Source organism: Undibacterium sp. Ji83W (assembly GCF_049340385.1).
Classification (GTDB): Bacteria; Pseudomonadota; Gammaproteobacteria; order Burkholderiales; family Burkholderiaceae_D; genus Undibacterium.
Window position 1 is genome coordinate 1 of the sequence record NZ_JBMPOZ010000003.1, and the last position, 461373, is coordinate 461373.

At 50.9% G+C, this 461373-nt stretch carries 415 protein-coding genes, 1 tRNA gene and 3 pseudogenes (1 of these 419 only partly in view); 154 read left to right on the forward strand and 265 right to left on the reverse strand.

Translation table 11 applies throughout. The features are described from left to right. Window positions 1–4016: DUF4214 domain-containing protein (locus ACO0LD_RS06805; protein ID WP_423005060.1), on the forward strand; the 4016-nt coding region annotated here is incomplete at its 5' end. A gap of 105 nt (window positions 4017–4121) precedes the next feature. On the opposite strand, the gene ACO0LD_RS06810 is transcribed toward ACO0LD_RS06805, so the two are convergent. Beyond that, window positions 4122–4256 (reverse strand): hypothetical protein, encoded by a 135-nt coding sequence (locus tag ACO0LD_RS06810; RefSeq protein WP_255431525.1) that lies wholly within the window; start codon window positions 4254–4256, stop codon window positions 4122–4124. A gap of 172 nt (window positions 4257–4428) precedes the next feature. Between ACO0LD_RS06810 and ACO0LD_RS06815 the strand changes: the two genes are divergently transcribed. The 9 genes from ACO0LD_RS06815 (at window position 4429) to ACO0LD_RS06855 (ending at window position 16656) form a co-directional block, all read left to right on the forward strand. After that, window positions 4429–5355 (forward strand): ABC transporter ATP-binding protein, encoded by a 927-nt coding sequence (locus tag ACO0LD_RS06815; RefSeq protein WP_423005062.1) that lies wholly within the window; start codon window positions 4429–4431, stop codon window positions 5353–5355. Continuing rightward, window positions 5352–6935: a hypothetical protein gene (locus tag ACO0LD_RS06820; RefSeq protein WP_423005064.1), complete on the forward strand. Its 1584-nt coding sequence runs from the start codon at window positions 5352–5354 to the stop codon at window positions 6933–6935. Before ACO0LD_RS06815 ends, ACO0LD_RS06820 begins: the two co-directional genes overlap by 4 nt. A 275-nt stretch (window positions 6936–7210) precedes the next feature. After that, entirely contained in the window at window positions 7211–9055 is a 1845-nt protein-coding gene (locus ACO0LD_RS06825; RefSeq protein ID WP_423005066.1) for a M48 family metallopeptidase, read from the forward strand. A gap of 192 nt (window positions 9056–9247) precedes the next feature. Next, window positions 9248–10516 carry an efflux RND transporter periplasmic adaptor subunit gene (locus tag ACO0LD_RS06830; RefSeq protein ID WP_423005068.1) on the forward strand — a complete coding sequence of 423 codons (1269 nt, stop codon included), beginning with the start codon at window positions 9248–9250 and terminating at the stop codon, window positions 10514–10516. Window positions 10517–10571: 55 nt separating this feature from the next. Further along, window positions 10572–11327 (forward strand): ABC transporter ATP-binding protein, encoded by a 756-nt coding sequence (locus ACO0LD_RS06835; protein WP_423005069.1) that lies wholly within the window; start codon window positions 10572–10574, stop codon window positions 11325–11327. A gap of 8 nt (window positions 11328–11335) precedes the next feature. After that, window positions 11336–12652, forward strand: coding sequence for an ABC transporter permease (locus ACO0LD_RS06840; protein ID WP_423005071.1), 1317 nt, complete (start codon window positions 11336–11338; stop codon window positions 12650–12652). A gap of 7 nt (window positions 12653–12659) precedes the next feature. Beyond that, a complete protein-coding gene (locus ACO0LD_RS06845; RefSeq protein WP_423005073.1) occupies window positions 12660–13907 on the forward strand; it encodes an ABC transporter permease in 1248 nt (415 codons plus the stop codon). Window positions 13908–13948: 41 nt separating this feature from the next. Next, window positions 13949–15283, forward strand: coding sequence for a sigma-54-dependent transcriptional regulator (locus ACO0LD_RS06850; RefSeq protein WP_423005075.1), 1335 nt, complete (start codon window positions 13949–13951; stop codon window positions 15281–15283). After that, window positions 15280–16656 (forward strand): ATP-binding protein, encoded by a 1377-nt coding sequence (locus tag ACO0LD_RS06855; protein WP_423005077.1) that lies wholly within the window; start codon window positions 15280–15282, stop codon window positions 16654–16656. The genes ACO0LD_RS06850 and ACO0LD_RS06855 overlap by 4 nt, the downstream gene beginning before the upstream one ends. 46 nt (window positions 16657–16702) lie before the next feature. Here ACO0LD_RS06855 and ACO0LD_RS06860 read toward each other — a convergent pair whose 3' ends face one another. Continuing rightward, the gene (locus ACO0LD_RS06860; protein WP_423005879.1) at window positions 16703–17971 is read right to left on the reverse strand and encodes an ATP-binding protein; all 1269 of its coding nucleotides are present in this window, start codon (window positions 17969–17971) and stop codon (window positions 16703–16705) included. Between the two features lie 2 nt (window positions 17972–17973). Further along, window positions 17974–18663, reverse strand: coding sequence for a response regulator (locus ACO0LD_RS06865; protein WP_423005881.1), 690 nt, complete (start codon window positions 18661–18663; stop codon window positions 17974–17976). 191 nt (window positions 18664–18854) lie between these two features. Between ACO0LD_RS06865 and ACO0LD_RS06870 the strand changes: the two genes are divergently transcribed. Together ACO0LD_RS06870 and ACO0LD_RS06875 are read left to right on the forward strand one after the other, a co-directional pair. Next, window positions 18855–19745, forward strand: coding sequence for an intradiol ring-cleavage dioxygenase (locus ACO0LD_RS06870; RefSeq protein WP_423005079.1), 891 nt, complete (start codon window positions 18855–18857; stop codon window positions 19743–19745). Between the two features lie 296 nt (window positions 19746–20041). Next, window positions 20042–21799, forward strand: a complete 1758-nt coding sequence (locus ACO0LD_RS06875) for an ABC-F family ATP-binding cassette domain-containing protein (RefSeq protein ID WP_423005081.1) — start codon at window positions 20042–20044, stop codon at window positions 21797–21799. Between the two features lie 107 nt (window positions 21800–21906). On the opposite strand, the gene ACO0LD_RS06880 is transcribed toward ACO0LD_RS06875, so the two are convergent. The 4 genes from ACO0LD_RS06880 to ACO0LD_RS06895 form a co-directional block, all read right to left on the reverse strand. After that, window positions 21907–22179, reverse strand: a complete 273-nt coding sequence (locus tag ACO0LD_RS06880; protein WP_423005083.1) for a hypothetical protein — start codon at window positions 22177–22179, stop codon at window positions 21907–21909. A 145-nt stretch (window positions 22180–22324) separates the two neighbouring features. Then, window positions 22325–23446 carry a heavy metal-binding domain-containing protein gene (locus ACO0LD_RS06885; protein WP_423005085.1) on the reverse strand — a complete coding sequence of 374 codons (1122 nt, stop codon included), beginning with the start codon at window positions 23444–23446 and terminating at the stop codon, window positions 22325–22327. A gap of 108 nt (window positions 23447–23554) precedes the next feature. Next, a complete protein-coding gene (locus tag ACO0LD_RS06890) occupies window positions 23555–25084 on the reverse strand; it encodes an ATP-binding protein (protein ID WP_423005087.1) in 1530 nt (509 codons plus the stop codon). An 88-nt stretch (window positions 25085–25172) separates the two neighbouring features. Next, a complete protein-coding gene (locus tag ACO0LD_RS06895) occupies window positions 25173–25814 on the reverse strand; it encodes a response regulator (protein ID WP_423005089.1) in 642 nt (213 codons plus the stop codon). A 435-nt stretch (window positions 25815–26249) separates the two neighbouring features. On the opposite strand from ACO0LD_RS06895, the gene ACO0LD_RS06900 reads away from it, so the two are divergent. From ACO0LD_RS06900 to ACO0LD_RS06910, 3 genes and pseudogenes are all read left to right on the forward strand, one after another. Beyond that, window positions 26250–26921 carry an energy transducer TonB gene (locus ACO0LD_RS06900; protein ID WP_423005091.1) on the forward strand — a complete coding sequence of 224 codons (672 nt, stop codon included), beginning with the start codon at window positions 26250–26252 and terminating at the stop codon, window positions 26919–26921. A gap of 143 nt (window positions 26922–27064) precedes the next feature. Next, on the forward strand, window positions 27065–27421 hold the full coding sequence (locus tag ACO0LD_RS06905; protein WP_423005093.1) for a hypothetical protein: 357 nt from the start codon (window positions 27065–27067) through the stop codon (window positions 27419–27421). Between the two features lie 85 nt (window positions 27422–27506). After that, window positions 27507–29137: pseudogene (locus tag ACO0LD_RS06910) on the forward strand (alkaline phosphatase D family protein). Between the two features lie 134 nt (window positions 29138–29271). Here the strand turns inward: ACO0LD_RS06910 and ACO0LD_RS06915 are convergent. The 7 genes from ACO0LD_RS06915 to ACO0LD_RS06945 form a co-directional block, all read right to left on the reverse strand. Next, the gene (locus ACO0LD_RS06915; protein ID WP_423005095.1) at window positions 29272–30111 is read right to left on the reverse strand and encodes a hypothetical protein; all 840 of its coding nucleotides are present in this window, start codon (window positions 30109–30111) and stop codon (window positions 29272–29274) included. Between the two features lie 46 nt (window positions 30112–30157). Further along, a complete protein-coding gene (gene lpoB, locus ACO0LD_RS06920) occupies window positions 30158–30772 on the reverse strand; it encodes a penicillin-binding protein activator LpoB (RefSeq protein ID WP_423005097.1) in 615 nt (204 codons plus the stop codon). Between the two features lie 54 nt (window positions 30773–30826). Further along, window positions 30827–31228 (reverse strand): YcfL family protein, encoded by a 402-nt coding sequence (locus tag ACO0LD_RS06925; protein WP_423005099.1) that lies wholly within the window; start codon window positions 31226–31228, stop codon window positions 30827–30829. Window positions 31229–31251: 23 nt separating this feature from the next. Then, window positions 31252–32784: a COG3014 family protein gene (locus ACO0LD_RS06930; RefSeq protein WP_423005101.1), complete on the reverse strand. Its 1533-nt coding sequence runs from the start codon at window positions 32782–32784 to the stop codon at window positions 31252–31254. Window positions 32785–33059: 275 nt separating this feature from the next. After that, the gene (locus ACO0LD_RS06935; RefSeq protein WP_423005103.1) at window positions 33060–34037 is read right to left on the reverse strand and encodes a dienelactone hydrolase family protein; all 978 of its coding nucleotides are present in this window, start codon (window positions 34035–34037) and stop codon (window positions 33060–33062) included. Next, window positions 34034–34408, reverse strand: a complete 375-nt coding sequence (locus tag ACO0LD_RS06940; RefSeq protein ID WP_423005105.1) for a hypothetical protein — start codon at window positions 34406–34408, stop codon at window positions 34034–34036. The genes ACO0LD_RS06935 and ACO0LD_RS06940 overlap by 4 nt, the downstream gene beginning before the upstream one ends. 2 nt (window positions 34409–34410) lie before the next feature. After that, the gene (locus ACO0LD_RS06945) at window positions 34411–35547 is read right to left on the reverse strand and encodes a hypothetical protein (protein WP_423005107.1); all 1137 of its coding nucleotides are present in this window, start codon (window positions 35545–35547) and stop codon (window positions 34411–34413) included. Between the two features lie 264 nt (window positions 35548–35811). Between ACO0LD_RS06945 and ACO0LD_RS06950 the strand changes: the two genes are divergently transcribed. The 4 genes from ACO0LD_RS06950 (at window position 35812) to ACO0LD_RS06965 (ending at window position 41993) form a co-directional block, all read left to right on the forward strand. Next, entirely contained in the window at window positions 35812–36945 is a 1134-nt protein-coding gene (locus ACO0LD_RS06950) for a hypothetical protein (RefSeq protein WP_423005109.1), read from the forward strand. 274 nt (window positions 36946–37219) lie between these two features. Then, complete coding sequence (locus ACO0LD_RS06955) at window positions 37220–39568, forward strand: Tex family protein (protein ID WP_423005111.1); 2349 nt, start codon at window positions 37220–37222, stop codon at window positions 39566–39568. A 293-nt stretch (window positions 39569–39861) separates the two neighbouring features. Further along, on the forward strand, window positions 39862–41382 hold the full coding sequence (adh, locus tag ACO0LD_RS06960; RefSeq protein WP_423005113.1) for an aldehyde dehydrogenase: 1521 nt from the start codon (window positions 39862–39864) through the stop codon (window positions 41380–41382). Window positions 41383–41603: 221 nt separating this feature from the next. After that, window positions 41604–41993, forward strand: coding sequence for a DUF779 domain-containing protein (locus ACO0LD_RS06965; protein ID WP_423005115.1), 390 nt, complete (start codon window positions 41604–41606; stop codon window positions 41991–41993). Here the strand turns inward: ACO0LD_RS06965 and ACO0LD_RS06970 are convergent, their stop codons facing one another. Beyond that, entirely contained in the window at window positions 41994–43841 is a 1848-nt protein-coding gene (locus tag ACO0LD_RS06970; protein WP_423005883.1) for a sigma-54-dependent Fis family transcriptional regulator, read from the reverse strand. 273 nt (window positions 43842–44114) lie between these two features. On the opposite strand from ACO0LD_RS06970, the gene grxD reads away from it, so the two are divergent. Both grxD and ACO0LD_RS06980 read left to right on the forward strand, forming a co-directional pair. Continuing rightward, window positions 44115–44426, forward strand: a complete 312-nt coding sequence (grxD, locus tag ACO0LD_RS06975) for a Grx4 family monothiol glutaredoxin (protein ID WP_422950349.1) — start codon at window positions 44115–44117, stop codon at window positions 44424–44426. Window positions 44427–44433: 7 nt separating this feature from the next. Then, window positions 44434–45024, forward strand: a complete 591-nt coding sequence (locus ACO0LD_RS06980; RefSeq protein WP_422950348.1) for a UbiX family flavin prenyltransferase — start codon at window positions 44434–44436, stop codon at window positions 45022–45024. A gap of 183 nt (window positions 45025–45207) precedes the next feature. On the opposite strand, the gene ACO0LD_RS06985 is transcribed toward ACO0LD_RS06980, so the two are convergent. Continuing rightward, window positions 45208–46053, reverse strand: a complete 846-nt coding sequence (locus ACO0LD_RS06985; protein ID WP_423005117.1) for a hypothetical protein — start codon at window positions 46051–46053, stop codon at window positions 45208–45210. 161 nt (window positions 46054–46214) lie between these two features. On the opposite strand from ACO0LD_RS06985, the gene ACO0LD_RS06990 reads away from it, so the two are divergent. After that, window positions 46215–48302, forward strand: coding sequence for an esterase-like activity of phytase family protein (locus tag ACO0LD_RS06990; RefSeq protein ID WP_423005119.1), 2088 nt, complete (start codon window positions 46215–46217; stop codon window positions 48300–48302). A gap of 55 nt (window positions 48303–48357) precedes the next feature. Here ACO0LD_RS06990 and ACO0LD_RS06995 read toward each other — a convergent pair whose 3' ends face one another. Next, window positions 48358–49254, reverse strand: coding sequence for a LysR family transcriptional regulator (locus tag ACO0LD_RS06995; RefSeq protein WP_423005121.1), 897 nt, complete (start codon window positions 49252–49254; stop codon window positions 48358–48360). 78 nt (window positions 49255–49332) lie between these two features. On the opposite strand from ACO0LD_RS06995, the gene ACO0LD_RS07000 reads away from it, so the two are divergent. Together ACO0LD_RS07000 and ACO0LD_RS07005 are read left to right on the forward strand one after the other, a co-directional pair. Next, window positions 49333–49761 carry a DoxX family protein gene (locus tag ACO0LD_RS07000; protein ID WP_423005123.1) on the forward strand — a complete coding sequence of 143 codons (429 nt, stop codon included), beginning with the start codon at window positions 49333–49335 and terminating at the stop codon, window positions 49759–49761. A 12-nt stretch (window positions 49762–49773) separates the two neighbouring features. Next, on the forward strand, window positions 49774–50436 hold the full coding sequence (locus tag ACO0LD_RS07005; RefSeq protein ID WP_423005125.1) for a glutathione S-transferase family protein: 663 nt from the start codon (window positions 49774–49776) through the stop codon (window positions 50434–50436). A gap of 62 nt (window positions 50437–50498) precedes the next feature. Here ACO0LD_RS07005 and ACO0LD_RS07010 read toward each other — a convergent pair whose 3' ends face one another. From ACO0LD_RS07010 to petA, 7 genes are all read right to left on the reverse strand, one after another. Next, a complete protein-coding gene (locus ACO0LD_RS07010; protein ID WP_423005127.1) occupies window positions 50499–52685 on the reverse strand; it encodes a S9 family peptidase in 2187 nt (728 codons plus the stop codon). A 183-nt stretch (window positions 52686–52868) separates the two neighbouring features. Next, window positions 52869–52944, reverse strand: a tRNA-Thr gene (locus ACO0LD_RS07015). Between the two features lie 58 nt (window positions 52945–53002). Further along, window positions 53003–53491: a ClpXP protease specificity-enhancing factor gene (locus ACO0LD_RS07020; protein WP_423005129.1), complete on the reverse strand. Its 489-nt coding sequence runs from the start codon at window positions 53489–53491 to the stop codon at window positions 53003–53005. 138 nt (window positions 53492–53629) lie between these two features. After that, complete coding sequence (locus ACO0LD_RS07025; RefSeq protein ID WP_110256517.1) at window positions 53630–54241, reverse strand: glutathione S-transferase N-terminal domain-containing protein; 612 nt, start codon at window positions 54239–54241, stop codon at window positions 53630–53632. Between the two features lie 150 nt (window positions 54242–54391). Further along, window positions 54392–55252, reverse strand: a complete 861-nt coding sequence (locus ACO0LD_RS07030) for a cytochrome c1 (protein ID WP_423005131.1) — start codon at window positions 55250–55252, stop codon at window positions 54392–54394. A 22-nt stretch (window positions 55253–55274) separates the two neighbouring features. Further along, complete coding sequence (locus ACO0LD_RS07035; protein WP_423005885.1) at window positions 55275–56687, reverse strand: cytochrome b; 1413 nt, start codon at window positions 56685–56687, stop codon at window positions 55275–55277. Then, complete coding sequence (gene petA, locus ACO0LD_RS07040) at window positions 56687–57301, reverse strand: ubiquinol-cytochrome c reductase iron-sulfur subunit (protein ID WP_423005133.1); 615 nt, start codon at window positions 57299–57301, stop codon at window positions 56687–56689. The genes ACO0LD_RS07035 and petA overlap by 1 nt, the downstream gene beginning before the upstream one ends. A gap of 399 nt (window positions 57302–57700) precedes the next feature. Here petA and mscL point away from each other — a divergent pair, with 399 nt between their 5' ends. After that, window positions 57701–58120 carry a large conductance mechanosensitive channel protein MscL gene (gene mscL, locus ACO0LD_RS07045; RefSeq protein ID WP_423005135.1) on the forward strand — a complete coding sequence of 140 codons (420 nt, stop codon included), beginning with the start codon at window positions 57701–57703 and terminating at the stop codon, window positions 58118–58120. 249 nt (window positions 58121–58369) lie between these two features. On the opposite strand, the gene ACO0LD_RS07050 is transcribed toward mscL, so the two are convergent. Continuing rightward, window positions 58370–59131, reverse strand: a complete 762-nt coding sequence (locus tag ACO0LD_RS07050) for a Nif3-like dinuclear metal center hexameric protein (protein WP_423005137.1) — start codon at window positions 59129–59131, stop codon at window positions 58370–58372. Between the two features lie 13 nt (window positions 59132–59144). Here ACO0LD_RS07050 and ACO0LD_RS07055 point away from each other — a divergent pair, with 13 nt between their 5' ends. Next, entirely contained in the window at window positions 59145–60320 is a 1176-nt protein-coding gene (locus ACO0LD_RS07055; protein WP_423005139.1) for a Do family serine endopeptidase, read from the forward strand. Between the two features lie 8 nt (window positions 60321–60328). Continuing rightward, the gene (locus tag ACO0LD_RS07060; RefSeq protein WP_423005141.1) at window positions 60329–61003 is read left to right on the forward strand and encodes a DUF2461 domain-containing protein; all 675 of its coding nucleotides are present in this window, start codon (window positions 60329–60331) and stop codon (window positions 61001–61003) included. Here ACO0LD_RS07060 and tatC read toward each other — a convergent pair. From tatC to ACO0LD_RS07220, 32 genes are all read right to left on the reverse strand, one after another. Further along, window positions 60989–61771, reverse strand: a complete 783-nt coding sequence (gene tatC / locus ACO0LD_RS07065; protein WP_423005143.1) for a twin-arginine translocase subunit TatC — start codon at window positions 61769–61771, stop codon at window positions 60989–60991. The two genes, ACO0LD_RS07060 and tatC, sit on opposite strands and share 15 nt — an antisense overlap. A 44-nt stretch (window positions 61772–61815) precedes the next feature. Beyond that, on the reverse strand, window positions 61816–62301 hold the full coding sequence (gene tatB / locus ACO0LD_RS07070; RefSeq protein WP_423005145.1) for a Sec-independent protein translocase protein TatB: 486 nt from the start codon (window positions 62299–62301) through the stop codon (window positions 61816–61818). Between the two features lie 46 nt (window positions 62302–62347). Then, window positions 62348–62566, reverse strand: a complete 219-nt coding sequence (gene tatA / locus ACO0LD_RS07075) for a Sec-independent protein translocase subunit TatA (RefSeq protein ID WP_423005147.1) — start codon at window positions 62564–62566, stop codon at window positions 62348–62350. 98 nt (window positions 62567–62664) lie between these two features. Continuing rightward, a complete protein-coding gene (locus ACO0LD_RS07080) occupies window positions 62665–63036 on the reverse strand; it encodes a histidine triad nucleotide-binding protein (protein WP_423005149.1) in 372 nt (123 codons plus the stop codon). A 36-nt stretch (window positions 63037–63072) separates the two neighbouring features. Then, entirely contained in the window at window positions 63073–63426 is a 354-nt protein-coding gene (locus ACO0LD_RS07085) for a phosphoribosyl-ATP diphosphatase (RefSeq protein WP_423005151.1), read from the reverse strand. Next, window positions 63423–63824, reverse strand: coding sequence for a phosphoribosyl-AMP cyclohydrolase (gene hisI / locus ACO0LD_RS07090; protein WP_423005153.1), 402 nt, complete (start codon window positions 63822–63824; stop codon window positions 63423–63425). The genes ACO0LD_RS07085 and hisI overlap by 4 nt, the downstream gene beginning before the upstream one ends. After that, entirely contained in the window at window positions 63821–64585 is a 765-nt protein-coding gene (gene hisF / locus ACO0LD_RS07095) for an imidazole glycerol phosphate synthase subunit HisF (RefSeq protein WP_422637243.1), read from the reverse strand. The genes hisI and hisF overlap by 4 nt, the downstream gene beginning before the upstream one ends. Next, window positions 64582–65373, reverse strand: a complete 792-nt coding sequence (hisA, locus tag ACO0LD_RS07100; protein WP_110256502.1) for a 1-(5-phosphoribosyl)-5-[(5-phosphoribosylamino)methylideneamino]imidazole-4-carboxamide isomerase — start codon at window positions 65371–65373, stop codon at window positions 64582–64584. Before hisA ends, hisF begins: the two co-directional genes overlap by 4 nt. A 134-nt stretch (window positions 65374–65507) precedes the next feature. After that, on the reverse strand, window positions 65508–66146 hold the full coding sequence (gene hisH / locus ACO0LD_RS07105) for an imidazole glycerol phosphate synthase subunit HisH (RefSeq protein WP_423005156.1): 639 nt from the start codon (window positions 66144–66146) through the stop codon (window positions 65508–65510). A 43-nt stretch (window positions 66147–66189) separates the two neighbouring features. Further along, window positions 66190–66792, reverse strand: a complete 603-nt coding sequence (gene hisB / locus ACO0LD_RS07110; protein WP_110256500.1) for an imidazoleglycerol-phosphate dehydratase HisB — start codon at window positions 66790–66792, stop codon at window positions 66190–66192. Beyond that, window positions 66789–67865: a histidinol-phosphate transaminase gene (hisC, locus tag ACO0LD_RS07115; protein WP_423005158.1), complete on the reverse strand. Its 1077-nt coding sequence runs from the start codon at window positions 67863–67865 to the stop codon at window positions 66789–66791. The genes hisB and hisC overlap by 4 nt, the downstream gene beginning before the upstream one ends. A gap of 70 nt (window positions 67866–67935) precedes the next feature. Beyond that, window positions 67936–68709: a DNA-methyltransferase gene (locus tag ACO0LD_RS07120; RefSeq protein ID WP_423005887.1), complete on the reverse strand. Its 774-nt coding sequence runs from the start codon at window positions 68707–68709 to the stop codon at window positions 67936–67938. Window positions 68710–68746: 37 nt separating this feature from the next. Beyond that, on the reverse strand, window positions 68747–70063 hold the full coding sequence (gene hisD / locus ACO0LD_RS07125; RefSeq protein ID WP_423005160.1) for a histidinol dehydrogenase: 1317 nt from the start codon (window positions 70061–70063) through the stop codon (window positions 68747–68749). A 29-nt stretch (window positions 70064–70092) separates the two neighbouring features. Further along, window positions 70093–70770: an ATP phosphoribosyltransferase gene (hisG, locus tag ACO0LD_RS07130; RefSeq protein WP_423005162.1), complete on the reverse strand. Its 678-nt coding sequence runs from the start codon at window positions 70768–70770 to the stop codon at window positions 70093–70095. Then, a complete protein-coding gene (murA, locus tag ACO0LD_RS07135) occupies window positions 70770–72020 on the reverse strand; it encodes a UDP-N-acetylglucosamine 1-carboxyvinyltransferase (protein ID WP_423005164.1) in 1251 nt (416 codons plus the stop codon). Before murA ends, hisG begins: the two co-directional genes overlap by 1 nt. Beyond that, window positions 72020–72256 (reverse strand): BolA family protein, encoded by a 237-nt coding sequence (locus ACO0LD_RS07140; protein ID WP_110256495.1) that lies wholly within the window; start codon window positions 72254–72256, stop codon window positions 72020–72022. The genes murA and ACO0LD_RS07140 overlap by 1 nt, the downstream gene beginning before the upstream one ends. 117 nt (window positions 72257–72373) lie before the next feature. Continuing rightward, on the reverse strand, window positions 72374–73129 hold the full coding sequence (locus ACO0LD_RS07145) for an ABC transporter permease (RefSeq protein ID WP_423005889.1): 756 nt from the start codon (window positions 73127–73129) through the stop codon (window positions 72374–72376). A gap of 5 nt (window positions 73130–73134) precedes the next feature. After that, window positions 73135–74055: an ABC transporter ATP-binding protein gene (locus tag ACO0LD_RS07150; protein ID WP_423005891.1), complete on the reverse strand. Its 921-nt coding sequence runs from the start codon at window positions 74053–74055 to the stop codon at window positions 73135–73137. Window positions 74056–74226: 171 nt separating this feature from the next. Continuing rightward, the gene (locus tag ACO0LD_RS07155; protein ID WP_423005166.1) at window positions 74227–74502 is read right to left on the reverse strand and encodes an STAS domain-containing protein; all 276 of its coding nucleotides are present in this window, start codon (window positions 74500–74502) and stop codon (window positions 74227–74229) included. A 15-nt stretch (window positions 74503–74517) separates the two neighbouring features. Further along, window positions 74518–75171: an MlaC/ttg2D family ABC transporter substrate-binding protein gene (locus tag ACO0LD_RS07160; RefSeq protein ID WP_423005168.1), complete on the reverse strand. Its 654-nt coding sequence runs from the start codon at window positions 75169–75171 to the stop codon at window positions 74518–74520. A 121-nt stretch (window positions 75172–75292) separates the two neighbouring features. Further along, window positions 75293–76069 (reverse strand): MlaA family lipoprotein, encoded by a 777-nt coding sequence (locus tag ACO0LD_RS07165; RefSeq protein ID WP_423005170.1) that lies wholly within the window; start codon window positions 76067–76069, stop codon window positions 75293–75295. After that, window positions 76066–76542 carry an outer membrane lipid asymmetry maintenance protein MlaD gene (gene mlaD / locus ACO0LD_RS07170; RefSeq protein ID WP_423005172.1) on the reverse strand — a complete coding sequence of 159 codons (477 nt, stop codon included), beginning with the start codon at window positions 76540–76542 and terminating at the stop codon, window positions 76066–76068. The genes ACO0LD_RS07165 and mlaD overlap by 4 nt, the downstream gene beginning before the upstream one ends. Before the next feature lie 140 nt (window positions 76543–76682). Continuing rightward, window positions 76683–77450 carry a lipid asymmetry maintenance ABC transporter permease subunit MlaE gene (gene mlaE, locus ACO0LD_RS07175; RefSeq protein WP_423005174.1) on the reverse strand — a complete coding sequence of 256 codons (768 nt, stop codon included), beginning with the start codon at window positions 77448–77450 and terminating at the stop codon, window positions 76683–76685. Next, the gene (locus ACO0LD_RS07180; RefSeq protein ID WP_423005176.1) at window positions 77447–78250 is read right to left on the reverse strand and encodes an ABC transporter ATP-binding protein; all 804 of its coding nucleotides are present in this window, start codon (window positions 78248–78250) and stop codon (window positions 77447–77449) included. Before ACO0LD_RS07180 ends, mlaE begins: the two co-directional genes overlap by 4 nt. A 321-nt stretch (window positions 78251–78571) precedes the next feature. Further along, complete coding sequence (locus tag ACO0LD_RS07185) at window positions 78572–80035, reverse strand: glutamate synthase subunit beta (protein ID WP_423005178.1); 1464 nt, start codon at window positions 80033–80035, stop codon at window positions 78572–78574. 134 nt (window positions 80036–80169) lie between these two features. Beyond that, window positions 80170–84858 (reverse strand): glutamate synthase-related protein, encoded by a 4689-nt coding sequence (locus ACO0LD_RS07190; protein WP_423005180.1) that lies wholly within the window; start codon window positions 84856–84858, stop codon window positions 80170–80172. Window positions 84859–85307: 449 nt separating this feature from the next. Beyond that, a complete protein-coding gene (locus tag ACO0LD_RS07195; RefSeq protein WP_423005182.1) occupies window positions 85308–86006 on the reverse strand; it encodes a transposase in 699 nt (232 codons plus the stop codon). Between the two features lie 295 nt (window positions 86007–86301). Beyond that, on the reverse strand, window positions 86302–86643 hold the full coding sequence (locus ACO0LD_RS07200; RefSeq protein ID WP_423005184.1) for a hypothetical protein: 342 nt from the start codon (window positions 86641–86643) through the stop codon (window positions 86302–86304). Window positions 86644–86883: 240 nt separating this feature from the next. Next, entirely contained in the window at window positions 86884–87861 is a 978-nt protein-coding gene (gene phnD / locus ACO0LD_RS07205) for a phosphate/phosphite/phosphonate ABC transporter substrate-binding protein (protein ID WP_423005186.1), read from the reverse strand. Between the two features lie 312 nt (window positions 87862–88173). Next, entirely contained in the window at window positions 88174–89271 is a 1098-nt protein-coding gene (locus tag ACO0LD_RS07210) for an aldose epimerase family protein (protein ID WP_423005188.1), read from the reverse strand. A 32-nt stretch (window positions 89272–89303) separates the two neighbouring features. Further along, a complete protein-coding gene (locus ACO0LD_RS07215) occupies window positions 89304–90158 on the reverse strand; it encodes a heparin lyase I family protein (RefSeq protein ID WP_423005190.1) in 855 nt (284 codons plus the stop codon). 54 nt (window positions 90159–90212) lie between these two features. Next, window positions 90213–91052, reverse strand: coding sequence for an NAD-dependent epimerase/dehydratase family protein (locus ACO0LD_RS07220; protein ID WP_423005893.1), 840 nt, complete (start codon window positions 91050–91052; stop codon window positions 90213–90215). Window positions 91053–91342: 290 nt separating this feature from the next. Between ACO0LD_RS07220 and ACO0LD_RS07225 the strand changes: the two genes are divergently transcribed. From ACO0LD_RS07225 to ACO0LD_RS07240, 4 genes are all read left to right on the forward strand, one after another. Then, window positions 91343–92335 (forward strand): LacI family DNA-binding transcriptional regulator, encoded by a 993-nt coding sequence (locus tag ACO0LD_RS07225; RefSeq protein WP_423005192.1) that lies wholly within the window; start codon window positions 91343–91345, stop codon window positions 92333–92335. 300 nt (window positions 92336–92635) lie between these two features. Continuing rightward, window positions 92636–94531: a hypothetical protein gene (locus ACO0LD_RS07230; RefSeq protein WP_423005194.1), complete on the forward strand. Its 1896-nt coding sequence runs from the start codon at window positions 92636–92638 to the stop codon at window positions 94529–94531. A 101-nt stretch (window positions 94532–94632) separates the two neighbouring features. Further along, window positions 94633–97053, forward strand: a complete 2421-nt coding sequence (locus ACO0LD_RS07235) for a TonB-dependent receptor (RefSeq protein ID WP_423005196.1) — start codon at window positions 94633–94635, stop codon at window positions 97051–97053. A gap of 171 nt (window positions 97054–97224) precedes the next feature. Next, a complete protein-coding gene (locus tag ACO0LD_RS07240; RefSeq protein ID WP_423005198.1) occupies window positions 97225–98241 on the forward strand; it encodes a right-handed parallel beta-helix repeat-containing protein in 1017 nt (338 codons plus the stop codon). 18 nt (window positions 98242–98259) lie between these two features. On the opposite strand, the gene ACO0LD_RS07245 is transcribed toward ACO0LD_RS07240, so the two are convergent. Continuing rightward, complete coding sequence (locus tag ACO0LD_RS07245; RefSeq protein ID WP_423005200.1) at window positions 98260–99555, reverse strand: DEAD/DEAH box helicase; 1296 nt, start codon at window positions 99553–99555, stop codon at window positions 98260–98262. 187 nt (window positions 99556–99742) lie between these two features. Between ACO0LD_RS07245 and ACO0LD_RS07250 the strand changes: the two genes are divergently transcribed. Next, entirely contained in the window at window positions 99743–100270 is a 528-nt protein-coding gene (locus ACO0LD_RS07250) for a GNAT family N-acetyltransferase (RefSeq protein WP_423005202.1), read from the forward strand. A 74-nt stretch (window positions 100271–100344) separates the two neighbouring features. Next, entirely contained in the window at window positions 100345–100764 is a 420-nt protein-coding gene (locus ACO0LD_RS07255; RefSeq protein ID WP_423005204.1) for a VOC family protein, read from the forward strand. A gap of 88 nt (window positions 100765–100852) precedes the next feature. Here the strand turns inward: ACO0LD_RS07255 and ACO0LD_RS07260 are convergent, their stop codons facing one another. The 3 genes from ACO0LD_RS07260 to ACO0LD_RS07270 form a co-directional block, all read right to left on the reverse strand. Further along, window positions 100853–104098 (reverse strand): TonB-dependent receptor, encoded by a 3246-nt coding sequence (locus tag ACO0LD_RS07260; protein ID WP_423005206.1) that lies wholly within the window; start codon window positions 104096–104098, stop codon window positions 100853–100855. A 455-nt stretch (window positions 104099–104553) separates the two neighbouring features. After that, window positions 104554–106098 carry a glycoside hydrolase 43 family protein gene (locus ACO0LD_RS07265; RefSeq protein ID WP_423005208.1) on the reverse strand — a complete coding sequence of 515 codons (1545 nt, stop codon included), beginning with the start codon at window positions 106096–106098 and terminating at the stop codon, window positions 104554–104556. Between the two features lie 68 nt (window positions 106099–106166). Then, window positions 106167–107744: an alpha-N-arabinofuranosidase gene (locus tag ACO0LD_RS07270; protein WP_423005210.1), complete on the reverse strand. Its 1578-nt coding sequence runs from the start codon at window positions 107742–107744 to the stop codon at window positions 106167–106169. A gap of 602 nt (window positions 107745–108346) precedes the next feature. Between ACO0LD_RS07270 and ACO0LD_RS07275 the strand changes: the two genes are divergently transcribed. Both ACO0LD_RS07275 and ACO0LD_RS07280 read left to right on the forward strand, forming a co-directional pair. Further along, window positions 108347–110002: a DUF5597 domain-containing protein gene (locus tag ACO0LD_RS07275; RefSeq protein WP_423005212.1), complete on the forward strand. Its 1656-nt coding sequence runs from the start codon at window positions 108347–108349 to the stop codon at window positions 110000–110002. Window positions 110003–110091: 89 nt separating this feature from the next. After that, entirely contained in the window at window positions 110092–111201 is a 1110-nt protein-coding gene (locus tag ACO0LD_RS07280) for a LacI family DNA-binding transcriptional regulator (protein WP_423005214.1), read from the forward strand. 29 nt (window positions 111202–111230) lie between these two features. On the opposite strand, the gene ACO0LD_RS07285 is transcribed toward ACO0LD_RS07280, so the two are convergent. The 19 genes from ACO0LD_RS07285 to ACO0LD_RS07375 form a co-directional block, all read right to left on the reverse strand. After that, window positions 111231–112505, reverse strand: coding sequence for an SGNH/GDSL hydrolase family protein (locus ACO0LD_RS07285; protein ID WP_423005216.1), 1275 nt, complete (start codon window positions 112503–112505; stop codon window positions 111231–111233). A 44-nt stretch (window positions 112506–112549) separates the two neighbouring features. After that, window positions 112550–113845, reverse strand: coding sequence for a glucarate dehydratase family protein (locus ACO0LD_RS07290; RefSeq protein WP_423005218.1), 1296 nt, complete (start codon window positions 113843–113845; stop codon window positions 112550–112552). Between the two features lie 34 nt (window positions 113846–113879). Continuing rightward, complete coding sequence (locus ACO0LD_RS07295; protein WP_423005220.1) at window positions 113880–116720, reverse strand: glycosyl hydrolase 115 family protein; 2841 nt, start codon at window positions 116718–116720, stop codon at window positions 113880–113882. A 350-nt stretch (window positions 116721–117070) separates the two neighbouring features. Then, on the reverse strand, window positions 117071–118120 hold the full coding sequence (locus ACO0LD_RS07300; protein WP_423005221.1) for an aldose epimerase family protein: 1050 nt from the start codon (window positions 118118–118120) through the stop codon (window positions 117071–117073). Beyond that, window positions 118110–119345: a XylR family transcriptional regulator gene (locus tag ACO0LD_RS07305; protein ID WP_423005895.1), complete on the reverse strand. Its 1236-nt coding sequence runs from the start codon at window positions 119343–119345 to the stop codon at window positions 118110–118112. The genes ACO0LD_RS07300 and ACO0LD_RS07305 overlap by 11 nt, the downstream gene beginning before the upstream one ends. A gap of 167 nt (window positions 119346–119512) precedes the next feature. After that, window positions 119513–121933 (reverse strand): glycoside hydrolase family 3 N-terminal domain-containing protein, encoded by a 2421-nt coding sequence (locus ACO0LD_RS07310; protein ID WP_423005223.1) that lies wholly within the window; start codon window positions 121931–121933, stop codon window positions 119513–119515. Between the two features lie 501 nt (window positions 121934–122434). Then, window positions 122435–123577, reverse strand: coding sequence for a sugar ABC transporter permease (locus tag ACO0LD_RS07315; protein ID WP_423005225.1), 1143 nt, complete (start codon window positions 123575–123577; stop codon window positions 122435–122437). 42 nt (window positions 123578–123619) lie between these two features. Further along, window positions 123620–125197: a D-xylose ABC transporter ATP-binding protein gene (xylG, locus tag ACO0LD_RS07320; RefSeq protein WP_423005227.1), complete on the reverse strand. Its 1578-nt coding sequence runs from the start codon at window positions 125195–125197 to the stop codon at window positions 123620–123622. A gap of 85 nt (window positions 125198–125282) precedes the next feature. After that, on the reverse strand, window positions 125283–126296 hold the full coding sequence (xylF, locus tag ACO0LD_RS07325; protein ID WP_423005229.1) for a D-xylose ABC transporter substrate-binding protein: 1014 nt from the start codon (window positions 126294–126296) through the stop codon (window positions 125283–125285). Between the two features lie 133 nt (window positions 126297–126429). Then, window positions 126430–128214, reverse strand: a complete 1785-nt coding sequence (locus ACO0LD_RS07330) for an IlvD/Edd family dehydratase (protein ID WP_423005231.1) — start codon at window positions 128212–128214, stop codon at window positions 126430–126432. After that, window positions 128211–129092 carry an SMP-30/gluconolactonase/LRE family protein gene (locus ACO0LD_RS07335; protein WP_423005233.1) on the reverse strand — a complete coding sequence of 294 codons (882 nt, stop codon included), beginning with the start codon at window positions 129090–129092 and terminating at the stop codon, window positions 128211–128213. Before ACO0LD_RS07335 ends, ACO0LD_RS07330 begins: the two co-directional genes overlap by 4 nt. Beyond that, complete coding sequence (locus ACO0LD_RS07340; protein ID WP_423005235.1) at window positions 129089–129856, reverse strand: SDR family NAD(P)-dependent oxidoreductase; 768 nt, start codon at window positions 129854–129856, stop codon at window positions 129089–129091. Before ACO0LD_RS07340 ends, ACO0LD_RS07335 begins: the two co-directional genes overlap by 4 nt. Window positions 129857–129939: 83 nt before the next feature. Then, window positions 129940–131160, reverse strand: coding sequence for a fumarylacetoacetate hydrolase family protein (locus tag ACO0LD_RS07345; protein ID WP_423005237.1), 1221 nt, complete (start codon window positions 131158–131160; stop codon window positions 129940–129942). A 213-nt stretch (window positions 131161–131373) separates the two neighbouring features. After that, a complete protein-coding gene (locus ACO0LD_RS07350) occupies window positions 131374–132456 on the reverse strand; it encodes an endo-1,4-beta-xylanase (RefSeq protein ID WP_423005239.1) in 1083 nt (360 codons plus the stop codon). Between the two features lie 94 nt (window positions 132457–132550). Continuing rightward, window positions 132551–134131, reverse strand: a complete 1581-nt coding sequence (locus ACO0LD_RS07355; protein ID WP_423005241.1) for a GH39 family glycosyl hydrolase — start codon at window positions 134129–134131, stop codon at window positions 132551–132553. Between the two features lie 149 nt (window positions 134132–134280). Then, entirely contained in the window at window positions 134281–137133 is a 2853-nt protein-coding gene (locus ACO0LD_RS07360) for a TonB-dependent receptor plug domain-containing protein (RefSeq protein ID WP_423005243.1), read from the reverse strand. A 56-nt stretch (window positions 137134–137189) separates the two neighbouring features. Next, entirely contained in the window at window positions 137190–139589 is a 2400-nt protein-coding gene (locus ACO0LD_RS07365; protein WP_423005245.1) for a pectinesterase family protein, read from the reverse strand. A 67-nt stretch (window positions 139590–139656) separates the two neighbouring features. Then, the gene (locus ACO0LD_RS07370) at window positions 139657–140970 is read right to left on the reverse strand and encodes a glycoside hydrolase family 28 protein (protein WP_423005247.1); all 1314 of its coding nucleotides are present in this window, start codon (window positions 140968–140970) and stop codon (window positions 139657–139659) included. 159 nt (window positions 140971–141129) lie between these two features. Continuing rightward, the gene (locus ACO0LD_RS07375; RefSeq protein ID WP_423005897.1) at window positions 141130–141447 is read right to left on the reverse strand and encodes a hypothetical protein; all 318 of its coding nucleotides are present in this window, start codon (window positions 141445–141447) and stop codon (window positions 141130–141132) included. Between the two features lie 103 nt (window positions 141448–141550). Here ACO0LD_RS07375 and pgm point away from each other — a divergent pair, with 103 nt between their 5' ends. The 4 genes from pgm (at window position 141551) to ACO0LD_RS07395 (ending at window position 145403) form a co-directional block, all read left to right on the forward strand. Next, a complete protein-coding gene (pgm, locus tag ACO0LD_RS07380) occupies window positions 141551–143221 on the forward strand; it encodes a phosphoglucomutase (alpha-D-glucose-1,6-bisphosphate-dependent) (protein WP_423005249.1) in 1671 nt (556 codons plus the stop codon). A gap of 290 nt (window positions 143222–143511) precedes the next feature. Next, window positions 143512–143634, forward strand: coding sequence for a hypothetical protein (locus ACO0LD_RS07385; protein WP_423005251.1), 123 nt, complete (start codon window positions 143512–143514; stop codon window positions 143632–143634). 67 nt (window positions 143635–143701) lie between these two features. Continuing rightward, the gene (locus tag ACO0LD_RS07390) at window positions 143702–145039 is read left to right on the forward strand and encodes a diguanylate cyclase domain-containing protein (RefSeq protein ID WP_423005253.1); all 1338 of its coding nucleotides are present in this window, start codon (window positions 143702–143704) and stop codon (window positions 145037–145039) included. A 160-nt stretch (window positions 145040–145199) separates the two neighbouring features. Beyond that, window positions 145200–145403, forward strand: coding sequence for a cache domain-containing protein (locus ACO0LD_RS07395; protein ID WP_423005255.1), 204 nt, complete (start codon window positions 145200–145202; stop codon window positions 145401–145403). A 123-nt stretch (window positions 145404–145526) separates the two neighbouring features. On the opposite strand, the gene paaZ is transcribed toward ACO0LD_RS07395, so the two are convergent. The 5 genes and pseudogenes from paaZ to ACO0LD_RS07420 all read right to left on the reverse strand — a co-directional run bounded on the left by paaZ (window position 145527) and on the right by ACO0LD_RS07420 (window position 152918). Next, window positions 145527–147569 carry a phenylacetic acid degradation bifunctional protein PaaZ gene (paaZ, locus tag ACO0LD_RS07400; protein ID WP_423005257.1) on the reverse strand — a complete coding sequence of 681 codons (2043 nt, stop codon included), beginning with the start codon at window positions 147567–147569 and terminating at the stop codon, window positions 145527–145529. Between the two features lie 243 nt (window positions 147570–147812). Continuing rightward, window positions 147813–147947, reverse strand: a pseudogene (locus tag ACO0LD_RS07405) (hypothetical protein); the annotation flags it as partial. 30 nt (window positions 147948–147977) lie between these two features. Continuing rightward, window positions 147978–148520, reverse strand: a pseudogene (locus tag ACO0LD_RS07410) (DDE-type integrase/transposase/recombinase). A 167-nt stretch (window positions 148521–148687) separates the two neighbouring features. Further along, window positions 148688–152296 (reverse strand): indolepyruvate ferredoxin oxidoreductase family protein, encoded by a 3609-nt coding sequence (locus tag ACO0LD_RS07415; protein ID WP_423005259.1) that lies wholly within the window; start codon window positions 152294–152296, stop codon window positions 148688–148690. A gap of 196 nt (window positions 152297–152492) precedes the next feature. Further along, a complete protein-coding gene (locus ACO0LD_RS07420; protein ID WP_423005261.1) occupies window positions 152493–152918 on the reverse strand; it encodes an acyl-CoA thioesterase in 426 nt (141 codons plus the stop codon). Between the two features lie 422 nt (window positions 152919–153340). On the opposite strand from ACO0LD_RS07420, the gene ACO0LD_RS07425 reads away from it, so the two are divergent. Next, a complete protein-coding gene (locus ACO0LD_RS07425) occupies window positions 153341–154117 on the forward strand; it encodes a glutamine amidotransferase (protein ID WP_423005263.1) in 777 nt (258 codons plus the stop codon). 94 nt (window positions 154118–154211) lie between these two features. Here the strand turns inward: ACO0LD_RS07425 and ACO0LD_RS07430 are convergent, their stop codons facing one another. Genes ACO0LD_RS07430 through ACO0LD_RS07440 form a run of 3 tightly spaced genes read right to left on the reverse strand, consistent with a single transcriptional unit; the run spans window position 154212 to window position 156420 of the window. Further along, window positions 154212–154916 carry a glutathione S-transferase family protein gene (locus tag ACO0LD_RS07430; protein ID WP_423005265.1) on the reverse strand — a complete coding sequence of 235 codons (705 nt, stop codon included), beginning with the start codon at window positions 154914–154916 and terminating at the stop codon, window positions 154212–154214. Beyond that, window positions 154913–156130, reverse strand: coding sequence for a cystathionine beta-lyase (gene metC / locus ACO0LD_RS07435; RefSeq protein WP_423005267.1), 1218 nt, complete (start codon window positions 156128–156130; stop codon window positions 154913–154915). Before metC ends, ACO0LD_RS07430 begins: the two co-directional genes overlap by 4 nt. A 41-nt stretch (window positions 156131–156171) precedes the next feature. Further along, window positions 156172–156420: a hypothetical protein gene (locus tag ACO0LD_RS07440; RefSeq protein WP_423005269.1), complete on the reverse strand. Its 249-nt coding sequence runs from the start codon at window positions 156418–156420 to the stop codon at window positions 156172–156174. A gap of 56 nt (window positions 156421–156476) precedes the next feature. Between ACO0LD_RS07440 and ACO0LD_RS07445 the strand changes: the two genes are divergently transcribed. The 4 genes from ACO0LD_RS07445 to ACO0LD_RS07460 all read left to right on the forward strand — a co-directional run bounded on the left by ACO0LD_RS07445 (window position 156477) and on the right by ACO0LD_RS07460 (window position 159814). Next, a complete protein-coding gene (locus tag ACO0LD_RS07445; protein ID WP_423005271.1) occupies window positions 156477–157613 on the forward strand; it encodes an acyl-CoA dehydrogenase family protein in 1137 nt (378 codons plus the stop codon). Window positions 157614–157725: 112 nt separating this feature from the next. Further along, window positions 157726–158142, forward strand: a complete 417-nt coding sequence (locus ACO0LD_RS07450) for an acyl-CoA thioesterase (RefSeq protein ID WP_423005273.1) — start codon at window positions 157726–157728, stop codon at window positions 158140–158142. Between the two features lie 89 nt (window positions 158143–158231). After that, window positions 158232–159134: an HpcH/HpaI aldolase/citrate lyase family protein gene (locus ACO0LD_RS07455; RefSeq protein ID WP_423005275.1), complete on the forward strand. Its 903-nt coding sequence runs from the start codon at window positions 158232–158234 to the stop codon at window positions 159132–159134. 26 nt (window positions 159135–159160) lie between these two features. Next, window positions 159161–159814, forward strand: coding sequence for a pyridoxine/pyridoxamine 5'-phosphate oxidase (locus ACO0LD_RS07460; RefSeq protein ID WP_423005277.1), 654 nt, complete (start codon window positions 159161–159163; stop codon window positions 159812–159814). Between the two features lie 236 nt (window positions 159815–160050). Here ACO0LD_RS07460 and ACO0LD_RS07465 read toward each other — a convergent pair whose 3' ends face one another. From ACO0LD_RS07465 to ACO0LD_RS07485, 5 genes are all read right to left on the reverse strand, one after another. After that, entirely contained in the window at window positions 160051–161262 is a 1212-nt protein-coding gene (locus ACO0LD_RS07465; RefSeq protein ID WP_423005279.1) for an FAD-dependent oxidoreductase, read from the reverse strand. 115 nt (window positions 161263–161377) lie between these two features. After that, complete coding sequence (locus ACO0LD_RS07470; protein WP_423005281.1) at window positions 161378–162793, reverse strand: efflux transporter outer membrane subunit; 1416 nt, start codon at window positions 162791–162793, stop codon at window positions 161378–161380. A 3-nt stretch (window positions 162794–162796) separates the two neighbouring features. Beyond that, complete coding sequence (locus tag ACO0LD_RS07475) at window positions 162797–165961, reverse strand: efflux RND transporter permease subunit (RefSeq protein ID WP_423005283.1); 3165 nt, start codon at window positions 165959–165961, stop codon at window positions 162797–162799. A gap of 51 nt (window positions 165962–166012) precedes the next feature. Beyond that, complete coding sequence (locus tag ACO0LD_RS07480; RefSeq protein ID WP_423005285.1) at window positions 166013–167293, reverse strand: efflux RND transporter periplasmic adaptor subunit; 1281 nt, start codon at window positions 167291–167293, stop codon at window positions 166013–166015. Window positions 167294–167601: 308 nt separating this feature from the next. After that, on the reverse strand, window positions 167602–169038 hold the full coding sequence (locus ACO0LD_RS07485) for an MFS transporter (RefSeq protein ID WP_423005287.1): 1437 nt from the start codon (window positions 169036–169038) through the stop codon (window positions 167602–167604). A gap of 128 nt (window positions 169039–169166) precedes the next feature. Between ACO0LD_RS07485 and ACO0LD_RS07490 the strand changes: the two genes are divergently transcribed. Then, entirely contained in the window at window positions 169167–169988 is an 822-nt protein-coding gene (locus tag ACO0LD_RS07490) for an AraC family transcriptional regulator (RefSeq protein WP_423005289.1), read from the forward strand. Here ACO0LD_RS07490 and ACO0LD_RS07495 read toward each other — a convergent pair. After that, complete coding sequence (locus tag ACO0LD_RS07495; RefSeq protein WP_423005291.1) at window positions 169985–170350, reverse strand: hypothetical protein; 366 nt, start codon at window positions 170348–170350, stop codon at window positions 169985–169987. The genes ACO0LD_RS07490 and ACO0LD_RS07495 overlap by 4 nt on opposite strands. Window positions 170351–170397: 47 nt before the next feature. On the opposite strand from ACO0LD_RS07495, the gene ACO0LD_RS07500 reads away from it, so the two are divergent. Together ACO0LD_RS07500 and ACO0LD_RS07505 are read left to right on the forward strand one after the other, a co-directional pair. Continuing rightward, on the forward strand, window positions 170398–170619 hold the full coding sequence (locus ACO0LD_RS07500; RefSeq protein WP_423005292.1) for a hypothetical protein: 222 nt from the start codon (window positions 170398–170400) through the stop codon (window positions 170617–170619). Window positions 170620–170663: 44 nt separating this feature from the next. Beyond that, window positions 170664–171206, forward strand: a complete 543-nt coding sequence (locus ACO0LD_RS07505; RefSeq protein WP_423005293.1) for a DDE-type integrase/transposase/recombinase — start codon at window positions 170664–170666, stop codon at window positions 171204–171206. An 87-nt stretch (window positions 171207–171293) separates the two neighbouring features. Here ACO0LD_RS07505 and ACO0LD_RS07510 read toward each other — a convergent pair whose 3' ends face one another. From ACO0LD_RS07510 to ACO0LD_RS07520, 3 genes are all read right to left on the reverse strand, one after another. Continuing rightward, window positions 171294–172049, reverse strand: a complete 756-nt coding sequence (locus ACO0LD_RS07510) for an autoinducer binding domain-containing protein (protein WP_423005295.1) — start codon at window positions 172047–172049, stop codon at window positions 171294–171296. Between the two features lie 1696 nt (window positions 172050–173745). After that, the gene (gene ssb / locus ACO0LD_RS07515; protein WP_423005297.1) at window positions 173746–174246 is read right to left on the reverse strand and encodes a single-stranded DNA-binding protein; all 501 of its coding nucleotides are present in this window, start codon (window positions 174244–174246) and stop codon (window positions 173746–173748) included. A 34-nt stretch (window positions 174247–174280) separates the two neighbouring features. Beyond that, complete coding sequence (locus tag ACO0LD_RS07520; protein ID WP_423005899.1) at window positions 174281–175465, reverse strand: MFS transporter; 1185 nt, start codon at window positions 175463–175465, stop codon at window positions 174281–174283. A gap of 190 nt (window positions 175466–175655) precedes the next feature. On the opposite strand from ACO0LD_RS07520, the gene uvrA reads away from it, so the two are divergent. The 3 genes from uvrA to ACO0LD_RS07535 all read left to right on the forward strand — a co-directional run bounded on the left by uvrA (window position 175656) and on the right by ACO0LD_RS07535 (window position 180449). After that, window positions 175656–178595, forward strand: coding sequence for an excinuclease ABC subunit UvrA (gene uvrA / locus ACO0LD_RS07525; protein WP_423005299.1), 2940 nt, complete (start codon window positions 175656–175658; stop codon window positions 178593–178595). 181 nt (window positions 178596–178776) lie between these two features. Continuing rightward, window positions 178777–179349 (forward strand): aminoacyl-tRNA hydrolase, encoded by a 573-nt coding sequence (gene pth / locus ACO0LD_RS07530; protein ID WP_162043524.1) that lies wholly within the window; start codon window positions 178777–178779, stop codon window positions 179347–179349. Further along, window positions 179346–180449 carry a patatin-like phospholipase family protein gene (locus tag ACO0LD_RS07535; protein WP_423005301.1) on the forward strand — a complete coding sequence of 368 codons (1104 nt, stop codon included), beginning with the start codon at window positions 179346–179348 and terminating at the stop codon, window positions 180447–180449. Before pth ends, ACO0LD_RS07535 begins: the two co-directional genes overlap by 4 nt. A 25-nt stretch (window positions 180450–180474) precedes the next feature. Here ACO0LD_RS07535 and ACO0LD_RS07540 read toward each other — a convergent pair whose 3' ends face one another. From ACO0LD_RS07540 to ACO0LD_RS07560, 5 genes are all read right to left on the reverse strand, one after another. Continuing rightward, window positions 180475–181089, reverse strand: coding sequence for an ACP phosphodiesterase (locus tag ACO0LD_RS07540; protein ID WP_423005303.1), 615 nt, complete (start codon window positions 181087–181089; stop codon window positions 180475–180477). Between the two features lie 74 nt (window positions 181090–181163). Further along, window positions 181164–181367 (reverse strand): hypothetical protein, encoded by a 204-nt coding sequence (locus ACO0LD_RS07545; RefSeq protein ID WP_423005305.1) that lies wholly within the window; start codon window positions 181365–181367, stop codon window positions 181164–181166. Between the two features lie 2 nt (window positions 181368–181369). Beyond that, the gene (locus ACO0LD_RS07550) at window positions 181370–181825 is read right to left on the reverse strand and encodes a hypothetical protein (protein ID WP_423005307.1); all 456 of its coding nucleotides are present in this window, start codon (window positions 181823–181825) and stop codon (window positions 181370–181372) included. A gap of 17 nt (window positions 181826–181842) precedes the next feature. Continuing rightward, the gene (locus ACO0LD_RS07555; RefSeq protein WP_423005309.1) at window positions 181843–182763 is read right to left on the reverse strand and encodes an SPFH domain-containing protein; all 921 of its coding nucleotides are present in this window, start codon (window positions 182761–182763) and stop codon (window positions 181843–181845) included. 163 nt (window positions 182764–182926) lie between these two features. Beyond that, window positions 182927–184228 carry an MFS transporter gene (locus ACO0LD_RS07560; RefSeq protein ID WP_423005311.1) on the reverse strand — a complete coding sequence of 434 codons (1302 nt, stop codon included), beginning with the start codon at window positions 184226–184228 and terminating at the stop codon, window positions 182927–182929. A gap of 139 nt (window positions 184229–184367) precedes the next feature. Between ACO0LD_RS07560 and ACO0LD_RS07565 the strand changes: the two genes are divergently transcribed. Beyond that, complete coding sequence (locus ACO0LD_RS07565) at window positions 184368–186053, forward strand: SgrR family transcriptional regulator (protein WP_423005313.1); 1686 nt, start codon at window positions 184368–184370, stop codon at window positions 186051–186053. 97 nt (window positions 186054–186150) lie between these two features. Further along, window positions 186151–187536 (forward strand): MATE family efflux transporter, encoded by a 1386-nt coding sequence (locus ACO0LD_RS07570; RefSeq protein WP_423005315.1) that lies wholly within the window; start codon window positions 186151–186153, stop codon window positions 187534–187536. Here the strand turns inward: ACO0LD_RS07570 and ACO0LD_RS07575 are convergent. Continuing rightward, window positions 187508–188302 carry a type IV pili methyl-accepting chemotaxis transducer N-terminal domain-containing protein gene (locus ACO0LD_RS07575; RefSeq protein WP_423005317.1) on the reverse strand — a complete coding sequence of 265 codons (795 nt, stop codon included), beginning with the start codon at window positions 188300–188302 and terminating at the stop codon, window positions 187508–187510. The genes ACO0LD_RS07570 and ACO0LD_RS07575 overlap by 29 nt on opposite strands. 252 nt (window positions 188303–188554) lie before the next feature. Here ACO0LD_RS07575 and ychF point away from each other — a divergent pair, with 252 nt between their 5' ends. Then, window positions 188555–189646 (forward strand): redox-regulated ATPase YchF, encoded by a 1092-nt coding sequence (gene ychF / locus ACO0LD_RS07580; protein ID WP_423005319.1) that lies wholly within the window; start codon window positions 188555–188557, stop codon window positions 189644–189646. Between the two features lie 208 nt (window positions 189647–189854). Continuing rightward, entirely contained in the window at window positions 189855–191039 is a 1185-nt protein-coding gene (locus tag ACO0LD_RS07585; protein WP_423005321.1) for a GGDEF domain-containing protein, read from the forward strand. A 90-nt stretch (window positions 191040–191129) separates the two neighbouring features. Here the strand turns inward: ACO0LD_RS07585 and ACO0LD_RS07590 are convergent, their stop codons facing one another. The 6 genes from ACO0LD_RS07590 to ACO0LD_RS07615 all read right to left on the reverse strand — a co-directional run bounded on the left by ACO0LD_RS07590 (window position 191130) and on the right by ACO0LD_RS07615 (window position 201758). Beyond that, window positions 191130–193670 carry a TonB-dependent receptor gene (locus ACO0LD_RS07590; protein WP_423005323.1) on the reverse strand — a complete coding sequence of 847 codons (2541 nt, stop codon included), beginning with the start codon at window positions 193668–193670 and terminating at the stop codon, window positions 191130–191132. A gap of 83 nt (window positions 193671–193753) precedes the next feature. Beyond that, entirely contained in the window at window positions 193754–195136 is a 1383-nt protein-coding gene (locus tag ACO0LD_RS07595; protein ID WP_423005325.1) for an enolase C-terminal domain-like protein, read from the reverse strand. Window positions 195137–195538: 402 nt separating this feature from the next. Beyond that, window positions 195539–196651 carry a LacI family DNA-binding transcriptional regulator gene (locus tag ACO0LD_RS07600; protein ID WP_423005327.1) on the reverse strand — a complete coding sequence of 371 codons (1113 nt, stop codon included), beginning with the start codon at window positions 196649–196651 and terminating at the stop codon, window positions 195539–195541. Window positions 196652–196730: 79 nt separating this feature from the next. After that, window positions 196731–198989, reverse strand: coding sequence for a beta-glucosidase BglX (gene bglX, locus ACO0LD_RS07605; protein WP_423005329.1), 2259 nt, complete (start codon window positions 198987–198989; stop codon window positions 196731–196733). Between the two features lie 4 nt (window positions 198990–198993). Then, window positions 198994–200886 carry a glycoside hydrolase family 2 protein gene (locus ACO0LD_RS07610; protein ID WP_423005331.1) on the reverse strand — a complete coding sequence of 631 codons (1893 nt, stop codon included), beginning with the start codon at window positions 200884–200886 and terminating at the stop codon, window positions 198994–198996. A 233-nt stretch (window positions 200887–201119) separates the two neighbouring features. Next, window positions 201120–201758 (reverse strand): cysteine hydrolase family protein, encoded by a 639-nt coding sequence (locus tag ACO0LD_RS07615; RefSeq protein ID WP_423005333.1) that lies wholly within the window; start codon window positions 201756–201758, stop codon window positions 201120–201122. Window positions 201759–201888: 130 nt separating this feature from the next. Between ACO0LD_RS07615 and ACO0LD_RS07620 the strand changes: the two genes are divergently transcribed. The 3 genes from ACO0LD_RS07620 (at window position 201889) to ACO0LD_RS07630 (ending at window position 204999) form a co-directional block, all read left to right on the forward strand. After that, window positions 201889–202878: a GlxA family transcriptional regulator gene (locus ACO0LD_RS07620; protein WP_423005335.1), complete on the forward strand. Its 990-nt coding sequence runs from the start codon at window positions 201889–201891 to the stop codon at window positions 202876–202878. A 120-nt stretch (window positions 202879–202998) separates the two neighbouring features. Then, window positions 202999–203841, forward strand: a complete 843-nt coding sequence (locus tag ACO0LD_RS07625) for an MOSC domain-containing protein (protein ID WP_423005337.1) — start codon at window positions 202999–203001, stop codon at window positions 203839–203841. A gap of 21 nt (window positions 203842–203862) precedes the next feature. Then, window positions 203863–204999: a DUF484 family protein gene (locus tag ACO0LD_RS07630; RefSeq protein WP_423005339.1), complete on the forward strand. Its 1137-nt coding sequence runs from the start codon at window positions 203863–203865 to the stop codon at window positions 204997–204999. Window positions 205000–205011: 12 nt separating this feature from the next. On the opposite strand, the gene ACO0LD_RS07635 is transcribed toward ACO0LD_RS07630, so the two are convergent. From ACO0LD_RS07635 to rsmD, 3 genes are read right to left on the reverse strand one after another with little or no spacing between them, the layout of a single operon-like run. Then, window positions 205012–205272, reverse strand: coding sequence for a YfhL family 4Fe-4S dicluster ferredoxin (locus ACO0LD_RS07635; RefSeq protein WP_423005341.1), 261 nt, complete (start codon window positions 205270–205272; stop codon window positions 205012–205014). Between the two features lie 49 nt (window positions 205273–205321). After that, window positions 205322–205819, reverse strand: coding sequence for a pantetheine-phosphate adenylyltransferase (coaD, locus tag ACO0LD_RS07640; RefSeq protein ID WP_422950259.1), 498 nt, complete (start codon window positions 205817–205819; stop codon window positions 205322–205324). Window positions 205820–205874: 55 nt separating this feature from the next. Continuing rightward, entirely contained in the window at window positions 205875–206558 is a 684-nt protein-coding gene (gene rsmD, locus ACO0LD_RS07645) for a 16S rRNA (guanine(966)-N(2))-methyltransferase RsmD (RefSeq protein WP_423005343.1), read from the reverse strand. 107 nt (window positions 206559–206665) lie between these two features. On the opposite strand from rsmD, the gene ftsY reads away from it, so the two are divergent. From ftsY to rpoH, 4 genes are all read left to right on the forward strand, one after another. Further along, window positions 206666–207787 (forward strand): signal recognition particle-docking protein FtsY, encoded by a 1122-nt coding sequence (gene ftsY / locus ACO0LD_RS07650; protein WP_423005345.1) that lies wholly within the window; start codon window positions 206666–206668, stop codon window positions 207785–207787. A 108-nt stretch (window positions 207788–207895) separates the two neighbouring features. Further along, complete coding sequence (locus ACO0LD_RS07655; protein ID WP_423005347.1) at window positions 207896–208570, forward strand: cell division ATP-binding protein FtsE; 675 nt, start codon at window positions 207896–207898, stop codon at window positions 208568–208570. A 31-nt stretch (window positions 208571–208601) separates the two neighbouring features. After that, window positions 208602–209516, forward strand: coding sequence for a cell division protein FtsX (locus ACO0LD_RS07660; RefSeq protein WP_423005349.1), 915 nt, complete (start codon window positions 208602–208604; stop codon window positions 209514–209516). Window positions 209517–209870: 354 nt separating this feature from the next. Further along, window positions 209871–210767: an RNA polymerase sigma factor RpoH gene (gene rpoH, locus ACO0LD_RS07665; protein ID WP_422950255.1), complete on the forward strand. Its 897-nt coding sequence runs from the start codon at window positions 209871–209873 to the stop codon at window positions 210765–210767. A gap of 96 nt (window positions 210768–210863) precedes the next feature. Here rpoH and ACO0LD_RS07670 read toward each other — a convergent pair whose 3' ends face one another. Genes ACO0LD_RS07670 through ACO0LD_RS07690 form a run of 5 tightly spaced genes read right to left on the reverse strand, consistent with a single transcriptional unit; the run spans window position 210864 to window position 214775 of the window. Beyond that, on the reverse strand, window positions 210864–211454 hold the full coding sequence (locus ACO0LD_RS07670) for an SCO family protein (protein ID WP_423005351.1): 591 nt from the start codon (window positions 211452–211454) through the stop codon (window positions 210864–210866). After that, window positions 211451–212335 (reverse strand): heme o synthase, encoded by an 885-nt coding sequence (cyoE, locus tag ACO0LD_RS07675; RefSeq protein ID WP_423005353.1) that lies wholly within the window; start codon window positions 212333–212335, stop codon window positions 211451–211453. The genes ACO0LD_RS07670 and cyoE overlap by 4 nt, the downstream gene beginning before the upstream one ends. After that, entirely contained in the window at window positions 212332–213423 is a 1092-nt protein-coding gene (locus tag ACO0LD_RS07680) for a COX15/CtaA family protein (protein ID WP_423005355.1), read from the reverse strand. Before ACO0LD_RS07680 ends, cyoE begins: the two co-directional genes overlap by 4 nt. A 10-nt stretch (window positions 213424–213433) precedes the next feature. Next, on the reverse strand, window positions 213434–214039 hold the full coding sequence (locus ACO0LD_RS07685; RefSeq protein ID WP_423005357.1) for an SCO family protein: 606 nt from the start codon (window positions 214037–214039) through the stop codon (window positions 213434–213436). After that, window positions 214026–214775 carry an SURF1 family protein gene (locus tag ACO0LD_RS07690; RefSeq protein WP_423005359.1) on the reverse strand — a complete coding sequence of 250 codons (750 nt, stop codon included), beginning with the start codon at window positions 214773–214775 and terminating at the stop codon, window positions 214026–214028. The genes ACO0LD_RS07685 and ACO0LD_RS07690 overlap by 14 nt, the downstream gene beginning before the upstream one ends. A gap of 62 nt (window positions 214776–214837) precedes the next feature. Between ACO0LD_RS07690 and ACO0LD_RS07695 the strand changes: the two genes are divergently transcribed. Then, complete coding sequence (locus ACO0LD_RS07695; protein ID WP_110256438.1) at window positions 214838–215038, forward strand: twin transmembrane helix small protein; 201 nt, start codon at window positions 214838–214840, stop codon at window positions 215036–215038. Window positions 215039–215144: 106 nt separating this feature from the next. Here ACO0LD_RS07695 and ACO0LD_RS07700 read toward each other — a convergent pair whose 3' ends face one another. From ACO0LD_RS07700 to ACO0LD_RS07730, 7 genes are all read right to left on the reverse strand, one after another. Then, the gene (locus ACO0LD_RS07700) at window positions 215145–216005 is read right to left on the reverse strand and encodes a cytochrome c oxidase subunit 3 (RefSeq protein ID WP_423005361.1); all 861 of its coding nucleotides are present in this window, start codon (window positions 216003–216005) and stop codon (window positions 215145–215147) included. 39 nt (window positions 216006–216044) lie between these two features. Beyond that, window positions 216045–216260 carry a DUF2970 domain-containing protein gene (locus ACO0LD_RS07705; protein WP_423005363.1) on the reverse strand — a complete coding sequence of 72 codons (216 nt, stop codon included), beginning with the start codon at window positions 216258–216260 and terminating at the stop codon, window positions 216045–216047. Continuing rightward, the gene (locus tag ACO0LD_RS07710; protein ID WP_423005365.1) at window positions 216257–216850 is read right to left on the reverse strand and encodes a cytochrome c oxidase assembly protein; all 594 of its coding nucleotides are present in this window, start codon (window positions 216848–216850) and stop codon (window positions 216257–216259) included. Before ACO0LD_RS07710 ends, ACO0LD_RS07705 begins: the two co-directional genes overlap by 4 nt. Before the next feature lie 12 nt (window positions 216851–216862). Next, window positions 216863–216970: a cytochrome oxidase small assembly protein gene (locus ACO0LD_RS07715; protein WP_423005367.1), complete on the reverse strand. Its 108-nt coding sequence runs from the start codon at window positions 216968–216970 to the stop codon at window positions 216863–216865. 48 nt (window positions 216971–217018) lie between these two features. Next, window positions 217019–218614: a cytochrome c oxidase subunit I gene (gene ctaD / locus ACO0LD_RS07720; RefSeq protein WP_423005369.1), complete on the reverse strand. Its 1596-nt coding sequence runs from the start codon at window positions 218612–218614 to the stop codon at window positions 217019–217021. 23 nt (window positions 218615–218637) lie between these two features. Continuing rightward, window positions 218638–219828 (reverse strand): cytochrome c oxidase subunit II, encoded by a 1191-nt coding sequence (gene coxB / locus ACO0LD_RS07725; RefSeq protein WP_423005371.1) that lies wholly within the window; start codon window positions 219826–219828, stop codon window positions 218638–218640. Between the two features lie 232 nt (window positions 219829–220060). Continuing rightward, a complete protein-coding gene (locus ACO0LD_RS07730) occupies window positions 220061–220975 on the reverse strand; it encodes a methyltransferase domain-containing protein (protein WP_423005373.1) in 915 nt (304 codons plus the stop codon). 60 nt (window positions 220976–221035) lie between these two features. Here ACO0LD_RS07730 and ACO0LD_RS07735 point away from each other — a divergent pair, with 60 nt between their 5' ends. The 3 genes from ACO0LD_RS07735 to ACO0LD_RS07745 all read left to right on the forward strand — a co-directional run bounded on the left by ACO0LD_RS07735 (window position 221036) and on the right by ACO0LD_RS07745 (window position 225034). Then, window positions 221036–221776: a phosphoribosyltransferase family protein gene (locus ACO0LD_RS07735; RefSeq protein ID WP_423005375.1), complete on the forward strand. Its 741-nt coding sequence runs from the start codon at window positions 221036–221038 to the stop codon at window positions 221774–221776. A gap of 111 nt (window positions 221777–221887) precedes the next feature. Further along, complete coding sequence (trmL, locus tag ACO0LD_RS07740; RefSeq protein WP_423005377.1) at window positions 221888–222358, forward strand: tRNA (uridine(34)/cytosine(34)/5-carboxymethylaminomethyluridine(34)-2'-O)-methyltransferase TrmL; 471 nt, start codon at window positions 221888–221890, stop codon at window positions 222356–222358. Window positions 222359–222547: 189 nt separating this feature from the next. Then, window positions 222548–225034, forward strand: a complete 2487-nt coding sequence (locus ACO0LD_RS07745) for a sensor domain-containing protein (protein WP_423005379.1) — start codon at window positions 222548–222550, stop codon at window positions 225032–225034. Here the strand turns inward: ACO0LD_RS07745 and rfaE2 are convergent. The 15 genes from rfaE2 to ACO0LD_RS07820 all read right to left on the reverse strand — a co-directional run bounded on the left by rfaE2 (window position 225023) and on the right by ACO0LD_RS07820 (window position 238754). Then, window positions 225023–225502: a D-glycero-beta-D-manno-heptose 1-phosphate adenylyltransferase gene (gene rfaE2 / locus ACO0LD_RS07750; protein ID WP_423005381.1), complete on the reverse strand. Its 480-nt coding sequence runs from the start codon at window positions 225500–225502 to the stop codon at window positions 225023–225025. The genes ACO0LD_RS07745 and rfaE2 overlap by 12 nt on opposite strands. Window positions 225503–225855: 353 nt before the next feature. Next, window positions 225856–226719 carry a ferritin-like domain-containing protein gene (locus ACO0LD_RS07755; RefSeq protein ID WP_423005383.1) on the reverse strand — a complete coding sequence of 288 codons (864 nt, stop codon included), beginning with the start codon at window positions 226717–226719 and terminating at the stop codon, window positions 225856–225858. 128 nt (window positions 226720–226847) lie between these two features. Further along, on the reverse strand, window positions 226848–227780 hold the full coding sequence (locus tag ACO0LD_RS07760; RefSeq protein WP_423005385.1) for a CysB family HTH-type transcriptional regulator: 933 nt from the start codon (window positions 227778–227780) through the stop codon (window positions 226848–226850). 39 nt (window positions 227781–227819) lie between these two features. Next, entirely contained in the window at window positions 227820–228884 is a 1065-nt protein-coding gene (locus ACO0LD_RS07765; protein WP_423005387.1) for a sulfate/molybdate ABC transporter ATP-binding protein, read from the reverse strand. Between the two features lie 18 nt (window positions 228885–228902). Continuing rightward, the gene (cysW, locus tag ACO0LD_RS07770; RefSeq protein WP_423005389.1) at window positions 228903–229796 is read right to left on the reverse strand and encodes a sulfate ABC transporter permease subunit CysW; all 894 of its coding nucleotides are present in this window, start codon (window positions 229794–229796) and stop codon (window positions 228903–228905) included. 2 nt (window positions 229797–229798) lie between these two features. Continuing rightward, the gene (cysT, locus tag ACO0LD_RS07775) at window positions 229799–230653 is read right to left on the reverse strand and encodes a sulfate ABC transporter permease subunit CysT (RefSeq protein WP_423005391.1); all 855 of its coding nucleotides are present in this window, start codon (window positions 230651–230653) and stop codon (window positions 229799–229801) included. A 275-nt stretch (window positions 230654–230928) separates the two neighbouring features. Further along, window positions 230929–231774 carry an EAL domain-containing protein gene (locus tag ACO0LD_RS07780; protein ID WP_423005393.1) on the reverse strand — a complete coding sequence of 282 codons (846 nt, stop codon included), beginning with the start codon at window positions 231772–231774 and terminating at the stop codon, window positions 230929–230931. A gap of 25 nt (window positions 231775–231799) precedes the next feature. Then, a complete protein-coding gene (locus ACO0LD_RS07785; RefSeq protein WP_110256421.1) occupies window positions 231800–232015 on the reverse strand; it encodes a TOBE domain-containing protein in 216 nt (71 codons plus the stop codon). Window positions 232016–232034: 19 nt separating this feature from the next. Beyond that, the gene (locus tag ACO0LD_RS07790; RefSeq protein ID WP_423005395.1) at window positions 232035–232928 is read right to left on the reverse strand and encodes an ATP-binding cassette domain-containing protein; all 894 of its coding nucleotides are present in this window, start codon (window positions 232926–232928) and stop codon (window positions 232035–232037) included. A gap of 23 nt (window positions 232929–232951) precedes the next feature. After that, window positions 232952–233827 (reverse strand): aliphatic sulfonate ABC transporter permease SsuC, encoded by an 876-nt coding sequence (gene ssuC, locus ACO0LD_RS07795; protein WP_423005901.1) that lies wholly within the window; start codon window positions 233825–233827, stop codon window positions 232952–232954. Window positions 233828–233845: 18 nt separating this feature from the next. Further along, the gene (ssuD, locus tag ACO0LD_RS07800; RefSeq protein ID WP_423005903.1) at window positions 233846–234991 is read right to left on the reverse strand and encodes an FMNH2-dependent alkanesulfonate monooxygenase; all 1146 of its coding nucleotides are present in this window, start codon (window positions 234989–234991) and stop codon (window positions 233846–233848) included. A gap of 35 nt (window positions 234992–235026) precedes the next feature. Further along, window positions 235027–235995 carry a sulfonate ABC transporter substrate-binding protein gene (locus ACO0LD_RS07805; RefSeq protein WP_423005397.1) on the reverse strand — a complete coding sequence of 323 codons (969 nt, stop codon included), beginning with the start codon at window positions 235993–235995 and terminating at the stop codon, window positions 235027–235029. 5 nt (window positions 235996–236000) lie between these two features. Continuing rightward, the gene (locus tag ACO0LD_RS07810; protein WP_423005399.1) at window positions 236001–236987 is read right to left on the reverse strand and encodes a sulfonate ABC transporter substrate-binding protein; all 987 of its coding nucleotides are present in this window, start codon (window positions 236985–236987) and stop codon (window positions 236001–236003) included. Between the two features lie 142 nt (window positions 236988–237129). Further along, complete coding sequence (ssuE, locus tag ACO0LD_RS07815) at window positions 237130–237702, reverse strand: NADPH-dependent FMN reductase (protein WP_423005401.1); 573 nt, start codon at window positions 237700–237702, stop codon at window positions 237130–237132. Between the two features lie 32 nt (window positions 237703–237734). Continuing rightward, window positions 237735–238754 (reverse strand): sulfate ABC transporter substrate-binding protein, encoded by a 1020-nt coding sequence (locus ACO0LD_RS07820; protein ID WP_423005403.1) that lies wholly within the window; start codon window positions 238752–238754, stop codon window positions 237735–237737. A 333-nt stretch (window positions 238755–239087) separates the two neighbouring features. Here ACO0LD_RS07820 and ACO0LD_RS07825 point away from each other — a divergent pair, with 333 nt between their 5' ends. Continuing rightward, window positions 239088–239657, forward strand: a complete 570-nt coding sequence (locus tag ACO0LD_RS07825; protein ID WP_423005405.1) for a glutathione peroxidase — start codon at window positions 239088–239090, stop codon at window positions 239655–239657. A gap of 17 nt (window positions 239658–239674) precedes the next feature. Here ACO0LD_RS07825 and ACO0LD_RS07830 read toward each other — a convergent pair whose 3' ends face one another. Beyond that, window positions 239675–240472: an IclR family transcriptional regulator gene (locus ACO0LD_RS07830; RefSeq protein WP_423005407.1), complete on the reverse strand. Its 798-nt coding sequence runs from the start codon at window positions 240470–240472 to the stop codon at window positions 239675–239677. 135 nt (window positions 240473–240607) lie between these two features. On the opposite strand from ACO0LD_RS07830, the gene ACO0LD_RS07835 reads away from it, so the two are divergent. From ACO0LD_RS07835 to ACO0LD_RS07845, 3 genes are all read left to right on the forward strand, one after another. After that, complete coding sequence (locus ACO0LD_RS07835; RefSeq protein ID WP_423005409.1) at window positions 240608–241570, forward strand: MBL fold metallo-hydrolase; 963 nt, start codon at window positions 240608–240610, stop codon at window positions 241568–241570. A gap of 146 nt (window positions 241571–241716) precedes the next feature. Then, entirely contained in the window at window positions 241717–243393 is a 1677-nt protein-coding gene (locus ACO0LD_RS07840) for an FAD-dependent oxidoreductase (RefSeq protein ID WP_423005411.1), read from the forward strand. Further along, on the forward strand, window positions 243393–243635 hold the full coding sequence (locus tag ACO0LD_RS07845; RefSeq protein ID WP_423005905.1) for a DUF2783 domain-containing protein: 243 nt from the start codon (window positions 243393–243395) through the stop codon (window positions 243633–243635). Before ACO0LD_RS07840 ends, ACO0LD_RS07845 begins: the two co-directional genes overlap by 1 nt. Window positions 243636–243649: 14 nt before the next feature. On the opposite strand, the gene ACO0LD_RS07850 is transcribed toward ACO0LD_RS07845, so the two are convergent. Then, window positions 243650–244270, reverse strand: a complete 621-nt coding sequence (locus ACO0LD_RS07850; RefSeq protein WP_423005413.1) for a TetR/AcrR family transcriptional regulator — start codon at window positions 244268–244270, stop codon at window positions 243650–243652. A gap of 266 nt (window positions 244271–244536) precedes the next feature. Between ACO0LD_RS07850 and ACO0LD_RS07855 the strand changes: the two genes are divergently transcribed. Genes ACO0LD_RS07855 through ACO0LD_RS07885 form a run of 7 tightly spaced genes read left to right on the forward strand, consistent with a single transcriptional unit; the run spans window position 244537 to window position 250325 of the window. Further along, on the forward strand, window positions 244537–245838 hold the full coding sequence (locus ACO0LD_RS07855) for an NAD(P)/FAD-dependent oxidoreductase (RefSeq protein WP_423005415.1): 1302 nt from the start codon (window positions 244537–244539) through the stop codon (window positions 245836–245838). A 2-nt stretch (window positions 245839–245840) separates the two neighbouring features. Next, window positions 245841–246659, forward strand: a complete 819-nt coding sequence (locus tag ACO0LD_RS07860; protein ID WP_423005417.1) for a DUF1365 domain-containing protein — start codon at window positions 245841–245843, stop codon at window positions 246657–246659. After that, on the forward strand, window positions 246656–247921 hold the full coding sequence (locus tag ACO0LD_RS07865; RefSeq protein ID WP_423005419.1) for a class I SAM-dependent methyltransferase: 1266 nt from the start codon (window positions 246656–246658) through the stop codon (window positions 247919–247921). The genes ACO0LD_RS07860 and ACO0LD_RS07865 overlap by 4 nt, the downstream gene beginning before the upstream one ends. Further along, on the forward strand, window positions 247918–248502 hold the full coding sequence (locus tag ACO0LD_RS07870) for a chalcone isomerase family protein (protein WP_423005421.1): 585 nt from the start codon (window positions 247918–247920) through the stop codon (window positions 248500–248502). Before ACO0LD_RS07865 ends, ACO0LD_RS07870 begins: the two co-directional genes overlap by 4 nt. Window positions 248503–248538: 36 nt before the next feature. Continuing rightward, a complete protein-coding gene (locus tag ACO0LD_RS07875; RefSeq protein ID WP_423005423.1) occupies window positions 248539–249090 on the forward strand; it encodes a DUF3833 domain-containing protein in 552 nt (183 codons plus the stop codon). Next, window positions 249087–249854, forward strand: coding sequence for an SDR family NAD(P)-dependent oxidoreductase (locus ACO0LD_RS07880; protein ID WP_423005425.1), 768 nt, complete (start codon window positions 249087–249089; stop codon window positions 249852–249854). Before ACO0LD_RS07875 ends, ACO0LD_RS07880 begins: the two co-directional genes overlap by 4 nt. Then, on the forward strand, window positions 249855–250325 hold the full coding sequence (locus ACO0LD_RS07885; protein WP_423005427.1) for a nuclear transport factor 2 family protein: 471 nt from the start codon (window positions 249855–249857) through the stop codon (window positions 250323–250325). Window positions 250326–250391: 66 nt separating this feature from the next. On the opposite strand, the gene ACO0LD_RS07890 is transcribed toward ACO0LD_RS07885, so the two are convergent. The 13 genes from ACO0LD_RS07890 to ACO0LD_RS07950 form a co-directional block, all read right to left on the reverse strand. Further along, the gene (locus ACO0LD_RS07890; protein ID WP_423005429.1) at window positions 250392–250820 is read right to left on the reverse strand and encodes a nuclear transport factor 2 family protein; all 429 of its coding nucleotides are present in this window, start codon (window positions 250818–250820) and stop codon (window positions 250392–250394) included. Between the two features lie 102 nt (window positions 250821–250922). Then, the gene (locus ACO0LD_RS07895; RefSeq protein ID WP_423005431.1) at window positions 250923–252131 is read right to left on the reverse strand and encodes a phospholipase effector Tle1 domain-containing protein; all 1209 of its coding nucleotides are present in this window, start codon (window positions 252129–252131) and stop codon (window positions 250923–250925) included. Between the two features lie 11 nt (window positions 252132–252142). Beyond that, the gene (locus ACO0LD_RS07900) at window positions 252143–252613 is read right to left on the reverse strand and encodes a hypothetical protein (protein WP_423005433.1); all 471 of its coding nucleotides are present in this window, start codon (window positions 252611–252613) and stop codon (window positions 252143–252145) included. Window positions 252614–253227: 614 nt separating this feature from the next. Next, complete coding sequence (locus ACO0LD_RS07905; protein ID WP_423005435.1) at window positions 253228–253542, reverse strand: HU family DNA-binding protein; 315 nt, start codon at window positions 253540–253542, stop codon at window positions 253228–253230. Window positions 253543–253786: 244 nt separating this feature from the next. Then, the gene (locus ACO0LD_RS07910; RefSeq protein ID WP_423005437.1) at window positions 253787–254830 is read right to left on the reverse strand and encodes a hypothetical protein; all 1044 of its coding nucleotides are present in this window, start codon (window positions 254828–254830) and stop codon (window positions 253787–253789) included. Between the two features lie 32 nt (window positions 254831–254862). Then, window positions 254863–255960, reverse strand: a complete 1098-nt coding sequence (locus tag ACO0LD_RS07915) for a M23 family metallopeptidase (RefSeq protein WP_423005439.1) — start codon at window positions 255958–255960, stop codon at window positions 254863–254865. Further along, window positions 255950–256669: a hypothetical protein gene (locus ACO0LD_RS07920; protein ID WP_423005441.1), complete on the reverse strand. Its 720-nt coding sequence runs from the start codon at window positions 256667–256669 to the stop codon at window positions 255950–255952. The genes ACO0LD_RS07915 and ACO0LD_RS07920 overlap by 11 nt, the downstream gene beginning before the upstream one ends. After that, window positions 256666–257316, reverse strand: a complete 651-nt coding sequence (locus tag ACO0LD_RS07925) for a hypothetical protein (protein ID WP_423005443.1) — start codon at window positions 257314–257316, stop codon at window positions 256666–256668. The genes ACO0LD_RS07920 and ACO0LD_RS07925 overlap by 4 nt, the downstream gene beginning before the upstream one ends. Before the next feature lie 39 nt (window positions 257317–257355). Next, a complete protein-coding gene (locus ACO0LD_RS07930) occupies window positions 257356–259038 on the reverse strand; it encodes a hypothetical protein (protein WP_423005445.1) in 1683 nt (560 codons plus the stop codon). Between the two features lie 26 nt (window positions 259039–259064). After that, the gene (locus ACO0LD_RS07935; protein WP_423005447.1) at window positions 259065–260234 is read right to left on the reverse strand and encodes a hypothetical protein; all 1170 of its coding nucleotides are present in this window, start codon (window positions 260232–260234) and stop codon (window positions 259065–259067) included. A gap of 16 nt (window positions 260235–260250) precedes the next feature. Then, window positions 260251–260793 (reverse strand): hypothetical protein, encoded by a 543-nt coding sequence (locus ACO0LD_RS07940; RefSeq protein ID WP_423005449.1) that lies wholly within the window; start codon window positions 260791–260793, stop codon window positions 260251–260253. 231 nt (window positions 260794–261024) lie between these two features. Further along, window positions 261025–261645 (reverse strand): hypothetical protein, encoded by a 621-nt coding sequence (locus tag ACO0LD_RS07945; RefSeq protein ID WP_423005451.1) that lies wholly within the window; start codon window positions 261643–261645, stop codon window positions 261025–261027. Beyond that, complete coding sequence (locus tag ACO0LD_RS07950; protein WP_423005453.1) at window positions 261642–262130, reverse strand: hypothetical protein; 489 nt, start codon at window positions 262128–262130, stop codon at window positions 261642–261644. Before ACO0LD_RS07950 ends, ACO0LD_RS07945 begins: the two co-directional genes overlap by 4 nt. Before the next feature lie 207 nt (window positions 262131–262337). Here ACO0LD_RS07950 and ACO0LD_RS07955 point away from each other — a divergent pair, with 207 nt between their 5' ends. Further along, a complete protein-coding gene (locus ACO0LD_RS07955) occupies window positions 262338–262850 on the forward strand; it encodes a hypothetical protein (RefSeq protein WP_423005455.1) in 513 nt (170 codons plus the stop codon). 92 nt (window positions 262851–262942) lie between these two features. Beyond that, window positions 262943–265192, forward strand: coding sequence for a DotA/TraY family protein (locus ACO0LD_RS07960; protein WP_423005457.1), 2250 nt, complete (start codon window positions 262943–262945; stop codon window positions 265190–265192). 308 nt (window positions 265193–265500) lie between these two features. Here the strand turns inward: ACO0LD_RS07960 and ACO0LD_RS07965 are convergent, their stop codons facing one another. The 14 genes from ACO0LD_RS07965 to ACO0LD_RS08030 all read right to left on the reverse strand — a co-directional run bounded on the left by ACO0LD_RS07965 (window position 265501) and on the right by ACO0LD_RS08030 (window position 278340). Then, window positions 265501–266514 (reverse strand): HNH endonuclease, encoded by a 1014-nt coding sequence (locus tag ACO0LD_RS07965; RefSeq protein ID WP_423005459.1) that lies wholly within the window; start codon window positions 266512–266514, stop codon window positions 265501–265503. Between the two features lie 27 nt (window positions 266515–266541). Continuing rightward, on the reverse strand, window positions 266542–266793 hold the full coding sequence (locus tag ACO0LD_RS07970) for a hypothetical protein (protein ID WP_423005461.1): 252 nt from the start codon (window positions 266791–266793) through the stop codon (window positions 266542–266544). Between the two features lie 540 nt (window positions 266794–267333). Continuing rightward, window positions 267334–268434, reverse strand: a complete 1101-nt coding sequence (locus ACO0LD_RS07975; protein ID WP_423005463.1) for a hypothetical protein — start codon at window positions 268432–268434, stop codon at window positions 267334–267336. Between the two features lie 4 nt (window positions 268435–268438). After that, window positions 268439–269083 (reverse strand): YcbK family protein, encoded by a 645-nt coding sequence (locus tag ACO0LD_RS07980; protein WP_423005465.1) that lies wholly within the window; start codon window positions 269081–269083, stop codon window positions 268439–268441. Between the two features lie 8 nt (window positions 269084–269091). Further along, the gene (locus ACO0LD_RS07985) at window positions 269092–271638 is read right to left on the reverse strand and encodes a type IV secretory system conjugative DNA transfer family protein (protein WP_423005467.1); all 2547 of its coding nucleotides are present in this window, start codon (window positions 271636–271638) and stop codon (window positions 269092–269094) included. Window positions 271639–271739: 101 nt separating this feature from the next. Then, window positions 271740–272525 (reverse strand): hypothetical protein, encoded by a 786-nt coding sequence (locus ACO0LD_RS07990; protein ID WP_423005469.1) that lies wholly within the window; start codon window positions 272523–272525, stop codon window positions 271740–271742. A gap of 41 nt (window positions 272526–272566) precedes the next feature. Further along, window positions 272567–273724 carry a type IVB secretion system coupling complex protein DotM/IcmP gene (gene icmP, locus ACO0LD_RS07995; protein ID WP_423005471.1) on the reverse strand — a complete coding sequence of 386 codons (1158 nt, stop codon included), beginning with the start codon at window positions 273722–273724 and terminating at the stop codon, window positions 272567–272569. Then, window positions 273702–274229 carry a lytic transglycosylase domain-containing protein gene (locus tag ACO0LD_RS08000; RefSeq protein ID WP_423005473.1) on the reverse strand — a complete coding sequence of 176 codons (528 nt, stop codon included), beginning with the start codon at window positions 274227–274229 and terminating at the stop codon, window positions 273702–273704. Before ACO0LD_RS08000 ends, icmP begins: the two co-directional genes overlap by 23 nt. A gap of 10 nt (window positions 274230–274239) precedes the next feature. After that, the gene (locus tag ACO0LD_RS08005; protein WP_423005475.1) at window positions 274240–274782 is read right to left on the reverse strand and encodes a hypothetical protein; all 543 of its coding nucleotides are present in this window, start codon (window positions 274780–274782) and stop codon (window positions 274240–274242) included. Window positions 274783–274805: 23 nt separating this feature from the next. Beyond that, window positions 274806–275384: a hypothetical protein gene (locus ACO0LD_RS08010; protein WP_423005477.1), complete on the reverse strand. Its 579-nt coding sequence runs from the start codon at window positions 275382–275384 to the stop codon at window positions 274806–274808. Beyond that, the gene (locus ACO0LD_RS08015) at window positions 275381–276109 is read right to left on the reverse strand and encodes a hypothetical protein (protein WP_423005479.1); all 729 of its coding nucleotides are present in this window, start codon (window positions 276107–276109) and stop codon (window positions 275381–275383) included. Before ACO0LD_RS08015 ends, ACO0LD_RS08010 begins: the two co-directional genes overlap by 4 nt. Window positions 276110–276119: 10 nt before the next feature. Then, the gene (locus ACO0LD_RS08020; RefSeq protein ID WP_423005481.1) at window positions 276120–276737 is read right to left on the reverse strand and encodes a hypothetical protein; all 618 of its coding nucleotides are present in this window, start codon (window positions 276735–276737) and stop codon (window positions 276120–276122) included. 11 nt (window positions 276738–276748) lie between these two features. After that, a complete protein-coding gene (locus ACO0LD_RS08025) occupies window positions 276749–277210 on the reverse strand; it encodes a hypothetical protein (protein ID WP_423005483.1) in 462 nt (153 codons plus the stop codon). 356 nt (window positions 277211–277566) lie between these two features. After that, the gene (locus tag ACO0LD_RS08030) at window positions 277567–278340 is read right to left on the reverse strand and encodes a hypothetical protein (protein WP_423005485.1); all 774 of its coding nucleotides are present in this window, start codon (window positions 278338–278340) and stop codon (window positions 277567–277569) included. 734 nt (window positions 278341–279074) lie between these two features. On the opposite strand from ACO0LD_RS08030, the gene ACO0LD_RS08035 reads away from it, so the two are divergent. Then, window positions 279075–279941, forward strand: coding sequence for a hypothetical protein (locus ACO0LD_RS08035; RefSeq protein WP_423005487.1), 867 nt, complete (start codon window positions 279075–279077; stop codon window positions 279939–279941). 18 nt (window positions 279942–279959) lie between these two features. Here ACO0LD_RS08035 and ACO0LD_RS08040 read toward each other — a convergent pair whose 3' ends face one another. The 3 genes from ACO0LD_RS08040 to ACO0LD_RS08050 form a co-directional block, all read right to left on the reverse strand. After that, window positions 279960–280340, reverse strand: a complete 381-nt coding sequence (locus ACO0LD_RS08040; protein WP_423005489.1) for a hypothetical protein — start codon at window positions 280338–280340, stop codon at window positions 279960–279962. A gap of 200 nt (window positions 280341–280540) precedes the next feature. Beyond that, window positions 280541–280783: a hypothetical protein gene (locus tag ACO0LD_RS08045; protein WP_423005491.1), complete on the reverse strand. Its 243-nt coding sequence runs from the start codon at window positions 280781–280783 to the stop codon at window positions 280541–280543. Between the two features lie 123 nt (window positions 280784–280906). Continuing rightward, the gene (locus ACO0LD_RS08050; protein WP_423005493.1) at window positions 280907–281746 is read right to left on the reverse strand and encodes a hypothetical protein; all 840 of its coding nucleotides are present in this window, start codon (window positions 281744–281746) and stop codon (window positions 280907–280909) included. A 496-nt stretch (window positions 281747–282242) separates the two neighbouring features. On the opposite strand from ACO0LD_RS08050, the gene ACO0LD_RS08055 reads away from it, so the two are divergent. Both ACO0LD_RS08055 and ACO0LD_RS08060 read left to right on the forward strand, forming a co-directional pair. Then, window positions 282243–282581 carry a hypothetical protein gene (locus tag ACO0LD_RS08055; protein ID WP_423005495.1) on the forward strand — a complete coding sequence of 113 codons (339 nt, stop codon included), beginning with the start codon at window positions 282243–282245 and terminating at the stop codon, window positions 282579–282581. Window positions 282582–282693: 112 nt separating this feature from the next. Continuing rightward, window positions 282694–283224 (forward strand): PH domain-containing protein, encoded by a 531-nt coding sequence (locus ACO0LD_RS08060; RefSeq protein ID WP_423005497.1) that lies wholly within the window; start codon window positions 282694–282696, stop codon window positions 283222–283224. On the opposite strand, the gene ACO0LD_RS08065 is transcribed toward ACO0LD_RS08060, so the two are convergent. Further along, entirely contained in the window at window positions 283225–283860 is a 636-nt protein-coding gene (locus ACO0LD_RS08065) for a DsbA family protein (RefSeq protein ID WP_423005499.1), read from the reverse strand. It abuts the gene before it with no gap. Window positions 283861–284219: 359 nt separating this feature from the next. On the opposite strand from ACO0LD_RS08065, the gene ACO0LD_RS08070 reads away from it, so the two are divergent. The 4 genes from ACO0LD_RS08070 to ACO0LD_RS08085 are packed head-to-tail and all read left to right on the forward strand — an operon-like array spanning window position 284220 to window position 286594. Continuing rightward, window positions 284220–285098, forward strand: a complete 879-nt coding sequence (locus ACO0LD_RS08070) for a hypothetical protein (RefSeq protein ID WP_423005501.1) — start codon at window positions 284220–284222, stop codon at window positions 285096–285098. After that, on the forward strand, window positions 285098–285538 hold the full coding sequence (locus ACO0LD_RS08075) for a hypothetical protein (RefSeq protein ID WP_423005503.1): 441 nt from the start codon (window positions 285098–285100) through the stop codon (window positions 285536–285538). The genes ACO0LD_RS08070 and ACO0LD_RS08075 overlap by 1 nt, the downstream gene beginning before the upstream one ends. Continuing rightward, on the forward strand, window positions 285535–286188 hold the full coding sequence (locus ACO0LD_RS08080) for a hypothetical protein (RefSeq protein ID WP_423005505.1): 654 nt from the start codon (window positions 285535–285537) through the stop codon (window positions 286186–286188). The genes ACO0LD_RS08075 and ACO0LD_RS08080 overlap by 4 nt, the downstream gene beginning before the upstream one ends. Next, entirely contained in the window at window positions 286178–286594 is a 417-nt protein-coding gene (locus tag ACO0LD_RS08085) for a hypothetical protein (protein WP_423005507.1), read from the forward strand. The genes ACO0LD_RS08080 and ACO0LD_RS08085 overlap by 11 nt, the downstream gene beginning before the upstream one ends. 74 nt (window positions 286595–286668) lie before the next feature. Here ACO0LD_RS08085 and ACO0LD_RS08090 read toward each other — a convergent pair whose 3' ends face one another. The 17 genes from ACO0LD_RS08090 to ACO0LD_RS08170 form a co-directional block, all read right to left on the reverse strand. Further along, window positions 286669–288108 carry a hypothetical protein gene (locus ACO0LD_RS08090; protein WP_423005509.1) on the reverse strand — a complete coding sequence of 480 codons (1440 nt, stop codon included), beginning with the start codon at window positions 288106–288108 and terminating at the stop codon, window positions 286669–286671. Between the two features lie 114 nt (window positions 288109–288222). After that, on the reverse strand, window positions 288223–288510 hold the full coding sequence (icmT, locus tag ACO0LD_RS08095) for an IcmT/TraK family protein (protein WP_423005511.1): 288 nt from the start codon (window positions 288508–288510) through the stop codon (window positions 288223–288225). A 9-nt stretch (window positions 288511–288519) separates the two neighbouring features. Beyond that, window positions 288520–289782, reverse strand: coding sequence for a type IV pilus twitching motility protein PilT (locus ACO0LD_RS08100; RefSeq protein WP_423005513.1), 1263 nt, complete (start codon window positions 289780–289782; stop codon window positions 288520–288522). Between the two features lie 13 nt (window positions 289783–289795). Continuing rightward, a complete protein-coding gene (locus ACO0LD_RS08105; protein WP_423005515.1) occupies window positions 289796–290740 on the reverse strand; it encodes a type IV secretory system conjugative DNA transfer family protein in 945 nt (314 codons plus the stop codon). Between the two features lie 19 nt (window positions 290741–290759). Beyond that, window positions 290760–291293: a DotD/TraH family lipoprotein gene (locus ACO0LD_RS08110; RefSeq protein ID WP_423005517.1), complete on the reverse strand. Its 534-nt coding sequence runs from the start codon at window positions 291291–291293 to the stop codon at window positions 290760–290762. Between the two features lie 518 nt (window positions 291294–291811). Further along, a complete protein-coding gene (locus ACO0LD_RS08115) occupies window positions 291812–294847 on the reverse strand; it encodes a hypothetical protein (RefSeq protein WP_423005519.1) in 3036 nt (1011 codons plus the stop codon). A gap of 281 nt (window positions 294848–295128) precedes the next feature. Beyond that, window positions 295129–295548: a hypothetical protein gene (locus ACO0LD_RS08120; protein ID WP_423005521.1), complete on the reverse strand. Its 420-nt coding sequence runs from the start codon at window positions 295546–295548 to the stop codon at window positions 295129–295131. A gap of 150 nt (window positions 295549–295698) precedes the next feature. Then, window positions 295699–296295: a hypothetical protein gene (locus tag ACO0LD_RS08125; protein ID WP_423005523.1), complete on the reverse strand. Its 597-nt coding sequence runs from the start codon at window positions 296293–296295 to the stop codon at window positions 295699–295701. A 19-nt stretch (window positions 296296–296314) separates the two neighbouring features. Continuing rightward, window positions 296315–297409, reverse strand: a complete 1095-nt coding sequence (locus ACO0LD_RS08130; protein WP_423005525.1) for a hypothetical protein — start codon at window positions 297407–297409, stop codon at window positions 296315–296317. Window positions 297410–297475: 66 nt separating this feature from the next. Further along, the gene (locus ACO0LD_RS08135; protein ID WP_423005527.1) at window positions 297476–298948 is read right to left on the reverse strand and encodes a DotG/IcmE/VirB10 family protein; all 1473 of its coding nucleotides are present in this window, start codon (window positions 298946–298948) and stop codon (window positions 297476–297478) included. Then, window positions 298949–300016: a DotH/IcmK family type IV secretion protein gene (locus ACO0LD_RS08140; protein ID WP_423005529.1), complete on the reverse strand. Its 1068-nt coding sequence runs from the start codon at window positions 300014–300016 to the stop codon at window positions 298949–298951. Window positions 300017–300029: 13 nt separating this feature from the next. Then, on the reverse strand, window positions 300030–300755 hold the full coding sequence (locus ACO0LD_RS08145) for a type IVB secretion system apparatus protein IcmL/DotI (protein ID WP_423005531.1): 726 nt from the start codon (window positions 300753–300755) through the stop codon (window positions 300030–300032). A gap of 17 nt (window positions 300756–300772) precedes the next feature. Next, window positions 300773–301096, reverse strand: a complete 324-nt coding sequence (locus ACO0LD_RS08150) for a hypothetical protein (protein WP_423005533.1) — start codon at window positions 301094–301096, stop codon at window positions 300773–300775. A gap of 401 nt (window positions 301097–301497) precedes the next feature. Next, window positions 301498–301932, reverse strand: a complete 435-nt coding sequence (locus tag ACO0LD_RS08155) for a hypothetical protein (protein ID WP_423005535.1) — start codon at window positions 301930–301932, stop codon at window positions 301498–301500. Between the two features lie 36 nt (window positions 301933–301968). Next, window positions 301969–302376, reverse strand: a complete 408-nt coding sequence (locus ACO0LD_RS08160; RefSeq protein WP_423005537.1) for a hypothetical protein — start codon at window positions 302374–302376, stop codon at window positions 301969–301971. Then, complete coding sequence (locus ACO0LD_RS08165) at window positions 302373–303032, reverse strand: hypothetical protein (RefSeq protein WP_423005539.1); 660 nt, start codon at window positions 303030–303032, stop codon at window positions 302373–302375. Before ACO0LD_RS08165 ends, ACO0LD_RS08160 begins: the two co-directional genes overlap by 4 nt. A 58-nt stretch (window positions 303033–303090) precedes the next feature. Continuing rightward, window positions 303091–303513 carry a hypothetical protein gene (locus tag ACO0LD_RS08170; RefSeq protein ID WP_423005541.1) on the reverse strand — a complete coding sequence of 141 codons (423 nt, stop codon included), beginning with the start codon at window positions 303511–303513 and terminating at the stop codon, window positions 303091–303093. 99 nt (window positions 303514–303612) lie between these two features. Between ACO0LD_RS08170 and ACO0LD_RS08175 the strand changes: the two genes are divergently transcribed. Then, window positions 303613–303861 carry a hypothetical protein gene (locus tag ACO0LD_RS08175; RefSeq protein WP_423005543.1) on the forward strand — a complete coding sequence of 83 codons (249 nt, stop codon included), beginning with the start codon at window positions 303613–303615 and terminating at the stop codon, window positions 303859–303861. Here ACO0LD_RS08175 and ACO0LD_RS08180 read toward each other — a convergent pair. Further along, complete coding sequence (locus tag ACO0LD_RS08180) at window positions 303830–304453, reverse strand: hypothetical protein (RefSeq protein WP_423005545.1); 624 nt, start codon at window positions 304451–304453, stop codon at window positions 303830–303832. The two genes, ACO0LD_RS08175 and ACO0LD_RS08180, sit on opposite strands and share 32 nt — an antisense overlap. 117 nt (window positions 304454–304570) lie before the next feature. Here ACO0LD_RS08180 and ACO0LD_RS08185 point away from each other — a divergent pair, with 117 nt between their 5' ends. The 3 genes from ACO0LD_RS08185 to ACO0LD_RS08195 all read left to right on the forward strand — a co-directional run bounded on the left by ACO0LD_RS08185 (window position 304571) and on the right by ACO0LD_RS08195 (window position 306548). Further along, window positions 304571–304945: a hypothetical protein gene (locus ACO0LD_RS08185; protein WP_423005547.1), complete on the forward strand. Its 375-nt coding sequence runs from the start codon at window positions 304571–304573 to the stop codon at window positions 304943–304945. Beyond that, window positions 304945–305421: a hypothetical protein gene (locus tag ACO0LD_RS08190; RefSeq protein WP_423005549.1), complete on the forward strand. Its 477-nt coding sequence runs from the start codon at window positions 304945–304947 to the stop codon at window positions 305419–305421. The genes ACO0LD_RS08185 and ACO0LD_RS08190 overlap by 1 nt, the downstream gene beginning before the upstream one ends. 116 nt (window positions 305422–305537) lie before the next feature. Next, the gene (locus tag ACO0LD_RS08195) at window positions 305538–306548 is read left to right on the forward strand and encodes a hypothetical protein (RefSeq protein WP_423005551.1); all 1011 of its coding nucleotides are present in this window, start codon (window positions 305538–305540) and stop codon (window positions 306546–306548) included. An 8-nt stretch (window positions 306549–306556) separates the two neighbouring features. Here the strand turns inward: ACO0LD_RS08195 and ACO0LD_RS08200 are convergent, their stop codons facing one another. Together ACO0LD_RS08200 and ACO0LD_RS08205 are read right to left on the reverse strand one after the other, a co-directional pair. Further along, a complete protein-coding gene (locus tag ACO0LD_RS08200; RefSeq protein ID WP_423005553.1) occupies window positions 306557–308383 on the reverse strand; it encodes a phosphoethanolamine transferase in 1827 nt (608 codons plus the stop codon). 67 nt (window positions 308384–308450) lie between these two features. Beyond that, window positions 308451–308966, reverse strand: coding sequence for a hypothetical protein (locus ACO0LD_RS08205; protein WP_423005555.1), 516 nt, complete (start codon window positions 308964–308966; stop codon window positions 308451–308453). A 158-nt stretch (window positions 308967–309124) separates the two neighbouring features. Here ACO0LD_RS08205 and ACO0LD_RS08210 point away from each other — a divergent pair, with 158 nt between their 5' ends. Beyond that, window positions 309125–309382: a hypothetical protein gene (locus ACO0LD_RS08210; RefSeq protein ID WP_423005557.1), complete on the forward strand. Its 258-nt coding sequence runs from the start codon at window positions 309125–309127 to the stop codon at window positions 309380–309382. 103 nt (window positions 309383–309485) lie between these two features. Continuing rightward, window positions 309486–310385: a hypothetical protein gene (locus ACO0LD_RS08215; RefSeq protein ID WP_423005559.1), complete on the forward strand. Its 900-nt coding sequence runs from the start codon at window positions 309486–309488 to the stop codon at window positions 310383–310385. Window positions 310386–310427: 42 nt separating this feature from the next. Here the strand turns inward: ACO0LD_RS08215 and ACO0LD_RS08220 are convergent, their stop codons facing one another. Then, a complete protein-coding gene (locus ACO0LD_RS08220) occupies window positions 310428–312443 on the reverse strand; it encodes an FAD-dependent oxidoreductase (RefSeq protein ID WP_423005561.1) in 2016 nt (671 codons plus the stop codon). A 238-nt stretch (window positions 312444–312681) separates the two neighbouring features. Here ACO0LD_RS08220 and ACO0LD_RS08225 point away from each other — a divergent pair, with 238 nt between their 5' ends. The 4 genes from ACO0LD_RS08225 (at window position 312682) to ACO0LD_RS08240 (ending at window position 315965) form a co-directional block, all read left to right on the forward strand. Continuing rightward, the gene (locus tag ACO0LD_RS08225) at window positions 312682–313224 is read left to right on the forward strand and encodes a PadR family transcriptional regulator (protein WP_423005563.1); all 543 of its coding nucleotides are present in this window, start codon (window positions 312682–312684) and stop codon (window positions 313222–313224) included. Window positions 313225–313562: 338 nt separating this feature from the next. Next, the gene (locus ACO0LD_RS08230) at window positions 313563–314012 is read left to right on the forward strand and encodes an OsmC family protein (RefSeq protein ID WP_423005565.1); all 450 of its coding nucleotides are present in this window, start codon (window positions 313563–313565) and stop codon (window positions 314010–314012) included. A gap of 23 nt (window positions 314013–314035) precedes the next feature. After that, a complete protein-coding gene (locus ACO0LD_RS08235; RefSeq protein ID WP_423005567.1) occupies window positions 314036–314620 on the forward strand; it encodes a superoxide dismutase in 585 nt (194 codons plus the stop codon). 376 nt (window positions 314621–314996) lie between these two features. Continuing rightward, entirely contained in the window at window positions 314997–315965 is a 969-nt protein-coding gene (locus ACO0LD_RS08240) for a hypothetical protein (RefSeq protein WP_423005569.1), read from the forward strand. 131 nt (window positions 315966–316096) lie between these two features. On the opposite strand, the gene ACO0LD_RS08245 is transcribed toward ACO0LD_RS08240, so the two are convergent. Both ACO0LD_RS08245 and ACO0LD_RS08250 read right to left on the reverse strand, forming a co-directional pair. After that, window positions 316097–317002 (reverse strand): PhaM family polyhydroxyalkanoate granule multifunctional regulatory protein, encoded by a 906-nt coding sequence (locus tag ACO0LD_RS08245; RefSeq protein WP_423005571.1) that lies wholly within the window; start codon window positions 317000–317002, stop codon window positions 316097–316099. 33 nt (window positions 317003–317035) lie between these two features. Continuing rightward, window positions 317036–318265, reverse strand: a complete 1230-nt coding sequence (locus tag ACO0LD_RS08250) for a branched-chain amino acid ABC transporter substrate-binding protein (protein ID WP_423005907.1) — start codon at window positions 318263–318265, stop codon at window positions 317036–317038. Between the two features lie 185 nt (window positions 318266–318450). Here ACO0LD_RS08250 and ACO0LD_RS08255 point away from each other — a divergent pair, with 185 nt between their 5' ends. Further along, the gene (locus ACO0LD_RS08255) at window positions 318451–319587 is read left to right on the forward strand and encodes a DUF3108 domain-containing protein (RefSeq protein ID WP_423005573.1); all 1137 of its coding nucleotides are present in this window, start codon (window positions 318451–318453) and stop codon (window positions 319585–319587) included. A gap of 2 nt (window positions 319588–319589) precedes the next feature. After that, window positions 319590–320336: a DUF3108 domain-containing protein gene (locus tag ACO0LD_RS08260; protein WP_423005575.1), complete on the forward strand. Its 747-nt coding sequence runs from the start codon at window positions 319590–319592 to the stop codon at window positions 320334–320336. A 28-nt stretch (window positions 320337–320364) separates the two neighbouring features. Here ACO0LD_RS08260 and ACO0LD_RS08265 read toward each other — a convergent pair whose 3' ends face one another. The 3 genes from ACO0LD_RS08265 to queC form a co-directional block, all read right to left on the reverse strand. Continuing rightward, complete coding sequence (locus tag ACO0LD_RS08265; protein ID WP_423005577.1) at window positions 320365–321798, reverse strand: protein kinase domain-containing protein; 1434 nt, start codon at window positions 321796–321798, stop codon at window positions 320365–320367. A gap of 12 nt (window positions 321799–321810) precedes the next feature. Then, window positions 321811–322554 carry a metallophosphoesterase family protein gene (locus ACO0LD_RS08270; protein WP_423005579.1) on the reverse strand — a complete coding sequence of 248 codons (744 nt, stop codon included), beginning with the start codon at window positions 322552–322554 and terminating at the stop codon, window positions 321811–321813. A 71-nt stretch (window positions 322555–322625) separates the two neighbouring features. Next, a complete protein-coding gene (gene queC / locus ACO0LD_RS08275; protein ID WP_423005581.1) occupies window positions 322626–323348 on the reverse strand; it encodes a 7-cyano-7-deazaguanine synthase QueC in 723 nt (240 codons plus the stop codon). Between the two features lie 153 nt (window positions 323349–323501). Between queC and ACO0LD_RS08280 the strand changes: the two genes are divergently transcribed. Next, entirely contained in the window at window positions 323502–324785 is a 1284-nt protein-coding gene (locus ACO0LD_RS08280; protein ID WP_423005583.1) for a lipopolysaccharide biosynthesis protein, read from the forward strand. Here ACO0LD_RS08280 and ACO0LD_RS08285 read toward each other — a convergent pair. The 7 genes from ACO0LD_RS08285 to ACO0LD_RS08315 all read right to left on the reverse strand — a co-directional run bounded on the left by ACO0LD_RS08285 (window position 324754) and on the right by ACO0LD_RS08315 (window position 334108). Further along, window positions 324754–326715: an alpha/beta fold hydrolase gene (locus ACO0LD_RS08285; RefSeq protein ID WP_423005585.1), complete on the reverse strand. Its 1962-nt coding sequence runs from the start codon at window positions 326713–326715 to the stop codon at window positions 324754–324756. The two genes, ACO0LD_RS08280 and ACO0LD_RS08285, sit on opposite strands and share 32 nt — an antisense overlap. After that, window positions 326702–329212 (reverse strand): glycosyl hydrolase 2 galactose-binding domain-containing protein, encoded by a 2511-nt coding sequence (locus tag ACO0LD_RS08290; RefSeq protein WP_423005587.1) that lies wholly within the window; start codon window positions 329210–329212, stop codon window positions 326702–326704. Before ACO0LD_RS08290 ends, ACO0LD_RS08285 begins: the two co-directional genes overlap by 14 nt. Window positions 329213–329222: 10 nt before the next feature. Continuing rightward, complete coding sequence (locus ACO0LD_RS08295) at window positions 329223–330209, reverse strand: DUF1839 family protein (protein ID WP_423005589.1); 987 nt, start codon at window positions 330207–330209, stop codon at window positions 329223–329225. 7 nt (window positions 330210–330216) lie between these two features. Beyond that, window positions 330217–331128, reverse strand: coding sequence for an amino acid--[acyl-carrier-protein] ligase (locus tag ACO0LD_RS08300; protein WP_423005591.1), 912 nt, complete (start codon window positions 331126–331128; stop codon window positions 330217–330219). A 10-nt stretch (window positions 331129–331138) separates the two neighbouring features. Beyond that, on the reverse strand, window positions 331139–332314 hold the full coding sequence (locus tag ACO0LD_RS08305; protein WP_423005593.1) for an acyl-CoA dehydrogenase family protein: 1176 nt from the start codon (window positions 332312–332314) through the stop codon (window positions 331139–331141). Window position 332315: 1 nt separating this feature from the next. After that, on the reverse strand, window positions 332316–332555 hold the full coding sequence (locus ACO0LD_RS08310) for an acyl carrier protein (RefSeq protein ID WP_423005595.1): 240 nt from the start codon (window positions 332553–332555) through the stop codon (window positions 332316–332318). Window positions 332556–332899: 344 nt separating this feature from the next. Continuing rightward, window positions 332900–334108: an ABC transporter substrate-binding protein gene (locus tag ACO0LD_RS08315; protein ID WP_423005597.1), complete on the reverse strand. Its 1209-nt coding sequence runs from the start codon at window positions 334106–334108 to the stop codon at window positions 332900–332902. Between the two features lie 191 nt (window positions 334109–334299). Between ACO0LD_RS08315 and ACO0LD_RS08320 the strand changes: the two genes are divergently transcribed. Continuing rightward, window positions 334300–335133: an SIR2 family NAD-dependent protein deacylase gene (locus ACO0LD_RS08320; RefSeq protein WP_423005599.1), complete on the forward strand. Its 834-nt coding sequence runs from the start codon at window positions 334300–334302 to the stop codon at window positions 335131–335133. A 111-nt stretch (window positions 335134–335244) separates the two neighbouring features. Here ACO0LD_RS08320 and ACO0LD_RS08325 read toward each other — a convergent pair whose 3' ends face one another. Next, window positions 335245–336417 carry an alpha-D-ribose 1-methylphosphonate 5-triphosphate diphosphatase gene (locus tag ACO0LD_RS08325; RefSeq protein WP_423005601.1) on the reverse strand — a complete coding sequence of 391 codons (1173 nt, stop codon included), beginning with the start codon at window positions 336415–336417 and terminating at the stop codon, window positions 335245–335247. Window positions 336418–336694: 277 nt separating this feature from the next. Here ACO0LD_RS08325 and ACO0LD_RS08330 point away from each other — a divergent pair, with 277 nt between their 5' ends. Further along, the gene (locus ACO0LD_RS08330; protein WP_423005603.1) at window positions 336695–337582 is read left to right on the forward strand and encodes an amino acid ABC transporter substrate-binding protein; all 888 of its coding nucleotides are present in this window, start codon (window positions 336695–336697) and stop codon (window positions 337580–337582) included. A gap of 21 nt (window positions 337583–337603) precedes the next feature. Then, window positions 337604–338281: a DUF1045 domain-containing protein gene (locus tag ACO0LD_RS08335; protein WP_423005605.1), complete on the forward strand. Its 678-nt coding sequence runs from the start codon at window positions 337604–337606 to the stop codon at window positions 338279–338281. An 18-nt stretch (window positions 338282–338299) separates the two neighbouring features. Here ACO0LD_RS08335 and ACO0LD_RS08340 read toward each other — a convergent pair whose 3' ends face one another. After that, window positions 338300–339181 (reverse strand): LysR family transcriptional regulator, encoded by an 882-nt coding sequence (locus ACO0LD_RS08340; RefSeq protein ID WP_423005607.1) that lies wholly within the window; start codon window positions 339179–339181, stop codon window positions 338300–338302. 132 nt (window positions 339182–339313) lie between these two features. Here ACO0LD_RS08340 and ACO0LD_RS08345 point away from each other — a divergent pair, with 132 nt between their 5' ends. After that, the gene (locus ACO0LD_RS08345) at window positions 339314–339958 is read left to right on the forward strand and encodes an NAD(P)-dependent oxidoreductase (protein ID WP_423005609.1); all 645 of its coding nucleotides are present in this window, start codon (window positions 339314–339316) and stop codon (window positions 339956–339958) included. Between the two features lie 20 nt (window positions 339959–339978). Continuing rightward, window positions 339979–341193, forward strand: coding sequence for an MFS transporter (locus ACO0LD_RS08350; protein WP_423005611.1), 1215 nt, complete (start codon window positions 339979–339981; stop codon window positions 341191–341193). Here the strand turns inward: ACO0LD_RS08350 and ACO0LD_RS08355 are convergent, their stop codons facing one another. Next, window positions 341194–342693 carry a PLP-dependent aminotransferase family protein gene (locus ACO0LD_RS08355; protein ID WP_423005613.1) on the reverse strand — a complete coding sequence of 500 codons (1500 nt, stop codon included), beginning with the start codon at window positions 342691–342693 and terminating at the stop codon, window positions 341194–341196. Window positions 342694–342877: 184 nt separating this feature from the next. Here ACO0LD_RS08355 and ACO0LD_RS08360 point away from each other — a divergent pair, with 184 nt between their 5' ends. The 9 genes from ACO0LD_RS08360 to ACO0LD_RS08400 all read left to right on the forward strand — a co-directional run bounded on the left by ACO0LD_RS08360 (window position 342878) and on the right by ACO0LD_RS08400 (window position 354962). Beyond that, on the forward strand, window positions 342878–344146 hold the full coding sequence (locus ACO0LD_RS08360; RefSeq protein WP_423005615.1) for a 4-aminobutyrate--2-oxoglutarate transaminase: 1269 nt from the start codon (window positions 342878–342880) through the stop codon (window positions 344144–344146). Between the two features lie 91 nt (window positions 344147–344237). Beyond that, entirely contained in the window at window positions 344238–345359 is a 1122-nt protein-coding gene (locus ACO0LD_RS08365; protein WP_423005617.1) for an ABC transporter ATP-binding protein, read from the forward strand. A gap of 69 nt (window positions 345360–345428) precedes the next feature. Further along, a complete protein-coding gene (locus ACO0LD_RS08370; RefSeq protein ID WP_423005619.1) occupies window positions 345429–346460 on the forward strand; it encodes an ABC transporter substrate-binding protein in 1032 nt (343 codons plus the stop codon). A gap of 88 nt (window positions 346461–346548) precedes the next feature. Then, the gene (locus tag ACO0LD_RS08375) at window positions 346549–347841 is read left to right on the forward strand and encodes an ABC transporter permease (RefSeq protein ID WP_423005621.1); all 1293 of its coding nucleotides are present in this window, start codon (window positions 346549–346551) and stop codon (window positions 347839–347841) included. A 13-nt stretch (window positions 347842–347854) separates the two neighbouring features. Next, the gene (locus tag ACO0LD_RS08380) at window positions 347855–348691 is read left to right on the forward strand and encodes an ABC transporter permease (protein ID WP_423005623.1); all 837 of its coding nucleotides are present in this window, start codon (window positions 347855–347857) and stop codon (window positions 348689–348691) included. 12 nt (window positions 348692–348703) lie between these two features. After that, window positions 348704–350158, forward strand: a complete 1455-nt coding sequence (gene gabD, locus ACO0LD_RS08385) for an NADP-dependent succinate-semialdehyde dehydrogenase (RefSeq protein WP_423005625.1) — start codon at window positions 348704–348706, stop codon at window positions 350156–350158. Between the two features lie 600 nt (window positions 350159–350758). After that, window positions 350759–351763 carry a porin gene (locus ACO0LD_RS08390; protein WP_423005627.1) on the forward strand — a complete coding sequence of 335 codons (1005 nt, stop codon included), beginning with the start codon at window positions 350759–350761 and terminating at the stop codon, window positions 351761–351763. A gap of 152 nt (window positions 351764–351915) precedes the next feature. Beyond that, on the forward strand, window positions 351916–352938 hold the full coding sequence (locus tag ACO0LD_RS08395) for an extracellular solute-binding protein (protein WP_423005629.1): 1023 nt from the start codon (window positions 351916–351918) through the stop codon (window positions 352936–352938). A gap of 356 nt (window positions 352939–353294) precedes the next feature. Further along, window positions 353295–354962 (forward strand): acid phosphatase, encoded by a 1668-nt coding sequence (locus ACO0LD_RS08400; protein WP_423005631.1) that lies wholly within the window; start codon window positions 353295–353297, stop codon window positions 354960–354962. 118 nt (window positions 354963–355080) lie between these two features. Here ACO0LD_RS08400 and ACO0LD_RS08405 read toward each other — a convergent pair whose 3' ends face one another. From ACO0LD_RS08405 to ACO0LD_RS08445, 9 genes are all read right to left on the reverse strand, one after another. Then, window positions 355081–356277 (reverse strand): esterase-like activity of phytase family protein, encoded by a 1197-nt coding sequence (locus tag ACO0LD_RS08405; protein WP_423005633.1) that lies wholly within the window; start codon window positions 356275–356277, stop codon window positions 355081–355083. A 65-nt stretch (window positions 356278–356342) separates the two neighbouring features. Beyond that, window positions 356343–357254 (reverse strand): nucleoside hydrolase, encoded by a 912-nt coding sequence (locus tag ACO0LD_RS08410; protein WP_423005635.1) that lies wholly within the window; start codon window positions 357252–357254, stop codon window positions 356343–356345. A 36-nt stretch (window positions 357255–357290) separates the two neighbouring features. Further along, entirely contained in the window at window positions 357291–358349 is a 1059-nt protein-coding gene (locus tag ACO0LD_RS08415) for an ADP-ribosylglycohydrolase family protein (protein ID WP_423005637.1), read from the reverse strand. Between the two features lie 28 nt (window positions 358350–358377). After that, window positions 358378–359346 carry an ABC transporter permease gene (locus ACO0LD_RS08420; protein WP_423005639.1) on the reverse strand — a complete coding sequence of 323 codons (969 nt, stop codon included), beginning with the start codon at window positions 359344–359346 and terminating at the stop codon, window positions 358378–358380. Then, window positions 359343–360515, reverse strand: a complete 1173-nt coding sequence (locus ACO0LD_RS08425) for an ABC transporter permease (RefSeq protein ID WP_423005641.1) — start codon at window positions 360513–360515, stop codon at window positions 359343–359345. Before ACO0LD_RS08425 ends, ACO0LD_RS08420 begins: the two co-directional genes overlap by 4 nt. Continuing rightward, entirely contained in the window at window positions 360512–362119 is a 1608-nt protein-coding gene (locus tag ACO0LD_RS08430) for an ABC transporter ATP-binding protein (RefSeq protein WP_423005643.1), read from the reverse strand. The genes ACO0LD_RS08425 and ACO0LD_RS08430 overlap by 4 nt, the downstream gene beginning before the upstream one ends. A 16-nt stretch (window positions 362120–362135) precedes the next feature. Then, complete coding sequence (locus tag ACO0LD_RS08435; RefSeq protein ID WP_423005645.1) at window positions 362136–363263, reverse strand: BMP family lipoprotein; 1128 nt, start codon at window positions 363261–363263, stop codon at window positions 362136–362138. Window positions 363264–363318: 55 nt separating this feature from the next. Next, window positions 363319–364158 carry a hypothetical protein gene (locus tag ACO0LD_RS08440; RefSeq protein ID WP_423005647.1) on the reverse strand — a complete coding sequence of 280 codons (840 nt, stop codon included), beginning with the start codon at window positions 364156–364158 and terminating at the stop codon, window positions 363319–363321. 67 nt (window positions 364159–364225) lie between these two features. Beyond that, window positions 364226–366673 carry a TonB-dependent receptor gene (locus ACO0LD_RS08445; RefSeq protein WP_423005649.1) on the reverse strand — a complete coding sequence of 816 codons (2448 nt, stop codon included), beginning with the start codon at window positions 366671–366673 and terminating at the stop codon, window positions 364226–364228. A gap of 600 nt (window positions 366674–367273) precedes the next feature. Between ACO0LD_RS08445 and ACO0LD_RS08450 the strand changes: the two genes are divergently transcribed. Continuing rightward, window positions 367274–368056, forward strand: coding sequence for a GntR family transcriptional regulator (locus ACO0LD_RS08450; RefSeq protein WP_423005651.1), 783 nt, complete (start codon window positions 367274–367276; stop codon window positions 368054–368056). Between the two features lie 50 nt (window positions 368057–368106). Here the strand turns inward: ACO0LD_RS08450 and ACO0LD_RS08455 are convergent, their stop codons facing one another. Next, window positions 368107–369039 (reverse strand): carbohydrate kinase family protein, encoded by a 933-nt coding sequence (locus ACO0LD_RS08455; protein WP_423005653.1) that lies wholly within the window; start codon window positions 369037–369039, stop codon window positions 368107–368109. Between the two features lie 423 nt (window positions 369040–369462). Here ACO0LD_RS08455 and ACO0LD_RS08460 point away from each other — a divergent pair, with 423 nt between their 5' ends. After that, the gene (locus ACO0LD_RS08460; protein ID WP_423005655.1) at window positions 369463–370053 is read left to right on the forward strand and encodes a hypothetical protein; all 591 of its coding nucleotides are present in this window, start codon (window positions 369463–369465) and stop codon (window positions 370051–370053) included. A 256-nt stretch (window positions 370054–370309) separates the two neighbouring features. On the opposite strand, the gene ACO0LD_RS08465 is transcribed toward ACO0LD_RS08460, so the two are convergent. Next, window positions 370310–373300, reverse strand: coding sequence for a diguanylate cyclase (locus tag ACO0LD_RS08465; RefSeq protein ID WP_423005657.1), 2991 nt, complete (start codon window positions 373298–373300; stop codon window positions 370310–370312). Window positions 373301–373438: 138 nt separating this feature from the next. Next, on the reverse strand, window positions 373439–373744 hold the full coding sequence (locus tag ACO0LD_RS08470) for a hypothetical protein (RefSeq protein ID WP_423005659.1): 306 nt from the start codon (window positions 373742–373744) through the stop codon (window positions 373439–373441). 706 nt (window positions 373745–374450) lie between these two features. Here ACO0LD_RS08470 and ACO0LD_RS08475 point away from each other — a divergent pair. Then, entirely contained in the window at window positions 374451–375179 is a 729-nt protein-coding gene (locus ACO0LD_RS08475) for an alpha/beta fold hydrolase (protein WP_423005661.1), read from the forward strand. Between the two features lie 17 nt (window positions 375180–375196). Here the strand turns inward: ACO0LD_RS08475 and bchE are convergent, their stop codons facing one another. Together bchE and ACO0LD_RS08485 are read right to left on the reverse strand one after the other, a co-directional pair. Beyond that, on the reverse strand, window positions 375197–376774 hold the full coding sequence (bchE, locus tag ACO0LD_RS08480) for a magnesium-protoporphyrin IX monomethyl ester anaerobic oxidative cyclase (protein ID WP_423005663.1): 1578 nt from the start codon (window positions 376772–376774) through the stop codon (window positions 375197–375199). A 36-nt stretch (window positions 376775–376810) separates the two neighbouring features. After that, window positions 376811–378211, reverse strand: a complete 1401-nt coding sequence (locus ACO0LD_RS08485) for a CoA transferase (protein ID WP_423005665.1) — start codon at window positions 378209–378211, stop codon at window positions 376811–376813. Between the two features lie 123 nt (window positions 378212–378334). On the opposite strand from ACO0LD_RS08485, the gene ACO0LD_RS08490 reads away from it, so the two are divergent. Continuing rightward, complete coding sequence (locus ACO0LD_RS08490) at window positions 378335–379552, forward strand: citrate synthase family protein (protein ID WP_423005667.1); 1218 nt, start codon at window positions 378335–378337, stop codon at window positions 379550–379552. Window position 379553: 1 nt separating this feature from the next. Here ACO0LD_RS08490 and ACO0LD_RS08495 read toward each other — a convergent pair whose 3' ends face one another. From ACO0LD_RS08495 to ACO0LD_RS08535, 9 genes are all read right to left on the reverse strand, one after another. Continuing rightward, window positions 379554–379787, reverse strand: a complete 234-nt coding sequence (locus ACO0LD_RS08495) for a helix-turn-helix domain-containing protein (RefSeq protein ID WP_423005669.1) — start codon at window positions 379785–379787, stop codon at window positions 379554–379556. 7 nt (window positions 379788–379794) lie between these two features. After that, window positions 379795–380382 carry a hypothetical protein gene (locus tag ACO0LD_RS08500; protein WP_423005671.1) on the reverse strand — a complete coding sequence of 196 codons (588 nt, stop codon included), beginning with the start codon at window positions 380380–380382 and terminating at the stop codon, window positions 379795–379797. A 180-nt stretch (window positions 380383–380562) separates the two neighbouring features. Further along, entirely contained in the window at window positions 380563–382965 is a 2403-nt protein-coding gene (locus ACO0LD_RS08505; RefSeq protein WP_423005673.1) for a TonB-dependent receptor plug domain-containing protein, read from the reverse strand. Between the two features lie 137 nt (window positions 382966–383102). Beyond that, window positions 383103–383963, reverse strand: a complete 861-nt coding sequence (locus ACO0LD_RS08510) for an STM4011 family radical SAM protein (RefSeq protein WP_423005675.1) — start codon at window positions 383961–383963, stop codon at window positions 383103–383105. Beyond that, entirely contained in the window at window positions 383960–385300 is a 1341-nt protein-coding gene (locus tag ACO0LD_RS08515) for an STM4012 family radical SAM protein (protein ID WP_423005677.1), read from the reverse strand. Before ACO0LD_RS08515 ends, ACO0LD_RS08510 begins: the two co-directional genes overlap by 4 nt. Next, window positions 385297–386103 carry an STM4013/SEN3800 family hydrolase gene (locus ACO0LD_RS08520; RefSeq protein ID WP_423005679.1) on the reverse strand — a complete coding sequence of 269 codons (807 nt, stop codon included), beginning with the start codon at window positions 386101–386103 and terminating at the stop codon, window positions 385297–385299. Before ACO0LD_RS08520 ends, ACO0LD_RS08515 begins: the two co-directional genes overlap by 4 nt. Next, a complete protein-coding gene (locus ACO0LD_RS08525; RefSeq protein WP_423005681.1) occupies window positions 386091–386756 on the reverse strand; it encodes an HAD family hydrolase in 666 nt (221 codons plus the stop codon). Before ACO0LD_RS08525 ends, ACO0LD_RS08520 begins: the two co-directional genes overlap by 13 nt. Then, window positions 386749–387858, reverse strand: a complete 1110-nt coding sequence (locus ACO0LD_RS08530; protein WP_423005683.1) for an STM4014 family protein — start codon at window positions 387856–387858, stop codon at window positions 386749–386751. The genes ACO0LD_RS08525 and ACO0LD_RS08530 overlap by 8 nt, the downstream gene beginning before the upstream one ends. Before the next feature lie 5 nt (window positions 387859–387863). Continuing rightward, window positions 387864–388931, reverse strand: coding sequence for an STM4015 family protein (locus ACO0LD_RS08535; RefSeq protein ID WP_423005685.1), 1068 nt, complete (start codon window positions 388929–388931; stop codon window positions 387864–387866). A gap of 494 nt (window positions 388932–389425) precedes the next feature. On the opposite strand from ACO0LD_RS08535, the gene ACO0LD_RS08540 reads away from it, so the two are divergent. Together ACO0LD_RS08540 and ACO0LD_RS08545 are read left to right on the forward strand one after the other, a co-directional pair. Then, a complete protein-coding gene (locus ACO0LD_RS08540) occupies window positions 389426–389638 on the forward strand; it encodes a cold-shock protein (RefSeq protein ID WP_162043691.1) in 213 nt (70 codons plus the stop codon). Between the two features lie 417 nt (window positions 389639–390055). Further along, window positions 390056–390187, forward strand: a complete 132-nt coding sequence (locus tag ACO0LD_RS08545) for a hypothetical protein (protein ID WP_305263079.1) — start codon at window positions 390056–390058, stop codon at window positions 390185–390187. A 56-nt stretch (window positions 390188–390243) separates the two neighbouring features. Here ACO0LD_RS08545 and ACO0LD_RS08550 read toward each other — a convergent pair whose 3' ends face one another. Beyond that, complete coding sequence (locus ACO0LD_RS08550) at window positions 390244–391221, reverse strand: alpha/beta fold hydrolase (RefSeq protein ID WP_423005687.1); 978 nt, start codon at window positions 391219–391221, stop codon at window positions 390244–390246. Between the two features lie 20 nt (window positions 391222–391241). Then, window positions 391242–392189, reverse strand: coding sequence for a LysR family transcriptional regulator (locus ACO0LD_RS08555; protein WP_423005689.1), 948 nt, complete (start codon window positions 392187–392189; stop codon window positions 391242–391244). 127 nt (window positions 392190–392316) lie between these two features. Here ACO0LD_RS08555 and ACO0LD_RS08560 point away from each other — a divergent pair, with 127 nt between their 5' ends. Continuing rightward, entirely contained in the window at window positions 392317–392532 is a 216-nt protein-coding gene (locus ACO0LD_RS08560) for a hypothetical protein (protein WP_423005691.1), read from the forward strand. Here ACO0LD_RS08560 and ACO0LD_RS08565 read toward each other — a convergent pair. From ACO0LD_RS08565 to ACO0LD_RS08610, 10 genes are all read right to left on the reverse strand, one after another. After that, on the reverse strand, window positions 392529–392978 hold the full coding sequence (locus tag ACO0LD_RS08565) for a TerB family tellurite resistance protein (protein ID WP_423005693.1): 450 nt from the start codon (window positions 392976–392978) through the stop codon (window positions 392529–392531). The two genes, ACO0LD_RS08560 and ACO0LD_RS08565, sit on opposite strands and share 4 nt — an antisense overlap. Window positions 392979–393004: 26 nt before the next feature. Further along, window positions 393005–394834 carry an ATP-binding protein gene (locus ACO0LD_RS08570; protein WP_423005695.1) on the reverse strand — a complete coding sequence of 610 codons (1830 nt, stop codon included), beginning with the start codon at window positions 394832–394834 and terminating at the stop codon, window positions 393005–393007. A 63-nt stretch (window positions 394835–394897) separates the two neighbouring features. Continuing rightward, window positions 394898–395617: a PspA/IM30 family protein gene (locus tag ACO0LD_RS08575; RefSeq protein ID WP_423005697.1), complete on the reverse strand. Its 720-nt coding sequence runs from the start codon at window positions 395615–395617 to the stop codon at window positions 394898–394900. Between the two features lie 88 nt (window positions 395618–395705). Next, window positions 395706–396563 (reverse strand): hypothetical protein, encoded by an 858-nt coding sequence (locus ACO0LD_RS08580; protein ID WP_423005699.1) that lies wholly within the window; start codon window positions 396561–396563, stop codon window positions 395706–395708. A gap of 33 nt (window positions 396564–396596) precedes the next feature. Beyond that, entirely contained in the window at window positions 396597–397457 is an 861-nt protein-coding gene (locus ACO0LD_RS08585) for a hypothetical protein (RefSeq protein ID WP_423005701.1), read from the reverse strand. Window positions 397458–397512: 55 nt separating this feature from the next. Then, window positions 397513–398427 carry an ABC transporter ATP-binding protein gene (locus tag ACO0LD_RS08590; RefSeq protein WP_423005703.1) on the reverse strand — a complete coding sequence of 305 codons (915 nt, stop codon included), beginning with the start codon at window positions 398425–398427 and terminating at the stop codon, window positions 397513–397515. Beyond that, window positions 398409–399206: an ABC transporter permease gene (locus tag ACO0LD_RS08595; protein ID WP_423005705.1), complete on the reverse strand. Its 798-nt coding sequence runs from the start codon at window positions 399204–399206 to the stop codon at window positions 398409–398411. The genes ACO0LD_RS08590 and ACO0LD_RS08595 overlap by 19 nt, the downstream gene beginning before the upstream one ends. A gap of 5 nt (window positions 399207–399211) precedes the next feature. After that, window positions 399212–400909 carry an OmpA family protein gene (locus ACO0LD_RS08600; RefSeq protein ID WP_423005707.1) on the reverse strand — a complete coding sequence of 566 codons (1698 nt, stop codon included), beginning with the start codon at window positions 400907–400909 and terminating at the stop codon, window positions 399212–399214. Between the two features lie 81 nt (window positions 400910–400990). Then, the gene (locus ACO0LD_RS08605) at window positions 400991–401701 is read right to left on the reverse strand and encodes a hypothetical protein (protein WP_423005709.1); all 711 of its coding nucleotides are present in this window, start codon (window positions 401699–401701) and stop codon (window positions 400991–400993) included. Between the two features lie 239 nt (window positions 401702–401940). After that, the gene (locus tag ACO0LD_RS08610; protein WP_423005711.1) at window positions 401941–402483 is read right to left on the reverse strand and encodes a GNAT family N-acetyltransferase; all 543 of its coding nucleotides are present in this window, start codon (window positions 402481–402483) and stop codon (window positions 401941–401943) included. A 99-nt stretch (window positions 402484–402582) separates the two neighbouring features. Here ACO0LD_RS08610 and ACO0LD_RS08615 point away from each other — a divergent pair, with 99 nt between their 5' ends. Genes ACO0LD_RS08615 through ACO0LD_RS08625 form a run of 3 tightly spaced genes read left to right on the forward strand, consistent with a single transcriptional unit; the run spans window position 402583 to window position 404610 of the window. Next, window positions 402583–403194 carry a GyrI-like domain-containing protein gene (locus ACO0LD_RS08615; protein ID WP_423005713.1) on the forward strand — a complete coding sequence of 204 codons (612 nt, stop codon included), beginning with the start codon at window positions 402583–402585 and terminating at the stop codon, window positions 403192–403194. A 33-nt stretch (window positions 403195–403227) separates the two neighbouring features. Beyond that, on the forward strand, window positions 403228–403710 hold the full coding sequence (locus tag ACO0LD_RS08620; protein ID WP_423005715.1) for a GyrI-like domain-containing protein: 483 nt from the start codon (window positions 403228–403230) through the stop codon (window positions 403708–403710). A 27-nt stretch (window positions 403711–403737) separates the two neighbouring features. Continuing rightward, window positions 403738–404610, forward strand: coding sequence for an AraC family transcriptional regulator (locus tag ACO0LD_RS08625; RefSeq protein ID WP_423005717.1), 873 nt, complete (start codon window positions 403738–403740; stop codon window positions 404608–404610). 114 nt (window positions 404611–404724) lie between these two features. Here ACO0LD_RS08625 and ACO0LD_RS08630 read toward each other — a convergent pair whose 3' ends face one another. After that, window positions 404725–405489, reverse strand: coding sequence for a head GIN domain-containing protein (locus ACO0LD_RS08630; protein ID WP_423005719.1), 765 nt, complete (start codon window positions 405487–405489; stop codon window positions 404725–404727). Between the two features lie 401 nt (window positions 405490–405890). Then, window positions 405891–406106, reverse strand: a complete 216-nt coding sequence (locus tag ACO0LD_RS08635; protein WP_423005721.1) for a DUF4124 domain-containing protein — start codon at window positions 406104–406106, stop codon at window positions 405891–405893. A gap of 226 nt (window positions 406107–406332) precedes the next feature. Here ACO0LD_RS08635 and ACO0LD_RS08640 point away from each other — a divergent pair, with 226 nt between their 5' ends. Further along, window positions 406333–407127: a class I SAM-dependent methyltransferase gene (locus tag ACO0LD_RS08640; protein ID WP_423005723.1), complete on the forward strand. Its 795-nt coding sequence runs from the start codon at window positions 406333–406335 to the stop codon at window positions 407125–407127. Window positions 407128–407203: 76 nt separating this feature from the next. Continuing rightward, window positions 407204–407767, forward strand: a complete 564-nt coding sequence (locus ACO0LD_RS08645) for a YceI family protein (RefSeq protein ID WP_423005725.1) — start codon at window positions 407204–407206, stop codon at window positions 407765–407767. 5 nt (window positions 407768–407772) lie between these two features. On the opposite strand, the gene ACO0LD_RS08650 is transcribed toward ACO0LD_RS08645, so the two are convergent. Together ACO0LD_RS08650 and ACO0LD_RS08655 are read right to left on the reverse strand one after the other, a co-directional pair. Then, the gene (locus tag ACO0LD_RS08650; protein ID WP_423005727.1) at window positions 407773–408624 is read right to left on the reverse strand and encodes an EamA family transporter; all 852 of its coding nucleotides are present in this window, start codon (window positions 408622–408624) and stop codon (window positions 407773–407775) included. Between the two features lie 11 nt (window positions 408625–408635). Continuing rightward, window positions 408636–410096: a hypothetical protein gene (locus tag ACO0LD_RS08655; protein WP_423005729.1), complete on the reverse strand. Its 1461-nt coding sequence runs from the start codon at window positions 410094–410096 to the stop codon at window positions 408636–408638. A gap of 219 nt (window positions 410097–410315) precedes the next feature. Here ACO0LD_RS08655 and ACO0LD_RS08660 point away from each other — a divergent pair, with 219 nt between their 5' ends. Beyond that, window positions 410316–410777: a GNAT family N-acetyltransferase gene (locus ACO0LD_RS08660; protein WP_423005731.1), complete on the forward strand. Its 462-nt coding sequence runs from the start codon at window positions 410316–410318 to the stop codon at window positions 410775–410777. A gap of 55 nt (window positions 410778–410832) precedes the next feature. Here the strand turns inward: ACO0LD_RS08660 and ACO0LD_RS08665 are convergent, their stop codons facing one another. After that, window positions 410833–412548, reverse strand: coding sequence for an alkaline phosphatase D family protein (locus ACO0LD_RS08665; protein ID WP_423005733.1), 1716 nt, complete (start codon window positions 412546–412548; stop codon window positions 410833–410835). A gap of 146 nt (window positions 412549–412694) precedes the next feature. On the opposite strand from ACO0LD_RS08665, the gene ACO0LD_RS08670 reads away from it, so the two are divergent. Together ACO0LD_RS08670 and ACO0LD_RS08675 are read left to right on the forward strand one after the other, a co-directional pair. Next, complete coding sequence (locus ACO0LD_RS08670; RefSeq protein ID WP_423005735.1) at window positions 412695–413351, forward strand: glutathione S-transferase family protein; 657 nt, start codon at window positions 412695–412697, stop codon at window positions 413349–413351. Between the two features lie 234 nt (window positions 413352–413585). Further along, window positions 413586–414929 (forward strand): reverse transcriptase family protein, encoded by a 1344-nt coding sequence (locus tag ACO0LD_RS08675; protein ID WP_423005737.1) that lies wholly within the window; start codon window positions 413586–413588, stop codon window positions 414927–414929. 7 nt (window positions 414930–414936) lie between these two features. Here ACO0LD_RS08675 and ACO0LD_RS08680 read toward each other — a convergent pair whose 3' ends face one another. Further along, on the reverse strand, window positions 414937–415308 hold the full coding sequence (locus ACO0LD_RS08680) for a DUF423 domain-containing protein (RefSeq protein ID WP_423005739.1): 372 nt from the start codon (window positions 415306–415308) through the stop codon (window positions 414937–414939). 138 nt (window positions 415309–415446) lie between these two features. Between ACO0LD_RS08680 and ACO0LD_RS08685 the strand changes: the two genes are divergently transcribed. Both ACO0LD_RS08685 and ACO0LD_RS08690 read left to right on the forward strand, forming a co-directional pair. Then, complete coding sequence (locus ACO0LD_RS08685; protein ID WP_423005741.1) at window positions 415447–415905, forward strand: MarR family winged helix-turn-helix transcriptional regulator; 459 nt, start codon at window positions 415447–415449, stop codon at window positions 415903–415905. Next, entirely contained in the window at window positions 415902–416396 is a 495-nt protein-coding gene (locus tag ACO0LD_RS08690) for an SRPBCC family protein (RefSeq protein ID WP_423005743.1), read from the forward strand. The genes ACO0LD_RS08685 and ACO0LD_RS08690 overlap by 4 nt, the downstream gene beginning before the upstream one ends. A 73-nt stretch (window positions 416397–416469) precedes the next feature. Here the strand turns inward: ACO0LD_RS08690 and ACO0LD_RS08695 are convergent, their stop codons facing one another. Further along, window positions 416470–420054 (reverse strand): indolepyruvate ferredoxin oxidoreductase family protein, encoded by a 3585-nt coding sequence (locus ACO0LD_RS08695; protein WP_423005745.1) that lies wholly within the window; start codon window positions 420052–420054, stop codon window positions 416470–416472. A 495-nt stretch (window positions 420055–420549) separates the two neighbouring features. On the opposite strand from ACO0LD_RS08695, the gene ACO0LD_RS08700 reads away from it, so the two are divergent. Genes ACO0LD_RS08700 through xerC form a run of 4 tightly spaced genes read left to right on the forward strand, consistent with a single transcriptional unit; the run spans window position 420550 to window position 425406 of the window. Continuing rightward, window positions 420550–422880, forward strand: coding sequence for a methyl-accepting chemotaxis protein (locus ACO0LD_RS08700; protein ID WP_423005747.1), 2331 nt, complete (start codon window positions 420550–420552; stop codon window positions 422878–422880). Between the two features lie 46 nt (window positions 422881–422926). Continuing rightward, complete coding sequence (gene dapF, locus ACO0LD_RS08705; RefSeq protein ID WP_423005748.1) at window positions 422927–423787, forward strand: diaminopimelate epimerase; 861 nt, start codon at window positions 422927–422929, stop codon at window positions 423785–423787. After that, a complete protein-coding gene (locus tag ACO0LD_RS08710; protein ID WP_423005750.1) occupies window positions 423787–424446 on the forward strand; it encodes a DUF484 family protein in 660 nt (219 codons plus the stop codon). Before dapF ends, ACO0LD_RS08710 begins: the two co-directional genes overlap by 1 nt. A 30-nt stretch (window positions 424447–424476) precedes the next feature. Next, on the forward strand, window positions 424477–425406 hold the full coding sequence (gene xerC, locus ACO0LD_RS08715) for a tyrosine recombinase XerC (protein WP_423005752.1): 930 nt from the start codon (window positions 424477–424479) through the stop codon (window positions 425404–425406). 9 nt (window positions 425407–425415) lie between these two features. Here xerC and ACO0LD_RS08720 read toward each other — a convergent pair whose 3' ends face one another. Together ACO0LD_RS08720 and ACO0LD_RS08725 are read right to left on the reverse strand one after the other, a co-directional pair. Further along, on the reverse strand, window positions 425416–426477 hold the full coding sequence (locus ACO0LD_RS08720; RefSeq protein WP_423005754.1) for a DUF4892 domain-containing protein: 1062 nt from the start codon (window positions 426475–426477) through the stop codon (window positions 425416–425418). 185 nt (window positions 426478–426662) lie between these two features. Beyond that, entirely contained in the window at window positions 426663–428663 is a 2001-nt protein-coding gene (locus ACO0LD_RS08725; protein WP_423005756.1) for a PhoX family protein, read from the reverse strand. Between the two features lie 375 nt (window positions 428664–429038). Here ACO0LD_RS08725 and ACO0LD_RS08730 point away from each other — a divergent pair, with 375 nt between their 5' ends. The 11 genes from ACO0LD_RS08730 to ACO0LD_RS08780 all read left to right on the forward strand — a co-directional run bounded on the left by ACO0LD_RS08730 (window position 429039) and on the right by ACO0LD_RS08780 (window position 439027). After that, on the forward strand, window positions 429039–429539 hold the full coding sequence (locus tag ACO0LD_RS08730) for a Fur family transcriptional regulator (protein WP_423005758.1): 501 nt from the start codon (window positions 429039–429041) through the stop codon (window positions 429537–429539). 53 nt (window positions 429540–429592) lie between these two features. Then, a complete protein-coding gene (locus ACO0LD_RS08735) occupies window positions 429593–430687 on the forward strand; it encodes a CobW family GTP-binding protein (protein WP_423005760.1) in 1095 nt (364 codons plus the stop codon). 207 nt (window positions 430688–430894) lie between these two features. Next, window positions 430895–431299 carry an RNA polymerase-binding protein DksA gene (gene dksA, locus ACO0LD_RS08740; RefSeq protein ID WP_423005909.1) on the forward strand — a complete coding sequence of 135 codons (405 nt, stop codon included), beginning with the start codon at window positions 430895–430897 and terminating at the stop codon, window positions 431297–431299. Between the two features lie 301 nt (window positions 431300–431600). After that, the gene (locus ACO0LD_RS08745; RefSeq protein WP_423005762.1) at window positions 431601–431969 is read left to right on the forward strand and encodes a hypothetical protein; all 369 of its coding nucleotides are present in this window, start codon (window positions 431601–431603) and stop codon (window positions 431967–431969) included. Between the two features lie 108 nt (window positions 431970–432077). Further along, window positions 432078–434102 (forward strand): TonB-dependent receptor, encoded by a 2025-nt coding sequence (locus ACO0LD_RS08750; protein ID WP_423005764.1) that lies wholly within the window; start codon window positions 432078–432080, stop codon window positions 434100–434102. Window positions 434103–434398: 296 nt separating this feature from the next. After that, window positions 434399–435790: a hypothetical protein gene (locus ACO0LD_RS08755; RefSeq protein ID WP_423005766.1), complete on the forward strand. Its 1392-nt coding sequence runs from the start codon at window positions 434399–434401 to the stop codon at window positions 435788–435790. A gap of 179 nt (window positions 435791–435969) precedes the next feature. After that, on the forward strand, window positions 435970–436506 hold the full coding sequence (hslV, locus tag ACO0LD_RS08760) for an ATP-dependent protease subunit HslV (protein WP_422941668.1): 537 nt from the start codon (window positions 435970–435972) through the stop codon (window positions 436504–436506). 13 nt (window positions 436507–436519) lie between these two features. After that, window positions 436520–437857: an ATP-dependent protease ATPase subunit HslU gene (gene hslU / locus ACO0LD_RS08765; RefSeq protein ID WP_423005768.1), complete on the forward strand. Its 1338-nt coding sequence runs from the start codon at window positions 436520–436522 to the stop codon at window positions 437855–437857. 27 nt (window positions 437858–437884) lie between these two features. Then, on the forward strand, window positions 437885–438088 hold the full coding sequence (locus ACO0LD_RS08770) for a hypothetical protein (protein WP_423005770.1): 204 nt from the start codon (window positions 437885–437887) through the stop codon (window positions 438086–438088). A gap of 18 nt (window positions 438089–438106) precedes the next feature. Continuing rightward, entirely contained in the window at window positions 438107–438616 is a 510-nt protein-coding gene (locus ACO0LD_RS08775) for a GAF domain-containing protein (protein ID WP_423005772.1), read from the forward strand. A 231-nt stretch (window positions 438617–438847) separates the two neighbouring features. Then, a complete protein-coding gene (locus ACO0LD_RS08780; RefSeq protein ID WP_423005774.1) occupies window positions 438848–439027 on the forward strand; it encodes a hypothetical protein in 180 nt (59 codons plus the stop codon). A gap of 32 nt (window positions 439028–439059) precedes the next feature. On the opposite strand, the gene ACO0LD_RS08785 is transcribed toward ACO0LD_RS08780, so the two are convergent. The 5 genes from ACO0LD_RS08785 to ACO0LD_RS08805 all read right to left on the reverse strand — a co-directional run bounded on the left by ACO0LD_RS08785 (window position 439060) and on the right by ACO0LD_RS08805 (window position 442001). After that, window positions 439060–440058 (reverse strand): NAD(P)H-dependent glycerol-3-phosphate dehydrogenase, encoded by a 999-nt coding sequence (locus tag ACO0LD_RS08785; protein WP_423005776.1) that lies wholly within the window; start codon window positions 440056–440058, stop codon window positions 439060–439062. Between the two features lie 109 nt (window positions 440059–440167). After that, window positions 440168–440617, reverse strand: a complete 450-nt coding sequence (locus ACO0LD_RS08790; protein WP_423005911.1) for an SH3 domain-containing protein — start codon at window positions 440615–440617, stop codon at window positions 440168–440170. A gap of 61 nt (window positions 440618–440678) precedes the next feature. After that, window positions 440679–441155, reverse strand: coding sequence for a protein-export chaperone SecB (gene secB / locus ACO0LD_RS08795; protein WP_423005778.1), 477 nt, complete (start codon window positions 441153–441155; stop codon window positions 440679–440681). A gap of 163 nt (window positions 441156–441318) precedes the next feature. Further along, the gene (gene grxC, locus ACO0LD_RS08800; protein ID WP_423005780.1) at window positions 441319–441585 is read right to left on the reverse strand and encodes a glutaredoxin 3; all 267 of its coding nucleotides are present in this window, start codon (window positions 441583–441585) and stop codon (window positions 441319–441321) included. A gap of 14 nt (window positions 441586–441599) precedes the next feature. Beyond that, entirely contained in the window at window positions 441600–442001 is a 402-nt protein-coding gene (locus ACO0LD_RS08805; protein ID WP_423005782.1) for a rhodanese-like domain-containing protein, read from the reverse strand. A 107-nt stretch (window positions 442002–442108) separates the two neighbouring features. Here ACO0LD_RS08805 and gpmA point away from each other — a divergent pair, with 107 nt between their 5' ends. From gpmA to ACO0LD_RS08835, 6 genes are read left to right on the forward strand one after another with little or no spacing between them, the layout of a single operon-like run. Beyond that, window positions 442109–442855: a 2,3-diphosphoglycerate-dependent phosphoglycerate mutase gene (gpmA, locus tag ACO0LD_RS08810; protein WP_423005784.1), complete on the forward strand. Its 747-nt coding sequence runs from the start codon at window positions 442109–442111 to the stop codon at window positions 442853–442855. A gap of 7 nt (window positions 442856–442862) precedes the next feature. Then, a complete protein-coding gene (locus ACO0LD_RS08815) occupies window positions 442863–444206 on the forward strand; it encodes a murein hydrolase activator EnvC family protein (protein ID WP_423005786.1) in 1344 nt (447 codons plus the stop codon). 16 nt (window positions 444207–444222) lie between these two features. Next, a complete protein-coding gene (locus ACO0LD_RS08820; RefSeq protein ID WP_423005788.1) occupies window positions 444223–445722 on the forward strand; it encodes a S41 family peptidase in 1500 nt (499 codons plus the stop codon). Between the two features lie 60 nt (window positions 445723–445782). After that, window positions 445783–446541 (forward strand): HesA/MoeB/ThiF family protein, encoded by a 759-nt coding sequence (locus ACO0LD_RS08825; protein WP_423005790.1) that lies wholly within the window; start codon window positions 445783–445785, stop codon window positions 446539–446541. A 42-nt stretch (window positions 446542–446583) separates the two neighbouring features. After that, window positions 446584–447228 carry a glutathione S-transferase family protein gene (locus ACO0LD_RS08830; RefSeq protein ID WP_423005792.1) on the forward strand — a complete coding sequence of 215 codons (645 nt, stop codon included), beginning with the start codon at window positions 446584–446586 and terminating at the stop codon, window positions 447226–447228. A gap of 40 nt (window positions 447229–447268) precedes the next feature. Beyond that, window positions 447269–448078 carry a spermidine synthase gene (locus tag ACO0LD_RS08835; RefSeq protein WP_423005794.1) on the forward strand — a complete coding sequence of 270 codons (810 nt, stop codon included), beginning with the start codon at window positions 447269–447271 and terminating at the stop codon, window positions 448076–448078. A 17-nt stretch (window positions 448079–448095) separates the two neighbouring features. Here the strand turns inward: ACO0LD_RS08835 and ACO0LD_RS08840 are convergent, their stop codons facing one another. Beyond that, window positions 448096–448491 (reverse strand): VOC family protein, encoded by a 396-nt coding sequence (locus ACO0LD_RS08840; RefSeq protein ID WP_423005796.1) that lies wholly within the window; start codon window positions 448489–448491, stop codon window positions 448096–448098. Window positions 448492–448652: 161 nt separating this feature from the next. Then, window positions 448653–449147 carry an SgcJ/EcaC family oxidoreductase gene (locus ACO0LD_RS08845; protein ID WP_423005798.1) on the reverse strand — a complete coding sequence of 165 codons (495 nt, stop codon included), beginning with the start codon at window positions 449145–449147 and terminating at the stop codon, window positions 448653–448655. A gap of 133 nt (window positions 449148–449280) precedes the next feature. Between ACO0LD_RS08845 and ACO0LD_RS08850 the strand changes: the two genes are divergently transcribed. From ACO0LD_RS08850 to ACO0LD_RS08860, 3 genes are read left to right on the forward strand one after another with little or no spacing between them, the layout of a single operon-like run. Further along, the gene (locus tag ACO0LD_RS08850; RefSeq protein ID WP_422957007.1) at window positions 449281–450063 is read left to right on the forward strand and encodes a LuxR C-terminal-related transcriptional regulator; all 783 of its coding nucleotides are present in this window, start codon (window positions 449281–449283) and stop codon (window positions 450061–450063) included. Beyond that, window positions 450060–451994 carry an ATP-binding protein gene (locus ACO0LD_RS08855; protein WP_423005800.1) on the forward strand — a complete coding sequence of 645 codons (1935 nt, stop codon included), beginning with the start codon at window positions 450060–450062 and terminating at the stop codon, window positions 451992–451994. The genes ACO0LD_RS08850 and ACO0LD_RS08855 overlap by 4 nt, the downstream gene beginning before the upstream one ends. Then, window positions 451991–452458, forward strand: a complete 468-nt coding sequence (locus ACO0LD_RS08860) for a response regulator (RefSeq protein ID WP_423005802.1) — start codon at window positions 451991–451993, stop codon at window positions 452456–452458. The genes ACO0LD_RS08855 and ACO0LD_RS08860 overlap by 4 nt, the downstream gene beginning before the upstream one ends. A gap of 7 nt (window positions 452459–452465) precedes the next feature. Here the strand turns inward: ACO0LD_RS08860 and ACO0LD_RS08865 are convergent, their stop codons facing one another. The 6 genes from ACO0LD_RS08865 to pabB form a co-directional block, all read right to left on the reverse strand. Beyond that, window positions 452466–452831 (reverse strand): hypothetical protein, encoded by a 366-nt coding sequence (locus ACO0LD_RS08865; protein ID WP_423005804.1) that lies wholly within the window; start codon window positions 452829–452831, stop codon window positions 452466–452468. Window positions 452832–452849: 18 nt separating this feature from the next. Beyond that, a complete protein-coding gene (locus ACO0LD_RS08870; RefSeq protein ID WP_423005806.1) occupies window positions 452850–453653 on the reverse strand; it encodes an ABC transporter ATP-binding protein in 804 nt (267 codons plus the stop codon). Next, complete coding sequence (locus ACO0LD_RS08875; RefSeq protein WP_423005808.1) at window positions 453653–455482, reverse strand: ABC transporter permease subunit; 1830 nt, start codon at window positions 455480–455482, stop codon at window positions 453653–453655. Before ACO0LD_RS08875 ends, ACO0LD_RS08870 begins: the two co-directional genes overlap by 1 nt. After that, window positions 455482–456531 carry a branched-chain amino acid ABC transporter permease gene (locus tag ACO0LD_RS08880; RefSeq protein ID WP_423005810.1) on the reverse strand — a complete coding sequence of 350 codons (1050 nt, stop codon included), beginning with the start codon at window positions 456529–456531 and terminating at the stop codon, window positions 455482–455484. The genes ACO0LD_RS08875 and ACO0LD_RS08880 overlap by 1 nt, the downstream gene beginning before the upstream one ends. Window positions 456532–456630: 99 nt before the next feature. Beyond that, window positions 456631–457794: an ABC transporter substrate-binding protein gene (locus ACO0LD_RS08885; protein WP_423005812.1), complete on the reverse strand. Its 1164-nt coding sequence runs from the start codon at window positions 457792–457794 to the stop codon at window positions 456631–456633. Window positions 457795–458032: 238 nt separating this feature from the next. After that, window positions 458033–459898: an aminodeoxychorismate synthase component I gene (gene pabB / locus ACO0LD_RS08890; RefSeq protein ID WP_423005814.1), complete on the reverse strand. Its 1866-nt coding sequence runs from the start codon at window positions 459896–459898 to the stop codon at window positions 458033–458035. 179 nt (window positions 459899–460077) lie between these two features. Between pabB and ACO0LD_RS08895 the strand changes: the two genes are divergently transcribed. After that, window positions 460078–461373, forward strand: partial view of a diguanylate cyclase domain-containing protein gene (locus ACO0LD_RS08895; protein ID WP_423005816.1) — the 5' portion only. The gene runs 15 nt beyond the window's last position; the window shows 1296 of its 1311 coding nt (coding positions 1–1296); the start codon lies at window positions 460078–460080; its stop codon lies off the right edge, out of view.

Consider the following 461373-nt stretch of genomic DNA (forward strand, 5'->3'; position numbering starts at 1 on the left):
TCACCAAATTAAGTCTGACTGGCCAAGCCGGGTCTTACACGCTGACAGCTGCCACCAGCAACCCAACCGCCGCCAGTGCCACATCTTTTATCGTCACGCTCGGTGCCGCCGACAAACTCGCCGTCAACGGCATCCTGAACAAGACCGGTACCTCCGCCGTCGATACCACCACCTTCAACCTCGCTGCCGCTGCTTCCTGGGACGCTACCACCACATCGAGTGCCGACCTGACCGGCAATGCCGTCACCGTCTCGAATGTCGCCGCCCCGACGATTACCTCCGCCACTTACGATGTCACCACCCACATCCTCACCGTGACAGGTACGGGTCTGGTCAAGACCATCGGTGCCACCAATGACATTACTGTCACTGCCCTGACCATCACAGGCGAAGGTGCAGCAACACGTACGCTCTCGACTTCCGTCAATGTCGAAGTCACGTCCGCCACCAGCTTTGCCGTGGCAGTGGCAGGTGCTGACCAGGCTGCTGTCGAAGCCCTGTTCAACAAGAACGGCAGCACATCGACCAGTGGCACCACTTACAACCTGGCCGCAGCAGATGACTGGGACAGCGTCATTACCGGTGGCAATATCGCTGTGACGACGGCAGCGATTACCGTCTCCAATGTCCCGGTCCCGACCATCACCTCCTCGATTTACGACGCCAACACGGGTGTGCTGACCGTCACAGGTACCGGCCTGACAGGTTTGACAGGTGCCACCAACGACATCGTCGCCAATAAATTCAGCCTGCAAGGTGAAGGCGGTGCCAGCTATACCCTGACCACCACCAGCAATGTCGAGATCACCTCCGCCACCTCGTTCACCCTGACCCTCAGTGCAGCAGACCGCCTGGGTGCCAACCTCATCATGAACAAGAATGGCCCCAGTTCCACCAGTGTCAATACCTATAACCTGATCGCTGCTGAAGACTGGAATGCCGGTGCCGATGCGGCAGTCGTGATTGCCGACCTGACCGGTAATGGCATCACCGTCACCAACGTGGTGGCACCGACCGTCACCTCGGCGACCTATAACGTCGCCACCGGTGTGCTGGTCGTCACAGGCAACAACTTCCTGACACTGACGGGTGCGGCCAATGACATCACCGCCAACCGTATCCGCCTGCTGGGCCAGGGTGCCTTCAACTACACCCTGACCGATACCGCCAACGTCGACGTCACCTCCAACACCAGCTTCACCATGACCATGAGTGCCACCGACAAGGCAGCACTGGCGTTGCGGATGAACAAGGATGGCACCTCGTCCACCGATACCACCACCTACAACCTCGGCATGCTGGAAGACTGGAATACCGGTGCTAACGTGGCCGTCGTCATCGCTGATTTGTTTGGCAATGGCATTACGGTCACTGGTAATAACGTCGCCCCGGTTATCGGTGGTGTCGTCGCTGGCCAGACGGTGACGGAAACCACCACGGTTTCTCCGTTTGCTGCAGTCACCATCACCGATCCGGATGTCGGTGCGTCGGAAACCATCATCATCGCCTTGGATGTCGCCGCCAAAGGCACCTTCACAGCCGCTTCATTAGCCGCCACTGGCTTCTCGACCGCCGATGGTGGCCTGACCTATACCCATGCTGCAGGAACACCTGCGGTCGTGCAGGCGGCCATCCGTGGCCTGGTATTCCAGCCAGGGGCGGGTCGGGTGCCGGTCGGCAGTACCGAAACCACCACCTTCACCATCAGTGCCAGTGACGGTATTGCCTCGGCCGTACTGAATAACACCACCACCGTGATTGCCACCGGTGTCAATGCGGCACCGACCAATATCAGCCTGTTGCCGGCCACCATCCTGCAAGGGTCCCCGGACAACAGCAGCGTCGGTACCCTCTCTGCCACTGACCCTAACCCCAGTGACACCGCCAGCTTTAGCCTGGTGGCGGGCAATGGCACGAATGACCGCGACAATGGCAAGTTCATCATCTCAGGTTCCAGCCTGGTGGCCAAGAACCCGCTGGGCATGACCCCGGGCACCTATACCATCATGGTCCGCGCCACGGACACCTCCAATGCCACCTATGACAAGAGCCTGAGCATCACCGTTGGTGACAATGTGCCGCCAACGGCCACCGGCATTACCCGCATCAACCCAGAAAACACCAATCTCAGCACCGCCGATTACAAGATCAGCTTCAGTGAAGCCGTTACGGGCGTGAATGTCGCCGCCTTTGTACTGGCCACTACCGGTAGCGCAACGGGGACCATCAGCAGCGTCACCCAGCTCGATCCTTCTACCTATAGCGTCAGGATTACGGGGCTGACAGGAGATGGCAGCCTGGGCCTGAACCTTAAAACCTCGGGCACCGGCATTATCGACACCGCCAGCCTGCCTTTGAGTGGCGGCTTTACCGGTCAGTTGTACCAGGTCGATCATACGGCGCCGACGACGGGTATAGGTTCAGTGCGTCTCTCCAATGATGATGGTGCCAGCAATACCGACTTCATCACCACCATCAGCGACCAGACCATTTCCGGCAACCTCACCGCAGGCCTGGCCGTGGGCGAAACCGTGCAAGTCTCACTCGACAATGGTGCCAACTGGATCAATGCGCTGGCGACTATCGGTGGCTCTGGCTGGCGTTTGCCAAATCAACTGCTGAGTGGCAATAACACTCTCAAAGTCAGGGTGGTAGATCTGGCTGGCAATAGCGGGCCGACCTTCTCCCAGGCTTTCAGCATCAACCCTAACAATGACAATCCAGGCTCGGGCGGCTCGGATGCGGATGGCGATGGCATCCTGCAACGGGTAGAAGCAGAAGTGCCCAATTTACTGGGCGCAGGTAATGGCGATGGCAATGGTGACGGCATACCTGACCAGTCGCAGAAAAATGTCAGTTCCCTGTTATGGAATAGCAATACTGCCGCGACCAATCATTATGTGACACTGGCGAATAATAATTTCCTGTCGCAAACCAATGTGAACACCACGGTAGCGCCAGCGACGCTGCCTGCAGAACTGAGCATGCAGTATGGCTTGATCACCACCCAGCTCACAGGTCTTGCAGCAGGTCAGGAAACCACCATGTCGCTGTACACCGATGCCATGGGTCCAGTGAATGGTTACTGGGTACAGGACAAGGCCGGTACCTGGACCAACATTGCCACCAACATTGCCACAGTGAACGGCAAGCTGAAAGTGGACTTCAAGATCACGGACGGCGGTATCTACGATACAGACGGCAAAGCCGATGGCAAGATCACCCTGAACGGTGGTCTGGGCTTTAAAACCATCGTCCCGACCAACCCGAATACGTCCTTGCCAGGCGACAAGGATGGCGATGGCATCCCGGATGCGATCGAAGCCAGAGTCGGCACCAAACTGGATGTCAAAGACAATGATGTGCTGCACCGTTCTGACTTGTTTGCCATGCAGCTCTACCGTGATGTCTTGTTCCGTGAAGCCGATACGGCAGGGGTGCAGTACTGGCAGGGGCAGATAGACAGTGGCAAGATGAGCCGTGCCCAGGTGGCAGCATCGTTCATGGAGTCCGCTGAATTCCAGGGTGGCATCGGTGGTATCACGCGTCTGTACTTTGGTGCCTTTGACCGTTTGCCTGACCGTGATGGTCTGGCTTACTGGATGCAGGCGCAAAAAGATGGCATGAATCTCTCCAAGATCAGTGCGTCCTTTGTGTCGAGTGCGGAGTTCCAGAAGACTTATGGGGCGCTGGACAATACGGCCTTTGTAGATCGCGTCTATCAGAATGTGCTGCACCGTAGTTCAGATGCGGCAGGCAAGGCTTACTGGCTGGGACAACTGGGGAATGGATTAAGCCGTGGCGATATGCTGGCGGGCTTTACCGAGTCGACGGAGTTCAAGGCCAATTCGCAATCCAAAGTGTCATTGACGCTGGATTACATCGGTCTCTTGGGTCATGCGCCGGATCAGGCGACGTTTGATGCTTTGCTCAGTCAATCGGGTACGGATGTGGTCACCCTGATTGGGCAGTTTATTAATTCGCCTGAGTATTTGGCCAGGTTTATGCCTGTGTGATTTGTAGATGTGGGGAACTCCTCTCAAAAGGGCCTCCCCACATTTAACTATCTTTGATTCATCCACTCACACCAGATGAGATATCGAGTCTGGTGCATATCAAATCTATGCGCCTGTGCGCTGTGTCCATGGAATTGCCGTTCCAGCTTCCTTCTTGGCTTGCTTGGCGGCTTTCTTTTCTTTAGGCGTACTGGCCGCCTGCTTCTTGGTTTCTTTATTACTTTGCTGAACTTTACTCATGATTTTACTCCTGGGAACACCAAGGCCTTGGTGATAAGTCAGTATAAGCTTCAATTATCGTATTAACCGTTTTATAAAAAATATAGTCCTTGCATTTAAATTCGTTTTAAAGCCGTTTTAAAGCCACTTCATACCGCAATTCAGGCAATCTGTCTCAATTCCAGGGCAAAGCATGCCGCTTTTCCCTACAGTCACCCTACTCAAACAAAATGGTGAAGCGGGGGAGAAGATGCTGGAAATCCGGAATGTCACAAAAAACTTCGGCAAAAAGCTGACGGCAGTAGATGACTTGTCACTCAATCTGGGTCACGGTGTAGTCGGCCTGATAGGGCACAATGGCGCGGGAAAAACCACGCTGATGCAAATGGTGGCGACCCTGACGCGCCCTAGTAGTGGCAGCATACTTTTCCAGGGCCAGGACATCGTTAAAAAACCGCAAGCCATACGTCAGCGACTGGGATTTTTGCCGCAGGATTTTGGTATTTATCCTAACCTGACGGCGCTGGAATTCATGCAGTATTTTGCAGCTCTCAAGGGTGTACGTGATCCGGCCAGGATCAGGCATTTATTGGAAATGGTGAACTTGCATGACCAGGCCAGACGTCAGGCGTCTACCTTCTCTGGCGGCATGCGGCGGCGTCTGGGCATTGCCCAGGCCTTGTTGAATGATCCTGACATACTCATCGTCGATGAACCCACCGCCGGGCTGGACCCGGAAGAACGTTTGCGCTTCCGCCATTTATTGAGTGAGCTGGGGTTCAAAAAACTGGTGATCATGTCCACCCACATAGTCTCTGACGTAGAGAGTATTGCCAGTCAATTGGCCATCATGCGCCAGGGAAAACTGATTGCCTATGCAAGCCCAGATGAAATCCTGGCGCAGGCGCATGGACAAATCTGGACTGCCGAAATCGCCAGCCATGAATACGATGCCTTGCGCAACAAGGTACATGTCTTGCAAACGCAAAAGCAAGGCAATCACATGAGCGTGCGTATCGCCCACCCGCACCAGCCTTGTGATGGTGCCCGGCATGCAGCCCCCAGCCTGGAAGAAGCCTTGATGGCACAACGCTACGCAGTACAGGAACTGGCAGCATGAGCCCTTCCCTGCTGAATACGTTGAATACACTGACTATCCTGGTATTGAATGAAGCCCGTCTGCGCCTGCGGCGCTTGAGCAGTGTGGTCGCTGTGCTGGCAGTCATTGCGCTGGCGTGGGTGGTGATCCCTGATCCACTATCAGGCACTACCTTGATGACCATAAAAAACACCCGTGTTTTATACACCAGCACCACGCTCGCCTATGGCAGCGCAGCGCTGGCCAGCCTGTTGTTTGGTCTTGCAGGTTTTTACCTTGTGCGTGGCCGCATTGCAGAAGATATGCGCAGTGGTTGCGGCAGTGTCATTGCCGCCACGCACATAGGGAACGGCATCTTTCTGCTGGGGCGCTGGATGGGTGGAGTAGTGTATTTGCTGGCGCTGATCACTGCTTTCATGGGTGCCATGCTAATTTGCCATGCAGTACGTGGTGAGGGCCCGATAGAACTGCTCGTTTACCTGCAAACCTACGTAGCACTGTTGCTGCCCATGATATTTTTTGCAGTCAGTTGCGCTATTTTGTTTGACAGCTTTTCCCCTTTGCTGGGCAAGCTTGGTGACGTGATTTTCTTTTTTATCTGGATGGCACAAATCTCCCTGCTGGATAAAGTAGAAGCTGGCATAGCAGGTCAAATCAATTCCTATATGTTTATTGATTTCATGGGTGCTGCCACTTCTATGGCGAATTTGAAATTGTTCATGCATACCACGCACTTTTCATTGGGTACAGCGACTTATGACGCCAAGCTCACTCCCATATTGCTACCATCCGTCTTGTGGTCAGGGAAATTGCTGGCCATACGCAGCGCATCAGCCATACTGGCCTTGCTGCCATTGTTGCCAGCGATAGCCTTGTTCCACCGGTTTTCACCAGACCGCGTGAAAGTCGGCCAGACCCGCAAACGCCGCTCTCCTTTAAGTTTCTTGAATCAATTGCTGCGCCCTTTCGCTGGCATAGCCCAACCCCTGTTTCGCCTGGCGCGAATCCTGCCAGGGCTGGCCGGGCAAATATGCGCAGATATTGCCCTGACGGTGGCGACAACACCTGTCGCTGGCCTGGCATTATTGCTCATCCCCCTGTTGTCCATGATTTTCCGCATGGGTGGCTTACCTGGCTTATTGACGATCAGTGTCGCCATCTGGGGCATACTCATCAGTGACCTGAGTAGCCGTGACCATCAGACAGTTACCGGTGAAATGACAGGCGCCTTGTCGGGCGGTATAGCCCAGCGTTATGTGCGCCAGTTTGCAGCAACCGCCTTGCTGGGCTTAATGTTGATGAGTGTCATCGGCTTGCGTTGGGCCATGCATGAGCCTATGCGTGCACTGGCATTACTGACCGGCATTTTCAGCATGAGTGCGGTGGCCTGCCTGCTGGGTCGCTTGTCTAAGACGCCACGTACTTTTTTGTCGCTGTTCCTGTTTGGCATTTATGTCGCAGTCAATGCAACTAAAGCGCCGATGATCGATGTATTTGGTTTCAATGGTGTGGCAAACAGCCATTCCATCACGTGGCAAGTCATGCTGGGTATGGCAGCGCTGAGTATCGGTTATGTTTACAACCGCCGCGCAGTTGCATAAAACAGGGTGTTGTTGATAAGTCGCTGGACAAGCTGTAGACAAACTGAAACCAAGTTTTATTTCTTTTCAGCAAAGCACAAATTGTATTAATTGTAAGCAGACTTTAGTTTGATTGTTTTAGCAAATTTATGTCCCTATACTTTTGTTGATCTGATGACGACCATGTTTCCAGATCCACCGGAATCCTGTCTGCTGAGCTAGCTGCGCCATTGCACTATGGCCTGTTCATCAGCATCGTTCCCCCCGCATGTTGATGAACAGGAAAAATTACGCTTATGTCCGCCGGACTCTCCATTAAAAAAGATTTAGCAAAAATACTGTTGTATTCGCTGCTATCACTGTTCCTGATACCTGCGTTTACTTACTGGTTTTCCCAACATGTGGAAAATAAACAGGATGAGAAATTCCTGAGTTTTGTATCTCAGCAAATTGATACTGACAGCAAGTTGACTGCAGATGAAAAATTTCAGCAGCAGGAATTTTTCCGCAAGTATCCACCTTCTAAAATCTGTGACAGCAATATAGCCGAAGCTGCCAGTTACAGGGAACGTGTATGCGCCCGCTATTCAGATAACTGGCAATTCATCATGGCCAGAAAAGTCTCAGCCTGGACCATGGCCGGTGGTGTGGTCTTGCTGATCAGCGTGCTCTTGCTGGGTGCCCTTGCATTCCTCAACGAAAAAGCCCAATACCTGAGTTTTGTCACAGGCTGGCGCGTGCTGACTTTGAGTTGTACTGCCGGGACAATTGCCCAGGGTGCGATGCTGATGTGGCTGTCGTTCTGGGTCACGGCCTATTTCATGAACCGTTATTCCATCAAGCTGATAGGCGTCGCCGTCATCTTTGTGGCGATTGCGGTTTTCTATGTGATCGTCAGCATCTTCAAACGTGCCAATAACAATCACCAGATCCAGGGTGAACTGATTTCTGAACAGGCAGCGCCGGGTTTGTGGCAACGCATACGTGACCTGGCGGCACGCTTGAAAACCGCTGCCCCAGACAATATCGTTGCTGGTATTGACGCCAATTTTTTTGTCACCGAATCACCCTTGAATGTCAGCGGCAGGAGCTTGCGCGGGCGCAGTCTGTTCATCAGCATCCCGCTGTTGCGTTTGCTGAGTCAGTCTGAGGCGGATGCCGTGCTGGCCCATGAACTGGCCCACTTCCGTGGTGGCGATACGGCAAATAGTGCAGCGCTTGGCCCCAAGCTGGCGCAATATGATCAATACTGTTTTGAGATGCGCAGCGCCCATGTACCTACGGTGTTTTATCTCATGTGTCTGTACCGCATGATTTTTGAAATTGCCTCTGCCCGCAATAGCCGTGATCGTGAATTTCTGGCTGACCGCATCGCTGCCAAAGTGATTGCTCCTGCTGCAGTCACCTATTCATTGATCAAAATCGCCGCTTACGCCAACTATAGAAACGAAATTGAGAACCAGCTGTTTTCGCGTAATGAAAGACATGGTGCCAGCCTGGGGATAGCGCAATTTGTGGCTTCCGGCCTGCATCCCTACGCACGTTCCTCTGCCTTCATTGACACCATGAAGCATACCAGCGTACCGCATCCTTATGACAGCCATCCCAAGATGACTGAGCGCATGGAAAATGTCGGTCATGTGATAGCCGAAGCAGATTACGGTGCCATCGTCACCAGTGTGCCAACACAAACCTGGGCCACGGATATACAGGTTGCCGATGAAATTGAAACGCGTTTGTGGGCCAGCTATGAAGAGGACTTCTCCCAGGCGCATGAACATAGCCTCGCCTACCGTTATGAACCGGCCAATGAAGAAGAAGCGGCGCTGGTGCTGCGCTACTTCCCGCCTGTGGAATTCTCCCTGAGCGAAGGCAAAGCCATACAGGTGACCTATGCTGGCTGGATCTTGCCGGATGAAACCGAGCCGCTGGCCTGGGACCGGGTAGACACCTATGCATATGAAGATGGCATGCTGTCAGACACACTGACCATCAAGCATCCTGAAAAAGGCCTGCTGGGTGCCAAATCGACCAAGGTGAAACTTGCCGGTATCAAGAAAGTGCGCGAAGAATTCAAGAATGTCTCCGGTCATTACTGGCACAGGCACCAGGTCATGCGTCATCAACAGGCTCTACAGTAAATGCCGGTTTTTACTCACCTGAAAATCCCGTCTGTGCAGGCGGGATTTTTTTATGTTGTGTACGCTAGCCAGTACGGACAAGAGTACGGACAGTGCGGACAAAAACACAATAAAAAATACCCATATAAATCAATGACTTAAAACTGGCACAGTTTCTGCTAAACGGTATGCAAACTGTTTAATGGAAACATCATGATAAGAGACACTTCAGGCCAGGATACGGTGTTAGCCGCCAATAAGGGACAAAAACGCAAGCGCGTCATCATTGCTGGCGTCGCCACGCTGGTGGGTATTACGGGCCTGGTATTGCTGATGTCGGCATGGCGTGGCAGCAGCCAGTCTGTGAATGCATCACGCTTGCGCATTGCCACAGTCAGCCATGGCACCCTGGTCAGGGATGCCTCGGTAAATGGTCGTATCGTCGCTGCCATCAGCCCTACCTTGTATTCCAGTGCCGGTGGTACCGTGACCTTGAAAGCCAATGCTGGCGACACCGTCAAGAAAGGCGATATCGTCGCCGAGATTGAATCTCCCGACCTGAACGACCAACTCAAACGCGAACAATCGAATACCGAACAACTGGAAGCTGAAGTCGCGCGCCAGCAAATTCTCGCCAAGAAACAAAAACTGATCGCCAGACGTGACGCCGACCAGGCTGAGATAGAACGCATTGCAGCCCAGCGCGCCTTCCAACGCATAGAAGCAGCTGGCGTTGTTGGCGTGGTCGCAAAAAATGATTTCCTGAAAGCCCAGGATGCCATGCATTCCACAGAGATCCGCTCCAAGCATGCGGCACAGGCTGCCGATCTGGAAAACGAAGATGTCACTCTGGAATTAAAAACCAAGATGAGCCAGTTACAACGCCAGCGCCTGAGCCTGGACTTTGCCAAACGCCGTGTCGATGAATTGAAACTGCGTGCGCCAGTAGACGGCATCATCGGCAGCCTGGCAATTTCCAACCGCAGCGTAGTGGCCGCCAATACAGCTTTGATGACTCTCGTCGACCTGTCGCAGCTTGAAGTGGAAGTTGAAATCCCTGAATCGTATATGACCGACCTGGGCCTGGGCATGAAGGCAGAAATCATGATCAACAATAACAAGGTCATGGGCACCCTGACCGCCATCTCGCCAGAAGTGGTAAAGAACCAGATACTTGCCAGAGTGCGTTTCAGCGACAAACAGCCTGAAGGCCTGCGTCAAAGCCAGCGCGTTTCGGCCAGGTTGCTGATGGAAGAAAAAGCCAACGTCATGATCTTGCCGCGCGGCCCCTTTGTCGAAGCAGACGGCGGACGCTTTGCCTATGTCGTCGAAAACGGTGTTGCCCAGCGCCGCTCTATCAAAATGGGTGCAACCAGTATCTCTGCAGTAGAAATTCTCAGTGGTTTGAAAGACGGCGACAAAGTCGTGATATCCGGTACCGATGCATTTGAAAGCGCGAACAGCGTTTCCATTAACAACTAATCAACAACTGATTAGTAACTGATTAATAACTAATTAATTCAAGAAGGAATATCCCATGTTACGCATGAAAAACCTCAGCAAAGTTTACCGTACGCATCTGATCGAAACCCATGCCCTGCGCGGCTTTGACATCCACGTCAAGGAAGGCGAATTCGTCACCGTCACCGGGCCATCCGGTTCTGGCAAAACCACTTTCCTCAACATCGCCGGTTTGCTGGAAGAATTCAATGATGGCGATTATCTGCTTGATGGCATCAACGTCAAGGGCATGAATGACAATGCCCGTACCCGTCTGCGCAATGAAAAACTGGGTTTCATTTTCCAGGGCTTCAACCTGATCCCCGACCTGAACCTGTTCGACAATGTCGATGTGCCCCTGCGTTATCGCGGCTTTAGTACGGCAGAACGCAAGGAACGCATAGAGGCAGCACTGGCACAGGTTGGCCTGGCTTCACGCATGAAACATTATCCGGCTGAATTGTCTGGTGGTCAGCAACAGCGTGTGGCGATTGCCCGCGCCCTGGCTGGTTCACCCAAACTCTTGCTGGCCGATGAACCGACCGGTAATCTGGATACACAGATGGCACGCAGTGTCATGGAATTGCTGGAAGAAATCAATGCCAAGGGCACGACTATTTTGATGGTAACGCATGATCCGGAACTGGCCGTACGTGCCCAGCGCAACGTCCATATCATTGATGGCCAGGTCAGTGATCTGGTGCGCAAGGTGCCTTCACTCTACGATGCCAAAGCAGATGGGCATACAGATGCTGATTCTGCCAATGAAGTTGATAGTTCGGCAGTCGCTTGAGGAGCCGCATGATGTTTCGTTATTATTTTTTACTCGGCATACGCAGCCTGCGTCGCAACCCGGCCCTGACTGCCCTGATGATACTGACCCTGGCAGTTGGCGTTGCAGCCAGCATTTCCACTCTGACGATTTTGCATGTGATGTCAGGTGATCCGATACCACACAAGAGCAATCGCCTGTTCATGCCCTGGATGGATAACGGACCATTGAAAGGCTATACACCCGGTGAAGAGTCGCGTGATACCCAGATGAGCTATCGCGACGCCATGAATCACCTGCCCGCCAAGATTGGAGAAAGACGCACTGCACTGTACGGCATATTAATGGCCATAGAACCAGCGCGCAAAGACTTGCCTGCGGTGGAATCGGAAGGTGTTGCCGCGACCAAGGATTTTTTTACCATGTTTGATACACCCTTTTTACATGGACAGGGATGGACTGAGAACGACGACACCAAAGCAGCGGACGTTGTCGTGCTTGGAAATAAACTGGCTGAAAAACTGTACGGCAAAACCAATCCTGTTGGTCAATACCTGACCATGATAGGTCACCAGTTCCAGATCGTCGGCGTGCTCGATACCTGGGAGCCCAGCCCACGCTTCTACCGTTTCTCTGGCCGCAACGCCACATTTGGTGTGCAGGAAGATTTCTTTATCCCGTTTTCCAGCGCAATACGACATGAAATAACCCACGCTGGCGGCATGAGCTGTACTGGTGAAAATGCACCTGGCTGGCAAGGGAGACTGGATTCTGAATGTACATGGCTGCACTTCTGGTTTGAATTAAAGTCAGAAGGCCAACGTCAGGAACTGCAAAGCTACCTCGACAATTATGCAGTTGAGCAGCGCAAGCTGGGTCGTTACATGCGCGAGGCAAAAAACAAACTGTTCAACGTCATGGAATGGATGGAAGAAGCCAAAGTAGTAGATAACGACAACAAGCTGTCTGCATGGCTGGCATTTGGTTTTCTGCTGTTATGCCTGGTTAACACAGTGGGGCTTTTGCTGGCGAAATTTTCTGTGCGTGCATCGGAAGTGGGTGTGCGGCGTGCGCTGGGCGCATCCCGCAAAGAAATATTTAATCAATTCCTCATCGAAAGCAGCGTCATTGGCCTGGCTGGCGGTGTCACCGGCCTGTTGCTGGCTTTTGGCGCACTTGCCCTGATCGCCATGCAATCGAAACAGCTTACAGTCGTGGCACACATGGACTGGCAAATGCTGAGCATTACTTTTGTCATGTCAGTCACGGCCGCCATATTGGCGGGATTGTTCCCGACCTGGCGCGCATGCCAGGTAACGCCTGCGATACAACTCAAATCACAATGAGAACAATATGAAACTCAATCTGGAAATTCGCCCCATTTTATCTGCGCTGTTGCGCAGCAAGACTGGTGCCATCCTGGTGGCGCTACAGGTCGCCATCAGCCTGGCAATTTTAGCCAACGCCGTGTACATCGTTCAACTGCGCCTGGAAGTGGTAGCGCGCCCTAGCGGTCTGACAGAAGAAAATGATCTGTTTTCTGTCAACATCAGCAACCGCAAACCGGCTGAACATACTGAACAGATCGCTACGCAAAAGCAGGATGAAGCAACCATACGCGGCGTCTCTGGCGTACTCGGTGTCGTGCGAGTCACCCAGACGCCATTATCGCGGTCGGGCAGTACCACGGGCGTTGCGCTGGACAGAAAACAGGCCAGCACCAACGCCAATGTATCGATGTATATCGCGTCTGAATCTGTGATGAAACTCTGGGGCTTGAAACTGGCCGAGGGACGTGACTTCAATCAGGGTGAATTCCTTGAAATTGACGAAAGCACCAGCAAGGAATTTCCTGATGTCGTCATCATTACCAAAGTCCTTGCAGAGAAACTTTTCCCCGGCCAGGCCAGTGTCGTAGGAAAAACCATGTATTTTGGCACTGGTGACGATGCAAATGCCACGCGGATAATCGGCGTACTTGACCGTTTGCAGACCCACGGAGCACAAGTCGGCATAAAGGGTGAAATTTCGGTTATCTTGCCAGTACGCTTGTCGAATTCCCCATATTCCAAGTATTCGGTACGTGCCGAACCAGGCCAGCGTGAACGTGTCATGAAGGATGTTGAGATGACAATCAGAAAAGCCTCTGCAACTCCCCTGATCATTAATATGCGCAGTCTGCAAGAAGACCGCTCCAGACGCTACCGCGCTGACAATGGCCTGGCCTGGATGCTGATTGCAGTATGCGTGTTGCTCTTGCTGGTGACTGCCAGCGGCATTGTTGGCATTTCCAGCCTGTGGGTAACACAACGCCGCAAGCATATCGGTGTGCGCCGGGCACTGGGTGCGCGCAAGATCGATGTGCTGCGCTACTTCGTCACAGAAAATTTCATGATCACCAGCTTTGGTATCGCCTGTGGTGTCGCACTTGCCATAGGTTTGAACCAATTATTGGTCAGCAAGCTGGAATTGACGAAATTGCCTGTGCCTTATTTGGTGGGAGGCAGTGTAATTTTCTGGATACTTGGTATCATCGCGGTGGTAGGACCAGCGGCACGTGCTGCGTCGATTTCGCCAGCCACTGCTACCCGCAGTACCTGAAGTACTGAAAACCCGAAGCCTTGAAAACGCAAACACTGACAATGCCTACCGTATTAATTATTGATGACAACGCCACCGTCGCGGTGGCACTGGAAGTGCTGTTTTCCCTGCATGATATTGATGCGGTGTGCGCCACATCGCCAGAACAGGGTCTGGCGATGCTGGAGCATCAGGCGATAGATCTGGTGATACAGGACATGAACTTCACGGCAGACACCACCTCTGGTGATGAAGGCCGTGCCTTGTTCACTGAAATACGCAAACGCTTCCCCGACCTGCCTGTCATCTTGCTGACAGCCTGGACGCATCTGGATGCAGCCGTGGAACTGATCAGATCAGGTGCTGCTGATTATCTGGGCAAACCCTGGAATGACCAGAAATTGCTGACCACGGTCAGGAATCTGATCGAACTCGGACAAAGCAACCGCGCCCTGCAACAAAGGCTGCAGCGCGAACGCAAGCAAAAACGCGAGCTGGAACAAAAATTCAATCTCTGTAATCTGGTGTGGAATGATGCTGCCACCGAGCGGGTACTGGGCATGGCTTGCCAGGTAGCCCGCGCCGATGTGCCGGTCTTGATCACTGGGCCGAATGGCGCAGGCAAGGAAAGAATCGCAGAAATCATACAGGCCAATTCCAGCGTCAAGGACGGTCCTTTTGTGGTACTGAATTGCGGCGCCCTGCCAGCCGAACTCATAGAAGCAGAACTGTTTGGCGCCGAAGCTGGAGCCTACACTGGTGCCAGCAAGGCGCGCGAAGGCAAGTTTGAAGCAGCAGATGGCGGCACCCTGTTCCTCGATGAAATTGGTAACCTGCCGCTCGCCGGGCAAATGAAATTATTGCGTGTGCTGGAAACCGGGCGCTTTGAAAGACTGGGCTCAAACAAGGAAAGACAGGTCAAGGTACGCGTCTTAAGCGCCACCAATGCTGACTTGCCAGCCATGATCAGGGCTGGCAGCTTCCGCCAGGATTTGCTGTACCGCCTGAACGTCATTGAATTACATTTACCCACACTGGCAGAACGCACGGGCGACATCTTGCCGCTGGCGGAATATTTCCTCAGCAATGGCAAGACCCTGCATCCAAGTACAGCGTCGGCACTGGTGCAATATGCCTGGCCGGGTAATGTCAGGGAACTTAAAAATGTCATGCAACGCGCCTGCCTGCTGGCGGCAAAAAACGAAATCATGCCAGCAGATCTGGGCCTGCCCTTGGCAAATAGCTGGGTCAATGAGCAAGAGCCGGACAAGGAAGCCATAGAACGCGCCCTGCAAAAAGCCCATGGCGTGGTGGCACAAGCCGCAGCAGAACTGGGCTTGAGCCGCCAGGCCCTGTATCGCCGTATGGACAGGCTGGGCATCAGCCGCAGCGCATGACAGACCAGGTGCCTCCACCAGACAGCGGGCCAAATAAAGAGCGCAATCAGCGCCCGCTGTTTTCCATGCTCACACGCCTTAGTCTGTTGATGGCGGCAATACTGGTGCTGGCAGTAGTCATCAGCATGCTCATGCTGTATTTGCTGCCAGATCAAGTCTGGCTGGCTATCGGCCTCAGCCTGTTGATCATCTTGCCTGTAGGCGTGGGTCTGTTACGAAGCCAGTTGCAAGCCATGATACGTTTGTTCCATACCCTGGCGGGCACGGTTATCAGTTATCAGGACAATGATTTTTCTATCGGCGTGCACTGGCCCCTGGAAGATGAACTGGGTGAACTGGTGGAAGCCCACAATGCGCTGGGTGATGTATTGCGCAAGCAGAGATTGAATCTGGTGCAGCGCGAATTGCTGCTTGATACCATGGTACAGAATACACCGGTAGCAATGATGCTGGTGGCCGACCGTGGCCCCATCGTGTTTGCCAATATCGCTGCCAGACAATTACTGAACCAGGGACGCAAGCTGGAAGGTTTCAGCTTTAATGAAGTGATGATGCAAGTCTCGGCCTCCTTGCGCGAAGCCATACTGCGAGGTGGCGACGGCCTGTTCACCGTGGCCGCCAAAGATCCGGAAGAAGAGGAAGAGGTCTACCATCTGGCACGTCGCCACTTCAGTCTGAATGGCCGTCATCATGAATTATTTTTATTGCGCCACCTGACGGTGGAATTGCGCCGCCAGGAAGTGCAGACCTGGAAAAAAGTCATACGCGTTATCAGCCATGAATTGAATAATTCCCTGGCACCGATTGCCTCACTGGCAAATTCTGCTGCGGTGCTGGTCAGCCGTGGCCAGACCGAGCGCCTGCCCGGTATTTTACTCACCATAGAAGAACGCACCCGCCATCTGGAAAGTTTTATTGATGGTTATGCGCGCTTCGCGAAGTTACCAACACCCCGGCTGGAGAGTACGCACTGGGATAGTTTTATTGCAGGCCTGAAGTCACAAGTCATCTTCACCGTCATCGACAATTTGCCAGAAGAAGCCATCAACCTGGACCGTGCGCAGATGGAACATGCCTTGCTGAATCTATTGAAGAATGCCCATGAATCCGGCTCAAGGGAAGATGAAGTCGGCCTTGGCGTACGCAACTTGCAAGGCTTAATACGCATAGAAGTCATGGACAGGGGTAGCGGCATGACAGACACGGTGATGTCGAATGCCCTGATCCCGTTCTATTCCACCAAACGCAGCGGTACAGGCCTCGGTCTGGCACTGGTGCGTGAAATCATAGAAGCGCATGGCGGCAGGATCAGCCTGCAAAACCGTGAAGGCGGCGGCTTGACTGTCAGCCTGTTCCTGCCACTACCATCTTAGAACCTGTTTACAACCTTACTGCGCTTGCGTGAGCGTGATCGGGTTCTTAGGCAAATGCAATTGGCAAGATCATCAACATGCACAAACCCGCCGCGCGGCGATTGCTGGCGGTGATGCTGCCACCATGTGCCTGTATCACACGCTGGGTAATCGCCAGACCCAGACCATAGCCTTCGCTGCTTTGTTCTGCCAGCACACTACGGTAAAAAGGCTGGAAAATGCTCTGCAATTCAGCTTCCGGCACACCCTGACCTTCATCCAGTATGGAGATATACAGTTGATTGTCTTTCACCCCGGCTTGCAGGGTCACGGCGGTGTCGGGGCGGGTATGCCGGATGGCATTGCGCAAGACATTTTCCATGGCGCGATGCAGTAATTCATAACGGCCTAATACACAGACCTTGCTGATTTCATCGGCAGAAAATTCCGTCTTGAAAGCCTTGCCTGCGGTCTTCGCTTCAAAATGGGCATTGTCGGTCAGGTCGGCAAATAATTCATCCATGTGTATCAGGTCTTGCCCTGCATTGGCGCCGGCTTCCAGTCGCGACAGGGTCAGGATTTCTCCCACCAGTTTGTCCATGCGTACGGCTTCCCTGTCCATGCGCACCATGTATTCTTCTGCCTTGTCCGGCTGCTGGCGCGCCAGGCCTATCGCAGCCTGCAAGCGTGCCAGCGGTGAACGCAATTCATGAGAAACATCATGCAAAAGGCGGCGCTGGTTTTGCAAGGAGCCTGTCAGTTGCTCGGCCATGCGGTCAAAATCACGCCCCAGCTCGGTCAATTCGTCCTTGCGCTTTCCCATGCTATCCCCTATGCGCGTTTGCAACTTACCACCGGCCAGCTCATGAAAGGCCTCACTCAGTCTGCGTATGGGTTTGGACATATACCAGGCCATCAGGGCTGCAAACAAAAGACTGGCGAACAAAGCGACTACCATGGGAATAAAGGCACGTGAATCGGCACCATCACGTGGTGGTGGCTTGCGCATACCCATGGGCGCTTGCCCAGGCTCGCCTGGCGGGCGGTCTGGCCTGGCACCATCAGGAAAATCCGGTCTTGAGCCTGATCCAGGTCCAAATCCGGGTCCTGACTCTGGCCCGGGACCACGTTTGGATGCAGGCCCAGGGCCAGTTCCAACCCCGCGCCAGTCTTCATGCGGCGGCTTGCCGGCAGCTGGTTCTGCTACTGCCGATTTAACCATTTCTTCATTACTGTGTTTAATCCAGAAGGTGATGCTGATGCCAGCGATCGCCGTCAATTGTGCCAGCCAGATGAAGAAAAAGAACTTCCAGAACAATCGCCCCAGTTTCAGCATAGTCACTCGCGCGTCAGCATATAGCCCTGGCGGTACACGGTCTGTATGACGGTGCGGCCATCGGCAAAGGCGCTGATTTTCTGGCGTATGCTGCTCAGGTGGACATCGATATTCCTGTCGAATCTGGCCAGTGGCCGACCTAGCCCCTGTTCGGACAATTCATTCTTGCTGACGGTTTGCCCGGCATTTTTTACCAGCAATTCCAGCAAGGTAAATTCGGTGCTGGTCAGGTCCAGCATTTTATTATTCCATTCTGCACGCCGCTGCCCTGGCCATAATTGCAAGGCTCCAACAACCAGGCATTGCCTGTCCTGGTCTGCATTCATGCCACTCTCGGTACGACGCAAGATGGCCCTGAGCCTGGCCAGTAACTCGCGCGGAGTACAAGGCTTGGGCACATAATCATCGGCCCCCAGTTCAAGACCGATGATACGGTCCACGTCATCGCCACGCGCTGTCAGCATCAGCACAGGCATACGGCTATGTTCACGTATGCGGCGCAAAGCATCGATACCATTCATGCGCGGCATCATGACATCCAGCACGGCTATCGCATGCTGGCCAGATAACGCCTCCACTACGGCCTGCTCACCATCATGTACTGTAGTAATGACAAAGCCCTCACGCTCAAGATATTCCTTGAGCATGCCTACCAGTTCCACGTCATCGTCTGCGAGCAATACCTTGGTCATATCGAAAAAGAGAAAAGAATTTATAGAATCGATGATAGCAAAGCCATCGCTACACTTGGGCAAATTTACCTGCTTTTACAGTCGCATTTCTGTGATGACACAAAATCCTTACCTAACTTTACCTTTGCTTTACTGCACTTAACAAGTCGCCGCGACACAATGCAGCAACACCAACTGTAAGGAGAGACATCATGGACAAGCATACAAATCAACTGGAAACCGATCTTCATACCCTGATGCAGGCAGCCGCCTCACGCAGGCAAATGCTGCGCTGGATTTCAGTTGGCGGCGCTGCAACTTTACTGGGCTGCGGTGGCGGCAGTGATGCCACCACGACTTCATCTACCAGCACTGGCACTACTACCACGACTGGGACCACTACCGGCACAACAACTGGCACAAGTACAGGAACGACAACCGGCACCAGTACCGCAAGCTGCAGCATCATTCCAGAAGAAACGGCCGGGCCGTATCCAGGTGACGGCAGCAATAGCAATGGCGCAAGTATTGCCAATGCGCTCGCTTTGTCGGGCATCGTGCGTAGTGACATACGCTCCAGTATAGCTGGTGCCAGCGGTGTGGCAGCGGGTGTGCCTTTGACCATCAAATTGCAATTGGTGAATACCAAAACCAGCTGTGCCTCGCTGGCCGGTTATGCCATCTACCTCTGGCATTGTGACAGGGATGGCAACTATTCCATGTATTCATCCGGCATCACCGCTGAAAACTACCTGCGTGGCGTGCAGGAGACGGATAGCAGCGGCAGTGTCAGCTTCACCACGATATTTCCCGGCTGTTATTCAGGACGTATACCGCATGTGCATTTTGAGGTTTACCCCAGCGTCGCCAAGATCAGCAGTGCCAATAACAAGGTCAAGACTTCACAATTCACCTTCCCCATGGCCACCCTGAATGAAGCCTATCAGGCTACTGGCTACACCGCCAGCGTGCGCAATCTTGCGCAAATCACGTATGCAACTGATAATGTTTTCAGCGATGGTACCAGCCTGCAAATGGTCACTGTGACCGGCAGTGCAACACTCGGCTATGTCGTGACTTTGACGGTTGGTATATCTGTGTAGTTTTGAAATCACGGGAGTATGGGCATCTTGCCTTGCTCCCGGTATTTCAATAGAATCGGGCTTCTGACCAACTCCTCAACTTTTTTATGAAAGGAGGAAACATGGATTTAATTAAATACGCCGTCTGGTGCGTATCTAACTTTGGTATATTTGCCAGCTCTTGTCCTAGTTTCATCGCGCTGCGATAACAAGACGAGAGCACTTTACCTCACTCACCCTCCGGGCCTGTTCTCGGCTCATTATCGTTAGCGCTCCTGTTGACGTGGATGTTTGCATCCCAAATCAAAGACAAGAGCATGACTACCTTATTATCTGCACAAGCATTACAACTGGACACCAGCCACGGCGTTTTATTCCAGAACCTTAACTTTACCCTGCAAGTCGGCCAGCGCATAGGCTTGATAGGTCACAATGGCAGTGGCAAATCCACATTACTCTCACTGCTGGCAGGACAACGCAGTGCCAATAACGGCAGCATACAGATGGCACGCCTGTGTCGCCTGCAATATGTAGAGCAACACTTGCCACCCGCGCTGCATGCACTGAGCCTCTACGATGCCATGCTGGATGCCATCAACGACGTGCCGGAATTGCACTGGCGTGTCGACAGCCTCTTGCACGAACTTGGCATAGATGCAGCCACTGCTGAGGTACCGGTGCAATCTTTATCCGGTGGTCAACATACCCGCCTGCTATTGGGCCGTGCCTTATTACGCGATCCCAATCTCTTGCTGCTGGACGAACCCAGCAATCATCTCGACTTGCCGTCGCTGCTATGGCTGGAAGAATTTTTGCTGAACTGGAAAGGCGCATTCGTATTGGTATCACATGACCAGCGCCTGCTGAACCGCGTGACACGACAAAGCTGGATCTTGCGTGACGGGCAAATCACTTGCTTCGACCAGCCCTGCTCCGAAGCCCTGCTATCGCTGGCACTGGCGGATGAAGCCGCACAAGCCAGGCGTGAAGCCGAACAATCAGAGATAGACCGTTTAGCTGCCAGCAGCAAGCGTCTGGCCATCTGGGGCAGCGTCTATGACAACGAAAAACTGGCACGCAAAGCCAAGACCATGCAAAAACGCGCAGACCGGCTCAAGGAAGAACAAACCACAGTCACCGAAGGCCAGCCATGGACTTTGCAATTGCATGGCAAGGAATCGGCTGCCAATCATTTGCTGCAACTTGATAGCCTGACAGTCAGGGCTGCACCCGATTTGCAGTGCCTGTTCAAGCTCGAACAATTTGGTATACGGCCAGGCGACAAGATCGCTTTGCTGGGCGCCAATGGCACGGGCAAATCTTCCCTGCTCAGGCAATGCTGGCAAGCGATATTATCAGGACAAATTTCTGAACATATACGCTGGCATACGGCAGCACAGATAGGTTATTACGACCAATCTTTGCAACAACTGAACAGCGATGCCAGCCTGCCTGATGCGCTATATCCCTTTGTCGCTGGCTCTGACACTGGCAGGACAGAGCTGGCGCGCAAGCGGGCACTGATTTCGGCAGGCTTCCCGTATCACCGTCATCAGCAAAAAGTGGCATCGCTGAGCGGTGGTGAAAGAGCGCGCCTGCTATTTTTGGCACTCTCACTGGCCAGCTATCACTTGCTGTTTATGGATGAACCGACCAATCATCTGGACATGCAGGGCAAGCAGGAATTGACAGAAGCACTGGCAGGATTTGCCGGCGGTTTTTTGCTGGTATCCCATGACAGGGATTTGATAGAACAAAGCTGCCAGGAATTCTGGGTGGTACAGGATGGTCGCCTGGAAAGATGGCTGGATGCAGAAAGCGCCTATCAGTGTTTGCAGAACAAGCCATCCCTGTCACAGGACCAGCAAGAGAGGCTCTCGGGGCAAGCGGCAATTCCATTCAAAACTAGCGACATTGTTTTCAATGACATGGAACTGGCATTGCAAAGACTCTGCGAAGTGGAAGCTTTACTGCAAGCTGATCTGGCACGCAAGCCAAGACATCAAAAAGCGCAGCAGCAAGCCAGTTGGCGTAAGGAGATGGACAGTTTGAATAGCTTGTTGGGTCTGGAATAAGTATTGGAACGCTTTTATTTACAGGCTCCTTTTCCCGCCATTTTTTAATTCATCGGAGCGCAATACTGGGCAATACCGGGCAAAACCGGTATTGTGCTCCGATTTTTTTAACTATCTGGCAATCCCTGGTCACACCACATGCATTCTCTCCTCAAACTGTCCGTACGCATCCTGCATTTAGGACAGGCAATTAATTTTTCATCCGGGCGCAGGTTCTTGGAAAATACGCTGGTGAATATCCAGATAGCCAAGGCGATGAATGCGACAAAGAAAACAAAGTAAGCTTTGGCAGAACCAGAAAACCTATCCTGTACTATCGCAAACCCGGCAAGTACAGATAAGGTGACGATGACAAGCACAGTCCTGAGCAAGGGCTTCATATAGTTAATATCCTTTAGAACTCAGCCATCAAAACATGGACTGGTACAGTACGCGACGACAGGAAGGCGGGATATTTTTCCAACCGTCTTGTCGCTGCAATTTTTGTAAAGTCTTTTCTATTCATGACTATTCATGGAATAGACGTCACGCACTTTGTCGATCAAGTGAAATGCCAAATTCCCCATCTATCCAGGTATCGCGGTCACGGATAATGGCTTGTACTGGCAATGTCGCAGTTTTGACCGACATGCCACTGATTTTTTTGACTGCCGTGCCGATTGCCATGAACTCAACCAGACCATTACCTATCTCTGCAATATAAGTTTTTACACCTATCACTTCGTCTGCGCCTATCTCTGTGGCTTCACGTTTCAATCTGTCTACCGCGTTGACCCTGGCATCATGGATGAGTGTCGTCAGGTCACTGATTTCCCCCTTCTTGATCGATTTGATCGTTGCCAGGAAACCACCAATCAAGCCCAGGGAATAAATCGAAGTTGACATCAGTAATTTGACTGGCGCAAAGCCCAGACTGGTCATGGCCCACAATTCCTCACCCGTCATATCACTGGTAACAGGACTCTGACTTGCCCACTGTGGCAACTCACTATTAAATGCCGCTGTTCCGGTCATCAGCATTTCATGCACGCCCATCCATTTTTCTATGGTGGTGCGAATACCTACGACAGAATTGGCACCATTTTCCTTGGCTTGTTTAACCAGCCGCGCAAGTGCCACATGCCGCGTTACATTGAAAATATCGCTGAACTCCCTGACTTCACCGCGCACCAGGGTTTTCAGGGATCCCAGGATACTGCCACCAATGCCCATGGAATAAGCGACATTGCCAAACACATGCTGCAAAGGCTGATAACCTGCGTCCATATGGCAGTACAATTCCTGTGCATCGCCAGCACTGGTAAATATTTCCTTGTTGTGGCCAGGCACATGGACTGCAGAACCGACAAAGAGAAATTCTGTCTTGCCACTCAGGGAGCGCAATTCGCTCGTGACCCCTGCTACACCATCAGCCCCATGCTGGACAGCTTCGCGCACCATCCTGGAAAATGCATTGGCCCGTCCATCATGTATCACTGATGTAACCTGTGCGATCTCTCCACCAAGTATATTACCCACGCCAGCACCAATACTGCCCAGAAAACCCATGGAATTGACACTATTGCCGATCACAATTTCACCTGGTCGCATATTCTTTTTAGCGAGGCAAAATATCTCATTTCCTGACAGTCCGGTTACTTGCGTCATGCGATTTTCCTGTTGGATATAAATATTAATTAGGATACTGACTACGCCAAAATATTTTTACAAAACTACTTCAAATCACGATGGCATCTGGAATAAATTTCGGCACTTCTATGTAAGTGCAGTAGTACTTTTTAGCAGAGGCAAGCTGATCGTGATTTGTGTCCCGTCTTCGACTGAAGAATGTAATTCAATTTCGCCATTAAAGGCCGCCACACGTTCACGCATGCCGGTGATGCCTATGCCTGCTGAGCTATGATGAATGTCGAAACCCCTGCCATTGTCACTGACTTCTATCTGCAAACACTTTTGCTCTTCCAGCATACTCAATGCTACTTCCACCTGCGTAGCCTGGGCGTGTTTCATGACATTCGACAAAGCCTCTTGTATGATCCTGTAGGCAGAAATCGCCAGCCCGCTATCGAGTCTGGAAAAATCCCCATCGCTGTCAAAATGAAACTGGCAGCCTGGCACATTGCTGTTGTAATGTCTGAGCATGTCTTCGACTGCACCTTGCAAACCCAGCATATCCAATACTTCAGGCCGCAGACGGCGCACCAGATTGCGGCCATTGGCATATAAATCCAGCGTCAGTTTGGTGATGGCTTTGGCACGCTCCTGAATTTCTCCTCCCACGACATCAGCCACTTCGCCGGCTTCTATCTGTGTAGCCAGATGTTGTATGCGCTGAGCTTCCAGTCTGGCGGCAATTAATGAAGCATTCAATTCATCATGAATTTCTATAGCAATACTCTTGCGCTCATCTTCAACAATGCTATGGACTTTTTGTATCAGCTTGCGTTTTTCTGCATTGGCTTTCAAAGCCTCATTACGCGATTCCATCAAATCACGGGTTCTTTCCTGCACCTTGTTTTCCAGATCCTGTTTAGCTTGTTGCAGACTGATCGACATGGCATTGATGGAAATCTGCAAGTCACCTATCTCGCCACCCGTTGTCACTTCCAGCGTATTCGAATAATCACCTTCGCGTATTTCACGCAAGGTTTCTATGGATCTTTGCAAAGGCCGCGTCAGGCTCAATGCCAGGTACACCGCCAGCACCGCACTGACAAACAGAGCCAGTGCACTCATGGCAAGTTCAAACATGAAACGCTGGCTATGTTTGTTTAACATGCGCGTGGCTGACATGGTGACCCTGACATAACCCAGCATATCGGCGTCTTTGCTTTCTGTGCTGGCAGTCGTCAAAGGCAATACACCTGATTTGGCGGTTTTGGATTCTCTCAACAAATTCACCCACACCAGTTGACGTCTGACTGGTACTTCCACGGAATGTTCCGCTTGTTGAATTTTTTCAGTAGAAATAATGTGCAGGATGTCTTTCTTGTCTGTATCAAGCACATCTATCCTGGCGATGCTGCGATCTGACAGCATGACATCAGTCATGGTGCTTTTCAGGCCGGGCAGGTTCTTGGTCAGCAGATTGTACTCAACACTTTCAGCGAGGGCAGTGGCGACCACATAGGCACGCTCCAGCAACTCTGCCTTGCCTTCCTGCAAGCGGGACTGATAGGAATACCAGACCACAGAGCAAAACATGTAGATCACTGGCAGCATGATGATGAGGAACAGGCGCGAGCGCAAATCCCAGTTGCGCCAGAGCAAGGCGGAAAAATTCATGGCGACGCTGCCTTGATCAGCGTAGATATCAATGCTGTAACCAATGCTGTTGCCAATGTTTGCACTTGCATTTGTGAATGCGACAGCATCACGGTGCAATCAGCCCATGCTTGACTGCCAGCTTGGTGATATAGGCAGGTCTGTGTACCCCCAGTTTTTCCTTGATGGCCTGGCTGACATTGCTGATGGTTTTTAGCGACAGGTCCAGTCTCTCGGCAATCTCGGCATTGGTCAGTCCTTCTGCCATGAACTTGAAAATTTCCAGGTCACGCTCATTCAATAGCGATTGTGGCGACTCATCCCCACGCACCGACAAATTCGCCAGACGCTCCGCGATCTGAGGCAGGAAATACAATTCCCCTTGATGTGCACGCTGCACTGCCGTTGCCAGATCAGCCGGATCACAGTCCTTGGTGACAAAGGCCTTTGCACCGAGGCGATAAGCTTCCTTGATCAAAGCATCCTGATCAAACTGGCTGAGGAAGACTATCTTTGCGTCCGCAAATTGCGCCAGGATGTCCCGCGCGGCATCCAGACCGGTCAAGTCTGCACCAAAGCGTATGTCCAGTATCACCACATCCGGCTTCAAGGCAGCATATTGCTCGAATGCTTCTTGCGGTGTTCTGGCTTGGCCCAGCACGCTAATCCCCAGGCTGCCTAGCGACATGGCAAAACCTGTCATCACGATGGGATGATCATCAGCCAACAATACCCGTATGCCATTTTGCATAATTACAACACCTTATTATTTAGCAGAATTTTTACTTATTAAACGCAATAGTAATGCTTTTCACTAGCAATTGCATCATCGGAGGCAATGAAATGCACGCTCTATGAAGTGAGGGCCAAGATTTAAGACCTGCTACCCATTACAGCACCGATAAAAGCTACACATGGAGGGCGTAAATTTATTACTTTTCAACAATGAAAAATGCAGAGAGTCCTCGCCATTTCACCAACAAAGAAATTAAATATCCTAAATAAATCAATAAAAATACTTTTCAAGTGACATTTTTATTGCTATCGTAAAGCACATGGATTGCACATCAATGCCAATTCACCTGCTTTTACAAGCAATGGATGGCACCACCTGATGCATCTCCAAGCTAGTCCCCGGCATGCGCGGTTCGCCATGCCTGGCCTGACCCCAAACCTGGAGAACAAAATGGAATTTACACAAAACCAACAACATCCCTTCAAGCGCATGTCACGTTTGGGTGTCGTCGCCTTGCTGCACGTGGCCTTGCTGGCGGCCTTGTTAAGCAGCATGAAAATCAAAATCAGCCCGCCAGTTTTTTTTAAACCCGAGTCTGTTCACGAAATTGAAAAAATCAAACCTGTAGAACCCGATCATCCTCCAACTACACCTCAGACTTTGGCCCCCCCCATAAATCCACCTATCGCGCCTCCGACAGTGGTACCGGATGATCCACCATCCGTTACCCCTCCTGTAGTACGTGGTGGCAAAACCGATGACGGCAATACAGGGAAAGTCATTGAAGGCACAGGCGTGTCGGGTGGCGGTACCGGTACAGGCACTCAAGCTGTAAAGAGCCCGGTCCATGTAGCAGCCGTCGTCGATATGAGCCGCTGCGAAAAACCTGTCTATCCTGCCAGTGCCTTGCGCAGTGGTGATGCAGGAACAGTCACCCTCGCCATGTTGATAGGTACTGATGGCCGTGTGCTTGAAACCAAGACGGAAGGCAGCAGCGGCTTTCGCAATCTCGACAAAGCAGCCAGCCAGGCTCTGTCACTGTGTCGCTTCACGCCCGGTACCATCGATGGCGTAGCACAGCAAAGCTGGACCAGGGTGCAGTATGTCTGGAAGATAGATTAATCAGGAAGGGAAATAACAAGGCATGTCTTCCCGATGTCTTTCCCGCTTTCCCGTTTTGCTGCCTGCCTGTCGTCCGGCACCTGCGACAGGCAAGGCAGTTTTTTTAAATCTGAACTGCCACTTTTACCAATGACGAGCAAACCATGCACCGCAAATACAGTCACGCCAGCTATTTTCGTGCCCTCTGCTTTTTTATCAGCATGGTACTGACTTCTTACGCAACGGCTACTGTGCCTCCCGCGATAAAAAACGAAGAAGACTTACCTGTACTCATGGTCGATATCCAGCATCATGCAGTCACCACGACTGCAGCAAGTACCTCTGCGTTTACACCCTATCATGGCACTATTGACCGCTCGCCCTACCTGGGCTGGATTATCCTGATGTGCGCCTGGCTGCTGCCAACGGGCATGCTGGTGGTGACAGTCGCTACTGTTTTTGACTTTCGCAAGCGCAGGCAAGATGATGACTTATTTGTCGCGGCGCTGGCAGCCAGCTAAATCATCATGGCATTTGTGTTGACATGCCTTGGTCACACTGGCACTTTAGAATAAAGGCTATCTAAAGTTTTCGTAGGAAAAAGCCATGTCCAAGGACCACAAGCCAGGCAAGAGTGAACTGCAACGCCGCCAGTTCCTGTGCAATGCCAGCGCCAGTGCTGCTGCCATTATCGCAGCGACCAGCCTGCCCAAAATAGCACGCGCACAAACTGCCTCACCTTCACTCATCACTGCAGACAAGTTGCGCCCACAATTGCCCTGCGGCGTCATGAGTGGCGACATCACCCGTGACAAAGCCATCATCTGGAGCCGTACTGACAGACCCGCGCGCATGTTGCTTGAATATGCCAATAATGACGCCTTCAAGAATGCCCATAGCCTCACCGGCCCACTGGCATTGCCCAGCACGGATTACACTGCCCGCATAGATCTCAGCGGTTTGCCTGCGGGCCAGCGCACTTTTTACCGCGTGCGTTTCCAGGATGTGCAAAACCCTTCTGCAGTAAGTGAAACAGTGCAAGGCAGCTTGCACTTGCCGGGCGGTACAGAACGCGACATCACATTTGCATTTTCTGGCGATGAAGCTGGCCAGGGCTGGGGGGTATCAATGAAGCTTTTGGCGGTTACCGCATTTATGAAAGCATGCGCCGCTTTCAACCTGATTTCTTTATCCATTCAGGTGACCAGATTTATGCTGACGGCCCCATACAGGCACAAGTCAAACTTGACGATGGCAGTCTGTGGAATAACATCACCACACCAGCCAAGTCCAAGGTAGCAGAAACCCTGGACGATTATCGCGGCAATTTTGCCTACAACTTCCTGGACGCCAACAAGCGCCGCTTTGCTGCAGAGGTACCTTTCCTGGTGCAATGGGATGATCATGAAGTACGCAATAACTGGTATCCGGGTCAGCAGATAGGCGAAGCAGAAAAACGTTACCAGCAGCGTGATTTGAATACCCTGGCGGCCAATGCACGCAGGGCCATGTTTGAATACAATCCCTATCGCATAGACCAACACGATCCAGACCGTATCTACCGCATGTTCAATTACGGCCCCTTGCTGGAAGTGTTCATGCTGGATGAGCGCAGTTACCGTGGCAAGAATTCACCGAATCTGCAAACAACATTGAATGAAGACTCGGCCTTTCTGGGCAAGCCACAATTACAGTGGCTGAAGCAGGCGCTGCTACGTTCACGCGCCACCTGGAAAGTCATCGCCAGCGACATGCCCATCTCGATTGTCGTACCTGACCTGAACCCTGATGTACCCAAAGGCACTTATGAAGCCTGGGCCAACGGTGAAGATGGCAAACCTTTGGGACGTGAACTGGAAATTGCCGAGATACTCAAATTCATCAAGCAACACAATATCAAGAACGTGGTCTGGGTCACTGCCGATGTCCACTATGCAGCGGCGACTTATTACACGCCGGAGAAAGCTAAATTTACCGACTTCAAACCCTTCTGGGAATTTGTCGGCGGCCCCTTGAATGCTGGCACCTTTGGCCCGAATGAAGTCGATCAAACCTTTGGACCCGATGTGAAATATGTCAGCGTGCCACAGGGCATGAAACAAAACCGCTCACCGGCAGAATTGCTGCAATTCTTTGGCATAGCGAAAATTGATGCCAAGACCAAAGCGATGACAGTGTCCATTCATGATATCGACGGCAAGAATTTATATAAAGTTGATATCCAGCCAGAAGCCTGACAGGCTATGAGTGCGACCAATCTCGTATTTAAAAATGCAAAAAACCTGGTGAAAACACCAGGCTTTTTGCTATTGGAACTTGCTTATTGAAACTTGCTTATTGACACTTGTTTACTAAGATTACTGCCAGTCGATTACTTATACACAGTCACCGGTTCAGTATTTTGTACTGGTACGACAGGTTGGCCATTTTGCCCACGACCATACTGACCACGGTTGGCACCACGCGGTGCGCCGAACTGCACCAAGAGTTCATCATAAGCTGCGTCAGCCAGGCTGCGGGAAGTTTCTTGCATGACCTTGCCACGGCTGAAGACGACGCGGTCGCCAGCACGGCTGATGATCTTGGTATCTACACCAGAGCCGCTGGCACTAAAAGCCGCCTTGACTTCATAAGTCTTGGTATTGATCAGGCTAAAGTCAGCAACCAGGTCCAGCGACAGGCTGGCTGTCATGGAGTTGCCGTATTGCAGCTGGTTGCTTTCCTGGCGGAACTGGATATTACTCACAGTGCCAAACAAGACATAATCAGCGCCCGGGTACATGCCCTGCTTGATACGACCGATGATGTCGTAAATTTTTTCCATAGGCTTGCCAACATAAGGACGTGCCTGTACCAGGGAAACACCACCACCCTTGATCAGTGCGCCTTTCAGGTCAGCGGTGTAAGTCTTCAATTCACCACGGTCGATATAGGTATAGAAACCTTCCGCTTCGTAGTAATTGCTTTCGCTCTTGGCATTGATATTGCCACGCTGTGAATAGCTGCGATCGGTTTCACGTTCGCTATAGCTACCCTTGACACTGCTCTTGCTGGAAGCAGACACTACGCGGAAGTATTCACTGACTTTTTCTTCATAAGTCAGGTCAGTCACCGCAATTTTGGGGATGGTAATTTTTTGTTCAGCTGCGCTGGCAGAAAATGCCGCTACAGAGCAGAACAAGCCTGCCATCAGTTTTTTCAGATTCAACATCGTATTGCCTCTTTAAGAGATTAGCGCTTCAGAATGACGTCCGAAATTAACGCTTGGAAGTTTTACGAATTTCTTTTTCGTCTTGCCATTCAATGGAACCGTCTTCAATGTCATACAGCTTCAAAGTCATTTTGTAGAACACGTCTTTGGTGTTGGCACTTTGCTTGACGATGGAAACGATTTCGCCTTCCAGGGAATATTTGGCGGCGCTCATGTTGCCGACTTTGGCCTTACCCTGCGCCTTGTACAAACCACTTTGATTTTGACGCTGCAATTCATCGACGCCTGTTTGCATCTCGTCTGCACTGCGGGTGAATTTCACCTTGCGGCTTTTCACCAGTGCAGTCTGGATGGTATTCATGATGGACTTGGTATCGATGTATTCGCTGGTCTTGTTACGCACACCAGTCAAAGTCATGGTCGGGCGATTTGCCAGTACCGGGTCTTCGAGCAGGGAACCGACCATTTTTTCTGCGATCATTTGCAGATCGGTAGAACCAAATTCATTGGTGACAGTTTCAACTGCCTTGGTGTCGCCATAAGTTGTCTGGCGAGCCAGGCTGACTGTAGGCTGTGACAACCTGGTCTGGCAGGCAGTCAGTGTGAGGCCAAGCAAAACCACCAGGGCGCAGCTTTTGGACAATGAGGAAATGCGTTTCATATGTACTCCTTAAAAATAATCTTGTTACTTCTTTTTGCTTGTTGCGAATGATGATTAACGTGGCTCTGCACTCAGCTCGATTCTGAAATCTGTCGCTTGTGGGCCATAGGCTGTACTCTTGATGAACTGGCTTTGCTGGCCCAATATCATCAATGGTTTCCAGACTTCACCGTCACCGACCTGCATGCCTGCTGCATCAGTCCAGCGGAAACGGTAATACACGCGCACGTCACGGTTGGTCAGGTTGACCATCTCGGCCTGCACCACCAGGACATCGTTTTTGCGTTGCGAGCGCAGGTCAGTCACTTGTACGCCTTCAAGTTTGCCACGCACCATCAATTTGGCAGCAATACCAGGAGAAGATGCGTTAGGAATATCCTGGGCAAAGACGGGAGTAGTAAAGCAAGCGGCAAGCAAAACGGTGGATGCGGCAAATTGTTTGGAAATCAGTTTCATATATCCTCTTCTATCCTCTAATATCAGTTGGATTTGGTACCAGCAGTATTGTTCGTACTGGTGTTAGTACTGGTCGCTGCATTGGCTTTCGCGACAGGTTTTGCTTTAACTGCTGATTTGCCCTTTGCTGCTGGCTTGGCTTCTACAGCTTTGACTTCTGGCTCATCCTGTACTTGCGCCACAGGTGCAATGTTGCCAAATTTTGCCAGGTCGCCCAAGTAAGTCTTGTCCTGATAAATACGCACAGGCACCACCATGTAGCGGCCATCTACCGTAATCTTACCCGCATCACCGCGATTGCCAAAATTCAAATCATAGTCGCCGGGTGGCAAAAATGCACGAGCAACAAACACACGCGATGGCAAACTGCGCCACATGCGGTCATCTGCCGGGCTTTCAGTCGCCACCACAGCCAGGTTGGCTGCCAGGCCAGCCAGCGCACCAAAGTTTTTATTGACCTGATCCTGCACTACACCTTTGGTCACAGCGCGTACAGCAGCACGGGTGTAAATGCCTGGCAATTCATCTTTCAATGCCTTGCGTGCCATGACGTTAAAGTCTGTCACCAGCGCAGTTGGCAGTACTTGATTGCCAACACGGATGCTATTGATCACTGGTGCATTCGGATCAGCATAAATCACCGGGAATGCGAAAGAAATGGTCACCAGACCACGGCCCGTTGGCACAGGGAAGGCGATTTTCTTGGATTGGCGCGCAGGTGAATTACCAGCCTCGATAATGAACAGCACATCGGTCACGCCTTTTTTGCGGCGGAAGCTGGTACGTTGGTCCAGACCTTTCAAGCCATCTTCCAGCACCGGCAAATCAGGACGCAACTCAATTGCCTTGCGGTAGCCAGGGGCGGCCAGGCCAGGTTCATTCAGGGCTTCGTAGACAAAGCCTGCCAGATAATGGCTGAGGGCATTTTGGTAACCGTTTTTCAGTTTCAATACTTCAGGATCATTCAGGGTTTCAACCGGGTAGCCGTTTAATTCCTTACCGGTAGAACTTACGCCTTTATCCTTGGCTTCTTTTTCTGCTTCTGCCGTTTCCTTTGAGCGGAATTCTGCGATCACAGCTTCGCGTTCATGCGTACGCTTGATATCTACGCGGGCTGTATCCAGATCACCCAGGTTCAAACGGTCCATCGCCATGCGCGTGGTCAACATGACTTTTTCATAGTCCTGACCTTCATAATCACGGCTGGCATCGCCCATGATGGTGGCACCGATCTGGCCCATCAGTTTCTGTGGTGATGACTTGGCAGTTTCTTCCCAGATTTTTACTTTGGTATCGGCGACGTCAAAGGCGTCCAGACTATCCTTGTAACGCTTGCCTACGCGCATCAATTCGCCTTTTTCCAGATTCAACAGCAAATCAGCTTTATTGGCGCCTTGTGTTTGCGCTTCTACCTGTCTGATCGCTTCATCAATCTGACCAGATTTTGCAACTGAGAGTGAAGCAGCAACCTTGCTGTCATGGGTAGGCGTAGTCACGCAACCCGTCAGCACAAGTGCAGCAACAATAGGTGTCAGGGTAAAGGTGGATAGGCGCATAGTTATCATTATCGGGGAGCAATTGTAGGGTGAAAAGCAAAACGCACGCATGGAAATATCCACACGTACGCATAGACGGTAAGTATAGTAATGCTTTGTATTTTTGTCATAGCATTAACTGCTACAAAGTCGAAGTTCTTGTAACTAGTTGTAATGAAATAAGGGAAATAGAATACTGTTTCGATATGAATTGCCGTGCATTAACAGTAATTCATATCACTGCTTATTTTCCGGTTTATTTTCTTGCTTATTTCCCTGCTTATTCCCCTGTTTACTCACTGCTTATTTTCCAATAACCAGAGGTCAATCTGATGCATAAAATCTGGCAAATAGTTTTTGTCCTTTGCGTTGAGGCTGTGACCGGCATCCGGGAAGCGTCGTATGGTAATGAGCTTTCCTGCCGCCTGAAAATGCTGCTGCAGCCTGTCAATCGCATTGTCAGGAATAACCGGATCGGCATCTCCTACGGCCAGCAGTATCGGTATGTCCAAAGCCAGCAAATTAGCAGTTTGTGGAATGGCAGCAATTTCTGACCAATAGCGCCAACTGCGACCATGTATGCGAACCATATCCTGATCAATTGGCGTGACACTCAAGCTAGTCTGTAATTGCTGCCAGGCGGGTAGCATCGCAGGATTTTTCTTCGCCAGTGCAGCATACACATCCAGCGCATTCATGCCCGCATGTGACAATAAAACCAGATGAGTTGCTTGTATTTGCTGCGCCAGTATCGGCGCCAGTTCTGCCCCTTCAGAAATGCCCATAATGATCAGGCGTTGCGGCGTTTGCGCTTGTGTCCGTGCTTGCGTTTGCAAGACAGCCAATTGCGCACGCATGAATTCGAGTTGATCCGCTTGCCAGCGTGAAGGATGATCAGCACGCGTATAGGCTACACCACAGTTTGCTCCATTCGAGCCAGGCAAGATATGGCGCTTGTGCATGATGAAAATCCGTGTGCGGCCAGACTCACCTTCAAGACCAGAAAAATACTGTGGCAAAAATGGCCCCATGCTGACACAGTCTGAACCAGAAATTACAAAGATCGCGTTGACCACTGGCGCATCTGCATCTTGTTGCTGCCAGGGTTTTCTATCCATCTCAAAGTAGATCGCTTTACCACCGTCGCCAAACTGAAATTGATTCACATGCACAGCTACACTGTCACGCCGCAGTTCGTTCACGCTGCAAGCAGATAGCAGGCAGCATAATGCCAGGCTGATGAAGCTGAGAAAAAATCTGAAATTAAACTTCATGCTGAACCAGCGACGACAACACTACATATCAGTAAAAGCAGGACCACGGGTGCCCAGATTCTGCGCTCCCATTTGCTGGGAGTGATGAGATTCAACATACTGCTGACTGACATGAAAACGACAACACCCCAGATCGCCATACGCGAGCTATCCAGATAATCTGGCAACATCATGCCAGCGCGGATAAAAATAATCAGTGCGATGAATGCCAACAAGACCAACTGGACCAGCGCAGCGATACGCAGGCGAAATGGCAATTTACCCGGATACTTGCCACCCTTGGCCAAACCGCCCCAGGGCGCACCACATGCCAGGCATAACTGAAACAGGGCAACCAGTAACAACAAAATACCAGCAATACTGGCAACCATCCTCACTTTGAAAATGCCTTGCGCGATCCATCTTCATAAACCTGATCATCTGCCAGCAGCTTGCCATTTTCATCCCAGCTGCGTTCACGCTGTATGCGGCCACGTTCATCGTAATGAGATTCACGCAGCAATGTGCCATTTTGCGCAAAACTCTGGTGAACACCAATCGGGCGTTCGCGGTAGCGGCCTTCATAGACATAACGTTCGTGGTTGGACATTTTTCCGCTATCGAAATAATTGCGTACTTCCTTGACGTCGTCCTTGCCTTCAAGCGTAAATTTCTCGCTACGCTTCGGCTGTCCATTCAGGTAAAAACTGGCATCGGATATCAAGCGATTCTGGCGACGCCCATCTTTTTCAACGAAGGCATACAACTGCTCGCGCACTTTCTGGCCAGTCTCATGATATTCAACTTCGCGTTCAATCGCTGCAGGTTTTTCTGTGACATTCCACACAGTCTCTTTCAGCAATACACCAGTGTCAAAATATTGTTTGCGCGTCTTTTGTTTTGTGCCAACTTCGTCCACTGTTTCAGGCTTGCCGTTGTCATAGTAATGCGTGGCTTGCTGGATCTCACCCGTCAGAAAGGTGAACTGACTGCGCAAGCGTCCGCCTTCTGCATACAGTTGCACCTTGGACGGTTTGCCATTGAAACCGCACAGGGCTGCATCATTGGCATGGGGTGCCAGCAAAGGTTTGTCAGCACATTCAATTGTGCTCAATTGTTTGTCCTGCGTATATTTAACGGTGGCTTTTTCTTTGGGATTTTCACCAATAAAAGAGATTCGCTTGGCGGCACCATTGGGATACCATTCGCGCACCAGGCCGCGGGCACTGCCATTCACATTGTTTTCTTCACGCAGCACTTGCCCATTTGGCGCAAATTCACGCGCACGACCATCGGTATTGCCACGCTCATTGACGTTGTGTTCCTTGAACAAGACACCGTCCTTGTAATAACGCACCAGGCCCATAAAAACACCCGCGCGCAATTCCTGCTCGCGCACCAGCTTGCCCGTATTCCTGTCCACGCATTTCATGATGCCGGTTTTACCTGCAGTTGTACTGCCGTTGGCAGGATTGACGTGCTCTTTGTTTAATTCGCAATCTTCGATAGCCATCGCATTCGACATGCTCAAGGCGGTAATTGCAAGAATGGGAAGGGCACGCCGCAAAATGAATTTGGCAGAAATAGTCATCTTGAAATAAAAATAATGTTGAAAAGCAAGAACTAATATAATGGCAACATTGTCGAAGCAATCAGTTAATTGCGGCTTGGACCTGGTTTTATTCCATCATACCAATTAACCAACAAGACCTGTGAAAACAACGAGCAGCATAATTTCTGATGCGTCCTGTTAAAAAAATCTACCTTGTTCAAAACAACATTTGGAGTCTGTTGCATGTCCTTAAACGAAGTCAGCTTTCAAAAACCTGTCTATACCTATGCAGATCTGAGTACTTTCGGTGGTAAGTATAGTCTTGCCACTGCCATCAATGATGCTGGTCAGATGGTAGGGAACGATACAAAAAATGAAGCATCCAGCTCCCATAAATTTGGCGTTCAAACCACCTATGCTGCCATCTGGGACAATTCCTATTACGTACCCAAAACCAGCCTGCTTGCAGAAGTGGATAGCCACGCCTACGGGATCAACAACTTCTCTGCCATCGTCGGTTCTTCGTTGAAAGAAGTGAACGGCAGTTTCCAGGTAAGCGCCACGATCTGGCAAGACGGCAAGACAAACTATCTGGCATCATTGAGTAGCGATCAGTACAAAAGTATTGCCCAGGCTATTAATGACAAGGGCGTGGTCGTGGGTGAAAGCTTTACAGGCAATTCATGGGACGCGCACCATGCCACCCTTTGGAATGACAAAGGTGTTATTGATCTGGGTACGCTGGGCGGCAAGGATAGTGATGCGCTGGCGATCAATAATGAGGGCCTTGTAGTTGGCTGGGCTTCAGGTGCAGAACCTGACGACTACACACATCCCGTCATGTGGAAAGACGGCCAGATTATCAATTTATCGCCAACGCTTCACGGTGCAGCCACCAGCGTCAATGATAATGGCTTGATTGTTGGCTATACCCTTGACAATGAAATGTATGCACACCCCACGCTGTGGAATAATCAAAAAGAAATCGTTCTGCAAAGTGCCGCTGGATCTTTTTCTTATACAAGTGCAATCAATAACAAGAACCAGATCGTCGGTTCTGAAATTACTGCCGATGGCCAATTCCATGCCCTGCTCTGGAATACACCTGACAGTGCCCCCATAGATTTGAATCAGTTCCTTGACAAATCCCAGCGCGACGCTGGATGGACACTTGCCAATGCTACCGATATCAACGACAAAGGCTGGATCGTTGGTTCAGCCATGAATATCAAGACTTATGAGTCGCATGCCTTTGTGCTGACTGCCGATGGTGTCACAGGATTGGCTGCCACCGTCCCTGCTCCTGCAGAGCTGGTGGCAACTGCAGCCCCTGCACCACAGGTAGCAAGCGCGGATGTCTGGTCAGGTGCTTATTGAGCGGGTACTTATTGATATATAAGTTTCGTTAAAGCCAGCCTGCTAAACTTCCCCTTTTCTGCCCCTTTTGCTATATATCCAGGGGCAGTTTTGTCATTTCTGCTTCATGAACCAGCCTGAAGGAGGTAATTCGGGCATTGGTAGAAATGAAAGCTTAAATAATAAATACCTGGCTCTAAGCCTAGTCTGCACCCGCTGTCAAGACTGGCGCAAAGTCACAAATTGCGTATCATCTGCGCCTTGATTGCTTTTTTTATGTCTGGATTCTGGATTTATGTTGCCTTCGATTGAACAAAGACTTGCCGTAGAACTGGTTGCCAAGCCGGTTCAGGTTGCTGCTGCTGTTGCCTTGCTGGACGAAGGTGCAACGGTCCCGTTTATCGCCCGTTACCGTAAAGAAGTGACCGGTGGCCTGGATGATATCCAGTTGCGCCTGCTGGAAGAGCGCCTGCGCTACCTGCGCGAACTGGAAGACCGCCGCACTGCCATCATTGCCTCGATAGAAGAACAGGGCAAGATGACGCCAGTACTGCTGGACGCCATCACCCACGCCGAAGACAAGACCCGTCTCGAAGACTTGTACCTGCCATACAAACCCAAGCGCCGCACCAAGGCCCAGATCGCCGTTGAAGCTGGTTTGCTGCCTCTGGCAGATGCCTTGCTGGCCGACCCCATGCTGAACCCGGATACTGAAGCCGCCAGTTACCTGAAACCGGCCTTCACCACCGACAATGGCGACAACCCCGGCGTTGCGGACGTCAAAGCCGCCCTTGATGGTGCGCGTCAGATCCTGATGGAACGCTTTGCCGAGGATGCGACCCTATTGCAGGCTCTGCGTGAATACCTGAATGACCACGGCATCGTGGAATCCAAGGTCGTTGCTGGCAAAGAAGAAGCTGGTGAAAAATTCGCCGATTATTTCGACTATTCAGAAACCCTGGGCACCATCCCTTCTCACCGCGCCCTGGCCCTGTTCCGTGGCCGCCGTGAAGAAATGCTGACAGTCAGCCTGCGCCTGGATAGCGAAGAAGAAAAACCAAAATGGGATGCACCGCTGAACCCATGCGAAAGCCGCATCGCTGCCCGCTTTGGCGTGAGCCAGAAAGACCGCCCAGCCGATAAATGGCTGGTGGATACAGTGCGCTGGGCCTGGCGCGTCAAGGTCTTCATGCATCTCGATACTGAGCTGATGGGCAAGCTGCGCGAAACCGCAGAAGTCGAAGCCATCAATGTATTTGCCCGCAACCTGAAAGCCCTGCTGCTGGCAGCACCTGCTGGCCCACGCGCCACCATGGGTCTTGATCCTGGCCTGCGTACCGGCGTCAAGGTGGCGATTGTTGATGCGACGGGCAAGGTCGTTGAATATGCGACTATCTACCCGCATCAGCCACGCAATGACTGGGATGGTTCCCTGCATGTATTGGCGCAACTGGCGGCTAAACATAATGTATCGCTGATCTCTATCGGCAATGGCACGGCTTCGCGTGAAACCGACAAGCTGGCAGGCGATTTGATCAAGCTCAAACCCGAGCTCAAGCTGACCAAGATCGTGGTCTCTGAAGCTGGCGCATCTGTCTATTCCGCTTCTGAATTTGCATCCAAAGAATTGCCTGACCTGGATGTGTCCATCCGTGGTGCGGTATCGATTGCACGCCGCCTGCAAGACCCACTGGCTGAGCTGGTGAAGATTGATCCCAAGTCTATCGGCGTAGGCCAGTACCAGCATGATGTTAGCCAGTCACAACTGGCGCGCTCACTCGATGCAGTGGTTGAAGATTGCGTGAATGCGGTTGGTGTCGATGTGAATACCGCTTCTGCCCCTTTGCTGGCACGCGTGTCTGGCCTGTCGTCCAGCGTGGCGCAAAGCATCGTCAATTTCCGCGATGCCAAGGGCATGTTTAATTCACGTTCCGACTTGCGCTCTGTACCGCGCCTGGGTGACAAGACCTTCGAGCAGGCAGCCGGTTTCTTGCGCATCATGAACGGCAGCAACCCGCTCGATGCTTCTGCAGTCCATCCTGAATCTTATCCTCTGGTAGAAAAAATCCTGGCGGATATCAAGAAGGACGTGAAGGGCGTCATCGGTGATGCTGGTTTGCTGAAGTCTTTGAATCCAGCCAAATACGCCGATGAAAAATTTGGTGTACCGACTATCACCGACATCATCGGTGAACTGGAAAAACCAGGCCGTGACCCACGTCCAGAATTCACTACCGCCACCTTCAAGGACGGCGTAGAAGAAATCAAGGATTTGCGCCCTGACATGATCCTGGAAGGCGTGGTCACCAACGTGGCTGCCTTTGGTGCTTTCGTTGATATCGGTGTGCATCAGGATGGCCTGGTACATATCTCTGCCTTGTCGAATACTTTCGTCAAAGACCCGCATACAGTTGTTAAAGCCGGGCAAGTCGTCAAAGTGAAAGTGCTGGAAGTCGATGTCAAACGCCAGCGTATCGCCCTGACCATGCGTTTGACAGATGCTGCATCTGTGGCAGGCAGCAAGCCTGAACAACGCGGTGACCGTAATGACGCCAAGCGCCTCAATCAACACCGCTCACAAGCCCAGGCACCAGCACCTGCTGGTAATGCAATGGCAGCGGCGTTTGCGAAATTGCGTGGGTAAGTAGTAACTAAGCAATAAGCAAGCAATAAACTCAATGATCAGACTGTCCCAAATTGTGACAGTCTGATCAGAGTTGCGAAATAATGTTACACCCGGATTTTCTATATACCTCTTCCCAGCAAGTCCATCACCAGTACCAGCAGTAAATTCCCCTCTGTACCCTTCCTATCTCCAGTCTGCACCTGCTGTGTTTTTCTTTCAGGAAAACATTTCCAGCATGGCACGCCGTTTGCGTTGTTATCCCCGTGTCGCAGCTTATGCGCACCATCTAATAAACAACGGAGACCACCATCATGAACATGGCAGACATCAGCAAACTCGGTATCAGCAATCCTTTCGCCAAACGCTACGATAATTTCATAGGCGGTAAATTTGTGGCACCGGTCAAGGGTGAATATTTCGAGAACATCAGCCCTGTCATCGGCCAGGCATTTTGCGAAGTGGCGCGCTCAACGGCTGAAGATGTGGAACTGGCACTTGATGCTGCCCATGCTGCAAAAGTGGCCTGGGGTAAAACTTCGCCAGCCGAGCGCGCCAACATTCTCAACAAGATCGCTGATCGCATGGAAGCCAATCTGAGCCTGCTCGCGACCGCAGAGACTATAGACAATGGCAAACCCATACGCGAAACCATGGCGGCAGATATTCCGCTGGCGATAGACCACTTCCGTTACTTTGCCGGTTGCATACGTGCGCAGGAAGGCTCGGTTTCACAGATCGATGACCAGACTTATGCCTATCACTTTCATGAACCGCTAGGCGTCGTTGGCCAGATCATTCCATGGAACTTCCCTATCCTGATGGCAGTGTGGAAAATGGCACCTGCCCTGGCCGCAGGCAATTGCATCGTCATGAAACCGGCAGAACAGACACCGGCCTCCATCATGGTATTGGTTGATTTGATCAAGGACCTGTTACCACCCGGAGTCTTCAATGTCGTCAATGGCTTTGGCCTGGAGGCAGGCAAGCCACTGGCATCAAGCAAACGCATCGCCAAGATTGCCTTTACCGGTGAGACTGGGACTGGCCGCTTGATCATGCAATATGCTTCGCAAAACCTGATTCCTGTAACTCTGGAACTGGGTGGCAAATCGCCGAATATCTTCTTTGCCGATGTCATGGAAAAAGATGATGCCTTCTTCGACAAATGCCTGGAAGGCTTTGCCATGTTTGCGCTGAACCAGGGTGAAGTCTGCACCTGCCCTTCACGCGTATTGATACAGGAATCCATCTATGACCAGTTCATGGCCAGGGCCATCAAACGTGTTGCCGCCATCAAGCAGGGCAACCCGCTCGACAGCGCCACCATGATAGGTGCGCAGGCTTCACAGGAACAACTGGAAAAAATCCTGTCTTACCTGGACATAGGCAAACAGGAAGGCGCGCAACTCTTGATAGGCGGCGAAAGAAATATGCTGGATGGCGATCTAGCCAAGGGTTACTACGTCAAACCGACCATCTTCCAGGGCCACAACAAGATGCGCATCTTCCAGGAAGAAATCTTTGGCCCGGTAGTGTCCGTCACGACCTTCAAGGATGAAGAAGACGCGATCTCTATCGCCAACGATACCCTGTATGGCCTGGGTGCAGGTTTGTGGACACGCGACGGTTCCCGCGCCTTCCGCGTTGGCCGCGCCATCGAAGCTGGCCGCGTCTGGACTAATTGCTACCACCTGTATCCGGCGCATGCTGCATTTGGCGGTTATAAACAATCCGGCATAGGACGTGAAAACCACAAGATGATGCTGGATCATTATCAACAGACTAAAAACCTGCTGGTGAGCTATAACCCGAATGCGATGGGGTTCTTTTAGTAATCATTAAATTCAAGACCTCTCAACACAGAGGCACAGAGACACAGAGAAGAGCAAGAGAAGGTCAAAACACAATCTTATCTCTGTGTCTCCATAAAAGTAGAGACACAGAGACAAATTTTAAAATATATCCTTCCAGGATTTCTCTTGCCTTTCTCTGTGTCTCCGTGTCTCTGTGGTGAGCTTTTTGGTCTTTACGTAAAACAACCGAAACAAACAAAATGACCACCACACCCGCCCGCGTCACTGCAACTCCCGCTGCACTCGAATTTATCAGTACGCTGCAAACCAAATACGGCCCGCTATTATTTTTCCAGTCTGGCGGTTGCTGTGATGGCAGTTCACCGCTTTGTTATGCAAGGAATGAATATGGCATAGGCGATGCCGATGTGTATCTGGGTGATCTGGATGGCACGCCGTTTTATATGGGCAGCGATCAGTTTGAATACTGGCGGCACACGCAACTGATCATTGATGTCGTCAATGGCATGGGTGGCATGTTTTCACTCGACAATGGCACGGGCAAGCGTTTCCTGACGCGCTCGCGCCTGTTCACTGATGAAGAAAATGATTTGCTTGGTACTGCGGTTTTGCACGGCCCGCAGGTTTGATCAGTCACTCTTCAGAGCGGCTAGCTTGCGATAAATTGTATTGCGCGACACGCCCAGGGCCTTGGCCGCAGCAGTGACATTACCCTGATGCTGTTGCAGGGTCTGTTGTATGGCATCCATTTCCAGCGCGTCCAGACTGGATGGTGTTTGACTCAAGGCTATGGCGACGGGCTTGAGTGCCATGTCCATGTCTTCCAGAAAATCTTCAGGCAAATGTTCGAGACGAATTTCCATATCGGCGTCCGTCATGACAATGGCGGTGCGCAAGAGATTCGTCAATTGGCGGAAGTTACCCGGCCAGCCATGCGCGTGAAACAACTGCATGACTGTAGGTGCTATCCGGTATTGCCTGCCTTCGCTTTCTGTCGCCAGGACTTTGGCAATGACAACATCAAGGTCTGTGCGTTCGCGCAAGGGTGGCAGGCGCACTACCAGGCCATTCAGGCGGTAATACAGGTCATCACGGAATTCGCCTTTGCCTATCATCTCGCGCAAATTACGATTGGTGGCGCAGATCAGGGCGAGGTTGACCGGGATGGATTTGCTGCTACCGAGAGGAGTCACCATGCGTTCTTGCAAGACCCGCAGCAAACGGGCTTGCAGATTGAGGGGCATGTCACCGATTTCATCAAGGAATAGTGTGCCGCCATTCGCCTGCAAGATCTTGCCTATATTGCCTTTCTTGCGTGCGCCAGTGAATGCGCCATCTTCATAGCCGAATAACTCTGATTCAATCAGGGTCTCTGGTATGGATGCACAATTCACGGCAACAAAGGGGCCGGATTTACGGGGTGAATCATTGTGCACAGCCTGGGCCAGCAATTCCTTGCCTGTGCCGGTCTCACCCGTCACCAGTATCGAGATATCACGACCTATGACGCGTTTGAGTTTATCGATGGCGCGGGCAAGTTGCTCATCGCCGGTATCCAGATAATGCAGGCTGGATAGTTTAGGTTTGACTTCTGCCGCTTGCGGTTCACGCGCATTGTCCAGTATATGCCTGGCGGAGGCTGAGGGGCGCTTGAGGCTCTGGCTCCTGGCATATACACGCACGCCATTGTGCAGGCACAAGGTCAGCAAACCCGGTGTCGCAGTGCGGTAGTGCTCATGCAGGGCTGACACAGGCAAGCCAAACAAGGAACTGAAGGTATGCGTCTGCAAGGCAGAAAGTGGCAAACCCAGCTGGAACAAGCCACTGCGGCTGGCGGATAAAAAGCGGCCATCGCTGTCGAAACAGGCGATGCCTTCCATCAGGGTGCCCAAAAATTCCGGGCGGCTATGAAAGCTGAGTTTGATGGCATCTTGAAAAGAAGAGGCAAACAACTGGTTTTCTATCATCTGCGCCGACATGCGCACCAGGGCCATGGTGTGCTTGTGGAAATTATGCTGGTCACCAGTGACATCCAGCACGCCGATAACATTGCCCATGACATCAAAGATAGGTGCGGCAGAGCAAGTCAGGAAATTGTTAGCTTCGAGATAATGCTGGTCTGCATGAACGATAGTGGGTGTTTTTTCGGCAATGGCGGTGCCTATGGCATTGGTACCCTTGCTGCGTTCAGACCAGGCGACGCCGGGGCTGAGTGCCACCCTGTCCGCCTTTTCCAGGAAATCAGCATCGCCCAGGGTATGAATAATCAGTCCATTCACATCGGTCAGGATGACCATATTGTGCGTGTTAATTATTTGCTCATACAGGTTTTCCATGACGGGCAAGGCATGCTGGTGCAAGACCCGGTTTTGCTCCAGCAGGGTCTTGAGATCAGTCTTGCCCAGAGGGCCATAATCTGGCGTAGCCGTGCGCGGCAAGCCATAGGCGGCGGAGCGTTCATGTGCCTGTTCTATCATCATGCGGGCAGATGAAGCAGGACTTATGCCAGAACCATGCGGCATTTGCCCAGAGGAAATTCCAGTGTCACGCATTTGCATACGGGTCTCCAGCGACATGACCGATTTATCGGCTCTAGGCTATTGCTCTAAGGTCTTAATGTAACACTAATAGATTATCGCACCAGAAACCGCAAATTAATTTACCTTCACTTACGTGACCTGAGCTAACCGACACTGCAGTGTGCTTTCTACTATAATGACGGTATTCGTAATAATTACTGGAAGATAGCCATGAGCGACGTACAAAGCTGGATCAAAGAAACTGTTACTGCAAACCCTGTCGTGTTATTCATGAAGGGTACTGCCCAATTCCCGCAATGCGGCTTTTCTGGCCGCGCAATACAATTGTTGAAGACCTGCGGTGTGCAAAACATGGTCACCGTGAATGTGCTGGAAGACCCGGAAGTACGCCAGGGTATCAAGGATTTTTCCAACTGGCCTACCGTACCGCAGTTGTATGTCAAAGGCGAATTCGTTGGCGGCTCTGACATCATGAACGAAATGTTTGACAGCGGTGAATTGCAGACCTTGCTGAAAGACTAAGCAAGGCATGACTGAAGCCGCAGCCCCCAAGCGTCTGATTGTTGCCATTACCGGTGCAACAGGTGCCATCTATGGTGTGCGGCTGCTGCAAGTCCTGCGCAATATTTCTGGCGTGGAAAGCCATTTGCTGATTTCAGAAGCAGGTGTGCTGAACCTGCATCAGGAAATGGACTTGAAGCGCAAGGATGTAGAAGCTCTGGCCGATGTTGTCCACAATGTGCGCGATGTCGGCGCGAGTATTGCCAGCGGTTCGTTTTTGTCAGATGGCATGGTCATCGCGCCCTGCTCGATGAAAACCCTGGCAGCCGTGGCACATGGGCTGTCCGACAACCTCATCACCCGCGCTGCCGATGTGGTCCTGAAAGAGCGCCGCCGCCTGGTACTGATGGTGCGCGAAACACCCTTCAACCTCGCGCACTTGCGCAATATGACAGCCGTCACAGAAATGGGCGGCATCATCTTCCCACCCCTGCCTGGTTTTTACCACCGCCCGCAAAGCATAGAAGAGATGGTCGATCACACTCTTGGTCGCGTACTCGATATGTTTGCCTTGCCGCATGAACTGACGCCACGCTGGCAAGGCCTTAAAGATTCTTAGCGGATTTACACAAAACCGCCCCAACTGCGTTGCAGCGACTAGCCGTACTAAAAAAGTACTGTCTTCGTCGCCACGGTGTTTTTGGGGTTTCAGACAACACGTTGTCTGCCAACGTAACGAAGCACTCTTGCAAGAGTGCTTACCTAAAGCGTTAGCCTTGCTGGGACAATTTTGTGTAAGTCCTTAGTACCTATCCATGATGAGCTGGGTCTTCAGCGAATCCTCAGCCACAAACCATCCACGTGAAATCAGATACGCCTGCAATTCATCATGCTTGGCAGAGGCTGTTGTTTCGCTCGTGGTCTTGAAAGAGGCCTCAACAATGTAGTCAGTGCCTGTGCCAGCCTGGTTCAGGATAGGCCAGACTTCGATATACAGCTTCAAGCCGCTCCAGGTGCCGACTGAGCGCTTGGCCAGTATCGGGCCATACCTGCGCGAGCTATCCAGCATGGATGTGCCCCAGCCGCTATACAGCCAGTTATTCAGCTTGCCAGGGATATTCTTTTTGAGCAGACTGCGAGAGTCACTGGCCGATGGCAGGTCCATGCCGCTATAACCGGATTTGCTGTCTGTCTTGCTGTTGGAAATACTCAGGGTTTTCTTTTGATAGCCCCATTCGACCTGAGCTTCATAATTCTTTTCTGTAGAGTCAAAACCTTCTGCATTGGCTTTATACAGGGCTTCAGTGATATTGCCATTGTCTATGGCATAGCGCTTCTTGTAGGTCAGCTCAAAATCACTTTCACCTTCAGTCTTGCGTATCCGCGCTATCCAGGTATTGCTGTAGATATCCTTGGCATTGGTATCCATGAACAGGACATTCATCTTGGTCACAGATGTTGGCATGTTGAAGGTATTGAGCACCGTACTCTTGAGTTTGTGATCGGCATCCAGGACCACATTCGGGTTCATCAGCAACTTCACTTCATAGTCAGGCACCATATTGCTGGCAGCAACTGCGTGTTCTAGCGGCAGCAGCAATGTCAAAGCCAGACTGGATATTGCGCGACGTATCGTAGATTTCATCATGACATGCACTCCGTGGATTTTGGTGAGCACACTATAAAAGCCAATTGTGACCCTCGCATTACGACGGCACTATCGATGGTGTCATTGCTGCGTCACATGCCGGTAGTAAATTCGCGGGCAAGAATTTTCACGCAAATTTACGTACTCACGAGGCATATCAAATGAAGCAAAGTAGCAAAAACCTGATGCTAGTCAGCAGCAGCCTGGCTGCCGCCATGTTGCTCACTGCCTGCGGTGGCAGCAGCAACAATACGGTCGCCACCCCAGCCACACCTACTCCTGTGAATGGTGTGTTCCTGGATGCCGCAGTCGAAGGCCTGGATTATTCCATCGCGGGCGGCAGCAAGCTCAGCACATCTGCTACTGGCGGCTTTAGCTGCAACGCAGGTGACACCGTCGCGTTCTCAGTCGGCGGTATCGCCCTGGGTAATGCGCCTTGTGCGGCAACTGCAACGCCATTGACGCTGGCCAATTCCAGCAACGTCAAGGATGACAGCGTCGTCAACCGCCTGCTATTCCTGCAATTGCTGGATGAAGACAATGATGTTGCAACAGGCATCAAAATACCTGCTACAGTAAAGACTGCACTCGCTGGCCAGACGCTGGACTTCAATGCAAATGCTGCCAACTTCAATACGGCACTGACTGCAACTTTGGCCAAGCTGTCAGCGAATTACCAAAAGCTCACCGTGGATGCAGACCGCCGCACCTTGGTACGCGAACATTTTGAAGACACCATGGCATCCAGGCTGGGCACACCTGTCGTTGATACTGTGACGCAAACCAATGCCCTGGGCACGGTCAGCGCCGCCATCACGCGTTATCAGGTCCAGGCTGCGGATAATTTCTTTGTGCCGTATGAGGGCACGAATGCTGCAGTCAAGGCAGAATTCCCGAAAGGCTTCTTGCCATCCTATGGTTCTGGTCTGACATTCAAAGGCAAGGCCGCTGATGGCTCGCTGGAATTTTATGGCATCACCGACCGTGGTCCTAACGGCGATGGCCCCAAAGTACCTAACTCTGTCGTGACCCCTGGCGCTACTGGCACGAGTGATGCCAAATTCTTCCCCTCCCCCAGCTTCACACCTTCATTTGGTCTGATCAGCATAGGCAAGGATGGCGCGGTCCTGAAATCCAGCACGCCTATCAAATTCAGCCCTACCATCAATGCGTCCGGCCTGTCTATAGCGGCTGGCAAGCTGGGCTCTTCAGCCGAAGTGCCTTTGAATGATGCGGCAAAATTTGATGCCAGCAGCAAAACCACGTTCAGCGACTATGGCCTGGATACTGAATCCATCGTCTATGATGCAGCACGTGGCGTGGTCTGGGTATCAGATGAATACGGCCCTTTCATTTTGAAGATTGATGTTGCCACCGGCATCATCCTGAAAAAATACCAGCCAGGTACAGGTGCAAGCGACCTGCCTGCCGTCTTGTTGAAACGCCGTGCCAATCGCGGTATGGAAGGTCTGTCACTGGAAGTAGCCACCGGCAAATTAAATGGTTTTATCCAAAGCCCGCTGGACGATGGCAAGGCCAATTACGTCGTGCCCGGTGCCACTGCGGCGACCAGTGAAAGTATCAAAGATTATGCGAAGTTCAACCGCTGGGTTGAGTTTGACCCAACGACAGAAAAAACCAAATTGTATGCCTACCCTATCGACAGCACGCAATACACTGCAGGCAAGACAGGAAATGCCAAACTGGGTGATATGGTATCGCTGGGTAATGGCAAATTTATCGTCATAGAACAAGGCACAGACCCGAATGGAAAGGCCTTTAACAAGCTGATGCTGGTACAAGTGCCTAGCAATGCGACCGATATTGCCAACATGAGCACGGACCTTGAAAAAAGCAGCATGACAGGTGCAGCAGTCAATGGTGTCAATTATGCCGATGTAGTCTTGCTCAAGAAAACACAGTTGTTTGACCTGAACAATGCAGGCTGGCTGGCAGAAAAAGCCGAAGGTCTAGCCCTGGTCGATGAAAACACCCTGGCACTGACCAATGACGATGACTTTGGCATGAAGACGGTGATAGTCGATCCTACCGGTGCCATCGTAGTTGGTGCGGACGTCACCAAATGCACGGTAGATGCCAATGGCGCGATGACGACCACCGCAGGTGCACTGGGCTGTACCGCAGGCAATACCATGCGTGTTGCCCGTGGTGCGGATACTGAACGCCCTAACCGCATCTGGCTGTTCAAATTCAGCAAGAAACTGTCCGACTTCAATATCCCTTCCTGATATTGTCTTAGCAATAGAAAGCCGCTGTGAGTGATCAAGCTCACAGCGGCTTTTTTCATTTCAAGACCATCTCTTGCGACAGGTAAGAATACACCGCCGACACCCGGCGCAAATGTCTGGCTTCGGTGTGCGTGAGCAGCCATAGCTCGGTCTGGCATTCATCCAGCACATCGCTCAGTTGCACCATATCCTTGCGGCCCTGAGCAAGGAATAGCGGCAAGATACCCAACCCCAAACCCTGCCCCACCAGCTCTGCCACGGTGAGTATGCTATTGACCTTGTAGGTCGCCTGCAGCTTTGGGAAATGCTTCTTGCGCCACACGACTGACGGATGTTCTGGCAAGGCATCGTCAGGTGCGATCCAGTGATGGCGCAGAGCAATGTCCGCATCAAAGTGCTTTATCTTGCTGGCCTTGCCTGCATACAAAGCCACCCGTATCGGCCCCAGATGCCTGCCTATCAAATGCTGCGGTGGCCGCTTGCTGGCCCTTATGGCAATGTCGGCATCGCGCCTGGTCAGGCTGGCCAGTTCATTGCCTGCATGCAGGTCCAGACTCAATAAGGGATGCAGCAGTTGCAAGGGCTTCAAGACAGGTGCCAGCAAGCCATGTAATATGGTGTCTGTGGTTGTGATGCGCACTGCCCCTGCTACCTGGTCTGGCTGCATTTGCATGGCTGAACGGGCAGTTTCCAGCTGCGCTTCCATTTGCTCTGCATGTACCGCCAGTTCCTGCGCCAACTCATTGGCCTGATAACCTGTGCGCGAACGTTCAAACAGGCGTTGCCCCAGGCCTTTTTCCAGCTTTTGGATACTACGAAAGACGGTGGATGCATCCAGTGCCAACCGTTCTCCCGCCTCAGCCAGCTTGCCTGTGCGTACCAGCGCCAGCACCACTTCAAGATCAGCCGCAGTTAATCTGTAATTTAATCTGTATTGCGTTTTTGCATTCATAGTTTGCTACATCGCCTATTTTCATTGCAAATGCGAAATCATATAGTAACTCCATCAATCACTTTTTTGGAGAACAAAATGACTCATTCAAATCCTTCTAACGACCAAGGCAGCAATGCCTACGGTATCACTTTGCTGCGCATCAGCCTGGGCATCATGTGGATAGCCCACGCCCTGCTGAAACTGTTTGTGTTTACCCTGCCCGGTACGGCGCAGTTTTTTACCAGCATAGGTTATCCGGGCTTTCTCGCTTATCCCGTATTTGCGCTGGAATTGTTGGGCGGCCTGGCACTGGTACTCGGCATCTACAGCCGCCAGGTTGCGCTGGCACTGGTGCCCATCATGGCGGTTGCCGCGACTGTGCATTTTGGCAATGGCTGGGTACATACCAGCCCAAATGGTGGCTGGGAATATCCGGTGTTTCTGATCGTGACTTCAATCGCGCTCTGGTTACTCGGTGATGGTGCCTTTGCCCTGCGCCGTAGTTCACGCTTTTCATTGACATAAGAGGGGAAAATCATGAGCAATGCATATACCCTGATCAGCCACAAGCTTTGCCCCTATGTGCAACGTGCTGCCATTACCCTCGCTGAGAAAGGTCTGGAGTTTGAACGCATAGACATAGACTTGGCGAACAAGCCTGAGTGGTTCCTGCAAGTGTCACCACTGGGCAAGACACCGGTACTGCTGGTCGATGGACAAGCCATCTTTGAATCAGCAGTCATTTGCGAATACCTCGAGGAAACCACGCAACACCGCCTGCATCCAGAAGCTGCATTGGAAAGAGCACAACACCGCGCCTGGATAGAATTTGCCTCGGCCACCTTGAATAGCATAGGCGGTTTTTACAATGCAACAGATACGCAGATCTTGAATGCCAAAGCAGCAGAACTAAAAACGAAGTTTGCACAACTGGAAAAGCAACTAGGCACCGGGCCTTATTTTTCAGAAGAAAATTTCAGTCTGGTAGATGCGGCATTTGCACCAGTGTTCCGCTATTTTGATGTGTTTGAAGAGATAGCAGATTTTGGATTCTTTACTGGCCTACCCAAGTTAAAAGCATGGCGGCAAACCCTGCAGGTGCGGGCTTCGGTACAGACTGCTGTCAGTGAAGACTACCCTGCTTTATTACGTGCTTTCTTGCGTGCGCGCCATTCTGCCTTGTCAGCTTTGATGCGATAAAAAAACGGTGCAGATTTATCTGCACCGTTTTCATTGTCCCATATCAAAGAATCAGAAAAGAATCAGAGATTGTTTTTCAAGAATTCCCATTTTGCTTTTTGCAGTGACCACATGGTCCAGTCCCCGCGCGGGCCGTGGCCTGCACCCGGATACAATTGCAGGCTATAGTCCTTGCCATTCTTGATCAGTTCATCAATGAACATGATGGTATTTTGCGGGTGGACATTGTCATCCATGGTGCCATGCATGAGCATGATCTTGCCACTCAAGTCCTTGGTGGCTTTCAGCACGCTGCCCTTGTCATAGCCTTCGGCATTGTCTTGTGGCAGGCCCATATAACGTTCGGTATAGACACTGTCATACAGGCGGTAATCTGTCACTGGCGCACCGACGAAACCTACTTTCCATGCCTTGCTGTGCGTCATCGCATACGAAGTCATATAGCCGCCATAACTCCAGCCATTCAGGGCTATCCTGTCCATGTCGGCCCAACCCTGCTTGCGCAACCATTCCAGGCCATCTAGCTGATCTTGCAATTCCAGCTGTCCCAGTTTTTTGTGTATGGGCCAGGCGCTGGCCAGGCCCTTGTTGCTGGCGCTGCAGTTATCCAGTACCCAGACGATATAGCCTTGCTGCGCCAGGAAATGATGCCAGAGGTTGTTGTTCCAACGGTCAACCACCTGCGGTGCCATGGGGCCAGAGTACAGATGCTGGTAGACCGGGTATTTCTTTTTAGGATCAAAATCCGGTGGCAGGAACAGCAGGCTCTCCATCAGGAAGCCATCACGCGATTTGATTTGCTGTTGCGTGACTTTAGCCAGCTTCAGGCTTTGCATTTTTTCTGGCACGCCAACATCATCGACCAGCTTTTGCGATACACCTCCTGCATTGAATACTGCCTGCTTTGGTGGCTGCTTGAGACTACTCCAGCTATCGATGAAATGGGTATATGCACTATTCCAGCGTGCATAGTGGGTGCCTGATTCTGTCGTCAGTCTTTGCAGCTTGCTGCCATCCAGATTGACGGCATACACATCATTGCCTATGGGGTTACGTTCATTGGCGGCAAAAAAGACTTTGCCTTTTGCTTCATCCACACCATAGACGCTACGAATATCCCAGTCGCCCTTGGTGATCGCGCCCTTGAACTGATATTGCTGGTCATAGCGATACAGATGATGGTGACCAGTGCGGTCAGATTCCCAGATAAAGCTACCATCTTTCAAAAATTGCGGCAAAGGCAAGCGCTCCACCCAGGCAGGGCTGCTCTCGCGCAGCAATTGCCTGCTGCGGTACTGAGCATCATAGATACGCAAGTCCAGCCAGGTTTGCACGCGGTCTTGCCAGGATGCCAGCAACTTGCCGCCTGGCGTCCAGCCCACCTGAACGATCAGGGTTTCCTTGCCGGCATAAGGGTCTTCAGTCCAACTGGTTTTGCCCGTCATATCGACAACGCCCAACTTGACTTCAGGATTGGGGTCACCAGCCTTGGGATAGCGTGTGCGCTCGCTCTTGATAGGCTGCACATGGTCACCGCTGAGAGTGTAGACAGGCACCTTGCTTTCATCAAAACTCAAGTAAGCGATTTTTTTGGAATCCGGTGCCCACCAGAATGCACGCAATTTGCCACGGCCATAAATCTCTTCCATGTACACCCAGTCCAGGCGGCCATTGAACGTGGTTTCATTACCACCTGTAGTCAGGCGTTTTTCTGTGGCGCTAGCGACATCCGTCAGGTAAATATCATTACCCTTCAGATAGGCGACTGATTGCAGGTCGGGCGACAAGATCGCTTCATCTTCATGCTGATCTGGCGTATGTGTCAGTTCCCTGACCTTGTTCAATTGCAGGTCCAGCAACCACAAATCATTTTTATAAGTGAACAGATAAGACTTCAAGTCAGGCTTGATTTGCGGTGTCAGCTTATCTATCTGAACCCTGGCTTCTTTTTCAGGTATGCCCGCAGCTGTCATCATCGCCAGGATATTGCCATCTGCCAGCAGGGCCTGCTTTTCCCAGGTCGCTGGATTAACTACAAACTGCTGCACTACCCCAGCTGTACTCTGGGTTTCTATGAGCCGGTTTTGCGCATCCCAGGCCAGACGTGTCAAAGTCCTGGTATCAAATTTTTCTTTTTTTGTCGGGTGATAAATCATTTCAAGACTGAGCATGCCATCCTGGGCTTGCGCAGCATTGCTGGCAAGAACAGGGCTGATAGCCAACAAAAAAGACGCGATACGAATTCGCATAAAACCTCTAAGCCACAAGTTGAAGAAAAAGTATGTCAAAGTCCACGTCCTGAAATTTAACAGATACGGATTATGACCGTGACAGGGATGCGCAGTTCAAGAAAAATTCACATCAAGAATAATTACGATTCTTGAATGGAAAAGAAAAAACCCACCGTTATTGCTAACGATGGGTTTTTAATTTGGTGCCGACTGCCGGAATCGAACTGGCCACCTGATGATTACAAGTCAACTGCTCTACCAAATGAGCTAAGTCGGCGAAACTTTTTTCGTTTTTGCCACGTTGCCGTTGCATTCCCGAAGACCAAGATTATAGGCTACTTTATTATTTTTAGCGAGGGCTTTTCTGATTTTTTTTCAGATTTTTTAGGTTCATCTGTAGAAACCTGATTTTCAACAGGTGTTGGCTTGCTGCTTACTGCAGCCAGACCAAGTACAGGTTTGGTATTTTCTTCAACTTCAATGGCTGCGTCTGCGCCTTCTTCAGTTTCGCTGAGGTCAACTTCAAACGCCATGCCCTGGCCGTTTTCACTGGCATACACTGCCAGCACATTTTCTACCGGCACATAGATTTCGCGGGATACACCACCGAAGCGGGCTTTGAAGGCGACCGCATCATTATCCATCTTCAGACCACTGGTCGCGCCGAAACTGATGTTGAGTACAATTTCACCGTTCCTGACGAACTCCATGGGCACGCGCGCAGCATGGTTGACCTTGACCGCCATATAAGGAGTAAAGCCATTGTCAGTGCACCACTCATAGATGGCACGCATAAAATAAGGCTTGGTAGATATTTCTTGCATGTTTATACAATCGGTGAAAATGTACGTTAAGAAATGTACGTAAAGAACGTGCTTTAGGGTACTTTAGGCGGACAGCCCAAAAACAACAAGGCTGACGTTTGCATCAGCCTTGTTATCTTATCCTGAAACAGGTCTTGCTTATCTGCGCATGACTTTTTCAGAAGGTGTCAGCGCTTCGATGTAGGCAGGACGGGAGAAAATACGTTCTGCATATTTCATCAAAGGTGCTGCTGTCTTCGACAATTCTATACCGTAGTGATCGAGGCGCCACAACAATGGGGCAACGGCCACGTCCAGCATGGAGAATTCATCGCCCAGCATGTATTTGTTCTTGACGAACAAAGGCGCAAGCTGGGTCAGGCGGTCGCGAATTTCTGCACGTGCCTTGTCCTGTACTTTGGCCGACGCAGTGTTCTTGTCGTTTTCCAGAGTGTGGACGTGGATGAACAATTCTTTTTCAAAATTGAACAGCATCAAACGGGCGCGGGCGCGTTGCAGCGGGTCTGCCGGCATCAGTTGCGGATGCGGGAAGCGCTCATCGATGTATTCGTTGATGATATTGGATTCATACAATATCAATTCACGTTCAACCAGGATAGGCACCTGACCATAAGGATTCATGGTCGAGATATCTTCAGGCTTGTTAAACAGATCAACATCGCGGATTTCAAAATCCATGCCTTTTTCGAACAGAACCAGGCGGCAACGTTGAGAAAATGGGCAGGTTGTACCCGAGTAGAGAACCATCATTTTATAGTTCCTTAGAAACGATCAGGGCGAGGAGCCAGTTTAGCGCACCTCACCCCAGGGATTACACGTCCGTCTACGACGGAGAAAAACGGACGATCTCAAAAAATTCCTGGCTCATGCTGCTAACAGCACAAGCCCGAAACCTTACATTTATTTTACTTCTTTCCAGTACGATGCATTCAAGCGCCATGCCAGAGTTGCCAGCGTAGCGAGGAACAGCAAGACCCAAACGCCAAGGCGTCTGCGTGTGTTTTGTGCCGGCTCACCCATCCACTGCAAGTAAGCAACCAGGTCGCCAACAGCATTGTCATATTCAAGGCGGCTCATTGTTCCACCACTGGCAAGGCCCAATTTAATAGGCTCTTTACCGACATGGTGATGCTCGCCTGCCAGCGCTTCTGTATGCTCGCTGCGATTGCCTTGCTCATCAAAGGTAACGGTAGTTTCAGCAAAGCCGTTGGCTTTACCATCTGCCGTCTTTACTTCCTTGACTTCTACGGCGGTTGCACCACGTTTGGCACCCTGCAATTCCCACAATACATGAGGCATGCCGACGTTTTCAAATACCGCATTATTCCAGCCAGTCGGTCTTGTTTGATCACGGTAGTAAGTACGCAGATAAGTGTAAATCCAGTCAGCGCCAGTACCATCACCAGAAGCTTTGGCACGGGCAATCACGGACAAATCAGGTGGCACTGCGCCAAACCATTCCTTGGCATCCTTGGCTGACATGGTGGTTTTCATCAGGTCGCCGACTTTTTCGCCAGTGAACAGCAGGTTCTGCCTGATCTGCTCATCTGTCAAACCGATATCTTTCAAACGGTTGTAACGCATGGCTGACGCGGAGTGGCAGTTCAGGCAGTAGTTGACGAACAGCTTGGCACCGTTTTGCAATGCTGGCAGGTCAGTAGAGCGATCAGGTGCGTGGTCCAGTGGGAAGGACCCACTATTTGCCAGTACCATTGCAGGAGCAAATGCCAGCACAGCGATCAGTTTTTTAAGTAATTTCATGCTTATTCTTCCTCGCTTTTTCTCAGTGCGCTGCAAATGTTACGCGCTTTGGCACGGGCTTGAATGTGCCCATTGCACTCCACCATGGCATCAGCATGAAGAAGCCGAAGTAAATGATCGCGCAAACTTGGGAGATGCGTTCACGAATTGGTGAAGGTGGCTCCACACCGAGGTAACCCAGGGTAACGAAAACAATACCGAAGACGATGTACACATATTTGTGCCAGTCTGGACGATAACGTATTGATTTAACTGGAGAAACATCCAGCCATGGCAGGAAAGCCAGAATTACGACGGAACCGCCGAACAATACCACACCCCAGAATTTCGCATCGAGAGCACCAGGCATCATGCCAGCGATAGCAACCAGAGCAATTGCTGCAATTGCAATCTTCAGCAATTGTGGCAACTTGGTCGTCAGCCAGATCAAAGCAACGTAAGCAGCAGCACCAGCTTGCACCACGAACAGGAACTCAGAAGTCGTCGCACGCAGAATCGAGTAGAACGGCGTGAAATACCAGGTTGGCGCAATATGTGACGGCGTTTTCAATGAATCAGCCGGGATAAAGTTATTGTACTCAAGGAAGTAACCACCCATTTCCGGTGCAAAGAACACGACTGCACTGAAGATAGTCAGGAACACAGTCACGCCAAAGATATCGTGGAAAGTGTAGTAAGGGTGAGAAGGCACGCCATCAACCGGGTGACCATCAGGGCCCAGGTTTTCTTTGATTTCAATACCGTCAGGGTTGTTGGAACCCACTTCATGCAAGGCGATCAAATGAGCAACTACCAGACCCAGCAATACCAGAGGAATGGCGATGACGTGGAAGGAGAAGAAGCGATTCAATGTCGCATCAGACACCACATAGTCACCACGGATCCACAGGGACAGATCAGGACCAATGAAAGGAATGGCACCAAACAGGTTGACAATAACCTGAGCACCCCAGTAAGACATCTGGCCCCATGGCAGCAGGTAACCGAAGAAGGCTTCGGCCATCAGGCACAGGAAAATCGCGAAACCGAACAACCATATCAGTTCACGTGGCTTGCGGTAAGAACCGTACAGGAAAGCACGGGTCATATGCAGGTACACGACGATGAAGAATGCCGAAGCGCCTGTCGAGTGCATGTAGCGCACCAGCCAGCCCCATGGCACATCGCGCATGATGTATTCAACTGAAGCAAACGCCAGCGTTGCATCTGGTTTGTAATGCATGACCAGGAAAATACCGGTGACGATCTGGATAACCAGTACCAGCATCGCCAGGGAACCAAAGATGTACCAGAAGTTGAAGTTCTTTGGTGCGTAATACTTGCCCCATTGCTCATTCCACAGCTTGGTCAGCGGAAAACGGGAATCAACCCAGTTCAAGGCCTTGTCCACGACAGGTGCGTCTGCCGGGAGTTTTTTCTCAACAAATGCCATGATTAAGCCTCGCCTTTCTCATCTTTACCGATGATGATTTTGGTGTCTGATAAAAACATGTGACGAGGCACATCCAGATTTTGTGGCGCTGGTTTGTTTTTATATACACGGCCAGCCAGATCGAAAGTCGAACCGTGGCATGGGCAGAGGAAGCCGCCTTTCCAGTCATCAGGCAGGGACGGTTGCGCGCCTTCCTGGAATTTGGAGCTTGGGGAACAACCCAGATGCGAGCAAATACCCACGGCAATCAGGATGTCGCTATGCTCTTTACGGGCACGGCTTTGCTTCTCGCAATAGTCTGGCATATCCATGGTGTAAGGTTTTTCCGATTTTGGATCGGCAACCTTGTCTTCAGTCTTTTTCAGACTGTCCATCATTTCTGGTGTGCGTTTCAAAATCCACACTGGCTTACCACGCCACTCTGTCGTTTGCATTTCGCCTGGTTTCAAGGACGAAATGTCTACTTCCACCGGCGCACCTGCTGCCTTAGCACGTTCGGATGGCTGGAACGTACTTACCAGCGCTCCTGCAGTTGCCAAGCCTGCCACACCGCCTGCCGCGCATGTGGCGACGAGCAAACCGCGACGGCCGGAATCGACCTGCTTTTCGATACTCATACCAACCCCAATCTGTCAATAATCAAAACTTGATGAAGCAAAACCCAGCTTCTAGCAACCTTAAATTATAAATGACCCGGATATGGTTTTAAAGAAAAAGATATCCGAAACGCCAACTTGCTGGCATTTTTCAACAATTCAAGCCTGAATTGCATGTTCAGACTGGCTGGATTTGTACTTTGAGCACAAAATCGCAGGCAATAATAAGTATTTAGGCATCCAGGGAAAAGAAAATTGACAAAAAACTGCGGGCTTTTCGCCTGCTTTGCGCATTAAAATCTTGCTACTTACATTTTGGACATGCATTTTGTAGCTCATTTCGCACCAAATTTGCACCCGAAGCCGATCTTTATCATTTCTTTACCACCTCTTTATCAGCCTCTCAACCGGAGAATTTCTATGAGTATGTTGCAAGAATTTAAAACATTTATCAGCCGCGGCAACGTGGTTGATCTGGCAGTCGGCGTCATCATCGGTGCCGCTTTTGGCAAAATCGTTGATTCCCTGGTGGGCGATATCGTCATGCCTGTCATTGGCCGTATTGTCGGTGGCCTGGACTTTTCCAACTACTACATTCCGCTGAATGGTCAGGGCACGCATCTGGTGCTGGCAGAGGCAAAAAAAGCGGGCGGCGTTATCGCTTATGGTAATTTCATCACGGTCAGCGTAGGTTTCGTTATCCTGGCTTTTGTCATTTTTCAGATGGTAAAGTTGGTGAATGCCATGAAAAAAGCAGAACCTGTACCAGAACCTGCACCTGAGGTCACGGCCGAAGATATTTTGCTGTTGCGTGAGATCAGGGATGCTTTGAGGAAGTGAAGGTAAAAACTTTTAGTATTCAAAAAATATTAATGCATAAATTAATGCATAAATCTCCTCCCTTTTAAGGGGATGTCATCGGAGTTTCGCAAAGCATGCTTTGTGCTGGCAGAATCCAGGTCGCCTACGAGCGACGCAGTGGACGGTCGGGATGGAGAAGGGGTTTCTGCCACAAATTCATTGACCGTTAATCGACTGAAACCCATCCCCACCCTAACCCTCCCCTTGAAAGGGAGGGAATTTCCCCTCTCACACCGGATTATCAATATCCACAAAACTATGCTGCACCCCAAACGTGTCAGCAATAAATTGCCCCAGATTCTGCACCCCAAAGCGCTCGGTCGCATGATGGCCGCAGGCGATGTAAGCCACGCCTGATTCACGTGCCAGATGTACCGTGGGTTCGGAAATTTCGCCGCTCAGATAAACCGAAGCACCGGCCGCAATCGCCTGATCCAGCATATTCTGGGCAGCGCCAGTGCACCAGGCAACCCGGCCAACAGCAGCAGCAGGATCACCGATCAGCAAGGGCTTACGACCCAGCTTTAACTCTATATGCAGCTCCAGATCGGCCAGGGTAGCGATGGCTTTGTCATCCACCGTGCCCAGCCAGGCCAGGTCATTTTCGCCAAAGCGCCCGTCTGCGGTCAGGCCCAGGCGACGGGCCAGGCCTATGTTATTGCCCAGTTCTGCATGATTATCCAGAGGCAGATGGTAGGCAAACAGGGAAATATCATTTTCCAGCAAGAGTTTCAGGCGACGCTGTTTTTGTCCTATGACGCGCATATCTTCACCGCGCCAGAAGTAACCGTGATGCACGAGTATGGCATCGGCCTGCATTTCCACAGCTTTTTCCAATAATGCTAAACTGGCAGTCACGCCGCTGACTATATGTTTAATCGTGCTGCGCCCTTCCACCTGCACGCCGTTTGGGCAATAATCACGGAAGTTATTTACCTGTAATTCTTTTGCCAGGAATTGCGCTAATTCGTCCCGATTCACTGATTTCATACTGATTCTCACTATGCGTCGTCTTTGGTTATTGTTTGCCCAAACTGTCACTGTCGGTCTGGCCATCTGGTTTATTGTAACCACCTTGAAACCCGACTGGGTAAAAGCTGGGTATAGCGCCAGGCAAACCCAGACCCTGAACGCTGGCGCCATCGTCAAGGAAGCGCCTGCCAATAGCATACCCGCGCAAAGCTCGTATGGTGCGGCAGCAAAGCGCGCCATGCCTTCAGTGGTGAATATTTTCACCTCAAAAGAAGTGCGCCAGCGTCGCAACCCGCTACTGAATGATCCCTTCCTCAGGCGTTTTTTTGGTGACCAGCAAAACCCACAGGCTGAGCGTTTATCCAGCCTGGGTTCAGGCGTGATCGTCAGTTCCGAAGGCTATATCCTCACCAACAACCATGTGGTGGAAGCTGCCGATGATATCGAAGTTGCCCTGACAGACGGCCGCAAGGCCAGCGCCAAGATAGTGGGTACTGACCCCGAAACCGATCTGGCCGTCATCAAGATTGATTTGCCGGACTTGCCTGCGATTACCTTGGGCCGCTCCGACACCGCCAGTGTGGGTGATGTAGTACTCGCCATCGGCAATCCCTTTGGCGTAGGCCAGACTGTCACCATGGGCATCATCTCTGCCCTGGGGCGCAATAACCTGACCGACAATGCGTTTGAAAACTTTATCCAGACAGACGCTGCCGTCAACCCTGGCAATTCTGGCGGTGCACTGGTGGATGTGAATGGTAATCTGCTGGGTGTCAATACAGCGATTTATTCACAGACTGGTGGCTCAGTGGGCATCGGCTTTGCTATCCCGGCCTCTACCGTCAAACAAGTGATGGAATCCATCATCACCAATGGTCATGTGGTGCGCGGCTGGATAGGTGTGGAGCCGCAAGACATCACACCGGAACTGGCAGACAGCTTTGGCCTGAAACAAAAGTCAGGTGCCATCATTGCTGGCGTCATCCGTGGCGGCCCGGCTGACAAGGCAGGCATGAAGCCTGGTGACATCCTGATTGCCATCGAGGGCAAGCCAGTGGGCGACACTACCCAGATGCTGAACCTGGTGGCACAACTGAAGCCAGGCAACAAAGCCAAAATTACGGTTTTACGCGATACCAAAGAACCGACATTGGAAATCCTGATAGGCAAGCGCCCGTCAGCGCGTAAAGAAGAATCCAAGGAATAGAGAAATCCATGCATTTGATAGACTTGCAAGCTTATTTGTCCGAACTGGGCGACAACAATAACCGCGCCTGGTTCGTCATGAACAAGCCACGCTATGACATTTTGCGGGCAGAATTTTTGCAACTGGTGACTGAATTGATTGCAGACATCAGCAAATTTGACCCTTCCATCATAGGACTAGAACCGAAAAAAGCGCTGTTCCGCATCAACCGCGATGTGCGTTTTGCGCATGACAAGTCGCCGTACAAGACGACTTTCTCGTCATCCATCTTGCCCAGCGGACGCAAGAAGCCTAGCGAAGGTGGCGGGCCTGCCTATTATTTCCAGATGGATGGTACTGGACGCCTGTTCTATGCGGTCGGTGAATACATGCCACCTTCTGATCGTCTGAAGGCAATACGCACTCACATCGTGGCTGACCCGGATGGTTTTGCCAAAGTGTTGAAAGACAAAAAACTGAAAGCGCAGTTTGGAACCCTGCAGGAAGAAGGCAAGCTGCAGCGCCCGCCCAAAGGCTTTGATGCTGATCTGCCGCATATAGAGCAGATCAAGCTGAAGAGCTTCATGGTATGGACAGAATGCCCACTCAAGGGCATGCATACAGAAGAGCTGAAAACTACCCTGCTGAAAGCTTACCGTAGCGCGATGCCGCTGGTAAGCTGGTTAAGGTCAGTTCCCGTTTGATTCGCTGGACTCAGGCTCTGCAGGAGCCTGAGTTGCCCTGACGAACAGCGGGGCAATCAGCAAACCCAATTCAAACAATAAAATCATCGGTACCGCCAGTGAGAACTGGCTGACGATATCGGGTGGCGTCACAATCGCGGCAATCACAAAGGCACCGACGATGATGTAAGGTCGGATAGCCTTCAGTTTTTCCAGTGGTACCAGACCCATGCGCACCAGGACCACTACTACCACTGGCACTTCAAATGTCACGCCAAAAGCCAGACACATGGAAATGATGAAATCCAGATAATTTTCTATATCCGGTGCAACGCTGATGGACGTTGGTGCAAATTCATTGATAAATTTGAAGACGCGGCCAAACACCAGGAAATAACAAAACGCTACGCCACTCAGAAACAACACGGACGAAGAAATCACCAATGGAGCCACCAGGCGTTTTTCATGCGTGTACAGACCAGGCGCAACAAAGGCCCAGACCTGGTACAAGACCCATGGCAAGGCCACCATGAAAGCCGCCAGCAAGGTCACTTTCATGGGCACCAGAAATGGCGAAATAACACCTGTCGCGATCATTTTTGAGCCTGATGGCAAGGATGCCAGCATGGGTTGCGCCAGAAAATCATAAATCGCCGATGGCCCTGGCCATATCATCAAGACTGCACAGGCGAAAAGCACGCCGCCAAATATCTTGACCAGCCTGTCACGCAATTCAACCAGATGCGAGATAAAACTCTCTTCAGGACTGTGTTCCGTTTGCTCGCTCATGCGAATACCGCCAAATTATGAAAACGCAAAGACATAAGCGAAAATTAAAAGAAACTGCTGCCAGAACGGGGATAGGCACGGTGACGCGCCATTCTTGCCGATCCAGAGATAATATGCTGACGCTGACCATGGCGGTTTTTATACCAGGCTGGCAATGCTGATGTGCGGGCAAGTTTTTTACGCCGGAAGCTCTTTACCTTGACTGACAATTGCTCTGGCGTGGCCGTATGCAACAAGGCCGTATCGGTTTCCTGACCCAGATTGCGCAATTCCTGTTCAGTTTCTGACCAGGTCTGGTGTATGGATTGCTCTACATTATGAGCAGCATCCTGTACATCCTTTTGCATCTTGCGCAATTCTTCCAGCTCGATTTCACGACTGACTTCGGATTTGACTTCATTGATATAGCGCTGCGCACGACCCAGCAGGGTGCCAGCCATCCTTGCCACTTTGGGCAATTTTTCAGGACCGATAACAATCAGTGCAACCACACCTATCAATGCAAGCTTGCTGATACCAAGGTCTATCATGCTGGCAATCCCGGCAATGGCGGCACATCAGCGCAAGGAAAATGCATCACAGCTTGGATTTGTCTTTTACTTCTACGTCTATGGTGCTTTTGTCAGCAACCTGCTGTGACGATCCCGGTTTTTCCTCTTCACCCTTAACGCCATCCTTGAAACCCTTGACGGCCTTGCCCAGGTCAGAACCGACATTGCCCAGCTTCTTGGTGCCAAACACCAGCACGATAACAACCAGAACAATCAGCCAGTGCCAAATACTTAATGAACCCATTACTTACTCCCGTGAGAGTCTTGCTCTCGAAAAATATGATCAAAACCTGTTTTGTCACCGTCCGCAAGAGCCGGTTCCGGTGTCAATAAAAAAAGCTATCAGCGCTGCCCACGCCAAGGCTTGGGACCGCCTATCACATGCATGTGCAAATGATACACCTCCTGCCCACCATCTGGCCCGGTGTTGATCAGGGTTTTATAACCACCTGACAAACTGCCATCGGCCTGCTGTATCGGGGCGCATCCTTGCTCCTGTGCCAACTTCGGGGCCAAAGCCAGCATTTTACCCATTAAGGCTGTGTGTTCCGGCTGTATTGAAGACAAAGTATCGATGTGCAGTTTAGGAATAATCAACAGGTGCACAGGGGCAGCCGGGTTGATATCTTTAAAGGCCAGCAATTCTTCATCTTCATAAACACTGGCAGAAGGAATTTGTTTTGCAGCGATCTTACAAAAAATGCAGTTATCCACGTTTTATCCGTTCCTCAACAAGACGTATACTTATGCTCACGCATCCTTGCGTGCCGCTTTTTCTTCAATACCAGAAATACCTTCGCGCCTTGCCAGCTCATCCAGCACCTGCTGAGGGCTGAGATCATACTGCGCCAACATGACAAGCGAATGAAACCAGAGGTCGGCACATTCATATAAAAGCTTGGTCGCATCACCAGACACCCGCGCGTCTTTAGCTGCCATGACGGTTTCTGTTGCTTCTTCGCCTATCTTTTTCAAGATGGCGTCATCACCCTTGGAAAACAGGCGCGCCACATAGGATTTATCCGGGTCGCCGCCATTCACCAGTTTACGGCTTTCTATGATCTCTGCCAGGCGCTGCAAAGTCTGTATTTGTGTGTCGCTCATTTGTAAATACTTTCCGGATCTTTCAAGACCGGATCAACTGCCAGCCAGTCACCATCGTTGAGGCTGCCTTCAAACTTCTGGAAGAAGCAGGAATGACGGCCAGTATGGCAAGCGATGCTGTCGGTCTGTTCTATCTTCAGCAAGACCACGTCTTCGTCACAATCGATGCGGATCTCCTTGACCTTCTGGATGTGACCTGATTCTTCACCTTTATGCCAAAGTTTCTTGCGCGAGCGGCTCCAATACACAGCTTCACCCAGTTCCACGGTTTTTGTCAGGGCATCGCGGTTCATCCAGGCAAACATCAATATGTCGTTACTGCTGGCTTCCTGGGCGATGACAGGCACCAGGCCGTTTTCATCCCACTTGACCTTGTTCAACCATTTTGCCGCGCTCATGACAACCTCATCGGTATATGTTGTGCAGCCATAAATTGTTTTGCTTCACCTACTGTATGTTGCCCGTAGTGAAAGATGCTGGCAGCCAGTACCGCATCTGCCCCACCCACTTTGATACCATCCGCCAGGTCTTGCAAACCACCAACACCGCCTGAGGCGATAACGGGTATCGATACTGCGTCCGACACTGCACGGGTCAGGCCCAGATCAAAACCGGAACGGGTACCGTCCTTGTCCATGCTGGTCAGCAGGATTTCACCTGCGCCCAGTTTGGCCATGTGCATAGCCCATTCAACCGCATCCAGACCAGTGGCATTGCGGCCACCGTGGGTGAACACTTCCCATTTGCCTGGGCCTACATTTTTTGCATCAATCGCCACGACTATGCATTGCGAACCGTACTTATGTGCAGCATCGGCCACCAGTTGTGGGTTGGTCACGGCAGAAGTATTGATGCCTACCTTGTCAGCACCGGCATTGAGCAAACGGCGTACATCAGCTACCGTACGCACACCACCACCAACAGTCAGCGGGATGAATACTTGCGAAGCCACGGCTTCGATAATCGGCAAGATCAGGTCACGGCCATCAGAGGATGCCGTGATATCGAGAAAAGTAATTTCATCTGCGCCTTGCCCGTCATAACGGCGGGCGATTTCTACCGGATCACCAGCATCGCGCAATTCCTGGAAATTAATGCCCTTGACGACGCGGCCAGCGGTCACGTCCAGACAAGGGATAATACGTTTGGCTAAGCTCATTCAGTCTCTTCTTCATCATCGAATTCACCGCTGAGTTCATCGGCACGGTCTTGTGCAGACAACAAATCCAGCGTGCCTTCGTAAATCGAACGGCCACAAATCACACCTTCTATACCCTCGTCTTGCACAGCACACAGGGCTTCGACGTCGGCCAGCACATGCACGCCGCCAGAAGCAATCACAGGGATGCTGACGGCTTGCGCCAGTTTGACGGTAGCTTCGATATTCACACCGCCCATCATGCCGTCACGGCCTATGTCGGTGTAGACGATGGCTTCAACGCCATAGCCTTCAAATTTCTTGGCGAGGTCAATGACTTCATGGCCAGACAATTTGCTCCAGCCATCGGTGGCTACCTTGCCATCCTTGGCATCAATGCCGACGATGATCTGGCCAGGGAAAGCGCTGCAGGCATCTGCCAGGAAACCGGGGTTCTTGACCGCAGCGGTACCGATGATGATGTAGGACAGGCCATCGTCAAGATAACGTTCTATGGTATCGAGATCGCGGATGCCGCCACCGAGCTGCACCGGGATTTCTTCGGTATCGGTTTCTTCTGCGTAATCACGCACCGCTTGTATGATGGCTTTGACAGCCGCCTCGTTCTTGGGCTTGCCAGCAAAAGCGCCGTTCAAATCCACCAGATGCAGACGACGCGCGCCCTGACGCAGCCAATGGCGCGCCATTTCGGCAGGGTCTTCAGAAAATACGGTGGCCTGGTCCATGTCACCTTGTTTAAGGCGTACGCAGTGGCCATCTTTCAGGTCTATAGCAGGGATGAGCAGCATGATATGAGAAAAGTAGGAACGTCAATTAAACAATAAAAGAAGACAATACGACAAGACAATAAGAACGGACAATACCAGTTAAAAATCAGGGCAAACAATTTACATCAGACATTACTCAGACATTAAATCGGCACTTATGGTTTCCAGTGTACAAAATTCTTATACAGTTGCAAGCCAGCCGTCGCGCTCTTTTCAGGGTGGAACTGGGTAGCGAAGATATTGTCACGCGCTACTGTGCAGGCAAACAGGCTACCGTAATCCGTCATGCCTACTGCATGTTTTGCATCTGCAGGCTGGGCATAATAACTATGCACAAAATAAAAATAGGCATCGTCAGCAATGTCTTGCCACAAGGCATGAGACTGCGATTGTTTAACGCGGTTCCAGCCCATTTGTGGCACTTTGTAACGCGAGCCATCTGCCTGCAATTGCCCATCCAGTTCAAAGCGTACCACTTTACCGGGCAAGAGACCCAGACCAGGGGTATTACCCTCTTCGCTGACATCAAACAGCATTTGCTCACCCACGCAAACGCCAAACAGGGGTTTGCTGCGGGCGGCTTCCAGCACGGCATCTTGCAGGCCTGATTCGCGCAGGCAGCTCATGCAGTCCGGCATGGCGCCTTGCCCTGGCAAAACGATACGATCCGCGCTACGGATATCGGCTACTTCGCCAGAAATAAGCACATTCACTTCAGGTGCCACGGCACGCAGGGCTTGCGCTACCGAGCGCAAATTACCCATACCATAATCTACTACAACAATTTTATTCATAATGGATCACCAGCCGGGCTGGTATCTGCTATCTGTATTGCGATTAAAGGCTGCCTTTGGTCGAGGGTATGGTTCCTGCCGCACGCGCATCCAGCTCGGTTGCCATGCGCAGGGCACGGCCAAAGGCTTTGAACACAGTTTCGCATTGATGATGGGAGTTGTCGCCGCGCAAGTTGTCGATATGCAAGCTGACCAAAGCATGATTGACGAAACCCTGGAAAAATTCACGGGTCAGGTCCACATCAAAATTGCCTATCATGGCGCGGGTAAAGGGAATATGGTATTCCAGGCCGGGGCGACCAGAAAAGTCGATGACCACGCGTGACAATGCCTCGTCCAGAGGCACATAGGCGTGGCCATAACGGCGTATGCCTTTTTTATCACCAATCGCCTTGGCAAATGCCTGGCCCAGGGTAATACCAACATCTTCTACCGTGTGATGAGCATCAATATGCAGGTCACCGACGGCTTCTATGTCCAGATCAATCAGGCCATGACGGGCAATCTGATCCAGCATATGATCCAGGAAAGGGACGCCAGTATTGAGTTTTTGCTGGCCTGTGCCATCAAGATTAATGGCAACACGGATTTGTGTTTCATTGGTATTGCGGGTAACCGCCGCAATGCGTTCTATGGGCTTATTCATTTTGATGATAAAGATGCTGCCAGGGCAGCAAGAAAAAGAGCATTCTCTTCCCGGGTGCTGACTGTAATACGCAGACAGTTACCCAGCAGATTATGCATTTTACCTACATTTTTGACTAAAATTTTTTGTTCGCGTAATTTCACAAAGACTTGTTCGGCATTCGCAACACGTATCAGCACAAAATTGGCAGAAGAAGGAAAGACTTGCACCTCTGGCAAGCTTGCCATCGCTGCCATCAATTCCGTGCGTTGCTGGCGCAATTCTGCTGCCTGGACATCCAGTACTTCTACTCTTGCCAAGACAAATTCTGCGGCTGCCTGCGTCAAGACATTGATGTTGTAAGGCGGACGCACTTTTTCAAACTCATGCATGAGGGCATTATTGCCAGCCATATAACCCAGACGTATGCCTGCCAGGCCCAGCTTGGAGACGGTGCGCATAACGACCAGATTATCAAACTCTGCCAGACGCGACATGAAACTGGCCTGGGCAAAGGGTTGATAAGCCTCGTCAACTATGACGATGCCATTCTCACCAACCGCCTGCAGTATGGCGACCATGTCGTCCGCATCATACAGCGTGCCGGTAGGATTATTGGGGTAAGCCAGGTAAGTGATGACGGGTTGATGCTCGACTATGGCAGCCAGCATGGCGGCCTTGTTCAGCGTGAAGTCCGGGTTCAGGTCTACGCCCACAAATTCCAGCCCGGCAAACAGGGCCGACATGGCATACATGACAAAGCCCGGCACAGGCGCAAGCACCTTGGCACCCGGTTTGGCGCAGGCAATGGAGACCATGCTGATGAGTTCATCCGAGCCATTGCCGAGGACGATGTCATGACCAGCAGGCACACCGAGTTTGTCGGCGATCAATTGCTTGAGGCTGGCATAGGCTGGTTGTGGATAACGGTTCAGTGCTACGCCTGCCAGATGCTTGGCCAGTTCCTGCTGCATATCGGGCGGCAGCAGGTAAGGGTTTTCCATCGCATCCAGCTTCAGGAAACCGCTGGCGTCCGGCACGTGGTAAGCGGACAGGCTGGCGATTTCAGGACGTATCAGTTTGGTGATGCTCAATTCTTTGCTCCATGTTCAGGGCTTACATCGAAAATCGCGCTGACTACCGCTCAACACCGTTCAACACAAATCAGGCAGGAAGTGCTTCCGTGTCGATTGAGGCCAGGCGATTTTCTATCATTGCGCAATAGTCGGGATTTAATTCAAATCCGACAAAATCACGCCCGCAACGTTTGGCAGCTACGGCGGTGGTGCCACTGCCCATGAAGGGATCGAGTACAACACCGCCGGGTGGGCAGGAAGCCTTGATCATGCGCTCGATGATTTCGAGCGGTTTTTGGGTAGGATGTTCTTCGCGTTCGGCATGCTCTCTGTGCAGGCGCGAAACACTCCAGACATCCTTGGGATTGAATCCCATTTCCAGCCACTTCGCACCCTCAAAAATCTTGCGGCTGCGGGCTTTCTTGGTGGCTGCATCATACGGGATGCGTATTGCATCCAGGTCAAAATAATAATCCTTGGCTTTGACAAAAAAGCCTATCGTGTCATGCACCGATGAATACTTCCGTACGGTACCACCCATAGAGGGCACCCGTCTGTCCCAGATAATTTCATTCATCATGCTCATGCGTTGCTTGAGCATGACAAAGACTTCTGGCGAATAACGCCAGGTCAGGAAGATATACAGGCTGCCATTCGCCTTCAGCTTGGGCAGCGCCAGGTCTATCCACTGCGCCATCCATTCCAGATAGTCAGCCGACTCCATCTTGTCTGACTCGTTGCCATAATCCTTACCCAGACCATACGGTGGGTCAGCCAGCAATAAATCGATGCTGGCATCAGGCAGACGCGCCAGACCTTGCAGCGCGTCTTCACAAAAAACCTGATTACGCCATTCGGCCATCATATGCAGGTATTCATGGCAACCAGCGATTTCGCTTTCATGACTTGAGCCGCAATTCTGCACTGCGCGCGTGGGCCTGCAAGCCCTCGCCATACGCCAGTTCAGCGGCTACTTTACCGAGAGTCTGTGCACCCTGTTCACTGACGAAAATCATCGATGAGCGTTTCTGGAAATCGTAGACACCTAACGGTGAAGAAAAACGCGCCGTGCGTGAAGTTGGCAAGACATGGTTGGGGCCAGCACAATAATCACCCAGGGATTCAGATGAATAGCGACCAAGGAACATGGCACCGGCATGGCGTATCTTGTCTGCCCATTGCTGAGGATTTTCTGCAGAAATTTCCAGATGTTCAGCTGCGATACTATTCGCAATTTCACAGGCCTCATCCATATCGCGCACCTTGATGAGTGCACCACGATTGGCCAGTGAAGTGCGTATCACTTCATGTCTGGGCATGTCTGGCAGCAGCTTGATGATGCTGGCTTGCACGGCTTCGATATAAGCTTCATCCGGGCACAACAGAATGGATTGCGCCAGCTCGTCATGCTCAGCTTGCGAAAACAAATCCATGGCAACCCAGTCCGGGTCTGTCGTGCCATCGCACAAGACCAGAATCTCGGAAGGGCCAGCGATCATGTCTATGCCAACCACACCAAATACACGACGCTTGGCAGCAGCCACATAGGCATTGCCTGGGCCAACGATCTTATCGACCGCAGGTATCGTTGCCGTACCATAGGCCAGGGCACCAACAGCCTGGGCACCACCGATAGTGAAGACGCGGTCAACACCGGCAATAGCAGCCGCTGCTAATACCAGGGGATTTTTTACGCCGTCTGGCGTAGGCACCACCATGATGATTTCTTTGACGCCAGCCACCTTGGCGGGTATCGCATTCATCAATACTGAAGATGGATAAGCGGCCTTGCCACCCGGTACGTAGATACCAACGCGATCCAGGGGCGTGACTTTTTGGCCGAGTACGGTGCCATCAGTTTCGGTATAGCTGAAACCGGCAGAGCCACATTCTGCTTTTTGAATTTCGTGGTAGGCGCGTACGCGCGCTGCGGCGGTTTCCAGTGCGCTGCGGCGTTCAGCATTCAGGGATGCCAGTGCGGCCTGCATTTCTTCTTGCGTCAATTCCAGTGCTGCGACGCTGCTGGCATTCAGGCGATCGAAACGATTGGTCGCTTCCAGCACGGCAGTGTCGCCATTGGCTTTGACGCTGGCCAGTATCTGCGCAGCGGCGCGGTCTATCGCTTCATCTTCGCTGGCTTCAAAGGCCAGCAGTGAAGTCAGTTTCCTGGAAAAATCTGCCTCTGTCGTATCAAGCCGGGTAATCAGGGATGCCATGCTTTTCTCTTCATTAATTATGCGTTGGCCTATGCGTCGGCCTTGGAGGCGCGATCAAATGCTTCCAGTATCGGTTGCAAGCGTTCACGCTTCAATTTCAGTGCGGCCTGGTTAACGACGAGGCGCGAAGAAATTTCCATGATGTGCTCAACTTCCACCAGATTATTCGCACGCAAGGTGCTGCCGGTGCTGACCAGATCGACGATTGCATCTGACAAACCAACCAGTGGTGCCAGTTCCATCGAGCCATACAGTTTGATCAAATCGACGTGCACACCCTTGGCGGCAAAATGCTGGCGCGCAGTTTCTGTGTACTTGGTCGCAACCCGCAAACGCGCCCCCTGGCGCACGGCGTTTTCATAATCAAAACCCACTGATACGGCAACCGACATGCGACATTTGGCAATGTTCAAATCGATAGGCTGGTACAGACCAGCACCACCATGTTCATGCAAGACATCCTTGCCGGCCACGCCAAAATCAGCCGCGCCATATTGCACATAGGTAGGCACGTCAGATGCGCGCACGATGATGACGCGCACATCAGGATCATTGGTCGCCAAAATCAGTTTGCGCGATTTCTCTGGATCTTCGGTCACGCGTATGCCTGCTGCTTCCAGCAAAGGCAGGGTTTCTTCAAAGATGCGGCCTTTGGACAAGGCCAGTGTCAGTTGCGAGGTGACAGAAGTGCGTGTAGGAGCAGACATTATTTGACTCGCTGTATCTGTGCACCGACTGCGGAGAGTTTGACTTCCATGCGGTCATAGCCGCGGTCAAGGTGATAGATGCGGTCGATCAGGGTTTCACCCTCGGCTACCATGGCTGCAATCACCAGCGAAGCGGATGCACGTAGATCAGTTGCCATGACTGGTGCGCCGACGAGCTTGTCTACACCATTGACGATCGCAGTGTGGCCATCAATTTCTATCTTCGCACCCAGGCGGTTCATTTCCTGCACATGCATGAAGCGGTTTTCAAATATCGTTTCAGTGACGATGCTGGTACCCTGGGCAATACAGTCCAGTGCCATGAATTGCGCCTGCATGTCGGTCGGGAAGCCAGGATATTCGGTAGTGCGGAAACCAACAGCCTTGGGGCGGCCACTCATTTGTGCACGTATCCAGTCCGGGCCTGTGGTCAGTATCACGCCTGCTTCACGCAATTTATCGAGTGCGACATCGAGGATGTCACTGCGCGTGTTTTTCAGGGTGATGTCGCCACCGGTGGCAGCTACTGCACACAGGAAGGTTGCGGTTTCTATGCGGTCAGCGATGACGGTATGCGTAGCGCCGTGCAGGCTCTCTACACCCTGGATGACCAGGCGATCTGTGCCTATGCCTTCTATCTTCGCACCCATGGCCACCAGCAGGTTGGCCAGGTCAGTGACTTCCGGCTCACGTGCAGCATTTTCCAGTACAGTTTCACCTTCAGCGAGCGTCGCTGCCATCAGCAAATTCTCGGTGCCTGTGACAGTAATCATGTCCGTGACTATGCGTGCGCCCTTGAGTTTCTTGGCTTTGGCGTGGATATAACCTGCTTCAATATTGATCTCGGCACCCATGGCTTGCAAGCCTTTGATGTGCTGATCAACGGGGCGGGAACCTATCGCGCAACCGCCTGGCAAAGATACTTTCGCTTCACCAAAACGAGCCAGCAATGGACCAAGCACGAGTATCGATGCGCGCATGGTTTTCACCAGGTCATACGGTGCTTCCAGCTTGTCTATGGCTGCACCATTGAGTACGGTCACACCATTTTCCTGCGTGACTTGCAAACCCATCTGGCGCAGCAATTTCAGCATGGTGCTAACGTCTTGCAGCGAAGGTACGTTATGCAATTCAACGTTACCCGACGTCAGCAAGCCTGCACACAAGATAGGCAGTGCGGCATTTTTTGCGCCGGAAATAGTGATGTCACCATTCAGGCGATTGCCGCCTGTGATCAATAATTTATCCATTATGCAGCGTACTCTTCAGGCGTCAGGGTTTTCATGGAAAGGGCATGTATTTCTTCACGCATGCGATCACCCAGCACGGCGTAAACGATCTGGTGACGCTGTATCGGGCGCTTGCCGGCAAAAGCGGCAGACACGATCACTGCTGTGAAATGCTGGCCGTCGCCTTCGACTTCCAGGTGCGTACATTCCAGTCCGGCTGCAATGTAATTTTTAATTTGTTCGGGCGTAGGAAACACGGCTAACTCTCTTGATCAAAATGGTGAAGCAATTGTTGTACTGCGTATTGTTTTTTACTTGATACTTATTCTGTGTCTCACTCAGTGGCGTACTTAGTGTCTTACTCAGTGGCGTACTCAGTGTCTTAATTTATATCCACGTTTCAACATCTGGATGGCAATCGTCGCCAGCAATAATGAAAACACGGAAACGATCATCAGGCTATGCAAAGGATCAACATCGGACTTGCCGAAGAAACCAAAGCGGAAGCCATCTATCATGTAGAAAAACGGATTGAAACGCGAAATACTTTGCCAGACGCCAGGCAGGGAATGGATGGAATAAAACACGCCTGACAGGAAGGTGGCAGGCATGATCAAAAAGTTTTGGAAGGCTGCAAGCTGGTCAAATTTTTCTGCCCAGATACCGGCAATCAAACCCATGGTGCCCAACATGGCAGCACCAAGGAAAGCGAAAATCGCTATCCACCATGGTGCGACAAAATGCAGGTCAGCAAACCAGGCTGTCACGATGAAAACACCAGCGCCAACAGCGACACCGCGCAAAATCGCCGCCAGTACATAGGCACTGAAAATTTCCCAGTGCGACAGTGGTGGCAACAAGATGAAGACCAGGTTGCCGGTGATCTTGGATTGGATCAGTGAAGAAGATGAATTTGCAAACGCATTTTGCAAGACACTCATCATCACCAGGCCAGGCACCAGAAAGGCCGTGTATTTGACGCCGGGATAAACCTGGACATGATCTTCCAGCACATGACCAAAAATCAGCAAATACAGGATGGCTGTCATGATGGGCGCAGTAATGGTTTGCGTCGCCACTTTCCAGAAGCGCAAGACCTCTTTGTAGAACAGGGTATTAAAACCCGTCATGCTGCTCATTTGGAACCCTCCATGATTTGCAGGAAGACATCTTCCAGATCAGCTTGCAGTAAATGCATATCTTCTATGACACAACCGTCGGCACGGAAAGCCGCCAGCATTCCTTCTACTTGATTGTAATCAGTCACGCGCAAGGCAAACTGACGCGGGTCTGCCTGAATTTCATGGCTGATGACTTTGTCGCGCAAGCTGGCTGGCAAAGTCACTACACCACTGGCAGCCAAAGTCACACGTAATTGTGAGCCGGAGATGCGCTTGATCAGATTGGCCGTGCTGTCCAGGGCCACGACCTTGCCCAGTTTCAGCATGGCGATGCGGTTGCACAAAGCTTGTGCCTCTTCCAGATAATGCGTGGTCAAAACGACAGTATGGCCTTCACGGTTCAGGCGGGCGATGAATTGCCACAGGGTCTGGCGCAATTCAACGTCTACACCGGCAGTCGGTTCATCCAGCACGATAACGGGCGGTTTATGCACCAGTGCCTGCGCAACCAGCACACGGCGCTTCATGCCACCGGACAAGGCACGCATATTGACATCTGCCTTATTGGTCAGGTCGAGGTTTTCCATGACCTCGTCTATCCACTTGTCGTTATTTTTCAGGCCGAAATAGCCGGATTGCATGCGCAGGGTTTCACGCACAGTGAAGAAGGGATCAAACACCAGTTCTTGCGGCACAACACCGAGCTTCTTGCGGGCATTGCGATAGTCGGTCACCACATCATGGCCTTGCACGGTGATATTACCGGCATCGGCGCGGTTCAAGCCTGCCAAAATGGAAATAAGTGTGGTCTTGCCTGCACCATTTGGCCCCAGCAAACCGAAAAACTCCCCCTCTTCTATCGTGAGTGAGACACCACCCAGTGCTTGTAGCGACTGGTAGCGTTTTTGTATGTTGCTAATTTGTATGGCTGCCATCTGGCGTGTTTGCACTTAGTGCTCATCAGGGAATTAAGAACCGGTAACCCGGTTTCCAACCACTTAAGTGGCGAAACCTTTGATTATAGGGGATTTTCGGGATTTGATCTGAAATGGCATGCTGGTATTGTCACCATGCATGCCTTTCAGGAAATGAAACTCAGGATGCGATCAATGTCGCTCTGGTGTATGAAGCTGGAATTGCTCGTTGAGACCGTATAGTGCCAATAAACTCAGCAAGCTGGCAGAATAACCACTGAACTGCAGTTGCACGCCATTCTGGATGGCCTGACGTTGCCAGGCTATCATGACTGCCACAGCACTTGAGTCAATTTTAGTCAGAGCCGACAAGTCGAACTCTGACTGTCCTGCAGCAATGGCCGACAAACCCGCAGTTACCACTGCGTTGGCATTATCGTGACAAAGCTCGCCTGTTACAGTATACACAATACGTTCCCGGATTTATTTTGCTGCACTCTTTGCCGCACTGGAGGCAGCCAGCTTCTTGTTCTTTTCAGCCAGCGTCTTGATCAGGCCATCAATACCGGATTTGCTGATTTCAGCAGAAAAGCTGCCTTTATAGGTTTCCACCAACCAGGCACCCAATACATTGATGTCAAAAATCTTCCAGCCACTTGCCAATTTTTCCAGGCGATAGTTCAAAACAACTGGCTCGCCACGTGTCTGTATGATCTGCGTACGCACTTCCACTTCAGTATCGGAAGCTTCGGCACGCATAGGCTTGAACTCCACACGTTGATCCTTGATCTGGGAAATTGCGCCAGAGTAGGTGAATACCAGCAAAGTACGGAATTCATTAGTCAATTGTTTTTGCTGGTCTGGCGTGGCCTCTTTCCAGCTTTTGCCGGCAGCCAGTGAAGTCATGCGTGGAAAGTCGATGTATGGCAGTATCTTGTTTGACACCATGTCATACACTTTCTTTTGATTACCAGCCTGGATATCCTTGTCATTTTTTGCTGCATCCAGGATTTCCTCGCTCAGGCGTTTGACCAGGACATCAGGTGCTTCCTGTGCCTGGGCAGCACCACTGGCCAGGCCAGTGATGAGTAAGCTTGCAAATAGCAAATTAAAAAAATTTGTCAGAGTTCGTTTCATTTTATTATTCCTGTTCCTGTTTTGCGGCAAATGCCGCACATGAGCAGTTAACTTGTCAGCAGCCTCAGCGGTTGACCCAGTTCACTACGTCTTCATCAATTCTTACAATTACCAACAACAATCAGTCCGCATCATCCGGATTAACTTGCCCCGCACGGCGTTGCAGATAGGCATCGCGGAAGAATACATATTTATCAAGCGCCGCTTCTTCCAGCAGGCTACCGGCATCCAGTACAGATGCACGCTTGTCCACCAGACGCACTACCGAGCCTATGTTTTTGATATACATGGGGCGCTTGTAATACCACAAATCACCCCGCATATCGATAGGAGTAGCCAGGGCATCACGCACTGTCGACGGACCTAATACCGGCAAGACCAGATAAGGGCCAGATTTGACACCCCAGCGCCCCAGCGTCTGGCCAAAATCTTCATTATGCTTGGGCATGCCCGCAGCCGAACCTATGTCGATCAAACCACCTATACCTATGGTGGTATTGACTGCAAACCGCATAACATCAGTGGCACTGTCATTGACACGGCCCTGCAGCAGATTGTTGACTGCATTCCAAACATCACCAATATTGCTGAAAAAGTTACCTATACCAGTCTGCACAAAACCTGGTGTAGCAGCGCGGTAAGCCTGTGCCACTGGCTTGACTACCGCTGTATCCACAGTGTCGTTAAAGCTGAACATGGCACGGTTAAAACCCTCCAGTGGATCGCGCGGGTTTTTGCCTATATTGGTCTTGGTGCTCAATACATCAAGAGTCTGGTCAGCCTTGTCCTTGATTTTTTCTACTGACACTGTGCTGCAACCAGTCAGCAAAACGCTGGCCAGCAGTAGCAACATGCCTAACATCCTGCCAGAGGCAGGAAACTTGTCTGTTCTTGTCATTTTTTCTCTTCCGTATTACCGTCTGCTGCTTTGCTGAACAGGAACTGACTGATCAGGCTTTCCAGCACGATGGCATCCTGGGTAAATGTAATTCTGTCGCCAGCAACCAGCAATTTTTCATCGCTGCCTGCGGTCAAACCTATATATTGTTCACCAAGCAAACCTGCAGTCAGGATCTTGATGGACGAATTTTTTGGGAATTTGTAACGCTTTTCCAACTCCATGACGACAGTTGCCTGATAAGTTTTATCGTCAAATTTGATTTCACTGATGCGCCCTACCACTACACCTGCGCTTTTTACTGCGGCTCTTGGCTTGAGGCCGCCGATATTGTCGAAGCGCCCAGTGACAGTATACGTCTGCTCAAAGGACAGAGAGCTTAAATTGCCCGCCTTGAGTGCCAGAAACAACAGCGCAGCAGCACCCAGCAACACAAACAGGCCCACCCAAAAGTCGAGAGATTTTTTTTGCATTTTTCTTTTCCACCAATTCTTACGATTTCTTGCGATTTTGCCAAACACTCTGCCTCATTGCAGGTTTTAACAAATAATTCAGTTGTACTGCCAAATGTACTGCCCGCACAGCTCAAAGTACAGATCATGCCGTGCCAAGCTTATTGAAACATTAACGCCGTCAACAGGAAATCCAGCCACAGCACAAGCAATGAAGATATGACCACAGTCCTGGTCGTAGCACGCGCTACTCCTTCAGGCGTAGGCTGCGCTTCATAACCCTGGAATAATGCAACAAAGCTTACTGCGAAACCAAAGACGATGCTTTTAACTACGCCGTTACCAATATCCTGAAATACTGCAACGCCTGCCTGCATTTGCGACCAAAAGGCTCCGTTATCGACACCGATCAGTTTCACGCCAACAATATAACCACCAATAATGCCCATGGCATTAAAGATGGAAGTCAGTATCGGCAAGGCGATGATCCCAGCCAGAAAACGCGGTGCCAGCACCCTTTGGATAGGGTTGACTGCCATCATTTCCATTGCAGCCAATTGCTCGCCCGCTTTCATCAAGCCTATCTCTGCGGTCAGCGATGTGCCCGCACGACCAGCAAACAGCAAGGCTGTCACCACCGGGCCCAGTTCACGCACCAGCGAAAGGGCGACCAAAAGACCCAGCGCCTCTTCAGAACCGTAGCGGTTCAGGGTGTAATAACCCTGATAGGCAAGCACGAAACCGACAAACAGTCCCGATACGGCAATAATCAACATCGAATAATTGCCGATGAAATGGATCTGGTCTGTGACCAGACGCGGCCTGCGCCACAAACCACCACAATTCACCAGTATCGAAAAAAAACTGCGGGCCGCATAGCCCACATCATCCATAGTCGATCTGACAACGCCACCAATTTTTTCTATCATGCGCGCTTCTCCAAACCCAGATCCGTTTGCAGGGATGCACCGGGATAATGGAAAGGCACGGGTCCATCTGCCTCTGCATGCACAAACTGTTTTACGTACGGATCTTCTGACACCCGCATTTCTTCTGGCGTGCCTTGCGCAACAATTTTGCCCTTGGACAGGAAGTAGATATAGTCGGCTATGGCAAAGGTTTCATTCACATCATGCGACACCAGGATGGAGGTAGACCCTAAAGCATCATTCAAGTTCCGTATCAAATTGGCAGCAACGCCCATGGAGATAGGGTCCAGACCGGCAAAGGGCTCGTCATACATGATCAATTCAGGGTCCAGCGCCACGGCGCGAGCCAGTGCAACACGCCTGGCCATGCCGCCTGATATTTCAGCAGGCATCAAACTGGCCGCATTACGCAAGCCAACTGCCTGCAATTTCAGCAAGACCAGGTCACGTATCATGGCTTCACTGAGATCAGTATGTTCGCGCATGGGGAAGGCCACATTATCAAAGACATTCAAGTCAGTGAACAAGGCGCCATGCTGGAACAGCATGCCCATTTTCCTGCGGATGGCATATAAGCCCTGGGTATCAAGCTCACTAACCTCTTGACCATTGACCTTGATACTGCCACGTTGCGCGCGGATTTGTCCGCCTATCAGACGCAAGATCGTCGTCTTACCCGAACCTGATCCACCCATGACGGCAATCAGTTTGCCGCGTGGGAAATCCATACGGAGTTCAGACAAGATGGTCCTGTCTCCATAACCAAACTGGATATCGCGAATTTCTACAAGATTTGGCACAGCAATGGGGGAGATAGTTTTATAAAAACTAGATTGTAATGCAGAAAGGCAAAGAGGGTTGTACAGACAACTATAATAAAAAAACAAGTAATTGATGAATATTCAGAATATTACCGCTATTTCACGCAAAACACGATAAATGCTTATTTTTCCAAATTTAATTCAAATGAGGGGCATGAAAATAATTTTTATTAATGAACGAAAAGTCAGTTATTCACAAAATCCCTGATTAAAATAGCTTTACCTGACTGATTTGTCTGAGATTTTACTCACAGTGGCAAATCAGCCAGGGCCTTACTACAGAACAAATTTCCTGAAGGCTTAACGCGGCAAAACAGAATCGCCCATCAAGAAGGCATCCACTTCACGCGCACATTGACGCCCTTCGCGTATTGCCCACACGACCAGTGATTGACCACGGCGCATATCACCTGCGGCATAGACCTTGTCGACATTGGTTTTATAGCAACCTGCACCATCCGTGGTTGCCCTGGCATTGCCGCGTGCATCTTTATCGACACCGAAAGCATCCAGCACTTGTTGTACTGGCGACACAAAGCCCATGGCCAGCAAGACCAGGTCTGCCTTCATTTCAAACTCAGAATCCGGCACTTCCTGCATTTTGCCGTCTTTCCATTCCACGCGGCAGGCGATCAGCTTTTCTACCTTGCCAGCCTTGCCTTCGAGGCGCTTGGTCGCTACTGCCCAGTCACGGTCACAACCTTCTTCATGCGAAGAAGAGGTGCGCAGTTTGGTGGGCCAGTAAGGCCAGACCATGGGTTTGTTTTCTTGCTCAGGCGGCTGTGGCATGAGTTCAAACTGGGCTACCGATTTGGCGCCATGGCGATTGGAAGTACCAACGCAATCAGAACCGGTATCGCCACCACCGATGACAACGACATGCTTGCCACTGGCCATGATCTGGTCCTTGACCTTGTCACCGGCATTGACCTTGTTTTGCAGGGGCAAGAAGTCCATGGCGAAATGCACGCCTTTGAGTTCACGGCCAGGCACGGGCAAGTCACGCGGTGTTTCTGCACCACCAGCAATGATAACGGCATCGAAGTCTTTTTGCAGTTGTTCTGGCGAGATGGTTTCCTTGGCCCAGTTGGTCACTGTTGCCGGGAAATCCTTGCCGACGAATACGCCAGTACGGAAAGTCACGCCCTCAGCCACCATCTGGTCTACCCGGCGGTCGATGTGGGATTTTTCCATTTTGAAATCAGGAATACCATAACGCAGCAAACCACCGACGCGGTCATTTTTTTCAAATACAGTCACGTCATGGCCTACACGCGCCAGTTGCTGGGCTGCTGCCATGCCTGCAGGGCCTGAGCCAACCACGGCGATTTTCTTGCCCGTTTTGACGGAAGGAACTTGCGGCACGACCCAGCCATTTTCCCAGCCTTTGTCGATGATGAAATGTTCTATCGACTTGATACCGACGGCATCGCTATTGATACCCAGGGTACAGGCAGATTCGCAAGGCGCAGGACAAATGCGACCGGTAAATTCCGGGAAGTTATTGGTGGAATGCAGGGTGTCGAGCGCCAGTTTGTAATTGCCGTTGAAGACAAGATCATTCCAGTCAGGAATGATGTTGTTTACTGGGCAGCCGTTATTACAGAAAGGGATGCCACAATCCATACAGCGTGCGGCCTGTACTTTGGCCTGGCCATCATCCAGATGCACCAAAAATTCCTTGTAATGCTTTTTGCGTGACTGCGGTGCTTCGCTTGCTTCTTGCAAACGCTGGTATTCCATGAAGCCGGTAACTTTACCCATTTTCTAACCTCAATATCGTTGCGGGCATATGCCCTGTCTGAATTTCAAATAAGCTGAAATAAGCTGAATAAGCTAAATAGTCTGGAGATCACAGGAGGGCGCGACCGCAGCATGGCTGTGGCACGCTCACTCAACTATGCCGGGACTTTTTCCTTTTTCGCTGCGAGCTGTTTTGCTGCATACATTTCACCCAAGGCGCGCTTGTATTCGGTAGGGAATACCTTGACGAACTTGGCACGACTACGGGCCCAGTCGTCCAGCAAGTTGCGGGCGCGGGTACTGCCTGTGTGTTTGAAATGACGCTCTATCAGATTGCGCAAGATGGCTTCATCCGTCTCGCCATCACCGCCACGCAGGCGGCTGTGCCAGATCGACTTATCCAGGGTTGCCACTTGTACGTCACCAGCCAATACCGGCTCCAGTGTCACCATGGACATATTGCACTTGGCCTCGAATTCGCCTTCCGGGTCATACACATAAGCGATACCACCCGACATACCGGCAGCAAAGTTACGGCCAGTGTTACCCAGTACGATGACGGTACCACCTGTCATGTATTCACAGCCATGATCACCAGTGCCTTCGATGACAGTCAGTGCACCAGAATTACGCACGGCGAAACGTTCGCCAGCAACACCATTGATAAAAGCCTCACCAGAAATCGCACCGTACAGGACAGTGTTACCACAGATGATGTTATCGACAGCCCAGCCGCGGAATTCTGTATTTGGGCGGATGATGATGCGGCCACCAGACAAACCTTTGCCGACATAATCATTACCTTCGCCCACCAGGTCCAGCGTCACGCCATGCGCCAGGAAGGCACCGGCAGACTGACCAGCCGTACCTTGCAACTGTATGTGGATAGTGTCATCCGGCAAACCAGCGTGACCATATCTTTTCGCCACTTCACCAGACAACATTGTGCCTACAGTGCGGTTCAGGTTTTTGATCGGTGATATGAAGGATACTTTTTCACCAGTTTCCAGGGCGATTTTTGCCTGGGCGATCAGTTTGTTATCGAGCGCTTTTTCCAGACCATGATCTTGCACATCAACATGGCGTATCGCTGCACCTTCGGCCAGTTCTGGCTGATAGAAGATGCGGCTGAAATCCAGCCCCTTGGCTTTCCAGTGCGATACTGCCTTGGATTTATCCAGCAAATCAACACGGCCTATCAAATCGTCATAAGTGCGTATGCCCAGCTGTGCCATGATCTGACGCAACTCTTCTGCAACAAAGAAGAAGTAATTAACGACATATTCAGGCTTGCCAGAGAACTTGGCACGCAAGACCGGGTCTTGTGTTGCCACACCTACCGGGCAAGTATTCAGATGGCATTTGCGCATCATGATGCAACCTTCTACCACCAGCGGCGCTGTGGCAAAACCGATTTCATCGGCACCGAGCATGGCGGCAATCGCGACGTCGCGACCTGTTTTCATCTGACCATCAGCCTGTACACGCACACGGCCACGCAAACCATTCAAGACCAGGGTTTGCTGGGTTTCAGACAAGCCCAGTTCCCACGGTGTACCAGCATGCTTGATGGAAGACAAAGGTGAGGCACCTGTACCACCATCATGACCAGCGATGACCACGTGATCAGCCTTGGCCTTGGAAACACCAGCAGCTACCGTACCAACACCGACTTCAGAAACCAGCTTGACCGAGATAGAGGCCTTTGGATTGGCGTTTTTCAAGTCATGGATCAACTGCGCCAGATCTTCAATCGAATAAATATCATGATGCGGTGGAGGCGAAATCAAACCCACGCCAGGTACCGAGAAACGCAGTTTAGCGATGTATTCAGATACCTTATGGCCCGGCAATTGACCACCCTCGCCCGGCTTGGCACCTTGCGCCATCTTGATTTGTATCTGATCAGCAGAACTCAGGTATTCTGCGGTGACACCAAAACGGCCAGATGCCACCTGCTTGATTTTAGAACGCAGGGAATCGCCGTCCTGCAAAGGAATATCAACTTCAATTTGATCTTTACCTACTACAGAAGCCAGGGTCTGGCCTTGCTTGATAGGGATGCCTTTCAATTCTTGCTGATAACGTGCAGGATCTTCGCCGCCTTCACCAGTGTTTGATTTACCGCCTATGCGGTTCATGGCGATCGCCAGGGTTGCATGCGCCTCTGTGCTGATGGAACCCAGGGACATCGCGCCAGTCGCGAAGCGCTTGACGATTTCCTTGGCTGGTTCTACCTGGTCCAGCGGGATGGCTTTACTAGGATCTATCTTGAACTCAAACAAGCCACGCAAGGTCATATGACGCTTGCTTTGGTCATTGATGATCTGTGCATATTCTTTATACGAATTGTAGTTATTCGCACGAGTAGAATGCTGCAGCTTGGCAATCGCATCCGGTGTCCACATATGGTCTTCACCACGGACGCGGAAGGCGTATTCACCACCGGCGTCCAGTGCATTTTCCAATACTGGATCATTACCAAAAGCGCCTTTGTGCAAGCGCAAGGCTTCTTCTGCGACTTCAAATACGCCTATGCCTTCCACATTCGAAGCCGTGCCCTTGAAGTATTTGTCGACCAGGGATTTGTTGAGGCCCACGGCTTCAAAAATCTGCGCGCCGCAGTAAGACATATAGGTAGAGATACCCATCTTGGACATGACTTTCATCAAGCCCTTACCTATTGCCTTGGTGTAGTTATAAACCGCTTTTTCTGCTGACAATTCACCCGACAAATCTTTTGCCATATCGGCCAAGGTTTGCATTGCCAGGTAAGGATGGACAGCTTCTGCGCCATAACCCGCCAGCAGGGCAAAGTGATGGGTTTCGCGGGCAGAGCCAGTCTCGACTACCAGACCAGTAGTGGTACGCAAACCCTTGCTGACCAGATGCTGATGCACGGTAGATGTTGCCAGCAAAGCCGGGATGGCGACATAGTGCTCGTCCATCTTGCGGTCAGTGATGATCATGATGTTGTGACCAGATTTGACCGCGTCGACGACTTCTGCACAGATCGATGCCAGGCGCGCTTCGATACCATCCTTGCCCCATGCAACCGGATAGCAAATATCCAGTTCATAGGACTTGAACTTGCCACCCGTGTTGGCACTGATATTGCGCAGTTTGGCGATGTCAGCAAAATCCAGTATCGGTTGCGCCACTTCCAGACGCATGGGCGGGTTGATGTTATTGGTGTCCAGCAAATTCGGCTTCGGGCCGATGAAGGATACCAGCGACATCACCATCGCTTCGCGGATGGGGTCGATAGGTGGATTGGTGACCTGCGCAAACAATTGCTTGAAGTAGTTATACAAGGGCTTGAGCTTGTTCGACATCACAGCCAATGAAGAATCATTACCCATGGAGCCGATTGCTTCTTCACCTGCCAGCGCCATCGGTGCCATCAGGAATTTCAAGTCTTCCTGGGTGTAGCCAAAGGCCTGCTGTCTATCCAGCAAGGTAGCTGAGTAAACAGTCTTGTCTTCTGCTGCCTTCAATTCATTGAGCTTGATACGTACTGATTTAATCCATTGCTTGTATGGCTTGGCGTTAGCGTAGGTATCCTTGATTTCCTTGTCATCAATGATGCGACCAGCTTCCAGGTCGATAAGGAACATCTTGCCCGGTTGCAGACGCCACTTCTTGATGATCTTGGATTCTGGAATGGGCAAAACGCCAGATTCAGACGCCATGACGACCAGGTCATCATCGGTAACGATATAACGGGCAGGACGCAAGCCATTACGATCCAGCGTACCACCAATCTGCCGGCCATCGGTAAAGGCCATGGCGGCCGGGCCGTCCCATGGTTCCATCATGGCGGCGTGGTATTCATAGAAGGCGCGACGGTTTTCATCCATCATGGTGTGATTTTCCCAGGCTTCCGGGATCATCATCATCATCGCCTGCGCGATTGGGTAACCGGCCATGACCAGCAGTTCCAGCGCATTGTCGAAACTTGCGGTATCTGACTGACCTTCAAAAATCAGCGGATACAGTTTTTGCAAATCGTCGCCAAGTACGGCCGATTTCATGACGCCTTCACGGGCGCGCATCCAGTTGAAATTACCTTTGACGGTGTTGATTTCACCATTATGCGCAATCATGCGATAAGGGTGAGCCAGCGGCCATTCAGGGAAGGTATTGGTAGAGAAACGCTGATGCACCAGTGCAAGTGCAGAGACGCAACGTTCGTCCTGCAAATCCTGGTAATACACACCGACCTGATCAGCCAGCAGCAAGCCTTTGTAGACGATGGTACGAGCAGACATGGATGGCACAAAGTATTCTTTGCCATGCAAGAGATTCAGGGCTTCAATCGCATGCACTGCCGATTTGCGGATTACATACAGTTTGCGTTCCAGCGCGTCTGTCACCATGATGTCAGGGCCGCGACCGATGAAAATCTGGCGTATGACCGGCTCTTTTTCACGCACGGTAGGCGACATGGGCATATCGCGATCCACCGGCACATCACGCCAGCCCAGTACAACCTGGCCTTCAGCGCGCACGGCACGTTCTATTTCTTGTTCACAGGCCAGGCGGGATGCATGTTCCTTGGGCAGGAAGATCATGCCTACACCATATTCACCGGGTGGCGGCAAGGCGATGCCCTGCTTGGCCATTTCTTCACGGTAGTACTGGTCAGGAATCTGGATCAGGATACCGGCACCATCACCCATCAAGGCATCGGCACCGACCGCGCCCCTGTGGTCAAGATTTTTCAAAATCAACAAACCCTGATCGACGATGGCATGCGTCTTCTTGCCTTTGATATGGGCAACAAAACCTACGCCACAGGCGTCATGTTCATTGGATGGGTCGTATAAACCTTGAGCGTGCATAGTGGATCTCCGGAGGACAATTTCAATATCAGGACTTACGTGAAACAGCTGTCGGCATGAATAGCTCTTTTGGCTATTCAGCAATTTTGCTGGCTGCGGATGGCAGCTTGATGACTTTAGTTTGAAGGGTGATCAAACCGTGCTGGCCATGCTTCCGGGTAAGGGCATGGCGCTACGCTGGACAAATGTGCCATGCATTCTTTGATTGTGAATGCGCCGGCACGACAGTTTGGCGTAAATCCTGTCAGGACAAGACAGAGAATAGTGCAGTGCAAAATATTGCGCAACTGATTTAATTAGGGTCGGTGTCAATTTAAAATAATCATATTCTCATGAATATTTAAATAGGGACACAGTAAATGCAGCCGTGTTTGCTGAGTTTCCGGCGTGCATATCAGGATTTCCAGGCATGGAAGCAGCCTGCAGGACCGCTCACGTAAAAGAAAAAATCAGGCGCTTTCCTGGACTTTGCGGGGGCGGCCACGCTTGACCGGCTCTACCCGTCTCTCGGTCAGCTTGCTCATTTCTATCTTGAATTTAGCCGAGCCCAGCATCCAGGCCTTGGTCGTGGCCTGGGTAATTTCACTGATTTGTGTGTTGGACAAGCCCTGCTCCAGACTTTGCTTGTAGGCAGCTTCTCGCTGGAAAGGTGTATTACCCAATGCCCAGTAACAACTATGATCGGTAATCAGGGGGTCGATATGCAGGCCTACATGATGCCGGTAACTGGACCAGGTGTAATCGAGCAAATCCTGCACCAGACCGGCACGCAAAGGATTGCTTTCCATATAAATACTGCAAGGGATGAAGTAATTGGCTGACTCAATGACGGTCGCACGGTAACGTCCCTGCCACAGGGTGCCGGTACGCTGGTATTTGCGGTTGAAATAAGGGACATAGTGACGGCCCAGCCACTGCATCATCTTGCCCAGGCCTGGTTCATCGCCGGGTGTCAGTAGCAGGTGCAGGTGATCTGGCATCAATACGTAGGCATGGATGGCAACGTCAAACAGCTTGGCAGCTTGCTTGAGCCAGTCCAGAAAGCTGCTGTAATCCTCGGCATCCTGGAAAATCACCGCACCGGCATTGCCACGCTGGATAACATGATGTTGCTGATGCGGGATAACGAGTCGGGCTAATCTGGCCATGGGTATGCGGGCAATCCAAAAGAGTCTGGATTGTGCTTGGCATCAGTCAGTCTTGTCAAAACTTATCTGAGCAGGCGATATCCGCCATACCGGACTGATTCATTGACAGGAGCTTTGACACAGATGACAGGCCAGGAAGTAAGCCTGAAGGGCAGCCCTGAGCAGTTTACTTATATGTACGGAGCCCCCCGCCATGCCTCGCTCTGCGAGGGCATGGACAAGCTATAGGCTTACATGGGGGCTGTTGCCGCTTCAACTTTCCGGTGTGACCGGAAAGTTCGCCATCACACAGCGATCAGGCCGCGATGAGTTCTTGAACCGGGCTTTTCAAGCGGAAAGCTTTGAGTGCACGAGATGCATCCGGCACTGCGACGATTTCTGGTGTACCAGTCATCAATTCAGAAATACGGCTTTTCAGGGCTTTTGCCTGTGTTGCCAGATTGAAATGCGCAGGACGTTGAGTCTGAACTATGCTCCAACGCGCTACAGGCGCATGGCCACTACCGTCCAGCAAGGATTTTTCACGCAGCCAGTTCTCGAAGGAACGGGTAGTCATGTTGCTTTCTATCCAGATCAAATGATCGGCAGTCATTTTCTTGCTGTTGTCCGAAGGGCGAACCAGTATTTCGTAAATCATTTTCTGACTCCTTAAAGGGAAACTTTGCTTAAGGAAAGGTGTCAGCAAAGATTCTTTAGTCCAAAAACGCACCGGTTGACGATTCAGTTGACATGATAAGTTACAAAAGTGAGAAATTTTTTTATATTTTTTATAAAAACACAACAAATTAAACGAAATTTGGGCAAAAATGCCCAAATTATTGTATTTATTTCAGCTTTTTGTTACAAATTGATTGGAACTATTTCGCACTCATGGAAACTATTTAATACGAGATGCTTCCAGCACGAAGCTCAATTTGCCAAAACGGGCACTGACTTCGTCAAATTTCTTTTGTTTCTGCGCATCTGTGAGGCTAGGATTGTTCAAATTATCACGCAAAAGGCTAAACAATGTTAAATCTGCGATAGGTTTCAACTGAGCATCGGTAGAGCGCTGAAAACCGGACAAATTCAAGATGTCTTTCAACACGACAGCCGCCTGCTTTTGCTTGCCATAATTGATAAAGAAATCTTCCACTCGGGTTTTCAGCGCAGGCGACATATCCTTGCGATACAAAATAGGATCATTCGGTATCAAAGGCGACGTCCAGATAACACGCACCTTACTGAATTGATCTGGCGCTTCTTTCTTCAACCTGCCCATCTCTTCACTATTAAAAGTGGCAACATCGACCTCGCCACGCAAAATTGCAGATAAATTAGTCTGATGATTACCAACAATGACTTTCTTGAACAGTTTTGCCGGATCTATCTTGTTCTTGGAAAACAGGTAATAAGCAGGAACCAGATAGCCAGATGTCGATTTTTTATCGCCATCAGCAAAAATGTACGTCCCAGGCTTGGCTGAGACCTGATCAAAGCTGGTCAACGCACTTTTGCTGGAGGCAATCAGGACAGAGTTATAGCCGCGTGAGCCATCGCTTTTTACCATCTGTGCAAACACGGTAGCCTTGCCATCTTCCACCGCATCCAGCGCAACTTTGCTGCTCAACCAGGCGATTTGTATTTTGTTTTCTTTCAAGCCAGCAACGATATCGCTGTAATTGGAAGAAATGGCGGCTGTCACTTCTGTGCCCGTGCTTTTTGCCAGGTCATCGAGCAAAGGCTGCCAGCGCTTACGGGTATCTTCTATACTGGTAGTGGCGATCAGGCCTACGGTGATTTTTTCTGCGGCATGCGCAAGAGACATGAACATACTGCTGACTAGCAGTATCAGGGTGAAACTTTTTTTAAACATAAAACCTCAATAGAAAATGCAAATACCCAAAGCACGGCAGTGCTTGTGACCAGTCAAACATGTATGCGGTAGCAGACAAACAAGCGACGTCAGTGACGTGCTTTGGGACAGGAATGGGGGGACGGTGATTGGATGCGCACTGATTAATTTTTGTGCATCAATTGCCTGCCATTATAGCATTAGATGAATTTGAGCAACCAATTCCCTTAAAGCAAGAAATGTTTTAGAGTTAATTCACCAGACACTTGGCTATGGAATTCGCTTATTACCCCATGTTACGCCGTGCTTTTTACTCACTGTCCTTAGCCTGGCCTAGTCGCTTTTTGGCAGCGGTGTGACAGAAAAGCGAAAACTGGTCACAGAGTTAAACACTTGCCCTGGATTAAGCACAGTCGAGGGAAAATTCGCGTGATTCGGGCTGTCGGGCAAGTGCTGGGTTTCGAAGGCAAAGCCGTCATGGCGCTGATAGGCTGAGGCTTCGCGGCCGTCAAAGCCATTGCCACTATTGAACTGTACCGAGGGTTCTGTGGTGCAGATATCCATTTGCCGGCCAGATACAGTTTCAGTGATGTGCGCAACGGCCCGCAAGGACTGATCCCAATTGGCAAACAGCAGGCTGTGATCATAAGCAGCTGGCTGCCCCAGCAAGGCATCGCCTTGTTCAAGGCGACGTGTGATGGCGGTGGGTTGGCGTAAATCCAGCACGCTGCCATCCACCGGTAAAATACGTCCTGTGGGTATGCGTTTATTGTCGGTCTCAGTATAACGATCAGCAGGGATTTGAAACAGATGCGTATTCAAACCTCTGCTGCCAGCGCCTGCCAGATTGAAGTAGGCGTGATTGGTCAGGTTGATGACCGTCGCGTTATCACTGACGGCACGGTATTCAATATTGAATGCATTGCGCGTCTTGTACAGGCGATAAGTAACCGTCACCTGCATTTCACCCGGGAAGCCCTGATCACCGTCAGGGCTGAGCAAATTAAAATGCGAGCCCAGGCTATCGTTCTCTTCAAAATCCTGGCGCGACCACACCCGCTTGTCAAAGCCTTGCGGGTCGCCATGCAGGGCAACTCCTTTTTCATTGGCAGGCAAATGATAAGTTTGTCCGCTCAATGCAAATTCAGCTTTGCCTATGCGTCCAGCATAGCGCCCTATGATGGACGCATGCCTGTGCCTGGTAGCTAAATAAGCTGACAGGTCAGGTAACCTGAGCACAATATTGGCCAGCTTGCCATCGCGGTCTGGCACTTCGATAGTGGTCATTGTCGCGCCATAATCCAGGTAGCAAACCCGCATGTGCGTGTCGTTTTGCAGGCAATGTTCCTGCACCACCTGACCAGTAGCTGTCTTGCCCCAATCGCTATCTTGGCTGTGAGCAGCGAGCGCGGCCGCGTTAATGCACGCCATACACGTCAGAATGACGAGTCTTACTATGTGAGCTAACGGCAACTGGAATCCGGCTGGCTGCCACGCGTGATGCCAAGATTGGCAAAATAGACGTAATCATCCTTGTCCTGATTCAGCATCGCGTGATGCTTGCGGTAGATGCCCCATTTCGGTCGCATGTGGTCTGCCCCTGTACGCCATAATTGCAGGCCCGCGCTGTCGATTTCCAATACGGACTTATCGTCCTGGCCGCGCATACTCAACTGATAATGTCCGGCAGAATTTGAGAATGTGATCTGCTCACGCACGTCTATCCATTGCCCCTGTATCTGCGACAAGGCCACCGTGCCGAGTACATGATAAACACCGCCCTCGTTTTTCAGGTCATCAATTTGCCGCACTTCCATACGGCCACTCGCCAATGGCGTAAAAGTGATCAGCGGCGGCTCCGCATAGCGGCCACCATAGGCCTTGATCTGGTGGATATGTGTAAACGAGGGCGAAAACTTCATGCCTGCATCAATCTTGAAACGCCAGCTATACACAAAGCTGTTATTTTCACGCGCCTTGAAGGCCTGGTGCATACCCATCAGACTGGGGGCAATCTTGATCTCGGTGCGGGAACGGTCGCTCCCCTCAGCCACGGTTTTGCCATCCAGATTAACGTCGGTAGGATCTATCGCCAGCACTGCAAAATAGGCTGACACCACATCGTCGCCCCCTTCAGTAATATGCGGCCTGGCTGACGCGTAGTGCGTATCACTCGGCGCCTCTACCGCACCCTTGCCAAAAACATTTTCTATACGCGCATAAGTATCCGTGCCACCCGGCTTTTGCGCATTCAGGCACAAGGTATTGCCGGTTACGCCAGAAGTCGCATCAGCGGCAAAAGCATGAATAGCAGGCATGGCAAAACCAGTAAGCAGACTCCCAGATAAAATGAGTAAGCGCATAAGCCTGCCTCAGTCCTGGTATTGCGGCCCGGCCACGACAAATGGCCCACCCTGATAGGTACTGGTCTTATCGTCAGCATCAGGCCAACTCGCAGTCAGCGGAAAGCGTCCGGCGAACTCGCTTGAGCTATCCTTGGGGGTAAACCCGAGGTGGGCTGCCTTGCTGTTATCCCACCATTTCGCCGGATTATCCGATACGCCAAAGACAATACTATGGCCCACCTTGGGCGTGAACAATGCCGCCTTGATCAGGCCCAGCAAATCATCGTAACTAAGATAAGTCACCATCATGCGGGTATTTCTGGGTTCAGGAAAAGACGAGCCTATGCGCAGGCATACCGTCTCTATGCCAAAGCGGTCATAGTAATAACGTGACAGCGCTTCGCCATAAGATTTGCTGAGGCCATAAAAACCGTCTGGCCGTAGCGGACTGTCCGCATTCACTTTCTCTGTCGTAGGGTAGAAACCAACAACATGGCTGGAGCTGGCATAAATAACGCGTTTGATGCCCAGCTTGTGTACCGCTTCATACAAATGATACATGCCCAGGATATTGGCCTGCATGATGGGTTCAAACTTGTCTTCGACAGAGATGCCGCCAAAGTGCAGCACGGCATCGACATCTTTCAGCAATTCAAACACCCCTGCCCTGTCAGCCAGGTCGCAGGTCTGCGCCTCTTCGCCAGGCACCAGGTTTTCTATATCGACGATATCGCTGAGTCTGAGTATTTTTGTCCACGGTTTCAGGCGCTCACGCAAAACCCGGCCCAGGCCACCGGCTGCACCCGTCAAGAGCAGGCGATTAAAAGGCTTTTCACTGGATTGCTCACTAAATTGTTCAGTCATCATCATTTTTGATTTTAGGTTGGTGTCGGCCCTGATTTGCTCAAGTTGCTTAAAAAGGGCAAATCAGACTTTTAGTTAAACGTTTAACTAAGTATATAGAATTTTTTGCCGGGGTCAAATATTTCCTTTGCATGTTAAAAAAACCACCACCTGCCTTGAAGAATGATGCATCTGGCAGACAAGCCCACAATGGCATTGATGCCTGCCTGCCAGTTTGTACGGTAAGATGCACGCTGAATTGAGCTGGCGGTTAAACGCTTACAGTCACACCGTCTGAGATACTTTTATACGCGATGAAGAAAAAACCACCGACCATACGTGATGTCGCCGCTGAAGCGGGCGTCTCTACTGCCACCATATCCAAATTCATCAATGGTACACAGCGTTTTTCTTCTACCGTAGAAGCCAGGATCACAGCGGTCATTGACAGTCTTGGCTACCGTTCCAACCCACTGGCGCAATCCATGATCACCGGGCGTACCAAATCCATAGGCCTGTCGATACTGGATGTCAGCAATCCCCATTTCACCAGCATCGTCAAAGGGGCCAACCGCATCGCCATCGAACATGGTTACACGCTGCTGCTGGTCGATACCGAAGAAAACCTGGGTCGTGAAAAACCGCTGATAGAAGCATTGAGCCGCCGTGTCGATGGCATGATACTTTTTTCACGCATGAGTGAAGCCGACCTGAGCTGGACCGAGCAACTGGAAAAACCACTGGTATTCTTTGGCCGCCTGAGCCAGCTCAGTTCCCCCTGTGTCAGTAGTGATGACCACAAGGGTGCCTACATGCTGGCGCAACACCTGCTGACCCTCGGACACAAGCGCATTGCCTATATGGGTTTCAATAAATCCCGCCGCGATGAAGAACGTTTTGGCGGCCTGCAGGAATGCCTGGGCGAGCATCAACTGACAGCAGAAATTTATAATGTCAATTCGCCTTCCGCCCAAGAGGGCGAGCGCCTTTGCTCATCCATCATGCTGGGCAAACAGCGTCCCGATGCCGTGGTTTGCTATAACGATTTAATGGCACTGGGCTTCATGAAAGAAGCACAAAACCTGGGCTTCGATATTCCCCGGGATGTTTCCATCGCCGGTTTTGACAATATCCAGTATGGCCGCTACACCTCGCCTGCACTGACCTCAGTCGATTTACAGAGTGAAGAAATGGGGGTTGCTGCCATGCGCACGTTGATCAGCATCATCAATGGCGAGACCGCCAAAGGCCTGACCACCATAGAGCCGCAATTGATTTTGCGCTCTTCTGTCATGAACAGAAAATAATCCTGCTCTTGCGTTGAACAGCATTGACGGCACAAATCCCCTTTGTGCAAAAAAGCGACATTCTTAGAAAACGTTTTCTTTAAAAAGAATGCAGTGCATGCCTCAGCATGCGCAAACTCTTCGTCTTGCCATTTCATCGCTAGTTATCTGCAATAATTCTCGCAGAAATTAAAAAAAACAAAAATCAGGTTTACCTTCAATTTGAATTCATCTACTATTTAGTTAAACGTTTTCCTAATTTCTTTCAAAGCTGCATTTGAAACAATATATCCAGGGAAAACATAACAAACCAGGAGATGTATGCCGTACCGCAATCCCATCCTCAATAAGCTGTGCAAGCTCTGCATCGCAGCATCGGTGCTGACGCTAAACATGGCTGCGGCAAGCAATGCTGACCTGCCTGTACCTGCAACACAGACGCAACTGCCCATGAACACGCTGGTGCAGCAATCACTTTATCCCCAGCTTGATTACCTGTCGCAAAAACTGCTGGCCGAGAGATTACAAACCACGCTGGCTGGCTACCCTGCCTTCAATGGCAAGGACAAATTCTTGCCCGGTAAAATCGCCACCGGCCTCGCCCATTTAATGCTGAACCCTGCTCTGGCTCCAGAGGCAAGGCTCAAGGCAGCAGAAAATTTCCGCATCAGTGCCGACATGACCGTCGATATGGAAAACCATACCTGGGGCATTTACTATTATTTGCTGGCACTGCAACAGATACAGCAAGCGGGCTTGCTGGAGCAGGCAGTCAGCCCGGCCACCCTGGTCAAGCTGAAGAAGCAACTGGACTGGCGCAGCTTTGTCAATGAAGCTGATCTGAAACTCATCAACCTGCCCACCAATTATTATGGCGTGGCATTTGGCGTGGCACGCCTGCGCATGTTGCTCGGTTGGGAAGATGCCAGTGGCAGTGAAAAACTCTTGAATACCCTGCTGGCGCACTACGATGCACATTCTGGCGAATATGGTTTTTCTGATGAAACCGATGGTGAAGGTCGCTTTGACCGCTATAGCATTTTATTGATTGCAGAAATTTGCCACAGGCTCATAGAAACCGGCAAGGAAGTCCGGCCTGACTTGAAACTGAAACTCAGGAAAGCCGCAGACATTGCCCTGAATATCGCAAATGACAAGGGTGATGGCTTCAGCTTTGGCCGCAGCATAGGTGCTTATGGTGATACTGCGATACTCGAAATTCTGTCGGCATCTGCTTACCTGGATGTCTTGACGCCCACGGAAAAAGACTATGCCTACGCCTATTCCACCCGCGTATTCAACAAGTTTTTAAGCTTCTGGTATGACCCGCAATTACATTCCGTCGATTTGTGGGGCAAGGGCAGGAAGACTGATGCCTACCGTGGAGCGCACAGGGTGCTGGGTGAAAACTTCTCGCTCTTGCATCAGTTACTGACCACCAATGCCATCTGGCACAAACTCGGTTATGACCAGCGCATACCGCTGGCTGACCTGCAGGCATGGGCAGATAAAACCCAGCCACGGTTCAGCTTCAACTGGTTTGCGCGCGGTGAGTATGACAGGGCACTGGCGATCTACCGCGACCGCCAGCATGTGTTCAGCCTGTTACTGGCCAATGGTGGTGCAGGCCAGCATGCGAATAGTCCCTACTACCCGCTACCGTTTTCAAATGATCTCATCGTTGGCATACCAGACAGCGGCTTTGCCCATCCCCAGCTTATCCCCAGTCTGACGCTGGCAGATGGTAGCAAGTTACTGGTTACCGCCTTCATCAGTAACATCCAGACTGGCAAGACAGCGAAGGGCGAATTCATCAGCTATCAGCAAAGCGGGCTGACACGCATGACAGGCGAAGGCAAACCGCCACAAAAAGATGAGCGGGTAAAACTCAATAGTCGCTATCAGTTTGAACCCGGCAGTGTCAGCAGGACAGATGAATTTACAGCGACTGGCAACACACAGATACAGCAAGCCAGCCTGGAATTCAGCAGCTTTTCAGATGCTGTTCGGCAGGACGGAAATCACATTTATTTCAGTAAAGGCGGCGTCACGGAATTCATCGTCGAAGGTCTGGAGAAATGCTCGGTAAAACGGGTAGTGGGCGACGCGTATTTCCAGACTCCGGCTGGGCCCTTCATCAACCATATCAGTTGCAGCACGCAACAGTTAAAGCCTGGGCAGCCACTGAAAATCAAATGGACGATACGGTACCAATAAAATTTAGCAGCGAAACTTAGCTGAAAAAAATTAAGCATCAAGAATTTAGCAAAAAAATCAGCAGCAAAAATAGCACAAAACTACAATATCCGGAGACAAGAATGTCAGCACAATCCAGCAGCAAGCAACATCTCATGCAACTCAAACCCCTGAGCTTTGCCATCAGTCTGGCCATGCTGGCTCTGACCCAGGCAGCGCAGGCGCAACAGGCAAATACCGCAGAAACTTCTGACGGTAAACTCAATGAAGTCGTGGTATCGGCCAACAAACGCATAGAAAAACTTGAGCACGTGCCGATGGCGATTTCGGTCCTGGGCGATGCCACATTACAGCGCAATAACGTCAGGGAAATCGCTGACGTCATCAACCTGTCGCCTGCATTGTCCATCACCTATGGCTCTACCCCTGCCAACAATGGCATCAATATGCGTGGCATAGGCACCACGTCGATAGGCATAGGTGTAGAAGCTGACGTGGCAGTCATCATTGATGATATTCCCATGGGCATGCAGGTCAAGGCCTTCCAGGATCTGACTGATATCTCTCGCATAGAAATTCTGAAAGGTCCGCAAAGTACCTTGTTTGGTAAAAGTGCGATTGCCGGTGCGGTAAACATCATCACCAAGCCTATCTCCGGCCCGCTGGCGGGCAGTGCCAGTACTTTATATACCAGTGATGGTGAATGGCGCTTTGGACTCAGCTATGGTGGTGAGGTGTCGGAAAAATTTGGTTTTCGTGTCAGCGCCAGTGATAACCGCTACGCCGGCAATGTGAATAACCTGACTGATGGCAGCAAGGTCAACGGCTCTGGCGGCAAGACCTTCATGGCCAAGCTTAGCTGGCATCCTACCGACAATATTGATGTCGATTTCTCGCCACGCTATAACAGCACCGTCACATCCTGCTGCGTGCTGGCACTGACCAGCCTGACCCCGGCACAAGGTGGCCTGTTATCGAATATTGCGCAACTGCCTGCATCGACTTTATTGAACGGTATACGCATAGGCCCAGACAACGTGGATGTGCGCAATGATGCAATGACAGGACAGACCTCAACCAGCCGTGGTGCCGGTTTGAAATTCACTTACTCATTTGCCGATGGTTCTTCGCTGACCTCGATTTCCTCCGTTGACCGTTATTATGCAAATGACTCGCGCGACCAGGATTTTGTCGATGTACCCACCCTGCTGTATTATCCGCTGGCGAATGGCAAACCCGCCGGTGTCAATTCTGGCTACACCCAGTACGGCACTTTCGACGTCAAATCGCAAACCCAGGAATTGCGCTATACCTCGAATGACAAGAATTCGTTACGTTATGTGGTCGGTTACTGGTATGGAAAAAATTCCATAGAACGTCATTTCATACGCGGTTATAACGGTATTGCTCTGACCACGCCTATCCAGTATTTCACGGACACTTATAACGTCAACAGCGCCGTGTTTGGCCAGGCGACCTGGGACTTTGCCAAGAACTTCAGCCTGCTCGCAGGCTTGCGCTATAACCGTGAAACCTCGGGTTACCGCTTCTCGGTAGGCGCACCGCCACCTGGCGCGTTTGTACAGACTGATTATTTTTCCAGCCTCGACAATACTGAAAATTCCACGACGGGTAAACTCAGCCTTCAACACCAGGTTAACAACAACCTGATGGTGTATGTCATGGGTTCTACCGGGTATAAAGGTCTGGCCTATGACCTGACCAGTGGCTTGAATGCAGCCACTGCGGCCCAGCAGCCAGTCAAATCAGAAACTGCCAAGACCTTTGAAATCGGCCTGAAAGGTAATTTCTTCGACAATCGCCTGACGCTGAATGTAGCGGCCTTCAATAGCCGATTCAGTGACTACCAGCAAAATTCTGGCGGCTACCTGCCTGGCACTACGACTTATGTGACCCGCCTCAATAGCGTAGGTGGCGTGCAGACACGCGGCGTGGAAATGGATGTCTCGGCACTGGTCACCAGGGACTTGATGCTCAACGGCAGCATTGCCTATACCGATGCGACGATTACGGAATTCCCGAATGCCCCTTGCTATAACGTCGCCGGCAGCCCGAATGGTGGCTTCAATGCCGAATGCCAGTTGAAGTCTGTGCAGTATGGCGGCCAAAACGTGCAAGACCTCGCTGGTGCGAGGATGCCGAATGCACCAAAAATCAAGGCCAATATCGGTGGGCAATATGACCTGCGTTTCAGCAACCTGCCTTTCGACGCTTTTATCACAGGCAGCGTGCGCTATCAAAGCGATGTCATCACCAACCTGAACCAGGACCCTACGCTGGCCGTATCTGCCATCAGTGTGACGAATATCGGTTTCGGTATCAGAGACAAAATGAACAAGTACAAACTGAGCTTCTTTGTCAACAACCTGTTTGACCGCCACTATGCCAATACCGGTTTCACAGGTGTAGGTAGCTGGAGTTCAAAAGCACCGAACCCGGTGCTGACAGTGACCAACACCACCTGGACACCTGCCCGTGATGCCTTCCGTTATTTTGGTGTCAGGCTGGACGCTAAATTCTGAATACCTTCAGCGACTAAAGTAGCGTGATGAATAGCCAGCACCGTTCATCACTCCTCTGAATTTCATACGTTTCCCTTCCTTTCAAAATCCGGCATTCGTGCCGGATGGTTTTCTGCTGTCTATTTTTTATAACGAGAAATTAATCCCATCCAAACAAGCGAGGAGTACATCATGTTATCTGCAAAACCGAATAGCAAAAAAATGTTCCTGAAACCAACTCTGACATTCATCACCTGCGCACTGTTAGTCGCAGCACTGCCAGCAATGGCGGCCACGTATAAGGTAACCACAGCCAAGGAATTACAAGACGCCATCGGCAAGGTAAAAGCAGGTGACTTGATACAACTGGCGGCAGGCACGTACAAAGACAAGTTCGTCATCAAGAACAAAAATGGCAAGGCTGACCAGCCTATACAACTGACGGGCCCTGCCGGATCATCTGCCGCAGTGCTGGTGAATAGCGGCGGTTATGGCCTGTATCTCGATCATGCAAACTACTGGATCATTGATGGCATCACGGTCAATAATTCAGGCAAGGGCATCATCCTTGATACCTCCACCAACAACGTACTGCAAAACCTGACCGTGCATGATGTCGATGACGAAGGCATACACTTTCGCGCCTTCAGCACCGACAATGTATTAAAGAACAGCCACATCTATAACACTGGCAAGAAGCAGGCTGGCTTTGGTGAAGGTGTATATATAGGATCAGCCAATTCCAACTGGTGCACCTACACTTCATGCAACCCGGACAAGAGTGACCGTAACAAGGTGCTGACCAACAGCATAGGCCCTAACGTCAATGCCGAAGGCATAGACATCAAGGAAGGTTCATCTGATGGTCTGATACAGGGCAATACCTTTGACGGCAGCGGCATCAGCGGTGAAAACTATGCTGACAGTGTGATTGATGTCAAAGGCAATAATTATGCAATCACCGGCAATACCGTCAACAACCACCCAACCTCCAGCGATAAAAACCTGCTGGATGGTTTCCAGGTACACCAGGCCTATACCGGCTGGGGCAAGAACAATAAATTCAGCAGCAACCGCTTCAACCTCAATACCAAGGGTTATGGCATCAATGTACAGTCCGGCCTGACTGGCAATATAGTCTGTGACAATAACTCGGTAACAAATACGACAGGCGGTGTCGCCAATGTCGCGCTGAGCCATTGCCAGTAATACGTAGTAACCACGACCTTAGCTGAACTGCCCGTCTTTGACCACCTGTTCACGCAGCTTGTCTTTCTTGCTTTTGCGCTTGCCCTTGATGCCGCCAGTAGGCGCATCGTTGGCAAGCCGGGCATCGGATTCTTCTTGGGTGATTTCACCTGCAATTGCAGTAGGTTCAAAACCAGCTATGGTCTCGCGTGGCACACGTTTGTCCTGCCGCTTTTCTATCAGGCGGAAATGCATTTCATGCTCGGCCAAAATAAAGCTGATCGCCGTGCCGCTGGCACCGGCACGGCCAGTGCGACCTATGCGGTGGATGTAGTCATCAGCGGAACGTGGCAAATCATAATTGACGACTGCAGGCAGGCCTGCAACATCAATGCCACGGGCTGCCAGGTCAGTGGCAACCAGCACCTGTATGCGGTTCGCCTTGAAGTCAGTCAGCATATGCTGGCGCGCGCCCTGGCTGGCATCGCCGTTAAATGCCTCTGCCTTGATACCTGCTTTTTTCAATTTATTGCTGACGGTGTCGCTCGCATATTTGGTGGCGACAAACACCAGCACGCGCTCCCATTGCTGCTCTTTGATCAGGTGCACCAGCAGGCGGGTACGCTTGTCGCCATCAACTGCTATCGCCCTTTGCGCGATATCGGGCAGGTTTTCAGTCAGGTCGGCAATCGCTATACGCTTTGGTTCATTCAGCAAAGCCAGCGCCAGTTTTTTTACCGCAGGTGAGAACGTGGCTGAGAAAAACAGGTTTTGCCGCTTGGCAGGTAACTGCTCGAGGATGCGTTTGATTTCATCGGCAAAGCCCAGGTCCAGCAGGCGGTCTGCCTCATCCAGCACCAGTGTTGCCACATCCCTTAATGACAGGGCATTGTTATCCAGCAAATCCAGCAAGCGTCCCGGCGTACTGATGACGATATCGGCACCACCACGCAAATGCATCATTTGCGGGTTGATGGAAGCGCCGCCATAGATTACAGCTACCTTCAATTTCTTTGGCAAATGCTCTGCCAAAGCCTCTATTGTTTGGCCTACCTGCCCGGATAATTCACGGGTAGGTACCAGTATCAGGATTTTGACTTTACGCTGTTTGCTACCCTCTTTGCTGCCCTCCTCCATGTCTTCTTGCATGCGTTGCAACAGTGGCAAAGCAAAGGCGGCTGTCTTGCCAGAACCAGTCTGTGCCAGTGCCATGACGTCCTGGCCAGCCAGCACTGCCGGAATAGCTTCCGCCTGCACCGCGGTCGGTGTCGCATACTGGCGCGCAGTGACAGCTTGCAAGAGTTCCGGGATCAGGCCTAGTGAGTCAAAGTTCATGGATAAGTTTAAGAGGAAGAAAAGAAATTTTTGATTGAGCGTTACACTATTGATATTAACGCGTCAGAACATTCGCAATGCCGGGATTTCAAAATCCCGTCAATGCGCATTGTAGTGCAAAACTGCCATACACCTGCAGATGTCGATCCCTGCAATATCTGCGATTACTCATCAAGGAGTCAGCATTTTGGCAACAATTACCTTCATCCAGGCGGACATTGCCCAACATAAAGATGTACTCATCGCCATGAATATGGAATATATGGGCTGGGTGGCGGCGAACATAGCGCATGATTTTGGCATTACTACCGAGACCTTACTGGGTATGCCACTGGCTGAATATGTACCGGGCGCGCTGGACAAAATTTGTGGTGCAGATGCGCAGGATGGCATGTTTTATCTGGTCGAAGTAGACGGTCAGTTTGCCGCCATGGGGGGCAGGCGCGGCATCGAGGCTGGCATTGCCGAGATAAAACGCTTGTATGTATTACCGGCTTTTCGTGGGCTGCATCTGGGTGACCCGCTTTTACAGTATTTGCTCAATGATGTCCGCAGCCTGGGCTATCAGCGTGTGCGACTGGACAGCGCACCCTTCATGCACGCGGCTCACAGGCTGTATGAAACTGCTGGTTTCAAGGACTGCCCGCCATATGCAGGTGCAGAAGTGCCAACTATTTTGCATCCCCGCTGGCGTTTTATGGAATTGGTGCTGTAGCCGGGGATTTTGTGTAAGCTGACGAACAGTCTGTCAATTGCGACTGGCGTAAGCTGCGAAAAAAGGAAAATATCATGCAAGTTGAAACTATCCTGGCCTTTGGCGGCCATAGCGAAGCAGCCATCCAATTCTATACCGAGGCACTCGGGGCAGAGGTCATCGTCATGATGCGCTGGAAAGACAGCCCCGATCCGGCATTGCGCGCGGTTTCATCAGATCCGGACAAGATCATGCATGCCTCGTTTCGCATAGGCAACACCACACTGATGGCAAGCGACGGTGTCGAAACACTGAGCCAGCCGGATTTCAAGGGCTTTACACTGAATCTTGAAGCCAGGGACGATGCAGAAGCCGAGCAGTTCTTCTCGGCACTGAGCAATGGAGGAAAAGTGCAGATGCCATTGGCAAAAGCCTTCTGGACATCGTTGTCTGGCATGGTAGTTGACCGCTTTGGCCTTTCCTGGATGGTGAATGTGGCCTCGCCAACAGCATAGAACCCACTCCATCCTGATGATGGATAGAGTGGGTTATCTCAACTAGTACTTTGCGGGATGCACTCAGGCAGCCCGCGAACCACTGCATTTAAAAAGTCGTACGCATGGACAAGGTGTAAGCCGCACCCGGTTTGTATTCATCAAATATGGCATTGCTGAATTGCGTATATGACTGGCTGATGGCTTTGTTTGCATTCCACACACTCAGCGTCAGATCGGTGTTGTAGGGAAAACCGAACAAGGTCTTCAGATTGGCACCGGCTGACAAGTCAACTTGCGAACGCGAAGTCGTGTAGGCATAGGCACCGCCAGCTACGTTCAGGCCAGTACTGGTATTGACGACATGACCAGCAGTGTATTGACGTGAAATGCGGAAGTTCAGGCCATTGCGTTCGTAGTACAGCGTCAGGTTACTGGTACGTGGTGGCACACCTGCAACTGGCGGGGCATTTGGTGCCTCATCCTTTTGCGAGGTGTAGGTGTAATTCGCCGTAAAACCAAAACCCTTGACTGGCAACATATCCAGCGGCTGCTGCCATGTCAGTTCTATGCCCCTTACCTTGAGCTTGGTGTCGATGTTGTAAGGCTCGGTGATTTCAACCAGATGCTTGTCACGTCCGCCACTGGCATCAACTGACTGTTGTTGTGCAGCTGTCAAACCCACGGTACCGAACATCGCATCCAGTTGTGACAAGGTATAAGTGCTGATGCGTTGTCCCGGACGGCTGACGATGTCTTTGGCAAAGACACTGGCCGACACATAGGACTCGCGGGTCATGTAATACTCCAGCCCCAAATCCAGATTATTCGCACCGAAAGGTTTGAGGTTGGGGTTGGTCACATTACCCTGACGTGCGCCCTGGTCACCCATGGTCAACATGGTTTGCCGCAGATCAGCCGGGTTGGCACGTGTCAGGGATTTGGATCCAGAAGCGCGGAAAATCAAAGCAGGCGTGATGTTATACGCCAGTGTGGCCGAAGGCAGCACGTTGCTGTATTTGGTTGTTTCATAGGCCCAGACACCGATATTGTCGTACTGCCCGCCATTCTTCAAATCGACATTGCGCGGATCAGCCACCACGCTCAAAGCACCAATAGTCTGCTGGGTTTCAGAATACCGTACCCCGGCGTTGTAGCGCAAAGTGCCATCGAATAACTTGGTACGACCATTCGCCTCAGTATAAAAACCACTGACGACTTCGCGGATATAGCCGCCACTGCCATTGGCGAAACCCTTGTAAATATTATCGCGGAAATATTGATAGTCGGTGTCTTGCGCAAACTTGGGCCAATTCACACTGATGAAACCATGGTTGCTCGCATAAGCATAATTTGGTACACCAGCATTGGTGACTACCGAGCCTTGATAAGTCAGTGGCGTGGTCAGGCCCGCAGTAGAACCTGTGCCATAACCAGGATAAGCAGTGGCGGCATCTGTCATCGCACCAGGTGTGCTGCGTCCATCGCAACCTGGTTGACGGATCTGGGTGTTGGGTGCGAAGAAACGGTAGCTGACGTTGTTGCCGCAAGCGACGTTCATCCACGCATCTGCCACGCCATAACTGCGGTAACGGCGCTCGATATCGTCATACGCCACGCCACTCTTGATACTGAAACTGCTATCACCCCAATTGACATTCAGGCGTGTACCCTTGGTCGAATTAGTGCGCTCATACAGGTCCATGCGCAAACCCGACAGGCCCTGGCCAGCCTGGTTCCAACCAAAATTTGTAGGGTCGTTAATGTCAAGGTTAGCCGTATATGTCGGTGACTGACCAGCGACAGTATTATTGTAAGTAATCACCGAATTGGGTGACTTGGTGGCCAGCAGCACCGTTGGCATATCGCGGAAGAAGGTGCTGTTTGTGATATTGAGATGGCCATCTATCGTCCAATTGTCATTCGGGCGGAATTCGAAGCCAGGGTTAAAGCTGCGGAATTTCGTTTTTTCTTCCATGGGCCGGAATTCCAGTGCCCAGAATGTATTCGCGAAAATGGCTTTGTTCAGTACGCAACCAGTCGTACAATCGCTGCGGTCAAATTCCATGCCTATTGGGATGACAGTATTGGCACGGGTACCGGCATTCATCGCCTCATAGATCATCTTGTTGTTCTTTTGGGCGAACACCATGTCCATATAGATATCCAGCTTGTCATTCGGCTGCCATTGCAAGCTGATGACTTCACCGGCACGCTTGCGTTCACCTTCGTATATCAGGTGGCGACCCAGGCGAGCCATGAGGGCATTGTCAATTTGCTGTATGGTGGCGCCAGGGTTCAAGGCCAGTAACATGGCGCGGTCTATCTGCTTGCCTGGTACCAGGATAGAGCGCGCATAGTCGGGCAAATTATTGAGTGCCAGACCTGAGGGTACTGTGTCAGGCGTAGATTGCGAACCACCGCCAGTACTGTTGGGGTTATCTGCTGCAGTCGCCTGGAAAGACTTCAATTGCAGGTTGCGCATATCCACTGACTGGAAACCATCGGTCTTGTATTTGGTATCGCCAAAAGCTGCACCAACCAGGACACCGAACTTGCCGAAGGTATTGCTATTCCAGGTATTACTGACCAAAGCTGAACCAGTAGTGCCAGCTTTACCGCTTTGATCGCGGTAATTGCCACTCAGTGTGAATGCAGAACGGAAACCGTTCTTGTCAAAAGGACGCACGCTGCGCATATCGACCGTACCAGCAATACCACCTTCGATCAGGCTGGCTTGCTGGCTTTTGTAAACGCTGGCACTACGGAATAATTCAGACGGCAGGAAGTCCATATCGACTTCGCGGTTGGCGCTGATGGAGCCACCCCAGCTACCTGCCGAGGCAGATGCCATAGGTGCGCCATTCAGCAAGACCCGCGTGAAAGCCGGGCCCATGCCACGGATGGAAACATTCAAACCCTCGCCATCGATTTCAGCCCTGGTCACCTTGACGCCAGGAATGCGACCCAGCGCATCGGCAATATTCGGATCTGGGAACTTGCCCATGTCTTCAGAGAAAACGGTATCACTGAGACCGACGTTTTCATATTTTTCATTGGCGGATAAGGCGAGCGAACTGCGGTAACCACTGACTGTCACCGTAGGCACATGGTTTTTTTCCTTGGCTGCTTTTTCTTTTTCAGCTTTTTCTTTTTCGGCTTTCGCTTTTTCAGCTGCCAGCTTTTCGGTATTTTCTGCGCTAGCAGTCGATGTCGGCGCCGGGCTTGGTGCTGTCTGCGCTGCCTGTCCATAGGCACTGGAAATCAGGCCAGCAAGGACCGTGGTGACGAAGACTTCACCACCTGTGCAGAACCGACGCTTACCGGTACCAGCTCCCTTCAATTTTCTATTCATGCTTGTCTCCTGTATATGGCCTCTGGTGCCATTGTTGTTTGCGCCTTTATTGGCGCATCGATTTTTCTATTTTTTTCTATTGATGACGAAATACAATTTCTGGTAACGCAAACAGCAGGTACTCATTCTTTTGATGACCGGTCGCCTTATGAACTTGCGTCACCACTAATCTTCCTGTTTTTTTGCAACAGTATTTAAAAAATATGTTTGCGCTAAACAATACTACTTATATAAATAATAGCGCTACCATTTGTATGGTGGATGTTTTGCAATCGCACGTCAATTCCCTTCTTTAGCTGCGTTGTTGCAGTGATACGGAAAAATAACTACATCTGCAACAATTTTGTTTTTTGCGAAAGGCATAGATATCTTATGCTATATTCAAATCAAATTGTTTGCGCTAACATAAATATTTTAAAGTGTGCTTTTCCAAGCTTTTCAGCGAAGATTTTTAGTTAGAACCAGGGTTGTTTGGTAAAACGGAATGCATCAACATCGATATAACCCTGGCCTGGATGTGGGTTATAACAAAACAGGGCAAACTGCTGCCCCTGGAAAGTGCCAGTGCGCCAGTCATAAGCCAGCTCGAAGCTGCCGCCCATCACATGCCAGACCTTGCCATCCAGGCTGTAAGCAACTTCCGCCTGGTTCTTCCTGAAATCCATGTCAGTACGCAAATGAATTTTATTGACAGCAACAGGCAGCGATGGCACCCGCACTTCAGTCTGCCGTCCTATCGCGGTATCCTCTATCACTTGCATACTCAGGAATAATTTATCCGCCGCGTCACGCTGGATGACGATATGTCCATTGAATTTTCCCAGCGTACCAAACCCGCACATATCGCCAGCCTGCAGATTGCCGGCATCAATTTCAACTTCGCCGCGACTCCATGGCCCCTGGCCTTTCTGGGTAAGCGTGTTACGCGCAGTCCAGAACTCATTTGCCTGCACAGGCTCCAGCCTCAAGTAACCACGCCTTTCACGCAAGGACCAGCGAGTATCATCAGGATTATGGTTCCACTGCCATTGCAGACCCAGCACAGGTGCACTGAAATCGTCTGAAGTTGCCAATTGTGTGACTGGCTTGCCCTGGACAGGTTTGATGGCGCTGGCAGGCACCCTGCCCGGAGCTTCTTTGGTACCCCACACCGGCCAGTCATCTTCCCAGAAAACCGGACTGATATTAGTCATGCGCCCGATAGCACCGGCGTCAACCATTACAAAGCCATACCAGTTACCATCAGGCAGATCGACGATACCACCCTGATGCCCGCCGCTGCGGTCATCAATCTGCGTATGCGACTCCCAGGGTCCATACAGGTTTTTGGCACGCGATACTATCAGTGTCAGGCTGGCTGGCAGCGCATTGAAGAGGTAGTAATACTCGCCACGCTTGACGAGCTTGGAACCTTCCGCCCCTTTGTAGTAATGAATCTTGCGCGCATCCGTCACCTTGCTATAGTCGCTGCTCAAACTCAACAAGGTAACCGTGCCATCCCAACCACCAGATGTTGCGATGTACGCCTTGCCGTCAGGCTCAATGAACATCGCGGGGTCAAAGGCTGCACGATCAAGCTCATGGTAAGCCCAGGGGCCCTTGATATCCTTGCTGTAATAGACGCGGGTATTTTGTTTGACCGGTGTCACTACCGCATAGAAAACACCCTTATGGTGGCGCAGGCTGGCAGCAAATAATCCGCCGCGATAAGCATTGCCATGCTTCAGGTCATATTGCTCCATGCCATTGAGTCTGGGCACGATATGCGAAGCAAATTCCCAGTTGACCAGGTCTTTCGAATGCAGCAAGGTGAGGCCAGGACTATTGGCAAATGTGGTACTGGCAAAATAAAAATCTTCGCCTACGCGGATGATGTCCGGGTCCGGGTAATCAGCATACAGTGGCGGATTGGTATATGTACCATCACCATTGTCAGCAGGCCTGGCCTGAGCACCTTGCATGGCACCCAGGAAAACACTGAGCACAGCAATCAAACTCACGCCACAGCATCGCTGAATACGATGAAGCACAGCATGCATGGCTTGGTGAAATAGCGACCCGCCTCCCATTACTGCAAACCCAGTACCGTGACTGATTGCGGTGCCAGCTTCAATGTCATTTGATCATTGACTATGCGGGCTTTCACCGGCTTGGTAACAACTGTATCAGGGACTACAAATGTATTGACGGCATCAATACGCGGCGCCGTCAGGGTTTCGCCAAGGGCCATGCTGGCTGCTGCACCAGTTAGCTTGATGGTGATATCAACTGCAGCATTCGGATCAACATTGGTCAGTGCCAGCCATAGCTTGCCAGCCTTATCCCTGGCGGCAATGGCGTCCACTCCCGGCAAATGAATATCTGCAAAAGTATAGGTGCCTGCATCAATACTGACTGGTATCAATTGCGCATCCTGAAATGGCACATACATCTTGAAAACGTGGTAGGTTGGCGTCAGCAGCATGCGTTCTTTGTCAGTCAGTATCATGGCCTGCAACACATTCACCATCTGCGCGATATTGGTCATCCTGACGCGATCAGCATGGCGTGCAAAAATATTGAAATTGAGCGCAGTGAGAATAGCGTCACGCTGTGAATTTTGCTGCATCAGAAAGCCGGGCTTACTACCTGGCGCAGGTGCCAGCCACGAGCCCCACTCATCGACCACAAGTGCAATTTTTTTGGCTGGATCATATTTATCCATGATGGCTGCATGGGTCTTGATGAGATCATCCATGCCCACTGTCTCTTTGATGAAACTGGCATATTCATCCTCACCAAAACCAGTTGCCTTTTTAGCCGGAGGCCAACCGTTAACGGTGTATGAATGCAGGGACAAGCCATCAATATTCCAGCTCCACACCTTGTCCCGCCATGCCTTCATGATGGTCTCGGTATATTCAGTCTTGCCACCGTCTGGGCCAACCGCGATCTGCTGCATTTTCTGACCGTTAAGATAGTTACGGCTGAAGCGGGAATAGACCTTGAGCTGATTCAAATAATAATCAGCACTCATGGCCCCACCACAACCCCAGCTTTCATTCCCTATACCCCAGAACGCCACTTTATAAGGTGCGGGATGCCCATTCGCAGCTCTCTCCAGTGCCAGCGCGGTATGCTCGGAAGTCATATATTCCAGCCATTCAGCCGCTTCCTGTGGCGTGCCTGTGCCAACATTGGCCGATAGATAAGCTTCAGCGCCGATCTGCTCGACAAAGTCCATGAACTCATGGGTGCCAAAGGTATTTGGCTCAACTACCCCACCCCAGTTGGGATTCAAACCTGCACGCCGCTTATCAGCTGGGCCTATGCCATTACGCCAATGATATTCATCGGCAAAACAACCACCTGGCCAGCGCACTACCGGCACCTTGATTGCTTTCAGCGCTGCCACTACATCATTGCGGATACCGCGTGTGTTAGGAATAGCCGATCCCGCACCTACCCAGACTCCCTCATAAACTCCATGTCCCAGATGTTCAGCAAATTGCCCGAAGATGTGCCGGTCTATGACAACGCCGGGCTTGCTGGCATCCAGCGTCAGCGATGCGCTCTTCACGACGCGAGGAGCATCGGCGGCATGCACTGCAAATACAGACAAAGCCAGCACCAGCAGCGCAGCCAGACCAGAATAAACTTGCCTCATTGAGTCTCCTGTTTCTTGTAATGATGATTCAGCCAAAATCCAACGAAGCAGAAGTGAACGATTGCCACGATGATTCGGGTTAAATGTTAGCGCAAACAATTATATTAATGAATCATGTTAATTGCCATTAAATTCAATGTCGCATAGCACCATGACATGAAAACCTCCTGGTGAAGATGTAAATTCAGGACTTAAATTCAGAGTCAAATAATTGAGGTATGCCCACGATAGCAATTGCTGAAATGAATTCTGCTCTCCATCAGATCTGCTGTTGCACTGCAATAGCTTACGCACATAGATAAACTACTTGGATAGAAAAATGTTAGCGCACAACATTAATTTTTATATTTTTATTGACACTCTCTCAATATAGCTTTTAAACTGAATAATGATCGCGCTAACATCAGGTATTAAGCAAGTACGGAAGTGTTCAGAAAAAATGGGGCTGATTGCCAATATGCAAGCGAAGAATACAAACAGCCTTGAATGTTGTGACGACCGCGCCGCCGTCTACCCCCGCCCGATCCAGAGAAGATAGGGCGGTTTTACCCACCGCCAGTCTGCACGGGCGGTGTTTTTTTACATTGAAGGCAAGGTAAGTAATGAAAGCACCAAAACTCCGTACTTATATTTCTGCCTGCGTGCTACTACTGTCCCTGCTGGACTTGCAAGCGGCAGTTGCGGCTGAATCCCTGCCCTATTTGCGCAAACAGGGTACGGCAACGCAACTCATGGTCAACGACCAGGCCTTCCTGATACTGGGTGGCGAACTGCATAACTCGTCAGCATCCAGCCTGACTTACCTGAACAAGCTCTGGCCAGCCTTGAAAGCTGCTGAACTCAATACGGTACTGGCACCAGTGGAGTGGGATCAGATAGAGCCAGTAGAAGGCCGTTTCGATTTCAGTGTAGTGGACGGTATGTTGCAACAAGCCCGTGCCAACAATACCCGCCTGATCTTGCTGTGGTTTGGTGCCTGGAAAAATTCCATGTCTACCTATGTGCCAGCCTGGGTGAAACGAGACCAGCAGCGTTTTCCGCTTGCGCAAAATCGTGCGGGTGCAGCACAGGAAATACTGACGCCCTTCAGCCCCAATACGCTGGCGGCTGATACTGCCGCTTACAAGGCTTTGCTGGCTCACCTCAAACAAGCAGATACACAACGCACGGTGATCATGGTGCAGGTCGAGAATGAAATCGGCATGCTGCCAGATGCGCGTGACCATGGCCCACTGGCTGACACGGCATATAAGGAAGCTGTACCAAAGGCATTGATGGATTATTTGCAAGCCCATCGCAGCAGTCTGCATCCTGCTATACAGACACTGTGGACCGCAAATGGCAAGCGCATGAATGGTAACTGGGCCGAGGTATTTGGCAATAGTGTCGCGGCGGAAGAAGTCTTTCAGGCCTGGGCCTATGCCAGCTTTGTCGAAGGCATGACAGCCGCAGCTAAATCTGCCTACCCCTTACCCATGTATGTCAATGCTGCACTGAACCGCCCGGGCAAGAAGCCTGGCGAATACCCAAGTGCCGGGCCACTGCCACATCTGTTCGACATCTGGAAAGCCGCAGCACCCTCCATCGATGTGCTGGCAATAGATACTTACTTCCCTAACTTCACTGAATGGGCAGTGCAATTCAAACGCCCTGACAATCCCCTATTCATACCAGAAGCGAATAATGCAGGGCGACATGATGCGGCAGCCAAGGCTTTTTACTCCATAGGTGAACATGACGCCTTCGGTTTCTCGCCCTTTGGCATAGAAGACAGTAACGGCAAAGGAGATGACACCTTGCCACAGGCTTATCGCGCACTGAAACAGCTGGCACCCGTGATAGCTGAGTACCAGGGCAGCGGCAAGATGCGTGGCTTCAAGGCACATGTCTCTTATGATGGCGTGGTGGATTCCACGCCGCAAAAAGTCACCATGGGTAGCTACGCGCTACAGGTTAACCTGAACAAGCAATGGAGCAAAACCGAAAACAAGGACCTGGAAGCGCATGGCGGCTTGGTCATCCAGCTGTCAGATACAGAATTCCTGATCGCGGGCACAGGGCTGACGGTGACGTTCAAGGATGCCAGCAATGCCGGGGACATGATAGGTTTTGAAAAAATCACCGAAGGCACTTATGAAAATGGCAAATGGATTGAAGGGCGCTGGCTGAATGGCGATGAAAGTCATCAAGGCAGGCAGATCATGTTGCCGGATAAAGGGGTGACAATCCAGAAGCTCAAGCTTTACCGTTATCGCTAAGTCTGCTGCTTGTTAGCCCCAGCGATGGCAGCTTGTGGTAAAGTTTGGCGCTAACAAAGTGCCATTTTTCAAACGGATTTCCAAAGCAGATGACGAAAAGCAAGGTGAAACAAGAGGCGGTTGCCATAATTGACAATCAGCAACATGCTCCAACCATGTCTGATGTGGCCAAGCTGGCTGGTGTCTCAGCAATGACTGTATCACGCGTCATGAACGGTGACAGCAATGTACGCGAGCAAACCCGCACGCGTGTTGATGCCGCCATTGCCCAGTTGAACTACATTCCCAACCAGGCTGCCCGCCGTCTGGCTGGCTTGCGACCTATCCGCATAGGATTCTTGTACAGCAACCCCAGCGCAGGTTATCTGAGCGAATTTTTGGTCGGTCTGCTGAACCAGGTCAGCCCGAATAATATTCAACTGGTGGTCGAAAAGTGTGAAGCTGATGAACATGATGTGGAACAGGCCCAGCGTCTGATCACCAATGGGGTAGACGGCATTATCCTGCCGCCACCATTATGTGACTCAGCCCGCCTGATCGAACTGATTGCCGCTACCGGCACCCCGGCGGTAACTGTGGCTTGCGGCCAGCCGGACCCACGGGTAGGTGGTATCAGCATTGACGATTACGAGGCCGCTTACGCCATGGTCTGCCATCTGGTCGCCCTTGGTCATCATCGCATAGGCTTTATTATCGGCCACCCTAACCAGAGTGCCAGTGCCCGTCGCCTGGAAGGCTTCAAAGCTGCCATCGCTGAAAAGAATGTAGAAAGCGCGCCAGAACTGATTACACAGGGCATGTTCACTTACCGTTCTGGCCTGGACGCTGCAGAAGCCTTGCTGGGCTTGCCAGAACGCCCCACCGCGATCTTTGCCAGTAATGACGACATGGCTGCAGCAGTAGTGTCCATTGCCCACAGGCTGGGGCTGGATGTACCAGGCGACCTGACCGTTGCAGGTTTCGATGATACTTCACTGGCCACCACCATCTGGCCAGAATTGACTACCGTGCGCCAGCCTATTGCCGACATGGCAGAAGCGGCAGTGCAGTTGCTTTTGCAACAGATACGCGGCCAGCGCAATGGCACGCCGCAAGCGCCGGAACATGTACGCATAGACCATACCCTGGTGCGACGACAATCTGACGCCGCACCACGCTTGCGACCACGCACCCAGTTTCTGGCCAAAGTAGCACCTTAGGCCCCGCACTCATCGGCACTCATTGGCAATCATCGGCCAATCTCGCATTTCTGCAATGCTGGCAGGGGAACTGCATTCGCCATGGCAAGAAATCCTGCCGGTGAAGGGTGCAGGAAATCACCGTTGTGATAATCCTTGCGTATATATTCGGCCTGCGCAGGGTCGCGGATGGCAGCATCAAAGTCAGCCACTGCATCAAATACCCCTGAATTACGTATCCAGGCATTCACGGCCTGACGGTCTTCTTCATTATTGAGGCCAGGACGATAATAGTCGCTGCCAGTGTAAGGCGTGATGGTGGCGCCAATGACGCAGATACCATGCGCATGGGCACGTTCAACCAGTTGACGGTGGGCAGTGAACAAGTCATCCATCATCTTTTTTCTGGCTTCAGGAATGTCGTCACCGTTGCGATGCTGCCCACCCAGGTCATTGACGCCTATCATGATAATCGCATGTGTCACGCCGCTACGTAAAATCACATCGCGATCAAAACGCGATGCCAGATTGGGGCCAGTGCCATCACGTAACATGCGCCCGCCACCTATGCCGGTATTCACTACAGCCATGGCGGGCATACCCTCTTTCATCAGGCGTGCGGACAGCAAATCAGGCCAGCGGTTATTACCATCGGTCGTGGCACCGTGGCCATCAGTAATCGAATCACCTATGGCAACCACGGCACCAGTATTGCGTGGTGCCTGCACTTCAATATCGGCAATCTGATACCAGTGCGCGACCTTGCCAGCATCTTGCCAGATCGGGTCCAGTATGCGGTTACCTTTGGTAAAAAAACTATTGGCGCGCGAACCAGGGTGGCTGGTCTGGCGCACCGGTTCGCCCTTGAAATACATGGAAATGGCAAGGTCAGATGCAGGAGCATGCTGGAGATTAACGGCATCGCTATAGTACTCGCTGCCTGCCGGTATCATGACGCTGCTGCGACCAGAAAATTTTAGCGCTTGCAGGGTTTCGGTATCAATGTCTGTCTTGCCCGGTGCGATTGCCCTGGCCAGGCTGGCACTGTCGATAAACAGCGGCGTACCACCAAATACATTGCTGAAGCGTACACGCACACGGCTACCACCCAGCGAGACATGGACAATCTGGCGCAAACTGGCGTCACGCCAATTGGCAGCTGGCAGCATATTCTCTGGCTCGGGTATCTGTTGCGCCGCGCCCCAGGAAGAGACCCAATGCCAGTCTGGCTGAGCTGCTGCATGAGCGGTAGTAGTCAGTGATATTGCTGTCGTCAGCAGCAGACTTGCCGCCAGCGTGTATAACTGTTTTTGTGCATGTCTCATTTTTTGTCTCTTATATTTTTTTATGCAGTTGCTGTTCATCCAGCTCAGAAGCGTGGGCTGCTGCCCTGGAAATCGGGATCATATTTGCGCATCTGCCCCAGGTCGTCGCGGTTGCGTATGCCGCATTCCAGATATTGCTGATGCAGTACCGCCAGTTTGACGTAATCAATTTCCACACCCAGACCTGGTGTTGTTGGCACGGGTACCGCCCCATCTTCGAAACGCACCCTGTCGCCCTTGATGACGTCTTCTTCCTGCCAGGGATAATGGGTATCGCACGCATAGGTCAGACCAGGAATGACAGCAGCCACATGGGTCATGGCCATAAGGCTGATACCAAGATGAGAATTGGAATGCATGGACATGCCCATGCCAAATACTTCACACATGCGTGCCAGTGATACCGTGGCACGCAAGCCACCCCAGTAATGGTGATCAGACAGCAGTATGCTCACCGCATGGGTAGAGGCATTGCGTTTAAATTCCTCCATGGTGGTGACCACCATATTGGTTGCCAGTGGTGCTTCGCAATGCCTGGATAATTCGGCCATGCCTATTTGCCCTGGTGTTGGGTCTTCATAATATTCCAGCAGATCATCCAGTTCTTTGGCTGCGGCGATGCTGGTTTCCAGCGACCAGTTGGCATTCGGGTCCAGCCGCAATGGCAGAGTGGGAAAAGCCTGGCGCAAAGCCTTGATGGCAGCGATTTCTTGCGCTGGCAGCATGACACCACCTTTCAGCTTGATACTTTTAAAACCGTATTGCGCAATCATGCTCTGCGCCTGTTTGACGATTTGTGTTGGCGTCAACGCTTCACCCCAGGCATCTGCCGGATAAGGATTGTTTACGTGCGTGGCATATTTGTAGAACAGATAGGCGCTATACGGCACCGCCTTGCGCACCGCACCTCCCAGCAGATCACAAACTGGCAAACCCAGGATCTGGCCTTGCAAATCCAGCATCGCCACTTCCAGCGCGCTGATGACCTTGTCTGCATTCTTGTTGGTATGTGAACCAGGTGCCAGTTCTATCTGTACCCCTGCGCCACCGCCAGTGGACAGGATATTCTTACGCACACGCTCTTCCATGACAGTCAGGTCAAACGGTGTCAGGTCTGCCAGCAAGGTCCTGGCCTGCTCCAGCACCTTTAACATGGGTTGATCACCATAGGTTTCCGCAATGCCGATACGCCCATCTGCCGTTTCAACTTCTATGATGCTGCGCAGTGCCCATGGTTCATGAATACCGCTGGCGTTCAACAAAGGTGGGTCACGAAATGCGATAGGTGTCACACGTACCTGGCGTATCATCATCTTGGCATTGCGAATAGTTTGACTCATTGTTCATCCATGCATAAAAATGGTTTTCAAATAATTAGCGCTTCATGCTTTCTTGTGGCCCCAGATAACTTGCGAACAAGCCACCCGTATTCACGACTATGCGCTGCAGCGTGACACCGGCATCGATGCCGTAAATACGTATGCGGTGCACTCCCGCTTTGGCGATGTGGTGCTTGCTGCTGATTTTACGCATCTCGTTTCGCACTGAGTCTTCCCATGCCTTTAAACTCATGTCTTTGACTATATTGAAAACCTGGGGCTTTTCATCATCAATGGCGATGGCAAAACGTAGACCCGGCCCCTCGGAAAAAGGCAGCGTAGGTGCGAAAATCGTATCTATGCTGACATCACCAGTCGAATGCAGGTAGGTCGTGTATTCCAGGTAAGGTGCCTGGCTCAGGTCGGTAAAATGCCTGTCGTTTCTGGGAAACACGGCCATGGAAGACAAGTGTCGCCCGTGTTCCGGGATTTTTTGCCAGGAAAATTGGCCTGCATTCTTTGCCTGACTATAGTGTTCTGCCTCTATCGTCACATTGCCATCTGACTCGACAAAACCTTTGTAGTCTTGCGGCAGCGGCGCGACATTCAGGGCAGCTACTTTAATGCTGGCACCACCCCAGCCCGTGCCTTTGATGTCTATCGTCCCTTCAGCCTTGCCTTTGGGTAGTTTGCCCCAGTCTATGGACACCTTGATGTCTTGGCTGCTGGTCACCTGGCCGCTGGTATCGCTGAGGATAATCCAGGGTGCACTGACCCTGGCGGTGAACTTGTATGCCTTGGTTCCCTTGTTAAACACCGTGATAGTGCGCTGCTGCTTTCCAAAAGGGTCAAAACGTGCCAGTTGATAATTGCCCTGATGCGGCCAGACTGATGCCGCATTCTGTGGCCAGGCCGGTTCAATGTCTTCAACTGCCACGCCCATGTCCGCGCCATTGTGTGGCTGCAAGTCATACAGCAAAGGCATGGTATTTGCGGCGGGCTGGTCCCAGTGGATGTAGCCGATATGGGTCTGGTCCATGAAGTGCTGCCACTTGCCATGGCTAAGTTCGGTATCGTACTGGCGCTGCAAATCAGCATCGGCTTCAAACAATGCGCGCGCCTTGTCCGCATAATCGTTTGCATAAGCCCGCCCCTGCCTGGCATACAAATGATTTTTACCCACCATGTCATACATCTCGGTGACGATGGCACTGGCTTTGACCGGGTGCAGCACCAACTGGAAAAACGCATCCCTGTAGTCTGCTGGCATCTTTGCATACAGTGCTTCTGCCCTGCTGCGCAAATCCCTGATCTCCGCCGTCACGCGATCTGCTTCATCGTAATGCAACTGGCTGTAGGTGGTCGGATCTTGCAGTTCTGGCTTGCGGCGGTAATTATGGCGTGAATAACCGGTCATCAAGGCGGCGATTTCCTCTGCATGTTCCGCACCAAATTCACGTTCTGCCCATAGCTTGCCAAATTCTGGAATACGTTCTTTCGGCCACTGCTCCGGGTTCCAGGCCATGCGCAAGAAAAACTCTATGGGATATTCCATGGGCTTCAAATCGCCGACATTGACTATCCATATCTGCCTGGCGTCAAAATGATAGGCCAGGTCCATTTGCTCCCATACCTTGGCAATGGAATTGGTATTGATCCAGCGGTAAGAACGCGGGCCGCCGACATAGTCAAAGTGGTAGTAGACACCGGCGCCACCGGCGCGCTTGCGTTCTTCCGGCTTGGGCAGGCGGCGGATATTGCCCCAGTTATCATCGCACCACAGCAAGGTCACATCATCCGGCACGCGCATGCCTTTTTCATAGTAAGCCTGCACTTCTTTATACAAGGCCCAGACTTGCGGTACCTCAGTGGCTGGTTTGTCATGTACCTTGCTGATGATCTGGCGCTGGTCCTTGACGATGTTTTCCAGCAGCGAGATGTTTTCACTTTCCGACATCGGTTCATCACCATCACCACGCATGCCTATGGTGATCAGGCTTTCCTGACTCTTGTTGCGGGCAACGCCGCCTTCCCAGAAGGGATAGAGTCTGGCCTTATTGCTCTGGTAATCCCATTTACCGTTTTCTGCCGTCCACTCCTTATGGGCACGCATCATGGGTTCGTGATGCGAGGTACCCATGATGATGCCGACTTCATCCGCCAAAAAGCGGTTTTGTTCATCGTCGACATTAAAGGCATTGTTCCACATGGCGGGCCACAGGTAATTGGCCTTTAGACGCAGCAGCAATTCAAACACCTTGCCATAAAACTGCTGATTGTAATTGCCGTAATTCTTGACGACCCAATTCGTCAGCGCTGGCGCTTCGTCATTCAAAAAAATACCGCGATATTTGATCTTGGGAATTTCCTGCACCAGGGTATTCTTCTGGATTGCGATACTGCTCTTCTTTTTCAAAGGTACATCCGCCCACCAGTACCAGGGTGACACACCTATCTGTTCAGACAGGTCATACACACCATACACACCGCCGCGTTTATTGGCACCGATAATCACCAGCGCCTGCGCCACATCCGGCAAGGGATTTTGCACCGTCACCAGTTGATATGCATCCCATTGATTCACAATGCCGCTGACATCAATCTTATGCGCTGCAATCAGTTGATCAATGAGCTTGCTTTTTCCTATGGTACCGACGATGACAGCCTGGCCCTTCAGGCTTTGTACGTCATTGGTGATGACCGGCTTTTTACCTGTAATGCCTTCTAAATCTTTTTGCAGATTAACTACCGCACGCTGGACACCAGCATGGTCAGCCACATCAACATACAGAGTGGCTGCACTGCTGGCGTTGACCAGGACCATGTCACCAGCGGCTGCCACTTGAGTGACATAGGATTTTTCACCAAGAGCAAAACAATTATTGGCCGCAGCCATGAAAAGACAAGCGGCAAAAAATATCCATTTTGAAAACTGTCTGCTCATACGAGCACGGTGGCGTGCACCAGTTCATTAATTTGCATTTTCTTGTCTCAATTCTCGTTTCAATTTATAGTTTATTTTTATAAGCTACAAATTCCTGTTCTGAATTTGTGCAAGCTAAACAATGAACTCCGCCACTGTTTTGTGCAATTATGAAACTCACCAATCACGATCATGATTACACTCAGCCATTTTCAGGCCCCGGACGATACGGTAGACGGACGTAGCAAGACAGGCTGATGAAATGCTGCCAGCCTCGATTCAATTTGAATTCAGCGTTAATTCGGCTTCAATCCAGCTTCGTTTCAGCTTTGCAGTGAAATTCTGTAGATCGTGGTTTGGCGATACACTTCGCCTGCGCGCAAGATCACCGCTTCTGCATAGGGCCCATTGATTTGATTGGGATAAGCATGCGCCTCAAGGCAAAAACCATCATGTACTGCATAGTCACGCGCATCGCGTCCGGCCACGCCGTTGAGGAAATTGCCGCTATAGAATTGCAGGCCAGCCTGATCGGTGGAAACAGATAATTTACGTCCTGAGCCGGGGTCGTACACAGTGGCCACTTCACGCACAGTGCCAGGTTTTCCATTCAATTCTGCCTGCACGCAATAACAATGATCAAAACCGCCTGCCATCAAAATCTGCTGGTCTGGCCATGCCAGCCTTGGGCCTATGGGTGCGGGCTGGCGAAAGTCAAAGGCACTGCCAGCAACGGAAGCCAATTCGCTGGAGATACCCGCTTCATCGATTTTCAGGTAATGCGATGCATCAATAAACAAAAGCTGGTCTTTGATATCAGATGTGCCCGCATTCAGGTTGAAGTAGGGATGCGAAGTCAGGTTGATGGCAGTAGGCGCGTCAGACCTGGCTTCATATTCTATGCTCAGGCTGCCTTCATCATCCAGGCGATAAATGACCTGCACTTCAAGATTGCCAGGGAAACCAGCATCGCCATCAGCCGAAGTCAGCAACATGCGTATGCCATCTGTCTCTTCCATGACATCCCAGCGGGCGGTATGAAAGCCGCTATTACTGCCATGCAGATGATGATCGCCATCATTGCAGTCAACTGAAAAATTGCTGCCATCAATGGAAAAATGTCCCCCAGCAATGCGGTTCGCCCAGCGACCTATGATGGCACCAAAATAATAGGGGTTTTGCTGATAGCTGTGGGCATCTGCATACGCCAGCAAGACATCACCTATGCGGCCATATCGGTCAGGCGTCAGCCATGAAACCAGCGATGCACCACGGTCGCTGATACTCAACTGCATATCATGCGCATTGCGCAGGGTATAAATATTTTCATCTGCTGTTTTGACAGTGCAGGAAACTAGCTTTTTATTCGTCATCACTTTGCTCGGCAAGTTGAGTTTGTGGATGTGGCAGGCCTGCGGCATTTGCTTCTGCCTGCGTCAGGCTTTCCTGATATTTGCGCGGTGTACAACCCAGTTCCCGTTTAAAAACGGCATGCATATACTGTATGGTGGTAAAGCCGCAACTGACTGCAACGTCGGCAATACTCGATTGTCCGCTAGCCAGCATGGCCTTTGCTGCTTCAAGCTTGAAATGCAAAATCTCGTCATGGACGCTGCGCCCCAGCTCTTGCCGGAAATAGGATTCCAGCGAAGAACGGGAGATGCCGACATAGTCAGCCACCTGCTCGGTCTTGATACCCTGGCAGGCATATTGGCGGATGAAATGGCGCGCCTGCATCACGTGCGGATGCTTGGGTGTTTCAAAGCGTGAAGAGGTCAGGACATTGATGCCAACCGGCGGCACCAGTATCCTGGTGCTGGCAATGCGGGCACCATTCAACATCTGGTGCAAGAGATGAGCAGCAGTGCGCCCCATTTCCTCTGCCCCCTGCATGACAGAACTCAGTGGTATCCGGGTCAGCATGCGCGCCAGTGGATCATTGTCTATGCCTATCAGGGCGACTTGCTCTGGTACGGCGATACCCGCAATCAAACAGGCCTGCAATAATTGCCTGGCGCGTGCATCTGTTACCGCGATGATACCTACTGGCTTGGGCAAACCTTCCAGCCATTTGATCAATTGCTCGACCGCTTCATCCCAGGATGGCGCGCTGGTAATCTGGCCGCGATAAATTTCTCCCGTCAGGCGATCACGTTTCATCAGATGGCGGAAGGCATTTTCACGCTCCTGCGCCCAGCGATTTTCCGGTGCATCTGGCAAACTGAACAAGGCAAAGCGCGGCAAGCCTGCCTCAATCAAATGATCATAGGCCAGCTTGATAAGTTTGAAATTGTCCGTTGCCACATAAGGAACACCCTGTGGATAATGATCCTGGTTTTCGTAGGAACCACCGACAGCCACCACCGGCACCCGGCTATGCGACAAGGCTTCACAAACGACAGGATCGTCAAAGTCGGCAATGATGCCATCGCCCTGCCAGCGTTCTATCCCATGTAGGCGGGCACGAAAATCTTCTTCCAGAAACAAATCCCAGGATACCCTGGTTGAACTCAGGTAAGAGGCAACCCCGGCAATGATTTCCCTGTCATAGATTTTGTTTGCATTGAACAATAAGGCTATCCTATGCGAGTTGGGCATCTTCATATTCGGTCTTCTCCATGGGCGATGGCTTGCTTGCCATACTTTTTATATTGTACTGCCTTCCCTTTTTTTCTCTTTTTATTTCAAAAGATTGAAAGGAATGCCAGCACTGGCAAGGGCAATATCCCATCGACATAGATTCTTTTGACTACTCCTTTTAATATTCAGACCACCACCAATTTGACTGATTTAAGATCAACACTGCTGGAACCAGCATGTATGGTGAAGCTGCCCGGCTCCACCACGCGTTTCATGTCCATGTTGTAGAACGACAAATCTGCTGGTTTGATATCAAAAGACAAAGTGCGTTTTTCGCCCGGATTCAAGCTGACGCGTTTGAAGGCTTTCAATTCCAGTACCGGCCTGGTGACAGAACTGAAATCATCGCGAATATAGATTTGCACGACTTCATCGCCCTTGACGGCACCGGTATTGCTGACATCGACTTCGACTTTGGTGCTATCGCCAACACCCATCGTGGCCCTGGACAAGCGTGGTTCTGAAATACTGAACGAGGTATAGCTAAGGCCAAAACCGAATGGGTACAAGGGTTTGGTCGATGCATCCAGATAACCACGGCGTGCCGACGGTTTGTAGTTGTAATAAATCGGCAACTGACCGACATTGCGCGCAATCGACACCGGCAATTTGCCACCTGGGTTGACCCGGCCAAATAAAATGTCCGCCGCTGCAAAGCCGGTTTCCTGCCCCATGTACCAGCCTTCTACCAGCGCGTCTGCGCGTTCGGCCAGCAGGTTGACGGACAGCGGGCGACCATTCAGCAAGAAGACGACGGTCGGTTTGCCCAGATCAAAAATCGCTTTGGCCAGGTCATTTTGCTGGCCCATCAAATCCAGGCTGGCACGGTCACCCAGATGGTTATCGGCCCAGGCTTCACGGCTGGTTTGTTCATTGTCACCCAATACCATGATGATGGTATCTGCAGATTTGGCCGCCTCTACCGCTTCGGCAATCAGCTTGGCATTCACTGCCGGTGGCGTGAATTTGACTTCATCATGTCCCCAGACATGACCGCCTTCGGTGATGCGCACACCTTCGGCATAACTGAGTTCAAAACCCTGGGCCCGGCTTTCCGCCTGTAAGCCTTCGTAGATGGATACCACATGGCGCGGGATGTCAGAATACCCGCCTATAGGGCAATCCTTGGCGTGTGTACCCAGCAACAAGACTTTGCCGACCTTCTTGCCGTTCAGCGGCAGCAAGCCCTTGTCATTTTTAAGCAGGACCACGGAACGGGTGGCAGCTTCACGCGCCAGTGCCACTGCATCTTGCGTCGCAGTCAGTTTGTCGGCAATGCTGGCATCGACATAGGGGTTTTCAAACAGGCCAGCCAGGAACTTGAGTTCCAATACCCGGCGCACGCAGCGATTGATTTCTTCTTCAGAAACGCGCTTTTCTTTGACCAGTTCTGCCAGGGTGCGATAAGCCAGGCCATCCGGTGTTTCTATATCGACACCAGCCTTGATGGCGCGCAGTGCTGCTTCTTTGGGATTGGGCACCAGCTTATGCCTGGTCACCAGTTCATTGATACCGAAATAGTCCGACACCAGCGCGCCTTTAAAGCCCCATTCTTCGCGCAAGACCTTGGTCAGCAACCAGCGATTCGCATGCGAGGGGACGCCACCGATTTCATTATAGGAAGGCATGACGGCGCTGATATTGGTTTCACGCACCAGCTTTTCAAAGGGCGGGAAAAATTCTTCGCGCAAGGTACGCTCACTGACTTCTGCCGGGCCTATGTTGGTGCCGTTTTCTGGCTGGCCGTGGCCCGTCATATGCTTGAGCGTGGCAAATACCTTGTCTTTCGCCAGTTTCTTGTCTTTGCTCATGGGGCCCATGAAGCCGATCACCGCAGCCTTGCCCATTTCGCCGCACAGGTGCGGGTCTTCGCCATAAGTTTCTTCTATGCGGCCCCAGCGCGGCTCACGTGCCACGTCGACCACAGGTGCCAGCGCAAAATTGGCACCGCGTGCACGCATCTCACGTGCCGCCACGCTGAATATTCTGGTCGCCATATCCGGGTCGAACGAAGACGCCAGCCCTATCGCCTGCGGGAAGCAGGTGGCATCACGCGCGACATAGCCATGCAGGGCTTCTTCATGCATGAGCAACGGAATGCCCAGGCGCGTCTGTTCGACGGCCCATTTTTGCACGGCATTGACATAGGTGGCCGTTTGCAAGGCATTGCGGTTTGGCACCGAACCATCATCACCTGCGCCAGTAGCCTTGGCTATGCCCTGATGGTCGGATGGGCGTGCCATCATCCCCAGACCATGAGGATAGACTGTGCCTGCCTTGGCGACTGAAAAATCGCCATTGGCTTCCTGTATCAGTTTTTTGTCTTGCCATACGCATTGCATCTGCATGATTTTCTCATCCAGGGTCATGCGCCCCAGCAGATCTTCAACACGTGTTGCCAGTGGTGCAGCAGCATCTTTGTAGATGGGTTTAGATCCCGCTTTTGCGGTAGCTGCCCACCCCATAGTCGGTGATAACACCGCCCACCCGGCCAGACCGGTCAAGCCTGACATGGACGCCAGGAATTGCCTGCGTTGATTACTCATTGAATCTGTCTCCATCTATTTTTTATTTTTAAACCATCAGGTCATGACACAGGCCAACTATTGCCTGATGACTGCCATCCCATCTTGCATGCAAAACCAGGCTGGCACAATTATGAAACTCACCAAGCCGCATCATGATTACAAATGAGATGCGCGCAAATAAAAAAAGGCGATCCCTATGAAATCGCCTGTCAAGGCAAGGAAATCCTTGCCAGTTCTGGAGCGAACTATCTAGAACTCATTTCATAAATAGGATGAGTGCGAACAAGACGATTTGGGATGCAGTGCAAGGCGTGACGCGAAGCTAAGGCTGGTGCCTTAGCAAGGGGCGCAACGCTGTAATGCGCCCAAATCGTCAGTTCCCGAAGGGTTTGTCTCATAACGCGTGCTGGACTGCGTTGGACTCGTTGCCAATAGCACCGCTATTGACTGCCTCGTCCGCCTTGCCAGCCCACGTTATGAGACAAACGCATCTCACCCTACTGATGAAATGAGTTCTAATCACCTTTTTGCTGAGCGAGTACTGACATCCACCCACACTGCCAATGTCAGGATGCAGCCTTTGACTATCATCTGCCAGTAGGTATCCACATCTAGCATGGACATGCCATTGTCCAGGCTGGCCATGACCAGGGCCCCAATCAGGGCACCATATACCGTGCCAGAGCCACCGCGCATGGAGGTGCCGCCGATAAAGCAGGCAGCAATCGCATCCAGCTCGCCCGAAGTACCGGCAGAAGGTGAGCCTGCCGCCAGCCGTGCGGTATTGATGAGGCCAGCCAGCGCGCACATCAAGCCCATGATGCCGAATATCCACAGCTTGATGGCATTCACATTGATGCCCGAGAGGCGGGTGGCTTCCATATTGCTGCCTACTGCATAAATCCTGCGGCCAAATACGGTTTGCGTAGTCATGTAGCTGAAAATGCCCAGCAAGACCAGCAGCAACAGCACAGGCAAGGGGATGCCTTCGTAACTGTTAAAGGTGATGACGAAAGCCAGCAGTACCGCCGCAATCGCAGAAAGTTTGATACCGTCACGCGACAGCGGTGCGACTTCCAGTCCATGCTGCGCACGTTTGTTGCGTTGCTGCCAGGTCAAAAACACTGCCAGTGCAAACAGGGCTATACCCAGCAAGATACCGGTCGTTGCCGAAAGATAACCCTGACCCAGATACACCATGTCAGCAGACACTGGCGCTACCGTGGTGCCGCCTGTCACACCCAGCACGATGCCGCGATACGCCAGCATGCCACCCAGGCCAACAATGAAGGATGGTATTTTCATGTAGGCAGTCAGGTAACCATTGAACAGTCCTATCAGCAAACCGAAAATCAACACCACCATGAGATTTAATGGCAAAGGTAAATGATGGGTCACATCCAGCACGGCTGCCACACCGCCCAGCAAACCCAGCAAGGAACCGACAGACAAATCAATCTCACCAGCGATAATCACCAGCGCCATGCCACAGGCGACGATGCCGGTAATCGACATTTGTCGCATCAGGTTGGACAGATTGCGCGGTGTAATGAAACCACCTTCGGTTTTCCAGCTGAAGAAAGCCCAGATCAATGCAATGGCAATCAGCAGGGCCAGCATTTTGTATTGTGTGAACAGCTGTTTGATATTCAGGTTTTTCATTTTAATTTTTACCGATAGCGATGAATGGCATCAGACGGGTGATCATTGCACAGGGCTTAATTGACTTGCCTGGCTTGACTGGTTCGGTGCTAGTACATGGCTTTGATCCAGCGCCGCCGCCAGCAGGGTTTCCTGCGTCAAATCCTGATTGATGAAGTTGCCGCGCAATTTGCCCTCACCTATCACCAGCACACGGTCAGAAATACCCAGCACTTCAGCCAGTTCAGACGACACCATGATGATGGACATGCCCTGCTTCACCAGTTCAAACATGAGTTTGTAGATTTCATACTTGGCACCGACATCGACACCGCGTGTCGGTTCATCGAGTATCAAAATCTTGGGTTTGGTCAGCAACATCTTCGACAGCACTGCTTTTTGCTGGTTACCGCCGGACAGGCTGGTAATCGGCAAAAACGGGCTGGCGGTTTTCAGGGTCATGCTGGCGATTTCTGTACGTATGGTCTTCAGTTCCGCTTCCTTGTCGATGCGGCTCATGCGGGCGAACTCATGCAAGACGCTCAGGCTCATGTTCTGGCCCACATCCAGGTCGGGGACGATGCCATGCTGCTTGCGGTCTTCCGGCACCATGGCCAGCCCAGCGCGTATGGATTTCAGCGGGCTGCTGCTATCAAGCTTGCGGCCGTTCAGCCAGACTTCACCTTCATATTCACCGGGGTAGGCACCAAACAGAGCCGACACCAGTTCAGTACGGCCAGCACCAACCAGCCCGGCTATACCCAGAATCTCACCCTGGCGCAGAGTGAATGAAATGTCATCGACACGCTTGCGCTGCGGGTTTTCTGTGTCATAGCAGGTCACATTGCGTGCTTCAAACACCACTTCACCGATGGTATGATCTTGTCTTGGATAAAGCTGGCTCATTTCACGCCCCACCATCTGGGCGATGATGCGTTCTGCACTCATATCGGCCATGGGTGTAGTGGCAATATGCTGGCCATCGCGTATCACTACGATGGTGTCGCAGATGGCTTCGACTTCATCGAGCTTGTGCGAGATATAAATGCAGGTCACGCCCTTGGCCTTCAAGGCGCGGATAATATCCAGCAAGACCGTGATTTCTGATGTCGTCAGTGAAGATGAAGGTTCATCCAGTATCAACAGTTTGGCCTGCTTGTTGAGTGCTTTGGCTATCTCTATCAATTGCTGGTGGCCGCCACCATAGTTCTTGACCGGCAGTACTACATTGACTTCAGGGATATTCAATTCACGCAGTAGTTCTTCGGCCCGCTTGTTCATGGCGGCATAGTCCATGCGGCCACCGGGAAGGGTGATTTCATTCCCCAAAAACAGGTTTTCGGTGACTGACAATTCTGGCACCAGCATCAATTCCTGATGGATGATGATGATGCCCGCCGATTCAGTATCGCGTATGGACTGCGCCTTCAAGGGCTTGCCTTCCCACAGGATTTCACCATCCCAGCTGCCATGCGGGTAGACACCGGACAGCACCTTCATCAGGGTGGATTTGCCAGCCCCGTTTTCACCGCACAAGCCTATGCATTCGCCAGCCCTGACCTTGATGTCGATACCGTTTAAAGCCCTGACACCGCCAAACTGTTTGACGATATCCTTCATTTCCAGCAAATATTCAGACATGCTATTTTTCTCGGAAGAACCTGGAACAAGCCAACACAAACAACCAAACCTGGCCCATCAGGCTTGGTCTTAACTGCATGCTGTATCAGTTGGCAGAAAGCTGTGCCTTGGTATAGAAACCCTCATCAACCAGCAAGTTCACATTTGCCTTGGTCAGGGGAATAGGTTTCAAGAGTAAAGTGCTGACTTTTTTAAAGCCATTGTCGTATTGGGAATTGTAGGCAGGCTTTTCATTGCGCACCAGTTGCACGGCCAGTTTGGCAGCTTCAGAAGCGATCAGTTTCAAAGGCTTGTAGACGGTCATGGCTTGGGTACCGGCCATCACGCGTTTGACGGCGGCCAGGTCGGCATCCTGCCCGGAGACTGGCACCTTGCCACTGAGTTTTTGTGAAGCCAGCGCCTGTATCGCACCACCGGCAGTGCCGTCGTTGGACGCAACGATGGCATCAATCTTGTTGTTATTTGCAGTCAGGGCATTTTCGACGATGGACATGGCTTCAGCAGCGCTCCAGTCCTTCACCCATTGTTTACCGATGACCTTGATATCGCCTTTGTCTATCAGGGGCTGCAAGACCTTCATCTGCCCTTCACGCAAGATCTTGGCGTTATTGTCGGTAGGCGCACCACCCAGCAAATAGTAATTGCCTTTCGGTTTCAATTGCACCAGGCCTTCGGCCTGCATTTCACCGACCTTGGCATTGTCGAACGAAATGTAGGCATCAATATCTGCATTCAGGATCAGGCGGTCATACGACACCACCTTGATATTGGCTTTCTTGGCTTCGCGGATGGCATTATTCAATACCGTGGCGTTGTAGGGTACGATCACCAGTACATCAACGCCACGCGAGATCAGGTTTTCTATCTGGGAAATCTGGCGTTGTTCACTGGCGTCGGCTGATTGCACAAATACCTTTGCACCGAGTTTTTCTGCTTCTGCGCTAAAAAAATCCCTGTCCCTGACCCAGCGCTCTACCCGCAGGTCATCGATGGAAAAACCGATTTTTGGATTCTTGGCATCAGCGTGGGCACTGCCAGCCATACTGCCACCCAGGGCAAGCATGACACTGAGGATAGCAATTTTTACTTTGGTATTCATTTTTTGTCTCCGTTTGGATTAAAGCATGGGTATTGGCATTGCCAATCCCATTTATTATTGCTTTATGTATTCGTTATTCTGGATACGCTGTTTCTTGTATTGTCACTTATTTAAGCATATTAATTTGAGCATCTTAGTGATTATGGCGGGGTAAAGTATTTCCTATACCTATATACGGCACAGCCAATTCCATGCAGGCCCCGGTTTCCAGCTGCCCGACTGTAGAACGATAAATCTCTTGCCATGGCGTCTGGCTGGCCGGATAGGCCGGTATCCCCTCAGCCTTGCGGCTTTCCAGTTGTTCTGGCGTGATCAGCATGTCGCAACTACCCGTGTTCAGGTTGATACGTATGGTGTCACCGCTACGGATATAGGCCAGGCCACCGCCGACCGCACTTTCAGGCGAAGCGTTCAGTATGGATGGGCTGTCCGACGTGCCGGACTGCCTGCCATCACCCAGCGTAGGAAGGTTCAATATGCCACGCTTCAGCAGCGCATCCGGCGGTTGCATGTTCACGACTTCAGCCGAACCGGGCCAACCCACCGGGCCAGCACCACGTATCACCAGGATGCTGTCTTCATCAATATTCAGCGATGGGTCATTGATGCGTGCATGGTAATCACCGGAACCATCAAATACCACGGCCTTGCATTCAAAGATGTTTTCCTGCCCGGCCTTGCTCAGGTAACGGGCGCGGAATGCGGGTGAGATCACGCTGGTCTTCATGATGGCAAAGTCAAACAGATTGCCCTTCAGCACCATGAAGCCAGCCTGCTGTTTCAGCGGTGCCGCATATGGGTAGATGACTTCGCGGTCATTCGTCTGCCTGCCGTCGAGGTTTTCTTGCATGGTCTTGCCGGTCACGGTAAGACGGTCGGCGCGCAGTTTCCCTGCCTGCAGCAACTCCCACATGATGGCTGGCACACCGCCAGCACGATGGAAACGCTCGCCCAGGAACTTGCCAGCTGGCTGCATGTTCAAGATCAGCGGGATGTCATGGCCATGCGCCATCCAATCATCCGAATGCAGCTCTACATGGGCATGCCTGGCCATGGCCATGATATGCGGCTGAGCATTGGTGGAACCACCAATTGCGGCATTCACCACGATGGCATCGAGGAAGGCATCACGTGTCAAAATACTGGATGGACGGATATCCTGATACGCCATCTCGACAATGCGACGGCCTGTTTCATAGGCGATCTGGCCGCGTTCACGGTAAGGCGCGGGAATGGCCGAACAGCCAGTCAGCGACATGCCCAGGGCTTCAGCAAGGGCGTTCATCGTGGATGCCGTGCCCATGGTATTGCAATGGCCAGCCGATGGGGCTGATGCCGCCGCAATCTGCAAGAATTTTTCTTCATCGATATCGCCTGCGGCCAGTTGCCTGCGGCCCTTCCAGATGGCGGCACCAGAACCTACCAGTTCACCATCCATCCAGCCGTCCAGCATGGGGCCACCAGACAAGACAATCGCCGGGATATCCACCGTTGATGCGGCCATGATCTGGGCTGGTGTGGTTTTGTCGCAGCCCGTGGTCAGCACCACGGCGTCAATAGGATAGGCATGCAGAATTTCAACCAGGCCCATATACGCCAGGTTACGGTCTATTGCTGCGGTTGGCCGGCGGCAGTTTTCAAAAATCGGGTGCAATGGGAATTCCATCGCAATACCACCAGCGTCCCGGATGCCATCCCGTACACGCTTGGCCAGTTCCAGATGTATGCGGTTGCAGGGGCTGATGTCGCTGCCGCTCTGCGCAATACCGATGATGGGGCGGCCAGAACGCAGTTCGTCAGGGGTGATGCCATAGTTCATGAAGCGCTCCAGATACAGCGCTGTCATGTCGATGTGATCGGGATTATCAAACCAGTCTTGCGAGCGGAAGCGGCGAGCCTTGCTGTCGTCAAACATCATGATGCAGACTCACTGAACTGATATTGGGGCAGACCGGGCACGTCCACACGGAAAGAAAACAGGCCGCCCGCCAATGGTTGCAGTTCACGTCTTTCTGCCGACATGCCTTTCCAGGCCGTGGTCACAAAGACGGTACGCAAATCGGCACCACCAAAACAGACCTTGGTGATATTCGAGCACGGGAAATTGATGACCTGGACGATTTCGCCAGCGGGTGAATATCGTTCCACACGATTGCCAGCAAAAATCGCCACCCACAGAAAACCTTCTGCATCGACCACGGTGCCATCCGGGTGGCCACCGTTGCTGATGTCGGCAAACACACGCTTGCCGGACAAGCTGCCATCGGGTGTCACATCAAAGGCATAAATCTTCTTGCGCAAGGTATCGGTGTGATAAAACACTTTGCCGTCAGGGCTCATGCAGGGGCCATTGGTGATAACGTAATCATGATCCCTGGCCTGCAAATTGGCCAAAGTATTAAGGCGATACAGCGAACCGCTAGGCGCTTTTTCGCCATCATCCATGGAACCAAACCACAGGCAACCCTGGCTATCAATATAGCCGTCATTAAGGCGGTTGCCGGGTTGATCAGTTTCCACTTCCAGCATACTGCTGAAGCTACCGGTGCTGCTGGAAAAGCGCACCAGCTTGCCCGGCAAGCCACAGATGAAATTGCCGCTTTCCCCCTTGATGGGCAGGATAAAGCCGATCTGGTCTGGCGTATCCCAGCTCTGGCGAGCCGAACCATCTTCTGCACAGCGATGGATTTTATGGCTTTTGATATCCACGAAGTAAAGCGCGCCCGCATGCCACACCGGGCCTTCGCCCAGATGCGTAGCCACTTCCCAAATGCAGTGAGACTGATCCAATATCATGCGCCGTACCATCCTGCGTCCACAAAATAATCACGTCCTGAACAACGCGCGGCGTTGTCAGAGGCCAAAAACAAAGTCAGGGCAGCGACGTCTTCGGTTTCCACCCTTTCGTGCAGGCATTGGGCGGCCAGTATCTGCGCTTCTTCTTCCGGCGTGTGCCACAGTGCCATCTGGCGTGGGGTACGTACTGAACCGGGAATGATGCAGTTGACACGTATGCCGTCTGGCCCCAGATCACGGGCCAGGCCACGGGTCAGGCCTTCTATCGCTGCCTTGGCTGTCATATACAGGCTGAGCTTGCCAAGGGCAAGATGCCAGGAAATGGAGCCAAAGTTAAGGATAACACCACCGCCCATGGCTTTCATACCTGGTGCCACGGCCTGGGCACAAAAAAACTGGTGACGCAAATTCACGGCAAAACTGTCGTCCCAATAAGTGGGCGTCACATTCTGCACCTCATGCCTGTCATCATTGGCGGCATTATTGATCAAAATCTCGACAGCACCATATTCACTTTCTATATGGGCCAGTACTTTGGCCAGCGCATCCAGGTCGGTCAGGTCGCAATGCATGAATCTTGGCGGTCTGGCAGACTGATGGAGACTTTTTTCCAGCGCCTGCGAAGCCTGGTCGGCGATATCCAGGAAAAAAACCTGCGCCCCCTGCTTGCAAAAGGCATCGACGATGGCAGCACCTATGCCGGTACCGCCACCGGTCACGACGACTCTCTTCCCGGCCAGATTCGGGTAACTTGCATAAATCATTGGTTTTCTTTCTTGGTCCGCATTGAGACCAGGGTTCCCTGCCTCTGACGACGCCTTGCTTATGCTATTACTTGCGCTATTACTCATACTTGTGCAGCACCTGAGGCAGGTTGCTCACTCATTCCATAAGCCAGGCCACGCGCAGCCAGGTTGCGGTACAGGGCACTGACTCCAAAATCCCAGCGAGCGATCGCATTACTATACTTGACATGGTTCACCAAAGCGCCCAGTGCCGGACAGCCGATTGTGACCCGGTCACCTATATGGTGGGTAAAGCCACTGCCTGCCGCATCCCTGTCCTTGATGGGTGAAAACATGGTGCCCAAAAACAGCATGAAACCGTCAGGGTACTGGTGGGTGTTGCCACAAACCTGGTTAACCAGGTCCAGCGGGTCACGGCTGATTTCACGCATCATGCTGATACCATCGAGTCTGAAATCGTCATCCAGACCTTCTATCAGCAATCTGACTTCGGCCTGGCGTATGGTATCGAGCGTGAATGTGTCATCAAACAGGCGGATGAAAGGGCCTATCGCACATGAGCCGTTATTGTCTTTTGCCTTGCCCAGCAACAAGGCACTGCGCCCTTCTATGTCACGCAGGTTGACATCATTGCCCAGAGTGGCACCCACTATTTGTGCGCGGCTGTTGACGGCCAGTACAATTTCCGGCTCAGGGTTATTCCAGCTGGAATCAGGATGTATGCCTACATCAGCACCAAAACCGACTGCCGACATGGCTTGAGACTTGGTAAATACTTCGGCATCGGGGCCTATGCCAACTTCCATATATTGCGACCAGGCACCACGGCTGATCAGATCCTGCTTCAACTTTTCAGCTGTGTCAGAACCCGGACGTATGCGCGACAAATCCGAACCTATACTGGCTTGCATGGCGGCACGCAGGCTGTCCGCCGCCGAGGCGTCACCACCAGCCTGTTCTTCGATAACGCGCTCCAGCAAACTGACCGCAAAGGTGACACCACAGGCCTTGATCGCCTGCAGATCACAGGGAGCGAGCAAATAGGGTGCTTCACTATCAGCATTCCGGTTGAGGGAGTGCTCAATCAAAGCCTGTACGTCCCCCAGGGACTCGCCACCTGCGTTCAGCGCGAAAGCCAGCGGATTTTCTTTTTCCAGCAAATCAGTCACGGTTTGCACCTGTGCCGTAATGTCAAACACTTGCCCCTGGCGCACGACGACCACACATGGCCCGTTGATCTTGCCAGCACGCCATACGCGCCCCAGCAGCACCGCTTGTTGAAACTGATCCGGCAAATAGGATATGGCGGATGTATTATTCATGATCTTCTCCCGTATAGCGATTTTTTTGTTCACCTGACTCTTCGCTTCAGAGTTTCCTGTCGTTGATGCCCGACAGGCAGCAGGTGTCCCGAACTAATTCAGGTATCTAGTCTAGGTATACTCGCTGGTATCAAGCCTATCCACAATTATGAAACTCACCAAGATGAATCATGATTACGTGCAAGACAGGCGCTGACAGCAGCGAGGGTGGGCTTATTTCCCTGTCAAAGCCTCAAGTACGCCATCAAAAGCAGGTTTGCTGGTGTAATCATCATTGAACAGCAGCGGCCACTCTGTGCGTTTGTGGAACTTGCTGAGCCAGGTCTCGCCATCGACCACACCCCAGAAGGTGATGCCGCCGCGCAGTGCTGGTGGCACTTCTTCCAGATAAGCAGCGACGATAGCCTTGTAACGCGCTTTTTGGATAGCGGCAGCGGCAGGGGTTAAAGTCTTGAGGTCATTGCGCTGATTCATTGCTACATCCAGCTCGGAAATACGTACTTTCAAGCCGCGCTTTACCACTGCCTTGAAGGATTTCCTGATCTGTGCAATGGCAGGATAGTCACTGTTCACATGCATTTGAAAACCTATGCCATGGACAGGTATATGCCGCACCTGTAAGTCATCGATCATGCCCAGCATGAAATCCAGCTTGGATTGCACGGCCTCGGTATTGAAATCGTTGTAATACAGGTCTGCTGCAGGGTCGGCAGCATGCGCTGCGACAAAGGCTCTTTCTATATACGATTTACCCATTTTTTGATAGAACAGCGAATTCCTGTAGCCTGCGGGGACGTTTTCGTCTATGACCTCATTGGCGACATCCCAACTGGCAACCCGCCCGGCAAAATGCTTGCATATCTGCGTCACATGATGGGCCAGCATGGCATCCCAGTCGCCAGCATAGTTTTTCATCCATGCTGGCACCTGATAGTCTGGATGCCATACCAGGGCATGGCCATGCAAGATCATGCCGTGCTCCTTGGCGTAATTGGCGAGGGCATCTGCATCATCATAGCTGAACTGGTTTTCTGCCGGATGCAGGTAACGCATCTTCATGATGTTGGCGGCAACCAGGCTATTGAATTGCTGGTTGATCAGTGCCTGCTGATCGGTTTTCTTGAAAAGGCTGCGCTTCTCGTCACCAGCGCTGACTGCCACCCCGATAGGGAATGCGGCCAGGTTTTTTAACGCAACCGTAGCGGCTTTATCATTATTTTCCACAGCACTGACAGTGCCAGGGATAGCGAAGGCCAGGCTGGTGAGTAACAAAACCCGGTGTATCTTTTTATGCATAAGTATTTTTTATTTTTAAAAAGGTCAGGAAATCTGGCTTGCCAAAATCACAGAAATCGTCATGCTGTCTGGCATCTATTGTGAGCATTTTTAATCAACGCTGTGTCGCTGTCAGCTTAAGTAATATCACATCGTTTTCACGCATGGTGACTTTGATATGCGCCTTGCCTGAGCGGCTGACCTGCAATTTGCGTAACTCAGCTTTATCCTGCGTCAGGCTTTGCAGCGTCTGCAATTGCCCTGCGCTGAGTGACTTCGGTGAACCCATTTCCAGATAGGCGGTATGCGCATCATTGGCCAGGTAGCCAGTCCGATAAATTTGTGCCGTGTATTTACCGGGCTTCAGGCCAGTCAGTTGCAACTCCAGCGGGGCAGTCTCAACAGACGGCAATACCTTGGTGTAAAACGCACGATTGCTCTTGTCCTGCACAGGCTGGTGATAATCCCAGGCCAGCACTTGCAGTGTCTTGCCGTTGCGGCCTACAAAGCTCTGCGTGTCTTGTTTACCTTGTATGGTGAGCATTTCATCGCCCAACTGGTGCAGGTATTTATAGGCAAAAAATGCTGGCTTGCGTATGCCCTGGGGATTGAGCAAGCCAAAGCCACCTTCAAATGGTGCTGTTGGCGGCCCTGGTTCTTCAAACAGATCAGTGTAAGTCCAGTAACTCATGCCTTGCAATTGCCCTTCACTGGATTTCAGTTTGCTGAGGATATAGGCGGCGCTGATATAAGAATCATGCACAGGGTCACGCGGCGCATAGCTGCTACTCCATTCTGTAAAAAACAGTGGCAATTCAGGTTGGGCGGAAGCCTTGATCTGGGCTCTTACCTTGTGTACATCAGCCACGATGGCATGCGGTGAAGTGGAGAGTTTGGTATCGCTGACACCATGTTCATCAATGAAGCCGCCATCCACACCATAGGTATGGGTAGTAATGAAATCCACCGGGGCACCCGTTTTTTGCGTGAATGCCAAAAACTCCGGCACCCAGGCAGCACCAGCAGTGGCTGGCCCACCCACCCTGAGTTGCGGGTCTATCGCCTTGATGGCACGGGCAGTTCTTTCATATAAATCGAAATAGGCGGTCTGATCTGCACCTTCCCAGAAGATGGCAAGATTAGGCTCATTCCAGACTTCAAAATACCAGCTCCGGACTTCTTCTTTCCCATAACGCGTTTCCAGGTGGCGCGCAAAGGCATCCACCAGGGCGGTCCACTTTACCGGGTCGGGGTGTGAGATATTTCCCTTCCAGTAAAAGATGGTTTTCTCAGAACTTCTCATTGCATGCGGCGTGAAGCCCAGTTCCACAAAGGGTTTAATGCCCATGCGCAGCAAGCGGTCATACAGTATATCTATCTTGCTCCAGTCATACACCGGTTTGCCGTCTTGCTCAGTGTAGGTTTGCAAAACATCATGGAAGATCCCATGAAAGCGCAAATAACGAAAACCCAGTTCATCCTTGATGGTCTGTAACTGGGCAAGACTGTCTTCCCTGATCAGGGTGCCGGGATAATCTGAACCTATGGATAAATCAGCAAAGTGATCACGCGGCACGCCGGGAGCATTGACATCAATGCTGATACGACGTGGCGCGGCGGCATGTGAGACGTTGAACAGGCCGAGCAGGCTGAAAAAGAACGGCATTGCCAGGACGAACGACAGTGGTTTGAACATGAAGGCAGCCTTTGGAATGTGAGCTTGCATTCTGCGGCCAGCTGCCAGCCTGTGCAATTATGAAAATCGCTAGCCAGCAGAACGATAACTGCCAGCTGGCGCGAAGAACTGCCTAGGCAGCCCTTCGCTTGCTACTTATGCAAATAGCATCAGAATGAATACTCGGCCTTGACCGTGTACGCACGACCTATGGGTTTGGCGATATTTTGCGCAAAAACGACGCGAGAACTCAGCCTCTGGTTCGACAAAGGTGGATCAACATTCAGCAGGTTATTGATACCCAGGCTCAACCTGAACTTATCCGAATAGCGATAGTTGGCACTCAGGTTATAAATGATATAGGGATCGATCACGTTGTAATATGGCTGCCCAAACTTTTGCGTGGGCAGGGCATTGGTGTCCTCATAACTGGCAGTATAAGATTGCGACAACTGGGTGGCGAACTTGCCCATATTCCAGGACAAGCGCAAATTATGACGCCAGCGGAATATATAAGTATTCGCCGAAGTCGAACCTGTAGCCAATGCCCCCGGCCTGCCTACACTATCCACCCAGGCACCGCCCACGTCGTTTTGCCCCTCGTACTTGTTGACGTAGGTGCCGTCCATGCTGACACCAAATTTACCCCAGCTAGTTGTCGGCAACAGGTAGCGGAAGTTGGTGTCAATACCGCGCGTATGCACACCGCCCATATTCAGGCGGGTGACGACGATATAGTTCAGCGTGCCATCCGGGTTCCTGACAAACAGATTGGAGTATTTATTCACATCAGAAAATATCGTTTCTTCGGTGATCTGGGCGATGGTTCCCTTCATGCGTATGTCCCAGATATCGAAAGAGAGCATCATATTCTTGACTGGTTCCAGCACGATACCCGCAGTCAGGGTACGTGATTTTTCTGGTTGCAGATCAGGATTGGCACCTGTCAATATCGTCAGTTGAGTATTACAGACACGGGCAGGATCAAGATTCAATCCTGCATACTTGGGGTCACTGGTCAGTGTGCCTGTATTTGGCTGCGATGGCGTCGTACTAGGGCAAAGCAGGGGATCATCCCAGCGATTGGTGGATGGCGTCTTCGTGCGTGGTGTGCCATACAGTTCTGGCAGGGTTGGTGCGCGGAAACCGGTGCTGGCGGTGCCGCGCAACATGATGGCCTTATGTGGTTCCCAGCGCACACTGGCCTTGGGGTTCACGGTAGATCCAAAATCACTGAAATGATCAGCACGGGCAGCAAAGGTCAGGTCCAGCCCTTTGCTCAGTGGTGCATCGATCTCCAGATACAGACCGGCAATGGTGCGCGCACCACTGGGGTTGGCACCCGGTGTGCCGGAGGTCTTGTAGACGATATCGTTGCTAAGGGCACTGGTCGAATCAGTATACGTTTCCCTATGCAGGTCACCACCCACTGCGATGGAGAGTGAACCACCAGGCAATTCTTTCAATGCGCGTGACAGATTGAAATCAGGGCCAAAGTATTTCACGCTCGCAGTACGATAATTGGTATCGTCAACCTTGATGCTGTTGAGGTAGGCCTGTCCTGTCGCATCCTGCGCACCGAATGGATTGAGGATGCCATTTGCCACGCCATCGTACAGTTTAGGTGTGCTGACAAAGCCACTCTTCCAGCTGACACGCCGCTTGCTCATCGCGGCATTGAAGCCGACACGGTAATCCCAGCCCATGAACTCACCCTCGTCGGCGACGACAAGGCGGTTGGTATTCTGGCGGTCATCCGTGCCTGCCGGGCCAAGTTCATCCAGGCTCCAGGTCAGGGCCAGGTCTTGCCCGGTGACCCCGGCAACTGCTGGCACGCCGCCGCTGCCGCCCGGGTACCATTTGCTGTTCTTGCTGATGAACAGCGGTTTGCGCACACCGGGATTAAGTTTATCGTAATCAGTCTGCGCACCAAATACCTGCGGTGGATTCAATGCATCAATATATGATTCACTGGCAAGTACCTCAACCGTCAGCAGCTTATTGTCACCATGGCGCAAAGACCCTTTGCTAAACAGCGTGGTTTGCTTGTTCTCAGGCAGCAGTTGCGGATAAAGACCGGGGTCGAGAATACAGGTCTTGATGCCGGAACCTGATACCTTGGTCGAGGGCAGGCTGTATTGTGCGCCATAATTGCTGGTGCAGCCAGTTGCCCAATACGGATTGCCCGTAGTCGTAGTGGCCTTACCGTTGGTGTACACCGTAAAGTTGGCCGGTGACGACGATGAGCCTGAAGTATTGGTAGAAAACACGCTGCCACCAAGCTGGGCAATGGTATCCGGGTTCGAGAGCTCTGGCCTGTCTTTCTGCATCAGGGAGGAGCGTGACTGTATGTCAAATGCCGCATACACATTCCAGCCATCTTTATTCAGATCCCCCTTGCCACCAGCAATGGAAAAACGGCGCTGGTCACCACCACCAGAGCGCTGCGGGGCGACGACGCTGGCTGACAGTCTGATCTCATTGAGGGTGCGTCTGGTAATGAAATTGACTACACCGGCAATAGCATCGGTACCATAAATCGACGATGCGCCATCACGCAAAACTTCCACCCTTTCGATGGCGCTCATGGGGACGACATCGACGTTAATCGAGCTGTCGCCGATCGCTTCGTTGGGCAGACGGCGTCCGTTCAGCAATACCAGGGTACGGTTGGTGTTCAGGCCACGCATATTGATCATGGTGCCACCACCACCGCCACCGACCGGTTCATTGGTAGCACCCATGACCAGCGAAGTGGCTACCTCGGACATGGTCGTCAGCCCCTGTGCTTCCAGCTCTTCTGCCTTGTAGGTAGTCAGCGGCAAGGCATTTTCTGTGGCCAGCCGTTTAATCGACGAACCAGTAATTTCTATCTTGGTGACCGGAGTTTGAGGAGCTTGAGGGGTCTGATTTTGCCTTGCCATCGCCTGGTTCTGGCTCATCAAAGTCAGCACCGCCAGCGTCACTGCGCTGATCTTGATGCTGGCATGCTGGGGAAGTCTGGTGCGCCTGATTTTTTCCATTTTTTGTCTCCATCTGTAGTTTTATTTGAGTTTTATAGCTTTATAGTTTTATGGTCTTACCTGCTATCCGACGGCGAGGGATTCCAGCCTTTGCCGCTGTCGAAACTGGCGAAAATCTGGCGACGACTGGCAAAGCGCTCCGCCACCTGCTTTTCGGTTAATGTGTGACCTGGCAAGCGCTGTGATACATCAAGAGGCTTGCCGTTGATATCCATGCTGCCGTACTCACCCCAGCCAGCACCTGGCTGTGCCTGCGCCGACTCTGGCTTTGGCAACAGCCAGCCCACAGGGGCGATATGCGTGTCCATCCTGCAGTGGATGAAACTGACCTTGTCCCAAGTGCTGGGCGGCCCCTGGCGGGCCAGATAAGCCGTGCCGGGCAAGACATCGTTTTGGCCTGGACCAGGTCCATGGGTCAGGCGACTGTTGAGAAAAACAAATCCAGCTTCATCGGCAGCGACCGTGCGGGCCTGCACGATGTAGCCGCCACCCTTGCCCGGATTGGCACTGTCACCGACTGAACGGATTTCACTTTCTTCGAATAAGGCGGCTCTGTTGCCACCCCAGATAAAATCCACATTGCCAGCAATCAGCGAGCGATAAAACCAGGAATAGCCCTTCACCTGTATGGTGTCTTGCTCACTGAAGAAACTGGCATTGCGTGCCACCAGGCGGCCACGGTCACTATTGAATACCAGGGTTTCTGCCTGCGCCCCCTTGCTCCTGGCACGCACCGCTGTATTGACAAGCGTGAGCGTGTCCAGCGTCAGCATGTCGGCATCTTCAATCAACAACACTGAGCGCCCGCCAGTAACGGATGGCGTGTATGGTCCCTGACTGATACCCGTTCCCGGATTATTACCATCGTCGTTGTAAGCCTGAAGAATGACACCGTCGCGGCTTTCGCCACGCATGGTAAGATTGTCCTTGCCCTTCAGATAAAGTAGCTGGTCGTAGCGGCCATTGGCGATGCTTATGGTCACTGCTTCTGCACGCGACATGGTGCGCATGACGTGATTCAAAGCACCCTGCACAGTACGGAAATCTGCCGGGCCATCATCATCGACAGTCAGCTTGTTGCCAGAGGGCGCTGCCTTGCGCGTGCTGAAGGTCCATCCCGCCGTCCGACCCAGCCCGGCAAACACCTGCCCGCCAAGAGTGGCATTGGTGAAGACGCCTGCATCCACTGCAACGTAATATTCCGTGCCATATGCCAGACGCGGATTATGCGGTTTGATCGTCACGGTCTTGCCATCTACGCTGATGGGCTTGTAACGCAGCACACGCTTGAATTCTTGCCCGGCATAGCCGATCTCATCAATGTCATCACCAAGACGAATCACATCAACCAAGGCATTATCGGAGGACCGGAAAATGCGCACCGAGCCACCCTGCTCCAGGCTGGGTACCTGATCAAACACGATTTGCAAAGGCGTGTCTGGCGGTACATCTTCAGCATGTGCCACCGGGCTGACTTTGCCTTGCAGTGCATAGCTTTGTGCAGATGTAGTGAAAGCCGGGGCGACACTGACTGCGAGATAGCTAGCCACATTGGCATCTGCCTGGCTGCTTACCGTAATGGTCGCTGTGCCGGGACGTAGTGCAGTGAGTATGATTTCGCCATCCCTGACTGTCGCACTGGCAATGCCCGGCGCACTTGATAACGCAGTGATGGGGATTGAAAGCTTGTCCTTGCCTGCGATTACACGCGCCGCATAATGCAGCGGCGCATCACCCGCCTGCAAGCTGACCCTATCGTTCATGCGCACCAGGCCAATGCGTTGTGGTTTGTTCGCAGCGGCACCGCTACGGACATCGTCAAACTCAAAGCCCTGGCCTTTCGCCAGCAAGCCTATGCGTCTTTCGAATGGCGAAGCATCTGTAGCGGTGCTCAGCATTTCACCGTTCAGGTACAGCGTCAGCAAGTCACCGGCCACGTCCAGCCTGAGTGTGTAAAAACTACCCTCCGGCCCCGGCTCTTTTGCTGACTGCTTCAATCTGCTCAGCTTGCCATTCTGCATTTTCACCAACTCTATGAACAGCTTTTGCTTGTCACGCTGAATAACGAGGCTTGCACCCAGCCAGTTGTTTTCGTCCTGGTAGCGCGCCAAAAGATAAGCCTGACCATCTGCAGCATTTGTACTGGCGACGGGACGCATGCGTGCCTCGACAAAGTAATCACCACCTGGTATTGCCTCTGGTGCTGATGTGGATGCAGATACAGATGTTGATACCAGCAGCGGACTACCCTGCCCGCTTAGTAGCAGCACGTGATTACCCGATCCATCCTGGCGGCGCACTTTCGCATCAGGTGTGCCGGGTTCTTTGCTTGCCCAGCGTGTCGCGCCATTCTCGAAATCGTCGCACCAGCTTGCGCCACCAGGGCAGGTTCCTGCGTGTGTGTGCAATGCATACACGGTCGCCAGCACAACCAGGAGTAAATGACTAGTTTTCATAGATATGTGTGAAGAATTTATTTGGGCAGGCATCTGCTGGCGCGCGCCAGCAGATGCCTGTCATTCGCTATTCTGGGAACGGCACGAAGCGTTCCTGGCAATTGAGCGTCTTTGCATCAGCCGCGTTTAGCTGGCCCGTCAGTCTGGCAAATTCCAGCTTGACTACTGGCTTGCCGTCAACGACAACATCTTGCAGTGCAAGTTGCAGCGGGCGCTGCTCGTCATATCCCTGCAAGATCACTTGCCCAGGTGTCAGGCTATGTACACGTTCCATACGGATATCGGTGTAGGAAGGAATTAACTGACCTGACGGACCCGGCTCATATTTTGTATCGATATACAGCGGCCAGCGATTATCACGCAGGCAGACATCGCGATAGACAACACCCGAAACCACACCGCCACGCCTGTCATTACTCTTGATGCGCAGGCCCGAGGTAGTGCCATCCATGACGAGGTCTTCAACCAGCACATTACGTACCCCGCCATTGGTTTCACTGCCTATCGACATGCCATGGCCGCTATAGAAATGATTATGCAGGATAGAGATGTTTTCACTCGGCCCGTTATTGCCAGCCTTGATGGCGACATTGTCATCACCGGTGCGTATGTAACTATGCGCAATCGTCACATTGCGCGATGCGCCCGGATCAATACCATCGGTATTGCGCGCATCATGTGGCGTATCGATGCGTATGCCCCAGGCAGTAAAGCCATCGACACGGTTCATCGCCACGTGGAAGTTCGGCGAATTGCGCAGGGTGATACGGTGCATCGTAAAGTCTTGCACCTTGTCCAGCTGTATCAGGCGCGGCACATTCTGGCGCTGTTTTTCTTTCTGCGCCCGGCGTGCGATCTGCCACCAGGTTTCGCTCTTGCCTTCTATGAGCTGGCCACCCTGACCATCAATAATACCCTCGCCCATGATGCCAGCGCCCGACACTCCTTCGACTGTGATAAAGGGTTGGCAGCCCTTGCCAGTGACATCGTTAGTGCCGCAGGTCTTTGCACCACGGTCATACAACAAGGGATTGGTACTGGCATACAGGGTCACGCCTGCATCCACCACCAGCGTGACACCGCTACGCCACTTCAAGGGGCCAGAAGTAAATGCCTTGCTGCCAGCACCGGCAGCCAGATGCACAGCCTTGCCTGGCGCGCAGCTATCCAGTGCCGCCTGTATGCGTGGCGCATCATTCTGATTTGCTGTCGATGTTTCTGCCAGCAGCGTGGCGCAGGTAGCTGGCATGACAGGCTCGCGAACCGTGCGCGTATCTTGCGCCTGCGCAGTAGTAGTCAGTACAGAAATGGCCGCAACCCCGGCCAAGGCCTGAAAGCGCAAGAAATGCCCACGTGCTTGGGCGAAATTGAATAAGTACATATATCGTCTCCAGTTATTATGAATGCGCATGTCTGTGACTCTGTGACATGACGCTAACCGGAGCACCTCGCGTACTCCACGCCGTTTAAACGAGGGCCATGAAAAACCATGGCCGAGGTCGCGCGGTCGTATCTGTTTATTGCTTTGTGAACAGTCTATCTAATTTTCGAGTTTACCTGATTCAGCTATAAAAAAGACTAACAGATGAAAATGAATTACACCATTAGCAGATTCGCTGGTGGGAAGAATCATTATCCGATTTGGTGATTTTCGCAAATTTTTGTTGTTGCAGAGTTGCAGACTCCCGCTACTCTCTTCCAAAAAAGTGACCCTGTCAGTGTAATCCCATAGAATTTTTATCCTGCCCTGCGCATTAAGAGCTGCCAGCGCTTCATCACACCAATCGACATAGGCTAACTCGTAACGGACAACACAACGGATTACCAGGTAATCCCCCAGCGCAGTTGAAAACAGCATTGTCACTTGGTTCGTCAACGAACAGACCAGACCTAATGCACAAACGATAATTCCTGGAACTTTATAGAATCATGCGTGTGTTAAAACACGTAGAAAGAATATCATGCATATCCATCCGCTTGCAGGTCAACTATCACCAGACTCTGCGCTGGTCGATGTGAGCCAGCTCATAGCCGCGTATTACAAACAAATCCCTGATGCACAGGTCGCTGCACAAAGGGTAGCATTTGGCACCTCTGGTCACCGTGGCGCATCGTTCCAGACCAGCTTCAATGAGCATCATGTCCTCGTCATCACACAGGCGATTTGTGAATATCGTCAGCAGCAGGGTATCAGCGGCCCCTTGTTCCTGGGCATTGATACCCATGCATTGTCGGCACCTGCACGTATCAGCGCGATAGAAGTGCTTGCGGCCAATGGCGTCAATGTCATGCTATCCAGCGGTGACGAATACACGCCCACACCTGCTGTATCGCTGGCTATTCTGATGTATAACCGGACTCGCCATACCGGTAGTGGCTTGGCACAAAACATCGGCCTGGCCGATGGCATCGTCATTACGCCCTCCCACAATCCACCCGACAATGGCGGCTTTAAATACAATGCAGTCAATGGTGGCCCCGCAGATACGGTCACCACCGACTGGATAGGCGCACGCGCCAATGAACTCATGGCAGCGAATTTGAAGGACGTAAAACGCATGCCCTTTGAGCGGGCGATGCATGCAGACACGATACATCGTTACGACTTCTTGAATACTTATGTGAACGAGCTAGAACAGATCATTGATCTGGCCGCGATACGGCAATCTGGCATACGCCTGGGCGTTGACCCACTCGGTGGTGCAGGCGTGCATTACTGGGGCCGCATCGCCGAAAAATATCAGATAGACCTGACCGTCGTCAGCGATGTCGTCGATCCGACCTTCCGCTTCATGCCGCTGGACTGGGACGGCAAGATACGCATGGACCCATCATCACCCTACGCCATGCGCAGGCTGCTGGACATACAATCAGATTTTGACATTGCCTTTGCCTGCGACACCGACCATGACCGCCACGGCATCGTCACACCCGGCACTGGCCTGATGACGCCAGACCACTATCTGGCCGTCGCCATCGATTACCTCTTTCAGCATCGCCCAGACTGGGGCAGCAAACCCGGCATAGGAAAAACCGTTGTCAGCAGCCGCATGATAGAACATGTGAGTGGACGGCTGGGACGCAAGCTGTACGACATGCCAGTCGGCTTCAAATGGTTCGCCCCCGGCCTGTTTGATGGCACCTTGGGTTTTGGTGGCGAAGAAAGCGCAGGCGCCAGCTTTGTGCGCATGGACGGCAGCACATGGACAACAGACAAAGACGGCATAGTCGCCGCTCTGCTGGCAGGAGAAATAAAAGCAAAAACCGGCCGCGACCCCGGCCAGTTATATGAGCAGCTTACCCAGGAATTTGGCAAACCCATCAGCATACGGGTAGAAGCCCCCGCCACCCCGGCCCAGAAAAAAACACTGTCCAACCTCTCCCCGCAACAGATCACCAGCAAATTGCTGGCGAGCGACAACATCACAGACATACTCACCACCGCGCCTGGCAACATGAAGCCCATAGGCGGCGTGAAAGTCATCACCAACAACGGCTGGTTCGCCGCCCGCCCGTCGGGGACGGAGGAAATCTACAAGATATATGCCGAGAGTTTCAAGAGTGATGAGCACTTAAATGAGATTGTCAAAGAGGCGCAGGCTATCGTGGATTTAGCGCTGTCATCGAGTTAGTAGGCTGAAGATAATTTCAAAGTCATGGTCGCTCACCTAGATAAGTGAGGTTAAGGGTATTAGCAGGCAATTGATGCATGTGCTCGTGCAAATGAGTATAAGTGCGACAGCGCACAGACGACGTAACAGCAACTACCTACCATCATAAAATGCGTCTGTCTTTCTTGACGTAAATCCCCAAAAAGCGGTAATGCACACCGTAAGCCTTCTATTGACAGGTATGGGACATCTGGAAGGCCAGCTATGATCCACGATTTTTTAATCCCCAATCGGGCCGGGCTTGAGCGACGATGTCGCAAAAAAGTATCGTCATCTGCTCGCTGACGAACAAACCCTGGAGACTAACAGTGGAAAGCAAGCTCGGCAAACGCCGTTTGTTCACCATTGATCTGCACCGCAGTTTAGTCCAGTAAGTAACTTGGCTCTACTCGTATTTACTGATTAACATAATCAGATTTTTTCGTCAGAAAAGAGGACAATATGGCACATCGTATTCTTATCCTTACAGGTGATGCTGGTGATGCAAAAATATTGGAAGAGGCACTTCTCCATTCCAGGGATGGCCCATTTCTGACTGAATGTCTCAGCAGGCTTGATGCAGGTTTGTCACGACTGCAAGAAGGTGGTATCGATTTGATTTTGGTGGACTTGTCACTTGCTGACAGCAAGGGTATTGATACATTTAAAGACATATTTGCGGCCGTCCCCAAAATACCAATCATGACTTTAAGTGCGCAAGAGGAAGAACCTGTCGCAATCGAAGCTGTACAGCTTGGTTCGCAAGGCTATCTGTCCAAAGGTTATTTCGTCAGTAGTCTGGTTCCGCAGTCCTTGCAAAATATCATCCTGCGCAAGAATGTGGAAAAACAGCTCTACAAAGAACAGGCACGTGCAGAAATCGTACTGAAATCAATCGGCGACGCCATAATATGTACCAACGTCAATGGAGAGATTGATTACATGAACGTCGCTGCTGAAACATTGACTGGCTGGTCGAAAACGGATGCCTATGGAGAACGGATAGAGAAAATTTTTAAGACAATTAACGGTATAAACCGCCAAGCTGATCTCAACACTGTAGAACTTGTTTTGAAAAGAAATGAAATAATAGATCTGCCAGCAAACACACTCTTGATCAGGAAAGACGGTAGCGAAGTTCACATCGAAGATTCCGCCTCACCAATCCATGACTACGATGGCAAACTGTCTGGTGCGGTAATTGTGTTTCACGATGTCAGCGTTGCGCAGGCGGTGACAGTCAGAATGACGCATATGGCCCAGCACGATGCCCTCACTAATTTGCCGAATCGCAGTCTGTTAAACGACCGGATCGCGCAAGCAATTAATTTAGCCAAAAGAAACGATACACAACTGGCATTGCTATTCCTTGATCTTAACAATTTCAAGCATACCAATGATTCACTGGGACATGCTTGCGGCGACGCACTATTGAAAACGGTTGCAGTACGCCTGACTGAATGCGTGCGGGAATCTGACACAGTCAGCCGGTATGGTGGCGATGAGTTCGTCATTCTTTTAGCAGGCGGTATATACGCAGAAGACGCCGCACTCATCGCAGAAAAAATACGTGTCGCACTACTCCGTCCGTTTCAGCATGAGCAAAAAGACGTATATGCAAGAGCAAGCATCGGCATCAGCCTTTATCCAGGCGATGGACAAGACGCAGAAACGCTGATTAAAAATGCAGACACCGCTATGTATTGTGCTAAAACGGGGGGTAAGAATAATTACGAATTCTTTCGTAGCGATATGAATAACCAATCAATTAATAAATTATTAACGCCCAATGGCATTTAATTCGCTTGCTATAAATTCGCACTGAATTTGATGCACTTTGTTGGCTCATGCGCTTCGATAATTTCTCAGACTCAGTACACAAACCCTCCTTATTATGAGCCGTGGCAAGAAGTTAAAGCTGCGGCATCGCTATTAGATCCGTTTATTGCGACACAACCCAATGCTGGCATCGGCTAACCCCAAGCTGATAGGGAAACCGATGATGAATTTTAAAGACGGTGACGGCAAACTTCTAACGAAGGAAATGCTACAAATTGCCAAAAAAAAAGGTTCTGGTTGGGTGGAATACAGGTGGCCCAACCCAATCACCAGAACCCTGGATCAAAAATCGACGTACATAAAAAAATCGGCAATTACTTTTTAGATGTCGGAATTCACAAATGACAAGAACCACTATCAAGTTCGATTTGTAGGATTGCAGGCTCGCGGTTTCCCTCGCTTAACCATCAGAACTCAAGTGGACCGACATCTTTGGTGAAACCAATCGTCAAGTTCTTTTGGCCACTAATGTCAAAATGTCGAAAGACGCAACGAGCTCTTCATACTGATTGGTGACCTCTACATCCCATGTCACGACGCCTTGACCAACCCCGTTCGCGCCCTTTTTCTGCCGGTCGATTTTGCGCTTGCATGTCAGGCGTGCACGAATTGTGTCGCCAATTCCAACCGGTTTCACAAAGCGCAAGGTGTCCAGGCCGTAGTTCGCGAGTACCGGACCGGGTGCCGGTGACACAAATAGTCCTGTCGCGGCGGACAACACAAAATAGCCGTGGGCGATGCGTTTTCCAAACACGCTTTCCTTTGCAGCGATCTCATCAAAATGCATATAGAAAAAATCACCTGACAAGCACCCAAATGCAACGATGTCGGCCTCGACAACGGTGCGACGATGTGTCAACAATGAGTAGCCGATTTGCAGGTCTTCGAAGTAATGTCGGAACGGATGGATCTCCGACTCGCGCACTGCTGCCCCGCGCACATGTTCACCGGTAATCGCGGCCAGCATGCTGGGTGAACCCTGGACAGCGGCGCTTTGAAGATAATGTTTCACGGCACGCGCACCGCCTAATTCTTCCCCGCCACCAGCACGTCCCGGTCCGCCGTGTTTGATCTGCGGCAAAGTTGAACCGTGGCCGGTGCATTCGACAGCGGCTTCACGGTCGAGCACCAACATACGACCATGCCACGCGGCCGCAACCGGAATCGCATGCGCCGCAACGGTCGGGTCACGCGTCACCAGCGTGCCGACCAGGCTACCTCGACCTTTTGCAGCAAGCGTCAAGGCCTCATCCAGTTCTCCATATGGCATCAAGGTACAGACAGGACCAAACGCTTCGATATCATGAACGCTATCGTTGAGCAACGGGTTGTTACACAACACCAGCGTCGGTGCGGAGAATGCGCCATTGGCAACCTCTTCGCCCACCGGGCTGAAACCATCAAGTTCGCCAAACACGACTTGGTTGCCCACAGCGAGCAAAGCCAAACGCTCGGCGACGTCTGCCTGCTGTGCCTTTGACGCGAGCGGCCCCATGCGCACACCTTCAACCGATGGATCACCGACAGTGACCTTTGCCAATCTTGCGCGCAATCGTTCAGCAACCGCGTCGATATGCCTGGTTGGTATTATCGCGCGCCGTATTGCGGTACATTTCTGACCTGCCTTGGTGGTCATCTCGCGCGCAACTTCCTCAACGAAAAGGTCGAATTCTTCATCATCAGGTGTGACGTCCGGCCCCAGGATCGCGCAGTTCAGCGAATCCGCTTTGGCGTTGAATGGGATTGATTGTCGGATCAGGTTGGGATGTAAGCGCAACATTGCGGCGGTGGTGGCCGAACCTGTGAACGTCACGACATCCTGTCCTTCGAGGCGATCCAGCAGATCGCCGGTCGAGCCGACAATCAATTGCAGGCAGCCTTGCGGCAGCAGACCGGAGCTATCGATCAATCGAACCAAGGCTTCAGTCAGATAACTGCTTGTGGTTGCGGGTTTGACGATGCACGGCATGCCGGCCAGAAACGTCGGCGCAAATTTCTCCAGCAGACCCCAGATCGGGAAGTTAAATGCATTGATGTGTACTGCAATTCCGCCGCGCGGAACCAGGATGCGTGTACCTAAGAAATTCCCCTGCTTGCCCAACGCGAATGCCGGTCCTTCGTGCACCAGATTCCCGGAGGGGAATTCGTTGGTACCGATGCTGGCGTATGTGCACAAAGTGCCGGCGCCCCCTTCGATATCGATCCAGCTGTCGTTGCGCGTAGCGCCGGTATGAAGCGATATCGCGTAGAGTTGTTCCTTGTGTTCATTCAGATATTTTGCCAACGCTCGCAAACGTGCCGCACGTTGCTGGAAATCCAGCGCGAGCAGAGCCGTAACGCCTTGCTGACGCGCATGCATAACCGCCTCCCCAAAATCTATCGTTTCGGCATGCGTGTAGTTGATCAATTTACCATTGACTGCACTATACAGACCCTGCGCGCCTTCTTTTCCAATCCAGCGGCCGCCGATATAGCTTTGTAATGTTTTCATGTTTGAATCCTTTCTGTAATGTGTTGGTATTGCGGCCATAACCGCTCCTGCAAATTTTTCATTTCGCGTCGGTATTTCCATGCATTCTTATTTTGTGCATCGAGCTGCCGGCTTGGGCGGTTATCCGCTTTCGACCAGGCTCCACTTCGGTGAGTGCGTCGACCTCTTGCATCGTCAACAGCGACCTGATCATCAACTTCTGGTACTGTTTGGTCGCCGTTGTTTTCCAGGTGATTTCCTCGTCCCGAAATCGCGCATCGACGCGCCTGGGCCGACATAGCAACGTGGTCCGACGATGACGTCACCGATCAGAACGGCGCTGGGATGGACGTAGGCGATGGGATCGATCACGGGGGTTGTGTCGCAATAAGGTCGAATGGACTAGAAAGGCGACAAGGCTCCAGAAAATTAGAATGGCAGGCTGCAAAATTGTTTAGCTTCAGATACAGCTAAAGCCTGGGCTTTGGTGTCAGACTTCATCTGTCCCTTGTGAATCATATGCATGGTTTCGATACCCGCAATAATGGCCTTGGCACAAGGGAAATTCTTGAACCCCATCATGGGCCGGGTTAGTCACTTGATAGCCCGGTGGTCTTGTTCAACGATGTTGTTAAGATACTTGCTCTGACGCATCCGAATCTCTGCACCTGTATTATTGATTATGCTGACGATAGCTGCCGTATCGGCGCCGCTTTTGTCAATCGTGATCGAATCAGGTAAATCGTGTTGTCCAATGGCGCGCTCAAAGAAGCGTCTTGCCGCAGCCAGGGCGCGTTTGGCCGTGAGAAGAAAATCGATGGCTTGTCCTTCACGATCAACAATCTGACGAAAACTCAGAGGGTATGCCGCGTACCAGCGTACACAAAGCAGCATGACTTCCAACGGATAATGAAGTCGTTTGAGAACCTTGCGGAGGGTGCTTTTGATGAGGCTTTTACCAAAATCGTCCATACCAATCTTTATCAGATCCGTTTATTGCGACACAACCACCTCAACTACGTCAACGCCAACCGGCTCGTCGGGCAACTGCTGCAAGTTGCCACAATATCTAGCGCCAGCGTCATCTTGCTTTTCTACTGAACTTGCATCCGCCCGTAGCGGACGGATGCAAGGGTACATCAGCCTTTCACGACAGGTATGCCGCGCAGGAGGCGACCATTACTTGCTGCTTCCCGCATACGTTTAACGACGATACTGCTGCGTACGGATTCAATCCCGAGTTTTGCAGAAAGCTCCCGTTCCCGTGCTTTCGCCAGCACCATATTTTTTAACTTGACATGACCGTAACCACGGATGCTGGCAGGCAGTTCAGCCATGGAGACGGCATGTGGCAGCTTCTCGACCGACAACTGGCCCAGGACAAGCTTCATGGTGGCTTCATAATCATTCGCCAGTTCCCTGTCCAGCTTGCGCTCGGCAGTATGGCGGAAAGGATCAAGCAGGCTTTCCCGCAACGGTCTGGCCATGGCGAGCACTTTCAGCACCGGCCACATCCACTGGCGAAACGTGAATTTCTTCGCGCCTGCGCCCACGCTGCTGACAACAGGTGGTGCGAAATGAAAATTGATCTGATAGTCCTTGCCAGGCGTGCCTTCAAACTGCTGCGCCAGCGCCTGATGAAAACTGCCATCCGAATAGAGACGAGCGACTTCATATTCGTCTTTGACCATCAGCAGTTTTGCGAAATTAACGGCGACCGCACGCGTCAGGCGCAACTCTGTTGACGTATCTGTCCTGAGTTCAGCCAGGCGTACCGCAGTCAGCATTTTCTGATAACGGTGGACATATGACTTGCCACCGTATGCCAGCAATAACTGCGTGCGCTCTTCTATCAACGCATCAAGTCCCTGGGTACTGTCATCCATCCCTGCAAGAGATTCGCCAGTCTTTCGGGACATGCCGTCCAGGCCAGCAGGATCAGCTGCGGCCAGGCGTCCTATGGAAAACGCCAGTTTGTTCATTTCCACGGCGACCCCGTTGAGCTCAATGGCGCGCATCAATGCTTCAAACGATACCGGAATCCAGCCTTGCTGCCAGGTCAATCCCAGCATGATGATGTTCGATGCAATGGTATCACCGATAAAATACTCTGCCAGTGCCTGTGCGTCGCAACGCGAGAAGTCCCCATGTCCTGCGGCATAATGCAATTTATCCAGCAAGGCATTGAATTTCAGGTCTGCATCCGGATTGCGCACAAAGTCTGAATTCTCGATCGCATGCAAGTTGACAGCCACCTGTGTCCAGCCATGCCGTATTGCCTGCAGTGCTTCTGTTGTCGCGGCAACAACAGCATCACAAGCCAGCAAGACATCGGCCTGCTGCGTATCAATACGTACCTGGTTGAGCATACCTGCATGACGCGCCAGGCGCACATGCGACAGCACAGCCCCACCCTTTTGCGAAAATCCCATAAAATCAAGTACAGACGCAGCGTGACCTTCCAGGTGAGCGGCCATGCAAATCAAAGCCCCAACTGTCACGACTCCACTACCACCGACGCCAGTCACCAGCACATTGAACACTGTATCAGCAAGCTGCGGCGAAGGTAGTGACAGCATGGCGGCACGTGCCCGCAGAAAGTCCAGGTCAACAGCAGTTGCTCTTGATTTACGCGGGATGGCGCCTTCTACAGTAACAAAACTGGGGCATGTTCCAGCCACGCAGGACAAATCCATATTGCATGAAGACTGGTCTATCTTGCGCTTGCGCCCCAGTGCCGTTTCAGTCGTGGTAACGGACAGGCAATTGGATTGCACGCCACAGTCACCACAGCCTTCACAAACAGCTTCGTTGATGAAAACACGTTTGACTGCTGCAGGCAATTGTCCTTTTTTCCTCAAGCGGCGTTTTTCAGCAGCACAGCCCTGGTCATAAATGAGTGCTGTCACTCCAGGCAGGTCACGCAATTCAATTTGCACCTGGTTGAGTTCATCGCGATCATGAAAGCTGGCGTCCGCCGGGAATTCTTTCTGGATCTCCAGCAGTCTGTCGATGTCATCACTGATGACCGCTATGCGATTGATTCCCTCTGCACGCAGTTGCCGGGCAAGTTTGGGTACGGTCAGATGGCCATCTACAGGTTGCCCACCTGTCATCGCTACTGCATGGTTATGCAAAATCTTATAAGTAATATTGGTACCGGCAGCAATGGCCTGGCGTATGGCCAGCAAGCCAGAGTGGAAATAAGTGCCGTCGCCAAGATTCTGGAAAATGTGCGGACGCTTTGTGAATGGCGCCTGCGCTACCCAGTCGACACCTTCCCCCCCCATTTGTATCAGCCCTGAGGTTTTCCTGTCCATCCAGGATGCCATGAAATGGCAGCCAATACCGGCATAAGCAATCGAACCTTCCGGCAGTTTGGTTGATGTATTGTGCGGACAGCCCGAACAGAAATACGGTACCCGACGTACCCCGTCACTTTTGTTTGACAGGACCGGCATCGCGATCAGGCTCGGAACCAGCTCACATCTGTCCAGCTGCGGTTTATGCAGGGCCAGCCAGGCAGCCAGCACGGGCAAGAGACGCGAACTGCGCATCTCTTCCACATCAGACAATAAGGGACGACCATGCTGGCAGGTTTTGCCAAGCACCGCTGGCCGGTCAGCGGTTGGCCGGTTATACAAATACTCTTTCAGTTGCCCTTCGACGACAGGGCCTTTTTCTTCAATGACCAGGATTTCTGTCAGTCCCTGTATCAGGGTATCGATACGCGTGGTTTCCAGCGGGAAGATCAGGCCCAGCTTATATATACGTACACCGGCTTTTTCGAGGTCATCAACCGAAAGTTTCAATCTGCGCAAAGATTCCATGAAATCGAAATGCGCCTTGCCGCTGGTGACGATGCCTATTGTCGCCTGCCTGCCATGTGCAATCCATTTGTCTATGCTGTTCACGCGAGCGAACTGGCGTACCGCATCGAGTTTGGCAGCGTGGCGACGTTCTATGTCCATACTGGGAAAATCGGGCCAGCGGTTATGCAGGCCGCCTTCCGGAGGCAAAAAATTGTCGACATCCTTCCAGTCGCGGGGAATATCGTCTAGATTTAAGGTACCGCCAGTTTCCACATTTTCTGAAACCGCCTTCAACCCCACCCAGGCGCCAGAAAACCGTGACAGAGCCCAGCCATACAAGCCAAACTCGATGATCTCTGTCACGTTGGCGGGACTGACAATCGGCATATGCCAGGCCATCATGGAATAGTCACTTTGGTGCGACATTGATGAAGATGCACAGCCGTGATCATCGCCGGCGACCACCAGTACGCCGCCAAGTTTTGATGAGCCATAGGCATTGCCATGCTTGAGGGAGTCAGCTGCGCGGTCAACACCTGGTCCTTTGCCATACCACATGGCAAACACGCCATCGACCCTGCGCTCGGAATCTGACTCCAGTCTTTGCGTACCCAGCACGGCAGTGCTCGCCAGTTCTTCATTGACCGCTGGCAGAAAATGTATGTCATTTTCATCAAACAGTTTTTTGGCTTTCCAGACCTGTTGATCAACGGCTCCCAATGGTGATCCGCGATAGCCGCTGATAAAGCCAGCCGTGTTATAACCGCGCGCCTTGTCAAGGGAGCGCTGCATCAGATGCAAACGCACCAGAGCTTGTGTGCCGGTTATAAAAATTTGTCCTTCGCTTGCCTCAAAATTATCGGCAAGACGGTAGCTGTTGATATGACGGCCAGGCGTAAAGGTCAACGCTCTTACGTCTGTTTGTAAATCGTCCATGATTTCTTTCCAAGTTCAATAGGGGAATAGGGCGCAACTCGCACCGGTGATGGAGGGTGCACCTAAAAAACCGTAATATTTTTCATGTACGTGTACGGCGTCAACGTATAAGCCAGACTCAGTTTCTGCATGCTGACCAGCAAAGGAAAACCCGTGCGCCAGAGTTTTCCTTTGGATATTAAAAATCGAAACCGGATCAGGCTCTTTCCTGGAAATCCAGTACACGCTTTTTAAACTCTTCAGTAACCACGACAGACTGGTTCTTTTCATAGTCAAACATGACGTGCTTTGAGGTGCCTTTGGCAACCAGTTTTGCTTCACCTTCTCCGACGACATTCTTGTACATCAGGTGCTCGATCTCGAAGCTTTTGGTGCCAAATTTGGTGACACCACTCTTGATGGTCAGCACGTCGCCAAATTTGGCAGGCATCACATATTCGCATTCAGTCTTCACCATGATATGCGGCAGTTTTTCTTCGCGCGGCAGCTCAAGCAGGTCGAACATGTAGCGCAGATAGGCATGCTGGAGATAATCGTAATACACAGTGCTGCTCAGGTTGCCGACAGAATCCGTGTCACGGTATTTAACTTCTATGGATGTGTCGTAGTAATTCTTTTCCATTTCTAAATTCTCCAAATGATATCAATACCAGCCAATAATATTTGCGTGTCACAAACAAGAATCTTCATCTTGTTCAAGATCAATCAGTCTGCAGAAACAATCGCAAACTTGGCTGAAAGATACCCGCATTTCTTCGCAGTGGATACTAACAAAGCTATTAGAAATCAAGCAGCAGGAATGGAAATTAAAAGCTGAAACGATTGTGTATTTTGACTGCACAAAACGACATGGAACGGCGATTTTTCTAACAGTTCTATTAGTTCCTATCGATCTCTTCAAGCCGTATCCTTGGCGAGGAAAATGCATCGTTCATCGCTGCATCAAGAGTTGAAAAAACTGGATATTTTTCCTTGCAACGATCTGATTTTCCACCTCATTGTTCACTTCTTTTTCTACATACATGTCCTGAATCCATCACCATCATGACGGCACAAAATTTACCCGCTTCAAAGAAAATACTCATCGTCTTGCATCGCGATATTTCAACGCCAGGTCGTGTTGGCAGACTATTGTCACAACGTGGCTACGAGCTCGAAATACGCAGGACACCTCTCGGAGAATCATTGCCACCCACCCTGGCACCCTATGCTGGCGCTATCGTGTTTGGCGGCCCCATGAGCGCCAACGATAATGATGAATGGATGCGGCACGAAACAGAATGGATAGGTGTGGCCTTGCGTGAGCAGGCACCATTTCTGGGAATCTGCCTGGGTGCGCAATTACTGGTGCGCCATCTAGGTGGCAAGGTGACAGCCAACAAAGACGGTTACGTGGAAATCGGCTATTGGCCAATCAAACCAACTGCCGCAGGTCGCGCCCTGTTCAATTGGCCGGGCAGCGTCTATCACTGGCATAGCGAAGGATTTGAATGTGTCAGCGGAATGGAGCAACTGGCTGTGGGAACCCACTTTGAGAATCAGGCAGTGCGCTACGGAACATCTGCCTATGGCGTACAGTTCCATCCTGAAATCAGTTATCAGATGATGCGCCGCTGGGCCACCATGGGTGCACACAAACTCCACTGGCTGGGCGCCCAGAGTCGCGAGAATCAACTGCAGGACGGCAAGACGCATGACCGCAATGGTCTGGTCTGGCTGAACTGTTTTCTGGATCACTGGCTGGCCAGCGACCAGCGCCTGATCTCGGCACCCCATGTACACGAGGATATCGACAGAAAATCACTGATAGAACTTGTATAGTTCTATCATTCCGCCAGCTGCTGCTGATGCAGCAAAGTTACAAAGCGGGTGCCGGATGTCGGGTGCCCGCTTTGCTTCGTGTCAAGATAGTGCTTCAACCATCCGGGCGGCCACGCAGGTTTTCATACGAGACCATGACGTGTTCGCGATAGACTGGGCGATCTTTCAGGCGGGCATACCAGGCTTCCACATTGGGTATGGCCGGACGATCAATATCAAGTGTGAAATAACGATACAAAGTAGCACCGATGGAAATATCAGCCAGGCTGATCGCATCGCCCAGCAGGAAGTCGCGATTTTCCAGGATACGGTTTAACAGTGCAAAATGAGCGGTGCAACGTGCCAGCTTTTCATTGATCACCTTCCAGTTTCTCTGATCCTCGGGGACGCGTACCATGCCCCAGAACACGCCTATCATCAGGTCTTGCTCCAGCACGGTTTGTGACCAGTCCATCCAGCGATCAGAAAGCGAACGCTGATAGGCATCATCAGTCCAGAATGGCGCAAGCCTGGTATGCGCCGCCAGGAAACGCAAGATAGCGTGCGACTCCCAGACGATCTTGTCGCCAACTGCGATTGTGGGTATGCGGCCATGCGGATTCATGGCCAGGAATTCAGGCGTATCACGCCCGCCAAACTCACCGCCTGTGGGAATGCGTCTATGCTCTATCGCCAGTTCGCCAATCAGCCACATGACCTTTTGTACATTGAAGGAATCACGTCGCCCCCAGATAGTCAGCGTGTCCGGCTCCATACCAGATTGCCTTTCAAGTTGCGGCAGGATGGCGTCCCGCTTCATGCACGCCTCCGCACATCTGTCGCCACCAGACGGTCCAAGCCAGCTTCAAGATCAGCGATCAGGTCCGCCACGCTCTCCAGCCCTATGTGGAAACGTATGCACGGGCCAGCCGCCTGCCATCGCGTTGCAGTGCGAATTGCACTGACATCAAATGGCAGGGCCAGGCTTTCGAATCCGCCCCAGGAATAGCCGAGTCCGAACAGACTGAGCCCATCAAGAAAAGCCTCTACTGCTTCTTGTGAAAAATCCTGTAATTCAACTGAAAAAAGCCCGGAAGAGCCCTTGAAATAACGCTGCCAGTTGACATGACCAGGGCAGTCATCAAATGCAGGATGCAATACACGGCGCACTTCAGGGCGGGATTTCAGCCAGCCAGCAATGACGAGTGCATTCTCCTGGTGCGTCCGCATACGCATTCCCAAAGTACGCAAACCGCGCAGTGCCAGGTAAATGTCATCCGGACCGACACACAGGCCAAGATCGCCGTGCAAAGCCTTGAGCGCTGGCCAGGCAGCAGCTGAAGCGGATACCGTACCGAGCATTGCATCAGAATGCCCCACCAGGTACTTGGTCCCTGCCTGTATGGACAGGTCGACACCGTGTGCATGCGGCTGGAAAAACAAGGGGCTTGCCCAGGTATTGTCTGCCAACACCATCATTCCATGCTGGTGCGCCACATCCGCAATCGCCCTGACATCCTGCACTTCAAAAGTGTGTGAACTCGGCGCCTCGACATACACCGCCCTGGTATTGCTCTTGATCAGCAAGGCAATGTCTGCACCTGCCATGGGATCATAGTATGTGACTTCCACACCAAAGCGCGCGCTTAATACGGTTTCACACGCATGACGAACCGGTCCGAAGACACCGTCGCTCACCAAAAGATGATCGCCAGTTTTCAGACATGAGAGCAAGGCTGTCGTACAGGCAGAAAGCCCGGATGGGCAGAGCACCGCACCAGCACCGCCTTCAAGGCCGCAAATGGCTTGCTCCAGCGCTGCACTGGTTGGCGTACCGCGTCTTGCATAGATATACGGCTGGGTGCGACCCAGCAGTTCTTTCACCGTTGAGCTGAGAACAGTAGACCCGTGATAGACAGGTGTATTAACAAAGCCGTTAAATAATTCCGGACTGCGCCCCAGCGTTACAAGTTGCGTATCGATGCCGAAACCTTCGACGGGGTGCAGTGCCTGTGCCTCGAACTTGCTCATCATGCTTCATTCCGGATAGTGTATTTGTGATTATTGAAGGGAAACTATATGGTGCAGACATTTTTCTTTACCCCAAAAAAAAGCGTGGATAAAGCTATTGGTAAATGCAATTTATCTGCCGTCTTGCAGCGCGACAAGGCTACTACCGAGTTGACTGCTTGAGAACTAATAGAGTTGATAGCAAAGGGAAATTGCGCTGGTTTCAGCGCTGCAGAACTAACACGAATGATAGTTCTATTTTGATGGCGGCTAACCTTATCATCTGCGCTGATCATGGCAAGAGGACGGTCCATCCGTACTGCGCCGTGCATGGATTGCAGCAATTGTCATCACAACGGGGAATAGGAAGATGCAACTAGATTGGACAGAAGAACAGAAAGCATTGCGTGCACGCTATCAACATCTGGGGGAGCAATTCAACGCTCGCCGTGGCAATTCGCTGGATCAATTTGATGAAGCCGGATGGAAAACACTTTGCAGCGAAGGCATGTGGAAATTGGTAATTCCGGAATCTTACGGCGGATCGGGCGCCGACTGGTGGGCATTTACTGCCGCGCTGGAAGGACTGTCTACCACAATACGCGCCCCAGCCTTGCTGCTTTCCATCATTGCCCAGGCAGGGATGGTGCGTGCCCTCAACCTGTATGGTAGCGAAGCACAGAAAGACCGCTACTTTGCCGCCATCCAGCGCGGTGACCTGAGTGCCACTGCAATCGCCGAACCAACCACTGGCACGGATGTCAGAAGCATAGAAACCACCATCAGGAGTCACGGTGACGACTATGAACTCAACGGCCAGAAATTCAATATCGCACATGCCCCCATCGCAGATTTTATTTTGGTGGTGACACGCATAGCCGATCTGGAAAAGAAAAATACAACACTGGTTTTATTGGATCGCGGTCAGCAAGGCGTGACTTACGGCCAGCCAGACAATAAACTGGGAATGAGAGATCTGCCGACTGGCAGCCTGGGCTTTGACTCCGTAAAGATAAAATCCAGTCAAATCCTCGGCGTACCAGGCGAAGGTCTACACGATCTGATCGATATCATCTCACTTGGTCGTCTGTATTACGGACTGGTTGCCGCCAACGTGATTACCCCTTTCCTGACTGATGCTCTTGCCTACAGCCGTAGCCGACGCAGCTTCAAGTCGCCTATCGATACCAATCAATATGTACAGAAACGCCTGATAGACATCAGAATAGGTATGGAGCGCAGCAAATGGCTGGCTTATGCGGCGCTGAGCCAGTTGCTCAATGGCCACCCCGATGCACTGATGACCTGCTCCATGGCAAAGCTTGTCGCTTCAGAGGACTTGATCAATAGCGCACTCAGCCTGATCAAGTTACACGGCAGCGTCGGCTACCACGAAGGGGATATCACCGCCTTGGCGCGCGACGCGCTTGGCTTTTCCAGCGTAGGCGGCACAGAAGAAATGCATAGGAAAAATATTTTCAATCAAATGTCACGCCAGTCTGCCTAGAAACTGGGGTGATCAAAAAACCGCTGCGCAGCAGTGGATATGATTCCTGATAATGCCGTCCGGCCAATGCCGGGAATTTGAAGGAATATGTCTTAACCAACCGGAGATACACATGTCGAAAAGGCGCTTCCCTCTCAATATCGAGATCAAATATCGTGACACGGATTCCATGGGCCATGTCAGCAGCCCTGTTTACTATGAATACATGCAGCATGCCTATGTGAAGTATATGCATACATTGCTGGAGCTTCCCTACACTGAAAAAGTGCCGCAGATTATGGTGAAAAGCTCTTGTGAATACCTGGTTCCCGCCAAACTGGGCGAACAACTGGTCGTGGAAACCAGCGTGACAAAATTCGGTGGCAAGAGCTTTGAGATCGAATATGAGATTTACCGTGATGACAACGCCAAGACCTTGATGGCAAAGGGCGCATCCACCCATGTTTCCTTCGATCATGGCACAGGAAGAACCACCACTGTTCCTGATTATTTCAAGTCCAGTGTAGAAGCTTACCAGCACACACTCTGAGTACAGAAACAGGTGGGGGTTATCCGCGTGATCCCGCGCCTGCAGGTATTACAACAGACACGTTCAATTTATCAATAGCGAGCAGACAAATGAAATCAGCAGACAGGCTTCCTCCACAACTTCGTCGTTCCTGGTTGTTTCTTGCAGGTGCAGATCAGCAGGCACTGTCGGACGGTTGCCGCAGCGGCGCAGACGTACTGGTACAGGAACTGGAAACTTTTACTCCGCCTGAAAGGCGTCCCCAGGCTTACCGCATCTGTGCCGGTGTCATGGCAGAATGGCGCGCAGCCGGAATTACTACGTCCATACGCGTCAATCCACTGGAGAAAGGTGGCGTGGATGACCTGCAAGCCGTGATGAAGGCCAAACCAGAGATCATTCAGATGTCCCTGGTCGCAACACCACAGCAAGTAATAGCTCTGGATGAAATTGTCACACGCCTGGAAAAGGAATACGGCATAGAACCAGGATCTACCGAACTGGTGCCGAATATAGAAACGACACTGGGATTGATCAATACCATGGCAATTGCCAAAGCCAGTCCACGTGTGACCGCCGTGCTGGTTGCTACCGAAGACATGGTCGCTGATATAGGCTCTCAGCGCACCCGCGCCGGCAGGGAGCTTGATTATGTACGTTCGCGTTTCATCGTCGAATGCGCAGCCGTAGGTGTCTCGGCAATTGATTGCCCCTATAGCTATGTCGACAACGAAGGGGCCGCACTCGATATGCAGATAACCCGCGATCTCGGTTACAAGGCCAAGGCCATCGTCAATGCACAGTTCGTCGACGTGGTAAATCGCACACTGACCCCTACTCACGCTGAAGTCGTGCTGGCAAACAAGATCGTCAAGACCTTTGATGAAGCCCGCGTGGCAGCCGGTGAAAGAAGGATCCCCGGCGCCATAGTCGATGGCTTCCTTGTTGAAGTTCCAGACTACCTGGCGGCACGTCGTCTGCTTGCCAGAGCAGGCCAGTTCGGTATTTCATGATTCAAATTTAATGCAAGGCAATTACCATGGAAAATGTGCATCAAACCCTGAAATCTATCAAGACACTGACAGGAAAACTGAGCAATTTTAATACCGAAGATGCTCCTGCCACGCCGCATTCCCTATTTTTGGAATGGATGCAAGCAGCCATCGATGAACAGATTGCAGAACCGAATGTCATGACACTGTCGACTGTCGACAGCGATGGGCTGCCTGACGCCCGTTCTGTCGTACTGTTAAATGTCAACGAACAAGGCTGGCATTTTGCCACAAACTCGGACAGCCCCAAGGGCCGGCAAATGATCAAGTCGCCCCATGCAGCAATGACCTGGTATTGGCCGGCAACAGGGCAACAGATCCGCTTGCGCGGCAAGATAGGCAAACTTGACCATGCAGCTGGTGCCAGCGATTTCATGACACGTCCTGAAAAATCCAGGGCTTCCATACTGGCTGCAAAACAAAGCCAGGTCATGGAAAACCCGGGTGACCTGGACGTTGCCGTAGCCCACCAGCTTGCTCGCATGGCGAATGATCCTGGCCTTGTTTCACCGAGCTGGTCCATTTATGCATTGTCACCCGATGTTGTTGAATTCTGGCAATCCAGTGAGCAACGCCGCTTCACACGTCTGCGTTATCAGAAAACAGGCGTGAACTGGCAACAGAACATATTATGGCCATGAGGTAGTCTGTTACGGTTGTAAACCAGTCTGACAATGAAATGTAATGCCCGGCTCACAAGGCCGGGCATTTTTTTTTGTCATAACCTGTCTGTGCTTTGAGCTATGATTCTCTCTGCAATTTCTCTCGTGACCAAACGCGGAAAAAAACCGGTGGACCCGCAACATTCAAACCTGCGCACCTGCCACGCCTGCTTCAACATTACCGCCCACCAGTTCTCAGACACTGCTTTTTTTTATCAAGCCGGGAACAACTTTTCAGAACCTGCCAATGAAGATTGAATAGATGCTGTACTTTGCGCACGCATCTCCTCTTCATATTTTGCAATCGCTTCAAGCATGGGTAATTTTCCAGACTGCACATCTGCCAGCCTATCCGCCAGAACTGCTGCATCATACAAGGTTGTATTACCACCCAAGCCACCAATAAGGCTCATCAGATGGACAGCATCACCAAGCGCGGTGACTCTACTGCTAACCCAGGGTTCTTGCAGCCTGGCGCTGCGCATTGGAGCAATAGCGAGGGCGTTCATATCAACATTTGAGAACAAGGCCTTGAGGGAAGGATTCCAGGTCTCCACCACATTGGCGACATGACGGCTGATGTCTTCGACACTCAACGTGATATTCTCACTGTCACTCAAGCCAAAAGTCTTGCGTTTGCCCAGTATCGCCCAGTAAATGTAGTCATCAACAGGATTGACCACATAGTCCTGATCAAGTGTTGCCGCCAATGCTGCAGGTGACTCCTTGAAATGGACATTTTCAGCAACGGCAACCAGGTCGTCATCCATGATCACGGAGGTGCCGCTCTGCAGTACTTTCGCAATAGACTCTTTAGTTCGACCAACAGGATAGGTTTTCCCATATATACAGACGATGCCGGTATCATAAGTCTGCAGCTCAGGGAATCTTTGCTTGCGGACAGTGGAATTTGCCCCATCGGCTGCAATCAGGACATCTGAGACGACAGTGCTGCCGTCAGAGAAATGAGCAACTACCTTGCCATCATCTCTTTCTTCATACTGAACAAAGACTTTATCGAAATGCACATGAAGATTGAGGCCACATAACAAAACCTCCCTCATGGTGAGGCGATTGGCAGCCAGGTCTTCTTTTATCTGCTGATCTCTTTCTTCTGCGGGAGGTGTCCAGGACTCTATCCATTCGTCAGCCGTGCTTTCCAGTTTTGAATTCAGGCGATGCATACCCTGAAACTGCTCACCACAGGTATTTTCAAACAGTTTGTAATGGCTTTCTGAGAGACATTGCGACAGCGCTTCCTGCCCGGTATGATCTATCCTCAACCGGAAACTCTGGCTTCTTGTATACGATGTTGTATCTTTTTCATACACATCAAAACGTACACCTCTCTTTTTCAAGCCCTGGGCCAGACTGAGTCCCCCCAGCCCGGCCCCTATGATTGCCACATGGATGTCTGTCAAATTCATTATTCCCTCTATCAAGTTTGGCTATGTCTATATTGACTCTATTATTGGTTTACTACATGGCTACTTCTTCAAGATTGCTGCTACATGGTTACTACCGCGCAGCTACTACTTATGCTTACTCCCAGACACCACCAACTGCCTTGTACAGGTTGATTGATGCAGCCAGATAAGCACGTTTGGTTGCTATCAGGCTGGCCTGGGTCTGCAACAAGTCACGCTGAGCATTCAACACTTCCAGGTAACTGCTATATCCATTCGAATAACGGACTTCTGCCAGGCGCAGGCTGTCTTTCAACGCCAGCCGCCGACGCTCGCTCGACGCAGCTACGTCCTGTTCTGCCGACAGATTGACGAGTACATCGTGTACGTCCCGAAATGCTCCTTGCACACTTTGCACATAAAGCGCGACAGCCTGTTTTTCCTTTGCTTTCGCACCGGAGACCACGGCATCGATGGCGCCGCCGCGAAAAATAGGTTGCGCCAGGTTCCCGGCCAGGCTCCAGAACAGGGAAGCGGGCTTGAATAAATCCTGCAATACACTGGATTCATAACCAAGGCCGCTGGTCAGTTTTACCTGAGGGAAATACAGGCTCCTTGCCTGGTTCAGGTCGGCATGCGCGGCAATCAGGGCTTGTTCGGAAGCGATGATGTCAGGTCGACGATTCAACAGGTCAGATGGCAAATCACCTGGCAACACCGTATGCTGATAAATTTCGTCAATTTTTTTTCCGCGCACGATAACCGGTCTGGCGATTGCCGCAGGAGATCGTCCCAATAAAATTGCCAACGCTGATTCTGAAATCGCCTGGGCTTGCCGGGCCTGGCTAAGTATGGCTTCGGCAGCGGACACCTCGGAGTCAGCCACATGCAAATCCAGTTCACCGATGGAGCCGGCTGAAAAACGCTTGTGCTGCAAACGCAGATTCTCCTGCCTGGTTGCAAGCGTCGCCTTGGCCAGTTCAACCTGATCATCGTTGGCCAACATCGTGAAATAAGCCTGTACAACACCTGCGTATAAAGTGTTCATCACAATATTTCTGCCGGCTTCCTGCACCAGGAATCTGCTTCTTGCCGCCTGGTTGGCGTAAGCCAGCTTGCCCCAAAAATCGATTTCATAGGAGGAGCTCAATCCAAGCTGTATATCTGTACCGAACTGATTTGCACCGGCACTGCTTTTCCCGGTATTGCGGCTGGCACGTGATCTGGTCGCCCCGGCGATGGCATCGACTGCAGGGAAGCTGGCAGCAAGCGCTGCCGCTTCATTGGCCCGGGCTTCTTCTACACGCCCTGCCGCAACCGCCAGATCCTGATTGTTGGCGTATGCTTCCTTGAGCAACGACTCCAGCACCGGCTCATCGTAAGATCGCCACCAGTGCTGCCAGTCCACCGGCCCAATCTTTCCCTGCGTCGTCAGTCCTTTCGGCGTCTCCATGGCGGGCGCCTGGTAAGGCGTACCAACCGAAGTGCAGGCAGACAGTATGAGGCTGGTGACAAGGGTGCACAGTGCGCCGTTATACTTTAAGGCAGGCATCGGCTATTCCTTTACTGTCAAAGATTGGGGATAGGGCAGCACAGGACCTGTATTGCTTGCTGTCGCTGCAGATCGCGAACCTGTTTTCAAACGCCACTCTTGAATCAGCTTGAAGAACAAGGGCACAAAGAAGATCGCCAGGAAAGTTGCTGCCAGCATGCCGCCCAGCACACCCGTACCGAGGGATTGACGCGCCGCTGCACCGGCTCCATGTGAGAAAGCGAGCGGTGTTACACCGAGTATGAACGCCATGGATGTCATCAGGATAGGACGGAAGCGCAGGCGTGCGGCCTCCAGCGCAGCAGCAACAGGGGTATATCCCTCATGAACCTTGATCACCGCAAATTCGACAATCAGGATGGCGTTCTTTGCGGAAAGGCCCAATAAGGTTACCAGGCCAATCTGGAAGTAGACGTCATTGTTGAACCCTCTGAAATACACAGCCAGCAAGGCGCCGAATATCCCGAACGGCATCACCAGCAACACAGACAAAGGCAACGACCATTTCTCGTACTGTGCTGCAAGGATCATGAAAATCATCAGCACGCCAGCCCCCAGGGCCAGGCTGCCGGCATTCGCGCTGCGCTTTTCCTGGAAGGATGCACCGCCCCAGTCATAGCTGGTGTCAGCCGGCAGGATTTTTGCAGCCACACGTTCCATGGCGGTGAGGGCCTGGCCTGAACTGTAACCTGGTTTGGCGGCGCCCAATATCTTGATCGCCGGCAGCGCATTGAAATGCAGTACGGAATCAGGACCGGCTTCATAACTGATGCGCGTAAAGGCGCGCACCGGTATCATCAACCCCTTCGCTGAGCGCACGTACATGCTTCCTATATCTTCCGGCTTGGCGCGATATTGTCCTTCAGCCTGCAGCAGGACATTGTAGGTACGGCCATTTTTATTGAAGTCGTTGACGTAATAACTGCCCAGTGTCGCAGCCAGTGTGTTATAGACCTCCGACAGCGTGACCCCCATCGCCCTGGCTTTGTCATTATCGACATCGACAAATACCTGTGGCGACCTGGCCTGGAACAGGCTCTTGACACCAGCCAGTTCGGGCTGCTTGTTGGCTTCTGCAATAAAGGCTGGCAATATTTCTGCCAGGCGTCTGACACCACCCTCGCCGCGGTTTTGCATATAGAATTCAAAGCCGCCAATCTGCCCCAGACCCTGAATTGCCGGTGGATTGAAAAACAAGGGCATACCCTCCTTGACAGGCTTGGTTTTCTTCAAGTTTTCCAATACCAGTTGCTGCGCGGACTGGTCACGCTTGTCCCATGGCTTAAGCGGTACGAACATGGTGGCTGCCGAGGACTTGATGGCGCCGCCGCCAAGAAAATCCAGGCCAACCATGGTCAGTGTCGTGTCTACATTTTTATTGGCAGTAACTATGCTTTCAACCTGTTTCATCATCGCATTGGTGCGTTCAAGAGAGGCGCCTTCGGGCAGCATCGCAGCACTGATGAAAAACCCCTGGTCTTCATCGGGAACCAGGCCTCTGGGTACCGCATTCCACAGATAGACAGTCACACCGACCATGCTGGCAAACAGCGCGAGTCCCAGAACCGAGCGCTTGATCAGGAAATTAACGCCACTGGTATAACGTGTTGTGAAACGCGCAAATGCTGCGTTGAACCAGACGAAGAAACGATGCGGTTGCTGCGCTGAAGGCTTGAGCAGGATGGCGCATAGTGCCGGGGTCAGTGTCAATGCAACAAAGCCGGACAATATCACTGCAATAGAAATCGTCACCGAGAACTGGCGGTACAGTTCGCCCGCGAGTCCACCAAGAAACGCCACCGGTGCAAACGCCGCAACCAGCACCAGCACGATGGCGACAACTGGCCCGGTCACCTCATGCATGGCTTCGAGTGCTGCATCTTTCGGCGACATGCCATGTTCATTGATCAGCCTTTCGACATTTTCAAGAACCACGATCGCATCGTCAACAACAATACCGATTGCCAGCACCATGCCGAACAAAGTCAGGGTATTGATGCCATATCCCAGTAAATGCAGGGCCGCCAGTGTACCGATCAGGGAAACCGGTACCGCCAGGGTCGGGATGATGGTTGCACGCCAACTCTGTAAAAACAGGTAGACGACAATAAATACCAGCACCATCGCCTCACCCAGGGTCTTGATCACTTCTGTAATCGATTCCGTGACAAACGGGGTGGTGTCATAAGGTGTGCTGTAGGTCATGCCTTCAGGGAATTTTGCCTTCAATTCCTGCAAGGTTTTTTCTATGGCCTTGCGGGTTTCCAGCGCATTGGCGCCACTTTCGAGGAACATGCGAATATTGGCAGAAGGGTGCCCGTTCACACGTCCATAGACATTGTAGTCTTGCGATCCCAGCTCGACGCGCGCAATGTCCTTGATCCTGATGCTTGCCCCCTCATCCGAGCTTTTGACGATGATGTTGGAAAACTGTTCCGGCTCCAGCATGCGACCCTTGGCCGTCACCGTCATCGTCAATTCTTCGGTATTGTTGGGAGGCGCCCCCACCTTGCCCGCCGCATACAGCGAACTCTGTTCATTGATGGCATTGGAAATATCTGCCACCGTCACGCCGAGCTGTGCCATGCGGTCTGGTCGCAGCCAGATACGCATCGCATAATCGCGTGCGCCCAGAATATGGACATTGTTGGTCCCTGGTGTGCGTTTTAAGGCATCAAGCATGTTGCGGGTCACGTAGTTTGACAGGTACAACGCGTCATAGCGATCGTCCGGTGAATACACAGCCGCAACCACCAGGAAGTTTGATGAGCTCTTACTGACCACTACCCCCTGGCGTCGTACTTCTGCCGGAAGTTTTGCTTCAGCCTGGCGGACCCGGTTATTCACATTGACTGCCGCCACATCGAGCGGGGTACCGACTTCAAAAGTGACATTGATGGAAACCCGTCCGTCTGAAGAGGAAGTCGAATCCATATACAGCATTTTTTCCACACCATTGATCTGATCTTCAATGGGCGAGGCAACGGTGCGCTCAAGAACCTCTGCGGAGGCGCCCGGATAATTGGCAACCACGTTGACCACCGGTGGAGAAACATCCGGGTAGCGCGATATGGGCAGGGCCTTGAGCGCGAGCAGCCCTGCCAGCACTATCGCCAGCGACAACACCGTCACGAAGATAGGACGGTCGATAAAGAATTTGGAGAACATTGGATTATCCCGTTATGGAAGAGTTGGCATGAATCTGGCAAGGACGTATCATTAACGTGCTGCTCCCGCAGCCGGTGCGGCCAGCGATGGCGCTGACGAAGATGTCTTTGCTATCGATGTCGCCTCTACCGGATTGACCGCCATGCCTGGCTTTGCCTTGAACAGGCCGTCGACAACGATACGGTCGCCTTCCTGCAAGCCTTTGGTAACTATCCATGTACCGTTTTTCAGGCCATCGAGCTCCACCGGGCGCGGCACCAGCTTATTCTCCGGGCCGACCGTCAGCACCATCTTGCCTTTAGGTGCATCAAGTACAGCACGCTGCGGAATGGCAATGGCATTATTGAGACTGGCGCCACTGAGCATGACCCGGACAAATTGCCCCGGACGCAAATTGCCATTGGGATTGGCCACTTGTGCACGGGCGTCAAAACCGCCAGTGGCCGGATTGATGCGTTCGCTGGAGAAATTCATTTTTCCACTGACTGGATAAATGCTGCCGTCCGCAAGTTTGATGCTGACGCTAAAACCCAGACTGCCGTTGGCAGCACGTTTGCCGTCAAGACTGAGTGCGCCGCTGTTCAAATCCTTGTTCAATTTCAGGAAATCGGATTCCGGCACGCTGAATCTGATGTACATGGGGTCAGTCTGTACTATCGTCGTCAGCAGGCTGTCTGTCTGTGTGATCAGGCTGCCATTTGACTTGATAGCCACACCGGTAACACCACCAATAGGCGCCATTACCTTGGTATAGCCAAGGTTCAGTCTTGCTTCATTCACTTGTGCACGTGACTGCTTGGTGCCGGCCTCGGCCGTTTCTAGTGTGGACCTGGCATCATCAAACTCTTTCTGGCTGATGGCTTTTTCCGCCGCCAGAGGGGTCAGGCGTTCCAGTTCGCGTCTGGCCTGATTCAATTTCGCTTCAGCGACTGCCGCGTTTGCCTCGACCGAAGCCAATTGTGTCTGGTAAGCACCAGGATCAATCTGGAACAATGCCTGTCCTGCCTTGACGTTTACACCTTCTTCGTACAGACGATTCTGCAGGATGCCGGAAATGCGGGCCCGCACCTCAGTTTCGCGTGAACCGGCGGTCTGGCCCACATATTCAAAATCAGCCGGCAGGGTCTTTGCATGTATGGTCATGCTGCTCACCTCGGGCGGCGGTTCATGTTCTGCTGCAACAGCAGTTCCCTGATGCTTGCTGCAAGCGGACATGCCCAGCATGGGTAGGGTCAGCAAGACCAGTGTACGGAATAGTCGAAATAACTGCGCATTTTCAACATGCGGCATATGATATGCCCTGGCGACAGGGTGTAATTGTATGGATTCCATGATGCATTTACTTTCTAACAAAAACAGTTTGTCAGCACTGGTCATGGCGGACGCAGAGTGCTCTGGAATGGAATTTTTTAACTGATGGCTCGGAGGGTACATGTCGTCCTCCCTTGCGGTTTCCACGGTTCTTGATCTGCAGCAAAGATGAGCAAATCAGAAGGACGTGCGACAGCCGCCAGGCAAGGATGGTGTGAACGACACATCCATCCCTGTCGTGCTGAGCAGCCGTCAATTGGCCGGCAGACGCCGGTATCTGATCAGGCTGCTTATTTTTTATTTTTTATTTATTATTTTTATGGACCTGCTTAACTCTTTTCCAAAGGACGCAAGGTCAGTGAAGTCAAACCAGCGATTGCACTCAATATTGCTGTCGCCAGAAAAGCAGCGTGATAACCCTGTAACTGAGCCAGCAGCGGCATGTCCAGATGTACGGAATCACGGGTAATGGTATGCGCCAACGTCGACAGGCAAGCAATACCAAGTGCAGCGCCCAGCTGGCGCGAAGTATTGAACAGGCCGGACGCCAGACCTGCCTGTTTTGGCGGCACACCTGCCAGCGCAGTGTGGGCAGAAGTCATCAACATCAGACCCAGACCCAGGCCGACCAGCAATGTAGGGCCAAGTACGTCAATAACGTAATCTGGCGTTGCAGGTACCCTGGTCAGCCAGATCAGGCCGGCCGCACTGATCAAACCGCCAAAAAACGGCAAGCGACGCAAACCACTGTCCATCAGCGGACGCGAAACTATTGCTGCAATGGCCAGTGTGATACCCATGGGCAGCAACGACAGGCCGGTTTCCAGTGCGCTATAACCGGCGACCTGCTGGAGCACAATGGAAAGGAAGAACGTGGAAGCCGTCAGCGAAGCACCCAGGCCCAGTACAACAATATTCCCCATGCGTACGCTATGCAGAGAGAAGATACTGAGCGGTATCAATGGCTGCTCGGTCTTGGCTTGTATGGTAAAAAAACTGACCAGCAATAGCGCCGCTGCGCACAATGCAGCCAGCACGATGCTTGAATTCCAGCCCAAATTCGCGCTTTGGGAAATACCGAGTATCAACGCTCCCATGCCCAGGGTAATCGTTACTGCGCCCCATACATCGAGTTTTGGGCGAGTGGTACCTGGCTTGACTGGCGCCATGCATGTGGCGACACCAAGAATCAACGCAAAACCAATGGGAACATTGACAAACATCACCCAACGCCACCCGGCAGAGGTAGTCAGCCAGCCACCGATCACGACACCGAGCGCGGAGGCAATCGAGCTTGATGCTGCCCACATGGATATGGCGGTTGCCTTCGCCGAACCGGTAGGATAAACGGCGACAATCACAGCTAGCGTGGACGTAGCCAGGGCCGATGCGCCAAACCCTTGAATCGCACGCGAAACCAGTAGCATGGTGCCATTTTCAGCAAAACCACCTGCCAGGCTTGCCAGGGTAAAAATCAGCAGGCCCGATTGCAGTATAACTTTACGGCCAAACAAATCACTCGCGCGTGCGGCCAGCAGCATGAAGCCGCCCAGGCTCAACAGATAAGCGTCAACCACCCATTGCAATTGCAGTTTGGACAGATACAAATCGGTTTGCATGGCAGGCAGGGCAACGTTGACGATGGCACCATCCATCACTACCATAAAAGAAGAAACGCAAGCGATGACCACCGCCACCCATAAGGGAATATGCGGATGAATCAGTGAGGGAACCGACATGGCCGGCACAGAAGGAGAAGCACTCATGATGAGCTCCTGAATATTTAGTTGACGAAATTTGAGAGGTAATATTTGCTTTAACACATGGCACAGTATTGGACAGTTCATGTAAAAACTGATAACGTTGTTTAGACAAAAAATAGTGAGAACAGGCCATGTCTGAAAAAAAAATAGAAAATCCCACTTTTGATTTCAGTGAACGCAGTGATGGACCTGCTGTTGTCGCCGTCTGGGGTGACGACAGTGCAGAAAGCGGCTTCCGCCTGGGGACCCGTGAATATGACTGGCACAGCCACCTGCGCGGACAAATTTTTTGTGTAGAAAGCGGTCTGGTACACATGCGCACACCGCGAGGATCCTGGTTGTCACCACCGAATCGCGCAGGCTGGATACCGCCTGGCGAAGCACATCAGGTCAGCATCAACAGTGCAATGAGCGGGTGGAGTGTCATGATCACACCCGAAGCGGCCAAATGCCTGCCTGACCAGCCCTGCGTGATGGGCGTGACCGAGCTGATGAGGTCACTGGTGCGTCGCGCCGTTTCCTGGTCTGGACAACTTGACCTGGCACCAGAACAGGAACGTCTGATCGCCGTATTGCTCGACGAAATACGTCAGGCTCCGCATGAGTCTTTGCATCTGCCGATGCCACAAGACCGTCGTTTGCTAAGAGTTACTACCGCAATTTTTGAGCAACCGGATATAGATCGTACGCTGGAAGAATGGGCAGCCTGGGCCGGTTTGTCAGCACGCACTCTTACCAGACTGTTTCGCGCAGAAACCGGGACCAGTTTCGCGCAATGGCGTCAGCAGGCCAGGCTCACCCAGGCACTAGAGCGCCTGGCGCAAGGTGAGCCGGTTGCCAACGTAGCAGAGTCTCTGGGATATGCAACACCCAGCAATTTTATTGCCATGTTCCGGCGCAATTTTGGTGATTCACCAGCACACTATTTTGCGAGCAGAGGGCTGTCTGTCTAGCTCTCTATCAGCCTGGTTCTGAAGAATTGCAATATCTGATCCCGCGCCGCCATGGTCAGTTGCCGCGCTCCATCAATCAGATGCGCTGTCACCACGCTATGCGAAGTTTTGACATAGCGCTGCAAGAAAGGGGCAGTGTCCTGATTGGCTGCACTGTCTGGTAACACCCTGGTGACGAAGCGTTCACTCAGTGCTTCTGAAAATGCGGCAAAGCTCTGGGCGCGGCAAAAGCTGTCGCCGTCAAACTGGTAAGCCATGAATTTCAGGTCTTCACTTTCCAGCCGGTCGCGCACGGTCTGCAGGTCGGCAGCATCCTCTTCTGCACTAGCCACGATACCGTCGCGCCAGAACAACGAGGGCATGTACACTGTAAAGCAGGATCACGTGCCCTGCGTGCAAAGCGCGCCACATGCGGGCTGATACCGGGCATCTCTGTCATGACGATGACAGCCGAGCCGCTGCCGCTGACATGGACAACTTTGTCAACGTCATTGAGATTGATCAGGTGTTGCGTGAAATCGCTGAGAGTATCATCCGCAAGCATATTTGGTTTGCTGATATCTTTGATGGCGATGGACATGATTACCCCGTTTATTCCAGTTGCCCAACGCGCCGGTTGGCGTTGACGTAGTTGAGGTGGTTGTGTCGCAATAAACGGATCTGATAAAGATTGGTATGGATGATTTTGGTAAAAGCTTCATCAAAAGCACCCTCCGCAAGGTTCTCAAACGACTTCATTATCCGTTGGAAGTCATGCTGCTTTGTGTACGCTGGTACGCGGCATACCCTCTGAGTTTTCGTCAGATTGTTGATCGTGAAGGACAAGCCATCGATTTTCTTCTCACGGCCAAACGCGCCCTGGCTGCGGCAAGACGCTTCTTTGAGCGCGCCATTGGACAACACGATTTACCTGATTCGATCACGATTGACAAAAGCAGCGTCGATACGGCAGCTATCGTCAGCATAATCAATAATACAGGTGCAGAGATTCGGATGCGTCAGAGCAAGTATCTTAACAACATCGTTGAACAAGACCACCGGGCTATCAAGCGACTAACCCGGCCCATGATGGGGTTCAAGAAATTCCCTTGTGCCAAGGCCATTATTGCGGGTATCGAAACCATGCATATGATTCACAAGGGACAGATGAAGTCTGACACCAAAGCCCAGGCTTTATCTGTATCTAAAGCTAAACAATTTTACAGCCTGCCATTCTAATTTTCTGGAGCCTTGTCGCCTTTCTAGCCCATTCGACCTTATTGCGACACAACCGTTGAGGTTATCTCCAGGCTAAAAATAGATGAATCAGGCTGAGATTAAACCTAACATGATCGCCTTGATGACTGCCTGATGTCTTTGGGTGACATTGAACTTAGTACGTATTTTATTGAAGTGGTAATTAACGCATGCTTCAGAAATACTCAGGATACTGCCGATTTCCCAAGACGTTTTTCCTTGAGCATGCCATTGCAGACATTCTTTTTCCCGGCGGCTCAGTTTGGGTACTTCGCTTGCGGCATCTGGCAAAATAAAGCGGGACAGGGAATCGAATGCCACATCGCGCAATAAGGTGAGCTGTGGCAAGACGGCGAAACCGTCATTGAGTATGTTTTTTCCTGACGTTAAATCGGTTACGCATGTCAGCATGCCGACAGCGCCCATAGAACCCAGCGGCAATGTAATACCGGCATATATTCCGTAGATGTTTGCTTCTTCATATAAGTGGCGTTGCCTTCGTGTTTCAAAGGTGTCGGCATTCCACACCAAAGGTGATTTGCGTTGCATTGAATGGTTGAAGACGGGGTCTATTTCCCAATAAGACTGTGACTCATAACGATGCATCCATTCTTTTGCATGATTACTGTAAACATAGGCGTTTTCGTAAGATTTGCTCATGCCACGCAAGAGCGTGAAGTTGATCTGGTCGAAACCCAGCTTGGCCACTTCCGTGGTCAGCTGTGCAAGTGTTTCTGATTCATCTTTGCTCTCCATGATATGCGCGTAACGTGAGAGACAATCCCCGTGGTGTCGCAAGTTGAATGCTGTATGTTGGTTATCCATGATGAGCCTTAATTAAATGTTAAGTAGATATTTAACTGGGCGTGACCCCGGTACCCCAAAAAAGTCCCCCCGACTTTTTTACAACTGACAAAACGCTTGGTTTCGCCACGTAATGACATAGCCTGACATCTGCGGAAATTTCCTCATAAAGCAGGGATGTGCCAGCCAATGTCATCCATTAGTACGCGGGAAAAACAAATCGCTGAGTCCGACTAGGGTGTGGGCGGCCCTGTAGCATTCACTAATCATCGCTTCTCAATACTGGAGCTACATTGTGCTGAGCCAGCGACTTTGGCTAGGTGTGTATAGGCAATGCTGAATATCAGCCTGCCTGCATGCAATTAGTTTCCCTATGGAAATGCATGACTGAATTTATATAAGAACTAAGCATGCCTTACTCCAAAAACGACTTTGTTTATGCGACGAATGCTATAGTGAAGCTTAAATGTTAAAAAATGATAACTATATTTGGTCTAATTATAATGAAATACGGCCATATCAAAAAGGCAATTTCGCATGTTGTTTTTTAATAAAGCAACCAGCCCTTTCATGATGGGACTATCAGGAGAGAAAAAAATTTCAGCGGCTTGAGAGCGCTGTCACTCTTGCACCCCGCAGAATTGTGCACGGCAAATGCCAGATGCACCAAGTTCGTGCCATATAAGCATTTTTTTTCCTGATCAGGCCAGGTTACAAATGCTTGCAAAATAAGAACCGTACGTCAGCATAAAAAAAGCTGCGAGGCTGGCTTTGCAGCACCACATCCAATAGGGGCACCTCTGTTCGCTACCATAACGACGACTGTTGGGTTTACGGCGGGACATACGGATGTTTCGCTATGGTACAAAGTGCGGGCAAACCGACACCATAGCTTCAAATTTGACGAAGGCGAGTTTAGGGATGCACGTTGGTTTTCGTTCGACGAAGTTCCGCTTGAGCGAACAGACCCGCATATGAAGCGATTCTGTTGATTTGCACTGAAAATTGACCCCACACTTTGCTGGATAAATTGCATCTATTGTGACCCACGTTTAGCACACAATCCTACTTATCTTGATGAGTAGGGGGCAGGAGTGATTGACGTGGCATTACTAGGTATTATTTGACGCTGGCACATTCGTGACCAGGTTCCATTACGGGAGATCGCCAGACGACTGGGCCTCTCTCGCGACACTGTCCGGCGCTATCCGCGCGACACTATCTGCGCTCTGAAGTCACAGAGCCAGCCTATGCGGAACGACAAACAACCAGTGCATCGACAAATATGCATTGCCGCTGTCAAGCTGGCTTAAAACCGAAGCTGGCAAGAATCGTAAGCAGCGACGCAGCTTAAAACAAATCATCTGGATCTAAAAGAACCGGGATTTGAAGGATCGTATGACCGGGTGGCAGCCTTCGCCAGGAAGTGGAAGGTGGATCAAACTGACAGGGTCAATTCAACCAGCAAACGAACACATAAAGTGTAGCATCGAAGTCAGGTATGTCACGAATCCGATCAACTAAACTTGGGAATCTCTCTCCTGACGAAAAAAGAAGGTTGCGAACTACAAGTGCGTTAGAGTTCCCCATTGTTTACATCCAAAAAAGTTAATAAATAAATGGCATCATTAGAAATTATTTCGGATCGCATGTAAACAAAAAACCCACCCCTCATAGAGGAAGTGGGTTCTTGTTTACATCTTAAAAAAGTTCGGGGTCAAAACGGAATATCATCATCCATATCCGAGAAATTCGGTGCCGGGCGTGATGCTGGGGCCTGGCGTTGTTGTGATGGGGCTGCCTGTGGGCGTGGTGCTGGTGCACCTCCACCGCCGCCACCGTAGCCACCACCATCATCCATACCTGCGCCACCGCCCATACCCTGGCGGCTGCCCAGCATTTGCATGCTGTCTGCCTTGATGTCGGTTGCGTATTTTTCTACGCCGTCTTTGTCGGTGTATTTGCGGGTGCGCAGGCTGCCTTCAACGTAGACTTGCGAACCTTTTTTCAGGTATTGACCAGCGATTTCTGCTAGTTTGCCGAAAAAGGTAATGCGGTGCCATTCTGTCTGTTCTTTCTTTTCACCGCTGGATTTGTCTTTCCAGCTATCGGTGGTTGCCACGGTGATGCTGGTCATTGCATCGCCTGATGGCATGTAACGGGTTTCCGGGTCTCTCCCAAGGTTGCCGACGATAATGACCTTGTTCACTGATGCCATGTATTTCTCCTAATTTTTCCTGATACAAATTAATTTATGCCTTGACCGCAACCGCAGTTTTGCTGCGCTTGGGGATGTTGGGCATATTGATAGCGATTATAAGCCAGACCGCTGTCAGCACTGCACTTACGATGAAAACCGAGTTCGATGCCATATTCTGTTTAATCCAGCCCCCCAGCAAACCGCCACAGAACAGGCCCAGGGCCTGCAAGGTGTTATACACACCCAATGCTGCACCTTTGGCGGCTGGCGGGGCGATACGCGATACCAGGGATGGCTGGCATGCCTCCAGGATATTGAAGGCAATAAAAAAAGCAAACAGCAAGCCTACCAGCATGGCTGGAGATTGCAAGTATTGCCACAAACCAAGCTCAACCACGAGCAGGAGTGCGATTGCGGCAACAAAGACTTGTTTCATCTTGCCAAATTTCTCACCGATGAAAATCGCTGGCAGCATGGCGATGAAAGAGGCGAACATCACGGGCAGGTAGACTTTCCAGTGCGCAGCAACTGGCAGGTCGGCATATTGCACCAATGCCGCTGGCACGACGACGAACATGGCCATCTGTGTCAGGTGCAGGGCAAACACGCCGTAATTGAGGCGCATGAGTTCAGTATTTTTCAAGACCACGGACAGGGGCACTGGTTTATGGCGTATGGCTGGTGCTTCTGGCGTGATGAACAAGACAACGGCGATACCGACTAGTGACAAGACACCGGTCAGGGCAAAGATGCCACTCATGCCTATGCTTTGATACAGCAAGGGTGCTGCCACCAAAGAAAATGCAAAGGTCAGGCCTATGGAGCCACCGACCATGGCCATGGCCTTGGTGCGGTGTTCTTCTCTGGTGGTATCGGCAATCAGGGCGGTAATGGCGGCGGAGATCGCGCCTGCACCCTGTATGCCACGACCAATGATGACGCCAACCACGGTGGTTGCAGATGCTGCAACAAAAGCGCCGATAGCAAACAGCAACAGGCCAATGACGATGATGCGTTTGCGGCCAAACTTGTCAGATGCTATCCCAAACGGGATTTGCCCAAACGCCTGGCTCAGGCCATACATGCCCATGGCAAGACCAACCAGGCTGGCATTATCACCATCAGGCAAGGTCTTGGCGTGAATTGCAAATACCGGCAGGATGAGGAACAGACCCAGCATGCGCAAGGCAAAGATGGAAGCGAGGGAGGCACTGGAGCTTATTTCCTCGCGGCTCATGCCCGCAGGCTCTTGCTCACTCAGTGCGGAAGCGTCGGAAGATGTTGCAATAGTCATATTCAAGAAGCTCGTCTACCTGGTTTAGTTTGCGCAAAGCAAAGACGAGCCCGCGATAATTTTCAAAACCCGTTATAGTATCAGGTTGCACGCCTACTTCCTTCAAATTCGGCCCAAATTCAGCACAGAGATTATGACGACACGCACAAAAGCAGTAAAAGCGCCCAAACCGGCAGAAATCGACTTTGATGCCAGTGATGTTCAATTGGCACAAAAACGTGATTTGATACGCGTACGCGGCGCACGCACCCATAACCTGAAAAATATCAGTATTGATCTGCCGCGCAATAAGCTGGTGGTCATCACCGGTCTGTCTGGTTCAGGCAAGTCTTCACTGGCTTTTGATACCCTGTATGCAGAAGGCCAGCGCCGCTATGTAGAATCACTGTCGGCCTATGCGCGCCAGTTTTTGCAATTGATGGAAAAACCGGACGTCGATCTGATCGAGGGTTTGTCCCCGGCCATCTCCATCGAGCAAAAAGCCACCTCGCATAATCCGCGCTCCACCGTTGGCACAGTCACCGAGATACATGATTACCTGCGTCTGTTGTATGCGCGTGTGGGTACACCGTATTGCCCTGATCATCCTGAGAACCCGCTGGCTGCGCAATCGGTATCGCAAATGGTGGATGCCGTGCTGGCCATGCCGGAAGATACCAAACTCATGATACTCGCGCCTGTGGTTGCCAACCGCAAGGGTGAGCACATGGATTTGTTTGAGCAGATGCAGGCGCAGGGCTTTATACGTTTTCGCGTACAGAGCGGCACGCATGAAGCGAAGATTTATGAAGTCGATAATCTGCCAAAGCTGAAGAAGACCGAGAAGCATACGATAGATGTGGTCATAGACCGCGTCAAGGTCAAGGCAGATATCAAACAGCGACTGGCAGAATCATTTGAGACTTGTTTGCGCCTGGCGAATGGCCGCGCCCTGATTGTGGATATGGATAGCAATCATGAGCAATTATTCTCGAACAAATTTGCCTGCCCTATTTGCGGTTATTCATTGCAGGAGCTGGAACCGCGCCTGTTCTCTTTCAATAACCCCATGGGTGCCTGCCCTGAATGTGATGGGCTTGGGCATATAGAATTCTTTGATCCTAAACGTATAGTCGCCTTCCCTAATTTGTCACTGGCCAGTGGTGCGGTCAAGGGCTGGGACAGGCGCAATCAATTCTATTTCCAGATGCTGTCGAACCTGGCGGCTTACTATGAATTTGATATTGATACACCATATGAACAATTGCCGGAATCGGCCCAGCAAATCATTTTGTATGGTTCAGGCAAGCAGCAGATACCGTTTACCTATATCAATGAAAAAGGCCGGACCGTCATCAAGGAACACAGCTTTGAAGGCGTGGTCACGAATTTGCAACGCCGTTATCGCGAAACTGATTCCATGGCCGTCAAGGAAGAGCTGGCCAAGTTCATCAATGAAAAACAATGCCCGTCATGCGATGGCGCGCGCCTGCGTATAGAAGCACGTTATGTCAAGGTGGGTACAGGCAAGCAGGAGAAGGCTATTTACGATATCAGCGCCATGCCTTTGCGCGAAACCCTGCACTTCTTTGAACACCTGAGGCTGACCGGTTCCAAACGTGATATTGCTGACCGCATCATCAAGGAAATCACAGCACGCCTGACTTTCCTGAATAACGTAGGCCTCGATTATCTGTCACTGGAACGCAGTGCTGATACTCTCTCTGGTGGCGAAGCCCAGCGCATACGTCTGGCATCGCAAATTGGTTCTGGCCTGACTGGTGTCATGTATGTACTGGATGAACCATCTATCGGCCTGCATCAGCGCGACAATGACAGACTCATCGATACGCTCAAGCATTTGCGCGATATTGGCAATAGCGTGCTGGTAGTCGAGCATGATGAAGATGCGATACGCTGCGCCGACTTTGTGGTCGACATGGGTATAGGTGCGGGTGTACATGGTGGTGAAATTATCGCCCAGGGTACGCTGGAAGACATCATGAGCAACACGCGTTCGCTGACTGCACAATATTTGAGTGGCGCGCTGGAAATTGCAGTCCCCAAAAAACGTAGCAAGGCTGACCCGTCCAAGCAATTGCTGATTGCCGGTGCGCGTGGCAATAACCTGAAAAAAGTCTCGATGAAATTGCCAGTGGGCTTGCTGACTTGCGTGACCGGTGTATCCGGCTCAGGCAAATCAACGCTGGTGAATGACACGCTGTACCACGTCGCTGCGCGTCACTTGTATGGTTCACAAACTGAACCGGCAACATTTGACCATGTCAGCGGCCTTGAGCATTTTGATAAAGTTATTTCTGTCGACCAGGCACCGATAGGCCGTACACCGCGTTCCAACCCTGCCACTTACACTGGCTTGTTCACGCCTATACGTGATCTGTTCGCAACTGTGCCAACGGCAAAAGAACGCGGCTATAGCGCAGGCCGTTTCTCCTTCAACGTCAAGGGTGGTCGCTGCGAAGCCTGCCAGGGTGATGGCGTGATCAAGGTCGAGATGCATTTCTTGCCTGACGTGTATGTACCTTGCGATGTCTGCCACGGCAAGCGCTATAACCGCGAAACCCTGGAAGTGCATTACAAGGGCAAGAACATCAATGAAGTGCTGGGCATGACGGTAGAAGATGCATTTGAATTCTTCAAGGTTGTGCCTATCATTGCGCGCAAATTGCAAACCCTGCTGGATGTGGGCCTGGGTTATATACGCCTGGGGCAAAGCGCCACTACCCTGTCGGGCGGTGAAGCACAACGCGTCAAGCTGTCGCTGGAATTATCCAAACGTGATACTGGCCGCACCCTGTACATCCTGGATGAACCAACCACTGGCTTGCACTTCCATGATATCGCCCTGCTGTTGAAGGTGATACACAGGTTGCGTGACCAGGGTAATACGGTAGTCATCATCGAGCATAATCTGGATGTCATCAAAACGGCTGACTGGCTGATTGATCTTGGTCCTGAAGGTGGTGCTGGCGGCGGCAAGATTATTGCTACAGGTACACCGGAAGAAGTAGCGGCCAATCCTGAGAGCGTGACGGGCAAGTATCTGGCACCGCTGCTGAAGAAATCAAAATAAAGTAATGCCTTGATGTGAGGCGCTGTTCCTGCAAAGGAAACAGCGCCTTTTTTATTGATGTTGCGTTGTGATGTTGCGTTGGGTGGTGTGCATTTTCATGAGCGTACTTTAGGCTTGGTTATAATAGGCTTCAATCCGCAGCACATCAGTTCTGCAATAACTACAAGATACCTGCTTAGCAATGACAATACGCCTGATAGTTGGCCTGGGAAATCCCGGCCCTGAATATGAACAAACCCGCCACAATGCCGGCTTCTGGCTGGTAGACCAATTACCAGCCAGCCTGCAAAGGGACAAGAATTTCAATGCCCTGGTAGGCAAGACGCGCATCGCCAACCAGGAGGTGTGGTTGCTGGAGCCGCAAACTTTCATGAACCGCTCCGGGCAATCCGTAGGTGCCATCTGCCGCTTCTACAAGATCACGCCAGACCAGGTGCTGGTGGTGCATGATGAACTTGATATCATGCCTGGCATAGCCAAGCTCAAGCTGGGTGGCTCATCCGGTGGTCATAATGGCTTGAAGGATATTACAGCGGCACTCGGTACCCAGGATTACTGGCGTTTGCGCATAGGCATAGGTCATCCGCGCAGCCTGAATTTAACCCAGGGCGTGGCGGACTTTGTCTTGCACAGGCCACGCAAGGAAGAGCAGGGGCCGATAGACGAAGCGATAGCCAATAGCCTGGCCGTGTTACCCTTGCTGGTTGAAGGTAAATTCCCTGAAGCGATGATGCAACTCCACACGACAAAATGAGTTCAGCAATACAAATCCATGCCGGTCGCAAAGCCTACGCACATCTACGTGAGCATGGCTTGCGCGCGCAGGATATTGCCATCATCCCGGCAGCGGCTGGCGGTCCCAAGGGCTTGATATTGCAGGCTCTGGATCAATGGATATTTGGTACATGGTTGCCAACAGCCCCGCGTGAACGCACGCTGATTGGTGCATCCATCGGTGCCTGGCGCATGGCGGCGGCCAGCCATGCTGACCCGGTGGCGGCTTTCCAGCGCCTGGGTGATTTGTATTGCGAACAGCGTTACCCTGAAAAACCTTCTGCTCAATATGTAACGCGGGAGATACAGAATCTCTTGCATGATTTCATAGGCGGGCATGAAGCAGAAGTCGTCAACCAGCCATTGCACAGATTGCATTTGCTGGCAGTACGCGGGCGTGGCTTGTTGAGCGCACCTAAATCTGTGCACAAGGCCAAGGCCGGTTTTGTGGCAGCGACCTTTGCCAACCTGGCTTCGCGCTCGCGCCTGGCCAGACATATGGACCGCGTGATAGTTGGTGATATGCGTGATCCGCTGTTCTGGCTGAAAGCGAAGTTCGATGGTTTTGATACCCACTTTTGCCCGCTGAAAACGGATAACCTGGGCTGGTCGCTACTGGCCTCTGGCACCCTGCCGCTGATCATGGAACCAGTCTCGCATATCCCGCATGCACCGGTGGGTACTTACTGGGATGGCGGCATTATCGATTACCACCTGGCCCTGCCCTATTCACGTGTGGCTGGCAGCAAGGATGGTGACCTGGTGCTCTACCCGCACTTTACCGATCATATTGTTCCCGGCTGGCTGGACAAGCCACTGCCATGGCGCAGGGCAGGCATGGGTGCCAATCGTCAATGGCTGGATAATGTGATCATGGTGTCACCATCGCCCTCTTTCCTGAAGACGCTGACACGTGGCAAGCTGCCGGATAGAAAAGATTTTTTTTATTACGGACTGAATCACGATTTCCGCATCCAGAACTGGAAACTGGCAATCAGCGAAAGCGGACGCATGCGTGATGATTTTGCGGCATTTGTTGAAAAGCCAAATCTTGATCTGGTGCAGCCCTTGAATTTCTAAAGCGGCCTGAACTCTGCAGCCCTGACTATGATGGCAATAATGATGATGGCGGTAGTTGCGAGCGCTGCACAGCCACGTACTGAACAAGTTCCGGGAAAAATTCCTGAAAACCTTTACTCAATGCATCGTAATTGCTGAGCAAATCACCCAGACCTGCACGCAACAAATCACCATTCTTTGACAGTCTTTGCGAAGTACGTTCGACTGCAATTCTTACTCCATCAAATTCATGATAAGACCCCAGCCAGTCCTGGCTGAGCATGCGCGGCACGGCTGCCTGCAAGTTATCAGGCAAGACTATTTTTGACTGTGCTTGCAGGGCGTTATAAAAGCGCTGTATCAAATCCTGACGTGAAGCCGGGCTGTGTTGCGGCCAGTTCTGGCTCAGGACATGATCATAAAAGATATCCAGCAAGATACCGGCATAACGGCGGTGCTTATCCTGGAACAATGCTTTGGCCTGCAAGACGATGGGATGGCTGTCGGTATAGCTATCGACTTGTCTGTGTATCTGGATATCAGCCTGGATTTCAGGATGATAAAGTGCAGTGTCTTTCAGTTTGACAAAGTCACCGAGCAAGGCACCCAGCATGGCTTTATCGCTATGCTGTGCCAGGTAAATATGGGCGAGGTAATTCATACGTAGAAGAAGTATAGCGGGCTTTGCATTTGCCTGCTGCGATGCTCGAATTTCCTTGCCCCTATTCTTTTGCTCTACTCTTCTGCCTGGCTGTCATCTTTATCAGCCATTGCTTTACTTGAGGGTACATGCCGCCCCTGCTGTTTCAGTGCCTGCCTGAGCAAATACTCAACCTGGGCATTGGCACTGCGCAGCTCTTGTGCCGCCATGCGTTCGATCTCGTTCCACAACAGGGGATCGATACGCAGGGGGAAGGATTTTTTTCCTGGGCTGGCCATTGTCAGGCATTCAAACGAGGAACGATATAACTGAGCAGGCGCTGCGGATCTTGCGTGCCCAGGCGCAGTGCCTTGCCATTGCGCAAAACCACCAATATGGCGGCATTGCCAGTGGCGTTATATAACATGCCCTTGCTTGTGAACCTGATGCCATAGCCTTCCATCATGCTGGTCGTGGCAGCTTCTACATAAGCAATATCAGACAGGGCAATTTTCCAGGAAGGGAAACCAATCAGGCCAAAATGCCAGCGCAAATAACTTGCGTCAACGCTTATAGTCAAAGCACCGAGTAAAGCCAGTAACAGCAGGCTCACCAGGGGCAATGCCAGTTTGATGCCTATCATTCCTGGCCCCAGGTATATCAATTGCACCGCAAGTAAAAGCACGGTACCGACAGGCAGGATAATCCACAACAATTTTATCCACTGTTTTTCCACATAGACTGGATGTTCCATCATCTTATCTCGCTACGTAATCAGTTGTACAAAGTGCCGGTATTGATGACGGGCTGGGTTTCCTTATCTGAACACAGCACCACCAGTAAATTGCTGACCATGGCAGCTTTTCTTTCATCATCGAGCTCGCATATCTTGCGCTCTGACAGACCTTGCAAAGCAGCTTCCACCATGCTGACTGCACCGTGCACGATTTTCTTGCGCGCGCTGATGATGGCTTCAGCCTGCTGGCGACGCAACATGACCTGGGCAATTTCTGCGGCGTAGGCCAGGTGCGTTAATTTGGCATCCTCAACATCAATACCGGCAGCAGTGAAGCGCTTATGCAATTCGTCACGCATGGCACCGGCTACCACATCCATGCCTGCCCGCAATGTCGTCTCGCCTTCGGCAAGGTCTTCACCATCGTCATAGGCATATTGCGTTGCCAGGTGGCGTATCGCAGCTTCAGACTGAATATTTACAAATCTCTCAAAATCATCGACATTGTAAATCGCCAGCGCCGTGTCCTCCACTCGCCAGATAATGGCAGCACCAATTTCCACGGGATTGCCGCGCTTGTCATTCACTTTCAGCGGCGCCGTGTTCAAAGTGCGGGCACGCAGGCTGAGCTTGCGTTTTGAATAGAAAGGATTCACCCAGCGCAAGCCTTCGCTACGGTCTGTGCCCTTGTATTGTCCGAACAGAGACAATAAAGCAGCTTCATTCGGTTGCAGCATATACAGACCAGTGAGTATAAAAATACCCACAACAACAATCGCCAGACGCGCCAATACCGCGGGCACACTCGGTTGACCTGAGCCTACCAGGTCAATAAAACTATAGGCACCGCCTGCCACAAACAGCAGGCCGACAATAATCATGAAATAACCGTCCAGCGATGGGCGGGAGCGCTCTTGTATTAATTTTTTACCAGTCGCTGACACTGAGGTAGTACTCATACTTTCTCCTGATAGATGGCACTTTGAAATCAAAGTGATATCACTTTAGTGTGCACGCGTGGAAATGTCAAGGGAGATTAAAAATGAAAGCAGAAGCTTGAAAACAGCTTAGGGATGACAAAAAGGCCACCCATTATGTTGGCCTCTTCATGGGCAGACAGGCTCAAGACAAGGGAAACAAATTCTTCACACGATTACCGGCAAGCTGCTTGCTCGCTGCCAATACTGACAGGCAGGTTTGCGGCTTGCAAGTTGCGGGCACAGTTTCGACCTCATGTACTTGCTCCCCTGCAGGTTTGCTACGGGTACCGGCAAAATACAAAAGTACGCCCAGCAGGGCCGCCGAGATCAATACCCAGAACATGACATCGCTATGAAAATGCGCCAATAGAAAACCGCAAATGACAGGATTAAGTGCTGCACCAAACATGGCCAGGCTTTGCGCCCCATAGTAACTGCCGCGTTTGTCGGCGGGCGCGATCATGTCGATGAACATGTATTCACAAGGGATGACAATGACCTCGCCAACCGTGAAAGCCAGCGTTGCCACTATCCAGCTTAGCGAACTACTGGCATGCATGAAGCCCAGCAAACCCACGGCATACAACATGGCACCCAGGCTGACCCAGCGGAACAGGTATTTTTGCTGCATGAGTTTGCCTACCGGATATTGCAAGACCACCACCGTCACCGCATTGGTGATGAGAATAAATGGCAGCAATTGGGCGGTAGCCTGCGTGCCCTGGCTGACGATCAGGTATTGCGACAAGTAACCGGAGACAAAGCGCCCAAATACAAAGGAAGTCAGCACACTGCCCATGGTGAACAGAACCAGGCGGCGGTCTGTGCGCAACACACGCATGGTCGCCTTGAAGCCTGCGGGGCTGGTTTTGACTTCAGAATTTGTCTTGACTACTGCAGCCGGCCTGCCCAATACCTGCGATGCCAGCAGAGAGAAGCCTGCCGCCAGCCACAATGGTGCTGATATCTTGATGGCAAACAACCAGGCACCCAGTACAGGGCCAAGAGCAAAGGCGACATTGATAAGTGTGTAGTTGAGGGCGAATGCTTTTGGCCTTTGATCTGGCGGCAATAAATCAGCCAGCATGGCTTTCAGGGAAATGCCGCGCAATGTCAGTGCAGACTCTATGCACATCAATGCCAGCAAGGCGGTAAAGGCATTTGGCGCAATCGTCAGCGACGCAGTACACATGGCGACCACCACACCCGCCAGCTTCATGAGCAAATTCTTGCTGACCCGGTCTGCCAGATAACCCGCATACAGGCTGAACAAAGTAGAAAAGAAAATGCTGCCACCCAGCACCCAGCCTATGACTTGGGGGTTGAGGCCCAGATGCTCATTCAGGTACAGCGCCATGAAAGGCAGGGCCACTGCGCGCCCCATGACAAAGACAAAAGAACTGAATAAAAGCCGTATCACGGTAGCGGGAAAGCGGGGCATCATCTTCCTTTTCGGGTCATTCAAACAGCAGGCACTTGTTGATATAGATGAGTATCTACAAAAAAGCAGAAACAAAAAATGGATATAATTTAAAAAAATTTTTCCTCTTTTATGCCTTGGTTATCGGGATAGACTATTCGCCATGAAACTGCTCGACCAATACCGCAAACTGCATGCCTTTCTGCAGCATCATGAACAACAGCCCGGCCTGCCAGCGCTGGCACTGGCCATGCATTGCAGTGAACGCAATATGCGCAACCTGTTGGCGAAAATGCAGCAACGCGGCTGGCTGGACTGGCAGGCAGGACGCGGACGTGGCAATCATTCGCAGCTTGAGTTTTTGCAAACCCCGGACAGCCTGGCGCTGGATCATCTCTCGCAATTTCTGGCGCGTGGTGATCTGGAACAGGCTTTTGCCAGCCTGGATGATCACCAACGTCAGCAACTGGCAACGCGCCTGCCTGATTATCTGGGCATGCCGGACAGTGCCTGCCGCAGCTTGCGCATGCCCCTGTTCCGCACGGTAGAAAGCCTGGACCCTTTGAAAGTATATGGTCGTCTGGAAGCACATCTGGTGCGGCAAATCTTCTCGCGCCTGACGACCTTTGATCATGAACAAAATGCCTTGCGCCCAGCTATCGCCCATCATTGGGAAAGCGAAAAAAATGGCAGCGTCTGGCATTTCTGGTTGCGGCCAGGATTAAGTTTTCATGATGGTGCTGAACTGGGTACAGAAGATGTCAAAGCCAGCTTCTTGCGCCTGCGTGATGAGTCGGCGATTTATCAACGCTTATACCGTCACCTGCAATATGTAGAGACTGGACCCAGCCAGCGCGTGAGTTTTTATCTGGATCATCCTGACCAGTTGTGGCCGAATTGCCTCGCCACCGCCAATTCATCCATCGTGCCGCGCCAGCGTGCGCCTGATTTTGCACGCTTCCCGGTTGGCAGCGGTGCATTTCGCGTGATACGCAACAATACCTATCAACTGACCTTGCAGGCTTTCAAGGATTATTACCGTGAACGCCCTTTGCTTGATGAAATAGATTTATGGATGCTGCCACCACCATCCGGCCCATCGGGATTTGATTTGCAGTTTGGTTATGCCAATCAGGATTGCTCAAAAAAACAAACCATCGCTGGTGCAGAATCCGGCTGTACTTACATCATCTGCAATTCTTCACGCAGTTTTTTTAAAACTGCCGAACAAAGGCTGGCACTGGCAGACTGGCTGGCACCAGAAACCCTGTTTGATCCGGAAGAACGTAGCAGGAAACCAGCCTCAGGCTTGCTGGCGATCTGGAAGCACCGCGTCGCCAAGAAACCGAAATGCTGCAATTTCAAGCTTGGCAGCAAACTACGCATGGTCAGTGGCCAGACGCCTGAAATGCTGAGCCTGGCACAAGCGGTAAAGCAAAGACTGGAAGCAGGTGGCATCACCGTTAGCTGGACCAGCCTGCCCTATGATCAACTGCTGGCACGCGACTGGATGAAAGATGCTGATCTCGTCGTGACTCGCGAAGTCATGCATGACGACCAGGATTTTGGTTGCTACGAATGGTTTGTTGCCGACAGCGTATTCCGCCGCTGGATGCCTGCCAGTGCGCTGAAACCAATGGATGCTGAGCTGATGAAAATCAAGGAACTGGCAGACAGCAAACGCCGCATGCTGGCTTATGCACGCATAGGAAGACGACTCGTCAAAGAAGGCTGGATGATACCGGTCTCGCATGAAAACCAGCAAGTCAGCATCGCCCCGCATGTAGCGGGGGTGAGGATGACACCGTTTGGTTTTGTATCGTTTAATGAACTATGGCTAAAGCATTAGGAGCCGATGCGCACCCGCATTGATTAAACCCTGAAGACAGCAAAGAATTTGTTTTCTACGGTAAGATGCTGATCCAATCCCTCTTTGTTTGCCCTGGATGAAAACCCGTATCCGTACCGAAGCTGCCGCCCTCTGGACCATTGCCTGGCCTGTCCTGATAGGGCAGCTTGCCACCGTAGGCATGAGTGTGGCCGACGTCGCCATGACCGGCCACCTGAGTGCGAACGACCTTGCTGCGGTGTCACTGGGCGCGAATGTCTGGGTGATTATCCTGGTCAGCGTGATGGGCATCATGATGGCGGTGAATACCGTGATTGCCCATGAGGTAGGCGCAGAAAATCATGAGCGTGTGCCGCACATGGTGCGCCAGGCTTTGTGGCTGGGTCTGGGTGTGGGCCTGGTTGGCTGTGTGCTATTGAATATCGCCACGCTGGTTTTCAATTACCTGCAACTTGACCCGGCCATCAATGCCAAGGCTTCGCAGTTCGTACATGTCATCAGCCTGGGTATGCCTGCCTTTGCCATGTACCGCGCCCTGTATGGTTACACCACCAGCCTGAACCAGACCAAGCCTGTGATGGTGATTGCGCTGGGTGGCCTGGCTTTTAATATCATCATCAACTGGCTGTTTATTTATGGTCATCTGGGTTTTCCCAAGCTGGGCTCTACCGGCTGCGCCATGGCTACCGGCATGGGGCTGTGGCTGATGCTGGGCGCAATGCTATTCTGGATGCGCCGTGCCGAAGCCTACAAAGAGACTTTCCCCTTCAGCCATTATGAAGGGCCCAACTGGACAGAAATCCGCTCTACCCTGCGCCTGGGCCTGCCTATAGGTGTCACGTATTTTGCTGAAGTCTCGGCCTTTGGCGCTGTCGGTTTGCTGATTGCCCGCTTTGGCGTGGTGCCGGTATCGGCCAACCAGATCGCTCTGAATTTTTCATCGCTGGTGTTCATGGTGCCATTGAGCCTGGGTATCGCCCTGACCACGCGGGTCGGGCAAACCCTGGGCGAAGGCGACCCGGAACGGGCACGCTTTATCTCATGGACAGGCTATGCATTGTCAACCAGCTTTGCCGTCATATCGGCGCTGGGCATCATGATCTTCCGCGACTTGGTGGCGGCGGCCTATACCTCTGACCCGGCAGTGCAGGCCATGGCGTCCGAGTTACTGCTGTATGCGGCCATCTTCCAGTTGTCTGATGCAGCGCAGGTCACCGCATCTTGTGCCATACGCGGCTACAAAGTTACGCGCACGCCGATGCTGATACATCTGATGGCATTCTATGGCTTTGCCCTGCCGATAGGCTGCGTGCTGGGGCTGGCACCATCATGGTTGCCATGGCATCCAGAAGAACCGATGGCAGCACGCGGTTTCTGGATAGGCCTGGTACTCGGCCTGACTATTGCCGGCATCATGTTGACAGGTTTGCTGCATAAACTCAGCCAGCGCAGGATCATGCAAGCTGCTGGTACAGCCCGGTAATACCATCCATGGTGCTGAGTATGCGCTCGCTGGTGGTGGCAACATTGATCGCATATTGACGGGCATTTTTAGGTTCGCCGATCTTGCGCAAGGCATCATCAAAAAACATCCATTGCTGCTGCGCCAGTGCCAGTTCGTCGCGTATGCGCAGGGTGTTCGATGTTGCTGCCTGCAAGGTCGTCATACCAGCAACAAAGTCCTTGCGCGCGGCTTCCAGCTTGACCATCACATCTGGTGGTGCCACACCCCATTGCTGGGCCTGGTAAAACTTGGCCATCCTTTGTGAGAGCATGCGCTGCCTGCCTGAGATATTCACCAATTGCCCCATGGCCGTGCCTGAATAAGTTTCCAGTTGCACCGTGGCCTTGTGGGCGATACTCAAGACATCTTCATTGAGCACCATGATAAGGCGGGCATCTTGCTGATTGGGCTGTTTTTCCAGCAAGACTTTTTTATATCCCAGCCAGTTTTTTTCCATTTCAGACAACAACTGCTTATTGTCATTGGTGGGTGCAAAAGTTTTCAGCTCGGCCAGTTGCTTGTCAAAACTCGCCAGGGATGTATCAAGTATCTTGCGTGACTGCTCCACCTCAATACCCTGCCCCAGTTGCAAATAGGCCTTGGCCAGGCGCTGTGACAACATGCGCTGACGACCAGATTTATTGATTGCTTCATTCAAGCTGATGACTTGTGCAATCGCATAAGAGAGCACAGCAAGATTACCCACCGTCAATACTACCCTGCCAATAAATCCACGTCTGTCCATGTCTTGCTCCTGAATAATTGTTGGAATTAATATTCACAAAGCAAACTTCATACCTGTATTTTTAAAGAAAACCGCCCCAAAATAAGGCGAACATCATTTATTGTATCGTTTGAATATTGCGCCGGCCTGTCGCGCTGCCTGAATTATTAGCAAGATTTCCCGGTTTTATTCCAGTATCGTAGCCAGAATCAGTCTGAAGGCCATGCTTTCCGGTAAAATAGCGGGTTAATCAAATCCAACTGGCAAAACATCATGAGTCTCAAATGCGGCATCGTCGGCCTGCCTAACGTCGGCAAATCCACACTGTTCAATGCGCTGACCAAAGCAGGCATACCGGCAGAAAATTATCCTTTCTGCACGATAGAGCCGAATGTGGGCGTCGTTGAGGTGCCAGATCCGCGTCTGAAACAACTGGCCGACATCGTCAAGCCTGAGCGTATCCAGAACGCCATCGTTGAATTTGTCGATATCGCCGGTCTGGTTGCCGGTGCATCCAAAGGTGAAGGCCTGGGCAACCAGTTCCTCGCGCACATCCGTGAAACTGACGCCATCGTCAATGTCGTACGCTGCTTTGAAGATGACAATGTGATCCACGTGGCTGGCAAAGTCAGCCCGCTGGATGATATCGAAGTTATCCAGACAGAACTGGCACTGGCCGATATGGGCACAGTAGAAAAAGCCATCCACCGCGAAAACAAGAAAGCCCGTTCTGGCGATAAAGATGCAGCCAAACTGGTCGCCGTACTGGAACGCATCATGCCTGCCCTGAACGATGCCAAGCCTGTGCGTGCACTGGGCCTGGATGCAGAAGAAATGCTGCTCATCAAGCCACTGTGCCTGATCACTGCCAAGCCGGCCATGTATGTAGCCAACGTGTCAGATCATGGTTTCACCAATAACCCATTGCTGGATCTATTGACTACCTATGCAAATTCACAAAATGCCCCTATCGTGGCAATTTGCGCTTCCATAGAATCTGAAATCGCTGATCTGGACGATGCCGACAAAACCGAGTTCCTGGCCGACATGGGCATGCAAGAACCCGGGCTCGACCGCCTGATACGTGCGGCATTCAAATTGCTGGGCCTGCAAACCTACTTCACTGCGGGCGTCAAGGAAGTACGCGCCTGGACTATCCACGTAGGCGACACAGCACCGCAAGCAGCTGGCGTCATCCACACCGACTTCGAACGCGGCTTCATCCGCGCCCAGACCATCGCATTTGATGATTACATCAACTTCAAAGGTGAATCCGGTGCCAAGGAAGCAGGCAAGATGCGCGCCGAGGGCAAGGAATATGTGGTCAAGGATGGCGATGTGCTGAACTTCTTGTTTAATGTGTAAATAAGGTATAAATAAGGTCTGAAAGAATCTGGCCAGCATCAGAAAAACCCACAAAAAGCCGCGACATTCGCGGCTTTTTTGCTTCCTTTATTGCCCTTGCGTCTGAGATGTAATACTTTAAGCACTTCGCTGCCCAGCGTCACTATCCACCTCACGGAGAAAATTTGCCTGACAAGTATCCATGCCCTGCCACTTGTGCGAGCCAGACATGAATCTTGATGTCCGTACTATCATGCTGATGTGGAGTGGTATTAATCTGCTGGGTGCGGGTATGATGGCGCTCATCAGTTTTCATGCGGACAATGTCAGGGGCGCACGTCAGTGGGCGCTGGGGCATTGCTGCATGGGCATAGGTATTTTTACCAGCACCCAGATGTCCCCCGAATGGCCTTTGTTGATTATTGCCAGCGTACCTTTCATCGCGGGTTGTGGCTTTGGTCTTCTCTTTAACGGGATCGAAGCTTTTAAGGGAAAGCGCTGCCACTACTGGGTTCCGGTATGGATAGGCGGACAAATGATGCTGCAAAGCCTGTGGCTAGGTATCGTGCATGACAATATCCGCATGGTGATCGCCACCAATTCCCTGGTGGTCAGCGTCATATTCGCCGCCTGTGCGCTGAGTCTGATCGTCAAAGCCACGCAGCCACTGAGAACCGCTTACAACCTCGCGGCAGCGTCCTTTTCATTTATTGCCTTGATGAGTTTTCTCAGGGCTTTGAATATCCTGCTTAAACCAGCTGAAGAGATTTCCCTGTTTGCGCAGGGTAATGTCAACCCAGTGCTTCTGGTGCTCGGCGGCTTGTCACAACTATCCATCTCGCTGGCGCTGGTTCTGCTGATCACTTTCCGCCTGGTCAGTAATTTGCGCGAACAAGCTTCGCATGACAGCCTGACAGGTCTGTTGAACCGTCGGAGTTTCGAAGATGAGTCAAAGCGCTTGCTGGCCCGTGCCACCCGCACTGGCGAAACCCTGACTGTCATCATGATTGATGTAGATTACTTCAAGCGTATCAATGATGTACATGGCCATCAGGCAGGTGATGAAGTATTGCGCCGTCTGGCAGCGCTGTTGCAGTCTGTGGTCCGCAGTGAAGATTGCCTGGCCCGTTATGGCGGGGAAGAATTTTGTGTCCTGCTCATGGGTACTGGCGAACAAGGTGCCGCCCAATTGGCCGAACGTGTGCGCTTGCTGTATGCAGAATTACAGATAGCCTGGAAAAACGAAGTCCTGCAAAGTACCCTGAGTGCTGGCATTGCAGATTCTTTGGGGATCGGTATGGATCTCGCTGCACTGGTAGAGGCTGCTGATCAGGCATTGTACCGGGCTAAAAATGCAGGCCGCAACTGCATAGCTTTGCACTCAACAGGCAACATGTCGGTCAAAGAAGTTTGAAGTTCTCATGTTCCATGCCTCTCGCGCCACGATCAATAATTTTGAGTAAGCGCCCCGGTTGCCTGCAGCGACCAGGGCGCTAATTAGTACTTAAAACTTCACATCCAGACGCACAGAAATATAACGGAACGCATTACGTGTCGGCGTCCATGTCGTGGTCGTGATATTGGCTGGTGGATTGGATCCCGTGGCATTGAAGCTCGCCAAGGGGAAGGAGCGATTGGCGCGGTATTGGCGGTCAAACAGATTATTGATCCTGAAGCTCAAGCTAGCGCGACCAGACTTTTCACGGAAGCCAAAGCCGCCGTGGACGTAGGTGGTGGCTGGCACAAAGTTAAGCGGGTTTTGATCCAGGTTGGAGATCATGTCGCTGGCGTAAACTACGTTGCCTGTGACGTAGGCATCGAAACTCATGTCAGGTAATTTCACATCATATTTGAAGCCTACGCTGGCTTTACGCTTGGGTGAAAACGGCATGCGCCCGCCTGACACGTCAGTGGTATTTTGATCGCCATACAAGGGATTTTTCAAAATGCAGGTTTCGTTAAAGCCGCCATTAGGGCTGCCGGTCACCTGATAACAGGTAGAGTTCTTGAATGAGGTGATGGTGGCATCGGTATAAGCGAAATTGGCATTGATCAACAAGTCCCTGCCTGCCAGTGCGTTGATGTCGAGTTCTGCACCCCGCGTCTGCACACCTTCCAGGCTATTCAGGCGCGTCTGGTAAATCAGGGTATCTGGAATATAGCTGCCTGAATTTTGCTGGTAGTCTTTGAATTTGCTGTTGAACAGTGTCGCTGCCACGGTCAAACGGTTATCCAGGAAGTTACCCTTCATGCCGATTTCAAAACTCTTGGCTGTCTCTGATTTGACGGGTTGCTGCGATGCTGTCAAGGCAGCCAGGCTGCTGGTGATATCGTAAGCCTGCCCCTTATAACCAGTGGATGCGGAGACATAGCCCATCAATGTGGGTGTGATTTGTTTTTGCAAACTTAGCTTGCCAGTAGTGGCGTTTTCTACATTGCCAACGCTGGAAAAGTTATTGACAGCGACATAGGGGCTGCCCAATGCCAATTTGGAAGGGTTTCCAGTTCCGGAAAAATGATAACCGGACTCTTGCCTGTTAAAACGTACGCCGGTAGTCAAAGTATAAGTAGGAACGAACTCCCAACTGGCCTGGCCAAATACGGCTTTGTTGATATTGTAGGTGTCGCCATAAAACTCGGTAGGGCTGGTCGCGACCAGACCGTTTTCACCGCGCTTGAAGTAACGTGCCAGTTCATTCTTGCCATACCAGAGACCGGCGACATAGCGGAAGTTGCCAGTGTCTGCCGACACCAGACGTATTTCCTGAGTGCGTGAAATCACATCAAAACGGCCATGCTGCTCTGCGCCCTGGTTCAAGCCTGATGACTTGGTCGAACCTGTGACGGGGTAGTACAACATGACCGGTGCATCGGTAAAATCCTGGTCACGTGAATCGTAGGCGTGATAGCGGTCTCCGGAAGTAATCGAAGTCAGGGTTGCGCCCGTCGGTAACTGGTAATTCACTCTCAGGCCAAAACCTCGCGTAGTCGATTCCTGTCCAGTAAATGTGTCATTACGGATGGTGCGGTTGTCCGGGCCGGGCGTAATGCCCGCCAGTACTTGTGAGATAGGCATGGCAGGGGAATTATTCAACAAACCATTTTGTATATTGGTACCAGTCAGGCTGGTGATGACCAGTGCGCAGCAATCGGTTTTTGTGTAGTTGTAGCGCGGCGAAAAATCGATATCGAGATCGTCAGTCAGACGCCAGTTGAATTTACCCAGGAAGGTTTTACCAGCGGAGCCATTGGTCATTTTTCCTGTTGTCAGGTTATTCACGTTGCCCGGAAAATCGTTATTGCTGGCGGCGATACGGAAGCCGAATTTTTCTGACACTTCACCACCTATGGATGCACCCAGACGCCATTCCCTGTCGCTGGACAGCAATACACTGGCGCGAGAAACGATGGGGCCGGAAATAGGTTTGGTCACTATATTGATAGCACCGGCAATCGCCGACTTGCCGAACAATGTGCTCTGCGGGCCTTTCAGGATTTCGACGCGGGAGACGTCTGCCAGATCGCGAAAAGCCTGCACTTGCATGCCGATAGGAATATCATCGACAATCACCGCAACATCAGATTCCACGCCTATGCCTATCGACTGTGTGCCTATGCCGCGCATGTTCAAACCAGTGTTTGCCGGGTTGTCACTCTGAGTCTTGGTCAAGGCTGGTGACAGGTCTATGATGTCATCGAGGTCGCGCACATTATTGCGTTGCAATTGTTCCTCACCAATAACCGATATCGACATTGGTACATTCTCCAGTTTCTCTACGCGCTTGTTGGCTGAGATGACTACTTTGGCCAGGCCTTTTTCATCAACTTCTGTATTCGCCGTTGCAGCTTTATTCGCTGTAGCTGCGGGTACATTGGTGGAGGCTTGCTGAGCATTGGCAGTATTCATGAAACTCAAGATTGCCAGTGCCACTGCAGCCGTAACCGGCGTCAATTGATACTGTTGAGTTGTGTTGCCGGCGTGATGTTTTTTTTGTTGATTACTATGCTTGGTATTGGTATTGGTATTGGTATTGCTGCGGAACATTTTTGTCTCCTTACGGTTTAATGATTTTTATAATATTTTTATTACTACGGCACTGCTTATTGCGCTTACTCTGTTTGTTAAGACTAACGTACCAGGCAAGGTTTCTTGTTATCGAAGGTCCATCCTGGAATCAAAAACTGCATGGCAACGGCGTCATCCCGTGCACCTAATCCCATTTTCAGATATAGCTGATGTGCTGCTTCTACCGCTGTCATGTCCAGCTCGACACCAAGGCCAGGCTTGTCAGGTACATCGACCATGCCATTGCAGATAGTCAGCGGTGCATGAGTCAGGCGCTGGCCGTCTTGCCATATCCAGTGTGTATCGATAGCGGTAATTTTTCCCGGCGCAGCGGCTGCCACATGGGTAAACATCGCCAGCGAAATATCAAAGTGATTATTTGAATGCGAACCCCAGGTCAGCCCCCACTCCTTGCACATTTGCGCGACACGGACGGAGCCTTGCATGGTCCAGAAATGCGGGTCAGCCAGGGGGATATCAACTGCCCTCAACTGCACGGCATGTCCCAACTCGCGCCAGTCTGTTGCGACCATATTGGTGGCTGTCGGCAAGCCAGTTTCGCGGCGAAATTCTGCCATCACTTCGCGGCCTGAAAAGCCATCTTCTGCGCCACAAGGGTCTTCGGCATAGGCCAGCACGTCGGCACGGTCACGGCACAGGCGTATGGCATCTTTCAAGGACCATGCGCCATTGGGGTCGAGGGTAATACGTGCATCAGGAAATGCTTCAGCGAGAGCAGTGACGGTTTCTATTTCTTCTTCGCCACGTAATACGCCACCCTTGAGTTTAAAGTCGCGAAAACCATAGCGCTGATGCGCGGCTTTTGCCAATGCAAGCACAGCCTTGGTATCAAGTGCGGGCTGGCAGCGCAGGCGTGCCCAGTCATCATCTGGCCCGGCTACAGTACCAGGATCAGGATATGGCAGATTGGTATCGTGACGGTTGCCGATGTAGAACAGGTAACCAAGCATGGCGACCTGGCTACGCTGCTGACCTTCGCCGAGCAAGGCTGCGACTGGCACACCCAGAAATTTGCCCAGCAAATCCAGCAAGGCTGATTCCAGCGCAGTGACTGCATGCACGGTGATGCGCAAGTCAAAAGTCTGATGTCCACGTCCATTGACATCGCGCTGGGCAAATACCGTGCGGACTTGATTGAGTATGCTATTGAATGCGCCTACAGGCTGTCCGATGATGAAAGGACGCGCATCTTTCAAGGTTTTTTCAATTTCACTGCCGCCAGGTACCTCACCCACGCCCTGATTGCCCGCACTGTCCGTCAGGATCACGATGTTGCGGGTGAAGTAAGGGCTATGCGCACCACTCAGATTGAGCAGCATGCTGTCATAACCAGCTACAGGTATCACTTGCAACCGAGTCACTACAGGCGTGACATGTACTTGAGGACGTGGGTTGCTAACATTGGAAAACACTGGTGTCTGCATAAAAAATAGGGATAGTTTTTATATAAATTTGTTCTGGATTATTTCTTCAGAAGCTTTACTGGTGGTCTAGACCATTTGTGCATCGCAATAATGAGCAAGCTGATGCAAGACGGGCAAAGCTAGCCAAGTTCATTCCTGCCCACCTAATGGTACCGCTACCAAATAATGAATTAATGGTAGCGGTACCTTTTTTGGAAGTCAATCAATTTCTTGAGCAAATTGCAGGGGATTGAAAAACCGTGTTAAATCGCGTTGATTAGCAGTGCAATCAACGACGCAAATACAACGAAATGTGCAAAGCAATGCGTATGACACTAATGCAGCAGCGAGATCAAGGCAGAAGAGATAGCTAACCAGGCCTGGTCAGATAAACTGAAGACGCTCAAGAATAAAAATTCAACATCAGGCACTGTCACGTTCGACGATAGAAAAACCTATGTCCTTGACTTTGTCTGTCACAGGATTGCCATCAACACGATCAATAATGAAGCGTGCTGCCAGGCTGCCTATGGTGGTGCCGTCTATGCGTACACTGGTCAGTGAGGGATTGAGGTCTTTTGAAAACTCCTGGTCGCCCAGACCTATCACCGCCAGCTTTGCTGGCACTGCTATACCCATTGCCTGTGCTTCTATGATGACACCCTGAGCCATCATGTCTGAGCTGCAAAAGATGGCATCAATGGCAGGATCATTCTCCAGCAAGCTGCGCAGGCCACTGCGGCCACTGCCCAGGGTGGTCGGCGCTTTGACTATGCAGGTCGCAACTTCAGTCGCGCTTGCTGGCCCCATGCCCAGGGCCAAAGCTGCATCGGAAAATGCCTTGTTACGGCGTACCGCGCGCTCATCATTGGCGCTGATGGTGGCTACGCGCTTGCGTCCGCGACCATGCAGATATCTGGCCACTGCCTCACCGATTTTTTCATGTGAAAATCCGACCAGCATATCGATAGGGGTAGGTGTCAGGTCCCAGGTTTCGACTACCGGAATGCCACTGGCGTGCAAACGTTTACGACCAAGTTCCGAGCGCATGATGCCGGTCAGAACAACGCCGTCTGGACGACGCCCTATGATAGCTTCCAGCAAGGCATCTTCACGCGAATTTTCATAGCCCGCCTGACCCAGCATCAATTGATAGCCCTCGTCTGCCAATGACTTGGTCAAGGACTGCACCATCTCTAAAAATACCGAACCAGTGATGGTAGGCACCACCGCAGCCACCAGGCGGCTTTTTTTTGAGGCCAGGCCGCCCGCCAACAAATTAGGCACATAGCCAGTGCGCTCTACCGCCTCACGTACCCTTGCCAGTATGGCTGGCGACACTGCATCGGGGGTATTCAATGCCCGCGATGCAGTGATAGGCGCGACATTGGCAAGTTTTGCCACGTCGCGCAAAGTAAAGCCACCGCTGGAGCGACGGCTGCGGCGCACAGGATCAGGCGCAAGCACGTCGGCTGCGAGTGCTTCAGTTGCAATATCAGGCTTGGCTGTCGCTTTAGAGGATGGCTTGTTTTTCATCCATAAATTATAGCATTGCAAATTCGCCCATAGCCATTTGCCAAGGGCAACGCCGTTGCTGGCAATCCTGTTGCCAATCTTACTTCGGTTTGTCCAAAAGCTGCAGTTCGTCACTGAGGCGGATATCGTCGGATGCACTGCCCAGCATGATAATGAATTTGCCTGGCTCTGCGATCCATTTCAATTTACTGTCATAAAACGACAGCATGGCCTGGTCTATGCTGAAAGCCACACGCTTTTGTTCACCCGCCGCCAGCTTGATTTTCTGGAAGCCTTTCAGTTGCTTGACAGGGCGCACTATTGAGGCGACCGGATCACGTAAATACAATTGCACCACTTCTTCGCCATCCCGCTTGCCAGTATTGCGCAAATCAAACGAGACCGTCACGGTAGAACCGGGCTGCATGCTGGTAGTGCTTAAGCTCAGATTGCTATAGCTGAAATCGGTATAACTCAAACCATGTCCGAATGCGTAACGCGGGGTATTCGGTGCATCGATATAGGCAGATTTATAGACAACATTTTTCACGTCCTGCACTGGCCGCCCGGTTTCATACTGCTCATATGAAATGGGGATCTGGCCGACGTTGCGCGGGAAAGTCATGGGCAATTTACCTGAAGGACTGTAATCACCAAACAGCACATCAGCAATCGCATTGCCACCTTCACTGCCAGCAAACCATGTATATAAAATGGCAGAGGCCTGATCAGCTACCGCATTAAAAACCAATGGCCGCCCTGCCATGATCACAACCGTGACTGGCTTGCCCTTCGCTTGCAATGCCTCAAATAATTGCGTCTGCAAACCCGGCAAGCCCAGGTCAGTACGTGATTTTGCTTCACCACTCATGTCCCAGCTTTCGCCCAGCACCAGCAAGACAGTATCGGCCTTGTCTGCTGCCGCCAGTGCTGCGGAAAAGCCATCGGTTTTAGTGCAGGCGACATCACAGCCTGACGCGAAAATTACTTCAGTGTCTTTAGTCACATGGCTGCGTATGCCATCCAGCAAACTGGCGACCTGCCCCGCATCTGATTTAACGATCCAGCCACCTTCCAGGTCACGGTGCGCATCCGCCAATGGGCCTATCACGGCGATGGACTTCGCAGCTTTATTCAGCGGCAAGGTTTGCTTGTCGTTCTTGAGCAGCACCAGGGATTTGCGGGCGATATCGCGTGCAATAAGTCTATGGCTGGGGTCGTTCAATACTTCCTGTTCGCGCTTTGCATCAGAAAAACGATAAGGATCATCAAACAAACCCAGTTCAAATTTCTTGTACAGAATACGTTTTACCGCATCATCGAGCAAAGCTGTTTTTACTTTACCGCTTTTGACCAGTTGCACCAGCGAGCTGGAATAGGCAAAGCCTTCCATGTCCATGTCGCTGCCTGCGTTTATCGCTTTTTGCGCAGCATCAGGGATATCTGCCGCATAGCCATGTTTGACCATTTCTGCAATTGATGCCCAGTCGCTGACAACAAAGCCCTGGTACTTCCATGCGCCTTTGAGTATGTCGCGCTGCAAATAACTACTGCCGGTTGCAGGGATGCCATTCAGGGTATTGAAAGAATTCATGAAAGTGGCCACACCTGCATCTACCGCTGCCTTGAATGGCGGCAAATAGGTTTCCCACAGTTGATGCTCGCTCATGTCTACGGCATTGTAATCACGCCCGGCTATCGCTGCGCCATAGGCTGCGAAATGCTTGGCGGTGGCCATGATGGCATCGGTGCCGCCCAGTTTTCTTCCTTGAAAACCAAGTACCCGTGCTTTGGCAATCTGGCTGCCAAGATAAGTGTCTTCGCCCGCACCCTCCATCACCCTGCCCCAGCGCGGATCACGGCTGATATCCACCATGGGTGCAAAGGTCCAGTGTATGCCGGACGCTGCCGCTTCCTTGGCGGCGATATGGGCAGATTGCTCTATCGCTGGCAAATCCCAGGAGGCGGCCTCAGCCAGAGGGATGGGGAAGATAGTCTTGTAACCATGGATCACATCAAGGCTTAACAGCAGAGGTATTTTCAGTCTTGATTGCAAGGCGGCTGCCTGCACTTCACGGGTTTCTGCCACGCCTTTTACGTTCAGCATGGAACCTATTTTTCCCTTGCGGATTTCTGCCAGGATATTGGTATTTTTGTTATTGGCAGGACCAGTCAGGTCACGTCCAGATAGCTGGTGCAACTGACCGACCTTTTCTTCCAGCGTCATCTGCTTTAGCAACGCATCAACTTTTTGCTCTATCTGCCTGTCTTGTGCTGACGCATTTGCCGTCAGGATCAGGGCAGCAAACAAGACTGTCAGCACTGTGGATTTGTTGCCATGCATATCGTGTTTTGCCATTTTTTTATTGATACTTCTTTTGCACATCGTCATAGAAGTTTTTCAAGGTGAAAAATGCCTTCTTCTTTTTACCGCTGTCAGAGATCAGTCCCTTGCGGTTCCAGAAGTCCTGGAAGTAAGGATGCTGGCGGCGTGGTGAGCGGAAATCCACCAGTATCCATGGCGTCATGCCGCGCAGCCCTGGCATGGCGGTCAGCATCTTGAACTGGTTCTGGTACAGCAGTTCCTGATACTCTTCACTCCAGCGTGTATCAGCATCTGCATGATAACCACCGAGAGCATCAGCGCCAAATTCTGTAATGACTACCGGCTTGTTGTATTTGATCTTGAAGCGGTAATCCAGCATCTCTTTGGTATTACTCCAGTACCAGCCGGCATACTCATTGAAGCTGACCAGATCGAGTTTGTCGGCCAGCGGATCTTCGACTATCACTTCATGTCCTTCGCGATGCACTTCCAGCGCAGCAGCAACCAGACGGGTATCATCATTGATGCGCGCCGTAGTCGCCAGTTTGCCCATGAATACATTGCGAGCATCGCTGACCGGCGTCTCATTACCTATCGACCAGATAATCACGCTGGCGCGGTTTTTATCCCTGAGCATCAGGTCTGTCAGTTGCTGGCTGGCGTTCTGGTAGGTATCGGGATTAGTCCAGGAGATAGTCCAGTACACCGGTACTTCTGCCCAGACCAGCAAACCCATTTCATCTGCCAGGCGCAGCATTTCTTCACTGTGTGGGTAATGTGCCAGGCGCACGTAATTGGAGTTCAGTTCCTTGGCCCATTGCAGCATCATGCGCATATCTGCCTGGCCGCGCAGGCGTCCGACGATGAGGGGATTTTCATCATGCAGGGAAATGCCGCGCAAGAATATGGATTTACCATTCAACAGTATGTCCTGCCCCCGTGTTTCTATTGTGCGAAAACCTATGCGGTCGCTGACGGTATCACCGGCAGCGGCAATATCCACTTTGTACAGCTTGGGATTTTCTGGCGACCAATAGGTCATTTTTTCTACCGGGATGCTGATGGCGGCACGTCCATTCGCGTCAGTCTTTACGGTAGTGCTGATGCCCGCTTCGGCAATATTGATCTTGATATCTTCCGGCTTGCGCACGCCTGACAGTTGCACAAAACCTTCTATGCGCTTGAGATTGCCTCTGGCGAGCTGGATTTTATAATCATTGATATAAGTGGCTGGCAGCTCTGCCAGCAAGACATCGCGGGTGATGCCGCCGTAATTCCACCAGTCTGTATTGACTGTCGGTATTTCATGCTGGTGCCTTGTGTTATCGGCCTTGACGATGACGAAATTCTTGCCCCTGTTGAGCTTGCCTGTCACATCAAACTGGAATGGCGTGAAGCCGCCTTTATGGCTGCCCAGTTTTTTACCGTTCAGATAGACATGCGCCTCATAATTGACCGCGCCAAAGTAGAGAAAGTAATTCTTGCCCGCTTTGGGCTCGGCATCAAATACCTGGCGCAGCCAGATCGTGCCTTCATACAACTGCAGTTTCTCTGCCTGCGAATTCCAGTCACCCGGTATTTTCATTGTTGGCGACAGGTCAAAATTGTATTCGACCCAGTCGTTTTTATCCTTGGGCGCACGGCCATCATAAAAGCCACCTTTACCCGTGACTGACTCATCAAATGGCATGCGGCGGTAGTCGTAATAACCCATCTCGTATGGATCAATGATGTAATTCCAGCGCCCGTTGAGGCTGATATGAGGACGACCATAGATATTTTGTAGCAGCGCTGGCGAAGCGGTTTGTGTCTCAGCGGGAGCAGCGGGCCTGGTTTGCGCAAATGCAGTGTCGCTGGACACTATGTTACTCAATACTGCAAGTACGGCGTAGCAGACTGCACTGCCCAGCCATATTCTTAAACCATGCATCTCATACCCCTTATTAATTTTGCGTTGCCGCGGCTCTTGTGAAAACGCTTGAATACTGATGATTATTACTATCGAATATGGTAGCGGTACCATTTTTAGAAGTCAATGCTTTTTTCAGAAACCTCATTCTGCAAAGTCTGCACGAAAAATAAAAGCCCGGCTGCCATGCAATCCGGGCTTTGTCCGACAAGATGGGAAGTTCCGAGCGGAAGTTCGGAACAGAAGTTCTAAGTTTAAGCCGCTGCGCGCTGGCGACCAGCCATATGCGAACTATACACATTGGCCGGGCTTAGCAACTCGCCTGCCTTGACTGCTGCGACCCAGCTATCCGTACTGACAACGGCAGCAAAATTGGAATGAAAAACCACACTGAAGGCACGGTGGATTTCTTCTGCCGTTGCATAACCGGCCGCATTTTCATAGGGCAGTGAGCCTGTGGCATCACTCAGCATTTCGACCTGATAACCCAGGTGTGCTGCTTCCAGAATACTGCTGGCATTGCAGTTGTGTGTCATGTAGCCGACTATGCTCAGGGTATTGATCTCATTCTTTTTGAGCCAGGCAGCCACATCTGTCCCTGTGAATACACTGGCCATGTTTTTTTCTATGCGGTGATCGGCGTGGCGGCTGGCAACCACTTCATGTATTTCCCAGGTTTTGGAGCCACGCGCAAAAATCGGTGAAGTTTCTGACGCAGAATGCTGCACCACCAATACAGGAATACCCGCAACCTTGGCCACATCCATGGCCCTGCCTATGTTTTGCAGGGATACTTGCGGGTCAGGGTAGCTGATTTGCATATTCCCTGTGAAATATTCATTTTGTACATCAATAACGATCAGGGCGCGTTTTACAGGGTTGCTGGCAGTCATGGCATTTTCCTTTTTAGGTAAATTCAAGGTGAATTGAATAAAACAGCAGCGCTGTTCATGGGATGTATTTTCAGCCATGCAGGGCCAGAAGAGAAGTGACCCGATTGCCAATATTCGATATAATCGGGCCATGCATGCTTCCATTCCTGAAAACAAGATCAATATTGCCGTGCTGGCCTTTGATGGCATCAGCCCCTTTCACCTGTCAGTCCCTTGCATGGTATTTGGCGAGCATCATGGCGGGCTGGACATGCCCCTGTTCGATCTCAAGGTCTGTCTGGCCCAGCCGGGCAAGGCGCAAGCTGAAGTGCGCACCAGTGCGGGGTTTGGCATCCATGTGCGACATGGTTTGCCTGCGCTGGGCAAGGCAGACATGGTAGTCATCCCCTCCTGGCATGATGACTTGCGCCCGGCACCGCCCGCCCTGCTCCAGACACTGCGTCAGGCGCATGCACGGGGTGCGCGCATCATAGGTTTGTGCCTGGGTGCCTTTGTGCTGGCCGAAGCAGGTTTGCTGGATAGCCGTAGCGCCACCACGCACTGGGCTTTGAGCAAGGCTTTTTCAGAACGCTACCCCCACATCAGCCTGGACCCGAATGTGCTGTACGTGGATCACGGCGACGTTGTCACCTCAGCAGGTACCGCTGCGGGCATAGATTGCTGCCTGCATGTACTGCGCAGCACTTATGGGGCCGACGTGGCGGCCCATGTCGCACGACGTCTGGTGGTAGCACCGCACAGGCAGGGTGGCCAGGCGCAATACATAGAACAGCCCGTGCCTGTGCTGGCCACCGATGACCGTCTGTCCAAAGTGCTGGAATGGATGCTGGCTCACCTGGCCGAACCGCAGCAGCTCGATCAACTGGCACAAAGAGCCCTGATGAGCAGGCGCAGCTTTACCCGCCACTTCCAGCAGCAAACCGGCACAACCGTGGGTAAATGGTTATTGAATCAAAGGCTGGCACAAGCCCAGCGCCAGCTGGAAACCAGCAAACGTGCGATTGATGACATTGCTGCCGATACCGGTTTTGGTACAGGATTATTACTGCGGCGTTACTTCGCGCGCGAATTCAGCATCTCCCCTTCGGCTTACCGGCGTGCTTTTCAGGGGAATGCTTGATTACCGAACATCATAGATGAATGAACTGGCATGGAATATGCCTGAAACATCAGCATGAATAGAGCTTAGCCATTAAAATAGTAAACATAACTTCACTGCTTAATTATTTGCGTCAAGACCATGCCCAGCATATTATCCCTGTCCATTTACCCCATCAAATCCTGTGCAGGTATCGCGCTGAATGCGGCAACCTTGACTGAAACTGGCCTCAGTTTTGAAGGCATACATGACAGGGAATGGATGCTGGTTAACCCGCAAGGGCAGTTTTTAACGCAAAGAGAATTCCCGAAAATGACCTTGATACGGCCAGAAATCCGTAGTGACGGGCTTTACATCCACGCACCCGGCATGCCCGTGCTTTCTCTGGATACGCAGGAAGATACCAGCGCCACCTCAGTCACCATCTGGGAAGAAAATTTCGCAGCACTTGATTGCGGTCAAACCATGGCAGACTGGTTCAGCAAGGCGCTGGATACGCCCTGCCACCTGGTACGCAGTACACCACTGACGCAGCGTTATGCCAGCCAGAAATGGACCGGCGACAAACTGGTAGCAACCCGCTTTTCCGATGGCTATCCTATCTTGCTGACGGCGTCTGCCTCTCTCGACGACCTCAATCAGAAACTGGAAAAACAGGGCCGCAGCGCGCTGCCCATGAACCGCTTCCGTCCGAATATCGTGCTGGATGGCATCGAGGCTTATGAAGAAGACTATGCCGAGAATTTTGAAATTGGCAGCCTGATACAACTGCGCCCGGTGAAGCCCTGCCCGCGCTGCCCCATGCCTTCAATAGACCAGAGTACCGGCAAATTTGGCCCTGACCCGATGGATATCCTGCAGACTTATCGGGCCAATCCTCTGGTGGATGGTGGCATCACCTTTGGCATGAATATCATTGTCGAACAGGGTATTGGGCAACTACTGCGCGTTGGTGATTCCATCAATATGAATATCGCATTTTAAATACGGGCCAACATGGAAAGCATGATGCCAGCGTCTACCGACATAGAACCAGATGAAGTTCCATCTGCGTTGCTGGAATTGCAGCATGAAAATCAGACGCTGCGCGCCCGGCTCGACAGCTTGCTTGAGCTCGCCCATCGCAATCAAAGCATCATGGCGCGTCACCAGAGTTTTGATTTAAAGATCATCGGCGCCAACAGTTTTCGCGAACTCATCACGAATATTTTCAGTGCTCTTGCAATCACTTCGGAGCTGGATGTCGTGTCTCTGGTATTGTTCGACAAATTTGGTGATTTACAGCAGATGCTGTGCGACCTCAAAATCGATTTGAATGAATTCCCGCATCTGATTTTCTTGCGGCATGAAGTTGAACTCAGCCAGCCTGAGACTGCCCTGCGCAAACCACAACTGGGTTTATACCAGAGCCTGGCTTATTCATCTTACTTCAGCAGTTTCAATAAAAAACCGGCAAGCATTGCCATTATCCCCATGCGCAGGCAAGGCCGCCTGATAGGTTGCCTGAACCTGGGCAGCTTCAAGGCCGACCGCTTCCAGCCGAATATGGCGACAGATTTTATTGAACGCCTGGGCTCCATCATTGCGATCTGCCTGGAAAACGTCATCAACAATGAGCGCCTGACGTATATAGGCCTGACCGATCCCCTGACCAACGTCAGCAACCGCCGTTATGTAGAACAGCGCATGCTGGAAGAAATTGCCCGCGCTCGCAGGCAAAGATACAGCATCGCCTGCATGTATCTGGACATTGATTTCTTCAAGCAGATCAATGATCGTTACGGACATCAGGGCGGTGACGATGTGTTGAAGGAAGTCGCAAAACGCATCAAGGATGAATTGCGTCTCAGTGATACCCTGGGCCGTTTTGGTGGAGAAGAATTTGTGGTAGTGCTGGTCAACACCAATTTGCATGATGCGATACAGGTGGCGGAGCGTATACGCAAAAGTATCGCTGGCCAGGATTTTGTATTGAGTGAAGCTGGCACTTGCCAGGCCACGATATCCATAGGCCTGACGACCATCGATGAAAATACCAATTACGACGATGCCAGCAGCATCGCCCGTGATCTGGTGTTGCGTGCCGACCGGGCCTTATATCAGGCAAAAAATGGCGGCCGTAATCAGGTACGTTGTTTTTAGGCAGGGCTTATCTCAAGCAGGCTTTTTGCCTGCTTGCAATTGCTCGTACTTTGCATTCAACTGCTCCGGTGTTTCGCGCCACTCAGGATTAAAAGGGATGCAACTGACCGGGCAAATCTGCTGACATTGTGGCTCCGTGTAATGTCCTACGCATTCGGTACATTTATGCGGATCGATCTCATAAATTTCCGGCCCCATGTAAATGGCGTCGTTAGGGCATTCGGGTTCGCAGACATCGCAATTAATGCAATCGTCTGTAATCATCAGGGCCATGTTGTCACTTCACTTTCATGTACTACTTGAATATACTTCAGTACTTGCTTTAAGACTTGCTCTCGGCCAGCAATGCGACCTTCTTCTTCAGCCAGCGATCTACTGAAGGGAACACAAATTTTGATACATCACCACCAAACATGGCGATCTCACGCACTATTGTGCCTGAAATAAATTGATATTGATCAGAAGGCGTCAGGAACAGGGTTTCTACGTCTGGCAACAGATAACGGTTCATGCCTGCCATCTGGAATTCATATTCAAAGTCAGACACGGCACGCAAACCGCGCACGATGACGCGTGCATCATTTTTGCGCACGAAATCTTTCAGCAAGCCAGAGAAACTCTCTACTTTGACATTCGGGTAATGCCCCAGCACTTCATTGGCAATTTCCAGGCGTTCATCCAGGGAGAAAAATGGATTCTTGCTTTTGCTATCCGCCACACCCACCACCAAAGTATCAAAAAGACCGGATGCGCGACGCACCAAGTCTTCATGACCGCGTGTCAGCGGATCAAATGTTCCCGGATAAACGGCTGTGACCATCTTCACTCCCTTTTTTCGCAATCTGCATAAGGATATGCACCAAGTTGAGCAGGCATTATGCCTGATTTTCGTGCGCCTCATGCGGCAAAATGTTGCGTTGCAGTATATGGAAGTACACACTACCGGCTTTATCGGCGCGGATAAGTTGCCATCCGCTTAATAATTTAGCTAATTTTTCATTAGCCGCTTCATCGCCTGCCGGTTCAGCCAGGGAAAACTCGGATTCGACATAGATACAGCCTTTAGGACTCAGCAATTGCGCACATGCTGGCAGGATACGACCCAGCCAATCTTGCTCAAATGGAGGATCAAGGAAGATCACATCCATTTTTTGTGGCTGGTTTGCCATACTTTCGACTGCCTTGAGCGCATCTGCCCTGAGCAGTTTGCATTGGCTGGCCTGCAATTTGTCTTTGACTTGCTCCAGTTGCTTATAGGCCGGAGTATGCGCTTCCACCATGATGACTTGCGCCGCGCCGCGGCTGGCGGCTTCAAAACCCAGGGCACCACTACCGGCGAACAAGTCCAGGCAATGCACACCGGTCCAGTTACTGTGCAGCAAGTGGTTCAGCCAGTTGAACAGGGTTTCCCTGACACGGTCTGGCGTTGGGCGCAAGCCTTCAGCATCAACTACGCTGAGCAGGCTGCGCTTCCAGGCACCGCCTATGATGCGGACTTGATGGCTTTGACGTTTTACTACTGTTGTTTTTACTGTCTTTTTTTTACTATTTGTTTTCATTGCATGCTTGCTACGGCTAAATCAGTTTACGTTGCGCTGTCTGTTAAAATGGCAGCATTCCAATATCAGGGCTGGCTTATTTGCCGCCCGCACTCCCAAATATCCCGATGTTTAGTTTTTTCAAAAAGAAGCCCAAAGAAGAGGCACCAGTTGTTGTGGCTGAGCCCGCGCCAGTTGTGACAGTTGTCACTGCGCCAGCCAGCCCTGCTGTTGCTACGCCCGCTGTTGTTGCTACGCCCGCTGTCGTTACTGCGCCTGTGGCTGAAGTTACGCCAGCACAAGCGCCAGTACTGGCAGAAGTTGTAGCCCCTCAAGCGCCGGAACCCGAGCAAAAACGCTCATGGTTAAGCCGCCTGAAAGCCGGACTGGCCAAAACTTCCTCGAATCTTACCACCCTCTTCATCGGTGCCCGCATTGATGATGATTTGTATGAAGAACTCGAAGCTGCCCTGCTGACCTCGGATGCCGGTGTAGAAGCTACCCAGTTTCTGCTGGATGGATTAAAGAAAAAGGTCAAGGAAGAAAAACTGACAGATGCCGAGCAAGTCAAGGCCGCACTCAAAGTCTTGCTGCTGGAAATGTTGACGCCTTTGCAAAAACCGCTGGAACTGGGGCGCTATCAACCGCTGGTCATGATGATCACTGGAGTAAATGGCGCTGGCAAGACCACCACCATAGGCAAACTGGCGAAACATATGCAAACCCATCAGCAATCTGTTTTGCTGGCAGCGGGTGACACCTTCCGCGCAGCAGCACGTGAGCAATTGACGATCTGGGGTGAGCGAAATAATGTCACAGTGATCTCGCAAGAATCTGGCGACCCTGCCGCTGTGGCTTTTGATGCAGTCGCGTCTGCCCGCGCCCGTGGTACCGATGTGGTGATGGTGGACACTGCTGGCCGCCTGCCTACCCAGTTGCATTTGATGGAAGAGCTCAAGAAGATCAAACGCGTCATCGCCAAAGGCATGGATGGTGCGCCACAAGAAGTCTTGCTCATTATCGACGGCAATACCGGCCAGAATGCACTGGCCCAGGTCAAAGCCTTTGATGATGCACTGCAATTGACTGGCCTGGTTATCACCAAGCTCGATGGCACTGCCAAAGGTGGCGTGCTGGCAGCAATTGCCAAGAACCGCCCTGTTCCTGTGTATTTCATAGGCATAGGTGAACAGATTGAAGACTTGCAACCATTTAATGCCCAGGAATTTGTTGATGCCTTGCTCAGCTAGTTGAGCTAATTCAGCTAAATGTGCTCAGTTGAATCCCCTCAGTGAATGTAACCAGGCGCAAGTGCAGTTTTGGCCAATGATGAAACTCAAAAAAGACCATACGCGACCATGATTGAATTTGAACACGTCAGCAAACAATATTCGCAAGATGTCTATGCGCTCAAAGATGTTTCATTATCGATTGCCGCCGGTGAACTGATCTTCCTGGCGGGCCCCTCAGGCGCAGGCAAATCCACTTTGCTGAAGATGATCGCCGGTATAGAAAAGCCGACAGCGGGTAAGGTCAAAGTCAATGGCCAGGACATAGGCAAACTAAAAACCAGCAGCCTGCCTTATTTGCGCCGCAAGCTGGGTCTGATTTTGCAAGATCAAAAGCTGTTGACTGACCGTCATGTGCTGGCCAATGTCATGTTACCCATCATCGTTACCGGTGCTTCTCATAGCGAAGCCGAGACTCGCGCCCGCATTGCGCTGGAAAAAGTTGGCTTGCCTGACAAGGCTTATTCCCTGCCGCTGGCATTATCAGGGGGCGAACAGCAACGGGTAGCGATTGCCCGTGCCATCGTCAACCGGCCACAGATCATCCTGGCCGATGAACCCACCGCCTTTCTCGATCGTGACAATGCCAACAAGGTATTGGGTGCGCTCAAGGCTTTCCAGAGCGCGGGTGTCACCTGCATTATCTCCAGCCATGATGAACAATTTCTTGATCAGGCCAGCCGTGTGATTTATCTGAGCCAGGGCCAGGTAGTCAGTACCTGGAAATCCTCGCTCGCCGCCTGATCCTGCATGACAGAATAATAAGGATGAATTCATGACCAACTGGTTCCGTCAGCACTTGTTTGCCATCAAGAGTGCGTTTGCCCATTTGCGTGGCAGCCCTGGCAATTTTTTGTTCAATGTACTGGTAGTGGCGATCGCACTGGCCTTGCCCATCGCTGGCCTGACCCTGATAGAAAATATACGCCCCATCTCTTCTCAACTGTCGATAGAACCAGAAATCAGTATCTTCGTCAGCCCGGACACACCAAGAGCAACTGCTACCGCCTTGTCGATACCCTTGAAGAAATTGCTGAAAGAGAAAAACATCACGGCAAACTTGAGCTTTATCCCCAAGGACAAAGCACTCGCCAGCCTTGAGCAGTCATCCAATCTGGCAGAAGTCTTATCCACCCTGGGCGGTAACCCTCTGCCGGACGCCTATATATTGTCCATGTCGAATAATGATGCTGGCAAGATAGAAGCACTGGTAGAAGAAATCAAGCAGATGCCGGATGTAGATGTCGTGCAACTTGACTCTGCCTGGGTCAAGCGTCTGGCAGCATTGGTGCAGATCATGCAACTGGGATTGTTATTCCTCGCTGCCACGCTGGGCGTGGTCGTGATTGTCGTAGTCTTTAATGCCACCCGCCTGCAAGTTATTTCACACAGGGCAGAAATTTCCGTATCGCGCCTGTTGGGTGCTACCAATAGCTTCATCCACAAGCCTTATTACTATACCGGTGCCTTGCTGGGCTTGCTGGCAGGTGGTCTGGCACTGGGCCTGATTGCTGCATCACTGCAGCCTTTGAACAAGGCTATTGCTGAATTTGCTAAATTATATGCTTCAGAATTTCACCTGGCTCCGTTGGGTATCGTACAGAGTGCCATCCTATTGGCTGTTAGCATGCTGCTTGGACTGGTAGGCGTTTATCTCTCAGTAAGACGGCAATTGGCACGCGCCGGTTAGTTTTTTAATGCTCCTGCAAAATAATTCTGGCTCTGTTTCGTCTACATGATGTTGGCAGTACTTATAAAGCACTGCTTGCTTCCGAGGCTAAGGAATTGATCTGAGCATCTTGATTTTGCAACAGCCTCTTACAATTTGCATCGACAAGATTGCAACTTTCCACTCTGGCTCGTATCTAAGCGATATACATGTTGTAATAAATGCCGTAAATGAGTGCTTGTTTTTCAATAGATTTATTTGATGAAGTTCATAGAATCTGAGTATTAGCACTCTTCTCAAGAGAGTGCTAATATAGGAACTTGATAGTGCCGAAAGGAGTAATTGATACTCTTAAGGCAGCAATAAGGAGGAAAAATGGCAACTACATCGACACAATTGATCCCTGCAACTGACAGCACAGCTCTGGCCTTAGGCTTTAGCGGTACGCTGGGTAATATTGATGCCTATATCTCTGCAGTCAATCGTCTGCCTATGCTCACGCATCAGGAAGAGATAGACTTTGCAAACAAATTACGCAATGACAATGACCTGGCTGCTGCGCAGCAACTGGTTATGTCGCATCTGCGTCTGGTCGTGTCCATCGCCCGTGGTTACCTCGGCTATGGGTTGCCCCACGCTGATTTGATTCAAGAAGGCAATATCGGCCTGATGAAAGCCGTCAAACGTTTCGACCCTGACCAGGGTGTGCGTCTGGTATCTTATGCCATGCACTGGATCAAGGCAGAAATGCATGAGTACATTTTGAAAAACTGGCGTTTGGTCAAAGTAGCAACGACCAAAGCCCAGCGCAAATTGTTCTTTAACCTGCGCAGCCATAAAGAAGGCCTGGACGCGATGACACCAAAACAAATTGATGCCCTGGCATCAACTTTGGATGTCAAACGCGAAGAAGTCATCGAAATGGAAATGCGTTTGTCCGGTCATGATATTGCCCTGGATGCACCGACGGATGATGACGATGAGAAATTTGCTCCTATCGCTTATCTGAAAACGGAATCTGACGAGCCTACCCGTGTTCTGGAAACACGTCAGTATGACCGTCTGCAAAGCGAAGGCCTGGAATCGGCTTTGTCCAAGCTGGATGCACGTTCACGTCACATCATAGAATCACGCTGGTTGAAAAATGATGACGGTACAGGTTCTACCCTGCACGAGCTGGCTGATGAATACGGTGTTTCTGCCGAGCGCATACGGCAGATCGAAAGCGCAGCTCTGAAGAAAATGAAGGGTAGCCTCAGCAGTTTTGCTTGATCAAAACATGCTGTAGCAATGAAAAAGGCACTCTCGCGAGTGCCTTTTGTTTTGTGTGCCGGATTTATGTGACAGGTCGGAGCGTGCTGTTCAGACTTATTTCAACAGTATCTTCAAATCATGGGCAACAGGTTCTGCACCCTGACCATGGCGCAAGAATAAGCGTATGCGCCCCTCAGGATCAAATACATAGCTGCCGGCGGTATGGTCTACGGTATAACTGCCTGGGGTTTTACCCTCCACCTTTTGATAAAACACCTTGAATTCTTTGGCGACCTTGGCCGTTGCGGCTGCGTCACCATACAAACCCAGGAAGCGTTTGTCAAAATTGGGGACATAACTGGCCAATAAAGCCTGGGTATCACGCTCAGGGTCCAGTGTCACGAACAACACTTGCACCTTGTCGGCATCAGCACCAAGCAATTTCATGACATTCGCCATTTCCACCATGGTGGTCGGGCATACATCCGGGCATTGGGTATAGCCAAAGAAGATGACCACGGCCTTGCCCTTGAAATCTGCCAGGGTGCGCGCCTTGCCATTGTGATCGGTCAAGGCAAAGTCTTTGGCGTAATCAAGTCCGGTCAGATCGGTGTTATTGAATTTTTCCTGCGCCGGATTGCAAGCCACCAAGGCCAGCAAACTCAGTGCCATCAGCATACTGGTCACATGCTTCAGAATTTTCATAGCTTGATATAGTGATCAATCAACAAGGCTGCGAACAGCAGGGACAGGTAGATGATGGAATAGGCAAAAGTCTTGCGTGCCAGCACATCATCATAATGCTTGTAAATACGCCATGCATACCAGAGGAAAATCAGGCCAAGGATGATCGCACTGACCAGGTAAATCAGGCCACTCATGTGTACGGCATAAGGCAGCATGCTGGTGGCGAACAGGGCGATGGTGTATAGCCAGATATGGAAGCGGGTGAATTCCATGCCATGCGTAATCGGCAACATCGGCAGACCAGAGCGGGCATAGTCATCACGCCTGTACATCGCCAGCGCCCAGAAATGCGGTGGCGTCCAGATGAAGATGATCAACACCAGTAACCAAGCCTGCATAGGCACATCATTTGCGACAGCTGCCCAGCCCAGCGCTGGAGGCATGGCACCAGACAAACCACCGATGACAATGTTTTGCGGCGTCGCTGGTTTCAGGATAATCGTATACACAACTGCATAGCCGACAAAGGTAGTGAAGGTCAGCCACATGGTCAGGGGATTGACCATGGTATACAAGACCCACATGCCCATGCCACCAATGACACCAGAGAAAATCAGGGTCTGCGGCACGGTGATTTCGCCCTGGGCAGTCGCGCGACGCGCGGTTCTTGCCATGCGTGAATCAATTTCTTTTTCCACCAGGCAATTTACGGCAAAAGCAGCACCTGCCAGCAGCCAGATTCCCACGGTGGCGGCAACAACAACGCGCCAGTCAGGCAGGTCTGGCGTAGCCAGAAACATACCGATAACGGCGCAAAATACGGCGAGCTGGGTAACGCGGGGCTTGGTCAAAGCCCAGTACTGCGCCAGTCGGTTAGTAGGCAAACTTAAAGTGGTCATGATCTATCTTTGGCAGCGGCAAGGCTCACATGCCTTATACGGTAGTTTAACATGGTCAGCAAGAGCACGAGCATGGCGGCCATCCCATTATGCAAAACTGCCAACAGCAAGGGCCAGGAAAAAAATACGGTAGAAACACCGATGATAAATTGGCCAAGTATGGCGAGCAAGATGTGGCGACCCAGCTTTTCCAGCCCGGCAATCCTGCGTGCCCTTAGTGCAGCCCAGAGGCAGACAGCGACCACCAGCAGAGCAAAATTCCTGTGCACCCAGTGTATGGCAACCAGGGCATTGAAGGGCAGGTAATCACCACTCATGGTCTGGCCTAGCTGACGCCAGAGACTGAAGCCATGTTCAAAGTCCATCGCCGGTATCACCTGACCATTGCACATGGGATAATTATGGCAAGCCAGGGCAGCATAGTTAGTACTCACCCAACCACCCAGGGCGATTTGTACAAAGACCAGTATTAAGGCCAGGCCGGCAGGCCATAGCATGCGCCTGCCATCTGCAGCGGCAATGCTGGTGCCAGCCAGGGAAGAACTTTGCTGCTCCAGACTGGCACTGAGCAGTGACAGCAAGCCCATGCCCAGGATCAAGTGAGTGGTCACTATGATGGGCTGCAGCTTCAGCGTGACAGTCCATGCACCGAAAGCCCCTTGCAGGCAGACAAAAAACAGCAGGAAAGTCGCCAGCCAGGGGCTGGAATTGAGCTGACGACGACGTGCCCAGGCGATGGCCATCTGGGCAATGATGAGTATGCCTACACTCATGGCCAGATAACGGTGCACCATTTCTATCCAGGCTTTTTGCAAAGTGACAGGGCCGGTAGGCATGGCAATTTCAGCCGCTTTGATGGCTGCATGGGATTGCAATGGATTGGCCTGTCCATAGCAGCCTGGCCAGTCCGGACAACCCAGGCCAGAATCCGTCAGGCGAGTAAATGCCCCAAACATGATGAGTTCAAAGGTCAGCGTCACGGTCACCGCAATGAGTTTGCGATATTTATTCTTTTCTTTTGACAAGAAAATCATCATCGCCGGTATCACCGCGACCATGAGTGCTGTCAATGCAATCTGCAACCACATAAGTCTGCTCTTAACCTATCGCTGACGCACGCAATAATTTGCTGAGGTCTTTTTTGATCTTGTTGGCATCTGCATTTTTTGGATAACGCATCATCAGGTTGCCACGCGGGTCTATCAGGTAAATGTGGTCGCTGATCTGGGTATCACTCTCGGTCGGCAACCAGGCTTTCAATGCTGCAGCGTCGACTTTCAACATGCGCGCACCGTCATGCTGGCGTATCAGCATGGTATCAATCGGGGCTTCATCAGTGATGAGCCAGACGCGCTCTATCCTGTCCATTTCCTTGCCTTGTGCAGTACGCAACTGGCGGATGTCATACATTCTTTTTTGGCATGCGTCGGCACAGGCACCGCTGTCCGCCTGCAGCATCAGCCATTTGCCTTTATAGGCATCCAGGCCAATGGCAGGATCGGTCGCAGCAGCACCCAGCAAATGCCCCGCCAGTTTAGGCATAGGGTAATTACGTGGGTCCAGTATGGTGCCGTAATTGGTGCGGCCTTCGGGCTTGATGACATAGTAGGTCAGATAGGAAAAGACCATGGGGGCGGCACAGACTGCCAGCACCAGGAATAATTTCCAGCGACCAAGCGACTTTTGTTTTTCAGTTTTTTCCACGACGAAATCCAGTAACAACAAAAAATAAGAAAGCCATCAAGGCCAGTGCATACCATTGAAAGGCATAGCCTCTGTGCTTGTCAGCACCTGCCGATGGCATGGGCCAGTCACGCGAGAGACCATCTTTGTGGCTTGAAGATTGTTCCGGCGCTTGGTCTGGCATCTGTTCCAGCGTTTGTTCAAGCACAAAGGGATAAAAGTCCCAGCGTGTTTGTTTTGCCAATGCTTCAACATCGATGTTTTGCAAGAGACTGCCAGGTTTGACAACTTCGGCCTGACCGAGTTGCATGACACGATCAAGCTTGTCCCTGAGCATACCCTCCAGCACAACCTGACCTGCAGGCGCGGGGATATCTGGCATATGCATGCGGTCGCGTGCATCACGCGGGTGCCAGCCACGCGCGATCAACACATATTTACTGCTATCCGCGAGCTTGAAAGGCATCAGCACGTATAAACCAGCTTTGCCCTGCAAGGGGCGATTATCCAGATACAAGGGCCATTCGCGTATGAATTGCCCGCGGACTTGCAGTTTGCGAAATACCTGCAACTGTTCAGACGGTGTCTGGCTATTCAAGACCAGGGCTGGCAAATGCTGGCGCTCGCTCAGTAGTGCCGCCAGTGTTTCCTTTTCCAGCGCCCTGTGCGTCTGCCATTGTGCCAAAGCGATACCCAGGCTGACCAGCAGCAGGCAGGCAATAAAGGGGATCAGACGGAAGCGGAAGGAAATAGGCATTCAGGTATTAAGGTATTACAATGCAGGAGTCGATCAATCAAAAGCACCAACAATAGCTCAGTATGAAAATTCTTGTCGCCATCGCTTTTTTCCTTATCCTTTTCAGCCTGGGATCTGCCCTGGTTTATCTGATGAAAGACAAGGGAAAAAGTAATCGCACGGTCAAAGCACTGGCATTCCGGGTAGGTTTTTCCATTACCCTGTTTTTGCTGATCTTGCTGGCCAATCATTTTGGCCTGATACAGCCTACTGGTATCAGGTAAGTTTTGCTGTTACGGTAGTACCAGTATCGTTCGCTGCACTAGCACTTTCATATATGTAAAAAAGCCGCACTAACTGTGCGGCTTTTTTTACGCTACTGATGCTCGCTTACAGCCAGTAGACAACAACGTACAGACCCAGCCAGACCACGTCAACAAAATGCCAGTACCAGGCAGCGCCTTCGAATGCGAAGTGATGCTCAGGTGTGAAATGGCCTTTCATGACACGGTACAGAACAACCGACAACATGATCGCACCCATCGTCACATGGAAACCGTGGAAACCAGTGAGCATGAAGAAAGTGGAACCATAGATACCGGAAGTCAGTTTCAGGTTCAGCTCGCTATAGGCATGCATGTATTCGTAAGCCTGGAAGCCCATGAACACTGCGCCCAGCAATACCGTGGCAAACAACCAGAATGCTGTCTTGGCACGATGACCTTCACGCAGGGCGTGGTGAGAAATCGTCAGCGTCACGCCGGATGTCAGCAGCAAGGCAGTATTGATCGTAGGGATAGGGAAAGGACCCATGGTTTTGAAGGCTTCGACTGTACCAGCCGGGCCTACATTACCCCAATTGGCAGCAAAATCAGGCCACAAGACTTTGTGATCCAGATCAGCCAGCCAAGGCATACTGATGGTGCGTGCATAGAACAATGCGCCAAAGAAGGCTGCAAAGAACATGACTTCAGAGAAAATGAACCAGCTCATGCTCCAGCGGAAGGACACGTCGATACGGGCGCTGTATTTACCGCCTTCGGATTCAGCAATCGCTTCACCAAACCAGTTATACAAGACTACCAGGGTCAGGATGATACCTGCAAAATTCAGGTAAGAACCCCAGGCCAGACCGTTGACCCAGGCAGAAGCACCTATCATGGTCAGCAATAAGGTGGTACCACCCAGGACCGGCCATTTGGATGGGCCAGGCACAAAATAGTATGGCGCATTAGCGTGTTGAGAACTCATTTCCATCTCCCGATGCAATTTAATGTACTACTTGAATTGTTATTTCGCGACTACATGCTTGACTATCATGATCAGCACTGCGATGAAGATCAGCGCGCCTATGATGCCGGCAATAATCACGTGAACAGGATTCAACTGTGCTGCATCCTGCTCATAATCATTTTTCTTGCGTATCCCCAAAAACGACCAGAATACGGCTTTCATTGTTGCCACAAACGAAGCCTTACGCTTGCTTGCTTCTTTTAAATCTGTCATGACTTGCCCTGACCTTCGCCAGCTACGGCAGCAGCTTGTGGCTTGCCACCAACTTCAAAAAATGTATAAGACAAGGTGATTGTCTTCACATCTTTCGGCAAGGCCGGATCCAGATAAAACACTACAGGCATTTGCCGCGCTTCATTCGGGCCCAGAGTCTGCTGCTTGAAACAAAAGCATTCCATCTTCTTGAAGTAATTGCCAGCCTGTTGTGGTGCGTAGCTCGGTATGGCCTGCGCATCCATTTTGTAAGACTGCTTGTTGACTACTTCATAAACGATTTGTGTCATTTCACCGGGGTGCACTTTCATGCTCGCCACGGTAGGGCGAAAACGCCACGGGCCCTGCGTATTGGCATCAAACTCAACCGTCACTTCACGACTTCTGTCGATCTGGGAATTGGATATTTCTTTTACCGAAATATCCTTGGGCGTCAAAATATTCACCCCCGTCAATTCACAAATCTGTTTGTAGATGGGCACCAAAGCGTAACCAAATCCAAACATCAGGAGTGCAATCACCAGCAACTTGCCCAGCATTTTTGCATTCAGCTTGTTCTTGACTGCAACGCCGGATTCCTCTTGCAACATGAAGCTATCCTATCAGCGTAACCAGGTTTGTTTAATGAAGACACCGGCAAAAAACACCAGCGCCACAGAAAACAGAATGATGGCTGTCCGCAAGTTATTCGGTTTTTTCTTGTTACTCATTTTTTGTCTTGCTCCGGCAGAACCGGAGCAAGCCTAAGCCGTACTACATTATTTGAATTCTGGCGGTTCTTCAAAAGTATGGAAAGGTGCAGGGCTAGGCACTGTCCATTCCAGACCTTCGGCACCATCCCATGGTTTTGCTGCTGCTGGTATGCCGCCCTTGATGGACGGGATAACCACTGCCAGGATGAAATACACCTGCATCAGACCAAAACCAAACGCGCCAACAGTTGCCAACTGATTGAAATCAGTGAACTGTGCTGGGTAATCGGCATAACGACGTGGCATGCCGGCCAGACCCAGGAAGTGCATAGGGAAAAAGGTTACGTTGAACAAAATCAGCGAACCCCAGAAATGGATCTTGCCGCGCAGTTCGTTGTACATGAAACCTGTCCACTTTGGACTCCAGTAGTAGTAACCGGCGAACAGGGCAAACAGGGAACCCGCCACCAACACATAGTGGAAATGGGCAACCACGTAGTAAGTATCTTGCAACTGGATATCAATCGGTGTCACCGCCAGGATCAGACCTGTGAAACCACCCATGGTGAACACGAAGATAAAGCCGATGGCAAACAACATAGGTGTCTCGAAAGTCATCGAGCCTTTCCACATTGTCGCAATCCAGTTAAACACTTTCACGCCGGTGGGTACCGAGATCAGCATGGTGGCATACATGAAGAACAACTGTGCCGTCACTGGCATACCAGTTGTAAACATGTGATGCGCCCAAACGATGAAGGACAGGATCGCGATGGATGATGTTGCATACACCATCGATGCATAACCAAACAAAGGCTTGCGGGCAAATGCAGGAACGATCTGGGAAACGATACCGAAGGCTGGCAAAATCATGATGTACACCTCTGGATGTCCGAAGAACCAGAAAATGTGTTGATACATGACAGGGTCACCGCCGCCTGCAGCATTGAAGAAAGAGGTACCGAAATGACGGTCAGTCAAAGTCATGGTGATCGCACCAGCCAGAACCGGCATAACAGCGATCAGCAGGTAAGCAGTAATCAACCATGTCCAGCAAAACATCGGCATCTTCATCAAAGTCATGCCAGGAGCGCGCATGTTCAGGATGGTGGTGATGATGTTGATGGAACCCATGATGGAAGATGCACCCATGATGTGGACCGCAAAAATCGCCATGTCCATACCAGGGCCCATTTGTGTGGACAATGGTGCATACAGAGTCCAGCCAGCAGCAGTAGCGCCACCAGGTACCCAGAAAGAACCCATCAGCAACAAAGCTGCCGGAGGCATGAGCCAGAACGAGAAGTTGTTCATACGGGCAAATGCCATATCGGACGCGCCGATTTGCAGAGGGATCATCCAGTTGGCAAAACCAACGAATGCCGGCATGATCGCGCCGAAAACCATGACCAGGCCATGCATGGTGGTCAACTGGTTAAAGAACTCCGGCTGCATGAGTTGCAAGCCTGGCTGGAACAATTCGCTACGAATGCCCAGGGCCATGACACCACCAGCCAGCAACATTGTGAAAGCGAACCACAGATACAGGCTACCGATATCTTTATGGTTAGTGGCAAACAACCAGCGCTGCCAACCATGTGGATGGTCATGCGCGTGGTCGTGAGAGTGATCGTGAGCGTGATCAGCTGTAGTAGTGCTCATCTTTTCTCCTGTTCTTCCTGTTATTACTTACGCGCAGCCAAAACTTCAGCCGGTTGGACGATGTTTTCAGCAGCCTTGTTAGACCAGTTATTGCGTGTGTAAGTGATTACGGCAGCAATTTCTGTATCAGACAAAGAACCTTTCCATGCAGGCATGCCTGGCGCTTTACCATTCAAGACGATATTGATTTGCGCGGCTTTTGGACCAGTCACGACAGCAGAGCCATCGAGAGCAGGGAATGCACCTGGCACACCCTTGCCTGTTGCCTGGTGGCAGGCCACGCAGTTGGTTGTGTAGACTTTTTCGCCGCGTTGCTTCAGCTCATCGATAGTCCAGACTTTGCTTGGATCATCTGCCTTGGCAGCCATTTCTTTTTTCTTGCCATCTACCCATTTTTTGTAATCTTCATCAGATACGACACTGACGACGATAGGCATGAAAGCATGTTCTTTACCGCACAATTCCACGCACTGACCACGGTAAGTACCGATTTTCTCAGCCTTGAACCAGGTATCGCGCACAAAACCAGGAATCGCATCTTGTTTGACGCCGAAAGCCGGAATAGTCCATGCATGAATAACGTCATTGGCAGTAGTAATGATACGAACCTTTTTATTAACAGGTACGACCACCTCATTATCAACTTCGATCAGGTAATTATCGCCACGTTTTTCAGTTGGTTCCACGCCAGGCGCGCCAACTTGTGTACGTGGAGTAGACAGCGTGGACAGGAAGGAAATGCCTTCGCCCTCACCCTTCAGGTAGTCATAGCCCCATTTCCATTGCATGCCGGTGGCTTTAATGGTGATGTCTGCATTCGATGTATCTTTCATCGCTACAACAGTTTTTGTCGCTGGCAAAGCCATGACGATAACGATGATGAATGGCACGACTGTCCAGGCGATTTCAACTGCAGTACTCTCATGGAAAGTCGCAGCTTTATGACCCAAGGATTTGCGATGTTTCAGTATGGAGTAAAACATCACCCCGAAAACTGCAACAAAAATTACCATACAGATAACCAACATCAGGTTATGAATGGAATAGATTTGCTCAGCAATTTGTGTAACAGGTGGTTGCAGATTTAACTGCTTTACTGCCGGACCGCCCTTCATATCTACCGCCGGACCATTAACCACCGCCCACGTTGGCAGACTAGCAGCCAAGAGCGAGGCACCCAGCATGAACGACTTTAATCGCTTAGCATGTTTCATGAATTTCCCCAAAACCCGATTAGAATTCTTTTAACAGAGCGCCAGGGACACAGATTCAAAATTTTTCAAATGCGTACCGGCAACTTCCACAACTGCGAGAGTATAAGGCGTAAAGCAGGGTGATATCAAGCAGAATACACGAGCGACAACTATGATCCCGCTCAAATGTCACAAAGATTTAAGACGTAAATTTACAGTTTTTCAGTATTTTTTGATCTGGTTTTGATGTGTATTAAGGTGATTTTTTAGGTAAATCGAAACGGACTATGGATTCACCGGCGGCAGTTTTCCGGTTCACCGGACGGAAAGCATGGCCATATATCACTTCCAGCGTCAGGGCTATGCGCCCATCCGCATTTTTGCGTTTGTCCAAGGCTGCCAGCAAACGCACATAGGCTTTGCGACCCAGTAACCCTTGCCTGCGTGTCATCAAGGGATTTCCCCCCAGGGCACGCACGTCATCCAGCAATTTATCGGCATCGGCGTAAGTCAATGTGATTTTTTCCATATCCATGACAGGTGTGGAAAACCCTGCATTCACCAGCATATCGCCAAAATCATGCATGTCAACGAAGGGCAGCACATGGGGCAGGTCATCGACCTCGGCAAAGGCCTGGCGCAATTCCATCATCGTATCCGGGCCGAAACAGGAAAACATCAGCAGACCCTCAGTCCGCAAAACCCTGCGCCATTCAGCAAATACCAGATCAGGCTGGGGATGCCAGTGCAGCGCCAGATTCGACCAGATCAGGTCAACCGCAGCACTCGCCATGGGCAAGCGGGCGAAATCGGCACACAGCAAATGCTGGCCGCCGTCCTGGCGCAGGGCAGCAGGCGTCCATTTCGCCAGTAAACGTCCGACTGCACTCTTGGCGGCTACATGCTTATCCCTGCCTGCCTCCAGCATTGCCAAAGATGCATCAACACCATAAGCCTGGGCCGCTGGATAGTATTTTTGCAACTCGGCAATATCATCCGCCTCGCCGCAACCAGCATCCAGAAAGCCTGTTGGCTGGATTTTGACCAACTCGAGCTTTTCACGCATGCGCGTGGCTATTTCGCGACGCAAAAAGTCGGAAGTACGGATTTTTTCGGCATCGGCAAACAGGCGGCGTACCAGTTGCAGATTGATGGGGGCGCTCAGCATAGGCAAAATTGCAAGAAACTGCGTTTTTAAGTTAAGCTGGCAGTTTACACGCTTGTACTCATGATGACAGACAAACTCAAACTTACCTGGAAAAATGGCATTTCTGCCCTGATACCAAATTCTTGTGCGCTATGCCGCCTGGATAGCCGCGATGTGATCTGCAGTGCCTGCCATCTGGCCTATTTCCAGGCAGGACAAACACGATGCAGGCAATGCGCCCTGCCCTTGCCACCCGCAAGCGCCAGCCCGCGTTGCGGCGATTGCCTCAGCAATCCCCCTGCTTTTGACAGTAGCCTGACCGTTTGTGACTATGCCGCCCCACAGGATCAACTGGTGCTGTCACTGAAATTCGCCCACCAACTGGCCCTGGCACCGCTGTTTGCCCGCATGCTCAGGGATAGCATCTTGCAGCAACAGGGCAAGGAACTGCCGGATTTACTTTGCGCCGTACCCCTGGGCAAAGACAGGTTGGCCGACCGTGGCTTTAACCAGGCCTGGGAAATCACGCGCCCCCTGGCTAAACATCTGGGCATACTTGCCAACATGCATATACTGCAACGTAGCAGGGAAACTGCCATGCAGAGTGGCTTGCCCACCGCCGCCAGGGCGCGCAATGTCAAACATGCGTTCTGTATAGACGAAAATCAGCTGGACAAGCTGCGCGGTGCGCACATAGGCGTCGTCGATGATGTAATGACCACTGGCATGACCCTGCATGAAATCGCTACAATGCTGAAACGTTACGGTGCAGCTGAAGTGACAGCTTATGTTTTTGCCCGCACCCTGCCCCATATTCACTAAGAGGCTGTTGCGAAATTAACCTGGCGTTGTTGCGCCGCCTTGCCTAGCCGGGGGCGCCGAGCCATCTTAATTTCGCAACAGCCTCCAAGTTACTATTACTAAGGAATCACCTTGTTTCATGTCGTCCTGGTCGAACCAGAAATACCGCCAAATACTGGCAATATCATCCGTCTGTGTGCCAACACGGGTGTACAACTGCACTTGATAGAACCGCTGGGTTTTCCTCTGGATGACTCCAAGATGAAGCGCGCCGGTCTTGATTACCATGATTATGCGACCATGAAGGTGCATAAAAACTGGGCAGCGTTTTGTGCCAGTGAACAGCCAGATAGCAGCCGCATGTTTGCCATGACCACACATGGTTCCACGCCCTTTGCGAATATGGCTTTCCAGCCCGGCGACTATTTTGTGTTTGGTGCAGAAACCCGCGGCCTGGCCCCAGAATTGCGCGAGTCCTTCCCTACCGGCCAGCGCATACGGCTGCCGATGAGGCCAGACAACCGCAGCCTGAATTTATCGAATACAGTAGCCGTCGTCGTCTACGAAGCCTGGCGCCAGAATGATTTTGCAGGTGGTAGTTAAGCTCTGACGATCATTATTTTCATTTCCGCATGTCAATTATCCAAATTACCACACGGCATTTGAAAATTTGGCCCATATCCCCAAGAATCCTTTAGCATACTTGCAGGAGAACAGATTCCAGACAATTATAATTTGGCCCCTTAATTTGGCCCATTCTTCAGGGCCTAGACCCAAGGCCAGGACAAGATCGTGCAAAATTCAGGAATTGAGCAATTTGAAGATAATCTTCAACAGCTGCGACATCTGATCGATGCGCTGCCTGTCTGCATCTCTTATGTGGATGCCGCATATCACTATCAATTCATCAATCAAGTGTATATGGACTGGTTTGGCCTGCCCAGATCAGCAGTCATCAACAAACACATTGCCGACGTCATAGGCCAACCAGCTTTCCAGCACGTGCGCTCGTACGTGGCGCAAGCGCTGGCGGGACAAGCTATCGCCTATGAAACCACGGTACCCTATCTGCATGGCGGGACCCGCACAATTTCCGCTCAATTGCTGCCCGTCTTTGACCATGATGGCAAGGTCAAGGGCTGCTACGCAATGATTGTTGATATCAGCCAGCGCAAGCAAAGCGAAGAACAATTACATCTGCATGAAGAACGCTGGCAACTGGCGCTGGAAGGTTCTGGCGATGGTGTCTGGGACTGGTATCCGCAAACCGGCATAGAGATATTGTCTGATCGCCTGCGCGAGATCTATGGCTATGAAAAAGATGAGATCGAAGACTTGTCTGAAGAACTGGACAGGCGCACCCATCCTGACGACCTGAAGCAAATGTACCTGGACAGACAGGCGCACTTTGATGGCAAGACACCGATTTATATCAACGAACACCGGGTGCAATGCAAGGATGGTCGCTGGAAATGGATACTGACACGCGGTACCGTAATACAGCGCGATGCCCAGGGCAGCCCGGTACGCGTAGTCGGTACTCATACCGATATTTCAGAAAGAAAGCAGGCTGAAGTCGCCCTGCGTGAAAGTGAAGAGCGCCTGCGCATGGCGTTGTCTGCCACCCATCAGGGTCTGTATGATTTGAATGTGCAAACCGGGGACGCCATCGTCAACCCGGAATATGCACTCATGCTGGGATATGCGCATGACAGTTTTAAGGAAAACAGAAAGAATTGGGCAACCAGGGTTCACCCTGCAGATTTCCCTTTGGCTGCGCGCGCTTTCAGGGAACATCTGGAAGGCAAGAGTGACGAATACCGTGTCGAATTCCGGCAAAAGAAAGCCAGCGGCGAATGGGCCTGGATACTCTCGGTCGGGGCCATAGTCGAATGGGACAGGGACGGCCAGCCTCAGCGCATGCTAGGTACCGTGCTAGACATCACAGAAAAGAAAAAAACCGAAGCCCTGATCTGGCAACAGGCCAATATAGATACCCTGACTGGCTTGCCCAACCGCCGCATGTTTTATGACAGGCTGGATCATGATATCAAGCTCAGCAAGCGTCATAGTCTGGCGCTTGCCGTCCTCTTCATTGATCTGGATTTTTTCAAGGAAGTCAACGATACCCTGGGCCATGCTACTGGCGATGCCTTGCTGATAGAGGCTGCGCACAGACTACGCAATTGTGTCAGGGAAAGCGATACCGTGGCACGCCTGGGCGGCGATGAATTTACTGTCTCGCTGCCAGAAATGCAGGAGCAGAACCGTGCCGAAGCCATCGCGCAAAACATCATACGCAGCATGTCCACGCCTTTCCAGCTGGCAGGCGAAGAAATCTATTTGTCGGCCAGCGTAGGCATCACCATTTATCCGCGTGATGCGGACAACCTGGATGACTTGATCAAGCATGCCGACCAGGCCATGTACGCGGCCAAGGCGCAAGGCAGGAATCGCTTCAGCTATTTCACACCCGGTCTGCAAACTGCGGCGCTGGCGCGCCTGCGCATGACCAATGATTTGCGTGCCGCAATTGCAGACAATAGCTTGCGCGTATATTTCCAGCCCATCGTCGATATCCATAATGGGAAAATACAAAAAGCCGAAGCCCTGGTGCGCTGGCCGCATGCACAAAGGGGTTTCATCAGTCCTATGGAATTCATCCCGATAGCGGAGACCAGCGGCCTGATAGTCGCCATCGGTGATCTGGTTTTCCATGAAGCTGTGCACTGGGTCAAGAAATGGCGCGAACTGTATCATCCAGACTTCCAGATCAGTATCAACCAGTCGCCTATGGAATTTCAGGGCGACCAGGAACGCTATGTGAACTGGATACATGACCTGGCGCAGCAAAACCTGCCAGGACAGGCAATTACAGTGGAGATTACCGAGGGATTATTGCTCGATGCCAGCCAAAAGATTACCAGCAAGCTTTTGCAATTCCGCGATGCCGGGATACAGGTGGCGCTGGATGATTTTGGCACTGGTTATTCTTCACTTTCCTACCTGAAGAAATTTGATATCGACTATCTCAAGATAGACCAGTCCTTCATCCGCAACCTGGCGACAGATGCCAGTGATATTGCCCTGTCTGAAGCCATCATCATGATGGCGCACAAGCTGGATTTGAAGGTGGTGGCTGAAGGAGTAGAGACGCAACAGCAGCATGACTTGTTGAAGCAGGCAGGCTGCGATTTTGCCCAGGGTTATTTATTTTCCAAACCGCTGCCGCCTGAAGAATTTGAAGTCTTCCTGCGACAAGAATCTTTACGTCGCTGACCTGACCCTGGCCAGCAATTTGCTGGTCGAACGGTCATGCTCAAAATCAATCGCCGCTACCGTGCCACCATAAGCCAGCACAGCCTGGCCTTCAGGTATGGCTGTCATATCGTAGTCGCCACCTTTGACATACACTTCAGGATGCGCCGCCAGCACCGCTTGCAAAGCGGTGTCTTCATCAAACTCCACCACCAGGCTTACAGCCTCCAGCGCAGCCAGCACCGCCATGCGGTCTTCACAGGTATTGACAGGCCGGTCATCACCCTTGCCCAGACGCTTGACCGAGGCATCGGTATTCACGGCGACCACCAGCGAAGCCCCAAATTCGCGCGCGTCAGCGAGATAGCTGACATGACCGCGATGCAGGATATCGAATACGCCGTTGGTCATGACTACCGGTTTTGGTAGCCCGCGTACACGTTCCGCCAATTGCTCGCGGGTAGTAAGTTTTTTTTCGAATTCTGGCATAGGAAACTTTGTGGGTATTTTACGAAAACCTCTCACCACAGAGACACGGAGACACAGAGAAAGGCATAGAGAAGTACAAGAGTAAATAAACGCAAATGTTTGTAATTCGTAGGTTGGGCTACGGTTTACCAGCCCAACACTCGGCATATAAATAACGTATACGTTTATCAAGGGCACAGTGTTGGGCTGGTAAACCGTAGCCTAGCAAGGCCCGGCCCAACCTACGAGAATTACGATTTCGGTTTTCTCTGTGCCGTTCTCTGTGTCTCCGTGCCTCTGTGTTGAGAGGTCTTGAATTTATAAACAAAAACGCCGCTAATGATTAGCGGCGATTGTACAGCTTCAAGCCAGGTTTATGCAGCACTAGGCATGCTGCCAGGCAGAATAACCAGTCTTTGCGCAACTTCCTTGCGATAACGGTTCAAGTCTTGCACGGTTTCAAAAGTACGCTCGAATAGCAGCGACATATTGTGCAAAATGCGGTCGACGACTTTCTTTTCCCACACGCCATCGAACTTGATCTGGCCATCCAGCCAGCGTTCCAGCCAGTCAGGATCAGGCAGGCGTGACTGTATGGTGTCGTTCGGGAACAATGCCTGATTGACATGCAGGTTAGTCGGGTGCAAAGGTTTTTCTGTACGCCTGGCGGATGCCATCAGGACACCAATTTTTGAAAACGCCGCGCGTGCCACGTCGCCCATTTCTGCCAGGGATTTTTTCATATAGCGCAGATAAGCACCGCCATGGCGTGCTTCATCCTGGCTGATGATTTTGTAGATATGCTTGATGACAGGTTCGGTATGCCAGTCAGATGCGCAGCGATACCAGTGGTTCAGACGTATCTCGCCGCAGAAATGCAGCATCAGGGTTTCCAGCGGCGGGGCTGGATCAAACTCGAAACGTACATTGTCGAGTTCTTTTTCAGTTGGCACCAGTTCAGGATGGAAGCGGCGCAGATATTCCATCAAAACCAGGGAATGTTTTTGTTCTTCAAAAAACCAGATGGACATGAAGGCGCAAAAGTCACTATCGCCACGATTGTCCCGCAAGAACATTTCTGTGGCAGGCAGGGCAGACCATTCAGTGATGGCATTCATCTTGATGGTTTGCGCCTGCTCAGGCGTCAATTTGCTGGCGTCATATTTATCCCAGGGGATGTCTGACTCCATATTCCAGCGCACTTGCTCCAAAGACTTAAACAATTCAGGGTAAAGCATGGTCAACCTCTGATAAAAATTGCGGAAATTAGAATAATTTGCCTAATTTTACCAGAGAGATGTGACACCTTCACGACAACACCTGAATTGCTTAAAATTTAGGCGGTTACGCAACAAAAATATGAATTTTAAGCTACCTCGTTTTCACTGACTGCTTGTCGCACTTCGTCCCTGTCCAGATTAGGCGCGAACTGTTGTATGAATTCATAAGTATAGGCACGCAGATAAGCACCACGGCGTACCGCCAGACGCGTGACATTCGATGCAAACAAATGGCTGGCAGAAATAGTCCTCAAACCATGTGCACGTTGCACTTCTATTGCCATCGACGCTACCAGACCCACACCCAGACCCAGTGCTACATATTGCTGGATAACGTCAGAATCCATGGCGGTCAGGACGATGTCGGTGCGCAAGCCAGCCAGACGGAAAGCATCATCAATATGACCACGGCCAGTGAAGCCGACATCATAGGTAATCAGTGGATAATTCGCCAGATCTTCCAGCGTCAGTTCACCTTTCTCCAGCAAAGGATGGCCTTCTGGCACAACGACTACGTGATTCCATTCATAGCAGGCAAAAGAAGCCAGGTCCTTGAACTGCGACAGACCTTCAGTAGCAATACCGATATCCGCCTTGCCAGACAATACCCATTCAGCAATATGTTCCGGTGAACTTTGTTGCAAGGCGATGCGCACGTCCGGGAAAGCCTGGCGGAAACCTTGTACCACCTTGGGCAAGACATAACGCGCCTGGGTATGGGTCGTAGCTATCGTCAGCGTGCCTTTGGACTGGTCAGAATAATCTTCGCCAGCCTGGCGCAGGTTTTCTGCCTCCAGCAATAATCTTTCTATGATGGGCAATATGTCCTTGCCTGGTTCAGTCAGGCCAGTCAGGCGTTTGCCATTGCGCTCGAAAATATCGACGCCAAGCTCTTCTTCCAGCTCGCGGATCTGGCGGCTGACGCCGGGCTGGGAAGTGAACAGCACATTTGCCACTTCAGTCAGGTTATAACCGCGGCGTGAAGCTTCACGGATGGAGCGTAGTTGTTGGAAATTCATAGGGCACCTTATTTTTATTTATTATTTCGTATTTACTATTTATTGAGTATCGACAAAGACATGGAGGCGTTTAGGACGCACCACCAGGGCTTCTCCGACTTTGAGTTTCAGTTGTTCATAGCGCTCAGTGGAAATCATGGCTTCGACCAGTTCACCGTTGTCATCTCTTTCCAGTTCCAGCTGGGCCAGCGGGCCTATGCTGTGGACGCGACGAAGTTGCACATTGAGACCTGTCGCACCGGGGGAATAGCGGTCTATTTCCAGTTCATGCGGGCGCACATAGCCAGTACCAAAAGCATCACGGGTATCGGCATGGCCAGGTGCCTCAAAAGGTACGCCACCAGCATCAAGTATGCCTTCATGAATACGGCCACGGAACAAGTTCACATTACCCAGGAAGCCGTAGACAAAAGGCGTAGCCGGATGATGGTATACCTCGGCCGGAGCACCTACCTGTTCTACCTTGCCATGATTCATGAGCACGATCTTGTCAGCTACTTCCAGTGCTTCTTCCTGGTCATGCGTGACGAAAATACTGGTGACATGTAATTCATCATGCAGGCGGCGCAACCAGCGGCGCAATTCCTTGCGCACCTTGGCATCGAGCGCACCGAAAGGTTCATCGAGCAAGAGCACACGTGGTTCTACCGCCAGTGCACGTGCCAGCGCAATACGCTGACGCTGACCACCTGACAATTGCGGTGGATAACGGTCAGCCAGCCAGTCGAGTTGCACCAGTTCCAGCAACTTGGTGACTTTCTCCTTGATCTCGCTTTCTGAAGGACGCAGATGACGCGGTTTGACGCGCAAGCCAAAAGCGATGTTTTCAAAAATCGTCATATGCTTGAACAAGGCATAATGCTGGAACACAAAACCGACCTGACGTTCACGCACATGCTGGGCCGAGGCGTCTTGCCCGTCGAGCAAAACCTGGCCGCTGTCGGCATATTCCAGACCGGCGATAATCCGCAACAAGGTGGTTTTACCGCAGCCTGATGGCCCCAGCAAGGCGGTCAATTCTCCATTCGGAAAATCCAGCGAGACATTGTCCAGGGCAGTGAAATTGCCAAAGCGTTTTTGTAATTGATTAACAGCGATACTCACGGTGAACCCCTTCTCTCTTTATTCTTGTGGCAATTGGCGGTTTTCATTGGTACGCCATTCGACTAATGTTTTCAGCGCGAGTGTGAACAAGGCCAGCAAGGTCAGCAATGATGCGACAGCAAATGCGGCAGTGAAGTTGTACTCGTTATATAAAATCTCGACTTGCAAAGGCATGGTATTGGTCTCGCCACGGATATGACCAGACACCACCGATACCGCACCAAACTCGCCCATGGCACGTGCATTACACAGGATCACGCCATACAGCAAACCCCATTTAATATTTGGCAAGGTCACGTACCAGAAAGTCTTCCAGCCAGATGCGCCGAGTACCAGTGCGGCCTCTTCTTCTTCGCTACCCTGTGCCTGCATCAGTGGTATCAGTTCACGCGCCACAAAGGGAAATGTCACAAAGATGGTCGCCAGCACGATGCCGGGTACGGCAAACAAAATCTTGATCTCATGGTCACGCAGCCATTCACCAAACCAGCCCTGCGCACCAAACAGCAAAACGTAGATCAGGCCAGAAATAACCGGTGACACCGAGAATGGTAAATCTATCAGCGTCAGCAATACATTCTTGCCACGGAATTCAAACTTGGCGATAGTCCAGGCTGCAGCCACACCAAATACCAGGTTCAAAGGCACAGCAATACCAGCAGCTATCAGGGTCAGCTTGATGGCTGAGAGGGCATCTGGTTCTATGATGGCAGCCAGGTAAACTTGCCAGCCTTTTTTTAGGGCTTCAGCAAAAACGGCGGCCAGTGGTATAAACAAAAACAGGGTCAGAAAAGCCAGTGCTGTCAGTGTCAAAACGACGCGCACCCAGAATGGTTCCAGCGTTGCTGCTGGCGTAATCACAGGCTCATAGCGGCGCGGTGTTACAGGGGCAATGATGGTTGCTGTTGTCATGATCAGTCTCTTCCTGCATTTTGTCGGCTGCGTGTCCAGGCTTGCAGGGCATTAATCGCCAGCAACAGGCTGAATGACAGCAGAAGCATGACCACGGCAATCGCCGTTGCCCCGGCATAGTCGTATTGTTCGAGTTTGGTAATCATGAATAGCGGTGTAATTTCAGAAATCATGGGCATATTGCCAGCGATAAAAATAACTGAACCGTATTCGCCGGTGGCACGGGCAAAGGCCAGCGCAAAACCTGTCAGCAAGGCGGGCAAGATACTAGGTAAAATAACGCGCAAGAAAGTTTGCAGATGGCTGGCACCCAGACTGACGGCGGCTTCTTCCAGTTCTTTTTCGGCTTCTTCCAGTACAGGCTGGACTGTGCGCACCACGAAAGGCAGGCCAATGAAAGTCAGTGCAATCAAAATACCCAAAGGCGTGTAAGCGACCTTGATGCCCAGTGGTGTCAGCAACTTGCCTATCCAGCCATTCGGTGCGTACAGGGTTGCCAGGGTAATGCCGGCAACAGCGGTAGGCAGGGCAAACGGCAAATCCACCAGCGCATCAATCAATCGCTTGCCGGGAAACTTGTAGCGCACCAGCACCCAGGCGACGATGCCACCAAAGAAGACATTGATCAGTGCCCCCAGCAGGGAAGCACCAAAAGTCAGGCGATAAGAAGCCATGACGCGGTCGGAAGTGACGGTATTCCAGAAAGCTTCCCAGGTCATGGTGAAGGTTTTCAGGAACACGGCAGAAAGCGGTATCAGGACTATCAAGCCCAGATAAAACAGGGTAAAACCCAGGGAAAGGTGAAAGCCAGGCATTACCCGTCTCGCCCTTTTATTTGATCCTAGAAACTGCGCCATGCTTAGCCTTTATTACAGATATGACTATCGATGAGCAATCTTCCCAGTATTTTGTTATATAGAAAACGAATTTTTTCTTATTCTTAAATACGTTTTTCGTATATAGATTAGTCTCTAACATCAGAAAATGCCAAAAAATTATTCATAAGACACTGAATTGGAGATGAACTACCCATTTCCCTACTTTACATATGCGTAACGCAAAAACGCAGAGACCACGTCTGCAACCATCTGCATAAATGATCCCTGCGCTTATTTGTTTGATATTGAAAAACTCAGGCCAGTTTGAATTCTTCTTCGTAATGGAAAGTCAGCTTGCTTTCATCGCGGCTTAATAATGCAGCTTTGGGCAAATCAAACAAGAAACCCTGCAGCAGATAAGGGCTGGCCGTCTGGTTGGCGTCACGCAATGCCTGCAGGCGTTTCTGGTTTTCTATACGACGGAAGATGATGTGGCACTGCGCACGGTCAGCCTGTTCAAGCAAACGTACCTGGGCCTCCGCGTCATTGGCGAGGCTGATATCAAGCTTGATGGAAGCGGGACGTATGCGTTCCAGCAAGTCTGCAGCCTGCTCCAGGCTGGCTGCATGCAAGCCTATGCGAAAGCCATTACGCCGGTAATTCTCTGCGACATGTGTCAGCACCCAGCGCTGGCTGGGCGTGATCAAAGGCAGTTGCAAGACAATATCGGGGTGTGGCAATTCCAGCACATCAAGGATGCGGCGAAACGCCATGCCATGATTGCCCTCTACTGCTGCCAGCAAGCGGCTATGCACACTCAGATACAGATCCAGATTGACACTTTCTGGCTGCCGATAAAAATTCAGGGTATGCAAGAGTCGGCACAGCCTGTCCAGCTCTACCGACTCATCATCATTGGCGGCGTTTTCCAGCAATTTCCAGATGTTCAGGCCCTGGTCATCGCTGGCATAGCTGCGTGCATACGCCTCGTAGGCAACAATACGGCCATCATCACCAGCACGTATGGCCTGGAAGGCGCTGGTCAGGGTGGAATTAAAATAACGTCCGCGCGCGCGCCCTTGTTCATCCAGCCACAAGTTGGTGGTGGCCAGCGTACTTTGCAGACGACTCAGGTAGTTTTGCAATGCGGGATAATGCATGCCTGCCTCAGCTTAAAAATTCTATCTATAACTTGGCGATAGAAACTTCTGTCGCTTTTACCAGCGCCACGACTTCTGAACCGATGACCAGGTTCAAGTCCTTGATGGAGCGTGTAGTAATGACAGAAGTGACGATGCCTGCGGGTGTCTCGACATCGACTTCGGACACAACAGATCCTTCGATGATGGCCTTGATCTTGCCGCGAAATTGGTTACGTACATTGATAGCTTGGATGCTCATGATAAATCCTAAAAAAAGTTTAAATAGCCCAGGCAACCTGATGCACTGTTCTGTGCAAGGAAAGATCACCGAGTTCTGTGTCGGGTGTTACTGAAGGTTTTTGCAATACACGCTGCAAGATACGTTCTTCCAGTTCGGCAAATTTTGGATTGCCACGCGCACGTGGTCGGGGTAAGTCGATTCTGGTATCGAGTGTGATCTGGCCATCTTCTATCAGGATCACACGGTCTGCCAGGGCGATGGCTTCCTGTACATCGTGGGTCACCAGCACAGCAGTGAAACCACGCTGCTGCCACAGGCTTTCAATCAGGTTTTGCATTTCAATGCGGGTCAGTGCATCGAGTGCGCCCAAAGGTTCATCAAGTAATAACAGGGCCGGTTCATGCACCAGTGCCCTTGCCAGCGCAACACGCTGACGCTGGCCACCGGACAATACCGATGGCCACTCGTCAGCGCGCTCGGCCAGCGCGACCTTTTCCAAAGCCTGGCGCGCCCTGGTCTTGTCACTACCCAGACCCAGTGCCACGTTGGCAATAACAGACTTCCACGGCAACAAACGGGAATCCTGAAACATCACCCTGGTATCTGGTTTCGATTGTTCTGCACCAAATTCCAGACTACCGCTATCCGCCTGTTCCAGTCCTGCAATCAGGCGTAGCAAAGTACTCTTGCCACAACCACTGCGGCCTATGACGGCGACAAACTCACCCGCCTCTATTTGCAAGTTCAATGACTTTAATACCTGACGTCCCTGATAAGATTTTTGTATGAGACGCAGATTAAGTGCAGTGCCACTGCTACCCACGTCGCTCCCCACATCATCAAATGCAGGTGCCCATTCACCTTTGGCAGTCTGTTCCCAGCCACCGTCCAACTCTTCACGCAAGGCGACGATATCTGCGACTGCACTCATGGGAAACTCCGGAAATTGACGCATCATACTGCCCTCCCCTGATAACCCGGATGCCAGCGCAGGCAATACTGCTCCAGAGCACGCGAGAGTACATCGGCCAACTTGCCCAGCAATGCATATAAAAGTATGCCAACCAGCACTACATCCGTTTGTAAAAATTCACGTGCATTCATGGTCATATAACCTATGCCAGCCTGGGCAGAAATAGTTTCTGCAACGATCAGCAAAACCCACACCAGGCCCAGGGAAAAACGCACACCGACCAGTATCGATGGCAAAGCACCCGGCAAAATCACATCACGGTATAAAGCCCAGCCAGACAAGCCATAGCTTTGCGCCATTTCTATCAAGCCCTTGTCTACAGTACGTATGCCATGAAAAGTATTCAGATAGACGGGAAAGAACACGCCCACCGACACCAGGAACAGCTTCGCCATTTCATCGATACCAAACCATAAGATCACCAGCGGTATCAGGGCCAGTGCCGGAATATTCCTGACCATTTGCAGCGTGGTATCGAGCAAGGTTTCTGCAAAACGGAAACTGCCTGTCAGCAAACCCAGCAAGAGACCCAATCCACCACCCACGGCAAAGCCGGAAATAGCGCGCCACAAACTGGTCTTGGCGTGCACCCAGATTTCGCCGGAGACGGCCAGCGTCCAGAATGCTTTTACTACTGCCAGTGGTTCAGGCAAGATACGGCTGGACAACCAGCCAGTCTGCGCTGCCAGTTGCCAGAACAGGATCAATGTTACTGGTACCAGCCATGGCAAACCCCGTTTCAGCAGACGCACGCTGACCTGGCGAAAGACATCCGGTTTTTTTGCGGCAAACTGTGCTGCGTGGGTAGAACCACCTTGCACATAGGTAGCAGCGAATTCGCTCACTTCAGTAATCATTGGTCCCATATTGCCTCCCTAGCTTTGCGATACCTTGGGGACGATGCCATTGGCCATGACTTCACCAAACGGGCCAGTCAGGCTATTGGAGACGCCGGGCACTTCCTTGCCTATCAGAGGGAATACCAGTTCTGAAAAACGGTAAGACTCTTCCAGATGTGGATAGCCCGAGAAAATGAAGGTGTCGATACCGAGCGCCTGATATTCCTTGATGCGCGCAGCGACAGTTTCAGGGTCGCCCACCAGGGCAGTACCGGCACCACCGCGCACCAGGCCTACACCAGCCCACAAGTTGGGGGACACTTCCAGTTTGTCGCGCTTGCCACCATGCAGGGCGATCATGCGTTGCTGGCCAACCGAGTCCATCTTGGCAAATGCTGCCTGGGCGCGGGCGATGACATCATCATCAACATAACGGATCAGGTCTTCTGCGGCTTGCCAGGCTTCATCATTGGTTTCACGCACGATGACATGCAGGCGTATGCCAAAGCGCAAAGTCCTGCCATGTTTGGCTGCACGTTCACGCATGTCGGCAATCTTGGCGGCAACAGCTGCCGGTGGTTCACCCCAGGTCAGGTAAACATCCACCTGTTCTGCCGCCAGTTCATGCGCAGGTTCAGAAGAACCACCAAAATACAGCGGTGGATAAGGTTTTTGGATAGCCGGATACAGGGTCTTGGCCCCCTTGACGCTAATGTGCTCGCCTTCAAAATCATAGCCGGCATCACCACCTTCGCCTGACAGCGAAGCACGCCAGACGCGCAAGAATTCGTCAGTGATTTCATAGCGTTTTTCATGATCGGCAAACACACCGTCAGCTTCCAGTTCGCCCTGGTCACCACCAGTGACGATATTGATCAGCAAGCGTCCCTTGGACAAACGGTCAAAGGTGGCAGCCATGCGCACGGCCAGGCCGGGGCTGCTCAGGCCGGGGCGTATCGCCACCAGGAATTTCAGCTTGCTGGTCGCGCCTATGAGGCTGGAAGCAACCACCCAGGCATCTTCGCAAGAGCGGCCAGTAGGCAAGAGTACGCCGTCGTACCCCTGGGTATCAGCGGCAACCGCAATCTGTTTCAAGTAGTCATAACTGACCTGGCGTGCGCCCTGGGTAGTACCCAGATAGCGGCTGTCACCATGGGTAGGGATGAACCAGAATATATTCAAACTCATTATTTGCTCCTGTTTTTTTAGCGACAGATTTACAGCTTGGTACCAGGCGGCAACCATACAGCGTCACGCACATTGACTGCCTTGGGTATCAGTTTCTGCTGATAAAAATTATCAGCCACTCTTTGCTGCTCATCGACAATGTTTTGGGTAAAATAAACGACTGGTGAGCGTGGCCTTCGTTCCAGGAAGCTGGCGATGGTTGGTTTATCCAGACCAGTGCTGGCGGCAATGATGGCCACTGCCTCATCGCGATTCTTTTGCACGAAGGTATCGCTGCGCGTCAGTTCTTCAAACAGCACTTGTATGACTTTGGGATATTTGTCAGCAAAGCTGCGCGCAGACAAATAGTGCGACAGATTGTTGACCAGCCCCTTGCCAGTCGCCAGAATTCTTGGTGCTGCACTTTGCTCGATTGCTGCCCAGTACGGGTCCCAGATAGCCCAGACATCGACACTGCCGCGTTCGAAAGCTGCACGTGCATCAGCAGGTGCCAGGTAGACAGGTGTAATGTCTGACCATTGCAAGCCAGCTTGTTGCACAGCGCGCAAGACATGGTAATGCGCGCTTGAGCCTTTTTGTATGGCGATCTTCTTGCCCTTCAAATCTGCCAGTGTACGTATGGCGGAATCAGGTTTCACCAGAATCGCACTGACACCCGGTTTGGCAGGTTCGGCACCGACATACACCAGATTGCTGCCAGCAGCCTGGGCAAAAATAGGGGGCGGTTCACCGGTAGTGGCAAAGTCTATGCTGCCAACTGACAGGGCTTCCAGCATTTGCGGGCCAGCAGTAAATTCAAACCAGCTGACTTTGACACCTTTCAATTGCTGTTCCAGCGCCTGCCTGTGTTTCAGCAAAGTCAGATTGACTGAGCTTTTTTGAAAGCCAATACGTAGCTCTTTGGGCAAGTCATTAGCCGCAGCAAAGCTGGCCGCGGGCAGTATGCTGCTCAGAGCAAATGCCAATAACAAGCGGCGGATGGAAGACAATTTCATCATCAGCCTCAAGTCTTGACCGCGAATACCGCATCGCGGATATTGATACGCTTGGGTATCAGCTTCAGGTCTGCAAAGGTGTCCGCAATGCTCTGCTGTTCCTTGATGACTTGCTCTGTCAATGGTTTGACACCGAAGCCAAAACGGGAAGTAGACAATTCAAGAATGCTGACTTCCAGTCCGGTTTGCGTAGCAAGTATGCTGGCCACTTCCTTATGATTTTTTGCACTCCATTCATCAACCTTGGCCAGCTCTTCCAATACAATGCGCAAGACTTCAGGACTTTTTTGCGCATAAGGCCGTGCTGCCAGATAAAACTGGTGATTGCTGACCGCACCTTTACCGTCCGCCAGTACCCTGGCACCCAGTTGTTTTTCAGCGGCGGCCAGGAACGGGTCCCAGATCACCCAGGCATCGACACTGCCACGTTCGAACGCAGCACGCGCGTCGGCAGGCGGCAAGAAAATGACTTCAACATCCTTGTAATTCAACCCGGCTTTTTCCAACACCTTTACCAGCAGGTAATGGACGTTGGAGCCCTTGTTCAAAACGACTTTCTTGCCCTTAAGTTCTGCAACCGACTTCAAGGTGGAATTCTTGGGTACGATGATGGCTTCACCGCCAGGGGCTGGCGGTTCATTACCAACATACAATAAATCTGCACCGGCAGCCTGGGCGAAAATTGGTGGTGCTTCACCCGTGGTGCCAAAATCGATGCTGCCTACATTCAAACCTTCCAGCAATTGCGGGCCAGCCGGGAACTCTGTCCATTTGACATCCACACCCAGGGCGGCCAGACGCTTATCCAGCGCCCCTGTCCCCTTCAGTACCGTCAGTGTTCCATACTTCTGATACCCTATGCGCAGATTGCCAGTTGTCTTGTTCTGGGCAAAGGCCTTCGGCAAGACCACGCTCAAAGCGGCCGCTGTCAAAGCCGACAGGCGGCTCAGGGTAAGACGTTTTTCCTTGCTGGTGATTTGAAATTTGCGGCTCATGTTCTGCTTTCATATTTTGGACAAGACTTCCCCCTGCCGGGGTGCCAGCATGAAAGAAAGGTTTTTATTAAATGAGTTAGAGCAGGTACTTGCTCAGTGCTGCCTCAGTGCTTCTATCAGGGCCTGCCATGTTTTGTCAGGGTCAACAAGGTAAAACCAGTTCTGCTTCTGCATGCACTGGTGGCCGCAAAATACTTAGACTATCAAGCAAGAGCTGCACACCTTCTTTAACCCGGTTTTGTATTGCTGCATCAAGCTGCAAACCATGCAGTTCGGACCAGGTAAGCTGCGCATCCGTCGCGTAAATACTGGGCAAAATATGCCGTGCAGATAAGGAGGCAAGCACCGGACGCAAACCATAATCGAGCGCCAGCATATGTGACTGGCTGCCGCCAGTTGCCAGTGGCAATACCAGCTTACCGTTCAAACCATCTTGCGGCAGGATATCCAGGAAACTTTTCAACAAGCCGCTATATGCTGCTTTGTAGATGGGCGTCGCAATGACGATGGCATCGGCTTTCGCCAGCAGGCTTTTAGCTGCAGACAATTCTGGATCAGAAAAGTCGGCGTGCATCAGAGCCTGAGCAGGCAAGTCCCTGACATGCAGACTGCTGGTACGTTGCCCTTGTTCGTTGAGCTTGATACCCACATGGTTCAGCAAACGTGCTGAACGTGAGGGGGAAGACGGGCTTCCCGATAGCAGTAAGATGCGCATTTTCTTGCCTCCTGTTTCCTGTGCCGGGAAATTTATTTTTTATTTGGCTGGTAGATTTGATCAAAAATGCCGCCATCGGCAAAATGCTCTTTTTGCGCCTTGGTCCAGCCACCGAAAGTGTCATCGATGGTAAACAATTTCAATTTCGGGAATTGCGCCGCATATTTTTTCGAGGCTTTTTCTGTCGTCGGACGATAGTAATGTTTGGCGATCGTGTCCTGGCCTTCATCAGTGTACAGATAGTTCAGGTAGGCTTCTGCCACTTTGCGGGTACCACGGCGGTCTGCAACTTTATCGACCACAGCGACGGAAGGTTCAGCCAGGATACTGGTAGATGGGGCAACAATTTCAACCTTGTCCGGGCCCAGTTCCTTGATCGCCAGCAGGGCTTCGTTTTCCCAGGCAAGCAAAACATCACCTATGCCGCGCTCAACAAAAGTCGTGGTTGCACCACGTGCGCCTGAGTCAAGTACCGGGACGTTTTTATACAGCTTGGACAAAAACTCTTTTGCCGTGGCTTCGCTACCACCCGGCAGTTTCAGGGCATAACCCCAGGCTGCCAAATGATTCCAGCGTGCACCGCCTGAAGTTTTTGGATTAGGTGTGATCACGGCTACACCTGGTTTGACGATGTCAGCCCAGTCCTTGATACCCTTGGGGTTACCCTTGCGTACCAAAAACACAATCGTAGAAGAATAAGGTGAAGCATTGTGTGGCAGACGTTTTTGCCAGGCTTTGTCGAGCAAGCCTTTTTCTGCCAGTGCATCAGTGTCATAGGCCAGCGCCAGCGTCACCACGTCCGCATCCAGGCCATCAATCACGGCACGCGCCTGTTTGCCAGAACCGCCATGCGATTGTTTGATAGTGACATTGTCTCCAGTTTTGGCTTTCCATTGTTTGGCGAAAGCCTGGTTCACATCCTGATATAACTCACGGGTTGGGTCATATGAAACATTGAGCAGGCTGATATCTGCCGCCAGTGCAACAGAGGAAAATGCAGTGGCAAGGCTTGCAACCGCGCTCGCTGCGAGGATTATCTTTTTGATCGTCATCTCTAAGTCCAGGTAAATAATAATTTTTATGAGGAGTACAGAATAAATCGGCTCTATATAAATTAAAACGAAGTGTTTCGATGTTTAATATACGTTTTTGGCATATGGTAGTAATCGATGATGAAACCGAAAAGCTCGACACAGAGGCACGGAGACACAGAGGAGCACCGAGGTAAACGAAGAATTCAGTGTGAACTTAAGCTGGATAATATGCCTGTTGCGCCTGTCTTTTAATAAAACGTCAATATCTGGCATTCATAAAACACTTAGTCTTCAACTACATATTTTCCCAAGACTGCGCTAAGATGACATCCTCTTCTTCAGGAGTTAGCCATGTTGCGACGCACACCAATTCAAGTTGCTGTTTTTCTGGGTTTGATCAGTTGCTCATTGGGAGCGTGGGCGGATACCGGTGATGCCTGCCCGGCTGTGCTGAACCATAAATTCAAGCGCCTGCAAGATGAAGCGCCGCAAGATCTTTGCCAGTACAAAGGCAAGGTTGCACTGATCGTGAATACCGCCAGTTATTGTGGTTTTACCAAGCAGTATGAAGGCCTGGAAGCCATGTCGGCCAAATACAGCGACAAGGGCCTGGTGGTGCTGGGCTTTCCATCCAATGATTTTGGCAAGCAGGAACCTGGCAACGACAAGCAAATTGCTGATTTTTGCTTTAATACCTATGGCGTGAAATTCCCCATGTTCAGCAAATCTTCTGTCATGGGCAAGGATGTCAATCCCATGTATGCGCAGTTGATCAAGGCAACTGGCACGACACCAAAATGGAATTTTTATAAATACCTGATAGACCGCAAAGGCAATGTCGTTGCGGCTTATTCCAGCGTAACCACACCGGACGACAAGAAACTGGTCGCCGATGTAGAAAAAGCACTGGCCGCGCAGTAATTCCTGTGAATTGATCCTTATAAAAGCTTGGGCACATAGCCCATTTGACGTGATAAGGCGCTGGCACTGGCGCGCAAAGCCTGTGCCAGTTCGCCATCCCAGTCTGTATCAAAACTGCCCTTGGGGCCAGTGGCGGTAATCACCAGGCTCAGTGCCTGGGCATGGTTGAAGACTGGCGCGCTGAGGGCATTGATACCGGGTATAGGCAAACCCTGTGCTCTTGCCAGGCCCTGCTCCCTTACTTCTGCCAATACGCTGGCAATATCATTGGCAGTCATCTGCGCCCCTGCCTGCCCTATTACCAATTCATCTTTGAGCTCTCTGCCAATCACCTTGTCAACCAGCGCTTGCGGTAAGAAAGCAGAAAACACCAAGCCCGTCGCCGTACCCAGCATGGACATGACAGAACCCGCATGCATATTCACATGGATGGGGCGGCTGGATTCTGCGATATACACTACAGTAGGGCCATGGCTACCCCACACTGCCAGCGCCACGGTGTGATCGGTAATGGCGGCCAGGCGGGTGATTTCAGGTATTGCCAGTTTGACGGGTGACATTTGCTGCAGGCTGACCAGCCCCATTTGCAGGGCAAAGGGGCCAAGCTGGTAAGCGCCAGTCGCCGCATCCTGCTCCACCAGACCCAGTTTACCGAAGCTGACCAGATAGGCATGTGCCTTGGATGCTGGCATGCCGCTCTCACGCGCCAGGTCACCCAGGGACATGGCGCGGCCAGAGCTGACCAGTGCATTCAGGATCAAGCCACCGACCTCGATCGCGCCTATGCCGCGTCTTTCCTTGCTTTTTTCTGTCATGGCAGCCCTTTCTTTAGCTCGAATCTATTTTACTATTAACAAATGCATTTACAAATAACGAATTAATGCTTATTCTTGCTTTCTGTCGCGTGCTTCAATTTTAAGCATGCCTTGCACCGATCAAAGGATGTTGTCATGACCACCAAACAATTCGCCTCCCACGCTGACCTGGAAGAAAAGAAAGTCAGCTTCCAGCAATTATCTGAACATGCTTATGCCTATACCGCTGAAGGTGACCCGAATACCGGCATCATCATCGGTGACGATGCCGTCATGGTGATCGACACCCAGGCGACGCCCATCATGGCGCAGGATGTGGTGCGCCGCATCCGTGAAGTCACTGACAAGCCGATTAAATATGTGGTGATGTCACACTACCATGCGGTGCGCGTGCTCGGTGCCAGTGGCTATGTGGCGGAAGGGCTGGAGCATATCATCGCCAGTCGCGATACTTATGACCTCATCGTTGAGCGTGGCGATGCTGACATGAAGAGTGAGATAGGCCGCTTCCCGCGTCTGTTCCGTAATGTTGAAAGCGTGCCCGGCTTGACCTGGCCAACGATTACCTTCAAGGGTGAAATGTCGATCTGGCTGGGCAAGCTGGAAGTGAGACTCATGCAGGTAGGACGAGGCCATACCAAGGGCGACACCATCGTCTGGCTGCCACAGGAAAAAGTCCTGTTCTCTGGTGACCTGGTTGAATTTGGTGCGACACCCTATGCGGGTGACGCCTATTATTCAGACTGGCCGCAAACCCTGAGCAATCTGGAAGCAATGAAAGCCGAAAAACTGGTGCCAGGTCGCGGAGCCGCCCTGACTACACCAGAACTGGTGGCAGCGGGCCTCAGTGAAACCCGCTCTTTTATCAGCGACTTGTTTGCCAGCGTCAAGGCTGGTCAGCAACAACAGCATGACCTGAATACCATCTACAAAAATACTTACACCGCGTTGAAACCCAAGTATGGCCACTGGGTGATCTTTGATCATTGCCTGCCATTTGATGTGACGCGGGCTTTTGATGAAGCGTCGGGGCATGTTGATCCACGGGTGTGGACGGCGGAGCGGGATGTGGAGATGTGGAAGAGTTTGGAGGGGTAGTTTTATTTAACGTCAAGACCCCTCAACACAGAGACACCGAGACACAGAGAAATTCAAGAGAAGAACCAGTTTTGTTTACAGTCTTGATATAAATACCTGAGTCTCACTTTTTTCCTTAGCCTGAATGTTGTAGCTGGAGTCATGTCTTGCTTAGCACTTATCAATATCAAAAATTTCCCTTCGTGACTCCACCGGAGTTGCGGACGAAAGAAATCACGCGCCGCAAAGTTGTCATTGTCGGCGCTGGTCCTGTTGGTCTGGCTGCTGCGATAGATTGTCATTTACAGGGTTTGGATGTGCTGGTGCTGGATGATGATGACACGGTGTCGGTAGGTTCACGCGGCTTGTGTTATGCCAAACGTACGCTGGAAATACTTGACCGACTGGGCGTGGTAGAAGCAGTGCGTGGCAAGGGTGTGGAGTGGAATGTAGGGCGTACTTTCTTTCGCAAGGATGAAGTGTTCAATTTCAATCTCTTGCCTGCGCCTGATCACAAACACCCAGGCATGGTGAATTTGCAGCAATATTATCTCGAAGATTTTCTGGTGCAACGGGCGATGGAACTCGGCGTAGAGTTACGCTGGAAAAGCCGTGTCACTGCGATTGAGCAAAGCGATGATTTTTCCATCTTGCGGATAAGCACACCAGAGGGTGATTACAGTCTGCAAGCAGACTGGCTGATCGCCTGCGATGGTGCGCGCAGCCCCTTGCGCCAGATGCTGGGACTGGAAGTGGAAGGCAAGGTCTTCATGGACAGGTTCCTGATTGCTGATGTGGTCATGAAAGCTGATTTTCCGGCAGAACGCTGGTTCTGGTTTGACCCACCTTTCCATCCCAATCAATCGGTGCTGTTGCATCGTGAAGCCGACAATGTCTGGCGCATAGACTTTCAACTGGGCTGGGATGCCGACCCGGTGGAAGAACGCAAACCCGAAAACGTGATACCGCGCATCAAGGCCATGCTGGGTGATGACAGGGAGTTTGAACTCGAATGGGTCAGCGTGTACACCTTCCAGTGTCGGCGCATGGAAAAATTCCGCCATGGCCGTGTGCTGTTTGCTGGCGATGCCGCGCATCAGGTTTCCCCCTTTGGCGCACGTGGAGCAAATTCCGGCATACAGGATGCAGATAATCTGGTGTGGAAACTGAAGCTGGTCGTTGATGGCAAAGCACCGGACAGCTTGCTCGATACGTATTCCGATGAACGCGTATTTGCAGCGGATGAAAATTTGCTGAATTCGACACGCTCTACTGATTTCATCACACCCAAAAGTACCATCAGCAAGTGCTTTCGCAATGCGGTATTAAGTCTGGCGCAGGAACATGCATTTGCACGCAAATTGGTGAATTCCGGGCGCTTGTCTGTACCGACCATCTTGTCGGAGTCGAATTTGAATACAGAAGACCGCGAAGGGTTTGATACAGCCCTGCAAACTGGTGCGCCGTTTGAAGACGGGCCAGTTACTTGTCAAAGTAAATCTGGTTTCCTGATCGATTATTTGCAACCAGTTTTTCAAGGCCTGTATTTCTGCGATGCCGTATCTGATATTCCTGATGTACATCTCGCGGCAATGAGAGCTTTGGAACAAGAAGCAATTTCCATAACCACACTCATCATTAGCAAACAGGATGGCGCGCTTGATGCTCATCTGGTTCTGACTGACGTCAAGGGCTTGCTGCACCAGCGCTATGGCGCAGGCAACGGCAGCTATCATCTGCTCAGACCTGATCAGCATCTGGCTGCGCGCTGGCAGCAATTTGAATTGAAACACGTGCTTCATGCAGTACAAACTGCAAGCGGCAATTCATCTGGAGTGGCATGATGCCTTTGAACCTGCAATCAAATTTCCATTACCCTGACAAATCATCGCAACGTGACTACAGTGCTGGTGATGATTTTTATCAGTTGTTGATAGACAGCCATCGCGACCTTAGCGATGAAGCTAGCGCTTCCCTGAATGCACGATTGATCTTGCTGCTGGCTAATCACATAGGTGATCTCAACATCTTGCAGGAAGCCTTGCGCCTGGCTGCAGAAAACAAAGAATCAGCTCAATCTGTTTAAGCTATTTAAGCTGCTTAAGCTTTCCTCGCTTCATTCGACAAAAAACCACCTATGGTCGCATGCACCATGGCATCGACTATCTGCTCATGCGTCAGGCGCTTGTCGCGCAATAAAAATTCCATGGTCGGATCACAGGCCCGTGAATACAGGGTGTAGACCAGGACATCATCCGGCACCAGCGGTGTCAATGCGCCCTGCTCCCTGGCTTGTGCCACCAACGCATAAAAACGCTTGTTGACGCGCAAGGCCACCATCACATAATCAAGGTTCAGCATCAGACTGCGCTGTAAAGCCAGACTGGTTGAGGGCAGATGTGGCACACCACCTTGCAGGCGCAGTCGCAAGGACCAGGCCAGGATATGCCTGATTTTGTCTATCGCTGGCATCTCCGCCGCCAAAGTATCCAACTCAGCCTGGGTTGCCTTCAAGAGCCGCGTCATGGCTGCCCCTGCCAGCTTTTCCTTGGACGAAAAATGCTTGTACAGGCTGCCCTTGGCTATCCCTACCGCGTCGGCGACATCATCCATGGTCATCAAGTCATAGCCTTTTTCTGACAAAAGGCGATTGACGGCATCGATGATGGCGACTTCCCGTGCATCAAACTGTTGTTTTTTAAAAGGAATCCGGATTTCCATTATTTTTTCTGCGCAAATAAAAACTTTGTAGTATATTTTGTGACTGATCAGTCACAAAATGAAATTCATGGTCATATTTTAACCCAAGGCAGCTTTTTTACCAGAGAAATTATCGATCATGGCAACGGTAAAAACTCCTGAATCCAAAAAACTGCAGCTTGCGTATGAATATATGAATACGGTCCAACCAGTGAATTACAGGTCGGGCCAAAGTAATCGCTTCACAATAAATATATTTTTACCAATTCCATGAGCACAATCAGACTATGAAAATCGCTGTCATCGGTTCCGGCATCTCCGGCCTGTCTTGCGCGTACGAGCTTTCCAAAGCAGGGCATGAAATCAGCCTGTTTGAAGCCAATGATTATTTTGGCGGGCATACTCATACGGTCGATGTCAGTCTGGATGGCCAGACTTATGGAGTAGATACCGGCTTCCTGGTATTCAATCACAAGACCTATCCTAACCTGGTCAACCTGTTCAAGGAATTGGGTATCGCGACGGTCGCGACCGACATGTCTTTTTCAGTCAAGATGCCCTTGGGTAAAAATGGGGGTCGCCTGCTTGAATGGGCAGGAGCGAATCTTGATACGGTATTCGCCCAGCGCCGTAATTTGCTGAGCCCGGCATTTATACGCATGCTGCGCGATATCTTGCGCTTTAATAAACAGGCGACTGCGCTGGCAACCACGCAAGATCATCCAGATTTCAAACAACCGCTGGGCAGCTTTCTCGACCAACACGGTTATGGCAAAGAATTCCGTGCATGGTATCTGCTGCCCATGGCAGCCTGTATCTGGTCCTGCCCTACTGAAACCATGATGGCTTTTCCGCTGTCTTCTTTCGTCAATTTTTGCCATAACCACGGCTTGCTACAAGTAAATGACAGGCCGCAATGGCAAACTGTCAAAGGCGGTGCCAGGCAATATGTAGAAAAGATTTTACCAAGGATTGCACACACGCATTTGCAAACCCCGGTAGTAAGCGTGCGCGAAAAAACACCAGGTGCAATTGCTGTCCAGACTGAACAAGGCACGCAAACGTTCGAGCATGTAGTTTTCGCCAGCCATAGCGATCAAAGTCTGAAAATGCTGGTTGATGCTGACCTGGCGGAGCGTCAAATCCTGTCATCTGTCAAATACCAGCCTAATCGTGCAGTGCTACATACCGATGCCAGTGTCTTGCCGCAAAATAAAAAAGCCTGGTCGGCCTGGAATTATCAAAGTGAAAGCGGCAGCGAACCACGTGTCTGTGTGCACTACCTGATCAATCAATTACAACCCCTGCCCTTCAAGACACCCATTATCGTCACCTTGAATCCAATTCAAGAACCGGCTGCAGACAGCGTCATCAATAGCTTTGACTATTCTCACCCGGTATTTGATGCGATGGCAATCAATGCACAAAACCAGCTGGTGAATATCCAGGGCAGGAGAAATATCTGGTTTGCCGGTGCCTGGACAGGCTATGGCTTCCATGAAGATGGCTTGAAATCTGGCCTGCGTGTGGCGGAATGCATACTCGCCCGCGCAGAAGCTGCCTACGACAAAATGATACGCGCAGCCTGAACATGAACACGCCTGCCACCAAATCTGCTGTCGTCTTGTGTACAGGCGAAGTCATGCACAAACGCTTGCGCCCGGCTAAAAATGCTTTTCGCTATGGCGTGTTTTTTATCCGTGTGCCTGTGCGTGACATCAACGATATCAAGCGCATGAGTACCCCGGCATTGTTTTCTGTGAACCGCTTTAATGTCCTGTCTTTCCATGAGCGTGACCATGGTGATGCTGGTCAGCCACTGGCGCAATGGCTGGATGACTTGTTGCAAAGCGAGGGCATCACAGATGCTGACGGCGAGATTTGGCTGCAGTGTTTCCCCCGGGTGTTTGGCTATGTATTCAATCCTGTGTCTTTCTGGTTTTGTCATCGTCAGGATGGCAGCTTACGCGCCGTGGTTTGCGAAGTACGCAATACCTTTGGCGAGAAGCATTTATACCTGCTGGAAAAAGGTGGCAAGCTGGCCAATGGCGAAGAATTGCAAGCCAGGAAAATCTTCCATGTCTCGCCTTTCTGCAAGGTCGAGGGCAGCTATCGCTTCCGCTTCATGCAAGCACAGCAAGAGATGCTTGGGCAAGACGCAGGACATGTACAGAAAAAGCACCTGGCCCGTATCGACTATGCAGATGCAGAAGGCCCGCTATTACTCACCAGCGTTTCTGGCCGTGAACAGACCATGAGCAATACCCGTATAACCCAGGTCATGTTGCGCTACCCCTTCATGACTATAGGCGTAGTGCTGCGCATCCATATCCAAGCACTGCGCCTGTGGATCAAGCGTGTGCCCTTTATTTCCAAACCTATTCCTCCTACTGAAGAGTTAAGCCGATGAGCAGCCTACATCCTACTTTTGCCTCTGGCACTGCAAGCGCTGACAACAATGCCACAGCAAACGCACAACTGAATAGCAAGCACTTTCCAGCGCAAGCCAGGTTTGTCCTCAGCTTGCTCAATAAACTTGAGCACGGCTGCCTGACGATGCAATTCCCGGATGGGCAAACTGCCAGCTTTGGCCGCGCCTATGAAGGCTGGCAACATGTCAGCCTGCATTTGAAAGACTGGGAGTTATGTCGCGCCGTACTCAAGTCTGGGGATATAGGTTTTGCCGAAAGTTATATCGCCGGTCACTGGACTACCAGCAGCCTTACCGGCTTGATAGAACTGATTTCACATAATCGCCAACAACTGGAAAGCGTGATCTATGGCAGTTGGTGGGGTAATCTTATTTATAGACTCAAGCATCTGCTGAACCGTAATTCCCGCACAGGCAGCAAGAAAAATATTCACGCCCATTACGATATCGGCAATGAATTCTACAAGCTGTGGCTGGACCCATCGATGACTTATTCCAGCGCGATTTATTCTGACGAGCAAGAACAGTCACTGGAAGAAGCGCAGCAAGAAAAATACCGCCGCATACTGCATCAACTGGCATTGCCAGAAAATGCCGAGGTACTGGAAATAGGTTGTGGCTGGGGTGGCTTTGCCGAGATGGCAATACGGGATGCCGGTGCCCACGTGACTGGCCTGACTCTCTCTACAGAACAATTGCAATATGCCCAAGAGCGCCTGCGTCATGCGGGCCTGCATGCACAGGGTGATTTGAAGATAGAAGATTACCGCGATGCAAACGGCAGCTACGACGCGATCGCTTCCATAGAAATGTTTGAAGCCGTAGGTGAAGCTTACTGGCCTGGTTATTTTGAATGCCTGCAACGCAACCTGAAACAGGGTGGCCGTGCCTGTGTGCAAAGCATCGTCATCGCAGATGAATTATTCGAACGCTACCGCAAGGGCACGGACTTTATACAGCAATACATCTTCCCCGGTGGCATGCTGCCATCGATAGAAAAGTTCCATGCCATGGCTGAAGCCTACGGTATGGAAGTATTGGATACCTATAATTTTGGTCTCGACTATGCGCGCACCCTGCTGCACTGGCGCCATGCTTTCATGGAAAAACTGGCGCAGGTCAAAACCCAGGGGTTTGATGATGAATTCTTGCGTACCTGGGAATTTTATCTGGCCTATTGTGAAGCGGGCTTCCGCGCAGGAAGTATCAATGTCACGCAATTCACATTGAGAAAAAAATGAGCTTTGTTCACACCTTGCGCAGGCTATGTTTGTCCTTGTTGGTTTCAGTGATAGCAATGCCTGTGCACGCAGCGGATGTGCCTGCAAACCCGCCACCTGCTCCAGCACACATCAGTGAAGAAATTCCGCAAGCCAGCTTGCAGGGTGGCGGCAGTTTTCGCTGGTTTGGCTTGCATATTTACGACGCAAGCTTGTGGTCTGCACCTGAAGGCTATAAACCGGATAGCGACAAGCCACAAAAGTTTGCGCTGGACCTGGCGTATGCCCGCACTTTATATGGCGGCAAGATCGCCGATGCCAGCATAGATGAAATAGAAAAGCTCAAGCTGGGTACAGCAGAAAAGCGAGAGCGTTGGCTGGCGCAGATGAAAAAACTTTTCCCCGACGTCAAACAGGGCACGCACATCACCGGTATTTACATACCGAATGAAGCAGCCAGGTTTTATCTGAATGGGAAATTGCTGGGCGAGATACGCGATGCGGAATTTGCCCATGCTTTCTTTGCCATATGGCTGGACAAGAAAACCACGGCGCAAAGTTTGCGCACCAGGCTGCTGGGCAGCAAAGCCGCCGCCAATTAAGCACACCAGCAACAAACACTCACATCAGGAAAGCATATGTTGAAGCACACCTACCGCTTATTTTTCTTCAGCCTGATCTTGTTGCTGACATCCTGTGCCAGCCAGTATGAACCTGGCCGCTACCGCAATGAGACTCCAAAGCTGGATATGCAAAGCTATTTCAATGGCAAGCTGGATGCCTGGGGCATGTTCCAGGACAGGTCGGGTGCTATCGTCAAACGCTTTACCGTGGTCATGGACTGTCAATGGTCAGGTGATATTGGTACGCTCAATGAAGACTTCAGTTATTCAGATGGGAGCAAGCAAAAGCGTATCTGGACTTTGAAAAAAACAGGGGATGATCAATTTACCGGCACTGCGGCTGACGTCATAGGCGAAGCCAGGGGGCAAGTATCAGGCAATACCCTGCACTGGAATTATGTCCTGGCATTGCCGGTAGACGGCAGCGTTTATAACGTGGATTTTGACGACACCATGGTCTTGATGGATGACAAGATCATGCTGAACCGCGCCATCATGCGCAAGTTTGGTGTTGAACTCGGCAGCGTCACTTTATCCTTCACCAAACGCAGTAACGCCACGCCATGAACCCCGCCATCCGCGACTGGCAGGGAAAACGCATCTGGATCATAGGCGCATCCAGCGGCATAGGCGAAGAGACTGCCAGGTTATTGTTGACGTGTGGTGCCAGGGTTGCACTGTCAGCCCGCAAGCTGGCGCAACTGGAAAAGATTGCAGCAGACTATCCCATGGCCGAAGCCGTGGCAGTAGATATTTGCGATCATGCCAGCCTGGTCGCTTGCCATGCAGGCTTGATACAAAAATGGGGCAGCATAGACTTTGTACTTATCGTTGCCGGTAGCTACAATGAAATGCGGGCAGACAGTTTCGATATGGCTGCAGTCAACAGCCTTATAGACATTAATTTGCGCGGCGTCTACCAATGCCTGGATGTGGTCTTGCCTGCGCTGCTAAAACAGGGGAGCGGTGGCATAGGTATAGTTGGCTCGGTGGCAGGTCTCTCAGGTTTGCCCAAGGCACTGGTGTATGGGCCGACCAAGGCGGCCATCATCAATTTGTGTGAATCGCTGTATCTGGATTTACGCCCTAAAAATATTGCGGTGTATATGATTAACCCCGGCTTTGTAGAAACGCCGATGACACAGGGGAATGATTTCAAGATGCCTGCCCTGATGAGTGCGCCTGAAGCGGCATTGGCTATTGTCAAGGGTATGCAAAGAGGTGATTTTCATATTCATTTCCCAAGACGTTTCACGAACTGGCTAAGACTGGCTCGCCTGCTGCCTTACCGCAGCTATTTTTATCTGGTTCATAAAGTCACAGGTTTATAAATGGCTACTAATGATTTACCTGCTATCGATTTGTCCATTCCTGATCATCAGGCCAGCCTGGACAAACTCATCAGCTTCTTTGAAACCATCTCACTGGCGGCCTGCCAGGACTTGTCTGGCATCTATACTGAGGATGCTTATTTTAAAGATCCATTCAACGAGCTGCGCGGATTGCCTGCGATTAACCAGGTATTCCAGCACATGTTTGTGCAGGTACATGAACCACACTTTCGCATTACTTCATCGGTTCTGCAAAACGATAGCGCTTTCCTGGTCTGGGATTTTTTATTTACGATGAAAAACTTCAGTGCAGCAACACAACGCATACGTGGAGCCACGCATATACGCTTTGCTGACGATGGCCGGGTGAATTTCCACCGCGACTATTGGGATGCGGCAGAAGAGTTGTATGAAAAGCTGCCCGTGCTGGGCAGCTTCATGCGATTTTTGAAGAGCCAGGCACGCAAGTAAAAATGAGCTGGCAGGAAATTATTTAACCGCTTATTTAGTTGTTTATACAGGAGCTTATTTGGGTGCTTATTTAGTCGACTTATAGGCAGGCAGATATTGCGCCAATCTCGCCCCCATCTCTTGCCCCAGGGCTTGCAAGCCGCTCATGGGCCTGACCATGACTTCAAAGTCGACGATTTTTCCATCGACATCAAAACGTATCATGTCGATACCCTTGAGCTGCTTGTCGCCTACATTGGCACTGAATTCGAGTACGATATTCAAGCCATCGTCAGAAGACAATTCGCGGTGATAAGTGAAATTTTCAAATACCTTGACGACTGTTCCCAGAATTAACACGACGGCCTGGGCGCTGGCATAAGGTTGATGCGCCATGGGTGAGCGAAATACCGCATCCGCATGCACGATGGATGGCAGTGCACTCAAATCTTTACTGGCTATCATCTCATGCCAGGTTTGCAGGGAAGCGGCAACAGCTGCAGGCAGGTTTTTCATCGTCATCCTTTTTTGAAAGCCCGGCATGCCAGACTCAATACGAAAAGGATAATCTTAGACCAAAACCCTGCCTGTATGTGATTTTGCCCGAATGAAGCTTGCTTACAGCTTAGGTTGTACCGGTTTCGCTACCTCAGGGGTGCGCGACAATAATCGATTTGAAGGACTGTCATCCGCACTCAGGACGTTCAGGTCAGCACCAGGTCTGGTGGCAGTGATAGGTTTAATACTGTCATTAAATGGCTCAGCCACCTTCTTGTCTACTGGCTCTACCGGCCTGCCTTGCGGATCTTGCTTTGCTGTCATGCCACGCTCTTCTACCCTGCGGTAAAAGAACTGATGTTGGGTCGAATCATGGATCACGCTTTTCTCTGGCTCCACCGGCACTTCACGCTTCAAGATCATGGCTGAACCTAAAGTCGCATTCAGGTAACCCGTCATCAGGTTGAAATTGCGCGTGGACAGGCCATTGAGTTCATATCCACCACCAACATCACTATGGCAACCAGCGGTTGTCACGCCCAGGAAACGTTTGTCAGCCGATAGCCCTTGAGGAATGATGTTATCTGCCGGGAACAAAGAGCGATGCTCATCACCAGCCTTGATTTGCAAACCACTGAGTACTGAATCAGCAGGTCGCCTGTCCTTGCGCTCAGGTGCACCGGTGGCTACCGGGTCATACATGGCCAGTGCCTGGGCGACCTCGCCAGGCTCCCGCAATGGCGGTGCAGTATAAGTAATCTTGTCATCCTTGAGCCCCAGAGGATAGGTGTCCACTTTCCTGGCATTCGGGTCCTGAATACCTCTTTCATCCACCAGTCGTGTAAAGCCTGCCGCCTGCTCGGCACCGCGACTGAAACCGACAGAAACGACACTGATTTTAGCGTCCGGGTTTTCTTTCAGCCAGACAGCTGCCTGACGGTCAAACTGCTCGTACATATCTTCCAGTCGCTCTTGATATGTACCACCAGTAGCACCATCCAGAGCGCCCTTGAGACCACCCTGGGTACCCGGCCCTTCTTTGTAATAACCACCGATATTCGGGTTGGTTTGCGCTGCTGCTTCAACCTGATCCTTCAACAAGCCCACATTGGTAATATGCTTGGGATCGTGAATTGCGTCGTTACCTGTGCCGTCAAACAAGGCGACGAAAACGCGTGAGTTGGGATCTTTGCTGTCGTATAACTGTGGCACCTTGAAGGCATTGATTTCCGTTTCTGCCTTGGTATAAGTTGCCAGTTGCGCAGGGGTCGCCTGCGTAACGTCAACGCCATCAGATTTAACTGGATCAGATTTCACAGGATCGGTCATAGTGATTACCGTTAATAGGTTTTGGAATATGCCAGCGTGCGGTGGTCATGGTGTTCGCGCGTCGTTGCATCTTTCTCCAGGCGTATCGTGACGAACATATACACGTTCAGTGTGCGGTCATTGACTTCAATGATGATGGTCGGATGCCCACCAGCGACAGGGTCAGCCTTGTACAGACGGCTCACATCATCTGTATGCAAGACTCTGCGGTCTTTGAATATTTCATCCAGATTCAAAGTGGCGGCCAGCTTGCTGCCATCGGCGGCAGACCATTTCACGTCCACCGGACCGGCGAAAGTGACGTATGAGCCGGATTTAAAATTCGGGAACTTGTTTTGATCTTTTTCTGTCTTGGCCGGCGCGAGCTTTCCTGCGCTCAGCTTGTGCGGCGTCCCCGCGTACAGCACTTCAACATCACTGGCGCTATAGGCCTGTATGTTCAGATCATGTTTGGAGAATTTCAAAAAATCTTCGTTTGCCATTGCGCTAGATCCCAATTGTGTTTGTAAAGCGATTGCCATCAAACATCCTGCAAAATTTCGTTTCGAGAGTTTCATTTTTTGCCCGTTTTTTACCCATTTTTTGCATGGAACTCATTTCATGATTCGGGTGAAATACGTTCCAGAATGACTTCAATTAAATGTACTGCACACGAATTATTATCAGAATTTCAAAAATAATCCAAGCTGCCACAGTGCAATTTGCAAACAGGCGAGGAAAAACAAAACTCACGACTACACCTTGAACAGCTCCCGGCCCCGGTACGACCAACATGGCGAGTACAGTGATGCCATGTCGTGAAACAAAGAACGCATACTAAAAACTGATTTGATGTCAGGAATTATACTTCCACGCTTTTCATTTTACAAATATTTATACGAACAAAAGTAAAAAACATTTTAGAAATTAAAAGCATTAAAAAAACAGCGGGGATTTTGATATGGCGGCCATTCCTGATCGAATACACCATTAATCAGACTTAAAGCTATTGACGGGAAAAACAAAAATGGATGCTCAAAAGCATCCATTTTTGCTCAAAGAGAACCAAACAGCCTCAATTCATAGCTAACTCAGGTTTAAGCAGGGGTTAATTTGCTTAATCGTCCTCGTCCTTCATGTCATCAACTGGCAGATTATTGACTTTGTTTTGCAGGTAGCGGCTAGGCTTGAATTTTGGGACTTTACGGTCCTCTATCATTACCGGCTCGCCTGTGCGGGGGTTTCTGGCTTGTTTTGCATTTCTCTCTGCCACTTTGAAAGTACCAAAGCGGCTGATCTTGGCCTCGCCATCTTCCGTCATTTCGCGAACGATCTCATCAAAGACGAAGCTAACGATGTCTTTAACTACATTCCGGGTCAAAGTGCCCTGATATTTGCCGTAAATACGCTCGACGATGTCGTGTTTTGTCATTTCTATTAAAGCTTTCTTGTTGCAGTCAAAAACTGCCGATTTTCTAAAAAGCTATAATATGCCTTCATAAATTGAAAGTCAAAGCTGGCAGGACAGGTATGAAAATGACAAAAACATCCTGTAGCAATGCCTAAGCAAACAGAATTTGTGCGTCAGTAGCACACAAGACGGAGATGGGTGGAGATGATGCGGGCTAGCTCAGGATGAAAAGTACCTGGCTTTCACGCCAGGCTGGCAGGAAGAATTAAAGACCGGGTATGGGAGAAGCTTTGCGGGCAGGCACTTCAGCCTGTGCTTTACTTGCGCCAGTCGCCCCGGTTACGGGAACATTATTGGTATTTGCCACTGGATTGCCATTACTCCCCAGTTCTTGCAGCTTGCTCCTGGCTTCAGCCTCGCTAATGACGCGGGCATTTGCGCCATAGCGCTCAGTCACTGATACTGTCTTATTGGAGCGCAACTGGCGCGACAAATCGTCAATTTGTGCCCGGGCTACATCGGCGCTACCTGGCAGCATGGTGGACGCCTTGGGCATCAGTGCAGCCGGTTCTTCCGTCGCCATCTTGCGCACCAGCCAGTTTGATCTCAATACATCTGGCACAGGCGCGGCCCGGGTCTGCAACGCACGACCAGGAGAATTCGCAAACTTTTTAGCGTACTCAGCCTGTATGTCCAGGTTACTCTTGATATAGGCGTCCGCGTCTTCCTGCATACGCCGATTTTTTTGGTAGCTTACCGGGTCAAAGTATTTCTGTCGTATTTGTGCTTCCTTGTGTTCAAAGTACTGCTTTTGTTGAGCACTCATCACCTTGCCATCACCACGATCCAGTCCTAGCAAATGCAGGCGCAATTTTTCCATGGTTGTATCAAGAGACTGATACTGCAAACCCGCTCCACCATTCGCCATTTGAGACAGATATTTTTTTTGATATTCCTCGACCTGCTTGCGTCTTTCCGGTGGCATTTTCGCCAGCCTGGCGGCATTATCAGCCTGCAGAGATTTGAGAATCTCATCACCATTCTTTCCTTCCATACTGGCGATGGCAGCCTGATATTTCTTTGCATCAGCTGCACTCAATTTTGATGAGAGACCGAGAGTACTTTCTTTCTTTTGCTGATTCGCTGCCGCCTTGCCTGTATTCACACTATCCATCTGCGTCAGATCATTTGTTTGTTGCCCATGTGCATGCAATGGCAAAATCAGGCCCAGCATGAAAGACAGCAGTATCCCATGGCTGGCATGCCATTTTTTATTCTGTTGCCGATCAAGACTGATGTTCAGGCTCATTGATGCCGATTCCGTAGGACGAAGTTTAAGAGTTAAGGAGAAATGCCGCGCAATGCGGGCTCACGCAATTTCTTGACCTTGATCTGCACTGCGAGTTCGTTCAGTAACGCTGTTCTGGTTGCAGATAACTGGACGATATTTTCAGCCACTTCCTGCTTTTGATATTGCATATATATCTGATAGGCGGTCATGACTGCCAGATCATAGTACAAGGGCAATTCACCTTTCAATGCCAGTTCTGAATACCACTGTTCTGAACCGAAGCGTTTTTTCGCTTCGCTAACTATCATTTCCGAGAAGGACATGTCTTCTGCAGTGAGCGGTGCCGGCAAAAGAGGCTGCTGCGAAGCATTATCACCAGACTTGGCGATTTTTGCGGCATCAACAATGGCAACAGGATTGGCGGTGGCAACAGATGAACTGGGTATCGTGCCTGTTGCCGCATTCTGTGCCAGGTATTTATCGTAAAATTCCTTGTCGAAATTCGTCCCGGCTGAACCAAAGGTGTCCTTGTCTGTTACGCCAGCGGGACGTATCAGACTCAAGGGTGGCTTTCTGTCTGGCTTGTCGACGGCGGCCTGATAGGTGAAAGAAACACCGCCACAAAATGGCGGAGGTATGCGCCATGCCTTGGTGGTGCTTGCATCACCTTTGGTAATTACTTCCAGATGGATATGTTCGGGGTTAGGCAAGATGCCGGTATTCGAAGGCACGCCTATCTTGTCGCCGACGCTGATGGCAGAACCATTCAACCTGGCCTTGCCACTGGCGTCGGGTTCGAAACTTTTCAGATGACAAAACTTGGTGGAGAAACCATCTGCTTGGGAAATAACCACCATATTGCCACAACCAGCTGTACCTGCAATAGAGCGGTACGTACCATCTATAGGTGCCACTACCATGGGATCAGTCAATACTTTCTTCGAGAAATCTGTTCCATAGTGAAACTGCCATTTACCACGGCCATTGGGATTGGCATCAAAGCGCCAGCCAAACGGGCTGCTGACAACCAGAGACCCTGACTTGATGACAGTTTGCAGGCAAGCTGCCGACGCCAGGCTTTGTGTCAGTAAGCTTGCGCATACTGCAGTTGCCAGCAGATAGGGTCTGAGAGTAAGTTTAGCCTGCATTTTTTTTCAACAATGGTTTTAGTATGGACTTAATCGTGTCTTTTTCACTGCGCGTGGGACTTTCACGTTCCATCAGAAATACTCCAGCCTCATAGGCGATCTTGTCTTCGAAGCCCAGTCCCAGTGCTGCCCAGTTAAGATATTGCCGGAGTTTTTCATTCCGCAATTCGCCCTGCGCGCGTGCCGCTGCTGCCTGCACAGTCTTGCATACAGACTGGTCATATTCACTGTCATGCGAGGTGTCTACGCAAATACTGTTATAAATAAAGTGATGCAAAGTCAGGTAAGGTAAATCGAGTACCGCACCTTTGTTCTGGTCTGCCTGTTTCAAGCGTACTGCGGTATAAAACAGTATTTGCGCTGATATCACCTGATCATTTGCCGCATACCATGCCATCTTCTTATAGATCATTGCGTACCGCTTATCCGGTTCACTGGCAATAATGCCACCCGGACGCAGAACCGCCAGCTTGGGATAGGCATAAGCCAGCGAGGTATCAATTTTCTTTACCGCGTCCGGCTCCTTCATGAGGAGCTTTTTATTTATTTCAGTCTGGTTCTTTGTCGTTTTTTCGATTACATAAAAAGAAAACCAGGGGTTATTTTCTGACGGTTCACTACCCATACTGGTTTGTGCAAGTGTCTTGCCAGAGGCAGCAACCAAGACGACAAGCAGCAACAAGAAATTATTGAAAAACACCCGCATCATCGTTTCGCGACATACAGTTTTGTTTTGGCATCAAAAGTAAACGAAAAAGTCCTGTCCAGCTTTTCCAAGGCCGTGCCTGTCTGATTCATTGCTGTTCCAGTTTGTCGCAATACCACATCTGGATAATCTGGCATAGCCGAAGCGGGGAAGCTGGCAGTCAATTTACTGTCGGCACACAATTTTTTCCCCTCACATGCAGCACCTTCCAGATTATTCAGCAACACTTCGGCTGTCTTGAGTACACTTTGTGGTTTCTTGTCTGCAGTGAAGGTATAAATCTCGGCTGAGGCATACACATAGCCGCCCTTGTTAACCGGAAGTAAAACCACAGCTACCTGATTTTTTGTTTGGGAAAAAAATCCGCCAGCAGCACTGGCATCCTCAACAGCAATATTGATGACGCCGCCAGGGCCACGTACATTGATGGAATCACTGGCACATTTGCCAGATTTCTCTGGACAATTACCGGCACGGACAAAAGTCGAGACCCAGTAAACATCATTGCCACTACCGCCAAGGGCGATAACTTTTTCAACACCTGCGGCTGACTTTGCTTCCTGTCCCAACTTGACAGCATCAGCAGTCTGGCCAGACTGAGCCAGGGTAACCAGGGCAAACAATGCAATTGCAAGCACGCTCTTTTTCATGACATCACCAGATCTTCTTTTCTCTTCTATAAACCGTCATCAGCACGCGTTGATGCCAAATTTCTTACGCCAGAACTCCCAATACATCTGGCCATTGATTTGCTCCAGAGGTACGCGCGGGCTCATGTTTCCCTGTATGGCTTTTTTTCGTGCATCAGATAAAGGTGCACCTGTTGTAATGTTGTCGTAAATCTGTTTAAAACCAGAGGCACCCATATTGTGCATGCCATACAAGACAAACACTGGTGGCACTCCCTTCACCCCATTCGGGAAAGTGGCACCAAAAGCGGCAATATTGGCTATCGCATACTTTTTCGCAGCAATACCGTTTTGATAGGGCTCAAATACCTGATCGGGCAGCAGGCCGCTCATGCCGACGTCAGCCAGTGCCCCGGCGCCCATCTGATACAGACCGTAATAATGCGCGGGACTGACAGCCGACGGGTTCTTGGTCGACTCTACATAAGCATAGTAATGCCAGGCAGAACGCGAGATACCAAATTGCAATAAAGGCGTGCCAGAATCGCCATTGGCAAAGGAATTATTGATGGCCGTATTCACATCGGCCTTGCCCATTTTTTCATACTTGGCAAAGTCAGCACTGGCAGCGCAGCGCGAACTCGTATCTGCTGAGCCCGTTGTTGTCGACGATGGATCAAGATTAGGATTGGCGTCAGCAATCTGACTTGCCACATCGGCACGTGCAGAATTATCTGCATTGAAAGCCACTACGACTTTGCTGCGACGCGCGATTTGTGAATTCAGGGAATGCGCCACAGTACTCATCCTGGCCTGTATGACGTTATTGCCACCCGAGAAGGCTTTCCTGGCGTCGGAGTTATAGGTGTCTTCGTTGTAATCGCTCGCAGGATAATTTCCCATACCCATGACATTCTCAGACCAAACCATGCCAGCACGTTTTTCTTCTTCCGACAGCTGCGTGGTTTTTGCTTCGCCTGTCCTGATATAACCAGGTGGCATGACATCCAGATTTTGCAGGTGGTCTGGTGCAGCAGCTTCGCAAATGCCATTGAATACGTCTGACAGTGTGCAATAGGTGGTTGAATGTCGGAAGTAACTCGCTTCTGCATCGGCCATTCTTGATGTGCGCATGCTGTTGATCAGGCGCGTATTCATCGCATCGGTTGCAATCGCCGTGCCGGAAGAAATCAGCGGGGTCACCTGTGTTTGTGCGACCAGTTCATTACAGACCTTGCTGGGCATGGTAGTCCCTGTCGCCTTGATCAGCGTAGCAGCAACAGCTTCCTGCGGGCCACGGGGGGTACTGCCAGGCAGTCCAACCTGGGTACCATACAGGAAAGACTTACCCTGCAACATGGAGGCCTCGCCATCATTCTCAACTTTATTGCGTGCGCCATTCAGTTCTATGGCAGCAGCGACCTTTGCGCCTGCCCCCCAGGTTTCTGGCAGCAGTTGATAATTGACCAGGCCGGCAACAGCCAGTGTGACCGCAGAGACGGCTCCCGAAATTGCCAGTAGTATTGCTGAAGTGGCCTCGCCTATGGCGAGCAACATTTCTGGCGACCATACCTCACAAATGATATCGTATTCATACAAACAGACAACCGCCGAGGCCGGCTTTGAAATGAAGACCAGGGGCAGCAACAATAAACTCAGGGAAAGCAAGGCATAACGCCGCAAGTTCGTTTTCCTGGCGGTAGCCGGGTCCCTCGATTTCTGTCTGTTGAAATAATTGCGCATGAATTTGATCGCTCTTTTTATTGCGATTAAGGAGTAGTACCGATTGCACGCAAAGCCGATTCACGATTTTTTGCGTAGTTCGGATTCAGGCTCACAGCAATTTCATTCAATATCGCCACTTGCGTTGCCATATTTTGTTCAACCCGCTCTTGCTGCACATAGGATTGATAATCCATCCAGCTCTTGAATGCCATCATCTTGTTCAATTCACGCAACAAGCCATTGGTATTGTATTGAGACAAAGTCAGATACCAGGATTGATCGACAAAGCGGTTTTCGACAAAAAGCTTCATGGCCTGCAAGGGCGACAATGCTGTAATACCGGGTGCGACAACGCCCATGGATTCTGGTGTCAAACTTTGATCAACCTTGCGCATCATCGCGCCATTTTCCATCGTTGCCAGTGTGACAGACGCACGCGCTGCATAGGTATTGTTTGCCGAAAGCCATTGTTTGCCAGCTGCTGTCTTGGAAATCTCATCTACATTACTTGGCGTATTCGGCGGCTCACCGACAACATTGACAGCAAAACGCGAAGCCGCGATAAGACCTGCATCATCCAGTGGTTTATCAGCAGATGCCAGTACCGTCTTGGAGGCATTTACCGGCGCTTGATAGTAACGCTTGGTTTGCGCACTGGTATCCATATAAATCATATCGTCCTTATAGCGTTGCGCCATCTCTTTACGGATGTCCGACGAGCCATTACGGAAATAATTTACTTTTTCCTGCACACTTTGCGAATCCGGAGTAACACCACCAACAGCCGAACCCAGCGTGCTTGAGGATGCCAGGTCATAACAGTTACGCTGACCGTTCAACATCGGGTCTTTGATATTCAACAGGGCGATGGCGGCGGCTTCATTGATCTTGATGTCGCCATCGACAGCAATCTTGCCTTCTGCCAGCACCTTGGCCCTGGCACCATTCATTTCAACCGCAGCCTTGACCTTGGCACCAGCCCCCCAGATTTCAGGCAAGATTTGCAGTTCGACGATTTCCGTCATTGCCGCAATAATCGCGGTAGCAGCAGCCGTAACCGCACCGGCGACTGTTCCACCAGCAGATATTGCGCCGGCTGCCGCCAACGCGCCATCGCCGCAACAGGCGTCAGCGCGCAAGGGAATCAAGGCAACAGGAAAAGCAATTGCACATATAACTGCACCTGCCACCAATTTTTTATTTAGCTTTTTCATCGCTTAGCGCCTTTACTCATAAACCTGGGATCGTCGATTGTGATTTGGCAGGTGCCGCAGCCGCTGGCGGCGGTGAATATGCCGGCGGTGCAGGACTCGGTGGTGGTGGCCCTACACTCACAAAACTGCCAAAAGTGTTCACGCCAGACTGGTTAATACCTGAGTTCACGGTATTGACTGCATTGCTAACTGCACTATTCCAGGCACCTGTGGCTGCAGCACAAATTTTCATGATGATGTCGTTGACCAGTTTATCGATCAGCTGATTCAAGATCGCTTCAAAAGCAGCGGTAAAACTGAAACTGGTAGGCAAATTAAATGCCACTGAAATCAGCTGGATATTATTCAGACATGAATTGATGGAATCATTAAACCGTTTGACCGGGTCACCAGGCGCAGCCGCTATTGCGACCCCTTCCGCTGCAGCAGCGATGGCATTCTTATTTCTTTTATCACAATCATTTTGTGCCTTCCCTGCGGCTTCGCTGGCACCGTATGTAGAGGCTGCCCGCATGGTTTTCTGCGTGTTGGCATCGAATACTGGCAAAGTTGAATCCACGTTTCCAGTCGCACCTACAGGTATAGGAGTATCTGCGCGCGCCATTACAGGCATAATGCCGATTGATACAATCAGCAATCGGCAAATCACATTTTTCACAATTTCTCGCATCTCTAAGCTCCTTGCTTTCATATTGTTGTCTGAGCCAAATTAATATAAATCCATCCCCGCATCCCAATTACTGCGTCCGCCTGAAATCTTCAGGCCCAACGCAGCAAGCACGGCGCACGATTACAAACCCGGTATAGCCGAAGGTGGGTTCGCTGGTGGCGGTGCCATGGGTGCAGGGCTGACTGGCGCAGGCCCTACACTGACAAAACTTCCAAACGTATTGATGCCTGATTGATTCACACCTGAATTGATGGTATCTATCGCGTTACCAACTGCCGAATTCCAGGCGCCTGTCGCCGCAGCACATATTTTCATGATGATTTCATCGACCAGCCTCTCCATCAGTTGCTTGAGTATTGCCTCAAACAATTGAGTAAAATTAAAACTGGTTGGCAAACTTAGTGCAGCGGAAATCGTCTGGATGTTTGCCAGGCAAGCATTCACACTGTCATTGAGTTTCTGCACATGGTCACTGGTTGTCATTGTTGTTGCCATGCCCTTGCGCCCATCATCACCTGCTTTTTCAGCCTTGGTCGCACACAATATGATCTTTGCGTTATCGGTCTGGTTTGCACCTACCACTCCATTTGCTTCCAGGGTTTTTTGGGCAGTCGCATCAAGAGTAGTAATAGTCAGGTCACCCACACCAGACATACTGTCTGCAACACATAATCCTGGCAGCAGCGCCATCCATGCCAGGCCGGCAATCATTAGCAGCTTGTGAAAAATAAACTTCATCATGCCACCTGTACGCAGCGTTCAATGGCCGCCTGCACTGCCGCCATACGTTCAGGGGCAAATACAGTCTGCAACAAAGCCGTCTTTCTGGCGAAACGCAGCCTGTCCATCAAAAGCTTGAACGCCACACGGTCAATTGCCGTTACTCCACCTTGCTCATAAAGGTTATGGGCTTCACGCAGGAAATCAAATTCAAGCTCAGGAAACCCGGTTTCGAGCCAATACACCAGGCGCAAGGCTTTGGATGAATGCAGGTAAGCGATAACGACAAGGAAGTCGTTGATGAACTCAGACTTCTTTCCTGCGCGCAAAGCCAGCGACAGCATATCCGGCATTGCCAGCATCAATGCCGCGAGTTCATCATCCAGAGAACCGTCAATGTCGAGCACCCAATCTTCAGTCGCATCCATTGCGCCAATAATATAGGGTGCCCCGGGCGAAACCTCGCTCCAGTACTTCTCCAAGCCTTTACTTGTTAAATCAACCATATATTATCCATGCCAGAAAATACAACACTGACGCATTATAACTACAGAATTATTTAAAGAAAATACCATTGTGTTTTTAACTTTATTTCAAAAAACCATTCCATGTAATAAGTTTTTTAAAAATATTATTTTACTTGTCGAGTTTTTACCATCAGGTTATCATTAATAATTAAAAAAGTGAAAGTAAAAAACTTAATGGCGGTGAATTTGAACAATCAACCAATCAATCAATCAACATTAAGGAGTGCAAATCCAACAACATCCGAAGCCGGGGAGGCTGATGATGAACTGGGTGAGCATTTACAAAAACACAAAGTGATAGAGGCGGCTCACCATATCGCCGATGTCTTGCTGGGTCCGGTTGGTGGCATGTTGGTTGCCCAAACTTTGCACGTGGCTGACATGGCCGCAGAGTTGTATGGCCAGCCAAATACGAACAATGCAAATACCATCCCTTTGAACCAGCCTCATTTGACGCTGAATGGGGTGCCGACAGCAAAACCGGTATTGGTGCTGGATGCCAATGATGACCCGCGGAATCCTGGCAAGAAGTTGAATAAGAAACCGAGTGAAAAAGTGGTCAGTGAAACCGAGAAACGCTATCACGAGCGAGCCTTCAGTCAGGCTATGGATTTGACGCCGGCCATCCAGTTGCCTTCAGACCGACCGGGTATGCCGACCGCCACGGCACGCAAGAGAAAACGTATTACACCAATTTAAAAGTATTTAGGGATGTATGGACGATTTGAAATCATCCCAACAAGAACATTGCCAGAGTCGCCAACAAGCATTCAGCCATTAAAGAGATAACTATGCGGATACCAAAACACTTTAGTAAATATGCCGTGCTTTCACTTTTATATTTCTTTCAGGTGACGAGTGCTTATGCAGGCAATTTCTGGGTACCCACAAAAGGGGCTGACGACTATTCGATAATGATCCTGAGGTACATCTTCGGCGACGTCGTGAAAAATATTTATGACGGCAACATAGCCTCCAACGGCACTCACATCCTTTCCAGTTTGCTAGGTACGATGAATGCTGGCGTTCTCGTCATTGGCATGATTATCATGGCCTACACTTATATTGGCGGGGCTGTACATACTGCCAAGGATGGAGAGTGGCTGGGCAAAAAATGGGACACCATGATGGTTCCATTACGTACTGCTGGCGGCATGGCAATGTTGCTGCCCACAGTTGCAGGTTATTCTTTCTTGCAAGTAGTACTGATCTGGGCTGGATTACAGGCAGTTGGACTGGGCAGCACAATCTGGAAGACTGCATACAAGAATATCGGTGAGCAAGCCTCTATCGCGCCCCCATTTCTGGCTCCAAATAAAACTGCAAAACAAGTATTTCTGATGGTAGCCTGCAAGCAGGCGGGTGATATGTATGGAATGAAAATCACTCCTAAAGTTACGGACGGAAAAATTATTTACGCCGCCGAAGGATCGCAAGACGCAGGCAGCGCAGGCTATTGCGGCACCATACAGTGGAGTGCATCGAGTCTGATAACGAAGCTGGCCAATGCAAAAAACACCCTGATTGGTTGCGACAATTTCTTCTCTAGCGAGACAGGCTGCAAGACATTGCTGGCAGATACTAGCGGTCAGCCATTCTCAAAATTCAACGTAACCGGTTTTGAAGCCGTGAATTTGTTTGACGATGCGGACAAGTTAGCTTTTGAAGCAAAAATGCGTGAGGAGCATGGAATAATTATCGAAAATATGCTCAAGAATCCCAAACTCATAGAGATGGCTGATGCCTTGCTACTGTCATCGGATGCCTCCAAAGTTGTGATGCTTCCAGGTCCGGGTGGCACATACCAAAGCACACTTTCAGACATCCAGCTGCAATACGAAAAAGATTTGATAGCAAAAATTCAGTTGCACATGAAAGCAATTTTGTTAAAAAATGGCTCCATTCAGGCTCTGTGGGTAAGTCAAATGCAGGCAAAAATGGAAGATGCCGGATGGCTGCACGCCGGTTCTTTTTACATGAAGATCGGCAACTTGAATAATGCCATTCAAAATGTGATCAATTCCTCTATTTCTACCGCTTATACCATCCCCAATATTGCAGGTATGCAGAACGAGAGTCAGAATTCCGCGTTCTCTGTTTTTCTGAACAATATCCAGCAAGCTATTATAGGAACAAATGATCTTGCGAATAAGATAGAGAGTAACACCCCTGCAAAATTCGATATATTTGATATCAGAAAAACCTGGAATAGCATCACTGACGGCATCTCCACAGGCATGTTGAAGTTTGCCATGGTGGGTGAAATCGGAAAAAATGGCCTGGACCCCCTGATACAGCTGAAATCAATTGGCGATACTGCCATCGTGGCTGGTGAAGTCATGCTGGTGCAAGGTTCTGGTGCCTTACCGTTTGGTGAAAAATCCGGCAATGCTACCACCATGTCGATTATTTTGGCGGCCCTGACAGGAATCATGCTGAGCATGGGGATGTTCCTTGGGATAATTTTGCCCATGCTCCCCTATGTATTTTGGATATCTGGTGTCGCCTGGTGGTTAATCTCATTTGTTGAGGCTGTCATTGCAGCTCCAATTTGGGCAATTGCGCACATGCACCCGGAAGGACACGATATCGCTGGCCGTGGCTCACCTGGTTACATGTTTGTTTTGTCTATCCTGATACGTCCCGCATTAATGGTTATCTTCCTGTTTGCCGCCATGTTGCTCATTAAGCCCATCATGACTGTCGTCAATCAGGGTTTCTTTCAATCCATTTCGAATATGACTGAAGGCTCGATGGTAGGCATCATGACTTTACTGGGAACGTTGATACTCTATTCCGGCATAACGACCAAAATGATTATTACTGTGTTTGGCATCATCAATACCGGACCGGACAATATCATGCGCTGGATAGGCGGCAGTGATTCCGTTGGCACTCAGGCGCAATCAACAGCAAGCAATATCCATCAAGGCGTGGATGCTGCTGGTGGCCAGGCTGCGGGCGGGGTCGGTAAGGTTGTCAATGGGATTGGCGGCAAGATGGCTGCCAAACGTGGCAGCGTCGTGTCCACCGCGCAGTAATCGCTTCATAATATGCAAGATGTCATCCCTGCCCCAAATGAATGAAGGACATGGGTGACATCTTGAATTCAGGTGTTTTGTGCTGAACAGTAGAAATACAAACCGTAATACAGCAGCGCGCCAATCTCGTTTGCCCGCAGGCGTATACTGATGACTGTAAGTGGCACTTAACTGAAAAAATCATTATTGGTCTAATCATGTTCTTATAAGCAAATCAGGCCAAATCTGTCAGCAAAAACAAAAACGCCATATACATTCTAAAAGACTGTATATGGCGTTTTGCAAATTCTCATTAACAACTCTGGAATTCAACCCTCTGTTTGGGCACCTGCGATAGAAAACAACTTCATGCTATTCAATGGGAGCTGGGATAGAAAAGGCAGTTTGGAACCGACCTCACGACCCCGCTTTGGGCGCTTTGAGGTATTGTTGCCCTCCCCGGGAAACTGCAAGCCCGTGCCGTCCAGCATATCCAGATTCAATTCCCACGATTTTTTCGAGCGCTCTTTCCAGACATGCATGGCATGCTGGTAATACGTCAATGCCTGTGCTTTGCTCCAGCCATTGATTTTTGCTAATTGGGTCATTGCGACTTCAAATTCTTCATCACTCTTTGCCCTGCTCAGCTCTATGTTTTTAACTGAGTGGCAACGCGGACATAAACTCATCAGTGCAGTGATTTTTTGTGTGCCCCTGGTTTCGTCATATTCAAACACCTCATGACATTCAACTGGATGCTGATGGCCTTGTTCAAAACCATTTTCAAGGCAGATTTCGCAGCGATATCCGGCCCGCACAAAGACAGATTTTTTGAGCCGGTTGAAATCTGCATGTCCAAGATAACTGCGGACACTGGAAAAACGGCTGGAAAATGGTACGGGCTCTATGGAAAGTACGGGACGGCTTAATGGTACTTGAAGCAGACTTTCGGCACCTGGTGTCGTGGTAACGATGGTGGGGCGCAAGGCAGCTGTTCTTTTTAATTCTTGCTGCAAAGCAGGCAGTTCATTTGCCATCACACCAATTTCACTGGTATGTTTATTCACTGCACGCACATACGGAAATATATTGGATAGCTGTGTCAGGCCAAAATTCAATTCATCCCTGAAAAACATTCCCTGCTCTTCATAGAAGTCTTCGCGAGCCAGTACGCGGCGCTGGGCCAGCGATAATGGGCCCAGCAAACACAGGCGTTTACTCTGGGTATCAGGGTCATACGCAACCACCATACGTAAGGTGTGCATCGTCAGGTCCGCCCACTTGGTCAGTGGCTGGGCTGCGGTTTCTGAAGATTTCAAGTCCTCATTCATGATTTTGTTCACTGAATGCTCCAAACTAAAACGCTTTGATCAATCTTTCTGTTCCGGGTCTTGCTGTGCACGTTTTTTTAACTGATCGCCAGAGCGCCAGCCAGTCACATCGGCCTTAACGCCATGCACGATGTTCCTCCCCAACTGACGGACAAAACGCAAGCACGAAATAATCACACCAATGATGAGCTTGCGCGGCCTGGCCGCTTCAGGGTTAAGTTCAGATTGCTGATCAAAGCCATATATAACAAGGCAAAGCAATACGACTACCAAAATCCAAAAGTACAACATATCTACCTCACACCGTCTTTTTTGGCTGAGGCACTCATTTTCATGGGCTCCTCATTGTTACAGGTAAAAATGTCCGCATGATGAAAAATGCTGACTCTCTTATCCCAATTTTGGCTTAAAAAGACGGAAGTTGCCGTAGAATAATAATAACTAATACGGAATCTTGGCAAGCGTTTAAGCCTCATATCTTAACCTAGAGGTTGTGAACAAACCTATACCGCAGCATCCAAAGTGGTTTGGCTATTGTTTCTATTTGCAAGCACCCTTGACAAAAATGAAAATAGTCAATTAGCAACGTAGCGAGCCACTTCCTGATTGCATTACTCCTCCCTTTAATACTGGTGTTTGTTGCTGGCACCTCACTATGAAGCTCTGCTCATCTGGCCCACATGAATTGCAAAACCCAGGTGGTACCGGATGACTGGTTCCAGGCAATTTTGCAGCCCTGGTTTTTAGCTTTTTTAAGCTCATATACATACCGAAGTATGCAAAATACTGCCTTAAATATCAGCAACAGCCAGAGTCAGGAAACATTTGGTTTCAATTTTTCCTGATCATACGTTCGATCTGCTCGACTTCAGGTTGCTCAGGGACAATGAAAGCATTGCGCTCGCCACCACGTTGATAAATCAGCAGAGGAGTTCCTCTAAATCTGGTATCGCGTAAGAACAACAGATTTTGTGACAGCGAACGCGCCATCCTGTCATCTGGAGCAACCGACTTGATGGTTTTCGTGAACATTTTCTCGACGATATCGGTTTCACCACGGTTCAACAAGAAATAGGCTGCCATCTGTGCTGACGGGCTTTGCATATTATTGCCGCTCAATGAAATGACGGGAATCCAGCGCACACGCAAGAGTCCACGCTGTACATAAGGTCTCAGCATTTCCCAGGTTTTATGGCAATGCGGACAGATAGGATCGAAAATCACATACACGATGTTATTGCCACTACCCTCTTCTACCCATGCAGTGGATTTTTCTGCTGCGGCAAAAACCTTGTTCTTGAATTCGGTAGGAACAGTTTCCAGCTCACGGATGGATGTGAGCATCTTGTTTTGCTCAGCAATGGTCTTATCGACTTCGCTTGCCCCCACTGCACCCGCTGCGCCCATTGCAGGAGCTGCCGGGATTGCCTGGGCAATGCCTGCCTGTTCAGCCAATTCGATTTTGGTAACAGAACCACCGGCAGAGTTAAAGACTTCACCCGCCGCAAGGAATTTGCCATTGGCGGTTATATAGAAAATCTTTTTGCTGCCATTGCGCTCGACTACCAGGCCTTTGAATCCTGAAGAAGAGCGGAATTCTTTGACGACATTATTACCTTTGCCCTGCATGATGCGATTCCAGTCCGGAGCAGACTTGGGGGCAACGCTCTTTTGCGACAGCGGCAAGCCATCTTCCCCAAATAATTCGCCTGAAAAAAGATAGTCGCCGTTTTCAGTCACATAAAAGGTCTTCTCGGTGCCGCCCGCTTCTATTACCAGACCACGGAAACCTGATGGGGAAGAAAATTCTTTAACGACTTTGTTGCCACGCGTCGTCATGATTTTCTTCCAGTCAGTTGCAGCCATGGCCGACAGGGAGAGCGATACCCCCAATGCCATGAGAATACTTTTTAATATGCGGTTCTTTTGCATTACATCATGCCTTCCATAAATTCGGCTTTCCCACTACATCAGTGTGAACAAACCCACGTTTTTTATATAAGCCAACGCCGCCAGCCTTGAGGCTGAGGGCAACGCCGGCAAGATCTTCCACACTTACACCATCCAGCCAGCCGTCTGCCGCACCTGCATATACATGTCCGGAATCTGCTGCCGCACCTTCGGTCTGATCATTAGTGACCCAGGAACGGTATCCAGAAGTCAGGTGGTAATGACCATGTATGCCCTGGTTAAACCAGAAGTGACTTTGCACTGCCGTAATCAGGGCAGCCAGGCGCATATCTACCTGGACCACTCTGGCACTTCTGACGTCCCGCAAAAACCAGCACAGGCGCTTATAGCCTTCTGCATCGATACGGCCATCCTTACCCCAGAGGATGAAGTCGGCACGCTCCGCTGCATGCCACTTTGAAGCCTCTCGCGTTAAATAAACGCGGCGCAGTATGCGTCCTTCACCAGATTTTTCGGGATAGTAGTAATCCGGACTGAACAATTGCACAGCTGCGGCACCCGCCGTAGCGGGCAATATCAAGCCTGCTGCAACGGCAAAGGATTTTGCCAGGAAATCACGTCTGGGTGATTGCTCTGTGCTGGGTTCCATGTTATCGGACAGCCTGTTCATTGTCACAATTACCTGGCAGCGTATTTCTTGCTGAATGCTTCGATCAGGCTGCTTTTGCCGCTACGCCTTGCCGGTGTCGGCTGGCAAGCATAAGAGGCATTGGCGACAATGGCTTTCATCAAGTGATCAGCATCATTTTTTGCTTTAAAGGGGTCAACTCCCAAACGCATATCCATGGCCACCAGCGCTGCATGAGTGTGGTCCTGGTCTATCAGTATTTGTGTCAGCCTGCCCTTGCCGGTTTTTTCTTCCATGGCATACAAGTCACTCAGCGTCGTCGCAGTCTGCCAGCCAATTTCATAAGCGCTTGATGGGGCCAATTGTTCATGCATGCCGGCTTGTACTTCTGCCGCCCACGGCGCGACTACTACCTTGCTGGCATCATCGAGACTGTCATTGTTGCGGCCAAAAATACTGACGACGGCGCCATCGAATTCTTGCTCCGTGGCCTTTTTCTTGCCTGTGCGTTTGCCAAACAAAGCGCGGGCTGTACGTTGTTTGATGTCCGCATCTGGTGCAGTCTGCGGCAGGGTTTGTGTCGCTGTCGCTTTGCTTTCAACTGAGGGCGTCGCCGTCACTTGTTCGGCGACCTTGGGGGCATTCGCGCTGGCCACTACTTCTTCTGCAATCACAGCTTTTTTCGCGGCCTCTGCCTGTGCGGCTGCATCCGTTTTCTTTTTCAATGCTTCAGGCGACAAATCCCATTCCGCCATTTCACCGTAAGCAGGTGGTTTGACTTTAATGAAATGATTCAATCTGTATTTACTCAGCAGATTACGTTCATCCACCATGCCGCAAGAAAACATTCTGGCGCGGATAATTCTGGACTTGAACAGGATATGTGCCTCACCCGGAGTTTGTTCTTTCAAATCCTGCAGGGAACCGCGTGAACGCTGCTCCATGGTGGCGTTCATATTATCCATATAGTTAGTGGACATGCCATTGGTGCTGGCCTGCATGCCACCCATGACCATGACGTCGGCCATACCTACTGATTTTTCAAAAATCTCATAGGTGCGCTCGGCATCTTCGAGTTTCATGAAGATCTTGATATTGCAGTTGGCGGCAATGGAGGCGGCATCTTCCTTCGATGCCTTTTCAAAACCAGGCATATCCTGGCTGGCAAAGACCATGCTGAAACCCAGACTACGTGCCTGCGCAGGCATGACGGCGACACCGGGTACGGCATAAGCGCCGTACTCATCGAGTATCGTTACAAAGGGCGACGGTGCATTGGTAGGACGATTGTCCAGCACTTCCATCTTGCTGCCTTCCATCTGCGCACCCAGGGTGGCGGCCATCATGTTTTTCAAACTCATGATGACGACTTTACCCAGATTGGCCAGCTCATCTTGTGATTTTTCCAGGGCGGGTAGCAAGACCACCAGGATGCGGCGGTTGACGACGACGTCGTATAAATCAACTTCACCCAGATTGGTTTTGAAGATATGACCAAGCGTATCTGACAATGAACCCAGTACGCGGGTGAACTGCATCTGCAGATAACCATGCTGCTCCAGCGTGGTGGCTGACTGGTCAGCGCCCTTCTTCTCTACAAAGCCAGGCAGGGAACTCAGATAGGCCTTGATGGCCGCCTGGGCACGGTCAGACAATTTGATGGGCGTGCCATCTATAGGGTTTTTTCCGTTCGATAAAGCGACGATATATTTCAATTGCATGAAGTCGCGTATGACTTCCACATCCAGCAAGATACGGCCAGCATCACGCAGGGACACCAGGGCGATCATCAAACCCGTCAGCAAGGAAATCGCACGACCTTTCCACATGTCGCCACTGCCACCAGAATCACCCATCAGACCGACCAGCAGTTGGGTCAGCGCGTCAGATGCACCAAAAGCAAAGGGGTTGATGGTGTTGGATAACTTGGTGAGTTGCGGGCCTTCAATATCACGTGAGCCGGTACCAAAATTGATGATGAGAAAATCATCTTCCCTGCCCATGGCACGGCTCATGGAGAAGATCGTGGCAAACAGGCTGGCATCGCCTTTACCATCGACAAAGATAAAACCTGAGCCTTGCATCAGGGCGTTATAAGCCATGGATACCAGCGCCACGGTCTTACCACTACCGGTAGAACCAAAGATCAGGATGTGGGTACGCAAGTCATCATTATTGAACCAGAGTTCGGCATCGTCTTTTTTGCGGTTGCCAAAATGCGAGATGCCCTTGGCCCAGGTTGGCTTGTCGGTGGCGGGATTAATTTCTTCCGGATCGATAATGCCTGAACGCCCTTTGCCCTCATTTGCAGATGCGTCATACGCCGTCGACATGGGCATGCGGAAAGGCAGGCTGTAGTGCTTGAAGCTGGAGCGTATGTACAGAAACAGCAAAATACCGAACACAACGATGTATTCATGCCAGGTAGGCGAGATCATGGCGGCCGCACCGATCACAAACATCAGGATGCTGGCAGCCTCCGGCTTGAAAAGAATATCTTCTTTTATTCTTTGTAACTGCGGACGCGTGTCACGCCGCCGGTGATGGGCCTTGACCTCATTTTCCGGCTCTAGACCTGACTGTTGTGGTTGGGCCATGCTTCCCTCAATACTCGATTATGTCAAAAACTTCACGAACTGCGTCTTGATCACAGTCCCGCGTCATCCATGCATCCATGCACTATTCGCTTTAGCTGACATCAGAAACCGAAATTTCCCTGTGCCTGCTCTGGCTTGGCGGCAGCGCTTGGCGCGGGAGCTACCGGTGCTTGTTCCATCACTGCGGTAGGGCCACCCAACATGGAAGAAGGATCTGGCTGCGCCTGCATTTGTGATGTTGGTTGTGACATCAGTTCGCTGCCTACCGTGCGGCTACGGTTGATGTTTTCCATCTGCCGTGCAACTTCAGGATTGCGCATTTCCATGCTGGTGGCGATTTCATCCAGGGATTTTTGTGGAGGACGCTTCATCGTCGGTATCGACAATACCAAATACATGACTATCAGGAAGCCCAGGATTTTCCAGAACCTGGTTTTCCTGGCATTCAGTTTAGCCAGCTTGCGCAAGGCCAGGCCGGCACTTTGCATATTGGTGAAAGAAGCCAGTACCATGCCGTTTTCCAGCGCATTACCCTGCCTGACGATAAGGTGATAAGCATCATTCTTGAGATCACTGACAAGGCCGGTAGCGAGTCTGGGCAAGATGCGGTCAAGCTGGGCTGCAGGGATGGGAGCAGGTACAGACGCTGCGTCCAGTTCATTGGCAACAACCGGGCTCGGCGGTGCCGACAAGGTAGAACCGCTTTCTATAGAGAATATAGAAAAGCCTCTTTCTATGGAGGGGAAGCGTATGACATTGGCCACTTCGACTTCGCGCGCACCTTCCAGCAAAATTTTTCCAAGCACGGTCAATTCCTGGGAATTGAAATTCTTATTGACCTGTATAGCCTGATAACTTTCAAAACGATTGATCAGATTTTGTAACATTCCATTTTCCTAAATAAAATCATGTTGAATTAGACTAAACATCACACTTGGCTGCCGTAGGTATCCAGGTATTCATCCAGATAAGACTCCAGGCCATCCAGTGCAGTCTTGACATAAGGCCGCATCACTTTCGAGCCTGACTGTAATTCAGCCTGGTAATGGGCGAATATTCCTGCTGACTCCATCCAGCAGGTTCTGCGTCCCAGGGCATTGAACATATAAAACAGCGTCCGGTTCACTGGCTTGAGCCACAAAAACTCAGCCGAAGCTACCACACCACTGGTGCGCGCCTTATCCAGCAAGGCCAGCATGGCAGTCGCCATATAGGCATGGCGTGAGAGTATCTTTACGATGACATCGGTATTTTTATACTGATCAAAACAGCTTACGCCCAAGCCGGTATCAAATTTTGCCAGTGCAAGTTTGACTGCCAGGTCATTGTTGGCAACGCCAACTGCTGTGCTGGATGCTGACAATTGATTCAATATCTTCAATGCGGTTTTTTTGTCACCACTGATCTTGGCCATGAAAGAACCCAGCAATGCCTTGAGGTAGGGTGGCAAGTCATCAAAGGATACAAATTTTGGCCCCAGTTGCTTGATCAATGCGATCTCTGCACTGGCGCGGTCCAGACGGCGCTTATTGACGGGCAAACCACTGACAGGCGATATCTCCTGGTAGATTTCCCACAACTGGCTCTTTTCTACCCATTCCTTGGGTGTGGTACTCCAGGCCCAGCGGCCACCCTCAACAGGCATTTTCAAGAGATTGGCATCCAGCACTGGTGTAATGCAGGGCCACAAAGCCACTTCTTTTTTTGCCAGGCTAAACATATCCCAGCGGCGTTTGAAATTTTGCGAGGGATGTTTGAAAAAAATGTAGACACCCATGGCGACACACAAAAGCATGGCCGGTATCTTCGTGTATTTTCCTATCAGTTCACCGTTGGCAGCAAATTCGCCATATTCCACATTGCCGTAAGAAACACTGCCCATCCAGTCGACAGCGGCGCGCACATCGGCATCAAACAGACCTATCAACGGCCCCGTCACATAAGAGCGAAACAGGAAGACGGCGCCGACAATAAAACCCTTGCCGACAAACCAGAGTATCAGCACACCGGCAACAAATAACAACATGGCCCACAGGCCTTCGTTAGAAGTATCGTTACCGGAATTACCTGCTTGTGGTGGCGGCATGCCCTGCTCCTGCGATTAAATATTCCCATTTACCTTTGCTGGCATCATATAAAGCCAGGGACCGGAACCAGTTCAGAAATTCTTTGTCTTGCTGAATTACCTGATACTTTTTATATACATTACTTACATAAGCGGAGCGATAAGGTTCATTGGCCGAATGATACAAACCTATCGCACACCACACATCTGACTTGCAAGCGAGGTATCTGAGTTTGAAGATATTCGCACCTACATAGGCATTCAGACAGTTATCTTTCAGCACCCGGTTTAAAGGAATGCGGTGTTCCGCCAGATACTGCTTCCAGCTTGCATCGTTGATCTGAAAACGGCCATAATCTTGTGTGCGGTTTGCATTGCCTGAAGTACGTGCAGACGACCCGCGTTCTTGCGCATAAATTGCCAGCAGTGCCATGGACGGTACTTTGTAATACTCAGAGGCGCCTTTAATACAAGAATAAAAGGCTGGCTCAGACATGGTATCCACTGGCGCAATATAGGCATCCACAAACCTGTCCTCAATTATTATTGTGGTTCTTGTTCAAGTCGACGACCTTGGCAGATTCTTCGTTACGCATGCCAGCATCTGCACTTGATTTTTCACTCAGGCCTGCGCTGATTTCTTTGAAACTGTCAGACAGGAAAGGGAACAGAACCCCCAGATATTCAGCAAATGAAAACAGGGCGCGATGGCGTAACTGTGTCAGGCGAAAATGTGCGACCAGCCATCTGGTACCTATCATCAGCATGACTGCCAGTGAAGTGACGAGATGCGACCAGGGATTTGCTGAATAAGGTGCACCACAGGCGAACAGAAAAGCCACTGCAGTCAGCACGGCATAGATCATTGTTTCTTTTTTTCTGTATTCCACAAATCCGGTAATATCTTCTTCAGTCCAGCCAAGGCGATCCTGGGCCTCATTGAAACTTTCTTCACGTTCTGAACGCACGCTGGTAAACAAGCGTTTGAATGCACTCCGCGTAATACCGGCAGCTTTTTGGGCATCGCCAGAAGGAACAAGTTTGCGCCTGAGTGGTGATGTTTCTTTTTTTTCCGTCATTGGAACTCCACACGAAAGTACGACTAAGTATTCTCAGACTCTGGCTCAGGTAGGGGGGCAAGCACCATCTGGAATAAATCCAGCAAACCGTTGGCATTGACTATCTTCTTTTCTTCCAGCTCTTCAAGCAGACGTCCATCGTCTATTTCAAAACGCCAGTCTTTCACTTTGCGATAACTGTATTGATGCATGCGTTCTATGGCGTCATGTACAAATAATAAAATGACAGAAGGCGACACCTGCAAGCCTGCATCTGAAATCTGCGCGCGATAACCAGTGCGGCTTTGAAAGCTGGGATCAGGAATCCAGTCGATACCAAAACCCTGCGCCAGGGTGCCGCTTGCAGCTGGAACTGCATAATCGCCTTCAAAGAAGCTATCTTTATAATGCCGTTCTGCCAGATATAACATGGCCGGGAACAAGCCATCTTCACCATAGACCCAGTCATTTTCGCTACGGCCATAGACGATGCCATCATGTACGCGGCCATCGGCATTATTGGCAAAGAAAATGTATTGTGGCGCGAGCAGAGACTCCATGGTCTGGCTCAACAAAGGCAGGGCATTGATGCTGGTCGCTAAATTCATGGCTGGTGCATTCATTTGGCACGTATCTCCAGAATTTTCAGTTCACAGACTTGATTCATGGCATCCAGCGCCAGTTTTTTGTCGACCTTGCCTATCAGACCCAACTGCACTGCGCGGTTCTGCGGAGAAATGTAGTACTGGTCTTCAACCAGGGTAGCAAACAAGGTGCTGATGTACTGCATGGGCTTGCTACCCGCTTCACGTACAAATGGCAGGCGCATGACTTGCTCACTCAACTGCCTGGCCTTTTCTTCATAAGGCGGGAAAGCTTCGCCACGCGATCCGGCTAACAGCGCTCCCATTGCGACATCAGAAAACCCTGCGCAAATCTGGCTGGCCTGTGCCATGGAAAATACGGATGGCACACCGCTGGCGGCATCTTTCTGACCAAAAGGGTTTTGCGTATTTGCTGCCGGAGCAGCGGCAGGATTTCTATTAGCCATATCTTGCGAGTTACCGCCTGGCCTGGACATATCCAGCGCCTGCGCGCCAGCATTGGCAGGAGCATTACCAGACAAACCAAAATCACCAGACACCGGGACTGTTATTTCTTCGCTCTTGCCAGCCATGCCGGTATAAACCACCAGGGCACAGGAAAGTAAAATCATCCCAAGGGCAGCACTGCCAGCATATTGCAGCACTTTATACTTGCTGCGATTATCTGTGCCCGCAGGCATGTACATGCGTGTGCCCAATAACAACAAGCCAAGGACAAAGAAGGATGAGGCGGCGTAGACCATAGATTATTATTTATTTACCTGAACGAAAATAATCAGCGAAGGCTGTTTTTCCTGCCGCTTTTTCTGCTGCCAGACGCTCTTGTTCATCGCGCTGCACTTCTGCAGCTTCGGCTATCGCATCTCTTAGCTCTATGCGGATATAGCGCTCTTTTTCAAAAATTGTGATTTGCACGCTTTTTGTACGCAAGCGTTTGGTGTCTTGATATTGATGGAAATTATTTTTCCCTTCGTCAGAAAAATAACTCAAGTCTTCAATGGCGGCGTACAAGTTGCCGACAAAGCTGCCATCGGATTGCACATAAGGATCCCACCCAAGCGGAATACGTGACTCAAAGCGGAAGGCATAACGATGTGCCCAGGCATCCAGATGTTGCCCCATGGTGAGCCCGCGATCATAAAACCAGGTGTAATTCATGGTTACCGGATCTGCTTTGGCGTGATCTGCAGACTGTGGCGGCTCCAGCTTCATGTCCCGCATAAAAGGAGAAGGCTGCTTTGCCTGCAACTCGACGATGCCTTTAAAATTGTTTTCCGGGATGACTTCACGGTACTGAACTGTCGTTTGTCGCGTGGCGCAACCAGATACAGTAAGCGCTGCCACTACCATCACCATTGAAAAAACTCTCACCTGTCACTCCTCTAAACAGCGAATCCGACTTGATAATCCAGCGATACTGGCACGCGCTCTATTAAATTCACCGCATAGCCACCGGCCTGTTCCAGCTTCACCAAACCACAACCGTCGCGAAACAAGAAGGCCATTGCAAATGCCTGATGCCCATCCGAGCCATACAATCTGACTGCCTGGGCAATCATTTCATTCATGACATAGCGCGTGTTCAGGTGCAGGGACTTGATGTCATAGTCCAGTACTACCGCTTCCGATACCGCAATATCCACCTGCAATTGCCCAGTTGGTCTCGATAAAAAAATCATGCAGTTGTGAAAGCAAAATGGCGCGATTACCTCAGCATCCAATGCCATCTGCACATCCAGCAGATATTGCACGCAGAGCTGCACCGCCTTTTGCAAAGCGATCTTTTCTGCAGGCGGGGCAGTCACTGCCATTTCATGCACGTACAAATCCGGTTCCAGGCTCACAGCAGACGCTCTTTGCAAGTAAATAAAAAAGCAGCCATTGGCTGCCCCTACTATTCAATATACATATAGGTGATTGGTGAATGCGCCGGCTTTGATTTGTACAACCAGGTCAAACTGGCGACAAGCCGGACGAATGCGGATACAAGAAGTTTTCACATTGCCCGCCCGCACAGGGCAGGCAATCATGCTGCTAAAACATCTCTATCCAGTTGATTGCCATCCATTCATTTCGCGATAGCAAACTCTACGCAAAAGCAAGACAAGGAAATCATCAACTTTTAATTCGCATTTTGTGGCGCAGGCAGCAGCACCACCCCCATATATGAGGCAAAGTTTAGGCGAATGAAAATCAAAAGTCAAACGATTTTCCGCAAGTACCTTTCGGACATGGAAAAGCCTTCGGCGAGCAGGGCTGTGACGGCGTGATCATGCTCTTCCAAACGATTGCATTTAATCGCCAGTTCAGCAAAATTGGCAGAAAATGCCGGGATAGACCCGCCATACCGGGCCTCAACTATCCAGGCAACAAATTTCTTTAAATGCCCGTTGGCAATTTTTTTCTCTGACCACTCTTTAACACGTTCAAAATTATGCAAAACCAGCAGTTCAGGACGAGGTACTTTGACGACAAATTCCCCAATCGGATCAGAGCATATTTTGTCTTCGTAAAATTCATATTCGTCATTGGTCTTGAGCATTTCGTAGGGTGGATGCAGGGATTGCACAAGCATCAGTTTAATATCACCCTCGCCCAACTCCAGACCATAGGAATACTCACCTGCAACGAACACCAATGGAGGGCCAGCTTCAGGCGTAATAGCCTCTAGCGTGAATGCACTCGAATAACATAGCCCGGTCGCATTCTTGAAATGCAGGCTGGCCAGCCGGATTGCATGCCGCATCAAAATGGCCTTGCCATCTGCCATTTTGTCTGTGGGTATGTATACCCCGTGTGCCACACGCTGTATCAGCGCCTTTTGTGCCAGGTAGTAACTTTTATTTTTTGCGATATTAGTCCCGACTATCATCAGCTCAGGAAATACTTCATCCACAACCACGTCCTTGGCAGGTGACTTACGCCGCGCAATCGTTTTCGTGACTTTTTCTGGCACAGGTTTACTTGATTTCAATTACAGGTTTCCTCAACAAAACGATAATTACAAACTGAAACTCATTTCGATAAAATGAATCAGCTGATTAGTATATTCTGAATTAACTGTCGCTCTTCAGCTCACTTACGCACTTAGCTACATAGACGCAACACAGATGCTTTTTAAAATATGAAATCACACCGTTGACTGTTTGCATTTTTGACTTTTACATGTAAATAAACACGAAATACCGAATTCACTTTTGGCAATGTTATGGCTTTTGAGACAAATATCAGACGTCATTATGTTACATTTTGTAAGACCGCCGTCGTCCTTATGCCAAGACCGCACAGATATCAGACAATGCCTTAATTAGAAAACCCGGCGTAAGCTTCATTCGTATAACAGTGTCAACGAATCCAGTCATAAGACGTTTTGATTGCCAGCCCCCTCGCTCTTTTCAAGATAGTTTGGAAATAATGAGCTTGCTTTTTTTGCCTGTTGAAAATCTGAAAAATGACCCAATTTAAATGTGGTATGCCCAGAGAAATGAGTTTGCACTTATATCGCTTGATATGACAAACGTCAGGTCAAAAAAATCATTACACATCATATAGTGTGCGGTGCCAGCTACTTGTAGATGAAATGAAGCAAGGCCTGAAATACTGAACTACCTGCAGCAGGAAAGTCCAAGTTTGACTTTCCTACTTTAATTTCGTAATATCTCGCGTGCTAAAAATAAAAAATTGCTTGAAGAAAGCAAGAGGACAAAGATGAGTGGCTCAACTATCGATCTTACGGAGGAAGATATTCTTGATGTACTTCGCCGTAATGGAGTTGATCCTGAATTTGTCTCTCCAGAGCAACTAGACCGCATTTTTGAATATGTTGAGTCGGAAGAAGAACGTGTTCTTTCGGGGGTGCTTTACTTTGAAGACCCCAAGCAAATTCAAATGTATGCGCGTGTCGAAATCGCCAACATTTTGCGCGAAAAGGGCATACTCGAAGTCAAGCCCGAACTTGCTGTTACAGTCACCGGTGCCTGTCTGATCAGTACAGATATTTTCGAGCGCTACAATAAAATCCGCGCAGAAGTTGAAAAACTGGAAAAATTTGGTAATGTTTCCATTACGGTCAACCCAGGCCTGGATGGTGAGAAATCTGCACATCAAATCAGCGTGGACATACATGAAGTTGCATTGGAAAACGTCAATGCTGCATCCTTGATCACAGATGCATTGTCAGAAATTTCCAAGCGCGCCATGCTGGGCGGTAGCTTTCAAGTGAACTTCATCGAGCAACGTGAAGATACAGCGACCCATCAGCGCAATATTGATAGCGGCATCATGCCGGCCAAGCTGGAAGTGATTGATTTTGGTTATGGCAGCGATGGCGATGAAAAATTTGCAGAACGCACCTACAAGGACGTAGAAGGCGATTTCTTCACGTTGCGTCGCGAGGCAGGTGGCTACTCCCAGTTCAGCGTGATTGGCCCGTATCACAAGGCCAGTGACAAGGACAACGCCAATGTCAGTACACTCACTGGTGACAACTGGACCAAAGTAGAACCTGAGCTGTTTGAGTTGATCAATCAAAAGCTTGAGCAAACTGCCACCGCAAAAACCGCACCAAAAATGTAATCTGCTGCAGCCAGCATGTTATTTTGCTGGCGCCACATTCACTGCAGCGGCATCTTTCACCGCATCTTTAACTTTAGCGACTTCCTTTTTGTTATCAGCAATTGCCTGCAATATGGCCTTGGGTATCTCCGTGCTTGAACTGGTAGCATAAAACGGCCACGGCCGCGACGCCGGGCATTTATACTCGACACTCTTCTTGTTTTCTGTCAGGCGCCAGGCAATCATGGTTTTTGCTGACAAGCCTCTGCAATCACCGACGGGATGCGGCACCTCTGCGGCAGTCAGCTCGCCCTCATATCTGAAGGGATAAGTGAAACGTTCGATGGCTGCAGCAAAAAACCACAACGTCGCCATCAACAGCCAGATTCTGACGTATAAAACAAGATCCGAAATTTTCATGGGATAGGCTATGCTGGCAAAATTGGCATTGAATGCTAACGATGACGAGTACGCACGAAATGGGTCGTGGCAAACAGATTATCTGCCTTACCCATTCCCGTTACAAGTACCGCAGAACGCATTTCATCAACCGGAGTGAAATGGGTTTCGGTAGCACTGCATAACATTCAGCAGCAATACTCACTCTGCCATTGCGCAGCTTATTTCATCGACAATGCTGCATCTTTCGCCAGTGACTTGACTGGTGGCTCAGTGACTGAAGACATGAGCATTTTCGATGGGCTAAATGGCATATCCATTTTGCCCCCCTTGTCGAGTTTGCCCAAGCCTTCTTTCAACACGCCAGAAGACATGACTGATTCAGCCAATTTCTCGACGCCCTGCTCTATCACTTTTGAACCTATGTATTTTGCGGCCATCCCGGCCAGAACTGGCAATGCCATATATCCTCCTCATAAAAACGCTAAAACTTAAGTCTTGAACTTAGTGTCAAACTTAAGTGCTAGAAATTAAGTGCAAACAAATTCACTGCTCTTTACATTCAAAGTACGCTCAAAGGCATTAACTCAGGCACGAATGGATTCGCGCCGTCCCAAAGCTGCACCGTATAACAGACCTTCCAGCTTGAAGTACGTCTGCGTTTCACGTACCGCAGTTACGTCCTGCGTTGACTTGGCGATCACATGCAGCAGACGGGAAATAAAAACAGGTTCGGGCAAATGCCCTGGATCTGCCTGCTTAAAGAACACGCCATCTACCATGGAAAATAATTGCATTTCATCCTGGTTAAGAAAAGCGTCCCTGTCGGTGACCACAGCAAAAAAAGCTGCCAGTACTCTGCAAAGTGAATAGTTGCAAGCATGCTCATTCACCTCTGCCACTTTGGCAAACATAAGAGAAAATGCCCCAAGGCCAACAACATCCTTGTTACGCAAAAAAGCCAGCAAAGCAGACTGATAAGCTTCACGCGACAGACCATTATCGGCATTCCGAACGCTTTTACTCAGGCCATCCTCAATATCCCAAAACACATATGGCGCAAAAAAATTGCCGCAGGCCGGTGGTAAACGGCCTGAGATGTCCGACAACAATAAAGCCTCTTCATAAAAGTACAGTGTCGGCCCTGCACCAAAGCGGACAGCATCCTTTAAATAAGACACCAAAATCGTCAGTGCCCGCTTGAATGCCCGCACTTCGCGCGCCCCCAGTATGGCTTGCGAAAATGTCCGTTGTATTTCTTTGGCAAATACAGTCGCAGCCACAAATCCGGCAACCCGCAACATATCCGTCGCATAAGACAAACCTGAATACACCAATGGGTCTGGCGTGCCTGCATTATTTGAAATGATCTTTCCCACATCACTGAGTGCGGCAATCGCACTTTCAGAGGCAAGGGAAGAAACCATATCAAGTTCATGCCGCCACATCAGTCCCCGCCTTTTCAGTTATTTAGAAAACACTACAGTAAAAAACCAGCCGTTTCACTCAACAATATCTGCTCACGCCAGGTCCTGAAATTAAATTCTTGCCAGAATCCGCTTGCAAGGGACACCAAGTTTAAATTACCTTGTCAAATCAAGTCATTGATTATACAAACAAAAGTAACAAAATCAAGAATAATATATTAACTGTCAACTCTAATTTTCATTCCCCTTTCATTTCCCCTTCACATAGCAGGTACTTATCAAAAAGAAATTGAAATCATGGGATTCACACAAAAACGCGCTTGAACTAATTCAGGTATTACTAAATAATAGTCAATAATTTCCGGATAAAGCCCTGATAAACGATAATCTTGCCTATGCACGATAATGGCAATATCAGGTTGAAGGAATGAAAACCTGGCGCAAATGCATGACAAGCAGTCTGTGCCACTTAAAAAACTGCAGGTGCGCAGACAAAATGAAAAATTCCAGCCAGGTAAATTCCGCTACGAGCTTGGTCCGGCCAGGTGACACTGCTCGTGCCCCCGATCTCAAAGATCCCAATATCACGCCAGGCAGCATACTTGACCTCGATGCAGATGGTCGCCGTGACACCAAGGAAATGAGCCTGCATGCCCTATGGCATTTGCAGCATGGCGACACCATTACAAACGGGCAAGTCACTCACCCTGAGCAAAATTGCGTGTTGGTGCTGCCAGAACTGCTGCCCAGTACCAATATCCCCGCCCTGCCTGCAGCTATGCCTATGCCATACAAAGATCCTTACACACCGGCACCATATGAAGATGAAGAATAAGCGACGAATAGGTTGCAGGAATTTTTTTGCATTCATATCGAGCCATAAGCAGGCCTGACGCAATAGAATAGGCCATAGTCAGCTTACCCAGCTGCCAACAAAAAGGATATGAATGAGCGAGCAATTGAACGAACAGAGCATGCCATGTCCGGTATGCCGCGAAACCATTAAAGTTGGCGCCTTAAAATGCCGCTTCTGTAATTCCAATCTGAAAACAGCTGCTGTTGAACAAGATGCAGAAACGGAACATGTGTTGTATTCCGGGCATCCGGCCATCATCTACAGCGCGTGGCAGTGGCTGGCCGTGATCTGCACTCTGGGCATTGCGTTTATTTACTATTGGATGGAAAGCATCTCGGTGACTTACCAGATCACTACCCAGCGTATCAAGATAGAACATGGGGTGTTGTCCAAATTGCTGGAAAGCGTGGAGTTATTCACGATAGAACATTTTGATGTCTACAAGCCTCTGGGCATGCGCCTGGCGGGCTACAGCAGCATCAGACTCAGATCATCTGATGCCAGTTCACCGATCATCAGTATCTACGGTGTTGACGACCTTGAAAATCTTGCCGATCAATTGCGCGAGTGCTCTTTGCGCGAACGCAGCAGACGCAAAATCACCTCCATCATCCAGCCCTGATCAAAAGGCAGATGGCTTGCCGGCATTTTTGGTATAAAACTCTTTGACCTGACTCAACAAGGCGGCCTCGACCGCCTGGTTGTCGGCATATTCTTGCGGCAAGATGAGGGCGCGATTGAACAGGATGAAAACGGGTACGGAGTAAACCCCGTATTGTTTAGTCAGTAATTCAGCACGACTCACATCAGCCTTTACTTCAGCACTTTTAATGGAAGTGATGAATTCCGCAACCGGGATGGCCTCTTTTTGCAAGAAGCTTTTGATAGAATCAGGATCACCCGCATTCAGGCTCTTGTCCTGGATGGCAACAAATAGCTTGGCACGTAATTGATGCTCCATGCCCATCCTGCGCAAAGCGTAAAAGATCGCGGCTTCCCTTTCCCCGATCTTGCTGTCACTGCGCCAATTGGCAGAGAAAACTGCAGGTATCTGCTCAAATGCGTATATCCCTTGTTGAAACAAGACAGACTGTTTGCTCTGCCAACTGTTGACACTGGGCTCAACGGCGCGACAGTGCGGGCAGGTGTACATGAAAAATTCCAGTATCTTCTTGTCTTCGGGCTGTGCCGCCATGGCTGCCTGCATCAATTCTTTGGATTTGCCTGCATCGGTACAGGCAAATAGCAGTCCAGACACCAGAAAAATTCCGGAAATTTTAAGAAAAGTCTTCCACAAATTGTTGTTTTGCATTTGCTGGCTCAAATCCCACGGTAGTTTCAATATTGCATTGCATATCAAAGCAAATTTAATGATTAGATGAAATAGTAATGCATTTTTCCTTCAATTATTCTTTTCCATTAGCGATTTATTTTGTATTTATATTGAGTTAAACTATGATAATTAAATGAAAATATTAGTTTAAATACGTACATGCTCTGGCAGCTGTGCAAAATCATGGCTGCAGGCGTGGCTTATTTATTGTGGCATCCCACAGAATGAAACGCGCTGACAGGCCACCGAGCAAAAACTATGTAAAAGAATAAATGGGGTAGCGAATGGAGTATTGGAAACTGGCCCGATGGCCGCATTGGGCCTCAGGTTTTTTTGCCTTGATGGGTATTTTCTATGCAAAAAAACTGTTTGATACCAATTACCTCGCTATTTCTTTCTGGTTCTTTTTCCCTTTCTTGCTGGCGGGCATTGCTTCTGAATTATTGATCACTGCAATCAGTCTTAAAAAGAATGTACGTCTGCTGTCCGAGACTGAAAGACGTCTGGCCAGGCACTTCGACTGGAAAGTCATTGCGACGCTCGCCATCGTCCTGTTTATTACCGCAACAATTCTGGCCAGCTTGTATACCAAGGGCATACATAGCAGCTGGTTCGTGATTGCCATGGCCGTGTTGTCCCTGCTATACGGCCTGGTATTACGCCAGGTATGGCTGGTGGATGTCTTGAGCTTTCCCTTGTTTTACCTCATACCTGCAGTTGCTGGCACCCTCGACACCATGTTGCCTTTATTTGCGACGCAGATACTGCTGGTGTATATGTTTGGTGTGATGGTGTATGCAGTGAGGCTGACTTCCATGCTGGAAGTCTCTACCATTGCCAATGAAGACCATAGCTACATGATGGCAGGCGGTATCTATGACCGTCATTTAATGGCCTATCTGCTCGGGCTCAGCGGTGCAAGCTTTGCGCTGGCCATGGCTTATCACCTGATAGAGCAAGCCAGCAGAATGGGGCGCGCTTCACTCATCATCATTCCCCTGATGATCTATATCATTACCCATGTGACACAGCACTACCGCGTCTATGTGAAAGACCAGGGGCAAGAGAAAACCTTTCGTGAAGTGGTGTGGAATCTGCGCGTCAAACTCTGTACCTGCAGTGCCTTGATTTGCCTGGCCATCGCGGTCAACTGGGGAATTTGATGGCATCCAAAGCACGCGTCAGCCTGGTATTGCTGTGCTATCTTTTATTAGGTGGAATGTTGCTGGCAATGCCGGTCTTTTTACTCATAGTAAAAACCGTACCCTACCGTTTTGAAATATTGACGGGCTTTTATGTTGCGCTTTTCTTCGCTTATGTCATCAGAAGTTTCGTATTGGGCGGTGGTCTCAATTTGCGCCTGAGCACACAGGTCAACGAAGTTTATGGTGCCAGCTTGCAGCATACACCAGGCCGGTTTGTTGACCTGCAATGCATGAGTTTATTGCGCGTCTTTGGCGTATGGCTGGTATTTCCAGCCGCGTGGTCATCCAAAATTATTCAACAGACTGATTTATTCCATGCATATGAACTGAGCCTGGATGCATGGCTAGCTACTCTCTCTGCGTCTCTCCAGGCCAGACAAGAAGGGAAAACATCTTGAGTTACTCACTGTTTCTACACGCGCTGGAGCAAAAGCGCGATGAAGATGGCCATGCAGGCTGTTATAGAGATGATGCCGTCAGGGCATTGGCACAGGATGATCTGTCATCCATGTTGAACAAGGGCCGCGGCCTGGATATCGGGAAGGATGATGTAATGGCGAAGAACCGACTGGAAGAATTGAATCAACTTTTGCAATCAGGTAGCAAACCTGATTTTTCTGCTTCGGATGCAGCCTGCAGTCCTCAGTCATTTGACGTCAAATATGCCAGTGCCGTAGAACGCTGCAATCTTTTTCTGATACAAAAACAATTGACCAGTCTGAATACCCAGGCTGCCCGTGTAGACATGGCAGCCAGACTGACGGGTGTTGATACCAGCAATATCAAAACCGAGTCACTTCATTTGCCTGAAAACCAGGTGCTGCTCAAGGAACTGGAGACATTCAGGAAATTAAGTATCAATATCGCTGGCTTGCTGGCTTTTGACATATCACGTCAAGAACGCTCAGAGCATCTGCAAAAAAACATACAACAAATCGGCGTCAAAGCCAGAGAAATACTGAATGCCCTGTCACCCATTCATCAAGACTTGAGGTTGGACGCAGAGGAAGTGAAACAAGCCAACACGGGAATCAGAAATGGAAATTGAAAATGCGTGCTTTTACCTGATCAAGGAAAAGGGTAGTGAAAAAATCGTGTTCACGCTGTCAGACGGCGTCAAGGACAGGTTGCGTTTTATTGAGCATATGAGTGCCGGACTGGAAGAGTCTTTTGACCCTGCCACATCCACCATCGTTAAACGACTGGGTAATGCTACAGAAGTCTGGGAAGATGAGTTTGCCGCAAAGATCTTGGGGATACTTGTTCACGACGGGCTGGAACTGGATACTCTGGAGTCCTTGCAATTGGTGCAGAAAATTCGTCTGCAGTCACTGCCATTAAGCGACTTGGCCGGCATACGTGGCCTGGTCTATCAATTGCATGAAGAACGCAAGGAAATTGAAACTTCGCGCAGTAACTTATGGCGCACTTTTGCACATCGCTCGGCTATTTGAAACGTCCGCCCAAACAGAAAAAGGCACCGCACATAATAGATGCAGTGCCTTTTTTCCGTTTAAGCTTCTGACATTTAATCGGTAACGATAATCAATCGTCCAAGTAATCTGGATTCAACTTGACGGATACGCTTGCCTGTCGCAATTTCAATTTCACGCAGGGCACCATCAAACGTACCAAAGAAGGTACCACCCATTTTGATATCCTGGTCCTTGGTCTGGTAAGACAAGGAGTAACCATTTTTGGATGCCATACGCAATAGCGCGTTGCGCAAGGTTTTGTCATTCAGTGAAATTTCCCATTTGGTACGTGAGGCTTCCACTACCTCGATATTTGCCTGTACCGGGAAAGAGACGACATTATTGTTGACCGATGCCGTCGAAACTTCAGTGATGACATTATTATCCACGACAGATGAAGTGCTTTGCGCTTCGGCAGCATCAAATTTGACCTTTTTGATGCTGGACTTGGCTTCATCCGTACTTGCCAGCGCGGCATTGGACAAGCCCATCTTGCTCATTCTGTAGCCACCAGCCGCAGGCATGGGGAAGCGGTAATCAGCCCTGACCATATTTCCTGCCGTCACAGGCTTGCTGTCATCCTCAAAACTGATAGGCTGCGCCACTGGCTTGGCAGTCGTCGCGTCCTGTGGAACGGATGAAGGTTCTGGCTTGATTTGCTTGCTGCGGGCATTCAGTTGCCCCAGCTTTTCGCGGTACTGAGCTTCCAGCGCTTCCAGTTGCGCCATTTTTGCTTTGGTCGCCTGTTCTACACGCTGGCTGATCATGCTGTCTATCGCACCATCAGGCACCCTGACACCGATGTTGGCGCTGCCACGGTTGTCACCCACTTCACCCAGGGCACGTACCGGCACTTCAACAGTGGCAATTGGTACTGAACGCGCTTCAGTGATTGCTGCATGCGCCGGTTGCAGGCGCAAGGCAATCAACGGTTCCGGGGTTTCATATTGCTGTCTTACGGTGACATGGCGCAGGATGCTTTTATCTTTACCCTGGCTAAGTAATTGAGATGCGTAGGACCGGTTCGACATGGGTGCCAGGGTAATTTCCCGGTTTTCCCAATTGATGTCGGCAATCAGCCGGTTCTTGAGCAACATACCATCCAGTGCAATGACCCAGGTCTGGGCACTGTTCCACTCAATTTTATTCCTGAGGTTCACGCCCTTCAGGGCAAACACGCGCCAGCCCTGGCTTTCTGGCACGATACCGCGCAAGCCGGTGAGCATGTCCACACCTCTGTTTGCGGCGACGGGTATCATCACCATATCCATATCGATATGGCCATGATGCAGGGTATTGGCAGTAGCACCCACTACCCGTTCTTCACGGACATCAACGACTTTTCTCTGCGCACCAGATATCTGATAGACATAAGGTGTGTTGGGATTGCTGACAACCTCAAACCCTGCCATGGCACCAGGCGCGTATGCAGCAAGCCCTGTTGCGAAAATGCTGGAAACAATGATGCTCAATAAATTACGTTGATATTTCATCAGTAATCACTCCGATAGCCCACGGCTACAAAAAATTAAATTCTTATTTGATACTGGAACCCTGTCATCATCCTGGTGAAGCTAGGACAAGACGCACGAGTTTCAAAGAAATTGCTAATTACGATAGCGCTTCATCTCATTCCAGTTTTTTGCGTACCTGACTTTACCGCCTATAAAGCAGCGAACCAGGCGAAACACCACCATGGGTGAATACTTGAAACGCTCAAGTATTGACAGTGCAACGATCACCGCGATGGCCGTAACGAAAGTAAACATATTGGCGTGCAACAACCAAAATACCAGCGGGAAAACAGCCACGTAGTTAATGCCCAAAAACCGCAGCTCCCTGGCAGAATCACGCCAGATTACCTTCGCGGTGCCGTCATCAATATTATTTGCCATCTCAATTCCTTATTTTGGTCCGTCACTGCCCAGCATACGTTCTGCCTGGCTAGCACTGACTTCATATTTTTTATATTCGATCTCGGAAATCATCCCTTCGCGGTAATAGCGACGGGCTTCATCCACCAGCAATTGTTTTCTTTCCTTGACGATAGAATGCGTCAGGAAAGGCAGCATATTGACATCGGCCCCGACTTGTTCGATCAGACGGGTCTTCACTTCATCATCGAAAACCAGGAACTCACGCAATGCGATACGCTTGAAGTTACCATCATCATTTTTTTCTGTCGAAGCAACCAGACGCTGAGTCAAAATCACCTTGGTGGTATCGATCAGATCAACCATCTTCGACACCCGCTCTTCATGCGGAAAAACGTTGACCATACGTTTCCAGGTCTGCCCTACCGAGTTGGTATGCAAGGTTGAATACACCGCCTTACCAACCTGCGCTGCCTGGATACCGGCGTTGATGGTTTCATGGTCGCGCATTTCACCGACCATCAGAATATTCGGGTCACGCCGCACCGCATTACGGATAAATTCAGAAAATGACTTCAGGTGACGGCCTATTTCATGCTGGGCCACCATGGAGGAATAGCGCTTGCATTTATCGAATACAAACTCGATAGGATCTTCGCCCGTCAATATGCGTTTATTTGATTCTGGTTGTTCCAGTATATAGCGGATAATCGCCGCCAACAGTGTGGTCTTGCCTGAACCAGTTTCACCTGTCACCAGCACCAGGCCAATTTCAGGAAACAGTTGCTCCATCAAATCTGGCGGTAGCTTCATGGTGGATATTTCAGGCGGATTTTCCTGCAAGGGACGCATGACAATCTCTACGCCTGGGCCTGAAGGTGACAGGCAGCCGGTGGCATTCATACGGAACCGCACAGAGACGCCGCGCTGTCCTTCCAGCTTTAATTCATAGGCATAATCAATAGCTTCACCACCGCCGAGTTTGGATGGACCATTGGTGCCATAGACCTCAGTGACGATGGTATTGAGCTCGCTGGTTTCCAGGCTTCTCTTGGTCAGCTTGAAGATGGGCTTGCCTACCCTGACTTTGACCGGATCACCGGTCTTCAAATAGATATCAGATACCCCGATGTCCAGGCAATGTTGCAACAAGCGGCGGAAAGAATTTTGCTCAAAAGTGTTTGGTACATCCTTGAATGCATAGCGGGCTTCGACTGCTTCGCGGTCAAACGTCACATCTTGATTCTTTGCTGACTTGGGAGCGAGCGAAATAGGCTGTACAAGCGCGGACATAATTAACTCGCAATCAAAAGCTGGGGAACAACATCCAGTCGTTAGAATTCAGATTGAATTCAGGGCGTTCGGTAATCGTCAGCGTAATATCATCGATGGATATGCCAGTCTTGCCATTACCAGTAATACCGAGGCGGTTGCGCGAGACAAAAGGTTTGGTCACCAGGTTTTGCAGCAGCAGATATTGATAGCGCTGCATACCAGAAAAATCTTCATTCAACATGGCCAGGTTCTGGCGGTAAATCGCATTGGCCTGATCTACACCTTTGTCCCAGCCCTCAGCCAGAGCCTGGTTCCAGACCCGTTTTTCTTCATCATTCTTTGGGAACAAACTAGGGTGTACGTCATTGCCTGGCACACCTGCATCAAAGACCAGATAATTTTCCCAGATAGGAATGGTGGTGATCAGGCGCGCCTGCTTTTTAATGCGGAAGCTGGCTTTGGAATAACGCAAGACATCTCCCTGACCATCCTTGTCACTCAAGAGATTTTTCGCTCCCAAGATAACCGGCGGCTGCATGACGCAGTTTTCATTCGGGCGTTCTGCAATCAGTTTTTGTGTATAGCGGGTTTTTTCTTCTTTACCGCAACTCAACATAAGGGGAGCGAAATTGAATATCCTGTCCATTTCTGAACGGTGACGGTACAAGAATTCCTTGATCAGTATGGATCTTGCGACCAGGCCATTACGTATGCCCAGGCCATAGGCAGCTTCGCGCACAGCGGCCACCCGCAGGTCGCGGATATCGCTGCCTTTGAATGGATCATCTTCACTGCGCTTGGCCTTGGCTATATTCTCTGCAGAAAAGTCACTTAACATGGGTGCAGCAGTATCTCTGGCTGTATTTTCTGCACTGACATTGACTGTGACAGGTTCGCCTTTGCTATCGTAAGCAAAGGCAGTGGAGGCGCACAGCACAGCCATGGATGCTGCAATAAATTGACTTACTTTGAACATACAAGACCCGTTATCAAAATTAGTCAAAGAAACGAACCAGCACTTTTCTTCTTGCTTCGTCTACCACAATATCTGCACGTGAACCGGCCTGTAAGCCGGCATCGCGCAAGATGGAAGCGATGGACTGTTCCCTGGCATTGATTTTTACCATGACAGGAATGGCGGGAACGCTGCCTTCAGGTTGCATGTATTCATAGCCTGAACGTATCGCCATTTGACGCGCCACTTCCTGTATGGGACCAGCTTCCCAGACAAAGCTGATTTTCGCGGTCATGCCATACGGCTCTTTGGTGTTAGCCGCTTTATCCATTTTCACCTGCTGTGCAGGTGTGAGTTGGGCTTTCTCAACTGCAGCGCGGGTGTTGCTTGCTTCTGCCAGCAATTGCGAGTTGCGCTCTATCGAGTCTGCAGTCGACAACAATTGCTGCTGCAATGTCACCGTCTCGGACAAACGGGATTTCTGGTCTTCCGCCACTTTGGGATTTCTCGTCTGGCAACCAGCCAGGGTCGCAGAAACAACTAATAAGCTGACAGCAAATTTAATCTGATTCATGGATGAAGTCTCTGAGTTGCGAACGCGCATCGTTTCAAGCCCTGTCGGTACAAGAATTTTCACGTCTCGTAAATAATGAGAAAGTGCAAAATCTTATTTATTTCCATTTCTACGAATGAAAATCAAAATAATAGGAAAACTTTAAGACAATGATAGCATAAAATATTTTCAAAATTTATTGAAATTACAGCACCTAAACAGAGTATTTTGATCAGGACTGAGGATTTTGAACTTCCTGCAACAAAGAGCACCATCTACAGAAAGACGACGACGTCTGCAAACTCAACAATCAATTGCTGGCAGGAAAATTAGCGGAAGGAAACGCAAATCCAGTAACTGGAAATTCTGAACAACGTATGGATAAAAGCAGGAAAATAAGCGTCAGAAGTATCAACATTAGCGACCAGTGGCTGCCTGATGAATCCAGTCATGCAACGCCACGAAGCGACTCCACATCAAGACGGGCGACACTTGCGGCCACCCGTCTTTAGTTCAGTTCAAGGCGATGTAAACTATCCTTACACCAAGGCTGCAGCCCGCTTTTTCTCTTCAAGATCTTTCTTGTGAGAATACTTCAGCAATTCTTCAGCCATGCCTTCAATGATATTGGTATCGTCATCTTCACCTATCATGCCAGTCGCAGATTTTCTGGCAAGTTCGCGGCGTTCGATTTCGTCCATGGCAGAACCGTCCGGGTAATTCTCTGCCAATACCCTTCTGGCCTTGGATGAACCGATGGCACGGTACAACTTGTCCCTGAGAATAGTATCTTTGCGCGTGGTTGAGAAAGCCCACAATTCCATAGGGCCGACAGTGTTGGTCAGCAATTGTTCATTCCTGTGTTTCTTGGTCGAGAAAATTGCCAGGAAAGTGGAGCCGCCAGAACGAGGAGGATGAACCCGTCCAGACTCCAGCGCATGACGTGCTGTTTTGGATAAGCCGAAACGATCACCGATTTCTTTGACCTGGGCAGCATCACCACCATCGAGGACAAAAATGGACGTCGCAAATTCCACCATCTCTTTATCAAAGTCATTCATGGATTGCGACAGCAGGCAAACCTGTACGCCCCATTTACGACCTTCACGCATATACACCAGGACCTGATCACGTACCACAGGTGAGTTTTCGGTTCTGTGGAATTCATCGAAAACCACGCGTTTCGGGTCTTCCTTGATTTCATCGACACGGCCCTTGTGGTAAGCCTTGTACAAGGAACGGCATTCCTGCAAATTCTCTTCATTGAAGAAGAAGTTACGTGTGCCTATGAACTGACCCAGCATGTACATGATGCCGGTACGGCGGTCAGCAGCAGCACCACCGGATTTGGCGACTTCATCCAGATCGATTGCCACGATGCGGGTGTCACCAATATCAAATTTGGTCGTCGAAGTCAGTACCGGATATTCACGCAAGACCGACTGTATCATGCGTGAAAATGCGTCGACTATGGTTTCAGAAGTTGCAGTTTTTGGTTTGGTGTACACGTCCCTGAAAGACTGATCCTGCACCACAGAGGTCAGGTCATTCATGTTCGGTACGGCAAAACGTTGCGCCAGGATGGCTTCATGCACCATGCCACTCTTGAACAATTCGTCGGTGATATCCCACCAGGTAGTGATCTCATCGGTATGCAGACCCAGTGACCTGACTGCTGCATCGACTTTTTCATCCTGATGCTCAGAATAACGCTTGGGACTTTTCTCTGGCGAATACAGGCGGTAAGCTTCATCTACCACCATGCCGCAAATATCTGGCATACCATCGTAAGGCTCGGTTTTACCCATGGGCATGGTCAACAGCGTCAGCAAGTTGACCAGGAATGCACGCTCTTGCGGTATGGGATAGTGGTAACCAAGCTGGGTATCGAAAGGATTGACTGCATATTCCGGCGTCATGCGCAGACGGAAATAATTGGCCAGATGCTTGAGATTGGGTGGCAAGGCATCCTTGACCAGGGAAATCAAACCACTCGATGAGGGGCCGATATCAATCACAGAAATGCGCGGCAAGCGCTTCAGGCCAGGCATGACACAAATTGCCCAGTTCAACATGTTCGACAATACTGATTTACCAGAACCCGGCTTCGCAAAGATGATATCGATCCATGTAGTCTGTTTGCTGGAACCTGGTTGATATGGCCAGAGTTTTCCATCCGGTGAACGGAATAATACTGCCCCCTCTTTCCAGGAAGACGCCGGACGCTGTAAAGGCATCATGTAAACAATGTCAGGCAAAGGCGCAATGGCAGGTGTGCCCATGTTTTTTGTGGAAAACCCTACCAAGGTAGATGCCACACCTTCAAAAGGATCGCCACTCTTGTCGAATACTTCTATGCCACCCCAGCCTTCGATGGCACGCGCCAGTCTTTGCTCCCTGCTGCGCAAGAGTTTTTCTTCACCGACGGGTGCCCAGGTCGCAAACGACATGGACACCTTGACGACTGTACCGCCCTCCATGTCCTGGTAATTCTGCAGGGCCTGTACGGCATTATTGGCCAGCTTGTTATTCGATGAGGCAAAGGAAATCAAGGCGGCAATCATGGACTTCATACCGAATCCGCGCACACCACCGCCTTCCATCATCATGGAATAACGCCATGGCAAATCGGCCTCCCTGAGACGGGCAAACAGTCTTTGGAAAGTATTGATATCTTTTGGGAACAGGTACACATGGACAGGCGCAATGATACGGTCACCTATGCGCAACCATTTGCCATTCAATTCTTCCGCATCGCGCGGCATGATCTGATGTTCTATGCGGGGATACAATATGTCGGATATATCGCGCGGATGTGGATTATCAAAAGCGCGCGGGGATATCTTGTCACCCAATAATCGGGGTTTCCATAACTCGTCTGTGTAATCAGCATCGTAGGACATGCGCGCCACCCGCAATGCCGTATGCGCATCCAGAATTTCACAATCCAGCCCCGCCGTTTCCAACTCCAGCCTGACTGATCGCTTGAAAGAAGTGTGGCGGTCGCGCAACTCACGGATCGCAGCAAACAGGTACTGGCTGTGCTTCATAATCGGCACATTGTGTTCTTTATTGAACTGCACTTTTTCTTTGGCAGCGGCGGCAGATTCTGCCTTGGTCATGGATGAACCATGGGTCCACACCACCAGATAACACTCTTCATGGGAAGTGTACTGCGACATATGCGCCACTTTGGCGTCAAACATGTCTTGCACATCCATTTGCAAATTCCTGGCGGTTTCTCTTGAACCTTCCAAGGCGGAAGTAATGTCACGCACAACAAAGTCTTTATCGCAACCAAAGACGATTTGCATATGATGCCCGGCCGTGCCGAAAAATGCCTCAATACCTTGCATCAGTGAGCGGTGTATGACCGCAAATTCTTCTGTACCGACCAAAAACCTTGCACCATCAACCCGGATAAAACTGATCAGGGATCCATCTTTGGCCACCAGTGTGCTCTCGTCATCTGTAGTTTCCAGTTCGCAATATACCGAAGCAGCACTCCGGAACATGGAACCAGCCCAATAGACGAACTCATCCACACCCTCAAGAACAGAATTTACAACTGACATACCTACTCCGATCAAATAGAATTTATTTCATATGAGTGATCAGCACTAATTTTTTAGACAGGCAAACTTTTCGCTGCATAAGAAACATGCCTGACATCGCGCCTCTGCAAACGCTTTACAAAAAAGCCCCGCAGACAAGGCCTGCGAGGCTTTTTGCGGGCTTTCAGAAATTTCTAGTATTGCGCAAATGGCTGTAACAGCAATTTTTCAGTCATCTTGCTCACATCAACATGCTGCGTAACCCATGTTCCATAGCATTTACAACCCGGAATACCGCAGTATTAAGTTCCTAAGCTGCTGTATTCATAAGAAACCCTCGTGCTGTTCTGTGTGCCACCCCACAAAGACTGACCAGCAGTAGTCATCAGCGATGGCAAGTACAGCAAGCCAGCAGCAACCGCCAGCATGACGATAGGCGTAGACAGCGGTGTTTGCTGAGGATTATCTTTATGTGCCTTGAATTTGAACATCGAGCCGCCAGCCAGTGCAACACCAGCCATGTAGCAAGCACCCTGTATCATGACTTGAACGCCATTAATACTCTTGGATGCATTCATTGCGACGTCACCAATCGACTTAGCATCACCAGCAGGTGCAGTTTGCGCGAAAGCCAGTTCTGGCACCAGCAAAACTGCCAGGCCTGCTGCCACGCCCAACGCAAGACCAAGCTTGCTCTTCATACTCTTGTTAAGTTTAATCATGGAAACACTCCTAAGCTTTAGAAATAGATGCAACAAAATCCGGTAACAACATCAATAAGAATACCTTAGACTAAAAATGCTTTCAAGTTTTTATACAAACAAAAGTAAAAATATTTACCTTTTTCCTGGAATCGTCGAAAGCGCACCACTCTAGGGGATAATAATGTTGCTGATACCCAATGATTTCTGCAGAACTTCTGAAAGCGCGACAATATTCAGGCAAAAAGTACCCCCTACCAACAAGACGATGGCACGTTTGGCAGTATCTTCCTTATGTCCACCACCTGAACCCAGCATCTTGAGCGCATACCAGCCGCGGGCAAAGGCGATCAGGCCAATCAGATTGACAAAACCGATGACAACCCGCGCAGCCTTGATACCGTCAGCATCCAGGATGGTGGATGTGGTATAGGTCATGATGGTACTGGTGCCAAAGGTGGAAACCAGAAATGTGTCCAGCGAAGAAGAAAGATAAAACAGGCCTGTTGCAGCAAGCAGTGTCATTACTACTGACATTGCACCGTCGTCGGATTTTCTTTCACCTATGCGTTTTAACTTGAACATGGAAAAACCAAACAGGAACATGGCGACCACAAAGCACATGGCCTGCACGAAGTTCCACAATCCGGGTATGCTCTCACCAAATTTCAGCAACATGGTCATGGCTGTCGGGCCTTGAGCAAAGGCTGGCGCTGCCAGTAAGCTGATGACTATACCGAGGAAAAATCGAAAGCGTGATGTCGACATCAAAGTCCCCAAACGGTCATCAGTTATAAGTGCGTCCACCGGCCTGGAAAGATTTTCTTTCGAAATCTATTCTTTCCAGACGCCCCAAAGCTTCCATGTCACCACCCACTTCAACTTCATGGGTCAGGCCATCACGGTCACGATACAGCACACGGTCACGCAAAATGGTCAGGCCTTGCAGGGATAGTGCTTTGGGTGCTGCATCCATAGTCAGCGTCCGCGAAGGCAAGTTTTGTGTCTGCGCGAGATTCGTTTTTGAAACAGTGCGGGGTGGTTCTGCTGCATAAGCGTTTCCTGCTTTGGCAGTATCAAATAACATGACACGACCACCAGCTTGCTGCGCTGACTGGGCTGGCTGAGTTGATCTGGCATTAGCCTGTATTGTTTCACGTTGAGCTTCTGGTGCCACCGCAGGTTTATTGGACGTGCCGCAGAAGGCTCTCCTGGGTTCATATTTGCAGAGTTCAGCTTCCAGTCGCAATTTGGTCAGGCCCAGATCGTTCACGCGCCCTTCCAGCATGCTGACATATTGCTCACGCTTTTGCCCATCCTGAGCAGGTGCGTAAGTTTGTGCAAGCGCTGCAGTTTGTGCCATAGGCCTGGCTGCAGTCACATTCGCTGCTGCAGGCACTGTCACAGGCGGCATGGCAACTGGACTGGCGGCAGGGGTAGCTAGATTAAGGTTATTACGATTTTTAAGTTGTGCCAGCGCTGCCAGATCTTCATTCTGAGGCTGACTGGCTGGTGCCGGTGCAGATTCAGCTGCTGGCTTGTTTTCCGCCGCTACAACAGCGGGCTTATCCTTTGCTTCAGCCTCATGCTTCTTGCGTTCAGCCTCTTGCTTTTGATTCTTGAAGGCCTGCTGTTGCTGCTGGCGCTCTTCGTTTTGAGCGTTCTGGATTTGCATGTACTTGGTGTATCCAAATACACCCATGACAAACAGCATCAGACCCCCCATCGCCAGATACATGGTCTTGTTATTATTTTTTGCGGCTACCGCAGGCAAGGGAACTACTTTCTTTTCCCCTTCTTTTTTAGCAGTTGGAGAGGAAGCTGCATCTGTATTTTCAACCTGCTCACCTGCAAGGCCATCCCAGTCATTCATACCCATCATTCTTTCCTTATCTTCAATTTACTTTTGGCTTTGCGTCAAAAATGAAGCTGTATTCCACAAGCGAATTTAACGTTGGCCATACGCGGGAACTTGCCCATACAATGCCGGCTGACCACCATAGGCCGGCTGCGGCACATATACCGGCTGCTGGCCATAGGCAGGCTGAGGCGCATAGACTGGTTGCTGACCATAGATAGCTGGCTGACCGGGCTGAACCGGAAGTGCTGGAGCATACGCATTGGCAACCGCAGGCTGCGGCAACGCACGCCTTGCGCCATTGGCAGCAGCCCCTTGCACCGGCCCGCTATTGTCAGCGTTGACACCTTCGACATAAACGATGTCGGCTGCAACCAATAAACCAATCTCGGTCTGTGAATACACTTCCAGCGTATTTGGCCTGTTGGTATAGGGAGCCAGCGAGCTGGCAACGCGGTTCATGGTTTTTGCCGCACCACGTGCTATCAATTGCTGATTATTAAGTTCAGTTTGAGTCACGATAGTCGGTGCACCATTCTGTCCATAAACGACAGTCGAATTATTCTGCGACTTGCCTTCAGCATAACCCTGGGCAAAATCAACGATGGCAGCAAGACCGAATTTGGTCAGCAAATGCCGGTCCACATTGTCAGCCACCGCAGCACGTTTGGTATCACGGTCAACAGCAAAGATTTTAACGGGGATGGAACGTTCAAACTTGGGGTGATTCAGCGAAGTAAACTGTATCACTGCCTTTTCTGAGTAGGGTGCAGTCTGGCCAGCAAGAGCGCCAAGTAATTTCCCACCCTTGAAGGGACCACTAAGAATATACGCTGTGATCGCACTAGGCTCATCCGTATTCATGCCTATGTCAATGCTGCCATAAAAAATATCGCCTGCCCTGGCAAAGACCTGCCCTTTCTTTTGCGCCTCGGCTTTGGCTCCCGGCTGGCCTTGTGATTCTTTTTCCTTATTATCAGCTTCAGCATGCTCACTGCCTACATAGGCCGTGTAGAAAACCCGTGATCCTGGCTCCCATACTTCATTGATTTTTGTTTTATCGGCTGTCAGCTTGCGCTTCCATTCATCGACCTTTTTCTGCTGCGCAGCTTCGGCATCACGTATCTCTTGTTCAGTAAGCTCACGTGGACCTGTATATCTGGCATAGCCGTTTTCCCCATTACGGACAGGATACATGGAGGGGTCTACCCCACCACCAGCAATGACCGCAGAAGCAGGCGCTGCATCAGGCCGCATGGTGGCAATAAAAGTCTGCCCATTTGAGTCAGCACGCTTGGCTGCATCTTCATTCGCCGTCTTGCGCAGTTCAGACTGTTGCGCATCGACCTTCGACGGATCAATAACAGTCTTTTTATTTGCCGCAGCAGGCAAAGCTGCAGTATCCGTCGGCCCGCTCTGCTCTTTTTCCAGGGCATTTTTTTTGATCATTCCATTGACTGCCAGCGCAAGACCTGCGACTAAAACAACAGCAACACCAATTACCATCATGCGGGATTTAGGATTTGTCAGAAATCCTGGTCCGCCTGTTTTCTTTTCTGCCATTTAAAACCCCGACACGCGTAATTCAACACTCTTACCTTCTTGCGCTGCGTAGATCACCGGTGTGCGCGCAGGAAGCTCATAAACATTGGTACCATCAATAGAGGACATGGTCCCTGTCCAGGACGGTGAGCGCACTGAAGTCTTATTAGTCAGGCGCAAATACATTTTTCCATCCAGCATCCAGGCTCTGGCATCAGCGCCTTCGACCTTGAGTTCCTGGGCTTTTTCTGGCACTACACCATTGAGCATGGAAAACATCGAAGACGAGGCCTCAGGCGGCATTTGTTTCTCTATCAGGGCAGCGGCATTCGGGCCACGCACTGGCATCCTGGCATCCAGACGTACATCGGTTTCTTTTTGCCCGGTCACCAGGCGCACAAAGACTGGCGTACTCATGCCAGCCAAAAAGACTTTCAAGTTGCCGTAGGCATAATCCTTGATCGGCTCCAGCGCAATTTCATGCGGATTATTATTGGCGTGAAATTCCACTGCAAACATGGATTTCGACGGTGCAGAAAATTTAACGACAGGCCAGGGATTACCGGTTGAATCGGTAAATAGCAAGGATGAGTTCTCATTGACATTCAAACGCATCACCGGTATCACCGATCCAGGCTGCAAATTCACAATCACCGAAGAAATAACGGCCCTGTGCATCTGCCCGTCAGGTGTTCGTACCGAACGCTTGAAATCATCAATACGATCGTAATAGCGATTAATCTCGTCGCGGCTGAAAGTCACCGTTTCATCCAGCAACTCATCAAAAGCCTGCTCTTTGGGGTCGCGGAATTGCGGCATCTTAAGCTTGGTGCGTGGCCGTGCATAACCGTCTGGCGATGGCAGCATGGCAGGATCACTGTAGCGCGCATTGAGTTCTGATGCTGTCAGTTTGGCCGAACTGGCCGGACTCATCGCTTGCTGGGCAGGATCAACTGGAGCAGGCACGGCGCTTGGCAAGGCCATTTCACCGGGCTTGACTGGCGCAGCTTGCCTGGCATAAGCAGCACTTCCCAACAGCCCTAGGAATAGTGCACAAGCCAGCTGGATATTTTTGTTCTTGTTCATCATCAACGACCTCAAATCACCGCTCGAAAGTACTAAAGCTGTCAATTACCACACCGCGCGGATTCTCTAAAGGAGAAATTGCACGCAGGTTCATTTTGATTATCAATTTTTGCTTGATTGGACTCTGTCCAAACGGCGTATATGTCACGTCTATCGGCATTTCCACTTTCCACGTATAGACGCCATTAAACACACCCTCACCCGCAATGACCGGGCTACTGGTGACGACCGCCGAAACCAGCATGGATTTTTCCTTGACTGTCTGCAGCGTACCGGACTTGTCCAGTTGCTCCATATAAGCTTGCCAGCCATCGGCACTGAAATAATCGACATTGCCCTGGAATTGCTTGCGATAGTTCACATAGTCATAAGTGAAAATCGAAGTCACCGATTCTGCGGCCCAGGTCAGCAAAGCATTTTTGGAAATGGTAGGACGGCTAATGGGACGCAATTCAATAATGCGCCCATCATTTTCTGCCGCGATATATAGCGGCTTGGGAGGATTGCGGTAGACGTCATACAAGGCATACGCCAATAAAATCGTCAGCACCAGCAAGCCAGCCACCACTTTCTGGATAAAGCGATAGCGGTCGAGATAAAACTCAGCCCGTGCCATATTTAATTCAGGTTGCCCTGTGGTCTCCCTGGCATTAGCGCCTGCATGGGATGGGTCAATTGCGTTTGCCAGCGGCTTTGCTTCCGACTGAGCCTGCAATTGTTGTTGAGCTATGGAGCCAGACATCTTGATCCTCTTACACGTTATGGATACGCTGATTCAACATTTGCTGCAGCTTTTACTGAGGCTTTTGCAGCATTTGCAGCCTTGACCTGATCGACACTGTCGAACTGCTTCAATTTCACCAATAAGCCATTGCGCGTGGTTGCATACAAATCACGCTGGGGAAAACTCCCGTACACCAGGAACATCGCCACCACCAGGACGATATTCAGGCCAATCAGACCCAAAGCGAGTACGGTCATGCGACGGAAATTGTCCCGATAGAACTCATAGCCATAACGCCTGGTCTTTTTGACCACAGGCTTGGGTGATGGCTGAACAGATATTGCTGGGTCTTTTTTCATAGAAAAATTTAGAATTCTTCAATTATCTTATCATGTGAATTTATGAAAACAAAGGCTAGATAAGGTTTTTTCGACATTTAAACCAAATTCTACCAGCTTTACAAATAAATTATTAAGACAATGATGGTAAAAAACATCTTGATTGCATCAAGGTAATTGAATATGCCGTATTGGCAACAGAGAGGAGTATTTGCGGAGGGAAATATTTCCTTGCAAATCAAGGCAAGCGGAGAGTAACAATTGCCAGGATATTTGATGCTATGGGGAAATAACGGCGCATTGCGCTAGCAATCTGCACCATCGACAATGCATGAATTTGTCGCAGAGAAATGTATGTCGCTTTGCGAACTCATGCCAGCAAGCGCTGTCTGCACACGCTGTCTGCACACGCTTAAGGCCAGCTATTCTTGCAACATTTCCCTGATCATTGCCAGTCGGTTCAGATACACAGCCTCACCATTGGCATCATCCGAGATGGATGGGGCAAAGTATTCATCCTTCATTTTATCGAACAAGGTTTCCTGCACTGCCCGGACAGCCTTGTCTTCAGCCACGAATGGCAATAGCGGCAAGGCCCGCCCGAAAGGAAAGTTGGTCGCGCAGCGATTCAATACCTGTATCACACCATATAGCGCCGCCAACGCAGCGGCCAACTTGGCTTCACCATCAGCAGGCAACTCTGCCGCCATGGCCGGGCTGTTTTGCTGCAAATGCTGGAAATATTCCGCAGTCAGACCTTCCGGTACCTGTATGGACTGATACAACTGCAAAGCCCGCTCTACATGGGGCTTGTGCAAATTGTGCAGGGCTTCAACAAGTTGATCTATCAGGGGCATGATTTCTTCCGCTATAAAAGTTGGGGATGTCCTGACTTAGTCAGTCAGATTCAAATTGCAGGATTTCTTTTTCCCACCTTGTGCCAGGGCGGCCTGATAACGGCTATTCGCTGCCTGCCTGGATACGTCCATCAGCGACTCTTTCACTTTCTCTATATCAAATTCTTGCGCAGGTGCAGGATGATTGGCAGCAATAGTCATTTTCCCATCCTTATTTTGCAACACATCGCCAATGGCGGCTTTGCTGACCAGAGGTGTGCCGCCACAACCCAGGATTTGCGACTTGACCGGCGCTGACTTGGATTTCCCCAGCAAATCTATATTGACCATCTTGATGCCGCGTTCAGCAGCCAATTCTTCAGTCAGCGATCCGCCAGCCAGGCACGGCTGCGTGGTGGCAGCGAGACAAATTAACAGGGAAAAATATAGGCACAAATTTTTCATGGGCCATTCTCCAGCATTTTTACTTCGTAGGAGGGAATGATGATTTCATCGCATTGCTTGATGACCGCGAGGTAAACTGGTTCATTCTTTTGCACTTGCGCCTCAGCAATCAGTAAAAAGTTTTTTGACTGACTGATAGAGGATTTGAAGCTGATATTGCGGCCAGAAGGGCTAATCACCTGCCCGGTTCCCAGCAGGTGATATTTGAACAAACCAAAAACATCGATAGTCATTTTCCCCGCATCCAGAAGCACTGGCTTGACGACAAAGTTGATGTCTTCAAAGAGCATATTCTCACCTACCGGCCCGCTTTTTTTGAATGCCACGGAAAAATACTTCCCGGTTGTGAATTCGTAATTTGCTGACACTGCATACTGCTGCAGGCCACTCACATTCATCCTGGCAAAATCGCTGTCGAGTTCATCAAATTTTGATGAAAATGCATAAAATGAATAAGGGCCAGCTACCTTCTTTTCACACTTGCGTACCGATCCGCAAATCAGTTTGGCCACTTCAGATCCTGCAGGCAAGCGGTAGATTGTCAACTCATATTCGTTATGATGCTGTCGCAATTGACCAGGCAAACTATGCCTGAGTTTGGGTACTACTGCCTTTACATCCGTGACCGGCGCAGCCTGTGCCGACAACATCAGCACAAGACTGCAAATACCGAAGGAAAAATGCCTATGCAACAAAGCTTGCCCCTGCCTGAATTTATTTAACACGCCTGAACAGGCGTGCAATACCGTTGCGCATGGCCTGCCCTGTTGCTACTAAAGCCAGCAAAAACACCATGATGCAAAAACTATAGAAGAGCCAGGCCAGATAAGACTTCAGCTGCGGGAACATCATATTGGCCAGGAAGGCTACCAGGAAATATATACTTACCGCCAGCAAATGCAGTCGCCCCACAGTGAATGAAGGCAGGCGCAGTGCGAAGCACAAAGGTAGTAGCTGTAGCGCGCAAAAAATAATCAGGCCGAATACCCTTTGCTCAAAGTGAGTACTGAGTATGCGGGTAAGTCCAATACCAAACAGCAGGCAAATCACGGCACTGAAGGCAAATAATATTTGCATGGCGCCGCCCGACAAGGCCGGTAGCTTGCTCATGGATGGGTTAGCAGTAATGGTAGTCATTCTTCACTTTCATCAAGTACTTGTTTCCAGGCCGCAAAGCGAGCCAGTTGTTGCATGAAGAAATTTTTATAAAAAAAATATCGCCCCAGTTCATAAAAAATGACACAGATAAAAGCGCCTGGTACCGCCATGGCGCCCGCACCTGTTGCATTCAAGGCGGTTACCAGCAGCGCAAAAATGGCAACCGCGCTGGCCATGCATATGATCAGAAAAAAAATGGTCGTTGCCAGACGACGTAATTTTTTCTGCAAAAAGGCTTGGTACATCATTGCTTGTTTCGTCATTATTGATAGAGAGTTTTTGCAGTTAACCTGGTTTATTTTTTTGGCAGCGCATTTGGCGAAATGAATTCTGTCTTTTCTTTCAGCTTGGGCGCCACGCCATCGTCAATACAAACACTGCGGAATACAAAACCCTGAGGCCGGCTGTCCTCATAGGACTTCAACTCTCCTGGCTGCAGTAAATCCTTGCGTTGGAATTCTGCAATATTTTTCTTGGCGTAGGTGTAAATCGCTTTATAGTCCGACACTTCGTATTTGGCGGCGTTCAACTGATCATAGGCGGTAAAAAAATTAGCCTGCACTATCGCAGCATCTTTGCCACACTCTTCCATTTGCTTCTTGCGGATCGCAAGCAGCTCTTTTTGCTTTTCATTGAATGGCTCCAGGCTGACATTGATTTCCAGCTCCCTTAGCTTGATTTGCCTGTCGGTGGCAAAATGTCTGACAAACATCAGGTCAGTCGCGAGTACAATCAGGCGTTGCGAGCGCTTGTCATCAAGTGGCTCCCTGATCTCTGGAATTGGAATTTTTTTCTTATCTTGAGCATGGGCAATATTACAAGCATTTCCAAATGCGAAAGTTGCTAACAAAAACAGAACGAGTTTATTCATTGACTTAACCGAATTTAAAAAAATACATACCCAGCAATAGTTTTTCATCAGACCCTGGCAATTATCATGGTTCTGTCAAGCAGATCAAAATTGACACTTCCAGAGACAATTGCTAGCATTCGATGAGAAAAGTTTTTTTACCTTCATTTTTATAAAGGTATTTTGATGAGCTTAACAAATATTGCGGAAAAATACGAGAATGAAACTAAAAATTCTGTATTACCCGCATGGAAAAAAGAGTTTTTCCAGACTTTGGGCAAGAACCCGACAGTAAAAACCATATTTTTGCGCCTTGAAACCCAATACGTGCAAAAAAAGCAAGTTCATCACAGACTGGTTCCGACCATCGCCTGGAAAGTTGAATTGCCAGGTTTTCAAAGTAGTTCTCCAGCGCAACTTGCCGAATTGCGCAGGGAACTGGCGGCCACACTGAAAGTAAATGGCGTGCAGGTTGTGCACAAAACCGATGAATGGATGCGTCATCTCAAAACCCATCATGAGGTGGGTATGTCGTATGCAAGACTGTGTGGCATAAGCTGATGAAGAAGTTACTATGTGCAGTGACAGCCACATTGTTGCTGGCTTCCTGTGGGAAAGTCTCATCGCCAGCAGTCAGCGAAGGGGTGGCTTCACCAAATATGAAGGTGCCGCTCAGTTTGTTGCAACTGGAAATGGCTTGTGAAGACGTAGCGTCCATCATCATGGTATCCATGTCCAACCGTCTCAGGAACGTTGATGTCTACAAGACCCGCAGTTTTGCCCGTTCAATTGCAGATTCTTTCGATACCCGCTTCCCTGAATTACCTGCAGATACACGTTTGCAAACCCGGCGCATTTACATGCAAACGGTCAGTGATCAATATCTGGCCGAACAAACGGTGATACAGCAGCAGGTAGAGACTTTCCGTCAGTATGGCGAGAATAAATTCAGGGACGGTGCTATCAAGGCGTGCAAGCACGGCCTGGCCAATATCCCTCAGGGCGAAGCTCTGCCGGTATTGCAATTGACAAAATAGACGCATTGCATACAACAGTAACAGGCCTGTGCGGCAAATGCCTGAGACAACATGTATCATCTCGTTTGCTTCCTGATTAGCAGGTCAATATGCAATATGCGCCAGAAAAATAAAAAATGAATACCCCGAACACGGTTAAATTAAAAATAGACAGTATCCTCAACGAATTACCCCGCTATGGCAGTTATGCGCTTGCAGACCTTGCTGTAGAACGCGAAAGAATACGTGCCATACTCGCCAAGATGATGGAAAAACGGGCAGACGAGCCGCAACTGACAGGCTTTGAAGAAAAGATGGTGGCTAAAGCGCTCAATGTCTATGAACCCTATATCGATGCCGCAATACAACGCAAGCAAGCGGGCGAAATCATTATCCGTCCTGTGCATACTATTGCATCGATACAACCGGAACAGATAGAAACAATAGCGGGTGAAAAATTCTGGATCAAGTCAGTGCTAAAGACTCGCTATGCACTGAGCATGCCTGATGATCTGATACTTAAACTCGAAAGCGTACGCGACTGCAATTTCCGCATCCGCCTGGAAGAAGGGTTTACTGATCCTGACTTGCCTGACCTGCTAGGACTCGCACATTCAGAGCAATTCAGCTTGCTGCCAGAAGGTTATCTGAGTCGCGACAAGGATGGTGTGCCCTTGTTATATGCCACAGCGAGAAGCACGGTTCCTCTGACGTTGGACATGCAAAACGTCGTCAAAATTGAATTTGCCAATCGCAATCATGGTGGTGAATTGTGGCGGCACCCGCAATACCAGTTAAACGATGGCTGCTTTATCAGTTTGAACATGCAGGGATTTTTGCTGCGTTCCAAATTGATGGCACATATCTCAAAATCGCAGTTGCGCTATGAAGTCAAATTATATGACCATGGAAAACTGATTGCTGAAACACGCAATTTTCAAACCCGGCAAGCAAAACATGCGCAAGCTGAAAACGAAAATTTACTGAGTAACACGGCTTTGAAAGAAGTCATACTCAAGCTGACCACTCTACCAGGTGATATGCCCGAAGATGGTTTTTTTGAAAAATTTGATGCAACACAAAAAGAATGGATCGCGTCTGCACGAGCAAAAGAACTGGCCCGGATAGGCTTGGATTTAACTACCTAGGGGTTTAACTACTTAGCGGCTGAGGCCTGGTCCCTGGCTTGCAGCTTGCCGCAAGCATCATCCATTTTTCTTGCGGTATTGAAATCCAGACCGGTGTTTTGCATATCCTGCACTATTCTTGCTGGCTTGACCTGGTATTCCCGGGCCAGACTATGTCCGGCAGGGAAGTTGGCAAAGCTGATGCCTGCCATGTCCAGCAAAGTTGCAAAATTGGCGCTGGTCATCGTGGCCTTGTCCTGGTTCTTCAGCAAGTCTCCCCACTTGGCGGCATGCTTCTCGCGGTAGGCTTGATTGGTCCAGACAAAATACGGGACGCGTAAATTCTCTTCATTCATGGCACCGTGACCTATGAATTTGCACTGCTGGGTGGGCAAGGTTTCACCGTGATCGGAACCATAAACCATGGCTGCATTACCTTGCAAGGCAGCCAATGCCTGTATGACTTCTCCCAATATATGATCGGTAAATCGTATGCTGTTGTCGTAGGCATTGGATGTTGACTGCAGGTCATTGAATTGTTCACCTGTTGCAGCCGCCTTTTCATCGCCAATGACAGGGAATTTCTCAAACGCCTTTGGATATCTGGCCGCATAGATGGCGTGGCTGCCCATGGTATGCAACACGATCAGTTTCTTTGGTGATTTTTCCTGCAAAATATTTTTAAGCGGCGCAAGCAAGGCATCATCATAGACAAAACCAAGACTCTCGTCGGCTTCAAAATATTGTTGTACGTCGGCCTCTGCTGCAAACATGGTAGTCACATTATTCAGAAAGCTTTTCTTGACCTGGGTAGACAGGAAATAGGTTTTGAAACCTGCCTCCTTGAAAGCAGAAATCAGGGACTTTTGCGTCGCCCCTTCCAGCATGATATCCCGCCCACTCAAATAGATAGGAATGGACCCCATGGTGAATGCCCTGGCTGTAATCATATCCCGCATGCTGACCAGTTCGCCGTTTTGCCTGGCTTTCAGTAAATTGGGTGAGGTATCGCGGCTGTAACCATTCACGGCCCAGCGATCAAATCTGGCTGTCTCGCCCAATACCAGTACATAGGTTTCTTGCGTTGTTGCAGATTCAAGCGAGCTTGCGCCAAAACGGAAATGCTGCAGTTTTTGCTCCATGCCATGCATGAATTTTTCCTCCTGCCAGAACATCCACAACCTGATTGGCATGCCGTAAGGGAAGGTATCTTTCACGGTCGATAGCAAAGGCGGTAAATTATCGACACCAAACAATTTTTCTTTGGCATTTTCACTGGCGGTAGGAAAGCGATTAGCATTCCTCTCTTTCAGATAAGTACTGGCACTCATGGCCCCGATATACCAGCCATAGCCTGCCACACAGAGCAGGCAGAGTATCAAAAACCCACCAGGCCTGAAATGACTGCGGCGGGAAAAATACACGGCCAGCGTAGTACTGACTATACATATTACCAACCACAGCAAGATACCTTCAGCACGCTCAAGCAGATAATTGAGTGATTCACTGCTATCACTGGTAGTGAGTATGGAAAACAGACTGGAGCCCGATATACCACCAAACTGATAGGCAACATAAGCTTCAGCACCAGCCAGGACAGCCAGCAAGGCAGTTAGTACCTTGACCAACAGGCTGCGTTTCCACAACTGAAAGAACAGGTACGAAATGGGCAGCACAAACAGGATGATCTTGCCACCATACAAAGGCAAGGCCGCAGCCTTGGCAATCACTATGCCATTGGTAATGGCAAACGGTATCAATAAGAATAGGAAAGACAGCAGTTCATCAACCAAGCGACTGTTCTGATGATGCAGGTCCTTACTTTGCTTGTTAGTCAAACTTTCAGAGATATTCATTTTGCTTGCGAACAGGTATGGCTTGCCGGTAGTACCGGCTATGTTGTGTAGTGTTATTGCAGTGTCATTATTTATTGGCAGCTTGTGGAACGAGCATGCGCAGACGCATGGCTGAGTTCTCATTCTTGAATTCAATACCATCCTGCGTCCAGGCACCGATAACGCTGCGCGCCTTGTCCGACATCAAGCCAGTGTTTCCCTGCAACTTCTCGAAGTAAATGACACTGCCTTTGACTCTATACACTCCAGATAACTGCTTACTGACTTCAGGTTTGGTCTTTGCCCAGTCTTTTTTTGCCTCATAGGAGGAAACACTGAATTGAAAGCCGTGGTCCTCTGCCAGTGTCATTTTGTATTCCAGAACCTGTTGCCTGGATTCGGCAGCATTCATGAATGTACCTGGCCATATCTTTATATCAGGTAATTTTTCGGCGTTTTCTACCATTGCTGCATATTGCGGCGTCTCTTTCAGCGGTGTATTGCCGACCGCATCCAGCTCATTTTTGTTGCTAAAAATCTCAACAAGCAAGGCAATGCCCGCTACAAATACCGCAACCAGTACGAATTTGGTGATCAGCCGCATGAAATTCTCTTTCCTGTTATTAGCTAATGAAAGTAAAATTTCACAAGCATTGACGATGAAGGCAATGTTATCATTAGCGGACAAAAACTGGTCGAAAAACCGTAATTTCAGGTTTTTTTATTAACTCCAGACAGTACTGCACCAGGGAATCCGGGAATATGAACACCATACTTGTCGCCTTGCTGGCCAATATGATAGGCAATGAAATGCTGGCGCCGAATCAGCCGCGTCCAAATGGCTTGCCCATGCTATACCGCTGTGAAGTTTATCCACAGGCGAAGATCAACCCTGAAAACTTTGATATGGTGGTTACCCAGGGCCTGCGCAATTGCGTGGCATTGCGGGAAATGACTTTCCCTGAATATCTGGACTGGCGTGATGAACAAGCAAAAGCAGGCAAAGAGAAAGCAAAGTAACTAGTCCCGCCTGCATTGCATGCGGGACATACCTTTCTACAAGCGATCCTGCGTATCAAAAATTATTTACAAATAAGACATTCCATTAAAAAGGGCATTATTCGTGCTTTCTGAACATCTGAATGCCAGCATCTTTTCTGAAACAGAGATAAAAAAGCACTGCGCACGAATTATTATTGATGGCTATGCCATTGAAGCCAATGACGGCGTCGTCCCTAGCATCGCTGAGTGCCTGCAGGCAGAAAATGGTCTGCGTATCGTGGAAACTTATCTGGCCAAGGGCTATCCGCGCCAGTATTTCAGTCGCTGCTCACTGCCCCGTGACAGCAATGATTTCTTGCGGGCATTCGCTATTTCAGATCGCTCAAAAATCAAACTGTATGGAAACATACTGGGTTTTTCCGTTTTCTTTGGTAACTTGCCCATCACGGTACTTTTACTCGAAAGCATGCATGACACTTTGGGTAAAACCCATTTTGTCATGACAGAAGACAGCAGTTTGATATCGGATGAAGAACTCAAAGCAAATATCAGCTATGACAATATTGCTGATTATGCGAAAAATGACAATGAGCGCTGGACCATGCTGGAAGTGGCACTGGCAGCGCCGAATGGTGGCGCGCTTGAATTGATAGAAAACCGGCTGAATACGGATACGCAAAAAATCATACTCAGGCAGCAATTACGGCTGGAGAAAAACACTCTGCAATCACCATTATCAAAAATGGTGCGCTATTTCATTGACACGCAACGTATCGACAAGATCGCTATCATCGCCCGCTTGCTCAATGAAATTGGTAGTCCGGTCAGCTTTGCTGAACACTTTAGCGATATCGTGTTTGATGCAATACGCAAGCGCTCTTTGCCACCATCCAAGCTGGCACTGATACCTGGCTTGAACAAGAACATGGCTGACCGTAACCAGAATTCATGGTCGCTGTATCTGGATGCGTTTATTTCAGACCAGGACAGGCCGGAATACGAAAAGCTGTTCACCAAATAATGTAGAAGATGGCAGTAAAAACCGCCATCTCCCATACCACTATTAAATTGTGGCGGCCAGACGTGTACCCTGGTTGATAGCACGCTTGGCATCCAGTTCTGCCGCCACATCCGCACCACCGATCAGATGTACAGGCTTGCCTGCTGCTTCCAGCGCGGCTTGCAAATCGCGTCTTGGTTCCTGGCCAGCACACAGGATGACATTATCGACAGGCAGCAGTTTTTGCTCGCCACCGATGGTGACATGCAAACCCGCATCGTCTATCTTGTCATAGCTGACACCGGCTATCATTTGTACTTCGCGGTTTTTCAAGCCTGTGCGGTGTATCCAGCCCGTGGTTTTACCCAGCCCATCCCCCACTTTGGAGGTCTTGCGTTGCAACAGGAAAATCAGGCGTTCTGATTTTTCCACCTCTGCAGCACGCAAGCCACCGACGTTTTTATAATCGGTATCGATACCCCATTCTGCATAGAATTTTTCAGGGTCCAGGCTAGGGCTGGTGCCGCTATGGCTCAGGTATTCGGCCACGTCAAAACCTATGCCACCCGCACCTATGATGGCGACAGATTTGCCCACCGTTTTCTTGTCGCGCAAGACATCCAGATAGCTCAGGACTTTAGCATGCTCCACACCTTCTATCGGCGGCACACGCGGTGTAATACCCGTCGACAGCACAACTTCATCAAAGTCTGCCAGGTCAGTTGCATCGACCTTGGTATTTAGCTTGAGTGTGACGCCAGTCAGTTCTATCTGCTTGCCGAAATAACGCAGGGTTTCATAAAACTCTTCCTTGCCTGGCACTTGCTTGGCGATATTGAACTGACCACCGATTTCAGAACCAGCGTCAAACAGGGTCACGGCATGGCCGCGATTGGCAGCTGTCGTGGCGAAGCTCAGGCCGGCAGGGCCAGCGCCAACTACCGCAATGCGCTTGACTTTTTCCAGAGGTGCATCAAGCAGTTCAGTCTCATGGCATGCGCGTGGATTAACCAGGCAAGAGGTGACCTTGCCGCCAAAAGTATGATCCAGGCAAGCCTGGTTGCAGCCTATGCAGGTATTGATTTCATCTGCCCTGCCCTGTTCTGCCTTGCGCATGAACAGCGGGTCTGCCAGTAAAGGGCGTGCCATGGAGACCATGTCGCAATAGTCTTCTGCCAGCAATTGCTCGGCAATCTCCGGGGTATTGATACGGTTGGTGGCGATCAGGGGGATATTCACCTGGCCTTTGAGTTTCTTGGTCACCCAGGCAAAAGCAGCGCGCGGTACCTTGGTGGCAATGGTAGGAATGCGTGCCTCATGCCAGCCTATGCCGGTATTGATAATCGTCGCACCGGCCGCTTCTATGGCTTTTGCCAGTTGTGTGACTTCTTCCAGCGTGGAACCACCATCAACCAGATCCAGCATGGACAGACGGTAAATAATGATGAAGTTGGTGCCGACTTTCTCGCGTATGCGGCGCACGATTTCTATAGGAAAGCGGATGCGGTTTTCATAAGCGCCACCCCATTCATCATCGCGCTGGTTGGTGCAGGCGGCGATGAATTCATTGAGCAGATAACCTTCTGAACCCATGACTTCGACACCATCATAACCGGCGGATTGCGCCAATGCGGCACAGCGGACAAAGTCAGAAATGGTTTCTTCCACTTCTTCTGTCGTCAACGCATGCGGCTTGAAAGGATTGATCGGGGCCTTGATGGCACTCGGTGCCACCAGGGTAGGCTGGTAAGAATAACGGCCAAAATGCAAAATCTGCATGGCGATCTTGCCACCGGCATCGTGCACGGCCCTGGTGACTATCTTGTGGTGTTCTGCCTCTGCTTCAGTGGTGAGCATGGCACCGCCATGCATGGGGCGCGCTCTTTCATTCGGGGCGATACCGCCAGTCACGATCAGGCCAACGCCACCACGGGCGCGCTCTGCATAAAATGCCGCCATGCGCTCAAAGCCATTATCGACCTCTTCCAGCCCTACGTGCATGGAACCCATTAACAGGCGATTGGGCAAGGTAGTGAAACCCAGATCGAGTGGCTTTGTCAGGTGAGGATAAAAAGACATGGCGTATTCCTAAAGAAGGGGCGTCAAAAAAGGACTTACGCAAAGCCGTTCCAACAAGGCGCCAGCGACGAAGACAGTGCTTTAGCACGGCTAGGAGCTGCAACGCAGCTGGGGCGGCTTTTCGTAAGTCCTCACAGTTATGCAACTGAGTGCATAAGAATATACCGAAACTGCTTTATTTATGCAACCAGTTGCATATAAAATACCTGAAAACCACACCGACTATTTACTCTAAAACATGTCCCTGCCCCACGCCTTGCTAACCTCGATTGCCGAAAAGCCATGTTCAGGCTATGACCTGGCGCGGCGCTTTGACAAGTCCATAGGCTATTTCTGGCATGCCACCCACCAGCAAATCTACCGGGAACTGGGGCGCATGGAAGCCCAGGGCTGGGTTATCTCTAGCGAGGTTGAAGGCGGGCGCGCAGGTAAAAAGCTCATCGATATCCTGCCCGCAGGCCGGGATGAATTACGGCGCTGGGCCAGTGAAAGCAGTGCACCCATGAGATTGCGGGATGACATGATGGTCAAATTGCGGGCTGATGCCGCGATTGGCCCGCTAGGCCTGACAGAAGAGTTTGAACGTCGCCTGCAATTGCATGAGCAGGAATTACAAACCTACAGAGAGATAGAAAAGCGTGACTTTAGCGCGACACAGTTGTCGCACGAAGTGCAATTACGTTACCTGATACTGAAAGCAGGCATCACTTTTGAAGAAAGCCGTGTGCAATGGACCAAAGAGGCACTGCGCATATTGAAGGATGGTACGAGGGCAAATTAAACATCGCCCGAAGTATTTTTTTGGCTGTGCCACTCATTGGCATCTGCCCACAATTCACTGCTTGCCCAGTCTTCGCAAAAAAGCACATTGTGTGCCTGTCACTACGCTATCTTCAGCCAAAGTTTCATGGCTGTGAGCAACAATAGCGAATTCCTTAAAAATCCTTGCGTGTGTTAGCGAACAGATGTGTTTGCAACAGAGGCATAGGCTGCTGTTAAGTTACAAACAAGTTAAAAATTAGCTATAAATTCCAGATCAGGAACACTGATGTGCGAGCCATGCTTTTGCGCAATATTGTGTCTGGTCTATTTGCAGCAACCACCGGAAAAGGATCTACCATGAGCGAAAAAAAAGCGAGCGTACATTGGGAAGGCTCAGGCAAAACTGCTGTCGGCAATATCAGTACTGAAACTGGCGCGCTGAAAGATTATCCCTATGGCTTTGCGAGTCGTTTTGAAGATGACAGGCGCGGCAGCAACCCCGAAGAATTATTGGGAGCTGCCCATGCTGCCTGTTTCACCATGGCGTTTTCATTTGCCTGCGAAAAAGCGGGTTTGAAAACCACCGATGTAGATACCAGCGCCAGCGTCAGATTGTCTAAACAGGGCGAGGGATTCGTGATTGATCGTATCGCACTGACGATGGAAGCGACGGTCGCAGGCATAAGCGATGCGCAATTCCAGGAAATTGCGGTGGCCGCAAAGCGTGATTGCCCTTTATCCAAGGCACTTGCCAGTGTTCCCGAAATAACGCTGCAGGCTACATTGCGCGTGGACACTACTCCGTAAAATTGCACACAGTAAGGAAGCACATGCTACATACTTTGCCCGAACTACCGTATGCAATGGATGCATTGCAACCCCATATCTCCAAAGAAACTCTGGAATTCCACTATGGCAAACATCATCAGGCCTATGTGACGAATTTAAATGCCTTGATCAAGGACACCGAGTTTGCCGAAGAGTCTCTGGAAAATATCATCAAGAAATCAACTGGCAGCATATTCAATAATGCCGCGCAGGTGTGGAACCACAACTTTTATTGGCAAAGCCTGACACCCGGTGGCGGCGGTGTCGCCACTGGTGCACTGGGTGATGCCATCACTAGTCAATGGGGTTCGTTTGACAAATTCAAGCAAGAATTTACCCAGTCCTGCATCAGTAATTTTGGCTCTGGCTGGACCTGGCTGCTGAAGCGCTTTGACGGTACGCTGGCGATTGCCAATACCTCGAACGCAGCCACACCCTTGATTGGTGTTGATAAGCCGCTGCTGACATGCGATGTCTGGGAACATGCTTACTATATTGATTACCGCAACCAGCGGCCTGCTTATATGGAAGCATATTGGAGCCTGGTGAACTGGGAATTTGTCGCGGCTAACTTTAATGAAGTGTAATTGAGTGACTGGCATGCAATAGCCTGCTCGTTTAAACCATAGCCGTTTTTTCAAGCAAATCATAAGCTAGCCCTTGTGCGGGATACTCTCCTGGACAAAAGTCACTGCTATTTCTCCTGATATGGGGTCCGAGGTTTCACTTGCCTGCCCCATTTTCTCAGTAAAGCTGATACCAAAATCTTATCTGCTATGCAAATCCGCTTACACATTGTTGCGCTTTAATATAAAACACACAATTACTTGATTGACACGCTTACGGCTGTCATGCACCATCCATTTACTTTAATGCATCATGCGCCCTGATACGACACGATATTCGGAAATTCGGCGACGCGCGCAGCTTTACCAATTTCAACAACCTTCATCCAGCGACCACATGAAAAGCTCACCTTCCCTGAAAACCCTCAGCCTGCTCTCAGTCAGTCTCGCATGTATCGCAGCTCCTGCCCTGGCTGCAGACTACAATCCATTTCCCAAAGCCGGTGTATATGATGCCAGCGACAATGGCTTTGAACGTCTGTTGACGGTGAAACCTGACGGTAAGTTCACACTGGAAGTGGCAGAAAAAAGCAAAACTGGTAGTTCGCGTAGCGGCTCAGGTGAAGGAAAACTGGCGGATGCGCCGGGTGGCTGGAGCTACGCTGAAGGCCGTTGCAATATGACCCTGAAACGCGCTGCGGGCGGCATGCAATTGCATGTAGAAACCTGTGCCAGTGCCTGGGGCGATGTGCCGTTTGATGGCAAATACAAATATCAGGGCGACGAAGTAGCCGCAGCACCGGTCAAGGCTGCACCCGCCCCTGTACCTATGCCAAAAGCTGCGGCACCTGCACCTGCAACAATAGCAGCCGCCACACCTGCTGCCGCCATGACGGCAGCACCAGTTCCAGCAAGTGGCCCACTCCCCTCCCGCAAGGAGTTAATGGAAAAATGGGCGAATATTGCAACTGACGGTATTGCCGGAAAAAGTGTGTTGGCCTGGACCAAGTCCACCGGCAACATATCACCAGACACCACGCTGGAAGCGTATTCCCAGGCTGCCTTTGTGGTAGATACCACGAGTGATTACCAGGCACTGTCAGCAGCTGAAAAGGCCAAGTCGCCACTGCGCCTGATCAATATCCCCTTGCCTGCAACCAGCCCGAAGGAAGGACTGGAGTTCGAGGTGGACTGCAAGTTTGGCAAATCCGATAAAGTCATCGCAATTAATGTCGCCAGCCAGGCCAAGGGGAAACCAGTCACACGCAAACGTATCAGTGCCTGGATGCTGAATAACAACTTCGAAGTAGTGGAAGTAAAACCGGCGAACAAAGCAAAATGCCCGACCGCACAGGCTGGTTATTAAAACCGGAGATTGAAGATTGAAACTGGAATGGCACCCTTGGGTGCCATTTTTTTACTGCTTTTAAGGAAACAGCCCCATCCCTTGCGCACTTGATACTTCAGGCTGGAGCATATCTGTTGCCGATATTTTCCTTACCTGGCTTTTGTCGTTTTGCTGCCCTTCGCTAAGGGTTTGGCCGCCGCTTTAGGTTTTGCTGCTGTTTTTGCTGCTGGCTTGGTCGCTGAGCTGGCAACTGATTTACTTCCAGCCTTGTTGACAGGTTTGACTTTAGCACTTGCGCCAGCTTTTGCAGTCTTGGTCGCTGTACCAGCGGTACTTTTGCCAGCCGGTTTTTGTACCGGCGCAGCTTCTGCTGTCGTGCTGCTTACCTGTTCCCCTTCCATGGCCTTGCTGACGGCTTGCTTGAATTGTTCTTGCAACAGTCCCCACCAGGCGGCAGGGTTGACGAAAGGTGTGCTGGTATCTGCCGAGTCTGCCTCTTTAGTAGCGTTGGCAGTGTTGGTAGCGTTGTTAGTTTTAGTAGATTGTGTGAGCTCTTCTACCGGCACTTCAGCTGCTACCGCAGATGCTCCGGCTTCCGGCGGCATGTCGGCGCTCTCTTCGTCCACTTCGTCATCAGGATCAGGTTCAGCGACCTTTGCCTTGGCCGTATGTGGATGCATGGGCCAATCGGCATTACTATTACTGCTGCTGGCACTGGCAGCAAATGATGTTGAAGGTGAGCTTGCCTGCTCTGCCATGGCACCAGCCTGTTGTGCGTGCTGCGCAAAACTCTCACCTATCGATTGCAAGGCAGCCAGGGTGGCACGCTGCACTTCCAGTGCCTGTATGGTGCCGCGCAGCATATTCATGTTGACGGTCAGCCAGGATTCTACCGTCTTCAAATCCTGAATTTTCTTGTCCAGCTCATCCACCGACATGGGTGGTGCCACCATGCCGGGCACTTGCATATTGCCCCAGAGTTTTTTGACGAAAGACAGGGTATCGCCCATGGCATTCATGCCGGGGATCTCAGAACCAGAAAACGGATTACTCATACGACTTCTCCTTAATATTTTCAAGGTTGCAGTTTATTTAATTCTGAGCATCTTGCATGAGCCAGGCAATGCCGTCAATCGCGCATCGAAATAACGTTCGGTTTTAAAACCATAGCCACTGCCCTCATTATCAAAACGCACGCCACTCTCGCCCTTCTTTTGCATGACCGTGACATACAGCGGCTGTATCAACTGATGATCTTCTGCACGCATGACGGCGTCATGGAAGGCATTCTTGTATTGTGCGCCCTCCATGGCACGGGCGACTGCAGCCGCTTCGGTAGTTTTTGCTTTTTCCATGGCGGTGGCCAGCATCTCCACCATGACTTGCATGCGCAAATGCACATAATCATCACGCGGATCAGGATAACGCTGGCGGAATTGCTGGTAAAACGCATCACTGTCGGCACCACCTGCGTTAGGGTGCCACTCAGCCACGGCGCGCACCCTGCCAAGACCGGCGTCGCCGAGTGCAGCCGGTGCCCCCAGGCCATTGCCATAGAAGGTATAGAATTTGGTCGTCATACCGGCATCCTTGGCAGCCTTGACCAGCAGGCTCAGGTCATTGCCCCAATTACCAGTGATGACGGCATCTGCGCCACTGGCCTTGATCTTGGCCATATAGGGGGCAAAGTCCTTGATCTTGCCTATGGGGTGCAGGTCTTCACCGACAATGGCGATATCCGGCCTTTTTTCTGCCAGCATGGCGCGCGCGGATTTATTTACCTGGCGGCCAAAACTATAGTCCTGGCCTATCAGATAAATCTTTTTGGCGCGGCTGTCAGCCTTGATGACTTCTGTCAGCGCATGCATGCGCATGTCGGCATGGGCATCGAAACGGAAATGCCAGTAACTGCATTTTTCATTGGTCAGCGCCGGGTCGACTGCAGAATAGTTGAGGAAGAGTACGCGATTATCCGGTGCGCGCTGATTGTGCTTGTTGATGGCATCCACCAGTGCCAGGGCAACGGCTGAGCTATTGCCTTGTACAACAAAGGGAATATGCTGGTCAGTCAGGTGTTTCAGCGCGATCAAGGAATCCTCCACGCCCTGTTTGTTATCAAAACTGCTTAGTTGCAGGAGATGCTGACCGTCAGGCAAGTGCACGCCACCACGGGCATTTATCCTTTCTATGGCAATTTGCAGGTTTCTCTGCACCGCTTCGCCAGCATTGCTGAAAGCCCCGCTCAGACCATCTATCATGCCTATGCGTATTGGAGTCAGACTTTGGACAGGGGTAGCCGCATGCACATTGCTGAACATGCATAGCCCCAGCAAAATGGAAAAATTTCGTTTCATATTTGTTGTTAATACTGCCAGCATCAAAGCTATCCTGTCATGTCCATCAAATCCTGCAAACCGCAAACTGCTGCAAAAATTGCTATTTTACTCCCTGGCCAAATCAGCCAAGTCATCCAAAATTCAGTTACTGCGTTTACACTAGCAGGATGGATGCTACTGCCCCTCAATTTGATGCCAATTTATTTACACGCCAGAATCTGTTGTTTTTGACGCTGGCGGTGTTGTTGCATCTGTTTGTCTTACACGGTCTGGACAGGGACGCGATGCCAGACAAGCCCAAATTACAAGAGAACCCTATCGCGGTGCAATTCAGGGACATCCCCGATCAGGCTGAGCAAAAAGCGGCTGGCAACAATCCTCAACCCGGCCCAATAGCAGCACCTGAAGTCAAACCAGTAGCTGCTATGAAAAAAACCGTGGTGCCTGTGATTGCGCCAGAACCTGAGCAGGCACCTGCCCCTACCCAAAACGCAGAAATTCCATTAGAAGTGAAGGAAAGTAGCCCTGTCCTGCCCACAGAGACCAAACCTGAAGTCAAAGCCGATGAAGCCAGTGGCCCAGTGAGCAAGGACAACTCAAACAGCGAAGGCCCACAAACCTATCCGGTGCGCACGCCACAAACAGGCAAAATCAGCATGCGCATCGTGCGCACAGAACCGAATCGCAGCCCTGTCTATGGCGATGGTGAGATTAACTGGGAATTCAAGACTGGCCGTTACAAGATGAGCATAGACGCCTCTCTGGATTTGTTATTGACATCGATTAACCTGTATCAAATGCGCAGTGAAGGTGTCATCGATGTGTATGGCATCACACCGGCGACCAGTTCAGAAAAACGACGTAACCGCAGTGAAACTGCGACACATTTTGATCACAACAATAAATCCGTCAGTTTTTCATCCTCGAATAAAACGGCGGAAATAAAAGATGGCGCTCAGGATAAAGCCAGCTTCATCATGCAACTGGCTGGCATAGGTTATGCTGACCCTGAGAAATTCCAGAGCGGACGAGAAATACGTCTGCAAGTGGCTGAAGAGCGCGATGTCAGCACCTTTGTCTTTGTCGTGACAGCCTTTGAGGAAGTGGACACCAAGGCAGGCAAGATCATGGCCTGGCATGTGGTGCGGCCACCACGGCCTGGTTCTTACAATTCCAAACTCGAAGTCTGGCTCGCCCCCGACCAAAACTGGTATCCGATACAAATACGCAATACTGAAAGCAATGGCGCTGTGACTACCCAGACTGCCACCAAAATCGTCAGTGTCATCAATATGGAAAGATAATCATGCGCAAGTCTATTACCGTGTTCGCCCCCCTGCTAATGGCATTGGGCCTGAATGCTCCGGCCATGGCACAAGGACATGAAACGGCGGTCAAATATGCAACCAGACTGCCGCCATCGGTTGAACTGCAATACAGCATCAAGGCCAAACAAAGCGGCTTGCCACTGAGTGGCTCGGCCTCGGTCAAATGGCAGGCTGGCGACCAGAAATACAGCATCATCACAGAAACCCATGCCATGCTGGTGGGTAAAATCCTCGATGCCAGCAGCCAGGGCAATATCGATGACTATGGCCTGGCACCTGACAAATTTGTCGAAAAACGCTTTCGCAAACCCGCTACCACGACCAGCTTTGAGCGTGACAGCAAAACCCTGCGCTTTAGCGCATCCACAGAAACCTATGTCCTGAAAGGCGGCGAACAGGACAGAACCAGCGCCAGCTGGCAGTTGATCGCCATTGCCCGTGCCGCTGGTGAAGGATTCAAAGCAGGCTCGGAATGGAAGATGCTGGTTGCTGGCCGTCGTGATGCTGACCCCTGGACCTTTAAGGTAGTGGGCTCTGAAAATATCAAGACTCCCATGGGTGATATGGTGGCCATCCACGTCAGCAAGGCACCGCCAGCCGACTCTAAAGACCAGCAACTGGATTTATGGCTGGCCCCCAGTCTGGAATGGTATCCGGTACGCTTGAAGTTCAGCGATGCAGATGGTGACTTTGTTGATCAGGTTTTGGAAAGCATGAAAAGGTAGCGCTGCTTATCACTTGCTTATCTCCAATTCATTTGTCGTGCGCTTTCACGACGGTCACCGTACATTCTGCCTCGGCCACGACTTGTGAAGACACGCTGCCCAGATAGCGGCGCAAAGCAGAACTACCGCGCGAACCTATGATGATGTGGTCCACGCGGTTGTTGTGGGCATAATCGATAATGGCGGTGGCCGGGTCGGATGCTTCCAGCACGTGGAAGGTGATCTTGTCGGGGTTCAGGTTCAATGGCCTGGCCCAGTGCTTGAGGTCTACCAGTTGTTTGACATGGATGTTTTCGCCCTGCTGTATCAGGCTCTCATCCATGCCTATGCGACTGACTTTGCGTATGGTCAGGCAAGCCAGACGGGCACCGGGATCGGTCTGCAACATGCGCCTGGTGATATTGCGCAGGCTTTCTGCCAATGCTTCTGAGCCACCGGTCAAATCCAGCGCCGCGACGATAATCGGTGCTCTGGACAATTTATCCGACAAACTCTGTGATAAAGCTGGTTCGGCACCGTTAATCTGGAAACGCCGTTTGAGTACGGACAGATAGCCATCCTGCACCTGCTTTTCTGCTCGCGCCGTCAATTGCAATTGATCAGGATGCTGTAATAAAAAAGCCAGCTGAGCGGCGGTATCAAAGCGGGCCTGCGGTTCCACCTCCAGGCAGCGCAAGATAATTTCCTGCAACCATGTCGGTAAATCTCTGCGATGGCTGCACGGCGGTATGGGATCGCGATAAAGGCGTTTTTTCAGGCCAGCGACTGAAGTCGGGTGACCAAAGGGCCGCTGTCCGGTTGCCAGGTGATATAGCAATACCCCCAGCGAAAACAAATCACTACGCGGCTCATTACGCACACCCATGACCTGTTCGGGTGAAATATAGGGGCCAGTGCCCATGGGCAGGCGGAATTCTTCATCCAGCAAATCCGGTAATCTGTCATGCCGCGACAGACCAAAATCGATGAGCACTGCCGTACCATCAGCACGGAACATGATATTGCTGGGTTTGACATCGAGATGGATGACGTGCTGCTTGTGCAAATCCTGCAAGGCATGCGCGACCCTGATGCCTATATCTACCACCTCCGCAACCGGCAAAGGTGCTTCTTCAAATCGGCTGCGCAAGGACGTGCCGGCGATTTGCTCCATGACGATATATGGCTGGGCATCAAAATCACCGGCACCAAAATAACGCGGCACATGCCTGCCCTTGAGCTTGGGCATGATCATTTGCTCGACTTCAAAGGCAACGATGGCAGTAGGATCATCTGTTGAATACAGCAGCGGCACTTTCATGATCAACGCAGGTTGGCTGCCATCATCTGTCAATAAATGACGATTACGCAAATCTGTCACGCGCCACAAGGCTGCCATGCCGCCAGTGTGCAATTTCTCTTCGAGGCGATAGCCATCGAATTCCATGCCACTTTGCAGCTTGTGATGTTCGGGGCCGCTCATTGGTATCCCTGGCTAATTACCATGCAGCAGTCTGTGCCCCAAAGCCGGTGGCAGGCCAGCAGCAATGATTTTCTGGCAGGCTTTTTCGGTATCGTAAGGAATACGATAATAAGTCAGTACCTGGCTGTCAGTATCAAAAGTCGCATAACAGGCGGCCGGATTGCCATCACGCGGCTGACCTGCCGAGCCAGGTATGATCAGCCAGCGCCTTTGCCTGCTCAGCGGTATGCCTTCTTCTGGTGCAGGAATAAATTCACCAGTCTTGCCAGTCAGGCTGATATGGAACAGGGTGGGCATGTGCACATGCCCGCAAAAAGTAATGCTGGCCTTGGTCGCATGCATGCTGCGTGTGGCTTCCATGACACCGTCTATATATTCCCATTTCTCTGGTGCCCAGGCATTGGCATGCACGAACAGGATGTCTTCCCATTCTATGCGGTAAGGCAGTTTGGCAATGAAGTCGAGTTGCTCTGCAGTTATTTGGGCACGCGTCCAGTCCACCACTTTTCTGGCAATCGGGTTCATGCCCTGGCGATCGCCTGGCAACACGCCTGCATCATGGTTGCCTATCAGCGCCCAGGCACCCTGCCTGACATAGTCCATGACTGTATCGAGCACCCAACGGGGATCGGCACCGTAGCCAACCAGGTCGCCCAGAAAGGCATAGCGTGTCACCTTGTGTTTTTCTGCATGCGCCAGGCAAGCCTCAAGGGCTTCACGGTTGGCATGCAGGTCTGTAATGACGGCAATCAGCATTGATGAACTTCAATCATGGTGGGTGCAGCTATTCTAAGCCAGCAAGTTAACGACAAGCTTACAAGTCGAAATTACAGGTCGAAATTACCGTTACGGTAATACTCATACCCACGGGCACGCAAAGCACAGGCCGGGCATGTACCGCAACCATGACCCCAGGGATGCATGTCGCCACGCTGGCCCAGATAACAGGTATGGGTGTCTTCACGTATCAGGTCTACCAAAGCTGAGCCACCCAGTTGTTCTGCCAGTTGCCAGGTTTGCGCCTTGTTGATCCACATCAGCGGTGTTTCCAGCTTGAGGCGGGTATTCATGCCCAGGTTCAGCGCTACCTGCAGGGCTTTCATGGTGTCATCGCGACAATCCGGGTAACCGGAAAAATCGGTTTCACACATGCCCCCCACCAGCACATTCAGGCCACGGCGATAAGCCAGTGTAGCTGCTGTCATCATGAACATCAGATTACGGCCAGGCACGAATGTATTCGGCAAGCCATTCTCTTGCATTTCTATGGCGATATCTTCCGTCATCGCCGTATGTGAAAGCTGCGAAATCAAACCCAGGTCTATCATATGATCTTCGCCCAGGCGACTTTGCCATTCAGGTGAAAACTGGCGCATTTTTTCTATCAGCACAGGCCTGACGCTGAGTTCTATGGCATGGCGTTGTCCATAATCAAAGCCTATAGTCTCTACATGGGCATAACGGGACAGTGCCCAGGCCAGACAAGTAGCAGAATCCTGACCGCCACTGAAAAGCACCAGCGCCCTGTCTTTAGTGGTTAAATTATTCATAAATGATTGAAAATGAAGGTAAAGCCATTGTAAAAGAATGAAATACTTTGTGTATCAACTAGTCTTGATGTTATGTTTCTGTTGCAAAATATGCTGAGGCAGTTCACGCATTGCAATCCCGCATCATAAGCCAGGACTCTCTCGTGCAAGCCCATGAGTTTTTATAAAAAATTTCTTTCTTCTTCCATATTATCGGTCATCGACCAGGGCATGCTTAGCGCCCTGAATTTTGTCATTGGCATTTTGCTCATGAATCTGGTGGCAAAAGATGACTATGGTCTGTATGGACAATTGTACGCTGGCGGTTTGCTGGTTGGTCTGATCGTCGATTCCTGGATAGCCGGGCCACTCACCACGGTTGCCCCTTCTGTGCAAGGTGACACCCGCAAATACCTGCTGCGTCATTACTGGTACAAACAAGTAGTCTGGACCCTGGCGATGGGTTCACTGGCCTTCGTGATTGTGGAATTTGTGCCAGCGGCAACACATTACAGCAACAAGAACTGGATACTGGCTGCGGTATTTGCCGCCTACCTGTTTGGCAATGGCATACGAGAATATGGCCGTACCGTCGGCTTCATCCAGTCCGACATCATTTCTGTACTGCGGCAAGACATTTTATATGTAGGCCTGGTTGCCATCGGCCTGGCCTACCTGTATTTCAGCCAGCATTTTGATCTGGTGACCGTGTTTTTGCTGCTGGCGGCCTCATCCTTCCTGTGTACGCTGGCCAGTCGCCAGCATTTCCTGGCACATACCTCTACCGATGTTGAAGCCCATGCTGAAGAAGAAATCCGCCAGGCCATCAACGCTCATCAGGAAACCATCGCCGGTCACGGGCGCTGGGCAGTGTCAGGGGTGATCGTCGGCTGGTTGTCGAACTACAGCTATGTCTATCTGTCTGGTGCCTGGCTGGGAGTAGCCGCCATTGCCGATTTGAATGCCTCGCGCCTGATGCTCATGCCCATACCGCTGGCAGTGGCAGCCTGGTCCAGGGTAGCCAGGCCAGAAGCCAGCCGCCTGATGGCAAAAAAAGACTGGCATGGCTTGAAGCGCCTGACCCTGTTTTCGATTGCTGGCATAGAACTGGTGGTGCTGGCCTATGTCACCTTGCTCTTGCTTGCCCTGCCCTGGCTGGAAAGCCATGTCATCAGCGCCAAGTACAGCGGGCTCGATCCCCTGGTCATGATGTGGGGCGGCTATTTTGCCATCAACGCGGCACGCTGGGTGGGTACGTCCTGGTTATCCAGTGGCGGCGCTTACAAACAAATGTTTTTTCTCGGTAGCGTGACACTCAGCATGGTCTTGCTGATCACTGCGTTCAGTATCCCGCGCATGGGGGCACAGGGAGCAATCCTGGCCCTGATCATCGTTGAAATATTTGAACTGGTCGTGGTCTGGCGCTTTATTTTGCCGCGTCTGCAGAAACAGGCTTAGCTACATTAACTACATTAGCAACGACGTCAAAATGCTGGGTCTGGGAAAGAGGTGTGGTGACGCCAGCCACATCATCTTGCTGACGATAGCTGAAACGATGCAGCAAATGCTTGCCGATGAAATCCACCAGCGCCAGCTGTGACCAGCGTGGCGTAAAAGTATGGTCAGCGCCATTAAAGAATTTCAGACGTATCCTTTCGCTTTGCCCTAACAACTTCGCATGCCTGCCAAATTGCTCGGTCATGACATCGACTGCCGTATCACTGGCTTCATAGATCAGCACCAGTTCTGTACCACGTGCTTCCAGATTCTTGAAATTACGCGCCACCTGACCAAGGAAGAGATTATTGTGCATCAGGTGAGTACTCAGCAATTGCCATTGCGTGCGCAGGCGCTTGCCTACCCGGCGGAATAAATTGCCACCTATCTGGCGGAAATCCACCTGCCCCTTGAGCACGCGCTTCCAGGTATCACCTTTGGTCAGCGCATGCACGTAATAATGGGTGGACTTGATCGTGGCCTTTTTGCGCTCTTCTATAGTATCGCCTGCACGCCAGCGATAAGTCAGCTGATTCATCAAGACCAGGGCGCTGACGCGCTCATCCCTGAGCGCACTCAGATAAGCCATGTAGGCACCGGAACACAGACCAGTCAATACAAAGGAGGGGCTATGATATTTACCCTGCATGAAATACATGGCGCTGCTCAGGTCATCCACACTGGATGCCGCATGCACATCATTTTCTTTGTCCTCAGGCGTCGTCCTGCTATAGCCTATGCCCGATTTGTCAAAGCGTAAAACATAAAAGCCCTGACTGGCCAGGCTACGTGCCAGGGTCACATACAGGCGGTGATTGCCAACCCTGTGATTGGCACCGATATTGCACAAGACCACAGTGGGCATGGCAGTCGCATCTGCACCTGTCCTGCGACTGACAATGCCAGCCATGCCTTCAAACTCCACCAGCTCTTCTTCCACCAAGGTATTGGCAAAACGCATGCTGGCAATCTGATTTTCCGCAGGCAAACCTTGACTGATGGCTTCGTGTAAAGGGAAGTAGCGCGCCAGCCAGGACTGCATTTCTTGCCAGATTGCAGTCGGTACCTGCGTGTCATGTGCATCTTCACGCATCATGGCGGCATAGCCGGGCAATTCTGATAATTGCAAGGCATGGTCATGATGATGCCAGGCTTGCACCAGCTTTGTTTCCTGTCCGGTGATGTCATCACGTTGCTGTAAAAAGACGGGCATGGCGGGTGCAGGCAACTTGCTTAAATCCAGCTTGCCAAGGCTGCTGCGAGTGGCGGCGGTAAATTCATACCCAGTCAATTCATCATCAGTCACCACATGATTGGGATCGATAGTCTGGTCAGGATCGACTTCTTTTTGCAAAGCACTCATGCTGCGCAAGACCAGCATTTCACGCGCATAAGCGCGTCCTGATATGACGGGAGCCATCAGCATGAGGGCCTTGGCATCAACGCTGGCTGCGACTGTAGCTGCCAGCAGGCCACCCAGACGCAAGCCAAACAGGGCGATATGTTCTATGCCAGCCATCTGCCGCAGCTGTGTCGCGGCCTGACGTATATTTTCTTGCCACAGGACGACCCGGCCGCTGTCAATACCAGCGACATCAGCAGCATCGCCAGTATTGTTATAGTCAAAGAAGCAGACATCAAACCCGGCTTTTGCCAGATGCATGGCCAGATGTTTATAGGCCAGGTATGAGACCATGTATTCATGCCCAAAGGGGGGGCAGAGAACCACGCCGCAACGACGACTGCCTCCGGCGTCACGAATACGCGCAGGGTGATACCAGCCCAGCATGGGACTAGCCGCATCGCCAAACCAGAAGGCTTGCGGCGTATACAGAATGTCTTTGCTTGGATACTGTTGTGTTGCCAATTCTGCCCCGCTAAAGTATGACACTCGTTGCTGCACTATTTGCTATAGCCACCCGGACGTTAGCCAGCGCATTTTGTGCCTGCACATGACCCGGCCTGATGGACTTGCCATGCATGACTGACAGACGTACTTGCCTGCTGCTGCCAGGTGCCATATGAAAATAATTATCTTCAGGAAGCATGCCCGGAATTTGCACAGTGACTGCCTGTGCCAGCTTTTGCGTACTCAGATGCAAGATGTGATTGCCATCAGCATCCTGGCTGCAATGCGCACGCAAACCCACGTCCGCCTGTTGATCAAATTGATGGCCAAGCGGGAAATGGAAGTCGGTGGCAATTGCCTGCTCATGACCTTGGTGGTACAAGGCAGCATGTACTACATCATGTCCGGCTGGCCCAAATCGATAGGCATAACTGGTATCAATAAAATGCGGCAAGAGCGCATAGTCTTGTACTTTGATTGCCGCATGTGCAGCTACCCGCACGGCAATACGGCCATGGGCAATACGTGCTTCTGCATGACGGTAAAGATTCAGTTCCAGTTCACCTTCGAATGCCTGTGGCCCGTCATTGATGACATGCAAAGCCAGCCCATTCAAACCTTCATCGGTGATGAGCACGGTCAGCGTCGCCATGGCGCGCTTCAGATAATAATAGGCAGCCTTGGGTTTGCCCTGCGCGTCAATAATGCCCCAGCCCGCACCTGGCCGCAGGTCACGCCAGAACCAGATCAGGGCACCATGGCAAGTAGAACCAACACGCCGCCATTCAGCGATGGTTTTAGCCATGACTTCACCAGTCGTCGTGCGTGCCAGAGACAGGTAGCGTTCACGGTCGGCATAGCGCAGGTTGGCGGGATTCACTTTATATAGCTCCGCCATATAGTGATCGCGCACATCTTCAAAATCCCAGCCTGTGCCATTGTCGCGTGGAATGCCTTGTTTCCATGCTGAATGCGGGCCGGGTGTCTCGCCATTCCTTAACATGCTGTCTATGAGTTCATCGTCGGGCATGTTCGAGAAACCCAGGCATTCCGAGGTAAAACGTATGGCACTGCGGCGCGCATCATCGAGTGGCCGTAGATAAGCACCAACACCAAAATAGTGTGCAACTCCGCTATCCAGTTGGAAGGGCATGACGCCACCGCTGGGGCTGGAAGGCCAGTACTGCACGTCAGGTCGGTACTGCTGGCAAAGTCCTGGCAGAGTTTGTGCAAAAAATTCATTACGCCACAATTCTGCTGGCTGGCCTAGCATGGCTGCCTGTTGTTCAACTTCGCTATTACCGCAGACCACTGCGATGCAGGGTGAAACTTGTGTACGCTGCAAGAATTGCTGCACTTCTGTCGTGATACTGGCGGCAAATGCGCCATCGCTCACAGGGTAATCCATATTCGCAAACATGCAGTCTTGCCAGACCAAGATACCGAGCTGATCACATAGCTGATAAAACTCGGCAGTCTCGTAGACCATGGTGCCAATCACCCGCAGCATATTCATGCCAGCATCGCGCGCCAATGTCAGCATCTGGTGCAAGTCGATGGCTTCATTTTGCAATGAAATGATATCTACCGGCGTCCAGCAGGCACCTCGACAAAATACAGGCACATCATTCACATGCAGATTGAAATCACCATCGCGCAGGTCAACTTGTATCTGGCGGAAGCCAGCATGACCAAGATCGATGGTCTGCATGTGCCCGGCAGACGCGATTTGTAATTCCAGCGCATACAGCGCGGCATCACCATGTGTATGCGGCCACCATTTTTTAACTTCTGCTATGCGGCATAGACCAAGAATACGGTATTGGTTTCCACCCAGACTTTGCCAGTTCAATGCGAAGTCTTGCTCGCCAATTTTGATAGAACAGGCAGTCAATGCGTGCGTACTTTGCACCGTCAATTCGATTTCCAACACCCCATCTGCGCCATCAAGTTTGCTAGAGATGTTCTTGCTGGTTACGCGCGCAGGGCTTTGCAATTCGAGCAGAATCTGCCTATATGGTCCTACTGGTGCCACTGGCGGTGACCAACCCGGCATGCGCCCCAATAAACTGGTACGCATCCAGCGCAATTGCTGTTGTTCAACCAGGCGGGTTTTCCAGCGCGGACGCGGGCGACGTTGTGCCAGTTGGGTATTCATTGCCAGAAAGCGCAGACTCAAGCGCCCTTTGCCACTGACGGCAAGCGCTGCCAGGTCTAGGCTATGGGCAGTAAACATATTCTCGCTGCGCAGGATGATACTGTCATTCCAGTAAACTTCAGCATGCGTAGCCAGACCTTCAAAATGCAGGCAGGCGGCATTTTCTGGCAAATCCAGATCACAGAAATACCAGACATCGACCTCATCGAAATTGTCTTTACCATATTCAAACTGTCCCGCAGCACGTAGTGCGCTGGCGATGGTGCCCGGCACTTGCGCCGGTAATCCAGATGGCAAGCCAGAAGGCAAAATCGCACTGCCGCTAGCGACTTGTACAGCTTGCCAGTCAGCAGTCAGGGGAATGAGTATCATGTGTGTCATGGATCCACAATCACCGGCCAGCCAGACTGTTATCAAGCGCTGCCATGCCCTGCTGCCAATGCACAGCCAGTTGCTCTATCAGTGGTGCCAGATCCACGGCTTTCTTACCCATGACGGCCCTGGCCGTTTTCAGTAGCAAGGTCTTGGTGAGTTCAGAGATGCTATCAAATTCTGTCGCTGCCGCCTCAAACTGCAAGGGCTGGTGTTGTTGTAGCCAGCGCAGGTAATGCGCGCCCAGGCTAAAGCCTGCACCGAGTTGACGCAGGCAGGCAAAAGCGTAGGCATGATAGGCTGCCATACCTTCTTCTTTCAATTGTTCTACATCGCGGATAAATACAGGCAGGAACAGGCTGACGGGATTACTGCGCGGGCGTCTGGCCAGGTATTTGCGCAAGAGTGGCAAAGAGATTGCGGCCAGTTCTGCATCTGTTTTTTTCTGTACATGATCAAGACGTACGAACTCGGCAAACAGTGGCATGAACGTCGCATCGTGCGGCTTGCCTATCCTGAAGGTTTCGACAAAATCTTCGCCCTGCAATTCATGGTAGCTGCTGTTATGGAAGTAACCCAGTTTTTGCTGTTCCAGATCGATTTCCTGTATGGCTATCGTGGTCTTGACATGGTTGGTGCGGTAATCTGTACCTGCCGTATCAGGCAGGTAGAAGGAATCTGTTTCTGTCAGCACCAGACGGCCACGGCCTAGCTGTATGCTGGCATTGCTGAGCAAGCCGCGCCAGACATTGAGTTCCTGCACGTCTATGCCATACAGGGCAAACAAGTCTTCATGCGGTGGCTTGTAGAAAGTCCACTGGTCGCCATCAAAATCATTGGCAAACACCATGGGCAGGCAGGCCAGCGGATTCAGCCCCTGCGCATGCAGGACTTCTATCCAGACATCGATATAGCAATTGGTTTCTGCCCAGGCACGGTCAGCACCATGCAGGGCATGTGGCTGATAGTCGCTGGTAACAATCGGATGTAAAGCGTGCAGGCTCATGAGCAGATCATGACCACAATACGTCACGGGTGGCCTGAGGCCAGGTTTCTGGCTGCATGCCATGGGTCTTGAACAAGGCCATGACGATGCGTTCCAGACCAAAGCCTAAACAGGCGGTATGAGCCAGTTCACCATTTTGCTGGTAAATATCAAACAGTTTGCCGAAATGGTCCTGGTGATAATTGAAGGAGCAAACCGCTGTCGGCTTGGCTTCGGATATCACCGGCACCAATACTTCAAATTTCAATTGCTGCTCCCGCTGGTTGGCCGCCAGCATGCGGCCACCACGGCCAAAGAAAGGGTCGGAGGCAACGTCTGAATGGGCTGGCAAACCCAGGGACTTTAAAATATCCAGGCCACGCTGCAACCAGATATCACGCCAGGCCACGACCATGTCGGGCGTACCGACACGGACAAATTCACGTACGCGAAAAGATTGCATGCGTGTCGGTTCTGGTGAAGGTTCATTCCTGAATACCCAGTTTTGCATATCCACCAGACGTCCCTCGGCAGGCACGGTCCCGGTAAAGCTGGGATAAACCGGGTAACAGGCTGCAGGCGTCAGGCAGACTGCTGTCATGGTTTGCAAATGCGTCCAGGGGCGGCCTTCATGGACATTTTCCATGAGCTCTTTATGCTGGGCTTCATTGCCGGTAAAGCTGAAGATGGTACCTGCCAGTTGCGGGAAAGAATCCAGGTATTCACTGCGCTCCAGCACCTTGCGGTCCAGGCAAGGCGGGAAAGACATCTTGACAGCACCATCATTCACTGCCACGCGGCTGACATAGTCATCAAAACGACGCAACACATCTTCAAACACCGGGCCGCGGCCAAAAATGCCTTGTACACCTACGGGGATGATATGCCCGGCAGCGACCAGGTCGTCGGTCAGGCCTTCAGGAGAAAAATCGATAGACATGGTGTCCTTCCTAATCGTCTTTGAGTACCAGCAGCAAGTTGGCATTGGTGGCCAGGATGCGGTCATTGCCGACCATAATGGCAGCTGAATGTGCATCGCGCAGATGGCGGCTCATGCTGAATTTACTATCATTCTTATAACCAAGGATGCCGCAGATGGACAAAGCCTTGGTGACGATTTGCGGCAGTGCCTGAGTTGCACCTATCTTCAGGTTATTCATTTTCAGCGAATAGCCCATCGATGTCAGCACACCAACCGCAGCATCGTCTGCCACAGACAGGGCTTCATACTCGGTCAGGCAAGCTTGTACCGAGGTGCGCAGGCTTTGCATCATGCTGACCAGCTCAGCCAGGCGTAAAGCTGTCGGCGGTACGGTGCCCGGATTGGCACGGGCCTGTCCCCGCACAAAAGCCCTGGCCTTGTTAACAGCAGCTGCCGCGCAACCCATCCAACAACCACCCCAGAGCAGATGCGATACCGGCACCACGGTTTGTGCTGACATGTCGCCAAAGGGGACATCGATAATCTGCGCCACATCGCCAACAGAGCTCATGAGGAAGGGCGGGCTGCAAGTGCCGCGCATGCCCATGGTGTCCCAGCCACCTTTTTGCTCCAGCTTGTAATCTGCCTTGCGTACCAGTATCAATGATTGATCGCTGTGGGCAGCATCAGGATTACGTCTGGCAGTCACCAGTAAATCATCAGCCTGAGCACCATAAGAAATCGTGGTGGCGTCCTTGACCAGCTTGAAACGCTGGCCATCCACTTCCACTGCACAATTACTGCGACGCATTTCACCGCCGACACCAACTTCAGAAGTCACAGAAGCGATCAGGTATTGATGCTGTACCAGTTCACGTAAATAATTCTGGTACCAGGGATTGTCCATGGCATGCCGGACGATGCTGATCACCTGTATCTGGTGCATGGCATAGATCATCGCTGTCGATGCGCATTCTCGCGCCAGGGTTTCAACGATTTCCACCAGTTCACTCAAACTCACGCCAGCACCACCTAGCGCCACTGGCACATAGGCACTCAGCAATTTCTCTCGCTTGAGGGCCGTCACAGCTTCGATGGGGAAGCGCGCTTCCTGATCGACAGTCTGTGCATGGGGTGCGGCAAATTCTTTGGCGACCAGGCTGGCTGCAAATATCATGGGAGAGGGAGTGGCTGAGATATCCATATCATGCCGTCAATTCTTCTATCGCTGCGTGAATAGCATTGATGCTTTCAAACACGCTGCGCTTCAGCATGCGGTCTGGAAATTCCAGATCAAAAGCATCTTCCAGTGCCAGCATGACATTGACACTTGCATGCGATGTCATGCCAGCTTCATACAGGTCAGCATCCTCAGCCAGGGCGTCCATATTGGCAGAAAATTTGCCATGCTCTTTTAGTACCTGGCGTATCTGTTCTTTGCTCATGATGACCTTTCTTATCTTTTTTCCGGAAGGCGAATCCCTGTTCAGGAATATGCTGTGCGCTATTGAAGACGCGCTACAGACATGACTGCTCACTGGAAGAGATGCGACTTGAAAAAGCCCAATAACGCGGTCTTGACGTGCATCCAGCAGGCATGCCTTAAAGTTAACAGGATAGCTGAATGCCTATGAAATCGACGTTAAATTTGGTTACGTTTTAATTGTCGCAAGGCAATAGATTTACAAGAAAAACCAACGACGATTGCCGTCCGCCCCACCAGTATTTCAAGGGCGCGGACAGATAAATTTGAAATAAATTTGTGAAGGAAATTCGCAGAAAAACTGGCTTATTTGGTGCGCAAGATCAGACTGTTATTGGCATCTTCCTTATACGCATAAGCGACCTTGCCTCGCCTGATTTCACCTATGAAAAGCATGTTACGGCCTACCGCTTCATGGTCGGTTTTCGAGAAGGGTTTTTTGTAGCGCGAGATGACCGTGGATGTGGTGTCATACTTCATGTCTTCCAGCGCCAGTTTGATCTTTTCACCATCGGTAGTATTGGCCTGCATGAGTGCCAAAGTCAGCATTCTGAGGGCATCATAAGTCTGTGCCGCGGACACCGCAGAGGGGATGGATTTAACATTATTTATGCGAAAGTAGTTAAGCACGAATTCATTGCTGCGGCTACTCGCATCATTTTCTATGAAGGTGACCGGCATGCGCGCACCTTCAGCATTGCCAGCAGCCAGGTCAACAAAACTGCGTTGTGACAAAGTCCAAGAACCTGCCAGTGGCACATTGAATTTTATCTTGCTCATGCCATTTGCGACCATGGCAGCTTCCGAGCTCAGGCAATACAGAATCACTACTTGCGCACCTGCCTGCTTGGCCTTAGTCAACTGCGCCGTCATATCCTGATCACCGACCTTGAAACTCTCGACAGCAACGGGAGTGATTTTACGGTTCTGCAATTCCGCCAGCAGGTTTTCCTTGCCGTAACTACCGTAGGGGCTGTCATCATGCAGGATAGCGATTTGCGTCAGTTTGCGCTTGTCGATGACATCTGCCAAGATCACTGATGGCTGCAAATTATCACTACCAGCAAGGCGGAACACATAACTGTCTGGTACCGCTGGCGGCATGAATTGCTTGGTCACGGCAGCACCGGTGGCGGCGCTGATAATCAGCGGCTTTTTACTTTCCTGAAAAACCTTGGCGGCCTGCAAGACCACACCGGTATTGGCAAAACCGATGACAGCCACGACTTTTTCTTTTTCCACCAGCTCTTTTGCCATGGCGGCACCGACATCAGGCTTGGCCTGGTCATCGCGCTCGACCAATTCTATACGCCGTCCCATGACGCCGCCGATCTGGTTAATGTCTTGCAAAAATACCCTGGCACCGCCGCGTATGCTCTCACCCATATCGGTGGAAGACTTACCGGTAAACGGACCTATGATACCTATGCGTATTGGCGCTTCCTCAGCATGAATAGCCATGGGCAGGGCCAGTGTCAGAAAAAGTCCGGCAATGAGTGCAGAAATAGTGCGCATACCTTAGTCTCCAGAATATAAATTATTATATATTGGCAATAGTTTGCACCAGCTTCTGGTGTTGAGCATGAGATTTTCACGCTTACTTACATTTTTTATCGCAGACTTGCCTGAAATTATAATAAATTGCACAGTTATGCAGGCACGCATACAACAATGCCACCAATTTAAGGACACCCTGAAGGCTCACCATGCATCCGGCCCATTTGATACATCAAGCAGCAGAACTCATCAGTCAGGCGGACAGCCTGGTCATTGCGGCTGGAGCGGGCATGGGTGTGGATTCTGGTTTGCCCGACTTTCGTGGCAGTGAAGGCTTTTGGAAAGCCTATCCGGCGCTAGGGCAGGAAGCCATCCCATTTTATGAAATAGCCAACCCGGCAGCTTTCCGTCGTCGCCCAAAGCAGGCATGGGGATTTTATGGGCACAGGCTGGCGCTATACCGCAAAATCCAGCCACATGCAGGCTTTGACATACTCAGACTATGGGGTGCTGCCAAGACCCATGGCCTGAGTGTATATACCAGCAATGTCGACGGGCATTTTCAACAAGCTGGCATGGATACGGCCCTGGTCCATGAATGCCATGGCTCCATCCATTACCTGCAATGCCTGCTGCCTTGCCGTGACAGTATCTGGCAGGCTGACCAGTTCATGCCGGAAGTCGATGAAATCAATTGCCAGCTAATGAATACCGCACCGACCTGCCCGCATTGCGGTGGCATGGCCAGGCCAAATATCCTGATGTTTGATGATGCAGACTGGAATTCACAAAGACAGCAGCAACAGGCTGAACGTCAGTCCAACTGGCTCAGCAAAGTCCGCCGTCCGCTGGTGATAGAACTGGGTGCGGGCACTGCTGTGCCCAGTGTACGTAATTTCAGCCAGCGCATGAATGCCCATTTTGGCGGCCACCTGCTGCGCATCAACTTACGTGAGCCACAAGTGCCATATGCCCAGGACGTGGGGCTGGCCATGGGCGCGCTGGAAGCACTAAGTGCTATACAGGCAGTGCTGGAAAAATAATTAGGACTTACGCAAAACCGCCCCAGCTGCGTTGCAGCTCCTAGTCGTACTAAAGTACTGTCTTCGTCGCTGACGCCTTGCTGGGACAATTTTGCGTAAGTCCTAGTAAAATTAAACGATTTGCCTGCCATCGCGCCATGCTGCGATCACTACTGGCAGTTTGTCGAGCATGCGCACACGTATAAAATCTGCCTTCAAGCCTGCTGCAATTTCGCCCCTGTCATGCAAACCCAAGGCCCGGGCTGGAGCCTTGCTGACAGTAGCGATTGCCTTGGGCAGGTCATAGCCATCTTCTTGCAGCATGAAGGCGGCCTGCAACAGACTGGCTGGCACATAGTCTGAAGACAGGATATCCAGCAAATCATGCCTGGCCAGTTCACTAGCCGAAACATTGCCAGAGTGCGAACCGCCACGTACGCGATTGGGCGCGCCCATGACGATGGACAGGCCTTGCTGTCTCGCCATCTGCGCCGCCAGCAGGCTGGTCGGGAATTCTGAAATACTGACGCCATCAGCCACGCCTTCATGCACATGTTCTGCGGTCGTATCATCATGCGAAGCCAGCGGGATAGGGTGCGCATGTTGCTGGCATTGTCGTATGACGAGCTGGCGATTCTCGGCCACGTGGCGTTGCTGGCGCTCCAGCAAGATGCCCAGCATCTTGTCGACTTTTTGCTCACTCCAGCCCCGCTTGCCAGTGACATAGACGCGGTAATGTGCCAGGTCTGTCCACTGGCGCTGGCCGGGCGTATGGTCCATCAGCGACACCAGCTTGAGTCTTTCGTCCTGCAGGAAGGGAGAGAAAAGGTGCAGCAAATCCGGCTCTGCCAGTTCCAGCCGCATATGCAGGAAATGCTGGGCACGTAACAAGCCAGCCTGCTCGGCAGTACGCAGACCATCTACACAGGGTTTCAGGGTTTGCATGCGCACACTATCTGGGTCGATGTCACCCACCGCTATCGCATCGAGCACCGTGGTAATGCCAGCCGCAGCGATTTGTGCATCATGCGCGAGTATCGCTGGCATGACGGGCCAGTGCACCTTGGGGCGTGGCATAAGGTGCTTTTCCATATTGTCGGTGTGTAGCTCTACCAGGCCGGGCAACAAATAATCGCCCTGCCAGTCTTCGCCTGCCAATCCGGCTACACCATCAGCCAATCCAGTGATTTTGCCCTGGCTGACGACCATGGAACCTGAAAACACACTGTCAGCGCTGACGATACGGGCGTTGCGTATTGTTAACAATGTCTTGGAAATTGAGCTGGAGTCAGATGGAAAATTCATGGTGATGAAAAACTGTGTGGATACCGTCACCTTAGCATGATTTTGCCAATGAGCCAGACAAGCAAAGCAGACTGGCAGGCTTGTCAGCAACGCATATCAAGAACACATCTTGTTAGCTTAAACATCACGATTGCGCAATATAATTTTACCTTTTTTACTAAATCTTGTTTAGCTGATGCGCTTCAATTTCATACATTGTCTTGTACCATGACTGTTAGAGTCGACTAGTAAAAGGCCTGATCTCACGATGTTAATCACAAAATAACGGGTGGAAAATATGATGCGAAAAGCAATTGGTGGCATGACTGCCATGATGTGCCTGGCCTTGCCCCTGCTGGCACAAGCAGGCGATACGATAGGCAAAATACGCAAAACCCAGACCCTGGTGATAGGTATCCGTGAAACCGCACCATTTTCATATACGGATGAAAACAAGCAGCCTCTCGGTTACTCGGTAGACCTGTGCCTGAAGGTGGCAGACGCCATCAAAAAAGAACTCAAAATGCCGGCCATGAAGATACAGTTTTACTCTGTAGACTCTACCACCCGCTTTACTGCCCTGCTGGAAGACAAGATAGATCTGGAATGCGGCAGCACCACCAATAATGCAGAAAGACGCAAGAAAGTGGCGTTTACCATCCCGCATTTCTTTTCCAGCGTACGCGCTCTGGTGAAAGCCGATAGCGGCATCAAGAACTGGCCGCAACTGCGAAACCGCACCGTCGTCACCACCAAAAGCACCACGACCGTCAAATTGCTGAATGACAGGAATGACACCAGCTCACTGAATATCAAACTGGTGGAAGGCAATAGCGACCAGGATTCTTTCAAGATGGTGGAAGAAGGCAAGGCTGATGCCTTCCCCATGGATGATGTGTTGCTGTACAGCCTGCGCGCAGAATCCAAGGCACCAGCTTCGTTTGCCATCGTTGGCGACCCTTTGTCGATCGAGCCCTACTCCATCATGTTGCGCAAGGATGATCCTGGCTTCAAGAAGATCGTTGATAGCGAAATGCTGAGACTCATTCATGAGAATGAAATCTACCGTATCTACGAAAAGTGGTTTACCAAACCAATACCACCTAAAAACGTCAACATGAATATGTCGATGGGCTTCTTGCTACGGGATTCCTTGCGCTTCCCTACGGATCAGGTAGCCGATTAATTAATCGGCACAGGACATGGCATGACAAGATATGCCCTGTATTTTGCTCCCGATGGTCCATGGTGGCAGCAAGGGAGTAACTGGCTGGGACGCGATGCAGCCAGCGGCCAGTTACTGTCCCAGCCCGCCATTGCCAAGCTGGATGCAGACTTGCAAGGGCAACTGACCAGCGATGCGCGCCGCTATGGTTTTCATGCCACGCTAAAAGCACCTTTCCAGCTTGCTGATGGCCTGAGCGAGGCTCACTTGTGCCAGGCCTTGCAGGAATTTTGCGCGCAGCAAAACATCATCAAGATACACGCGCCACAAGTGCAATGGATGGGTAAATTCCTGGCCTTGCGAGCTACTGGCGACCAGACTTTGCTGAACGACTTTGCCTTTAACTGTGTCCGCCACTTCGATCATTTCCGTGCTGCCATGAGCGAGGCCGAACTGGCGCGCCGTCAGAAAATCCCATTGACCGTCCGACAAAACGACTTGCTGCTGGAATGGGGCTATCCGTATACGGCAGAAGAATTCCGCTTCCACATGACGCTGACTGACAAGCTGGATGCAGGGGCAATTGCAGACAGTCTGCATGCTGCCGCAGTCCAGCATTTCACTTTGTCAGAGCCCTTGACCATTGACGGCATTGCCCTGTTCGTGGAAGCTGAGGCTGGCGCAGATTTTGGTTTTCTGGCGCGCTTTCCATTTGGCTGATGCACGCACAGCTACCTCTCACATTGCGTATCTGGCGACATGATCTGCCAACAAGGCCAAGGCATGGCGTACCTTGGCTGGCTGCTCATCACGACGCGGCGTAATTGCATGCATCACCAGGTCAGGCAATTTCCAGTCGAGCAAGACCGGTACCAGGCTGCCATTCGCCAAAGCCTGGTGGTCATCTTCACTCACCGCAATGCTGATCCCCCAGCCTGCAAGGCATAGCGCATGCAGGGCCGTGACTTGCGTAGCCCTGATCCTGACTGGCAGCTTCATTTCAATGCTGGTCTTGTCTGGCCCGGACAATTGCAAATGACGGGTAGACGCGCCACCCAGCCAGACATGCTGTTCCAGATCATGAGGGTGCTGCGGCCAGCCATGCTGATTCAGGTAGGACGGCGCTGCACATAGCTGGGCAGGCATGCTGCCCAGCTTGCGTGCCACCAGGCTGGAATCAGGTAAGTTTCCGACCCGTAGCGCAATATCTATACGCTCATCAATCAGGTCAACCACGGCATCATCCACCAGCAGGCACAAGCTCAGCTTGGGATATTTTTGTAGTGGAGCCAGCGCTTGCGCCAGCATGCCACCAAAACCTATAGGCGCGGCAATGCGTAATTCACCCTGCGGCTCATCCCTGTGGCGGGCCAGTGCCTGTTCGGCAGAACGGGCAGCCGCCACCATGGCAGCACAACCTTCAAAGTAACGCGCACCTGCTTCTGTCAGCGTCAGTTTGCGTGTTGAACGATGTAGCAAGGACAAACCGAGGTCAGATTCCAGCGCCCGCAAATGCTGGCTGACTGCAGACGGCGTCATGCCCAGCTTGCGGGCGGCACTGGTCAGCGAACCTGCGGTGACGACCTCGGCAAACAGGGCCATGCGCTTGTACTGTTCCATCTTCACTCCAGACAAGCCATCAATTTGTTAGTACAGCTTCACAGTGTTAGCGATTTTAACTATCTATTCAAGAAATAGTTAAGCATTCAAACTATGCATCACAAACTAAGCATACACACAAAGGAGTTTCAAATGAAAATCGCATTAATTGGCGGCACCGGTTTTGTAGGCACACCCGTTTTGGCAGAATTGCTGAGCCGTGGCCATGAAGTCACCCTGCTGGCACGCACCCCTTCCAAAATAGCAGCGCAAGCTGGGCTTACCGTGGTGCAGGCAGATGTACTGGATGCAACGCAGGTAGCACAGGCTGTGGCCGGGCAAGACGCCGTGGTCAGCGCCTACAACCCGGGCTGGGGCGAAGCGCAAATCCACGATCTGTTCTTGCAGGGTACACAAGCCATCTTTACCGGCATCAAACAGGCAGGCGTCAAGCGTCTGCTGGTCGTCGGTGGTGCAGGCAGTCTGTTCGTCGCACCTGGTGTGCAACTGGTAGATACACCGGGATTCCCTGCCGAATACAAGCAAGGCGCACTGGCAGCCAGGGAAGCCCTGAATCTCATCAAGAAAGAAGACACACTGGAATGGACCTTCCTGTCACCACCTATAGGCCTGGCTCCCGGTGAGCGTAGCGGGCAATACCGGGTAGGTGCAGACAATCTGCTGCCTGGCCTTGCTGATGCACCAGCGGGCATTTCTGTACAGGATCTGGCAGTTGCTATCGTGGATGAGCTGGAAGCGCCGAAGCATATCCAGAAGCGTTTCACCGTCGCCAATTAATTTCCCTCTGATTGCCCATCATGTCCAACACAATGCAGACCACAACAGCATCAGCAAATGTCAAAACTGTTGAAAGCACCCAGCGCAGATTTTTATATGCAGTGACTGCGCTGGGCCTGGGTGCATTTGCCATAGGTACCGGCGAATTCGCCATGATGGGCTTGCTGCCGGAAGTGGCACAAGATCTTGCCGTATCCATACCAGAGGCTGGCCATGTCGTCAGTGCCTATGCCTTTGGCGTGGTCATCGGTGCACCGATGTTTGCCGTGCTGACAGCCAGTTGGCCGCGCAGGACTTTGTTGATCGCGCTCATATTGCTGTTCGCAGCAGGTAATTTTGCCGGAACGCTGACTACAGATTTTCTCTCGCTGAATATTGTGCGCTTTATCGCTGGCCTGCCGCATGGTGCTTACTTTGGTGTCGCCACGCTGGTCGCCGCCAATATGGTGGCCCCGCAAAAACGTGCGACGGCAGTAGGGCTGGTCATTTTGGGCCTGACCAGCTCTACCCTGCTTGGCGTACCTGCTGCAACCTGGCTAGGGCAAGCATGGGGCTGGCAGGCTGCTTATGTTTTTGTCGCCACCCTGGCTTTACTCAGTAGTGTCGCGGTGTATTTCGCCATACCGGATGTGCCCGCAACAAAAAATGCAAATCCCGGAAGTGAGCTGGGTGCACTGGCCAACAAGCAGGTCTGGTTCACATTGGGCATAGGTGCGGTAGGATTTGGTGGCATGTTTGCCGTCTTCAGTTACATCAAACCCATACTCACTGAAGTCACCAAATTGTCTGCTGGCGTCATCCCTTTGATACTGTCACTGTTTGGCGTTGGCATGGTGGTTGGCAGCATGCTGGGTGCCCGTCTGGCAGATAAAAACCTGCTGCGTGCTATCGCTGGGCTGCTGTTGTGGAATGCGCTGGTTTTAGGCGGTGTCTCTTTCGCGATGGCATATACCGTATCAGCAATCATCTGGATATTTTTGCTCGGTACCCTGGTCGCTATCGGGCCTGCCTTGCAAATACGCCTCATGGACGTGGCAGGTGACGCGCAGACTCTGGCTGCCGCTTTGAATCACTCCTCCTTCAATGTCGCAAACGCACTTGGCGCATGGCTGGGTGGCGCTGTCATCACGATGGGATATGGCTGGACCTCAACCGGTTGGCTGGGCGCATTGCTGGCATTGGGTGGACTGGCTGTCTTTGGGCTATCGATCAGAACTTCATCAGGCATGCCCTGACTATGTTGTCGGCCAATGCTCTTTGATGATCTGCGCGAGTTTATCGAAAGCTGGCTGTATCTGATCATCAGGAACGCAGGCGTAACCCAGTAGCAGGCCGGGCTTCGCCGTTGCCTTATGCATGTAGTAGCGAGACAAAGGACGGGCGACGATGCCAATGGCACGGGCGGCCCGGCTGATGGCGAAATCATCAGCCCCTGCAGGCAACTCCAGAGCAAGATGTAATCCCGCTTCGCCACCACCGGTAGGAAGCTGATCACCAAAATGATGTTGAATGGCTTGCTGCAAGAGGTTCAGGCGTTTTGCGTAAAGCAGTCGCATGCGCCGTATATGAGAAGCGAAATGCCCTTCCCGCATGAAGTCAGACAAGATAGCCTGGATAAACATTTGCCCGCCACGATACAGTTCAGAGTGTCCGGTTGCAAAAGCGTCTGCCAGTTTTTCTGGCACCACCAGAAATCCTACTCTCAGGCCGGGGAATAGTGTTTTCGTGAACGTTCCCATGTACAGCACGCGATCATTCACATCCATGCCTTGCAGCGAAGCCAATGGCCTGCTGCCGTAACGGAATTCGCTGTCGTAATCGTCTTCGATGATCCACGCTTGTTTGGCAGCCGCATATTCCAGCAGCATGCGTCGCCGCGACAGGCTCATCACCGTTCCCAGAGGATATTGATGTGATGGTGTAACAACAATGAAACGAGGTGGCAATTGCAAATCCTTGGGATGCAAACACATGCCTTCTGCATCGACAGGAATCGGCACAGGCTGTATCCCTTGTGACTGCAAGACGCTACGCGTACCCCAGTAGCATGGATCTTCCAGCCAGGCCCGGTCACCATTTTCACCCAGCATGCGCATGATCAGGTCAATGGACTGATGAATGCCTGTCGTGATCAACACCTGCCCGGCTTTGCAGTTAACAGATCGGGCAACCCGTAGATAGTCTGCAATAGCTTCGCGCAATGGAAAGTGGCCACCAGCATCTCCATAAGTCATCAAATCAGCGCGTGAGCGTCGCCAGGTTTTATTTTGCAAACGACTCCAGATTTTATTCGGGAACAGCGTGACATCCGGCACACCAGGCATAAACGCGCCCCACTGCAAATCACTGACCCCGGCTTTTTGCAATAGTTGCTTGCCGCGATGTGACAAGCCTGACGAACCAATTTGCTGATCCCCCATATCGGCAGTTGCTTTGTTGTGCGGGAACAACGTAGCGATCTGATCGGAAACGGTATCGGCAACAAAACTGCCAGCTCCGCGTCTGGTTTCCAGGTAGCCCTCTGCAATCAATTGCTCATACGCATACGTGACTGTATTGCGCGACATCTTCAATTCTTTGGATAAATCCCTGGACGATGGCATTTGCAGACCCGCAGGCAGGCTGCCAGATAACACCGCTTCACGGATAACCTGGTAAATCTGGCGATTGACCGGACCACCATTGGCGCGGTCTATACGCTGCAGCAAAAAGTCTGGCAAAGAGGCGATGCGCAAAATACCACCATTTAATAGTCGGGATTGAATACATACGATTTATACGATAGCACCAATTGACCTCCGCAAAGTGGCTCCATCAAATAATCAAAAGTGGATATATAAGATAGCACCAGATCGACCTTAATATGAGCCATCACTTAGTCGTCACAGACGTATTGCTCTAGAACAGGGAAATGAATATATGAAGAATGTCGATTTACAGCAACGCAAGGAAGCCGCTACACCACGCGGTGTTGGTGTCATGTGTCAATTTTATGCCTCGCATGCACAAAATGCAGAACTCTGGGATGTCGAAAACCGGCGCTATATAGACTTTGCCGCTGGCATTGCCGTTCTGAACACAGGTCATCGCCATCCAAGATTGATCAGCGCGATTCAGGCGCAGATGGAAAAGTTTACACATTCCTGCTATCAGATCGTCCCCTATGAGAGTTACATAGAGTTGGCTGAACAGATCAATCAGCTCACACCTGGTACCCATGCCAAGAAAACAGCATTATTTTCGACCGGTGCCGAAGCAGTTGAAAATGCAATCAAAATCGCACGGGCTGCCACAGGCCGCTCTGCCGTAATCGCTTTTACCGGTGGCTTTCACGGTCGCACCATGATGGGCATGGCACTGACAGGTAAAGTTGCGCCCTACAAATTGGGATTCGGCCCCCTGCCGTCTGAAGTCTATCACGTGCCCTTCCCTGTCGAATTACACGGCATCACTACGGCCAATTCCCTGGCGGCCTTGCAAGCACTGTTCAGGGCCGATATTGATCCCAAGCGTGTCGCCGCCATCATTCTGGAACCAGTGCAAGGCGAAGGTGGTTTCTATGCTGCCCCGTTCGACTTCATGCAGGCCTTGCGTAAATTATGCGACGAGCACGGGATTTTATTGATTGCAGATGAAGTACAGACCGGCTTTGCCAGAACCGGAAAACTGTTTGCAATGGAACATTACGCAGTGACTCCCGACCTGATGACCATGGCTAAAAGCCTGGCTGGTGGCATGCCTCTTGCTGCTGTATGTGGCCGGGCCGACATCATGGATGCACCAGCACCTGGTGGTTTGGGAGGCACTTATGCAGGCAATCCTCTGGCCATTGCTTCGGCCCTGGCCGTATTGCAGGTCATCAAAGACGAACAATTATGCGAACGTGCACAAATACTGGGTGACCGCTTGAAAGAGAAGCTGAATTCATTGCGTACCAAAGTGCCCCACATTGCTGATATACGCGGACTGGGTGGCATGGTTGCCGTGGAATTTAATGACCCTGTTCGTGCTCAACCTGATGCGGATTTCACCAAGCGAGTGCAGGCCCTGGCACTGCAAAAAGGCCTGCTGTTGCTCACTTGCGGTACTTATAGCAACGTCATCCGCTTCCTGTTTCCATTGACGACTTCCGATGAGCTGATGGACGAAGCACTGTCAATACTCGCCGAGGCGATGCAGCAAGCCTGATTTCTCAGGTAAGCAGGTGCTACAGCATATTTTCTGCAGCACCTGTTGATGTCAGAAAAAAGCAGAAAACACAAATACAGGGGGACATAGCTTGGAACAGGAAAATACAACGACCGACGGGCAAGACACACTAGTGGCTTTTCGCGGTGTGCAAAAGACCTATGATGGCGAAAATCTGGTCGTCAAACACCTGGACCTGAATATCCGCAAAGGAGAATTCCTTACTTTGCTTGGGCCTTCAGGTTCAGGAAAGACAACCTGCCTGATGATGCTGGCCGGCTTTGAATTTCCTACTGGCGGAGAAATTTATCTGGGTGGCAAACTGCTGAACAAAGTGCCCCCCCATAAGCGCAATATCGGCATGGTGTTTCAAAACTATGCCTTGTTTCCACATATGACCGTTGGGCAAAATGTGGCATACCCGCTGCAAGTGCGTGGCATGAATGCCAGCAGCCGCGCCGACAAAGTCAGGAAGGCACTGGATATGGTGCAAATGGGTAAATTCATCGACCGTTATCCTGCACAATTGTCTGGTGGACAGCAGCAACGTATTGCACTGGCACGTGCCCTTGTTTTTGATCCTGAACTGGTACTCATGGATGAGCCCCTGGGGGCTTTGGACAAGCAATTGCGTGAGCACATGCAATTGGAATTGAAGGCGCTGCATCATCGCCTGGGGCTGACATTCGTCTACGTCACACATGATCAGAGCGAAGCACTGACGATGTCAGACCGGGTGGCCGTTTTTGATCAAGGTATCGTTCAACAACTGGCAGTGGTAGATCACCTCTATGAATACCCAGAAAACCAGTTTGTAGCCGGTTTCATCGGAGACAATAATAAATTCAAAGCTCGCGTCGTCTCCAGCAACAACGGCAATTGCGAGGTTGCCCTTCCAGACGGCAGCATACTACGCGGCATCAATGCCAATGCAGCACAGGCAAATCAGGACGTGATTGCTTGTGTACGCCCCGAGCGCGTGCGCCTTGCGGCACATGACAATGCATTTGGCAACTCATTTGACAACATTCTCAGGGCCTCGGTCTCGGATCTGATCTATTTTGGTGACCACGTGCGCGTACGGTGCGCTCTTCCCCAACAAGAAGATTGCTTCGTCAAGCTGACCTTGAACGATCCTGCACTGACAAACTTAAGCTCTGGATCACATGTCACGCTCGCAGTTGACCCGGAACGCTTGCGCGTATTCATCTAGTTCTGCCGCCACAAAATAATAAATACTTATTTGTCGATGTCCTTGTAAACCCAAACTAAGAGAGCCCATATGAAACCTGCTATAAAACCTGTACTGCTTTCACTGCTTTTGTCTACTGGCCTGGCGCACGCCGCAGAAATTACCGTAGTCAATTTTGGTGGTGCCAACGGCAATGCGCAAAAATCTGCTTATGTGGAACCCTTCCAGGCCGCAACTGGCAACAAAATTGTTTCCGTCGAATACAACGGTGAAATGGCAAAAATTAAAGCCATGGTGGAAGCAAAGAAAGTCAGTTGGGATGTCGTTGAAGTTGAGTCGGGTGAAATTGGCCGTGCCTGCGAAGAAGGTTTGCTGGAAAAAATAAATATCAGCAAACTGGGGAAAAAATCTGACTTCATGCCAGAAGCCCTGCATGAATGCGGTGTTGGTGCCTTTGTCTGGTCAACTGTATTGGCTTATAACGCCGATAAACTCAAGTCGGCACCAGGCGGCTGGGCAGACTTTTGGGATGTGAAAAAATATCCCGGAAAACGCGGCATGCGCAAAGGTGCGCGCTACAACCTTGAGTTTGCATTGATGGCTGATGGCGTTCCAACCAAAGACGTGTACAACGTCCTCTCGACCAAGGCTGGTGTTGACCGTGCCTTCAAAAAACTGGATGCACTGAAGCCAAATATTCAATGGTGGGAAGCTGGTGCACAACCGCCACAATTCCTGGTCGCTGGCGACGTCGTCATGACAACAGCATTTAACGGACGCATCGATGCAGCACAACGTGAAGGTCGTAACCTCAAGGTTACCTGGGCAGGCAGCATCTATGACCTGGATTTCTGGGTAATTCCTAAAGGTTCTACCAACAAGGAAACCGCAGAAAAATTCATTGCTTATGCCTTGACGCCTGAAGCGCAGAAAAATTATGCACAGAAAATCGCTTATGGACCAGTGAACGTCAACACACTGAAATTACTGGATGCAAAAACACTGGCTGACTTGCCGACTTCCAGCAATAACGCCAAGGATGCGATCCAGCAAAACCTGAAATTCTGGACCGATCACGGCGAAGACCTGGAACAACGCTTTGCAGCGTGGGCAGCAAAATAATTCAGGCCCCGCTTTTATCAGAATGGATGTCGCCCGTGGAAATGGGCGACATCGCTTGACTTAGTTCGACATTATTAGGCATTCCGACATGACCACAGCAACAATCGCAATAGTGCCTGCTTCTGGTGCTTCTGGTATTACTGCCGAAAGATCGCGATCGCAATTAAAGCGCGACTTACGCGCAGCACAGTTGCGTAAGAAAATCACTGCACTCGCATTAATCGCCCCCCTCGCCATTTTTTTGCTGATCACGTTTATCGTTCCCATCGCCATATTGCTCGTCCGTGCAGTTGATAACCCCGAAGTGGCATCGACGTTGCCAAAGACGGTGAAGGCCCTCAGCCAATGGGATAAACAAAATCTACCGGATGACGCTGCATACTTTGCCTTGTCTGCCGATCTGACCATCGCCAAAGAAAGCAATACAGGCGGCACTTTGGCACGTCGTATCAATTCCGAAATTCCCGGTGCACGTTCTGTCATCATGAAGACCGTCCGTGCCATGCCATTACTGGATGCCGATGGCCATCCTCTGTCAGAAAAAGAAGTGAAACCGGCGCTGATTGCGCTGGATGAACAATGGAGACAAGCAGGATACTGGCAAATCATTGCCAAAAACAAGGCACGATACTCTCCGTATTACCTGCTCGCTTCACTGGATATGAAGCAAGACCGCTTGGGTAATATCGAACGTGTCGATGATGAACAGGCAGTCTACGTCAAAATATTTTCACGCACCTTTGTCATCAGCCTGGTGGTGACCTTGTTATCTCTTGTTCTCGCCTATCCACTTGCTTACTGGTTCTCACTGATGTCAGAGCGACGCGCCAATTTGTTCATGATCCTGGTATTGATCCCGTTCTGGACTTCGATACTGGTCAGGGTTGCGGCATGGATAGTTTTGTTGCAGTCGGAAGGCCTGGTCAATAAAGGATTGATGGCAGCCGGACTGACACAGGCACCGCTTGAATTACTCTTCAACCGTTTTGGTGTGTATGTTTCCATGACCCATATTTTATTGCCGTTCATGATTTTACCTTTGTATAGCGTCATGAAGGCAATCCCGCCTACCTATATGCGTGCAGCCATTTCTCTGGGCAGCCATCCTTTCGCTGCATTCTGGCGTGTCTACGTCCCGCAAACTTTACCAGGCGTTGCAGCCGGTGGTTTGCTGGTGTTCATCCTGGCGCTCGGTTACTACATCACTCCGGCATTGCTGGGGGGGCCGAATGAACAAATGGTCAGCTATTACATTGCCTATTTTACGAATGTGACAATCAACTGGGGCATGGCTTGTGCGTTAGGCAGCCTGTTGCTCGCAGCGACGCTGGTGTTGTATAGCATCTATCTGCGCTTCACAAAAACTGAAGTTGCTTCGTAAGGGAAATGATCTGATGAAATCTTCTTTGCCACTTTTTCCTCCCCATGCATCCTTGATCGAACGTATGTGGTTCATTTTCCTGCGAGCGACAAATCTGCTGACCTTGCTATTTCTCGTGTTACCAATTTTGGTCATCATCCCCTTGTCGTTCTCGGACAGTACATTTCTGGCCTATCCTATTCCCGGGTTTTCTTTGCGCTGGTATGAAAATCTTTTTCACTCAAATGAATGGATGCGTGCGGCGAAAAACAGTTTCATCGTTGCACCACTGGCCACCGTTATTGCTACAGTATTAGGTACGCTGGCCGCAATGGGACTGAATAAAGCTGCATTTACTGGCAAGGCATTGTTGATGGCTATCCTGATCTCACCCATGGTGGTGCCGGTGGTCGTGGTAGGTGTCGGCGTGTATTTATTCTTTGCCCAGATCGGGCTTTCGGACAGCTATACCGGGCTGGTATTTGCCCATGCCGCTTTGGGTGCGCCGTTTGTCGTCACTACCGTGTCGGCAACCTTGCAGGGCTTCAATCACAATCTGGTGCGTGCCAGCCTCAGCCTGGGAGCAGGTCCGCTCAGGACGTTTTTTCGCATTACCTTGCCAGTGATAGCGCCCGGCTTGATTTCTGGTGCCCTGTTTGCTTTTGCCACATCCTTTGATGAAGTCGTGATCACCTTGTTTGTTGCAGGGCCAGAGCAAACAACCTTGCCACGTCAGATGTTTACTGGCATCCGTGAAAATATCAGTCCTACCATCGCTGCACTGGCAACGATACTGATCGTATTCTCAACTTGTCTGCTACTCGCACTGGAGTGGCTACGTGGCCGCAACAAGGCTGCCGCAAAATTTTAACCAGGAAAAATCATGTTACAGCTTAAAGATCCGACACTACTGCGTCAGCAAGCCTATTTGAATGGCAATTGGTGTGATGCTGACGATGGCAGTGTTTTTGCAGTCAATAATCCGGCAACTGGTGAGCTGCTAGGTCATGTTCCACGGATGCGCACTGCCGAAACCCGGCGTGCCATTCAAGGAGCCAAGGATGCATGGCCAGCATGGCGAAAAAAAACGGGCAAAGAGCGGAGTGCGATTTTACGTCGCTGGAACGATCTGATGTTGACCAACCAGGACGACCTCGCCCTGATCATGACAGCCGAGCAAGGCAAACCACTTGCTGAAGCAAAAGGTGAAATCGCTTATGCCGCTTCTTTTATAGAATGGTTTGCCGAAGAAGCCAAGCGTGTAAGTGGCGATACCTTGCAGTCACCCTGGAGTGATCGCCGCCTGCTGGTACAAAAAGAACCGATTGGTGTTTGTGCGGCGATCACACCATGGAATTTCCCCGCAGCGATGATTACACGAAAAGCTGGCCCGGCGTTGGCCGCAGGTTGCCCCATGCTGGTCAAACCTGCTGAAGCAACACCTTTTTCTGCCCTGGCACTGGCAGAACTCGCGCATCGTGCAGGTGTGCCTGCCGGCGTGTTTAGCGTACTGACCGGAACACCCAAAGAAATCGGTGCAGAGATGTGCAGCAATCCGATAGTCAGAAAACTGAGCTTCACAGGTTCAACTACAGTTGGCCGGCTGCTGATGCAGCAAAGTGCACAGACGATCAAGAAGCTGTCTCTGGAGCTGGGAGGAAATGCGCCATTCATCGTGTTCGACGATGCTGATCTTGACGCTGCAGTAGAAGGGGCAATGGTATCCAAATTCCGCAATGCCGGGCAGACCTGTGTATGTGCCAATCGCATCTATGTGCAAGATGGCGTATATGATGCTTTTGCCGCCAAGCTGGTAATCGCCGTAGAAAAACTGTGCCCAGGAAATGGCATGCAGGCAGAAGTCAATCAGGGGCCCTTGATTGACGAAAAAGCGGTACAAAAAGTTGAATCACATATTGCCGATGCCGTGGCCCATGGTGGCCGCGTGTTGACCGGTGGCCGACGCCATGCTTTGGGAAAAACTTTTTTTGAGCCGACAGTCATAGCGGATATCAGTGTCAATAGCCTGGTTGCCCGCGAAGAAACCTTTGGTCCATTGGCACCGCTGTTTCGTTTTAAAACGGACGAAGATGTCATTGCCATGGCCAATGACACCGAGTTTGGTTTGGCAAGCTATTTCTACGCGCGTGACATTGGACGTATCTGGCGTGTCGCAGAAGCCCTGGAGAGCGGAATGGTCGGCGTCAACACAGGACTTATCTCAAATGAAGTTGCACCCTTTGGTGGCGTGAAGCAGTCGGGACTGGGACGGGAAGGATCACGCTACGGCATGGACGATTATCTGGTGATGAAATACGTCTGCCTTGGTGGGCTGTAATTCTCGAATAGCCGGTACGTCTTTCTCTCCCTCATGCATGCTTCGTTCTTCTGAGCCATTCAGACCACGAGTATTTTAAACACAGTAAGAGACTGAATTTTTACCAGCAGTAGAAACAGGTTTTCACTGCTGGTAAAACACCTTTTGCAGTAACGAATTCCATCATCAAACCGCAGCGCATTTGAATGTGCTCGTCGACATTTCTTTATCCCAAATCAACAACACCGAATGCGCATGTGACCCGGCACAAATCGCTAACCTGTGCCTCCTGCTTTTGCGGCACTTGCAGACACGCTGCTGCATCAAGCTGCTGCTGCGATCTGTGTCTCCTTTTCGTCATGGCTCCATCAAATAATCTGAAGTGGCTCTACAGGCTAAGTCTGTCGCCGTCTTACCATGTTCTTCGAAATTATCGCCTTACCAAGGAAGGAAACGATGCAAAAGAGAAAATCGTTTCAATGAATCCACACTGTCCCAACTGATCGTTTTCTCTCAGGTACATGTCGGAATTTCGAATATAAAAACTGTCGTCAATCATTTTGCATGATGCGATTGAACGAAAATCATTAAATGTAATTTTACAAAATTGAGGGAAATTTCATGAAAAAAATGGCGATTGCACTGGGACTGATAGGTGCGTTTTCGGGAGCTGCATATGCGCAAAGTTCAGTGACAGTCTATGGTGTTGCAGATTTGGGTTTAGTCGCAGAGAGTGGGGGTGCGGGTGGTTCAGTCGCCAAACTGTCGAGTGGTGTCGAGGCAGGTTCCCGTTTGGGATTCAAAGGTATCGAGGACCTCGGTAACGGCCTGTCAGTTAACTTCGTGCTGGAAACTGGCATAGCGATGGATACCGGCGGCAGCAATCAAGGTAATACCCTGTTCGGACGTCAGGCACTGGTCGGTCTGAAGGGCGGCTTTGGTAGCGTTTCCGCAGGCCGTCAATACACACCTTTGTTCCTCTCCCTGGATAGCGTCGATCCGTTCGGTACCGGGCTGGCTGGCGCGTCGACCAACCTGTTTGCCTACTACCCGACCAGCGGCAATGCGCGCATGACCAACTCTGTCATCTACAACACGCCGGGAATGGACGGCTTTACCGGCACGCTGGCATACGGCTTCGGTGAAGTGGCAGGCAACACTTCCGCCAACCGTCAAATTGGTGCATCCCTGACTTATGAACAGGGACCAATCCTGATCACACTGGTACATCACAACACCAATGATGCAATTGCATCGGACAGTGCAAAAACGACTTTGCTGGGTGGCGCTTACAACTTCGGCCCTGTCAAACTGCATCTGGTCTATGACAGCAACTCTGGCCCTGGAAGCACCAAGAATACCGATGCACTGATAGGTGTATCCGCACCACTCGGTGACGGCACCCTGATGGCATCTTATATCCACAAGGATGACAAGAGCGCTGCAGACAAAGATGCCAGTCAGATAGCCATTGGCTATAGCTACCCACTGTCGAAACGCACCAACATCTATACGGCCTACGCACGTATCAATAACAAAAACGGTGCTGGCTATACGGTTGGAAATGCCATCGAAAGCGGCTCTGGTGACAAGGCATTCAACCTTGGCATTCGCCATAAGTTTTAACGTATTGCGCGGTCTGGCCTGATCGGGTCGGACCGCATGATTGTTAATATTTACATACATCATGACCACGGCACAATTCTATTTTCTTTCAACATGCCATGATTCTTGAAAAAGGCTTGAAATTGAAAACAAAGAAAACTTCTCCAAAAAAGATGTTAGCTACTCTGCTTATTTGCAGCACATCATTCTCTGTGCAAAGCGCAGAACTTAGCTTCGTTTCTTTTGGCGGCGCTTTACAAGCTGCACAACGCGAAGCCTTTCTGGTGCCCTATACTAAGGCAACGGCAACTAAGGTGACAGACAAAAATTGGGATGGTGGAATCGGCAAGTTAAGCATGCGCTCTCAACTTGGCACTCACGATTGGGATGTTGTCCAGGTGGAAGGTGAAGATTTTATTTTAGGTTCGCGTGCCGGCATGTTCCAGAAATTAAACTGGCAAAACCTGGGAGGTAAGGAAAAGTACATTCCGCAAGCTGTTGCCGATGATGGTGTCGGCGCTATCTTCTACAGCATTGTACTCAGTTACGACAAATCCAGGTTTCAGACAGAACCCAAATCGTGGGCAGATTTCTTTAACCTGAAAAAATTCCCTGGCAAAAGAGCATTGCGTAAAACTGCAAAAACCACATTGGAAATCGCCTTACTTGCAGATGGTGTTGCGCCACATGACGTATACAAAATATTGGCTACCCCAGTTGGCCAGGCCAGAGCTTTCAACAAACTGGATCAAATCAAACTGAGCATCATTTGGTGGGAAGCTGGCACTAAACCAGTCGATTTGTTAATGAATAAGGAAATTTCCATGGCTTCTGCCTATAACGGCCGCATTGCAGCGGCACAGCAAAAGGGTGCCGACAATCTAGCCATACAATGGGTCAATAACCTGGCCATGATGGACTGGTACGTCATCATGAAAGGTGGAAAAAACCAGGAAACTGCCCATCATTTTCTCTCTTATATCAATACATCTGAGGTACAAGGCAATCTTCCAAAATTGATACCGTACGGTGTGTCACGCCTGGATGTCATGAAGAGATATTCTACCGACGCTTATCGCAATTTACCGACACACCCCGTCAACGTCCAGACATCGCTGAAGATCGACGACAAGTTCTGGGTGGAGTACGGTGAAAAGCTGGAGCGTTTATTCGTCTCATACGCTTCCTTATATTAATTGATCGATCATCGCTCAATAATGAAGCCACCAAGAGATTTTGTCGAAGAACTTTTTGGCTAATGTCACGAAGTCTTTGCGTCCGGCTATAGCAATTCTCTGGGAGATACCAAAGTCGTTTTTCATGTGCAAGCGTCATGCGATCCTGCTAAATCCAAACTGTTTTTTCTCTGGATCTGATTGAGATGACCCGACCGTTATACGTCGGCGAGACTTTGCGCATCTGACTGGGACATTAGGATACAAAATCATCGCACGAAATATTTTTGGCTCAGCTACAATCGTATTAATACAGAATTGCACTTCGAGCCTGAGCCCACCATTCCAATCCAGTATCCATTATGTCAGATAAGTCTTTGACCACTCATAGGGAAGATTCAGATTTCCCGACCGATCCAACTCGTCGCCGTTTACTACAAGGTGCAGCTATTGCAGGCGTTGTGGGGAGCCTGCCTGTCGTGGGAGAAGCTGCTACGCACAAAATGGATAAAGTCGTGACAGGTTCTCTGGACACCAAACTTAAAGCGCATATTAAAAATGTGGTCGTGATTTATCTGGAAAACCGCAGCTTCAATAATCTGTTCGGCAACTTCCCTGGCGTCAGCCAGCCTTTGTCCGATGTTCCGGCTTCTGTTTTTACACAAAAAGACAGGGATGGTTCTGTCTTGAGCACTTTACCCAAAGTATGGGGTGGAATGGTGCCACGTGCACAAAACCTGGGCGGTAAAAACTATGTTATTGCGGAGGACAAGATCACTGATCTGCCAAATGCGCCATTTGCCTTGAAGGACGCAGAGGGCTTGCCTCTTCCTGAATCAGTGATCACACGGGATTTGTGGCATCTGTTCTATCAAAACCAGATGCAGATCAACGGCGGGAAAAATGACCGCTTTGTCGCCTGGGCAGATTCAGGTGGACTGACAATGGGCCACTACGGAGAAACACAAAAGAATCTCGATTTATGGAAAATCGCACAGCAGTATACACTGTGCGATAACTTCTTCATGGCAGCATTTGGTGGCTCATACTTGAACCATCAGTTCCTGATCTCTGGCAGAACTCCCGAATATTTTGATGCACCAAATACCCCGGCGAAGAAAAAAATAGCCCTCACTGAAGATGGCCCAACTGGAGTGAAACTGGCGATAGACAAGGATTGTCCGCCGTCAGCAATGGACGGCAAGCCGAAATTCGTCAGCGACGGCGCCATTACCCCTGACGGCTATGCAGTCAATACCATGGCCCCACCCTACCAGCCCAGTTACATCAAGCCAGCTCCTGGTGGAGATACCACATTGGCTGATCCCCAAGATCCCAGCACTTTGCCACCACAAAGCTATGACACCATTGGGGATTTGCTGTCACGTAAAGGTGTCAGTTGGGCCTGGTATGGTGGTGCCTGGCAAGTCGCCCTGGAATACAAGGGCGGCGGTGAAAAACCCAATTTCCAGTATCACCATCAACCGCTCAATTATTTCAGGCAATTCGCGCCGGGCACCCCGGCACGCAAGGAACATTTACGTGATGGCGGCTTGGGTGACAGCCCCATTTCCAACAAGTTTCTAGCAGACGTTATTGCAGGGAAATTACCTGCCGTCGCGTTTTATAAACCGCAGGGTAATCTCAACATGCATGCGGGTTATTCTGATGTTGAATCTGGTGATCAGCATGTCGCCAATGTACTCGAGCATTTGAAGAAAAGCCCTCAGTGGAAAAACATGCTGGTCGTCATTACCTTCGATGAAAATGGTGGCTGGTGGGATCATGTGACACCGCCCAAAGGCGATCGCTGGGGACCAGGATCACGCATTCCTGCGATTATTGCTTCCCCGTATGCGAAGAAAGGGAATGTCGATCATAGCTTCTACGATACGACATCAATAATGCGTTTCATTACCCGCCTGCACGGCTTACCGCTGCTGGAAGGCATTAAAGTGCGTAACGCTGCGTTTATTGAGCGGGGTGCTTTGCCACCGGGTGATCTGACTGGTGCACTGAGTTTCGCTGAACACCATGTGAGTTAAAAACAAGACAGCGCGGCACCGCTTTTAGCATGCATGGATGATGTTGCCAACTAGTTCCAATAAGCTGTGTCCTCAATCAGTCTTTAATGCTTTTGAAGAGCCTGATTGAGGTAGTCTGTTATTTAGGTAGTACCTCAAAGACCAGCAGTTGCGTAACCTGGGTCTGATCGAAATTATCATCCGATACAAGCACGATGGTGTCATGCCCGTTGGGCAATTTACGTCCCCATGCGATTCCTTCTATATTGTCGATTTTTGGCAAGCCAGCTTCATTCAAATTCAAGACCAGCCTTTTCCTGGCCGGTACATAATTTGCAGTCTTTAGCGAAGCAATATCCTGTATACCTGTTGCCCCGTCAATATCCATCTCATACAGGCGAATATAAAATTTGAAAACGCCTGTTGCGTCCTGAACACCGGAACGTTCAAGTACTAGCAGTTGATGCTCATTGATCGCCAGTATTTCAGACAAACCGTTATCACTGAATCTGCCGGATGCGGCCACCGCTTGAACCGGATCAAGTGGGTAGGCATATTGTTCAAACACTTTACCCTTGCGGTCAAAGCGAGTGATGCGGCTGACTGCTCCTTTATCGACGCTGGCCACCGGTCCATCCTGATAGATGGCTGTTTCCATGCCCAGCCATAGATATTTACCGTCCTGGGAAAAACTCAAACCTTCAAAACTTAAATTATTCCGTGACCCGGTTTCTTCATTGGGTGACACATTAAACATCGCTGGTGTGGGTAAAGTGGAGAGATAGCTACCATCCCTATTTGCCTGCTTGATAAATGGATTGAGCCCCAATTTACGGCTGCCTTCACTTGCGTACCAGATACTGCCATCCAGGGGATCGAAGCGTATCGATTCTATATCTGCCACCTCACCGCCTTCTTTTTCAAACAGCTTGATATCCGGATAGTGTTTGCCGTTGGCTTGTTTAAAAAAATTCACGCCTGTCAGTGTCACTGAGGTAAAAGCATCCTGGTCATAATTCAGTGTGGCAGTATAAAAACGCGCCGGACTATATTCTGACCTGTCATCACTTTCCAGAATCCACGTTTCAGTACGCGGATCGTAGTCGATGCCAGAAAGCCCACCGACCACTGTATCGCCATAAATGGCTTTTAAAGGAATGCGCTGTTCACCAATGAAACGAAGACTGCCAACAGTATGCTGCGCTGTGTTTTCCACCGCCGGCTTAGCGGCCTTGTCCGTTGTTTTGTCTATGCTGCTGCCGGTAGCGCAAGCAGAGATCAGCACAACCGTGCACAGTGTCACCAAAAATCTGATGCTTTGAATTGGAGATGTCATAGCTATAGTCCGTCCAAAAAAATTCGCCAAAAATACCTGAAAATTTGCACAGTCTCTCAATGACATCAAGAAAGCATGTTAATGGAAGAACGCACCAGCGTCAGCAAGGCTACATCATGCACTTTGGTAATTGCCTGCACATTTTCCCTGCGCCCTTCAATCTGTGAGCCAAACCAGGACATGGCATAACCCTCGGTAGGGCCGTGCCGACAATCTACCGTCACTGCACATGGTTCTCCTTCAAACAAGCTGCTGTCGAATAAATACGCAACCGGACAGGCATCGTGGAGCAGTGGGTCGAGTTTCGCGTAGGCTTCCAGCATGTCGGCAGCCAGTCGGCCACAATGCGTGTCAATAGTTGAAAACGACTGTATCCATTCTGGCGACATCACCACCTGATGTGTCACATCCAGAGGAAAAAGTACAATACTGGCTTCCGCCGTGATGACAATTTCTGCGGCTACCGGATCTGCATAGAAATTGAACTCCGCTGCAGGCGTTACGTTGCCAGGACATCGCAGCGCACCACCCATGATGAGTAACTGCCTTGCCCGCTTTAAAATGCCGGGCGACAGACGTTCTGCCAGTGCCAGATTGGTCAGTGGGCCTATCGCTACCAGCGTTATGCTCCCCTCTTCATGTTCCAGCAGCAATTCAATCAGGCGGGTTGCTGCATGACCAGTCTGGACTGACCTGTCGGCCCCAAACCCAACTCCACCCAGGCCATCTTCACCATGCACCAGATTACAACGGGCTTCTGCATAGCCCAGCGGCAGGGCCGCACCAGCGTACACTGGTACCTGCATTTTCCCGGCGGCATCCAGTATCCTGCGTGCATTCCTTGCGGTAATCGCTACCGGTCGATTGCCTGTAACCGTGGTTACGGCAAGGAGCTCCAGCTTATCGCTGGAAGCCGCCAACAGCAGCGCCAGCGCATCGTCAATGCCTGGGTCGCAGTCGATAATGATTTTTTTCATGATGCTCATTGTCCAGAGTTATTGGCAACAATACTTCTATCCATGATTGCGACCAGCAATCGCAGCCAAAGACAGGGCCAGCTTGTCAAGATCAAAATCGGCCTTATTCGCCTGCTTGAATTCCTGAATCAGATTTTGCGGCAGCTTCGCGGTGCCTACCAGCGCACCAACGATAGACCCGGCCATGGTGGCGATGGAATCGGTATCATTGCCTATGGATGCGCTCAATGCGATGGTGCGCATGGCATCGCCTCTGGCATAAGCAACGACACCCAGAGCAGCCGGGACCGACTCTGCCGCCAGCACTGAATTGCCAACCATGCGCTCCATTCTGGTCAGGAAAGAATAATCATTAGTCGCCTCTGCGGCGATGCTTAAGGCTAATTCAAGTCGTGCTAAATATTGCGGGCCAGCGACCATTCGGGCATGTTCACTGGCAAGTTGCTCACCAATATGTGCTCCCTCTATCGCGCCGTTGATCACATCTTGGAGATTGTTTGACACCAGGGCTTGTGATACTGCAGCAGCAACGGAACAGGCAGCAGAAATAGCAACATTTGTGTCATGAGACGGCAAGCAGGTAATCAGGGCCTGACGGCATGCCGCATCGAGATTTCCAGGGTATATCAAGCCTGCCGGTGCAACCCGCATTGCCGCCCCATTGGTAGTACCCACAGAGGTCATCTTGCGGCGGGAAGTTCCGATAACCCCAACCATCGCAGTGTCGCTTCCCTCCTGCAGCGCTTTTACTATTCCTGCAGTACTTGGCCCCATGAAACTGGCCTTGGGGCTGTTGCTTGCCCAGTCCAGCAGACAGGTAACCCAGCCGGCTTGATCCAGCGCCCCGTCAGCCGCTATCATTGCACGCGCCAGATAATACATCTGGCTGGCGTCATCAGTCACTTCTCCGCGCTTTCCGGCATTCGCTCCCGCAAATGTATCTTCTGGCGGAGTATCAAAATCAAGCACAAGACCGTCATATTTTTTAAAAATCTCTTCTATGGACCACTGTTCAGTCGGCGCACCCAAAGCATCACCCATACCTGCCAATAACAGCGAAGCCAGAATCCTGTCCTGGAATATAAGCTCGTTCAAAAATTGCTCCTTCATTTTAATGATCCTCTTAAGAGATAGACAGTTTTCTCTGACGCATGCCAGCGAAAACAAGTACGATGACCGTAATGACTGGCGGTATCATGTACACCAACTGGGTAGGAATTTTGAACATTCCCAATTGCGTCGCCAGTACCGACGATGCGCCAAATACACAAGCAGCGATGAAGGTTCCAGATGCAGACCTGCGGCCCAGGAAAATCGCAGCCAAAGCCAGGAAACCACGACCTGCAACCATGTCTGACTGGAACAGGGACAGATAACCCATGCTCAAGTAAATACCACCCAGGCTAGCCAGAAAACCACTGAGGAAAAAGCCCAGGTACTGGACACGCTTCACCGGTATACCTGCAATAAGAGCCGCATCAGGGTTTTCTCCTACCGCACGCAGCCAGGTACCATACTTGGTACGCCCTAAAAACAAACGAACCAGGGCGACACTGACAAATGCCAGATACAACAAAACATGGTGGCCATGTCCGCCGTCTCCGTTAAGCAATACATCCAGCGGCGGATAGTCAGCCAGGCCAGGAATCTGGATGAGTGGCAGGCTCGGGCTGTTCAGGCTGGCTGTCGAGCCTTTGTCACCGACTATCGATACCAGCAAAAACACGGTCAGCCCCGCCGCGAGAATATTGATGGCGATACCGGCAACGATCAGGTCGGCTTTCAATTCAAGATGGAACACCGCCAGCACGCCAGTAAGAAGCAGGGCAGCCAGGATGCCAGCAATGGCGCCTGCCCAGGGGTAGATCCAGGGCGACAATCCTGGCAACCATGTCTGGCAATAAACCGATACGATGACGCCAAAAAATGCGGCGACCAGCATGATGCCTTCCAGTGCCACGTTGATACTGCCAGCCAGGTCAGAAATCAAGCCACCCAGTGCGGCAAACACGATGGGTGTTGACGCCCGCATGATAGCCACCACCATGGTGGCGGCAAATGTCGCCAGTGCAATCGCATCAAAGCTCATCATTTCTGGCCCTTCAAACGACGGATGTAATTGAATTTTTGCAAAAAGGAATTCCAGGATAGTCTCAGCCTGGCAGAAAAGCCTGCAGGGATCAGGTGTTCGGCAACAACGAACAGAATAATCAGGGCCTGGACGATCTGCACCACTTCGCGTGACACATCGGTCGTACGTTCCATCGCCTGGGCCCCTGTTCGCAGATAGGCATAGAAAAATGCTGCCATTGGAATCGCCTTGGGGTCATTGCGCGCCAGTAAAGACACTACCAATCCATCAAAGCCCAGCCCCGGCGACAATTCAACCGGTAGCCGCTTTAGCAGGCCGTTGCTGATGTGCAGGCCTGCGAATGCAGCGAACGCACCGCCGAACGCCATGGAAAGCATGATGGAGCGCGTTACCGGCATGCCCACCCGGCGGGCAAAAGCCGGGGCAGAACCAACGGTACGTATCTCATAACCTGTCGTTGTACGCATCAACAAATACCAGGCTGCGAACACGACAAAAGGCAGCAGGTACAACATGGTGCTGACATTGGTATGCGTGATCAGACCTGAAAAAATGGCAGAAGAAGGCAACACTGGCGTCACCAGAAAACCGGCCCCGGGGTCACGCATGCATTCAGAAATGATCAGGCGATACAATTGCACGGCGATCAGATTGAGCATGAGCGTGCTCACAATCTCGTTGACCTGGTAACGCGCCTTCAATACGCCGGGGACCAGGCCCCAGGTGAAGCCGGTCAGAATAGCTGCCACAAAAACGATGGGCAAAAGAAAAGGGAATCCATCGCCCAGATAAAGACTGACCGCAGCAGCAGCCAGTGCCGACAAAAACAATTGTCCATCTGCGCCCAGTGAAAACTGGCGCGCCCGGAATGGAATGGCAACGGCAAGACCGAGAAAAGTCAGCGTAATGGTATCTTCGATGACGGAACCAAAACGCACCATGCGCCGTAATTGCCACCCATGCAGATCGCTCCAGCGGATTTCAGGCAACGGCCCGGTAAGCATGGTCAGGTAGGCGCGAACGGGTTCCTTGCTGACCGTGGCTGTCACCACGAAGCCAATCAGCAAAGCGCAGAACACGGCGAAAAACAAGCGTAGACGCTGCCGCCAGACCAGATCGGCATGCAGCGCTAGCGGGGATGAGGTATTAGCTCTCTCTATGTCTTTCATGCCAGCCTCTCAACATTTTCAACACCCTGCGTCACGCCCAAACCGGTGTCGGCTCCTGACTGGCGCTTCGCTCCTGTCATGTACAGTCCCAATTCATTTGCGCTTACCTGACCTCCGGTAAATTGACCGACGATCTGGCCCTGTGCCAGCACCGCAATGCGGTCGGAGAGCGCAAGGATTTCATCCAGTTCAGCAGAGATCAATAATATGGATGCCCCCTGATCGCGCAATTCGATCAGGTACTTCCTGAGCATTTCACTGGCACCAATGTCGACTCCACGCGTGGGCTGGCAGGCGATCAAAAACAAGGGTTTGGTGGCGACTTCCCGGGCAAAAACCAGCTTCTGCATATTGCCGCCTGACAGGGCGCCAATGATGGTTTCTGCCGACCCGGCGACGACACCGTAGTAATGAATGAGTTGACTGGCGAAATCCCGGATGTTCGCCCTGTTCAGGCTCCCGAATCTGGAAAAAGGCCGTTTATGGTAATCAACCGCCATGACATTTTCTGCAATGCTCATGTCTGCGGCAATACCATCATGCAGCCGGTCTTCCGGTATATTGGCGACCCTGTGCAAACGCGCTATACGCACACCCTGCCCTGTATAAACTTGCCCGTCTATGGTGGCATGTCCTTCAGAAGGCCGACGTAATCCGCACAGAACCTCGGCCAGGAAGGATTGGCCATTGCCTTCAATTCCGGCGATACCAAGTATTTCTCCCGGCGCGATATCGAACGATATCTTCTGCAAGGCATGTCGCCCGTCATCACGAACCACACTGAGATTGCGTACGCTTACCAGCGGATCAAATAGTGCATCTTTGTGGCTTCGTTGAATCTGCAACGGCTTCAATGCCCCGCCTACGATCAACTCCGTCAGTTCAACTTCACTGACGGTTCTGGCATCGCCCTGGCCCACGATTTTTCCGCCACGTAGTACGGTATAGCGATCCGACACCTCGCGTACTTCTGAGAGCTTGTGGGTGATGATCACGACCGTCAGACCCAGCTCAACCAGCTTGCGCAGTGCGGTGAACAGCGCACCTGCCTCTTGCGGTGTCAGCACTGCGGATGGTTCGTCCAGCAGCAGCAGGCGGGCACCACGGTACAAAGCTTTCAGTATCTCTACCTTCTGTTGCTCACCCAGCGACAGGTCTGCCACTATCGCCAAAGGGTCAACCTCCAGCCCGAACCTGGCCGAGACTGCATGCACATCGGCAATCGCCCTGTCATCGTCAAGCAGCAGACCACGCATGGGTTCACGACCCAACACGATATTTCTCGCCACTGAAAACGATGGCACCAATTTAAGATGTTGTGGAACCAAACCGATCCCAGCAGCGATCGCATCGCGTGGTGTACGGAATTGCAAATGCCTGCCTTCGAACAGGATATCCCCGGTATCTGGCTGTTCAAGGCCATAAATCAGTTTCATCAACGTAGATTTTCCGGCACCGTTTTCGCCGACAATCGCATGGATATCGCCGTGCCGGATACCAAAACTGACTCTGTCATTGGCCAGAATACCGTTAGCGTATTGCTTCGATACGCCGGTCAGCTCCAGGATGTAAGGCAGCTTGTTGTCAGGGTAATCAGTTTGCATGGTCTGCTCTATGGCATCAGGGCTTGCGCTTTACGGATGCGTCGCCGCTCGCAAAGGGCATTTGTGTAAAAACACCAGGAACCTGGACACGTTTTTCAATGACTGCACGTTCTGCATCATTGAGACTTTTCAGCACTTCCGCAGGCACCTTCGCCATGACGTCAGAATCGCGTACCAGACGCACACCGCCTTCGGCCAGACCTAGCGATTCCGTCTGTCCATATGCCAGGCTGCCTGCCAGTTGCTGCTGTACCGCACGTAAAATACCGACATCCACATTCTTGATGACGGACGTCACTATTCGTGCTGCCCTTTGCGGGTTAGAAACGCGGTACAAGGCATATTGATCAATATCCACCCCTATCGCATAGCGACGCGCCTCAGCCGCAGCCTCATTGACACCCTGCCCGGTTGCACCTGCTGCGTGAAAAATAAGCCCCACACCCCGGGCATATTGTGCTTTGGCGATATCCTTTCCCGCGGCGGGGTCAGAAAAAGAATTGGCGAACTGACTCAAAATCTGCGCGTCTGGCGATGCGGTTTTTGCTCCTGCCCGAAACCCGGTGAAAAAATCTTCTATGACAGAAATTTGCATGCCACCTATCACTCCCAGGCCACTTCCTGGAGCGACATCCGGCAAACCATTCTGCATCAGCTTTTCAGCGAGAAAACCAGCAAGATAGGCGCCTTCGTTCTGTCTGAAAAGCATGGAGTACACATTTTTGCAATGGCACTTCTTGTAATCTACAGCGGCATCAAATACCATGAAGTGACTATCCGGAAAATCTTCGGCGAGCTTTTGTACATAGGGCACCATGGCAAATGTGCCGGTAATAATCAAGTCATATTCACCGCTGTCGGCCAGATCCGTCAGCGCGGCTTCCCAGCGCGTAGGGTCAGCGCCACCTTCAATGACCTTGGCAAATACGGGCAATGTTTTCCTGGCCTGGTCCATGCCATGCGCCGCAGAATCGAAGAAGGATTTATCCCCCAGTGTTCCGTTGATGAACAAGGCAACCCGCAATTGCGCATTGCCTGGCTTGCGGATATCAGTACGCGCCGTCACAGCAAGGATCAGGTAGAGCAATGCCAGAATTGCAGCGAAGCATGCTAGCTGAAAAAAGAATTCTTTCACTATCCGCATTGCCGGAATCCTTCCATATGCCTGTGATTTTTGTATCGTACATTCATACAACATTTCATGGTGCTTTTTGGCGATGCGCCGCCAACTCCAGGACAGATCTGCGATATTCAGTCAAATACGCAGGATTCAACCAGCGCTCATATTCCTGCTGAAAAGCGGTAGAGAGTTTCGCATTACGTTGAGCTGACGAAACAGCCTTAAATGCCTCGTTCGCTGAGGCCGCCTTACTGCAAGCAATCACAACTGGCAACAACAGACTTGCTGGCGTAACAGGGATGAAAACATGATTATCGAAGGTCTTGAAGTAAGTCAATTCTTCTTCATAACCGAGCACAACATCTACCCTGCCAGCATTCAGCATACGCATCAATACTTCAAAACTGCCAGCCATCTCCGGCTGGTTGAAAGACGCAATCATTTGCAAGGAACGGTCAATATCTGTCCCATAACTCCGCCCCCTCACGACCCCAATCCGCAATTTGTACTCTTTGGCAAATTGCAGCAGGTCCAGATACCCCAGTTTATTGATCAACTTGCTGATCTGCTGAAGAAAGCCAGCATGCACGATCAAGCCACCGTTACGTATCCATCCCAGAGGGGACGTATAACGCATATAGTCTGCCCCTTTTCCATCGTCGCTCACTGTCAAAGCGCAATACGGACCACCTGCCTTCATCAGCATATTCATCCGCGCCGGGGGAACCAACTCCGTCTTATGTACAAGATTTGGCATGTCGCCGCGAATCAGGGCTTCCACGACATCAACATATCCTCCGGCCTGACTATCGACGCTGCTTATATTGGCGGGCGGCAAGTCAGTATGCAGCCAACTGATTTCATCGGCGATGGCACAGTTACATATTGCCAATAAAATCAGCAGCCGACGGCGTGACATTTCCCCACTCCTTCTCAACGATCAAAGTTCTGTGCAGTATCGGAAGTTAAAAACTCAGACCAGAAAATCAGAAATGGGTACGCATCGTTACAAACAGCGTTCTCGGACTACCCAGAAAATAGCGTCCCGATGTCAAAGGATTCGACGTCGTCAATTCAGAACCCACACCGGCTAGATATTGTTTGTTAAACAAATTGTCGATGTTAAAAGCAAGCTCTGTCTTGGTGAAGGCACCTAAAAAACTTCCATTCAGGCGGTAGCTGCCAGACAGTCCAATCAGGGTGTAATTGGGCATATACTCTCTGGGATAAAAGTCAGGACCGCCTTTGACTACCGTATTTGCTACTACATTGTAAGTGCCAGCTGCTTTGCCGACATACTTGGCATTGGCAGTCAAACGCCATCCGGCAGATGATTTCCATGTAACTTCTGCGAAGGCATTGTGCCGCGCCGCGCCCAGCACAGGATCACCAGCCTTGATGCCTTCCGCCAGTGTATCTTCCACATAGTGTGCGTCATTGAATGCATAATTGGCATACAGTTCCAGGTGTTCAAAACTGGCACGCGCAGTCAGTTCAACACCACGTGAGCTAATGCCACCCAGGTTCTGGAACGTTGTTTTTGCATCGCGAGAAAAAATGTCTCCGTTAGGATTACCATTCTGGATGGAAATGCGGTCACGATAATCAATCGCATAGACTGTCATGCCCAGCCCGTAGGGGCCTTTCAGCCAGCGAATACCGGCATCCTTATTAATCGAAGTTTCTGGTTTGATACCATTCTTCGCATCAATTGCTGCCGTGCCTTCAAAAACACTATCTGGAATTGCGCTGAAGTTTTTTGAACCACTGACAAAGAATTCCCAATCGTCATTAATCCTGTATAGCGCGGCAATTTTCGGCAAGATACCTGAAGAAACCGACAACTGGCGTTCACCATTAAATTCAACAGGCGAGCTGTACGTTTCACTGAAGCGCTGGTAAGTCGCACCGACATCCAGCTCGAAACGATCATCCAGCAAACTCATCTTGTCTTGCGCGTACATCATCCCTGCATTGGAATTGTAGTGACGATCCTGCGTGATCGAATATAAATAGCTGTCGGAGTAAGCCGAACTGACGGTCGGGTCTGTCGTCTGATACCAGTTGCGTGTCTTTGCACGGCTGATGTGCTCATACCAGCCACCTACCCTGAGCGAGTGACCACTATCCAGGTTGGTGGCCAATTCAGCCAGCGTGCCTTTTCTATCCGTTTCATAGCCACCGCGCCGTGTGGTCGCCTCACGCGCGCCCCATTGACTGACTGGGTTCATGGCATATTTAGCCGCCGCAGGGCAAGCACCAGCCAGGAGTAAAGCGCTGGCATCGGCAGTCAGCACCGCACTGGATGTCGGGATCAAGCCACCCGATGCAGAGGTCTGATATTGATTCGCATAACATTCCTGCACGGTAGACACGGGCGAACCGCCAGGTGCCACGGCGCTGTAGACGCTACCATTGGTCGGCCTCTGTTTATAGGGGACATAGAACCACCCGTCGCCCTCCTGATGATGGAAATAGGGCTTGATTGTGAGCTTGCTTGCCTCACCCAGCTTTTGTATCCAGTCAATATGGGAAAATACTTCGGTACTCGCAATCCCGCGTGTCCCACGGTAATTTTGATCGATTGCCGGATTGCCGGTCCAGCGATCAGTCAATCCATCCGTGCCAGAATTGGTTTCGAAGTTAGACTTATAAAACGGCGCGCTGACGGCACGCAATGCGACTGCATCATAATCATTGTCAGCCATTTTGTTATAGCTGACCGTGGCGCGCACACTGGAGCCATTGCCCAGGTCTTTCAGAATACGGACATCAGCATGATCGCGCTTGCTGCGGCCAGACTGATCTCCCGGCCAGGTCCTTACAAATTCATGCGAAAAGTCGCCATAGGCGCTGATGCCATTATCAAACCGGCCAGTGTCGTAACGGACAAACGCTCTTTGATAGCCATAATCACCGATTGATATCTCGGCATCACCGCCACGCTCCTTGCCTGGATCACGCGTTCTGAAATCGATATATCCACCCAGGGCCTGATTGGAAGGCGTACCAAGATCACCAGCAGTCTGAGAAACATCCACCCGTGAAATATTTGCCGTATCCATCAGTCGGTTCGGCATGGTTCCGCCATTCGACAAGGTGGAACCATTGGGAATGCCATCGATCGATATGCCGATCTGCTCTTTATTCAGTCCGCGCATGGACAGTCGCATTGAAAAACTGCCTGTCAACGCATCGCTAGACCCTACTTGCAAACCTGGCACCCTGGTCAGCAATTTGAGCGGATCAAGACCAGCAGGTTGCTGCTGTATCGTTTCTTTATCGATGACGCTATTGGCCCTGGCTTCTCCCTTACCCAGCACTTTTCCTGTGACCTCGACAACAGTGACGGGACTCTCCGCTGGCGCAGCAGCTTCTTGCGCATTGGCTGCACCACCCCACTGAAACGCCACCACCGTACCTGCCGCAAACATTCCTATCCTACGATACATGATACCCCCCGATTGACATGTGAAGTTTTCGATTCTTAAGCTGACTTGATTTGCATCTGAATTTCGACGGAAAGAAGAACAATGGATAACCGTTGAATTTATTTTATATTGGTATGTACCACTAATCAATAGAAAATTAAAAATTCTTTTTATTTTTCTTCATTTCGCCTTTTAACCCATACATTTAATGGTTTATAACGTTTCATTTGGAAATGGCTATTAAAAAAAGCCTTTTTTATTTATTATAAATATTTTATATTGGTACGTACCTTGTAAATAGTAAGGCATCATTTTTGCACCAGAATGATCGATTTTCAATGCAAGACGCCTGAACATTTGCATCCTGCGAAGAAATTTCATGGTTGGTACGATCCAATGCACGAAAATCGTGCTTATCCCATAGAAAATATGTTAATCAACGCTAGAATATGTAAGAATTGGTATGCACCTTGCATACAACTGATGCGACCAGACTTCAGCAAGCTCAAGCACATTCATTGACATGCAATGCCGCAGCGAATATAAGCACGAAGGCAATTGCGCCCAGGCAGGAAGCCCGTTTTTAAAGGAATAGACCAGACTATGCGCACCAAGAGACAAAGTAGCGATACCATCCCGCCCAACCAGAATCCGGTCGAAAAATCGTCGGCCCCTCTGTATCGACAATTGGCCGAAACTTTGCAACTGCATATGGAGACCGGGAAAATTGCGCCCAATGAACCCTTACCTGCAGAAAGAGATCTTGCCATCAGTTTTAAAGTCAGCCGTGATACCGTCAGAAAGGCTATCCGTCTATTGGAAGAACGCGGTGTCTTGTATAGTGATCACGGACGAGGCACTTTTGCGGCACCTGCGGCAGTACGCCAGATGTCCCGTTTTTTAGATAGTTTTTCGGAAGACACTCTCAAACGCGGCGGCTCACCTGGCCAGAAAATCCTGTCCATGGAAAACGTGGCAGCCAATATGGCTATCGCCAGCCTTCTGCATGTGGAAGCCCATGTGCCCTTGCTACGCATCAGACGTTTGCGTCTGATGGATGACGCGATTGTAGGCTTGCAGGACTCTTATCTGCATCTTCCGCAAGGTGCGCGGCTGGAACGTAAAGAGCTTGAACGGGCCGGTTCGCTGTATCGCCTGCTGATCGACAAGTTTTCCATTGAGCCGTCAGAAAGCCTTGAGAGCGTCGGCGCCATTGCCGCCTCTGCAGATGATGCGCTATTGCTGGGCGTCGGACCTGGCACACCTCTGCTGGTGTGTGAACGTGTCATGTTGTCCGACAGGCGCGAACCCATAGAATATTGTGAAATGAAGTATGTGCCATCGTATCGCTACAAGACACGGATCAACAAATGGAGTAACGGGTAAGCGGGTCCCCTGCAACCAGACATGCAGGGGCACTAAAAAACCACGCCGGATTACAACATGAGTCTGGCCTCCACCTGAGCCCTGGTAGGCAAAGCAGAACGCGCCCCTATCGCCTCCAGCGCAAAGCTGCCTGCAGCGCAAGCAAATCGCAAAGCTGTTGCCAGTGACAAGCCATCAAACAGCGCAACCAGAAATGCCCCATTAAAACAATCCCCAGCGCCAGTACTGTCAATCACCTTTGTATGAAATGCGGCCACCTCAACCGCGACATCGCCACTAACCGCCATTGCGCCGTGAGAACCTCGCGTGACTACCAGTATCTGCTGCCTGGAATGAAGTCGCTCTTGCATTGCCTTCAACTGCGGTGCTTCATTGAAAATGTTCAGGTAGGTCGCCTCATTCATGAATACGATGTCGCACATCCCCATGAGCCTGCGCATATGTGCCAAGTCAGCAATCATTACTGCCTCGACATCAATGGCGACGATGACCCCGGCCTCGCGTGCCAGGCTGTGGACAACGGTAAATTCTTCCATGTCGTAAGGCATGGCATACAATAAACGGCTTTGGGTCAGTGCTTGAAGGAAAGACGACCCAAGTGACACAGTCCCTTGCATCGGTGAATAGATGAGGGCCTTTTCACCACTGCTCTCCACCATGATAATCGCCATTGAGGAGGCTGTATCCGGAATCTTTTTCAGCTGCTCAAGCCCGACTCCGAAGCGAGAAAATTCACGCGTCAGCAATACTCCCGCACTATCATCACCAACACGACCATAGACCTGCGTCTTCAAACCCAGGTTGCTTGCCGCACAGGCCACATTCGCTACTGTTCCACCTGCAAATTGTCCAAGCCGGCGGCCCAATACCTTCTGGTCAGCACTGGGTGCATGATCAACCGCAAAAACCAGGTCGACATTGGGATCACCAAAAGCCAACATATCCCATCGACGAAGCGATGGTAATCCCATTTTTTCCAGCATCTGACTCTCCTCGCCTTGATTCACGATGTTACGGCCCAGCACGACTAATTCGTATCACTCATTATTATTCCATATGCGATCAATCAGTTTCTACTTTATCAATCCTGATTTACCTGACACGCCTGCCAGTACTCTGCGGTGGATTTCATGCTTTTCTGCAGATCAAAATATATCATTGGTATGTACCACTAATCAATACGAATAAAGAACAAATGTGGATTTTAATTTGCAATCTTAAATAAATCATTAACAATCAAATCAATTATCAATGATTTCCTTCTTATTCAATTAGTTTGACAAAAATTATATTGGTACGTACCATATAAAGATCATCAACCAATACTTCCTGTTATGCCTACCTCCATCTCACCTCCGGTTTTTATTACATTTACAGGCGCAGACAGCATCGACCTGATACCCGGGATGCAAGCACTCTCCAGGCAATATCCAGTTGAGTGGGGCATACTTATTGATACCGCAAGGGAAGGGATCCCGCTGTTTCCAGATCACAAAGCCCGTCAGGCAATGCAGCGCAGCGGTCTGCGACTCTCCGCGCATGTTTGCGGCGAGCTGGCACAGGCGATTGCTGAAGGCAGAGATCCTGACTTTGATTTCTCGGGATATTCCCGTGTGCAGATTAACCATGGCCGCGCCGGCAGCAGCGAACAGGAAATACAGAACTGTTATTTGTTTGGCGTGCGCAACGGCGTGCGCCCCGCATTGCAGTCTCAGGGAGTATTTCCGAATGATGGCCGGGCAGACTGGCTATACGATGTGTCTTTTGGAAATGGCGTCAAACCCGCAACATGGCCACCGCTTCAACACGCTCACCCTTTTTGCGGTTTCTCTGGCGGTATTGGCCCAGCGTCGATCAAGGATGTTTTGCAGGTACTTGCTATCGCGCCAGATACACCATATTGGCTGGATATGGAATCAAGCGTACGTACCGATAATCAATTTGATCTTTCAAAATGTCGCCGCGTCTGCGAAGTGGCTTTTCAGATCCCGGCTTGACACAGGCTGCAAGACTCCCATGTGGCGCACCTTGGGAACCCTTGACTAAGTAAATGCAAACTCGTTCAGAAGCAGTTTCGTCGGCATTAACCTGGGCAATGAGCCTGTTGCTGACGAAATCTCAGTGGGTAAATCCAGGCACTTACTGGACCAATTTAGCAAGCAAATGAACAGCTTGTCTTTCTGCTAGTAGTGCTGGCAAATAGAAAGTACTAATTTGCATTATTGACAATCAGCCATCTTAAATAAACTAGGCTTATTCTGCATTGCTGTCTGCAATGTCAATATACTCAATCCGATTGCGCCCCTGTTCTTTTGAACGATACAAAGCCATGTCGGCCTGAGCGATAAGCTCGGATGAAGTTTTTGGGTGTTGCGGGTCGAACGCAATTACACCGAAACTCGCAGTTACAGTAATTGCCGGGTGCCTCTGGAGTTGTATGGGGGACGATTGTATGACTTGATGCAAAGCTTCGACACGCCCTCTTCCTTTTTCCAGGCCCAGGTCAATCAACAATATCAGAAATTCTTCACCACCGTAGCGCCCTACCGCATCGTATTGCCGCACTACTGTTTCCAGTCGCCGTACTACCTCTTGCAGCACCGTATCCCCTGCGGGATGTCCATAAGTATCATTGATACGTTTGAAGTGATCCAGGTCCAGCAAAATCAATAATAATGGTGTTTTTTGCCTGGATGCTTTCACCAGTTCCTTATCGAGAATTTCTATCAAGGCAGAACGGTTCCAGGCCTTGGTTAAACCATCGCGTAGCGCACGCGCGCGCAACTCTTCTCTGGAAAGCTCAAGTTCTCGTGTACGTTCGCTTACCAGTGCTTCCATTTGTAACTGCCGCTCGGTCAATTTGCGCAACCTGTAGCGATGCAGGGTGAGCAAAAAAAAGACCATCGCAAAGCCGCATAAAAAATAAAATGGGATAGTCCTCCACCATGGGGGATGAATCAGCAAAGACTGTGTCATCAACGGAGACAAAGTTTGCGCCTCTGCATTGCTGACAAAATATTCCAATTGATAACTTCCCGGCGGTAACGCGGTATAGCGTATGTCTGGCCTGAACGATTCCGACCAATTGTTCTCCAGTCCAGCCAAACGATAATGGAACTTGAGTGCATCCCGGTTCTGGAAGTTCAGACTGGTCAAGGTCAGTTCCAGCTGTTCGGGAGACCAGGATAAGCGCAATGACTTGTTTTTCGGTGAGGATTTACCATCCTGAGTGACATTTTCGATTAATACGTTCAATTGTTGTGCCGTAAATAATCGCTCAGGCTCAAGCAAATGAGAAATGCCGTTGCTGGTCGCAATCCACATCGATCCGTCCTTGTCTTCATAAAACGCTTGGCCGTTGATGTCATCCCATATCAGACCGTGGTTCTGGTTGAAGAAACGCCATAGCTTTTTATTCCATACAGCGATACCTGCATCAGTACCGACCCACAGCCAGCCACGACGGTCTTCATGCACAGCAATCATGGTCTTACCGCGTAGCAGGGCGACTTCCTGTCGGGAAGCCTGGATGCCATCTTTACCAATCTCAACCCGCCACAAGCCGGCCTGACCACTGCCCAGCCACAAGGAGCCATCACCCGCACAACTGATCATTTCCATGGCTGCGCCGTCACCCTCGGTGCCGACGCGAAAACTATCCCAGCGAGCTCCATTGAAGCGCAACAGGCGATGTTCGGAAAGAAACCAGATATCGCCACTACGGTTTTGGCAAAGGTCAACAAACGGTTCGCTCTTTGGACCTAACACTGCCTCAAGCTCGGCAGGTTGGCGCGCCAATGTACCGGCGGAGTTTGTATCGACGTTGAATATGCCTTTCGCAGTAGTCAGCCAGAGCCGGCCATTGCGGTCAGCCAGCATGCCCGAAATCAGAGGCAGGGCCGCAACCTGTGTAACAAAACCAGTGCCAGCATCGTATCGCATCAACAGACCCGAATAAGTAGTGCCCCATACCACTCCGTTTTTGTCCAGCACCAGCCTCGCCCATTGGTGGTTATTGTGGTCAAGCTTGCTTTTGTCAGGTACAAACTGCTTCTCCTGCTTCTCCTGCTTCTGCATGCGTGCAGGTCCTGAACGGGTACCAATATGCAGCACACCTGCTTGATCCCTTAGGAAAGAAAGAACTACGTCGTCAGGCACACCTTGCGCGGTGGTCCAGTTTTCCCAATTCCCATAGCCCAGCCAATTAATCAGGCCATGCCCACGCGCGCCCATCCACATGCCACCGTCTCTGTCAAATAGCAAGGCATTGAGGCCCCCACCTGTTCTCAGTCCGTTTCGCGCATCGAAGACTTCCCAATGGTCATTATTCCAACGAATTAAACCTTGATTAGCATTGCTGAGTACACGGTTCTCAGAATCTACCGTCAATGAACTTACCAGCCCAATTTTGTTCAGGATATTTCCAGGTGGTGTACGATCGGAAAAACGTAGCTCTTGTGATGGCAACAGAACGATGTGCTGACTTCCCCGTGCCCATAACTGGCCTTTGTTGTCCCGGATAATATTGTTCCAGTGTTCAACGGGTACTCCGTGCGCGCTACTCCAGACTTTCAGTCCTTGTGGCCCATATTGACAGAGCGACTGATGACATCCCATCCACAGTGTCCCATTCGTGTCAGCATGGATGCTGAAAATGTCGCTCAATACAGGCTGCTGCAGTATCTGTTCGTCAGAAAAAAAGGGACGTGTCTGCGGCTTGCCGTCAAGCAGTGTGAGCGAATACAAGCGTTGGTCGTTGATTACCAATAGTGATCCATTGGGCAAGGATGCAAAGTTTTGCCCCGGCCATATATTCATCTTCTTCCCTGCGTTTAAAACAGGAACGAAGCCTTCGCCTGATTTCAGATAAAGATTATCGTAGCTACCAACCCAAAGCCGGTCTTGTGGGTCGGTATGAATAGCCGTCACGAAAGGCTCTATTAAACCGTTTTCTCCCGAAAAGCGTCGGAAACCTGCGCCGTTATATCGAAATAAGCCATTCTCAGTACCTATCCAGAGATATCCCGTCTTATCGAAAGTCATCGCAGTAATTGACAAATTGCTGAGTCCATCGCGCTGCGTAAAGTATTGCAAAGGCATTTGCTGTGCCAATGTAAAACATGGCCATAAGATCAGGCTGATAATGAGGAAGCGTAGATTGGATGGCATATGGAAAGTCGTATTGAAAAATTTCCAGTTCAAAAATGCGTCAAGTTTATGCTCTCTCCCTTCTCCAGCCAGCAAACCATTTGGAATTTTAAGGAGATGAATAGATAAAGCTTAAGACGACCGAAATCAGTGACTAAATTTCTCCAACTTCTGGATATTCTCAACATTCGTCGAAAAAGTAAGCGGTGCGTTCATTTTTGACAATAAACGATTCTATTTTTTCTTCGAAATATTTCGCAGCAGGTCAGAAACATCTTTGCTGAGTGGAATGCCATGACGTCGATAAAGTTGAATATGGAGGACCATATTTTCTAGCACGAGCTTCGCCGCCACTGCCAATAGCGTTATATGGCGATCCTCTTCATTAAAATTATCGAGAGATTCTGCCATGGTGCAAATATGTTGTGCAGTAAGTCTTCTTAATGAATCTTCGTCGAAAGGTAAATCGGCCATATCGATTGGATCTTCAATCTCAACCTCCTTCATCAACTCCTCAAGCATTTGTGGGGTTACTGTCATAGTCCATTCCTTCGCTAAAAATATAGCAGCACCTGTTCTTTACTTTCCATAATAGCCTATTTCGAGAGCAACACTTTCCTTAGAGCTGTAACATATCCATTCTTGAAAATGACACGCGAAGTATTTTCGTTAATAACAGCACCACGTACAGTCTCTAAGCATCCTTCATTCTTAAGAATTTACCCCACTACATTTTTTTGAAGAGCGAACTGCGAATAAATGCATGCATCAAAGATGGCTTCAGCCAGAATGCCATGAAATATATCTTTGATTGAGTCTTGATCAGAAACCGGAATAGCTATTTCTGGATGTGAGCGACAGGTGTGAGGGCCATCAATATTGAGAGTTTGCTCCGTTAGGTCAAAAAATCAAAAGAAAACCTGAACGTCAAAGTCCACGCCAACATTGAATAATCTGAGAGCAATTGAAAAATTAATCGTTTGGCTTTCTACTTATGAAAACGCCAGAGGATATAAAAAAGAAACGGTCTAAAGAAAAAATGAACATATCATTGATGAAATTGGAACTTGAAGACAAATATGGCTTAAAATTATGATGATCTCTCGCACCATATAACAATAGATTTTGTTGACGTACCCTGCGAAAAAGATGAGCTGCGCGTCATCACTGCGCAGCATCTGTGCGACATGGCTGATGCCATGAAAAACTTCAGTCAAGAAAAAATAAACATCCACCATTAATCCGCATGCCTGAATTCACCATATCTGGTACAGCGCCAGCGCGTCAGTTCCTGCTCATCCCCGGCTTCATGTGTGATGCCAGTTTATGGAAATTCATGTTGCCCGGGCTGGAGCAATTGGGACAAGTACATGTCGCTGATTTGAATGAGGGGAACAGCATAGAAAGCATGGCGCAGCGCCTGCTTCCGGCATTGCCAGATAAGGCCATCATCATAGGTTTTTCTCTGGGCGGCTATGTGGCGCGCCACCTGGCATGGCTGGCTCATCAAAAAAACAAAACCATAGGTGGCCTGGTTTTGCTGAACACTTCAGCACGCGCCAGCACAGAAGATGAAGTCATGAAGAACCGCCAGCAAATCAAACTACTGGAACACTATCCGTACAAGGGCCAGACCATGACAGCCCTGCGCCGCGCCCTGCATCCGCAACGCCAGGATGATGCTGTCATGCTGGCACATTTACAGGCCATGTCACTGGCGCTTGGCAAACAAGTCTTCTTGCAGCAACTGTCCATAGCTCGTACAGATGGTCATCATGAACTGCCTGAGATTACTTGCCCTGCCCTGGTCGTCGCCAGCAGAAATGACCAGATGCGCAGTCTTTCAGAATCAGAAAAACTGGCGAACGGATTGCCTCATTCCGCCTTGCATGTCATCGAGGATTGCGGTCATATGTCGCCACTGGAAAAAGCGCCAGAACTCATCACTATGCTGGGCAACTGGCTGCGTAAATAACTGGACCATCGCCTGCTTTAACTCACCGGACTGGTCTTGATAGTTATCACCTTCTTCTTTTTCCTGGCCAGTGCTTCTTCATTTTCATGCAGGGATGCACCCCAGAATTTTGCCAGGCTGGGGCCGTTCTTGATCTGCCTGGTTCCAAACAGGTATTCGGCAATTTCATGGAACCAGACGCGCCTGCCCATCCTGGTATACCAGCGCATGGCGTGGGCAAAGGCTGGGTCATGGCCCCTGAGTATGCGCCAGATGGCTTTCGGCCTGGCCTGCATGATGACTTCCATGGTTTTTACCCACAGTATCACGCGCCACGGTGGAACTTTATTGGTTGCCAGTACCTGATGCTTGTAATCCCATTTACGGGTATCGGTTTGTATGACGCGGCGGTCTGCCACGGTAGGGAAGTAAGGTGTCCAGCGGTGCGGCGTCACATACAGCATCTGTATCTGGTCGGGATCATAGCGTAATAAATGCTTTAATGAGCGCCAGTAGTCAGCATCGGTTTCTTCTTCAAAGCCCACCACATAAGTCGCCATCGAAACTATGCCATGCTGGCGCAACAGGCGTATCGCCTCCTGGTCTTCGCTGGTAGTGCCACCCTTCTTGATGTTTTTCAGCACCGCCTCGTCATAGCTTTCTATACCGAGTAAAAAGCGTATGACTCCGGCTTTTTTGTACAAGTGCAGGATATCGGCATCCCGCACGATGTCACCAGTGCGGGTGGAGCCTACCAGTGTCAGTGGTACGTTCTCGGCAATCAGGGCTTCCAGAAAAGCCTTCCAGGCTTTGCGAGAACCGGTCGGCAATTCATCGGCGAAATTGATCAGTTCCACTCCTTGCTCGCGATAGAGGCGCGCCAGTTCCTGGGCAAATTTGACAGGGTCGCGGTGACGCCACTGAGTCCAGAAACCACGCTGCCCACAATAGCTGCACAGGTAAGGGCAGCCACGGGAAAACTGCACGACCACGGCGCGCATATTGCCCCAGTAAGAATAGCGGCTATGGTCTATGAGTTCCCAGCCCACGCGATAATCATCAAGCTTTTCTATCATGGCCGCAGCAGGCGTGGCAAACGGCGCGCCATCGACACGCAGGGCAATGCCATCGACTGCCAGCAAATCACTGCCTGTGCTGAGGGCCTGCACCAACAAGACGGTAGTGCGCTCACCCTCGCCCTTGACGATGTAGTCGATAGAAGAGTTTTCATTGAGGACATCTTCCCAGTGATAGGTAGGAAAGACGCCGCCATAAATCAGAATGATATCCTGCATGCGCTGCTTCAGCATGCCTGCCAGTTCAACTATAGTGACATGCACAGAAGTGGAACCGGAATGCCCCATCATGATGATGTCTGGCTGTGCAGCCACGACATGTTCCAGGATCGCTGATAGCGGCATGGGGCCAAATTCTGCATCCAGCAACTCCACCTCAAAGCCAGCATCTATCAGCGGGCCACCGACACTGAGCAAGCCCAGCGGTGGCAATTGTTCAAGCGGTATGCGGCTGCCTATGGCCGTATGCGGAGGATTGATGAGCAGTATCTTCTTCGCTTGTGGCTGTCTGACTTTGAATTGCAGGATATTGGCATTCACAGTGATGTCTGAAGCTAAATAGTAATGTTTTGCATTCTACATCCACACTGCGTCATGTTGCCCCAATATTGGTGCAGGCAATTCAAAACGGGCAGGTGTCAGACTCATTTTTTCTACCGGCGCAATCGCCTGCATCTCGCCAAAACCTGAGCTTGATGTTTGCAAGAAACTGGCGATTTCATCGGGACGCAATTCTGCGGCATCTTCATGCAGACCACGTCTGGACATGGCTTGCAGCCAGCGGCCAGTTTGCGCCAGCGATACCCTGACTTGCCAGCTACCACCTTCTATCGAACGTTTTTGCAGGGCCAGCATGGTCGCATACGCCAACAGATAACCTGTTGCATGATCCAGTGCCTGGAAGGGCAGCTTGCCTGGCGCTACATTGCCAGCTGCTCGCCCTTCTGCATCTGCAATACCGCTGGCCGATTGCACCAGGCTATCGAAGCCACGCCTGTTTGCCCAGGGGCCGACGTGACCATAAGCAGACAGGCTGACGTGTATCAAGCCGGGGCGCAATGCGCATAATTCTTCAACTGAATAACCAAGTTGGGCGATAGCACCAGGCCGGTATGCCTGCATGAAAACATCTGCACCACGTATCAGTTCAAGTAATTGCTGTTTCGCCCCGGCATTGCGCAAATCCAGTTGCGCTGAACGTTTGCCACGGCCAGTATCCATCACCAGCAACATGATATTGGGCAGGTGTGCTGCACTTATCGCCAATACATCGGCCCCATGTTGTGCCAGTGTGCGTGCGCCTACAGGTGCTGCAATTACCCGCGATAAATCCAGCACACGGACACCGCTTAATGGACGCAAGGGAGTTTGTCCGCTACCTTGGTTCAATGGTATGACAGGGCCATCGGCCACTTTCCTGACTTCAAACAGGGGCAATTCAGCAATCGCCCGTGCCTGCGGATGCGCCTGCCATTCTTGCTCTGTGCGTATCATGGCTGCACACATATCTGCATTGGCGAGTACCTGCTCCAGCTCCGCCGCTTGCCATCCAGCAATGGCTTTGGCGACTGCAGCACGCTCATCTGCACATTGCAAGATAGCCAGTACGCCATCACGGTGATGCGGGAAGTTGGTATGCAATTGTATCCAGCGACCATCGCCCGCCTGATAGTAACCGGCTATCTTGTTCCAGGGATCATCGGCAGGCTTGTCATTGATGCTGAGATAGCGGTCACTCTTGAACATGGCCAGGGCATGACGTCTGTCCACCGTGATCTTTTGTTCAGCTCCACCTCGATCCTGCCATAACTGCGCAGCCATCAGGGCTTGCACGGCAATGCTGGCGGAGGCCACATCACCCACCTGGAATGTCGATGGTAATTGTGCCGTATCGTCGCTGAATGTAAGTTGCTGTAAAGCCTCAGGCTTGCCGCCCCCCATTTGCCATAAGGATGCCAATAAAGTTTCTGCCGACACAATGCTCTCCCCAAAAAAATCAAACTGGCGCACAATGCGCTCATCTGATCTTGTATGTTTGCAGTCTAGAATCTGCATCACACTGTGGTCAATCTTGATTCTGACTATCAATATAAATTAATCGTGGATAACTCACTCACTGCCAGACAAGCCGCCGAATTGCTCGGCATCAGCCTGCCGACCTTGTATTCCTACGTCAGCCGTGGCTTGCTGCAATCGCACCAGTACCAGGGACAGAGGGCGAAACGCTATGTAAAGGAAGATGTATTGCGCCTGCTGGCACGCAATACCGACAGCAAGCGAGCAGGCAGTGCGGCCGAATCAGCCATAGATTGGGGCGTGCCTGTCCTTGAATCCAGAATCACCCAGGTAACAAATGGCAAGCTGTACTACCGTGGCCATGCCGTTGATGAACTCGCAGGCACGCATACGCTAGAACAAACTGCATGGATTTTGTGGAATTGCGACGCAAGTCCTGATCTTCCCCAGACTTGCCTGACTGATTTGACTGCACTGTGGCCAAAATTGCTGGGCCTGACTGCACATCTGTCACCTTACGAAAGAACCATCAGCATATTGCCCCTGCTGACTAAAACAGTAGAGGAAATGCCAGATATCCATGCGCATCAAAAAGCCATGTTATGGATGCACCTGACGGCAGCGTCGCTATTGGGTGTCACACCTGACTATCGGCCATTTCACAAAAAGCTCGCTGCTGCATGGCAGTTAGATGCAGAGCAAACAGAACTGGTACGCGCAGCCCTGGTCGTTAGCGCTGATCATGAGTTGAATGTGTCGACTTTTACTGTACGTTGTGTTGCCTCTGCAGGTGCGAACATGGGTATGGCATTAGTAGCTGGACTGGCCGCGCTCTCAGGCCCCAAACACGGTGGTGAAAGCCTGCGTGTCAGCCGCATGCTGCGTGCTGCCCTGGCCACGCCACCAGGTGACATCCCCAGCTTCCTGGCAAAACGACTGCACAGCCATGATGCCAGTCACCATTTTTCACCGAGACTGCCGGGCTTTGGTCATCCGCTCTACCCTGAAGGCGACCCACGTGGCGCCCTCCTGATGAATATGCTGGACAGGAATAAGCATGCAGGCTTGTTTGCCGTAGCCGACATGGCTGAAGACCTGACCGGACAAAAGCTGAACATAGACTATGGCCTGGTCGCAGTAGAAAGTGCCTGCCAGTTACCACCGGGTGCAGCGCAAATCCTGTTTGCGCTGGGCCGCACAGCAGGCTGGATAGCCCATGCCATGGAACAGGTGAAAACAGGCCAGCTCATACGTCCGCGAGCCAGATATGTAGGCATATTTCCAGAGACTGATGCCACATAAATCAGGCTTCTGTCGTAGGTACATCTGGCGCATCTGGCGTATAAGCCAGAATATCTCCCGGTTGACACGCCAGCACTTCGCAAATTTTTTCCAGTGTATCAAAGCGTATCGCCTTGGCTTTGCCGGTCTTTAATACGGACAGGTTTTGTGGCGTGATATCGACCAGTTCAGCCAAAGTATTCAAACGCATCTTGCGCTGGGCAAGGACGACATCAAGATTAACAGTAATGGGCATGGCGTCCTCAGATGGTCAGTTCAGCTTCTTCATTGAGGTCTACACCGATTTCCAGCGACCAGATCAGCAACAAAAAAAACGCGATCAAGGCTAGTTGATCCAATACGTTTCCAATAAAGTGGCTGATATCACCACTGCTGTTAGAACCTGGATAAAAATAACTGAAAATGAGACATAAAAAATCTAAAGCCAACTTTGCACAGACAAGTAGCAATTTTAAATTGAATGCTTTTTTCGCGTGAAAAACTGCCTGCCTGTTAAAAATCTCTCCTTTATAAAAACAGGTCATTAAATTTTTCAAATGCCCAATAATCATAAATAGCAATGCAGAGAAAAAAAATGCTGCCATTGACGCTGCTATTTTTAGTTGCGTACTTATTCCACTTGCCAACAAAGAAGACAATCCATCGTCCACCGTAGCGGCTTTCGCGAGATAGCCTGCGATTGTCAAATCTCCGGAAGGTATTTTTGCCAGTACGAAAGGGAATAGCAACGTCCCAAGCACAATAAAGATCATGGACAATACTGCCAAATATATAAAATATTTACTCAACTTCCGAATACTGACAATCCTGGAATGTTTCTGAACTTGCATCTTGGCTCCTGATTGAATTAATGGTGTTAATTCTAAATCAAAAATTTCGAAAAACAATATTTATTTACTGTTTATCGATAAATAAATGCCGTTATTTAAAATTACCCTGAAGCTGGCGATACAAAAGAAAAAGGGCTGCATAAAGCAGCCCTTAACAAAAAACCAGTTCAAATCACGTCATTACCAGGCGTAAGCAGCCTTCGCATAGTAGTAACGACCATTGAAACCATAAGGCGAGAATGTGCTGTACGGCAGTGTTCCGCCAGAATTCAAATTGCCTGCCGATGTCACCAGATCAGGGTATTTATCAGTCAGGTTATCGACACCGGCACTGATAGTCCATTTGCCCAGTTTCACGCTGGCAGCCAGATCCAGTACCACATTGGCGCTATAAGTCTGATCCAGAGTGACATTATTTTGTGGCGAGACAAAACTGCCATAGCGGGTGGCCAGGCCATGGATATTCCAGTTGGCAAAGGCATAGTCAGCAGCGATACTGAATTTGTCTTTTGGTGTCGCCTCGGTTGCGCGGTTGATGGTTTGTCTGTCTATCAGCAAAAGATTGTTTTGCGTCAGAATCGCCGGATTGGCAGCGACATTTTTGACTGTCGTGTCATTGTGATTGTAGGCCACGGTAAAGCCCAGCTTGTCTGCACCAGACAGCGGGATCTGGTAAGAACCAACTACATCAACGCCACGGGTCTTGGTATCGAGCGCGTTGGTGAAATAACGTGCCGCGCCTACCAATACACCCTGCTGTGCCAGCACGCTTTGCAAAGCCGCAGGCAAGACCAGGTTGCCAGAATACAGGATGCGCTTATCAATATCTATCTGGTAGGCATCAATACTCAGGGTCGCATTCTTGCTTGGCTGTATAACTGCGCCCAGGCTGTAATTGCGTGATTTTTCTGCTTGTAGCGGTACTGCACCCAAGGCTTTGGCAGCAGCCGTGGCGACACCAAAAGTACCGGTATCCACCAGTTGCGATGTACCGTTGATGGTGAGCAGGTTAGTCGTGGATATTGTGTAATTCTGTTGCGCCAGTGAAGGAGCACGGAAACCATTCGACACAGCAGCACGCAAGGCAAATTCTTTGGTGAATTCAAAACGGCCCGACAATTTTCCAGAAGTGACGCTACCAAAATCGCTGTAGTTTTCATGACGCAAAGCCAGCGAAGCACTCAGTTGCTTACTCAGTTCAGCTTCGATATTGGCATAGATGGATGCACTGTGGCGGCTGAAGCTGCCTGCATTCGAAGGCTGGAAACCAGAGAAACCCTGGGCACCGCTACCGAAATAGGAATTCGCTTCACCCGCACCAATTTCATATTGGTCGCGGCGATATTCTGCACCGACGGCCAGCGTCAGCGGATTCGCCAGACCGGCAAATTCAAATTCTTTCGCCGCATCAAAATTTGCCAGGGTCTGGGTATTTTTCAACTTGCCGGCATAAAATTTTGTCGGGCTGGTGGCACCCAGGCTCAAGTTGACGGTATTGTTGACATCCAGACTGAATTCACTGGAACCATAATTGACACTGGCATCCCAGCGCCAGCCATCAGTACGTCCCTTGACGCCGCCTACGACAGACACATCCGTATTGGTTGCCGCTTCATTTGGCAAAAAACCGTTCGGATACAGCGGGGTGCGCAAAGTCGTACCTGTGGTATAGGCGGTACGCCAGGTTGCGGCAGCATCGGTGCTGCGACGGCTGTAGTTGGCAAAGCCGTACAGGTCTATATCTGTCGCCAGTGCCAGCGAGGCATTGGCACCCAGGTTGGTCTGTTGCAGCTTGGGGTCGCCCTGTACCTGGTTGACCCTGCCGTACAAGGGTTCTACCGGATTGCGGAAATCAGCACCAGCGCGGTTGGTTTCATTCTGGTTGCGCTGTTCTGCGGTAAAACGCGCCCAGCCCTTGTCACCCAATGCCGTACCAAAATTGGCTGAGACGCTGGCCTGGGTACCATCACGCTTGCTGTATTGTCCGCCACCCAGTTGCACTTCACCACCATTTGCACCTTTTTTGAGGATGATGTTGATGACACCGGCAATCGCATCTGAACCGTATTGCGCCGCTGCGCCATCACGCAAGACTTCTATCTTTTCAATCGAACTGATAGGGATGGTATTCAAATCAGCCGGTGAAGAGCCGCGCCCTGCCGTGCCATTCACATTCACCACAGCCGAGGTATGCCAGCGCTTGCCATTCACCAGCACCAGGGTTTGGTCAGGTGACAGGCCGCGTAATTGTGCCGGGCGGCTGGCGGATGTACCGTCTGCCACCGCAGGACGCGGGAAATTCAAAGACGGCAACAAACGGCTCAACACCGCTGCCAGCTCGCCAGAGCCTGTAGATTGCAAATCTTTGGAAGTCAGTATATCGACCGGTGCTTCAGAGTCTGACACGGTACGTTTGATACTGCGTGTACCAGTCACGATCACTGTATCTGATTGTGGTGGGATGATTTCTTGTGCCTGTGCAGAAAAGGCCGCCAGGAAGGCCGTTACCAGTAATGCATTACGCCTTCTTGGTAAAAATGAAGATGGTGTGGAATATAATGTGGAATATGATGCGGTACTCATGCGCTGTCTCTTTCTATGCAAATGAACTTTAGGTTGAACCGATATTACTTCCTTGTGCATAGACGACAAACGATTGTTTTCAGCTTAAAGCATGAAAAAAACATATAAGGAAAAATCGTTTATCTCATCTCCGCTTATCAGGCAAAACGCACAGGTATCCTTTCCAGCAGGCCGCTGCCATACACTTCATGCGACTTCATGGAGTCAAGATGGATGTAGCCTATGTGGCAGTGGCAAGTCGCTTTGCTGCAGCTCTCTTTCTTGAGCATGCTGGCTAGCGTGTCTGTAAAAATATTGCCTTTACGGGTTTTGATGAAGTGACAGCGGAAAAGGTCGCCATTACCTTCTATAGACACCACCTCACTGCCAGCCTTGCAGTCCTTACCAATGCTTTCATACCAGGGCAGGTTCAACCTGAACAGGTAATCAATGTCCTCAAGGAAAGCGATTTCTTCTTCTGAGTAATAATCCACTTCACGCTTATAGGCATTGATCCACATATACACATCCTGTGGCAGGCGCTGGCGCAGAGAAGTAATTTGCGGGAAGTGTTGTTTTAGCCCCACTACACCTACACTATGACGTATCTGTAATGCGGCCAGTTCATTGCATTTGCTGAGGAATTTTTCTTCCGTCACAAAGTCAGGATGATAAGTCGTCCACAAAGCCGTGGTCTGATTATTGCAACGGGACAACCACTCTGTATTCCAGGCCAGATTGGTTTGTGCCGCCACCTTGCTCACGTGAGGCAGATGCGACAAACGTATCACCGCTTCCTGATACCATTTACGCACCAGGGCTTCACCGTAAGGTGTAATAAACACTTCCATGGGCTGGTCTGCGCTACTGTTTTGCTCTACCCAGTCTACGAATCTGTCCAGGTCTTTTTTATCCAGCGCCTGCAGTTCGCGGCTGTTTTTTTCCTTGGCAAACGGGCAGTATTCGCAACTGTAATTGCAATCTGTCAGGTGGCCGCGATATATGACTTTCAGGCTCATTTGACGACATACTCCTGCATTTTGTTTTTTACAGCGGGCGAAATAAACCAGTGGCCGATAAGATCAGAATAAGCCATGCCCTCGCCTTGCAACTGCATGCGCCCGGCATTTTCTTGCGCAAGATTCATGTCCAGCAAGGTCTGCAATTCAGGAAAATCAGCATACACATTCGTACCATAAATGCTTTGGTAATGCGCAGCATCCAGTCCTTGCGCCTTTAGCAAAGACTTGATCAGGTAACGCCGTTTCCTGTCGTCCTCAGACAGGCGTATCCCGTAATTTGCCACCATGAAGTCAGCGCGTTCCCTGGCGACATAGTGATCGATGATTGCTGCCACATTCGGTTTGGCCACTGCATATTCTGTCGAGTAATGCACATCTGTAGTGTAAGACCTTGCATTCGTGCCCAGGCCTATCATGCCATCTTCCTGACATGAATATTCTGAACTCTCAAGCATGCCAGCAACTGGCTTGCGAAACAGACGCATGGAATCTTGCACATAACCCTGGGCCTGCAAAAAGTCTCGCCCTATCCGGTAAAGCGTGCTGCGTATGTCTTCGTTTTGTATACTGATATGTTTCTTGAATAGCGAAGTCAACGGGCGCACGTATAAGGGATACAGGAAGATTTCAGTTGGTTGAAACTGTACCGCTTTTTGCAACGATGCCAGCCAGGTTTCCGCAGTTTGTCCAGGGATGCCATAAATCAGGTCCAGGTTAAACACCGGGAATTGATAACTGCTTATTTTTTCGAGTAACGGCTCCATCACGGTTTCTGGCTGCACCCGCCCTACCGAACGCGCTTCGGATTCGATGAAACTTTGTATGCCTATGCTGAGTCTTTGCACACCATGTTGCGACAGGAAAGTCAGCTTTTCATCATTGATGGTATCAGGCGAAATCTCAAAGGACCCTGGTGTGTTTTTCAAGTCTACGCCCAAGGTATCGGTGTATACAGTAAACAATTGCTCAAGTTGCGTGATGTCCAGGTGACTGGGTGTTCCACCACCGATAGCATAACCGGCAAAGTTGAAATCACCCAGGCTATCCCTTACCACTTCTGCCTCCAGCTGGACTTTTTTAAGGTACAGATTGACCAGGTCTTCCCTGGGATGCGACACCGTAAACAAATTACAGAATGAACATTTCATGCGGCAAAAAGGAATATGCGTGTAGAGATACAGCGCATGCTTTTTCTCTGTTGCCCAGAGTTCTTTCAAATCCAGCTTTTCTTCAAAATTCCTGTATGCGGTTTTGTGCGGATAAGAATACAGATAACTTTGAAAACGATTAGTCTCCTCCAGATAACGGCGAAATACATGAACTATCTCTGTCATGTCAGACTCCCGCGCGTCATATGAAAATCAGCATAGGGGATAGTCCAGACTTTTTCATGCCCCAGCCTATGGCCAGTAAAACCGTCTTCGCCATAGGTGGTGCCGTGATCGGAACTGATAATCACAAAGGTGTCACCCATTTGATTGAGCGCTTGAAACAAGGGGGGCAACTGGCTATCGATATAACGCAATGCCGCAGCATGACTGGCCAGGCTATCACCACCTGAACCGGGCAGGTAATGACAATTGGGTTGGTGTAGTGCAGATAAATTCATAAATAAAAAAACTTTTTGATCAGGTTTTTGTTGCAGCAACTCTACGGCAAATTCAACTTGATGCCTGGTTGAGTCAGGATCGGTCACGCCAAAATCTGGCTGCCAATAACTTTCCTGGAACAGATTGGGCAAGACGCACGACAATGGATTTTGCTTCTTGAAAAAACCGACCCCGCCTATACAGATAGTGCGGTAACCAATGTCAGCAAATCCGCTGACGATGTCTGGCGTATCGAAACAATAACTGGATGTACCTGTGGTTTCACTGCCCGCAAACTTCAATGAAAATAGACGTTCATGCACACCGGGCCTGGCCGGAGTAGGAAGAAAACCAGCGAAGAAGGCACAGTGCGATGCATAGGTGAAAGAGCCGGGAGCATGGCGCTCTTCCCAACCTGCTGGCAATAGTCTGGCAAGAAAAGGCGTGCGGCCGGCGGCAAGCTCTTGTTGCGCAACGTCATAACGCAGGGTATCAAGAGTAATGAAGAGTACATTGCTCTTGCCAATGATCTGGTTCATATCATGCATGCCAGGGCCTCCTCCAGATCATGGATACTCGATAGCTCATAGTCTGGCCTGATAGCGGCGATTTCATTTTCAGGATTGATGAAAACTGTTTTCAATCGCATGGCGATGGCTGGCTGCATGTCATTGACGTAGTCGTCACCTATCATGACTATACTGGCATGGCGACAATGGTTTAAGGCATGTGAAAACAAGCGAGTATCAGGTTTGGCATAACCTACCTCAGCAGAAATAAAGATATATTCAAAATAATCTGTAAGGCCTGCACGCTGTAGTTTCCGACGCTGCATATTTGCAGAACCGTTGGAAATAATCATGAGTTGATAATCAGCAGATAAACGTTCCAGCATCTCATTGAGCACGCTATCTGGCTTCACGAAATCAGGCAATGACATATGATCTTCCCACAAGCTTTCTGCGGTGTAAGGAAGGCCAGGGAAACGTTGCAATACCTCATGACAAAAAAGCTTGCGGTCTTTTCTGCCATGACAGTCCAGTGCAATCATTTCATCATGAACTACAGACATGTCCTCGTCAGAAAACGCTGCTTGATTTCTGACGATGAAATTCTGCATATACGCATGAAAGGCAGCATCCCTGTCTACCAGAGTATTGTCGAGATCAAAAAGCAGACTAGCCTTTTTTTTATTAAGCATGAGCCAGCCTCTGCCTTTCCAGGACTGCATTGATTTCTGCCAGATAGGTATTTTCGCCATTGTGCAGCAAATTAGGCAGCAAATCGCCAAAGGCATTGGCTTCCAGCAACACGGCTGTCTTTCCATCTCTTGGCAACAGGATATCAAGCCCGGCGTACAGGGAACGCGGGAACGCCTGCATGGTTTTTCCTACCAGGGCATCAATCTCTTGCCAGGTAGATGATGGCAATTCCAGTTCATCCACTGCACAGCGCTGGTTACCCAGATGCAGATTGGTCATGGGGCCACGACTGAGCCTGGCAATGGCATGCCTGCGCTGGCCAGCGATACCCACTACCCGCAGATCGTAAGAACTGTCTTCATGCTTTGCCTTGGGTATCCAGCTTTCTACCATGGCACCTTGCGTAAATAAAAAATTCAAGATATTTCTTATCTCTTCTCGCGCAGTATATTTTTTGATTTTCAGTGAATTGTAGTAACGGTCACCGTCAATAGCATGAACAAGCTCTACCGTAGAGTATGCCTGCTCTTTGCCATTTTTCTTATTGTATTCATAGGCAACGATGCCCGATGCAGAAGAACTGGAATTCAGTTTGATAAAAAAACGGCTGTACGCCTGCGTTTCTGAGTAAGAAAAAAATTCATCATAGCTGGAAAAGACCGGCAGACTGGGTAGCGTATGGGCAGGCAATATTTGCTTGCATAAGGTCTTGTTAAACATGCTGATGATGTCTTCAGGATGATTGAAGCAATTCAGCCCAACTATCTGCTGTGCGATTGATTCCATCAATCTGGAAAATCCCTGGAACCATATTCGCGGATGATAAATCCTGCCGCGTTCATCTTCCAGTTCGCTGGCATTTTCCAGACCACCGAGGGCGAGTATTTTCTTTTCCACGGCAAAGTTTTCACCAGGCGACTCTATCCTTACCGTGTCACCATCCCTGAGTACATCAGACAGTTTGCATTGCCCATTCAAGATGCTCAGGTAGGGGGTGACCAAGGCAGCATCCTGCCCTGCTTGCTGCAATGCTTCCTGAAAAAAATGTACACGCCGATTTTCAGGATTGCCTATCAGTACAAAACGGGATTTCTGTTGCATCTGTCTTATTCAGTGACTGCTGGATAACGCCATTCATCTTCAATATCCTGTTGATCAGTGACATCGACAAGGATAGTCATTTTTTTGAATTCCTTGATCATGTCATTCGACAGGTAGTGATAATGCAAGTCCAGTTTCTTAAGCCCCGCTATCTTGCTGCTGTCCAGCAAGGCACGGCCACCGTCGTCGCTGAGCGTGCCCATAGACAGGTCCAGCGTTTCCAGTTGCTCCAGTACGGATGATTGTGCAATTTCAATCGCTATCTCATTGGCAATTTCACTATCCACCAGGCCCAGGTGTTTCAGTTTGGGGAACAGACCTTTTTGCATGAAAGGACGCAGATCGTCGATCTTGCCATCAAACCCGTATTCATCAACACCGATATACAGTTGCAGGTATTCGAGATTGGGTAACTGGGCTGAGGAAATGACATCTATTATTTTCTTGGGCAAGCCACCGCATTCTATGGTCAGTGCTTTCAAGTTCTCATGCTTCAGAGCCTCAGTAGACAAAGTCAGGTCGGTAGAGCCTTTGATGTGCAGGCGTTCCAGCGCGGGGAAGGCAGCAAACAATTTGGTGTAATCCGCCTGGATGATCCAGGATATCTCACATTCCTCGGAATCCATGTCGCCCACAAATAACTCTTTCAACTGCGGCAGTTTGCCTGGATTTGCGATCAGCAAGTCCAGAGATTCTTGCGGGCCGGTTTCATGCGGTTCTTCCCATGCTGCGATGACCAGTGATTCAACTTCCGCTGCCTGTGCCGTTTCCAGGAACGCTGTTACTTTTTCCAGCAAGGTCTTGCCCTCTTCGGCCTCGTCGTAACTGACTGCAATACGTCGTGCTATTTTTTTGGAGCTGGCATCGGTTTTTTCTACATAACCTTTTTTGGTTTTTTCACTGATCAGCTTTTCCATTTCTTTTTGTGCTTTTTCTGGCGTATCAAAGCTGCTGATTTTTTCCTGGCCTGCCGTCCCTATCTTGCCGTACTTCACATTCAAGGTATTCGCTTCAATTTCAACTTGCCAAAATTTGTAAGACTTGGAATCCTGATATTCAAAATAATGTTTCATTGCCTGACGCCTTTAAAGTGTGCGGTTGGTCTCGCGAAAGAATGATCAACAAATCATTTTTCTTGCTTGGGGGACTGCAAAAATATCTTGTCTTTCATGCTAGATAATCGGGTTCGCTCTGCACCTTGTCAAGCAAGAAAATCAATTGTTACATTGCACAGTTTTACTATTTGTTTTCCTGTGAAGATGCGCTAATTTCTCAGACACATTTGCCTGGAAATACTTTTTTCTTCTGACTGTTACGGCAAAGTAATTAGATGCCGCTGCTCCTGGCTTTTCATCGCCCTTCAAAATATTTTTAAAGAAAATTAGGCACTTTCAAAGTAAACGTGTATATTTCGTCCTGTACTTGCATCAAGTCCTTAATTTGTTGGTCCCAATTCCGCATAGCTTTATCTCTCTGGCTGTTCTGTCTTTTTTCCACTGGTTTTATCACTTGCTTACAAGTCCATTTTGGGCGATTTTGCCCATGGTTTTATCAAAAGGAAAAAAACATGAGTACTCAAACAGGTATAGTTAAATGGTTCAACGATGCTAAGGGCTTCGGCTTTATCGCTCCTGATGCAGGTGGTGCAGATTTGTTCGCCCACTTCCAGGACATACAGTCCAGCGGTTTCAAAAGCCTGAGCGAAAACCAGCGTGTGTCTTTCGAGCGCACAGCCGGTCCTAAAGGCGACAAAGCCAGCAACATCCAGGTTCTGTCCTAATATCAGACCAGGGTCTTTATTGACCTTGTCGGGCAAATCAAATTTGCCCAGTCGCAGCGCTTTTGACTAATTCAGTATTACCGGCCAGTGGCACCATGCAGATAGTATGGGTTGCTGGGGATTAGTCAATCGCATGGCGGCACCCTTCATCTGTCAGCGTTTTCGTCTTGCACAAAATGCTGATGCGCAGAATGATACTTACCGGCTCTTGGTACCATGCAGATAGTATGGATTAAGAGAAAATGGTATTGTCGTTAAAGGATGCATAGTGCATCCTGTGAACAAGACCGCAGAGTAAGCTCAGCCTACTCCAAAGCGCCTTCATTCTCACCGGCTGGATTTGCATGTATACGTATATGCGAACCGGGAAATGGTGTAGTGAAGTGTTGAAGGATCTCATTCGTGGTAACTCCTGTCATGGACCGAACTATAGCGGACCAGCAAGAACAGGCAAACACCCCCACATTGCACCGCGCAGATAGCACGGGTGATGCACCAATCAATGACACCACGCAGATAGCATGGGTTGTTGTCAGTTTGCCGGAATGAATGGAATGCCCACCCCTGGTGGGCTTTTTGCGTTTACATCCAGCGCATCCAGAGATTTATTTCAAAAAATCCTTCACTGCAGCTACCGTCGCCGCCGGATCTTCTTCATGTGGCACATGACCCAGCTTGTCGAATATCACCAGCTTGCTGCCTGCGATATCCTGATTGAATTTGCTGGCATATTCTGGCGGTATCAGTCTGTCTTGCCCACCCCAGATAATCAGTGTTGGAACATGTATGGTCTTGATGCTGGCTGCATGTGAACCAGAACTGGTTTGTTGAAAGCGCTGGCCCAGCGCGTGACGGTTACCTTCACGTAGAGTCATGGCGGTATACCTGTCCACCAGGGCTGGCGTGACTTTGTCAGTATTGCCATAGACGTTTTTCACACTGGTTTCCATCAAATGACGTGGCAAGATGTGCTCACCTATCCAGGCCAGTTGCGGTATACGGGCGACGCGAAATCCCAAAGGGATGGAGGCAGCTTTAAAAGCATAGCCACCAGCATCCACCAGTATGAGGCGCTCTACTCTTTGCGGCGCTGCTACAGCAACCTGCCAGGCTACTTCACCGCCAAGGGAATTGCCAGCGATGATGCAATGACTGACCTGCATACTATCAAGCAAATCAAGTATGAATTTGGCATAAGTAGTGCTGCGATAATCAGCGTCAGCCCTGGGGCCGGTCAGGCCAAAGGCCGGGATGTCCATGCTGATCACGCGGTGCTGGTCTTTCAATTCAGCCACCCAGCCTTCCCAGGTATGCAAGCTGGCAGAGGTGCCATGTATTAGCACGATGGGGACAGGGTCATCACGCCTGCCCTCATCACGTACATGTACTGAGATGCCACTGACATTAATGAATTGCGATGGCGGCGGAGCCCAGCGGGCTTTCAACTCATCCACGGGTTTATCTGGTGCCCAGAACATGAGCAGTGCTATACCCGCAAGGCAAAGCATGGCCAGACACAGGCCGGCAATAAAGAGGAAAAGCCGCAGGAAAAATCGCTTGCCAGGATTCAATGAATTTTGCATGTTTATCCCTCAGGGAGGTCTTACTTCAAGGCTGCTTCCAATGCATTACCAGCAATCTGCATGAAAGCACGCACTCTTGCGGTATTACGTAAATCCACATGTGTCAGCATCCATAAAGGGGACTGCAAGGCTGGAATTGGTTCAGACAGGGCGCGCAAACCAGGCACATCCTGAGCCACAAATTCCGGCAAGATGCTGATGCCCATACCGGTCTTGATCAGGGCTGTCGCACTGGGGAAATGATCAGCACGAGCCACTACGACCTGGGATGGCACATGGGCATCAACCCAGCGGTCATAACTCCTGTCCTGACCATCAAAGCCTATCCAGGGAAAGTCCCGCGTCAAGGCTTCCAGCGGTAGCAACATCCTGGACTTGAGCTTGGCTAAATAGGCAGCATCGTGCCAGCCATACACACGTATCCTGACTTGTCCCAACTGCCGCCCTACCAGGGTATCCGGCACATCAGCCGACATGCGTATCGCTACATCGGCTTCGCGCCGTGCCAGGTCCACTCTTTCGCGGGCGGTGCGCACTTCGACTTCGATCTGGCTGTGTAATGCATGAAATCTTGCCAGTGCAGAGGGCAACAAATACATGGCGACTACATGGGCAGTCGTGACACGTACATGACCGGTAAGACGGGTATCGCCGCCCATGATTTCGCGCTCGGCTTGTGCAATCAGGGGTTCACATTGTTCTGCTGCGTGCCGCAGGCTTTCACCAGCTTCTGTGCAGACATAACCCGTGCGCAGACGCTCAAACAAGCGTACTTCCATCTTTGCTTCTATGGCTTCTATGCGGCGCAATACCGTGGAGTGGGTGACTTTTAAAACACGGGCGGCAGCAGACAGCGAACCGGCCCTGGCTACCACCAGGATATAGCGCAAGTCATCCCAGTCAAGCCGCGTGGCAGGCTGCCCCGGTTTGTCAGGAGTATTAGCAGAAGCTGAGTTTTGTCTGTGCATTTTTGCGAATCAAAACTGCGAATTCGTCGATTTAATATGCACAGATTAGCACCTATACTGCGCCCATGACCAGAGTTGATTGCATCAACTGGCCTGACAGGTACTCTATTAAGGACAGGAAAACAACATGGGCAAACTATTATCCGGCATCAAACCGGCAGGAAAACTTCCCAGGCTATTTGACTTGATCAAGTCTGCGCACGCAGCTTTTGATCAATGGATATCAGGTATAAACAGCAGGATAGATGCGCGCCCCATGTCCCGTCAGCACAGGCTGGGTTCATGGGAACGCATACATCAACAAACAAGCACGCAAATACAGATGAACAAGGACGACAATTAACCCAGTTCTTTGGCCACCACGGCCACTGATCCGGCATCCGGCAGATGTGAGAGTTGTGCGAGCATGTGATCCTTGATGGTTTCATTGATTTCATCAAAACGGGCTGGCGCTATATTCAAACCGGCAGCAATATCACGCACGGTCTGGGTTTCAGCATCGCTGAATGTGCCATCGGCAAAACCTGTCATGACGCTGAGTGCAACCACCATTTCACGCTCTTGCTCGGTCGCAAAGTCGCTTGCTGACAGTGTATAAGCATCAGAGGCGGCCAGTAATTCATCAAAGGATGGATGGCTCGCAGTGCTGATGCTGCCTTCATAAAAGCTCTTGATCAAGGAAGATTCTGCAGGGTGGATGCCATCTGTTTTTGCTACCTGCAACATGATTTTGCTGGCGGCAATGATGGCACTATCACTCAGGGATTGCGGTGCGAAAAATGGAAACATGGTTTTCTCCTGGATATAGATTGAATTTAAATCGCATTGCGCAAGACTTGCAATTGCTGCTGCACTTCTTGCGGTGTCATATTCTTGAAACGGTCAGGCAACATGGAGCGGCGTGAAGTTTCAAACACGGCCAGCATTTCCATGAAGGCGATCATTTGTGTTTCTTGTGGCGGCATGAAATCAGCCACGGCCATCTCGAAAATTGCAGAAGTGATTTCACCATCGCCACGTTTGGCAAATTCCAGCGCCAGCAAGGCTACTGCTTCCAGATCGGCATTTGAATAACCGCGCAAGACATCAAACACGGGCAAGGTATTGGCCCAGTCTATCGAACACTTGACGTCATAACGGCTGAGTATGGCCTTGACGATGTCGGCGCGTTCAGTGGCAGTATCTGCATAAAAGAAGGGGATTTTCCTGTCCAGGCGGCCTGGGCGTTTGATGTCGGTATCGAGCTTGTCAGGGCGGTTGGTCATGAGGATGAACAAAACCTTGCCACGGTTCTCGGTATCAGACATGAACTCCTTGAGGCGCGCAATCACACGGGAGCTGGTGCCACCATCAGAGTCATCGCCCTGCTTGCCAAAGCTGCGGTCACCTTCATCAATGACCACGGCGATAGGGCCCATGGCCTTGACTGCGTTCAAGACACGCTCAAGATTAGCCTCGGTAGAACCCACCCATTTGGAGCGGAAATTCTTCAGGCTTACGCCTGACAAGCCAGCCTCTTTCAAGAAAGCCTTGATGACAAAAGTCTTGCCCGCACCCATTGCACCCACTGCCAGTAAACCCATGGGTGATCTTGCCTTGTCGCCGGATTTGATGGCCTTGGCAATTTCCATCAATTCTGTCTTGATATTCTCATTGCCACCGACCGCACTGAGATCATGCTTGGGCTCGATGAATTCGATAAGGCCAGCGCATTCTTTTTCTATCAGCTCACGCTTGCGCTTGCGTACTATTTCCATCATTTCGGAATAGGGGTCGACATCGACATCCACAGCCAGGGTCTTGCCCGGGTCTATCAGGTGAGCGATTTCTTCCGGCGTCATGCCAGCCGTGATGGCGGATAGTTTTGCTGCCCGGTCTTCTGCATTGGCCTGACCTTGCAAGAGACTGGCGATGAGCTTGGTGCGCTCAGCTTCACGCAAACCTTGTGGGCCTTCTGCCGCAACGATACTGCTCAGTTGTATCACGCGCAAGCCTGCAGTTTGCTTGGCCAGCAATTTGACTTGCTGCTCTTCCATCTTGGGGGCGTAATGCCTGACTGCTATCTCACGCTCAGCTTCTTGCGGTATTGGCACTTCTACAGCCGCCACCTTGGGATTGGACATGATGGCCTGATTGATCTCTGCCAGTGATTCACACAGCAGGATGACGACATTGTCTTTTTGCGCCAATGCATCATCGAGTGACCAGCGATGCAGGGTAGTGAAGGCAATACGGTCTTCCAGCGACATCATTTGCGGGTCGCCATTCGGGAAGATGGTACCAGCATAAGGGAAGATTACGGCGTTCGAAGCATGCTCACGCATGCGGCGTTCTACCGATTCAAAGATGCCCGGCAAACCCTTGTCAGCCAGATAGCCGTACAAGACTTCTTTCTCTTCTGTCGTTGCGCCCTGCAAGAAACGTACACCACGGTCAAGGCTGATTTCCATGATGCGGTTTTTGTTTTCCTTCAGCAGGACCTGGGACAAAAACTCAGACATGCCATGGGCGACGCCGTCGACGAGATAGCGGTCAAATACATTGCCATATAAGACGAAGACCGAAGCCTCGCCCGCCAGATATTTCTGTCTCAGCTGTTCTGCCCAGACGGGCAGTGTGCGCTTGCTAGTGCCAGGTTCGCTCATGGATTTCTGCTTTGTCTCTGTGCGTGGATTATTCAAATTGGTGACGCCAAATGTAGCAAGCAATTACATGGTCTTGCCGCCAGCGTTGTTCGCTTCTGCCTGGCCAGCCCTGGCCCTTTTCATGTCTTCCAGTTGCTGCTTGGCCGTCACTGCACCACTGCTCTGGCGCAATTTTGCCAGACGCACATCAAGGTCAGAGCTACGTAATTCCTGACCCAGGTTGGCTTCAGCCACAGTGTTCTTGATATGGTCACGCACATTGCTGAGAGCCTTGACTTCTGCATCCACAGACAAACCTTCCAGCTGGTTCTGTATCGATACCCTGGCTTGTGCACTGTGCATCTGTGCCAGCATGCGGTCTTTTTCTGCCTTGAGTTTGTCGATCTCGCCTTTGACTTGCAGCAGTGAATCCTTGGCATCGTCGGCATCAGTCTGGGCGACTTTCATGTCATCCTGCAGAGCTGCGACGCTGGTATCAAGAGCATTTTTCTTTTGTATCAACACGACTGCCAGATCGTCCTGGTTGGTGGCGATAGCACCTTCCAGATCGGCAGTGATGGATGCCAGCTCAGCTTGCTCAGACTTCAGGCGCGCTTCCACGTCCTGCCTGCGGCGTATGATGGCGGCAGTGGCGGCCTTGAGTTTGGTGTACTTGCTTATCATGGAATCGATGGAATTCTGATAGGCGATTTCCGGGTGGCGTTTTTCCACATCGGTAATCCACAATGAGACGAAGCCTGACCAAAGATTGGATAAGCGGGCGATGAAATTGCTGTCAGACATGTTGATCCTCTTTTAGGTAAATAACTAAGTGTGAACTTAGCGTGAACTGAGCTTGAATTGACTATAAGTTGAACATCAGTTGATCGTGTTATCGAACTATCGCTTCGAAAAAAGTTTTGTGATGCTTGGCAAAAGTCTGGAAGCCATGATCCAGGCTGGCACGCATGGCAGCATGTTCTTTTTTGGGGCTATAAGTAAAGGCCAGTTCGGCACCTTTGGTGGCCCATTCAAAATGGTCAGCCTCGGCTGCGCCGCCATGACCACTATGTATCTGCAACCATTGATAACATGAGTGGCTTTGACCGGCGATTTCCTGCTTGGCCTTTTTCAGGAATCGGGTCACTTCTTTTTGTTCCTTGCGCAGGTATTCATCTATCATCGAGAACTCGCGATCCGCCAGGATTTCTGAGCCAAGATGATAGCCTATCGCTGCCATGATGGCATCCCTGCTGTCTTCACTGCCATTGCCATAACCCTGCGCGACCTTGGCATTCAAGGTCTTTAACCAGGCGGGTTCATTGAGCATTTTATTCAGCTCTGCGGTAGAAGCGGCATAGCCCTGCTGACGCGCGTAACGCAATAAGCCAGCCAGGGTTGCTTGTGCCAGGCAGCGATGGGTATCGCGGTATTCGGTATCGCGGTCATCGAATTCATCACGCGCCGCATCAAAGAAAAAACTCGCGATAAAAACACTGCGGTCATTCAGCAAACGTTCAGCCACGGTCTGATCAACAAACATGGTGCGCGAACGGCCTATCTTGCCGGACAGCGAAGCCACGCCAGAACCGAAAAAACCATTCCAGCTGGTGTAGCGGGCAAAAAAACGCAGCAAGCCTACAGCGCCCTCATTACCGGCGAGATCCAGCGCATTTTTTACCCTAGCCTGTGCCAGATCAAAATCTGCCAGTCCCTGCAAATCTTCCTGCGTGATGATTCTGTATTCCATGATCTTCGCTTTCCAGTGTTTACTGCATATTTTTTACTGCGTATTTTTCTGTGCCTGCGGCTGTACTTTCACCCCGGCGGCAACACGGCTTTGTTTGCGGTTTTCCAGTTCTTGCGAAATCACCGGCATGGTATCGCGCAAGGCGCCTTCGAGTTCAGCTTCCAGGTCTTCTTCCAGCCCCAGCTTGGCTATCGATTCTGCCAGCTTGGAATCAACGTCGGATGAAGTCGGTGCGGTCATGATGGTCTGGTAAATCTCATCCATCTGGTCGGGCATGGAAATGATGGCTGCTTCTATCGCCGCCTTGCGACTGAGCATGCGGCGCTGGCGCGTGATGAGGGAAAGATAATCATTGCGCGCTTTTTGCAATTGCAACTGATCCATGCCTGGTTTGATATCTGCCAGATCCTGATCGATGCGCTCCAGGCGCATTTCCACTTCTTTCATGTTGACGGAATTGGCCCGCTCTTCTATCACCGTCAACGCCAGCCACATGCTCAGGTAATCGAGGGTAGCATCATCAAGTTTTTCCACATCGTTCATGGACAGACTGGTGCGGCTGTCGCTGGCATACTGGTAAAGCGAGGCGACATGCTGCAGCATGCGTTGATAGGCATCCATGGAACCAAATACCTTGAAGGCGATGCCTTCGCGCTTGTGGATTTCTTCCAGGAAGTGCAGTCTGGAAGCAGCCCTCTCCTGCTCCCGGTATTTCTTGTCGACAGTGGCGCGGAAATTTTCTGAATACGGTATGAACATGGCGGCTATGGTTTCCCCGGCCACCAGACCTATCAGCGGAATCAGCGCGGCATTGAAACCATAAGGTATGGACAGCAATACGCTGGCGGCCACCGTGCCCAGCACGGCAAAGATATTGCCCTGGCTGTACAGCATTTCCTTAACATATGAAACTTGTTTGATCTGCACGTTTTTATTTCAATTCGTTATTTCAAATAGTGACTCTGAGCGTACCGCGTCCGGCGCTGAATTTGTGTAATTGAGAAAGCACCCGTTCCTGCATGGTGACTGCCTCGGTAGAACGCTGCCATACGGCTGAACGCGGACGGCTCTCAATAATTTCAAAGTCGTCTGCAATCTTGGCGGGCTGGGTCGAAAGTACAATGACACGGTCACCCAGCAACAGGGCCTCAGTCACATCATGCGTGACGAAGACGATCAGGCAGGGGCTGGTCTTGTGCAGGGTAATCAGCAGTTGCTGCATCTCTTCGCGGGTTTGTGCATCCAGCGCGCCGAAAGGTTCATCCATGAGCAGGATACGTGGGCGCAACACCAATGCCCGTGCCAATGCCACGCGCTGGTTTTGCCCACCGGATAATTGCGCAGACGAGAGATGTTTTTTATCTGTCAGGCCTACTGCTTCGAGCATGTCATCTACGCGTTTTTTCCATTCAGCTTCAGGGAATTTTTTCTTCCATAAACCCAGACGAAACGGAAATGCGACATTTTCATAGACTGTCAGGTCAGGCCGGTTGGCATAGCGCTGGAACACCATGACGGCATCATCATGCGGCCCGTCACATGCTTCGCCATTGATGTGTACAGAACCGGAGGTTGGCGACTGCACGCCAAAAGGACGCACGCCACCCATCATGTGCAGCAAGGTACTTTTGCCGCAGCCTGACGGGCCCAGCAACATATTGATGGTGGGCTTGTCAAAAGACAGGCTGATACCATCAATCACGCGGGTGACAGGGCCGTCTGCATTGGCATATTCCTGCACGATTTCATTGAGTTGCAGGCTGATGTCGGTGTTGGTCGTCATTGTGCTTGTCGGGCTGGTGTCTGCCATAGTATCCGTCTTGGTATCCATCTTGGTATCCATACTCACTGCGAAGTTTCCCATGGATAGAGTTTTCTTTTCAACAGACGCATCAACTGGTAAGTCACCAACGCCAACGCGATGATGACGATGATGCCGGCAAATACCTGGTCCATGGCGCTGAAGCGGCGCGCATTTTGTATCAGTTGGCCCAGGCCTTCGCGGGCATTGACGTATTCAGCCACGGTAATATAAGTCCACATGACCGAGATACTGACGACAACAGCGTCAGCAATACGCGGCATGGCCATGGGCAACACGGCTTTTTGTATGCACTCCCACGGTGTGGCACCCAGGTCACGGGCGCTGATGTAATAGCTTTGCGGCACGGCCTGTATGGCATCGCGCACCATGGGCACCAGATACACTACCGCACCGATGAACAGGAAGGCGATCTTCATCACCTCGCCTATGCCCAGCCACATGACAAGGATGGGCAACAAGGCGACTACCGGTGCCGAACGGAAAGGGTCTATCAGCGGCGACAGCAAGGCATTCAAACGCGGTGCAGCACCCATCATGACACCCACCGGTATGCCTATGGCGATCACCAGCAGGCCAGCCGCAAATACCCGGCCAGCCGACCACAGGGTGGCATTGAACAACATGCTGTTACCCTCATTCCATGACAGGTAGAGCATGGCCTGCGCCACGGCCCAGGGTGACGGCAGCCTGGTCGGACTAACTGCGCCTGATGCTGCAAGCGCGGCCCACAGCACCAGTACCGTGACCACAGATGCTATGCCGAGCTGGCGTCGCAAGCCCGGTGCCATGGGGGAGTAGGGATTCCAGAATGTCGTCATGATGCTTAACGTGCAAAAACGCCGATGCGGGTAGTCCGGTTCAAGCCACGGCAATCTTCCAGTGCCAGGCCATCTGCTGCCGGATTAGCTTCATTGCACAAAGGTTTGTCAGGGCCGTTACCAACGATTTTGAAACGCGCCTTGGGGAATTCCCATTGTTCATTCAGATATTTCACCACTGCCGCAGCACGCGCCTGCGACAGGCGCAGGTTGGAGTCACGTGCACCAACGCCGTCACTATTACCGCTGACTTCAAAATAAGCGCTGCCATTGTTTTCTATGAAGGGCACCATTTCTGTATCCACCACGCGCTGAGCTTTCTTGGTCAGCTCAGCACTGCCGGTAGCAAAACCGACGGTGACTGGCTTGGTGACACTGGCTGCCTGTTGGGTAGCCACTTTCTGTGCAGTTTCAGTAAACTGGTATTGTGGTTTGGCTGCAGCCGTTTCCACTGCCGTATTCTTGACCAGCATGGCCTTGATGAAGCGGTAGTCAAAACTTTCTTGCGGATTGACGACTGGTGATTTTGGATTCGCCAATGCACCCGCCGCACGGTAGATGGCATCAAAACGACGGTACACACGGTCATAGTGATTGGTACCGCCAACCAGGCCCAGGATACGCGCATTGTCTTCCAGGCCTGTCCATACCAGGTTGCTGAACAAGGACTTGATGAAAGGCTTGCCTTCCTGCTTGGCCAGCAGTTTAAAGAATTCTTCAGTATTCACCAGGGCATCGACGGCATTGTCAGGTTTTGCTCTTGCCTGTGTCACGCCTTCCATCCAGCCTTCAACAAATTTCTGGATGACAGGGATGTTTTCTTCTTTTGCCAGTACACGGCTGTCACACACCATGATGTCAAAAATCAGATTGGTGGCGGTCTTGGTGGAATACACAACATGGCCGCCTTTGACATTGCGCAGGGCCAGTGACAGGTCAGGGTCCCATAAAGCTGCGGCATCGACGTTGCCGGATTCCAAAGCAGCACGCACGCCAGCCGTACCTTCATCAGCGTTGATGAAGACAAACTTGACGCTTTCTTTCTTGCGCGCAGTCATGGAAGAATTTTCTATCGCATCGATCAGCATGCCGTGCGAAGGAGTGAACTGCAATACGGCGACCGAATGGCCAGCCAGGTCTTCCACTGTGCGTATGCTACCGTCCTTGGCGATGACGGCATCTGCACCCTGGGTATTATCGACGACCATCACAGCGCGCGCATCCAGACCAGCATTGCGCAGATTAGGTTGTTCCTGCGCCCATGAGTCAGAAGTACGCCATGCACATTGCGCAGCGCCTGATTCAAACACGGTTGCCAGCGCCGGAATGTCATCCTGGATGACGAATTGCATATTCACACCCTTGGCTGCATACACAGAATTGGGCTGGGTCGTCAGGCTGTTGCCATTGGCAACCAGCGCAGGCGCATAACCATGGAAGCTGACGATACTGACTTTCAAGGGATTACCGCTTGAACCGAGTGGCCCGCTACCCGACACTGGCGCAGGAGCAGGTTTGCCAGAAGGCTTCACACCATTGGCTTTGCTCGTTGCCGATGCACTGGCTGTCACTGTCGCGCCGGATTTTGCATCAGCCCGGTTGGCCCACCAGTCCTTGAGTGCCAGATTCCAGGCCGCAGAGCCTGCGGCTCCGAGGATAATCACTGCAATAAGTCCTTTAGCAAGAGGGCTAGCTGTAGCCATGGTCATTCCTTGATGATGTGTTGTTAGTCAGTTTGAGGTCGGTGTAAGTTCGGCGCAAGTTCGGTCTGGATTGTTCAGAACTCAGTGTGAAAATTGCGCCGGGATTTCGCGCAATCTTTCTACTTCTGTCTGCAAGCGTTTCACTTCGCGCTCACAGCTTTCCATTGCAGATTTTTGACCACCCTCCAGATTGGTGATCTGTTCTGCGGTTTTTTGTATCTCGCGTGCCAGCAGTCTTTCCATTTCAGTGATCTGCTTGCGTATTTCTGTCACGGCTCTTTCTTCTGCCTCTTTCAAATCAGCGACTTCGGTAATCACTTGCTGCTGGTTGGCAGTGAGCTGCGATTCAAGTGCTTTTTGATAATCTTCCAGTGCGGCGATTTTTCTTTGTGCATCGATGATGGAATCATCGATAGTCCAGTTATCGTCAGCCGCATCCATGGCATGCACTGCCGCCTTGCGGGTGGCTTCGTCCATGGCGCGCAAGCCGTCGAGTAATCTAAGCAGGCGTTCAGCCGGGAAAGGAGAATCTGGTATCTGGGCGCTTTTGAAGATATCGTCAAAAGACTTGCCTTCGGCAACATCAGCAGCCGCGTATGCTATGGGTGGGGGTAGGGAAGCATTGGCATCGCTTATGTCTGGCAGAGGTGGCGGATTTGTACTTGCAGCTTCGCTTGCGAACCCGGTTTCGACGGATTCATCGACCTGCTCAACCCCATGCAGCTTCATTTTTTCTTCATCAGACAGGTCGACCAGCTTGGCAGCAGCCAGAAACTTCAAGATACCTTTCACGCGAATTACCTCTTCAGAAAAATCTATGTGTGCAACAAGATACAACAGGCTGGCATAAATTGCCACTTTGATTGCATGCGCCTGGCTGTTGAAAACCGGCTATTTGTCTCTGGGAGAACACAGTATTATCTGTCCATTGTGCGTGTAGTGCACCATGTGCGGGAGTACTCTTAAAATTCAATAGTGATTTAACAATATACTTTCACCACAAATCTTCTTATTTCCTGTTGGAAAGCATCCTAAACCAGCTGCTTGCGCATGCGACTTAATGGCGCAACTACACCCTCTGGCAAATCCAGGTTAAAGCGTTCAAACACAGTAAAACCACAGGCCAGATAAAGCGGTTCACCGGGCATGGTGGCCGCCAACTCAAGTGAAATAAACCCCGCTGCCTGTGCCTGGGTACTGCAATGTTCAAGCAAAATACGACCCAGGCCACGGCGCGCTGCCATAGGTTCGACAAAAAATGCCCGTATGCGTGCCGCATCTGTCGCTGGGTCAAGCAAATTATCCACGCCCTGCTTGGCCTGGTCGCCGCCAAACAGGGTCTTGCGCTTGCTCCAGCCACCACAGGCCAGCATCTTGCCCTGCTCTTCTATGACAAAATAAGTCTGGTCATGGATGAGCTGGGTATCAACACCGAACACATGCGTCAATAAGGCCTGCGCCTGTTCCAGAGTATAAAACGATGCGCTAAGCTGTATTGCCGACCTGGCGATCAGGGTCTGCATGGCGGCGATGTCGGCTTCGGTAGCGCAACGTATCGTCAAATTTTCATTCATCACTCTTCCTTTTCCAGACCTGACAATGCAAGTCCGCAAGATTTGTCAAATCCCTTCATGTTAAGGTGAGCACCTCGCTGACTAGTGCACTTCACTATCATGGAAAAGCTGGATTTGAAGAAACAACTGAAATCTGTCTATCAGGCATCTGCCACTACCGTGAATGAGGTGGATGTCCCTGAATTTAATTTTCTCATGATAGATGGCCAGGGTGATCCAAATTCATCCAGTCATTATGCGGCAGCCGTGGAAGCCCTGTTCACCGTAGCTTACACCCTGAAGTTCATGTTCAGGAAAAGCAGCGCAGCAATTGATTATGCCGTCATGCCTCTGGAAGGTTTGTGGTGGGCTGACGACATGGCGGCTTTTGTAGCCGACCGCAAAAGCGAATGGCGCTGGACCATGATGATCATGCAGCCTGACTTTATCACTACAGAGATGGTGACAAATGCCATTACCGCAGCGGGCAAGAAAAAAACTCTGCCGGCATTACAGGAATTACGTTTTGAAAGTTTTAAAGAAGGCCATTGCGCACAAATCCTGCACAAGGGACCGTTCAATGAAGAAGGACCGACCATAGACCGCCTGCATCAGTACATTGATACTCACGGAAAGCTGGCAGGCAAGCATCACGAGATTTATCTGAGTGACATACGCAAGGCAGCAGCGGAAAACTGGAAGACCATCATCCGTCAACCCATGCAAAAGTAAGACCCCTCAACAATTCAAGAACAGGATAAAACCATGCAAACAAAAATCGTAGGAAAAGTTGTAGAAAAAGTTGTAGAAATAAGCGGCTTCCAGATCAGTGGCCTGCAAGTACGTACCCGCAATGCTGATGAAGCCGATAATGCCACGGGCAAGATAGGCCCTTTGTGGGGACAATTCTTTGCCAAGAATCTACCGGAGACCTTGCCCGCAAAAACCGGTGATGGGAAAATCTATGGCGTGTATTCAAATTATGAGAGTGACGCGAATGGCTTGTTTAACGTGACTGCTGGCGTTGCGGTAATGGCAGCCTCAGCAGAACTGGCCAATGTCAGCATTGCTGCCGGCCGCTATATGGTATTTGAATGCCAAGGTGAAATGCCTGCTGCCATCATAGAGGGCTGGGGCAAGGTCTGGTCTTATTTTTCGGGTGAGACAGAATACCAGCGCAGCTATCTGACTGACTTTGAAGAATATCAGGGGCCTGCACAAGCTGCGATCTACATAGGTATAAAATAAGCGCCACATTATTATCCTGAGGCCAGCATGTCCGCACTGTCCACCAATCCAGCCCTGCAAGTCAGTTATGAACGCCGTCTTTCCCGCGTTACCAATTACCTGCATGCACACCTGGATGAAGACCTGGATTTGAACAAGCTGGCCGACATCGCCTGCATGTCGCCCTACCACTGGCACCGCATCTACCGCGCCATTCATGGCGAGAGCGTGGTGGCGACAGTCAAGCGCTTGCGCTTGCAAAGAGCAGCTACCCTGCTGGCACGCAGTGACATGGCGATAGATCAGATAGCAGAATTTTCTGGTTATCCCAACCTGCAATCTTTCACCCGTATTTTTGCGTCAGTATATGGACAACCACCGGCACGTTACCGCAAAGAAGGCAGCCACCAGCAAATCCCGCTACCAGATGAACTCAGTGCTGACCTGCATTTCCCGGTCAGCATCACCAGTATCGCACCCGTGCAATTGCTGAGCATAGATAATACCGGCAGTTATATGGGCATCAGCAAGGCTTTTGATATCCTGACTGGCTGCGCCGCGTCACGGCAATTATTCAGGGAAGACACACGTTGGATAGGGATTTACTACGATGATGCAATGACGGTGGATGAACACCAGTTGCGCTCGAAAGCCTGCATCAGCGCCCCGCAACCCTTGCCGGAACAGGCATTGCAAGCGCCATTGTCCTTGACTGAACTGCGCGGCGGCAAGTATGCAGTGCTGACCTACAAAGGGCCTTACTCGGACATGCAACCGGTCTATCACTGGTTCTTTGGCGTCTGGCTCCCTGCATCTGGCGAAGAAATCGACGATGCGCCACCGTTTGAAGAATACCTGAACAACCCGCGCGATACGGTGCCCGCTGACTTATTGAGCAATATCTATATGCCCTTGCGCTAGTTTTTTTAAACTCGGCTGCCGCTCATCGATAAAAAAAAGAAGATAAGCTGACATCGTGGGCAAACACTGGCGACCCATGTCATGTTTGCCCAATCTGACGATGTTGACAAAAGCTTAGCCCGGCGTGTCGCCCTTACGCGTTACCCTGCCAGAACCGCCTATGGACTTACTGATTTTTGGATCGCCGTAATAACTGACATCGCCAGAGCCACCTATGCTGACATCCAGCCTGTCTTTTGCCCACACTTGCGCAGCGCCGGAGCCGCCTATCTTGATTTTGACATTCCGTGCTTCCAGTTTGCCCACCTTGATATCGCCAGAACCACCGATAGTGCCTGCCACTTCGCTGACATTGCCTGCAGCCATGAAGTTGCCACTGCCGCCTATCGCCACGCTCAGGCTGTCTGCCTGCAAGGTATTGATTTGTATATCACCTGAACCACCTATTTTTGCCTGTAGTTCTTTGCTGGCCAGCTTGTCTGTCCAGACTTTGCCTGAACCACTGACGGCAATCTTGTCCAGATTTTTGCAATACACCACGATGTTCATGGTCCTGGTTTTGGGATAGGTGTTTTTTTCTGCGTTACGGATTTTCAAGTGTCCGCTCTCAACCACGGTTTCTACCAGAGCCTGCAAGTTGTCGTCGGTCTCAACCTGCACACCTTCCTTGTCACCCTGGCGCAATTCCAGTCTGGCGGGCAAGGCCAGGTCTATGCCGGAAAAACCACTGAGGGCACGGTCTTGCTTCTGGATATTGCCCGAGCCTTCTATTGCCTTGCCACTAAACCAGCCGACTGACCAGTCAGCAGCGGCAGGCAAGCTGGCCAATGCCAGCAAGGCACCCAGGGCATAGCGACGGGAAATCGAATTTTTCATCATAGTCTCCTTAGAACTCATTTCATAAATAGGGTGAGATGCGTTTGCCTCATAACGTGGGCTGGCAAGGCGGACGAGGCAGTCAATAGCTTTGCCTATTGACAACGAGTCCAACGCAGTCCAGCGCACGTTATGAGGCAAACCCTCCGGGAACTGACGATTTGGGCGCATTGCAGCGTTGCGCCGCTCGCTAAGGCACCAGCCTTAGCTTCGCGTCACGCCTTGCACTGCATCCCAAATCGTCTTGTTCGCACTCATCCTATTTATGAAATGAGTTCTAGTAATTGTTGTCTTGAGACTATAGTTATTTAGCTAAGTTCCTGAAAAGGAAAACTATCTGCAAGGCGATAGTACTGACCATGAACCGCTGACTATGAACGCCTTGCAACAACAAGCCCAAGCATTTACTTTGGCTGAGCTTTAGGTGACTTATCGTTTTTTGCAGGCTGCGATGCCAGGGGTTTGATAGTCACGACCTTGCCCTTGCTTTTGCAAGGATGATCAGACCAGATAACGCGACCATCAACTTCACAACGAAATACCGGCGTTTGCGCCGAAGATGACATTGGAAGCAAAAGGGACAATACAAAGGGGAAGAAAAGCAGGAATGATTTTTTCATGAACAACTTAAGTAAGAGATGCGAGTCTCATTATACTCCGCATTTTTTGTTTTCTTTTTTACATCTGCATGACAGATACTTGATTTATCATGCAAGGTTCAGCCACAAAAGTTGCCAACCAGCTTTTCAAGAAACACTTATGATGCGCTGCACGATCAACAATTGCCCGGTCACGGAACATTTGCCCGGCTTGACGGTCTTAACTCTTTTCCATAGGAGACTTTGAATGAAACAATTTCTGCTCGCCATGAGCCTGATCACAGGCCTGGCTGCCAGCCAGGCAGCACTGGCTGACGACGCCTTGAAGGCGGCTATTGCCGGACAACAACGTACTCCAGCCAATACCGTGCGTGACAGCGCACGCCATCCCTATGAAACCCTGACTTTCTTTGGCATTAAACCAACGATGACGGTAGTCGAACTGTCACCCGGTGGTGGCTGGTACACAGAAATTCTGGCACCGTACTTGCGCGACAATGGCAAGATGATCGTCGCCCTGAATGATCCTGCAGCCAGCAAGGGCGCTGCCAGCTTCAAGCAAAAACTGGACGCTACACCAGCAGTCTATGGCAAGGTACAGATGGGCGTTTTCTCTCCGCCAGCCAAGCTTGAGTATGCTGCCAAGGGTACAGTCGATATGGTGCTGACTTTCAGGAATATCCACAACTGGATAGACAATGGCGAACCTGCCATGAAAGCCCTGTTCCAGAGTGCCTATGACAGCCTGAAACCAGGTGGCGTATTTGGCGTGGTAGAACATCGCCTGCCAGCCAGCAAAACCCAGGATGCAAAAGCCAGCACAGGCTATGTTCATGAAAACTATGTCATCAAACTGGCTGAAAGCGTAGGCTTCAAACTGGCAGGGAAATCTGAAGTCAATGCCAACCCAAAAGACAATGCCGATCATGAAAACGGCGTCTGGGCTTTGCCACCTACCTATGCCAACAAGGAAAAAGACAAGGCCAAGTATGAAGCAATTGGTGAAAGTGACAGGATGACGCTGAAGTTCGTCAAATCTTAAGACACCAAGCGTAACTGGTAAGTCAGGCAGTAACAGCTTATGATGGCTGTTACTGCTTTTTTATTCGGAAACGACCATGTTCAAGAAATGCCTGCTGCTGTTATTGTCTGGATTCAGCCTGACTGCATTCGCCGCAGAAAAATACGTGGTCGACCAGGAACACACTTTCAGTAATTTTGAATACAAGCACTGGGGCTTGTCCTTGCAGCGCGGTCGCTTCGACAAAAATAGTGGCAGCATAGAACTGGATATGGATAACAAAACTGGCAGCTTGCAAATTGCCATCGATGCTGCATCCATCAATACCGGTTCAGATACCTTCGACAAAATCCTGCGTTCAGACAATTTTTTCAATATAGAAAAATATCCGAAAATTTCTTTTCAGTCGAACAAGATGGTCTTCAATGAAGACAAGCTGGTACAGGTGGAAGGTGATTTGACGATCAAGGATGTCACTCGCAAGGTGACCGTGGATATCACGCAATTTGAATGCCGCTTCATGATCCTGTACCTGAAGCGCGCCTGCGGTGCGAATGGCAATACCAAAATCCTGCGTAGCGATTATGGGGTAGGCCGCTATGTCCCGTTTGTCAGTGATGAAGTGACTTTGTCATTCAGTGTTGAGGCGATCAAAGAGTAGGTCTGTCAGGTATAGCGGATGACGATGGCACCTGCTACCGCCAGCAAAATAGCAGCAAGCCGCTGGGCTGAGATTTTTTCATGCAAAATCCAGACTGCAATCCCGGTAGCAAACAAAATCGACGTTTCGCGCAAGGCTGCAATGGCGGCTACAGGTGCCAGGGTCATGGCCCATAATGCCAGTCCATAAGAGGCGACTGAAGCTGTACCACCAGCTATGCCCAGGAGATATTTACCTCTGGTATAAGCAAAAAATTCCTGCCTGTCTCTAAGCATGATCACAGCCACTAACACTAGCGCTGTCAGCAAAAAAATCCACATGGTGTAGGCAGCAGGCGCACCTGACTTGCGTACACCGATACCATCCACCACGGTATATCCTGCGATGAAACAGGCATTCAGCAAAGCAAAACCACGACTCGATATTGCCTGGGGCCTGTCCTCAGTTGTCGCTTGTCCGGTCAGACTTAAACCGAGTATGCCAAGCACCAGCATGCCCAGGCCCAACCAGCGCAAGGCTGGTACAGCCTCACCAATCACACTGCCACTGACCAGTGCCACCAGCAAGGGTGCAGTGCCACGCATGATGGGATAAGCCTGGCTCATGTCACCATGCCGGTAAGCTGCTGCCAGCAAATAGAAGTACACCACTTGCAAAGCAACTGAAGCCAGCATGAACACCCAGCTTTCAAATGCTGGCTGGCGAACAAAAGGCAACACTAACGCGCAAACCAGACCCGCACCAGAAGTCACCAATACCGTATTAAAGTATTTATTGACACCAACCTTGATCGCTGCATTCCAGGCGGCATGCAGGAAGGCGGCGAACAAGACGACCAATACCACTAAACCAGACATGCAGCTCCAAATCAACTCATGGGGATGACGCTCATTTTGCCACCATCAGGATTGCTTGTGGCTTTTTCATGGCCGACAAATTGCAATTGCCGTTTGCCTGCATCCCATGTCATGGCTGTATCATCGTAGGGATTACGATATGCCTTACCAGTATTGGTCACATAGTCAGGGATATCTGCGACAGGGATTTTTTTCTCCAGTATATCCAGCTGCAAAGCCACCAGTCGCAGGTAACCCTCGGCATCTATGCTTTTTTCAATATACGCAGAGTAATAACTTGGTATCCCAATCTGTACCAGCATCTTCCCCGCCGGGTTATATGCATAATGGTGAAATGAGAAGATGCCTGTTCCAAGTCGTTGCCTTTCCAGCTCTGCCAGCTGTTTTTCCACGGCAGGAATGTCAAGCAACGGCTGCTTTGCGGCATTGATGAGTATGCCCCAATACTGCGCCAACAGATTATTTGTGGCATTCGACTGATAGCTATACTTGAGCAAGGAATACACAGGCCAGGGTACTTCTGCGGCATCGACAACTTCTGCAGATTGATTGCTATTGCGTAAATCCTCGTTAAAGCGCATGCCGAACAAGGCTTCATTAGAAAATGCTGCTGACAGACTGCGTTCCGCTTCAGACATGGGGCTGACCAACTGCTTCAGGCGTGCCGGGTACTGTGAATTCAATACCGGATACAATGTTGCCAACTCACTCACCGCACGCACTTGTTTGCGCAACCCCGTCAGCATCACCATTTTGGAGACCAGACTGTAACTATTTTTCAGTACCGATCTGGCATAGCGGTTATTGCTTTCCAGGGTTTGCAAGCCAGCTTCCAGCTTGCCGTCTGCGATATCAAAAACAGCCTGTGCCGTTTGCATTTCCATGGCCTTCAGCAATAAACCATAGGAGGGAAATTCAGCGGTGAATGTTGGCAGCAGGCGTTCTTCGAAGTCGCCCGTTTTTTGCATCAGTTCATAACGCTGCAACAACAACTGATTGCTTTTCATCTGTTCTGACACCTCGCTTCTATGTGTCAGTGTGTCCTGCACGCAGTTGGCGGTGCGCTGGCAGCTCTTTTGATCCCAGCTGAATTTCACTACCTTTGGAGGAGTCACATTTTGTGCCGGTGCCTGATAAGCTCCCCGGTTTTTCAGATACAGGGCGCGTTCAACATTTACCTTTTCCAGTCCGGCCTTGAATACGTCGGTATCCGCAGGCGCATCTATCATTTTCAAGATATAAAAACCATTCTGCGCATCTGCTACCTGCACTGGCCTTTCCTGCGACAAAGCCTGGGCCTGCCCTGAAAGGGTTTCATCCTTCCAGTTAATTACCAGAAACAAGCTGATGAGCAATACAACAATCAAGACCATAGCAAGCAAGAGCCTGATACTCCAGCGGCCCAGAGTTTTCAGTTTGTTGCCATGGATGGGATTTACCGGTCCGGTGTTACCAGCAAGTGCGTTTGACATAGATGATTTTTTAAATAGGTTAATCTGGATTTCATCATGGATGAGTTCCCAAGTGGAAACTACAGAAAGAGCCACATGCGGATTATCGTTATCCAGATCAACTCAGTCTACGGTTAAATTGCAAAATAAATACCGTTTTCATGTTCAAAGCTGACATTCTATTGCTGTCGCTTAAAGCCGAGGCTATGCTGGCGGCTCACCGACTTATTTTCTGAAGAAATGTCACCACGCTTACGCCCCACACTGGCAACGGACTACGCCATCATCGCTAACTGGATCAAGGATGCTCAGGCATGTACCCGCTGGGCCGGGCCACAAATAGCATTTCCATTTGAAGTTGCAGACCTGCCTCATCTGCTGGAAAAACCAGATTCGCAAAGCCTGGTGCTGGCTGATCACCGTAACCTGCCAGTCGGCTTTGCCCAATTCTGGCAACGAGATGAACGCCGCACACATCTGGGCCGTATCATCGTTTCCCCGGCAGCACGCGGTTTGGGTTATGGCAGGCTATTGTGTGAGCAATTGATGCGACATGCCATTGCGAAGTCTGGCTCAGCTGTGCTCAGTTTGCGGGTGTACCGTGATAATGAAGGGGCGCTGCATTTGTACCGCCAACTGGGATTTGTGGCTGTCGAGACTGATTCAAATGAAGAGGTGCTGGCGATGGAGTACAAGGTTTGAAAGTAATCGGAAAGCCAGCAATACGCTGGCTTTCCTTATTCCTGCTCAGCCTTGCTTAACCAGCGTAAGTGAAAGTATCCACACTGGTGGTATAGCTGGAACTGGTGACGGTGCTGACATACACATACTCACCCTTGGCCTGGGTAGGCGTGACGGTGATCAGCATATAGCCACGACGGTAAGTATCGATATAAGTGATGTCATCCACCAGCGCCTTGATGGTGCCCGCCAAAGTTGCGGGTGGCACCACGGATGGTGGGAACACACCTTCAAAGCCGGATGAAGTCACCGACATGCCTGCAAATTCTGCACCAACCTGGGTGCCATCAGTCAGTGTCAGTTTATTGAACCAGGCGTTATGGCTGTCACCGGACAAGACCAGGAACTTTTTGCCTGCTGTTTTCAATTTCGCTGCCGAATTGAAGACAGTATCACGGGCGTTTGGATAACCTTCCCAGTTATCAAAGTTGTAGGAGATTTTTGGATTTTTCAAAGGATCCAGCAAATCTTTTTGCGCCTGTGTCTGTGCCGCTGCCGGCGTTGCCTTGGCAGTCAGATAGGCAGTCACTGAGTCTGCGCTCAGATTGGAAACCAGTGTCGATGCCGGCAATTGCACGCGGCCCATGACAGTCTGGTTACCCAGTACCTGCCAGGTCGCCTTGGACGATGTCATTTGCGTATCCAGCCAGGCTTGCTGCGTGGTGCCCAGCAATTGCTTGTTCTTGTTGAAGGCGTAGGGCAAGAACTTGGGGTCAGCCACATCACGGCCTTGCGCATCCAGCATGCGGTCTGGTGCCTGTTCACGGCCTATCATGCGGGTATCAAGCATGTGCAGGGACAGCAGATTGCCAAAGTCAAACGAGCGGTAGATTTTCAGCAGATTGCTGGTATCTGGTGACCGTATCGGCATCCATTCATGATAGACCTGGCTGGCGGCTGCCTTGCGTGCGGCCCATGTACCCTGCGTCGCTGGATTATGATTTTCTGCACTGTCCATCCAGGCATTGTTGGCAAACTCATGATCATCCCAGATGGTGATCATGGGCATACGTGCATGCAGGGCTTTGAGATAAGGATCGGCCTTGTGAAGGGCATGGCGGGCGCGGTAATCAGCAACAGTGACGATCTCGCTGGCGGGTGCAGAAATACGGCCAGCCACTTGTGAGGCAACTGGTGGATACACACCGTCCTTGTATTCGTAAATATAGTCACCCAGATGCAAGGCGAATTGCGCACCAGAAGAGATTGCGCTGTCATAGGCATTGAAATAACCGGCAGGATAATCACTGCAAGAGAACACTGCCAGCTTCACCTGATCGACATTGCCAACTGGCAGGGTGCGGGTGCGGCCTACGGGCGAGACACTGTTATTCGGTGCTACAAAGCGATAGTAATATTCTGTATTCGCAGCCAGACCAGTGGCATCGACCTTGGCGGTAAAGCCTGTACCAGAACTTGCTGTTACCTTGCCAGAGAACAGCACGGTAGCGAAACTCGCATCTGCGGCCATTTGCCAGATCAGGTCTACGCTGGCATCCGTCGATATCTTGGCATGTGTCCACAAGATCACGCGATCAGCCATAGGGTCGCCACTGGCAACGCCATAATTGAAGGCCGCCATCTCGCCATTCAATACCGTGGAAGAACCACCACAGGCAGTCAGCACACCGCCAGATGCCATGACAGCAGCAACGGAAGACATCTTGATGACAAAGCCGCGTCTGGTGATATTTGCTGGCGCTTTTGGATTTTTCTTCTGATCGTTTTGCATCTGGCTACTCCCCTGGAAAATGAGAGATAGTAGGGTGGCCTTGTGTCAGGGATATGACGCTGGCGACGATTCTCTGAAGAAAGTCTAGAGCGAGCACTCTAGTGAATTAAAAAGCGCTGACGCAGGCTTTGCAAAAACTGGGCATAATGAGTTTTTCCGATTTTCTCATTTCCCCACACCGCGAGGCTCCCATGATAGAAGTCCACCATTTAAAAGAATCACGCTCACGCCGCATTACCTGGTTACTCGAAGAACTGGGGCTGGATTACACCGTCATTTCGTATGACCGCGACCCCAAGACCCGCCTGGCACCGCCAGAACTGCAAAAAATCCACCCGCTGGGCAAAGCCCCCGTCATCCGTGACAAAGACCAGACCCTGATAGAGTCCGGTGCCATCATCGACTACCTAATACGCACTTATGGCAATGGCCGCCTGGCACCTGCCGTGGGCACGACTGACTACAACCGCTATGTGCAGTTCCTGCACTATGCCGAGGGTTCAGCCATGTTGCCGCTGTTGCTGAAGCTGTATGTAGGCCGCCTGGGTGACGCGGGTGCACCGCTGCATCCACGTATCAGCAGCGAAGTGGCAAACCATTTCAGCTACCTGAACCTGGAGCTGGAAGGCCGTGATTACTTCGTTGGCGACAGCCTGACGGGCGCAGACATACAATTGTCTTTCGCCGTACAGTCAGCCGTGCGCGGTGCTGGCCGTGAAGCCTTCCCCAACCTGACACGCTTTGTTGATATGGTTGCGGCGCGTCCCGCTTATCAAAGAGCGATAGAAAAATACAGCGAGTAATCGCTTTATGCAGTTCGTGGATTGACAGCTACGATTGCATGCTCTATCTTCGCATTGCGGCGGATCCTGCAAGCTGGCGCTCAGACGCAAGTCCATAGTGCCTCTGCGGGGTTACCCCGCGGGATAAATTTACCTGGTATTTCATCGCGTGAGCCGCCATGCATTGCATGCATACAGGCTCACACTACACGAGACTGGTTGCAGGCTCTCCGCCGCCCCCACTAGATCATATTCATGGACACACCCAAACAGGTCGCCTTAGCCATCGCCGATGCCTTACTGGCAGGTGAGCTTAGCCACGTCGCCCTGATGAAAAACATGAGCTGGGTGCTGGGTAAAAAGTGGCCGTGGATACCATCGTTGTGCCAAAAAATTGAACAGCACGCTGGCCCACATTTTTATCATTACAGTCGCCATGAAATGGCCGCACTGATACTGGATGATCATGGCTACTACGGTGCCTGGCGTGACAGGGAAAAACCACAAATCAAACAGTATTGCTTGCAGCCAGCGATCGCTCCAGAAAAACCGGCATGGCTGCAAGCCCTGGCTTTACCTGAATTTAACAACTCCGCTGATCTGGCCAGGCATCTGAATCTGACTGTCAATGAACTGGCCTGGTTTGCCGATCAATGGCGACAGAATGCACAAGCAGCACCACAACTGGGACACTACCATTACCGCTGGCTGGAAAAAGCAAAGGGTGGCTGGCGTCTGCTGGAAGTACCCAAGTCACGCCTGCGCAATATACAAAGAAAAATCCTGCAACAGATATTGAACCGGGTACCGCCACATGCAGCAGCGCAGGCATTTCAACATGGCCGTTCCAGTCTCAGCCATGCAGCACAACACACGGGAAAGCGTGTCGTAGCGAGGCTGGATTTAAAAGATTTCTTTACGAGCATCCCTGGTTCACGTCTGCACGCCTTGTTTGCCAAACTTGGTTACCCGGAAAAAGTTGCGGGTACGCTGGCACGACTATGCAGCAACCGTACACCTACCGGTATCGTCAAGGAAAAAACCGGCAGTCCACTTGCCTCAGTCAGTTCCACGCATCTCTTGCGCAGCCCACATCTGCCGCAAGGTGCACCGACCTCTCCTGCCCTCGCCAACCTGTGCGCTTATCGTCTCGATATGCGCCTGCAAGCCCTGGCGGACAACATGCAGGCCAGTTATAGCCGTTATGCAGATGACCTGACATTTTCTGGTGATGAGCAATTTGAGCAAAGCCTGGTGCGCTTCATCCCGCAGGTGGCGGCCATCGCTATAGAAGAAGGTTTTGTATTGAACTACAAAAAGACCCGCATCATGCGCGCAGCGACCAGGCAGCAAGTCACTGGCATTGTCGTGAACAGCCACTGCAACATCAAACGCAAAGATTACGATACCCTGAAAGCGATATTGACTAACTGCCTGCGCAGTAATCCGGCATCACAAAACCGCGAAGGACATGCAGACTTTCGCTCCCACCTGGCAGGCAAGCTTGCCTATATGCGCATGATCAATCCGGCACGCACGGCCAAGCTGCAAACCCTGTTTGAACAGATCAAATGGTCAGACTCAGCGACTATGGCTTAACTTCGGCTTAGCGACGGATTGCCGCCCACGCCAGCATCGCCCAGCCCGCCAGGAATGCCACCCCACCTATCGGTGTAATGGCACCAAGTATGCGCACGCCAGTCAGTGCCAGTGCATACAGGCTACCACTGAAAATGATGACCCCTGCCAGCATTGCCCAGGCCGCCTTGCGCAACAAGGCATTATCCTGTTGTTGCAACATGATACCCAGCGCCAGCATACCCAGACCATGCACCATCTGGTAAGTCACCGCCGTTTGCCAGACCGCCAGCATGTCGGCACTCAGCATCTGCTTCAAGCCATGTGCACCAAAGGCACCGGCAGCTACGCCTGTGAACATGAGGATGGCGGCGGTAGCGATGAAGGAACGTGCTTGCATGATGTGTGTCCAGAGAATTCAGTAAAGCACAATTGTAAGGCAAGATGAAATATGCTGATGCCAGTGCATCTATCTACTCTTTAATTGGTTCGTTTTGACGAACCTGTATTTTGTTAACTAGACTGGGACTTGTTGACCATGGAAAAAACCGAATTCATCTATCGTATACAGTCGGCTTATCCGCGTATTTATCATGCCTGTCACGCTGATCACCAGCCAACATCGGCCAGTGGAATTGCGATATCACAGCGGGATGCGACGATACTGGCACATTTGAGTTCGACCAATGCAACGACCCAGGCGCAACTTGCCAGGCACCTGGGTATCACCAAGTCAACCATGTCGGAAGCGGTTAAATATCTGATGGCTCAGGGATTGCTGGAAATGGAGGTCACAACAGACAGGCGCGCCCATTTGTTGCGGCTGACAGAAAAGGGCAAAGACGTGATGAGTAAAAGTTCAGTGCTGGAAGCAGACAAACTGGCGGCAGTATTGGCTGAAATGACTGCAACAGAAATGCAACAGGCGATTGCCGGGCTGGAGTTACTGGCGCAAGCCTGTTTCAGATTAACCATGAAAAAAGAGGATGCCGGATGAAGTTTGCAATGATTGCTGTCAGCGTTCTAGTCGTGATCGGACTGATCGTATTCACCATGGGCATGCTGGCACCCAAAGACCATAAGCTGAGCCTGAGTCAGGACTACCCGGTTCCTGTCACCAGTCTGTATCAACTGGTGCGTGACTATGAAGCTTACCCAGGCTGGCGCACGGGTATCAAATCCATGCAGAAAGATGGTGAGCTGCGCTATATGGAAGAATCAGCTCACGGCAAAATCCCTTACCGGATTATTGAAGACAAAAGCAATCAGTTGATCGTCTCGAAAATCGATGACCCCAGCCTGCCGTTTTCCGGCACCTGGACATTCGAGTTCAGCAACAAGAATGGCCATAGCCAGTTACGTATCACGGAAGCTGGCAGTGTATCCAATCCCATGATGCGTTTCTTTGCCACCTATGTGTTTTCGCATGAGAAAACCATGCGGACTTATCTGGACGATGTAGAAAGAAAATTCAAACAGAAAACCTGATCATTGCTGCAAATAAAACGGGCAGCCCAAGGGCGACCCGTTTTATCTTCATGCAAATTTAAATCAGCCTACATCAGGCAGCTTTTTGCGCAGACTGTGCCGTATTGAATTCAGCAATCAGTGTCGCTTCCTTGGCCTTGGCGGCTTTGAAATGCCTTTCCTTGACATGACCATAACCGCGTATGTCTTCAGGGATGCTGGCGATTGCGACTGCCTTGGACAAATTATCTGCATTTAGCAAAGGCAGTAAAGTGTTCAGGGTTTGCTTGTACTCGACTGGCAAGGCGCGTTCCATCTTGCGTTCTTCGGTATAGCCGAAAATATCGAATGTACCGCCACGCAGGGACTTGAACTTGGCCAGTACACCGAAAGCTTTCATCATCCATGGGCCAAACTGCTGCTTGATCAGATGACCTTTGTCATCACGTTTGGCCAGCAGCGGCGGCGCGAGGTGGAAGTTGATGGCGTAGTCACCTTCAAACATGTCGGCAATTTTTTTCTGGAACTTGCCATCAGTGTACAAACGCGCGACTTCATATTCATCCTTGTAAGCCATCAGTTTGAACAGGTATTTCGCTACTGCTTCTGTCAGGCGCAAAGGCTTGTTGCCATCGACGAGTTTACTTTCTGCCGCTTTAACTTGCGCAACATATTCGCTGTACTGGCTGGCATAAGCGGCATCCTGATAATCCGTCAAAAATGCCACGCGCTTGTTGATGGTGTCATCCAGTGTAGGCGCACGTTTCAGTTCTATGACTTGAGCTGGTGTCACCAGGCGCTGCACGGCTGCCAGATCATGCGCAGCCAGGCGGCCCCAGTTAAATGCCTGCTTGTTGAAGTCGATAGACACGCCATTGAGTTCAATCGCGCGCATCAGTGCGACTTCTTCCAGCGGCACCCAGCCCTTTTGCCAGGAATAACCAAGGATGAACATATTGGTGGCGATATTGTCACCCATCAAGGCCGTGGCTATCGAGGCCGCATCGATCAGATCGACCCTGTCGGCACCGCAGGCTTTGCGGATATCGCCTTCGGCTGATTCAGCCGGGAATTGCCAGTTAGGATTCTTGATGAAGGTAGAAGTTGGCGAACCATTGGCATTGATGGCCGCGTGCGTGCGGCCTTCGCCCATACGTGAAAGCGCATCCTTGCCTGCCGTCACGATCAGATCACAGCCTATGACCAGATCAGCCATACCTGTGCCTACGCGTGTTGATTGTATGTCGTCGGCCTTGTCAGCCAGGCGCACATGTGACATCACCGCGCCACCTTTTTGCGCCAGGCCTGTCATGTCCAGCACGGAACAGGCTTTACCTTGCAAATGCGCAGCCATGGCCATGATCTGGCCGATGGTGATGACGCCAGTACCACCGACACCGGTAACCAGTACACCGAAAGGTGTCTTGGTATCAGGCAGGGCTGGATAAGGCAGTGCATTCACGTCGAGTGCATTACCTGGTTCTATCTTGGTTTTTGCCGGTTTCTTCAGCTTGCCGCCTTCGACGGTAACAAAGCTGGGGCAGAAACCTGTGACGCAAGAGAAATCCTTGTTGCATGAAGACTGGTTGATCTGGCGCTTGCGACCGAATTCGGTTTCCAGCGGTTCTACTGAAAGGCAGTTGGATTGCACTGAGCAATCGCCACAGCCTTCGCAGACTGCTTCATTGATGACTGCACGTTTGGCAGGGTCAGGGAAACCAGGTTTGCCATCCTTGTCGATTTTTTTCCTGCGGCGGCGTTTTTCAGAAGCACAGGTCTGGTCATAGATCATGGCAGAGACGCCCTTGGCCACGCGCAATTCGCGTTGCACGGCATCGAGTTCGCTACGGTGGCGCACCGTCACGCCCGGTGCCCATGGATAATTCGCGCCATATTTTTCTGGCTCGTCAGTGACGACGATGATAGGGCCGACACCTTCGGCGGCGATCTGGCGCGAAATCATGCCAGGGTCCAGCGGGCCATCGAATTCCTGGCCGCCTGTCATGGCAACGGCATCATTGAACAGGATTTTATAGGTGATATTGACTTCACCAGATACCGCAGCACGTATCGCCAGCAAACCCGAGTGATAGTAAGTACCATCACCCAGATTACAGAACACATGGTTCTCGGTCGTGAACGGTGCCTGGCCTACCCAGGTCACACCTTCTGCGCCCATGTGGGTGAAGGTGGAGGTTTCACGGTCCATCCAGGTCACCATGTAATGGCAACCGATACCAGCCAGGGCGCGGCTGCCTTCCGGTACTTTGGTGGAAGTGTTATGCGGGCAACCGGAACAGAAATGCGGCACGCGGTCCTTGTTAGGATCAGGCTTGGAAATCACATTCAGCATGGATTCCTTGGCTTCCAGATAAGCCACGCGTTCTTTGACGCGCTGCTCTACCGGGTGACCAGCGAAATAGCGGCTGATGCGCGAAGCAATCGCACGGGCAATCTGTGCCGGGTTCAACTCATAAGTCGCGGGCAACAACCATTCACCATGGCCTGAGCCATGCAAATTACTCCACTCACCACTATCGTCGAACTTGCCGACTACGCGTGGGCGTACTTTGTCTTCCCAGTTGTACAGTTCTTCTTTTAAGGCGTATTCAAGGATCTGGCGCTTTTCTTCAACGACCAGGATTTCTTCCAGGCCAGTGGCGAACTCGCGCACGCCTTCAGATTCCAGCGGCCAGGTCAGGCCTATCTTGTACAGGCGTATGCCTATGTCCTTGGCGACTTGTTCATCGATACCCAGGTCGGCCAGCGCCTGACGGGTGTCGAGGTAGGATTTGCCGGCAGTGATGATGCCTATCTTGGCAACCGGGCTATCCCATATGATTTTATTGAGCTTGTTGGCACGCGCATAGGCCAGCGCCGCATACCATTTGTAGTTATTCATGCGGATTTCTTGCGCCAGCACCGGGTCTGGTGTGCGGATGTTCACGCCATCGGCAGGCAAGACAAAATCCTCAGGAATAATCGGTTTTACGCGGTCCGGGTCGATATCGACAACGGCACCGGATTCGACGATGTCAGTCACGCATTTCATCGACACCCACAGGCCGGTATAGCGCGACATGGCGATGCCATGCAGGCCATAGTCCAGATACTCTTGCACGGTAGATGGATACAACACCGGAATACCACAGGCCTTAAGGATATGTTCACTCTGATGTGCAGCCGTAGACGATTTGGCGGCATGATCATCACCCGCCACGACCAGTACACCACCATGTTTGGAGGTACCTGCCAGATTCGCGTGCTTGAACACGTCGCCACAACGATCTACACCTGGGCCTTTGCCGTACCACATGGCAAACACACCATCATACTTCGCACCAGGGAACATATTCACCTGTTGCGTACCCCAGACTGTTGTAGCTGCCAGGTCTTCATTCACGCCAGGGTGGAATTTGACGTGGTGTTTGGCCAGATGTTTTTTTGCCTTGGCAGCAGTCAGATCAACGTTACCCAAAGGTGAGCCGCGATAACCACTGATATAGCCGCCAGTATTAAGGCCAGCTTTTTCATCAGCCTGGCGCTGCAACATCATCAGGCGTATCAGGGCCTGGGTGCCGGTCATGAAAGCGCGACCGCGCTCCAGCGTGAATTTGTCGTCCAGGGAAATATTGTTGTCGATCAGCGCCTGCTGCTCGGCTTTGAGGGGTGCGTTCATGGGGTCTCCGTGCTTTTTTATCGTTTGGCAATGGTGTGCGCAACAAAACAGAATCACCTTGTGAGTGAATCATATACTTATTAGAACTCATTTCACACATAGGAGCGAAATGCATCTATTTGTGAAATGAATTCTTGGTAGCTTGACTTTGTAAGGGATGAGCAAGTTCAAGCTACCATGATATGGATCGCACATTAACACGCTGTATTGTCAGTCCCAATGGACAGTGCCTCACAAAGAGACCAGTACAGTATGACTGACACTTTTGAAAAGTGTACTGGTCAATCTTCATTCAATCATAAATTTGCTTTTTTTGCATTTAATTTCTATCGTATCAATGACAGGAATCTGGGAGAATAGATTTAAGCAGTAACATACAAGTAGACTCATAGAGATAGCCTCACTGAGGCAGGCTCAAATAAGCAGGTTCAAAAAATAAACAGGACTACGTAATTGGGATGGTTCGCGTCAGTCCGCATAGAGGCAAGGAAAATCATGTCCGGGAACAAAGCAACGCTGGTCGATAAAATCATGTATCCCTGTACAGTTTTGATGAGCAAACTCAGTTTGCGCACAAAATTGCTAGGTATATTTGTTATTTTGCTACTGCCTTTGTTGTTTTTTGCCAGCCTTACCCTGAACCAGATACGGACCGACGCCATCAATGCCCATGCCGGTCTGGCCGGTGTGGAAGCAAATGGCCTGATCATGAAAGTGATCATCCAGACACAAAAACATCGCGGCCAGGTCAACCTCAAGCTCTCTGGTGAAAATCTGGATGAGGATTTGGCAAAAACCAGAACTGAATTAAAAAACGGCCTGAACCAGCTTGACCAGTTCTTGCTCAATAATGCAGAGCTTGCCTTGCAGGGCTCGTGGAAAGCCAGTGCAGATGAACTGCAACAACTGGTCGCAGGCCAGATTGCTGCCAACGTCAAAGACAATGTAGCCCAGCACAGCCGCCTGATCAGGCAAAGCCTGCAATTCTCTGCCCTGCTTAGTGAAAAAACCGGCTTGCTGACAGATACCCAAAGCGCCAACTTTCTTTTGCTGGATATCTCCATACGTAAAATGCCAGTCTGGATAGAGCATATGGCGCTGTTACGTGGGCTGGGTGCCAGCTATATCAAAACCGGGGCTATGGAATTCCCGGAAAAAGCAGGCATAGTCTCACGACTGGATGCCTTGCAGGCGTCCATGAATGGTGTTGCCGATCTGGATGAAGCGATGAAACGCGCAGGCGTGAACGTGAACACGGCAGAGCTGGCAGCTTTCGAGGCGTCGCAGTCTTTTGCCGCGCTGGCCAGAAAAAACCTGCTGGCAGAAAGCATTAGCGGCGATGCCAATGCCTACTTTACGCAAGGCACGCAAGCCATAGAAAAAACCCTGGCCTTGCAAACCCAGATGCAGGGCAAGCTGGCTGAGATATTAAAAAACAGAAGCGGCCAGATGGATCTGTATCAAAACCTGCTGAGTCTGGGCATAGGCATTGTTGTCGTCCTCAGTTGTTATCTGGCAATGGGATTTTATCGTGGCTTCATGTCTGCCCTGAACCAGGTTGGGCGTGCTGCCCATTCTGTTGCCGCTGGTGACCTGACCAACCATATACGCATCACAGGCAAGGATGAATTGGCAAAAACCGGCAATTTGCTGGAAGCCATGAATGGCAATTTATCCAAGCTGGTGGCGAATGTACGCAGCAATGCCAGCATGGTGGCGCAACTGGGCGAAGGTCTGGCCACCAATATCAGTGACCTGACTGTCAGGACCGAGCAACAGGCATCCAGCCTGGAACAGACATCGGCCAGTGTGGATGATCTGGCTGATACCGTGAAAAAGAATGCCGACAGTGCCAGGGCAGTCGATAACCTTGCCGCGAATTTGCGCCTGATTACAGAGTCTACAGGCGACGACATGCGTGCTGCAGTCGATTCCATGAATGGCATACACCAGAGTGCCCGCAAGGTGCAGGAAATTGTCAGCCTGATTGATGGCATTTCTTTCCAGACCGACATCCTGGCCCTGAATGCTGCGGTGGAAGCTTCTCGTGCCGGTGAGCATGGTCGTGGTTTTGCCGTTGTCGCCAGTGAAGTGCGCAGCCTGGCACAACGCAGCGCCGATTCTGCGCGCCAGATCAGGCGCCTGATTGATGATTCTGTACACAGGGTGGATCAGGGTGTCAACCAGATCAGCAATGTCAACCAGACCCTGACTGAGATAGTCGGTGGCATCCGTGATCTGGCGAATAACATCAATGCCATCTCTGTTGCTTCAAGCGAACAAAGCAATGGCCTGTCGCAAATTTCAGAAGCCTTGCGCCACCTGGATGGCATCACGCAAAGCAATGCGCAAATGGCGGAGCAAGCCAAACATGCCTCCATCAGCCTGGAAGACAAGGCCCATGCCCTGACCAGAGCGGCATCCGCCTTTAAATTATTGCAAGGTACGGCAGATGAAGCCTATGCCCTGGTCAAGAAAGCCGTGGCTATTTATCAATCCAGGGGCAGGCCAGCCCTGCAAATCATCACGGCCAATGCCGATAAACTGTATGCCGACCGTGACATGTATGTGTTTGCCTTTGACCGCAATGGTCAATACCTGGCTTTTGCTGGCAATGCCGCCAAACTCAAGGTCAATCTGTTCCATGTAGATGGCCTGGATGGCCGCAAGCTGGTTCGGGATGCCTTTGCCCTGCCTGAAACTGGCGGATGGGTCAATTACACCATCGTAAATCCGGTTTCGAAAAAGACTGAGGCAAAAACCTCTTATATAGAAGCGGTGGAGGAGAATCTGGTACTGGGTTGTGGTGTCTATCAGGTCGAGTGAAGCTTCAGGTGCCATGGTGTGTCGCGACTGAGGATATAATCACAGCATGAAACTCAAATTCACCAAAATGCATGGTGCGGGTAATGATTTTGTCGTTATCGATGCGATTAACCAGCACATCAATTTCACTCCCGCACAATGGCGGCTGATTGCTGACCGCCGTTTTGGCATAGGTGCAGACCAGATCCTGGTGGTAGAACGTCCTGAAAGCCAGGATGTAGACTTCCGCTACCGCATCTATAACGCCGATGGTGGCGAAGTAGAGCAATGTGGCAATGGCTCACGTGCCTTTGTGCAGTTTGTCATAGAAAAAGGCCTGACCAGCAAATCCAGCATACGGGTGCAAACCATGTCCGGCGTCATAGAGCCGCGCATGGGCGAAGATGGCAATATCACCGTCAATATGGGTGCACCGGTACTGGAAGCAGCCCAGGTGCCGTTTCTGGCCGATGACCTGACTGCCATGCATCAGGGCGACGACAGTTTGTGGCCGCTGGACATCAATGGCAAGCAGGTCTGGGTTTCTGCCGTTTCCATGGGGAATCCGCATGCGGTGCAGGTGGTAGCCTCGGTGGATGACTTCCCGGTTGCTGTTGATGGCCCGCTAATAGAGCACCACCCGCGTTTCCCGCGCCGGGTGAATGCTGGCTTCATGGAAGTTTTGGGCCGCCAGCATGTACGCCTGCGTGTATTTGAACGTGGTGCCGGTGAAACCCTGGCTTGCGGTACCGGTGCCTGTGCTGCCGCCGTCACTGGCATACGCCGGGGCTTGCTGGATAGCCCGGTACGTGTCAGCATGCGCGGGGGTGAACTCTCCATCGCCTGGGATGGTGCAGGCCAGTCCGTATTCCTCAGCGGTCCCGCAGTGACCGTCTTTGAAGGCGAAATTAATTTAATAGAAACATAATGAATTCCACCGATATCGCCACCTACCTGATACAGCATCCGCATTTTTTTGAAGAACATGCAGAATTGCTGGGTTCCATCAAACTGACCAGCCCCGTCATGGGACGCGCCATCTCCTTGCAAGAAAGGCAAATGGAAGTCGTCCGCGAAAAATATCGCGGCCTGGAATTGCGCATGGCAGATTTGCTGCGCATCGCAGAAGAAAACCATGATATCAGCCAAAAGTTCCAGACCTGGACTCGCGCCCTGCTGCTGGCACGCAATGATGTAGACCTGCCTCATGTGCTGACTCAGGGTTTGCAGGATATCTTCAACCTGCCCCATGCCACCCTGCGCTTGTGGGGTGTGGCAGAAGACTACGCCCATACCTGGTTTGCCAGTGCTAGCAGCGATGATGCACAGTTGTTTGCCAAGGGCCTGACCACGCCGTATTGCGGCAAGAACCATGATTTTGAAGCTGCTGGCTGGATAGAAGCTGATCAACCTGTCGAATCACTGGCCATGCTGGCTTTGCGCCTGTCTGGCAATGGCCCGACTTTTGGCTTGCTGGTACTGGGTTCGCCCGACCCGGATCGCTATACCAAGGACATGGCAACGGATTTCCTCAGCAAGATTGCCGATACCAGCAGTGCTGCGCTGAGCTGCCTGGTCGATATCTAGCCTGATCAGCCCTATAAGCTTAAGGCCTGTATGAATACGCAAGACGATTATCTGAGCCTTTATCTGGAAGTCTTGCGTAGTCAAAGACAATTATCACAACACACGCTGGACAGTTACCTGCTGGATTTGCGTGAGCTTATCAAGCTAGCTGATCAGGCCGGGAAAACCGATCTGGCCAGCCTGACTACCCATCACATACGCCGCTTCGCCGCCCAAATGCATGGAAGCGGGCAAAATGCCCGCAGCATTGCCCGCAAGCTGTCCAGCTGGCGCGGCTTTTACCGCTGGCTGACAGAAGAACGCGATCTGGCCGCAAACCCGGTTGAAGGCGTGCGTGCCCCCAAGAAAAGCAAGCCCTTGCCCAAAGCCCTGGGAGCAGATGATGCGGTGCGCCTGGTAGCCCACAAGGGCGGTGACCAGCCTACCGCCCGCGCCAATCGTGCCATGTTTGAACTCTTGTATTCCAGTGGTTTGCGGGTATCTGAACTGGCCAGCCTGGATGTAGCGGCTATCACAGAATCCGGCTATAGCTCGGCGGGATGGGTCGACATGCAGGAAGCTGAAGTCCGCGTCACCGGTAAAGGCGGCAAGCAACGCATAGTCCCGGTAGGTAAGCCCGCGCTGGATGCATTGCATGACTGGCTGGCGATACGGGCGACACTGGTCAAGGCTGACCCGCACCCGCTGTTTTTAACCGAACGCGGCACCCGCATTTCAGTTCGCCTGATACAACTGCGCCTGAAGGCGCATGCACAAAGCCTGGATATACCGGCGAATGTGCATCCACACATGTTACGGCACTCATTTGCCTCGCATGTCTTGCAATCTTCCGGCGACTTGCGCGCCGTGCAGGAAATGCTGGGCCACAGCTCCATCGCAGCAACCCAGGTTTACACTTCTCTGGATTTCCAGCATCTGGCGAAGGTATATGACCAGACGCATCCACGTGCAAAAAAATAATCAGACCAATCAGCGTAATACCATTTCGACGCGCCTGTTTTTGGAACGGCCAGCCTCGGCAGCATTTGAAGCACGCGGTGCCAGCGGGCCTACACCTTTTGCGATCAGACGGGCGTCGGCAATGCCATAGCCTTTGAGTGCGTCAACTACGGCCTGGGCGCGCTTGCCAGATAAAGTCATATTATAGTCAAGCACGCCCTGGGTGTCAGTGTGGCCGACGATATACACTGCTGCAGTATTGGCCTTCAGGTATTTCGCCATTTCATCCAATTGGGGTTTGGATTCTGGTTTGATGACGGCTTTGTCGGTATCAAAATACAGGCCATAAAAACTGACTGCGCCATTCGCCGCCAATTCCTTGCTGATGGCATCGGCATCGACGGTGACAATATTCTGTTCCATGGCTTTTGGCTCCAGCACTTCCACCAGCACGGACACGCGGTCACTCATACTGTCAGTAATATCGCCCATGGTGCCGCCAGAATTGAGTGCGGCATAAACACCCACATAAGTCATCGCTGTGCCCGTGCCTTTTTGCAACAGGGTATAACGGATATCCTTGGCACCATCAAACACGGCCTGCACAAAGCGGTTGCGGTTGACGTCATAACCCTCACCCTGCACATGGGTGCGCTTTTCGTTCCAGTTGTATTTCAGGCTTTTAAAAGAAGGGCCGCAACTATCGTTATCACATTGAAAGACTGGTTTAAAACCTTTGCTGGCAAGGTTGTCAGTAAAGTTGCGGAACACCTCCAGCGAAGAGCGCCCTTTCGGCACCATGTACACAGTGCGGGTCAGCGCACCTTCGGCTTTTTGTACTTTGGAGAATTTTTTATTACTGCTGTAGTCTGGCTCAGTGGCCGGGCCAGCCGGGAAGGAGATTTCATCAAATGCTTTTTGTGTCTGCAACAAAATGCTGGAACCCTGATAACGCCCGGTGAGAGGATGATCCTTGGCATTCGGCGCATCAGTCGTCAAGACTTTTTCATAGGCAGGATTAGCAGCCGCCAGCACCAGCGAACTCGCCAGCAGTGAGAGGATGAGCAGGGATGACTTAAGCGTATTGCGCATGATATTCCAGACTCCTAGAAAATGACGTTTCCTACAATAACTTGTTAATGTAGCACAGGATTTTTCTGGAAAGTGGGTAGTGATACTTAGTTACAATCTCACTTGCAATCTTGCTTGCGATTTACTTCCTGAAAAAAAAGCAGCGACTCCGCTGCTTTTTCCTTAAATCAACACCAGGTAGCTACTTATGCTTTAGCCAGCTTCAGGCTGGTGACATCAGCAGTCAGATAACCAACGGCAGCTGCAAAACGATTTTTGTAATTTGCGCGTACCAATGGGTCCAGAGTAGACTGCACATTGCTGTGCAGAGGTGACAGCCAGTCACCTGCATGCTGGAAATTACTTGTGATGTAAGTCCAGCCGTTGAGATCATCGACAACGGAAAGACCTGTCGATTCTGCACCAGAAGGCATGGACGCCAGGCGTGACAGTTTTTTCGTATCGACGTTATAGGCCCACAAGAAATTATTCACATGCTGGCTGCTATCTTCACCGATGAACAAGGTGCGCAATTTTTCTGAAAACTTCAAATTATCAGGATTGGCGACCTTGTCAGGATTGGCAGTATTACCGAGGGTATCTGGTGCCAGCTTGCCTGCAGCATCCAGATAATCTTCGCCAACCAGCAAGGCCTTGGTCTGTGTTGGCACCCATTCACTATTGATGGCAGCACCTGCCGTGTCTTTCTGTCCACCTGTCAGGGTGTGGGCCAATACAGCACCGGCAGTCACGACTTTTTCTATCGTCACACCATAAGCTTCGTTCCATGCAGCATTGCCACGCACCATGGATGCCTGCATGTTTTGCAAGGCAGAATAAGCAATCTTGTCCTTGGCATTGACTGTCGTACCCTCCAGCTTGGTCAAGGCCATGCTGCCACCAACCATGGATGCGTAACGATGTGTTTCCAGGAAAGCGGCTGCTTTTTCCATACCTGGTTTAATTTTGATCCATTGCACTTTGCCGCTGTAGAAAATCTTGTTAAAACTGGCATCCTTAGGATCAGTTGTTGCCACTTCCATGATGTCAGCAGGCTTCAACGTGTTTGCCATGGCTTCAATTTCTGTGCTGGTGGCCGAACCAAGCTTGATCCAGGTTAGTGCAGCGCCGGCAGCGGCTGGATCGATGGAGAAACCGGAACTGATCTTGGCTACGTACAGCGAACCAGAGGACAGGTCTTTTTCCTTGTCTGCAACGAAAATGAAGATACCGCCATTGGTGGCATCGTCACCCATCAGTGCGGTGCGGTTGTCAGGCATGACCTGGATCAGTTCGTGAGAGATACGACCCATGCAGTAGTGCTTCTTGATCGTACCAGTACCGTCAGGGTTGACTGTCACTTCTGGCAGATGTCCATAGTGGTAAGGGTTGGCCTTGCTTTCATCACCGAACAGATTAGCGCTATAGGCCTTGAACTGGGTGTTACTGGAAATCGTGAAAGCGTCTGGCTCGTATTCTTCACTGGACAGATGCGTGCCCCATGGCGAAAGGCTGGCACCACAGGTAATCCATAGACCGTTAACCTTGGAGGTATCGACATTGTAGTATTTCACCAGACTCAATTTACCCGTGGCCTGGTCCTGGTCCAAAGTCAGGATAGCGATAGGCGAAGGCAGTTTGCCGTACATATCGGTCTTTTCATCCTGTGCCCAAGTCGTATATTCAAATTGCACGACGGCGAAAACAGCCTTGCCCTTGATACCAGTAATAGTAGGATTAGCTACCGACAGCAATGAAGTGCCGTCAGGAGAATCTGAGTAAAATTGACGTTCTTTGCCAGCGACTGTCTTGTCGATAATCGGCTTGTTATTGATATCTACATATCCACCAGCCAAGATCGTGCCGCCACTGCCATTGGAAACCATGTCGCCTGTCGTAAAGAAAGGTTGGTAAGCCAATTTAAATGCCTGTGCGCTATTGTCACTGAAATTGACGCTCAATGTAGAACCCACGGTCGTGGTCGCCATTGCTGCAGCGTTTGCCAAAGATGGCGCTGGCATGGCTGTAAATTCTGCACCGATAAAATTCGCAGCAACTGGTGTGACAGTTGCAGGAACTGCTGCACTTGAGCTACCACCACATGCACTCAGCAAAGAGGCCGTGGAAAATGCACCCAGCGGCAGCAAAGGAGCGCCAGCGAGGAATTTAAGTGCCTGACGGCGACCGGCTTGAGGTTGATCTGACATGATTCGAATTCCAAAAGTTGATTGCGACAAAATGAGCCAACCGGGGACTGATTGGTCACCAATTGCGCGCCTGAATTTGCGATTAAAACCTTGCGATGAGTATGGGCAAGTTCGGGCAGGAGTATAAGAAGTGAATATGACAGGCAAGTGAAACGCAGGATTTTTCTTTGCAACACTTACACCAAGCACTCCAATTACTTGCTACTCCAGGCCGGAAAATTTTTTGCGCCAACCCGGCTGCTCTCCCCGGACATCGCAGGGTCAATACTTTTGCAACTGAATTGCATTTTTGAGGCATAATGAGCATATATGGAAGACAGACGAAAAACAGTGCGTAGCATGATCTTGCGCCTGCCAGCAAACGATGGACTTATTATGAAATCACCCTCTACCAGAGCCAAGCCGGCCACAACAGCACATCATCAGGGCGCAGCCTCAATCCTGCTGTCGGGAGCTGGCGTACGCGTGACTGATGCGCGCCTGAATGTCTTGTCTGAACTCTTGTCCAGCCAGCGCGCACTGTCGCATCTGGAAGTGCAGGACGCCCTGCCTGAAATGGACAGGGTCACCTTGTACCGTGCACTGGATTGCCTGACCGATGCCGGGCTGGCACATAAAATTTCTGGCGATGACAGGGTGTTTCGTTATAGCACTGGCAGTGAAACTGCGGGCAACAAGAATCATCCAGCCCAGCATCAGCACGGACATTTCAAATGCACGCGTTGCGCCCGGGTATTTTGTCTCGACGATGCCAAGCAGCCTGCTGGCTTGCGTGAACAATTGCAGGCCACCTTGCAAACCACGCTGGGTCGCGGCTTTAAAAGTCATGACATAGAGCTGACGATCAAGGGCTGGTGCGCCGACTGCGCCAAATAAGCGGGCTTAGGTAAATCCGTAGATCAACTGTATTAAAGTATTAGAGAAAAATCATGGCATTAATCCCTACCACTATCCTCACCGGCTTTCTGGGTGCAGGTAAAACCACCTTGCTGAACCGTATCCTGCAAGAAGATCACGGTCACAAGATTGCTGTCATCGAAAATGAATTTGGCCAGGAGAACATAGACAATGAAATCCTGGTGCAAGACAGCAATGAACAAATCGTGGAAATGAATAATGGCTGTGTCTGTTGCACAGTACGCGGCGACCTCATCGTTGCACTGAGCAAGCTGATACAGCAAAAGAACGAAGGCAAACTGAGCTTTGACCGCGTCATCATAGAAACCACAGGCCTGGCCAACCCTGGCCCGGTGGCACAAACTTTTTTTGTCGATGAAGAAGTTGGTACCTATTACATGCTCGACGCGGTTGTTACGGTAGTCGATGCCCGCCACGGCATGCAGCAACTTGATGAACATGAAGAAGCGCAGCGCCAGGTTGGCTTTGCCGACAAGATCCTCTTGTCAAAAACTGATCTGGTTGATACAGAAGCTGTGGCTGCATTGCGTGCCCGCCTGGCCCGCATGAATCCGCGTGCTCCCATCACTGCCGTCGACTTTGGCAAGATCGCCATCAGCGAAGTACTGGACCTGAAAGGCTTCAACCTGAATGCCAAGCTGGATCTCGACCCCGACTTCCTGCGTGCTGAAGAAGCAGAGCACGGACACGAACATGAGCACGAGGCTTGCGCTGATGATTGCACCCATGAACACCACCATCACAAAGAACACACTGAGCACGATGACCATGCTCCACATGTGCATAACCACCATCACGCCCATCATTCCGACGACATTGCTGCCTTTGTCTTCAAAAGCACACGCCCCTTCAATACCGGGCAACTTGATGAATTCCTGGGTGGCCTGGTGCAAGTCTTTGGTCCGCGCATGTTGCGCTACAAAGGGGTATTGCTGATGGAAGGGGCAGACCGCAAGGTGATTTTCCAGGGTGTGCACCAAATCATGGGCACGGATGTTGGTGCCAAGTGGGGAGAAGATGAATTGCGTGAAAGCAAGATGGTATTTATTGGCAAAAATCTACCCAAAGACATATTTATTGAAGGTTTGGAGCATTGTTTGGTATAAACTAGCGGGCTATTGAAGTCAGACGTTGTCTGTCGTGCAAGTGGCATTCATGCAAATGTCATTTACTTTATCAATAAGGGGAGGATAATTGTCTGGGACAAATGGTTGTTTCAGATTTGTTCTATGTATTAACCCGTCGTATCGAAAGTTAGCGAAGTGGCAACTAAATCACCTAAATCGACTGCTACAGTCAGCGCACCTGAAGCTCTGCTCACAGAGGAAGAAATCCTCAAGATGGGCGAGAAGGACTATATGAACGCTGCACAACTGGCATTTTTCAAGGCCCGTTTGCAGCAGCTTGAGAAGGATTTATTGAAGAACGCCGACGAAACCACCGAGCATCTTCGTGAAACCGTATTGGTACCAGACCCGGCAGACCGTGCCACGATAGAGGAAGAACATGCGCTGGAATTGCGCACCCGCGATCGTGAACGCAAATTGCTGAAAAAAGTACAGCAATCCATCAATAGTATTGATGACGGCGATTACGGCTGGTGCGAAGAAACCGGTGAGCCAATTGGTGTACCACGCCTGCTGGCGCGTCCGACAGCGACCCTGTCACTGGAAGCACAGCAAAGACGTGAAATGAAGCAAAAGCTGTACGGCGACTGAGTATTAAGTATTAGTCTTTACTGGCTCTCATTAGCTAGTATTTATAGCGCTTCTGATTTGCAAAAGCGTGCGGTGGCAACTGCGCGCTTTTTTATTGAAATTGAATGCAACCATGTTGCAATGAATTGAACTTTTATTGGATAATTCTTTCCAAGCCATGCAGCTGGAAGACATCCGGCTGTCATAATGGCAATGTACTGTCGGTTTTTTGCTACATATTTTCAAGTATTTTTGAACCTGAATTTGACCCGGTATCAACTGGAAATTTAATCTCAAGATGTTACGCCCCTCCCAGATCAACATGAAAAACAGCAAACGATGGTTGCTGTGTGTCCTGTTGCCTGCACTGTTATTTACACAGTGGCTGGGGCTGGCGCATCGCATCTCACATGCGGGCGGGACTGCTAACCAGATATCTTCCAATGTTGTGCAGCAAACTGCGCAGCTGGGTTCTTTCTTGTTCGGCAGTCAGGATGAGGGTAGTAATACCCTGCACTCTTGCGCCTTGTACGATGCCGTCAGTGCCGCAGAATTTCTGCAGCACATCCCGGACGCCATTGAACTGCTGGAGGGCCAGGCTGTCGTCAGCCTGAACCCGGCCATACTGAGCTGGCACGCTCTGCTGCAAGTCCCTTTTTCTTCCCGCGCCCCACCTTCCCTGTTTGCCTGATCAGCGCCAGAGCATCCTGACCGGTGCTGCTGGCTATCCGATTTTTCAGATGCAGCTTTGCGTCTGAGATGTCGCCGTTCTTGCCTCAATTCGCAAACAGGAAATAACATGGTTTTTCAACGCACACTGATCGCCAGCGCGGTGCTGGTACTTTTGACGCCTATCACTCAGCTTGTCCACGCACAGTCCCAAACTGATTCTGCAAGCGGCACCATCAATACCGTAACAGTCACCTCCAACCCCATCAGCTCTGATGAGAATATGCAAGTGCTCACTCCAGCCAAGATATTGTCAGGACCGGAGCTCCGGGCCAAGGTTGGCACTTCACTGGGTGATACCCTGGGAGCCGAACTGGGCGTATCTGCATCCGGCTTTGGTGCTGGCGCATCGCGCCCCATCATCCGCGGCCTGGAAGGCCCGCGTGTCAAGATCCTGCAAAATGGCATGGGGGTGGCTGACGTATCGAGCCTATCGAATGATCATGCCGTTGCCAGTGAAAGTGCCACTGCACAACAGATAGAAGTCTTGCGTGGCCCTGCGGCATTGCTGTACGGCAGTGGTGCCATTGGTGGTCTGGTGAATGTCATCGACAACCGCATACCTACTATCCTGAACAAGAAAATGACGGGCGAAGGCGAAGTACGCCTGGGCAGCGTCAACCAGGAAAAGAGCCTGTCATTCTCGCTGGACGGCTCAAGCGGAGTCATCGGTCTGCATGCAGATGGTGCCAGCCGTGAAACCGGTAACTATAAAATACCAGGCAGTATCTCTTTGAGTGACCCCACCTCAGGCAGTGGCCGCGTGCCGTCCAGCTTTACCCGCGAATCTTCGCTGGCTTTGGGTGCTTCGGTTATACAGTCCTGGGGTTATGTCGGTGCTGCAGTACAAACCCTGAATGACCACTATGGCATACCAACGGCAGAACGTTCTTTCATCGATTTGAAGCAAAACCGCCTCGACATTGATGGTTTGCTCAATTCGCCATTGAATGGTTTTGATACGCTGAAATACAAATTCAGTGCCACCGACTATAAGCACACAGAAAAAGCCGAGGACGGTACACCCGTCACCGACTTCAAAAACCAGATGCTGGAAAGCCGCATCCTGTTGTCCCATCCTTCCTGGGCGGGCTGGCAAGGTAGCTGGGGCTTGCAGACCGAACAGGTGAAATTCTCTGCCTTGTCTGCTGCTACTGGCCGCGCCGATACGGTACCAAGCACCAAGTCCAATTCGGTTGCGCTGTTCTTTGTCGAGCAAAAACAGATTGCCGATGTCATGGCCAGCACAGGCATGCGCTTTGAAAATGTGAAGCGCACACCGGATGCCAGCACGGGCTTGAAAGCGCGTGAATTCAATTTATTCTCGGCCTCTGTTGGTGGACTGTGGCAATTCGACAAATCTTATGGCGCAGGCCTGAGCCTGTCTTGGGCGCAACGTGCCCCAGCGACAGAAGAACTGTATTCAGCCGGGCCGCATGAATCAACCGCCACTTTTGACATTGGCAATGCCGACATGAAAAAAGAAGCCTCGCGTAACCTGGAGTTCAGCGTACAAAAGACGCATGGTGTGCTGCGCTGGAAGATCAATGCCTTCCTGAACAAGGTCAACAATTACATCTACGGCCATACCAATGGTATCAAGGTAGATGAAGCAGGCATTCCTGATGCCGACGCAGAATTTACGCTGCGCAACTGGTCGCAGGCATCTGCCACCATACGTGGCGGTGAAGCCGAGATCAGTTACAACCAGTTGGGTGAAGGCTGGTCAGGACGTGCTTTTGCCGATTATTCACGCGGCAGCCTGGATAACCAGGGCAGCCTGCCATTGCAACCTGCGACACGTACCGGTTTTGACATTGCTTACCGCACTGGCGCCTGGCGTGCCGGTGTGGACGTCTTGCATGCCTTGCGCCAGGACAGACTTGCCAGTTTTGAAGGTTTTGTTACACCTGCTTATACCAAGGTCGACACCAGCCTGACTTATACTCATCCTTACCAGAATATGCAGTTGACCTGGTTTCTGATGGCGAAGAATTTACTGAATCAGGATATCCGTCTTTCTACTTCAGTTTTGAAAGAAACCCTGCCTCAGCCCGGCAGAAATGTCATGGCTGGACTGCGTGTCAGCTTTTAATGTTAAAAAATCAGCTAAGAATTGCAAGAAAAATGTAAGCAGATGTAATTGACGTTTAGGTTATTAATTCATAAGCTGTTGGTATGGGAGGCGGCATCCGCCCCCATTTCCTGCAAAAAAGCTGCTTTTTTGCAAGGTTTTCACAGATCTTGCGTAGCAATTAAAAGAACATTTCAAGAAAAACTCAGTTGAGTAGTTGAGCCCAGTCAACCATTGGAACGGAAATCAGAATATACTAAGCACTCGTCAAATTCGCTACCGGGTGGTCAGCGCTTCTATTTTTATTTGGGAATAAAGTGGGGATTTTTTCTCTTTTCGGTAAAAAAGGTGTCAAGCAAGAAGATCGCTCCACCGAGAAATCTTCTTCGAGAAAGACGCGCTCCAAGAATGGTAATACCGTCATTGGCGGTTTCCAGGACAGTGAGGTTTTTAGCAATTCTATTATTGCTCAGCGTCATATCGCCCGCGCTACCGAGAGAAAAATTGACGCCATAGAATTTGAAATGTCGCGTGACATCGTCAAGACCCGTCCGCCGACCATCACCAAAACTGATCTGGGTGCTCCCACCGAACCGCTGGAAAGAAAAGCGCCGCCAGTAGAGTTCCAGACCACATTACCGATGATGATGCCTACAGATTATCTGTTGGGGCAAAATTCGGAAATGTCGGCATCTGCCCTCGCCTATAGCGAAACCGTCCCCGTATTGGAAGAAGCAGCCATCCTGTTTGCCAGCGGCCAGAATGAAGTTGCCGAGCAAATGCTGGCTTCTGCCGTGCATAACCACGAGCTTGGTGGTGCCACGGAAATTGGCTGGCAAATGCTGTTTGACCTGTACCGCATCACGAATGACCAGAACAAGTTTGAAAGCCTGTCGCTCGATTACGCCAATAAATTTGAAACCTCGCCACCACTGTGGCCAGAAAACCAGATGGGCAACGACAATGATGCTGAGGTTCAGGGCGATACCACGGTGGCGAATGTCAGCTTCCCGGCCAAGCTCGATAGCGGCACCATCAAGTCAATGGAAAAATTACAGATAGCTGCAGGCAAGAGTAAAAGCCTGCGCCTGGATTTTTCCCGCGTCAAGGAAGTAGACGCCATAGGTTGTGGCTTGTTATTGCGCGCCCTTAAAGGCTTGAAAAAATCCGGTCATGACTTGTTACTGGTGGGTGCCAAAGACCTGGCAGATAAAATCCGCAGTATCTTGCTGGTAGGCCGTCGCGATGAAACTGAAGCGCCATGGCTGTTGTTGCTGGAAATCCTGCAATTACTGCATTTTGAGCAAGCCTTCGAAGAAGTCAGTATGGATTACTGTATTACTTTCGAAGTGTCGCCGCCCTCATTTGAAGCACCAAAGAACAATGTCACCAGCGCCATGCCAGAAGCTCCGGCGCAGGAAGAAGCCTCTGACCGCTACATGATGCCAAAAGTAGTCGAAGGCAAAACAGAATTCCTGATTTCCAATATTGCCATGCAGGCAGAACAGCATAATCCGCTGATCCTTGATTGCACCCGCCTGGAACGTGTGGAATTTGGTGCCTCTGCGCAATTGTTGAATGGCCTGGCACCTATCGCCAGCAAAGCCGGAATGAATATACGCTTTGAAGGCGTCAATTATCTGGTCATGATGTTATTCAATGCCATGGGCTTGAAAAACATCGCCAGCATCATCCCCCGCAAGCACTAAACTGTAGCAAGGTGGGCTTTTGCCCGCCCATTTGCTGTCATATATACACGTGATTTGTTCACGCTTGCAATTCAGAAAAAACACCCCATTTTCTACAAATCAGGCAATTTGGCCTGCTTATACTGCCCGTTCACGACCCATGTTCGCGCGCAGGAATGGCACTATTTTTTGAGGTTCATATGGAACAATTTCACGGCACCACCATTTTGACGGTGCGACGCGGCAACCTTGTTGCCCTGGGCGGCGACGGTCAGGTGACACTGGGCAATATTGTCATGAAGGGCACGGCCCGCAAGGTGCGCAAGCTGTATCACAACAAGGTGCTGGCAGGTTTTGCTGGCGGCACGGCTGACGCCTTCACTTTGATAGAACGTTTTGAATCCAAGCTGGAAAAACACCAGGGGCATTTGATGCGCGCCTCGGTGGAGTTGGCCAAAGACTGGCGCACCGACCGCATGCTGCGCCGCCTGGAAGCCATGTTGCTGGTAGCAGACAAAGACAGCACCCTGGTGATTACCGGCAATGGCGATGTGCTGGAACCCAACCAGGGCATAGGCGCAATCGGCTCTGGTGGTACCTTCGCCCAGTCCGCTGCGATTGCCCTGTTTGAAAATACCGATTTGTCGCCAGTCGACATCGTCAAGAAATCCCTGACTATTGCTGGTGAGTTGTGCATTTATACCAACTTGTCGCATACCATAGAAACACTGGAATAGATTGGAATTAGCAATGAACATGACCCCGCAAGAGATCGTCTCTGAACTTGATAAACATGTAGTTGGCCAGTCCAAGGCCAAACGCGCCGTTGCCATCGCCCTGCGCAACCGCTGGCGTCGTCAGCAGGTGGAAGAACCGCTGCGCCATGAAATCACCCCAAAAAATATCCTGATGATAGGCCCTACAGGCGTCGGTAAAACCGAAATCGCCCGTCGCCTGGCCAAGCTGGCTGACGCACCCTTCATCAAAATCGAAGCGACCAAGTTCACTGAAGTTGGTTATGTAGGCCGCGATGTTGATACCATCATCCGCGATCTCGTCGATATCGGCATCAAGCAAACCCGCGAAGCCGCTACCCGTAAAGTGCGTGCCCGCGCCGAAGACGCGGCAGAAGACCGTATCCTCGACATCTTACTGCCACCTGCGCGTGATTTTGGCTTCCATCCAAATGAAACCGAAGCTGCAACGCCAGACAATACCACCCGCCAGACTTTCCGCAAGCGCCTGCGTGAAGGTGCGCTGGACGACAAGGAAGTTGAAATCGAAGTGGCCGAAGGCGTGACCCATATGGAAATCATGGCGCCACCTGGCATGGAAGAAATGACCGAGCAGATCAAGACCATGTTTTCTGGCATGGGCAATGGCCGCAAGAAATCACGCAAGCTGAAAATCAAGGAAGCAATGAAGTTCCTGATTGAAGAAGAAGCGGGCAAACTCGTCAATGAAGAAGAATTGAAGCAGGATGCGATACGCAATGTAGAGCAAAACGGCATAGTCTTCCTTGATGAAATCGACAAGATTGCTTCGCGTTCAGAAACCGGCGGTGCAGAAGTCTCACGTGCTGGTGTGCAGCGTGACTTGCTGCCACTGGTAGAAGGTACGACCGTCAATACCAAGTACGGCATGGTCAAGACTGACCATATCCTGTTCATTGCGTCCGGTGCTTTCCACCTGGCCAAGCCGTCGGACCTTATCCCTGAGTTGCAGGGTCGTTTCCCTATCCGTGTGGAACTGGAATCTTTGTCCATCGCTGATTTTGAACGTATTTTGACGGGCACCGATGCCTGCCTGACGCGTCAATACCAGGCATTGCTGGCAACGGAAGAGGTACAGATAGACTTCACACCTGAAGGCGTGGAAAGACTGGCCGGTATCGCTTATTCAGTCAACGAAACGACAGAAAATATCGGTGCCCGCCGCCTGTACACCGTCATGGAAAAACTGCTGGAAGAGATTTCTTTCAATGCTCACCAGAATACCGGCAAGACTGTCACCATCGATGCAGCCTACGTCAATGAACGCCTGGAAGCCTTGTCGGTGAATGAAGATCTGTCACGCTACGTGCTCTAATTTTAGTTTGTAAATCCGGGACTCAACATGGCAAACAAGGCGCTGGCAACACGACAACGCATGCAGTTTCGCGTTGAGCCGTCACAAGTTCCGGTCAAAGGCAGGGGTAGTCATGCAAGGAAAGTCTTGCCTGATTACCTGACTGCGAAAAGAAATACCAAGCCTCTGTCACTCCCTGCTACTGCTGCGGTAAAGACCGCAAGCAGCGAAGATGAACAGCAAGAAAATTAAACCTTCAGGAATACACCCATGTTTAGCACTCCGGCTGCCAGCGACAAACCCGATTACCCCATGCTGGCGCGCCAGCTGGCCAGCGTGCTGGAAGGTGAGCGCAATCTGATCACCAATGCGGCCCAGTTTTCTGCCTTCATTTATAGCAGTATCAGTGATTTGAACTGGGCTGGGTTCTACCTGTGCGCACCAGCCAGCAAGCCGAATGCAGAGTTTCCCAATGACCTGCTGTTGGGCCCATTCCAGGGCAAGGTGGCCTGTACCCGCATCCCATTCAAACGCGGGGTATGCGGTACAGCCGCAGCAGAACGACGCACCGTGCTGGTGGAAGATGTGCATGCATTTCCGGGGCATATCGCCTGTGACTCAGCATCCAACTCTGAAATAGTCATCCCTTTGATCAAGGATGGCGAGATTTACGGCGTGTTTGATATCGACAGCCCGCGCCTGCAACGCTTCAACGAAGAAGACCAGTTGGGTCTGGAAAACCTGCTCGCCATCTTTACGGCAGCGACTGATTTAAAATAATAGCAATACCAGTACCCTCTGGATTGAAGCAAAATGTGGCGAGGGGCAGACAAAGACCATGGTAGCCATGGTCTTTTTTGTTAAGCTATGTCAAAACTGCGTAATTTCTGTCTTTGTCCGGCCTTTGTCGCTCTACACTGAGTTTATTGAAACTGAGCAAAACCTCATAAAACTCAGCAAACTCAAGGGGATGGCATCATGGCAGGATGCAGACGCCGGAAAATGCTACACATGCACAGGCAGCCTTTGCGCAGGCGTGATGTGAAGACACGCTTCATGGTCGACCTCGGCATCCACTATCTAGAAGTACTGGGACTGGCAAAGGCCATGCACTTTCTACGCAGGCATCATGTACCTGATACTGTCATTGCCCGCGTCTTGCACTCGCCCGAATACCGACGGCAATATTAAGATCCTCTTAATGTGCGCTTCTTAATACCTTACTAATGCGTTTCCTGTTTGGCATCCCTTGCCAGCAAGCGGCCTATCATCTCTTGCAATGAAATCCCGTCAAACAATACCCCAGCCACGGCATCGGTAATTGGCATTTGTATGCCCAGACTCTGCGCTAGCGCTCGTACAGCCTGCGCGCAACGCACACCTTCAGCGACATGGCCCAGTTCCTGCACGATGACATCCAGGGATTTGCCCTGTGCCAGTGCCAGACCCACCTTGCGGTTACGGGACAAGTCACCGGTGCAGGTCAAGATCAAATCACCAACGCCAGTCAGCCCCATCAGGGTTTCTGAACGGCCACCAAGGGCAACACCAAGGCGGCTGATTTCTGCCAGGCCACGGGTGATCAGGGCGGCCCGCGCATTCAGGCCCAGACCCAGACCGTCAGCCACGCCGGTAGCAATTGCCAGGATATTCTTGACCGCACCACCGACTTCAACACCGACCACATCATCGCTGGAATACACCCGCATGGCATTCACATGCAGGGCTTGCACCACCAGGCTGCTGAGTTCATTGGACTTTGAGGCAATCGTCAATGCACAAGGCAGACCTTTAGCGACTTCTTGCGCAAATGAAGGGCCAGAAAGGGCACCGAAAGCCACACCCAGCCCCAGCACCTGTTCTGCCACCTGATGCGGCAAGAGCTGCGTGGACTCTTCAAAACCCTTGCATAACCAGATGATGTTCTTAGGCTGATGAGCACGGCAGGCTTCCAGCGTAGGGCGTAAACCTGAGACTGAGGTGGCAATCACCAGCAAACCCTCAGGGCCAGCCGCATGTGCCATGGCAGCAGCAAAATCTGAAGTAATCTGCAAGCTGTCAGGAAAAGGGAAACCGCTCAGATAAGCTACATTTTGTTTATCTGCTTGCATGGCAGACATGGCGCTTTGATTACGCCCCCACAGCAAAACTTGATTTTTTGCCGCAAAGGCAATTGCCATGGCCGTGCCCCATGCACCTGCGCCCAATACGCTGATATTCATACTTGTCCCTGACTTCTGCTTATTTTAATAACCGGGGAGATGTAAAAAAAGGACAGCAGGCTGTCCTTTTTTGCAAACTGTCATCTGTCTATACACTCAAGCCCAGGCACTACAAGCCCCAGACTTCATTGATTTTGACAAAGCCAAGCTGGCCGTCACGGTGCTTCACTTTGACCCAGCCGCCAGCGGCGGGCTCGGCCATTTCCAGCAAGACATGCTTGTCAGCACTGAATACCAGCGGTGCAGATTCATCTGCTGTTGCCCTGATCTTGGCATTGGCTGTCCGCACCACGACGCTGCGGCGGGTAATCAAATCCTTGGATTCCACCCAGCTCATTTCACCGCTGACGTCTCTTACCTTGCTCCATGCACCGGAAGTAAACACCACTTCCAGCGGCATGCCACGCGGTGCCACTGCCAGTTTTGCGCCTTTGGCAGATGGTGCATCGTACATGATGACAGGCGAAGCACCAACGGAACGGAATTCCAAAGCCTGCGCCGCACTACTCGCAAGTAGCGTCAATAACAACAGAGGCAAAGGCGTCAGCAAGCGTCGCATGGTAGCTTTCATCAAGCCGACCCGGCCAAAAACCGGATCAAGCCCGTAGTAATAAAGCAGATTACTGAATAGTCGTAGGCGCTTCAGTAGTGGCATTTGCCTGCTCAGCAGCCAATGTCAGACGTTGCGCGTAGAAAGCTTCAAAATTGATTTCCGACAGATGGATAGGAGGGAAACCAGCACGTGTGATCGCATCAGCTACGTTGGAACGCAGGTAAGGATAAACGATGTTAGGGCAGCCGATACCCAGCAGAGGATCGAGTTGATCTTCAGGGATATTGCGCGCTTCGAAAATACCAGCTTGTTTGCCTTCAACCAGGAAAGCCACTTTTTCGCCGATTTTTGCAGTCACTGTAACCGTTACTGTGGCTTCGTAAATGCCATCAGCCAGCTTTTCAGAGCCGACATCAACGGACACTTCTATGCCTGGGGCTTCTTGTTCCAGGAAAATACCTGGGGAATTTGGCTGTTCAAGCGACAAATCTTTCAGATAAACGCGTTGAATTTGGAATACGGGCTGCAGATTTTCGTCAGACATGTGAAACTTTCTAAAATTCTAAAAGATTAATAATGAACAGCGAGACTGGCAGATAGGGCCGTTTCCAGCCATTTCAAGATCGCAGCGCGCTATTGTAGCAAGTAGTCTGCAAAAACAGCAATTTTGCTGCAAAACCCGTAGAAAATCCGGCAAAAACCTGCTTTTAATCAACCGGATTCAGCAAAGGATCAAGTTTACCCGCCCTGTCGAGGGCAGACAGGTCATCAAAACCGCCCACATGGGTGTCGTCTACATAGATTTGCGGCACGGTGCGGCGACCGGTCTTCTTCATCATCGCTTCGCGCAGTCCGGGCTCAAGGTCAACACGGATTTTTTCTATATCGTCCACACCCTTGGACTTCAACAGACGCTCTGCCATCGTGCAATACGGGCAAACGGCTGTGGTATACATGATTACATGGGCTTTCATGATGCTCTCCTGCTTTACTTTACTGTTGGCAAGCCTTGCGACTTCCAGGAATCTATACCACCATCAAGGCTGAATACCTGAGCAAAGCCAGCTTTGCTGAGCAAACCAGCAGCGCTGGAAGAACGTACGCCTGAAGCGCAAACAGTAATGACCACATTGCTTTTTGACTTTTCTATCTCTTTCAGACGGTCGTTCAGCTCTGGCAAGGGGATGTGCTTGGCATTTTGCAAATGCCCGGCAGCAAATTCTTCAGCACTGCGTACATCCAGAATCAGGGTTTTAGCCTGATTCATGTATTGTGTAGCTTGAAAATGCGACACCTTGGCACCACGTCTTTGTAAAGCAGGTACCAGCAATGCACCGCCAGAGATGATGGCGAGACCTATCCAGAATATATTGTCAATAATGAATTTCACAGGATTCCAGTAGTAAGAATGGTTATCAGAAGCGCGTCATTATAAAATAGATGCCGCAATCGCATACTAAATCACTCATCTCATCTTATCTCACCCTCTAGCACACTATGTATAAAATCGTTTTAATGCGCCACGGCGAATCTACCTGGAACCTGGACAACCGTTTCACCGGCTGGACTGATGTCGATCTGACAGCAAAAGGCGTGGCTGAAGCCACCCAGGCTGGCAAGCTATTGAAACAAGCCGGTCTGACTTTTGACCTGGCCTACACCTCAGTACTCAAGCGCGCGGTTCGTACACTGTGGGGCACACTCGATGAAATGGACTTGATGTGGTTGCCAGTGATTCATGACTGGCGTTTGAATGAACGTCATTACGGTGCCCTGCAAGGCCTGAACAAGGCAGAGACAGCAGCCAAATATGGTGACGAGCAAGTGCTGGTGTGGCGTCGCAGCTACGATACGCCACCTCTGCCACTGGCAGAAGATGATGACCGCACCTCGTTCAATGACCCGCGCTATGCAGGTCTGGATCGCAGCCAGATCCCGCTGACCGAATGCCTGAAAGACACGGTTGCCCGCGTCATGCCTGCCTGGGATGACAGCATCGCTCCGGCAATACGCTCTGGCAAACGCATCCTGATTTCTGCCCATGGCAATAGCCTGCGCGCCCTGATCAAGACGCTCGACAGTATCAACGACGACGACATCGTCAACCTGAATATCCCGAATGGCCAGCCACTGGTATATGAACTCGATGCCGACCTGAAGCCGATCAAACATTATTATCTGGGTGATCAGGACGCTATTGCAGCAGCCTTGCAAGCTGTTGCCAGCCAGGGTAAATCCAAATAAGCATTGAATGCCATTTAAAACCAAGTCTTCACCGTTTTTAATAGCAAGCTTGCTGTGCCTGTCCATGGCAGGCACAGCAGCGTCCGCTTATGCCGCCAGCAACGCCAGGTCCCAGCAAAAAAACAAGGCAGAAGCAGACCGGGCCGAATTGCAAAACCGCCTGAAAGCGCTAAAAAACGATATAAACAAAACCGAAACAGCCAAAGACAATGCCAGCGATGCCATGGCTGAATCAGAAAAATCCATCTCTGAAGCCAACCGTTCCTTGCGTGACTTGCAGGCAGAGCAGGTGCAGACTGAAGCCAAAGTCAAACAACTGACAGAGCAGCAGCAAGCCCTGACTGATAAAGTTGAAAAACAAAAAACACAACTCTCGAATTTTTTACGCCGCCAGTACATGCGTGGCGACAGTGACCGGATCAAATTGCTGCTGTCGGGCGATAACCCCAACCGCATCAACCGCGAACTGCAATACATGAGCTATGTCTCTCAAACCCAGGCCAAACTGATAGATGGCTTGCGTATCAGCCTACTGGCAGTTGAAAAAAATGCCGAAGATGCAAAAGAAGCCAAGGCAGAGCTCGACGAAATAGCCGATGAAGAAAAAAGTCATAAGCTAGCACTGGAAAAAGAGAAAAAACGACATGCCACATTGCTAAGTCAATTGGCAGAAAAACTCTATGTACAAAAAAAACAGGCTGATAGTCTGGAAAAAGATGAACAAAGACTCTCCAATCTGGTCTCACAATTAAATAAACTGATTGAAGAGCAAGCCAAGGCAGATGCAGCCAGGGCAGCACTGGAAGAAAAACAACGCCAGGAAAGAATTGCAGCAGCGCAGAAAGAAAGAGCAAGACAGGCAGCACAGGGTAAAAAACCAGCGAAAATCACCAATCCTAATGCGATTGATGATGACGAACCGCCCAGGCAGGCCAAGGTGGCAACCCCGCCTGCAGGTGAATTTGACAAGCTGAAAGGGCAATTGCGTTTGCCGGTGAAAGGTGAAATTCTCGCCAGATTTGGCAGCAAACGCACTGATGGCCCTAGCTGGAAAGGCATGTTCATCAAGGCGAATGAAGGTGCAGAAATCAAGACCATCGCTCCGGGCAAAGTGATTTTTGCTGATTGGTGGAAGGGGTATGGAAATATGGTGATTGTTGATCATGGCGGCAGTTACTGGAGCCTGTATGGCAATAATCAGGCAGTATTGAAGCATGTCGGCGATGTGGTAAAAACGGGTGATGTCATTGCCAGTGCCGGAAACAGCGGCGGTAATGAAGAATCAGGTTTATACTTTGAAGTACGTCATCAAGGACGTGTATTTGATCCGCTCAACTGGATCGTTAAATAGGCTTTAGGTGAATCACATGGGCAGCAAATTCAAGAATTTTGGTTTAATTGGCCTCGGCATGGTTGCCGGTGTGGCAGTTTCCATGCAGTTTTCGGCAGTGGCGCAAAAAACCCCGGGCAATTTCCTGCCGGTAGAGGAATTGCGTCAACTGACAGAAGTTTTCGGCATCATCAAGAATGAATATGTCGAACCGGTAGAAGATAACAAGCTGCTGACGGAAGCGATTTCCGGCATGGTGGCTTCACTGGACCCACATTCAGCCTACCTGGACAAGAAATCATATAAAGAATTAAAAGAAGGCACTCAGGGCAAGTTTGTCGGCCTGGGCATAGAAGTCGGCATGGAAGATGGCTATGTCAAGATCGTCTCGCCGATTGAAGACTCGCCAGCCTACCGCGCAGGTTTGAAACCTGGTGACCTGATCACCAAGCTGGATTCCCAGCCTGTCAAAGGCCTGACGCTGGATGAAGCAGTCAAGCGCATGCGCGGTGAACCGAATACCAAGATCACCCTGACTATCTTCCGTAAAAGCGAAGATAAACCCATCGTCGTCACGATTACCCGCGAACTGATCAAACAGCAAAGCGTCAAGGCCAAAATTGTTGAGCCTGGCTATGCCTGGTTGAGAATTGCCCAGTTCCAGGAGCCAACCGTCGAAGACATGGCCAAGAAAATCCAGACCCTGTATGCGCAAGATCCAGCCATCAAAGGCCTGGTACTCGATTTGCGCAATGACCCGGGTGGCGTATTGCCTGGTGCCATTGGTGTCTCTGCCGCCTTTTTGCCCAAAGATGTGCCGGTAGTTTCCACCAATGGTCAGTTACAAGATTCCAAAGCGACTTTCTATGCCCGCCGTGAATATTATTCTGGCCGTACCCTGAGCGACCCACTGGCAAAATTGCCAGAAGCGATCAAAAATGTGCCTATGGTGGTGTTGATCAATACTGGCTCTGCCTCTGCTTCTGAAATCGTCGCAGGTGCCTTGCAAGACTACAAACGCGCTACCATTATTGGTACCCAAAGCTTTGGCAAGGGTTCGGTACAAACCATACGCCAGATTTCTGCCGATACTGCAGTCAAGCTGACGACGGCTCGCTATTACACGCCAAATGGTCGTTCTATCCAGGCCAAGGGCATCGTCCCTGACCTGAACGTAGAAGAAACCGCAGATGGTGACGGCATCAATGGTTTGCGTGCCCGTGAAGCTGACTTGCAAAAGCATTTGACGAACGACAAGGAAAAAGAAGTCGCCCGTCCTAAAGTCGACGAAGCGGAAGAAGAACAGCGCGTGGCAGCACTGGTGAAAAAGATCAAACCACTGGAATACGGTAGTGCAGAAGACTTCCAGCTGGCGCAGGCTTTGAACCACCTGAAAGGCTTGCCAGTCAAAGTCACAGAAGCCAAAGTGGTTGACAAGGAAGGCAAGGACAAAGACGGCAAAGACAGCAGCAAGGACGCTGATAAACCGGCTAAAACTGATAAAGCCGATCACAAAACCGATATCAAGAAAAAATAACCCCTTGAATAAACTTTAACAAAAAGGCCGCTTACTTCAACAGCGGCCTTTTTTACGACGATGAACGATCAGCAACTCTTACGCTATTCCCGTCACATATTGCTGGACCAGATAGGTATAGAAGGTCAGCAAAAAATTACCGAGGCACGCGCCCTTATCATCGGTGCCGGTGGCCTGGGTTCACCTGCGGCCCTGTATCTGGCCAGCGCCGGCGTAGGCCACATCACCCTGGTCGACAATGACAGCGTGGACCTGACCAATCTGCAAAGACAGATCATGCATACCACGGCAGCTGTGGGCATGGCCAAGGTCAACTCAGGCAAACACACGCTGGAAGCCATCAATCCTGAAATACGCATCATCGCCCTGCAAGAGCGGGCTGCAGATGCACGGCTGGAAGAACTGGTCAGCCAGGCCAGTATCGTCCTCGATTGCTGTGACAATTTCGCCACCCGCCATGCCGTCAATGCCGCCTGCGTCAAATTTGGAGTACCGCTGGTATCCGGTGCAGCCATCAGCTTTGATGGCCAGATCAGCGTGTTTGACAGCCGTGATGAAACATCACCTTGCTATGCCTGCCTGTTCCCACCTGACCAGCCCTTTGAAGAAGTGCTGTGTTCCAGCATGGGTGTATTTTCACCGCTGGTAGGCATCATAGGCAGCATGCAGGCCGCCGAAGCCTTGAAAGTCATCATGGGCATAGGCCAGGCACTGTCAGGCCGCCTGTTGTTGCTGGATGCCTTGCGCATGGACTGGACCAGCATAGGTATCAGCAAGAATCCACAATGTCTGGTTTGCGGACAAACGCACCAGAATTAAAGCCATCATTAAAGCCATACTAAAACCCCATCAAGGATAGCCATGTACACCCTGTATTACTGCCCCGGCACAGCCAGCATGATCGTTCATCTGGCCTTATTGGAAATTGGTGCTGCCCATGAACTGAAACTGGTCGATGTAGAAAAGAACCAGCAAAAAGATCCAGAGTATCTGCGCTTGAATCCAAACGGTGTCGTGCCCACCCTGGTCATCGATAATCGTCCTTATCTCGAATCAGCTGCGCTGTTGATGCTGTTAGCCGAACGTCACCCGGAAGCGGGACTCGTGCCAGCCTTAGGCAGCGTGGAACACGATCAGTGGCGGCAATGGATAGTGTTCATCAGCAGCAGCCTGCAATCGACTTTCCGCGCCTGGTTTTATCCTGCTGAACTGGGCTTTGAAGAGCATAGTGTGGCTACCAAAGCCGCCCTGCAAAAACGCATCGCTGCCATCTGGGATCAGTTGGACCTGCACCTGAGCAAGAATGGCCCCTACCTGCTGGGCGAGACTTTTTCCGGCGCTGACCTGCAGCTGACCATGCTGATGCGCTGGTCACGCAATATGCCACGCCCGGCGACTGAATGGCCTGCCCTGAGCAAACTGGCACAACGCGTCATCGCCCGCCCAAGCTGGCAAAAGATGGTGGCAATCGAAGGTCTGGAAACATGGCCAAAAACCCAGGCTTGATACCTGCAATGAATCTTTAGAAATGCATGTTTAAAAATTCGTGCTTAAGAAATTAATGCAAAAGATGGGTTTGAATTTATACAAGGCAAATCAGGCAGCCAGCACGGAGCTGCCTGACGTCAGTATTGCCGAATACCAGGGCGTACGTACCCTGCATCTTTCCTCTGATGCCATACAGGGTGCCATGCGCATGGCCATGCCTGATCAGATAGAGCTGGAATATGTGCAGCAAATGATGATGTGGATGTTGTTCAAACACGAGCCGCAACACATCGTACAGCTAGGCCTCGGTGCAGCATCGCTGACCAAGTTTTGCTACCGTAATTTCGCACAAGCCAGGGTCACCGCAATTGAGCTCAACCCAAAAGTGATCGCCGCCTGTCACCAGCATTTCAAGCTGCCGGCAAATGATGAGCGCCTGCAAGTCCTGGCCATGGACGCGCTAGCCTATGTCAGCGATAGCGCCAACCACGGCCAGGTCGACGTGCTGCAAATTGATTTATATGATGCCGCTGCCGATGCCCCCGCGCTGAGCAGCGCTGCGTTTTATCAGGCTTGCGCCGACACCTTGAATGAAGATGGCATGCTGACCGTCAATCTGTTTGGCAATCCGCATAACTATGAAGCGAATTGCACTGCCAATCTGGCCGCCCTGCAAGAAGCTTTTGATGCGGTGGTCTGGCTACCGCTGGTACATGATGCCAACACCGTCGCCATCGCCTTCAAACAAGCCCCCGCAGTAGATTTTGAAGACTTGTATGAGCGCGCAACGGCGATACGGCTGTCCTGTAAATTACCCGCTGCGAAATGGGTAAATGGCTTGAAGGAATGGATGGCGGAAAATACCTAGAATACATCTCACTATCATCAGGCTTCCTCATGATGACTGCACACACAAAGCTTGTTGCCATCAGGATCGCGGAAATAGGCGCCATAATAATTGGGGTGATAGTGCAGGCGCAAACCCGGTGGGCCTTCACATGTAGCGCCATGTGCCAGCGCTGCTTCATAGGCGCGCTGCACCGTCGCGCGTGATGCCGCCAGCAGTGCCACCATCTGGCCATTGCCTTGCTGGGCAGGTTCACCATTGAAAGGTTTGCCGATGACAAACAGCGGGCGAGGCTGATCAACAGCCATCCAGCCTGCCCAGGGTTCAGTGGCATCCTTGAATTTCAAGACCAGGCCCAGCTCGGCCATCAGTGCAGAGTAAAACGCAAAAGACTTGTCGAAATCGTGTATGCCTATGAATACATGGGAGATCATGAGTGCTTCCTTGGATGAAGTTGTGAAAACTGGGATATCCGCAGCTTTAAATTGTATCCCACTCAGCAAAAGAAAACTGCCCGTGTGTGGCAACACACACGGGCAGTTTTTCCGGCTTATATTCGACTAATATTCGACTAATATTCGACTAATATCGAGATTTATTTTTCCTCGACAAACTCAGGCATGGCTGAGGAGTGGTGATTGACGATTTTCCAGTCGCCTTTGATTTTCTCATAGACATAGGTATAACGCGCGCGCACCTTTGCCGGTTTGCCGTCCTTGACTATATCAAAGGTATAGGCACCGCTATCCAGCGCCGTGTTTGCACCGAATAAACGGATTTGACGGTAATTGATGGTGCCCTTAGGTTTGAGCAACAGGAAATGTTCAAAGTATTCTTCAATTTCTGCCGGTGTCGCACGGATTTTATTCGACACGGTAGGCTGCAGGATGCCGTTAGGCGCATACAGTTTCACGACTTCTGCAGGTTTGCCAGTCGCCAGTGCGGCATTCCAGCGGTCAAACAAGCCGGCAATTTCTTTTTCTGCAGCGCTGGCAGGTGCGGCAGCTACCTGGTCGTATTTCTTGGGAGGTGCTTCTGCAAAAGCAGTACCACTGGCGAGCAAGGCCACTACAAAGAACAGATTTTTCATTTCATATTTCCCATGGTTAGAATAGATGTTCGCCTCTTTCTGCGAGGTTGGACTCATCATGAGCCAGGGCTCAAGTCTTGCCATCAGCCAGGTGGCCTAGCATTCCATATGCCAGATGGCATATACTAGCCAAATGAATACCCTGCCCTCAGACACCACTCATTCTTTACGCGAACAATATCGCGACAACCAGGCCAATCTTGCCCGTCTACGCCTGTTGCACGATGTTGGCCGGGTGTTGGCCGAAGGGGAAGAATCTGCCATCGCGGCAGTGCTGGCCTATGCTATGGAGTTTTCGGCTTTTGAAGCTTGTGCAGTGCTGGTGGAAGACACCGGTGCCTTGCGCGTGCATGCGTCGAAAGGGCCGGTCTTGCCGCATGGCACGCGGTTTCCAGTGCAGGGTATCTTGTCAGCCATGCTGGAGCAGGATGCAAAAGTAATGGTCAGGCAAAAAAGTGTCAGTCGCTTGTTGTTGCCAGCGGGCGGTGTGGCAGGGCTGGAATTGTTGCTGCCATTAATGAAGCAAGGCCGTCCTCAAGGAATATTGGTGCTGGTTAACCGCAAGCAGTTGGCGGAACCTTCACTTGCCGACATGCTCACATTAAGTACCCTGGCCAACATCCTCGCGCTGGCATTGCGTGAATCGGCCACAAACACCAGCCCGCAAATGAATGAGCGCATCAAACAGATATCAGCCCTGCTCACAGCCCGCGAACGGGAAGTCCTGTCATGGTTGCCGCATGGCCTGACCAACGCTGATATAGGCGACAGGTTAGGCATCGCCAGGGGTACGGTAAAAATTCATGTGGAGCGCATCATACATAAACTAGGACTGCAGGACAGGACACAGGTGGCCGCCCTGGCAGTTGAACTGGGCCTGGGTACATCTGGCACATCTCCTACCAGGACATCATGACAAAATTCTTCAAGCTGGCAATGCGCTGGTGGTCAGACCGTCCCTTGAGGATCAAGGGGCTGATCGTAATCGCCGTGCCTATCATGGTCTTGCTTGGTACCCTGATATCCGGTTACCTGATGGGCATACAGGCCAAGCGTGCACAAGAAAACGTGCAACGCACGATACAGATACAGCGCGATATCCAGGAAGTGCATACCCTGCTGGCAGAAGCAGCGACCGGTGTACGCGGCTATTTGCTGACCGGATACAAGAATTTTTTGACCCCCTACCAGATCAGCGAAACTGAATTACCAAAGACCTTGCAACGCCTCAAAGGGCAAATCCGCGACAGGCAGCAAACCGAACTTTTGAATGAACTGTCAGCTCTGGCCGTCAAAAAAAGTGATGGCCTGGTTGAACTGATCAACATCGGACCTGGATCATCACCTGAAAAATTGACGCAGGCCCTGGTTCGGAACAAGAAAGTACTGGACGATTTACGTGCCCATATCGACACCATGCTGGTAAGGGAAGAAAAGCTCAGGCAAGAAAGCGTCAACCAGGCCAATCGGGTATACGATCTCACCATGATCGTTACCGCCGCAGCAGCTATTGCAGGGGTGCTCGGCGCATTATTAACCAGCCTGTTATTTTCTGCCGGTATTGTGCGGCGGGTACACCAATTGACGGGCAATGCAGGCCGCCTGGAACACGGCCAGGCACTGACTCCACTGGCAGCAGCGAATGACGAGTTGGGGCAACTCTCCGACCGTATGGTGCGTACCAGCCATTTGCTGGCAGCGCGTACAGAAGAAGTGCAAAAAGCGCGGCAAGAAGCCGAGCGCGCCAACCAGTCCAAGACTGAATTCCTGTCCCGCACCAGCCACGAATTACGCACACCGCTGAATGCCATACTCGGTTTTGCGCAATTGCTGCAACTGGATATCCATGCCAAAGACGCCCGGCAAAGCCTGGACCATATACTGAAAGGTGGCCATCATCTGCTGGCCCTGATTGATGAAGTACTGGATATCGCCCGCATAGAAACTGGCCATCTGCAATTATCACTCCAGCCAATTGAAGCTGGCGGGATCTTGCGCGAAGCATTGTCGCTGATTGCACCGCTGGCACATACCAGGAATATCACCCTGGCAGGGCCGGAAAAAACCAGTGATATCTACCTGCAGGCCGACCGCAAACGCCTGCTGCAAGTGATACTCAATCTCTTGTCCAATGCCGTCAAATACAATAAGGAAAACGGCACAGTCACAGTAAGCGTGCATGCCACAGCAATGCAAGTGCAGTTGCTGGTGGTGGATAGTGGCATAGGCATCGCCACAGATATGCAAAAGCGCTTGTTCACTCCCTTTGACCGATTAGGTGCAGAACACAAGCCGGTAGAAGGCAATGGCCTGGGCCTGGTAGTATCCATGCAATTGGCGCGAGCCATGGGTGGGGAGATTGGTATGTCCAGTGTAGAGGGACAGGGCAGTCAGTTCTGGATCAACTTGCCCGTCGCACAAGCAACGCAATCGCAAGAAGGACATAGGCCAGCGACCAGCGAACTGGCAACTTTGCATCGCCCTTGCAGCATACTGTATATCGAAGATAATTCATCGAACCTGGTATTGATAGAAATACTGCTTGCACGCAGCAAGCATGTAGAACTTTTCAGCGCAAAAAAAGGGGTAGAGGGTTTGCACATGGCGCAACAACAGCGGCCAGACCTGATACTACTGGACCTGCAATTGCCTGATATGTCCGGGGAAGAAGTCTTGCAAGAGCTACGTGCCTCAGCCAGCCTGAAAGACATACCCGTGGTTATACTGAGTGCGGATGCACTGGCGACTACCATCCATAGACTGAAGGCTGGTGGTGCCAATGACTACCTGACCAAGCCACTGGATGTAGCATTATTCTTTTCCACTTTGAATCGTCTTTTGCCATGAATGCCACAGACATACTTGCCATGCGAATTCTGATTGTCGATGACGAGATCGACAATGTGCAGTTACTCGAAAAAATATTGACGCGTGAAGGCTTCAACAACATCGTCAGCACCACTGACCCGACCCGTACACTCGATCTGGTTATTGCATTCGACCCTGACCTTGTCTTACTGGATTTAATGATGCCAGAGTTTGATGGTTATGCCGTGCTGGAACAACTGGCCAGATGCACGCCGAAAAATGATTTCCGTCCCGTCATGGTACTCACTGCTGACGCCATGCCTGAAGCAAAACACCGGGCGCTGGCACTGGGAGCAAAAGATTTTCTGACCAAGCCTTTCGACTTTATCGAATCGATATTGAGAATCTCGAACTTGCTGGAAACCCGCTTGCTGTACAAGCGCCTGCATGCACTGATCCCCAACGAGAAGCCTTTACCACCCTGGCATCTGAAGCTGGATTAACACGCTTTTACTGCGTGAAAATCTTGACTGGTATCTGGGCCTGCTCAGCCAGTTCTACGGCATGGTGTGTACCACGGGCGCAACCGGGTTTTCCATAGTCAGCATGAAAAGCCAGCACGAGATTTATACCCGTCGCCAGCATCCTGACATTCAAGCCTTTCCATACTTCACCAGGAAATGCACGGTAGTCGGCATTGGTTTTTTTCATGGCCTCGACCGCGAAACCAAATTCCAATGCAACTACTTTGGCGTGAGCATCTATGCCGGGGGTGTCACCGGTAACGACGATGGTATCTGAAGGCAGCTGAGCTAATTCACGGCGTATTGCGACCTGGCTTTCCCAACTGGTAGACCCTGTAATCAATACTCTCATTTCTGCATCCTGCTGGCCTCAATGATTCTTCTTGGCCAAGCCCAGGTAGGTATCGATCACGCGCTGGTCATTCGCCAGTTCTGCGGCATCACCTTCCAGCGCAATCTGCCCGGTTTCCAGCACATAGGCATAATCTGCCACTTGCAAGGCAGCGCGGGCGTTTTGCTCTACCAGTAAAATCGCGACGCCAGTTTGCTTGAGGCGCTGGATGATGTGGAAAATTTCCTTGACGATCAGCGGTGCCAGACCCAGGCTGGGTTCATCCAGCATCAGCAATTGCGGCTTGGCCATGAGCGCACGGCCCACTGCCAGCATCTGGCGTTCGCCACCGGACAGCGTGCCAGCTTCCTGGGTACGTCTTTCTTTCAAACGCGGGAAGAGATCAAACACGACTTGCAACTGGTCAGCATAGTTTTTTTCACCAGCCTGGTAACGGCGATAACTGCCCAGCAAAAGATTGTCCTCCACCTTCATGCTGGCGAACAGTTCGCGTTTTTCTGGCACCAGTGACATGCCTTGCGCGACACGATTTTCTATGCTGACGCTGGCGAGGTTTTTGTCGGCCAATAATATCTGCCCGCGCATGCTGCCCGTCGCAGGTAAGGCACCGGCGATAGCATTGAGCATGGTGGATTTGCCAGCACCATTCGGACCGATGACGGTAACGATTTGCCCGGCGCCGACACGTATATTCGCGGGCTGCAAAGCCTCTACCTTGCCATAAAATACTTGCAAGTCCTTGGTATGCAATAAGGCTGGTTCAGACAAGGATGTCGTCGCCAGGATGACTGGCGTGGTTTCTGGAGAATTTGTGTTCGTCATCAATCTATCCCACCCAGATAAGCTTCCAGCACAGCCGGATTCTGTTGTACTTCTTGTGGCAAGCCTTCGGCAATCTTGGTGCCGAATTCCATCACCACCAGTTGATCCGTCAAATTCATGACGAAATCCATGTCATGCTCGACCAGCAAGATGCTCATGCCTTCTGCACGCAGTTTGCGCAAAAGTTCGGCCAGTTCCTGTTTTTCTTTATAGCGCAAACCGGCGGCGGGTTCATCCAGCAACAGCAAACTAGGATCACAACACAAGGCTCTGGCAATTTCCAGTATGCGTTGCTGGCCCAGTGCCAGGCTGCCTGCCTCTTCATTGATCAAATGCGCCAGGCCTACTCTTTCCAGCTGCCTTTTGGCTTCTGCCAGCAGGGAATTCTCTGCCTTGCCATCGCGCCGCAAGATGCTGGCGATGACTTCCATGACGTCCCCCCCCTTGGCACGCAAATGCGCGCCTATCGCGACGTTTTCGAGTACCGTCATGCTGGCTAGCAAACGCACATGCTGGAAGCTGCGGCCTATGCCCAGCTTGACGATTTCACGCGAAGGCAGGTTGGCAATATCCTGTAATTTGCCATCGCGGTAAAAACGCACGGCACCGCTGGTCAAAGGCAAGACGCCAGTCACCAGGTTGAACATGGTTGATTTTCCTGCCCCGTTAGGGCCTATCAGGCCAACAATCTGCCCGGCACTGACAGTGAACTGCATATCATTGACGGCGACAAGACCACCGAATTGCTTGCGCGCCTTGTCGATTTCAAGGATGACGGTATCGACTGCCGGTTTGGCACGCACTGGTAATACTGCCGCGTCTGCAGCGACCTGTATGCCCTGGTCTTCTGGCAGCCATTTGGCAAACAGGCGCTTGCTCCAGCTCGCCAGATAAGGCCAGACACCATCGCGGGCACGTTGCAACAGCAAGACCAGCAAGACACCAAACACGATGACTTCAAAATTGCCATTCGCGCCCAGCAATGCCGGCAAAATACTTTGCAGTTTGTCTTTCAGCAGCGTCAGCAGGGCCGAACCAAGCAAGGCTCCCCAGACATGACCTGCGCCACCAACCACGGCCATGAACAGGTATTCAATACCTTGATTCAAACCAAAAGGTGTAGGGTTGACCGCACGTTGCATATGCGCATACAACCAGCCAGAGACACTGGCCAGCATGGCAGCGATGACGAAGATGATGACCTTCATGCGCGCCGTATTGACACCCATGGCTTCTGCCATGACGCCACCACCTTTGAGTGCACGTATGGCGCGGCCAGGGCGCGATTGCAGCAGGTTTTGTATCGCGACTATGGACAGCAGCAAGATTACCCAGATCAAGCCAAACATGCTGCGCCCGGTATCGAGTTTAAAGCCTGCGATTTCTATCGGTGGTATGCCATTGAGGCCATCATATTTGCCGAGAAATTCCAGGTTACCGAACAGGAAAAACAGTGATAAGCCCCAGGCGATGGTACCCAATGGCAGGTAGTGGCCAGACAGGCGCATGGTAATCAGGCCAATCGCGAGCGCTGCCGCCATGGTCAGCACCAGACCTGCCAGCAAACCCAGCCAGGGTGAATAACCCAGGGCCGTACTCAGATAGGCAGTGGAGTAAGCCCCCAGACCAACAAAAGCAGCCTGGCCGAAAGAGGTCATGCCGCCTACCCCGGTCAACAAGACCAGGCCGAGTGCGACTATTGCATACAGGCCTATGTAGTTGGCCAGGGTGATCCAGAATTCAGGCACTGGCACGAGAGGGAACAGCAATACCAGCGCCAGTAATACCCATTTACCGTGTTTGATACCGTTGGTGAGGAGCATCTTCATTATTCTTCATCCTCATCATTATGTTTGCTGGAGAGCGAACGCCACAGCAATACTGGGATAATCAGGGTAAATACGATGACCTCCTTATAGGCACTTGCCCAGTAAGACGAATAAGATTCCAGCAAACCCACCAGCAGAGCACCCGCCGCTGCCACTGGATAAGACACCAGTCCACCAACAATGGCACCGACAAAACCTTTCAGGCCTATCAAAAAACCGCCGTCGTAATACACTGTCGTCATCGGGGCGATCAATACGCCACACAATGCACCCATGGCAGCGGCCAGGGTGAACGCCAGACGGCCAGCCTGTGTGGTGCCGATACCCACCAGTTGCGCGCCCAGGCGGTTGACGGCGGTAGCGCGTAAAGCCTTGCCAGACAGGCTGCGTTCAAAATAGAAATACAGTGCGCCTATCAACAAGGCCGAGACTGCGATCACCACCAGGCTTTGACCAGATATCTGCATGGCCCCCAGTTCAAAGCGGGCATCGCTGAAAGCCGTAGTGCGTGAACCTTCGGCACCGAACATGACCAGGCCCATGCCAGTCAGGGCGAAATGCACGCCGACAGAAACGATGAGCAAGACCAGGGTACTGGCTTCTGCCAGTGGTTGATAAGCCAGCCGGTAAATCATCGGCCCCATGGGAACAACTATCGCCAAAGCCAATAAGACTTGTGCAAACAATGACCATTCCTGAACAGCGACATTGCGCGCCAATAGCCAGACTGCCAGTGGAAATAGCAACAGCTTGCCTGCGGATAAAGCCAGTGCCTTGGCATTCATAGCTTGTTTGCTGCGCAACTGCATGTACACTTCCTTGCCCATGCACAGCAAGCCAAAGGCCAGTAACAGGCTGGCTGAATGCGGGAATTTACCCGACTGTATCGCCGCCAGGCTAAGCGCACCAAAGGCGACGAATTCACCTTGCGGTATGAAAATAATCCGTGTGACGGAAAACACCAGCACCAGCGCCAATGCCAGCAAGGCATAGATGGCACCACTGGTAATACCATCCTGGGCAAGGATGGCGGCAATTGAAAAATCCATGTAAACCTGACTTTCTTGCTTACTAGTTCAAGCATGGCCCTCAGACTTTGGGCCGAACAAAAAGGGAGCCGCAGCTCCCTTGATCACTTCATCAATACATCAGTTAGCCTGACCGATCAACTTCCACTTGCCATTGACGATTTGCACCATGACGCGGGAGCGCTGGTCGAAACCCAGATGGTCAGTGTCCGTCATATTCACGATGCCATGTGAGACTGGCAGGTTGACAGTATTTTCCAGAGCCACACGCAAGGCCGCGCGGAATTCTTTGGTACCTGGCTGGGCTTTTTTCAATGCCACGGTCGCTGCTGAGTCCAGCAAGAGGCTGGCATCCCAGGCATGGCCACCAAAGGTGGAGACAGAACCTGCGCCATATTCTTTTTCATAGGCCTTGACATAGCGCATGGCAGATTTTTTGACGGGATTATCATTGGGCAATTGCTCAGCTACCAGCAATGGGCCTGCAGGCAACCAGGTACCTTCGCAATCCTTGCCACAGACGCGCAGGAAGTCATTATTGGCGACGCCATGGGTCTGGTAAATCTTGCCCTTGTAGCCGCGTTCTTTCAAGGTCTTTTGTGGCAGAGCGGCTGGCGTACCGGCACCGGCAATCAAGACCGCATCAGGATTGCTTGCCAGGATTTTCAGGATCTGGCCAGTGACAGAAGTGTCACTGCGAGCAAAGCGTTCATTGGCAACCACTTTGAGTTTGCGCAATTCAGCAATTTTGGAAAATTCTTTGTACCAGCCTTCGCCATAGGCATCAGCAAAACCGATGAAGGCGACTGTCTTGACGCCTACGTCATTCATGTGACCGGTAATCGCCGTCGACATATGTGAATCATTTTGCGGCGTCTTGAATACCCAGTAGCGCTTGGAGTCAATAGGAGAAATAATGGCCGAAGAAGCTGCCATGGAAATCATCGGTGTTTCGTTTTCTGCTGCCACATCGATCATTGCCAGGGAATTTGGCGTGATGGTGGAACCGATGAGGATATCGACCTTGTCTTCTGCAATCAACTTGCGGGCATTTTTAACAGCCGTGGTGGTATCGGATGCGTCATCGAGAACAATGTATTCGACCTTCTTGCCAGCGATTTCTTTTGGCAGCAAGGCGAAGGTATTTTTTTCAGGGATGCCCAGAGAAGCTGCGGGGCCAGTAGCCGACACGTTGACGCCAACCTTGATCTGCGCAGAGGCATTGCTTGCCAACACCAGCGATAACATGGCAGGCAAAGCCGCCAGTAAAAACCGTTTCTTCATGGGTAGTCTCCTGTTTTGCGATTATCTGCAATATTAATCAATACTAATCAATATGAATAAAAATGCAATTTGCCGACCGATTGGTCGGTTAATTTTTTTCCAGTGTAACCTTTCCTACGAACAGGCACAATATTAAGCTGGATCAATTTCCAAGGCTAAAGGCGGAATTCATCTTTATACTTCAGATAGGCAAGTATTGGCAGCTTTTCTTGACTATCCAGCAAGCCTTGCTTTCAATTTAATCAATCAATTCAACAACAAAAGCACCCCGCAAAGAATTGCACAACATGATTTGCTCTGCTGCCTGCACATCAGCCAGTGTCAGGACCTGTTCTGCAAGCTGGTAACGCTTATCTTCCAGCAAGATCTCGCGCATGATGCCGGGCAAGACACCATCTTCCAGCGGTGGCGTCAGCCATTTGCCATGCAGTTTCAGCAAGACTGTGCTGCGCCCGCCCTCAGTCAAATGCCCTCTTTCGTTAAAAAACAACATATCAAATGCGCCCTGTTGCTCGGCTGCTTGCCAGGCCTGGTCATATTGTTGACGCAAACTGCTTTTGTGGCGCAGGAACAAATTGCGGCTGTCACTGGCGGTTTTTGCCAGCATGACTTTGGGGCTGGCTGGCATGGGACTTAACTCTGCAGTACGCACATCAAGTTCACCATCCGGCTTCAATGCCAGGCGCAATCTGTGCGGTATGGCAGACGGCAGGGCATCACAGACTTGCTGTAATTTCAACCTGACCTGCTCCTGATTCCAGGCAAAACCAAAATACTGCGCGGATGCCTGCAGGCGATGCAAATGTCTTGATTGATGACGGCAACCTTCTTCCTGCGTTGCGTGCATGGTTTCAAACAGTTCAAACTGTGGCAGCAGGCCAGTCAGGAAGCTCGCTTTCAAATGGCATTCGGCATATTCTTCCTGGGCCACGCTGTCATGCACGATGCCTGCCCCTACGCCAAGTACGCCACGGCGCATGGCAGGATCAGCACCATCTACAGGTGCTTGCAATTGCAAAGTGCGTATCGGCACGGACAGGCAAAAATCACCCCGCGCCCCAGTTTGTGCAGGCGGATCAAACCAGCCTATCGCACCAGTGTACAAACCACGCGGTTCTGCTTCCAGTTCACGAATGATTTGCATGGTGCGGTGCTTGGGCGCACCGGTAATCGACCCGCAAGGGAACAAGGCCGTCAGTATCTGTTCCAGATTCAGGCCATCCTGCAAATCAGCTTCTACTGTTGACGTCATTTGCAAGACACTGGAAAAGCGGTTGACTTCAAATAATTTGGGCACCCTGACCGTGCCGGTTTTGGCAATACGCCCCAGGTCATTGCGCAGCAGGTCAACGATCATCAGGTTCTCTGCGCGGTTTTTGCTGTCGGCAGCAAGTTCGGCTGCCAGACGCTTATCCTGTTCTGCATCGCCAGTCGCTGCTGCCGTCCCCTTCATGGGGCGGGCCAGCAATTTACCCTGTTGCTGGCGCACGAATAATTCAGGTGAGAGCGAGACTACTGCCTCGCCATCAGGCAGGCAGATCAGGGCGCCATAAGGCACGGGCTGGCGCTGGCGCAAGCGCTTGTAGAGCGTGAGTGGTGTACCGTAGCTATCAAAATGCAGGCGGTAGGTGTAATTGACTTGATAGGTGTCTCCAGCGGCGATGTATTCCCTGACTCTGGCAATATCAGTCTCGAACTGGCTCGCATCAACATCAGGCTGTATTCCAGCTATTCCAGCAACTTCGTCAGCCCTCGTCTGCGACTGCAAAAATGCAGCAACTTGCTCGCTATCGAGAATATGACATTGCCTGAACAAAAGTACACGAGACACCGCTGGCTCTGAATGCGCAGCGATACCTTGCAATTGCGCACCACTTTCATAGGACAACAGCGCCAGGGCAAAACTGCCCCGCTGCAAAGCCAGTTCTGCATCGCGCCATAGTGTTGGCCATTCCTGGGCGGTGCTGCAAACCAGTACGCTCTGCAAATCGCAGTAAAAACGGGATTGCGCCTGCTCTGAATGCGCATCATCGAGCAGGGCGTAACATTCCCCCGCCTGAGGCAGTGGAAATGGCAAAACAGGATTGTTGGAAAAATCTGACACGCTGGTTCAAACTAACATAGAGATGTGCCGCAGTTTACTCGCAGATGCAGGATTCTGCATAAAGTGTGCAGTCCTTAAATATTGGCACTTTTTTTATGACATCATTCCGGCACATAGGTATAGTCGCTGATATCTGTACCCACGCAGCAATTTCTATAGGGCAATTCGCAACATTTCTCATGCAAAACACATATTTCAGGCTGCCGATGGCAAAAAGAATTTTCCGCCAGAATCTGGAAGGCATGGCACTGGCATTGCTGGCTGCTTTGATCGTGGGTCTGCTCTTGTCTTCTTGCCTGGTGCAAAAAAATCTGCGTGCGGAAGCGATGTATAAGGCCGACACCCTGGCCGACAATATGGCAGATGCGATGATTGCCAATGATATGCGGCAATTACAAAGCCTGTTGCTGAATGCCACCAATACCCCGGACATGCAAACAGCCTATGTCTATGACGGACATGGCCAGCCTTTGCTGGCATGGACGACACAGGCTCAGTTGATCAAGACCAGCGGCATAGAAGCCACCACTTTGCTCAGGCATCAAAAGGTGGACTACCATCTCGGCAATTTCAGTGCGGTCAGCCCGGTGCTGAGTGGCACAACGGTGATAGGTCAGGTACAACTGCAAATCAGTACCTGGCCGCTGTACCAGCATATATTATTGTTTTTGCTGATCGCTGGTTTCCTGTCTGTTTTTATCACGGCACTGGCAGCTTACTGGCTGACCAATCGGCAGTTGCGTTCCATGCAACCCATCATGGAATTAAGTGTGATTGCCGAAAAAGTGGCGACACTGGGCGATTACAGCCTGCGTGCCCCACAAGACCCGGAACATGAACTGGGTAGCCTGAACATGCATTTCAATCTCATGCTGGCGCGTATGGAAGCCTGGGAAAACGATATGCAGAGCGAAGCCAAGGAAAGGCGCGAAGCCGATAGCCGCCTGGCGATTTTGAATAATCACGATAGCCTGACCAAATTACCGAACCGCCATTACTTCCACAGGCTACTCAGTAATTGCCTGGAAGATGCGGTGGCAGATGAAGAAATGGCTGCCCTGATGTTCATCGATCTTGATCACTTCAAGGGCCTGAGTGAAAGCTTTGGCTATGATGCCGGTGACCTGATCCTGGCGACCATGGCTAACCGCCTGTGTGGTGTTTTGCGCAGCACCGACACTTTATGCCGGGTTGATGGTGATGAATTCGCTGCCATCATGCCGAACGTGGGCAGCATGGAAATTGTGGAACATCTGGCTGAGAGACTGGTGCAGGCCATCAACCAGCCCATGACATTGCGCGGCCAGCAAATTTTGCTGAGCGCCAGCATAGGCATAGCCTGCTGCCCTCTGCATGCCAAAGAACAGCGGCTATTTTTGCATCATGCAGATATTGCGTTGAAAGCCGCCAAGGCCAGTGGCCGCAATACCTGGCGCATGTATAGCAATGACTTGCCCAAGACTTCGCAAGCCGTG

Bases quoted from the DNA above. Each gene is read 5' to 3' on its own strand.
- ACO0LD_RS07200 (WP_423005184.1), bottom strand. From the start codon at position 86,643: ATGATTTACGAAATACTGGTTCGCCCTTCGGACAACAGCAAGAAAATG.
- ACO0LD_RS08590 (WP_423005703.1), bottom strand. From the start codon at position 398,427: ATGGGAAACTTCGCAGTGAGTATGGATACCAAGATGGATACCAAGACG.
- ACO0LD_RS08880 (WP_423005810.1), bottom strand. From the start codon at position 456,531: ATGGATTTTTCAATTGCCGCCATCCTTGCCCAGGATGGTATTACCAGT.
- ACO0LD_RS07885 (WP_423005427.1), top strand. From the start codon at position 249,855: ATGGCTACTAATGATTTACCTGCTATCGATTTGTCCATTCCTGATCAT.
- ACO0LD_RS08360 (WP_423005615.1), top strand. From the start codon at position 342,878: ATGAAGAATGTCGATTTACAGCAACGCAAGGAAGCCGCTACACCACGC.
- ACO0LD_RS07420 (WP_423005261.1), bottom strand. From the start codon at position 152,918: ATGGAAAAGAATTACTACGACACATCCATAGAAGTTAAATACCGTGAC.
- ACO0LD_RS08815 (WP_423005786.1), top strand. From the start codon at position 442,863: ATGCCATTTAAAACCAAGTCTTCACCGTTTTTAATAGCAAGCTTGCTG.
- gpmA (WP_423005784.1), top strand. From the start codon at position 442,109: ATGTATAAAATCGTTTTAATGCGCCACGGCGAATCTACCTGGAACCTG.
- ACO0LD_RS07475 (WP_423005283.1), bottom strand. From the start codon at position 165,961: ATGTTCTCCAAATTCTTTATCGACCGTCCTATCTTCGTGACGGTGTTG.
- ACO0LD_RS07945 (WP_423005451.1), bottom strand. From the start codon at position 261,645: ATGATGAAGTTTATTTTTCACAAGCTGCTAATGATTGCCGGCCTGGCA.
- ACO0LD_RS07755 (WP_423005383.1), bottom strand. From the start codon at position 226,719: ATGCTTTACCCTGAATTGTTTAAGTCTTTGGAGCAAGTGCGCTGGAAT.
- ACO0LD_RS08870 (WP_423005806.1), bottom strand. From the start codon at position 453,653: ATGACGAACACAAATTCTCCAGAAACCACGCCAGTCATCCTGGCGACG.
- ACO0LD_RS08470 (WP_423005659.1), bottom strand. From the start codon at position 373,744: ATGACAGTAACCCCACAAATGCTTGAGGAGTTGATGAAGGAGGTTGAG.
- ACO0LD_RS08455 (WP_423005653.1), bottom strand. From the start codon at position 369,039: ATGCTGGAAAAAATGGGATTACCATCGCTTCGTCGATGGGATATGTTG.
- ACO0LD_RS08680 (WP_423005739.1), bottom strand. From the start codon at position 415,308: ATGCAAGCACGTTCCTTCATCGCTACCGCCGCCATCCTCATGTTCACA.
- ACO0LD_RS07620 (WP_423005335.1), top strand. From the start codon at position 201,889: ATGCATGCTTCCATTCCTGAAAACAAGATCAATATTGCCGTGCTGGCC.
- secB (WP_423005778.1), bottom strand. From the start codon at position 441,155: ATGTCTGACGAAAATCTGCAGCCCGTATTCCAAATTCAACGCGTTTAT.
- ACO0LD_RS07660 (WP_423005349.1), top strand. From the start codon at position 208,602: ATGACCAACTGGTTCCGTCAGCACTTGTTTGCCATCAAGAGTGCGTTT.
- ACO0LD_RS08505 (WP_423005673.1), bottom strand. From the start codon at position 382,965: ATGAGTACCGCATCATATTCCACATTATATTCCACACCATCTTCATTT.
- ACO0LD_RS08055 (WP_423005495.1), top strand. From the start codon at position 282,243: ATGAAAAATTCCAGCCAGGTAAATTCCGCTACGAGCTTGGTCCGGCCA.
- bglX (WP_423005329.1), bottom strand. From the start codon at position 198,989: ATGGCAAAACACGATATGCATGGCAACAAATCCACAGTGCTGACAGTC.
- ACO0LD_RS08850 (WP_422957007.1), top strand. From the start codon at position 449,281: ATGAATACCCTGCCCTCAGACACCACTCATTCTTTACGCGAACAATAT.
- icmP (WP_423005471.1), bottom strand. From the start codon at position 273,724: ATGCCGCCACCACAAGCAGGTAATTCCGGTAACGATACTTCTAACGAA.
- ACO0LD_RS07820 (WP_423005403.1), bottom strand. From the start codon at position 238,754: ATGACGATCAAAAAGATAATCCTCGCAGCGAGCGCGGTTGCAAGCCTT.
- ACO0LD_RS06970 (WP_423005883.1), bottom strand. From the start codon at position 43,841: ATGATAGAACAGGCACATGAACGCTCCGCCGCCTATGGCTTGCCGCGC.
- hisD (WP_423005160.1), bottom strand. From the start codon at position 70,063: ATGGCATCCCTGATTACCCGGCTTGATACGACAGAGGCAGATTTTTCC.
- ACO0LD_RS08210 (WP_423005557.1), top strand. From the start codon at position 309,125: ATGAACACCATACTTGTCGCCTTGCTGGCCAATATGATAGGCAATGAA.
- ACO0LD_RS08260 (WP_423005575.1), top strand. From the start codon at position 319,590: ATGCGCAAGTCTATTACCGTGTTCGCCCCCCTGCTAATGGCATTGGGC.
- ACO0LD_RS08670 (WP_423005735.1), top strand. From the start codon at position 412,695: ATGAGTTTTTCCGATTTTCTCATTTCCCCACACCGCGAGGCTCCCATG.
- ACO0LD_RS08230 (WP_423005565.1), top strand. From the start codon at position 313,563: ATGAGCGAAAAAAAAGCGAGCGTACATTGGGAAGGCTCAGGCAAAACT.
- ACO0LD_RS08150 (WP_423005533.1), bottom strand. From the start codon at position 301,096: ATGAAAAAAGACCCAGCAATATCTGTTCAGCCATCACCCAAGCCTGTG.
- ACO0LD_RS07000 (WP_423005123.1), top strand. From the start codon at position 49,333: ATGACTCATTCAAATCCTTCTAACGACCAAGGCAGCAATGCCTACGGT.
- ACO0LD_RS08525 (WP_423005681.1), bottom strand. From the start codon at position 386,756: ATGCTTAATAAAAAAAAGGCTAGTCTGCTTTTTGATCTCGACAATACT.
- ACO0LD_RS08405 (WP_423005633.1), bottom strand. From the start codon at position 356,277: ATGACATCTCCAATTCAAAGCATCAGATTTTTGGTGACACTGTGCACG.
- gabD (WP_423005625.1), top strand. From the start codon at position 348,704: ATGTTACAGCTTAAAGATCCGACACTACTGCGTCAGCAAGCCTATTTG.
- ACO0LD_RS08500 (WP_423005671.1), bottom strand. From the start codon at position 380,382: ATGCAAGTTCAGAAACATTCCAGGATTGTCAGTATTCGGAAGTTGAGT.
- ACO0LD_RS08335 (WP_423005605.1), top strand. From the start codon at position 337,604: ATGACAAGATATGCCCTGTATTTTGCTCCCGATGGTCCATGGTGGCAG.
- ACO0LD_RS08495 (WP_423005669.1), bottom strand. From the start codon at position 379,787: ATGCCCATTACTGTTAATCTTGATGTCGTCCTTGCCCAGCGCAAGATG.
- ACO0LD_RS07850 (WP_423005413.1), bottom strand. From the start codon at position 244,270: ATGGAAATCCGGATTCCTTTTAAAAAACAACAGTTTGATGCACGGGAA.
- ACO0LD_RS08510 (WP_423005675.1), bottom strand. From the start codon at position 383,963: ATGAGCCTGAAAGTCATATATCGCGGCCACCTGACAGATTGCAATTAC.
- ACO0LD_RS07990 (WP_423005469.1), bottom strand. From the start codon at position 272,525: ATGTTACAAAATCTGATCAATCGTTTTGAAAGTTATCAGGCTATACAG.
- lpoB (WP_423005097.1), bottom strand. From the start codon at position 30,772: ATGAAACGCATTTCCTCATTGTCCAAAAGCTGCGCCCTGGTGGTTTTG.
- ACO0LD_RS08085 (WP_423005507.1), top strand. From the start codon at position 286,178: ATGGAAATTGAAAATGCGTGCTTTTACCTGATCAAGGAAAAGGGTAGT.
- ACO0LD_RS08135 (WP_423005527.1), bottom strand. From the start codon at position 298,948: ATGGCAGAAAAGAAAACAGGCGGACCAGGATTTCTGACAAATCCTAAA.
- ACO0LD_RS08660 (WP_423005731.1), top strand. From the start codon at position 410,316: ATGTCACCACGCTTACGCCCCACACTGGCAACGGACTACGCCATCATC.
- ACO0LD_RS08595 (WP_423005705.1), bottom strand. From the start codon at position 399,206: ATGACGACATTCTGGAATCCCTACTCCCCCATGGCACCGGGCTTGCGA.
- ACO0LD_RS06895 (WP_423005089.1), bottom strand. From the start codon at position 25,814: ATGCAAAATGGCATACGGGTATTGTTGGCTGATGATCATCCCATCGTG.
- ACO0LD_RS06955 (WP_423005111.1), top strand. From the start codon at position 37,220: ATGTTGCCTTCGATTGAACAAAGACTTGCCGTAGAACTGGTTGCCAAG.
- ACO0LD_RS08885 (WP_423005812.1), bottom strand. From the start codon at position 457,794: ATGAAGAAACGGTTTTTACTGGCGGCTTTGCCTGCCATGTTATCGCTG.
- ssuE (WP_423005401.1), bottom strand. From the start codon at position 237,702: ATGCGCATCTTACTGCTATCGGGAAGCCCGTCTTCCCCCTCACGTTCA.
- ACO0LD_RS06850 (WP_423005075.1), top strand. From the start codon at position 13,949: ATGCCTACCGTATTAATTATTGATGACAACGCCACCGTCGCGGTGGCA.
- ACO0LD_RS07950 (WP_423005453.1), bottom strand. From the start codon at position 262,130: ATGGTTGATTTAACAAGTAAAGGCTTGGAGAAGTACTGGAGCGAGGTT.
- ACO0LD_RS07010 (WP_423005127.1), bottom strand. From the start codon at position 52,685: ATGCGAATTCGTATCGCGTCTTTTTTGTTGGCTATCAGCCCTGTTCTT.
- ACO0LD_RS08780 (WP_423005774.1), top strand. From the start codon at position 438,848: ATGCACAGGCAGCCTTTGCGCAGGCGTGATGTGAAGACACGCTTCATG.
- ACO0LD_RS07215 (WP_423005190.1), bottom strand. From the start codon at position 90,158: ATGCCTGCTATTCATGCTTTTGCCGCTGATGCGACTTCTGGCGTAACC.
- ACO0LD_RS07395 (WP_423005255.1), top strand. From the start codon at position 145,200: ATGCTGGCATCGGCTAACCCCAAGCTGATAGGGAAACCGATGATGAAT.
- hisI (WP_423005153.1), bottom strand. From the start codon at position 63,824: ATGAGCGCGGCAAAATGGTTGAACAAGGTCAAGTGGGATGAAAACGGC.
- ACO0LD_RS08820 (WP_423005788.1), top strand. From the start codon at position 444,223: ATGGGCAGCAAATTCAAGAATTTTGGTTTAATTGGCCTCGGCATGGTT.
- ACO0LD_RS07925 (WP_423005443.1), bottom strand. From the start codon at position 257,316: ATGAAAAAGAGCGTGCTTGCAATTGCATTGTTTGCCCTGGTTACCCTG.
- ACO0LD_RS07210 (WP_423005188.1), bottom strand. From the start codon at position 89,271: ATGGCGTGCATTAACGCGGCCGCGCTCGCTGCTCACAGCCAAGATAGC.
- ACO0LD_RS08410 (WP_423005635.1), bottom strand. From the start codon at position 357,254: ATGAAAAAAATCATTATCGACTGCGACCCAGGCATTGACGATGCGCTG.
- ACO0LD_RS08170 (WP_423005541.1), bottom strand. From the start codon at position 303,513: ATGACTACCATTACTGCTAACCCATCCATGAGCAAGCTACCGGCCTTG.
- hisA (WP_110256502.1), bottom strand. From the start codon at position 65,373: ATGCTGCTCATCCCTGCTATAGACCTGAAAGATGGCCACTGCGTACGC.
- paaZ (WP_423005257.1), bottom strand. From the start codon at position 147,569: ATGAAAACATTACAAAGCTATATCGGCGGCCGCTGGATTGGAAAAGAA.
- ssb (WP_423005297.1), bottom strand. From the start codon at position 174,246: ATGGCATCAGTGAACAAGGTCATTATCGTCGGCAACCTTGGGAGAGAC.
- ACO0LD_RS08635 (WP_423005721.1), bottom strand. From the start codon at position 406,106: ATGAAAAAATCATTCCTGCTTTTCTTCCCCTTTGTATTGTCCCTTTTG.
- ACO0LD_RS08690 (WP_423005743.1), top strand. From the start codon at position 415,902: ATGAAGTTTGCAATGATTGCTGTCAGCGTTCTAGTCGTGATCGGACTG.
- ACO0LD_RS07230 (WP_423005194.1), top strand. From the start codon at position 92,636: ATGCCGTACCGCAATCCCATCCTCAATAAGCTGTGCAAGCTCTGCATC.
- ACO0LD_RS07315 (WP_423005225.1), bottom strand. From the start codon at position 123,577: ATGAAAAACCTGAATATCAAACAGCTGTTCACACAATACAAAATGCTG.
- ACO0LD_RS07760 (WP_423005385.1), bottom strand. From the start codon at position 227,780: ATGAATTTCCAACAACTACGCTCCATCCGTGAAGCTTCACGCCGCGGT.
- hisH (WP_423005156.1), bottom strand. From the start codon at position 66,146: ATGAATAAAATTGTTGTAGTAGATTATGGTATGGGTAATTTGCGCTCG.
- tatB (WP_423005145.1), bottom strand. From the start codon at position 62,301: ATGATAGACCTTGGTATCAGCAAGCTTGCATTGATAGGTGTGGTTGCA.
- ssuC (WP_423005901.1), bottom strand. From the start codon at position 233,827: ATGATTACTGAAGTGAGCGAATTCGCTGCTACCTATGTGCAAGGTGGT.
- ACO0LD_RS08105 (WP_423005515.1), bottom strand. From the start codon at position 290,740: ATGTTCAAAGTAAGTCAATTTATTGCAGCATCCATGGCTGTGCTGTGC.
- ACO0LD_RS06810 (WP_255431525.1), bottom strand. From the start codon at position 4,256: ATGAGTAAAGTTCAGCAAAGTAATAAAGAAACCAAGAAGCAGGCGGCC.
- ACO0LD_RS08180 (WP_423005545.1), bottom strand. From the start codon at position 304,453: ATGAAAAACTATTGCTGGGTATGTATTTTTTTAAATTCGGTTAAGTCA.
- ACO0LD_RS08845 (WP_423005798.1), bottom strand. From the start codon at position 449,147: ATGAAAAATCTGTTCTTTGTAGTGGCCTTGCTCGCCAGTGGTACTGCT.
- ACO0LD_RS08565 (WP_423005693.1), bottom strand. From the start codon at position 392,978: ATGTTTCCATTTTTCGCACCGCAATCCCTGAGTGATAGTGCCATCATT.
- ACO0LD_RS06890 (WP_423005087.1), bottom strand. From the start codon at position 25,084: ATGAATTTTTCCGCCTTGCTCTGGCGCAACTGGGATTTGCGCTCGCGC.
- ACO0LD_RS08320 (WP_423005599.1), top strand. From the start codon at position 334,300: ATGCATCCGGCCCATTTGATACATCAAGCAGCAGAACTCATCAGTCAG.
- ACO0LD_RS08280 (WP_423005583.1), top strand. From the start codon at position 323,502: ATGAGTTTTTATAAAAAATTTCTTTCTTCTTCCATATTATCGGTCATC.
- ACO0LD_RS08615 (WP_423005713.1), top strand. From the start codon at position 402,583: ATGGAAAAGCTGGATTTGAAGAAACAACTGAAATCTGTCTATCAGGCA.
- ACO0LD_RS08745 (WP_423005762.1), top strand. From the start codon at position 431,601: ATGAAAAACAGCAAACGATGGTTGCTGTGTGTCCTGTTGCCTGCACTG.
- ACO0LD_RS07630 (WP_423005339.1), top strand. From the start codon at position 203,863: ATGATGCCAGCGTCTACCGACATAGAACCAGATGAAGTTCCATCTGCG.
- ACO0LD_RS08695 (WP_423005745.1), bottom strand. From the start codon at position 420,054: ATGAACGCACCCCTCAAAGCCGAGCAGCAGGCGCTGATCGACAACAAT.
- adh (WP_423005113.1), top strand. From the start codon at position 39,862: ATGAACATGGCAGACATCAGCAAACTCGGTATCAGCAATCCTTTCGCC.
- ACO0LD_RS06990 (WP_423005119.1), top strand. From the start codon at position 46,215: ATGAAGCAAAGTAGCAAAAACCTGATGCTAGTCAGCAGCAGCCTGGCT.
- ACO0LD_RS07980 (WP_423005465.1), bottom strand. From the start codon at position 269,083: ATGAACAGGCTGTCCGATAACATGGAACCCAGCACAGAGCAATCACCC.
- ACO0LD_RS07845 (WP_423005905.1), top strand. From the start codon at position 243,393: ATGCCTTTGAACCTGCAATCAAATTTCCATTACCCTGACAAATCATCG.
- hisF (WP_422637243.1), bottom strand. From the start codon at position 64,585: ATGAGCTTAGCCAAACGTATTATCCCTTGTCTGGACGTGACCGCTGGC.
- ACO0LD_RS08855 (WP_423005800.1), top strand. From the start codon at position 450,060: ATGACAAAATTCTTCAAGCTGGCAATGCGCTGGTGGTCAGACCGTCCC.
- ACO0LD_RS08750 (WP_423005764.1), top strand. From the start codon at position 432,078: ATGGTTTTTCAACGCACACTGATCGCCAGCGCGGTGCTGGTACTTTTG.
- ACO0LD_RS08140 (WP_423005529.1), bottom strand. From the start codon at position 300,016: ATGATGAACAAGAACAAAAATATCCAGCTGGCTTGTGCACTATTCCTA.
- ACO0LD_RS08560 (WP_423005691.1), top strand. From the start codon at position 392,317: ATGGGCAAACTATTATCCGGCATCAAACCGGCAGGAAAACTTCCCAGG.
- ACO0LD_RS06875 (WP_423005081.1), top strand. From the start codon at position 20,042: ATGACTACCTTATTATCTGCACAAGCATTACAACTGGACACCAGCCAC.
- ACO0LD_RS07830 (WP_423005407.1), bottom strand. From the start codon at position 240,472: ATGACAGAAAAAAGCAAGGAAAGACGCGGCATAGGCGCGATCGAGGTC.
- ACO0LD_RS07440 (WP_423005269.1), bottom strand. From the start codon at position 156,420: ATGGACCGTCCTCTTGCCATGATCAGCGCAGATGATAAGGTTAGCCGC.
- ACO0LD_RS07985 (WP_423005467.1), bottom strand. From the start codon at position 271,638: ATGGCCCAACCACAACAGTCAGGTCTAGAGCCGGAAAATGAGGTCAAG.
- ACO0LD_RS08120 (WP_423005521.1), bottom strand. From the start codon at position 295,548: ATGATTAAACTTAACAAGAGTATGAAGAGCAAGCTTGGTCTTGCGTTG.
- xerC (WP_423005752.1), top strand. From the start codon at position 424,477: ATGAATACGCAAGACGATTATCTGAGCCTTTATCTGGAAGTCTTGCGT.
- ACO0LD_RS08115 (WP_423005519.1), bottom strand. From the start codon at position 294,847: ATGTCAGTTGTAAATTCTGTTCTTGAGGGTGTGGATGAGTTCGTCTAT.
- ACO0LD_RS07340 (WP_423005235.1), bottom strand. From the start codon at position 129,856: ATGATTTATGCAAGTTACCCGAATCTGGCCGGGAAGAGAGTCGTCGTG.
- ACO0LD_RS06940 (WP_423005105.1), bottom strand. From the start codon at position 34,408: ATGGTTGCCAGTATTGCTGGTATTTTGTTGTTACTGGTTGCCCTGTTT.
- ACO0LD_RS07550 (WP_423005307.1), bottom strand. From the start codon at position 181,825: ATGATGGAACATCCAGTCTATGTGGAAAAACAGTGGATAAAATTGTTG.
- ACO0LD_RS06905 (WP_423005093.1), top strand. From the start codon at position 27,065: ATGCACCGCAAATACAGTCACGCCAGCTATTTTCGTGCCCTCTGCTTT.
- ACO0LD_RS08300 (WP_423005591.1), bottom strand. From the start codon at position 331,128: ATGTCTATCGATTTTTCTCCTGAAGGCCTGACCGACGACCTGGTCGCT.
- ACO0LD_RS07610 (WP_423005331.1), bottom strand. From the start codon at position 200,886: ATGCATGGTTTAAGAATATGGCTGGGCAGTGCAGTCTGCTACGCCGTA.
- ACO0LD_RS08440 (WP_423005647.1), bottom strand. From the start codon at position 364,158: ATGTCACGCCGTCGGCTGCTGATTTTATTGGCAATATGTAACTGTGCC.
- ACO0LD_RS06830 (WP_423005068.1), top strand. From the start codon at position 9,248: ATGATAAGAGACACTTCAGGCCAGGATACGGTGTTAGCCGCCAATAAG.
- ACO0LD_RS08045 (WP_423005491.1), bottom strand. From the start codon at position 280,783: ATGGCATTGCCAGTTCTGGCCGGGATGGCCGCAAAATACATAGGTTCA.
- ACO0LD_RS08205 (WP_423005555.1), bottom strand. From the start codon at position 308,966: ATGCGGCTGATCACCAAATTCGTACTGGTTGCGGTATTTGTAGCGGGC.
- ACO0LD_RS08725 (WP_423005756.1), bottom strand. From the start codon at position 428,663: ATGTCAGATCAACCTCAAGCCGGTCGCCGTCAGGCACTTAAATTCCTC.
- ACO0LD_RS07930 (WP_423005445.1), bottom strand. From the start codon at position 259,038: ATGCGCAATTATTTCAACAGACAGAAATCGAGGGACCCGGCTACCGCC.
- ACO0LD_RS08390 (WP_423005627.1), top strand. From the start codon at position 350,759: ATGAAAAAAATGGCGATTGCACTGGGACTGATAGGTGCGTTTTCGGGA.
- ACO0LD_RS08265 (WP_423005577.1), bottom strand. From the start codon at position 321,798: ATGAGCGGCCCCGAACATCACAAGCTGCAAAGTGGCATGGAATTCGAT.
- ACO0LD_RS07455 (WP_423005275.1), top strand. From the start codon at position 158,232: ATGAAATCAGCAGACAGGCTTCCTCCACAACTTCGTCGTTCCTGGTTG.
- metC (WP_423005267.1), bottom strand. From the start codon at position 156,130: ATGATGAGCAAGTTCGAGGCACAGGCACTGCACCCCGTCGAAGGTTTC.
- ACO0LD_RS07570 (WP_423005315.1), top strand. From the start codon at position 186,151: ATGAAAACCCGTATCCGTACCGAAGCTGCCGCCCTCTGGACCATTGCC.
- ACO0LD_RS06845 (WP_423005073.1), top strand. From the start codon at position 12,660: ATGAAACTCAATCTGGAAATTCGCCCCATTTTATCTGCGCTGTTGCGC.
- ACO0LD_RS06860 (WP_423005879.1), bottom strand. From the start codon at position 17,971: ATGCTGAAACTGGGGCGATTGTTCTGGAAGTTCTTTTTCTTCATCTGG.
- ACO0LD_RS08640 (WP_423005723.1), top strand. From the start codon at position 406,333: ATGAAACAATTTCTGCTCGCCATGAGCCTGATCACAGGCCTGGCTGCC.
- ACO0LD_RS07730 (WP_423005373.1), bottom strand. From the start codon at position 220,975: ATGCTGAGCGCCCCCATCAATCTGCAACTGGTACGCCGCCTGTTTGCC.
- coxB (WP_423005371.1), bottom strand. From the start codon at position 219,828: ATGAAACATGCTAAGCGATTAAAGTCGTTCATGCTGGGTGCCTCGCTC.
- ACO0LD_RS08250 (WP_423005907.1), bottom strand. From the start codon at position 318,265: ATGTTCAGCAATGTGCATGCGGCTACCCCTGTCCAAAGTCTGACTCCA.
- ACO0LD_RS08460 (WP_423005655.1), top strand. From the start codon at position 369,463: ATGCAAGCACTCTCCAGGCAATATCCAGTTGAGTGGGGCATACTTATT.
- ACO0LD_RS08090 (WP_423005509.1), bottom strand. From the start codon at position 288,108: ATGAAATATCAACGTAATTTATTGAGCATCATTGTTTCCAGCATTTTC.
- ACO0LD_RS07555 (WP_423005309.1), bottom strand. From the start codon at position 182,763: ATGAGTACTACCTCAGTGTCAGCGACTGGTAAAAAATTAATACAAGAG.
- ACO0LD_RS08240 (WP_423005569.1), top strand. From the start codon at position 314,997: ATGAAAAGCTCACCTTCCCTGAAAACCCTCAGCCTGCTCTCAGTCAGT.
- ACO0LD_RS06840 (WP_423005071.1), top strand. From the start codon at position 11,336: ATGATGTTTCGTTATTATTTTTTACTCGGCATACGCAGCCTGCGTCGC.
- ACO0LD_RS07495 (WP_423005291.1), bottom strand. From the start codon at position 170,350: ATGCCCTCGTTGTTCTGGCGCGACGGTATCGTGGCTAGTGCAGAAGAG.
- ACO0LD_RS07490 (WP_423005289.1), top strand. From the start codon at position 169,167: ATGTCTGAAAAAAAAATAGAAAATCCCACTTTTGATTTCAGTGAACGC.
- ACO0LD_RS08600 (WP_423005707.1), bottom strand. From the start codon at position 400,909: ATGGCTACAGCTAGCCCTCTTGCTAAAGGACTTATTGCAGTGATTATC.
- ACO0LD_RS08775 (WP_423005772.1), top strand. From the start codon at position 438,107: ATGTTTAGCACTCCGGCTGCCAGCGACAAACCCGATTACCCCATGCTG.
- ACO0LD_RS08650 (WP_423005727.1), bottom strand. From the start codon at position 408,624: ATGTCTGGTTTAGTGGTATTGGTCGTCTTGTTCGCCGCCTTCCTGCAT.
- ACO0LD_RS08655 (WP_423005729.1), bottom strand. From the start codon at position 410,096: ATGTCAAACGCACTTGCTGGTAACACCGGACCGGTAAATCCCATCCAT.
- ACO0LD_RS07655 (WP_423005347.1), top strand. From the start codon at position 207,896: ATGATTGAATTTGAACACGTCAGCAAACAATATTCGCAAGATGTCTAT.
- ACO0LD_RS08330 (WP_423005603.1), top strand. From the start codon at position 336,695: ATGATGCGAAAAGCAATTGGTGGCATGACTGCCATGATGTGCCTGGCC.
- ACO0LD_RS06980 (WP_422950348.1), top strand. From the start codon at position 44,434: ATGACTGAAGCCGCAGCCCCCAAGCGTCTGATTGTTGCCATTACCGGT.
- ACO0LD_RS07595 (WP_423005325.1), bottom strand. From the start codon at position 195,136: ATGCAGACACCAGTGTTTTCCAATGTTAGCAACCCACGTCCTCAAGTA.
- ACO0LD_RS07690 (WP_423005359.1), bottom strand. From the start codon at position 214,775: ATGCCTATTTCCTTCCGCTTCCGTCTGATCCCCTTTATTGCCTGCCTG.
- grxC (WP_423005780.1), bottom strand. From the start codon at position 441,585: ATGAAAGCCCATGTAATCATGTATACCACAGCCGTTTGCCCGTATTGC.
- ACO0LD_RS08720 (WP_423005754.1), bottom strand. From the start codon at position 426,477: ATGCGCAATACGCTTAAGTCATCCCTGCTCATCCTCTCACTGCTGGCG.
- ychF (WP_423005319.1), top strand. From the start codon at position 188,555: ATGAGTCTCAAATGCGGCATCGTCGGCCTGCCTAACGTCGGCAAATCC.
- ACO0LD_RS07900 (WP_423005433.1), bottom strand. From the start codon at position 252,613: ATGGCAAACGAAGATTTTTTGAAATTCTCCAAACATGATCTGAACATA.
- rsmD (WP_423005343.1), bottom strand. From the start codon at position 206,558: ATGAAAACAAATAGTAAAAAAAAGACAGTAAAAACAACAGTAGTAAAA.
- ACO0LD_RS07375 (WP_423005897.1), bottom strand. From the start codon at position 141,447: ATGCTGTTTTCAACTGCGCTGGGGGATTACCTGGTAATCCGTTGTGTT.
- ACO0LD_RS08825 (WP_423005790.1), top strand. From the start codon at position 445,783: ATGAACGATCAGCAACTCTTACGCTATTCCCGTCACATATTGCTGGAC.
- ACO0LD_RS08620 (WP_423005715.1), top strand. From the start codon at position 403,228: ATGCAAACAAAAATCGTAGGAAAAGTTGTAGAAAAAGTTGTAGAAATA.
- ACO0LD_RS08540 (WP_162043691.1), top strand. From the start codon at position 389,426: ATGAGTACTCAAACAGGTATAGTTAAATGGTTCAACGATGCTAAGGGC.
- ACO0LD_RS07545 (WP_423005305.1), bottom strand. From the start codon at position 181,367: ATGGCCAGCCCAGGAAAAAAATCCTTCCCCCTGCGTATCGATCCCCTG.
- ACO0LD_RS07975 (WP_423005463.1), bottom strand. From the start codon at position 268,434: ATGCAAAAGAACCGCATATTAAAAAGTATTCTCATGGCATTGGGGGTA.
- ACO0LD_RS07245 (WP_423005200.1), bottom strand. From the start codon at position 99,555: ATGAACTTTGACTCACTAGGCCTGATCCCGGAACTCTTGCAAGCTGTC.
- ACO0LD_RS08625 (WP_423005717.1), top strand. From the start codon at position 403,738: ATGTCCGCACTGTCCACCAATCCAGCCCTGCAAGTCAGTTATGAACGC.
- ACO0LD_RS06825 (WP_423005066.1), top strand. From the start codon at position 7,211: ATGTCCGCCGGACTCTCCATTAAAAAAGATTTAGCAAAAATACTGTTG.
- ACO0LD_RS07370 (WP_423005247.1), bottom strand. From the start codon at position 140,970: ATGTACTTATTCAATTTCGCCCAAGCACGTGGGCATTTCTTGCGCTTT.
- ACO0LD_RS06915 (WP_423005095.1), bottom strand. From the start codon at position 30,111: ATGTTGAATCTGAAAAAACTGATGGCAGGCTTGTTCTGCTCTGTAGCG.
- ACO0LD_RS07145 (WP_423005889.1), bottom strand. From the start codon at position 73,129: ATGACGGGTTTTAATACCCTGTTCTACAAAGAGGTCTTGCGCTTCTGG.
- ACO0LD_RS07345 (WP_423005237.1), bottom strand. From the start codon at position 131,160: ATGAATAATACATCCGCCATATCCTATTTGCCGGATCAGTTTCAACAA.
- ACO0LD_RS06870 (WP_423005079.1), top strand. From the start codon at position 18,855: ATGGACAAGCATACAAATCAACTGGAAACCGATCTTCATACCCTGATG.
- ACO0LD_RS07235 (WP_423005196.1), top strand. From the start codon at position 94,633: ATGTCAGCACAATCCAGCAGCAAGCAACATCTCATGCAACTCAAACCC.
- ACO0LD_RS08100 (WP_423005513.1), bottom strand. From the start codon at position 289,782: ATGTCCGCGCTTGTACAGCCTATTTCGCTCGCTCCCAAGTCAGCAAAG.
- ACO0LD_RS07275 (WP_423005212.1), top strand. From the start codon at position 108,347: ATGAAAGCACCAAAACTCCGTACTTATATTTCTGCCTGCGTGCTACTA.
- ACO0LD_RS07505 (WP_423005293.1), top strand. From the start codon at position 170,664: ATGGATGATTTTGGTAAAAGCTTCATCAAAAGCACCCTCCGCAAGGTT.
- ACO0LD_RS07480 (WP_423005285.1), bottom strand. From the start codon at position 167,293: ATGGAATCCATACAATTACACCCTGTCGCCAGGGCATATCATATGCCG.
- ftsY (WP_423005345.1), top strand. From the start codon at position 206,666: ATGTTTAGTTTTTTCAAAAAGAAGCCCAAAGAAGAGGCACCAGTTGTT.
- ACO0LD_RS08875 (WP_423005808.1), bottom strand. From the start codon at position 455,482: ATGAAGATGCTCCTCACCAACGGTATCAAACACGGTAAATGGGTATTA.
- ACO0LD_RS07305 (WP_423005895.1), bottom strand. From the start codon at position 119,345: ATGCCCAACTCGCATAGGATAGCCTTATTGTTCAATGCAAACAAAATC.
- ACO0LD_RS07615 (WP_423005333.1), bottom strand. From the start codon at position 201,758: ATGACTGCCAGCAACCCTGTAAAACGCGCCCTGATCGTTATTGATGTA.
- ACO0LD_RS07360 (WP_423005243.1), bottom strand. From the start codon at position 137,133: ATGGAAAAAATCAGGCGCACCAGACTTCCCCAGCATGCCAGCATCAAG.
- ACO0LD_RS07485 (WP_423005287.1), bottom strand. From the start codon at position 169,038: ATGAGTGCTTCTCCTTCTGTGCCGGCCATGTCGGTTCCCTCACTGATT.
- ACO0LD_RS07335 (WP_423005233.1), bottom strand. From the start codon at position 129,092: ATGATATTGGATCAGTCTCACTGCATTTGGGAAGTGGCTACGCATCTG.
- ACO0LD_RS07535 (WP_423005301.1), top strand. From the start codon at position 179,346: ATGAGTTCAGCAATACAAATCCATGCCGGTCGCAAAGCCTACGCACAT.
- ACO0LD_RS08130 (WP_423005525.1), bottom strand. From the start codon at position 297,409: ATGATGGGTATGAATGACTGGGATGGCCTTGCAGGTGAGCAGGTTGAA.
- grxD (WP_422950349.1), top strand. From the start codon at position 44,115: ATGAGCGACGTACAAAGCTGGATCAAAGAAACTGTTACTGCAAACCCT.
- ACO0LD_RS07270 (WP_423005210.1), bottom strand. From the start codon at position 107,744: ATGAGGCAAGTTTATTCTGGTCTGGCTGCGCTGCTGGTGCTGGCTTTG.
- icmT (WP_423005511.1), bottom strand. From the start codon at position 288,510: ATGGCAAATAATATTGATGACGGCACCGCGAAGGTAATCTGGCGTGAT.
- ACO0LD_RS07920 (WP_423005441.1), bottom strand. From the start codon at position 256,669: ATGATGCGGGTGTTTTTCAATAATTTCTTGTTGCTGCTTGTCGTCTTG.
- ACO0LD_RS08270 (WP_423005579.1), bottom strand. From the start codon at position 322,554: ATGCTGATTGCCGTCATTACAGACCTGCATGCCAACCGTGAAGCCCTT.
- ACO0LD_RS07835 (WP_423005409.1), top strand. From the start codon at position 240,608: ATGACCACCAAACAATTCGCCTCCCACGCTGACCTGGAAGAAAAGAAA.
- coaD (WP_422950259.1), bottom strand. From the start codon at position 205,819: ATGGTCACAGCCGTTTATCCGGGAACATTTGATCCGCTGACACGCGGT.
- ACO0LD_RS07590 (WP_423005323.1), bottom strand. From the start codon at position 193,670: ATGTTCCGCAGCAATACCAATACCAATACCAATACCAAGCATAGTAAT.
- cysT (WP_423005391.1), bottom strand. From the start codon at position 230,653: ATGGCGCAGTTTCTAGGATCAAATAAAAGGGCGAGACGGGTAATGCCT.
- ACO0LD_RS06950 (WP_423005109.1), top strand. From the start codon at position 35,812: ATGTCCTTAAACGAAGTCAGCTTTCAAAAACCTGTCTATACCTATGCA.
- ACO0LD_RS08060 (WP_423005497.1), top strand. From the start codon at position 282,694: ATGAGCGAGCAATTGAACGAACAGAGCATGCCATGTCCGGTATGCCGC.
- ACO0LD_RS08255 (WP_423005573.1), top strand. From the start codon at position 318,451: ATGGATGCTACTGCCCCTCAATTTGATGCCAATTTATTTACACGCCAG.
- ACO0LD_RS08005 (WP_423005475.1), bottom strand. From the start codon at position 274,782: ATGACGGAAAAAAAAGAAACATCACCACTCAGGCGCAAACTTGTTCCT.
- ACO0LD_RS08450 (WP_423005651.1), top strand. From the start codon at position 367,274: ATGCGCACCAAGAGACAAAGTAGCGATACCATCCCGCCCAACCAGAAT.
- ACO0LD_RS08435 (WP_423005645.1), bottom strand. From the start codon at position 363,263: ATGCGGATAGTGAAAGAATTCTTTTTTCAGCTAGCATGCTTCGCTGCA.
- ACO0LD_RS07810 (WP_423005399.1), bottom strand. From the start codon at position 236,987: ATGAGCCGCAAATTTCAAATCACCAGCAAGGAAAAACGTCTTACCCTG.
- ACO0LD_RS06865 (WP_423005881.1), bottom strand. From the start codon at position 18,663: ATGACCAAGGTATTGCTCGCAGACGATGACGTGGAACTGGTAGGCATG.
- ACO0LD_RS07030 (WP_423005131.1), bottom strand. From the start codon at position 55,252: ATGAAATTACTTAAAAAACTGATCGCTGTGCTGGCATTTGCTCCTGCA.
- tatA (WP_423005147.1), bottom strand. From the start codon at position 62,566: ATGGGTTCATTAAGTATTTGGCACTGGCTGATTGTTCTGGTTGTTATC.
- ACO0LD_RS07875 (WP_423005423.1), top strand. From the start codon at position 248,539: ATGTTGAAGCACACCTACCGCTTATTTTTCTTCAGCCTGATCTTGTTG.
- ACO0LD_RS07905 (WP_423005435.1), bottom strand. From the start codon at position 253,542: ATGACAAAACACGACATCGTCGAGCGTATTTACGGCAAATATCAGGGC.
- ACO0LD_RS08395 (WP_423005629.1), top strand. From the start codon at position 351,916: ATGTTAGCTACTCTGCTTATTTGCAGCACATCATTCTCTGTGCAAAGC.
- ACO0LD_RS07285 (WP_423005216.1), bottom strand. From the start codon at position 112,505: ATGAGACATGCACAAAAACAGTTATACACGCTGGCGGCAAGTCTGCTG.
- mlaD (WP_423005172.1), bottom strand. From the start codon at position 76,542: ATGCAAAAAAAATCTCTCGACTTTTGGGTGGGCCTGTTTGTGTTGCTG.
- ACO0LD_RS08865 (WP_423005804.1), bottom strand. From the start codon at position 452,831: ATGAGAGTATTGATTACAGGGTCTACCAGTTGGGAAAGCCAGGTCGCA.
- ACO0LD_RS08315 (WP_423005597.1), bottom strand. From the start codon at position 334,108: ATGCGCACTATTTCTGCACTCATTGCCGGACTTTTTCTGACACTGGCC.
- ACO0LD_RS07220 (WP_423005893.1), bottom strand. From the start codon at position 91,052: ATGATGACTGAACAATTTAGTGAGCAATCCAGTGAAAAGCCTTTTAAT.
- ACO0LD_RS07625 (WP_423005337.1), top strand. From the start codon at position 202,999: ATGCCCAGCATATTATCCCTGTCCATTTACCCCATCAAATCCTGTGCA.
- ACO0LD_RS08010 (WP_423005477.1), bottom strand. From the start codon at position 275,384: ATGAATGCACCAGCCATGAATTTAGCGACCAGCATCAATGCCCTGCCT.
- ACO0LD_RS07700 (WP_423005361.1), bottom strand. From the start codon at position 216,005: ATGAGTTCTCAACACGCTAATGCGCCATACTATTTTGTGCCTGGCCCA.
- ACO0LD_RS08475 (WP_423005661.1), top strand. From the start codon at position 374,451: ATGCCTGAATTCACCATATCTGGTACAGCGCCAGCGCGTCAGTTCCTG.
- ACO0LD_RS07680 (WP_423005355.1), bottom strand. From the start codon at position 213,423: ATGTGGTTGCAGATTGCATTGACAGCACTCATGGTCGCGGTGATACCG.
- ACO0LD_RS08665 (WP_423005733.1), bottom strand. From the start codon at position 412,548: ATGCAAAACGATCAGAAGAAAAATCCAAAAGCGCCAGCAAATATCACC.
- ACO0LD_RS07540 (WP_423005303.1), bottom strand. From the start codon at position 181,089: ATGAATTACCTCGCCCATATTTACCTGGCACAGCATAGCGATAAAGCC.
- ACO0LD_RS07005 (WP_423005125.1), top strand. From the start codon at position 49,774: ATGAGCAATGCATATACCCTGATCAGCCACAAGCTTTGCCCCTATGTG.
- ACO0LD_RS08035 (WP_423005487.1), top strand. From the start codon at position 279,075: ATGAGTGGCTCAACTATCGATCTTACGGAGGAAGATATTCTTGATGTA.
- ACO0LD_RS08860 (WP_423005802.1), top strand. From the start codon at position 451,991: ATGAATGCCACAGACATACTTGCCATGCGAATTCTGATTGTCGATGAC.
- ACO0LD_RS07160 (WP_423005168.1), bottom strand. From the start codon at position 75,171: ATGAAACGAACTCTGACAAATTTTTTTAATTTGCTATTTGCAAGCTTA.
- uvrA (WP_423005299.1), top strand. From the start codon at position 175,656: ATGACGACACGCACAAAAGCAGTAAAAGCGCCCAAACCGGCAGAAATC.
- ACO0LD_RS07165 (WP_423005170.1), bottom strand. From the start codon at position 76,069: ATGACAAGAACAGACAAGTTTCCTGCCTCTGGCAGGATGTTAGGCATG.
- xylG (WP_423005227.1), bottom strand. From the start codon at position 125,197: ATGTCTGAATATTTGCTGGAAATGAAGGATATCGTCAAACAGTTTGGC.
- ctaD (WP_423005369.1), bottom strand. From the start codon at position 218,614: ATGAGCACTACTACAGCTGATCACGCTCACGATCACTCTCACGACCAC.
- ACO0LD_RS08175 (WP_423005543.1), top strand. From the start codon at position 303,613: ATGACACAGATAAAAGCGCCTGGTACCGCCATGGCGCCCGCACCTGTT.
- ACO0LD_RS08575 (WP_423005697.1), bottom strand. From the start codon at position 395,617: ATGTCTGACAGCAATTTCATCGCCCGCTTATCCAATCTTTGGTCAGGC.
- ACO0LD_RS06985 (WP_423005117.1), bottom strand. From the start codon at position 46,053: ATGATGAAATCTACGATACGTCGCGCAATATCCAGTCTGGCTTTGACA.
- ACO0LD_RS08350 (WP_423005611.1), top strand. From the start codon at position 339,979: ATGTCCAACACAATGCAGACCACAACAGCATCAGCAAATGTCAAAACT.
- cyoE (WP_423005353.1), bottom strand. From the start codon at position 212,335: ATGACCACTTTAAGTTTGCCTACTAACCGACTGGCGCAGTACTGGGCT.
- ACO0LD_RS08545 (WP_305263079.1), top strand. From the start codon at position 390,056: ATGGACCGAACTATAGCGGACCAGCAAGAACAGGCAAACACCCCCACA.
- ACO0LD_RS08770 (WP_423005770.1), top strand. From the start codon at position 437,885: ATGGCAAACAAGGCGCTGGCAACACGACAACGCATGCAGTTTCGCGTT.
- ACO0LD_RS08290 (WP_423005587.1), bottom strand. From the start codon at position 329,212: ATGACACACATGATACTCATTCCCCTGACTGCTGACTGGCAAGCTGTA.
- ACO0LD_RS07350 (WP_423005239.1), bottom strand. From the start codon at position 132,456: ATGCATAAAAAGATACACCGGGTTTTGTTACTCACCAGCCTGGCCTTC.
- ACO0LD_RS07500 (WP_423005292.1), top strand. From the start codon at position 170,398: ATGCGGGCTGATACCGGGCATCTCTGTCATGACGATGACAGCCGAGCC.
- ACO0LD_RS07890 (WP_423005429.1), bottom strand. From the start codon at position 250,820: ATGAAAAACCTGCCTGCAGCTGTTGCCGCTTCCCTGCAAACCTGGCAT.
- ACO0LD_RS08645 (WP_423005725.1), top strand. From the start codon at position 407,204: ATGTTCAAGAAATGCCTGCTGCTGTTATTGTCTGGATTCAGCCTGACT.
- ACO0LD_RS07825 (WP_423005405.1), top strand. From the start codon at position 239,088: ATGTTGCGACGCACACCAATTCAAGTTGCTGTTTTTCTGGGTTTGATC.
- ACO0LD_RS07450 (WP_423005273.1), top strand. From the start codon at position 157,726: ATGTCGAAAAGGCGCTTCCCTCTCAATATCGAGATCAAATATCGTGAC.
- ACO0LD_RS08235 (WP_423005567.1), top strand. From the start codon at position 314,036: ATGCTACATACTTTGCCCGAACTACCGTATGCAATGGATGCATTGCAA.
- ACO0LD_RS08185 (WP_423005547.1), top strand. From the start codon at position 304,571: ATGAGCTTAACAAATATTGCGGAAAAATACGAGAATGAAACTAAAAAT.
- ACO0LD_RS06820 (WP_423005064.1), top strand. From the start codon at position 5,352: ATGAGCCCTTCCCTGCTGAATACGTTGAATACACTGACTATCCTGGTA.
- ACO0LD_RS07560 (WP_423005311.1), bottom strand. From the start codon at position 184,228: ATGATGCCCCGCTTTCCCGCTACCGTGATACGGCTTTTATTCAGTTCT.
- ACO0LD_RS08785 (WP_423005776.1), bottom strand. From the start codon at position 440,058: ATGAATATCAGCGTATTGGGCGCAGGTGCATGGGGCACGGCCATGGCA.
- ACO0LD_RS07260 (WP_423005206.1), bottom strand. From the start codon at position 104,098: ATGAATAGAAAATTGAAGGGAGCTGGTACCGGTAAGCGTCGGTTCTGC.
- ACO0LD_RS07225 (WP_423005192.1), top strand. From the start codon at position 91,343: ATGAAGAAAAAACCACCGACCATACGTGATGTCGCCGCTGAAGCGGGC.
- ACO0LD_RS08375 (WP_423005621.1), top strand. From the start codon at position 346,549: ATGACCACAGCAACAATCGCAATAGTGCCTGCTTCTGGTGCTTCTGGT.
- dapF (WP_423005748.1), top strand. From the start codon at position 422,927: ATGAAACTCAAATTCACCAAAATGCATGGTGCGGGTAATGATTTTGTC.
- ACO0LD_RS07870 (WP_423005421.1), top strand. From the start codon at position 247,918: ATGAGCTTTGTTCACACCTTGCGCAGGCTATGTTTGTCCTTGTTGGTT.
- ACO0LD_RS07390 (WP_423005253.1), top strand. From the start codon at position 143,702: ATGGCACATCGTATTCTTATCCTTACAGGTGATGCTGGTGATGCAAAA.
- ACO0LD_RS08430 (WP_423005643.1), bottom strand. From the start codon at position 362,119: ATGCAAACTGATTACCCTGACAACAAGCTGCCTTACATCCTGGAGCTG.
- ACO0LD_RS07600 (WP_423005327.1), bottom strand. From the start codon at position 196,651: ATGAAAAACAAGCCATCCTCTAAAGCGACAGCCAAGCCTGATATTGCA.
- ACO0LD_RS08345 (WP_423005609.1), top strand. From the start codon at position 339,314: ATGAAAATCGCATTAATTGGCGGCACCGGTTTTGTAGGCACACCCGTT.
- ACO0LD_RS07050 (WP_423005137.1), bottom strand. From the start codon at position 59,131: ATGAAATCAGTGAATCGGGACGAATTAGCGCAATTCCTGGCAAAAGAA.
- ACO0LD_RS07960 (WP_423005457.1), top strand. From the start codon at position 262,943: ATGCGGATACCAAAACACTTTAGTAAATATGCCGTGCTTTCACTTTTA.
- ACO0LD_RS08145 (WP_423005531.1), bottom strand. From the start codon at position 300,755: ATGTCTGGCTCCATAGCTCAACAACAATTGCAGGCTCAGTCGGAAGCA.
- ACO0LD_RS08570 (WP_423005695.1), bottom strand. From the start codon at position 394,834: ATGAGCGAACCTGGCACTAGCAAGCGCACACTGCCCGTCTGGGCAGAA.
- ACO0LD_RS06925 (WP_423005099.1), bottom strand. From the start codon at position 31,228: ATGAAACTGATTTCCAAACAATTTGCCGCATCCACCGTTTTGCTTGCC.
- ACO0LD_RS07020 (WP_423005129.1), bottom strand. From the start codon at position 53,491: ATGCAAGAAATATCTACCAAGCCTTATTTTATGCGTGCCATCTATGAG.
- ACO0LD_RS07240 (WP_423005198.1), top strand. From the start codon at position 97,225: ATGTTATCTGCAAAACCGAATAGCAAAAAAATGTTCCTGAAACCAACT.
- ACO0LD_RS08555 (WP_423005689.1), bottom strand. From the start codon at position 392,189: ATGCACAGACAAAACTCAGCTTCTGCTAATACTCCTGACAAACCGGGG.
- ACO0LD_RS08325 (WP_423005601.1), bottom strand. From the start codon at position 336,417: ATGAATTTTCCATCTGACTCCAGCTCAATTTCCAAGACATTGTTAACA.
- ACO0LD_RS08675 (WP_423005737.1), top strand. From the start codon at position 413,586: ATGGACACACCCAAACAGGTCGCCTTAGCCATCGCCGATGCCTTACTG.
- ACO0LD_RS08840 (WP_423005796.1), bottom strand. From the start codon at position 448,491: ATGATCTCCCATGTATTCATAGGCATACACGATTTCGACAAGTCTTTT.
- ACO0LD_RS08075 (WP_423005503.1), top strand. From the start codon at position 285,098: ATGGCATCCAAAGCACGCGTCAGCCTGGTATTGCTGTGCTATCTTTTA.
- ACO0LD_RS07190 (WP_423005180.1), bottom strand. From the start codon at position 84,858: ATGCACGCTCAAGGTTTATACGACCCATCCAATGAACATGACGCCTGT.
- ACO0LD_RS08535 (WP_423005685.1), bottom strand. From the start codon at position 388,931: ATGAAACATTATTTTGAATATCAGGATTCCAAGTCTTACAAATTTTGG.
- murA (WP_423005164.1), bottom strand. From the start codon at position 72,020: ATGGATAAATTATTGATCACAGGCGGCAATCGCCTGAATGGTGACATC.
- ACO0LD_RS08070 (WP_423005501.1), top strand. From the start codon at position 284,220: ATGGAGTATTGGAAACTGGCCCGATGGCCGCATTGGGCCTCAGGTTTT.
- ACO0LD_RS07865 (WP_423005419.1), top strand. From the start codon at position 246,656: ATGAGCAGCCTACATCCTACTTTTGCCTCTGGCACTGCAAGCGCTGAC.
- ACO0LD_RS08225 (WP_423005563.1), top strand. From the start codon at position 312,682: ATGTCCCTGCCCCACGCCTTGCTAACCTCGATTGCCGAAAAGCCATGT.
- ACO0LD_RS08190 (WP_423005549.1), top strand. From the start codon at position 304,945: ATGAAGAAGTTACTATGTGCAGTGACAGCCACATTGTTGCTGGCTTCC.
- ACO0LD_RS08220 (WP_423005561.1), bottom strand. From the start codon at position 312,443: ATGTCTTTTTATCCTCACCTGACAAAGCCACTCGATCTGGGTTTCACT.
- ACO0LD_RS07895 (WP_423005431.1), bottom strand. From the start codon at position 252,131: ATGACCGATCCTGTGAAATCTGATCCAGTTAAATCTGATGGCGTTGAC.
- ACO0LD_RS06930 (WP_423005101.1), bottom strand. From the start codon at position 32,784: ATGCGCCTATCCACCTTTACCCTGACACCTATTGTTGCTGCACTTGTG.
- hslU (WP_423005768.1), top strand. From the start codon at position 436,520: ATGAACATGACCCCGCAAGAGATCGTCTCTGAACTTGATAAACATGTA.
- ACO0LD_RS07635 (WP_423005341.1), bottom strand. From the start codon at position 205,272: ATGGCCCTGATGATTACAGACGATTGCATTAATTGCGATGTCTGCGAA.
- ACO0LD_RS07970 (WP_423005461.1), bottom strand. From the start codon at position 266,793: ATGTTGTACTTTTGGATTTTGGTAGTCGTATTGCTTTGCCTTGTTATA.
- ACO0LD_RS08110 (WP_423005517.1), bottom strand. From the start codon at position 291,293: ATGAATCAGATTAAATTTGCTGTCAGCTTATTAGTTGTTTCTGCGACC.
- ACO0LD_RS08380 (WP_423005623.1), top strand. From the start codon at position 347,855: ATGAAATCTTCTTTGCCACTTTTTCCTCCCCATGCATCCTTGATCGAA.
- ACO0LD_RS08195 (WP_423005551.1), top strand. From the start codon at position 305,538: ATGAATACCCCGAACACGGTTAAATTAAAAATAGACAGTATCCTCAAC.
- ACO0LD_RS08530 (WP_423005683.1), bottom strand. From the start codon at position 387,858: ATGCAACAGAAATCCCGTTTTGTACTGATAGGCAATCCTGAAAATCGG.
- ACO0LD_RS08830 (WP_423005792.1), top strand. From the start codon at position 446,584: ATGTACACCCTGTATTACTGCCCCGGCACAGCCAGCATGATCGTTCAT.
- hslV (WP_422941668.1), top strand. From the start codon at position 435,970: ATGGAACAATTTCACGGCACCACCATTTTGACGGTGCGACGCGGCAAC.
- ACO0LD_RS07430 (WP_423005265.1), bottom strand. From the start codon at position 154,916: ATGAAGCGGGACGCCATCCTGCCGCAACTTGAAAGGCAATCTGGTATG.
- mlaE (WP_423005174.1), bottom strand. From the start codon at position 77,450: ATGATAGAAAAAATTGGTGGCGTTGTCAGATCGACTATGGATGATGTG.
- mscL (WP_423005135.1), top strand. From the start codon at position 57,701: ATGAGTATGTTGCAAGAATTTAAAACATTTATCAGCCGCGGCAACGTG.
- ACO0LD_RS07470 (WP_423005281.1), bottom strand. From the start codon at position 162,793: ATGCCTGCCTTAAAGTATAACGGCGCACTGTGCACCCTTGTCACCAGC.
- ACO0LD_RS08340 (WP_423005607.1), bottom strand. From the start codon at position 339,181: ATGGAACAGTACAAGCGCATGGCCCTGTTTGCCGAGGTCGTCACCGCA.
- ACO0LD_RS07565 (WP_423005313.1), top strand. From the start codon at position 184,368: ATGAAACTGCTCGACCAATACCGCAAACTGCATGCCTTTCTGCAGCAT.
- ACO0LD_RS06900 (WP_423005091.1), top strand. From the start codon at position 26,250: ATGGAATTTACACAAAACCAACAACATCCCTTCAAGCGCATGTCACGT.
- ACO0LD_RS08370 (WP_423005619.1), top strand. From the start codon at position 345,429: ATGAAACCTGCTATAAAACCTGTACTGCTTTCACTGCTTTTGTCTACT.
- ACO0LD_RS08305 (WP_423005593.1), bottom strand. From the start codon at position 332,314: ATGGATATCTCAGCCACTCCCTCTCCCATGATATTTGCAGCCAGCCTG.
- ACO0LD_RS07120 (WP_423005887.1), bottom strand. From the start codon at position 68,709: ATGGCCGAATGGCGTAATCAGGTTTTTTGTGAAGACGCGCTGCAAGGT.
- ACO0LD_RS07255 (WP_423005204.1), top strand. From the start codon at position 100,345: ATGCAAGTTGAAACTATCCTGGCCTTTGGCGGCCATAGCGAAGCAGCC.
- ACO0LD_RS07025 (WP_110256517.1), bottom strand. From the start codon at position 54,241: ATGATGGTTCTCTACTCGGGTACAACCTGCCCATTTTCTCAACGTTGC.
- ACO0LD_RS07290 (WP_423005218.1), bottom strand. From the start codon at position 113,845: ATGAGTCAAACTATTCGCAATGCCAAGATGATGATACGCCAGGTACGT.
- ACO0LD_RS07185 (WP_423005178.1), bottom strand. From the start codon at position 80,035: ATGGGTAAAGTTACCGGCTTCATGGAATACCAGCGTTTGCAAGAAGCA.
- ACO0LD_RS07510 (WP_423005295.1), bottom strand. From the start codon at position 172,049: ATGGATAACCAACATACAGCATTCAACTTGCGACACCACGGGGATTGT.
- petA (WP_423005133.1), bottom strand. From the start codon at position 57,301: ATGAGTATCGAAAAGCAGGTCGATTCCGGCCGTCGCGGTTTGCTCGTC.
- ACO0LD_RS07425 (WP_423005263.1), top strand. From the start codon at position 153,341: ATGACGGCACAAAATTTACCCGCTTCAAAGAAAATACTCATCGTCTTG.
- ACO0LD_RS08550 (WP_423005687.1), bottom strand. From the start codon at position 391,221: ATGCAAAATTCATTGAATCCTGGCAAGCGATTTTTCCTGCGGCTTTTC.
- ACO0LD_RS07280 (WP_423005214.1), top strand. From the start codon at position 110,092: ATGACGAAAAGCAAGGTGAAACAAGAGGCGGTTGCCATAATTGACAAT.
- ACO0LD_RS07055 (WP_423005139.1), top strand. From the start codon at position 59,145: ATGCGTCGTCTTTGGTTATTGTTTGCCCAAACTGTCACTGTCGGTCTG.
- rfaE2 (WP_423005381.1), bottom strand. From the start codon at position 225,502: ATGCCAGAATTCGAAAAAAAACTTACTACCCGCGAGCAATTGGCGGAA.
- ACO0LD_RS08585 (WP_423005701.1), bottom strand. From the start codon at position 397,457: ATGCTGTACAGCCAGGGCAATATCTTTGCCGTGCTGGGCACGGTGGCC.
- ACO0LD_RS07385 (WP_423005251.1), top strand. From the start codon at position 143,512: ATGTCGCAAAAAAGTATCGTCATCTGCTCGCTGACGAACAAACCCTGG.
- ACO0LD_RS07415 (WP_423005259.1), bottom strand. From the start codon at position 152,296: ATGGACGATTTACAAACAGACGTAAGAGCGTTGACCTTTACGCCTGGC.
- ACO0LD_RS08445 (WP_423005649.1), bottom strand. From the start codon at position 366,673: ATGTTTGCGGCAGGTACGGTGGTGGCGTTTCAGTGGGGTGGTGCAGCC.
- ACO0LD_RS08730 (WP_423005758.1), top strand. From the start codon at position 429,039: ATGAAATCACCCTCTACCAGAGCCAAGCCGGCCACAACAGCACATCAT.
- ACO0LD_RS08425 (WP_423005641.1), bottom strand. From the start codon at position 360,515: ATGAAAGACATAGAGAGAGCTAATACCTCATCCCCGCTAGCGCTGCAT.
- ACO0LD_RS08420 (WP_423005639.1), bottom strand. From the start codon at position 359,346: ATGATGAGCTTTGATGCGATTGCACTGGCGACATTTGCCGCCACCATG.
- cysW (WP_423005389.1), bottom strand. From the start codon at position 229,796: ATGACAACAGCAACCATCATTGCCCCTGTAACACCGCGCCGCTATGAG.
- ACO0LD_RS08040 (WP_423005489.1), bottom strand. From the start codon at position 280,340: ATGAAAATTTCGGATCTTGTTTTATACGTCAGAATCTGGCTGTTGATG.
- ACO0LD_RS08515 (WP_423005677.1), bottom strand. From the start codon at position 385,300: ATGACAGAGATAGTTCATGTATTTCGCCGTTATCTGGAGGAGACTAAT.
- ACO0LD_RS07085 (WP_423005151.1), bottom strand. From the start codon at position 63,426: ATGAGCGACACACAAATACAGACTTTGCAGCGCCTGGCAGAGATCATA.
- ACO0LD_RS07855 (WP_423005415.1), top strand. From the start codon at position 244,537: ATGAAAATCGCTGTCATCGGTTCCGGCATCTCCGGCCTGTCTTGCGCG.
- ACO0LD_RS08630 (WP_423005719.1), bottom strand. From the start codon at position 405,489: ATGATGAAAAATTCGATTTCCCGTCGCTATGCCCTGGGTGCCTTGCTG.
- ACO0LD_RS08245 (WP_423005571.1), bottom strand. From the start codon at position 317,002: ATGAGTAATCCGTTTTCTGGTTCTGAGATCCCCGGCATGAATGCCATG.
- ACO0LD_RS07295 (WP_423005220.1), bottom strand. From the start codon at position 116,720: ATGGCTGCGGCCAATAATTGTTTTGCTCTTGGTGAAAAATCCTATGTC.
- ACO0LD_RS08015 (WP_423005479.1), bottom strand. From the start codon at position 276,109: ATGGTCTACGCCGCCTCATCCTTCTTTGTCCTTGGCTTGTTGTTATTG.
- ACO0LD_RS08125 (WP_423005523.1), bottom strand. From the start codon at position 296,295: ATGTCGACATCACGCTTTCGATTTTTCCTCGGTATAGTCATCAGCTTA.
- ACO0LD_RS08685 (WP_423005741.1), top strand. From the start codon at position 415,447: ATGGAAAAAACCGAATTCATCTATCGTATACAGTCGGCTTATCCGCGT.
- ACO0LD_RS07445 (WP_423005271.1), top strand. From the start codon at position 156,477: ATGCAACTAGATTGGACAGAAGAACAGAAAGCATTGCGTGCACGCTAT.
- ACO0LD_RS08155 (WP_423005535.1), bottom strand. From the start codon at position 301,932: ATGCCCCTGATAGATCAACTTGTTGAAGCCCTGCACAATTTGCACAAG.
- ACO0LD_RS07060 (WP_423005141.1), top strand. From the start codon at position 60,329: ATGCATTTGATAGACTTGCAAGCTTATTTGTCCGAACTGGGCGACAAC.
- phnD (WP_423005186.1), bottom strand. From the start codon at position 87,861: ATGTTTAAAAAAAGTTTCACCCTGATACTGCTAGTCAGCAGTATGTTC.
- pth (WP_162043524.1), top strand. From the start codon at position 178,777: ATGACAATACGCCTGATAGTTGGCCTGGGAAATCCCGGCCCTGAATAT.
- ACO0LD_RS07465 (WP_423005279.1), bottom strand. From the start codon at position 161,262: ATGAATTTGACAGACATCCATGTGGCAATCATAGGGGCCGGGCTGGGG.
- ACO0LD_RS07880 (WP_423005425.1), top strand. From the start codon at position 249,087: ATGAACCCCGCCATCCGCGACTGGCAGGGAAAACGCATCTGGATCATA.
- ACO0LD_RS08735 (WP_423005760.1), top strand. From the start codon at position 429,593: ATGGCATTAATCCCTACCACTATCCTCACCGGCTTTCTGGGTGCAGGT.
- ACO0LD_RS06855 (WP_423005077.1), top strand. From the start codon at position 15,280: ATGACAGACCAGGTGCCTCCACCAGACAGCGGGCCAAATAAAGAGCGC.
- ACO0LD_RS07705 (WP_423005363.1), bottom strand. From the start codon at position 216,260: ATGACAGATTTAAAAGAAGCAAGCAAGCGTAAGGCTTCGTTTGTGGCA.
- ACO0LD_RS08580 (WP_423005699.1), bottom strand. From the start codon at position 396,563: ATGGAATACAGAATCATCACGCAGGAAGATTTGCAGGGACTGGCAGAT.
- ACO0LD_RS07805 (WP_423005397.1), bottom strand. From the start codon at position 235,995: ATGATGAAATTGTCTTCCATCCGCCGCTTGTTATTGGCATTTGCTCTG.
- ACO0LD_RS07150 (WP_423005891.1), bottom strand. From the start codon at position 74,055: ATGGCAGCCATACAAATTAGCAACATACAAAAACGCTACCAGTCGCTA.
- ACO0LD_RS08200 (WP_423005553.1), bottom strand. From the start codon at position 308,383: ATGAATATCTCTGAAAGTTTGACTAACAAGCAAAGTAAGGACCTGCAT.
- ACO0LD_RS06995 (WP_423005121.1), bottom strand. From the start codon at position 49,254: ATGAATGCAAAAACGCAATACAGATTAAATTACAGATTAACTGCGGCT.
- ACO0LD_RS08610 (WP_423005711.1), bottom strand. From the start codon at position 402,483: ATGAATGAAAATTTGACGATACGTTGCGCTACCGAAGCCGACATCGCC.
- pgm (WP_423005249.1), top strand. From the start codon at position 141,551: ATGCATATCCATCCGCTTGCAGGTCAACTATCACCAGACTCTGCGCTG.
- ACO0LD_RS08295 (WP_423005589.1), bottom strand. From the start codon at position 330,209: ATGAGCCTGCACGCTTTACATCCGATTGTTACCAGCGACTATCAGCCA.
- ACO0LD_RS07355 (WP_423005241.1), bottom strand. From the start codon at position 134,131: ATGTTCAAACCACTGTCGTTCGTCCTGGCAATGCCGTTCTTTTTCAGC.
- ACO0LD_RS08160 (WP_423005537.1), bottom strand. From the start codon at position 302,376: ATGAAAAATTTGTGCCTATATTTTTCCCTGTTAATTTGTCTCGCTGCC.
- ACO0LD_RS06885 (WP_423005085.1), bottom strand. From the start codon at position 23,446: ATGACGCAAGTAACCGGACTGTCAGGAAATGAGATATTTTGCCTCGCT.
- ACO0LD_RS06835 (WP_423005069.1), top strand. From the start codon at position 10,572: ATGTTACGCATGAAAAACCTCAGCAAAGTTTACCGTACGCATCTGATC.
- ACO0LD_RS07310 (WP_423005223.1), bottom strand. From the start codon at position 121,933: ATGAGTAATCAACGCAGGCAATTCCTGGCGTCCATGTCAGGCTTGACC.
- xylF (WP_423005229.1), bottom strand. From the start codon at position 126,296: ATGAATACCAAAGTAAAAATTGCTATCCTCAGTGTCATGCTTGCCCTG.
- ACO0LD_RS08790 (WP_423005911.1), bottom strand. From the start codon at position 440,617: ATGCGACGCTTGCTGACGCCTTTGCCTCTGTTGTTATTGACGCTACTT.
- ACO0LD_RS07735 (WP_423005375.1), top strand. From the start codon at position 221,036: ATGATGACAGACAAACTCAAACTTACCTGGAAAAATGGCATTTCTGCC.
- ACO0LD_RS07300 (WP_423005221.1), bottom strand. From the start codon at position 118,120: ATGACGAATAAAAAGCTAGTTTCCTGCACTGTCAAAACAGCAGATGAA.
- ACO0LD_RS07785 (WP_110256421.1), bottom strand. From the start codon at position 232,015: ATGAGCATCCAAGCTATCAATGTACGTAACCAATTTCGCGGCAAGATC.
- ACO0LD_RS07330 (WP_423005231.1), bottom strand. From the start codon at position 128,214: ATGATGTTTGACGACAGCAAGGCTCGCCGCTTCCGCTCGCAAGACTGG.
- ACO0LD_RS07915 (WP_423005439.1), bottom strand. From the start codon at position 255,960: ATGCAGGCTAAACTTACTCTCAGACCCTATCTGCTGGCAACTGCAGTA.
- hisG (WP_423005162.1), bottom strand. From the start codon at position 70,770: ATGTCTGCTCCTACACGCACTTCTGTCACCTCGCAACTGACACTGGCC.
- ACO0LD_RS07935 (WP_423005447.1), bottom strand. From the start codon at position 260,234: ATGAAAAAGCTAAATAAAAAATTGGTGGCAGGTGCAGTTATATGTGCA.
- ACO0LD_RS08700 (WP_423005747.1), top strand. From the start codon at position 420,550: ATGTCCGGGAACAAAGCAACGCTGGTCGATAAAATCATGTATCCCTGT.
- ACO0LD_RS07710 (WP_423005365.1), bottom strand. From the start codon at position 216,850: ATGTTGCAAGAGGAATCCGGCGTTGCAGTCAAGAACAAGCTGAATGCA.
- ACO0LD_RS07695 (WP_110256438.1), top strand. From the start codon at position 214,838: ATGAAAATTCTTGTCGCCATCGCTTTTTTCCTTATCCTTTTCAGCCTG.
- ACO0LD_RS07670 (WP_423005351.1), bottom strand. From the start codon at position 211,454: ATGAAAATTCTGAAGCATGTGACCAGTATGCTGATGGCACTGAGTTTG.
- ACO0LD_RS07520 (WP_423005899.1), bottom strand. From the start codon at position 175,465: ATGAGCCGCGAGGAAATAAGCTCCAGTGCCTCCCTCGCTTCCATCTTT.
- ACO0LD_RS06935 (WP_423005103.1), bottom strand. From the start codon at position 34,037: ATGAAGTTTAATTTCAGATTTTTTCTCAGCTTCATCAGCCTGGCATTA.
- ACO0LD_RS08050 (WP_423005493.1), bottom strand. From the start codon at position 281,746: ATGGTTTCTTCCCTTGCCTCTGAAAGTGCGATTGCCGCACTCAGTGAT.
- ACO0LD_RS06815 (WP_423005062.1), top strand. From the start codon at position 4,429: ATGCCGCTTTTCCCTACAGTCACCCTACTCAAACAAAATGGTGAAGCG.
- ACO0LD_RS07365 (WP_423005245.1), bottom strand. From the start codon at position 139,589: ATGAAAACTAGTCATTTACTCCTGGTTGTGCTGGCGACCGTGTATGCA.
- ACO0LD_RS08520 (WP_423005679.1), bottom strand. From the start codon at position 386,103: ATGCATGATATGAACCAGATCATTGGCAAGAGCAATGTACTCTTCATT.
- ACO0LD_RS07790 (WP_423005395.1), bottom strand. From the start codon at position 232,928: ATGAGTGCAGTCGCAGATATCGTCGCCTTGCGTGAAGAGTTGGACGGT.
- ACO0LD_RS07460 (WP_423005277.1), top strand. From the start codon at position 159,161: ATGGAAAATGTGCATCAAACCCTGAAATCTATCAAGACACTGACAGGA.
- ACO0LD_RS06880 (WP_423005083.1), bottom strand. From the start codon at position 22,179: ATGAAGCCCTTGCTCAGGACTGTGCTTGTCATCGTCACCTTATCTGTA.
- ACO0LD_RS07585 (WP_423005321.1), top strand. From the start codon at position 189,855: ATGAATCTTGATGTCCGTACTATCATGCTGATGTGGAGTGGTATTAAT.
- ACO0LD_RS07195 (WP_423005182.1), bottom strand. From the start codon at position 86,006: ATGGCCAGATTAGCCCGACTCGTTATCCCGCATCAGCAACATCATGTT.
- hisB (WP_110256500.1), bottom strand. From the start codon at position 66,792: ATGAATAAGCCCATAGAACGCATTGCGGCGGTTACCCGCAATACCAAT.
- ACO0LD_RS07860 (WP_423005417.1), top strand. From the start codon at position 245,841: ATGAACACGCCTGCCACCAAATCTGCTGTCGTCTTGTGTACAGGCGAA.
- ACO0LD_RS08310 (WP_423005595.1), bottom strand. From the start codon at position 332,555: ATGAGCAAAGAACAGATACGCCAGGTACTAAAAGAGCATGGCAAATTT.
- tatC (WP_423005143.1), bottom strand. From the start codon at position 61,771: ATGAGCGAGCAAACGGAACACAGTCCTGAAGAGAGTTTTATCTCGCAT.
- queC (WP_423005581.1), bottom strand. From the start codon at position 323,348: ATGAATAATTTAACCACTAAAGACAGGGCGCTGGTGCTTTTCAGTGGC.
- ACO0LD_RS06965 (WP_423005115.1), top strand. From the start codon at position 41,604: ATGACCACCACACCCGCCCGCGTCACTGCAACTCCCGCTGCACTCGAA.
- ACO0LD_RS07575 (WP_423005317.1), bottom strand. From the start codon at position 188,302: ATGGACAGACGTGGATTTATTGGCAGGGTAGTATTGACGGTGGGTAAT.
- ACO0LD_RS07910 (WP_423005437.1), bottom strand. From the start codon at position 254,830: ATGAGCCTGAACATCAGTCTTGATCGGCAACAGAATAAAAAATGGCAT.
- ACO0LD_RS07715 (WP_423005367.1), bottom strand. From the start codon at position 216,970: ATGAGTAACAAGAAAAAACCGAATAACTTGCGGACAGCCATCATTCTG.
- ACO0LD_RS08710 (WP_423005750.1), top strand. From the start codon at position 423,787: ATGAATTCCACCGATATCGCCACCTACCTGATACAGCATCCGCATTTT.
- ACO0LD_RS07780 (WP_423005393.1), bottom strand. From the start codon at position 231,774: ATGCATTATCCCGCATTGCAAAACTACCTGAGTCGTCTGCAAAGTACG.
- rpoH (WP_422950255.1), top strand. From the start codon at position 209,871: ATGGCAACTACATCGACACAATTGATCCCTGCAACTGACAGCACAGCT.